We start from the raw sequence: 461373 nt of genomic DNA on the forward strand, positions 1-461373 counted from the left end.
TGCTGTCGATCAAGTTCGCATTTAGCGAACTTGATTTTGCATCGCTGCTCTTGCGATCACCGCCGTGTGCGGCTTTTTCGGCTTCGTACTGTTTGCCCATCAGGTAGTACTTCTGCTCCGGCGTGAGATTGCGCCGCCCCAGCTGATTCTTACAGATCCAAGCGAGAACTTCTTCTCTGCTTTCAAACGGGAGCGGCATGGTGGAAAAATAAATCTCAGGATGCTTCTGGAGAATGGCATAACGATTGTGGCCGTCAACAAGGATGTTATTCCAAACGATCAAAGGAGAAAGCAGCTTGCCTTCCTTGAGGATATTTTCTTCAAGCTGCTTAAATTCATCATCGGTCAGAGGGGGAATCTGAGACTGGAACTCCGGGTCAATTTTCAGATTGATCATACGCACACTCCTTTATCTCTCCTGCTGCGCTGGTTCTTCCTCCCGGAAAAAGGACGCAACATTCTGCTTTGCGGTTTTCAGTTTGAGCAGTTCCTCTTTAGCTTCCTTGTACTGCTCGTAGAACTTTGCCTTTTCGGATGCCAGTTGCTCATACTCGGCTTCCAGTTTTTTCGGGCTGGGCAGCTGGGTGAGGTTGTTTGCCTTGAAATAGGCTGCTGCCGCCCGGTACGCTGTCAGCTCTGCACGGTGCTGCGCCTCAAAGGCTGCGGGTCGTTTGGCAGTCTTTAACTGCTGTGCGACATTCTTGGTGCTGGTGTAGGCTGCGATGTGATAGCGCAGCTCTTTGTTGGTTTTCATGCGGCCTTCGAGGTCTTTCACCACCGCCAGTGAGTCGTGATACTTGGTTTCCAGTTCAGCGATGCGCTGGTTCAGGGCGTCCTCGTTGAGCAAATCTTTCTCCTGCAAGAGGATCAGAGTTTGTGCCATGGCTTTGAGGTTGTACTTCTTTGCCCAACGCTCATAGCCTGTGCCCTTACCCTCGGCCAGCTTTGCCTGAATGTCAATCAGTTTCCCGATGGCATCCTGCTTGAACTGCACCTTAGGTTTGCGTTCGGCGTTTGCCTGCAACGTGGCAAGCACTGCTGCCTTATCGAACTTGTCACCGAGATGTTTCGCTCGGATAAACTTGGTTCTGCCAGCAGGCAGATAGCTGAGCTGCCCACGGCTTTCCTTGACCGTGATGCCGTACTGCTGCATGAGCTTCGCCGAAAAATCTTCAAAGCTGGTAGCACGGTACAATACAGACGAAATCTGTCTCCGTAAAGTATCCTTCACAGTTTCAAACTTCTTCTGCTGGGGCTGCTGTCCGGCTACGGTAAGGGCTGCGTTCTCGCGGTCAAGTTTCAACTGACCACGCCTACGCGCCCAATACTCAGCTTCGCTGACACGCTCCTTCGAGCCGTTGAGCAGGTCGATCTGGTACAGTCCAGCACCTTCGCACAACTCCATGACCTCAACACGCAAGTGCCGCATGGTCTGGGCTGTGCTGGAGTGCTTCATACCCTCGCGCCAGTCGCGGGGCTTCTGCATATAGGGCTTGCGTTCCACCTCTCGTGTTCGGATGCTGCCAATCACGATGTGGACATGGATGTTCCCCGAATGGTTGTGCCCATCCGGGTGGGTGCAGACGATGGCAGGATGACCGGGGAAGTTTTCTTCGCAGAATTTCAGGCCAAGAGTCTGTGCCGTTTCCATGGTCAAGCCGTTGTCGGCTGCATCTCTGGGGTCAAAGCTGATGATATACTGGTGGCTCTTAATATCACCATGCCGGGTGTTCTTGCCATACTTGCGGTTTGCCAGCAGACAGGCAGTTGCAAACGAGAAATCGCCACACTCAAGGGTGTCGAGCAGGTAGGATTCCCGCAGCATGGGTCGGCCTTGTTCGTCCAGAATTACCTTGCCGGAAAATTCATCGTGCTGGTAAACGAGGTACGCTTCGATGGCGGTGTAGTCCGAGTTTTTAGAGGCGATATGCTTGAGCGTTGCCATACAGTTCACCCAGAACTTTCTCGGCGTGCAGCCGAAATGCGGTCAGGTCTGCAAGTTCGTCAAGGATTTTCGCCCGGATCTGCGCGGTGTCTGCACCGCCGGAATTGAAGTGCCTTGCAAGCTGGTTGAGGTTGGTGCCCACCTTGCTGCACTGGGCAAGCAGGGTGGAAACAGCGGTCAGGGTTTCTTCTCCGCCACCTGCAACGATGACCGCTTTCTCGATCTTGACGTTGTGGATGGCACGGCGGATAAAAGTGGAGAGGGAGAGATTCAGGAGTTTGCAAGTGAGTTCCAGTGACGCTTTTTCCTCCGCTGTCACACGGAACTTGATGACGTGCGTTTTGCTGTTCGGCGTGTCGTGGTGCTGGGAATTGCTAGGGGTCGATTGAACATTCGTTTTGGTCATTGTACCTCCTGTCTGTTCGATAACTCCTCGGTGAAGTTATGTAAAGCACGACACGCCGTTGCTGTTCGCACCGTCAGGTGCGAACCATGAGCAGGGTTTGGGGCAGGCACGCCCCAACAAGATCACTTGGAAAACTCGCAAGAGTTTGAGAAGTGAAGTCCCGGATGGACAGAACATTTTCAAGAATTGAAAATTTGTGGCCACGGGACGGTTCTTGCCCTCTACCGCTGCGCTCAAAACGCATTTTCAACAAATGTTTCCGAATTGTTAAGACGCAAAAATAAGTAGAGGTGGTGCTGCTCATGTAATGGGGTCACCGTTTGCTCCGAACGAAGTTCCTGCCCCTGTTTGTGCAGCGGCGTTGACGGAAAGTCGGTATCACGTCCGGTCGGCTCATGAAATTTTCAAGGTACTGCCCCGAAAAAGAAAAATGCCGCTCCGCAGCAGGCGAAGAATTTTGTCGGGGTGAAACGGCGGCAAAATGATCGGGTGTGTTGCAGGGCGGTAAATTCTTTCGTGGACTTTCCCTCACTGAAGTGGTGGGTCTCACGGTGATAACCAACCACTTTTGCAGAAGATTTGCAATCGATCTACAAGTTCAGTGGGATTTGTGATAGAGAATATCATGGTTCGTAGGGTACGTCAAGATGATTCCGAAGAAATTATTTATGAATGGAGACAATAGTAAGACTTCTATTATGAATATGATACACTTTACATCATGAAAGAATTTAAGCTGCACAAAGATGATTCAAGCGGATGTGCAATATGCACAATAAGTTTTCTACAGCAAAATACAGATGTGGTCATTTAGCTCTTTTACCAGACAACTTTTTTTGTAAAATAAAAAAATTTGTTGACTTGAAATTGCTTGAAATGTTATCTTGTTGGTAACAAAAGCACGGTGAAGTGCTTGCTACCACACGAAAAGGCAAAACAAAAAAGGAGAGTAAAATGATGAAAAAGCGTATTGCGGCGTTGGTCACCGCCGGTGTCCTTGCTTTGTCGATGCTTACCGGCTGCGGAAGCAAACAGGAGAGCTGGAAAGTTACCTGCCCGTGGGCACCGTCTGGTGTAGCAGCGATGGTCAGCCAAAAGGCTGCTGCCAAGTCCCCTGATTATTCTGATAATAAAATCACACTGGTTGCTGAAGCCGTCAAGGGCGATGCTGCTACTGTCAACACTTGGGTGTCCAGTACTAAGGCAAATGATAAGGAACTGGTCTTCGCCGGTGAGGGTCTGTTCGCCATTACCGAGACTCTGGATCCGGCCAAGCTGCAGTTCAGCTACGACGATTTCGAGTTCGTGGAGAACTTGTACTCCTCCGTCTTCGTCCTGTCCGCTGATTCTTCACTGAACCTCAAGAATCTGGACGATCTGGAGGCCTATGTCAAGGCAGGCAACCCCGTATCCGTGGCCGTTAACGGCGCTACCGGCTCCGAGGCTTTCCTGGCAGCGGCTCTGTTCGGCTCTATGGGTGCCGGCGACCAGCTGAAACTGACTCCGTACCAGTCCGCTGCGGAGGCTGCACAGGCTGTAGCTAAGGGTGAAACGAACTTCGCGGTCTCTCACCAGTCTCAGATTCTTGAGACCTACCAGCAGGGCGGCGTTGATGTGGTTTGCGCATTCGATGACAAGGCTATCGAAAACGGCCCCTTCGCAGGCGTTGAGGGCGTTGGCTCCAAGGGCTACCCCTACTTCCGCAACCGCTGCTTCGTCATGGCTCGCAAAGGTACTGACGCCGCAAAGGTTGCCGAGCTGAAAGAGCTGTATGATAAGATCCTCGCCGATGATGAGATGGTCGAGTGGCTGAACGACACCATGCTGCTGGAAGTCGATACCATGACCGAGGACGATGTGAAGGCTCACATTGAGAACGTCAAGAGCATCGTCGAGCAGTATAAGGACATCGTGGCAGGCTGATAAAAAGTCCTCATAGCGACAAAAAGCTGAAGCAGGGGGAAGGGGATGACCCCGTCCCCCTGCTTTTATATTTAAAAAGGAGTGGAAACAGGTGAAAAATCTGATAGAACGCATCGAAGCAAGACTGGATGACTGGGGCGCGAAGCTCGAGAAGAAGAACATCGAGTACCCTGTTGATTTGATCTGCGGCATTCTGTTTCTGGTCATTGGCATCGTGCTGCTGCTCATCATGCCGCAGCAGGTGCAGATCTCGGAAAAAGACGTTGTGAATGGCCGCGCTTTCCCGACGATGCTGATTTGGCTCATGCTGGCCATGAGCGCCCTTCTGGTGGGCCGCGAGGCATACAACATGGTGATGCACCGCCCGACCAAAACTAAAACGCTGAATCTTTTGGTGGAAACAAAAGCACTCGTCATCGTCCTCATTCTGGTGGTCACTTATCTGCTGGCAGAGGTCACGGATCTGTTTGTTGTGGGCGCTGTATTCTGCGCACTGGCATTTCTGGTCTTTTTCCGCTGCAAGAAACCCCTTTACTATGCCATCACAGTTTCAATGGCTGTGTTGATTTGGGTCGTATTCCACTTTGTGCTGAATGTTAGTTTCTGAGGAGGCAGAATATGGGTTTGTTTGACTTTATCGGCCCGGCCTCCGGGCTGCTTTTCACCCTCGAAAATATCATCTGGATAAACCTCGGCGTCTTTATTGGCTGCGTGTTCGCGGCCATCCCGGGATTAAGTGTTATCCTCTGCATCATCCTATTCCTGCCTGTCACTTATACCATGCGTGCGATTCCCGGCATGATGTTCCTGTTGGGCATTTACTGCGCAGGTGGCTATGGTGGCTCGGTATCGGCTATCCTTATCAACACGCCGGGTACGCCCCACGCGGCGGCTACTATGCTGGACGGCTATCCGCTGTCCAAAATGGGCCGCACTAAGGCGGCGTTGAAAATTGCACTTTATGCATCTACCTTTGGCGGTATCTTCTCTGCGTTGGTGCTGCTCTTCCTCGGCCCTCAGGTCGCAAAAATTTCGGCACAGCTCGGCACGGCGGAGTACTTTATGGTCTGCCTGTTCGGCATGACGATTATTGCAGGCGTTTCTGGTAAGAGCCTTGTCAAGGGCATCATCGCCGCCTGCCTTGGTTTGCTTATTTCCTGTGTGGGCGCAGACCCCATGACCAGCTATGACCGCTTTACATTTGGTATTCCCCGTCTGTATCTGGGTCTTGACCTTGCCGTTACCCTCATCGGTTTGTTCGCACTGGTGGAAATCATTGGCAAGGCAGAGCTGAAGCGGAATGAGTTGAACCTTCACGCCGGAAAAATCGGCAATGATGACGGCAAAATCACAAAAGATGAATACAAGCGGATGTTCCGACCAGTGCTGATGGGTTCTATCATCGGTTCCTGTGTTGGTATCGTACCTGGCACGGGTGCGTCGGAGGCCTCGTGGTTCTCCTACAACACTGCGAAGAACCTGTCCAAGCATCCCGAGGAATTCGGCCACGGTTCTGTGGAGGGCGTTGCGGCTGCTGAGTCTGCCAACAATGCCGTCTGTGGCGCGACCCTGATTCCCTTGCTGACGCTGGGCATCCCCGGCGACGGCTGCGTGGCCATCATGTTGTCGGCCCTGATGATAAATGGCCTGAACCCCGGTCTCTCGCTGTTCACCACCGACGGCGCTATCATGTATGCCATCATGCTGGGCCTTATCCTCGTGAACATCTTCATGTTCCTGCAGGGCAAATACCTGACTAGTCTGTTTGCAAAGGTCGTCTCCATCCCTCAGCAGATCTTGACCCCCATCATCGTGATTTTCTGTTTCGCCGGTGCTTACTCGGTGAACAGCAGCTATTTTGATTTGAGCGTTGCGCTGGTGTTCGGCGTGATGGCGTGGTTCATGCGCAAGCTGGAGCTGCCCGCTGTCCCTGTGCTGCTGGGCATGGTGCTGGGCAATATGACCGAGACGAACTTCCGCCGCGCCCTGCTCATCTCGGATGGAAGTCCCAAAATCTTCTTCAGCAGTGTGTATTGCTGGATTTTTATCGCGCTAATCGTGGTGGTTATCATCGGCATCCTGCGCGGCAAGATGAAGGAAACGAAGAACGCGAAAGTGGAACAGTAAAAGGAGGTAAAGACCGTGGCATATAACATTATTTTCTACTTCAGTGACCAGCAGCGCTGGGATACCTGCGGCTGCTTCGGCCAGCCGCTCAACGTCACACCCAATCTGGACAAGCTGGCAGAGGAGGGCGTAAAATTTGACAATGCTTTCTCTCCCCAGCCGGTGTGCGGCCCTTGCCGCGCCCTGTTCCAGACCGGAAAATACCCCACTGAGACAGGCTGTTTCCGCAATAACCTGATGCTGCCCTCGAATATCAAGACTCTGGGCGAGTATATGGAAAAAGATGCCGGCTACGAAACTGCCTATGTCGGCAAGTGGCATCTGGCCTCGGATGGCGAGCTGGAAAAGAAGCCGACCATTGACCATACCATTACAGCCGTTCCGTTGGAGTTGCGCGGCGGCTACACCGGCTACTGGCGTGCAGCCGATGTGCTGGAATTTACCTCCCACGGCTACGACGGCTATGTGTTCGACGAGAACAACAACCGCATCGATTTTAAGGGCTACCGTGCTGACTGCATCAACCAGTTCGCGCTGGACTACCTCGACCAGTACACCGGCGAAAAGCCCTTCTTCATGACCGTATCCCAAATTGAGCCGCACCATCAGAATGACCACAACCACTACGAAGGCCCCAACGGCTCGAAGCAGCGATTTGCGGATTTTGTCCTCCCCGAAGACTTGAAGGCTCTGGGCGGCAATGCAGCAGAAGAGTATCCGGATTATCTGGGACAGTGCGCAAGCCTCGACGAGAACCTCGGCAAGCTGGTGGAAAAACTGAAAGAAAAGGGTCTGTATGAGAATACTGTTATCCTTTACGCTTCCGACCATGGCTCTCATTTCAAGACCCGCAACCGCGACGCCCATCTGAACGGATACGATGACTATAAGCGCTCGTGCCACGACGGCTGCCTGCATGTGCCGCTGGTCATCTGCGGCGGCCCGTTCAAGGGCGGCAAGGAAGTCACCGAGCTGGTCAGCACCGAGAGCATCCCCAAGACTCTGTTGGCTTTGGCAGGCGTGGATGTCGGCGACAAGATGATCGGCGAAAATCTGCTTGACGTTGTGGAAAAGAAAAATCATAATAGAGCTAATGAGGTCTACGCCCAAATCTCGGAGAGCCGCTGCGGCCGCTGCATCCGCACGGCAGATTATATGTACTCTGTCTATGCCCCCGGTGTCAATGGCGGCGAGGCTGCGGCATCTGATGTGTATGCGGACGACTTCCTCTATGATATGCAGAAAGACCCGTGGCAGCTGAACAATGTTGTCGCAGATCCTGCATACGCCGACGTCAAAGCGGAGCTTCGTGAACGTCTGCTGAACTGGATTCAGCACGCAGAAGGCACCCGCCCCACCATCACCGACTGAAAAGGAGCGTTTGCCCATGCTCTCGGCTGCTGAGAAAAAATCTGCTCAGGTATATCGTTGGCTTCTGGCTTATATCGACGAAAACAAATTTTCCGGGAACCAGCGTTTGCCTTCGGAAAATGCGCTCTGCCGGAAGCTGGGTGTCAGCCGAGAAACGATACGAGTGGCCATCGACCAGTTGGTAGCAGAAGGACTCGTGTACAAGCTCAAGGGAAGTGGGACTTATTTCCACCGGGAAAAAGTAATGACGCGGGATTTGAACACAGATGATGCCCTTTATAAAATCGGCCTTGTCCTGCAGGGACAGGATACAAGTGCCAATTCGGGATTAATCGAAGGGGTTCGCAGTGTTCTGACGCAGGAGCAGGTTGACCTCCATGTATTTCTGACCGATAACAAATTCTGCAACGAACGCCGCTGTCTGGAGACTGTGGTACATCAGAATTTTCACGGTTTCATCGTGGATGGTGTCAAATCGAGCATCCTCAGCCCAAATCTTGACTGCTACAAGGAGCTTTACCGACGTAAGATCCCGGTGATATTCTACAACAACTTCTATCGGAACTTGCGCTGCCCCCGCGTAACGATCAATGACATCGAATGTGCCCATCAGCTGATAGGACGCCTGATGGATGCCGGACACAGCCACATTGCAGGCATCTTCGTGTACGACAACTACCAGAGCGTAGAAAAGTTTCAAGGCATGGCGGAAGCGATGCGAAATCGTGGTTTGGAACTGAACGATGATTACATCAAGTGGTGTATTTCGGACGAAGCCCACAACGAAAGCTATGTCCGTTCCATTGAAAGATTTCTGAAGAGCATCCCTAAATGCACCGCTATCGTCTGCTGCAACTACATCATCTATCGACTGGTCATGAAAACTCTGCAGAAAATGGGGAAGACTGTACCCGAAGATTATTCGCTGGTCTGTTTTGATTATTCCGAAGAAACTTATCGGCAGGAGGATGTTACCTGCTCCGTGGAGCAAGGCTTCGAGATGGGACGTCAGCTTGCGCTGCGGCTTATGGAGATGATTTCCACCGGCGAATGCGATGACCGGAACTACACTTATGTCATGAAGCCCATCCTCTACGATGGCCATTCCATCCGGAAGATCAAAAAGGTAAAATAAAGATTCTCCCGGAGGCAGTACTGCTCTCCGGGAGAATCTCTTTATCGGTTTTGTTGTGCCAGAAAATGTGCAGCAGTATGCAGGCGCGGAAGCACATAGGCAAAGAACTGCTTATACGCTGCGCAAAAGCGGTTGCTTCCAGAGGCATCCCAATCTCGCTTGCATCCGCCCCGGCAGAGCAGCTGATAAGCACATGCTGCGCATTCCGCCGGGCGTTTGCGGCCCTGTGCCAGAAATGTCTGGCTTGTGGGAGAATCAAGCGCATCTTCAACGGTACAGTGGCTCAGATTTCCCAGCTTCCACTCATCCAGAACATAAAAGTCACAGGGATAAAGGCTTCCGTCACCTTCTACGGTAAGATAATGTCCACAGGAACCGGAGGAAGCGCAGGAGGTAGGCGGCATTCCCAGCAGGATACGCAGATAGTCCTCAAAATTGCGAACGCTGATATAATTGCCTCGTTGCAGCTGCTGATACCAAGTATCAAAGACGCCGCACAGAAAACGACCATAAAGTTCCGGCGTTAGAGAATATGCCTGCCCTCCAATCGTATCAAGTGGGTCAAGACATGGGATGAATTGCAGATTGTGCTGTCCCAACTCGCAGAGGCTTTTGAAGGCTCGCTGCGGCTTTCTGGCCAGCTGTCCGGTCACAACACAGAGCAGATTCGTTTCGACCCTGTAGGCATCCAGCAGCGCAAGCGCATGAGTTACTTTATCCCATGTGCCCTGCCCAGCTGCGTCCAGCCGATAGAGATCATGGTTCTCCTGTGTGCCGTCCAGAGAGAGGCCTACGAGGAAAGAGTTGGCTTTGAAAAAGGAAGCCCACTCTTCATCCAGACAAATGCCATTGGTCTGGATGCTGTGGAACACAGAGATATTGCGCTGCATGGAACGCTCCGTTTCCAGAAAGAACCGGAAGAAATCCAACCCGGCAAGAGTCGGTTCGCCGCCCTGAAACAGAAAATGGACGCTGCCGCCTTCCTCTGTGGCTGCAAAAGCCTTTTCAACCAGTTCTCCTGCCATTTCATGGGAAAGCAGTCCCATATTTTTGCAGGCTCGGCTGTTGGAAACATCGTCATAAAAGCAGTACCGGCAACGCAGATTGCACAGGCTGGACGCTGGCTTGACGAGAAATGTATTATGTTTCATAGAGATTCCCTCCGTGCTTCGCAGTTCTTAAAACAAGGATACCGGAAAATACGGGCTTTCGCAAGCAGTAACAGTTAAAAGCTGTTTGAAATAGTAAGAAAACGAATATAGTTGTCCGAAAATCAAAAAAAGGAGAAGAAAACTTGTATGGATGAAAATAAAACATACGGTACACGGTTAGCACGGCTTTGGAAGCTGTTTTTGAGTACGCTGTACATTAGCAGCTTTACCTTCGGCGGCGGCTTTGTCATCGTGACCTTTATGAAGAAAAAATTTGTAGATGAGCTGCACTGGATCGATGAACAGGAAATGCTGGATATGACAGCGTTGGCGCAGTCCTCTCCGGGCGCAATCGCGGTCAATGCTGCAATTCTGGTAGGCTGGCAGGTAGAAGGCTTGATTGGAATGATCGTGGCAGTGTTGGGCACCATCATCCCACCTATGGTCATTCTTTCAGTCATTTCTGTGTTCTACAATGCTTTTGCCACCAATCGCTATATCGCGTTGTTACTCAAGGGAATGCAGGCTGGTGTGGCGGCGGTCATTCTGGATGTTGTATTCGACCTCGGCGGCAAGGTGCTGAAGACCCGCTCATGGGTGTATATTGCCCTGATGGTCGCAGCGTTTGTCGCAAATACGGTGTTTGATGTCAATGTGGTGGTGGTCATCCTTGCCGCTGCAGTATTCGGCGTGGTGCTGGCTCTGGTCCAGTGGAAAAAAGGTGGTGCAAAATGATCTACTTACAGCTTTTTCTCAGCTTTTTGCAGGTGGGTATGTTCAGCGTAGGCGGCGGCTATGCGGCCATGCCGCTGATCCAGAGCCAAGTGGTGGAACAACATGGCTGGCTGACGATGCAGGAGTTTACTGACCTCATCACGATTGCAGAAATGACCCCTGGTCCCATTGCGGTCAACTCGGCAACTTTTGTTGGTTTGCGTATCGCGCAGGTACCCGGAGCCATCATTGCAACACTAGGTTGCATTACACCGGCGCTGTTCTTTGTTTCACTTCTATCCTACATCTATCGTAAATACAAGGATATTTCTCTGCTGCAAAGTGTTCTGGCCTGCCTGCGTCCGGTCATTGTAGCGCTTATCTTTGGTGCAGGTCTTTCTATACTGTCTATGGTGGTGTTCGGAGAGAGTGCAAAGACGCTCGCCAACGTAGACTGGATCGGCATCGGCAGTTTTGCATCGGCATTTTTTGTCCTACGGAAGCTCAAGTGGAATCCCATCCTGACCATGTGCCTGTGCGGCGTGGCCGGGCTTGGACTTCACATTTTGCTCGGAATATAATCTTAAGACAATTTGTCTGTTGGAATCATGAAAATAAATCATTGGGCTTGCAATCAGGGCAGAACTGTGGTATATACATTATACGAAACATTGCTTAAGATGAACGTTCCACCGTTCAATGATGTGTAAAGTGAGGTGCCTGCCATGACCGCCGTGATCTATGCCCGCTATTCCTCGGACAACCAGCGCGAAGAATCCATCGAAGGCCAGATTCGTGAATGCACGGCCTATGCCGAAAAGAATGACATCACTATCGTCAAGCACTACATTGACCGCGCCATCTCTGCCAAGACGGATAATCGCCCTCAATTCCAACAGATGATAAAGGACAGCGACAAGAAGCTGTTTGATATTGTTCTGGTCTGGAAACTTGACCGCTTTGCCCGGAATCGCTACGACAGTGCCCGGTATAAGACCCAGCTGAAGAAGAACGGTGTCAATCTCATGTCGGCTACGGAGATCATCTCCGAGGGGCCAGAGGGTATCATTCTGGAATCGGTTCTGGAGGGCTATGCAGAATACTACTCTGCCGACCTTGCCGAAAAGGTTGTCCGTGGACAGACAGAGAACATCCTGAAAGGCCGCTGCAACGGTGGTCGTGGAACGTTTGGATATACGCTGGATTCCGAGCGGAAATTTCACATCGACCCGCTTGCCTCCCCTTTCGTGCTGGAATCGTTCACGAAGTATCGGGATGGCCTCACGATGAAAGAGATTCGGGACTGGCTGAATGAAAACGGCATCAAGAACCCGGTCGGAGGCGAATTTACTTACAACAGCGTGGAGCACATGCTCAAAAACCGGCGTTATATCGGAGAACTGAAATTCCGGGATGTGGTCGTGCCGGATGCGATTCCGCCCATCGTGCCGCTGGAACTGTTCGATGATGTGCAGGAAAAGATTGCCAAAAACAAGAAAGCCCCTGCCCGAAGAAAGGCAGAGGACGATTACCTGCTGACAACCAAGCTGCACTGTGGTTGCTGCGGTGCGCTGATGTTTGGCGAAAGCGGCACAAGCCGGACGGGAGAAGTCCACCGCTACTATAAATGTGCCACGGCCAAAAAGAAGAAGGGCTGCAAGAAGAAAACTGTCCGCAAACAGTGGCTGGAAGATCTGGTGGTGAACCAGACCATGCAGCTTGTCCGGGACGATGCCGCCATGGAATCCATTATCGCCAAGGTCATGGAGCTGCAAGACCGAGAGAACACCAACCTTCCTCTCTATGAGAAACAGCTCCGGGATGCAGAATCGGGTATCCAGAATATGCTCAACGCAATTCAAGCCGGAATCCTCACCAGTTCCACCAAGGAACGGTTGGAACAGCTCGAAGAAACCAAGCGTGAGCTTGAAGCCCGCATTGCGGAAGAAAAGCTGGCAAAGCCAAAAATCAAAGAGGAATTTATCCGTTTCTGGCTGATGCGCTTCCGTAAACTGGACATGAGCCTGAAAGACCAGAGGCAAGCGTTGGTGGATACGTTCATCAATTCGATTTATCTGTACGATGATAAGGTTTTGATAACCTTTAACTATAAAGAAGGTACACAGACCATCACGTTTGAGGAAGCGGCCCAAGCCGCATCAAAGGAAAATGGTTCGGATTTGGATTGCTTTACTGCACCAGAAAATGCCGTGAAATCGAAAGATTTCATGGCTTTTTTGTTTTGTAAGCCATGGCTGCACGGTTTCTGCACGGTTTTTGCACGGTCGGTGTTATCCATGTCCGATTATGTAGGGCGCTGTATTGCATTGCAATCAGTGCCCTTTTTTGCATCAGGTGAGCAGTGCCAAGCGGAGTTTTGCCTTCATTTCTGGGTCGGCATCCTTGAGCAATTCCAAAAGAGCCGTCATGGAGATGGTGGGTTCGCCTGCGGCGGGTACAGCCTGCGGGCTGGGAGTGTCGGGCTTGGCATAGAAGCCACTTTCGAACTTCTTGCCCAGCTCTACACGGGAGGACTGCTGGATATGAGCGTAGGTGTTCACCAGCATATCCGCACTGGCGTGTCCTGTGGTCCCCTGCACCGCCTTGATGTCACCGCCGGAGATCATCAACTGGTAGGTGGCACTGGAATGCCGCAGACCGTGAAAGACGATGCGCGGGAACTCCGGGTGGGCGTCCTGCCATTTCAGGAACTTTTTGCGGATGAGCACCGGCTCCACCGCCAGACCGTTGGGGAGCCGCAGCAGCATCCCGCTGTTGCGGTATCGCTCCGGTTCGAGGGCTTCTTCTCGCTTCAGCCGTTCCAGCCACTGCTTCAGCTCCTCCCGCAGGGCAGCGGTCATAAAGATGGTGCGGCAGGAGGCCTCGGTCTTGGTGTCTTTCAGGATGAGGGAGGTCTTGCTGCCTTCCAGCTTGTCCGGGAAGATGCGGAGGATGCAGCCCTTGTCCACCTGTGCCAGCGTGTCCTTCTGCACCCGCTGCATGGAACGGTTGACGGTGAAGGTGCCCATGCCGTTGGCGGCATCAAAGTCGATGTCCTCCGGGGTCAGACCTGCCACCTCCCCTTCCCGCAGCGCACCCACCAGCGTCAGGTGCACCGCCAGATGCAGGATGGGGTCCTCCATGCTGTCCAGTGCTGCCCGCATCTCCTCCACCTCCCAGATGCTACGCTCTTGGGTGGTCTTTTTGGGCGCTTCCACCGGGACAGGGCTTTTGATGAGGATGCCCCACTCAACCGCCAGCAGAAAGGAATTGTGCAGCAGTTGGTGGACTTCATGGAGGGTAGTGCCGGAGAGGGTGCGCTTTTGCTGCTTGGGCGAGAGGTCTCGCCGCTTGCCGCCCACATACTGTCCGCAGGGGGTCTTGCTCAGGGTGTCGTACAGGGCTTCGATGTGGTAGGGCCGCAGTTTCTGCATCTGCATCTCCCCGATATAAGGGATGATGAGGTTCTGGATGAGCGCCAGATTGGACTGGTAGGTTTTGGGTGCCCACTTGTGCTTGCTGCACTGCTTGGGCAGCCAGTCCATCAGGAACTCTGCCACCGTCACCGTGGACGGGATCAGGAAATTGCCGGTCGCCAGCTCATGTTCGATCTGTTTCTGGCGTTTCACCGCCTCCTCTTTTGTGGGAAAGCTTTCCCATTTGTCGCAGCTCTTGCCGTGCTCGTCCTGATAGGTGTAGCGGACGCTGTAAGAGCTGCCACGTTTCGTGATATATGCCATAGATTTGCCTCCTTATCAAGCTGCCCGGTAAAGCCACGCATCGAAGCTGTCTTTCGGGATGCGGATGCTTCCGCCTGCCCGCAGGACACGGAACTCGGTGGTGCTGTTGCACAGGTTATAGGCGGCACGCTGGCTGATGGCCAGCATCTGTGCGACCTCCTTTACCGTGTACACCAGCGTCGGGGCTTTAGGGCTGTTGGTCGGAGACTTGACGGCATTGGTTCGAGTGACCATCTCCATTGTAGCCGGATCAGAGTCCGACTGCAAGAACTTTTTCGTATAATCCAAAGATTTCACATTCTCGTACATTTTATTACACATAGGCGTTGCTCCTTACTTATCGTGACGCACCACAGGTTCCTGCGTGCGGTCCTCATAAAATCGAATGACCTCCGGCGGGATGCTGTCCAGCGTTTTCAAGGCGGCTTCATAGTCCTGCCGCAGTTTGGCATCCTCCAGACTCTTCAAGACGCTCCCTTCTTTCGCTTTGTCCAGCGAGGCAGAGAGCGTCTTATTTTTCTTTTTCAGTTGTCTGTTCTCGGCGGCGGTCTCCGTAAAGGCGACCTGATAGCGGTTCAGTTCGGTGCGCATTTTGGACACTGCCGGGATATAGCTGTCCAGCACCTTGCTGATCTCCGCCGCACGGCTCTTACCGTTGAAGGGGTTGATGCCCACCAGCAGGGCATCCAGCTGCTCCTTCTGCTTGGTCAGCTGGGTCATCTCCTTGAAGATGCGGGGCGGGATGTGCTCCCGCCCGGTCTGGCTGGCACTTTCACCCCGTTCCAGCTCCGGGTACTGCTTGACCATGTGCTGCCAGAACTCGTCCTGCCACTTCACAAGGTTTTTGCGGTTGCCAATGATCTCCTTGGCGCTCAGCCGTCCGTCAGCAGTCAGGGGCACAAAACAGAGGTGTAGGTGGGGCGTTTTCTCGTCCATGTGGACAACAGCAGAGAGGAAGGTATCCGGGCGCTGTCTGCCCTCCAAAAATTTCAGGGCGTACGCAAAGTACGCCCTGATCTCCCGGTTGGTCTTATCCTTGAAAAACTCCGGGCTGGCGGTGACAAGAGCCTCTACCACCCGCACGCTGTCCTTGCGGACACGGCAGTGAGCGGCGGCTATCATGCGGTCAGCTTCTTCCCGGTACCTGCCCTGCGGCTGCACCAGATGGAGGTTGTAGCGGCTCCGGTTCGTGTCGATATCCGGGTTGCTGGCGTACTGCTCCTTGGTGCGCTCATTGTGGGCTTCAATGGGGCTGATGGCGGGCCCCTTGTATTTTTTGAACCTTAAAATGCCGTATTGGGCTTTCATAGATCACGCTCCTTCTTGGGGTGTACAAAAAATCTGTACGGACTTCAAATAACCTGTACGGTCTGTACGGCGTACAGAAATCTAAAATACAAACGATACCACGTTTTAATCTTCGTGAATTCGCCGTACAGGTGCGTACAAGTACAGACCGTACAGGTTGTACGAACTTCTTCCGTGAAAAAATGCACTTTTTACGGACAGGGGTGGACAAGCGGCTCGATGCCAACAAAGCCCCGCACCCTGCGGCCACCGGGCAGATAGATGTTGTTGGTGGCTTCAAGGTTGTAACGACGGTCGTTCTGGCGCAGCTCTGCGCTGAAACGAATCGCCGATACGCTGTGGCAGGCGTTGTCCTCACACCACTGCTTATAAATGTCGTAGAACTCCTTGGAGCTGATGGAGTAGTCCGCCTTGAAACGGAAGTAGCCCTCGGACTCCATGAAGTCGATGACATTGTTGCTGCTGCGCTTGATGGTGTCCACGTTGGCGGCGGCTCGTTCGCTGACCGTGAAGCGGAAATCGTTCTGCACCAGCCGGTGCAGCCCTTCCAAACACCAGAGCAGGATGCCTTCCAACTCGGCGCACATCTTCTCCACAAGGAAAGGGTCATCCGTGCGGTCAGCAGGCTTGTCCTTGGTGGTCAGGATGAGCTGGCGGCGAAAGAAACCGTCCGAATGGTCGTACAGTGAGGTCAGCGCACCGTTGCCGAAACAGAGGAACCGGGCGTAGATGTCACGCTGGTAGCTCTGGACGCCCTTGCGCTCCAAGTCCAGCTTGGCTTCGGCGGTGACGATGGTCTTGATATAGTTGGTCTTGGGCAGGGCGTTCATGTCCATATCATCGTCGATCATCAGCAGGCGGCGTTCCAGATCGGCGCGGGCAAAACGGTTGTTCTCCACTTTCTGGACGCTGCCGTTGCTGGCGGCATCTCCCATGAGTCGCTTGAGCACCAGCCCGATGCGGGACTTGCCCTCGCCGCCCTTGCCGACAATGAGCATCATCTTCTGCCCCTTGGTGCTGGGGATTAGGCAGTAGCCCAGATATTCCTGTAAGGTGGGGATGTCGGCATCGTCCAGCAGCTCGTGCAGGAAGGTCAGCCAGCGGTCAGGGCTGGCGGCTTTGGGGTCATACCTCACCGGCAGGCGGTTCTGGCAGAACAGGCGGCTCTCCTGAAAAGAGCCGTCCGGCAGATGGTACACGCCGTTCTGGAGGTGGATGCAGTCCTGCTCGATGGGGAACGGGTCGGAAAAAGCCAGCAGCTTGATGGTCTCCAGAATGTTGGTGACCTTTTTGGACAGGCCGGAGGTGACATATTCCTCGATGTTCTCCAAGATGCGCTGCTTGATCTCGCTTTCGTCCTCCACCGGTCCGTCCAGCGTGTACAGTGTTCCGTTGACGCATTTCAGCGGCCACTGTTCCAGAAAGGCGCGTCCAAACTGGACTTCATCGATCTTCTTGCCGTTGTACCAGTCCGGCCATAAGGGATTGCGGGAAATGTTTTTCTTCATAGGGCAATTCTCCTTTGGGAAAGTGAAGTGGCGGGTCTCACGGTGAGACCCACCACTTTGGGTGAATAAATTATTAGGCGCACTTTGCCAGAGCAAGGCGGTCGGTGCGCTCCTCCAGCATCAGCAGGTACGACCCGGACAGCAGCCGTGCAGCGGCATCGGCCTTCTGCTGGGGCGTCCCAAATGCAACGCAGTCCGTCAGGTGTTCGATGGTCTCGGTCATGTGGAGGGCTTCTTCAAACCGTGGGTCATGCGGCTCCTCCGGGGTGGCAGGCTTATAACGCTCTCGCCAGTCATGCAGCAGGTCAAGATAATCGGTCAGTACCCGCAGGCAGTAGGCGATGTCTGCCCACTGCTCATCTGTCAGGCCACGCTTGGGCGGCAGCAGGGCGATGGCATTGGCGGGCGGCTTGTCCGGGTCAAGCCCGAAGTCGTGTATCAGCTTCTCGGCGGCTTGCCGGGGGTTCAGGTCGAACAGTTTGGCGGTGAGGTCGATGGCATCTCCGTTGGCCCCACAGCCAAAACAGTAATAATAGGTGTCGTTCAGCTTCATGCTGGGGTCGCTGTCAGAATGGAACGGACAGCACACCATGCCATGGCGGTCGGGCTCCATGCCGTACATCTCTCCCACCTGCCGAACGGTGATGGCGGACTTGATCTTTTGATATAAACTCAAAATTTCTCCTTTGGTCAAAGGTTTTGGCACGGATCGTTTTGATCCCTGCCACGTTCAAAGTCACCGGCGTTCCCCAAAATGGGAACTTCGGTGAAGCCGGTCTCCCTTGCTGCCTCCCGACAGGAAATCTTTTTGGACTCTGTGTCGGCCCTATGCAGGGCGCTCGCTCCCCCGATGGGAGGTCTTGGCGGTCTGGGCAGTTCGGACGGTCATTCTGTTGTCAAGGTTCGGTTATATGATTCGGGAGGGCTTTTACGGGAAGCCCTTAATATGTTCGCTGCTGGGGAGTGATATGTTTTCCTTCTGTCTATAGGATAGCACCTCCATGGCTGCTGTGCCGTATATCCATAATGTCGGAAAACAGGTGCAGAAACTGCAAAATTCCACGCTTATGGACAGGAACCGCCGGAAGTGGTATACTGTGCAAAAAACATCGGAGGTGCGACCATGAACATCAAGCTGACACTGGGAGAACGGCTCAAAGACCTGCGTGTGGAGCGGAGTCTGAAGCTGGAAACGCTGGCAGAGCAGACGGGTCTGTCCAAATCGGCATTGTCGAAATACGAGAGTGACGATGTGACCGACCTCAGCATTTATGCGGTGACAACGCTGGCTGAGTTCTATGGCGTGACCACGGACTACCTGCTGGGTGTGACGGAAAACAAAAAACGCCCAGATGCAGTCCTTTCGGACTTGCATCTGAGCGATGGCGCAGTGGACGTATTAAGGAATGGAAAATTCAATCATCGGCTGCTGTGTGAACTGATCGTGCATGAGAATTTCCGGCGGTTCATGACCGATCTGGAAATCTATGTGGATGGATATGTCAGCGCAAACATTCAAAACCTCAATGCTGGTCTGGAAGCGACCCGGCAAATGCTGAAAAAGAAGTATGCAGCAGATGAAAACGATCTATACATGAGCACCTTGAAGCTGGGGCAGATCGATGAAGATGAGTACTTTGGTCGGGTCTTGTATGACGAGTTGGTAGCTATCCTGAAGAACATCAAGACGGAACACCGCAAGGACAAGACCACTTCGGATGGTGCGATGGTCGATAACTTGATGAAGGAACTGGAGGATGCACAGAAACTTGAAGGGTCTGCGGATGAAAAGAAGATCCGAACGGCATTGAAGGCAATCGGCATCAACTACGATAAGCTGACAGAGGATGAAAGAAAGCTGATAAAGAAGATCCTTTATAAAACGGCAATGCTGAAACCGGGGACACTAGCGGGAAACCGGGGCAAGCACAGACGTTGATTATTTACCTTGCGGCTTATAGGGGAAAAACGCTGCTGCGGCAGGACGGGAGAACGTACACCATTGGTTCCTCTGAAAGCCTGCGCTGGGTGGGCAGAGACCGTCAACTGCCACGCCCATCCGCGCATCCTTCTGCCGCAGAACAGGTGCTTGCCGGAGCCTTTCGCAGCCCCTTTTCCGCATCAGCCGGAACCAAGGTGTAACACACTAGACTTTGTAACCAAAGTCGTGTGCCACGAAACCCCGGCGCGGTTTCTTTGGATTCTTCCGGCTATCGCGTTGCCTCCCGGCTTCAGGCAATAGCAGATGCGGGCGTCAACTCGTACACATGATCGAACTGAGCTTTGCGCTTATCACCAAAACATTCTGGTTGCCACAGCAATCAGGTTTCAGGGCAGAAGACATCTAAAGATGCTGAACTTCTGGATCGATCATACCGTCTTTTTTGAACGGCTTCATTCTAACTGGGGTTGAGGACGGTTAAGAGCCGCAGTACATTTTCCAATTTTCCCGTCGGGCCAGAATACAAGACGATTTGGACGGGAGACACAGTACATTTGATTATAACGCAGCATCCCGATTTTATCCAGATATGCAATATGCTTCGCAACCAACACCTCTTGAGTATCCTGGTGAAGGGGTGACAGATCGTGGGAGCCTTTGCCGCCCCAGTCACCAACTGCACAAACAAGTACATCGAAGCGTTTATCCTGTCCAAACAAACGGTAAAGGTAATCGTACCAACTGTAGTCCTCATCGCCGGCCAGAAGATTACGGCGTAGCGTGATATGGAAGGAGTACTCTTCCGGGGGCAACTTGGAAAGAGCGACCAGATTGTCAATGATGGTCCGCAGGGTTCCTTTGCCAGATACATGGGGCCGAGTCTTGTCATGGTTCCAACCATCAAGTGTAATTTGGTAGCTGGTAATTCCTGCCTGACAAAACTGACGGAACAGCTTTTCGTCCAGCAGATAACCATTGGTGGTCATCTTGGCAGTATACTGAAAGCCATGCTGTTTCTGCAAGTTCTGAATCATTTCAGAGACTTCCAATACAGTGTCTTTGCAAAGGATCGGTTCGCCTCCAAGCCATGCAAGCACAACCTGCTTATGCCGTGGGGCCTGCGCAGTGATATACTCTTCGATCTGATCCAGTGTGTCACGGGTCATACTGGCTACCGGGTGGTTTTTGTGGCAGTATGAACACTGAAAATTACACCCTTCAGTAGGAATCAGTGTGGCCATGAAGACATCCCAATTGAATTTTTGAGGTAATATTGGCTTGGGTTGAATACAACTGAAATTTTCTCCTAGGCAATCGGAGATGTATCCAGACATCATATATAAGCCCTCTTGATATTGTAGACTAAAATTAGTTGCCGTTCTTTTTTTCTTGAAGTGAAAGCAACCATGCGCTCTTCACAGAAAGACAGATGCCAATTCCAACTACGGTCATAAAAGCACCGAGGATGACAAAACAAGCCGTTGACCCGGCGCTCACCAGTAGTGATGAGCCAAACAGATAAAAAATTTCAGTAACATTGACGCCCATGTTGAAGACGGAAAGCAGCTCGGCGCGATTGTCTTCCCTGCCGGCAGCATCTACAATGCTGTTTTGGACTTCTCCCAGCAGATAGGATGGAATATCCAAAAAAAGCGGAAGGATCAGCATAAATAGGATAGTCCAAACCGGCACATTGACCAAGCCCAACACACCAAGGGCTATTCCACTCAGAATGAAAAACAGTGCCATCATTTGATTATAGTGTTCAGGCTTGGTACGGGCGAGAATCCGTTCGGACAGCAACTGAATTGCAGAATAACCCATAATAATTGCGGCGAGCCAGGTTTCATTGATCCCGCACAACTGCAGCTTCTCCGCATAGAAGAAATTGATCAGAATGCGGCCAATGTTCAAAGCTGCCAAAATCATTAGAAGCATCCATATCTTTTTCTGCTGAAACAACTGCGGATAGGGAATGTTTTTCTTTTGGCGCGTTTCACTTCTGGGCTGCACTGTTTCCTTGGGGATTTTTAAAGAGGTAAAGACAGCAACAAGGTTTGCGGCAATCGTTGCCAGAAGCAGACCCTTGATGCCAATCAGCGTGTACAGGACCGCATAAGCTAGGGTACTGGCAAAAAATCCGACAGTTCCATAATTGGCGACATGTGCAGATTTTTCAGCGTAATGTTCCTTTGAAAACATAATATAAATATAGCCGCTCTGCGTCCCAGAAGAAAAGGAAGCCGCTGTGCCTTCGAGGATAGCCTGTAAAATAAACAGACTATAATTGCAGCTTACATGAGCCAGCAAGAGGCAGGTTCTCGAAATGAGCAGCGCGATCTGGTATAGTACCAACGTGGATTTATAGCCAATGCGATCGGTCAGCTTTCCGAGAGGAATCTCTGTGAGGAGGACCATAGTAGCCATAATTGCTTGCAAAATGAAGAATTGGCTGAGAGAGATTCCTGCAGTGGTTCGTACCAGTAGAGAGACTGGGGAGAAAAACACCAGCCCATTGAGCAGAGAGGTAAGGTCAAGTGCATCTGTTTTCAGCTTTGCGTTCATTTTGATTCACCTCGTTATATTTGGATTTAATATAAGGAATAAACAGTGTTTTCATGAAGTGAGAAAAAACTTCTTCTTCATATGTACAGCACTTTTTGAAATCGATGTAGACTTGCTTCCATACGACCTAAAGATAGCTAAGGCCAAGCATTTCAGAATTCATGTTGAACCTCCTGTGTAGCGGTTACAAAGTGAGTAAGAAATCGATGTGTCTTGATTATACACCCGAAATCACAGAAAGATCAACTGGATAATAAAAATTCTTGAGAATCAGAAAATGAATCGAAAGAAAACGCAAGATGCTTGCCTACGAGGTTTTCTGGATAGATAGACGGGCATTGTCGGTAGGATTTGCGCTGAGTCTTACACTAAAGGAGCGTTTTACGCTGACATTTCAGGATTTACGCTGAAAATACGCTGACTTGGTATGGTTTACGCTGAATTTGCGCTGAAAACGCGCAATCGCGCGAACAAAGCGCGAATAAATCCGGCTGACCGCGAATAAACCGCGATCAAAAATCGCACGGCGTGCATTCTTCATGTGTGGGAAGATGCGGCGTGAAGGTGAGAACTTGTAAAAATAAACTGTAATACGATTGAATTTTGGAAAGGCGGAATCGCACGCTGGAATGCACGCGTGCAATGTTGCCTGAATAAAAGCCGGCAATAAAAACGCGCGCCGCGCGATTAGCGGTTTTACCGCGCGTTTTCTGTGGCTCAATCCTCCAGCCTGCCGTGGTCACACCCCAGCGACAGGTAGTGCTCCATCTCCCCTTTCAGCACCATCTGGGCATACTCTAGTGGCTTATTATAGAGCAGCCAGTCCAGTTCTGCCCGCTGTGCCGGGGTATTGCCGTACTCGTCCTCCACGGCGATGCAGTCGATGGCAAGAGTGGTGCCATCCTCGAACCGGGCTTCCACCCGGTTGGTGTCCATGTTGTAGCGGCAGGAAAGCAATTTCGTCATAGTCGTATCCTCCAAGACTTGATTTTTGGGGTGCAGTCACGCGAACCAATGCCGTCAAGTCGTTGTCGGATGAAGTGGTTTTTAGTTTGTCCGGGAGTAAGTGCACGGTTTCTGCACGGTTTTTGCACGGTTTCAAAACGTGCAAAGGGTGCAAATCGTTGCAAAATCAGACAAAGGGTGCAGAAACTCGAAGCTCAAAACCTGCGATGCTTCGCAAAGAATTGACGTTAAAACGTAACTTCCAAAAATTGAGGGAATCGCCCGGCGTGCGCTACGAATCAGTAGGCCGGGGGTTCGAGTCCCTTCCATCGCACCAAACCATGAAAATCCGAACCTTTTCTCGATAGGAGAAGGGTTCGGATTTTTTGTTTTCTTTGGAAAGCAGAACGAAGGTGCTTTTCCAACCGCTGTGTGTCCAAAACCTTATCAAAAAAGACGTATCACAAAAGTCACAACTGTAAAGGTGCCGTAAGGCAGAAAGGACACGATTATGAAGTACGCTGAAAGCGTTTGCAAGTTCAACATGGACACCGGCTGCGTGGAACTGCTGCTCCGGGATGGCAGAAAAATTTCCATCGACTGTACCGGGGTCGAAGATGCGCTGGATGTCACCATGGCACAGCAGTCAGAACTGGACTATCTCATCTACAATGACCCGCTGGCGTATGCTGAGTTGATTTTGAACGGTGAGCCGGAAGAATATCTGAGGAATGTAGCAGGAAGTCACGGGTTAGAAGATTGAGATAAGAGAAAGACGTGCCGCACAAAACGCAGCACGTCCTTCTCTTAATAGACAAAAATGCAAGAATCAGTAGCAAAAATGCACATGATTTGTTTTCATTTTTCTGTACATAATAAGATTTTTACTGAGATTTAGCTTTCTGATGAGATTTTCCTCGGAAAGTATGCCCTCAGTGTAAAGTTCATATATAAGAATCCACGAGCGAGCGTTTTCGGAAAGTATATGCTTTTGAGAATCTGATAGAATACCTTTTCTTAGTAACATTATTTGTGCAAGCTCATTCGAACTTGCAACGATCTTATCGATCAGAGAATTTCCGGTGGAGAGAGTTTGGGTCTCTAATAAAATATAGAGAATCCATATAACCTCCAGATCATATTCTTTAGAGAGACAGGCTAAAAGCATTGTTGATAATTGTTCTTTTTCGTGAGCGTCTAACGGTTCCGATTCAACGCTTTTAAGAATTAAAGAACAAGCTTTTGTAAGAGATCGGTCATTATTGGTAAGAATTGTAAACAAGTACGCTCGATACAATTTTTTATCCTGTTCCACCTGAAAGTGAATAGGAGCAGCTTCTATGCTTTTAAGAAGATAACGAATCGCACCTTTCGTTCCGGAGATTTCAAAATTAAAAAAGCTATTAAATAAACTCATTAAATCCGGAACACTAGATGTATCTGGTCTAACACTCAAAACTTCTCTATATGAAGATATGACCTTTTCTAGATTTTCACTTACATAGTATGGGAAATCGAGAATCTCGGTTTTTTCATAGTTCAGTGTGAAACCATATTTTTTTAATACACTTGCAAATTTACTAATGACCTGCTCTTCATCATCGGAGTGAAGATACACCTCATAATCATCGACATATCGAGAATAATTTAGCCCCAGTTCATGAAGGTCTTGATCTATCCTTGTCATCATGCCTTCTGCTATGATTTTCGAGGAAAGTGGTCCAACAAGAAGTCCGTTGGTTTGATTCAAATTTTGTCTACGATAAATTGAATCCAAGTCACTGTATGTTTTGTAAAGTTCGCTTGATTCTTCATTATTTTGGTGATGATGATATTGAATATTTGTCTCATCTAATCCCAAAATAATCACAGGAATCATATGAAGATAAAAACTTGAGAAAAAATTTGAAATATCAAGTTTTAAAACTTTTTTTGCGCCACTTGCTCTAATTATTTTCGTAGCAAGATTTGAAATATAGTTTGATGGAATTTGACCATTTTCTTCTCTCATCGCTCCAGCTAAACCATAGGACTGTTCATGACGCATAATCGAATTGTCTTCCCCTAAAATAGGAGAAAAAGAACAATCATTGCCTGCGGTAAATTCTACCAAATCTTTGATGATGTGGTGGTCTTTCATATAAGCGTGAGTCACTGCATATGCACCAATCTCTGGAATACTAATCGTTCGCCGAGCATCATTTTGATTAAAGCGGCTCATATTGAAATTGTATGGAGGAATCAAGTCGCATTTAGCCCCCGGCAAGTGATGAAAGACATCTGAATTTAGTTGAAAGCACGGCGGCAGATATTCCGAGAAAAAACCTGTGTCACGAATTTTCTTATCAAGATTGGCGTATTCTTCGGTAGATAAAGGCATTGATTGAATCACTCTCCTACTTTGTTTTGAAACGATAAGACTAATTTTATTAAATACTATCCAATCTCAAAGGTCAAGAAAAATGATAAACTTCTGACAAAGCAAAAAACAGGGTGCGCCCCTGAATAGGACGCACCCTGCCAAAAGCCACAGACAATAGCGATATGTACAGCAGGGAGTCCCCCAACGGGAACTTCCTGTTTTTCGTTGGTTGTATGATGAGCCTGTTCCGCCTGCCATGCGGCAAACTCCCGCTGACCTTCCTCGCTGTTCCAGCAGGCAAGGATGGCCGGATAGAATGCCCGCGCCAGACGGTCAATGACTTCATCGGGGTAAGGGGAAGTGTTTGTGGACTTTTTCTTTTTGTTCAAACGCACGCTCCTTTGATCGTCCCACCGTGGCAAAGTCGGGCGAGAAAATCAAAGTTCCAATTTCATATCAGGCGCAAGGGCGCGGAAGTTTTCCACCCTGCACTTGCGGCTGGTGGCTCATTGATGGCTTACAAGTGCCTGTCGTTATGCGATTTCTTTATCGTTCAGCATTTCTTCAAACTGTGCCATATACGCTTTGTGCTGCTTGAGGATTTTTAGCGTTTCAGTTTTGGCGTAGGAATCGTCTGGCAGCTTAGGCAAGTATCTCATCAAAAAATCAAAGTCCTGCTGAATCCGCCGAACAGCGACTTCCAGCGCGGAGTAGTTGATTCCAGAGTAGTGTGAGTAGCTCGACTGCGGAGCGGGACGGTCTTCCGGGTGCAGAATCTCGTGCACGATCTGCTTGCGGTTCGGAAAATCAGCTCTGGCGAGGCGGTGCATATCGGCATCACGGACTTTGAATTGCCCGGACAGGATTTTCTCCTGCATACCGGGCACCATCTGTTCCATGATCTCTACGCCACACATGAATTTTTCAGAACGGGCAACGTAGGATTCGCTGACATTGTTCCGCTCCGCAATCTGCTTGCGGATGCTCGCTTCCGCAGAGGCGGGAGGAATTGTGTCAATTTGACACAATTCCTCCGGGGCGGTTTTCTTGGCAGCAGCCGTGTGCTGGTTATTGCCGTTTCCACCGGGCTTCCGATGCTCCACACTGTACTGCTTTCCAATGAGGAACTTCTTCTGCTCCGGGGTCAGATTGCGCCGCCCCAACTGGTTCTTACAAATCCAAGCGAGGACTTCTTCTCTGCTTTCAAACGGGAGCGGCATGGTGGAGAAAGAGATTTCGGGATGCTCCTGAACGATCTCATAACGATTGTGGCCGTCAACAAGTGTATTGTTCCAAACGATCAAAGGAGAGAGCAGCTTGCCCTCTTTGAGGATATTTTCTTCAAGCTGCTTAAATTCATCATCGGTCAGAGGGGGAATCTGGGACTGGAACTCCGGGTCGATTTTCAAGTTGATCATACGCACACTCCTTTATCTCTCCTGCTGCGCCTGTTCTTCCTCCCGGAAAAAGGACGCAACATTCTGCTTTGCAGTTTTCAGCTTGAGCAGTTCTTCCTTGGTTTCCTTGTACTGCTCATAGAACTTTGCCTTTTCGGATGCAAGCTGCGCATACTCGGCTTCCAGCTTTTTCGGGCTGGGCAGCTTGGTGATGTCGTTTGCCTTAAAATAGGCTGCTGCCGCCCGGTGCGCTGTCAGCTCTGCACGGTGCTGTTCTTCAAAGGCTGCTGGTCGTTTTGCAGTTTTTAACTGCTGTGCGATGTTCTTGGTGTTGGTGTGGGCTGCGATGTGATAGCGCAGCTCTTTGTTGACCTTCATGCGACCTTCGAGGTCTTTCACCACTGCCAGCGAGTCGTGATACTTGGTTTCCAGTTCGGCGATGCGCTGGTTCAAGGCGTCCTCGTCGGTCAAGTTCTTTTCCTGCAGAAGATTCACGGTCTGTGCCATAACTTTGAGATTGTGTTTCGTGAGCCAACGCTTATAGCCGATGCCCTTGCCCTCGGTCATCCTCGACTGGATGTCGATCAGTTTCCCGATAGTATCCTGTTTGAACTGAACCTTGGGTTTGCGTTCGGCGTTTGCCTGCAACGTGGCAAGCACTGCCACCTTGTCGAACTTGTCCCCGAGATGTTTCGCTCGGATGAACTTCGTTCTGCCAGCGGGCAGAAAGCTAAGCTGTCCACGGCTTTCCTTGACGGCAATGCCGTACTGCTGCATGAGCTTGTCAGAAAAATCTTCAAAACTCGTTGTGCGGTACAACACCGAAGAAATCTGTTTCCGCAGGGTATCTTTTACAGTTTCAAACTTCTTCTGCCGGGGCTGCTGTCCAGCTGCGGTGAGGGCTGCGTTTTCACGGTCAAGTTTCAACTGGCCGCGCCTGCGCGCCCAATACTCAGCTTCGCTCACACGCTCTTTCGAGCCGTTGAGCAGGTCAATCTGGTACAGTCCGGCACCCTCGCACAGCTCCATGACCTCGACACGGAGGTGCCGCATGGTCTGGGCGGTGCTGGAGTGCTTCATGCCCTCACGCCAATCGCGGGGCTTCTGCATATAGGGCTTACGTTCCACCTCGCGCATTCGGATGCTGCCGATCACGATGTGGACATGGATGTTTCCCGAATGGTTGTGCCCATCGGGGTGAGTGCAGACGATGGCAGGATGACCGGGAAAATTTTCAGAACAAAACTTCAGGCCAAGTGCCTGTGCCTTTTCCATGGTCAAGCCGTTGTCGGCTGCATCTCTGGGGTCAAAGCTGATGATATATTGATGACTCTTAATATCACCATGCTGGGTGTTCTTGCCATACTTGCGGTTCGCCAGCAGACAGGCCGTTGCAAACGAGAAATCGCCGCACTCAAGGGTGTCGAGCAGGTAGGATTCCCGCAGCTTCGGTCTGCCTTGTTCATCCAGAAGTTGCTTCCCGGTGAACGCGTCGTGCTGGTAAACGAGGTACGCTTCGATGGCGGTATAGTCCGAGTTTTTAGAGCTTATATGCTTGAGCGTTGCCATACAGTTCACCCAGAGCTTTCTCGGCGTTGAGCCGGAATGCGGTCAGGTCTGCAAGTTCGTCAAGGAGTTTCGCCCGGATCTGCTCGGTGTCCGCACCGCCGGAATTGAAGTGCCTTGCAAGCTGGTTGAGATTGCTGCCCACCTTGCTGCACTGGGCGAGCAGGGTGGAAACGGCGGTCAGGGTTTCTTCGCCGCCGCCTGCAACGATGATCGTTTTCTCGATCTTGACGTTGTGGATGGCGCGGCGGATAAAAGTGGAGAGGGAGAGATTCAGGAGTTTGCAAGTGAGTTCCAGTGACGCTTTTTCCTCCGCTGTCACACGGAACTTGATGATGTGCGTTTTGTTGTTCGGCGTGTCGTGGTGCTGAGAATTGCTAGGAATCGGTTGAACATTCGTTTTGGTCATTGTACCTCCTGTCTGTTCGATAACTCCTCGGTGAAGTTATGTAAGCACGACACGCCGTTGCGGTTCGCACCATCAGGTTCGCACCATCAGGTGCGAACCATGAGCAGGGTTTGGGGCAGGCACGCCCCAACAAGATCACTTCGGAAATGCAGACGCATTGCAGAAGTGAAGTCCCGGTGGAACACAACATTTTCAAGAATTGAAAATTTGTGGCCACGGGACGGTTCTTGCCCTCTACCGCTGCGCTCAAAACGCATTTTCAACAAATGTTTCCGAATTGTTAAGACGCAAAAAATAAGTAAAAGGTCTCTGCTCATGTATGGGAGTCACCGTTTGCTCCGAACGAAGTTCCTGCCCCTGTTTGTGCAGCGGCGTTGGCTAAAAAGCCGGTATCCCGTTCGGACGGCTCATGAAATTTTCAAGGTGCGTTTCCAGAAAAGAAAAATACCGCCCACGCAGTACAGGCGAAGGATTTTGTCGGGGTGAAACGGCGGCAAAATGATCGGGTGTGTTGCGGGGCGGTACGTTCTTTCTGGGCAATCATCCGCTGAAAGTGGTGGTTATCACGGCGAGAACCACCACTTTTGTCAGCAGGATTTGGAATAAAGGGTATCATGGAAGCGTGGGTGCGTCAATATGGTTTTGTAAATTTTATTGCGGTAAAGCGGTAGAAGTAGGACTTATAAAAGAAACCCCGACCATAGTACAGCAAGGAAAGAAAACTGTACTGGATCGGGGTTTGGTATGGGGAGGTCTTTACGGACGCTGCCCCATGCCGCCTTCAAGTGTCAAGGTTTCACCGGACATGAACTTGAAGTCCGGGCTGGCAAGCTGGACGCAAACCCGTCCGATTTCAGTTTCTGCATTTCCGTAGTGACCCATTGGAGGCATCTTCACATTCGCCTTGAACGCATCCGGGTAGGCTTGCTGAAATTGTTCCAGCTTAGCGGTCCATGCCAACGGACAGACGATGTTGACATTGATACCGTCCTTGCCCCATTCGGTGGCAGCGACACGGGACAAGCCGCGGATGCCTTCTTTGGCAGCAGCGTAGGCGCTCTGTCCGAAATTGCCGAACAGACCTGCGCCGGAAGCAAAATTGATCACGCTGCCATGCGATTCTTTCAGGTAGGGATAGCATGCTTTCATATAATAGAACGCTGCATAAAGGCCAGAGTAAAGGGCCAGATCAAACTGTTGCGTGGTGTGCTGTGCCAACGGTACTCCGGAAGCCGATGCCTGTGCGTTGTTGATAAGCACCTGAATCCCACCAAAAGCATCCACAGCCTGTCGGACAACATTTGCAACGACAGCTTCATTGTCCCCGCCTGCACAGACATCCGCCTGCACGGGCAGGACTTTGATTCCGTAGTTGCCTTCCAGCTCCTGCTTGGCATCTTCCAGCTTTTTCAGATTTCTACCAGTGATAACAAGGTTTGCACCCTCTTTGGCATAAGCTGTGGCGATTCCATAGCCGATGGAGCCGCAGCTTCCATCTTGCAGAACAGCACGTCCTGCACCTGTAATGATTGCAGTTTTTCCAGTTAAAAAGCCCATCGTATAAACCTCTCGTCAAATCAATTCAGAGCGTTTGAATTTTTTATGCCGAAGTTCAACACCATAGATTCAGTCGATATCCAGTATATTATTGGATATTTCCTGTTTCACGATAGCTTCGCCATACATTTTCAAAGAAATCATCATCCTCCGGGATAGGGCGCGGCTCTCTCCAGTCGGTTTTGCAAATACCATTTTCGTACCGCAATTCCTGAATCAGCGGTTGTTCGTTTTTATCCAGCGCGAACGTAAACGTATCTGGAAGATGTGCAAATGGCTTTGTTCCATTTTTCCTGTCGGTGTAAAGCGCACTGCCCCGACTTTTTCCACCATGTGCTCTGTAATCCACCATCGCTGTCAGGTAGGCTTGTTGACTCAGAAGCATATCGCGCAGCCGATACGCCATTGCGAGTTCTCCGCGATTGGAAACCCTCACGATCGTGTGAAAATTTTTCAGTTGCGTCTGTACGACCTTGCAGTATTCACGAATCTGTTCTTCATCACGGATTGCCGCTCCGCAGCGGCTCATAGCGGCAGAAGCCTGTTTCCATAATGTCCGCACATTGCCGGTTTCTGCCGTGCAGGAATTTGCCAGTTCACTCATTTCTTTCAGTGCCGACGCAGCTGCCGTATCAAAGCAGTCCGGAGCCTCTCCCTGACAACGCGCCGCAATATATTGCGCTGCACGGGTGCTGCCAACCTGTCCGGCATTCAATGCAGTGCCGCCCGGACGGTAAACGCCATGGCTGGCTGCCACTTCGCCTACGGCAAACAGACTTTTTACATTGGTCTGCCACCAGCAGTCGATTCCCAATCCGCCGTTGTTGTGCTGCGCACAGAGAGCGATTTCAAGCGGCTGAGTGTACAGATCCACGCCTTTATCCCGATAGAAGTCGATTGCAGGTTGGTTCATGTGTGCCAGACGTTCGATTGGTGTACCGAAACAGGCTCCCGCTTTTTCAAGATAAACCCTTGCTTCTGGCAGCAGGGACTTATAATCGAATGCTCCACTCACAGGATTTGTACGGTAATCCAGAAAAACCCTGCGGCCCTTGCAGCTTTCAAGGTAAACCAGAATATCAATGATAGAACTTCCATCTGCCACTTTGCGAACATCAAACGGCCACTGATAGCCTTTCAAAAACAGTTTGCTGAGCATATCGTGGACATCGTTGAAGAAATCCATCAGAAATTCTTTTTCGTCACTGCCGTCTGATTCTGTGGAATAGACGCGCGGCAACACCTGCATATAAGTACCTGAAACATTCCAGCGCGGCGCAACAGAAGCAAGGCCATACTGCCATTCTGTCAGATTTTTTCCTTTTGCCCCCGCCTCTAATGCCAATCCTGTTGCACCGTATTGGCTGAACGGATATACACTGTCTGCATACATTCCTGCTGGGCCACCGGTCGCGTAGATCACATTTTTACAGCGGATCAGCACAAAGCGTTCAGCATCATCCTGCGCCGCAGCATTCAGGCAAAGCAGTCCGCAAACAGTATCATTCTCACTCAGCACACGAATGACCTGCATTTTGTCCAGTACAGGTACACCATCATTTTGTACGGCACGTTCCAGACATTCGGTCATCTGTTTGCTGGTGTACGGTCCAACACTGGTAGCACGGCGGCGTGGATCATGGTCCGTTTTATAGCCGATATATTCGCCATACCGATTCCGAGGAAACGGCACACCAAGTTCAACAAGTTTCAGGAAGCACTGTGTAGAAAGCGCAGCTTCGCACAATGCGATGTCACCATCTACACAGCGGCCCTCATAAAGCGTCTGTGCCATTTCACGCACACTGTCCGGGTCGCCGCCGGAAAGTGTCAGCTTGTAATAGGTCTGCTTGTCGCTTCCTGTGTTGCGGCTGGTACCACCGATCCGGTTTTCTGTAATCAGCAGAATATCGTGCTGTCCCAGTTTCCAAAGGCGGTCAGCTGCATTGAATCCTGCCGCACCGCTGCCGACAACAGCTGTATTGCAACGGTAAACCCTTGCAGTATCGTTACCAACGCGGAAAATTTCGTTTTCCATAGGATTCTCCTTTTTACAGGCGTTGAATATGGAAACCGCCGTCTACGTCGATATAGTTGCCCGTAGTATACCGCAGACGGTCGCTGCACAGCAGACTGACCGCACCGGCTACATCCTCCGGTGTTCCCCAGCGCGCAATGGGGAAGGTTCCTTTTTCAATCAGATTGTCGTACTTGCCCTGTACTTTGCTGGTCATGTCTGTGGCGATCACACCGGGGCGTACCTCGTTGACCAGAATTCCTTCGGCTGCCAGACGGTCTGCATACAGAGTCGTCAGCATCGAGATTCCAGCCTTGGACACGCAGTATTCACCACGATTGGTAGAAGATACGACCGAACTGCAACTGGATACGTTGACGATCACACCCTTGCGGCCATCCAAAGGTTCCTGTTGAATCATTTGTTTTGCAATCAACTGTGTCAGGAACATATTGCCCTTGGTATTGATTCCCACAACATAGTCAAAACTTTCTTCGCTCATGTCAAGCAGATCTGCCCGGACCTTCGGAGCTACGCCCGCATTGTTGACCAGTACATCCACGCGGCCAAATGCAGCCAGAGCACCATCCAGAATCTTCTGACGATCTTCCTGATTCCCGATATTTGCCTGCACATAGGCACAGGCAATGCCGAGGGCTTGCAACTCATCCAGAGCCGCCTGATTCTTTTCCTGCAACCCGGTAGCGACCATCACAATATTATATCCATCCATGCCCAGCTGTTTTGCAATCGCAAAACCAATGCCGCGGCTGGAACCTGTAACGACTGCGGTCTTTTTCATAAGAAGCATCCTTTCTCAGCCACGGAAATTTGCAGGCTGTGTCTTTTTGATTTCGAGAAATTCCTTGTAAAAGGGCATAAACGTCTTATTGTCGCGGATCACACAGCCGGTAGGCTTGTGGGCGCGGATTAAGTCTCCACACTTTCCGCAGGTCAGGCAAACACGGTTGGGGTCGATGCGGCCTTTTTTGACGATTTCATTTGCAAAATCCGGATCGGCAAATGCCATGCGACCAAACAGCATACCATCACACAATCCCTGTTCAACTGCACCGGCAGTGAACAAGTCTGCATAGGCGCGCAGATAACTGGGAGCGGATGCCCAGACGGTCATTGCAGGAACAGCTTTTTTTACCTCACCGATGCCATGGATCATCCGGGAAAGACCCACAAAGGGGTGTTCATCCGGCTCATATTTGCCGAAATCAAAAGGGCGGGTAACATGCGTGGTGGCATAGGGATTTCCCATCGTCAAGTTGACCATGTCCAGGCCCAGTTCATCGTGCAACTCCCGCACGAGGCGGACAGGCTCCGTCAGGTCAGGTGTTTCACCGCTTTCCGGACTGACACCAAAGCCCCACGGGTAGGCATAACCGTCATAGATGCCAACGCGGGCAGTGACCATGAAGCTCTCGTCTTCGTGAACCTTTGCCGCGCGAATGCCATTTTTTAGCAGACGAAAACGATTTTCAAAGCATCCACCATATTCGCCGGGGCGATTATAAGCAGAGGAAAGCTCTGCCAGCAGGTAGCCATGGCAGCTCTTGATGTCGATTGCATCGAATCCTGCTTCTTTTGCAAGGGCAGATGCTTCACCAAACTTTTCTTCCAAGCTCTTCAGATAATCATCCGTTACGATGCAGGAATCATCCGCTGCGCGATATTGCTCAAGAATCGGGTGACGGTAAGCGATCATCGGGGCAGGCTTGTTATCGGGGTTAGAGTAACGACCGCTGTGATTTGCCTGCATGATTAGATAGGGTGCATAACCGTTGGCTTTTAATCCTGCTTCCTTCACAGCGGAGGTCATTTTTTTGAACTCATCCAGCGTATCGCGGGTCAGGAGCAGCTGCGTTTTGGATGAGCGGCCTTCTTCCACAATGGAGATAGCCTCAAACCAGATCACCGAACTTCCGCCAATTGCTTCATTGACATAACGGCGAATCGTATAATCAGACGGCGCACCTGCCGGTGTGGAATCGGCGCCTTCCATGGGTGCGATGCCCAGACGATTCGGGAATGTGATATCACGCACCTTCAGCGGCTGTGCCAGAATTGTGGTGTCTTCGGCAAATGGAAGCGAAACACCCAGTTCCGAAGCCTTTTCTTTCACTTCAGCAAGCGATTTGTAGTGAAATCTTTCATGTGACATTTGTATGTTACCTCATAAATCTGGGCAGGCGGAAAGAGTTCCTGTACGTTGTTATTCTTCAGCTTCACCATGATCTGCGTACTCTTTGCGGTAATCTCTGGGTGTCATGTTGGTGGATTTCTTGAACTGCCGGGAAAAATAGGTAAAATCATCGTATCCACATTCTGCGGCAATCTGCGTGATACTTTTGTCTGTTTTCGTCAGAAGTATCTTTGCACGGTTGATGCGCAGAAGGATCGCATATCCGATCAGCGTGTGACCGGTTTCATCCTTGAACACATGAGCAATGTAGTTTTTGTTCAGAAATAGCTCTGCGGCAATTTTATCAACCGTGATTTCCTCAGTAAAATGATGGTTGATGTAATTCATAATGTTATATGCCACTGTAACGCTGTGTCCGACTTTCATTGCCATGATATCTGCACATTCACGGTAGATTATTATGAATATCCGGCGCAAATCGGCTCCTACATAAAGTTCCCAGTATTTTTTCTTGTTGTTGTACTCTCGTTCCATTTCCAGAACGATATCGTACAGATAATTCCAGATCGGCTCCGACACCGTGAGAAGATGAGAGAAATTAGGAGGCCTCTTGATAAACGCTGCAATCACTTCCGGATATTTTACTTCATTCTGGAAAAAGTCCGGCTGAACACGGATCAGGTAGCGCTCATAGGGATACTCCAACACCTCCAGCTCATGCTCTTCCAGTGTGTTCAATACAATCACACCGCCGCGACCAGTCTCGTAGGTTTTGTTCCCTACCCGATAGCGGATGCGACCATTTGTAATAAGCAGCATCTGGTAGACATTCTCATAATGGTTATCGAGTTTGAAATGAGACGCGTTATATCTGTGTTCAATCCGGACATCTTCCATAAGTATTTCTCCTTAACGTTGCAGTTTCTCTTTCTGTCTGCGGTTAAGTCTATTATACAATATTAAAGAACAATGTGGCGAGCAAAACATTTGCCAGAATCGCAAAAGGCTGTGCTGCGCCGTAACCTGCGGTGGGTTCCTCGGAGCCAGTGGCACTGATTGCAGCACCCAGTCCCGGTGCAGAAGTACAGCCGCCAGCAATCGCACCGCTAAGAATGATCCAGTTGATCTTAAAGACCTTGTGACCAATGATGAAAGCAATGAGCACCGCGATTGCTTCCACAAAGATTGCAACGATTGCCAACTGCAGACCCGAACCCATCAGGGAATTGACCACATCGTAACCGTAGCGCAGACCAACAACTGACATAAAGAATGTCAGGCCAGTCTGATACAGCGTACCGAGTGCTTTCTGATCCATACGGAAGTTGACAGGACCGATTTTGCCAATATAGCTGAACACAAGCGCAGAGACCAGAATACCGCCCGCAGCACCAAGAGAAAACTCTCCAAAACTGCCAAGAGGGATTTTGATGTTGCCGATGAGAATACCGATCGCTGCGACAAAGGCAAGAACCATGAAATCCAGAGGACCGTCTTTCAGCTTTTTCTCGTTCGAGACATCTGACTGCAGCTCCAGCTCGTATGCGGCTTTCTCAGCGGCCACATCAATGCCGAAGAGCTTTGGCAGAAAAGAGATCATAATAACGATTACCAGAACGCCGATTGGGAATGCAACGGTATACCCAAGACTGATTGCAGACGAGGCTGCTTCCAGTGCTTCTCCGGAAACAACATGGCCAGCTGCATCCAGTGCTGTGCCGTAAGCGGGTGTGGAAGTCATAGCACCGGCAAACATACCGATGGTTTCAAATTCAGTAACAGAAGGACTTCCCTTCAGAACGAAATGATACGCAACCAGCGAGACGATCATCGAAATAACAGGGATCATCGCACCGATGATAACAAATTTGATGCCATATTTTTTGAAGATTGCACCAATTCCGCTGCCCACCTTCATGCCGATGGAGACAAGGAACAGCATCAGAAAGAATGTAAAGAACAGATTGCTGACAACACCAGTCTTAAGCACACTCGTTGCACTGGAGTAGCCAAGTTCGCCCTCCTGTACACCCTTTGCCCAAGTCTGAGCGATGAAGCCAATCACGATACCAGAAAAGATGCCGCCGGAAACGCCAAGAGAAAAATTTCCGATTTTGATTTTGCCCAGTGCCAAACCGAGCGCAATCGCCAAAAAGATCAGAAAGAATTGATTTGTAAGAACCGAAATCAACGTTGCCATATTTATTCCTCCTCACACATGGAATAACCGTTGTGCATTACCATGCAGAATTGCCGCTTTGTCTGCATCGTTCAGATTCAGTTCGTCAATGCACTTCAAGGTACGGTCAATGTAACCGGGACCCTGTTCCGGGTCAAAAGGCATGTCGGTAGCGAACACGATATGATCCACACCAAAGAAATCAATACCAGCTCGAATGGCAGATGTGGAGCCAAAGGAAGCAGTGTCCGCATAAAACTTACGAATCGTATCAATGGGCGCACCCTTCATTTTTGTGCGGGTCAGCTCATCCCTCAGCTCAGGCGCAGTGCGTCCGCCATACATCTTCAGACCATTTTCAATACGACCTTCGAGCATAGGAATCATTGCACCAACATGATGGGTCACGATTTTAATGTTGGGAAAGTCCTCAAAAATTCCAGAGAATGCCAGACGCATCATGGCAACCGTGGTCTGATAGGGCCAGCCAATTGTGAACCACAGCTCATATTTAGAACGTTCTTCCGTCGGAAACTCCGGAACCATCTGACCACCCACCGGGTGAATAAGGATCGGCAAATCGTACTTTTCACAGGCTTCATAAATCGGCCAATATTTTTCTGTGTCAATGGCTTCCCCATTCATATGAGTGTAAATCTGAATGCCCTTTGCACCCATATCTTTGACACGCTTGATTTCTTCAACCGATGCCTGCACGTTATTGAACGGGATTCCAGCGATGAAGCCTTCGTAGAATTCCGGGTTAGCCTCGACGATTTTTTTGATTTCATCATTGCCGATTGCTGCCAGCCTGGGGGACTTGTCCGGTCCAGCAAAAGTTTCAACCGGAGGCGACACGATGTTGGGAATCTGCTTGTAACCGGGGAATTCTTTCAGCACCTCATTCCGACTTTCCATGTTGGACATGGAAGGGACTTTCAGTGCACGGACAAACATATGCGATTTGTTGGGAGCTTCTGCCATACAGATCTTCGCATATTCAGGCGGCATCAGATGGCAAAATACGTCAATCGACTTCATAGTGCTTTCCTTTCATAAATTGGAATATCCTGTTTTCAAAGGCTCTGCTCTCCGGATAGCAGAATCTTTGTTCTGACACACCAATCTTATCATGAACGACTTCTCTTTTTCTCTGATTATTATGACATGGATTTGCACAAAACTGTATCCTCTGTGTTGCTCTATTTTTATTGTTCACAATGCTCAATGAAGGAACGTTCTTTTTGCACACAATATCCAATGGCATGTATGAAAAAGCCGACCGTTATCCTGAGTTTTAGAATAGTTGACCAAATCCACCGTTAAAATTTTGTCCATCTTTACTTTTTACTTTGGAAAGGGATTTAATACTGGGACAAAACTGTTTTACATTTTCTGCGCGATTTTTGGACTTTCCTGTTTTATGGAAGGCTTTTGTATCCCAGAAAGTGTGCTGAGCTGAATCCGCTCTCGAATGTAAGTCTTTACAAATCTATAAATCTGTGGTATATACATTATACGAAACAATGCTTTGAATGATGTATAAAGTGAGGTGCTTGCCATGACCGCCGTGATCTATGCCCGCTATTCCAGTGACAACCAGCGCGAAGAATCCATCGAGGGCCAGATCCGGGAATGCACCGCCTATGCGGAGAAGAACGACCTTACGGTGGTCAAACACTATATTGACCGGGCAATCTCTGCAAAAACGGACAACCGCCCGGAGTTCCAGCAGATGATAAAGGACAGCGACAAGAAGCTGTTTGACATTGTACTGGTCTGGAAGCTTGACCGCTTTGCCCGGAACCGCTACGATAGTGCCCGGTATAAAACTCAGCTGAAGAAGAATAGTGTCAAGCTTGTCTCGGCCACTGAGATCATCTCAGAAGGGCCAGAGGGTATCATTCTGGAATCAGTGCTGGAGGGCTATGCAGAATACTACTCCGCTGACCTTTCGGAAAAGGTCATTCGCGGCATGACGGAAAATGCCCTCAAGGGCAAGTTTACCGGCGGTGCTATCCCCTTTGGATATACCATCAATGCAGACCGCCATTTTGAGATTGATCCGATGACTGCGCCGTTTGTAGCTGAGACGTTTCAGCGGTATAACGATGGTCAGACCATGCGGGAAATTCGGGACTGGCTCAATGAAAAGGGCATCAAAAACAAGCGTGGCGGGCCGATGACTTTCAATACCATCCAACATATGCTGAGCAACCGCCGCTACATCGGAGAACTGAAATACCGTGACATCCTGATTCCCGATGCGATTCCGCCTATCGTGTCGGTGGAACTTTTCGACGATGTGCAGAAGAAGATGTTGAAAAACAAGAAAGCCCCTGCCCGGAGAAAGGCAGAGGATGATTACCTGCTGACCACCAAGCTGCACTGCGGTTACTGCGGTGCGCTGATGTTTGGCGAAAGCGGTACGAGCCGGACGGGCGAAGTTCATCGTTATTATAAATGTGCTACCGCAAAAAAGCACAAGGGCTGTAAGAAAAAGACCGTCCGCAAACAGTGGCTGGAAGATCTGGTAGTGAACCAGACGATGCAGCTTGTCCGGGATGATGCCGCCATGGAATCCATTATCGCTAAGGTCATGGAGCTGCAAGACCGGGAGAACACCAACCTTCCCCTCTATGAAAAGCAGCTCCGGGATGCGGAATCGGGTATCCAGAATATGCTCAATGCGATTCAGGCGGGCATCCTGACCAGTTCCACCAAGGAGCGATTGGAGCAACTCGAAGAAACCAAGCGGGAGCTTGAAGCCCGCATTGCAGAGGAAAAGCTGGCAAAGCCGAAAGTAACCGAAGAGTTCATCCGGTTCTGGCTGCTGCGTTTCCGCAAGCTGGATATGCGCCTGAAAGACCAGCGGCAAGCGTTGGTGGATACGTTCATCAATGCGATTTACCTGTATGATGATAAGGTTTTGATAACCTTCAACTATAAAGAAGGTACACAGACCATCACGTTTGAAAATGTTGCAGAAGCAACATCAAAGAGAAATGGTTCGGATTTGGATTGCATTCCTGCACCAAAAAATGCCGTGAAATCGAAAGATTTCATGGCTTTTTTGTTTTGTAAGCCACGGCTGCACGGTTTCTGCACGGTTTTTGCACGGTCGGTGTTTTCCGTGTCCGATTATGTAGGGCGCTGTATTGCATTGCAATCAGTGCCCTTTTTTGCATCAGGTGAGCAGAGCCAGGCGCAGCTTTGCCTTCATTTCCGGGTCGGCATGTTCGATCTGCCTCTGACGTTTTACCGCCTCCTCGTTGGTGGGAAAGCTCTCCCATTTGTCGCAGCTCTTGCCGTGCTCGTCCTGATAGGTGTATTATTTTTCAATTTCCTCTTGCAATTTTCGATTGCAGTTGTTATGATACGGGCAGGAATAGAATGTGCAAAAAGTATTCTGCACAAGGCAGCAATGCGATTTTTACATGGAGGAGGCAGGCATATCATGTATGTGGATTGGGAGTATTACAAGATCTTCTATTATGTGGCGAAGTATCAGAACTTTACCAAGGCCGCGCGGGTTCTGGGCAACAACCAGCCCAACATCACCCACTCGATGAACCGACTGGAAAGCCAGCTGAACTGCGTGCTGTTCATCCGCTCCAACCGGGGTGTGACCCTGACACCGGAAGGCGAGATGCTCTACTCCCGCATTGCTTCGGCGGCGGTGCAGATCCAGGATGCCGAGGAGGAGCTGAGCGCCAGTGCCACGCTGGAGCACGGAACCATCAGCATCAGCGCCACCGAGACGGCGCTCAACATTTATCTTTCCAAAAAGCTGCGGGATTTCCACACCGAATATCCCGGCATCCGGCTGCGCATCTCGAACCACTCCACCCCGCAGGCGGTGCTGGCCGTGAAGAACGGTGAGGTGGATTTTGCCATTGTGAGCACCCCGGCGGAGATCGAGTCGGGGTTGAAAATGGTGGAGCTGAAGCCGTTTTACGAGGTGCTGGTGGGTGGCAGGACCTTCACCGCGCTGGCAAGTCAGAGCCTGACCCTGAAAGAGCTGCGCAGCTATCCCCTCATCTCCCTCAGCGACGAGAGCGTGACCCGCAGCCTGTATCGGCAGTTCTTCCTGGATCATGGCGCGGTCCTCAAGCCGGATACGGAAGCCGCCACCACCGACCAGATGCTCACGCTGGTCAAAAGCGAGCTGGGGCTTGCCTTTGTTCCGGAACCCATGGCGAAGGAAGCTCTGGAGCGGGGCGAGCTGGTGCAGCTCCACCTGCAGGAGATCATCCCGACCCGTTCCATCTGCCTTGTTTACGACCGCCACCGCCCGTTGAACACGGCGGCGCGGAAATTCCAGCAGATGCTGACCAAGGCAGACCCGCCCCGCCCGGCCGCATCGAAGCAGACCGAGAGCATCTCTTTTGTGTCTCAATAAAAGATGAGGCCGGGCACTCACGGTACTGCCCCGGCTTCTGCCGGTTCTTCTAAGGCATAAAATAACCCCGGAGCGTTTGCTGTGATGCATCGCTCCGGGGTTTTGTGATGTTATGGGTTACTGGCCGCAGGAGTGCCCGCCGCAATGATGTTCACCGCAATGGTGGCCCTCGCCGTGGTCGTGGTGGTCACAATGGGCATTGGGGTCAAAGCGGAGCTTCCCGGCCAGATAATCTGCTACTGCCGCGTCTGCCGGGCCGCTGATCCCGCCGAACAGCTGGATGCCTGCCTGTGCAAGGGCGTTCTGTGCCCCGGGGCCGATGCCGCCGCAGAACACCACATTGGCATTGTGCTGGGCCAGAAAGCCCACCAGTGCACCGTGGCCCTGCCCGTTGGTGGAAACGACCTCGCTGGCCGTCACCTGTCCGTTTTCGACCTCGTAGAACTTGAACTCTGCCGTGTGGCCGAAGTGCTGGAATACCATACCGTTTTCATAAGGAACTGCGATTTTCATGGAGGATGTCTCCTTTTTTCTTTTCTTTTATTATAACATAACACAGGAGACAATAAAACCCCGGAACAGGGAACTCTTTTTCGGAGCTTTCCCTCAATTACAGTTCTCCCGTTTTCAGTTTGTCCAGCACCTCGTTCAGGCTGGTGCATTCCATGGTATACAGGCCGCGCATCTCATCGTCGGCGGGGAGCAGATCGGGCACCATGACGGTGACAAAGCCCCCGGCGGCACCGGCGCGGACACCGTTGTAGCTGTCCTCCAGCACCAGCGTGCGGGCGGGGTCGGTGCCCAGCTTTTCCGCCGCCAGCAGGAAGATCTCCGGGTCGGGCTTGGAGTGCTTGACCTGCTGGCCGGATACCAGCGCCTTGAAGTAGTGGGTCAGCCCCCAGTTGTTCAGGTTGCCCTCGATGACATGGACCCGGCTGGAGGAGGCCACCGCCATGGGGATGTGGTTGGCATCCAGCCAGGCCAGCAGCTCGTCCAGCCCCGGCTTTTTGGGCACCGGTTTCTGGAACTCCTCATCGGCCACCCGGTGCAGGCTGTCGATGATGGCGTTGGCATCGCAGTCCTCTCCGTAGAACTGCCGCACGATGTTACGGGAGGTTTCGCCCGCCGTGCCGCGCTCGGCCTCGGCAAGGCCCTCCTTGTACTCCAGACCCAGCGCCGCCAGCGCAGGTTCCCAGAACGTGGCCCACATCCGCTCGGTGTCGAACATCAGGCCGTCCATATCAAAAATTACGCCGTTGATCATGGTAGAACTCCTTTTATTATAACCCTCTCCGTCATTGCTTCGCAATGCCACCTCTCCCGAAGGGAGAGGCTGTTCTGCCTCTTGGGAAAGGTTTTCGCAAAACCAAAATCTAAAAGCCGCAATGGGCTCCCCCTTTGGGGGAGCTGGCAACGCCATCGGCGTTGACTGAGAGGGCTTATGGTTTCATTCTATCACAATTTGCGACAACTTACAGCCCCCAAACATGAAAGATTTTGCGTTTCCTTGCAAATCCGGCTCATACTACTATAATAGAAAACAACATTCGGCATTTCAGGTGCGGGCGCGTGCCGCGCAAAATCTGCTGTGTGAGATCAGAAAAGAGGGAAATATATCATGTTGGATATCAAGATCACTCGTACCACTTCTCCCAAGGAGAAGCCTCAGGACGAGACCAAGCTGGGCTTCGGCAAGAAATTTACCGACCACATGTTTGTGATGGATTATACCGAGGGCGAGGGCTGGCACGATGCCCGCATCGTCCCCTATGCACCCTTCCCGCTGGACCCGGCCACGGTGGTGTTCCACTATGCGCAGGAGATCTTTGAGGGTATGAAGGCTTACCGCACCGCGGATGACACCATTCAGCTGTTCCGCCCTGATTGCAACGCAAAGCGTTTCCAGGATTCCGCCGACCGTCTGTGCATCCCCAAGATCCCGGAAGAGGATTTTGTGCAGGCTGTTGAGGCTCTGGTGGATGTGGAGCGCGACTGGGTGCCCCATACCGATGGCGCTTCCCTGTACATCCGTCCCTTCATTTTTGCAAACGATGTGGGTCTGGGCGTGCACGCTTCCAAGCACTATATCTTCTGCATCATCTGTGCTCCCTCCGGCGCTTACTACGCCGAGGGCATCAACCCCGTCCGCATCTACGTTGAGGATGAATACATCCGTGCCGCTCCCGGCCTGACCGGCTTCACCAAGTGCGGCGGCAACTATGCTGCTTCCATCAAGGCCGGTGAGCTGGCCGAGGAGCAGGGCTACGCACAGGTGCTGTGGCTGGACGGCGTGGAGAAGAAGTACGTTGAGGAAGTCGGCAGCATGAACATCATGTTCAAGATCGACGGCAAGGTCTACACCGCTGCAACCGTCGGCACCGTTCTGCCCGGCGTTACCCGCCGCAGCTGCATCGAGCTGCTGAAGGATTGGGGCTATGATGTCATCGAGGGCAAGCTGGCCATTGCGGACATCATGCAGGCCGCCCGCGAGGGCAAGCTGGAGGAGGTCTTCGGCACTGGTACCGCCGCAGTCGTCTCCCCTGTCAAGGAGCTGGTCTGGAAGGGCGAGCACGCCTACATTGGCGATGGCAAGATCGGCCCTGTGACCCAGAAGCTGTACGATACCATGACCGGGATGCAGTGGGGCAAGATCCCCGATACCAAGGGCTGGATCGTTCCGGTTGAGAAAAAGTACTGATCCTTCCCGCATTTCTCTCTGTTCAGAATTTTTGCAAACGCCGCCGGGTGGAAATGCCGCCGGGCGGCGTTTGCCGTATCATGGTTTTGTCTCCCGATTGCTTTTCCGCCTGCACAGTGCTAGACTATGTGCAGAAAAAACAGAAACGAGAGGGAACTGGAATATGGTCAAAAAATGGAGCGTCAGCTATCCTGCGGTGAACGGTGTGGAGCAGCGCCGGGCGTATGTCTACCTGCCCACCATGTACGAAGCCGACCCGGAGCGCCGGTATCCGGTGCTGTATATGTTCGATGGCCAGAATGTGTTCTTTGATGCGGATGCCACCTACGGCAAGAGCTGGGGCGTGGCGGATTATCTGGACTACACCGACACCCCCCTCATCGTGGCGGCAGTGGAGTGCAATGCAGGCCCCAACAACGAGCGCCTTGTGGAGTATTCGCCCTACCGCTTTGATGACCCGACCTATGGCCACTTTGACGGCAAAGGGCAGGAGACCATGAGCTGGTTCATCCACCGGTTCAAGCCTTTCATTGACCGCAATTTCCGCACCCTGCCGGACCGGGAGCACACGTTCATTGGCGGCAGCTCCATGGGCGGCCTGATGAGCCTGTACGCCCTGCTGCAGTATAACGATACCTTCAGCCGCGCGGCAGCCCTGTCGCCGTCGATCTGGGTGTCTCCTGAAAAGCTCAGCGGTCTGGTGGGCCGCGCAAAGCTGGAGCCCGGCACGGTGCTCTACATGGACTACGGTTCCCAGGAGATGGGCAGCCACGAGGGAATGCGCAGGGAATTTGCCGAGATGTGCAGCAAGATCATGGTCCGGGGCATCCACCTGACCAGCCGCCTGGTGCCCGGCGGCACCCACAGCGAAGCCAGCTGGGAAAAGCAGCTGCCGTTCGTGTTCCATACACTGATGTATGAACTGGACTGAACCTCTCCGTCATCCCTTCGGGATGCCACCTCTCCTGGTAAGAGAGGCGCGGAGCGCCTGAGAGGTTTTTTATAGAGGAGGGAAACCAGATGGAAACACAATACTTCAAGGATTACAGCCCCGCACTGGGCCGGGAGATGGAGTGCAAGGTCTACGGCCACGCAGGCCGCCCCATGCTCTTTATTCCCTGTCAGGATGGCCGTTTCTTCGACTTTGAGGACTTCCACATGGCCGGTACGCTGGCTCCGTGGATCGAATCCGGGCAGATCATGGTCATCTCCATCGACACCATCGATCAGGAGACCTGGTCCGACACCAACGGCGACCCCTACTGGCGGATCCGCCGCTATGAGCAGTGGATCCGCTACATCGTGGAGGAAGTTGTGCCCAAGATCCAGTATATCGCCAAGGAGCGCAACGGCTGGGACGGCCTCCCCGGCGTGATCGCCTTTGGCTGCAGTCTGGGCGCGACCCATGCCGTCAACCTCTACCTGCGGTTCCCCTATCTTTTCGATGGTTGTCTGGCCCTCAGCGGCATCTACACCGCAAAATACGGCTTTGGCGATTACATGGACGAGGTGGTCTACCAGAACTCCCCTGTGGATTACATGGCCAACTTCCCCACCGATCACCCCTATATGGATCTCTACCGCAGCAGGAAGGCGGTTATCTGCTGCGGTCAGGGCGCTTGGGAGCAGCCCGATACCACCCGGCAGCTCAAGCAGATCTTTGAGCAGAAGGGCATCCCTGTCTGGGTGGACCTGTGGGGCTATGATGTCAAGCACGACTGGGATTGGTGGTATCAGCAGGCCGTATATTATATGCCTTATATTCTTGGATAAAAGAGGAATCATCAAGCTATGCAGAACTTTATCTTTATCTCCCCCAATTTCCCCACCAACTACTGGCAGTTCTGCCGGGAGCTGAAAAACGACGGCATGAACGTGCTGGGCATCGGTGACCAGCCCTATGATGAGCTGAAGCCGGAGCTGAAAGACAGCCTGAACGAATACTACAAGGTCGGCAGTCTGGAGAATTATGACGAGGTCTACCGTGCGGTGGCGTTCTTTGCCTTCAAGTATGGCCGCATCGACTGGCTGGAGTCCAACAACGAGTACTGGCTGGAGCGGGATGCGGCCCTGCGCACGGACTTCAACATCAAGTCCGGCTTCCAGACCGAGGATATGCCCCGCATCAAGTACAAGAGCAAGATGAAGGAGTATTACCAGAAGGCCGGCATCGCCACCGCCCGTTACCACATGGTGGACGACCTGGAAAGCTGCAGGAAGTTCATCGACGAGGTGGGCTATCCGGTGGTGGTCAAGCCGGACAACGGTGTGGGTGCCTCCGATACCCATAAGCTGTCCAGCGATGAGGAGCTGAAGCGCTTCCTGCTCTACAAGAGCACCTATCACCCCGACCTCGCCTACATCATGGAGGAGTTCGTCCGCGCCGAGGTCAACAGCTACGATGCCATCATCGACGGCAGCGGCAACCCCATCTTTGAGGCGGGCAACGTCAGCCCGGTGTCCATCATGGACATCGTCAACGACAACGATAACTCCATCTACTATATCATCAAGGATCTGCCCGAGGATACCCGCGCCGCCGGACGTGCCGCCGTCAAGAGCTTTGGCGTGAAGAGCCGATTCGTCCACTTTGAGTTCTTCCGCATGACCGAGGATCAGGCCAGCATGGGCAAAAAGGGCCAGCTCGTGGCGCTGGAGGTCAATATGCGCCCCTGCGGCGGCTTTACCCCGGATATGATCAACTTTGCCCGCTCCACCAATGTGTACAAGATCTGGGCGGATATGATCGCCTTCGGCGGCACGGATATGCCGGTGGGCGAGCACTACTACTGCCCCTTTGCGGGCCGCCGCGATGGCAAGAACTTTGTGTACAGCCATGAGCAGATCATGCAGAAGTACCAGAAGAATATGCGGATGGTGGACCGCATCCCCGAGGCTCTGTCCGGTGCCATGGGCAACCAGATGTACGTTGCAACCTTCTCCACCCGCGAAGAGATGGAGCAGTTCTACTCCGATGTTCTGGCCGTGAATGACCCCATCAACGCCAAGGTGCAGAAGGAGCTGGCCGAGGTGCTGGCACTGGGCGAGCCCACCACCACCGCCCTCACCGAAAAGCCCAACCTCTCCCCCGCCGTGAAGCCCACCACGGCTGTGACCAAGACGCGCAGCCGGAAAAAGTAAGTGCATAGAATTTAGCTTGAACCAGGAGCTGCCGGACATTTCTCTGCCCGGCGGCTTTTTGCTGCACTTTTTTCACGGTGCACAAAAAACAATACGCTTTTTTGGGTATCGTGCGAATAGACACAGCAAAGAACCTTTGGTATTATAAATTCGTAAAAACAAGACGTTACTCCTCGGAGGCGCTACTTGCATCGAATTCCCTTTCCAAAACAAGGGGAGTAGTGTAAGTTGCTGCGTTCGGGGTTTTTCTTTTTGTCCGAAAATTCGATGCAGGGAGTAGAACGGTATGAAAATCATCCGACAGATCAACAACAATGCCGCCCTGGCACTGGACGGAAACGGCAAGGAGCTGGTGGTGCTGGGCCGGGGGGTCGGGTTCCCCCAAATGCCTTACGAGCTGACGGACCTTTCCCGCATCGAGCGAACGTTTTACGACGTGAACCCCAAATATTTTGGCATGGCGGCCGATCTGCCCCGCCCGCTGGTGCTGGCCTGCGCCGAGATCACGGAGCGGGCTGAGATCGAGCTGGACTGTGCGCTGAACCCAAACCTGCCCTTTACCCTGGCCGACCACCTGAACTTTGCGGCGGAGCGGCTGCGCAAGGGCATCGAGATCTCGACCCCGCTGGCTTACGATGTGCGCCACCTGTACCCCAAGGAGACAGAGCTGGCCAAACAGGCACGGGAGCTGCTGGCGCGGGAAGCCGGGCTGAAGCTGCCAGACAGCGAGGTGGTGAACATTGCCCTCCACCTCATCAACGCCGAGGCGGAAGCGGGCGATATGCACTCCATGATGATGACGCTCAAGGCCCTTTCGGACGTGGACGGCATCGTGGAGAAACAGCTTGCTATTACGCTCAACAAAGAGAGCTTTTCGTATTCCCGGTTTTCCATGCATCTGCGCTACCTCATCCAGCGGCTTGCCTCCGGCAGGCAGGTGGAGGAGCGGATCAGCGGGATGCTGGCTCAGATGCGGCGGGAGTACCCGCAGGTGTATCAGTGTGCCCGCGCCATCGCGGACTATTTCCAAGCCACTTGGAATTGGCAGTGCAACGATGAGGAGATCGTATACCTTATGTTGCACATCAGCCGTTTGCAGGAGAAGCATGAGGCCTGAACCAGCCCCGCTACCTTGCCCACCTTTTTGCATGAATCCGCTCAATGGCGCGCGTTGGGCGGTTCAGAAGATATTGACCGAGAGGGAGGTCCTCTGCCATGGATCGTGAACAGTTCCTGGAGCAGCTGGCTGCTCCGGCCGGCGGAAAAGAAAATATAGGCCTGTGTGATTTCCGCAGCGGCTGTCTGTCCGTTACCGTAAAGGACCGCAGTGTGATCGACCTCAACGCGATCCGCGGGCTGCCCGGTGTGGCTGACGCAGAGCTTCTGCGCAGCAGGCTCCGGATCACCCCGGATCAAACCATCATGGAGGAATTGCAAATGGCAAAAAAAGAAGATTACGGCGCATTGGCAAAACAGATCCTCAGCCTGGTGGGCGGTGCCGAGAATGTGAGCAACGCCACCCATTGTGCCACCCGTCTGCGCTTTAACCTGAAAGATGAATCAAAAGCCGATACCGATGCCATCAAGGGCCTGGCCGGTGTTGTGGGCGTTGCCCAGGCAAACGGCCAGTACCAGGTGATTATTGGTGCCGAGGTCACGCTGGTGTACGAGAAGCTCAGCGGGATGCTGGGCACCGCCCCTGCCGCCGCAGCCCCCGCCCCCAAGGGCAAGTGGTACGACCGCGTCATCGACACCCTGACCGGCATCTTTACCCCCATCCTGCCCCCGCTGACCGCAGCAGGTATGATCAAGGCTGTGCTGGCCATCCTGGTGGCGTTCAAGCTGGTCAGCAATACGTCCAGCACCTACCAGGTCATCAACTTCATGGGCGATGCCACGTTCTATTTCCTGCCCATCCTGCTGGCTAACTCGGCGGCGAAAAAGCTGGGCTGCAACCCCTACCTGGCCATGATGCTGGGTGGCATCTTGATCCACCCCAGCTTTGTGAACCTGGTGGCTGCCTCCAAGGAAAGCGGCGAGGCCATCACCATCTTCATGCTGCCCATCTATAACGCCTCCTATTCTTCGTCCGTGATCCCCATCATCCTGGGCGTGCTGCTGATGTCCAAGGTGGAGCCCTGGGCTACCCGCATCTCCCCCAAAGCCATCCGCTTCTTTACCGCTCCGCTGCTGACCATGTTCATCTGCGGCATTGCCACCCTGTGTGTGCTGGGCCCGGTGGGCTATGTGGTCTCCAACGCCCTGGCAGCTGTGATCAATGGCCTGAGCACCCTGGCACCCTGGCTGGTGCCCACCATCGTCGGCGTGTTCCTGCCGTTCCTGGTCATGACAGGTACCCACCACGCCCTGACCCCCATTGGTATCAACAACCGTATGACCATCGGCTTTGATACCATCATCTATCCGGGCCAGCTGGCCTCCAACGTGGCACAGGGCGCTGCTGCTCTGGCCGTTTCCATCAAGACCAAGGACCCCGAACTCAAGCAGCTGACCTCCGCCACCGGTATCACTGCCGTCTGCGGCATCACCGAGCCGGTCCTGTTCGGCGTTACCATGAAGATCCGCACCAACATGATTGCAGCCATGGCTGGCGGCGGCGTGGGCGGCTTCTTTATGGGCCTGATGAACACCAAGAACTACTCCGGCGGCTCTCCCGGTCTGCTGACCCTGCCCAGCTACATTGGACTGGATACCTCCATGTCCAACTTCTACTATGCCTGCGCCGGTGCAGCCATTGCCTTTGTGGTGGCCTTTATCGTCTCGTTCGTCCTGTTCCGTGACGAGAAAAAGAACTGATCCCCGGACGCTGCAACATTAGGGAGGAACCTGTATGTATTTCCCGAGAAATTTCCTCTGGGGCGGCGCAACGGCCGCAAATCAGTGCGAGGGTGCCTATCTGGAAGATGGCAAGGGCCTGTCCATCCAGGATGTGCTGCCCAAGGGCTTCAAGGTCATCACCGAGGAGCCGACCCCCGACAACCTCAAGCTGAAAGGCATTGATTACTACCACCGCTACAAAGAGGACATCAAGCTCTTTGCGGGCATGGGGTTCAAGGTCTACCGCTTTTCCATTGCGTGGAGCCGCATTTTCCCCACCGGCGAGGAAGCACAGCCCAACGAGGCGGGCCTGAAGTTCTACGATGATGTCATTGACGAGTGCCACAAGTACGGCATCGAGCCGCTCATCACCATTTCCCACTACGAAACGCCCCTGGCCCTGGCCCGCAAGTACAACGGCTGGAGCAACCGCATCATGATCGACCTGTACCTGAAATACTGCCAGGTCTTGTTTGAGCGGTACAAGGGCAAGGTGAAGTACTGGATCACGTTCAACGAGATCAACTCCATTTTGCACCAGCCCTTTGTCAGCGGTGCCATCCTGACCCCCAAGGCCCAGCTGAGCAATCAGCAGCTGTATCAGGCCATCCACTACGAGCTGGTGGCCAGCGCCAAGGCTGTGCAGCTGGCCCACAGCATCGACCCGGAGTACAAGGTGGGCAGCATGATCCTGGCCGTTACCATCTACCCGCTCACCCCGAACCCCGATGACATCATCGAGGTGATGGAGCTGGACAACGAGGTGTACCTGTTCTCGGACGTGCAGGCCCTGGGTGCCTATCCCTACTACGCCAAGCGGGTGTTTGAGGAAAAGGGCGTGCAACTGGAGATCAGCGATGAGGACCGCGAAGCCCTGACCCACACTGTGGACTTTGTTTCGTTCAGCTACTATTCCAGCAACTGCGCCGCCGCTGACCACTCGCTGGGCGAGCCCACCGGCAGTAACATGGTCCCCACCCTCAAGCGCAATCCGTATTCCAAGGTCAGCGAGTGGGGCTGGCAGATCGACCCCAAGGGCCTGCGCTACACCCTGAACCGGCTGTACAGCCGCTACCACAAGCCCCTGTTCATTGCCGAAAACGGCCTGGGTGCCAACGACACCCTGGTGCCGGACGGCCACGGCAGCTTTACGGTGGAGGATGATTACCGCATCCGCTACATGAACGACCACCTGGTGCAGGTCAGCGAAGCGTTGCACGACGGCGTGGACGTGATGGGCTATACCAGCTGGGGCTGCATTGACCTGATCTCCTGCTCCACGGCGGAGATCAAAAAGCGCTACGGTATGATCTATGTGGACCTGAACAGCGACGGCTCCGGTACGCTGGAACGTTACAAGAAAAAGAGCTACGAGTGGTACCGCCGCGTGATCGAATCCAACGGTGAAAGCCTGGAGCTCGACCCGGAGAAACCCATCGTCCTGTAACACACGCTTCTCATAAGGTGCCCTGAAACGGCACTTCCTCCTTTCAGACCCGCTGTGTGGCGTATGCTGCCCGGCGGGTCTTTGTTGTGCACAAAAATTTGTCCCCTGCTTCAGAATGTGATATACTGTTCCCAAAGAAAGAGAACGAGGTATTGCTGTTATGAAAATTCCTGCAAATGGCTTCACCCACGCCGGCAAGTTCCATGCGGACGACGTGTTTGCAACGGCGCTGCTGCAGATCATCCGGCCGGACATCAGGATCACCCGCGGCTTTGTGGTACCGGACGATTTCGACGGCATCGTGTATGATATCGGTTTTGGCATGTTCGATCACCATCAGGAGCCCCGAGAGTACCGCGCCAACGGCATCCCCTATGCGGCCTTCGGCCTGCTGTGGCGGGTGCTGGGCCCGGGGCTGGTGGGGGAGCGTCAGGCCCGGCTCATCGATGAAAACTTTATCCAGCCTCTTGATCTGAACGATAACACCGGCGAGCAGAACAGCCTGTGCGATGCCATCGGCTTCTTCAACCCGGTGTGGGATTCCAAGGAGGATCAGGACACCTGCTTCTTCAAGGCGGTGGCTGTGGCAAAGCAGATCCTGGAAAACCAGATCGAGAGCGCGAACGCCGTGAATCGCGCCGACGAGAAAGTGCAGCAGGCCTATAAGAATTCCCGGGACGGCATCGTGATCCTGCCCTGCTACCTGCCCTGGAAGAATGGCCTGTACAAGACCGATGCCCTCTTCGTCATCTACCCCAGCCAGCGCGGCGGGTGGAGCGCCCAGTGCGTGACCGACCACAAGACCAAAAAGCCGAAGCTGCCCTTCCCCCAGAGCTGGGCGGGCCAGCCGCAGGAGATCATTGAGCAGAAGAGCGGTATCGAGGGCATCAGCTTCTGCCACGCCAGCCGCTTCCTCATCACCGCAAAGGACAAGGAGACGGCGCTGGCCGCCTGCCGTCAGGTGCTGAAAAACAACGGGAGACTGTGATATGAGCGGGGAAGCGGAGAAGACGGAGCGGGCCTATGTCTATATGGTGCGCTGCGCAGGCGGCCAACTCTACACGGGCTGGACAAATGACCCGGCCAGCCGCCTGCACGCCCACAAGAGCGGTAAGGGGGCCAAATGCACCCGTGCGCTGGGGGCACAGCGGTTCGCGTATCTGGAACGGTGCACAGACAGATCTGCCGCCCTGCGCCGGGAAGCAGCCCTGAAAAAGCTGACCAAGGCGCAGAAGGAAACCCTGTGCGCCGAATGGGCTGAGAAGAATCTGCCCCGGCTCTCGCTGGCCACCCGGGCCGATGCGGCGGAGATCCTGGACATCTACAACTGGTATGTCCTGCACCACACGGCAACCTTTCAGGTAACGCCCTCTTCCCTGCCGGAGTATGAGGACTGGGTGGACAGCACCCGTGCGCTGATCCCTCTGCTGCTGGCCCGGGATGGGGACGGTAAGCTGCTGGGCTATGCCTGCGCCCACCGCTACCACCCCCGGGAGGCCTACGACTGGGCTGTGGAGAGCACCATCTACTGTGCCCCCGATGCCCGGGGCTTTGGTGTGGGGGATACCCTCTACCGCGCCCTGCTGGATATTCTGGACGGGATGGGTTACTGGAATGTTTACGCCCTTGTGGCAGACCCCAACCCCGCCAGTGAGCGTATCCATGCCCGCTTGGGCTTCACCTGCGTGGGCCGTGAGCCCCACACTGCCTATAAGTTCGGCTGGCTGGGCCTGTCCACCTGGTGGCTGCCCCTGCGCAGGGGCAATGAAAAGCCGGAGCCCACCCACCCGCTGACACAGGAACAGGTGGAGGAGATCTTGGAAAGATATCAAGCATAAAGAAAGCGTCCTTCGGGGCGCTTTTTTGCATTTCATATATACATTTTAACTGTATAAAATTTGAATATAAACGGAAAACACTGCATAAACATACAAAGTGTAATAAATCCTGCCGCAAATGCGCGGCATGTTTGGCAGTTTTCAGCATTGACGGAAAAGCCGCGCTGTGTATAATAAAAGCATCAACCGCGAATCAAAGACAGAGGATGCGAAGGGAAAGTGCGCATCAGGGTACAAAAGTGTATTTTTATTAAAAGGAGCGCGTTTATTATGAAAAAGGAAAACATCAAAAAAGTCGTGCTGGCCTACTCCGGTGGTCTGGATACCTCCATCATCATTCCCTGGCTGAAGGAAAACTACAACAACTGCGAAGTCGTCGCCGTTTCCGGTGACGTGGGCCAGGGTACCGAGCTGGACGGCCTGGAGGAAAAGGCCAAGGCTACCGGCGCTTCCAAGCTGTACGTCCTGGATCTGAAGAAGGACTTTGTGGAGAACTACATCTTCCCCACCCTGAAGTTCGGTGCAAAGTACGAGGACTACCTGCTGGGCACCAGCTTTGCACGCCCCTGCATCGCAAAGGCTCTGGCCGATATCGCCATTAAGGAAGGCGCAGATGCCATCTGCCACGGCTGCACCGGCAAGGGCAACGATCAGGTGCGTTTTGAGCTGACCCTCAAGGCCCTGTGCCCCGATATGGCCATCATTGCTCCCTGGCGTGAGTGGGACATCAAGAGCCGTGACGAAGAGATCGACTACGCCGAGGCTCACCACATCCCCCTGAAGATCAACCGCGAGACCAACTACTCCAAGGACAAGAACCTGTGGCATCTGAGCCACGAGGGCCTGGATCTGGAGTGCCCCGCCAACGAGCCCCAGTACAACCACCCCGGTTTCCTGGAGCTGGGTGTCAGCCCCGAGCAGGCTCCCGACACCCCGACCTATGTGACCATCCACTTTGAAAAGGGCGTTCCCACTGCCGTGGACGGCAAGGAGATGGGCGCTGTGGAGCTGGTGGAGTACCTGAACAAGCTGGGCGGCAAGAACGGCATCGGCCTGCTGGATATCGTGGAGAACCGTCTGGTGGGCATGAAGAGCCGCGGCGTGTACGAGACCCCCGGCGGTGCCATCCTGTACAAGGCCATTAATGTTCTGGAGACCATCACCCTGGACAAGGAGAGCGCACACCTCAAGGAGCAGCTGGCACAGAAGTACGCCGACATCGTCTACAACGGCCAGTGGTTCACCCCGCTGCGTGAGGCTCTGGATGCTTTTGCCAACAGCCTGGCAAAGACCGTGACCGGTGACGTGAAGCTGAAGCTGTACAAGGGAAACATGATCAACGCCGGTGTCACCTCTCCGTTCACCCTGTACGATGAGCAGACCGCTTCCTTTGGTGAGGACGAGGATTACAACCAAGCAGATGCAGCAGGTTTCATCAACCTGTTCGGCCTGTCCATCAAGGAGCGCGCAAAGCTGTCCAAGAGCTGGCCGAAGATCGAGGACTAAGCGGCTGATCCACCGGGATCACACAAAGCCAACTTTCTCTCCGGTGTGTTTTCTACACTTTCACAACGGAGTTCCAAAACCGGCATAGTTGCCGGCGGCACCGCCGCAGGAGCGTTTTCCCCTGCGGCGGCTTTGCCGTTTTTAGCTGTTTTTATTTACAAGATAAACATCCTCGCCCTCTCAGTCACCTACGGTGACAGCTCTCCCAAAGGGAGAGCCCTTGGCATAGCGGCAAAGTTTCCGGTCAAGCCGTGAAGTTCTCGGTTGCGCCAGAGCCTCTCCCTTTGGGAGAGGTGGCATTGCGCAAGCAATGACGGAGAGGGCGAGCCGCCTATCAGAAAAGGAAGAATATTATGGCAGAACAACTCTGGAAGGGCCGCTTCTCCAAGGCGGTCGATTCGCGCGTCAATGATTTCAACTCCTCCATCCGCTTTGACCAGCGGATGATCGCGCAGGATATGCGCGGCAGCGGGGTCCACGCCGCCATGCTGGCCAAGCAGGGCATCATCTCCGAAAAAGACTGCGAGGATATCCTCAACGGGCTGGCCTCCATTGCCGACGATCTGGCAAGCGGTGCGCTGGAGATCGACCCCAACGCCGAGGATGTGCATACCTTCGTGGAGCAGACCCTGACCGCCCGCATCGGCGATGCAGGCAAGCGCCTGCACACCGGCCGCAGCCGCAACGATCAGGTGGCGCTGGATATCCGCCTGACCCTGCGGGACTACAGCCACACCCTGCAGGCTTACATCGTGGAACTCATCAAGGTCATCTGCAGGAAGGCGGCGGAGAATACCACCGCTGTCATGCCCGGCTACACCCACCTGCAGCGCGCCCAGCCCATCACCTTTGGCCATGCGCTGATGGCCTACGCCTCCATGCTCCTGCGCGACCTGCAGCGCTTTGAGGATGCCACTGCCCGCATGGATGCCCAGTGCCCGCTGGGCTCCGGCGCTCTGGCCGGTACCACCTACCCGCTGGATCGTCAGTTCACCGCCGAAAAGCTGGGCTTTGCCGCACCCTGTGCCAACAGCCTGGACGGCGTTTCTGACCGTGACTTCTGCATTGAGCTGGCCAACGCCATCTCCATCTGCATGATGCATCTGTCCCGCCTTTCCGAGGAGATCATCCTCTGGTGCAGCTGGGAGTTCAAGTTCATCGAGCTGGACGATGCCTTTACCACCGGCTCCTCCATCATGCCCCAGAAGAAGAACCCCGATGTCACCGAGCTGATCCGCGGCAAGACCGGCCGCGTCTACGGTGACCTGAACACCCTGCTGGTGATGATGAAGGGCATTCCTTTGGCTTACAACAAGGATATGCAGGAGGACAAGGAAGCCATCTTCGATGCAGTGGATACGCTGGAGCTGTGCCTCAAGACTGTCACCCCCATGCTGGACACCATGAAGACCCTGCCTGCCAACATGCGCCGCGCTGCCGCCAAGGGCTTTATCAACGCCACCGACTGCGCCGACTACCTGACCAAGAAGGGGATGCCCTTCCGGGATGCCTACAAGCTGACCGGCTGCATGGTCTCCGACTGCATCGCAAAGGATAAGACCCTGGAGGAACTGACTCTTGACGAGTTCAAGGGCTACAGCGCCCTGTTCGAGAACGATATCTATGATGCCATCGACCTCATCAGGTGCTGTGAGGGCCGCACCAGCTACGGCGGCCCCAGCGAGGCCAGCGTCAACAACCAGATCCGGCTGGCCATGGACCAGCTGGCCGCATGGGAGGCGAACAACGCATGAGCGTAAAGGTCTTTATCGACGGCTCCGCAGGCACCACGGGTCTGCGCATTGCCGACCGTCTGGCTGCCCGGCCCGAAATTGAACTGCTCTCCATCTCCGAGGAGGGCCGCAAGGACGTGAACGAGCGGGCAAAGGTTATCAATTCGGCTGACCTCGCCTTCCTCTGCCTGCCGGATGCCGCCTCCAGAGAGGTCATGCCCCTGCTCCGCCCGGATGTCAAGGTGCTGGATACTTCTACGGCTTTCCGCACGGATCCCAACTGGGTCTACGGCTTCCCGGAACTCAGGGGCCAGAAGGAAAAGATCAAAAATGCCTGCCGCGTGGCGGTGCCCGGCTGCTATGCCAGCGGGTTTATTAGCATCATGCGGCCTCTGGTGGAGCTGGGCCTTGCCGGAGCGGGTGATTTTTACAGCTGCACCGGTATTTCCGGCTATTCCGGCGGCGGCAAAAAGATGATCGCTGACTACGAAAGCCCCGATCGTCCGGCCCACAGCAAGCTGGATGCACCCAAGAGCTACGGTCTGAGCCTTGCCCATAAGCATCTGCCCGAGATGCAGAAGATCAGTGGGCTGGCAAACCCGCCCGCCTTTGTGCCTGTGGTCTGCGATTATTACAGCGGGATGCAGGTGCTGGTGCCCTTCCAGCCGGTCTGGGGCGGTGCCGAAAAGGTGGCCGCAGGGCTGGCGGAGTATTACAGGGATGCCGCCACCATCAAGGTACACGCCCTGAACGAGCCGCTGCCCGAGAACGGCCTGTACTCCAACGCCATGGCCGGTACCGACCGCATGGAGCTGTACCTGACCGTGAACGCCGCCGGGGATCAGATGATGCTGGTCTCCCTGTTTGATAATCTGGGCAAGGGCTCGTCCGGCGCGGCAGTCCAGTGTATGAATCTGATGCTCGGTTTTGAAGAGACGGCTGGATTGGAATGAAATGGCTCACCCTCTCAGGCCGCTTCGCGCCCAGCTCTCCCGAAGGGAGAGCTTTTGACAAAACCGCAAACTCTGCGGGGAATGCCAAGGCCTCCCACTTTGGGGGAGGTGGCAGCGCGTTAGCGCTGACGGAGAGGGTGAGGATGCTGAAGGGAGAAAGTAGTATGTATCAAGAAGTTGCGGGCGGCATTTGTGCCCCCAAGGGCTTTGCAGCGGCTGGCGTGCATTGCGGCATCCGCGCAAACCATAATGAAAAATACGATCTGGCACTCATCAAGGCAGAGGTGCGCTGTGCCGCCGCCGGTGTCTACACCACCAATAAGGTCTGCGGTGCGCCCATCAAGGTGGACCGTGCCCACCTGAAGGACGGCTATGCACAGGCGATCCTTGTGAACAGCGGCAACGCCAACACCTGCGCCGCCAACGGCGTGGCTCTGGCCGAGGAGTGCTGTGCGCTGGTGGGCGAGGCGCTGAACATCCCCGCAGAGGATGTGCTGCCTGCCTCCACCGGTGTCATTGGCCAGCCCATGGTCATTGACCCCTTTGCCCGGGGAATCCCCGCCGCCGCCGCGAAGCTGACAGCCACTGCGCAGGGCAGCACCGATGCGGCCACTGCCATTATGACCACCGATACCCACAAAAAGGAGTACGCCATCCAGTTTGAGCTGGGCGGCAAGACCTGCACCGTGGGTGCCATTGGCAAGGGCAGCGGCATGATCGCCCCCAACATGGCCACCATGCTGGCGTTCTATACCACCGATGCCGCCGTTTCCCCCGCTCTGCTGGAAAAGGCCCTCAAGACCGTGGTGCCTGGCACCTACAACCAGATGAGCGTGGATCTGGACACCTCCACCAACGATACCCTGATCATCATGGCTTCCGGTCTGGCCGGAAACCCCGAGATCTGCGAAGAAAACGCCGACTACGATGCCTTTGTGGCGGCCCTGACCGCCATTGCTGAGCACATGTGCGCCGAGCACGCCGGTGACGGCGAGGGTGCCACCCACCTCATCACCTGCGAGGTGACCCACGCCCCCGATCTGAAAACGGCCCGTGCCGTCAGCCGCAGCGTGGTCTGCTCCAACCTGTTCAAGGCTGCTGTCTTTGGCCGTGATGCTAACTGGGGCCGCATCCTCTGCGCCATCGGCTACACCCCCGGCGATTTCTCCATCGACAAGATCTGTGTCTGGCTGAGCAGTGCCGCCGGTGAGGTCTATGTCTGTGAGAATGCCGCCTACCACCCCTACAGCGAGGACGAGGCCGCCAAAGTTCTGGCGGAGCATGATATCCTTGTCAAGGTGGATATGGGGACCGGCGATGCCAGCGCCAAGGCATGGGGCTGTGATCTGACTTATGATTATGTGAAGATCAACGGGGATTATCGGACCTGATAACCCTCTCAGGCGCTGCGCGCCAGCTCCCCCGAGGGGGGAGCTTTAGGAACGAACGACAAGCAGCAGATTTTAATTTTATGGAGCAAGTGACCCATTCGACAAAAGCTCCCCCTTTCGGGGGAGCTGGCAATGCCGCAAGGCATTGACTGAGAGGGTTCAGAGGAAAGATATGAAAAACGAAGAAATGGCCCTCCTGTTTTCGGAGGCGACCCCTTACATCCAGAAATACCATGGCAAGACCATGGTCATCAAATACGGCGGCAACGCCATGATCAACGAGACGCTGAAAAACGCCGTGATGAACGACCTTGTCACCCTGACCCTGCTGGGGGTGCGGGTGGTGCTGGTGCACGGCGGCGGCCCGGCCATCAACGAGATGCTGAAAAAAGTCGGCGTGGAGAGCCATTTCAACAACGGTCTGCGGGTGACCGATGACGCTACCATGGAGATCGTCCAGCAGGTGCTGGCCGGTAAGGTGAACAAGGACCTTGTGGCAAAGCTGCGCGGCCGCGGCGTGGGCCTGTGCGGCATGGACGGCCAGATGCTCCGCTGCACCGAGCTGGACCCTGCTCTGGGCCATGTGGGCGAGATCATCCATGTGGACCCCACCCTGATCTCCACCCTGCTGGACGGCGGCTATATCCCCGTGATCGCAACGGTGGGCATGGACGATCTGGGCCAGGCCTATAACGTCAACGCCGATACTGCCGCCGCACAGATCGCCATTGCCCTCAAGGCCGAGAAGCTGGTCTCCATGACCGACATCGCCGGCCTGCTGCGGGATAAGGACGATGAGACCACCCTTATCCCCGAGGTGGAGGTCAGCGAGATCGAGGGCTACAAGGCTGCCGGCATCATTGCGGGCGGCATGATCCCCAAGATCGGCGGCATGGCCGATGCCATCTATCAGGGAGTCCACGAGGCGGTCATCATCGATGGCCGTGTGCCCCACTCCATCCTGCTGGAGCTGTTCTCCAACCGGGGCTCCGGCACCCGGTTCTACCGCCGCAGCCATCAGGAATAAGGCTTGCTGAAAATTATATCGGGCGATATAATAAAGATGAATAGGCTCCCCCTTTGGGGGCAACGACGACGACCGCCGCCAGTGGCGGATTGAGGGAGGAGTTGTTGGGGCAGTGGCCAGCAAGGTGCGAGTGCAATTGCACGAAGCAGCTGCTGGGAGCCACAACCTGGGCTGGCGAGCGAATGCGAGACTGAGAGGGCGAGGACGCTAACCAAGGAGGGTATATCTATGGATTCCGAAAAAGTCATCAAGCGGGACAACGAATATGTCCTGCACACCTATAACCGCAACCCCATTGCACTGGAAAAGGGCCACGGCCTGTATGCCGAGGGCCCCGAGGGCCAGAAGTATCTGGATTTCACCAGCGGCATCGGCGTGAACAGCCTGGGCTACTGCGACCTGACTTGGGCCGAGGCCGTCTCCGAACAGGCCCATAAGCTGCAGCACACCTCCAACCTCTATTACACTGCTCCCTGCGGCAAGCTGGCCAAAAAGCTGTGCAAGCGCACCGGCATGAACAAGGTGTTCTTCGGAAATTCCGGTGCCGAGGCCAACGAGGGTGCCATCAAGGCCGCCCGCAAGTACAGCTTCGATCACTACGGCAAGGGCCGCGATGTTGTGATCACGCTGGTCAACAGCTTCCATGGCCGCACCATTGCCACCCTGACCGCCACCGGTCAGGAGGTGTTCCACAACTACTTCGGCCCCTTCAACGAGGGCTTTGTCTATACCACTGCCGGTGACATCGAAGGCCTCCGGGAACTGGTGGACCGCCATACCTGCGCCATTATGCTGGAGCTGATCCAGGGCGAGGGCGGCGTGATGGCGCTGGACCCCGAGTATGTGCAGGCCGTGCGTGCCCTCTGTGATGAAAAGGACCTTGTCCTCATCGTGGACGAGGTGCAGACCGGCGTGGGCCGCACCGGCACCTTCCTGTGCTGTGAGCACTACAACCTCAAGCCCGATATCGTCACGCTGGCCAAGGGCCTGGGCGGCGGCCTGCCCATTGGTGCCGTTCTGCTGAACGAAAAGACCGCCGAGGGCATGGGCCCCGGCAGCCACGGTTCCACCTTTGGCGGCAACCCGGTGGTCTGCGCCGGTGCCAATGTGGTGGTGGATCGGATGGATCAGAGCTTCCTGGCCAATGTCAGTGAGCGGGCCGTCCAGCTGCGTGCCGGTCTGGCCAAGCTGCCCATGGTCAAGAACCTTTCCGGCATTGGCCTGATGGTGGGCATCGAGTTCTTTGGCGGCATCCAGGCCGCGGACGTGCTGGCCGCCTGCCGCGAAAAGGGTTTGCTGGTGCTCACGGCCAAGAGCCGCCTGCGCCTGCTGCCCCCGCTGACCCTGACCGCCCACGATGTGGAAAAGGCTCTGGGCATCCTGAACGAGGTGCTGACCGAGATGGAGCAGAAGGCTCCAAAGGAGCAGGCATGAAACATCTGCTGAAAATGAGCGACCTCTCCCCCGCTGAGCTCCACCACATCCTTGATGTGGCGGAGGAGCTCAAGGCAGAGCAGAAGGCCGGGACGACCCCGGCGCTGCTCAAGGGTAGGAGCGTGGCGCTGATGTTCTCCAAAAATTCCACCCGCACCCGCACCAGCTTTGAGGTGGGTGTCTACCAGCTGGGCGGTCTGGGCAATTACATGAACGCCGCCACCGAGCTGCAGTCCGGCCGGGGCGAGCCCCTCAAGGATACCGCCCGGGTGCTGGGCCGCTACTACGACTGCGTGGTCTGGCGCACTTACCGCCAGTGCGATCTGGAAGAGTTTGCCGAGCTGGCCGGTGTGCCCGTGATCAACGGCCTGACCGACTACGCCCATCCCTGCCAGGTGCTGGCCGACCTGATGACCATCCGGGAACGCCGGGGCACGCTGGAGGGCCAGAAGCTCTGCTTCATCGGGGATGGCTGCAGCATGGCAAACAGCCTTATCGTGGGCGGCCTGCTGGCAGGGATGCGTGTGACCTGCGTCTGCCCCGAGGGCTACCGCCCTGCCGCTGACGTGCTGATGTTCGCCCACAAGTATGGCGAAAAGTTTCACCTGCTCACCGACCCCGCCGAGGGTGTGAAGGATGCCGATGTGGTGGTGACCGCCGCATGGAACACGGCCCCCGGTACCCCCGAAAGTGAGCGCCGCCTGCGGGATTTCGCGGGCTTTCAGGTGACCAGCAGGCTGATGGAGGGGGCAAAGCCCGATGCCATGCTCCTCCACTGCCTGCCTGCGCACCGGGGCGAGGAGATTTCCACCGCTGTCTTTGAAGAGCACGCCGACGAGATCTTTGACGAGGCCGAGAACCGTCTCCATGTGCAGAAAGCCGTGCTGGCCATCCTGCTGGCCGGTCTGTAAAAACGAGAAAGAGCCCTGGGGCTGCAGAAAATTGCAGCCCCAGGGCTCTTATTGTTTCTCTCAGGGTCTGCGGCTCAGGCCGGGGCCCTCATCAGACACCAGAGTAGGCGGAGAAGCCGCCGTCAATGGGCAGGCAGATACCGGTGATAAAGCCGGCAGCCTCGTTGTTCAGCAGGAACAGCAGGGCACCCACCAGATCCTTTTCGCTGTCGCCGAAGCGGCCCATAGGGGTGGCAGCCAGAATTTTTTCGGTGCGGGCGGTGGGGGTGCCGTCCTCGTTGTAGAGGAGCCGTGCGTTCTGCTCGCTGGCAAAGAAGCCCGGGGCAATGGCGTTGACCCGGATGCCCACCTTGCTGAAGTGCACTGCCAGCCACTGGGTGAAGTTGGTGACGGCAGCCTTGGAGCCGGAGTAGGCCGGGATCTTGGTCAGGGGCAGGTAGGCGTTCATGCTGGAGATGTTCATAATGTTGCAGCCGGGGCGGCCCACCATCTGCCGGGCAAAGGCCTGCGTGGGCAGCAGGGTGCCGATGAAGTTCAGGTTGAACACCATCTCCACGCCGCTCTCGTCCAGATCGAAGAAGGTCACGGTGTCATCGTCCAGATCCGCCATCTCGAAGAATTCCTTGTCGGTGTTGGCCCGGGGGTTGTTGCCGCCGGCACCGTTCACCAGAATGTCGCAGGGACCCAGATCCGCCATCACCTCCTCTGCCACCTGCAGGCAGTTGGCCTTGTTCATAACATTGCAGGTGTAGCCCTTGGCCACGCCGCCTTCTGCCTCGATCGCATTGGCCAGCTCCTTCAGCTTCTCCATGTTGCGGCCCAGCAGAGCCACTTTGGCTCCTGCCCGGGCCAGAGCCTTGGCGAAAATGGAACAAAGGGTGCCGCTGGCACCGGTGACCACGGCAACCTTGCCGGACAGGTCGGTGTTCAGAACATTCTTTTCCACGAGGATACTCCTTTTTTTGATCAGATGGTTGTGGTGATACGGATGATTATTTTCAGGCGGACAAGGCATCAGACCCTGCCAGCGCCCTTGTCCAGGATCTTATTGAACTGGAGGAAGAAGGTAGTGGCGGTCACGGCAGCGGCGATGATGTCACTGACGGGCTCGGCAAGGAACACGCCGAACACGGGGTTCGCGACCACATGGGGCAGGATGAAGATGAGAGGGATGAGCAGGATGAGCTTGCGCAGGCAGGCCAGCAGCAGGCTGACCTTGGCCTGACCCAGCGCCATAAAGCTCTGCTGGCAGGCGATCTGGACACCGGTGGAGAAGATGCCCGCCATATAGATGCGCATGGCCCATGTGGTGTAATCGATCAGGGAGGCATCCGAGGTGAAGATGCCGGCCACTGCACCGGGAACCAGCATCATCAGCAGCCAGAAGATGGTGGTGTAGCCCAGGCAGAGGGTCAGCTGGAAGCGGAACGCCTGCTTGACGCGGTCCTTCTTGCCTGCACCGAAGTTGAAGCTCATCACAGGCTGGCCGCCCTGGCAGATGCCCGAGATGGGCATGGTGCACAGCTGGGAGGCGCTGGTGATCACGGTCATGGCACCCACGGCCACGTCACCGCCGTAGCGGGCCAGGCTGGAGCTGAAGCTGATGGACAGCAGGCTCTCGGTGGAGAGCATGACGAAGGTGGAAATGCCCAGTGCCAGCACGGGCATGATGATCTTTCCTTCCAGCTTCATGTCCTCTTTGCGGATCTTGAGGATGGTCTTGGGGCCGGTGAGGAAGCGGATGACCCAGATGGCACCCACTGCCTGGCTCAGCACGGTGGCAATGGCAGCACCCTTTACGCCCATGCCCAGCCCAAAGATGAGGATGGGGTCCAGCACGATGTTGATGATCGCGCCGATGACGGTGGTCAGCATACTGATCTTGGCAAAGCCCTGCGCGGTGATGAAGGTGTTCATGCCAAGCACGATCAGCACGCAGATGGTGCCCAGAATGTAGATGCGGCTGTAAGTCAAGGCGTAGGGCAGGGTGGTGTCACTGGCACCAAACAGCCGCAGCAGGGTGGGTGCGGCGGCGTAAAAGACGATGGTCAGGACGATCGAGAAGAGCAGCAGCATGGTAAAGCTGTTGCTGACGATCTTTTCTGCCTGCTTCTTATCGCCCTGGCCCATGGCGATGGCGGTGCGGGGCGCGCCGCCGGAGCCGATGAGCATGGCAAAGGCGTTCAGGAGCATCAGGATGGGGGTAAACAGGCCCACGCCGGTCAGAGCCGCCGCGCCGATCCCCGGGATGTGTCCGATGTAAATGCGGTCCACGATGTTGTACAGCAGGTTGACCACCTGCGCCACAACGGCAGGGATCATCAGCTGAAGCAGGAGCTTTTTCACGTCACCCGTGCCCATATCCTGCTGTTTTTTCTGCGTTTGTGCCATTAAAAGTGTCTCCTTTGGTTTGAGCGAGACGGAGAGGGCTGCCCTCAGAACGTCAGGCCGAAGTTCATCTCGTAGTAGTTGCCTGCGGCATCACGGTAGGCGTAAGCCTTGCCGTTCTCGTCCTTCATGCTGTCGGGCATGTAGGCATCCTTTGCAAAGCCGGGCACGTCGTTGGGGCTGATGCAGACACCGTCCGCGTTCACAGCCAGCACCTCGTCGCCCTTGGGCAGGGTCAGAGGCAGCTTGCCAACGGGAGCAAAGCGGCCGAACATCACATCCAGCGTTGCGGAGGGGTAGGTGTCAAAGCCGACGGTCAGAGCATCGGAGACCTTCTCCACATTGCCGACCTCCCAGGCCAGCGGGCAGTTGATGTTGGAAACGACCTTGCCGCCGTGGGCGTGGACCGCAGCAGCGATACCGGCCAGACGGTTTGCGCCCACCAGAGTGGTCTCCTTGTGGGTCTCGGTGGTGGGCTTGCCGCTCTCATCCACGTTGCAGACAGTCTTGTCCTCGCAGATGTCCAGCTCCAGGTAGCCCGGGGTGGCGTTGAAGTATGCACCGGACTGGGGGCTGACCATCAGCAGGGCCACCTGGGCCTCATCGGGGGTGTCCACCAGAGCAACATTGCCCAGCATCTCGCGCAGGGCCTTGGTGGCGGCCTCACCGGCCTCGGCGCTCTTGCCAAAGGCCTCAGCGTAGACCTTGGTGCCGTCCTTCAGGGGCAGGGTGCCGTCGTTCTTCAGCAGGACAACGGACTCGCGGTGCACGCGGGAAGCTTCCTCCCAGTCGGCCTTGGTGGCAACGACCTCGGCGCCCTTCTTGGGATCGGCGTAGGTGTCCTCGAACATGCCCTGACGGAACAGCTCGGTCAGGGTGCGGCTGACAGCGCGGTTCAGGCTGGCATCGGTCAGCACCAGATCTTCCTTCTTGAAGCCGGCGGGCACCGCGTGGGTGTCGTAGTAGTCGTTGGTGCCGCGGGCGTAGCTCTCCTCGCCCAGCTCGTTGTCCAGCAGGCCGGAGATCAGGTCCACGCCGCTCTGGGTCACGGCATAGCCGATGCGCTCGGGCTCGTCCAGCATGTCAACGCCCCAGCACATGTTGTGGACGATGCCGGTGTCGGAGTTGATGTAGCCCTTGAAGCCCATCTGGCCGCGCAGCAGGCCGTCGATGAACACCTTGTTGTAGGCAAAGCCGTAGGGCTGGAGCTCGATGGGGTTGCCGTTGAAGTCCTCCTGCGGAGCACTCTTCTCGGCGCTGGGCTTGGAGTAGTAGGGCATGATGGACTCGGCATTGTGGCGGATGGCGGCACGGAATGCCGGGATGTGGTACTTCTGCAGGGAGCCGGGGGTGGCGTAGATGTTCCACTGGCCTGCTGCATAGTGGGGGTCAAAGCCGTTCTCACGGGCACCGCCGCCGGGGAAGTGCTTCACGGTCATGGAAACACCCTCGGGGGTAACACCGTTGCTGCCGCCCTGGATGCCGGGGATCAGGTGGTCGAAGATCTCCTCAATGAGCTCGGGGTCCTCGCCAAAGGTGCCGAAGGTGCGCTGCCAACGGGGGTCGGTGACGCAGTCGGCCATGTACATGTAGCCCTTCTTCAGGCCGCAGGCGTTCCACTCGCGGCGGATGGTGTCGGCAAACTTGTCGATGATGTCGATGCGTGCGGTGCCCTTGACGGCAGCAGCAATGCCCAGGGTGCCGGGATAGGTGGCAAACACGCCGGTGGCATCGTTCATGCCGAACACGACCTCACCGTTCTCGTTGCGGCTGTTGGACATGACCTGCATGGGAACAAAGTGATCGCAGGTCTCGGTCAGGTACTGCAGCTGGTTCAGGTAATCTGCCAGATCCTCGGGCGTGGGGCTCTCGCGCAGGATGACATGGCGGTTGAAGCTCTTCTTGACCATGTCAGAGGTGCTGGGCAGGGACTGGGAGCCGAAGATGCTGTCGGAGACGTTCACGGGTGCCTCGTCCAGCAGGCCGCTCTCGTCCGCCACGGGCTTGTGGCCGTTGGCTGCCAGACGGGGGGAAGGATACTTGGGGCCCATGCGCCAGTCGGAGGTGAAGATCTGGCCGATCTTCTCGCTGGTGGTCAGAACCTTGACATAGGCCTCGGCGCGCTCAGCCGGGGTCAGGCGCCAGTCGTTGACTGCGCTGACGGTGCCGGTGCCGTCGATGTCCTTGAAATACAGGCCGTTCTGCTCGATGACCTTGCGCTCCACAGTGCTGATGGTGGGGCCGTTGGGGTTCTGGTAGCGCTTTACACGCTCGGATGCTTTCACTGCCATAGTGTTTTCTCCTTTTCTTTTGAACGCAGCGGCCCATGCCACAGAGCCGCAGATGCTATACCTATTATAATAGGCCGCCGCGCGGAACAACTAGAAAATTTTTTGGATATTTCCGCACTTTCCTTGTATTCTTTTTTTGCGCGCGGTTGGAATACAAGCCTGTTTTGTGAAATGTGCTGTACTAGTATCTTACAATCATGTGCAAAATGACGAACGCTGTTTTTTAAAACTGTTGATTTCGCCCAAGGAGAGTAAAATTGTCCTGTTTTACCTCAAAATTTTACTAACAGAAATTTGAGGGATAGTTCATAATGTATACATAAAAATCCCCCGGTTCGCGATGTGGCAGCCGCAGCCCACGGGGGACCGAATGAAAGGCCGGAGTGAGTGGCAGCACACCGGCCGCAGAATTGAAAGGAGAGCTTCTCTATGGCAAAGGTCAAACAGCCGCTTGAAGAAAACGGCATCCACAGAGCGAAAATGTGGGAGATCATGATGTACGCTCTGAACAACACCTCCACCAACACCTACATGGTCGTGGTCGGTTACATCAGCTACTTCCTGATCGGTATCGTCGGTCTGGCATCCGTGCTGGCCGGTTCTATTGTTACCATCATGCGTGTCTGGGACGGTGTCACCGACCCGTTCGTTGGTATGATGGTCGATAAGACCAACGGCAAGTTCGGCAAAAACCGTCCGTTCATTGTCATCGGTCAGATCATCATGTTCGCCACCACCTTCGTGATGTTCAACTTCATCCCCAAGATGGGCACTGGTGTCCGCTTTATTGCGTTCATCATCATCTACATGATCTACATCATTGGCTACACCTGCCAGTGCGTTGTCACCAAGTCTGCTCAGACCTGCCTGACCAACGATCCCAAGCAGCGCCCCATCTTCGCAATGTGCGATACTGTGTATAACATTGTTCTGATGAACATCATGTTCCCCATCATTGTCACCGATGTCCTGGTGCCCAAGTTCACCCTGACTGCCGAGGCCAACGCTGCCGAGATCGCTTCTCTGGTGGCACAGAACCCTGCTCTGGCAGGCATCGTGGAGAAGTCCGGCGGCAGCCTGTCCGCTTTCTACAACCCCGGCCTGTTCACCACCATGCAGCTGATGTTCGGCGGCCTGTCCGCTGTCTTTGCAGTCTGCGCCATCATCGCCCTGTGGCGTAAGGACAATCCGAAGTACTTCGGTCTGGGCACCACCCAGAAGGTCGGCATCAAGGATTACGTTGACACCCTGGCTCACAACCGTGCCATCCAGATGCTGGTGGTCTCCGCATCTACCGATAAGCTGTTCATGTCCACCAAGAGCAACGCTACCGTTATGATCTGCCTGTTCGGCATCATCTTCGGCAACTATGCCGCATTCTCTAGCTACTCTCAGATCACCTCTATCCCCATCTGCCTGATTTCTCTGCTGCTGATGAACAAGATCGCTCGTCAGATGGGCCAGAAGGCATCCATGCTGGTGGGTACCTGGGGCGGCATCATCGGCTCCATCGCCATCACCCTGTTCCTGTTCTTCTTCAACCCCAAGGGCGATGCTTCCAAGTTCTCTCTGCCCGCATTCCGCCTGATCCGTCCTGACACCTGGGGCACCCTGTTCACCGGCTGGACCACCACCGCTTTGATCTTCGTGCTGCTGGTCATCGCATGGTCCGGCGTGCAGGCACTGTCCTCCTCCATCGTTATCACCATGACAGCTGACTGCGCTGACTACGAGGTCTATCGTACCGGTAAGTACGTTCCCGGCCTGATGGGCACCCTGTTCAGCTTCGTGGATAAGCTGGTCTCCTCTTTGGCTGCTACCGTTGTGGCTCTGTTCTACTCCATGGTCGGCTTCAAGGACGCTCTGCCCGACACCATGACTCCGTACTCTGACGGCATCTTCTGGGCAACCATCGGCTGCTTCGTCCTGCTGCCCATCGTTGGCTGGCTGTGCAACGTTGTGGCTATGCACTTCTATCCCCTGACCAAGGAGAAGATGGCAGAGATCCAGGCTGAGATCGGCCGCATCAAGGCTGAGGCTGCTGCAAAGCAGGCTTAAGGCCAACCATCTCCCTGCGGAAATTTTGAATCCGGGACAGCGCCGCTGTCCTGCATCGTAACCGGAAATGTCCTGCGGCGGGCCATCCTCTGCCGCAGGACTTTCTGATACCCTGAGACCCGGAAGGAATACCACTATGGCAGAAGAAAACAAGCTGAACCAGACCCCTGAGATCACCCCGGCCCCCTCCGCTGAGGCCCCGGAAAAGGCTCCCACCACCGGCGAGCTGCTGGGCGATGTGGAGCACTACGACGAGGAAAAGGACGATTGGAGCACCGGCTATTACGGCACCGGCAGCCGCCAGCAGGTAACGGACGATGTGTTCCACAAGCTGGAGACCGGCGAAGAGTTCACACGGGATGACTTTATCAAGGCGGAGCTGGCGCTGCAGGATGCCAAGCTGGAAGCCGGCATCGATCTTGAAAAGGAGAAGAGCCCGGGCCTCATTGGTAAGTATCACGATTGGAAAAAGAACCGCGTAAGGCACAAGGTGAACAAAAAGAAGTACCTTTTGCTCTGCCTGTTTCTGGGCTGGTGCGGCGGCCACCGCTACTATGAAAAGCGGTATGCGCTGGCGGCCTTCTACACCCTGTTCTTCTGGAGCATGGTGCCCTTCTTCCTCTGCGTGACCGACCTTCTCATTGCACTGCCCATGCAGGCCGATGAGAACGGCGACATCCTGATCTGACATCTTCCTCTATTCATTCATTTACCTCCTAGCGCCAGAAAGGGCCTGCGGCATTTGCCGTGGGCCCTTTCTGGCGTTTGCAGGCCCGTTCTCCGGCGCAGAACATAGTGGCAGCTAACTGGCGTTGTGCTATACTAGTATATCAATTGATTGTGCAATAAGCACAATAGAATTTTTCACATTAGTGAAACTTTTCCCATAATCGTAAAATTGACCTGTTTTACCTTAAAATATTACTAACAGATATATCAAAAAGCGTTCATAATATAGACATAAAGTTCCGGACGGGCTGGTACGCAGTGGCAGCTGTAAGCCCCATGGAGAAAACGGAGAATGTTCCTGTGTGAACAAAGGAGAGAATGAAATGGCAAAAACCAGAAGTCTGCCGGATAAGTTCTATGATAAGGACTATGAGCACAACGGCATCCACCGCGTTCCCCTGTGGCGTATCGCAGGCTACGCGCTGAACAACACCGCAACCAACGTTTATCTGATGATGATGAACTACGCCACCTACTACCTGATGGGCTGGGTCGGCGTTGGCATGATGGTCGCTTCTTCCCTGACCATGATGATGCGTATCTGGGACGGTGTCACTGACCCGTTCGTCGGCTTCATGGTCGATAAGACCAACGGCAAGTTCGGCAAGAACCGCCCGTTCATCGTGATCGGTCAGATCATCCTGTGCGTCACCAGCTGGGTCGCATTCCATGTGACCCACAAGCTGCCTCAGGGCGTGCGCTTCCCCTTCTATGTGGTCGTTCTGATGGTCTACTACCTGGGCTACACCTGCCAGTGTGTTGTTACCAAGTCTGCACAGAGCTGCATGACCAATGACCCCAAGCAGCGCCCCATGTTCGCTTCCTTCGACGGCGTGTTCAACACCCTGCTGTTCGCCATTCTGGGCATCATCATCCCTCGTATTGCTGATGGCTACACCGATGTGGGCGGCTACGCTTCCACCCAGTTCATGCACACCCTGTGGCTGATGACCGCTATCATGTCCGCCTGCTTCACCACCATCGCTGTGATCTCCATTACCCCCAAGGATCGTCCTGAATTCTTCGGCACCGGCAAGCCCATCAAGGTCGGTATCAAGGATTACTGGGATACCCTGAAGAACAACCGTGCCATCCAGATGCTGGTCCTGTCCGCATCTACCGATAAGCTGGGCTCCTCTGCAAAGTCCAGCGCCGTCATGGTCGCCATGTTCGCCTGCATTGCCGGTTCCAACCTGCTGCAGAGTAACGTTACTGGTCTGGTCACCATCCCCAGCACCATCGTGTGCTTCCTGTTCATCAGCTTCTTTGCTACCAGACTGGGTCAGCGCAAGGCCATGCTGATCGGCTCTGTGGGTGGTCTGGTCATCAACGGCGCTCTGGCAGCGCTGTGGCTGCTGGGCGATCCCACCACCATGACCTCTAACCCCGCTACCGGTGCTCTGAACTGGGGCTACTTCCTGATCCTGTACCTCGTTCTGACCATCATCGCCGCTGGTTTCCAGGGCATTTCCGGCAACATCGTCATCCCCATGACCGCTGACTGCGCCGACTACGAAGTCTACCGTACCGGCAAGTACGTCCCCGGCCTGATGGGCACCCTGTTCAGCTTCGTGGATAAGCTGGTCTCCTCCTTCGCACCCATGGTTGCCGGTGTCATGTTCAGCATGTGCGGCTACACCGACCACAACCCCGTTATGGGTGACCCCGTTACCCCGGGCCTGCGCGGCGGCGTTGTCTTCTGCGCATACGGCATGATCATGATCGGCCTGGTCTGCAACCTGATCGCTATGAAGTTCTATCCCCTGACCAAGGAGAAGATGGAAGAGATCCAGGATGAGGTCGCTCAGATCAAGATGAAGGCCATGGCTGAGAACGCCTAATTGGTACTTGCAATTTTCTGCGGAAACCTGTAAAATCAAATAGGAAAACCGCTCGCCCTTGCGGCGGGCGGTTTTCTGCTTTTGGAACAAAATTCAGACAAGAGGTACATCGTACATGGAAGAAAAGACACAGTGGGGAAAGGACCCGGACCATGGGTTCATCTGGAACACCATCGACCACCTGTTATACTGGAGAGAACACCGTGAAAAGCACTGTGTCAGCCGCAAGAAGTATATGCGCCTGTGCATTCTGGGCGCGTTTGGTGCGCACCAGTTCTATGCCAAGCGCCCGGTGCTGGGCCTGCTGTATCTGGCAACCTTCTGGAGTGGTTTCTCTGCCGCTATGACCATCGTGGACTTCATCATTGCCGTGCCTATGAAACCGGACGAGAACGGCAACATCTGGCTGTAAAAAGCCCTCTGGCGGCCTGCTGGGCCGGAAAGGAAAACACCCTATGGATAATGTCATGCAGTTTCTGTTCAACACCAACCACGAGCAGCCTAGCATCCTGGTCTGGGTCCTGCTGATCGTGATCGCGGTCGTGATTCCCAATTACGTCAGATATCGGATGGAGCAGAAGCGCTCCAATGGTTCTGTTCCCACCCAGAACCCTGCCCGCTCTGCCCCGCGCAAGAAGAAGCGCAGCAAGAAGCGCTGAGCCACAGGCTGAGATCGTATGGCAGAGATGCTTTGCCATTTGCCGCATACAAAAACCGCCCCGGCGGCTGCTTTGTGCAGTGCCGGGGCGGTTCGTTTGTTTTTTGTCAGATGCAGGAAGTACTTACTTCTTGATCTTGATCAGCTGTGCGTTCAGGCTCTCGATAAAGCCATCGGGCATGTTGATCATCTTAGCCATAGCCTCAGGGGTCATGCGCTTCATCATATCCCACATGCCAACGCCGGGCTTGACATCAAAGTTGGTGGCCAGCTTGACAGCTCTGGTAGCGAGAGCCAGAGCCTCTTCGTTCTTGGAGAGATCCTCCATGCTGTCCTTGATGCTGTAATAGCCCTCGGGGAACTCCATCGGAGCCTTCAGATCCAGGCTGCCGACCTGCTTGAACCAGTTGGCAACGCCCTCCTGACGCTCGTTGAACTCAGGCAGGGTGTAGTAATCGGGCTCTTTCTCGACCTTTTCCAGCGTGATGGAATCCTTCACGTCACCGGCAACGGCCAGGATGGTGTTGAAGCCCTCTTCCAGAGCAACGTTGAACTTGAACACGCGGTGTGCAGTCTGCTGGCCGACTTCCTTGCCGTTGACGTACAGCACAACGGTGTCCTGGTTGGAGTAGACCTTGATCTCGGTGGTCTCGCCTGCGCGCTGTGCATGGCGGCGGCCAGCGATGTGGACCATGGGCTGCTTGGACCAGTATGCCTGGTAGACAAAGTAGCTGTCCTTCTTGGTCTTGCGGTCAATGGTCATCAGGCCCTTGTTGTTGCGGCCTGCAACGCCGCCCTCGTTGCGGGCAGCACAGCCAAAGTCGAACATGTTCCAGCAGTGGGTAGCCCACACCCAGGGACGATCCTCGAACACCTGAGCCAGATGCTCGTGGTACAGTGCCTGATACTCCTCGGTGTAGTCCTTGCACTGGGGATCGTTGCTGTGCCAGTTGATGATGCCCTCGGTGCCGTACTCGGAGATGCCGATGCAGATGTCGGGGTGCTCGGCGTGGAACTTGTCCAGCCAGGGGCCGTTCTGCTCCATCTTGCCGCCGTACCAGCCGAAGTAGTGGTTGTAGCTCTCTACATCGGTAATGTGATGCATGGGGCCGTCAACAGGGGTGTTGGAGACGTGGGCAATGGTGGTGAGACGGGTGGGATCCAGCTCACGCACCAGCTTCTGCAGGTCGTGGTGGTTGTCCACCAGCTCCTGGCAGATGCCGCCGATCAGGATCTCGTTGGACAGGCCCCAGAACATGATGGAGGGGTGGTTGTAGTTCTGGATGATCAGTTCGGTCATCTGGTGACGGCAGTTCTGGTGAGCGGAGGGGTCCTTCTTAAAGACGCTGATGAAGGGGATCTCAGCCCAGACGGCGAAGCCCAGCTCGTCACATGCGTCGTAGAAGTCCTGGCTGTGCTGATAGTGGGCCAGACGGATGGTGTTGGCACCCAGCTCCTTGATGAGCATGGCATCCTCGTAGTGATCCTCAGCGGTCAGGGCGTTGCCCTTGTACAGACGATCCTGATGGCGAGCCACGCCGCGCAGCGGGGTGGGCACGCCGTTGATGGAGAAGCCGTCGTTCGGGGTCACAGTATAGCTGCGGACACCCACGTTGGCGTAGATCTCATCAAAGGTCTCGTTGTTCTTCTGCAGGCGGGCGGTCACGGTGTACAGGTTGGGCTCGTCCATGCTCCACAGCTGGGCATCGGGAACGTACAGGGTGACCTTGGTGCTGTCGCAGGGGCGCACGCCGGAAGCAACTTCGTTGCCGTAGCAGTCCTCGATGCTGTACATCACGGTATAGGCCTCTTCGCCGTTGGTGACCCAGCTCTCGATCTCAAAGGTGGCACCGCCGTCCTCGGTGGGCTTGGGGGTGACCTTGATGCCGGGGCCGCCGAAGTAGTCCAGGTCAAAGTGGGTGCCGGGCACGCTGATCAGGTTCACGCCGCGGTACAGGCCGCCGTAGAAGGTGAAGTCGGCGGAAGCGGGGTACATGGAGGGGGTGTCCTCGTTGGAGACCTCGATGGTCAGCTCGTTGTCGCCCTCGTGGCACAGGTCGGTGACATCGGCACGGAAGATGGAGAAGCCGCCCTCGTGGGTGGTTGCCACCTGGCCGTTGACCTTCACGGTTGCGGCCAGAGCAGCTGCCAGCACCTCAACGTAGGTGCGGCCGCCAGCCAGAGGCTGCTTGGGCTGGGTAAAGGTGCGGGTGTAGACACCGGTGGTGCGCAGATAGCTGCCGTTGCCGTCCATGCCGTCCACAGCGTTCCAGGTGTGGGGCAGGGTGACCTGCTCGGTAGGACGCTCGCCCTTGGGGAAGGACAGGGTCCAGTTTTCGTTCAAGGAAATGATCTCTCTCATCGATACTGCTCCTTCTGGTTTTCTTCTTTGTTTCGGCGGCCTGTATGGCAGAAGAAATGCCGGAAACAGGCCGGTTGTTGATTTTAGTATAGCACATCAGAGGGGGGTAGGGTTTGTACAATCTTTGGGCAAAATAGTAATATTTTGTGAAAATCCAGACGATGATTCCACGATTTTACAATCTTGCCCTTGGAAATGACAGCACAGCATGAAATAGATACCCCGAAGCAGAGACGAAAAAGAGGGTGTCCGTCCCCGCAGAGGGCGGCAGCGGCTTCCGCTCATCCCTGACCAGAGGGCCTCTTTGGCGCTGTGGGTCCCTCCGGCAGAAAGTGTTGACGGAACGGCGGCTTTTTGCTATAATTATATAGCTATGAATATGGAGATGTATCGAAGTGGTCGTAACGAGAACGACTCGAAATCCAAGTGGATGCTTCGCCGGATGTCTCCATATCACACGATAGAACGTCAATTTTGATGTCCTGACAGGCTTCAGAACCTGTCTGAACGATGCGTTTTCTAACAATATTCTAACAGCAACTGTTCCAAGTTTCAAGGCCGATTTGCGATATACAAATTGTAAATTTGCCATGAAAATATACTTGGAGATGTATCGAAGCGGTCGTAACGAGAACGACTCGAAATCGTTTTGTCCTTAATCGGGCACGTGGGTTCGAATCCCACCATCTCCGCCAGAAGTCGCAGATTCAAACGAACCTGCGACTTTTTCTTTTGCATCAAGCAAAGAAAGACCGCTTTTCCCTCATCACAGTATGCTTTATACATGAACGATAAATCCATAATTATTTGGGGAGTCTGGATTCTCCCAGAAGGTTCGCAATGACCCCAGCAGACCCCTGTTTGCTTTTGTAATCGAGATGTGCGTAGATGTCAGCGGTGGTAGAAAAGGTGCTGTGCCCCAGCCATTCCTGAACCTGCTTCATGGATACGCCGTTCATCACCATCAGGCTGGCACAGCTGTGGCGCAGATCGTGGAAGCGGATGCGGGGCAAGCTATACTTCCGAAGCAGCCAGTCGAAGTGCTCCGTCACGAAGTTCGGGCGGATCAGCTTGCCTTCCTGATCGGTGCAGACGAAATCCAGATACTCAGTGCTGTAGCTCTTCTTGAACAGCTTGCGGTAAAGCTGCTGCTTTTCCTTCTGCTTCAGAAGTTCTTCTTCCACAGCCGGGATCAGCGGCAGAGTACGGCAGCTGGTCTTGTTCTTCATCACATCGCTGACCACAGGAACGTACTTGCCGTTCACCAACTGTTCCGTCACCTTGTGGTTAATGGTGATGGACTTGCGCTCAAAGTCGATAGACGACCACTTCAGCCCAAGCACCTCGCTGCGGCGCAGACCGTAGTAGGCTGTAATGAGGATGCACAGGTGCAGGGGGTCATCCTGCGATACTTCCAGCAGCTGCTGGACTTCATCCTTGGAGTAGAAGTTGGGCCGGAAGCTGTTCTTCTTCGGACGGTCAACTTTCAGCATCGGGTTGGTTTCCAGATAATCCTTGCGGACGGCATCCTTGAATGCCTTGCCGAAGATGGCGTGGTAGTGAATGACTGTGTTGGTGGTGTAGCCCTCCAGCAAGATCTTCTCCTGAAACTCATCCAGCACCTGCGGCGTGACCTCACACAGCTTCAAGCCCAGCGGCTCAAAATACTGCGTGATGCGCCCGGTGATCATCCGATTGTAGCTGATAAAGGTTGCAGGCTGGATGGATGCCTTGTGGACTTGCACCCACTCGTTGAGATAGTCCAGAAACAATATCTCCGACTTGTTGACGGGCTGGAGGGGCAGTGGCAGGGGCTTGGCGGTTTTAGCATCTACTTTTTCGTAGGCTCCGCCCCGCCCTGTGGGCAGCTCCCCGGTCTCATCATAGTGGAGCAATACTTCCCGGAGCATGGATTCCGCCTTGCGCTTGTTGCCCCGGACGGTCAGACCTGTGGAGATCCACTTGATCTTTCGCTTGCCGTTGGCATCATAAAGATTGATCACGAAATAGAAACGTCCATTTTTCTCTTGGACAGACCCTGTAGTTTTCATCATAAACCTCCTTTGGGTCAACAGGCGTGCTGTCCGTTGCTGCACCCACAGCATACCACATCCAGCGGCGGATTTCCAGCCGGGAAGGTGCTCTGCCCGGTGAGCAGGAACTCGATCACGCTCAGCTTCGGGATACGGTAGGTGCGGCCGATTTTAAGCGCAAACAGGCGGTGGGAACGGATCAGTTCCCCGACCGTGTGGCGGTTCAGACCAAGCATCTCCGCAGCCTGCTGAAGGCTGACGGCATCGGGGTAACCGGGAAACATCTGGGAATAGGCATCGTTAAACTTCATAGGCACTCCTTCTGTATAAGTAGTTTAAGGTCGAAAGTGTGTGCCACCTGCGGTTATATCCTTTGCAGCAAGGCTGCGGTCAGGCGGCAATGTAAAGAGAGCTGACAGTAGTTTCAACTCTCGCATCGCAGATAGACTTGCAGCCCATCTGCGTCAATATGATATAGGTCTCCCATATTTGCCCTCGGCACCCTAGGAGTGGGGAATCGTCCAGCAGCGGGCTTGCACCGCACCATTGGCATTTCAGCCACCCCGTCTTCGTCATGACCGGGCTGCGAATTACAGAAGTACCTTTTGTGAAGTACCGGATGATTGAACTATTCTGTTTTCAAAGAACGGAGTTACATAGAAAATCTTCGGAATTTAAGGCTTCCGAAAAAATTGTCCCTCTAATTGGTAGCCGACGAAAAAGGCCAAAATATAACCCGAAAAAGAAATTTGTTGAAAAGTTCTTGAAAAATATAGTTGATGTGGCCACTCGGTTAAAATAACGTCGGTCCATGGGGCGACCGATGGAGGGTGGAACTTTGCAACAACTGCAGTGCCTGAAGTTGAAAGTGGTCTTGAAAAAAGATGCCTCTATATACGAACCTTTGAAATAGGTCATTCCATAGCATCCAAGGCGATTCTGTAACCGAATTGTAATAAGCGGACAAAAGTGAACTCCTAAAAGAAGCCTTCATAATGTCAAAAAGTGTGTCACCTGCGGTCAGGTGGCAATGTAAAGAGAGCTGACAGTAGTTTCAACTCTCGCGTCGCAGATAGGCTTACAGTCCATCTGCGTCAATATGATATAGGTCTCCCATATTCGCCCTCGGCACCCTAGGAGTGGGGAATCGTCCGGCAGCGGATTCACACCGCACCATTGGCATTTCAGCCACCCCGTCTTCGTTATGACCGGGCTGCGAGTTACAGAAGTACCTTTTGTGAAGTGCCGGACGATTGAACTATTCTGTTTTCAAAGAACAGAGTTTTATAGAAAATCTTCGAAATTTAAGGCTTCCGAAAAATTGTCCCTCTAATTGGTAGGCATCGAGAAAGGCCAAAACGTAGCAATGCTTTTGAAAATTAACAAAAAAGTCACAATTTGCATTTGCAAATCGTGCGTCTGCTATTAAACGGAATTGTCATAATAATCATACGAGTACAAGCAAACATTCGTGAAAGAAGATACTCCGAAGAAATACCCCTCTATATACGAGCCTATGAAAAGGGCTATTCTGCACCCACAACTTACAATCTGTAGCCAAGATGTAATCATTCAAATCGATATTCGCCAAAAAAGAAGGCTGGATTTCTCCAGCCTTCCAAAAGAATGTATCAATAATTTTTGCTCAGAGTCTTCTCAAGCGTGTCCGCAAACCTGACATCCTGCTCCTTCGTCCGCTTTGGGCTCCCCTTGGGGTGCTTTCCGGCACGGAGGAGCTTTTTGTTTTCATAACGCCGCAGCATGAGAGCGTCTATGTTGTCGGCGGTGTATTCCAAGCCATTTTGATTCAGCACCCGGGCGCACTTGGCAAGGCACATACTCGCCAGCCCGTAGTCCTGTGTTACGACCACATCCCCCGGTTTTACCCGGTTCACCAGCGCAAAGTCCACGCTGTCAGAACCTTTATCGAATACCAACGTCTGCGCACCTTCTCGCTCGATTTGGTGAGAGGTGTCGCACAGAATGATGACCGGAACACCGAACTGTCTTGCAATCTGCAATGTCAGGTCCACCACCGGGCAGCCGTCTGCATCAATCAAAATGGTCATGTGTGTTCCTCCATCACCCACCGAAAGGCTTTCGCGGTACGCAAATCAGCGTCCTTAAAGTGCCCGCCGCTGTTCCATTCAAGCGTGCAGTCTGTGCCACGCTCTGCAAGTCGGCTGTGCAGGGTGCGGATATTATCCCCCACCGCAGCCATGACAGCGTTTTTCGTGCGCTCTTCCTTGTCGCCAAGGCTCAGATAAATGTGCTGTGCCTGTATCGGATGCTGCTGTTCAAACTCCATCCAGCCCGGAAACCAAACAGAGGGGGATGCGGCGGCGACACCATAGAACAGATCAGTCTGGGTGGATGCCCACAACGCAAACAGCCCGGCCAGTGAATAGCCGCCCAGAATGATTTTGACGTTTTCCGGGAGATGAAACTGCCGCTTCAGCGTGGGGATGACCTGTTCCATCAGAAAGCGCAGGGTGTCCATAGCATTGCCGCCAAACCCTTGCGTTCCCCACACAGCAGGGGCTTCCCATGGAGAAAGTTCATCGTTCCAACTTTCCACGGGAATTGCCGCAAACAGAAAATTCCGGCTGCTTTGCGCGATCATTGCCACTTCATGGTCCATGCTCTGCAGTTCGTGTTCGCCGGTCATTTGGAGCAGTAGGTATTCTGCATAGGCTTCGCCGCAAATGCGGCAAGGTCTGTTCCCGATTTGCATTGTCTGTGCGGTCATTGCGGCGTCCTCCCGAAAAAACTTTGATAAGCCCAGTATAGCAACTGAAAAATTATTTTGCAATTCAAAAGGCTTTCATAGCCGTAGCAAGCAGTGTCTTCGTATATACAAAGACCATTTTGCGTTGCAAAATGCTTGTTGGGAAATCCCAAACCCTTGAACTACATCCGATGGATGCAGGCTACGCGTTTTTTGCAAAACGCTCTTTCAGCACACCACAGGAATGCGCAGCCATCACGGAATTGTGATGATTACAGGGATTGGGATTGCATCCCAACAAGCGAATGAACACAGCAGAATTTTAATTCTGCGTGCGAATTTAGCCTTTGTGCGCACAAAGGCTCTGCTTGCCACGGTTATGGTTCTGCGAATGCGATTGAGAAACTTTTCATTCGCATTGCAAACCGGGTGGCACTTTTGTATAATTGGTTCAATGAACACACGCATAAAATCGGAGAGGCTGTCCGATTAAAAATTCTAAAAATGCGCTATTGCAGGCCACTGGGAGGAATAGCATGAACAAGCAGCAACTCGCATCGAAAATCTGGGAATCTGCCAACAAGATGCGCTCTAAAATCGAAGCCAACGAGTACAAGGATTACATTCTGGGCTTCATGTTTTATAAATTTCTGTCGGACAAAGAAGTCAAATGGCTGAAAGAGAATGACTGGACAGACGAATATCTGCCGGATTTGACCGAAGACGATGCCGAAACGCTGGATATCGTTCGGAAGAATGTCGGCTATTTTATCGCCTATGAAAATCTGTTTTCCACATGGATCAGCAAAGGCAGCGACTTCAAGGCTGACGACGTAACGGTAGCATTGCAGGCATTCAGCCGTTTGATTGACCCGCACCACAAAAAGGTGTTTGACGGTGTCTTTGCTACGCTGCAAACCGGCCTGTCCAAACTGGGTGAAAGCTCCGGTGCGCGGACAAAGGCCATTCGCGACCTGATCTATCTCATCAAAGATATTCCCATGGACGGCAAGCAGGATTATGATGTTCTCGGCTTTATCTACGAATATCTGATCAGCAACTTTGCAGCAAACGCAGGCAAGAAGGCCGGCGAGTTCTACACGCCGCACGAAGTTTCGCTGCTCATGTCTGAAATCGTGGCGTACCACCTGAAAGACCGGGAAGAGATCAAAATTTACGACCCCACCAGCGGTTCCGGCTCACTGCTGATCAACATTGGTCAGTGTGCCGCACGGTATATGGGCAATGGCAACAACATCAAATACTACGCACAGGAGTTGAAGGAAAACACCTACAACCTGACCCGCATGAACCTTGTCATGCGCGGCATTCTGCCCGACAACATTGTAACGCGCAACGGCGATACGCTGGAGGAAGATTGGCCGTACTTTGAAGAAAACGACCCGGTCAACACCTACGACCCGCTGTTTGTGGATGCGGTGGTATCAAATCCCCCATATTCGCAGGCGTGGAATCCGAACGACAAAGAGAACAACCCGCGCTTTTCGGATTACGGCCTTGCCCCCAAAGGCAAGGCAGACTACGCCTTTTTGCTGCACGACCTGTATCACATCCGCAATGACGGCATTGTGACCATCGTTCTGCCCCACGGTGTTCTATTCCGTGGCGGTGAAGAAGGTACAATTCGCAAAAATCTGATTGACCACAACAACATTGATGCAATCATCGGTCTGCCCGCCAATATTTTCTTCGGCACAGGCATTCCCACCATCATCATGGTGCTGCGGAAGAATAAAAAGGATTCGGACGTTCTGATTATTGATGCGTCTAAGGGCTTTGAGAAGGACGGCAAAAACAACAAGCTGCGTGCCTGTGACATCAAACGCATTGTGGATGCTTACAAGGAACGCCCGGAGAAAATCGAAAAGTTCGCACGCAGAGTATCCCGCGCAGAGATTATCCAGAATGATTACAACCTGAACATCCCCCGGTATGTGGATTCCTCGGAAAAGGCTGAGAGCTGGGATATTTACGCTTCCATGTTTGGCGGCATTCCCGAGGCCGAACTGCAAGACCTATCTGCATACTGGACTGCATTCCCGCACTTGAAAGCGGCTCTGTTCAGCCCGGACAACGAAGCGTATTGCCATCTGAATGTGCAAAACCTGAAAAACGCAGTTCTGAACCACCCGGATGTGGTGGCGTTCAAGACCGCTTTCCAGAATGCTTTCGGTGACTTTGATGCCTACTTGAAGTCCGCACTCATCGACGGCATGACGCAGCTGAATGCTGCCGGCGAGGAAGAACGCCTGAGCCGGGAGATCTTTGCACGGCTGGCAGGAATTCCGCTGGTTGACCGCTATGCAGCATACCAGCTTTTGGACGATGACTGGAAGAAAATCGCCATTGACCTTGAAATCATCCAGACCGAGGGTTTTGCCGCAACCAAGCAGGTAGACCCCAACATGGTGCTGAAAAAGGATGCCGAAGTACAGGACGGCTGGGTGGGTCATGTGCTGCCCTTTGAGTTGGTGCAGAACGTTAAAATGCACGAGGAAGTAGCAGCGCTGCGGGCAAAGGAAACCAGACTCTCCGAAATCGCCGGAGAATATGAAAGCCATCTGGACGAACTGAGCGAGGAGGACAAGGAGCAGAACTTTGTGAATGACGCAAAGGACGCCTTTGTTGCCGCTGAGGTCAAAAAGGCCATCAAGGCGCGGGAAGTAGAGCCTGCCACTTTGAGCATCCTGAAAGATGTGGACGCGCTGTTTGCCGAGGAAAAGACCCTGAAAAAGAAAGTCAAGGACGACAGTGCGGCACTCCATCAGCGCACCAAGAGCGTGATCGAGCACCTGACCGATGAAGAAGTGTGTGACCTGCTGCACCGCAAGTGGATCTTGCCCCTGATGGAAAATCTGAACAGCCTGCCGGATGCCGTTCTGGACGATTTTGTGAAGCAGTTGGATGCCGTCTGCAAGAAATACGAAACCACCTTTGAGGACGTAGAGAGCCAGATTGCCGATACCGAGCACGAATTGCTGGGGCTGCTGGACGATTTGCAGGGAAATGAATTTGACATGAAGGGCATTGCAGAACTCAAAAAGTTGCTGGGAGGTGAATGATTATGCAGGATAACGGGAAGAAACCTGCCCTCCGGTTCAAGGGCTTCACTGACCCTTGGGAACAGCGTAAGCTGGGAGAAATAGCTGTAGAAAAACTTTCTAACGGCGTTATGAACCATCCCGCTAGCAATGCTACGGGTGTACGACACATTAATGTGATTAATATGTACACCCCTGACAAAATACATTTAGAAGATTTAACGTTTAGTTCTTATGACGGCGATGTGATTCAAAAATGTAATGTCGAAATCGGTGATATTTTTCTGACGCGTAGCTCACTAAAGCCAGAGGGTATTGCCGAAGCGAATGTTTTGCTCGATGATGGAAGATTTATTTATGACGACCATCTTATCAGATTGAAAATCAACAAAAACGAATACGTTCCATTGTTTGTAAAAATAAACCTTGGCGTACCGTTCATTAAAGAGCAATTTATTTCAAAATCTAAGACGACAGCATTTACGACTATTGGACAAGATGATATTAGCGAATGCGTTGGACTTTTTCCTGAGAAAGAAGAACAACAAAAAATAGCAATCTTTTTCCACAATCTTGACACCCTTATCACCCTTCATCAGCGTAAGTATGAGAAGCTAGTGAATATCAAAAAGTCCATGCTGGACAAGATGTTCCCCCAAAATGGGGCATCTGTACCGGAAATTCGCTTCAAGGGTTTTACTGACCCTTGGGAACAGCGTAAGCTGGAAGAATATCTCGAAGTTTCAGGTCAAAAGAACTTTGAAGGAATATATACCAAAGAAGATGTCTTGTCCGTTTCGGGCGATTTTGGAATTGTGAATCAGATTGAATTTCAGGGACGTTCATTTGCAGGAGCATCCGTTGCCAATTATGGTGTGGTTGAAACCGGCGATATTGTTTACACTAAATCACCCCTGAAATCTAATCCTTATGGCATCATTAAAGCTAATAAAGGAAAAAATGGCATCGTGTCAACGTTATATGCCGTTTACAAGCCAAAACAAAGTGCCAATCCAGAATTTGTCCAGAATTATTTTGAGCAGGATGCCAGAATGAATAATTATATGCACCCACTCGTCAACAAAGACCTGCTAATAAAAGTCAAGCCCTAAAATAAGAAAATTCGCCAACCAACCGCTGCCCATGACAAACAGCATTCAAATGCTAGTCAAAACACAGCGAGGGCGACGGAGGGGATAGCAAAGCAAGCCCAGCCAGCCCCCGCAAAATCAGGATAGCATTTGAATGCTTCGGTTTGTCAAGGGTTCGCTGCGCCAGCTAAGTGGTTCTTTGGATTTAGCTCAGGCTCAAGAGGAAATTACGTCCAAAAACAAATATCCATGCTTACTGTGAGCGTTCGGAGTCCATTACAGCTTTCACTTTAGCGTAGTAGATTCGTAAGAACTTGTTGGCCGAAGCCATCATGTAAACTTTGTAGGGCTTTCCCTCTGAGCGCTTTTTGTTCATGAACTGAAAAACAGGTTCATCCTGTGGCTGTGTTTGCAAAATAACAGTCATAATCAGAAAAAGTGTTCTTCGCAAAACTGCTGAACCAACTTTGCTGATTCCTTTGTCATTCCCAACGACCTTGCCAGAGTCGTTTGGCTGCGGCTCAATTCCCGCAAAAGCAATGAGAGATTTCTTGGAGGAAAAGCGGCGGACATCTCCGATTTCGGCCATCAGCTGAGGGCCGAGAGAAGGGCCGACGCCGTACATTTCCATCACGGTGTCAAATTCAGGAAGCTGCTGAGAGAGGCGAAGCATTTCCTGCCGGAATGCAGCAACTGACTGAGATACGGCTTTCAATTGAGCGACCTGTTGCTGGATAAGGAGTTTTGAGGTGGGCGATTTCGGAAGAGAAGCGGAATTAACGGCACAGGCATAGATCTCGTCCGATTTTGAACGAGTGAAAACGTATCCGTGTTTCTGGCACCACTTCAGATATTTTTTGGCAAAAGCATTCGCAGAAAGACTTGAAACGCACTCGCTGTGCCAGAAGTCTCCAATAAAATCGACCCATTTCTCGCACCCATTGTTCTTCACGGGGCTTGAAAACAATTTATTTGCATCTGGAAAGGTCAGGTCAAGAGATGAAATCAGATTATTCTTCAGCATAGTACGAATCGCTACGGCCTGCTGGTATTGGCGATAACAATTTTTCAAAGCCAGCCGGGTATCATCTTCTGGAAGGTACTGCCGCAGCCGTGTCCACTTGTCGAGCGTATAGTTGGCGATTTTAACAGCGTCTTTTTTGTCCGTCTTGACACGTCTTAAACTGTTGTTGTCGTAGTCGTGAATTAGAACAGGGTTGACTACGGAAACAAATAAGCCCGCATCGTGTAAAACGAAAGCAACCGGTTTGTGGTAATTCCCGGTGGCTTCCAGAACAACGCGGGTCTCTCCGTCCAGAGCTTTGAGCTTCTCCGCCAGATCGTGCAGGTTCTGGGCGGTATGTAAAACTTCAAAAGGTTCGAGTACCACTTCTCCGAAGGGGCGCATAACACAAACCATGCTCTTCCCTTTGGAAACGTCAATGCCTACTGCGTTCATGATCTTTCCTCCATTTTTTGTATTTGCAACCGGAATCCATCTTTACTCGTTGCCGATTCAATCTATTGGGTGACACGAACGCTCCGCTTGGCGGTGGCTCAACCTGCTTAAAACGAATGCTACAACAAGAGAGATGGCGAACTGTCTTTGTTGCGGGCGTAACTGCCCAGGGCGCAATGCGTCAGCCGATTACTCTCTTATTGTAACTTAGGTACGAGTTGGAATGGAATATGGCTGGCTACCATATCCGGTCCCAACCCTATTGTAATAGGTGCAAAAAACGACATGAAGGTATCCGCAGAAAATGCGCTCAAGGGACAAATCGTTTTTCCTGACATCAAGGAGCAAAGAACAATCTCTGAGTTTTTCCGCAATCTTGACACCCTTATCACCCTTCATCAACGTAAGTTGGAAAAGCTGCAAAACATCAAGAAATCTTGTCTTGAAAAGATGTTTGTATAAAAACAAGTGGTGCAATTTGCCCGCAACCAGAAGATGGACGTACCGGCGTTTGTTGTTTGGCTAAGGAGCAACGCAATTTCTCTTGTCCGTTCAGAATATGCAAAACAGGCTGACGAATGAAAATCAAGGCAATGTCAAACGCTTGGAACTGCTGTGTTTTAAGACTATCGGGAGTCAAAAATCAAAATTTGAGCCGAATACGCAAAACCGAGAGTGAAATTTTCAGCGAACATTCGGTAGGCGGTGGAAAATAGCTGCTGAAAGTGTGCATTTGCTCCTACTTGGGAACAGCGTAAGCTGGATGAAGCGTTTGATTTTACAGTTCCAAATAATACGCTTTCCCGTGCTGAACTAAACCAAGAAAGTGGTTCTGTTCGGAATGTCCACTATGGCGATGTCCTGATAAAATATGGCTCTGTGTTAGACGCTCAGAACGATGAACTTCCGTTTATAACCGGGAGAAGCAAAGACGATTTCAAAGGTGCACTTCTGCAAAACGGAGATATCATCATTGCTGATACTGCTGAAGATGAAACGACCGGAAAAGTCTGTGAAATCGTCAATATTCAGGATAAAGATGTTGTGGCAGGACTTCATACGATGGTGTGTCGTCCCAAAAATAAAACAGCAGAAGGCTATTTCGGCTACTACATGAATTCAAGCTCCTATCATCACCAGCTTTTACCGTTGATGCAGGGCATTAAAGTTCTATCCCTTAGTAAAACCAATGTTCAAAAAACAACAGTGAAATACCCGAAAGATAAAGCAGAGCAACAAAAAATTGCAGATTGCCTTAGACGTATTGACACCCTTATCACCCTTCATCAGCGTAAGCTGGAAAAGCTTGTACAAATTAGAAAAGCCTTCGCAGAGAGGTGCTTTTTGCAAAGTCGAAAGGAGTTCGTTATGGCGTTTACAAAAGAAGCCGATTTTGAAGAGGCGGTGGTAAAGCTCCTGATAGAACGCGGCTGGAAAGATGGTGTGCTGAAGAACTACACCGAACAGCAGCTGATCCAGAATTGGGCGAACATCCTTTTTGAAAACAACCGTGGCATTGACCGACTGAACGATTATCCGCTGACGGATGGCGAGATGCAGCAGATCATGGAACAGGTCATGAACGCGAAAACGCCGATGAAGCTGAATAAATTTATCAACGGCAAAAGTGTGCTTATCAAGCGTGACAATCCTGACGATAAGCTGAATTTCGGCAAAGAAGTGTCCCTGAAAATCTATGACCGTCTGGAAATTGCAGCCGGACTCAGCCGCTACCAGATCGCAGAGCAGCCAAAGTTCCCCACCAAGTCCAAAATTTTGAATGACCGCCGCGGCGATTTGATGCTGCTCATCAATGGTATGCCGGTCATTCACATGGAACTGAAAAAGAGCGGTGTTTCCATCAAACGGGCTTGCAACCAGATTGAAAAATACGCGGCAGAGGGCATTTTTACGGGATTGTTCTCGCTGGTGCAGATTTTTGTGGCCATGAACCCGGAAGAAACGGTCTACTTTGCCAATCCCGGCCCGGAAGGACAATTCAACCCCAGCTACTATTTCCATTGGGCGGACTTCTACAACGAGCCGATGAACGACTGGAAAGACGTTACAACGGCACTTTTGTCTATCCCGATGGCGCATATGTTGGTGGGCTTTTATACCGTTGCCGATGGTTCCGATGGCATTTTGAAGGTGATGCGCAGTTATCAGTACTACGCTGCCAGCAAAATTTCGGATGCCGTTTCCAAGGCGAAATGGGAGAATGACCAGCAGCGCGGCGGCTACATTTGGCACACTACAGGTTCCGGCAAGACCATGACTTCTTTCAAGTCCGCTCAACTGATTGCATCTTCCAAGGATGCGGACAAAGTGATTTTTCTGATGGACCGAATCGAGTTGGGCACTCAGAGCCTGAAAGAATACCGCAACTTTGCAGAGGAAAACGAGGAGGTGCAGGCTACCGAGAACACGGATGTTCTTGTGGACAAGCTGAAAAGTACTTCGCCGTCCGATACGCTCATCGTGACTTCCATCCAGAAGATGAGCAACATCAAGGATGATGCACAAAACAAGCTGAACCCCAACGACATTGCGCTGATCAACGCAAAGCGGTTGGTTTTTATCGTGGACGAGTGCCACCGTTCCACCTTTGGCGATATGATGCAGACCATCAAGCATACATTCCCGAAAGCACTGTTCTTTGGTTTTACCGGTACGCCGATCCAAGGCGAAAACCAGAAGAAAATGAGCACCACCGCCACCGTTTTCGGCAACGAACTGCATCGGTACAGCATTGCAGACGGCATCCGGGATCACAACGTGCTGGGCTTTGACCCTTACAAGGTGCTGACCTTCAAGGACAGCGACTTGCGGAAAGCGGTCGCACTGGAAAAAGCAAAGGCATATTCTGTGGACGAAGCTCTGGCCGACCCACAGAAGAGCAAGGTGTTTTATAAGTATCTGAATCTGCCGATGGCAGGCGGAAAAGATGCGCTCGGTGAGGAGATAAAGGGCATCGAGGATTATATTCCCAACACCCAGTATGAGGGCGAAGAACACCAGAAAGCCGTGGTGGAGGACATTTGCGAGAACTGGCAGACCCAGAGCCGCAACAGCAAATTTCATGCCATTTTTGCAACCTCCAGCATCCCGGAAGCCATCCAATATTACAAGCGGTTCAGAGAAGCCGCACCATGGCTGAAAGTCACCGCACTATTTGACCCCAACATTGACAACAACGGCAAAGGCATCACCAAAGAAGAAGGGCTAAAAGAGATCGTAGAAGACTATAACGCCCGCTATGGACAGGACTTCAGCATTCCGACCTTTGCCAAGATGAAAAAGGACATTGCGGCACGGCTGGCGCACAAATTGCCCTACCAGCGCATCGAGCGCACCCCGGAAAAACAGCTTGATCTGCTAATCGTGGTGGATCAGATGCTGACAGGCTTTGACTCCAAGTGGATCAACACCCTGTATCTGGATAAAATGCTGCAATACGAAAATCTGATTCAGGCGTTCTCCCGCACCAACCGACTGTTTGGCGATGACAAACAGTTTGGCACCATCAAGTATTACCGCCGTCCGCACACGATGGAGAAAAACATCGCAGATGCGGTAAAAGAGTATTCCGGCGATAAACCGTTTGGCCTGTTTGTAGATAAACTGGACAAGAACGTGGAAAAACTGAATGCCATCTATGCGGAGATCAAAGATCTGTTTGTGTCGGCGGGCATTGAAGAGTTTTCGCAGATCCCTGCGGATATGGCAGAGAGCAAAAAGTTTGCCGACCTGTTCCAGTCCTTCAACGAAAATCTGGAAGCAGCCAAGGTGCAGGGCTTCGAGTGGGATAAGCCCATTGTGATCATCAACGAGGATGCAGATGAGAAAACGGAACTTCATGCGGACTTTGACGAGAGAACGTTCAAAGTGCTGGCACTCCGCTATAAAGAGCTGTTCACGCCGAATCCGGATGGCAGTGAAAATGACCCGGACGATGACGTTCCCTATGCGGTGAACAGCTATCTGACCACCATTGATACTGCTGACATCGACACGGATTACATGAACTCCCGCTTTGAAAAGTACCTGAAAATTTTCTATCAGGAGGGTGCAGAAGCAGAAGCCATCCATCAGGCCGAAACGGAGCTGCACAAGACCTTTGCCACCCTCTCGCAGGAAGAACAGAAATATGCGAATATTTTCCTGCACGACATTCAAAGCGGCGCAGTGGTTCCGCAGCCGGGAAAGACCTTGCGGGAGTACATTGCCGAGTACATCGCCCAAAAGCAGAACGACCAGATCCACAAAGTAGCTGAAGTTTTCGGCTTGGACGAAAAGAAGCTGCGGGCATTCATGCGTGCAAACATCACCGAAGCCAACATCAACGAGTTCGGACGTTTTGATGACTTGAAAGCCACTGTGGACAAGGCAAAAGCAAAGGCATATTTTGAGGCAATTGAGGGGACAAAACTCATTCCTCCCAAAGTGCCTGTCAAGTATGATAAACTCTTGCGCGAGTTCATCGTAAGTGGCGGATTTGACCTAAAAATGCCGAAAGAATCATAAAATGGGTGCAAAATCACCCTGCTGACCAAGAGCCGAGGTGCGTCCTCGGCTCTTTTTTCGCGCCAAAATCCCAAAACACACCTACTTGGGAACAGCGTAAGCTGGGTGAAATTGCAGTTTTTTCTAAAGGTGTAGGCTACTCCAAAAATGATTTATGCGAAGAAGGCACTCCGATAATCCTGTATGGTCGCCTTTACACAAAATATGAAACCTGTATTTTTGATGTAGATACCTTTGTTAAAGAAAAAGCTGGAGGCGTATATAGCAAGGGCGGAGAAGTCATTGTGCCTGCTTCTGGTGAAACGGCGGAAGATATTTCGATCGCATCTGTTGTGGTTAAGCCCGGCATTCTACTGGGCGGCGACCTAAATATAGTATCGCCGACAGCTGAATATGATTCTGCCTTTCTCGCACTAACTATTTCGAGTGGAGCAACACACAAGTATTTATCGTCTCTTGCACAGGGAAAATCTGTTGTTCATCTTCACAACGCCGATATTCAAAGTGTGTCAGCTAAATTCCCGACAAAAAGGGAACAAGAAAAGATTCATTTGCTTTTTGGAAAAATTGATACCCTTATCACCCTTCATCAGCGTGAGCATATAAAACCGATTTTGGAGGTAAAACGTGTTAAATGAAATGAATGAAAACAACCTGTTCTGCGATTATTATGAGCAGTGGGTTGCCGTATACAAAGAGGGTGCAGTTCGCCCAGTTACATTGGATAAGTACAAAATGACCCTTTCTTGGGTGAAAAGGCTGGCACCTGATTTGAAGTTGTGCGAGGTTTCCAGAGTGACGTATCAGCAGCTTTTGAACGATTATGCCGTAGGCCATGAGCGTCAGACCACGATGGACTTCCACCATCAGCTGAAAGGAGCCATCATGGATGCCGTAGATGATGGACTGATTGTGAAAGATCCGACCCGAAAAGCGATCATCAAAGGCAAGCCCCCGGTGCCTAAAAAGGTGAAATACCTGAACCAGTTTGAACTGCATCTTTTGTTGAGCGACTTGGATCTACAGGGAAAACTCAACTGGGACTGGATGATTTTGCTGATTGCCAAAACCGGCATCCGCTTTTCCGAAGCTTTGGCGATCACTCCTGCGGATTTTGACTTTTCGCACCAGATGCTTTCCATCAATAAAACATGGGATTATAAGGGGAACGGCGGATTTCTGCCGACAAAAAATAAATCGTCTGTCCGTAAAATTCAAATTGACTGGCAGACGGTGATTCAGTTCGCAGCACTGGTAAAAGACGTTCCTGAAGATAAGCCGATTTTCGTGTTCAAGGAACACGCCTACAATTCCACTGTTAACGATGTTCTGGAACGGCACTGCAACCGGGCCAAGATCCCGGTTATCTCAGTACATGGTCTGCGGCATACCCACGCTTCGGTGCTTCTGTTTGCAGGGGTATCCATTGCAAGCGTAGCAAGGAGGCTGGGGCATTCCAGCATGACAACCACGCAGAAAACCTACCTGCACATCATTCAGGAACTGGAAAATCAGGACATCGACCTTGTAATGCGGTCACTCTCTGGATTAAGCTGATAAAATAATCAACCATCGCTCGCGCTGGTGAAGGATGATAAGAGAAAAGCCAAACCTCAAGCTGTACAGGATGTACGGTGAGGTTTGGCTTTTTGGTATCAGCTGCTCTTTTGATTTTCGTTCATGATTTTTCTGGCTCGTCCGCGTGTGGTGTCCTCAAAGGTTTCATCCTCGCTGAATCGCAGCCAATAGGGGTCTTCCATCAGGCAGGCATTGGTACGCTTAACAATTTCCCACGCATTGTAGTCCGGCAGTCCCATCAATTTCAAAATCTCTTTGCAATCCATCCGATTTTTCGGGAAGATTCGCTTCTTTGCCCAAACGACCACATCGACCAATGGAACTTCACGTTTGTCACCGATGAAAAGGTTCAGTGGGAGGCTGTACTGCGGCACGCCCTCATTTGCGCAAAGAGACTGCCCATCTTCGCTTAGGTGTGCAATTTCTTTTTCATCCATCATCAATTTCAGATAGGCCATTTTATCACCCCATGGCGGCTTTCAGGTAGTGCAGACGGTATTTCAGGTATTGACGGATCGCAGATGCTCTTTTTTCGCTCAACAATGCAAGAATAGGCGAGATGGACTGAATGATTTCACTATACAACTCGTCCAAGTCACGCGTTGGCAGCACAGGCTCATCGATCATCTTGATTTGCTGGGCATGGTGACTGCGGAACGGTTTGGCTTTGTCGAACTGATAACGGAGCTTCGTGTCAGTCAATTCTTCATCCGTTGCCCACGCAAGCAGACTACCGCCATTGTCGTAAATAGGCGGAGCATAATTTTTTCCATCCCGGACGATCACATCAAAATTGTTTTCGTGGCGGTCTTCGTTGCCGATAAAGGCGTCAAATGCCAGCATTTGATAAAGCCACTTCTTACCATATAGTTCTATCGCATACTGGAACAATGCTTCCGGTGAAGCGGCTCGACCGCTGGCAAGGAAATGGGCATCAGCCAAGTCTGCAAAATGATACAGCTGTTCATCGTCCGTTGTGAACTTGGGGCAGACGCTGACCACATCGCAGGAATAGGTCTGAATGTCGGGAAAGAGTTTGGCAGGCATCAACGTATATTCTACATGGGGCAAATTCAGCACCTGTGCAATCAGCGATGCCATCACCTCAGAATACGGCTCATACCCAGCGGTTCCGGCCTCTGTGATGGAGTTGCCCTTGACCATAACAAGCTGATCATCTACATGATACCAGCCCTTTGAGAGCATTCCACGGCTCGTCCGTGTTTCACGCTTTTCAACCAACTGGATTTTTGCAGGGACTTCAATTGGGCTCATGGTATCACGCTCCTTTGCCCCATTATACCATGTTTGGATGGATAGACAAGGTAAACTATGGTCAATAGCAAAAATCAAAAAATCAAATTGTTTTTTGAAATTTGAAGTAGAAAAGTCAAATCAAATATGAAATTTCGATAGAAACATTAAATTTTTCGCTCAATAAGTGAAATGAACGCTCAAAAAAATGAAATCCAAACCACAAAAGTGAAATTTGATGGTTGAATACTGAAAAAGTGTTAAAAAGATTTTAATATTCTAAATTCGACTTGAACTGTTTTTTGCATATCGTCCTTGCAGATAGCCCTTGGAGATGTTCTCACCTTTCCGGGGAGAAAACTCGGTCAGGGCGTAAATATCGGTCTGCATGGTCTTTTCGTCCTTTTCGGCAAACCAGATCTGATCACGCCGCAGCAACGTCAGGTCGAGAAGTCCGGTATCGTGCGTGGTGAAGATGAGTTGTGCATGATTTGTATTGATAGCGGCATCCTGCACCATCTCGATCAGATGCCTTGTCAGCAGCGGGTGCATACTGGATTCTATCTCGTCTACTACCAAAACAGAGCCGGATTCCAAAGCCGCAAGCCACATACCGATGCGAGAGAAGAAACGCTGTGTCCCAACGGATTCTTGCCCCAACGGGAGCCAGAAACCCTTAGAAGTGCTATCTTCGGCATCGAGAGTGTGCAGTGCGGAAATGATAGGCTCTTCCTTGGAGCCTGTAATGCGGATGCCCTTGATACCGAGGTCTGCATACAGCATTTCATGCAGGATACGTCTCTTTTCAGAGCCGCCCTGCCGGATGGCAGACAAGGTGGCATCCAGCTGCATTTCGGTTCCCATAAAGCCTGTCAGCTTTTCAAAGAACCACAGATACGCTTTTTCGGTCTGGGGGCAGTTCCACTCGTTCGAGCTGGACAGATAAAGGCGGTTTTCAGCAGTTCGTCCAGCAAGCGTGAACTGCTCTTGAATATTCTCGCGGAACTGATAGCCATTGTTTTCTCTTGAAAAAATCAAGGCTTCCCGGCCATTCGGCCAGTGATAGAGATATTCGGTCAGGACTTTGGATTTGTCAAACGAGAACCCATAGGCATACTTGATGCCGCCATAAAAATAGATGGCTTCAAAGCTGGTCGGCTGTGTAGGCTGGTCGGTGAAAGCAAACGGCTCTTGCGGAAGGGACTCACCTTTCAGCAGCTTGGCATATCGGCCACAGACCATTTCCCGCATGAGCAGGAGAGCATGGAGAACATTGCTCTTCCCGGCTGCATTTGCGCCGTACAGTGCCAGCACAGGCACAAGCTGTTTCTTCTCGTCCGGCGAAATCAGGCAATCAGACAGACTTTTATCCGTAGATGCTTTCAAGCTGATAATAGCCGTGTCCTTGATGGAGCGGTGGTTGGTGACTGAAAATTGAAGCAGCATCGCGATTCCTCCCAGATGATTTTCTGAATCCAGTGTACTCTGTTCTGGACAGAAAGTCAAATTTTGATTCTGAAATTTGCAAATATTCCGCAAAAATCAATAATAAAATCTAAAATATCGGCTTTTGATACCGTTCAGATGCTATCAGGAATCATTCTGCATACACGACTTCCCTCACCACTACCTCCTCCGCCTGCGCTTTCAGCCCGTTCATGTGCGCCACCCAGAGAAGCTGTGCGCGCTCTTTGTCCGGCGCGGGGTACTTGTCTAACAGAGTGGTCATCGTGCGTTCCAGACACGCGCAGGCCGTTTTCTGGACATCCTGCAAATGCGGCCAGAGCGTACCGTTCAGCAACACCCGGTTGTACAGCACAGGACGCTGATTCTTGAGATAGACCAGCCGCATCCGGCCATATTTGCCCAGCGGTTCGGAATCATTGGTCTGCGGCAGGGTGAGCAGGGGCAGCTGATACTCCCCAACCTGTGCGTAATGGATCTCGGTGCGGACGGCGTTCGTGTTCTTCATGGGAATTCTCCTTTGCATTTTCAACGTGTGTTATGGCCTTTGTGGAAAACAGCGCTTACTTCTTCCGATTCTGTGCGGTCAGCCAGTTGCCCTGCGCCTGATAGTAGTGCTCCATCGTGGTGGGGGCGTTCAGGATGGTGGTGCGCAGATAGGCCATGATGTTCTTGATGGGCTGGGTGGTGTTGGACATCACATCGAAGATGTACTCAACGTGCTGGCTGGTCAGCTTGTCCAGCCGCAGCCGGATGGCTTTGGTGGTCTGCGGCTGCTTGCCGACGTACTGGGTCTGCCGAGGACAGCAGTACATCTCCACAATGTTGTCCAGCAACTCCTCCAGCTTGTCGGGGTCGTACCGCTGGGCAAGGGTGTCGATCTCCAAACGTTCCCGAAACTCCTCCCGTACCTGTGCTTCCATCTGGTCAAAATCTGCGGATTCGCCTGCCTGCCCTGATAGATTAGTACTTTGTCTTTTAGTATTTTGTTTATTAGTATTTTGTTGCGTTGCCTTTTCCAAATTGGGCTCAGCCAAATTTGGAAAATCCAAAAATGGTGAAGAACAAGGTTTCATGCGGCTTTTCGGGCTTTTGGTTGCGGACGGGTTCGATGGCCCGCCTTCCTTGCCGGGAACGGCAGGATCGTCCTCAACAGGCGATTCATAAACCTGATAATCGTAGTCGATGATCTGCCCTTTGGCATTGCGGACTTTCTGACGGCGGATGTAGCCGTGTTCTTCCAGTTCCAGAACAGCGGTGCGTACACTGTCCAGACCATCCTTGCAACCAACGGTCAGCCCTTTCAGGCTGTAATCCCAATCGTCCGGCAGGGAGAGCATATAGGACAGCAGTCCCTTGGCTTTCAGGGACAGCCTCTTATCCTGCAGGTGGTGGTTGCTCATGACGGTGTAGTTGACATTTTTATTGACGCGGAATGTTGACATGGCGGCTTCCCTTTCAGCCCAAGGCGGGCAAGAGAAAACGCAACATTTCCCGGCTTTCGGGAAACGCTGCGTTCAGACAGGGAAGCCTGCTGTGAGCTGGCACAGCAACGGCAGCACTGCATATTTCTAACGGACATCTAACACAACTACACCTGAAATGCAGCCGCTGACGGCCTGTGTGAAAAAGGCTTTTTCTAACGTCATTTCGCAAAAAGCGGCTGATTTTTGCCTGCAAATTGCGGTGTGACGTGCCTTTTTGGAGGTTACAAGAATGCCCTCAGCTGCCAATGACAGCCGCGAGGAACCAGCTTCATCCAACAATTTCAAAGACTCGAAATCGTTTTGTCCTTAATCGGGCACGTGGGTTCGAATCCCACCATCTCCGCCAGAAGTCGCAGATTCAAACGAATCTGCGACTTTTTTATTTTGCGCTTTTACTGCTTGGAACGCAAAAGCATCGGCAAAAACCGGGCCGCAGATGTCCGTTCTCTCCTAAATTCTCTCCAACAGGAACTTTAACCGGTCGCCTGTTGAATCTGTTAAAAATACTACTGTTTGTTGAGACTGCTGTATCTTTGCATCCACTTGAATATGTAACTTCTGCCGCTGACACCATCAGTGTACCCAACGGCGGGAGAGAATGCAAGGATGTCACGCCCGAACCATGCTGCCGGGTGCGAATCCGATAAGATAAGTTAAAAGGTGTGCCTTGGGGATGCGGAAATAGGAGAACAACTCGCCCGACTGCCCATAGAAGTAGTCTAGCGTCATTTGGTGTGTCCTCGGATTTTCAACTGTGAGTGCTTGTTTATGTGGAAAACTATCACTCCTTTCCTGTCAGGTGTAAATATTGGCTCCAATGAAAAGGGTACTAAGCAAACAGGACTGCCTCACAAGATGTTGTGGAGCAGTCCTATTTACAAATTATTACATGAGAAAAATCACATCAAAAGAAGATGAGAATCTTCCTGTGCAAGCTGCTGCAAGTCCTCAGAATAACCACTGATACAGAATAGAGCAAAGTATTCGTCTCGATTCGCATTCCCCCACGGAACGACAGCAGCTTTTTCTTTCAGTTGGTGCAGTTCCGACAGCTGCATCGGAACATTTTGATGAAATTTGCACTCTCCAAAGATGATTTTGCTTCGGTCTGTGGTATCAATGGCGACAATATCGATTTCTGTATCTTTTCCACCCCACCAACGGCCAACACGGTCAAAGAGAAAGGGCAGTTTTCCTTGCGCGTTCAGCTCCCACATCTTTTGTCTGCAAATATCCTCGTAGACGTAGCCAACATGATTGGGGATAAACCCGGTTTTCAGCTTTGTCATTGCGATTTCCGGGTGGTCGCTTTCAATGAAAGAGCGCATGGGGTAAACAAATCGGAACCAGAACGCAAGAAAATTATCTTTAATGCGGTATTGCCCCTTTTTGCTGGTTTCAATATTTTTTTCGGTGGGAGGCACTTCTCGCTCCAGAATATCCAGATCGCACAATGTTTTTAAGGGCTTTGACAAACTGGTGGCTGGAAGCGACAGCACAGAAGCAATATCAGATATCCTCATGTTTCCAGATGCAATCGCACGGATGATGGAAAAGTAACTTCCGACATCCTGAACCTCCTGCCGCAGTAAAAATTCAGGTTCTTCATACAAAAAGCTCTGAGGAGTCATTACATTTTGCAGAATGGCGGTATCAATATCGGCACATGGATGAAATAATTCGATATACTTCGGAACACCGCCTGTGACAGCATAATATAAAATGCGGGTCTGTTCATCAAGATCAGGGAAGAATCGGTCGTAATAAGCGTATGGAATCTGCTTCAGCCGAATCTGTCCCGTTCTGCGTCCATACAAAGGGCTGGAGTAAGAAAGAGTCTGCTCCATCATCATGTGAACCAGAGAGCCGCAAAGAATCACTTCTACATTTTTGTTTTTCAGAATAGTATCCCAGATTTTTTGAAAAACAGAAGGAAATGCTTTGTCTGCCTTGCCCAGATACTGAAACTCATCCAACACAATGACCAGTTTTTTATTTTCCTGAGCAGAGAGAAGAACGGAAAAAATCATCTCCCAGCTTGCATCGGTTGCACTTTTCAATAAATCGTTCTGGAGAAAATCAGCAGCCATCAACCGGAAGGCGTTTCGGTTTGCCTGAATGCTTTCCTCCGTTGCCAGATAATAAAGAGACGGCTTCTCTTTGCAGAATTCTGACAAAAGCGTGGTTTTTCCTACACGGCGACGACCATAGAGAACGAACAAAGAAGATTCCGGCTTTTCATAAGCGGTCTGTAATACGGACATTTCCTGTACACGGTCAACAAAAAACATAGCGGCTCACCTCACGACTGATTTGATGACGGGTTCAGCTTCATTGTACGCCTCAAAGATTATTATGTCAAGAATAATTACTTAAAGAATAATCTTTGCATCTAAGCAAACAGGACTGTCTCACAAAATGTTGTGGAGCAGTCCTGTCTGTTTAGTATGTAATGGTCATTGCACCCTCGTGGCATTCCTGCGCATAGGTGCGGATGAGAACAGGGCGGCGATTTTCGATGTGCAGCACAAATCCATCAGCCTCCCAAAAGTGCCCATCCAACAGAACTTCGCCCTGAAATGTAATCCGGCGGAGCTTCTGTGCGGCGTCGGTCACCTCAACGGTGCAAAAGCGCTGCAAGTAGCTGCAAATAGCGGCGGCGTGGGAGACGACAAGGGCGTTCTGCCCCTCCGGGAGCGAATCCAGCAGTTCGTGGATGCAGTCTGCCATCCGGGCGCTGACCTCACGGAAGGACTCGCCGTCCGGATTTTTGAAGTCCGGGTCTTCGTATTGGCGTTTCCAGAACGAAGCGTCCTGCCCGGTCGTGTCGCCGGTGCGGCGCTCGGCAAGGCGGGTGTCCTGCCGGACGGGAAGCCCCAGCAGCTGTGCGGTCTGGAGCGCACGCAGCGAAGGGGACGACCAGACGAGCGAGACCGTGCGGAAAGCGTCATTTTGAAAGACTGCGGCGGCCCGCTGAAGACCTTCGGCAGAAAGGCCGGGGTCGGGGCTGGAACCGCCGCGCTCCGGGATGGAATGGCGCAGGAGAAGAAGGGTTGTCATGAAAGCCTCCGATTAAAAAAGTGACTTCAGTATAGCAGATTCGGGAAAGCAGATGCAAGAAAACGAGCCGAAAGAACGACGGGGCCGATTCACTCCCCCTCAAAACGCAACCAAATTGCAAAAAATGTTACAATTTTCTCATGAAAAAAGAAGACTGGATTTCTCCAGACTTCCCATAGTATGTATCAATGGTTGCAGTTCAAGATCTTCTCAAGCGTATCCGCAAACCTGACATCCTGCTCCTTCGTCCGCTTTGGGCTCCCCTTGGGGTGCTTTCCGGCACGGAGGAGCTTTTTGTTTTCGTATCGCCGCAGCATGAGCGCGTCAATGTTGTCGACTGTGTATTCCAGACCATTCTGATTCAGCACCCGTGCGCGCTTGGCAAGGCACATACTCGCCAGCCCGTAGTCCTGTGTTACGACCACATCCCCCGGCTTTACCCGGTTGACCAGCGCAAAGTCTACACTGTCAGCCCCTTTATCGAACACCAGCGTCTGCGCACCTTCCCGCTCGATTTGGTGAGAGGTGTCGCACAGGATGATGGCAGGAATACTGAACCGCTTTGCAATCTGCAAGGTCAGATCCACCACAGGGCAGCCATCTGCATCAATCAAAATTGTCATGTGTGTCCCTCCATCACCCACCGAAATGCTTTCGCCGTACGCAAATCAGCGTCCTTAAAGTGTCCACCGCTGTTCCATTCAAGGGTGCAGTCTGCGCCACGCTCTGTAAGCCGACTGTGCAGCGTACGGAGATTATCCCCTACCGCAGCCATGATGGTGTTTTTCGTGCGCTCTTCCTTGTCGCCAAGGCTCAGATAAACGCGCTGTGCCTGTATCGGGTGCTGCTGTTCAAACTCCATCCAGCCCGGAAACCACACCGAGGGAGAAGCGGCGGCGATACCGTAGAACAAATCGGTCTGGGTGGATGCCCACAGCGCAAACAATCCCGCCAGCGAGTAGCCGCCCAGAATGATTTTGACGTTTTCCGGGAGAGGAAACTGCTGCTCCAGTGTGGGAATGACCTGCTCCGTCAGAAAGCGCAGGGTGTCCCCAGCTTTGCCGCCGAAGCCTTGCTTTCCCCACACGGCAGGGGCTTTCCACGGAGAAAGCGCATCGTTCCAGCTTTCCACTGGGATAGCCGCAAACAGAAAATTTCGGCTGCTTTGTGCGATCGCCGCCACTTCATGATCCATACTTTGCAGCTCATGCTCACCTGTCATTTGGAGCAGCAGGTATTCTGCATTGGCTTCGCCGTAAATGCGGCAAGGTGTGTTCCCGATTTGCATTGTCTGTGCTGTCACTGCGGCATCCTCCTGAAAAAAAATTGATAAGCCCAGTATAGCAACTAAAAAATCATTTTGCAATTCAAACGGTTTTCAGAGCAGGCGCAAGCGGCACAGAGGTACATTCCCCTCTGCTCTCTGGCAAATTACAGCGCGGATGTGATATAATGGAGAAAAACCACCGGGGAACGGCACAAAAGAAGGAGACTGGCATGATGGGGCAGAGGCAGCGAGAACAGGTTCAAAGAGGCTGTGCGGTGGGCACCGTGGTGCTGCTGGCATGGCTGTGCCGGGTGCTCCCGCTGGAGGGGATGCCCTCCGGCCTGCAGGAAGCCTGCGGCATCCTCCGGCTGTGCAACCGGCAGATGTTCCGGGTCTACCGTGCCCTCTCCGGCCGGGATCTGCAATCGCTGAAGGAGCTGCACCAGCAGGTGTGGGCCCCCGCCCCCGAGGCTCCGGTGCTGCCCGTGGTGCAGGATGCAAGACCTGACCCCGCTCCCGCCCCGGCCCCGGCCCCCGCTCCCGCTCCTGAGACCCCGGTGCTCCCGGCGGTGCAGGATGCCAAGCTGATCCAGACCGGCACCAGCGGCTGGCTGGCAGACCTGATGCTGGGCGCAGGCGCGGTGCTGTCCGCAGCGGGATATTGGATGGAGCGCAAGCGCAAGGCCATGTTCTACAAGTCCCAGCACTGAACCCCAACCCCCAAAGGCCCCGGGCAAACGCCCCGCTGACCCTTTGGGCCATGCATCACATTCTTTGACGATTCCCCCCAAAAAGTTGCTCCCCAGAATCTCCTGTTGATCGCTATCCCCTGAGGCAGCGGGCCCGCACGCCGCTGCCTCGCCCCGGAGGGTCCCGCAAGCCCTCCGGGGCTTTTTTTGTTGGCGGCATGGCCCGTTCCGGCAGAAAAAAACAGGGCTGCTCCACATCTCTGTGGGGCAGTCCTGTCTGGCTGCGCGGGTCGGCGCACGGGCTTCCGTGGTTTCCGGAAGGGTGCGGCTCAGCGCGCGGTTTTCTTTTCCTCCGGAGCCTCCGGGTTGTTTTCCAGGTTCAGCTCGGGCATCAGCTCGTTGCTGATGATGGTCAGCATCTGTTCCAGCTTCTTCACGTCCTCTTTGGGGAAGCGCTTGTTCACCCGCTGGACCACCGTGCTCAGGTAGGAGTAGCTGATGTTGTAGTAGTCGATATACTTCTGGGTGGGCCGCAGGTGATACTCCCGGCGGTCGGTGGTGGACTGGATCTTTTCCACATAGCCTTTGCGCACCAGCGAGCCGATCTTATACGCCGCGTTGGGGGTGGAGATCTGCATCATCCGGGAAAACTCCGCAATGGTGGGCTCCCCCATGGCCATAATGCCCTCCATGCAAAAGGATTCCACCGTGGTCAGGGTCGCCTCACGGGTGGCAAAGCGCTGGAACACGTTCTGGTAGAAATGGAGCTTGAACTTGGTATAGACATCGTTGAATGCTTTTTCCAGCATGGTACGGTCTCCCTTCGAACACTCAATTTCCTTTAGTATATCACGCTTTGGTCTTTTTGCCCAGCTTTACGCGCAGAATGTTCAGCACCACCAGCTCCAGCACAATGGCAACGCCCAGCAGGATCAGCGAGGTCCACAGGCTGGCGCTGCTGCCCAGGAACATCTGGGTCAGGCCGGTGATCACATAGCACGCGGCAGAACAGGATGCGGCGGTAATGGCATAGGGCAGCTGGGTGGAAACATGGTTCACATGGCTGCAATGCGCACCGGCAGAGGCCATGATGGTGGTGTCGGAAATGGGAGAGCAGTGGTCGCCGCACACAGCGCCGGACAGGCAGGCCGCAATGGAGACCACCAGCATCTCGCCCTGCGGGAAAGCGTGGCAGACAATGGGGATCAGGATGGAGAAGGTGCCCCAGGAGGTGCCGGTGGCAAAGGCCAGGAACACCGCCACCAGGAAGATGATGACCGGCAGCAGGTACTGCAGGGCGGCAGCGGAGCCGCCCAGCAGGTTGGCAACGTAATATTTTGCACCCAGCAGGTTGGTCATGCCGGAAAGCGTCCAGGCCAGGGTCAGGATCAGCATGGGGCTGACCATGGCCTTGAAGCCCTCGGGGATGCAGGCGGCAAAATCCTGGAACGTCATCACGCTGCGGACACGGTAGAACACAAAGGTGAACATCAGGGCAATGCTGCTGCCCAGCACCAGACCGGCGGAGGCGTTGCAGTCGGAGAAGGCGGTGATGAAGTCCACGCCCTCAAAGAAGCCGCCGGTGTAGATCAGGCCAAGGATGCAGGCCGCGATCAGCACCAGCACCGGGGCCACCAGATCAATGACATGGCCGTGGGCATCGTCCTCGGCATCCACATCGTCACCGTAGGGGCGGTCAGCCGTGGTGAAAAGGTCACCGGCCCGGGCGTTGTCCTCGTGCTGCTTCATGGAGCAGTAGTCCGTGCCCGTGAAGATGAGGAACAGGCTCATCACAATGGTCAGCAGGGCGTAATAGTTGTAGGGAATGGTGCGCAGGAACATGGTAAAGCCGTTGATGCCGGAGCCTTCGGGCACGCTGGAGGTAACGGCGGCGGCCCAGCTGGACACCGGCGCAATGATGCACACCGGGGCGGCGGTGGAATCAATGAGGTAGGCCAGCTTTGCGCGGGAGACCTTCTGCCGGTCGGTCACGGGGCGCATCACGGAGCCCACGGTCAGGCAGTTGAAGTAGTCGTCCACAAAAATGAGCACGCCCAGAATAAGGGTGGCAAACTGTGCCCCGGCCCGGGTGTGGATGTGGGTGGAGGCCCAGCGGCCAAAGGCGGCGCTGCCGCCGGCCTTGTTCATCAGGGCCACCAGAATGCCCAGCATTACCAGAAAGACCAGAATGCCCACGTTGCTGCTGTCAGAGAGCTTGGCGACCATGCCGCCGTCCTCGTTGAAGAACAGGGTGGTGACCGCCAGCTCCAGGTTGCCGTTGGCAAAGAGCAGCGCGCCGGTGGCAATGCCCACCAGCAGGGAGGTGTAGACTTCCTTGGTGTTCAGGGCCAGCACAATGGCCACCACCGGCGGCAGCAGGGAAAGCATGGAGCTGTACACCGCGGGGGCGTAGCTGGCCGGGTCGGCAATGGTGCCGGGGGTGGCTGCGGTGCACCACAGCAGCAGGGCAAACACCAGCAGTGCCCCCACCCAGGAGAGATTTGTCTTTTTCATAAATGATTCCTCACTTGATTTTTTGTCCCGGCCCGGGGCAGACTATCCCTATTGCAAACGGAAAGGGGGCCGCCGCCACGCCGGATTATAAAGCGCTGTATTTTGAGCTGTTCCGCGCCAACGAACAGGCCATCCGCCTGCTGACTGCCGCCCAGCAAAAGGCAGAAGCGCAGGTGATGGAAGAGGACAGAGAGCCGCTGTATATGCACGGCCAGCCTGCCCACAATGCCAAAGGCTCCCCCTTTGGGGGAGCTGGCAGCGCCAACGGCGCTGACTGAGAGGGCGAGGCCGTTACCCCTTCTTCGCCTCTGCCTTTGCGGCAAACTTGGCGTTGTTGATGATGAACCGCTCGTGCACGCCGCCGCCCACGGGGCCTTTCTCGTCGTGCAGGGAGACCTTGAACACCAGCTTGCGGCCCTCCACGGCGGTCAGCTCGCTCTCGCAGGTCACGGTCATGCCCACAGGGGTGGGGGCGCTGTGCTCCAGCTCCAGCCGGGTGCCCACGGTGCCGCAGCCCTCGTCCAGCGCGGCGGCAACGCTCATCCAGCAGGTTTTTTCGGCCAGTGCCACCAGCGCGGGGGTGGCAAACACGTCCAGCGTGCCGCTGCCCATGGTCTTTGCAGTGTTCTCGGAAGTAACGGCGACACTTTGCTCGCCGCGGATTCCAGCTTCCAACATAAAAATACGTCCTTTCCAGATGCCCGAAGGCGAAAATTTAGAAATACATTGTTAGAATACCACACTTTTGGCACAGATGCACCTGTTTGGGCGTTTTTTTCTGCAAATCTCTTTCTGTTTGGCGCAATTTGCGGTATCATTGGCCCGAAAGGGATGGAAAAAAACATGAACGACTTCTGGAAATCCTACGATATCACCCATGCGGAGCTTGGCCCGAACTTCCGGTGTTACCCGCTGTACGGTAAAATCCATTTGATCGAGCTTGCCCTCTCGTTGGTGTTCATTGTGGGGATGGCCCTGTGGTACCGCCGCAGCTCGGCCTCTGCCCGGCGGCGCATCCTCGTGGGCGTTACCATTGCCCTGCTGGCCGATGAAGCTGCCCTGCTGCTGGGCATGGCTCTGACCGGTCAGTGGAACTGGAGCTATCTGCCTCTCCATCTGTGCAGCATCAATGTGTTCGTCTGTCTGTACAATACCCTCACCGATCAGAACTGGTGCAAGGAGGAACTCTATGCCCTCTGCATCCCCGGTGCGGCGCTGGCTCTGCTCTGCCCCAGCTGGCTGGACGTGCCCTCCTGGTGGACGCTCATCAATCTGCACTCGATCAGCATCCATGCCCTGCTGGTGCTCTACCCGGTTCTGCTTGTGGTGAGAGGCTACCGCCCCAGCGCCCGCCGTGCCCCGCAAGTGCTGGCTTTTTTGTTTGGCTCTGCCCTGCCTATTTACTTCTTGAATAAACCACTGAATACCAATTTCTACTTTCTGAACAATCCCTACGGCAATGTCATCACCAGTGCGTTTACCCGCCTGCTGGGTGAAAAATACTATATTCTGGGCTTTCTGCCCGCCATTGCGGTGGCGCTGTGTCTGATGTATCTGCCGTGGGTGGTAGCGGATGCCCGGCACAAAAAGAGAAAATAAGTGCTTTCTGCAAGCTGCCTTGTCCCCACCGGGCAGGGCGGCTTTTTGTTTGCCCCAAAACGCCTGCTGTCTGCAAATTAAAACTGCAAATTTCTTGCGTTTTGCGGTTTGTTTTAACTTTTTTGAAAAGCAGGCAGAAATCTTTGCAAAACCCCTTGACAGAAGCTTTTCTGCATGATAATATGAACACATGAACAGACGTTCATGTAAAACACGGCAAAAGGAGAACGGACATGATCGGATTGGAGCAGATGACCCCGGCGGGGCAGGAAAACACGGAACCGGTGGTGATGCCGGATGACGAGGTGCTGTATGAGCTGGCCGACCTGTTCCGGGTGTTCGGCGACTCCACCCGCATCAAGATCTTATATGCGCTGCATGACAATGAGCTCTGCGTGCAGGACATTGCCAACGCGGTGCAGCTGAGCCAGTCGGCAGTGAGCCACCAGCTCCGGGTGCTCAAGGACACCAAGCTCGTGCGCTTCCGCCGGGATGGCAAAACCGTTTACTATGCACTGGATGATGACCATGTGAGAAGCATCCTCTCGATGGGCATGGACCACATTGAGGAGTAAACGGAAAACGCAGTACAAAGCCTCCGGGCGCACAAGGCGTGCCTGAGAGGTCCACATAAAATAAAGAGAGGTACCTATGATGAAGAAGACCTACAAGATCGAAGTTGACTGCGCAAACTGCGCCCAGAAGATGGAGGATGCCGCCAACACCGTTGCAGGTGTGGCACAGGCTACCGTCAGCTTTATGACCCAGAAGATGAAGGTCGAGTTTGCTGAGGGTGCAGACCCCCACGATACCATGGTGAATGTTCTGGCTGCCTGCAAAAAGGTCGAGGACGACTGCGAAATTTTCGATATCTGAGGAAACAGGGGTTTGTAACTCCGGTGCGGCTCCCCTGCGGGGGAGCTTTTTGTGACGCATTTTTCGGACAGAACGGCCCAAAAGCCGGTGTGGGAAACTGTGGAAAAGAAAACGGGTTTTCAACAGTTTCCACCGGGTTTTCAACAACCTCTGAGAAAAAGTGCAAAAAGAAACGCGAAAAAGCAGGTTTTCTCCGGGAAAAGTCCGTGGAAAACTCAGGGGAAAACGTGGAAAAGTCTATCCCGTGGGGAAAATCTGTTGAATCCACCCCGCCCGCCGCGGCGCATTGCGGCCCAGAACCCAGAAAAAAGGAGAGTACAGATATGAATAAAAAGCAGAAGAAGAACCTGTACCGGATCATTGCTGCTCTGGTGCTGGTGCTCATCCTCAAATTGCTGCCCCAGTTCCCCACGCCGGTGGAGCTGCTGCTCTACTGCATCCCCTATCTGGTGGTCGGCTGGGATGTGCTCCGCAAGGCACTGCTGGGCATCAAGAACCGCCAGCCCTTTGACGAGTGCTTCCTGATGGCCGTTGCCACCGTGGGCGCGTTTGCGCTGGGCGATTATGTGGAGGGCTGTGCCGTTATCATCTTCTACCAGATTGGCGAGCTGTTCCAGAGCGTGGCCGTGGGCAAGAGCCGCCAGAGCATTTCCAGCCTGATGGATATCCGCCCCGATTACGCCAACGTTGAGGACGAGGACGGCAAACTGGAGCAGGTGGACCCCGATGATGTGGAGGTGGGCACCGTGATCGTGGTCCAGCCCGGCGAGCGGGTGCCCATTGATGGCATCATCGTGGAGGGAACTTCTGCCCTGAACACCGCCGCCCTGACCGGCGAGAGCCTGCCCCGGGATGTCCGCTCCGGCGATGAGGTCATCAGCGGCTGTGTGAACATGACTGGCCTGCTGAAGGTCCGGACCACCAAGGAATTCGGCGAATCCACCGTTTCCAAGATCCTCGACCTTGTGGAAAATTCCAGCATGAAGAAGGCCCGCACCGAGAACTTCATCACCCGCTTTGCCCGGGTCTACACCCCCGCCGTCTGCTACGGCGCACTGGCGCTGGCCTTTGTTCCCCCCATCGTTCTGCTGCTGATGGGCCAGCCCGCCCGCTTCGGTGACTGGGTCTACCGCGCTCTGACCTTCCTGGTCATCAGCTGCCCCTGCGCTCTGGTCATCTCCATCCCGCTGAGCTTCTTCGGCGGCATCGGCGGTGCGTCCGCCTGCGGCATCCTGGTCAAGGGCTCCACCTATCTGGAGGAGCTGGCCCGCACCGGCATCGTGGTGTTTGATAAGACCGGCACCCTGACCCAGGGCACCTTCAAGGTGGTGGGCATCCACCCCGAAAACGGCGTGACCGGGGATGCCCTTGTGGAAGCTGCCGCTCTGGCCGAGAGCTGGTCCAAGCACCCCATCTCCCTGAGCATCAAGAACGCTTACGGTAAGGACATCGACCCCAGCCGTGTGACCGATGTGCAGGAGCTGGGCGGCCACGGCGTGACCGCAAAGGTGGACGGCAAAACCGTCGCCGCCGGCAACGCCCGCCTGATGGCAAAGCTGGGCCTGACGGTTCCCGAGAGCACTGAGCCGGGCACCATCGTCCATGTTGCCATGGAGGGCAGATACGCAGGCTATCTGCTCATCGCCGATGTGGTCAAACCTCACAGTGCCGCTGCCATCAAGGGCCTGAAACAGGCCGGTGTCCGCAAGACGGTCATGCTGACCGGCGATGCGGAGCCTGTGGCAAAGGCCGTTTCCGCCGAGCTGGGGCTGGATGAATACCATGCAGGCCTGCTGCCCGGCGACAAGGTGGACCAGATCGAAACGCTCCTCGCCGCAAAGCAGCCCAAAGAAAACCTCGCTTTTGTGGGCGACGGCATCAACGATGCCCCGGTTTTGTCCCGTGCGGATGTGGGCATCGCCATGGGTGCTCTGGGCTCCGATGCTGCCATTGAGGCCGCTGACGTTGTCCTGATGGACGATGACCCGGCCAAGATCGCGCTGGCCATGCGCATTGCCCGCCGCACCCTGCGCATCGTGTATCAGAACATTGTGTTTGCTCTGGCGATCAAGTTCGCCTGCCTGGTGCTGGGTGCGCTGGGTCTGGCCAGCATGTGGACCGCCATCTTCGCCGATGTGGGCGTGATGGTGCTGGCCGTGCTGAACGCCACCCGTGCCCTGTACACCAAAGATCTTGCAAAAAAGAACGCGCAGTGACCGTGCTTTCTGCCCCCGCCTGAGTGCTGATGCCCCGGCGGGGGCTTTTCACTGCCGGTGAATTGCATTCTGCCCGGAGTGATGGTACAATAGGACACAGTGACTCCCGCCGCCGGACGTTTTTCCGGCAGATAGATGGAAGAAAGAAGGCTTTTTATTATGAGCATGAACACGGTTCCTGAGCGTCTGGCTGCCCTGCGGGCTGCCATGAAGGCCAACGGCGTGGACGTTTATCTGATCCCGGTGGGTGACCCGCATTCCAGCGAGTACCTGCCCGACCATTACACCTCCCTGACCTATTTCTCCGGCTTCCACGGCGAAAACTCCAACTTCGTCGTCACCCCCACCGAGAGCGCTGTCTGGGCAGACGGCCGCTACTTTGTGCAGGCGGAAAAGGAGATCGCCGGTACCGAGATCCAGCTGATGCGGATGGGTGAGCCGGGCGTGCCCACCGTGGAGGAATACTGCGGCAAGGTGCTGCCGGAGAACGGCGTGCTGGGCCTGTGCGGCCTGACCGCTTCCTGCGGGCTGGTGCGCGGCGTGCAGAAGGAGCTGGATGCCAAGAAGGGCACCATCAAGACCCTGAACCTTGAGGATGAGCTGTGGACCGAGGGCCGCCCCGCCCGGCCTGCCACCCCGGCATGGATCCTGCCCAAGGAGTATGCAGGCTTCTCCCCTGCCGAAAAGCTGGAGCGCCTGCGCGGCAAGCTCAAGGAGCTGGGCTGCACCGCACAGCTGGTGGGCAAGCTGGATAATCTGGCCTGGCTGCTGAACCTGCGCGCCATGGATATCCAGTGCACCCCCTATGCCATGTCCTACTGCTATGTGACTCCGGAGCGCGCGGTGCTCTTCATCAACACCGCACGTCTGGGCGAGGAAGCTGCCGCAGAGCTCAAGGTCAACGGCGTGGAGATCCAGGAGTACGATGATGTGCTCAAGTTCCTGGCCGCTGAGACCGAGCCCCAGACCGTGCTGGCCGACCCTGCATCCGTGAACTTTGCCGTTTACGAGACTCTGCAGAACAACGCCGCCCTGACCGTGAAGGATGAGGCCGACCCCCTGCTGCCCATGAAGGGTGTGAAGAATGAGGTCGAGCTGGCTCACGACCGCGAAGCCCATCTGCGGGATGCGGTTGCCATGGTGCGGTTCCAGAAGGAGCTGGAAGAGCGTCTGGCTGCCGGGGAAGAGCTGACCGAGCTGACTGTGGACGAGATCCTCCACAAGTACCGCTCCGCACAGGACAAATTCATCGTGGAGAGCTTTGGCACCATTGCCGCCTACGGTGGAAACGCTGCCATGATGCACTACCACGCCACCGAGGAGGACCATGCCAAGCTGGAGCGCAAGGGCTTCCTGCTGGTGGACAGCGGTGCCACCTATCTGGACGGCACCACCGATATCACCCGCACCTACCCGCTGGGTGAGCTGACCGAGGACGAAAAGCTGTTCTACACCTGGACCCTGCAGTGCCACATCGACATCGCAAAGGCTGTCTGGCTGAACTACTGCGACGGCCACATGCTGGATACCATCGCCCGTGAGCCGCTGTGGCAGCACCTCATCAACTACCGCTGCGGCACCGGCCACAGCGTCAGCTTTGTGGGCAACGTCCACGAGGGTCCCCACGCCCTGAACGGCCGCAACACCACGGTGTTCCAGCCGGGCATGATCATCACCGATGAGCCGGGCGTGTACGAGGCCGGTCAGGTGGGCATCCGCATTGAGAACGAGCTGGAGTGCTACCACAAGGCCGACAACCAGTACGGCACCTTCCTGGCCTTCCGTCCGCTGACCTTTGTGCCCATTGCCACCTCTCCTGTGGTGCCCGGTGTCCTGACCCGGGACGAGCTGGACTGGCTGAACGCCTACCACCGCGAAGTGTTTGAGAAGCTGGCTCCCCGCCTGAATGAAGAAGAGCGGGATTGGCTGGCAAAGAAGTGCGCTGCCATCGGAGCATAACCACAAAAAAGGGAGACCCCGCAGGGGGTCTCCCGATTTTGGTTTATTCTTTCCGGTTTTTCCAATATTCCTTGGCTTCCTCAATGATCTTTTTGAAGGGGCCGGAGGGGTAGGTGCTCTCGGCGATATCCACCAGGAACTTGTACAGCTGGGGCCGCACCTCCTCGTACATTCCAAGGCGGGTGTAGAGGTCTTTATAATACCGGAACGTCTGGATCTTGTTCTGCACGATGGAGGCCGGGTTGATCTGGGTGTGGCAGATGCTCTGGGGATTCTGGACGTAGTAGTAACCGGCTTTGTCAATGGAGACAAAGGTCTCGGCATACTGGATATACTGCATGTTGAACACCAGATCCTCGGCCCATTTCAGCTCGCTGGTGAACTGGATGTCATTGCCGGTGAGCAGGATGCGGCGGTAGAGCTTGTTCCAGAGCACACTGTAAAAGTAAGAGGCAGGCTTGTCCATCAGCCGCAGGGCAAAGGTGTCCTTGTCGTAGACCCCGGCGGGCAGGAAACCGTATTCCCGCACCTCAGGGGGCCGGGCAACACTCATCACGCCCAGATTGTCCTCCAGCTTTTCCAGCACCTGCTCGGGCTTTGTGGCCCCGGCGGGGATCACCATCTTGTAGGGCGCAATCACAAGATCTGCGTGGTGCGCCTCGGCGGCTTCCACCAGATGCTGGGTGAAGTCCGGGTCAATGTAGTCATCGCTGTCCACGAACTGGACATACTCGCCCCCGGCCAGCTTCAGGCCCAGGTTGCGGGTGTCGGACACGCCGGAGTTCTCCTTGTCCACCAGCACGATGCGGCTGTCCTTGGCGCGGAACTCCTCACACACGGGCAGGCTGTGATCCTTGGAGCCATCGTTCAGGATGATGAGTTCGATGTTTTTATAGGTCTGGTTCAGGATGCTGCCGATGCAGCGGGCCAGATGATTCTGAGCGTTGTATACGGGCAGGATGATGCTGACGAGCGGCTGATCCATGGCGGTGTCCCCCATTTCTTTTTTCGTCCATAATACTCCCTCATGGCGCAAAAATCAAGCGCTGTGCAGAGAGAAAGGAGGAGCGGATATGATCTTTCACATTGCGGTGTGCAGCCCGGACCCTGTGCTGCGGGGCCGGGTGCAGCGCCACTGCATGGAATATTATGCCCGCCGGGCCGATGCCTGCATTGTGGAGCAGCTGGAAAGCACAGCGGCCCTGCTGCAGCAGGAGGAAGCGGGCTCCCGGTACGAGCTCTACCTCATTGAGCTGCCTGCCGCCAACCCGTGCAGCGGCCTGCAGGCGGCAGCAGAGCTGCGCCGCCGGGGTGTGCGGGCCCCGCTGGCCTTTCTGGCCCACACCACGGCCTATGCCTACGAAGCGTTCCGGGTGGACGCGATGCAGTACCTGCATATCCCGTTCCGTCCGGAGCAGCTGACGGCCCTGCTGGACCGGGCCACCGAGCCGGAATACGGCCCGGTCATCCCGGTCACCACGGCCATGGGCCTGCGGGCCCTGCCCTTTGCGGACATCGAATATCTGGAGTGCACCCACCATGTGGTGCACTACCACCTTGCCAGCGGCGAGGACGTGGCCTCCCTTTCCCTGCGGGTGCCTTTTTCCGAGGTGGCAAAGCCCCTGCTGGCCGATGCCCGTTTTCTGCAGCCCCACCGCTCCTATGTGGTCAACCTTGCCGCCGCCGCCCAGCTCTTCTCCGGGGAGCTCTGGATGCGCAGCGGGGCACGGGTGCCCATTCCCCGGGGGCGTGAGCCCGCCGTAAGGGCGGCGTTCCGGGCGTTTCTGGAAGGATAGGGTGTCTTACAGGAGCAGCTCGTTTTCTTTGCGGTCGGAACAGCGGGCTCTCAGGAAATCGGTCACCTGTGCAACAATGGCGGCATCCACAGACCGGGCGTGAACCGGACAGCGGGAAACACAGCGCATACAGGTAATGCACCTGGACGGATCGGTAACGGTGAAGTTATCGTAGGAGATGGCTCCCACGGGGCATTCCCGTGCACAGAGTCCGCAGGAAGTGCAATTGGCATTGACAGTGGGAATCAGCCCGGCCCGCTTCGCTTTGCAGTTATGCTCTCCGGGAATTGGCGGGCAGGTATCGGAGCCGGAAGTGAATTTTTCGAGGATCTGCTTGCCGAAAGCGGTCAGCTGCTGGCAATCGGCATCGTCCGGACGGCCGGCGGCAAATTCAGGCAGCAGACTGTGTGCCGCAATGGCAGAAACTGTGGCAATGGGCTGGAACCCGGCGTTCCGGGCATAGTCTTCCATCTGGGCAAGGGTGTTATCAACGGCACGGTTGCCGTAGACCGCTGCCAGGGTGCAGCGGGCACCATTGCCCTGTAAGAGCGCCAGACGGTCCAGAGCGGGCTGAGGTGCCATGGCTTCAAAAGCAGGCATTGCGATCAGCACCAGATCGTCTTTGCCAAATGGCACAGCAGGTGCGGTAAAGTTCTGTGCGGACAAATCGATGGTCTGCACCTCCGGCCAGGTCTCGGTGAGCGCCTTTGCAACACGTTCCGTGCCGCCGGTGGGGCTGAAAATGAGTTGGAAGCAGGTCATAAGAAATCCTCCTTGATGTAAAAAATAAAACTACATCTTAAAATGGAGTATACCACTGAAAAGATGTAGTGTCAATATTTACACCAAAAGGAAGATGCGATAAAATAAGAGAGGGAGGGTTACGCCTATGCACATCAGCAATAAATGTTCCATTGCGGTTCACTGTCTGGTTTTTCTTTCAGAGTACGGTGAAAGGGAAAAAGTGACCAGTGAACTGCTTTCATGTTCGACAGGGTGCAACCCAGTCACCATCCGCAATATCCTCAGTGCCCTGAAAAAAGACGAGATCATCACGGTAAAGCCCGGCACGGGCGGTGCGGCGCTTGCTCTGCCGCCGGAGAAGATCGATCTGTATCGGATCTGTTCTGTCGTAGACCCGGAGGCGATTGATAAAATGATCGGGATCCATGGTTCTCCTTCGCCCTTTTGTCCGGTGGGCCGGAACATCGGCAATGTGCTGGGCAAAACCTACGATACGTTGAAAAATAATTTGATCGCCAGTATGAAAACCATCACGCTGGAACAGATCCTTGCCGATTATCACGCGGTTCTGGCAGAAGAAAAAAATAAGAAGAGCTGAAAATGTAAAACCCCGCCTTTTTGGCGGGGTTTTATTGCTGTATCCTTATACCTTATTCCAGTCCAGCTCCGTCCAGTCGGTCAGGAACTGGTCGCTGACCTCCCGCAGGGCGGGTTCATCGGACTTGCTGGCGGCATCGGCGATGCCGATGACGTGGAAGCCTGCGTCGTGGGCGGTGCGGGCGGCGTAGAGGGAATCCTCACAGACAACGCACCGGTCAGGGTCAGTGCCGCCCAGGCGTGCAAGGGTCTGGAAAAATACATCCGGCCTGCTCTTGTGGAGCGCCCCCTGTGCCTCCACATAAAAGTCGAAATATTCATCGATGCCCAAACGGGTGAGCACGGTGCGGCACTGGGCGCTCCAGGTGTTGGAGCAGATGCACATGCGGGCACCCTCGGCCTTCAGGCGGGCCAGCAGCTCCCGCACGCCGGGCTTGAGCTCCACGGTCTCGTAGAGCTTTGTGATAACATCCCACATCACATCGTTGTAGTCCTCCATTTTCAGGGGCAGGTCATACTCCCGGATGAGGTAGGCCGCGCCATCGGCCATGCCCATGGTCAGGAGCGTTTTGTGGAGGTCAGATTTTGGGGTGCGGCCATAGCGGGCCAGCAGGGCATCGGGCGCACCCTCCCATACCACGGTCATGCTGTCGGTCAGGGTGCCGTCCATATCAAAGATCCAGTTGTTGCAGTGCATTGTTTTACCTCCACCATCGTTTCACACAAGTTAACAAAATTATACCATGGATTTTGTTCCAAAAACAGGGAGAATTTTTCCGGAAAATATGGTATACTTCTGACAGATTTCCAAAGAATGACTAGGAGGCGTTCCAGATGGCACAGAATGATACCCCGGTCAAGGCACTGGTGCTGGCAGGCGGCGGTGCGCGCGGCAGCTATCAGGTGGGTGTGTGGCGTGCCCTGACCGAGCTGGGCTGGCGGCCCCAGATCATCACCGGCACCAGTGTGGGCAGCCTGAACGGTGCCATGTTTGCACTGGACCTGTACGAAACGGCCCGGGATATGTGGATGAGCATCCGCAGCCAGGACGTGATGGAGCTGCCGGAGGAAAACGCCGACCTCTCTGAACTGCACGCCTTCCTGCGGGAAGTGGTGCGGGACGGCGGCATGGACGTGACCCCGCTGGAAGAGATCGTGGAGCGGGTGCTGGATGAGGATGCCCTGCGGGCTTCGCCCACCCGGTTCGGCCTTGTCACTGTGGAAAAGCGGGGGCTGAAGCCCCGGGAGCTGACGCTGGAGGATATCCCGGCGGGCAAGGTGAAGGATTACCTGCTGGCCTCTGCCGCCTGTTTCCCCGCCCTGCGGGCAAAGCAGATCGACGGGGTGCAGTTCCTGGATGGCGGCTACCGGGACAATATGCCCACCGCGCTGGCCCAGAAGATGGGCGCGGAGGAGCTGGTCTGTGTTGATCTGGAAGGGGTGGGCATCACCCTGCCCAACCGCACCGGCCTGCCCACCACCATGATCCGCAGCTACTGGGAGCTGGGGGACATCCTCCACTTTGACCCCGATACCGCCAGACGGAACATGGAACTGGGCTACTACGATACCCGCCGCGCCATGGGATACCTGCGGGGCTGCGCCTATGCCGTTTCCACCAGCGCCGAGAGCTGTGAGGATGCCGCCGCCTTTGCGTGGAAATTCCAGCAGGTGCAGAAGGCGGTGCGGGAAAAATACCCCGTGACCCTGACAGCGGATGCGGCCCTGCTGCTGGCCAACATGAAGGATGCCCAGCTGGCCCCGCTGGAAGCTGCCGCCGAGGATGCGGGCGTGGACCCCACCGTGTTCTATACCACCCGGACACTGGCGGAAGCCTTTTTGGAAAAATGCGACCGGGAGCGCATCGAGAGCTTTGCGCCCCTGTTTGAGGGCAGCGGCAATGCGGCACAGGCCGCACGGGCCGCTCTGCTGCCCAATACGTTCTTACAGGCATTGGTCTGCCGTGCCCTTACCGGGCCGGTACTGCCGGAGGTGATCGAGGAATGAAGGTCTATCAGGGACACAGCGCCTCGCCGGGCCTTGTGATGGGAAAGGTGAGCCGGTTGGAGCGCTGGCACGAAAATTTTTCTGCCGGGCCGTTCAACGCGGAACGGGAACAGCGTCTGCTGGAAAACGCTGTCCGGACAGCCCAGCGTGAGCTGGACGGCATGGCAGACCGCAGCGGCCCCACGGAGCAGGCCATCTTCCTGTTCCAGAGCATGATGCTGGAAGATGAAGGCTTTATGAACGAGGTCAAATTCCAGATCAAGGCGGGCATCAGCGCTGCCGAAGCCATGTACCGTGCGGGCAACCGCTATGCGGAGCAGCTTGCGGCCATGGAGGACAACGCCTACATGCAGCTGCGCAGTGCGGATATTCTGGATGCCGCCCGCCGCGTGGTGAACGTGCTGACCAACCGTCCCCGGGTCTGGCTGGCGCTGGATCACCCGGTGATCCTGGCGGCAGAGATGCTGATGCCCAGCGATCTGTTCAGCGTTCCGGCGGGAATGATCCTGGGCATCATCACTTCGGAGGGCAATAAGCAGAGCCACGCGGCGATCATTGCGCGGGCCATGCACATTCCCTGCGTGGTGCAGGTGGGACGGGAGTTTCTGGACGACTGCGACGGCCGCACCGTGGTGCTGGATGCCAACAACGGCGAGTGCATCCTGGACCCGGATGCCAACACCCGTCAGCAGGCGGTCAGCCGCATCTGCGAGCTGCAGTGGGAGAGCGCGGAAGCCGCCCGCATCAGCGTCCTGCCCAACCGGACAAAGGATGATGTGCCGTTTGAGCTTCTGGCCAACTGCTACGGGCAGGAGGATATTGAATCGGCGCTGCAGGCAGGCGCTTCCGGCGTGGGCCTGCTGCGCAGCGGCTACATGATGCTGCCGGGCCGCCCGGTGGACGAGCAGGAGCAGTTCGTGTTCTATCAATCCTGCCTTGCCGCCGCAAAGGGCGGTGTGGTGACAGTGCGCACCTTTGATTTTGGTGTGGACCGCGCCATGGCCGATATCCATAGGGGGCTGGAATCCTCCAAGCTGGGCCTGCGGGGCATCCGCAGCAGCCTGCGCCAGACTCACCAGTTTGAGACGCAGATCTGCGCCCTGCTCCGGGCGGCAGCCCACGGCCCCCTGCGGGTCATGTTCCCCATGGTGACCAACCTCGAAGATTGGGATGAGGCCATGCGGCTGGTAGCGCACTGCCGCCAGCTGCTGCGGGAGCGCGGAGAGGAGTTTGACCCGGACACGCCCTTTGGCGTGATGTTCGGGGTGCCCTCGGCCTGCCTGACGGCAGAGGAATTCGTGGAGCATGGGTGCAATTTCTTTGTCATCGAGACGAACGACCTGACCCAGTACACCCACGCGGTGGATCGGGATATCTCCATTGCCGAGCGCTACTACCGCCCGGCCAGCCACGCGATGAAAAAGCTCATCCGCATGGTGGTGGAGGCTGCCCGGGAGGGCGGGATCCCCGTGACCATCTGCGGCAGCGCGGTGAGCAATCCGGTCAACACCCTGCAATATCTGCAGCTGGGCCTGCGGAGCTTCTCGGTCAGCCCGCAAAACCTCATTGAGGTGAAAAAAGCGCTGATGAACGCGAAAATAAAGTAAACAAAAAGGACGGCCTGCGCCGTCCTTTTTGTATATGTGGAAATAAAAATTACTCCAAGTTGCCCGTCAGGGTCATTACGGCGGAGAGCACCGCCAGCGGGGCGGTCTCGCACCGGAGGATGCGGGGGCCGAGGCCGACCGTTTTCACACCGGCATTGGCGGCCATTTCAGCCTCTTCCACGGCAAAGCCGCCCTCGGCACCGGTGATGAGGGCGATCTTCAGCCGCTGGCCGTCGGCAGGCTGTGCGTCTGCCAGCAGCTGGCGCAGGGGCGCGCCGCCCAGCTCGTAGCAGAAGAGCACGAGATCGTACCCTTCCAGACTGCGGCAGAGGGCCCCGAAATTGGGCAGGGGCAGGGCGACATCCGGCAGCACGCCCCGGCCGCACTGCTTGGCGGCTTCAAAGGCGATGCGGTTGTAGCGCTCGTTTTTCTGCTCCTCCTTTTTGGGGGCGGCCACGCAGTACCGGCTGAAGAAGGGTACAAAGTGGGTGCAGCCCAGCTCCACGCCGTGGCGGATGACCTGTTCCAGTTTGTCCTGCTTGGGGTAACCCACGAACAGGGTCACTTCCACGCTGGGCTCGGCGGCGCTGGGATAGCCCGGCTCCACGCTGAACTCCACCGTCTCCGGCCCGAAGCCGGTGATGGTGGCGGTGTATTCCACGGCGTTGCCGTCACATAAGATGACAGTGTCCCAAAGCTTGCCCCGCATCACGCGGGAAAGATGATGGGCATCGGCCCCCCGCAGGGTGGCGGTGCCATTGGAGATTTCGGTTGTAAAGTAGCGATGCGGCATAAAAATAAACTCCTGTTTCCCTCATTACCGGCAAAACTGGCCGGTATGCCAAGGGCTCCCCTATTAGGGGAGCTGGCGCGAAGCGCCTGAGAGGTTTAATTCGACTTTTTACAAATAATACACTCCCAGCCGCGCTTCTCCTTCACTTCCTGCACGGTCAGGCCGGCGGCTTCCAAAGCGGCGATCACCTCGTCCTTGCGGCTGTCGATGATGCCGCTGGCAATAAAGGTGGCGTTTTCGGCCATCAGGCCGGGCACGGCGGGGGCAAGGCTGATGATGGCGTTTGCCACGATGTTGGCGGTGATGATGTCGTATCTGCCGCTGGCCTTGTCGGACAGGTCGCCCACCAGAACGGTCAGCTTGTCGGCCACGCCGTTCAGGGCCGCATTCTCGCCTGCGGTGCGCACGGCCACGGGGTCGATGTCCACGCCCTCGGCACTGCCTGCGCCCAGCTTGAGGGCGGCAATGGCAAGGATGCCGCTGCCGGTGCCGATGTCCAGCACCCGCTCACCGCCCCTGACCCCCTCGTCCAGCGCTTCCAGGCAGAGGCTGGTGGTCTCGTGGCCGCCGGTGCCAAAGGCAAGGCCGGGGTCAAGGATCAGCTTGACGCGGTCGGTGTCGTACTCCTGCCAGGAGGGCACGATGGCCAGCCGTTTTCCAATGTCCATGGGGTGGTAGTATTTGCGCCAGCCGTTCTGCCAGTCTTCCTGCTCCACGCCCTCGGTCTCCACGGTGTAGGCGATGCCTGCCGCTTCCATCCGGGCCTGAATGAGGGCCAGCGTCTCCACGGGGGAAGCGCCCGGCTCCAGATACATGTGGATGATCACAGTGTCGCGGGGCTTGTCCAGCAGCTCCTGTTCGATCAGATCCACATGGGCGATCTCGGCCACCTGCTGCTCGATGTCGCTGTAATCCTCGATATAGATGCCGCCCTCGGCGATCATGGTGGCAACGGCCTCGGCGTTATCGGCATCGGCCTTGGCCACGGTCAGGCGGATATCAGTCCATTCCATAAAAAGAACCTCCCTGGGTCTTGTGTTTTCTATTTATAAGTATAGTACCCGATTCCGGCGCGGGATGCAAGCGGTTTGGGGAGAAAGGGCAAAAGAAAAGTTTTTTCAAAATCCTGCTCTGAAATGCGCAATAATTCCAAAAAGTTTTTCACGAAAGATGCAAATTCAAGGATTTTTGGTGCAAAATTGCGAAAACGGGCGTGAACCCTATTCCTTTTTTTCGGAGGATGTGTTAAAATATTGTTACGCAATTATGGACAGCCTGCAACCAGAGGCCTCCATAACAACAACATTCTTTAAGGAGGAATGTGTCTTATGATGAAGTATCTCCAGAAACTGGGCAAAGCTCTGATGCTTCCCGTCGCTGTGCTGCCGATCTGCGGCATCCTGATGGGTCTCGGCTATGCTCTGGCCCCGGGTGTCATGGGTGTCCCCGGTGCTGCAACTTCCGGTGCAGCTTACACCGTTGGCTTCCTGCTGGTCAAGGCAGGCGGCGCTCTGATCGATAACATGGCATGGCTGTTCGCCATCGGCGCAGCCGTGGGCCTGGCTGATGACCACGACGGTACCGCTGGTCTGGCTGGCCTGGTCAGCTACCTGATGATGCAGCAGCTGCTGAGCCCCGGCGTGGTCAGCATGGTGCGCACCCTGGAAGAGGGCACCGCTACCTACATCGCTTTCCAGAAGGTGGCCGGCAACTCTTTCATTGGCATCCTGGCCGCTGTGGTGGGTGCAGCCTGCTACAACAAGTTCAAGAGCACCCAGATGCCTGACTGGCTGGCATTCTTCTCCGGCAAGCGCTTCGTTGCGATTGCCACCGGCCTGATCTCCATCGTTGTTTCTGTCGCTCTGCTGTTCGTCTGGCCCGTCATCTTCGATGCACTGGTCGCCATTGGCAGAGGCATCGCAGGCATGGACGGCATCGGTGCTGGCATCTACGCTTTCCTGAACCGTCTGCTGATCCCCACCGGCCTGCACCACGCTCTGAACAATGTGTTCTGGTTCGACACCATCGGCCTGGGCGACCTGTCCCACTTCTGGGCAGGCGAGACCTCTGCTGATGTGGGCTGGAGCCTGGGTATGTACATGTCCGGCTTCTTCCCCTGCATGATGTTCGGTATCGCCGGTGCTGCACTGGCCATGGTCCGTACCGCCAAGAACAAGAAGGCTGCCATCGGTCTGGTTCTGTCCGCTGCTATCTGCGCCTTCGTCTGCGGCGTTACCGAGCCCTTCGAGTTCGGCTTCATGTTCCTGTGCTTCCCGCTGTACGTTGTGTACTCCGCTCTGTACGGCATCTTCACCATCATCACCTACTACTCCGGTTTCCGTGCTGGCTTCTGCTTCTCCGCAGGTGCTACCGACCTGGTGTTCTCCGCTTCTCTGCCTGCAGCTGCTAAGACCTGGATGATCATTCCTCTGGGCATCGCTGCATTCGTGGTGTTCTACTTCGTGTTCTACTTCGCCATCACCAAGTTCGACCTGAAGACCCCCGGCCGTGAGGACGAGGATGCCGAAGAGGCTGAGAAGAAGGTCGTTCTGGCCAACAACAACTACACTGAGGTTGCTGCTGGCGTGCTGAAGGCCATCGGCGGCAAGGAGAACGTCTCCAGCGTGGACTACTGCGCTACCCGCCTGCGCTTCACCATTAAGGACTACACCGCTGTGGATGAAAAGGCTGTGAAGGCTGCCGGTGCTGCCGGTGTCATCCGCCCCGACAAGACCACTTGCCAGGTCATCATCGGCACCAAGGTGCAGTTCGTGTATGATGAGCTGAAGAAGATGCTGTAAGCATCCTTCTGAGCACGTTTCCGTGCGGAAGGCTGGTTGCTTCCGCATCCATCCCCAAACTGTAAAAATGCCGCTGAGGGCGGGCGTTTACGCCCCGCTTTCGGCGGCATTTTGTTTTGTTCACAAACCGGCTACCCTTTTGGCCGGAAAATATGCTATACTGAAAACAACAAAGCAAAATAACAGGAGGTTCCCCATTATGAAGATCATTCGTGCAAAAGATTACAAGGACATGTCCCGCAAGGCTGCCAACATCATCTCCGCACAGGTCATTATGAAGCCCAACTGCGTGCTGGGTCTGGCGACCGGCGGCACCCCTGTTGGCGCATACGCTCAGCTGGTGGACTGGTACAACAAGGGCGACCTGGATTTCTCTGAGGTCACCACCGTCAATCTGGACGAGTACCGCGGCCTGCCCAAGGAGCACCCCGAAAGCTATTGGAGCTTTATGCACAAGAACCTGTTTGACAAGGTCAACATCCGCCCCGAGGCCATCCACCTGCCCGACGGCACCAACCCCGATGCTGCGGATGCCTGCAAAAAGTACAACGAGATCATCCACAGCGTGGGCGGCATCGACCTGCAGCTGCTGGGCCTTGGCCCCAACGGCCACATCGGCTTCAACGAGCCGGGCGAGGCCTTTGAGCTGGAGACCCACTGCGTGGATCTGACCCCTGCCACCATCGAGGCCAACAAGCGCTTCTTTGACGGCAACGAGGATCTGGTGCCCAAGCAGGCCTACACCATGGGCATCAAGACCATCATGCAGGCCCGCAAGGTGCTGGTGGTGGCCAACGGTCTGGCAAAGGCCAAGGCAGTCAAGGCGGTCGTCTCCGGCCCTGTGACCCCCGAGTGCCCGGGCTCCATCCTGCAGATGCACCCCGACTGCATTCTTGTGGCCGATGAGGAAGCACTGAGCCTGCTGTAATGAAACCTCTCCGTCATTGCTGCGCAATGCCACCTCCCCTAATGAGGGGAGGCCTTGGCAGCCGATTTCAGTGAATCTTTTTGCCAAAGGCTCCCCTACAAGGGGAGCTGGCGGGCGCAAGCCCGACTGAGAGGTTGCACGAAGGAAAGCGTGAGAATAAGAATATGATCATCAAAAATGCTCTGATTTATACCCCCCGCCACACCTTTGAGGAGGGGAGCCTGACCATCCGGGAAGGGCGCATCGTGCCCTTTGCACAGCCGGAGGAAGGCGAGGAAATCGTGGATGCCAAGGGCGCTTACGCTCTGCCGGGCCTGGTGGATATCCACTTCCACGGTGCCATGGGCAAGGATTTCTGTGACGGCAATGAAGAAGCCATCCAGACCCTGGCCGATTTTGAGGCCGGTAAGGGCGTGCTGGCCATCTGCCCTGCCACCATGACTTTCTCAGAAGAGATTCTGAACGGTGTGATGGATGCTGCCGCCGCCCATCAAAACGGCAGAGGCGCAGACCTTGTGGGCATCAACATGGAGGGACCCTTCATCAGCCCCAACAAGGTGGGTGCCCAGAACCCGGAGTATCTCCACAAGGCGGATGTTGCAATGTTCCGCCGCCTGCAGAAGCGGGCAAACGGCCTGATCAAGCTGGTGGATATCGCCCCGGAGGAGCCGGGTGCGCTGGAGTTCATTGCTGCCTGCCATGACGAGGTGCGCATCTCCATTGCCCACACCTGCACCAGCTACGACACCGCCAACGCCGCCTTTGACGCAGGCGCGACCCACATGACCCACCTGTACAACGCCATGCCCGGCATCACCCACCGGGAGCCCGGCCCCATCATTGCAGCGCTGGAACGGGGCGCGGAGGTGGAGCTCATCACCGACAACGTTCACATCCACCCGGCCATGGTGCGGTTCACCTTCAACACCTTCGGGGATGACCATGTCATCCTGATCGCCGACAGCATGATGGCCTGCGGCCTGCCCGATGGCCAGTACAGCCTGGGCGGTCAGGCGGTCACGGTCAGCGGCCCCCGTGCCACCCTGACTGAGCACCCCGGCACCATTGCGGGCAGTGCCACCTGCCTGTACGACTGCATGAAGCGTGCCGTGCTGGAGATGAATGTCCCGCTGGAAAGCGCTGTCCGCGCCGCCAGCGAAAACCCCGCCAAGAGCATTGGCATCGACAATGATTACGGCAGTCTGGCTGCAGGCCGCTATGGCAATGTGATCCTGGCAGACAAGGAACTGAATATTCAGGCTGTCTACCAGAAAGGAACCCGTATCGTATGAACCCCGAGAACCTGACCTGGCGGCTGCTGACCGCCGAAGAGCTGACGGACGTTTACCTGAACGAGATGCGCCGGGATTTTCCTGCCGGAGAGCTGAAGCCCCTGAGCATGATCCTGAACAGCGAGGCCGCCGGTACCGCCCACACCTGGGGCGTGTATGAGGACGACGCGCTGGTGGCGTATCTGTTGATGGTGCGGCCCGTGGGCTGTGAGGTGAGCCAGCTGGACTACTTTGCCGTTCTGCCCCAGTATCGGGCCGGCGGCATCGGAGCCGTTCTGCTGGCCGCCCTGCCTGACCACGAGAAGGGCGCGCAGGCCATCCTCATTGAAGCGGAGTGCCCCGAAAAAGCCGAGGACGAGGCCATGGCCGTGCGCCGCCTGGGCTTTTACGCCCGGTGCGGGGCCAAGGACACCGGCTGGACAGAGCATCTCTTTGATGCCTGGTTCCGGGTGCTGGTGCTCCCCTGCTGCGGCGGAAAGGTGCGCAGCCCCGAGGAAGCCGTGCGGCAGCTGACAGACTGCTACCGCCGCACCATGGGCGAGCCCCAGTGGCGCAGGAACGTCACCTTCTACCGCCCCGATGGCGTGGAGGTCGAGCTTTAACGACGGTGCTTTGTCCATCCGTGCGGACTTTCCCGATATGCCAAGGGCCCCACTATTAGGGGCAACAGCAACAACCGCCGCCAGTGGCGGATAAAGGGCGTTGCTGTTGGGGCCGCGGCCAGCAAGACATAAGTGTTGTTTACAACACGAGATGGATGCTGGGAGCCGCAACCCGTACTTGTCGAGCGTAGCGAGACTGAGGGGTTGAATTCTGTCCCTTGACAGTCTGGGTAAATATGGTACTATGGTGATAGGAACAAACCAGATCTGAGATGGGAGGAATTTCTGATGCGTAATGTTTTTTCCCGCCGTGATTTTCTGAAAGCTTCTGCCGCCGCTGTGCTGGCCGCTTCTGCCGCTGGTGTCCTCACCGGCTGTGATGGGGGCGGTGAACAGCTGGCAGAAAACGAAGCCATTCTGGGAGATTTCAAAATCAAGGTGACGAGTGCGACAACAAGCCAGATTACATCCGGTGTTGGCGAAAATGCAAAAAACGAGCAATGGATCATCCCCACTGTCAAAGTCTCGTACAACGGAAAAGGCCTGAACGCACTAAAATACACGGATGTTTTTTCGGCAAAAATCGATGGTAATGATTTGAAGCTGACAGAGCCGACAGGCTTCATGTCTAGTGTGGATGCTCCCTTCCTGAATAGCAACACCATTGCGTTGAAATTCAAAACACCGGATGAAAAAGTGTATAACAATTTCTATTCAAAGGGAAAACCTATGCAGATGACTGTTAAACTGTTTGGTGTGAGCGTAACGTTTTTCTTGCGTCGAGACGGCAATAATATTACCATCAAAAAATCCTAATATCCCCCAAAAGCCCGAGGTGCACCTGCACCCCGGGCTTTTTTGCGCCCAAATTTTACATTGGGGTCAAAACCTGTCCAAACAATTTACCTCGATTTTTCCCGCTTGTGGTCGAAGCGGTTCTCCGACTGGGATACAATAGTGCCGTACCCAGGAAAAACACGAAAACAAGAGCCGGGAACGGAAAGCCCGGATGTTTGGAGGAAAATATTATGAAAAAGATCACGCGTCGTTCGTTTCTCACTGTCTGCGGTGCAGTTGCTGCCGCTGCTGCCCTGACCGCCTGCGGCGGCTCTGCTTCCTCTGCTGCAGCTTCTTCTACCGCTGCAGGCTCTGCTGCATCTTCCACCGCTGCTGCCCTGTCCGGCAACGTTGCTGCCGGTGGTTCCACCTCCATGAAGAACGTTATCGCTGCCCTGACCGAAGGCTTTGCCGAGGTTGAGCCGGGTGTCACTGTCAGCTACGACCCCACCGGTTCCGGCGCAGGCATCACCGGTGCTGCCGATAAGACCCTGGACATCGGCCTGTCCTCTCGTGCCCTGAAGGACGACGAGAAGGCTGACGTGGATGGCACCACCATCGCTCTGGACGGCATCGCCATCATCGTCAACAACGCAAGCAAGGTCGAGGATCTGACCGTTGACCAGCTCAAACAGATGTTCACCGGAGAGATCACCAACTGGTCTGAGGTGGGCGGCGACGACGGCGAGATCGTTCTGATCGGCCGTGAGGCTGGCTCCGGCACCCGTGATGGCTTTGAGAGCATCGTGGATGTCAAGGACAGCTGCAAGTACGCGCAGGAGCTGACCGCTACCGGTGCTGTCATCAGCGCTGTGGAGGCCAACCCTCTGGCCATCGGCTACGCTTCCCTGTCCGCTGTGGGCGACACCGTGAAGATGGTCACCGTTGGCGGTGTGGAGTGCAGCGAGGATACCGTGAAGGACGGCAGCTACGAGGTGCAGCGTCCCTTCGTGTTCGTCACCAACAAGTCTGTCGCTCTGTCTGAGCAGGCACAGGCCTTCTTCGACTTTGCCACCAGTGCCGATGCTGCGGACCTGATCCGCACTGCCGGTGCAGTTCCTGTGAATGAGTAATTGCGGAAAGCAATGATGCTATGAACAACAAAAAGATTTCTCTCCCCAGAACCCCTGCTGAGTGGCTGGAAGCGGTGATGAACTTCATCTTCTTCCTCTGCGGCATTCTGGCGGTGGGCTGTGTGCTCCTGATCTCAGTGTACATGGTCCTCTCCGGTGTGCCTGCCATCCAGAAGATCGGGCTGTTCCGGTTCCTGTTCGGCACCCGGTGGGCTTCCACCGCTGCCGACCCGGCCTACGGCATCCTGCCCTTCATCCTGTCCAGCGTTTACGGCACGCTGGGTGCCACCGTGATCGGTGTGCCCATTGGCCTGCTGACGGCGGTGTTCCTCTCCAAGGCCGCAGGCCCGAAGGTGCGCACCGTGGTCGTGACCGCCATTGAGCTGCTGAGCGGCATCCCCAGCGTGGTGTTCGGCCTGCTGGGCATGCAGGTGCTGGTGCCTGCCGTGGCCAGGACCTTTGGCAAGGCCTCCGGTGCCTGCCTGCTGAGCGCCATCGTGGTGCTGGCGGTGATGATCCTGCCCAGCATCGTGTCGGTGTCGGTCACAGCGCTCAACGCTGTGCCGCCGGAGTATGAGCAGGGCAGTCTGGCTCTGGGCGCAACGGATGTCGAGACTTGGTTCAAGGTCAGCGTTCCCGCTGCCAGGAGCGGCATTGCCGCCGGTATCGTGCTGGGCATCGGCCGCGCCATCGGCGAGGCCATGGCCGTGATGATGGTGGCTGGCAACAGCCCCAACATGCCGGACAGCCTGTTCCGCAGCGTCACCTTCCTGACCACCGCCATTGCCAAGGAGATGAGCTACGCCAGCGGCCTGCAGAAACAGGCGCTGTTCAGCATTGCGCTGGTGCTGTTCGTCTTTATCATGGGCATCAATATCCTGCTCAATGTGGTGCTGAAGGGAGGAAAGCGCGATGAATAACAGTGCTTCTGCCTCCCGCCGCACCTGGAACCGCGTGATGAACGCGCTGGTCCGGGCCTCGGCTGTGCTGGTCATCGTACTGGTGGCAGGCATTCTGGGCATGGTGCTGGTGCGCGGCATCCCGCACATCAGCTGGAAATTCCTGACCACCACCGCCAGTGTGCTGAAGGGCACGGACGGCATCCTGCCTGCGATCCTCAACACGCTGTATGTCATCCTGCTGACGCTTCTGATCGTACTGCCGCTGGGTGTGGGCGCGGCCGTTTACCTGACCGAGTACGCCCGGAACCGCAAGGTCATTTCGGTGATCGAGTTCACCAACGAGACGCTGGCGGGCATTCCCAGTATCATTTACGGTCTGGTGGGGATGCTGGTGTTCGCCCAGACACTGGGCTTCCAGACCTGCCTGCTCTCCGGCAGCCTGACGCTGGTGATCATGAACCTGCCCACCATCATCCGCACCACCCAGGAATCCCTGAAAACGGTGCCCCAGGGCTACCGTGAGGGCGCGCTGGGTCTGGGTGCGGGCAAGTGGCACATCATCCGCACCATCGTGCTGCCCTGCAGCATCGACGGCATCGTGACCGGCTGCATCCTGGCTGTGGGCCGCATCGTGGGCGAAAGCGCCGCGCTGCTCTTCACCGCCGGTGCCGCCGAGGTCATTGCCAACGGCGTGATCAAGGCCTACACCTCCAACGGTGCCACCCTGTCGGTGCTGCTCTACCTCCGTGCCTTTGAGGACGGCGATTTCGACTCCGCCTGGGCCATTGGTGCAGTGCTGCTGGTGCTGGTGCTTGCCATCAATCTGGCAGCCCGGCTTGCCAAAACCAAACTGAAACAGAAGCAGTAAATAACTCCCTCCGTCATCGCTGCGCGATGCCACCTCCCTCACGGAGGGAGGCTTATCCTGCCCGCAACGCAAAAGGCTCCCTCTCAGAGGGAGCTGGCGCGGCATAGCCGCGACTGAGGGAGTCAATATAAGAGGAAAACTATGGAAAACGTATCACCCATTATCACAGCCAGAAACCTGAACCTCTGGTACGGGGATTTCAAGGCGCTGAAAGATATTTCGCTGGACATGGGCGAGCGGGAGATCACGGCCCTTATCGGCCCCTCCGGCTGCGGCAAGTCCACCTTCCTGAAGACCCTGAACCGGATGAACGACCTTGTGCCCGGGATCCGCATCGAGGGCGATGTCCGCCTGAAAGGGCAGGATATCTTTGCCCGCGAGATGCAGCCCACTGAGCTGCGCCGCCGGGTGGGCATGGTGTTCCAGAAGGCCAACCCCTTCCCCATGAGCATCTACGATAACATCACCTACGGCCCCAGGCTGCACGGTGTGCACAACAAGGCGGAGCTGGACGAGCTGGTGGAAAGCTCCCTGAAGGGTGCCGCCCTCTGGAACGAGGTCAAGGACCGCCTGAAAAAGAGTGCCCTGGGCCTTTCCGGCGGCCAGCAGCAGCGCCTGTGCATTGCCCGCGCCCTGGCTGTCAAGCCCGAAGTCCTGCTGATGGATGAGCCCACCAGCGCCCTGGACCCCGGCTCCACCATGAAGGTGGAGGAGCTGATGAGCGAGCTGAAAAAGAACTACACCGTGGTCATCGTGACCCATAACATGCAGCAGGCAGCCCGTATCAGCGACCGCACCGCCTTCTTCCTGCTGGGCGAGCTGGTGGAAGCCGGCCCCACGGCGCAGATCTTCAGCACCCCGCAGGATAAACGCACCGAGGATTACATTTCGGGCCGGTTCGGCTAAGGAGAAAAACGCAATGAGCAACCGTACACAATACGAAAACGACCTTGCCGCCCTGAAAACGGCCCTGACCGAGATGGGTCAGAACGCTGCCGATGCCGTGGAAGCTGCAATGGAAGCCCTCTGCACCGCCGATGCCGAGGCTGCCGCCGCCGTGGTGCAGGGCGATGGCCGCATCAACAACATGGAGCGGGACATTGAGCACCGCTGCATGACCCTGCTGCTCCGCCAGCAGCCGGTGGCAGGCGACCTGCGCCGCATCTCCACCACCATGAAGGTGGTCACGGATGTGGAGCGCATCGGCGACCATGCCTCCGATATCGCGGAGATCATCCCTCATCTGGTCATTGTCCGCAAGGAGGGCGACCCTGCTGTGAGCCAGGCCATCAGGATGGGCCAGAAGGCGCACAAGATGATCCTGGATGCCCTGAATGCCCTGACCTCTGAGGACGAGCAGGCCGCCCTCAGGGTCATTGCCGCCGACGATGAGGTGGACTACGATTTCAACGCCATCAAGCATACGCTGGCGCAGGAGATCGCCGCCGATCCCGGCAAGGTGGATGCCGCCCTGGATCTGCTCATGGTCATCAAGTACCTGGAGCGCATCGGCGACCACGCCGTGAATCTGGCCGAGTGGGTGGAGTTCGTCCGCAGCGGGCGTTATCATAACGAAAATATGTTCTGATCTTTTGTTTCTGTAAAAATTTGAGCTATTTGCAATTATTTCTGTGCCCCGCCCGTATTATAGGCAGAAAGGCTTCCCCAGAAAGCCTGATGAACTGGCTGCGGCGGGTGTCCGGCATCCCCCTGTCCCCGCCCGCCGCTGCCGCAACGGAGGGTTTTAACGCTATGGTACAGACCAAGAATTTCCCGCTGGAAACGCGCGGCGAGGCGGTCAGCCGCGAAGCGCTGGTCCAGGCGGCATTACAGGAGATCACCCAGAATTACCGCGAAGCAAGCCTTTCCAATGTGGCCCGCAGCTACGGCGTTTCGCTGGCGTATGTCAGCGAGTGCGTCCGGGCCCAGACCGGAAAGACCTATAAGGAGCTGCTGCAGAAGCACCGGATGGAGACCGCCGCCCGTCTGCTGCGCCGCAGCGACCTGAACATCCAGCAGATCATCACCCAGGTGGGCTACGAGAACACCAGCTACTTCTACCGCCTGTTCCATGAGCGGTATGGCCAGAGCCCCCGGGAGTACCGCCGGGCACGCAGCCAGCGCACATAAGCGCATCAGTAAACGACCCTCTCCGCCTTTGCAGCAGGCTTTGACGGAGAGGGCCGTTTTGTGTTATATTAAAGCAGAACGATCAGGGCGGGCAGCGGCCTGCCGGAAGAGAGGTTGGATGACGATGTTTCGTGGAGCAAGACGTGCAGATCTGGATGCGATCCTGAAAATTTATGCCCGCGCCCGGCAGGCGATGGCGGATTCCGGCAACCCCACCCAGTGGGGAGATCATTTCCCGCCGCAGGAGCTGCTGGAAGAGGACATTGATTCCAACCGGCTCTTCCTCTACCTTGTCAACGGCGAGCTGGAGGGCGTGTTTGCCTTCATCCTTGGCCCGGACCCCACCTATGCCCGGATCGAGGATGGCAAGTGGCTGAACGATACCCTGCCCTACGGCACCATCCACCGGCTGGCTTCGGCGGGCAGGCACCCCGGCGTTGCTGCCGCTGTGATCACCTGGTGTCTGGAGCACTGCGAGAGCCTGCGGGCCGACACCCACGCCGACAACAAGATCATGCAGCACCTGCTGGAAGAAAACGGCTTTACCAGGTGCGGCATCATCCATGTGGAGGATGGCACGCCCCGCATTGCCTACCAGAAAATGTCCCTTACCCTGCCTTTGCGCCGGGATTGAACCGCAAAAATGCGCCGCCCCACCGGAAACGATGGAGCGGCGCTGTTTTTATATCGGTTTGTCAAGAGCTCTCCCTTTGGGAGAGCTGTCGAGCAAAGCGAGACTGAGAGGGTGAGCCCGCTTTCAGGAAATCGGATCTGTCATCTGACTTTCAAGCGTGGGTTCGACCACCGCATCCTCTTCCGGCGTGGGCTGGAAATACTTCTCGTACAGCTCCATGCCGATGCGGTAGCCCTGCCACACGATGACCGCCGTGCCTGCACCGGCCACGCCGATGATGGCGGCAGTGCCCAGAATGCTGGGCTCGCTCTCGATGGTGGCATCCCGGTACTGGGCTTCCACGGTCACGGTGCTGCCCTTGGCCACGCTGCCCGCCGGGATGGTAAAGCTCTCCTCGTTGTAGGCGACCGCCGGGTTGCCCAGCAGGCTGGCTTCATCCATGGCCCACAGGTCGAACACCATGCCCTCGGGCACGGCGCTCTGGTTCAGCGTCACCTTGACCTCGGCATCCACCGGCACGCTGGCGCTGGTCATGGCTTCGCCGCCGTTGTAGGTGAACGTGCCGCCCTTCACCGTCAGGGTGTAGGTTTCGGGAGTGGGGTCAGGTGTGGGTTCGGGCTTCGGGTCGGGAACAATGATTTGGGGTGCATTCAGTACCACATCACTGTCGGGCATCTCAAAGCGTACCACTGTTTTGTCGGTTTCACCGTTCGGGTAAATGCTGCTGAATGCCTTGCCGATTTCCTGACCGTTGATATTTGTAATATCTGCATCCGCTTTTACGGTGAGGACGGTGCCTGCGTAGGAATACAGATTCCATGCGGAGCCCTGCACCAAATCAAGGCCGGTTTCACCGGGGACGAGAGGAAACGTGTCGTTTACCTTCACGATGGCTCCACCATTCACGGTAACAGAGCGATAATTTCCACTCAGCACGGTTTCATGGGTGAGAATGCTGTCTTTTCCGTTGAATGCACCGCCGGTTATCTCGCCGTTGTTATAATACAGACCGGCTGCAAATGTGCCGCCTTTGATTGTAGGGGTCGTGCTCGAAGTGCTGTAGGGCAAACCATTTGCTGCCAGAGCGTTGAAAACACCGTCCTCGATGGTGCTGCCCTCATTGATGATGCTGCATTTCACTGCATCCAACTGGCCGGTTTTTTTGACGGGGTCGGTAAATCGGAAGTTGTAGGAGTTGTCGGTTTTTCTGCCGGTCAGATACAGTCTGCCGATGCCCTCAAATGATTTCTGGATGTGCCAACCGTCACCATAGTAGGTATAAAATCCTCCAGCGGCCTCAAAAGGAGCATTGCCTATAACCGGTGTGCCATCACTGTCCATGATAAGGGGCAAACCATGGGAAGCCTGGTTCAATATGATATCCGCTTTCGAATCAAGAGCATTCACAGAATTAAGAGATTCTATATTGATGCACACGGTTTTTTTGTTGGGAAGATCCGGATATAGAGAATCATCGTTTTCAAATAAAATGCGGTTGATATCCCGGATGGATTCACTGGCGGTAATGGTATTACTTCCGGTCTTGACTACATAAAGTGTGTTGCCCCAGTCGCCGGACGCAAGACCATTGACTGCTGTGATAGAACCGGTTCCGTTCAGGGTGACTGTTTTGAATGTGCCTGCACCTTTGGGCTCTTTCGCAAATGCGCCGCCGGCCAGCTTGGCACCGGGTTCAACCACTAACTGGACACTCGGGTTCAGGGGGGCCAGTGCGTTTTCCTCACCGGAAAAATCATAATCTCCGCTTTCCAGCGTCAGCTTTTTATTGCTCTTCTCAAACTTCCAGCCGTTGCCGCTGTAATCCTGGGTGCCGCCCTTGGTGCCAACGGGGTAGCCGTTTTCGTCGATCACCAGCCGGGTCAGTATGCTCAGGGTAACGGTGTCCGCAGTGGCAGGTGGTGCGGTGAAAGTGACAGAAAAATAACCCATACCATCATCGTAATGACTTGCATTTGGTGCCCAATCTTCTAACAAACAATGTGTGTCGTTTGTGTCTCCGAATGTAACATCAATAGGAAATAATATTGCTTGACGGTTACGGAAAAAAATATAGATGGTGATGCTGGTATCATGGTCGGAATTGGGAATGACATAACCGCTGTTGCCGAAATAACTGATTCCTGTATCGAAACTCTCATAGCTGCCATTCTTCGGGAAATTCACATTCAAGGTATAGCCGCTAGCGACAGTGCCACCCTCTGGTTTTTTTTGAAAAATGCCGCCCTTTATGGTGCCATTGTTGGTAACGGTAGATTCAAACGTGCCATTTTCAATCTTGCCTTCAGATTCATTGGAAACGGAAGAAGAAAAAAGGCCGCCGGTAATAGTACCATGATTTATAACGGGCATGTCGTAAACGCCACTCGTTATAGTGCCATAATTGGTAATACTGGGATTTCGAATGTCCCAAAAATCACCATTTTCAATCGTTGCGTGTTTCCCTATGATGGCAGAACATAAAATACTGATTGAATCCAGACGGATGCTTCCGCGACCTGTCAAATCATAGGTAGTAGGAGTTGAGGGATCGAGAGTAAGCGTTTGTGTAGAAGCGTCATAGCTCCAGCCCTTACCAGAACAATTTCGATCATGGTTGTCACCGGAACCGACAGGATAGCCATCTGCAATTTTTAATTGGTCGCCTCCCTCCGCCCACGCTGTAAGTGCCGACACAGGCAGGAGCGTTACCGCCATGCACAGCGCCACCAGAAGGCTGAGTAGTCGTTTCTTCATAGGGGGTCCCTCACTTTCTTTGGGCCGGAAGTGGAGCTCCGGCAAAAATGGATGCTCTTACTTCCTTAAATACACGCCGCGCGAAATCCTTTCACCCTTTTTCAAAAAAATTGAAAAAAAAAAAAACGAACTGCAAAACAGTCCGTTTTCGGGTCATCTTTCGTAATGTGTCCATAGGCTTAAAATCTTGATGGTTTGCTCTTCTTCAAAAACATCATACACAAGGCGGTGCTGTACGTTGATGCGCCTGCTGTACGAGCCGTTCAAATCGCCCACCAGCTTTTCATAGGGCGGTGGGTTCTGGAACGGATTTTCTTTTATAATGGAGATCAGCGCCTTCGCCTTTTCGTCAAGATGGGCGGATTTCAGCTTTGGAATGTCCTTGAGCGCGGTTTTCGCATAAACAATTTTGTACATTTACCACTCCACAGCCGATTCGTCAACACAATCTTCCAGCGGTTCGGCCTTGGCCGCCATGAGCTTTTCCCGCATTCCCGGCACGGAGACGAGATAAAGCGTTTCCATAATGCCGCTGTAATCTTCTTCCGAAAGCAGAACAGCGTTGCCGTCTTTGGTGCAGATGTTCAGCGGTTCATTGTACTTTACGGTCTGCTCTACATACTGGAAAGCATTCTTGCGAAAGTTCGTGATATTAGTGGTCGTCATCGTGCATCACCTCTTATGTACATAATAGCGTACACACTGCGCGGTGTCAAGACTTTTTTTGCCGAACTGGGGGCTTGTGGAGCGGGGGCAATCGTTCTATAATACAAGCTGTGAAATGAATCACAAAAGGGGTGGAACGTATGGACAAAAAACTGAACGAGGCCGTGGCGGCGCTGCGGCCCCAGATGGTGGCGGCGCTCCAGCGGCTGGTGCGCAGGCGCAGTGTGGAGGCCGACCCGCTGCCGGGCAAGCCCTTTGGCGAGGAGGTGGATGCCTGCTTTGCTGAGGCGCTGACCCTCTGCCATGAGCTGGGCTTTGAGACCACCGACATGGATCGGTATATCGGCTGGTGCGAGATCGGCACCGGGGACGAGATGGTGGCGGTGCTGGGGCATCTGGACGTGGTGCCCGAGGGCGAGGGCTGGCATCACCCGCCCTACGCCGCCGAGATCGAGGGCGGCAGGCTGTATGGCCGGGGTTCCATTGACGACAAAGGCCCGGTGGTGGCCAGCCTGTTCGCGCTGAAGGCCATCCGGGATCTGGGCATTCCGCTCAACCGCCGTGTCCGGCTGCTGTTCGGCCTGAACGAGGAGACCAACGACCGGGACGTGCTGTACTACAAGGCCCACGGCGGGGAGATCCCGGTGCTGGGCTTCACCCCGGACGGCGAGTATCCGCTCATCAACGGCGAAAAGGGCATCCTGAACGAAAGCTATGCTGTGCAGCTGCACCAGACCGGTGCCTGGCAGCTGAACAGGGTGCAGGGCGGCGTGGCCGGCAATGTGGTGCCGGACTACGCCTGCGCTGCGCTGACCGCCCCGGCGGGGGCCTCCCTGCCGGATGCGGAGCACATCACCGTGACAGCCATCCCCGGCGGCTATCAGGTGGAAGCGGTGGGCGTTTCGGCCCATGGCAGCCACCCGGAGCAGGGCGAAAACGCCATTGGGCGGCTGGTGTGCTACCTTGACCGGCTGCCGCTGGAGGGGGATGCCAAACAGGCTGTGCACTTTCTGGCTGAGAGGCTGGGCACCGACCCCTACGGCGAGCGCCTGCTGGGCCACCGGCTGGAGGATGCGCTCTCCGGCCCCATGAGCTGCAACTGGGGGCTGATCGAGGGCGACGCGCAGCATCTGTGGGTCAAGCTGAACTACCGCTATCCTGTGACCATGGAACGGGCAGACTGCCAGCCCGCTGTGCAGGCCGCCTTTGAGGCCGCAGGCTGGGCGCTGGATGGGCAGGTGCACAAGGAAAAGCTCTATTACCCTGCCGAGACCCCGCTGGTCAGCGCCCTGCTGGAGGTTTACCGGGATGCCACCGGCGACAATGCCCCGCCCAAGTGCATCGGCGGCGGCACCTACGCCAAGATGCTGCCCAATGTGGTGGCCTTTGGCCCCCTGTTCGCGGGGGACCCGGTCACAGAGCATCAGCCCGATGAATGCATCGATCTGGAACGTCTGGTGCAGAACGCCCAGATCATTGCAAACGCCATTGTCAAGCTGGCAAACCTGCCGCTGGAATAAGAAGGAGGACGGGACTATGAAGATCACACAGGTGCGGCTGGGCCGCATTTCCACCCCGCTGCGGGTGCCGTTCAAAACGGCACTGCGCACTGTGAACAGCGTTGAGGATGTTATCGTGGAGCTCCACACCGATACCGGTGCGGTGGGCTACGGCGAAGCACCTCCGACCGGTGTCATCACCGGCGACACCACCGGGGCCATCCTCGGTGCCATTCAGGATCATATCGCCCCTGCCCTGCTGGGCCGCGACCTCGATGAATTTGAGGATCTGACCGCCGCTGTGCAGAAGGCGCTTGTCCACAACACCAGCGCCAAGGCCGCTGTGGACATGGCCCTGTGGGATCTGCTGGGCCAGAAGTACAGTGCCCCTGTTTACCGGATGCTGGGCGGTGCCCGCAGGAACATCGTGACCGATATCACCATCAGCGTCAACCCGCCCGAGGAGATGGCCCGGGATGCCCGCACCGCCGTCCAGCGCGGCTACGACTGCCTGAAGGTCAAGGTAGGCATTGACCCTGAACTGGATGTGGCCCGCCTTGCCGCGGTGCGGCAGGCTGTGGGCCGGGACATCAAGCTCCGCATCGATGCCAATCAGGCCTGGAACGCCAAGCAGGCGGTCCGCATCCTGAACCAGATGCAGGAGAAGGGGCTGGACATTGAGTTCGTGGAGCAGCCCGTGCCCGCCGCAGACCTTGAGGGGATGCAGTATGTCACCCGCCATGCCGATGTGCCCGTGCTGGCCGACGAGAGCGTGTTCAGCCCGGCAGATGCCCTGCGGATCATGCAGACCGGCGCGGCCGACCTTGTGAACATCAAGCTGATGAAGTGCGGCGGCATCACCAATGCCCTGCGCATTGCCGCCGCCGCTGAGGTGTACGGTGTGGAGTGCATGATCGGCTGTATGCTGGAAGCGAAGATCTCGGTCAACGCCGCTGTGGAGCTGGCCTGCGCCAAGAAGATCATCACCAAGATCGATCTCGACGGCCCGGTGCTCTGCAGCGAGGACCATATCCTCGGCGGTGCCGTGTTCGACGAAAAGAACATCACCGTCTCCGACGCGCCCGGCATGGGCATTCAGGGCTTTGTGCCCGGCAAGGTGTCCTATCTCGACTAAAACAGGAACAGACCGCATCCCGAAACACACGGGGTGCGGTCTCTTTTTGTGAAATTGTATTCTGTGTGCGGACAGTGAAAAAAGCTCGTGTCTGTATATGTTGAAATGAAAAACAAAAAAAGTGGGCAAAATCTTTGACTTTTCGGCCTGCAAGGCGTATAATCGTACTTGTTCCGTGTAGAGGAATGGGAAAACTGTGCGCGATAGGCGCACAATCTGGATAGGGGAGTAGAAAAGTTATGAAAACGTTGAAAGCGGTTGCGGCAAGGTACAATGCCACCAGCCTGATCCTGCGCATCGTCATCGGCCTTGCGGTCGGTGCGGTGCTGGCACTGGCGGTGCCCGGTGCGGGCTGGGTGGAAGAGTTCGGCAGCCTGTTCGTGGGTGCCCTGAAGGGCATTGCCCCGGTGCTGGTGTTCGTTATCGTGGCCAGTGCGCTGGCGCAGGGTACGTCCAGGCTGGACCGGCGCTTTGGCACGGTCATCTGGCTGTACATGCTCACCACCTTCCTGGCCGCCGCCATTGCGGTGGTGACCAGCTTCCTGTTCCCTCAGACCGTCGTTCTGGCTGAGGCGGCAGAATCCGAGGTGGTGCCCCAGGGTCTGGGCGAGGTGATGAACACCCTGCTCACCAACTTTGTGGCAAACCCCGTCAGTGCCCTGCTGAACGGCAATTACATCGGCATCCTGTTCTGGGCCTGCCTGTTCGGTCTGGCCATGAAGAAGTACGGCGCGGACAGCACCAAGCTGTTCCTGGCGAACACAGCGGATGCAGTCTCCCAGATCGTCCGCTGGATCATCAATCTGGCACCCTTCGGCATCATGGGCCTTGTGTACACCAACGTGTCCAGCAACGGCCTGTCCATCTTTACCCAGTACGGCAGGCTGCTGCTCCTGCTGGTGGGCACCATGCTCTTTATGGCACTGGTCGTCTCGCCCTTTATCATCTTTGTGTATCTGCACTGCAACCCGTATCCGCTGGTGTTCCGCTGCCTGCGTGAATCCGGCCTGACCGCCTTCTTCACCCGCAGCTCTGCCGCCAACATCCCGGTCAATATGGATCTGTGCGAAAAGCTGGGGCTGGATAAGGATATGTATTCCGTCTCCATCCCCCTGGGCGCTACCATCAATATGGATGGTGCCGCCATCACCATTACCATTATGACGCTGGCTGCGGCCAATACGCTGGGCATTCAGGTGTCCCTGCCCGCTGCCATCCTTCTTTCGGTGATGAGTGCTCTGGGTGCCTGCGGCGCTTCCGGCGTGGCTGGCGGCTCCCTGCTGCTGATCCCCATGGCCTGCTCCCTGTTCGGCATCTCCAATGATATCGCCATGCAGGTGGTCGGTGTCGGCTTTATCATCGGCGTGGTGCAGGATTCCGTGGAAACTGCCCTGAACTCCGCCGGTGACGTGGAATTTGCCGCCACTGCGGAATATCACCAGTGGCGCAAGGAGGGCAAGCCCCTGCCGGCGTTCCTGTGCAAGTGATGCAAAACTGAAATGGCTTTTCAAAGGCTGCTGTGCTGCTGGCACGGCGGCCTTTTTGTTTGGAACTTTTTTCTGGGCATTTTGCACAGGAAAGACCTCGTCCTGTTTGAAATTGACGGATTCTGACGGATTTTGCATGAGAGTGTCCCCTTTTGCAGAAGAAATTCTGGGCAAAACGGAGAGAAAATCTGAAAAAACTTTCCAAACAAGGTTTCAATCGTCCATGTATACAAGAACTTTATTTTTCATAAAAAACGTTTTGTGCTAGTTGCGCAAAGAACGAAAGAACGTTAAAAATGTATCACTAAATTCATAGTTTGTTCATAGAATTTATAAAACGATTTCATAATTGAGTGGCATAATATGGCCATCCTCAGAGAGGGGAACAAAAGAACGAAGGGTTCTGAACGGTTCCGCTCTGAGGATGCAGGGAGATAGAGGCCCTGCCAAAAAACACAATGACATTTACCGATATACGGAGGATATTTATTATGATGAACAAGAACACTGCTATTCTGGACAACACTATGATGGACGCTTACCTGACTGTCACCGAGGGCGTGTCCGATAACTGCGGCATTGGCCTGGCTTTTGCAAGCCTGCTCGAGAGCGCAAAGAAGAACTTTGTCAACCAGAGCAACCGCCGCGCTGTCAATGCAAGCTTTGCCGGCTGATCTTCTCCAATTTGCCGGTTGAAGATTCTCCTTCTTTTTTTGTTACAGCTGCTGCCACACTGTAATATGAACTGAAAAGCCCGGAACCACCTGCCGCCATAGCAGGTACGGTTCCGGGCTTTTTTGCTGTGTGGGTTCGGTCAGCGCAGGGGTTTTAAGCCGTCAGCCTTGCTTTCTGCAGCGCGGCCACGATCAGCGGAATGAGGATGAGCTGCGCCACGATGCCGGGCACGGCAGTGAGCACCGCACCGGACAGGAACGCGCTGAACGGGAAGCTGGAGCCGGACAGACCGGCCAGCACAAAGCGCACCGCACCCCAGACAAGGCGGCCTGCCACCATCGAGGTAACAAGGGCGGCGTAGATCATGGGCAGGGTGTGCTGCACCTTGCGGTACATGAAACCGGCCACAGCGCCGTATGTGGCCAGCTCAAAGGCCATGGCGATGGCAATGGGGTACATCGGGGGCATCCCGAACAGCACCGAGCGGAGCAGCGGGGCGGCAAAGCCCAGTGCCAGGCCCCAGGGGCCGCCCAGCACAAAGCCTGCCAGCAGCACCGGGAAGTGCATGGGGCAGAGCATATTGCCGATCTGAGGCACATGGCCGGTGATCATGGGCAGCACAAAGGCCAGTGCCAGAAACAGTGCGGCCAGCACCAGATCACGGGTCGCGGAACGGGTCTTGGTATTCATCAATGATTCCTCCTGAAAATGCGCAGACAAAAAGGGCCTGCCGCCAGCACGCGCCAGCGGCAGACCCCTTCATGGTGTCTGTTTCAAAATAATGTTTGCGGGGAGAAACACGGGCTTCGGCCCGCAAAGCCCCGGCTTCAGCCGGGAATTGTGCAAAAAGTATAGCAGATGCAAAGCCGCCTTGTCAAGCTCAGCGGATGAGGATGGTTACGGGGCGGTGTTTGCGGATTTTTGAAATTTGTAGATGTAATAAAAGGAATCTTCACCGGGGCCTTCTGCAAATGTACTGTTACAGACATTGGTGTGAGAATAACCATTGTTGGAGGCTGCATTCAATTCGGCATCAGAAAGCGCATGTTCCATAAAGAGCCAGATCTCAGGATCGGAAGAAGTGAAGCACTGAGAAGTATTGGAGGATTCGATTTGAGCATGGACACGTCCCGGAAAGTAATAATCAAAGAGTGTCCAGTCTAGGAAGTAGTTCGTTGTATAAAGAACTGCATCCTGAGAGGGGGTAATAACTTCCAGACACTGGGTGGTCGCAAGGTCGATGCGCTTTTCCCGCTGATAGGTTTGGTAGAAATCCGGTAGACTGCACACCAGCGTTCCCAAAATCAAAATACCGGATAGAATGGTTCTCCAACGGACTTTAGACAGAAGAAAGCCAAAAACCAGGTAAACGACTGCGGTGAGCGGATAAAGGTATCGAACGAGAAAAAGCGGGCGAACGGCATGTGAAACGATCAGCCCGACTGCGGAGGTGCCGGCGGCAGAAAGCAAGCCGGCCAAAAGCCAGATCGTATCAGGGGCGAAGAGCCATTTAGAGGACGACTTGGCCTGTGCTGTGAAATAAAGAAGGAATGCAAGACCGAAAATGAGAACTGTCCAAGAAGGATTGAAGAAGAATCCGATACAATTGATCGGAGAAGGAATGAAGGTGGACCACCAGTCTGCCGCAGCACGTTTGAAAGTGGGAAGCAATACCAGAAGCCAGGGAAGGTAGACGACCACTGCGGCACAATAAGTGATAAGGATTTTTTTAAAGCTGCTCTTATCCTGCGGAAGCAGAGAAAGCAGAGCCAGATAGAAAAATGCAACGGAAATCAGGGCATAGTAGTGCGTATAAGCGGCACAAAGAGAGGCGACGCTGAAAATGACCCAATCGGAGGTTTTACCGGAATGAAGAATGTTATGGAGTGCCAGATAGGCCGCTAACACAAAGAAAGCGCCGAGTGAATACATTCGGGCCTCGACGTTGAACATGATAGCGGTATCAGTCAAAGAGGCAAAAGTGGAAACAACAACTGCGGGAATCAATCCGAACTGTCTGAAAATCATTGTACAGGCAAGAATCAGAATGAGTCCATAGGGAATCAGAGCCGACAGATGATAGACATATCCGTGATTGCCCAGAAGATGATATAGGAGCTGTGTGAAAAGATAGTACAGCGGCGGATGGTTATCTGCCGCTGTGACTTGGAGCATTTCAAAAACATTCATTTGGGCAAGGCCGATGCTGAACCCCTCATCTCCCCAGAAGGAGTTATCAAAAATGCGGACAAAGTGCATGGCGAACAGCACAAGGGCATACAGGTACAGCAGCCAGGGCAAAATCCTGCGGCGGCGCTGTGCCCGGGATGTAGGTGCGGAAAAAGACATAGGAACCTCCCAAAATGATAAAAAAAGCAAACAAATTCATCTTATTATATCATACAGCGGCAAAAGATGATATTGCAAAGCAGCCAAAAGCTGCAAAAATGTTTTGCGGGGGCAAAATGAACCTGCATTTTCAACAAAAACGGGAACGTTTACAAGCGATTTTGCCAAGGGATGTACATTTTGACGAAAGAACCTTGACGTTTTTGCATAGAATAGATAATATAGACTTGAGAAATAGCGCATCGGGGCGTACGGCCCGGGTGCGTATCATATCCGATGCAAACGCTGAGGTTCATACGGGAGGACCAAAGATGACAAATGCAGAAAAACTTACCCTGGCAAAACACGCCTGCCACATCCGCATGGGCGTGATCGAGGGCACTCACAGCGCCAAGTGCGGCCATCCGGGCGGCAGCCTGGATATCGCCGAGGTGCTGGCGTACCTCTATTTCGTAGAGATGAAGGTGGATCCGAAGGATCCCAAGAACCCTGACCGCGACCGTCTGGTGCTCTCCAAGGGCCATGCGGCCCCGGCGCTGTACGCCGCGCTGGCTGAGCGTGGGTTCTTCCCGGTGGAGGACCTCAAGACCCTGCGCAAGATCGGCAGCTACCTGCAGGGCCACCCCAACATGAACAGTGTGCCGGGCGTGGATATGTCCACCGGCAGTCTGGGTCAGGGCGTGAGCGCCGCCTGCGGCATGGCACTGGGTGCCAAGCACGCCGGTAAGCCCATCAATGTTTACACCATCCTGGGTGACGGCGAGGTGGAAGAGGGCGAGTGCTGGGAAGCCTTTATGTTTGCTTCTCACTACGGCCTGTCCAACCTCTGCGTCATGCTGGACCGCAACCATCTGCAGATCGACGGCACCACCGAGACCGTGATGAACAGCGCCCCGCTGGAGGAGAAGCTGAAGGCCTTCAACTTCAATGTGCTGACCATCAACGGCCACGATTTGGATGCCATTGAGAGCGCCATCGCCGCTTTCCGCGCTGAGAACGAAAAGCCCACCTGCATCATTCTGGATACCCTCAAGGGCAAGGGCGTTTCCTTTATGGAGAACTCCGTTGACTGGCACGGCAAGGGCCCCAACGATGAGGAATACGCACAGGCCATGCAGGAGCTGAATGCAGCTTACGCCGCGCTGGAAGAGGAGGACAAGTAAGATGGCAGAAGTGAAGAAGATCGCTACCCGTGACAGCTACGGCAACACCCTGAAGGAGCTGGCCGCCGAGGGCCACGACGACCTGGTGGTGCTGGACGCTGACCTGGCTGCCGCCACCAAGACCGGCATGTTCCGTAAGGCGTACCCGGACCGTCACTTCGACTGCGGCATTGCCGAGGGCAACATGATGGGCGTGGCCGCAGGTCTGGCCACCATGGGTTATGTTCCCTTTGTTTCCAGCTTTGCCATGTTTGCCGCAGGCCGTGCCTTTGAGCAGATCCGCAACTCGATCGCTTACCCCCGCCTGAACGTCAAGATCGGTGCCACCCACGGCGGCATCTCTGTGGGCGAGGACGGTGCTTCCCACCAGTGCTGCGAGGACTTTGCCCTGATGCGCAGCCTGCCCGGCATGACCGTGATCTGCCCCGCAGACGATGTGGAAGCCCGCGCCGCTGTGCGTGCCGCTTACGCCATGCAGGGCCCTGTTTACCTGCGCTTTGGCCGTCTGGCTGTGCCTGTGTTCCACGATGAGGCTACCTATCACTTTGAGCTGGGCAAGGGCGAGCAGATCACCGAGGGCAGCGACATTGCCATCATCGCCACCGGTCTGATGGTCAACGAGGCCCGCCTGGCTGCCGAGCAGCTGGCTGCCGAGGGCATCCACGCCCGGGTCATCAACATCCACACCATCAAGCCTCTGGATGAGGAGATCGTCCTCAAGGCCGCCAAGGAGTGCGGCAAGGTCATCACCGCCGAGGAGCACAGCGTCATCGGCGGTCTGGGCGAGGCCGTCTGCGCCGTCCTGAGCGAGAAGCTGCCCACCCCTGTCCGCCGCGTGGGCGTGCAGGACAAGTTCGGCTGCTCCGGCCCTGCATGGGACCTGCTCAAGCTGTACGGTCTGGATGCAGCGACCATCTGCAAGACCGCTCACGAGATGCTGGGCTGATCCAGAAAGTCAATAAAAGCCGGTCGGCGTATGCCGACCGGCTTTTTGCGTGCAATTACCGTAAAAATTCGTGATTTTTCCGCACGATATCCGGGGAAACGTGCTGGCTGCTTGCACCCGGCGGCAAAGTGTGTTAAAGTGGGGCCAGATAAAAATTTTGAGAGAAGGAGCACCGCTATGAAATACGATTTCACTTCCATCATGGACCGCCACGGCAAGGATGCCATTGCAGTGGATGGCCTTGGCACCGGCTTTGCCCCCGCCGCCCCCAAGGAGGGCTTTGATGCCATCCCCATGTGGGTGGCCGATATGAATTTCCCCACCGTGCCCACCATCCAGGAAGCCATCATCGAGCGCACCAACCACCCTGCGTTTGGCTACTTCAACCCCACCGATGAATACTTCGATTCCATCATCCGGTGGCAGGCAAAGCGCAACGGCGTGCAGGGCCTGACCAAGGAGTGCATCGGCTACGAGAACGGCGTGCTGGGCGGCGTGATCAGCGCCCTGAACTGCGTCTGCTCCAAGGGCGACAAGATCCTGATCCACAGCCCTACCTACATCGGCTTCACCATGAGCCTGAAGAACAACGGCTACGAGGCTGTCCACAGCCCGCTGGTCAAGGATGAAAACGGCGTGTGGCGGATGGACTTTGAGGACATGGAAAAGCACCTGAAAGAGGAAAAGATCCATGCCGCCATCATGTGCAACCCCCACAACCCCTGCGGCCGTGTGTGGGAGCGCTGGGAGCTGGAAAAGGCCATGGAGCTGTACAAGAAGTACGATGTGTATGTGGTCTCCGATGAGATCTGGTCGGACATCATCCTGAGCGGAAACAAGCACATCCCCACCCAGTCTGTGAGCGAGGATGCCCGCCAGCGCACCGCCGCCTTCTACGCCCCCTCCAAGACCTTCAATCTGGCCGGTCTGGTGGGCAGCTACCATATCGTTTACAACAGCTGGTGGCGTGACCGCATGGAGAAGGAGTCCAGCCTGAGCCACTACAACATGATGAACGTTCTCTCCATGCACGCCCTGATCGGTGCTTACAAGCCCGAGGGCTACGAGTGGACCGACGAGCTCTGCGAGGTGCTGACCGGCAACATCGACTTTGCCTGTGATTACATCGAGAAGCATTTCGAGGGCGTGACCGTCTCCAAGCCGCAGGGCACCTACATGCTGTTCGTGGACTGCACCGACTGGTGCAAGGCCCACGGCAAGACCATTGAGGATGTGGAGCACGCCTGCTGGGATGTGGGCGCTGCCATCCAGGACGGCACCATGTTCTTTGGCCCCTGCCACCTGCGCATGAATCTGGCTTCTCCCCGTTCCCGCATCGAGGAGGCGTTCCACCGCATGGATAAGTACGTTTTTAACGCATGATCGCTTAAACACAGCAAAAAGTCCCGGCCAGAACGGCCGGGACTTTTTTGCGCTTAATTCAGATCGAAATTGCCCAACAGCAGGTAGTAGAGCACCTCCACCACCAGCGCTGCCGAAAGCTGGGAAGGCAGCATATCGCTGGCAATGCGCTGGATACGGTTGGAGGCCAGCAGGGTATAGCTGGCGTGGCCTGCCAGCGCCGAGCGCTTGTCGCAGGTGATGAGGATGACCGGTGTGCCGTTCTTCTTGGCGGCACGGGCGGCCGTCTCCAGCGCCTCGCAGCGGCCTGCGCTGGAAATGAGCAGCAGGGCATCTTTTGGGGTCAGTGCCGAAGCGAAAGACCGTGCCTTTTCTGGCACCGGGCTGATCATGCAGCGCTTGCCCAGACTGCCCAGCTTGAGCGAAGCATCCATGGCAACGGGCAGGCTGCTGCCGTTGGCTTCGATCTCAATGATCTCTGCCGCCCGCAGAATGGACAGCACTTTTCTCAGCTGGACAAGGTTCAAAGCCTGAATGGTGGCCTGAACCTCCTCCTGACGATTGTTCTGAAGATCGAGCAGGGCCTGATGCAGCGGGTCATTGGGGGGCCTTTTGCGGGCCTCCGTTTCCTGCTGCTCCAGCACATCCCGCGCAAGCTCCAGTTGGAATTTGCGGTAATTTGCGTAGCCGAGCTTGTGGCACAGCCGGGTGACCGTGGCTTCGGACGAGTGGCTGGCCTTTGCAAGCTCCGCAGAGGTGGCGACCGAGGCCCACTTTACATCTGCAAGAATGCAGTCCGCAATGCGCCGTTCGGCGCTGTAAAGCTGGAGCCCGGAGCACAGCTGGGTGACGACGCTTCCCGGGGAATCGTGCATAGCAATACCTCCCTGTGCGCGCTGTGCATTGGGCACAACGCACAGTACTCTGGGAATAGTATACCGATTTTTTGGTGAAAAATCAATTGAATCTGGCAAGAAAATGCAGATCGTTCCAAAATAAACCGGGATTTTTTGACGCGGGGTGCATCAGAACCGGCCTGTGTGTTGGGGGCGGCGTAATGAATCCAGCGATTTTCTTATGCATGGTGCCGAAAGTGAAAAAAGGACTGCTCCGACGGAGCAGTCCTTTTTGTGTTTGAGGGGGGAGGGAAGGCGTGATCAGCACCCTTCCTTTTCGGCCAGCTTCCGGCCCATGAGCACGCCCATGACGGAGGCCATCATCAGGCCGCGGGTCCAGCCGGAGGAGTCACCCAGGCAGTGCAGGCCCCGGATGTTGGTGTCGAGGTTCTCGTCCATCTTGACCTTGTTGGAGTAGAACTTCAGCTCAGGGCTGTAGAGCAGAGTCTCGTTGGCGGCAAAGCCGGGCACGACCATATCCAGCATCTTGATGAACTCGATGATGTTGGTCATGGCGCGGTAAGGCATGGCGGCGGTGATATCACCGGCCACGGCATCCTTCAGGGTGGGCTTGACGTTGGATTGCGCCAGCTCCTTGGGCCAGGTGCGCTTGCCGTCCAGAATGTCGCCGTAGCGCTGGACCAGGATGTGGCCCGCGCCCAGCATGTTGGTCAGCTCACCCACCTTCTGGGCGTAGGCGATGGGCTGGTTGAAGGGTTCGGTGAAGTTGTGGGAGACGAGGATGGCCAGGTTGGTGTTCTCGCTCTTCTTCTCCTTGAAGCTGTGGCCATTGACCACGGCCAGATCGTTGTCGTAGTTCTCCTGAGCCACAAAGCCGCCGGGGTTCTGGCAGAAGGTGCGCACCTTGTTCTTCCAGGGCTTGGGGTAGCCGATGAGTTTGGACTCGTACAGCACCTTGTTCACCTTTTCCATGACCTCGTTGCGGCACTCCACGCGCACGCCGATGTCAACGGTGCCGGGCTTGTGGGCGATGTGGTGCTCGGCGCAGATCTTCTCCAGCCAGTCGGCACCGCGGCGGCCCGTGCCGATGACCACGGTATCGGCATAAACAGCATGGGCTTCCTCGTCCTTGGGTCCCTTGATGAACACGCCCTTGCACTCCTCGTTCTCCAGGATGATATTCTCACACTCGGTGCTGAACAGCATCTCCACACCGTTGTCGGCCAGATAGTTCTGGATGGCCAGATACAGCTGCTGGGCCTTCTCGGTGCCCAGATGACGGATGGGGCAGTCCACCAGCTTCAGGCCGGCGTGGATGGCGTTCTTGCGGATCTCCTTGATGTCCTCGCCGGTGTAGATGCCCTCCACATGGGGGTCGGCACCGAACTCGAGGTAGATCTTATCGGTGTAATGGATGAGCTCCTGTGCGAACTCCTCGCCGATCAGGGTGGGCAGGTCGCCGCCCACCTCATAGGAAAGGCTCAGCTTGCCGTCCGAGAACGCGCCAGCACCGGAGAAGCCGGTGGTGATGGCGCAGGTGGGGCGGCAGTTGACGCAGTGGCCCAGCTCGGCCTTGGGGCAGTGGCGCTTTTCCACCGGCTTGCCCTTTTCCACCAGCAGGATCTTTTTCTTGCTGCCGTGGCGCAGCAGCTCTACAGCGGTGAAGATGCCGGCCGGACCGGCACCCACAATGATCAGATCGTATTTTTCCATAGTTTTTGAATTCCCTTACTATCAGATTTAGAATATTCTCTTTTGGCAGCGTCCTCGCCCTCTCAGGCCGCTTCGCGTCCAGCTCCCCCAAAGGGGGAGCCTCTGGCAGAACGACTCACCTTGCGGGGAATCGCGAAAGCCTCTCCCTTTGGGAGAGGTGGCAGCGCGTCAGCGCTGACGGAGAGGGCGAGTTCGTTAATCGTTGCTGTCTTCCTGCTCCACTTCCGCGCTCTCATCCACATGATCCAGCTCCACGGCGGAGGCTTCCACGTCGGCAGGGGCGATGTCCGGGGCGATCACGCCGTCACCGTTCAGATCCTGACCGGTCAGGGATTCCAGCATGGACTGGGTCTCGGGGTGGAGCTTGGCAAAGCGGCGGATGGCCAGCACGGTGTACAGGGCACTGAGCAGGTTGATGGCACCCTCGATGATGAGGATGATGCCAATGGCCATGACCAGCGTCTCCATGGTGCCGAAGGGGTTCAGGATCATCACCACGCCCAGCACCACGCTGAGCACCGGCAGCAGAAGGAAGCCCTTCCAGCTGGGGTACTCACAGCGGCGCAGGTCCAGAGCGTTCTGGATGCGGCCCAGGCTGTCGAAGATGACGAACAGGCCGAACACGATGGGCAGGATGCGCACCACGATGTCGCTGCGGAGGATCAGGAACGCGCCCAGGCCCAGGCAGATGATGCCCGAGATGAGGGTGAGCTGGCTCTGGAAGATGCCGCGCTCCACGGCAAAGTAGCGCACCAGCTGAACGGCGGCGCACACCAGCACCACGCCGCCCAGGGCGTAGCAGACCACGTTGAGGGCGGTGGAGGGCCGCATGAGCAGGAAGATGCCCAGCCCCAGGTAGAGCACGCTCATCAGGATCAGATTCCATTTCAACTTCTTTGCCATAAAAGGTCACGTTCCTTTCTTGTGTCGGACAGGTTCTGAAACGGTTTACTGTACAGCGGCAGCGTTGTCGTACATGGGCTCGATGATCTTTTTGTCCAGGCGGGCAAAGAACACAAAGCTCAGGGTCACGCTGGCCAGCTCTGCAATGACGAAGGACCACCACACCATATTCACATTGCCGGTCTTACTCAGCAGCCAGGCGGCGGGCAGCAGGACCACCAGCTGGCGGCAGACCGAGATGATCAGGCTGAACATGCCGTTGCCCAGCGCCTGGAAGGTGGAGGACAGGATGATGCTCATGCCGGCCAGCAGGAAGTGGAAGCAGATGATGCGCAGGGCAGGCTTGCCGATGGCCAGCATGGCCTCGCTGGCGGAGAACAGGCCCAGCAGCTTGTCGGGCAGGAACTGGAACAGCAGGAAGCCGACCAGCATGATGGCCTCGGCATAGAACATGGCGCACTTGATGGTCTTTTTGACGCGGTCGGGCTTGCGGGCACCGTAGTTGTAGCCGATGATGGGCACCATGCCGTTGTTCATGCCAAAGATGGGCATGAACACGAAGCTCTGCAGCTTGAAGTAAACGCCGAACACGGCCACGGCGGTGGCGGTAAAGGCCATGAGGATCTGGTTCATCAGGAAGGTCATCACGCTGCCCACGCACTGCATGGCGATGCTGGGCAGGCCGACAACGTAGATCCGTTTGATGGCTTCGGCGCTGGGGCGGAAGCCCTTGAAATCCAGCTGGATATCGGGGTTCTTGCGGAGGTTGAGGTAAAAGGAGACCCCTGCGCCGCAGAACTGGCCGATGACGGTGGCCAAGGCTGCACCGGTGGTGCCGGACAGGGCCTCGCCGCAGTAGCCGAAGATGAAGATGGGGTCAAGGATGATGTTGACGACGGCACCCACCAGCTGGCTGATCATGCTCAGGGTGGTGCGGCTGGTGGCGGCCAGCAGTTTCTCGTTCATCACCTGCATGAACATGCCCAGGCTGAGCACGCAGCAGATGGTCAGGTAGCGGATGCCCTGCTCGGCGATGTCGGCATCGGCGGTCTGGGCGTAGAAGTAGGGGCGCACAACGGTCAGGCCCAGCACCAGAAAGACCAGGTAGCTGCACAGTGCCAGGAACAGGCCGTTCTCGGCGGTCTTATTGGCGCGGTACTGGTTCTTTTCGCCCAGGCTCTTGGAGAGCAGGGCGTTGACACCCACGCCGGTGCCGATGCCCACGGCGAACATCAGGTTCTGCAGCGAAAAGGCCAGAGAGACGGCGGTCAGGGCGTTCTCACTGACACGGGCGACAAAGATCGAGTCCACCACGTTGTACAGTGCCTGCACCAGCATGGAGATCATCATCGGGATGCTGAGCTTGATCAGCAGCGGGTTGACATCCATGGTGCCCATGATATTTTCGGGTTCGGAAAGATTGAGCTGTTTGTTTTCCACGATTTCTCCTTTTGACGTTGAATGATAGACGAGGGTTTATGCTTGAACAGGCGGGCGTTGCCGTTGCCCAAAACGTGGGCAGAGCACAAAAGCACCCTACCCACGAAGCAGCATTGTTTTTTGGGCCGTCCGGCCCGGCGGGGATCACTCAGCCATGGTCTTTTCCTTGGCGGCGACAGCGTCCAGGATCATCTTGACGCAGGTCTCGCGGCCCAGGGCGGCGTTGATGGCCAGATCATAGTTGTGGGCATCGCCCCAGCGGTTCTGGGTGTAGTAGTTGTAGTAGGCAGCACGGTTGCGGTCGGTCTTTTCGATCTCTTCCTTGATGCCCTTCTCGTCGTGTGCTTTGACCAACGGGTCGGTCTTGGCCAGCTCACGCCGCCATTCCACCGGTGCGTAGATGAACACGCGCAGCACATCCTTGCGCTCCCGCAGCACATAGTCACCGCAGCGGCCCAGAATGACGCAGGGGCCTTCCTCGGCCAGCTGTTTGATGATGCGGCTCTGCAGGATGAACACCTGATCACCCAGCGGGAGCTCGTTGCCCATGGTATACAGGCTGTACAGCAGGCTGTGGGTGCGGCGTTTTTCGCTGGCGGCTACGGCTTCCTCCGAGAGGCCCGAATGCTTTGCGGCCATGGTGATCAGCTCCTTGTCGTAGAGCTTGATGCCCAGTGCGTTTGCAACATCCTCTGCGATGTAGTTGCCGCCGGTGCAGTACTCACGTCCAATGGTGATGATCGTTTTTGCCATAATGTGTTCCTCCCTATGTTGTGGTTTCTATCCCGAAAAGCGCTTTGCGCTGCCGGCTCAGAGGCCGGGCTGCACGGTGCTTGGGTCCTGTTGGGGTGCGGCAGGCTCTGCCGCGGGCTTGGGGGGCGCGGGGAGACGGACTTCCGCCACCCGCATCCGCCCGGTCTGGTCCACCGCGTACACGCTGCAGCGGCCGCCTGCGGCCAGCTGTTCGGGCGGGAAGAGCAGCCCGCCCTCGGGCGTGCGCTCCATCCGGCGGAAGGTGCGGTGGGCAGTGGTGGCGTGGGCCACGCCATCGTGGACGGCATAAGCCGCCCAGCCGGAAAAATCCTCCGGCAGCGGATCCTGCTGGCCCCGCTGCTCAAAGAAATAGCTGCCATCCTCGGCGCGGGTCAGGTCGCACCGCACCCGGTTGGGCAGGTCGGCGGCCACTTCCCGCTGCTTGGGCCGCAGGGCAATGGCCCGGCCCGTGAAGTATCGCATAAAATCCGCCAGCGCCATGGTGCAGTTCACGGCACCGTCGCTGTCGGCAGTGGGGTCGTTCAGCAGCACGAAATCCGCCAGAACGGCATCATCGTGCCCGAAGCCCCGCAGGCCCATCCAGACCCCCACGGGGTCCCGCTGGCCCCGGATGCGGCGCTCCACCCGGACTGCGATGGAGCAGTCATCGTGGATCTGGGCGCGCAGGTCGGCCAGATCCATCCAGGCCTGCCAGCAGGGGTAGCCGCAGCAGCCCGCCGCAGCAGCCGCAAAGGCGGCATTGCCGGTGGAGCTGGTGGCTTTGTCCTCCATGGCGTAGGCAACTTCTTCGGGCAGGATATCCTCGCCGTAGCGGTTCATCAGGGCCGCCATCACAAGGGGAAGGTCCATCTCCCGGCCAAAGCTGGGGTCGTGGGCGCTCAGGCAGTATTCCGGCAGGTAGAGCCGCCGGTTCAGCGGGTGGCCGTTGTGCTTCTCCCAGGCAAGGGGGCGCACGGCAGCGGCCAGCAGCCGGACAGCCGGGGTGGCCTTGTCATCGTTGGTGGAAAGGTTCACCTGCAGCTGGATGCCGGTGCCGCCGCCCGGTGTGGCAACGGTGACGGTGTCCCCCATCAGGAACACCAGCCCGTCCTCGCTCTGGGCTTTGATGCTGCAGCGGGGGTAATCCGGTGCCCACTTGCCAAAGCTGAGCCAGCCGGTCCAGGTGTTCCCGGCATAGACCCGGCAGCGCACCTCGACCATGGTGTTGTGGGGGGCGCTGGCGTTCCAGCTGACATTCAGGTTGCAGAAGGCCGGCATGGCGAACTCCGGGGTGGTATAGCTGCCGTAGGGCAGATAGCGGCCGGCGGAGGAATCCAGCACCACCGCGCCGCTTTCCAGCGCCACATTGTCCAGTGCGCCCCGGGAGAAGGTCTCGGTGCCGTGCAGCACCAGATTGTTCCGTTGTTCCATCCGCACTTCTCTCCTTTGCGCGCTGTGGACGGCGCAGTGTTATTCTTCGGGGGTGTCCTGGCCGCGCTCGGCGCGCAGCTCCTTTTCCAGCTGGGCATCGTGGAGCTTCTGGATGCTCTCCTCAATGTGGAACACCCGGTTCAGGTCGCCGTAGACGATCTGGCAGCAGATCTCGCACTGGAACCAGAAGCCGAACACCAGCATCAGCAGCAGGCCCAGCGGCATACACAGGATCACCAGACCCCAGAACAGGATGGTGACCAGCGCTGCAGCCAGCGCGTGGGGCAGGAACGCGATCATGCAGTTCAGGCTGTTTTTCAGCGTCAGGCGCAGGGGCTGATCCAGCAGCACGATCTGGGGCCACATGTAGGAAAACAGCATGTGGAACAGCACAAGGTTCAGCACCGTGGCCACCCACATGGGAACGCCCACATTGGTGCCGTGGTACAGCATGTTGAAGCAGAAATAGACCAGGAAGATCTGCACCGTGACGACCACGCAGTACAGAATGCCGGGCAGGATGCTGGCCTTGAAGTTCTGCCGGAAGGCCCGGCGGTAGGTTGTCCACCAGTAACCGGCCTCGTCACGCAGGGCGCGCAGCACCGTGTCGTACACGCCGGCCAGCGCGGGGCCTGCAAGGATGCCGCCCGCAATGGCGCTGACGATCATCACGGTCAGGTTGTTCATCAGGAAGCCGATGTACACCAGGCAGATCACCGGCAGAAAGCCGATGCAGGTGAGCAGGTTTGCAAGGAACATGCCGCTCATATCGCGGCCCACCAGCTCAAAAAAGCGGCCTACGCCCGTTTTGCGGGGCGTGTCCTTTTCAACGCCCGGCCCGTCCTTGAAATCTTTAGAAGAAGGAAATAAACCCATTTGTTCCGGAATACCTCTCTTTTGTAATGGGCAGCAATGCCATTGTGCTACCTTTCTGCTTATAAATATACCCGGATTTTGTGGATTTTGCAAGCTAAAAAGCACGTATTTGTAAAAAAAGTGTGTTCTCTCCCATTTTGTCCCAAAGTATGTTACAATGATACTGGCCTTTTGGGCCGGAAGGAGGAAAGGAATTTGAGCATTTTACGCACCATTGCGTTATTCGTTTATCTGTTTGGCTATATGATCGTGCACTATGCCACCCTGCGCCGGGCCGAGCGTGCCCTGGCTGCCGGGGATCTGGACACGGTGGAGCAGATCGTCAAGGCCAATATCCCCCGCTGGAGCCGGGGCATCCTGCATGTCACGGGGGCCCGGATGACGGTGGAAGGGCAGGAGAATATCCCGGCGGGGCCCTGCGTGTTCGTGGGCAACCACCGCAGCTACTATGATATCCCCATCCTGCTGACCGCGCTGGACGCGCCCCACGGCATTCTGGCAAAGGAGGAGCTGGAAAAGATCCCCCTGCTCAACCGCTGGATGAAGCTGCTGGGCTGTGTGTTCGTCAAGCGGGATGACATCCGCGCTTCCGTCAAGGCCCTGAACGATGCCACTGCCATCGTGGAGAGCGGCCGGAGCTTCGTCATCTTCCCCGAGGGCACCCGCTACAAGGGCGAAGAGGGCGGCGCGGGCGAGTTCAAGGCCGGTGCCTTCCGCATTGCCATCAAGACGGGGGTGCCCGTGGTACCGGTGGCCATCTCCGGCGCGCGGGACCTGTTTGAGGGCCACGGCCTGCGGGCCACGCCCGGCGATATCCGGGTGCGCATCCTGCCCGCCATCCAGACCGCAGGCATGAGCAAGGCTGAACAGAAGCAGCTGCCCGATGCCGTGCGCCAGACCATTCTGGCCCAACTGTAAGGAGAACTATGGCAAGCTATCGTTACGAGCGGGATATCGACCCCGCAGACCTTACCCCGCGGGCGGAAAAACAGTATACCCGCAAAGAGCGCTGGGCCAACTGGTGGGATTATAACCTCAAGTGGGTCCTCCTGATCGGCATTGCAGCGGCTTTTGTGGCGTACAGCTTCATCGGGCAGTATTTCTTTACCACCAAGCCCGATTATAATGTGGCAGTGGTGGCCCCCTACTACCTGCCGGATGACACCGTGACCGCCCTGCAGGAGCAGCTGGCCCGGTACGGCGAGGACCTGAACGGCGACGGCAAAACGGTCGTGACTCTGAATGTCTACACGCTGGATTATTCTGCCGGGGATACCCAGACCGAGAGCGATGCCTACCTGACCATGGCGGGCACCACCAAACTGGCCACAGATGTGGCGGGCGGCCTGAGTTCGGTGTTCCTGCTGTATGACCCGGCGGGCTTTCAGGAGAGCACCGGTGCTCTGCGGTATCTGGACGGCACCCTGCCCGAAGCCGGAAGCGACAGCGACTGGTGGAACATGGTCTACCGCTGGACGGACTGCCCGGTGCTGACCGGGCTTGACCTGGGCGAGTACCGGGTCGACACGACCCACGCCCGGGGCGGCGACAGCCAGGCCTGTCTCGCGGATTTCTATGTCGGGATGCGCGGGGCCTGGAACACCGGCACCGAGGAGAACCTTGCGGGCGGCGAGGAGCTCTGGCAGGCACTGACCGCCGGGGCAGTCTCCACCGTGGAAGCGGAGGGGTGAGCCGATGCGGTTCCGTATCCTGCGCCGGGAAAAAGGCGCGCCCCGCCGCCCGGCTCCCGTGCCGGAACCACCTGCTGTGCCGGTTCCGCCCCGTGCCGCTGAGCTGGAAAACCCCTATGGGAGATACTATGGAACGGCGCGAAGCCGGGAAGATCTGAAACGCTGAAGAGGTGCTGCCACGGGCGGCACCTCTTCAATTCTATTCGCTTCTTGCAGGTGCTAGTTGAAAAGTTATCCACCCTGAAACCCTGCGCCCTTTGTTGTTTCTGTGTCCGAGTTATGGTATACTAATCCAGTATCACGAAATGCAAAGGATGTGGAATGATGGACGCACTGGAACAGGCCCGCCGGGAGATCGACACGGTGGATGCCCAGCTGGCTGCCCTGTTTGAGCGGCGGATGAAGGCGGTGCTCAGCGTGGCGGAATACAAAAAGGCCCACGGCCTGCCCATCTTTGATGCCGCCCGCGAAAAGGTGGTGCTGGACAAGGCCGAAGCGCGGATCGGGGACCCGGCCCTGCGCCCCTATTACCGGGATCATGTGCAGAACATGATGGACGTGGCCAAGCAGTACGAGGCTGAGGTGCTGGGCCGCAACCGCGCTGCCTATCAGGGCGTGGAGGGTGCCTTTGCCCACATTGCGCTCCGGGCGCTCTTTCCCCATGCCGAGGCTGTGAGCTGCCCCACCTGGGATGAGGTGTTCGATGCCGTGGAAAAGGGCGATGCCGCCCACGGCGTGGTGCCCTTTGAGAACAGCCACGCGGGGGATGTGTCGGCGGTGCTGGACCTGTGCTATAACCACCCCGGGTTGTGGGTGGTGGATGTCTACGACCTGCCCATCTCCCAGAACCTGCTGGTGCTGCCCGGCACCCAGCTTTCCGACCTGACCCGTGTGTACAGCCACCAGCAGGCCATTGCCCAGAGCGAGACCTTCCTGAAGCAGTTCGGCCTGCCCGCCACGGCCATGCCCAACACGGCCATGGCGGCAAAGTTTGTGGCGGAGAGCGGCGACCGGACCAGGGCGGCCATTGCCAGCGTGGAAACGGCCGCCCTGTACGGGCTGGAGGTGCTGGTGCCCAGCATCAACACCGATGGCGACAACACCACCCGCTTCATCGTTCTCAGCCGCGAAAAGCCTACGGCGGGCAACCGGTTCTCCCTGCTGTTCACGCTGGACAACAAGCCCGGCAAGCTGGCCGAGGTCATTCAGGTCATCGGTGCCAGCGGCTACGATATGGAGTCCATCAAGAGCCGCCCGCTGCCCCACGTCCCCTTTGATTATTATTTTTACGTCGAGCTGGTGGGAGACCCCGCCGCCGAAAAGACCGCCGCGCTGCTGCGCGAGCTGAATCATGTCTGCCGCACGGTACGGCTGTTAGGAGTGTATACGAAATGAGCGATTTCATCGGGACAAAGCTCACCATGAATCTGGGCGAGCGCAGTTATGATATCATCCTGAAAAACGGTGCACTGGAAAATCTGTACCAGTTTGCCCGGCTGGACCGCAAGGTGGCCGTTGTCACCGACAGCGGTGTGCCTGCCGAATATGCCCAGCGCGTGGCCGACCAGTGCCGGGAATCCACCATCATCACGGTGCCGCAGGGCGAGGCCAGCAAGAGCTTCAAGATCCTGGAAACGGTGCTCCGGCAGATGCTGGAGTTTAACATGGGCCGCGGCGACCTGGTGGTGGCCGTGGGCGGCGGCGTGGTCGGGGATCTGGCCGGATTTGCCGCTGCCATCTACATGCGGGGCATCGATTTTATCAACTGCCCCACCACCACCCTTTCCATGATCGATTCCTCCATCGGCGGCAAGACCGCTGTGGATCTGGGCGATACCAAGAACATCGTGGGCGCGTTCTGGCAGCCCAAGCTGGTCATCGTGGACCCGGCCACCCTTTCCACCCTGCCCCGCCGCCACTACATCAACGGTCTGGCGGAGGCGGTCAAGGCGGGCCTGCTGGCGGACCCCGAGCTGTTTGCCATCTTTGAAAAGGGAGATATCGATACCCAGATCAGCGAGATCATCTACCGCAGCCTGCGGTTCAAGAAGAACGTTGTGGAGCAGGATGAGACCGAGCGCGGGATGCGCAAGGCCCTGAACTTCGGCCACACCATCGGCCACGGCATCGAGGCCGTCAAGGGCATCAAGGGCCGCCGCACCGTGGGCCTGTTCCACGGCGAGTGCGTGGCGCTGGGGATGCTGCCCATGATCGAATCCAAGGCGCTGCAGAAGCGGGTGCGGGCGGTCTACCGCCGCATTGGCCTGCCCACCCGCACCACCTATAACAAGGAAAAGGTGCTGGCCGAGATGCTGCACGATAAAAAGGCCCAGGGCGGCCAGATCACGGTCATCAAGGTGCCGGGTCTGGGCTGCTGGCGGGCCGAGACCATCCCCGTGGAGGGCCTGCGCCCCCTGCTGGGTGTGGAGGAGTAAGCCATGAAAAACACCTTTGGCAGCGACCTTTCGCTGACCATTTTTGGCGAGAGCCACGGCAGGGCCATCGGCGCGGTGCTGGACGGCATGGCGGCGGGCGTGCCTGTGGACGAAGCCTTTCTTGCGGCCTGCATGGATAAGCGCCGTGCCCGGGGCGACGGCCTTTCCACCCCCCGTGTGGAGGGGGATGCGGTGCAGTTCTTGTCCGGCGTGGTCAACGGCCGCACCACCGGCACTGCCATTGCCCTGATGATTGAAAACCAGAACACCCGCAGCGGCGACTATGCCAAAACGGCTGACCTGCTGCGGCCCGGCCACGCGGATTACACCGCCTACGCCAAGTACCACGGCTATCAGGATGCCCGGGGCGGCGGCCACTTTTCGGGCCGCGTCACCGCCGCGCTGGTGGCAGGCGGTGCTCTGGTGCTGGGAGCCCTGAACCGGGCCGGGATCGAGATCGTGACGCACATCGGGCGGTGTGCCGGGATCGGCGATATCCCCTTTGCGCTGGATGATCCTGCCGCACTGGCGGCGCAGGCCGAGGCACTGCTGAACAAGTCCGAGGGCTTTGCCCTGCTGGACGGCAGTGTGGAGGAACCCATGAAAGCTGCCATCCGTGCCGCCGGTGCCGAGGGCGACAGCGTGGGCGGCGTGCTGGAGACCGCCATTCTGGGCCTGCCCGCAGGCGTGGGCGAACCCTATTTCGACAGTGTGGAGAGCAAGCTCGCTCACCTGGCCTTCTCCATCCCGGCGGTCAAGGGTATCGAGTTCGGTTCCGGCTTCGGCTTTGCGGACCAGAAGGGCTCGGAGGCCAACGATGCCTTCCGGATGCAGGGAGAGCGGATCGTCACCGCCACCAACCACAATGCGGGCCTGAACGGCGGCATCTCCAACGGGATGCCCGTGGTGTTCCGCACGGCGGTCAAGCCCACCCCCAGCATCTACAAAACGCAGGACACGGTGGACTATATGGCAAAGAAGGACGCGGAGCTGTCCATTCAGGGCCGCCACGACCCCTGCATCGTGCCCCGGGCCGCCATTGTGCAGACCTGCGCCGCCGCGCTGGCCGTGGGCGACCTGCTCACCGCAAAATACGGCATGGCCTGGATGGAGGATCCCACCGGCTACCGCAAGGAGGTGCTGTAAATGGAATACGGACTCATCGGCGGGCGGCTGGGCCACTCCTACTCCAAGGTCATCCACGAGATGCTCTGCGGCTACCGGTACGACCTGTGCCCCCTGCCCACGGAAGAGGAAGTCCGGGCCTTTATGACCCGGCGGCAGTTCAGGGCCATCAATGTCACCATCCCCTATAAGCTGGTGGTCATGGAGTACTGCTCCTACATCGACCCCCACGCCAAGGCCATCAACGCCGTGAACACCATCGTCAACAGGAACGGCCTGCTCTACGGCTACAACACCGATTACCCCGGATTCTCCTACCTGTGCGATGCACATGGGGTGGAGTTCAAGGACAGGACTGTGCTCATTCTGGGCACCGGCGGCACCCACAACACCACCTGGGCCGTGGCCCATGACCGGGGCGCGAAACAGATCTATACCGTCAGCCGCCATCCCGACCCCGAAAAGGGAGAGCTGACTTATGCTCAGGCCCTGACTACCGGGGCGCAGATCATCATCAACACCACGCCGGTGGGCATGTACCCCAATGTGGGCGTGAGCGCCCTGGATATCACCTCCATGCCCGGGCTGGAAGCCGTGATCGATGTCATCTATAATCCCGATAAGACCGAGCTCATCCTCCGGGCCGAGGAGCTGGGGGTGCCCATTGCCGTCGGCGGCCTGGAAATGCTGGTGGCGCAGGCAGTGTACGCGGCAGAATTTTTCCTCGACCGTAAGTTTGAGGATGCAGGTGCCGAGATCGCCCGTGTGACCAGCGAGCTGCGGCGGGAACAGCTGAACATTGCCCTCATCGGGATGCCCTCCTCGGGCAAATCCACCCTGGGCCGCGCTCTGGCGGAACGGCTGGGCAAGCGGTTCGTGGATCTGGATGAGGAGATCGTCAAGGCCGACGGCCGGAGCATCCCGGACATCTTTGCCGCTGAGGGGGAGGCAGGCTTCCGGAAGCTGGAGGCCGCGCAGACCGCCCGCTTTGCCCGGGAGAACCGGCAGGTCATCTCCTGCGGCGGCGGCGTGGTCAAAGACCCGGCAAACCTCCGGGCGCTCCACGCCAACGGCATCGTGCTCTTTATCGACCGGCCGCTGGAAGATCTGCTGGTGGGCGGCGGAAGGCCTCTTTCCACCAGCCCCGAGGCCCTGAAAACCATGGAAGCCCAGCGCCGCCCGCTCTATCTGGCGGCAGCGGATGCTGTGATCCCCAACAAGACCACCCCTGCGGATGCCGTGACGGCGGCAATGGAGGCGCTGGATGAAATTTTTAGTCATTAACGGTCCCAACCTCAACCTGACCCAGTTCACGGAGCCGGGCATGGAGGGGCAGATCGATTTCAATACACTGCTGGATTATATCGAGGCGGGCTGTGCCCAGATGGATGTTCAGGTGGACTTTTTTCAGTCCAACCACGAGGGTGACCTCATCGATGAGATCCAGTCGGCGGCAGGCCGGGCCGATGGCATCATCCTCAACCCGGGCGGCTACGCCTATTACAGCGTGGCCATTCTGGAAGCGCTGCAGGTGTGCGGCGTGCCCGCCGTGGAAGTGATGCTGGCCGACCCCAGCGGCAAGGAGCCCTTCCGCAGCGTGGACGTGGTCTCCTTTGGCTGTCAGGGCCGCTTTGCAGGCGAGGGGGTCAGCGGATATCTCCATGCCTGCGCCTACCTTGTGCAGCTGCTCCGGCTGGATGGCGGCGCGCAGACGCACCTGGTGCAGTAACAACCCTCTCAGTCTCGCATCCGCTCGCCAGCTCCCCCGAAGGGGGAGCCCTTGGCAAGTAGGGCAGGCTGTGCAGCAAAACGGAAAGCATAGAGACAAAACAGAAGGGAAAAGAAACAAGATGATCATTTCGACCAAAAAAGGCACCCCCAAGGAAGAGCTGGAAAAGATCGTAGACAAATTCGAGAAGCAGGGCCTGGATGTGACCCTGATCACCGGCAAGGATTACAATGTGTTCGGTCTGGTGGGCGATACCACCAAGATCGATGAGCGCGACGTGCTGGCCAACCCCTGGATCGACAACGTCACCCGCGTGTCCGCCCCCTATAAGCGGGCCAACCGCCTGTTCCACCCCGCCGATTCCATCATCGACTGCGGCGGCGTGAAGATCGGCAGGGGCGAGAAGATCGCCGTGATGGCAGGCCCCTGCAGCATCGAGGGCGAGGAGCAGGCACTGCGCATTGCCAACGGCGTAAAGGCGGGCGGTGCAAGCCTGTTCCGCGGCGGCGCTTATAAGCCCCGCACCTCTCCCTACTCTTTCCAGGGTCTGGAGACTGAGGGTATCCTCGATATGGTCAAGGCACGGGAGGTCACCGGAATGCCCATCGTGTCCGAGCTGATGAGCGAGGACCGGATCCCGGAGTTTGAGGAATATGTGGACGTGGTGCAGATCGGTGCCCGCAACATGCAGAACTTCCAGCTGCTCAAGGCCGTGGGCAAGATGCACAAGCCTGTGCTGCTCAAGCGCGGCCTGTGCAACACCATCGAGGAGTGGATCATGTCCGCAGAGTATATCATGGCCGGCGGCAACGAGCAGGTCATTCTCTGCGAGCGGGGCATCCGCACCTTTGAAAAATACACCCGCAACACCCTCGACCTCTCCGCTGTGCCCATCATCCACGAAAAGACCCATCTGCCCATCATCGTGGACCCCAGCCACGCCACCGGCAAGGCCAATCTGGTGGAGCCGATGATGATCGCTGCTGTGGCCGCCGGGGCCGACGGTCTGGAGGTGGAGGTCCACTATGATCCCCGCCACGCATGGAGCGATGGCGCACAGTGCCTGACCCCGGATGCCTTTGCACAGGCCATGGCAAAGTGCCGTCAGGTTGCATGGGCCATTGGCCGGGATATGTAAGATGGATGTGGTGGTAAAACGCGCCCGCGCAGTGGCGGGCAGGATCGCCGCGCCGCCCAGCAAAAGCATGGCTCACCGGGCGGTGCTCTGCGCGGCGCTGGCAAAGGGGACCTCCCATCTCCATCATCTTGCTTTCAGCAAGGATATCTCCGCCACGCTGGGCGCGGCGGCCCGGCTGTGCGCCCGTGTCACCACCGGTGAAAACGACGCGGTGGTGGAGGGGCTGGGCCGCTTTCTGCCGGTTGATGCCCCCGTGGACTGCTGTGAGAGCGGCAGCACCCTGCGCTTCCTCATCCCGCTGGCCAGCCTGACCGGGCAGGAAGTGACTTTTACAGGCCGTGGGCGGCTGATGGAGCGGCCCCAGTCGGTCTACAAAACGCTGTATCAGCAGCAGGGCCTGCGCTTTGAGCAGGGCGCGGACCGCCTGACTGTGGAAGGTGCCCTGACCCCGGGCGAATACGAGCTGGCGGGCAACGTGTCCAGCCAGTTCATCAGCGGGCTGCTGTTTGCCCTGCCCCTGCTGGGCGGCACCAGCACCCTGCACCTCATCCCGCCTGTGGAGAGCCGGAGCTACATCGATATGACCCGCGCGGTGCAGCACGCCTTTGGCGTGGAGAGCCGCTGGCTGGATGAAAACACGCTGGAAATTCCCGGCGGGCAGCACTATCTTCCCGGTGATTACACCGTGGAGGGCGATTACAGCCAGGCGGCTTTTCCTGCCGTGCTGGGCGCTGTGACCGGCGGTGTGGCCATCACCGGCCTGTCTGAGGAGACCTTGCAGGGCGATGCCGCCATTCTGGAGATCCTCCGGCGGTGCGGTGCAAGATTCACCCGCACCGGGCAGGGCGTGGTGTTTGAAAAGGCCCCGCTCCACGGAACGGACATCGACCTTGCCGACTGCCCCGACCTGGGCCCTGTGCTGATGGTGCTGGGCCTGCTGTGTGAGGGCACCACGGTCATCCGCAACGCCGAGCGTCTCCGCATCAAGGAGAGTGACCGCATCGAGGCCATGGAGACCGAGCTGCGGGCCTGCGGCGGGCAGCTGGAGAGCGAGGGCGGCACCATTACCATCCACGGCTGTGCCGGAGCGCTCCATGCCCCGGAGCAGCCGCTTTCCGGCCACAACGACCACCGCGTGGTGATGAGCCTTGCGGTGCTGGCGCTGGCCGCCGGGCTGGCCCTGCCCATCAGCGGGGCCGAGGCCATTGCCAAGAGCTGGCCGGATTTTCTGGAAGCCATCAAGCCTTTGGGCGCGGAGGTGGAACATGTTGGATAAATCAAAGCGTTATCTCATTGTGGGCCTGGGCCTGCTGGGCGGCAAGTACGCCTTGGAGCTGAGCAGGGCCGGGTTCCATGTGGACGGCATCAACCGCAGCGAGGGCCATCTGCAGTATGCCCTCGACCACGGCTATATCGCCAGCGGCAAGACCCACGATTTTGAGGATCTGGTGCGTCAGGCCGATCATATCATCTTTGGCTTGTACCCCACGGCCCTGATCGAGTGGTTCCGGACCTACGGCCACCTGCTGAAGGAGGGCTGCATCTTTACCGATGTGTCGGGCGTAAAGACCGGTCTGGTGGAGCCCATTCAGGCCATGTGCAGGCCGGGCGTGGAGTTCATTGCCAGCCACCCCATGGCGGGCCGTGAGACCTCCAGCGTGGAGCACGCCGCCGAGGTGAATTTTGCCCCGGCCAACTTCATTGTGACCCCCACGGAAAAGAACACCCCGGAGGCCGTTCAGTGGGCCAGGGAGCTGGCCGAGGTGCTGGGCTTCAAGCATATCTGCACCCTGACCGTGCAGGAGCATGACAGGATGATCGGCTATGTCAGCCAGCTCTGCCATGCCATCGCCGTCAGCCTGATGTGCGCCAACGACAATACCTCGCTGTGCGAGTACACCGGAGATTCCTTCCGGGACCTGACCCGCATTGCACGCATCAACGATAAGATGTGGGCGGAGCTGTTCCTCTGGAACAAAGAAAACCTTATCTCCGAGATCGACCAGTTCAGCGGGGCGCTGAACGAGATGCGCAACGCCCTTGTGGCCGATGACCGGGAAAAGCTGGAGGAGATGTTCCGCCTGTCCACCCAGCGCCGCGCGGCGTTTGATAAGAAAGCGCCGTAACCTTTTCAGCACACAGCGCTGCTGTTTTTTCCAGCTCCCCTGCTGGGGGGAGCTGGAAGCGAGACTGAGAGGTTTGGCACAACACGAAAAAATGAGGTGTACCGAATGCCCAAACAGGAAGGCCAGAAATCCAAGCTGCTGGCGCTATTGCGCATTTTTGAGCAGCAGACCGATGAAAACCACCTGCTGAACGTGCCGCAGCTGGTGGAGCTGCTGGAGGCGCAGGGCATCCGCTGTGAGCGCAAGAGCGTGTACAGCGATATTGAGGCACTGGGTGCGCTGGGCTATGACATCAAGCTGCGCCGGGGCCGGGGCGGCGGGTATTTCCTTGCCAGCCGCACCTTTGATCTGGCGGAGCTCAAGCTGCTGGTGGATGCCGTGCAGGCAAGCCGGGTGGTATCCGGTACCACGAGCAGGCGGCTGATCCACAAGCTGGAAAAGCTCTGCTCCAACTACGAGGGCAGCCAGCTGCAGCGTCAGGTCTATGTGGAGGGCCGCCCCAAGACCGACAGCAAGAGTCTGCTGTACAGCATCGATGCCCTGCACGAGGCCATCAACAACGGTAAAATGGTGGAGTTCCTCTACAGAAAAGCCGACAGCCGCGAGAAAGAGAAAAGGACCGTCAGCCCGTGGCAGCTGGCCTGGGAGAACGGGTGCTACTACCTCATTGCCTTTGCCGACGAAAAGGGCATCCGCCATTATCGGGTGGACAAGATGAGCGGGGTCCGGGTGCTGGATGCGCCCCGGCGGGGTCAGGAGCAGTTTGCGGATCTTGACCTGCCTGCCTATCTGCGCAAGCACTTTGGAATGTACGGCGGGCCGGAGCATCGCGTTACCCTGCGGTGCACCGCTGATCTGGAAGGTGCCATGCGGGAGCGCTTTGGCGCAACGCCCATGTTCCTGCCCGAGGAGAATGGCTGCTTCCATTTTGATGTCCCCATCTGCGTCAGTGACCAGTTCTATGGCTGGGTCTGCGGCTTTGGCGGCAAGATAGAAGTGGTTGCCCCGCCCGAAGTGCGGCAGGGAATGCGGGAGATGACCGCCCGGCTGGCAGAACAGCATCAATAACAAAAAAGGACTGCAAAAGCAGTCCTTTTTTGCGTGTTTACGGTTCCTTCAATTCCAGATCACTGGGCAGGATCAGATCCAGCGCGGCGGCGGGCTCGGCGACAAGGCGGCGGCTCTGGTGGAAGATGGCCTTTTCCAGTGTGTTGCGGGCAAGGCGGCCATTGCCGGCGGTACGGGCATCGGCTGCCTGCCAGCGGGCATAATAGCCCAGCAGGGGTTCGGTGCAGGCTTCGGCCAGGGTGTAGCCCTTGTTTTTGGCAAGGACCTGGGTGATCTGCAGCAGCTCCACGGCGGTGTAGTCCGGGAACTCGATCCGGTTGGGAAAACGGCTGGCAAGGCCGCTGTTGGCGGTGAGGAAGGTCTCCATCTCCCTGGTGTAACCCGCCAGAATGACCACCAGCTCATCCCGGTGATCCTCCATCCCCTTCACCAGCGTGTCGATGGCTTCCAGCCCGAAGCTGTCCTGCTCACCGCGGTAAAGGCTGTATGCCTCGTCAATGAAGAGCACACCACCCAGCGCGCTCTCGATGACGCTGTTGGTCAGGGGGGCGGTGTGGCCGGTGTAACGGCCCACCAGGTCGGCGCGGGTCACCTCCACCAGCTGGCCGCCCTTGAGGGCACCGATGGCTTTCAGATACCGTGCCACCAGCCGGGCAATGGTGGTCTTGCCGGTGCCGGGGTTTCCGGTGAAGATCATGTGCATCGAAAGGCTGGCAGTTTTCAGCCCGGCGGCGGCGCGGCGCTGCTGCACCTGCAGGTTGTCGGCCAGACCGAACACATATTCCTTGACCGGGGCAAGGCCCACCAGCTCGTTGATCTCGGCGCGGATGGCATCCAGCGCGCCGGTGTAGGCGGCAGGCAGCAGGTCGAACAGGGGCTGGTCTGCGCCGTCGTTCAGGCGGAACAGCACCCCTTCCGGCCCGGCGGTCAGGGTCACGGTGCCGGTCAGGGTTTCATCGGTTCGCAGGCAATATTCACTCAGGGCGCGGAAGATGCGGTCGGTGCACGCGGAAAGGCCTGCCGCACCCTTCTGTGTGGTGCACTGGGCCGCGACATAGTCCCGCACGTCGGCCCCGGCGGAAAGGGTCAGCCCCAGCCGGGTGCGGATCTTCTGGGCCAGCGCGTTGAGCTGCTGTGCGGCAAGGGCGGCCAGATCCTCCCGGGTGTAGGAGGCCGTCTCGCAGACATCCCCCAGTGCCGACACCAGCGCCGCACCGAATTTGTCAGCCAGTGCCTCCCGGCCCTTGTGGGAGTAGAAGATGAGGTATTTGCCGCAGGGGTCGATGCGGCCGACGGCTCCCGGGGCCAGCGCCGTGCCTGCATCCACAAGGATACCCTCTTTGTTCACGAGATACCGGCTGGACAGGGGGGCACTGCCCTTGACGGCCAGATCAGACAGGGTCTTCAGAAAGCCGGGATAACAGCTCTCGTAGTGCTCAAAGGCAAGGATCTCCCCGGGCGCGTGCAGGGCAGCGTAGAGGTCCTGCAGGAAGAGCTTTTCGGCTCCGGAATTGGGGTAAAGGGCCAGATCCAGCGTGGCGATCCTGTCGCTCTGCAAAAGGCCCCGGGCCGCCATGCAGCGGGCAGTTTCTTCCAGTGCAAAATGCCTGCCTGTGCCTGCCCCGCCTGTGAGCAGGATGACGTTGCGGGCGGCGGGGGGTTCGGTGCCCAGCACAAAGGGGCGGCGCATGGCCCGCACCACGCTGTCCACAAAAGCATCCTGCCCCAGCACCGTCTGCTTGACCTCGGCGGCAAGGCCTTCAAAGCTGCCCAGATGTTCCGGCTTCACGTCGGTGGTGCCCCTGGCCAGCAGGCCTTCGTCCTCCATGTCCCGCAGCATCTGGCGGCTGCTTTCCAGCGCGGCGGCGGTGGCATCGCTCTGGGTTTTGAGCTGGGCGTTCTGCTGCTTCAACAGCTCGTCCAGCCGTTTCTGTTGTTCCAGAAGCGCCGCGTTCAGGTCGGGCAGGGCGGCGCTGCCGCCTGTTTTGGGTGCAGAAGTGCCGGGGGCAGCCTTGAATCTGCCCCCCGGGCCGAACACGCCGTTCATCAGACTTTCCCAATCATCGGTGTATGCCATAAAACTTCCCTCCGTGCAGTGCTTTTTCTTTCAGTATAGTGGAGTCTGGTACGTTTTGCAAGGAAAGGGTTGAAATAAAGGACAAAGTTCGTTACACTATTGTCAAACGAAAGGATGAATTGCCATGGAGCCAAGAACACCTGCTGAATGGAAGACGCTGTTTGAGAGCGAAGCCTTTGCCCGCCAGACGGAATACTACGGCCCGCTGGGGGTGGAGTATACCCCCGCCGGGACACACCTGCGCCTGTGGGCTCCCACGGCAAAACAGGCAGCAGTGAACCTGTACCGCCGGGGCACCGGCGGGGCCTGTGTGGGCACCCTGCCCCTGCAGCAGCAGGACAAGGGCGTGTGGAGCATCTATCTGCCCGGCGACCAGCACGGAAAATACTACGATTTCACCCTTACCACCCCGTTTGGCACCTGCAATGCAGCGGACCCTTACGCCCGCTCGGCTGGGGTGAACGGGGTGCGCAGCATGATCTTTGACCCGGCCCGGGTAGACCCGCAGGGCTGGGAGCGGGATGTGCGGCCGGTGATTCCACCGGCCCGGCGCAGTGTGTGGGAGGTCAGCGTCCGGGATTTCTCGCAGGACCCGGCCAGCGGTGTGCACACAGCCTGGCGGGGCAAATTTCTGGCCTTTACCCAGCAGGGCACGACCCTGAGCAGCGACGGCATCCACCCCACCTGCCTGAATTACCTCAAGCGGCTGGGGGTGAGCTATGTCCAGCTCATGCCAATCTTCGATTTTGGCAGCGTGGATGAGAGCCGCCCCCTGACCCGGCAGTATAACTGGGGCTACGACCCCACCAACTTCAATGTGCCCGAGGGCAGCTACTCCACCGACCCCACCCGGGGTGAGGTGCGGGTGCGGGAGTGCAAGCAGATGATCGCGGCCCTCCATGCGGCGGGCATCGGCGTTGTAATGGACGTGGTGTATAACCACATGTACCGCTCCGACAATGTGCTGAACCGGGTGGTGCCCCTCTACTACTTCCGCCAGAACGACGACGGTTCCCTCTCCAACGGCAGCGGCTGCGGCAACGAGTTTGCCTCCGAGCGGCCCATGGCCCGGCGCTATCTCATTGATTCGGTGCTCTATTGGGCGCGGGAATATCACATCGACGGCTTCCGGTTTGACCTGATGGGCCTGTATGACGTGGAGACCATGAACCTCCTCCGGGCTGAACTGGACAAGCTGCCCGGCGGGCGGGATATCCTGATGTACGGTGAGCCGTGGCAGGGTGGCTGCAGCGCCCTGCACCGGTACGAGGCCAACAAGAACAACCTGAATATGCTGAACGAGCGCATCGGTATCTTTTGCGACAACACCCGGGATGCCATCAAGGGCGGCTGCTTCGATGCCCGGGAGCCGGGCTATGTGGAGGGTAAGCCCGGGAGTTTCTGGGATATCGGTGCTTCGGTGGCGGCGTGGTGCCGCAGTGAAAAGCTGCCGCCTCACGCCCCGGGGCAGATCATCAGCTACGTTTCAGCCCACGACAACTTCACCCTGTGGGATAAGCTCCTGATGGTGCGCTACGCCCGCCCGGAGTTTGCCGCTGTGGACAAGACCGCGCTGGCCCAGAACCGGCTGGCAGCGGGTATCTACCTGACCAGCATGGGCCTGCCTTTCTGGCAGGCGGGCGAGGAGTTTGCCCGCACCAAGAAGGGGCAGGGCAACAGCTACCACTCCAGCCCGGCCCTCAACCGGCTGGACTGGCACCGGGCCGAACAGTTCCACAGCCTTGTGGATTACTACCGCGGGCTCATTGGTCTGCGGGCGGCGTTCCCCCGGCTGGGCGCGCTGGACAAGGCCAGCCCTGCCGCCATCGAGTTCTTCCCGCTGGAACAGCCTCTTGTGGGCTGGCGGCTCCCTGCCCAGTGGGGCGACGGCGCGGCATGGAGCGCCCTGTGCGTCTACTATAACCCCACCGAGACGGCGCAGGTCGTCACCCTGCCCGGCGGCAGCTGGAAGCTGCTGAGCGACGGCATCTCCTCCAGCCTGTGGCGGGGCAGCAGCCGCATCTGCACCGGCCAGACCGTCCTCCTGCCCCTGAGCGCCACCGTGTTTGGGCAGGTATAAAAATACGGTCTGCCGTTGCTTGACAACCTGCAATTGAAAATCCCCTGACCAGTTCAACGCCGGTCAGGGGATTTTTGATTTATTGATCAGGAAAAAATTGGGGAGAATCAGGAGTTTTTCTGTGCCTGCTGGGTCTGGGCGTTCTTTTCGCCCAAGGTCAGGCTGACGGTCTGCATCTGGCCTTCCCGGGCCACGGTGATGGAAAGAGTATCGCCGGCGGCGTGCTGCTGGATCAGGGTGCCAAGGTCGTCCTTCTGGGCGATCTCAGTGCCGTCGATGCTCACGATGCGGTCACCGGTCTTCAGACCGGCCTTGTCGGCGGGGCCGCCCTGCACAACATCCACAACGTAAACGCCGTAGGCAGTGACGTTGAGCTGCGCTGCGGTCTGGGCATCGGTCACAGCCAGATAAGTGATGCCCATGTAGGGGCGGCCGGAGACATAGCCGTTCTCCAGCAGATCCTGTGCCACCTTGATGGCATCGTTGATGGGGATGGCGAAGCCCAGACCCTCTGCATCGCTGGAGGAGGACTTTGCGTTGACCAGACCGATGAGCTCACCGTTCATGTTGAACAGGCCGCCGCCGGAGTTGCCGGGGCTGACAGAGGCATCCATCTGGATCAGGGACATGGTGTTGGTGGAGCTGGTGCCCTGGATGGTCACGCTGCGGTTCAGGGCGCTGACGATGCCGCTGGTCACGGTGCCGCCCAGCTCACCCAGCGGGTTGCCCACGGCCAGCACGCTCTCGCCCACGGCAAGGCTGTCGCTGTTGCCAACGGTGGCGGGGGTCAGGTCGGTGGCATCGATCTTGAGGACAGCCACGTCGCTGGTGTCGTCCTCGCCCACCACGGTGGCGGGGTAATCGGTATCGCCGATGGTCACGGTGATGTTGGATGCGCCGGACACAACGTGCGCACAGGTCAGGATATAGCCGTCGGAGCTGATCACGACACCGCTGCCTGCGCCGCTCTCCACCTGGCTCTGGCCGTACCAGGACCACTGGGAGTAGACCACCTGCTCGGTGGTGATGACCACAACGCTGGGGCTGACCATCTCAGAGACCTGAGCGGTGGTCATGCCGGAAGCGGTGTTCACCGCGGAGGCAGAGCCGGAATCACTGCTGGACGTGGAGGAAGGTGCCACCTGCTGGATGACCACCTTGCCGCCTGTGTTGCCCACCTGGGCTCCCACAAAGCCGCCGACAAAGCCCATGGCTGCTGCCAGCACCAGCGCAACTGCACTGCGGGCGATATTGCCGTTTTTCCGGCGGCGCTTTTTGGGAGGCTGTTTGGGGCTTCCCTGTGCGGCCTGATACCGGGGGTCTTCCGGAGGCGGCACCGCGCCGCCATCGCTGCCGCTGTTCGGCTCGGCCTGGGGGGCAGCCTGTGCGGCCTCGCCGTAGGTACCTGCCGTGTTGGCGGTGTTCATGCCGGAGGAGCCAACGTTGGGGTAACCGGTCTCGCCGGTCTGGCTATGTTCAGAGGAATAATCGTATTCCCACTTGTTCTCGTTATCCATACTGGTTACTTCCTTTCTCAAAGGGAATGGTTCGGAGGGGGCGCTTCTGCCGCACCTCCTTGGAACTGTTTCTATTGTATCCGGTAATTGTGAAAAGGAATCGCTGACCGGGTGAAGAATATGTGAAATAAGGTCGCAGCGGGAAGCCTTGACAGCGGCGCGGGGGCTTGGTATTTTAAGAACGACCCTCTCAGTCATCGCTGCGCGATGCCAGCTCCCCCGAAGGGGGAGCCAACACATCTGACAGGCGAGCAATCGCTGATTTGCAGGGGCCTTATTCGGAGCCACAATAGGCTCTCCCTTTGGGAAAGCTGTCTGCGAAAGCAGACTGAGAGGGCAAGCCCGCGAAAAGGAGCAAATTATGAAACTGGAAAAGATTCCGGGCGGTTATGCCCTGTATAAAGAGAAAACCATCATTGGCACCTGCCAGGCCCGGCCCACGGAGCAGGGCGCGGACATCACTGCCCTGACCATTGTGCCGGAATGGCGGCGCAAGGGCTACGGTTCCTACCTGTTAAAAGAGGTATTGCGCAGCCTGGGCGGCTATGACAAAGAGAGCGCCACGGTGTTCACGGCTCCTCTGCCTGCCGATGCGGGGGAGCTGGCCTTCTGGGCAAAGTTCGGTTTTGCGGCAGAGGGCAGCGGCCTGTGCCGCCGCCGCACCCCCGACCTGACGGCCGTGAAGCTTGTGCAGGACTTCCTCGCCGCGCGGCTGGCTGACCCCAGGCTCTGCATCGATGCCACCTGCGGCAACGGGGGTGACACGGCTTTTCTCTGCCGCCTTGTGGGCAAAGAGGGCCGGGTGCTGGGCTTTGACATCCAGCCCGAAGCCATTGCCTCCACCCGGCAGAATCTTGCACGGAAGGGCTTTGCGGCAGAGCTTCACTGCGACAGCCACGCCAACCTCTTACAATATGTACAGCCCGGCACCGTTGATGCCGTGATGTTCAATTTCGGCTGGCTGCCCGGTGCCGACCACGGGGTGTTCTCCCACGCCCAAAGCAGCATCCCGGCGCTGGAAGCTGCCCTCGGGGCCCTGCGGCCCGGCGGGGTGCTCAGCGCCATCTTGTACAGCGGCAAGGTCATCGGCTCCGACGAAAAGACCGAGATCCTCCAGTGGATGCGCTCCCGGCCCCTGAAACAGTGCACCGCCCTTGTCTGCGGTTTCGCCAATTGGGCCGATACCGCCCCCTTGCCCTGCTTCCTCCTGAAAAAATAACAAAAACTCTTGCATCTAGGTGGAATTGCTGGTAAAATATAAGTTGTGTGTAATTTTGGCATCCTTGCCCTCTCAGCCAAAGCCTGTCGGCTTTGCCAGCTCCCCCGAAGGGGGAGCCAACAGGAGAAGTGCTGCAGATCTGCAGGGCCTGTACCTGGAGCAGCAACCGGCTCTCCCTTTGGGAGAGCTGGCTGCGAAGCAGACTGAGAGGGCAAGCCAGTTTACGGAGAATCACCAATGTAACGTGAGATTGACCGAATAAAGAGCCATTCTGATTCAGGAGAAATCAATATATGACAAATCGTGAAGAGATCGAGCGCCGCCGGACGTTTGCGATCATCAGCCACCCCGATGCCGGCAAAACGACCCTGACCGAAAAGCTGCTGCTGTACGGTGGAGCCATCAATCAGGCCGGTTCCGTCAAGGGCAAGCAGAGCGCCAAGCACGCTGTGTCCGACTGGATGGACATCGAGAAGCAGCGCGGTATTTCTGTCACTTCCTCTGTCCTGCAGTTCAACTATGCAGGCAAGTGCGTGAACATTCTGGATACCCCGGGCCATCAGGACTTCTCGGAGGATACCTACCGCACCCTGATGGCAGCGGACTCCGCTGTCATGGTCATCGATGCGGCAAAGGGCGTTGAGGCCCAGACCATCAAGCTGTTCAAGGTCTGCACCCTGCGCCACATCCCCATCTTCACCTTCATCAACAAGATGGACCGCGAAGCTCGCGACCCCTTTGAGCTGATGGAAAACATCGAAGAGATCCTGGGCATCAAGACCTACCCCATGAACTGGCCCATCGGCTGCGGCAAGGAGTTCAAGGGCGTGTTCGACCGCAATACCCGCAAGGTGCTGGCTTTCTCCAGCGACGGCCGCGCCAACGGCGTGAAGAAGGTCAACGAGACCGAGGCCGAACTGGGCGATGCCGCACTGGACGAGCTGCTGACCCCCTACCTGCACCAGCAGCTGGTGGACGAGATCGAGCTGCTGGACGGCGCTGCCGAGGAATTTGACCTCGACAAGGTGCTGCGCGGTGAGCTGAGCCCTGTGTTTTTTGGCTCTGCTCTGACCAACTTCGGCGTGGAGCCCTTCCTGGAAAACTTCCTGCGGCTCACCCCCACCCCGCTGGCCCGTGTGGACAGCCTGACCGGCGAGCCGGTGGACCCCTGCCGTGACGAGTTCTCGGCCTTCATCTTCAAGATCCAGGCCAACATGAACAAGGCCCACCGTGACCGCATCGCCTTTATGCGCATCTGCTCCGGCAAGTTCGAGCGCGGCATGGAGGCTTACCACGTGCAGGAGGGCAAGAACATCAAGCTTGCCACCGGCACCCAGCTGATGGCGCAGGACCGCGCCATCGTGGATGAGGCCTACGCGGGCGATATCATCGGCCTGTTTGACCCGGGCATCTTCTCCATCGGCGACACCCTGTGCACCGGCAAAAAGAAGGTCGAGTTTGCGGGCATCCCCACCTTCTCACCGGAGCATTTTGCCCGCATCGAGCAGAAGGACACCATGAAGCGCAAGCAGTTCGTGAAGGGTATGGAGCAGATCGCCCAGGAGGGTGCCATCCAGATCTTCCGCGAAGTCGGCGGCGGCATGGAGGAGGTCGTGGTTGGCGTGGTCGGTGTGCTGCAGCTGGAAGTGCTGGAGTACCGCCTGAACACCGAGTACAACGTGGAGATCCGGATGCAGCAGCTGCCGTTCGAGCAGCTGCGCTGGGTGAAGAACGACCCCGACACCTACAACCTGCGCGACCTGGATCTGACCAGCGATACCAAGGCTGTGGAGGATATGAAGGGCAACCGCCTGCTGCTGTTCACCTCTGATTGGGCCGTCCGCTGGGCCGAGACCCACAACGACACGCTGGAATTGAGCGAGTTCGGCAATATCTGATTGGGAAAAAGAGAGCTGCTGTGCGGAGCTGACTCGCACCGCAGTTCTCTTTTTTATAAAAAGCAAAAATACAACAAAAGATGCCAGCCTCTGTATGAATGGTTCCCATTGCGGGGAACACTGCTGGCATGGAGGGAAACGTATATGGAAAACCTGAACATTGGCCGCAGCGGCATCGAAGTGCCTTTTCTGGGCATGGGCACCTGGGCCATCGGCGGTGGCAGCTGGTGGGGCGACAACGATGATGCCCTTTCGGTCAAAGCCATCCAGACTGCTGTGGAGCAGGGCATCCGGTGGATCGATACCGCGCCCATCTACGGCCTGTACCACAGCGAGACCGTGGTGGGCGAGGCCCTGAAGCACATCGACCGGGACAAGGTGGTGCTCTCCACCAAATGCGGCCTGGAGTGGCGGCACGAAACGCCGGTGCTCCACAAGGTCGTGGACGGCACCGCTGTCTACCGGGACCTCTCGGCGCAGAGCATCATCGAGGACGTGGAGGACAGCCTGCGCCGCCTGGGCACAGATCACCTGGATGTGCTGTACACCCACTGGCAGAGCCCGGACCTCGGCCTCTATCCGCTGGAGGAGACCGTGGAGGCCATGATGAAGCTGAAGGAGCAGGGCAAGATCCGCGCCATTGGTGCGTCCAACGTGACGGCCGATCTCATCCGGGGCTACTGCCGGTACGGCCAGCTGGATGTCATTCAGGAAAAGTACAGCCTGCTGACCCGCCGCATCGAAAAGCAGCTCCTGCCCACCTGCAGGGAGCTGGGCGTTTCGGTGCAGGCATACTCCCCGCTGGAGCAGGGTCTGCTCACCGGCAAGGTCACCATGGAGACCACCTTCCCCGAGGGCAGCACCCGGAACAGCAACCCCAGCTTCCAGCCCGCCCGCCGGAAGCAGGCGCTGGACCTGCTGGCCAAGTGGGACGACCTGACCGGGAAATACGACTGCACCATGGCCCAGCTGGTCATTGCCCTGACGGCCCGGATGATCCCCGGCCTGCATGTGCTGTGCGGTGCCCGCACCCCGGAGCAGGTGCTGGACAATGCCGGTGCACTGAATATCAAACTGGATGGCGCGGATGCCGTCCGCATGAAGTGGGACGTGGATGCCATTTCCTGAGCCGGTGCTTCAGAACAAAAGCAGATAATCAAAAAGGGACGATGCCGCAAAAGCATCGTCCCTTTTTGGTTATCTGTGCTCCTTCAGCTGGCAGAGGAAGTCATCGGCTTCGATGGCCTCCGGGGTGAAGGAATTGTTCTTCCACCAGCTGACCAGCGCGGTGGCAATGGTCAGGCCGGTGGAGACCAGCTGCTCCAGCTCTGCCGATTCAATGGGCAGGACACGGTGGCCGGTGGCGCTGAGCACCTGATTGGTCAGCGCCAGTGCCAGCGCCGCCGTGCGGGCCAGCGTGGCGGGAGAGATCTTGCATTTCTTCATGGGAACTCCTTTCTTTTATAGGATGGTACGGTCGAGCCCCGCCCGATGGAGCAGGGCGGGATAATCCTTTTCGGTGCGGCTCAGGTCTACGGGGCCAGAGATGCCGGGCACCCTGCCTCTGCTGGTGTACTGCCACATTCCGTGCCTGCGGGCCGGGCGTTTGCCCCGGTAGTCCGCCAGCCAGAGGTCGAAGGGGGCCAGTGTGTCCATGTGCAGGGCGGTATCTGCAAAATGGGTGTAGGTGTATACCATGGCGTACAAGCCCCAGTGCTCCAGCTGCCGTGCCGCCCCGGCAACAAGGGCGGAGAGCGCGTCCGGTGTCAGGGCACGCAGGCGGGCATCCTCCACGTCGATGGCTGCGGGCAGCTGAAGCCGCTTTCCCCTGAGGGCATCGTGCAGGAGGGCCAGCTCGGCATCCCGCTGTGGGGCGGTAACGGCACAGCTGTAATAGTAGACCCCCACCGGGATGCCCAGCCGGATGCAGGCAGAGTAGTTTGTTTCAAACATGGGGTCGATGTAGGGCGTGCCGTTCCTGCTGCCCAGTGCGCGCAGCATCACGCCGCGGACCCTGCCGCTGGCTTTTACGGTATCCCAGTCTATGCCGCCCTGCCAGCGGGAGACATCCAGCACCGTGAACATCAGGTGGCCTCCAGCAGGGTCTTGAGGGCGGCGGGAGTGACGGTGTCCACCACCAGACTGCCATCGCTGCGGATGGACAGCACCCGCAGGAGGGCACCTGCCTGCGGGGCCACCGGGGCAGGCAGCGCGCCTACGTCCTGCGCGTCCAGCACCACCGCGCCGCCTTTGCCGTTGACACTGAGCAGGGTGCCGTCCTCGGGTGCAAAGGATTCGGCACGCAGGGCGGCGCTCTCGGCGCGGGAAGCTGAGGTCGCGGCACGGCTGCCATTCAGTGATGCCCGCTCGGCAGCGTCGGCAGCGGCCTGCGCCTGCCGGGCGGCATTGGCCTCACTGGCGGCACTGTTCTGGGCCGCCTGCACTGCAGCATCGGCCTGCCCCGATACCTGGGCGATGAACTGTTCGTACACCGAGGGACTGGGCTCCTCCTCGGTGCCGTCGGTGGGCAGAATGTCGTAGACATCGTACCGGCCCGGGCGGGTGTAAGCGGTATAGCCGCTGCCGTCGGTGGCGGCCAGCATCCATTGCCCGGCGGGCCAGCCGGTGAAGCTGCGGCCCACGGGCGCGCTGTGCGCTGCATCCAGCACAAGGGGTGCGGCGAGGGTGCCGTCGCTGTGGCGGATGTGCAGGGTGACGCTGCACCCGGCCCATTCCGCAGGCAGCTGGAACACCAGCCGGTCCACGCCCTCGGCGTTCTGTGCGCCCAGGTGCAGCCGGGCGGGCTGGGCTGTGAATTCGGTGCCGCCCAGCGTGCGGGGAGTGATCTTGATCTGCATAAAAACCTTCCTTTCTTCTTTTTGACCCCATTGTACCGGTTTGCGGCAGGGCGCGGAAGTGTGGTCTTTTTTTATGGCGTTTTTTACCTTTCGGCATTTTGCTGGAAGCCGGTTTTTGACAGAAACTGCGGAGAAACTCCCCGTTATTTCCGGCAGGAAAACAGCGGGGAATTTGTGCCGCAAAATGTCGGATTACGCATGATTGATGCGCCGGAATGTGCAAAAGAACCCGGCGATTTCTCCCCGGGAAACAGACTTGAAATGTTAAAAAATTATGAACGAATACGACCAATTTTTTTGGAAAATTTCAGAAGGAAACGCCCGAAATCATTCTGAATCAGGGAAAACAATGTACGGATTGCACAAAAAACTATGTGAAACAATTGTCAAGCAGAAGCGCGCGGATTTGACAAATGGGCCGTCGTCTGCTAAAATAGTGCCCGCTCAACGGATCATACACACGTTGGAGCGTCTAAATTTTATTTCTCAGGAAGTAAAACGCCGTATAAAAAGACGGCCCTTTGCAGGGAAAAATGCCCTGCGCTTTGCGGGCAAAGGAAGAGCCCGCCGCATTCCAAAATGATGAAAAGAGAGGAGTTGTCTCGTATCGCTTCCGTCAAATTTCAAAAAGCATTGTCTGACCGCGCTCGTGCGGTCACACCCCGTGTGCTGGCGTTCTGCGTCATGGCGGTGAGTCTTGTGTTCACTTTGGCCGTGACCGCCGCGAATCTGCGGCTGACCTACGTCACCGACTCCGATGGTGCGCGTCAGCTGGTGGTCAGCAGTGAGACTGACCCTGCCCGCGTCATGAGCCTTTCCGGCATTGAGGCCGAAGAGGGCGACCACGTTTACTACACCGCGTTCAGCGGCAATCTTGCCACCCTGAACATTGAGCGGGCCTTCACCGTGAACATCCAGGCCGATGGCCAGGAGTACCCGGTGAAGATGGCCTTTGGCACTGTTGCCGAAGCGCTGGAGCGCGCCGGCATCACCCTGGAGGCAGATGACTACACCGAGCCTGCGCTGGATCAGCTGGTCACTGTGGGCAGTGAGATCACGGTGCACCGGGTGGACTACCAGGACAAGGTGGAGACCCAGACCATCCCCTATGACACCCAGTATGTCTACACCAGCCTGTACTTCCGCAACACCGGCCGGGCCACCACCCTGCAGCATGGGGCGGAGGGCCAGCAGACCGTGACCACCCGCGAAAAGTATGTGGACGGTGAGCTGGAAAACAGCATGGTGGTGGATGTGACCACCACGGTGGAGCCCACCGACCATGTCATCAAGACCTATGGTGCCGGTGCGCCCGTTTCTCCCCTGACCGGGCCGGACGGCACCACCAACGCCCCCGCCTCGTACAGCCAGGTCCTCACCGGCAAGGCCACGGGCTATTATTCCCGCACGGGCAAGGGCTCGTCGGGCCTGGGCCTGGGCTACGGCACCGTTGCCGTTGACCCCAGCGTCATCCCCTATGGCACGCTGCTGTACATCACTTCCACGGACGGCAGCTTTGTTTACGGTTATGCCGTTGCCACCGACACCGGTATCGCGGTGCAGAAGGGCCAGATCCTGGTGGATCTGTTCTATGAGACCTACGCAGAGTCGGTCATCAACGGAGCCATTCAGGTCAACGTTTACGTTGTAGGCTGAACCGCATAGCACACGGAAAAATTTGAAAAAGCACCCGCTTCAGTTTCCTGGATTTGCAGGAAAAATGAGGCGGGTCTTTCTTTTTGCCCTATATTCTGTAAAGTTTGCCGAGAATTCTTGTGTAAAATTGGATAAGTTGACCACAATGAAAAAATATTGACGAAAAGATTATAGTAGATTTTGACGGAAAGCTCTTGAAAAATTGGACAAAATTCTTTAATATAAGAGAGTACAAAGGTATAGGTTCACTGCGGCCTGTACGGGGAGGAGCTGTTTATGAGACCGACGGAAGAAAAGATCCAGAAAGATCCCTCGGATCTGCCGATTTATTTGTTCAAGCAGGGCAACAACTGCGAAGCATACCGTTACTTTGGTGCACACCTTGAGACCCGCGCCGGAGAGTCCGGTGTGGTGTTCCGTGTTTGGGCACCCCATGCAACCGCCATCAGTGTGGTGGGCGATTTCAACAGCTGGAAGCCGGGCAGCCACCCGATGCGCAAAGTGGATGGGGATTCTGTCTGGGAGCTGTTCATCCCCGGCGTAAAGGAATACGATGTCTACAAGTACTGTGTGACCACCCGGGGCGGCGACCTGATCTACAAGGCCGACCCCTATGCGTTCCACGCGGAGACCCGGCCCTCCAACGGCAGCAAGGTCTACGATATCACCGGCTTTGCCTGGCACGATGATGCCTGGCAGACTGCTCAGAAAAAGGCGGACGTGATCAACGGCCCGATGAACATCTACGAGATGCACGCGGGCAGCTGGAAGCTGAAGGACGAAAAGGTTCCCTATAATTATTCCGAGCTGGCCGACGAGCTGATCCCCTACATCCGGGAGATGGGCTACACCCATGTGGAGCTGCTGCCCGTGATGGAGTATCCCTTCGACGGCAGCTGGGGCTACCAGGTCACGGGCTATTTTGCCCCCACCAGCCGCTACGGCACCCCCAAGGACTTCATGGCCTTTGTGGACAAGATGCATGAGGCCGGCATCGGTGTCATCATGGACTGGGTGCCCGCCCACTTCCCGAAGGATGGCTTCGGCCTGTACAACTTTGACGGAGAAGCCTGCTACGAGGACCCCAACCCCAAGCGCGGCGAGCATAAAGAATGGGGCACCATGGTGTTCGACTTCGGCCGCAGCGAGGTACAGAGCTTCCTGATCTCCAGCGCCCTGTACTGGCTGGAGCAGTATCACATCGATGGTCTGCGTGTGGATGCCGTGGCCTCCATGCTGTATCTGGATTACAACCGCAAGCAGGGCGAATGGGAGCCCAATAAGAATGGCGGCAAGGAGAACCTGGAAGCAGTGGCTTTCCTGCGCAAGCTGAACGATACGGTTCTGGGCCGCCACCCCCACAAGTGCATGATCGCGGAGGAGTCCACCGCATGGCCCATGGTCACCAAACCGGCCAGCGACGGCGGCCTGGGCTTCAACTTCAAGTGGAACATGGGCTGGATGAACGACATGCTCAGCTACATGAAGACCGACCCGCTCTTCCGCGCGGGTAACCACAACAAGGTCACCTTCAGCTTCTTCTATGCCTTCAGCGAAAACTTTGTGCTGCCCATCAGCCACGATGAAGTGGTGCACGGCAAGGGCAGCCTGATCAACAAGATGCCGGGCGAGTACGATGCTAAGTTTGCCAACCTGCGCACCTTCTTCGGCTACATGATGGCCCACCCCGGCAAGAAGCTGCTGTTCATGGGGCAGGAGTTTGGCCAGTTCACGGAGTGGAACGAGGAAAAGCAGCTGGATTGGATGCTGCTGGACTACGACAAGCACACCGAGCTGCAGAACTACGTCAAGACCCTGAACGCCTTTTATAAAGAGCACCCCGCCTTCTGGCAGATCGATTACAGCTGGGAGGGCTTCCAGTGGATCGTGCCCGATGACTCCAAGCAGAGCGTGGTCGCCTTCCTGCGCAAGGACGCAAACGGCAAGCAGATTCTGGTGGTCTGCAACTTCAACCCCGTCCTGCGCGAGGGCTATACCCTGGGCGCACCGGTGGCAGGTACATACAAGGAAGTGCTGAACAGCGATGACGAGGCCTTCGGCGGTTCCGGCGCGGTCCATAACAAGTCCGTGCGCACCCACAAGAAGCCCCTGCATGGCTTTGAGCAGAGCATTACCATCACCCTGCCGCCCATGAGCACCCTGTATTTTGAGGTGCCCACCAAGCGCACCCGCAAGGCAGCAGATCCGGCCAAGACGGCCCAGACCGTGAAAAAGACCGCTGCCAAAAAGACAGCCGCCAAGACCACGAAGACCGCCAAGGCTGAGCCTGCCGTGAAGGAGGAAAAGCCCAAAAAGACCTCCACCCGCAAGGCAAAGGCAGAAGCGAAATCTGCACCGGAAAAGGTTCCGGCCAAGCGCGGCCGGAAGCCCAAGGCAGAAGCCGCTGCCGCACCCGAAGCAGCACCCGCCAAGCGGGGCCGCAAACCCAAAGCCGAGCCCGCTGAAGCTGCCCCCGCGGCAGCCGAAAAGCCTGCCCGCAAGCCCCGCGCCAAAAAGGCCGCCAAGACCGAGGAGTGACCGGGGCGCATCCGCACAACACAGTCAAACCATTTCCAAATCCAATAAATCCGGAAATGTGTAAAAGGGGAGAATAAAGCTATGGCAAAAGAAATTGTGGCAATGATCCTTGCCGGCGGACGTGGCTCGCGCTTGTACGCGCTGACACAGAAAACGGCAAAACCTGCAGTGGGGTTCGGCGGCAAATACCGCATCGTGGACTTCCCGCTGTCCAACTGCGTCAACTCCAACATTGATACTGTGGGCATCGCAACCCAGTATCAGCCCCAGAAGCTGAACGAGTACATCGGCAACGGCCAGCCTTGGGATCTGGACCGCCTGTACGGCGGCGTGCACACCCTGCCCCCCTACGAGCAGGCAAAGGGCACCGACTGGTACAAGGGCACTGCAAACGCCATCTACCAGAACATCAGCTTCATCGACAGCTATGATCCCGAGTACGTCATCATCCTGTCCGGTGACCAGATCTGCAAGCAGGACTACGCCGACTTCCTGCGCTTCCACAAGGAAAAGGGCGCGGAGTTCTCCGTGGCTGTCATGGAGGTCGATTGGAAGGAAGCTTCCCGCTTTGGCCTGATGGTGGCAGACGAGAACGATAAGATCACCGAGTTCCAGGAGAAGCCCCCGGTTCCCAAGTCCAACCTGGCTTCCATGGGCATCTACATCTTCAACTGGGATGTGCTGAAGAAGTACCTGGAAGAGGACGAGGCTGATCCCAACTCCAAGAACGACTTTGGCATGAACATCATCCCCGCTCTGCTGCGGGATGGCCGCAAGATGTATGCTTACCACTTCAACGGCTACTGGCGTGACGTGGGCACCATCGACAGCCTGTGGGAAGCCAACATGGAAGTGCTGGACCCCGAGAACTCCGGCATTGATATCTTCGACAAGAAGTGGAAGATCTACAGCCGCAACCCCGTGCTGCCCGCCCAGAAGATCGGCCCTCGCGCCGTGGTGCAGGATTCCCTCATCACCGAGGGCTGCCAGATCTATGGCCGCGTCCAGCACTCTGTCCTGAGCGCAGGCGTTACCGTGGAAGAGGGCGCTACCGTTGAGGATGCTGTCCTGATGGATGGCGTTGTGGTCAAGGCAGGTGCCGTGGTCAAGCGCTGCATCCTGGCTGAGGACGTTGTGGTGGGTGCCGGTGCCAAGATCGGCGGCGAGGGCCCCATTGCACATGTGGGTACCGGCCTTACCGTTGGCGCAGGCGCTACCGTAAAAGAGGGTGCCAAAGTATTTGATTCCGTCAAGGAGGGCGAGGAAGTATGCTGAGCCAGAACAACAATGCGTTGGGCATCATTTTCCCCAACAGCTATGATAACACCGTACCGGAGCTTGTGACTGAGCGCACCATGGCTTCGATCCCCTTTGCAGGCCGCTACCGCATGGTGGACTTTATGCTGTCCAGCATGGCAAACTGCGGCATCTCCAATGTCTCCATCGTGGTGCGCAAGAACTACCACTCCCTGATGGATCATCTGGGCACCGGCCGCGAATGGGATATGGCCCGCCGTCACGGCGGCCTGAACATCGTGCCTCCCTTTGCAGAAAAGGGCGTGCGCATCTATTCCGGCCGTGTGGAGGCTCTGGGTTCCATCCTGAGCTACCTGGAGAACCAGAAGGAGAAGTACGTTGTGATGAGCGATGCCAACATCGCCATCAACTACGATTTCAACGCCCTGCTGGCTGCCCATCAGGCAAGCGGCGCGGATGTGACCGTCGCCTACCAGAAGACCGAGATCCCCGAGGGCCGCAAGAACGACAACTATACCCTGACTGTGGATGCCGATGGCCGTGTGACCGAGCTGCTGTTCAACGATTACCGCTCCGGTGTCCAGAACCTGGACCTGAACATCTACGTTCTGGAGCGCGAGACCCTGATCAAGCTGGTCAAGGATGCGACCTCCCGTGGCCTGATCTACTTTGAGCGTGATATTCTGGCCCACAACGTCAACATCCTGAACATCCGTGCTCTGGAGTACACTGGCTATGTGGCCCATGTCTGCGACATGAAGAGCTACTTTGATGAGAACCTCAAGCTCATCGATGAGAAGAACCTGAACGCTCTGTTCCCCAAGGAGAGCCCTGTCTACACCAAGATCCGTGACGACAACCCCGTGCGCTACGTCAACGGCTCTTCCGTCAGCAATTCCCTGCTGGCCGATGGCTGTGTCATTGAGGGCACCGTGGAGAACTGCGTGCTGTTCCGCGGCGTTCGCGTCAAGAAGGGTGCTGTGGTCAGAAACTGTGTCCTGATGCAGGATACCGTTGTGGAACCAGGCGCTCAGCTGGACTGCGTTGTCACCGATAAGAACGTGCGTGTGACCGCCGACAAGAAGCTCTCCGGTACCGAGAGCTTCCCGGTCTATGTTCAGAAGAACCACACCGTCTGAGCCTGACACACTGAAACTTTCACAGGGGCGGCTCCCCTCCCCGGTAGCCCCTCTCAAAGAGGGGCGGGGGCCTTTGCGCCCCCGCCCGCTCTTTGCGTATCCGCCCTTTTTTCTGGAAAGGAGAAATACTATGAAGATCCTGTATGCCGCTTCGGAAGCGACCCCCTTTGCCAAGTCCGGCGGTCTGGCCGACGTGGCAGGCTCCCTGCCCAAGGCTCTGGTCAAGGACGGCGTGGATGCCCGCGTCATCATGCCCCTGTACGGCGACCTGAAAATGCGCGACAAGCTGGAGTATGTCACCAACTACTCGGTGCCCGTGGGCTGGCGCAGCCAGTACTGCGGCCTGTTCAAGGCTGAGGTCAACGGCGTGACCTACTACTTCCTGGACAACGAGTATTACTTCAAGCGCCGCGGCCTGTACGGCTTCTACGATGACGGCGAGCGCTTCGCCTTCTTCTCCCGCGCTGTGCTGGAGACCCTGTTCTACATCGACTTCACCCCCGATATCATCAACTGCAACGACTGGCAGACCGCACTGGTTCCCGTTTACCTGAACCTGTACTACCGCCATCTGGATAAGTTCAACCGGATCAAGACCATCTTCACCATCCACAACATCGCATATCAGGGCAAGTACGGCACCGATATCCTGGAGGATACCTGCGGCATCGGCCACCGTGACCAGCACATTGTGGAGTACGATGGCTGCGCCAACTTTATGAAGGGTGCCTTTGAGACGGCGGATAAGATCACCACCGTCAGCCCCACCTACGCACAGGAGATCCTGGACCCCTGGTTCAGCTACGGTCTGGATGCCCTGCTGCGGGAAAAGCAGTATAAGCTCTGCGGTATTCTGAACGGCATCGATATGGAGGCCAATAACCCCGCCACCGACCCCAAGATCCCCTTCAACTACGATGTCACCAACTTTGAAGAGGGCAAGGCGAAGTGCAAGGAGGCCCTGCAGAACAAGTTTGGCCTGCACAAGGACGGCAGCCCCGTTTTTGCCATGGTCAGCCGCATGGTCGGCATGAAGGGCTTTGACCTGGTGCAGAGCGTTGCCGACGGTCTGGTGGACCGCGGCATCGAGCTGGTCATTCTGGGCAGCGGCGAGAACCAGTACGAGACCTTCTTCTCTGACCTGTGCGCCCGTCACCCGGGCCGCGTGGGCACCTACATCGGCTTTGAGCCCGCCCTGTCTCAGGAGATCTACGCCGGTGCAGACGTGTTCATCATGCCTTCCAAGAGCGAGCCCTGCGGCCTGGCACAGATGGTGGCCTGCCGCTACGGCACGCCTCCCATCGTCCGCGAGACCGGCGGCCTGCGGGATTCCATCCATGACTGCACGCTGGGCGAGGGCAACGGCTTTACCTTTGCCGGTTACAGCGCCCATGAGCTGTACGATGCCTGCTGCCGTGCACAGGATCGCTACTACAACAAAGAGGATTGGCACAACCTCGTCAAGCACGACATGGAATGCGATTTCAGCTGGGATCTCTCCGCCAAGAGCTACGAGGGCCTGTATAACGAGACCGCAAACCTCTGGTAAATCATTCTCAAAAGTCTGCCTTTTGCCGCCCGGTTCGCAGGAGCCGGGCGGCTTTTTTGCGGACTTCTACACAAATTTTACAAAGATCATCCGCAAAAAGCAGCAAGGCACCTTTGCACTTCCGGCAGGACTGTGCTACAATGAAAAATATTGACAGCTCTTTCCTGTTTTTGAAGAAATGGCAGAGTAGATAAGGAGAACGATATGAACTGGAAACGTGTCATCAGCGGCGTGCTGGCAGCAGTGATGCTGTCCGCTCTGCCGGTGCAGCTTCCGGTGTCGGCAGAAGGCACGGAGGCGGTCGGGCAGGCCGATGGCTGGGAGGAACTGACCACTCCGGAACCTCTCGACGAATGCAACGCTTTCTTTTACAGCAAGGACGACCAGACGTTTGAGAAGATCACCCACCCGGAAAAGGATGTCAAAACCGCAGACGGCATCGTGGATTATCTGGGAGACGGTGCAGTGGCGGTTGTGACTGACCCGGAGGATGCCGCCTACAACGCCGGTGACCGGGGGCAGAACTACGCATGGTCAGCGGTCGGCTACGGGGACTGGCTGTATGTGGGCACCTGCTACGCCGCCATCGGCAACACCCTCTCCCTGATGAAGAGCAGTCTGGGCGACGAATACGACGACAAGGTGCTTGCCGCCACCTTTGATGCCCTTTACAACGGCACTTTCTTTCTGACCGAGGAGGATGGCGGCCGGCCCAAGGGCGTGCTGGTGAAGATCAACACCAAGACCGGCGAGACCAAGGTGTTGATGTCCGGCTCCTACAACGGTTACACACCCCTGTTCCGCAACGCATTGGAGTATCACGGCAAGCTGTACTTCTGCGGCAGTGTGGGTGGCGGCGGCATCGGCTTTCTGCCCAGCATCTGGCAGGTGGACCCGGCCACTGACGAGTGCAAGCCGGTGTATATCGGTCTGAACAGTGTGCAGGATTATGCCGCAGCCTACCAGCAGGGCATCTCCGTGGGCATCCGCGGTATGTGTGTCTACAAGGATCAGCTGGTCATCAGCAACGTGACCATGGATGCCGCCACCGGCAAGAGCAGCGCCGCCCTGCTGATCTCCTCCGACCCGGAAAAGGGCTTTACCCAGATCGCGGATTCCGACAGCCTGTTCAACTACCCCGCCTATCACTACGCCGACAGCATCTACGGCGGCAGTATCTGGGATATGGCTGAGTACAACGATCGGCTGTATGTGTCCATCTGCACCGGCACCGAGGACAATATGCCGGACGACAACACCATGCAGTCCTTTGCACTGGTGCGGGGGGACCAGAATGCGGACGGCACCTTCACATGGACACCCGTGGCAGGCGATCAGGAAAAGGACGGTGCCCGCTACACCTTCGGCATCGACCCGGAACGCACCCGCTCCGGTGCGGCGAACCTGATCGTGTACAACGACCACCTCTATATTGGTGAGTACAACGATGAAGAGATCGCGCTGGAGCGCATCCTTTTCGCCAAGACCGGCAAGAACGCCAACGGTCAGTTTGGCGGCGGACTGGACTGCCGGTTCATCAACGCCAATCTGGAACAGTCGGTGAACCTGTACCGCATGGACAGGGACGAGAACATGGAGCTTGTGGTGGGCAATGCCACCAGGATGTTCCCCAACGGCAGTCTGTCCGGGCTGGGGTCCGGCTTTGGGCGCAGCGAGAACCAGTACATCTGGCGGATGCAGGTGTACGACGGCAAGCTGTATGTGGGCACCTTTGACACCAGCAGCATGCTGGAGTGCATTGGTCAGTTCGTCAACGGCAACCTGCTGACGCGCACCCCCGCGCAGTGGAAGACCCAGTGGGACTACCTCAAGGCCCTGATGAAGGCACTGCAGGCGACGGACCCCGATGGCAACGGGAACCCCGACACCCTGGCCCAGACCATCAAATTTTCCTACAAATTCGTGTTTAAAAACATCACGATCGACAACATCGCCAGTGCCATCCGGCTGCTCAACTACATGCGCAAGGCAAAGCAGGGCTTTGACCTGTATGTTTCGGAGGACGGCGTGAACTTCCAGACCATCACAGTAGACGGCTTTGGAGACCCCTACAACCATGGTCTGCGGGCCTTCGCCGTCACCGACCAGGGCCTGTGCCTTGGCACTGCCAATCCCTTCTACGGCACGCAGGTGTGGATCAAGCGCAAGGACAGCTGACCCCCGCACTTCCAGGATAACCGCCGCCCGGCTCTCAAATGAGCTGGGCGGTTTTTTGTGTTTTGCACAAGAAACATATCATATTTTTGGTATTGATGCTGCCGGAGACGGACATACTCCACCGTGGACGTACAATTATGGCGTTAGTGTGAACGAACTATGAAGTTTTACCAAAAATCGGTGGAAAATTGATTGAAAAGTTCAGTGGATTGAATTATACTATCCATATAAGCTTCTTTACCGGAGCGAAACCATTGCGAAAGGGTGCGGCGGGCTGCTGTTTCGGGCCTGCGCACAGAGGGAGGGCGACACCGCATGAAGGGCTGGTACAAGGCGCTGGAAGATCTTGTCTGGCTGACCCAGCTGGGCCTGAATATGCTGCTGCCGCTGGTCATGTGCCTTGGCGGTGCCTGGTGGGCGGTGAACAGCTGGAGCTGGCCGGAATGGGTGTTCCTGCCGGCCATCCTGCTGGGCCTTGCCTCCGGGGCGCAGAACTTCTGGTATTTTGCCAAGGAACACCTGGACCGCACCAAAAAGGAAAAACCGAAGCGGGTGGGGTTCAACTCACATCAGTAAACATCACAGGAGGTTCCCCTTTATGAAACTACAGCCGGAATCCAAAAAGGAGCTGACGCGCATCGCCTGCGGCACGGCCATCTGTACCGCTGCCCTGTGGGTGGCCTTTGCGGCGCTGCACCTGGTTGGCTGGGTGAAATTTGATTACACTGTCGTTCTGGGCAGTCTCATCGGCGCGGCCGTGGCCATCGGCAACTTTGCGGGCATCTGCATCGTGTGTCAGAAGGTCATCGACGAGCAGGATGAGAAGCGGCGCAAAGCCACATTACAAGCTTCCTACAACGTCAGAATGCTTTTGCAGGCGGTGTGGATCATCGTGTCCATCGGGGCACCCTGCTTCCAGCCCTTTGCCAGCGTTCTGCCCTTGCTGTTCCCGCGTGTTACGATCTACTACCTGCAAATAACCGGCAAGTACAAGCCCCTTGCACCGGCCGGGCCCTCGGTGGATGTCTCTGTGGAGGACGACCCCGAACCCGCCCCGGAGCCGGAGGCTGCACCCCGTGACGAAGGGGGTGAAACGTAACAAATGGAACTGAACGGCGCAAAGATCCTGTATACCATCCATACCGATATCCCCCTGCTGGGCGATCTCAAGATCACCCAGACCCTAGTCACTACCTGGATCGTCATGGCGCTGCTTTCGGGCCTGGCCATCTGGCTGGGCAGCAACCTCAAGCTGGAAAATGTCTCAAAGCGGCAGGCCGCAGCCGAGTTCATCGTGGAGCGGCTGGATCAGTTCGTGCACGACAACATGGGGTATCACTTTGACAAGTATATCCCCCTGATCGGCTCGATCTTCGCTCTGAGCATCGGCTGCAACCTCATCAGTGTCATTGGCCTGTGGAGCCCCACGGCCGACCTGAACACCGAGGCCGCGTGGGCCATTGTGGTGTTTGTGCTGATCATGTACTACAAGATCAAGACCAACGGCATCCTTTCCTATCTGAAGGGCCTGCTGGACCCGATCTTCATTATGGCACCCATCAATGTGCTGTCGGAGATCTCGACCCCCGTCAGCATGGCGTTCCGTCACTTTGGCAACATCCTGTCCGGTACTGTCATTTCCACACTGCTGTACTGGGCGCTGGCAAGCCTGAGCCATGTCATCTTCGGCTGGTTGCCCGGCTTCCTGAGCCAGATCCAGCTGTTCCAGATCGGCATCCCGGCCTTTACGGGCCTGTATTTCGACTGGTTCGGCGGCTGCATTCAGGCGTTCATCTTCTGTACCCTGACCGCAATTTTCATCAAACGTGCTGCCGGTGAGGACTAAGCCCTCACAACGGCATCTCCCAAAACAAAAACTTTTTTGGAGGACAAAACTTATGACTGACTTTCAGTACCTTGCTCGTGGTATCGCCCTGGCAGGCTGCGGCATCGGCGCAGGCTGCGCACTGATCGCAGGTATCGGCCCCGGTATCGGCGAAGGCAACGCTGCCGCCGCTGCCTGTGAGGCCGTGGGCCGCCAGCCTGAGTGCAAGAGCGACGTGACCAGCACCCTGATCCTGGGCGTTGCACTTTCCGAGACCACCGGTATTTACGGCTTTGTTACCGGCCTGCTGCTGATCTTCCTGGCACCCGGCATGTTTATGAAGTTCCTGGCATAAGCGGAACCTTTTACAAAAGAACGAAAGGAGACGCTTATGGAACTGTACCAGGCGTTGATCACGCTGGACGGCTGGACCTTTCTGGCCCAGATCTGCAACCTGATGATCCAGCTGCTCATCTTCAAAAAGTTCCTGCTGAATCCGGTCAAAAAGGTGATCGCCGAGCGCAAGGCCAAGGCGGACAGCCAGATCGCCGATGCTGCAAAGCTGCGCACGGAGGCTGAGGCCATGAAGGCGGAGTACGAGCAGAACCTGCAGAATGCCCGCGCCGAGGCCAACCAGATCGTTGCCCGTGCCCAGAAAACAGCCACCGCCCGCGGTGAAGAGATCGTGGGCGAGGCCCGTGCACAGGCCGCTGCCCTGAAGCAGAAGGCGGAGGCTGACATTGCGCAGGAGCGCAAGAAGGCTGTGAACGAGGCAAAGGACGAGATCGGCGGCATGGCCATGGAGATCGCTTCCAAGGTGGTCGAGCGTGAGATCAAGGAAGCCGACCACAAGGACCTGATCGACGAATTTATCAAAAACGTGGGTGAAGCATCATGACCGAGACAGCAAGGATGTACGGCGGAAGCCTGTATGACCTGGCAGCGGAGGAAGGGCTGGAGACCCGCATTCTGGGCGAGCTGGACGAGGCCGTGGCGCTTTTTAAGGCAAGCCCGGAGTATCTGCACCTGCTCAGCACCCCCAGCATCCCCAAAAAGGAGCGCTGCGGCCTGCTGGACGAAGCACTGCGGGATCGGGTCCACCTCTATGTGCTGAACTTTTTGAAGATCCTGTGCGAGAAGGGCACCCTGCGGGAGCTGCCCGGCTGCGCCCGGGCCTACCGGGTGCGCTACAATCAGGCACACGGTATTCTGGAAGCAGCGGCAACCACTGCAGTGGCAATGACGGAGCAGCAGGTGAAGAGCCTGCACGAAAAGCTGGAAAAGCTCACCGGCAAGACCATCGATCTGAAAACAAAGGTCGATCCGGCTGTGCTGGGCGGCATCCGGCTGGATATCGAGGGCACCGAGCTGGACGGCACGGTTCAGAACCGTCTGGCGGCGCTGCGCAGGGATATCGCGTCCGTGACACTGTGATCCATCGAATTTCCACCCGAAAGATTTTAAGAATTGAGTGGTGAATACAAGACAATGCAACTGAAACCTGAAGAGATCTCCAAGATCATCCGTGCCCAGATCAAGCACTACGAGAATGTCATCGAGCAGAGCGAAGTCGGCACGGTCATCATGGTAGGCGACGGCATCGCCCGGGCCAGCGGCCTGGAAAAGTGCATGGCAGGTGAGCTGCTTCAGTTTGACAACGGCGAATACGGTATGGCCCAGAACCTGGAGGAAAACACGGTCTCCATCGTTCTGCTGGGCTCCGATGTCGGCATCAAGGAAGGCAGCACCGTCAAGCGCACCGGCAAGGTCGTTTCCGTGCCCGTGGGCGAGGCGATGATCGGCCGCGTGGTCAATGCACTGGGCCAGCCCATCGACGGCGCAGGCCCCATTGAGACCACCGAGTTCCGGGCCATCGAGAGCCCGGCCCCCGGCATCATCGACCGCCAGCCGGTCAAGGAACCCCTGCAGACCGGCATCAAGGCCATCGACTCCATGATCCCCATCGGCCGCGGCCAGCGTGAGCTGATCATCGGCGACCGCCAGACCGGCAAGACCACCATTGCATCGGATACCATCATCAACCAGAAGGGCAAGGATGTCATCTGCATCTATGTCGCCATCGGCCAGAAGCGCTCCACCGTGGCAAACCTGGTGCAGAGCCTGACCGAGGCCGGTGCCATGAGCTACACCATTGTGGTGTCCGCTACGGCCTCCGAGCTGTCCCCCCTGCAGTATATCGCCCCCTACTCCGGCTGTGCCATGGGCGAATATTTCATGCACCAGGGCAAGCATGTCCTCATCATCTATGATGACCTTTCCAAGCACGCGGTGGCCTACCGTGCCCTCTCGCTGCTGATCCGCCGTCCCCCGGGACGTGAGGCTTACCCCGGCGATGTTTTCTACCTGCACTCCCGTCTGCTGGAGCGCGCGGCCAAGCTCTCCAATGAGCTGGGCGGCGGCAGCCTGACGGCTCTGCCCATCATCGAGACCCAGGCGGGTGACGTTTCGGCCTACATCCCCACCAACGTCATCTCCATCACCGATGGTCAGATCTTCCTGGAAACGGAGCTGTTCCACTCGGGCGTTATGCCCGCTGTCAACCCCGGCATCTCGGTGTCCCGTGTTGGCGGCAACGCCCAGATCAAGGCCATGAAGAAGGTGGCCGGCACCCTGAAGCTGATCTACTCCCAGTACCGCGAGCTGCAGTCCTTTGCCCAGTTCGGTTCCGATCTGGACGCGGACACCAAGGCCCGTCTGGCACAGGGCGAGCGCATTGTGGAAGTGCTCAAGCAGAACCGTTCGGCCCCCGTGCCCGTGGAAAAGCAGGTGGCGATCCTGTATGCCACCATCCATGATCTTCTGGTCAAGGTCAAGGTGGCTGATGTGGCCGAATACGAAAAGGGCCTGTACGAATATCTCGAGAATGATGCCGCCGGTGCCGCTGTGATGGAGACCATCCGCACCACCGGCAATCTGGACAAGGACACCGAGGAAGCACTCAAGGGCGTTCTGTCCGCTTACACCGAGAGCTTCGTCAAGGCGCACTGAGGGAAGGAGGCGTAACGCATGGCAGGTTCCATGAAGGACATCAAGCTGCGCATCAAAAGCGTAGAGAGTACCATGCAGATCACCAAGGCCATGGAGCTGGTGGCTTCCTCCAAAATGCGCCGTGCCAAGGAGCGGGTGGAACACAGCCGCCCCTACTTTGAAACGCTGCACGACACGCTGACCGGCATTGCGGCTGCAGACCCCCGGGCCCGCAGCCCCTACCTGCGCCGGGCAGAGATCAAACGCACCCTGCTGGTTGTGATTGCAGGCGACCGCGGCCTGGCCGGTGGATATAACTCCAACGTGCTCAAGCAGGCGGAGGCCCAGCAGGGCCCGGTCACGGTGCTGCCCATTGGCAAAAGAAGTCAGGAGTACTTTGCCCACCACGGGGCCGACCTGTTCACCGAAGAGGTGCTGCTGGCGGCGGATGTCTCGGTGGGTGAGTGCTTTGCCCTCTCCCGGAAGATCACCGAGGGCTACCTGAAGGGCGATTACGACGCAGTGAAGCTCTGCTACACCCGGTTTGACTCGATGATGACCCAGACCGCTGTCACCATGGAGGTGCTGCCCCTGACCATTGAGCCCACCGAGGAACAGAAGGCCGCTGCCCGCCGCAGTCAGATCCTGTACAAGCCCAGCAGCGAGGAAGTGTTCCGCGCCATCATCCCCGAGTATGTGGCCGGTATCGTTTATGGTGCCGTGTGCGAGAGCGTGGCCAGTGAGCTGGCCGCCCGCCGCACCGCCATGGATGCCGCCACCAAGAACGCGGGCGAAATGATCGACCATCTGAATCTGTATTACAACCGCGCCCGTCAGGCTGCCATCACGCAGGAGATCACCGAGATCGTGGCAGGCGCAGAAATCTAAAAAAGGAGTTGTAGCCTATGTCCGAAAAACACATCGGCAAGGTGATCCAGGTCATCGGCCCGGTGCTGGACATCCAGTTCAAGGATGGCGAGCTGCCGGATCTGCTCAACGCCATTGAGATCGACAACCACGGCCAGAAGCTGGTGGTGGAGGTCGCTCAGCTGACCGGCGACAATGTGGCCCGCTGCATTGCCATGAGCAGCACCGATGGCCTGGTGCGCGGCACGGATGCCGTGGACACCGGCGAGTCCATCCGGGTGCCTGTGGGTGACCAGTGCCTGGGACGCGTGTTCAACCTGCTGGGTGAGCCGGTGGACAACAAGCCTGCCCCCACCCCGGAGGCCTACTGGCCCATCCACCGCCCTGCCCCCAGCTATGAGGAGCAGCAGTCCACCACAGAGATCCTGGAGACCGGCATCAAGGTCGTTGACCTGATCTGCCCCTACGCAAAGGGCGGCAAGATCGGTCTGTTCGGCGGTGCCGGTGTCGGCAAGACCGTCCTGATCCAGGAGCTGATCTATAACATTGCCACCGAGCACAACGGCTACTCGGTGTTCACCGGCGTTGGCGAGCGCACCCGCGAAGGCAACGACCTGTACGGTGAAATGACCGAGAGCGGCGTTATCAACAAGACCGCTCTGGTCTACGGCCAGATGAACGAGCCTCCCGGAGCCCGTATGCGCGTGGCCCTGTCCGGCCTGACCATGGCGGAGTACTTCCGCGATGTCAAGAATCAGGACGTGCTGCTCTTCATCGACAACATCTTCCGTTTCACGCAGGCAGGCTCTGAGGTCTCGGCTCTGCTGGGCCGTATGCCCTCTGCCGTGGGTTACCAGCCCACCCTGGCCACTGAGATGGGCGCTCTGCAGGAGCGCATCACCTCCACCCGCAAGGGTTCCATCACCTCGGTGCAGGCTGTCTACGTTCCCGCCGACGACCTGACCGACCCGGCCCCTGCCACCACCTTCACCCATCTGGATGCCACCACGGTCCTGAGCCGTGACATTGCATCTCAGGGCATCTACCCCGCTGTGGACCCGCTGGATTCCACCAGCCGCATCCTCAGCCCCGAGGTCGTGGGTCAGGAGCACTACGAGATCGCCCGCGATGTTCAGAAGGTGCTGCAGCGCTACAAGGAGCTGCAGGATATCATTGCCATCATGGGTATGGATGAACTGAGCGAAGAGGACAAGCTGACCGTCAGCCGCGCCCGCAAGGTGCAGCGCTTCCTGAGCCAGAGCTTCCATGTTGCGGAGCAGTTCACCGGTATGCCCGGTCAGTATGTGCCGCTGAAGGAGACCCTGCGCGGCTTCAGGATGATCCTGAACGGCGAGTGCGATGACCTGCCCGAGAGCGCCTTCCTGTTCGCGGGCACCATCGACGATGTGTTCGCCAAGGCGAAGAAAGGGTAAACCATGACGACCTTTCATCTGACGGTGGTCACGCCGGACGGCTGTGCCTTTGACGGTCAGGCGGAACGGGTGGTCTGCCGTGCCATCGACGGCGACCTTGCCATTCTGGCAAAGCATGGTGATTACTGCACCGCGCTGGGTATGGGCGAAGCCCATATCGTGGACGCGGACGGCCAGCGCCGCCGCGCCGCCTGCATGGGCGGGATGCTCACCGTGCTGAACGGGGATGTCCATCTGGTTGCTACCACCTGGGAGTGGGCCGAGGAGATCGACCAGGCCCGCGCCGAGGCCTCCAAGAAGCGCGCCGAAGAGATCCTGGCCCGGAAGGACCTGGATGAGCGCGAATATGAGCTGGCCCAGGCCCGCCTCAAGCGCGCCCTCGTCCGCACCTCTGTCCACTGACCCCGGAGCGCTGGACAAATCAGCGCCGCTGTGGTACACTGGTATCAGAAAATTCAAATCAACAAAGGCTCCTTTGGAGTGCTGCAAACAGGGACCCCCCTGAAACCGGGGTTGCGTGCTTGCGGGCATTCTGAAGGAGCTTTTTGATGCAAAGGAGGATGTGCGTGAAGAAAAATCTGGATATGACAGAGGGAAAGCCGATCTCCCTGCTGTGGGCGTTTACCTTTCCTACATTGATGGGCAACCTGCTGAACCAGGTCTACTCCATCACCGACAGCATCGTGGTGGGGCGGTATCTTGGTCAGACCGCCCTTGCGGCGGTGGGCAGCACCATGCCGGTGATCCTGCTGCTGGCAGCTCTGATGATCGGCATCAATGTGGGCGTGGGGATCATCATCAGCCGGTACTTTGGCCAAAAGAACGAGGAGCTGATGCGGAGGGCTTTTGTGAACAGCCTGTATCTGGGGTTGTTCCTGTCGGCAGGGATGATGGTTCTGGGCCTGACCTTCTCTGGTACCATCCTGCGGTGGATGGGGACCCCGGAGGGCCCCCTGCAGGAAGCCACCGCCTATCTGGAGATCAGTTTCATCACCATGATCTGCCCCTTGATGTATTATTTATTTTCCAGTGCATTCCGGGGGCTGGGAGACAGCCAGACAGCGCTGTACTGTCTGATCGTCTCTGTTCTGAGCAATATTGGCCTGGACGTGTTGTTTGTGGCTGTGTTCCGCTGGGGAGTGGCCGGGTCTGCCTGGGCCACAGCACTGGCGCAGGCCCTGTCGGCGGTGGTGGCGGCGGTGCTGCTGTTCCGCAAATATCCCATGATGCGGATGCGGCGGCAGGACCTCCGGCTCCATGGAAAGCTGCTGCGGCAGATCACGGTGCTGGCCATTCCCATTGCGGTGCAGTCTGCCTTCAACAATCTGGGCAATCTGGTGGCACAGAGTGCCGTCAATCTGTTTGGCGAGGCCACCATGGCGGCCTACACTGCCGCCAGCCGCATCGGAACGCTGGCCCTGATGCCGGTGGAGACCATCGGTTCTTCCCTCAGCGTCTATGCCTCCCAGAACCACGGAGCCGGCAAGCCGCAGCGCATCCGGCAAGGGGTACGGGCCTCCCTGCAGCTGTCTTTGGTGGTCAGCGCCGTGCTGGGAGTGTTTCTGCTGCTCTGCGGCCGCCAGATGGCGGGGCTGTTCCTCGCAGAACCGTCTGCGGAGATCCTGACTGTGGTGCAGCGGTTTCTGCTGATCACGGCGGTGCCGGGGATCCTGGCCGGTGTGATGCAGGTGTATCAGCAGGTGCTCCGCGGCATTGACAGGGCAAATCAGGCACTGATGGGCGGCGTGATGCAGCTCATTACAAAAATTGCAGTGGTGGCTGTGGGTGCATGGGGAATGCGGAATCTGGATGTGGTCTGGCTTGGCTGGCCTGCCTCCTTTGTGGCCGGAACCGTGATCCCGTACTTCTGCTTTCAGAAGATCGTGCGAGAAATAGAAACAGAATAAAACAGAAAGCACCCCCGGAAGGCAGATCGCTCTCCGGGGGCGCTGTGTATTGATATTGATAGATCAGCTGAGCCGCAGGCTGTCCAGCACAGCGTTGACCACATCCAGCCCCACCTGACCGGGGGCGCTGGCCGTGCCGGGATTGGCAAAGGTCATGGCAGAGCCAAAAGCTTCGCCGCACAGGCGGCTCACGGCTCCCAGTGCGCCCATGCTCATGGTGATGACGGGCGTTTCGGGGTGGTGGTCGGTCATCTCGGCGGTGGCGGCCAGCAGCTCCAGCACATCGGCACGGCTCTGGGGCATCACGGCCAGCTTGGGCAGGTCGGCCCCCGCCTGCTGCATGGCCACCATCCGGGAGACCATCTCGGCCTTGGGCGGGGTCTTGTGGAAGTCGTGGCTGGAGCACACGACCTTGACCCCGGCGGTGTGCGCGTCCTGAACCAGTGCGGGAAGGTCTGTGCCTGCGGTGAAGAACTCAATATCAATGAGGTCAGCGCAATCGGTATCCAGAACCGTGCGGAGGAAGCGGAGATATCCCTCATGGCTGACCGGTATGCTGCCGCCCTCTTCCTTCGTGCGCAGGGTCACAAGCAGCAGCTTTTCCTTTAAGAGGACCCGCAGCTTCGCCAGGCAGTGCACCACTGCACCGGGGTCGGTGGCTGCATCAAACAGATCGACACGCCATTCCACACAATCGGCGCACAGTGTGGAAAACGCAGCGGCCTTTTCCAGGATCGCAGCCTCGGTGCGTTCTACAATGGGCAGAATGACTTTGGGGCGGCCTTCGCCGATACGGCAGTCACGGACAGGAACACAGGACATGGCGCTTCTCCTTTATATTAAAGTATAGCTATATCATACAGGATACGGGATGACTCCATGATACGTTCTGTCCGCCGCCTTGTCAAGAAAAGGCGGCTATTATAATAAGAGAAAAACAGGGGGATTTTTGCCCTGCGCAAAGAATTTGGAAAAAAGATGTCAGAAAGTGTTGACAAGAGCACCGGGGTGTGGTATTATACTTGAGCGCCAAGCGCTGAGACAAAAGAATGACTTCTGAAAGCTCGGCAGGAAGCCCTTGAAAAGAACCAATAGACGCTGAAAAGTTCCGGCTGATACCGAGAAACTTAAAGCACTCCAAGTTCGCAAAACTTCAGAAGCTTCTCAAAAATAAAGCTTGACAAAAAATCACTTCTGTGGTAAAATAATCAAGTCGTCAGCCGCTAAGGCTGAGGCGCACAGGACCTTGAAAATTGAACAATATCGAAAAACTTGTAACGGAACCTATTTTTGTGTTGGAAAAACACGTTAAACAATTCCAAACAAAGTAATTCACACAGGACGCAAGCGATTGCGTGCTGAGCGAAACAAGATTTAACACTTTTAAGTGATAAATATCATTTATAAAGAGTTTGATCCTGGCTCAGGACGAACGCTGGCGGCGCGCCTAACACATGCAAGTCGAACGAGCGAGAGAGAGCTTGCTTTCTCGAGCGAGTGGCGAACGGGTGAGTAACGCGTGAGGAACCTGCCTCAAAGAGGGGGACAACAGTTGGAAACGACTGCTAATACCGCATAAGCCCACAGGTCGGCATCGACCAGAGGGAAAAGGAGCAATCCGCTTTGAGATGGCCTCGCGTCCGATTAGCTAGTTGGTGAGGTAATGGCCCACCAAGGCGACGATCGGTAGCCGGACTGAGAGGTTGAACGGCCACATTGGGACTGAGACACGGCCCAGACTCCTACGGGAGGCAGCAGTGGGGAATATTGCACAATGGGGGAAACCCTGATGCAGCGACGCCGCGTGGAGGAAGAAGGTCTTCGGATTGTAAACTCCTGTTGTTGAGGAAGATAATGACGGTACTCAACAAGGAAGTGACGGCTAACTACGTGCCAGCAGCCGCGGTAAAACGTAGGTCACAAGCGTTGTCCGGAATTACTGGGTGTAAAGGGAGCGCAGGCGGGAAGACAAGTTGGAAGTGAAATCTATGGGCTCAACCCATAAACTGCTTTCAAAACTGTTTTTCTTGAGTAGTGCAGAGGTAGGCGGAATTCCCGGTGTAGCGGTGGAATGCGTAGATATCGGGAGGAACACCAGTGGCGAAGGCGGCCTACTGGGCACCAACTGACGCTGAGGCTCGAAAGTGTGGGTAGCAAACAGGATTAGATACCCTGGTAGTCCACACCGTAAACGATGATTACTAGGTGTTGGAGGATTGACCCCTTCAGTGCCGCAGTTAACACAATAAGTAATCCACCTGGGGAGTACGACCGCAAGGTTGAAACTCAAAGGAATTGACGGGGGCCCGCACAAGCAGTGGAGTATGTGGTTTAATTCGACGCAACGCGAAGAACCTTACCAAGTCTTGACATCCTGCGACGATGCTGGAAACAGTATTTTCCTTCGGGACGCAGAGACAGGTGGTGCATGGTTGTCGTCAGCTCGTGTCGTGAGATGTTGGGTTAAGTCCCGCAACGAGCGCAACCCTTACTGTCAGTTACTACGCAAGAGGACTCTGGCAGGACTGCCGTTGACAAAACGGAGGAAGGTGGGGATGACGTCAAATCATCATGCCCTTTATGACTTGGGCTACACACGTACTACAATGGCGTTAAACAAAGAGAAGCAAGACCGCGAGGTGGAGCAAAACTCAGAAACAACGTCCCAGTTCGGACTGCAGGCTGCAACTCGCCTGCACGAAGTCGGAATTGCTAGTAATCGTGGATCAGCATGCCACGGTGAATACGTTCCCGGGCCTTGTACACACCGCCCGTCACACCATGAGAGCCGGGGGGACCCGAAGTCGGTAGTCTAACCGCAAGGAGGACGCCGCCGAAGGTAAAACTGGTGATTGGGGTGAAGTCGTAACAAGGTAGCCGTAGGAGAACCTGCGGCTGGATCACCTCCTTTCTAAGGAGTCAGGCAGATGGAAGAACATCGAAGATGGTCGGCCATCTGGAACAGGTGACAGATACAAGCAGAGTAGATATTGTTCGATTTTGAGGGCCCTGAAAAGGGGTTACTCAAAACCTTATGTGGGGGTTTAGCTCAGCTGGGAGAGCACCTGCTTTGCAAGCAGGGGGTCAAGGGTTCGATTCCCTTAATCTCCACCACATGGGCCAATAGCTCAGCTGGCTAGAGCACACGACTGATAATCGTGAGGTCGATGGTTCGAGTCCATTTTGGCCCACCATGTGATGAAAATCAAAGTTTCGGGAGACCGGGCTTTGAAGGACATCACCAAGACGTACCTTGAAAACTGAATAATAACTGCGAAACAAAGATTATAGTAAGTTCTTTTAAGAAATATTGCAATTTCAAAAGGAAGGGTAACAATAATCTTCGTTGGCAATAAGAGAGAATCAAGAGGATACCAAATGTTCTGAAAGAACGTTTGAAAGGTCAAGCGAACAAGGGCGCAGGGCGAATGCCTTGGCACTGGGAGCCGATGAAAGACGTGATAAGCTGCGATAAGCTTCGGGGAGCTGCAAATAAGCATTGATCCGGAGATCTCTGAATGAGGAAACTCACCTGGGTTCATACTCAGGTACAATACACTGAAATTTAAAATAGGTGTATTGAGGGAACCGCCTGAACTGAAACATCTAAGTAGGGCGAGGAAGAGACATCAAACGAGATTCCGTAAGTAGTGGCGAGCGAACGCGGAAGAGGGCAAACCGAGAGTAGAAATACTTTCGGGGTACGGACTGCTTTTAAGACTCAATCTGTTAACCGAACGGCATGGGAAGGCCGGTCAGAGAGTGTGAGAACCACGTAGGTGAAAACGGAGAGAGCTGCGCAGGATCCAGAGTACGGCCAGACACGTGAAACCTGGTCGGAATACGGGGGGACCACCCTCCAACCCTAAATACTACCCAGTGACCGATAGCGTATAGTACTGTGAAGGAAAGGTGAAAAGCACCCCGGGAGGGGAGTGAAAAAGAACCTGAAACCCTGTGCCTACAAGCACCTAGAGCGCGTCAAAGCGTGATAGGGTACTTTTTGTAGAACGGTCCGGCGAGCGATTGTATGCAGCAAGGTTAAGGACTTAAGGTCTGGAGCCGAAGCGAAAGCGAGTTTGAAAAGGGCGTTAAGTTGCATATAATGGGCCCGAAACCGGGTGACCTACCCATGGTCAGGTTGAAGTGGAAGTAAAATTCCATGGAGGACCGAACCGACCTCCGTTGAAAAGGCGGCGGATGAACTGTGGGTAGCGGAGAAATTCCAATCGAACCCGGAGATAGCTGGTTCTCCCCGAAATAGTTTTAGGACTAGCCTCAAGTTAGATACCTGGAGGTAAAGCACTGAATAGCCTAGCGGCCGAGAGGTTAGCGAAGCTTATCAAACTCAGAATGCCAGAGTATTGATGCTTGGGAGTCAGACAGTGTCAGATAAATGTCATTGTCAAAAGGGAAACAGCCCAGATCTACAGCTAAGGTCCCAAAGTCAGGTTAAGTGGAAAACGATGTGAAGATACGCAGACAACCAGGATGTTGGCTCAGAAGCAGCCACTCATTCAAAGAGTGCGTAATAGCTCACTGGTCGAGCGTCTTTGCGCGGAGAATTTAACGGGGCTAAACCTGACACCGAAGCTTAGGCAATACAGCAATGTATTGGGTAGGGGAGCGTTGTATACGCGGAGAAACAGTAGCGCAAGCGGCTGTGGAGTGTATAGAAGTGAGAATGCCGGAATGAGTAGCGCGAATGCAGTGAGAATCTGCATGGCCGAAAGCCTCAGGTTTCTGGAGGAAGGTTCGTCCGCTCCAGGTTAGTCGGGAGCTAAGGTGAGGCCGGAAGGCGTAGCCGATGCACAGACGGTAGAGATTCCGTCACCACCAAAAGAGTTAAGCACAGGGACACATTTGAAGTCTCAGAGCCGGGTGTTGGTTCCGGTAGAGATCGAGGGAAATTAGTACCGAAGTCTGAGATGGAAGATGGCGAGAAAAGCTGTGTGTATTTCTGAGGTGCCCGTACCGCAAACCGACACAGGTAGGTAGGAAGAAGATTCTAAGGCCAACGGGAGAAGGGTTGTTAAGGAACTCGGCAAATTGACCCCGTAACTTCGGGAGAAGGGGTGCTCCAGAGATGGAGCCGCAGAGAATCGGCCCAAGCAACTGTTTACCAAAAACACAGGTTTGTGCTAAATCGAAAGATGACGTATACGAGCTGACGCCTGCCCGGTGCTGGAAGGTTAAGAGGAGATGTGCAAGCATTGAATCGAAGCCCCAGTGAACGGCGGCCGTAACTATAACGGTCCTAAGGTAGCGAAATTCCTTGTCAGGTAAGTTCTGACCCGCATGAAAGGCGTAATGATTTGGGCACTGTCTCAACAGCCCGCCCGGCGAAATTGTAGTACCGGTGAAGATGCCGGTTACCCGCGACAAGACGGAAAGACCCCATGGAGCTTTACTGTAGCCTAATATTGGGTTTCGATGTTGCATGCACAGGATAGATGGGACTCTGGGAAACCAAGGCTTTGGCTTTGGCGGAGAGGCCGTTGGGATACCATCCTTGCGATATTGGAATTCTAACCTGCGGCTCTGAATCGAGTCGGGGGACATTGTTAGGTGGGCAGTTTGACTGGGGCGGTCGCCTCCTAAAGAGTAACGGAGGCGTTCAAAGGTTCGCTCAGCTTGAACGGAAATCAAGCAAAAGAGTGCAAACGCAGAAGCGAGCCTAACTGCGAGACTGACGGGTCGAGCAGTAACGAAAGTTGGAGTTAGTGATCCGGTGGTATGTGAGTGGAAATGCCATCGCTCAACGGATAAAAGTTACCCTGGGGATAACAGGCTGATCTCCCCCAAGAGTCCACATCGACGGGGAGGTTTGGCACCTCGATGTCGGCTCATCGCATCCTGGGGCTGTATTCGGTCCCAAGGGTTTGGCTGTTCGCCAATTAAAGCGGTACGCGAGCTGGGTTCAGAACGTCGTGAGACAGTTCGGTCCCTATCTGTCGTGGGCGCAGGATATTTGATGGGAGCTGTCCCTAGTACGAGAGGACCGGGACGGACGTACCTCTGGCGCACCAGTTGTTCCGCCAGGAGCATAGCTGGGCAACTACGTACGGATCGGATAAACGCTGAAAGCATCTAAGCGTGAAGCCGACCCAAAGATAAGATATCCCACTGATTCAATCAGGTAAGATCCCTTGTAGACTACGAGGTTGATAGGCACGATGTGTAAGTGGAGTGATCCATTCAGCAAGTGTGTACTAATAGATCGAGGGCTTGACCACAATTCGCTTGAATTCTCAAGTCAATGACAAAATGTGAGCAGTGATTATTCAGTTTTGAAGGTACGTCCTTCTAAAAACACTGGACAAAGTAAAACAGAAATGTTATACTGAACCAGTCATATTGGTCGGTGACGATGACGGTGAGGTTCCACCTGTTCCCATTCCGAACACAGAAGTTAAGCTCACTCGTGCCCAAGATAGTTCGCTGGAAACGGCGCGTGAAAATAGGTAGTCGCCGACTTGAACAGAACGCTTCAGGATTTTTCCTGAGGCGTTTTTTGTTTCGTAAATTTGACGAAGTGCACTGAAATAACATTCGGATTCGTGTTCTATACAAAGGGAGGAATGTGCCGTGAGATGTGGAGCAGTGGCAGGGCGGTGACATCGTGATCTTTGAAAAGCATATCGGCATCGTTTCTGATCGGCGGAACTGGGACGGTGTGCCCTATGTGATCCATCATAACGATCCGTGGCAGACTGCTTACGAACAGGACATTCTGGAAAAGCGAACGGACATTGTGGGACATTACCGTATCTCCCAATAACGGCATAAAAAGCGGCTCCACCGCGCTGGGAAAACCAGCGTAAGCGGGGCCGCTGTGTTTATGTCGGAATATCAGTGCGCGTTTGTTGCACTTTTGCACGGCTTCCGGTATAATGAAAGAAACTACCGCGAGGGAGATGAAACGATGGACTGGGTCATGTGTCTGCTGCCAATGGCAGTGTGCTTTGTGGGCGTTCTTTTTTCGGTGAAAGTGAGCAAAAAGCACAAGCGCATTCTGGCGGCTGCCGGGGTGATGCTGTTTCTGTGCGTGGCATTCGGCTCCCTTGCAGTGTACCGGGAGCAGAAGATTACCAAGCCCATCCGGGAAAGCGATACGCTTGCCGTGGCGGAAATGAACCTGAATTCGTTCCGGGGCGATGTGGAGATGAACGATCTCCAGACCGATGCTTCGACGGAGCTGTATCAGGCGCTCGAAGAATATCTAGGAAAGAAACTCTACCTGCCCTGCATCAATCAGGATACCTTCGATGCGGGTGGGCAGGATGTGGTCCTTCAATTCGGCAGCGACGACGAGGTGAAGGTCTGGCTTGCGTTTTATGCGGACAGCCGAATCTGTTTGGTCAACGGGAAAAAGGCATACGTTTTTCCGGGAGGAAAGGCAGTTTATCAGGAAATCGAGGAAATTCTAGCGTCAGTCAGCACCTATACGGCAGTTACCGTCACTGCAATTGACAAGAAAAATGATTTTCTGATGGCGGAAGAAAAAAACGGGAAGCTATATGCGTTCCACAAGGTTTCAGAAAAGCTGCGGACAAAAAGTGGAAAGCAAGCAAAGCTGGAAGACCTTGCGGTAGGGGATGAACTTACGGTGTTGTCGGATGGCAGGGTGTTGCTGAGTGACCCGTATCAAATTGAAAATATCTATCAGATTTATACATAAGGCTTCCTTCCGCTGCCCCTGCAAAAGAGGCGGCGGATTTTTTCTGCAAAAGCCTTGCATCCCGCCCGCCGGTGCGGTATGCTTAACCAATAGAGCATTGCAGAGGGAGGGAGACCCCGGATGGACATGGAAGAGATCCGCTACCTGTTGGGCGGCACGGTATTCGCACGGGCCAAGGCCTACACGGACCGGATACAGGATCTGAACTGCGAAGTGGCCGGGAACGGCGTGCGCCACCTGAGCGCCGACGTGCGCGGCGGCGGGCGGAGCCTGTACCAGACCCAGGTCTGGCTGCGGGAAAATGGCAGCTTTGTCAGCGCCAGCTGCTCCTGCCCTTACAACGAAAACGGCGAGGGGCCCTGCTGTAAGCACATCGGCGCGCTGCTGATGTGGGACAGCGAGAGTCAGGGCCTTTCCGGCAGAGCGCCGCAGAAGCCCTCGGAGAGCCCGGAGAGCATCCCGGGCGTGGTGCGGGGCACGGCCAACCTGCAAACGCCCCAGCCTGAGGAGCAACCCCGCAGGGACAGCTATGCCTCCAGCCTGGAAATGCTGTTCGGCAAGAAGTGGCGGGGCGAGGAACCGGAATCTGACTACGAGGCACGGCGGCTGCTCCGGGCCTATCAGGAGGGTGCACTGGCCGAGGTGGACGGCGTGACCGGCCACGCGGAGCTGCGCCCCCACGCCGCAGAGCTGGAGCCGGAGCTGACCCTGCTGCCCGGGGAGCTGCCCTGGCTGCGGCTGCGCATCTCGGCAGACGGCGGGCGGCAGTATGTGGTAAAGAGCATCCCGGACCTGCTGCGGGCCGTGGAGAAGCACGGCTTCATCAGCTACGGCAAGGCGCTGGAATTCCGGCACAGCTGGGAGGCCTTTGCTCCGGAGGCACAGCAGCTCCTCCGCCTGCTGCGGCGGCAGCTCAGCGCAAAGGAAGGGGTCGAGGCGGCTCTGCGCAGCTATGGCAATGCACCCCGCAGCGGGCCTGCCGGGGGCATCCCGCTGAACGGCGAGATCTTTGATGGACTGGTGGCCCTCTATGCCCCCACCGGCAATCTGGGCGGCTACACCCTCAAGACCGGCATCCCGGCCCTGACCATGCGGGTGGAAAAGCGCCGGGGCGGCGTGGAGGTGTCCGTGACCCCTGCGTTGGGGTGGAAAACGGGTTTAGACAACGACTATTTATACAGTGAGGATACGATCTGGCAGCTGGACCGGGCCGAAAGCGCCCGGATGCGGCCCGCCCTTGAGGCGCTGTGCGGCAAGAGCCTGTTCTTTACCACCGGGGATGCCACCGCCTTTTGCAGCTATGTCCTGCCAGAGCTGGGCAGCAGGGTGACCATTGAGGACCCCGAACGCCTGCTGCTGAATCAGATCCCGTTGGAGCCGGTGGTGCAGTTTTATCTCGACGCGCCCACGCGGGAAACGGTGCGGGCACACCTTGAATTTTTGTACGGCGAGGACCGTGTCACGCCGGAGGAACCGGGGCCTGCCGGTCTGCTGCGGGATGCCCGCGCCGAACAGCGGGCCGGGCGGCTGCTGGGGCGGTATCTGGAGCCGGGGCCGGACACCATGGGCAACGGCCTTGCCGCCCACTACGATGCCTATGAGGAGGATGCGGTCTACCGCTTCCTCGATGAGGGGATCCCGGCCCTGCTGGCTGAGGGCGAGGTCTACCTGACCGATGCCTTCCGCAGTATGCAGGCCGCACCGCCGAAGATCTCGGTGGGGGTGTCGGTGCACGGCAGCGTGCTCGACCTTGAGGTGGACACGGGGGAGTTCCCGGTGGGGGAGCTGAAAGCCCTGCTGAGATCGCTCCACCAGAAAAAGCGCTACCACCGCCTGCGCGATGGCCGTCTGCTCCGGCTGGACGATTCCATGGAGGTGCTGGACGAGCTGAACGAGACACTGGAGCTTTCCGGGGCCAAACTGGGCCAGACCCACGCCCGGCTGCCCCTGTACCGGGCCCCCAGTCTGGACTGGGCGCTTTCGGGGCAGAACGGCATCCGCTTCAACCGGGACGATGCCTTCCGCCAGCTCAGCCGGAGCTTCCATGCGGTGAAGGACAGCGAGTATACACCGCCTGTATCTCTACAAAAAGTTTTGCGAAAATACCAGCGGGACGGCTACCGCTGGCTCCGCACGCTGGATGGCTACGGCATGGGCGGCATCCTTGCGGATGATATGGGTCTGGGCAAGACGGTGCAGGTGCTCAGCTATCTGCTGGCACTCCGGGAGCAGGGCGGGAACCCCCTGCCCAGCCTCATCGTCTGCCCGGCCTCGCTGGTGCTGAACTGGGCCGAGGAATGCCGGAAGTTCACGCCGGAGCTGAGCTGTGTTGTGGTGGACGGGGATGCCGCCCACCGGGCCCAGCTGGCCGAGCAGTGGGACGGGGCCGACGTGGTGGTGACCAGCTACGACCTGCTCCGCCGCGACGAGACCCTGTACGAGAGCCAGAAATTCTACGCCTGTATCCTGGACGAGGCTCAGGCCATCAAGAACCACACCACCCAGAAATACAAGGCGGTGTGCGGGGTGAACAGCCGTGTCCGCTTTGCGCTGACCGGCACCCCCGTGGAGAACCGCCTGGGCGAGCTGTGGAGCATCTTCTCCTTCCTGATGCCGGGCTACCTGCCGCCCTACAAGAGCTTCTGCAGCCGGTTTGAAAAGCCCATCACGCAGGAAAACGACCCGGCGGCGGTGCGGCGGCTGAACCAGCTCACCGGGCCGTTCATCCTGCGCCGGATGAAGTCCGAGGTGCTGAAGGAGCTGCCCCCCAAGACAGAGAACGTCTACCGCATCGAGCTGGAAGAAGAACAGCGCAAGCTCTACCTTGCCGCCGTGGTGGATGCCCGGGAGAAGCTGCGGGCTGCCAAGCCCGAGGACAAGATGGCGGTGTTCGCCGTCCTCATGCGGCTGCGGGAGATCTGCTGCGACCCCCGGCTCATTGCCGACAACTGGACAGGCGGCAGCGCCAAGCTGGATGCCTGCATCGAGCTGGTCACCAGTGCCGTGGAGAGCGGGCACCGCATCCTGCTGTTCAGCCAGTTTACCTCCATGCTGGAACTGCTGGCCAAGCGGCTGGACGCGGAGGGCGTGAGCCACTTCACCCTGCAGGGCTCCACCCCCAAGCCGGTGCGTGCCGAGCTGGTGCGCCGCTTCAACGGCGGCGAGGCCAGCGTCTTCCTGATCTCCCTGCGGGCAGGCGGCACCGGCCTGAACCTGACCGCCGCCGATATCGTCATCCACTACGACCCGTGGTGGAACGTGGCGGCTCAGAATCAGGCCACCGACCGTGCCTACCGCATCGGCCAGCAGAACCCGGTGCAGGTGTACAAGCTCATCGCCCAGGACACCATTGAGGAAAAGATCGTGGAGCTGCAGCAGGCCAAGCAGAATCTGGCCGAGACCGTCACCGGCAGCGCGGATGGTGCTATCCTGCGCATGAAGCCGGAGGAGCTGCTGAATTTGTTGGAGGGAACCGAATGATGCAATACGCCCTATTTGCCCGGCCTGTCGTGACCATTTACGACCTGCCCCAGACCACAAAACAGAGCGAGGCGGGCCTTGTTTCCACCATCGGGGACGAGGGCCTGTACGGTCAGGCCTGTCAGGTGCGCACCGCCCCCGGCGGCGTGACTGCCGAGGGAGTGCCCCTCTCCCCGGAGGTGGCCGAGGTGGTCACCTTTTACGGCTACCACGGCTTTGTCCGGCGGGATGCGCTGAAATTTGTCAGCGAGGATGCGCTGCGGGACTATCTGCCCCAGCCGCTGGTGCTGGTGGGCCGTGCCACCGATGTGCTCAGCCTGCCCAAGGTGCAGGGGGTGCGGATGCTGGAGCTGGAACGGGGCTGCCTGCTCTGCCGCCTGCCCGAACCGCCCGAGGAAGCCGAGGCCCACACCGGCTGGGCCAGGGTGGCCCTGCTGGATGGCCGCACCGGCTATGTCCGGGACGTGGCGCTGGAGCCGGTGCGGTTTGAGATGACCGCTGTGTTCTCCCAGCGGGAGGGGCTGGCCTTTGATGACGCGCTGGCCGAGGCCCGGAAGATTACCGCCGGGGAGCTGGTGCCGCAGGCACTGCAGGCGTGGTACGACGGCAGCGAGGAAGCGTTCCGTGATGCCGTCTGCGCGCAGGCGAAAAAGTATCTGGGCACCGAGTACCGCTGGGGCGGCAAGTCGGGCCGGGGCATTGATTGTTCCGGCCTTGTCAGCAGCGCCTATATGCAGTGCGGCGTGCTCATCTACCGGGATGCCAGGATCGTGGAGGGCTGGCCCATGCACCAGATCCCCTTTGCAGACAAAAAGCGGGGCGATGCCCTCTATTTCCCCGGCCATATCGCCCTTTACCTTGGCGAGGGCCGCTACATCCACTCCACCGGCGCGTCTGCCAGCGGCGGCGTGGTCATCAACAGCCTTGACCCCGCCGACCCGCTGTACCGGGAAGATCTGGTCAAGAGTCTGTATGCGGTGGGGAGTGTGTTCTGAAGGTGGAAACCCCACCGTCATTGCTTCGCAATGCCACCGCCCCTAGTAGGGGCGGCCTTGGCAAAAAGGAAAGGCTTTCCGCCATGCCAAGGGCCCCACTATTAGGGGGGCTGGCACGCGAAGCGTGACTGGGGGGTTAACCCCGCCAGCTGCTGCGAAGGGGCAGCATCCCGGAGAGGTTTGACATAGAAGCTGTTAAGAAAGGACATGAACGATGAAAGTCTTTGATCTACATTGTGACACCCTGAGCGAGCTGCGGCGCGCGGAGATGCGGGGCGACGGGCAGACCTTTGCCCGCAACAACGGCCACATCGATCTGGAAAAGCTGGAGAAGGGCGACTACATGCTCCAGTGCTTTGCCGCCTTTGTGAATCTGGCCGACCCCACCCCGGGCGCGGACCCGCTGGTGACGGCGCTGGAAGAAATCGACGTGTTCAAGCGGATGATGGAGCGGTATTCCGACAGGATCGCCCCTGTCTACCGCCCCGAGGATATCCGCAAAAACGCCGAGGCGGGCAAGATCAGCGGAATGCTGACCATTGAGGAAGCAGGCTGCTGCAAGGGCAGTCTGGGCGTGCTGCGCCGGATGTACGAGCTGGGCGTGCGGATGATGACCCTGACCTGGAACCACGAAAACGAGCTGGCCAGCCCCAACGTGGTGCCCGGCAACGGCCCCATCTGGCCCTGTATGCCCAACACCGAGACCGGCCTGAAGGAGAAGGGCTTCGAGTTCCTGGCCGAGATGGAGCGCCTGCACATCATTGCCGATGTGAGCCACCTGTCCGATAAAGGCTTCTGGGACATTGCGGAGCACAGCACCCGCCCCTTTGCGGCCAGCCACTCCAACTGCCGCGCCCTGGCCCCCCACTGCCGCAACCTGACCGATGAGATGATCCGGGTCATGGCGGAAAAAGGCGGTCTGGTGGGCCTGAACTACTGCGCGGGCTTTCTGGATGACCAGCCCAGCCCCGACCTGTGCCGCAGCACCACGGCCCTGATGGCCAAACACGCCGCCCATTTCAAGCAGGTGGGCGGCATTGAGATCATCGGTCTGGGCAGTGACTTTGACGGCATCGGCGGCAAACTGGAATTGAGCGACTGCTCCAAAATGCCCCTGCTGGCCGATGCCCTGCGGAAAGAGGGCTTCACCGAGGATGAGGTGGAAGCCATCTTCTTCCGCAACGCACAGCGTTTCTTTGAAAACAACCTGTAATCACCGTTAGTATCAAAAGATTCATTGAAATCATTGCTCATCATTGCACTAGAATCAATGAGAACCAATGAAATCAATGTTTTCAATGATAATTATGTCTTAACGGTAAGAATGAAGTATAACGGAAAGTATAGAAAAGTTGAGGGATTCCAGATGGATCAGAATATGACATTGGAAAAGCGCATTGCCGCCGAGCTCTATTCCTATCAGGGCAGGATGAGCGTTTTTGTGGACGACCTGCGCGGCAGCACGGTGCAGATCGGTGCCGACGAGGAATTTGAGACGGCCTCCACCATCAAGGCGTTCATTCTGGCGGTGCTGTATCTGCAGGCCAGCCGGGGCAGGGCTGACCTGGAAGAGGAAATCACCTACGAGGCCAGCCAGTTCGTGGACGGCTCCGGGATGCTCCGGGCCCTGGGCGTGGGGGCAAAGCTCAAGGTGAAGGACACCGCCACCATGATGATCATCTGCTCGGACAACATTGCCACCAATATGATCATCGATTACCTGGGGCTGGACACCATCAATGCCTGCATCCGGGAATTGGGCTTTGGGCACACCGTCCTGCACAACCCCCTCCACTTTGACCGCTACGACAAGCTGGGCACCACCACGCCCCGGGACTACGCCGCCCTGTTTGCGCAGGTGGCAAAGGGCACACTGGTCAGCAAAGAAGCCAGCGCCGCCATGCTGGGCATCTTCCGCCAGCAGCACTACAACACCATGCTGACCCACGATTTCCCCCAGTTCTATCTGGACTGCGAGGAGACCGGCGAGCCGGAGCTTATCTGGGTGGCCAGCAAGAGCGGCAGCATGAACGCCTGCCGAAACGACGGCGGCATCATCCACACCCCCTACGGCGAGTATGTGATCGTTCTGATGAACAAGGAGTTCCATGACATCATCGAGTACAACGACCACCCCGCCATGGTCTATGGTGCCCGGGTGTCCCGGATGATCCTGGATCAGATCCTGGCCTGCGAGGGAAAGCTGTATCTGAAGTAAACCTCTTGGGCGCTTCGCGCCAGGTTCACGCTGCGGTGACGGAGAGGTTTCGCAAAGAAGTACATAAGGAGTAGGAAAGTAGAACGAATGGAAATTACATTATCATTGCCAATGCTGCTGTTTCTGATGCTGATGACCGGGTTTGCGGGCTTTGTGGACTCGGCGGCGGGCGGCGGCGGTCTGATCAGCCTGCCCGCCTACCTGTTTGCGGGCCTGCCGGTGCATTACACCTACGGCACCAATAAATTCAGCGCGGCCTGCGGCACCACCTTTGCCACGGCGCAGTTCTTCCAGAAGGGAGCCATGAACATCCGGGTCGGCCTGCTGGCGGCTGTGGGCAGCTTTGTGGGCAGCGCACTGGGCTCCCACATCGTGCTCCTGCTCAGCGATCAGGTGCTGCGCACCATGATGCTCATCATCCTGCCGGTGGCGGCGGTGCTCATCCTCTGGCGGCGGGACCTGCCCGACGAGAACCGGGACGACGGCACCCTGAACGCCAAAAAGGCGGTGCTGGCCCTTGCCATCGGGCTGGGCATCGGCCTGTACGACGGCATCTTTGGCCCGGGCACCGGCACCTTTGCCATCATCGCCTTTACCACCCTGATGGGCTTTGACCTGCGCACGGCGGGCGGCAACGCCAAGGTGCTCAACCTTGCCAGCAACTACGCCAGCCTGGTAACGTATCTTTCCAGCGGGCTGGTGGTGTTCTCCATCGGCATCCCCTGTGCCATCAGCGGCATTGTGGGTAACCTGCTGGGCTCCCACTTCGCCCTCAAGAAGGGCGCAAAGTTCATCCGCCCCATGATGCTTGTGGTGCTGGTGCTCCTGCTGGGCAAGATCGTCTCGGACGCGGTGCTGTAATGAACGGATCTTCGGCAAAAAACAATTGACGTTTGCAGGAGAATGGACTATAATAGGGCCGGAGGCCCGCAGAAAAAACGAGCGCTGAGGATGATGTTATGAAGATCCGCTACTCGAAGAACGCCATGAAGTTCCTGAACAAGCTGGACAAAAAGTCCGTGCTTCGCATCGTTGCAGGCATTGAGGGGCTGACCTTGAAACCGCCGGCAGGTGATATCAAGGTGATGCAGGGACTGAAGGATGGAACAATGCGGCTCCGGGTCGGAAGCTGGCGCGTGCTTTACCGGTACGGTGAGGAAAACGCGCTGGAAATTCTGTTGGTGCTGGATATCGGGAATCGTGGCGATATCTATAAATAAGGAGGTGGCAGGATGTCTGAAATTGCAATGAATGCAGCACACATGATCGATATGCTGCCGGACCCGGACAAGAACCTTGCCTACGAGCTGATCAAAAAGCTGGTACTGGCATGGGACCCGGATTTCACCAAGCTGACCACAGAGGAAGCAAAGCAGCTGGAGGAAGCGAAGGACAGCGGCTTTGTGGATGCCGAAGAAATTGACTGGTCGAAGATCGGACACGAATGACCAACAAAAAAGAGGAACTGCCGGGAAAGCAGTTCCTCTTTTTGATTGGGTAAGATCAGAAGGTGAAGCCCTCATCGAGGAAGGCCAGGCCGAACGCGCCGGGGCCGGCGTGGGTGCCGATGACGCAGCCGATCTGGCGCACAAGGGCCTCGTTCCGGCCCAGATTCTCCTGCAGGTAGGTCTGGATGGGCTGCACCTCGCGGGGGGCGAGGGTGTAACCGGCCAGCGCGTCGGCGCAGGTGCTGATGCTGCCCAGCTCCTCGATCTTCTTGAACAGGGCAACGTAAGCGCCGGGCAGGCCCCGGGCCTTGCCCGCCATAACGACCTTGCCCTCCTTGATGGTGATGAGGGGCTTGATGCCCAGCATCCCACCGGCCACGGCCACGGCGGCGGGCAGGCGGCCGCCCTTGCGCAGATACTTCAGGTCGTCGATGACAGCCACCAGATGCAGATGCTCCTTGGCGTGCTCAAGGGTGGCGGCGATCTGCCCGGCAGTCTTTCCGGCATCCCGCAGCTGAACAGCCAGCCGCACCAGCAGGCTCTCGCCCAGGCAGACGTTCTCGGAATCCACAAAGAGGACATTGTCCACATTGGCCATGTCTGCGGCCAGCCGGGCGCACTGGCAGGTGCCGGACAGCTCATGGGAGAGGAAGATGCCCACCACCTCGTCCCCGGCGGCAGCCGCCTCAAGGAAGAAGCGCTGGAACAGCTCGGGGCTGGGCTGGCTGGTGGTGGGCAGCTTGTGGCAGCGGGCCATCACGCCGTAATACACGGTGGGGGTCATGTCCACGCCGTCCCGGAGCACGGTGCCGTCCTCCAGGGTGATGTTCAGGGGGATGACGGTCACGCCCAGCTGCTCGGCTTCAGCGGGCAGGATGTCGGATGCGGAATCGGTAAGAATGCGGATCATAGTAATACCTCCAACGGGGCCAAGAACGGATAACCCGACCAAATCAATCAAAAAGTCGTATAGGAATATACCAGAGACGACGGAAAATGTCAATTGTTTGAATCAATATTTCTTCGTATTTTCGCAATTCCGCTCCGTTTTCTTGCACAAACGGGCCGGAACATGATACAATGGGCATCAGGCATTGCGGGGCGGTGCGCTGTGCGCCCGAAGCAGCGGAACAGCGCACCCCAAACGGAGAGGGGACGGAGAAGATGTCAGAGCGGAACCGCCGCCTGCGGGCGGCAGGCATCGCGGCACTGGCCTGGGCCGGGCTGGCGGCGGTCTGGTGTGTGCTGGTTCCCGGCGGGGCGGCAGAGCTGCCGCAGGGCGTGCCCGGTACGCTGCGCAGCCTGCTGGTGCTGCCGCTGGCCGAGGAGCTGGTGTTCCGGGGGGCGCTGCTGCGCCTGCTGCGGCCGCTGGGGGAGCACCCGGCAAACCTCTGCCAGGCTGTGCTCTTTGCGGCTCTGCACGGAACGCTGACCGAAAAGTGCTACGCGCTGGGCATGGGGCTCATTTTCGGGTGGGCCGCAGAGCAGACCGACAGTCCTGCACCCGGGGTGGTGCTGCATATCCTGAACAATGGGCTGGTGCTGGCCCGGGCGCTGGCAGAAAGGGGAATGGGATGACCGACTATGAGCTGATGGGCGCTGCGCTGGAGGAGGCCGCACGGGCCGCCGCGCTGGGCGAGGTGCCCGTGGGCGCGGTGGTGGCCCGGAACGGCGAGATCATCGCCGCCGCCCACAACACCCGCGAGACCGAGAAAAACGCCCTCCACCACGCCGAGCTGCTGGCCATTGACGCGGCCTGCAAAAAGCTGGGCGGCTGGCGGCTGTGGCAGTGTGAGCTGTTCGTTACGCTGGAGCCCTGCCCCATGTGCAGCGGCGGCATCATCAACAGCCGGATCAGGCGGGTGGTGTACGGCGCGGCGGATACCAAGGCCGGGTGCTGCGGCAGCGTGACCGACCTGTTCGCCCTGCCCTTCAACCACCATCCGGTGGTGGAACGCGGTCTGCGGGCGGAGGAGGCGCAGGCGCTGCTGCAGGCGTTTTTCCTCCGGCTGCGGGAGCAGCGGGCCGCAAAGCCCCGCTGGAAACCGCCCGTGACCCCCTGAGAACGTGAAAAAAAGTGGGAACTGCGTGAAAAGACGGCGGTTCCCACTTTCTTTTTTCGTCGAATTGTGTTATATTATTTAATGGTAACTTGTCGAAAACACTCGCACAGACCAGCGGGCTCGCCGCAGGACCGGCCTTGACCGGAAAGAGGAGCAGAGCGCAGCCCATGGGTGCGGTGGAGGGCGGGACCTTCCTGCCTGCGGGATTTTTTGCAGGCAGAGAACAAACGGCAGGAGGGCTGACTCTTGTACGATGATGAATTTGAATTGACCTTTGACCTGAGCGATGAGGACGAGGCATCCCGGGCCCCTGAGCCGGAACAGGAGCCGGTGCAGGAAGCTGCGCCGGAACCGGCCGCGGAAACAGAACCGGCCGCGGAAACGGAACCGCCGGTGGAGGCTGTACCGGAACCGGCAGTCCCTGCGGCCAATGGGCGCTGCGTGCTGATCTCGGGCGGCGACCGGGGCATCGGAGCCGCGGCGGCCCGCGCCTTCTGGCAGGCGGGCTACCGGGTGGCGGTGCTCTACCACACCCACGCCGAGGCGGCGGCGGCGCTGGAAAAGGCGCTGCCGGGCCTGCTGGCGGTCCAGTGCGACGTGGCCTCCCGCGCCAGCTGTGAGGTGGCGTTCCACACCGTGGAGCAGGCCGTGGGCCATGTGGATGTGCTGGTGAGCAACGCGGGCATTGCCCAGCAGAAGCTGTTCACCGATATCACCCCGGAGGAGTGGCAGCACATGCTGGACGTGAACCTGAGCGGCGCGTTCCACCTGTGCCAGCTGGCTCTGCCGGGCATGATCCGCCGCAAGGCGGGCCGCATCCTGACCGTGAGCAGCATGTGGGGCCAGACCGGCGGCAGCTGCGAGGTGCATTACTCCGCTGCCAAGGCGGGCCTGATCGGCCTGACCAAGGCCCTTGCCAAAGAGGAGGGGCCCAGCGGCATCACCGTGAACTGCGTGGCTCCGGGTGTCATCGACACCGATATGATGGCTGCCTTTACGGCAGAGGATAAGGCTGCGCTGGCCGAGGAGACCCCCGTGGGTCGCCTGGGCAGCGCGGACGAGGTGGCGCAGCTGCTGGTGTTCCTGGCAGGCGAAAGCGCCGGTTACATCACCGGGCAGGTGTTCGGTGTGAACGGCGGCCTGGTGATTTGAACCATCCCGCAGCGGCAAAACTTATGATACGATATCACTTACGGCGCAGCCAGCGCCGCGGTGAAAAGGAGAGAGCGAAATGGGCATGACTTTGAAGGAACTGTTGACGAAGGGCGAAGGCACCCTGACGGCGGGCGAGGCCAAGACACTGGCTTCCCAGTGCCGGATGGATGTGGAAACGCTTTACACGCTTCTGGAGGAGCGCGGCATCAAAATTCTGGATGACGAGGCCGACGGTGACACCAGCCTGGATGTGGAAGGCATCATGGCAGAGGTGGAAAGTGCCGAGGCAAACAGCGATGAGCTGGGCCTGGGCGATGAAAATGAGGACGACCCGGCAGAGGAGAACCCCGCAGACCTGAAGGCTGCCATGGATGAGCTGCTGGATGACCCTGTGAAGAACTACCTCAAGCAGATCGGCCAGATCCCGCTGCTGAGCGCGGAGCAGGAAGTGGACCTGAGCAAGCGCATCCACGCCGGTGCCGAGGCTGCCCACATCCTTCAGGCCGACCGCCAGAAGTACGGCGCGCCTGAGTACATCAAAAAGAACAGCGCCCGCTTCTCGTTCGAGGAGGATGAGAACAGCCGGAGCTATACCGAGGATCTGGACGAGGAAGGCAACACCAAGTCCAGCGAGGATGACGAGGAAAAGGCTGCCGAAGAGGAGGCCATGGAGGCCGTGGAGAACGGCCCCCTGACGGAGGAGCGCCGCCAGGAGCTGCTCAAGATCCGCCGCGACGGCCTGAACGCCCGCCGCAGCCTAAGCGAGGCCAACCTGCGTCTGGTGGTCTCCATCGCCAAGAAGCATGTCGGCCACAACCTGGCGTTCCTGGATCTGATCCAGGAGGGCAACATCGGCCTGATCAAGGCCGCCGAGAAGTTTGACTGTGACCGTGGCTTCCGCTTCTCCACCTATGCCACCTGGTGGATCCGTCAGGCCATTACCCGCGCCATTGCGGATCAGGCCCGCACCATCCGCATTCCGGTGCACATGGTCGAGACCATCAACCGGATGCGTCAGGCCACCAACCAGCTGGTCTACCAGAACGGCCACGAGCCCACCCCCGAGGAGCTGGCAAAGGCCATGGATATGAGCGTGGAGCGCGTGCGGGAGATCCAGCGCATGGCGCAGGAGCCCGCCAGCCTGGAAAGCCCCGTGGGCGAGGAAGAGGATTCCTCCCTGGGCGATTTCGTGGCCGACGAGAACGCCGAGGCCCCCGGCAAGGCAGCAGACCGCGCCATGGTGGCCCAGCAGATCAATCAGGCCCTCAAGAGCCTGACACCCCGTGAGGAAAAGGTCATCCGCCTGCGCTTTGGTCTGGACGATGGCCGCCCCCGCACGCTGGAGGAGGTGGGCCGCGACTTCGGTGTCACCCGTGAGCGTGTCCGCCAGATCGAGGCCAAGGCCATCCGCAAGCTGCACAGCCGCAAGTGCCTGGCCCTGCTGAACGGCCTGATCGAGTGATCCTGAACTTACCGCTATGAGAAAAAGCCCCCGCCGGTCTATGAACTGCACCCCATTTGTTAGACAGTATGGTATACTGTTTAGGAAATGGGGTGTTTTTGTATGCCAAAGGGACAACGAAAGTACAACGGAGCTCAAAAGGTAGAAATCATCAAACAGCTTCACAATGAAAAATTAAGCTTTTATGAAGCGTCCAGCAAGTATGGAATTCCAAGACGTACGCTTCAAGATTGGGAGCGCATCTATCTGGAAGAAGGCGAAGAGGCACTTCTGGTAGAACGTCGAGGTCGAGCCTGTGCCGCCAGTGGGACACAGAAAGGTCGGAAGTCAAAGCTGGATAAGCAAGTAGAAGAAGATCTGATTGCAGAAAATCAACGGCTTCGGATGGAGATCGATTACTTAAAAAAATTGAACGCCTTGGTACTGGAAGAGGAACGCCAAAACAGAAAGCACAAGTAGTTCAGGAGCTAAGGCAGAAATATCCATTGAAAGCATTGCTGCAACTTGCCGGACTTCCTCGTAGCACATTCTACTACTACCTGCATCGGTCTCAAAATCCTGCGAAGTACCAGATGGTAAAAAAACAGATCATTACAATCTTCAATGAGAACAAGAAGCGATACGGATATCGCAGAATTACACAAGAACTACACAACAACGATATTTGTGTGAATCACAAGACGGTTCAGAAACTCATGAAGCAGCTGGGCTTAGTCTGTCAGGTTCGCGCAAAAAGAAAGTACAACTCCTACAAGGATGAAGTCGGAGAAGTTGCGCCAAACTTGCTGGAACGGCACTTCAAGACAAACCAGCCAAATCGAAAATGGGTCACAGATGTTACTGAATTCAAAGTGAACGACCAAAAACTCTATCTGTCTCCAATTCTCGATCTGTTCAATGGCGAAGTTGTCAGCTATAACCTGAGCCGCCATCCAAATTTCAAACAGATCACGGAGATGCTGGAGGGCGCTTTTCAGAAGCTGCCAAATAAGGTTGACAATCTGATTCTGCATTCGGATCAGGGCTGGCAGTATCAGATGAAATCCTACCAAAATCTGCTGAAAGCAAAAGGAATTACGCAAAGTATGTCTCGGAAAGCCACTTGTCTGGACAATGCTGTTGCCGAGAACTTCTTCGGACTGCTCAAGACGGAACTGTTCTATCTGGAAAAATTTGATTCCATTGACCAGCTTGAAAAGGCTATTGTCGATTACATCGACTATTACAACAACCGCCGAATTAAATTAAAACTAAACGGCCTGAGTCCTGTGCAATACAGAATTCAGACCGTTGGGGCCGCTTAATTCGTTTTTTTGTCTAACTTTTGGGGTTCATATCAATTCCGGCGGGGGCTCTTTTGGTGGTGTACAGGTCAGCAGCTGCGCAGCAGAAAGGCCATATAGAGGGGAAGGGTCAGGAGCGGCCCGTTTTTCCCGATATTATAGTCCCCGAGCTTGATCGCATGGGATACATGATATTTTTCAGGGTGGTTGAGGATCGTCTTTGTGCTTTTGACATTTCCAGAGCGGGCCTTTACCTCTACAAGGGTGCATTCCCCCTGATAACGGATCACAAAATCCACCTCGAGGCCGGAATCCTTGTGGAAATAGTAGAGCTTGCGCCCCATCTTGGTGAAGATATCGGCAATCAGGTTTTCAAAGATAGCGCCTTTGTAGCCATAGAGGTCGCCTTGCAGGATGTCAAACTGCGTTCCGTCCTCCAGCATGCTGACGAACAGGCCGGTGTCGCACATATAGACCTTAAAGGTATCCTCTTCCGCGTTCCCATCCAGAGGCAGCTCGGTAATGGACAGATTGTGGCACCGTGTGATGATGCCAGCATCCTCGATCCATTGCAGGCTTCCGGCATATTTTGCGGAGGTGGAGCCTTTTTTTACAACGGAATACTGGAATTTCTTGTTTTCCTTGGCAAGCTGGCGGGGAATGGACTGGAAACACTCCTTGATGCGGGACTTATCCTTTTTCTCCGCGTACTTTACCATGTCGTCCTCATAGGAACGAACGATGTCCCGCTGGATACGCAGGACCTCATCCATCTGCCTGCTGGTCACAAAGGTCTGGACAGCATCCGGCATTCCTCCCACAACGGTATATTGGAGCAAAAGCTGCCGCATCCGGTTGTGCAGCGCTTCCGGCACAGGGGAACCGGAGTCCAGAGAACTTTGCAGCAGCGCTATGACAGGTTCGGTGATGTCATTGGCCCATAAGAATTCTTCAAAATCCAGTGGGTACATTTCAAGAATCGTCTCCGATCCGACAGGAACGGATCTTGGTTCTTTGCCGTAGCCCTTTACGCCCAACAGGGAGCCGGTGCCGATCACGTCATAGCGGCCGTCGATGCGGAAAAATTTCAGGGCCGTCCGGGCTTCCGGGCAATCCTGGATCTCGTCCAGGATCAGGATCGTCTGGCCCGGCTCAAAAACGGCATCCTTGCCAAGAAGGGCAGAGAGCATCATCACGATGTTGTCGATCTCCAGAGAACCGGAAAAGACAGAAGCATAATCCGGATTCTCGAAGAAATTGAGGTACACTGTGTGTTTGTAATTCTTTCTGGCAAATTCCAATACAGAAAAGGTCTTGCCGCACTGACGGCAGCCCTTGATGATAAGCGGCTTCCGACCGGGCGTGTTTTTCCATGCAAGCAGCTGGTCTGTGATCTTTCGCATTAACATACCGTTTCACTCTCCCGAAAATAAATGATGCTGCATCTATTATAAAAGATAAAGATAACTTTTTCAAGGGACTTCTTTGTGAGGATTGCAACTTTTTCAAGCGACTTTTTAGCAGAAGAAACAACTTTTTCAAATGACTCCTGCGCAGGAAAGTGGATCTGCCGCAGCGCGGTTATAATTCCTCTGCCCGCCCCATATATTCTTTTCAGAACAAAACGGGTGGGAGGGAACGGCATGTTTGTGGTAACGCTGAACAAGACGAGCTTGAAAAAGGTGGGGGCCGGTGCGCTCTGCTGTGCGCTGGTGATCTTCAGCGCCTTTCTGGGGCGGTACATCAGCACCCGCACGGTGGCGGCAGCGGCCGGGGTGAACCGGATCGAGAGCGCACAGGACATCCAGACCTGGTTCACGGGCTACGGGCTGGATGTGGACGGCACGTCCATCACGGCGGATAAGGTCAAGATCCCCCGCAAATGGGACGACAGCTTTTCGGCCTTCAATGGGGTGGTGCAGCAAAGCGGAATGGATCTTACCCGCTACAAAGGGAAAACCGTGGAAAAGTGGACCGCTCTGATCCCGGCGGCCAGCAGCGGAGAGACCAGCCGCTACGGCGTGCTGCTGGTCTACCGCAAAAAGGCTGTGGGGGCCTACCTGCTGGAAAAGCTGTCGGGCACGGTGATCGGCCTGAAGGATGCCCAGACCGCAATGGCGCAGGCCGAGCAGCAGGATGCCCAGCAGGTGTCCGGTGAGGATTACAGCGGCGACTGGGGAGAGCGCCATGATGAGGAGCTGGGCGCGGCCGGGCAGAGCCAGCAGACCAGCGGGGAGCCGGACTCCGTGGTGCCCGAGGAGGCGCAGTACACCGACCTGCCCCTGGATGCCGAGGGGTACCCTGTCGAATGAATCCGGTGGAAAAATGATAGTAAAACTTCTGTTCAATAGCACCAAAATTTTTGGCCAAAAATCAGCAATATGAAATGATGAAAAAATAACGAAGCGGGTTTATAATAATAGTAGCATCCCGCAGCAAAATCGGCTGCGTCCGGAGTGGCAGGACCGTCCGGATCTGAAACGGGATGAAGTAAGGAGAAAATGATCATGAAGGAATTCCAGTATACTGTTAAGGATGCATGCGGCATCCACGCTCGTCCGGCCGGTCTGCTCGTGAAGGTGGCCAAGGGCTTTGCCAGCACCGCTACCCTGGAAAAGGACGGCAAGAGCTGCGACCTGCGCAAACTGATGGCTCTGATGGGCATGGGTGTCAAGCAGGGCGACACCGTGACCGTGAAGGTGGAGGGCGACGATGAGGCCGCCGCTGCCGAGGCCATTCAGAAGTTCCTGACCGAGAACGTCTGATCTTTGAATCTGCGGACAAAAGCCCTTGCGGGAGACCCTGCGGGGGCTTTTTCGCACTAAATTCTCAACAAAGGAGAGAGAACGATGCAGGTAGGAACCGGTAAAAGCATCCTGAACGGCATTGCCATCGGCAAACTGAAAATCTACAAGAAAAAAGATACCGTGATCTCCACCGCCCAGGTCGCGGACACGGCGGCAGAGGAAGCCCGCTTTGAAGAGGCCCGGGCCAAGGCCATTGACCAGCAGACTGCCCTGTATGAAAAGGCACTGGCCGAGGCAGGCGAGGACATTGCCGAGGTGTTCAACATCCATGCCATGATGCTGGATGACGACGACTTTGTGGATGCCATCAAGGAGATCATCAACGGCCAGCACATGTGTGCGGAGTATGCCGTCAAGAAAGCGGGCGACAACCAGGCCGCCGTGTTTGCCGCCATGGACGACCCCTATTTACAGGCCCGCAGCGCCGATGTCATCGACATTGCCCAGGCCATGCTGGACATCCTGCAGGGCGTGGACAATGCCACCCTGCAGGGCACTGAGCCCAGCATTCTGGTGGCAGAGGATCTGGCACCCTCGGAGACGGTGCGGATGGACAAGAGCCTGCTGCTGGGCTTCATCACCCGGGAGGGCAGCTCCAACAGCCACACCGCCATCCTGGCCCGCAGCATGAACATCCCCGCCCTGATCCAGTGCAAGGAGATCCAGGAAGATTGGGACGGCAAGATGGCTGTGGTGGACGGCTACAACGCCTGCGTGTATGTGGACCCCACCCCCGATCTGCTGGAGAGCCTGAAAAAGCGCCAGCAGGAGGACCAGAAGAAGCTGGCCCTGCTGGCCGAGCTCAAGGGCAAGCCCAACACCACGCTGGACGGCAAGACCGTGCAGGTCTTTGCCAACATCGGCGGCATGAGCGATGTGGGCGCGGTCCAGCAGAACGACGCGGGCGGCGTGGGCCTGTTCCGCACCGAGTTCGTCTACCTGAACTGCACGGATTACCCCACCGAGGAATACCAGTTCGAGGCCTACAAGCAGGTGCTGGAAAGCCTGGCCCCCAAAAAGGTGGTCGTGCGCACCTGTGATATCGGCGCGGACAAGACCGTGGACTACATGAAGCTGGACCACGAGGATAACCCCGCGCTGGGCTACCGTGCCATCCGCATCTGCCTGACCCGCAGGGATTTCTTCAAGACCCAGCTGCGGGCCCTGCTGCGCGCTTCTGCCTACGGCAACATGAGCATTATGTTCCCCATGATCACCAGTCTGCGAGAGCTGCAGGATGCCAAGGCCGTGCTGGAGGAGTGCAAGGCAGAGCTGACCGCCGAGGGCAAGAAGTTCAGCGACAAGATCGAGGTGGGCACCATGATCGAGACCCCCGCCGCAGTTCTGGTGGCGGACGATCTGGCCCAGGAGTGCGATTTCTTCTCCATCGGCACCAACGACCTGACCCAGTACACCTGCGCGCTGGACCGCCAGAACGCCAAGCTGGAGCCCTTCTTTGATCCCCACCACCCCGCTGTGCTGAAGGCCATCCGGATGACCATTGAGGCGGGCCACCGCCACGGCATCTGGGTGGGCATCTGCGGTGAGCTGGGCGCGGATACCGCCCTCACCGAGACCTTCCTGCGGATGGGCGTGGACGAGCTGTCCATGAACGCCAAGAGCATCCTGCCCGTGCGCAAGATCATCCGCGGCGTGGATCTGAGCAAACCCTCTGCCAAGAATGTCTGAGTTCCCCTGACGGAACCGTAAAAGGGGCTGCTGCGGCGCTCTCTGCCAACCAGAGTGTTGGCAAAGGGGCGCGCGGCAGCTCTTTTTTGATTGCAACAAGAAGCAAATTCACAAAACTGCCGCCTGACAAGCCGCAGTTTCATGGGTGAACGCTTCACAACGGTAAAGCTGGGTGCTATACTATACCTAAGTCGTATTTTTTGAACACACCTCTGGAGATGAAAGATAGATATGACGCAATTTCTGATCCGCCGGTTCATCCGGCATCCCAATGATCCCCAGGACCCTGCCACCCGCACGGCCTACGGCAACCTTGCCAGCGGTGTGGGCATGGCCTGCAACCTGCTGCTCTGCCTGGGCAAGCTGCTGGCAGGCACCCTGTTCGGTTCCATTGCCATTATGGCGGATGCTTTGAACAACCTCTCGGACGCTTCGTCCAACGTGGTCAGCCTCATCGGTTTCCGGCTGGCCGCCAGGGCCCCGGATGCCGAGCATCCCTACGGCCACGCCCGCTATGAATATCTGGCCGGTCTGGTGGTCAGCGTGACCATCCTGGGCATCGGCTTTTCCCTGCTCAAGGAGTCGGTGGTCAAGGCGTTCCACCCCACCCCCGTGGTGTTCAGCTGGCTGAGCGTGGGCGTGCTGGCCGCATCCATCCTCGTCAAGCTCTGGATGAGCGGCTTCAACCGCACCATCGGCCGCACCATCGGCTCCGAGACCCTGATGGCCACCGCCGCCGACAGCCGCAACGACGTGCTGACCACCGGCGCGGTGCTGATCTCCACCGTGGTCTGCAGCCTGACGGGCTGGGCGCGGCTGGACGGCATCATGGGCGTGGCCGTGGCAGCCTTCATCCTCTGGTCGGGCTGGGGGCTGGTCATGGACACCCTGAGCCCCCTGCTGGGCGAGAGCCCCAGCCCGGAGCTGGTGGAGCACATTGAGCAGACGGTCATGGGCTACCCCGGCGTGCTGGGGATGCACGACCTCATGGTGCACGATTACGGCCCGGGGCATCAGTTCGCCTCCCTCCACATCGAGTTCCCGGCAGAGACCGACCCGCTCAAGGCCCACGATGTCATCGACAACATCGAGAACGATTTTATAAAGCGGGACGGCCTGCAGGTGACCATCCACTATGACCCCATCGTCACCACCGATGCGGCGGTGGGCGTGCTGCGCACCCGCCTGATGGAAAAGGCCCGCCAGCTCGACCCCTGCCTTTCGATCCACGACCTGCGCATCGTGCCGGGTGATACCCATACGAATGTCCTGTTCGATCTGGAGTTCCCGGCGGGCTATACCGGGAACAAGGACGAGATGCTGGCCGCCATGTGCCAGTTCGTCCATGAGCAGGACCCGAAATACAGCTGTGTGGTGAAAGTAGAGCAGAGCTATGCGTCTGCTGCCCACGAAAAATAAATTTGTGTTTCAGAGGGGAAGGAACTTATGCTGAACGAAACTTACCGCGGGATGCTGGCCCACAAGAGCGTCATCCGCGAGACCTTTATGTACGGCAAGCAGCGCGCGGCCCAGATCGGTTACGAGAACGTGTTTGATTACTCGCTGGGCAACCCCAGCGTGCCCTGCCCGGAGCGGTTCACCGCCGCCATGCAGGAGCTGCTGGCACAGGAGGACCCGGTGGCCCTGCACGGCTACTGCCCCAGTCAGGGCGACCCGGAGTTCCGCACCGCCGTGGCGGCCCACCTGAACAGGACCTTCGGCCTGCCCTATGCGCAGAAGGATATCTTTCCCACCACGGGCGCGGCGGGTGCCATTGCCCACGCCCTGCGCGCCGTGACCCGGCCCGGGGACGAGGTGCTGACCTTTGCCCCCTACTTCCCGGAGTACGGCCCCTATGTGGAGGGCACCGGTGCCCATCTCAGGGTGGTGCCGCCCCAGGCCCCGGCCTTCCAGCCCAATCTGGAGGCCTTTGAGCAGATGCTGACCGAGAGGGTCACCTGCGTCCTCATCAACACCCCCAATAACCCCACCGGTGTGGTCTACTCTGCCGACACCCTGACCCGGCTGGCGGAGATCCTGACCGAGAAGAGCAGGGCCTACGGCCACAACATCTTCCTTGTCAGCGACGAGCCCTACCGGGATATCGCCTTTGATGGCAGGGCTGTGCCCTACCCGGCGGCGTTCTACCCCCACACCCTGACCTGCTTCTCCTTCTCCAAGAGCCTGAGCCTGCCCGGCGAGCGCCTGGGCTACGTGGCCGTGCGCCCCGGCTGTGAGGGCGAGGAGGTGCTGGTGGATATGATGGCCCAGATCTCCCGCTTTACCGGCCACAACTGCCCGCCCAGCATCATCCAGCGCGCTGTGAGCCGCTGCCTGGATGTGACCAGCGACCTGAGCGTTTACGAGACCAATATGGATCTGCTTTACAACAAGCTGAAAGCGCTGGGCTTTGAGGTCGAGCGGCCCGGCGGCACCTTCTATCTCTTCCCCAAGGCACTGGAGGAGGATGCCAACGCCTTCTGCCGCAGGGCCCGGGAATTTGACCTGCTGCTGGTGCCCAGCGATACCTTTGGCGTAACGGGCTATGTCCGCCTTGCCTACTGCATCGACACCGAAAAGGTAAAGCGCAGCCTGCCCGCGCTGGAAAAGCTGGCGGCCGCGTATCAATAAAGCCGAACCTCCCGGCAGAGCATCTGGCAGTGCCGCCGGGGGTCACAGTATTTTTTGAAACAGAGGAAAGGGAAACTGTTATGGAAAAGATCAAGATGACCACGCCGCTGGTGGAGATGGATGGCGACGAGATGACCCGTGTGCTCTGGAAGATCATCAAGGAGGAGCTCATCCTGCCCTTTGTGGATCTGAAGACCGAGTACTACGATCTGGGCCTGCCCAACCGGGATGCCACCCAGGATCAGGTGACCATGGATGCCGCCCTTGCCAACAAGAAGTATGGCGTGGCGGTCAAGTGCGCCACCATCACCCCCAACGCCCAGCGCGTGGAGGAATACCACCTGCACCAGATGTGGAAAAGCCCCAACGGCACCATCCGCGCCGTGCTGGACGGCACCGTGTTCCGCGCGCCGATCATGATCGACAGCATCAAACCGGTGGTCAGGAACTGGACAAAGCCCATCACCATTGCCCGCCACGCCTACGGCGACGTGTACAAGTGCACCGAGTTCCGCATCCCCGGCCCCGGCAGGGCGGAGCTGATCTACACCGGCGACGACGGCTCCCGGCAGGCCGCCACGGTCTACAACTTTGAGTGTGCCGGTGTCCTGCAGGGTCAGTACAACAAGGACACCTCCATCTACAGCTTTGCCCGCAGCTGCTTCAACTACGCGCTGGAAAGCAAACAGGATCTCTGGTTCGGTGCCAAAGACACCATTTCCAAGAAGTATGACCACACCTTCAAGGACATCTTCCAGGAGGTGTACGATGCCGAGTACCGGGAAAAGTTCGAGGCCGCAGGCATTACCTATTTCTACAGCCTGATCGATGACATCGTGGCCCGTGTCATCCGCAGTGAGGGCGGCTTTGTCTGGGCCTGCAAGAACTACGACGGCGACGTGATGAGTGATATGGTCTCCACCGCCTTTGGCTCGCTGGCCATGATGACCAGCGTTCTGGTCAGCCCGGACGGCAACTATGAGTACGAGGCTGCCCACGGCACCGTGACCCGCCACTACTACAAGTACCTCAAGGGCGAGGCCACCTCCACCAACCCCATGGCCACCATCTTTGCCTGGAGCGGTGCCCTGAAAAAGCGCGGCGAGCTGGACAGCCTGCCCGCGCTGGTCCGGTTTGGCGAGGCGCTGGAGGCCGCCAGCCTGCAGACCCTCAATGACGGCATTATGACCAAAGATCTCTGCGGCCTGGCGGAGGGCATCACCCCCACCCAGGTGAACAGCGAGGAATTCATCCAGGCCATCCGCACCCGGCTGGAAGCAAAACTGGCATAAGCGCTGCATCACGGCCCCTGCCCCGGAACCCCGGCGGCGGGGGCTTTTTGCGCCTATACAAGGCGGTTGGCCTGTGCTACAATGGGAGCAGAAAAGGCGGTGACAGTATGCAGCATCATCCTCTGCCCGAATACCCCCGCCCGGCCCTGCGGCGGGACAGCTACGAGAACCTGAACGGCCTGTGGCAGTACGCCATCACCAGCTCTGCGGGGCTGCCCGCAAAGTGGGACGGCGACATTCTGGTGCCCTACTCCCCGGAGACGAAAGCCTCCGGCGTGAGGCGCACCCTGCAGCCCGGGGCGTGGCTCCACTACCACCGGAGCTTTGTGCCCCCGGCGGGCACCGGCGGGCGGGTGCTGCTCCACTTCGGGGCCGTGGACTATGCCTGCGCCGTGCAGGTCAACGGCCATCTGGTGGGGGGCCACCGGGGCGGCTACTGGCCCTTTGCACTGGATATCACCGATGCGCTGAACCCTGCCGGCCATGACCGGCTCTGGGTAGCGGTGCAGGACCCCACCGGCACCGGTGTGCAGGCCCGGGGCAAGCAGACCCTCCGGCCCGGCGGGATGTTCTACCCGGCCCAGAGCGGCATCTGGCAGACCGTCTGGCTGGAGCGGGTGCCGGAAAATTACATCACGGAGCTGACCGTCACCCCGGACTATGATGCCCGCACCGTGACCGTGAAAGCCCATACTTCCCTGCCCGGCGGGGCGGCGAACCTGTGGGCCGTGGTGCGGGCCGGGGGCGTGACCATTGCCGAGGACTGGGGCAGCGACGAGGCCGACCGGGACGGCGCGGTGACCCTGCACATCCAGGAGGAGCATTTCTTCCCGTGGAGCCCGGATACGCCGTTTTTGTATGACCTGACCGTGGGCACCACGCAGGGAGAGGAGCAGCGCGACACCGTGCACAGCTACTTTGCCCTGCGCAAGTGGAGCTGTGCGCCGGATGCCCACGGGATCATGCGCTTCTGCCTGAACGGCAAGCCCATCCTGCTCAACGGCCTGCTGGATCAGGGCTACTGGCCCGAGGGCCTGTACACCCCGCCCAGCGATGGGGCAGTGGTGCGGGAACTGCAGACCATAAAAGAGCTGGGGTTCAACCTTCTGCGCAAGCACGCCAAGATCGAGCCGCAGCGCTGGTATTACCACTGCGATAAGCTGGGCCTCATCGTCTGGCAGGACATGGTGAACGGCGGCGGGCCCTACAAGCTCTGGTTCGTGACCTACCTGACCAACGTGTTCCAGCCGCTGCTCCGCCGCTTGCCCGACGCAAGGCCCCTCTGGGGCCTGCTGGGCCGCGAAACGGAAGCGGGCAGGGAAGAATATGCCCGGGAGCTGGAAGCCACGGTAAAGGCCCTGCAGTGCCACCCCTGCGTGGGCTGCTGGGTGCCCTTCAATGAGGGGTGGGGGCAGTTCGATGCCGCCGGGGCCGTGGAGGCCGTCCGCAGGCTGGACGATACCCGCCTTGTGGACGAGGCCAGCGGCTGGTACGATCAGGGCGGGGGAGATGTGGATTCCCTGCACAACTATTTCTATCCGCTCCGGGTCAGGCCCCGGAGCCGGGTGGTGGCCCTGAGCGAATACGGCGGCATTGCCTGGCCCATGCCCGGCCATGAGCCGCCCCGCAGGGCGTATGGCTACGGCACGGCAAAGAGCCGGGCCGAGCTGACCGCCCGCTGGAAAAAGCTGCAATTGGAAACGGTGCTCCCCCAACTGAAAAAGGGGCTTTCGGCCCTGGTGTACACCCAGGTGAGCGATGTGGAGGACGAGGTGAACGGTCTGTTTACCTACGACCGCGCCGCCATCAAGCCCGACCCCGCCGCTGTGCGTGCCGTGAACCAGGCGCTGGAAGCGGCGTTTGAGAAAGCGACAGAATAAAAAAAGAAGGCTGTTACCCTGTAACTCCCTCAGTCACGGCTTCGCCGTGCCAGCTCCCTCTCGGAGGGAGCTTTGGCGTAACGGTGAACTGTGAAAGCCTCCCTCTCAGAGGGAGGTGGCATCGCGTCAGCGATGACGGAAGGAGTTTAGGCAACAGCCTTTTTGCATATCAATAAAAACTTAGTTGGTGCTGCTGTTCACGATCTTGGAAGCGGGCATCCTGTTCATGGCGGAGCTGCTCAGGTTGTGCTCCAGAGAAGCGCCGTAGGCGGTCAGCGCCTCGGAGAGCTCCTCCCCCTTCATATCGTTGAGCACCTGTCCGCGCAGGTCGTCCAGCGCCTTCAGGCTCAGCGGGTCGAGCCGCAGGGCGGCCATCAGGGCGTAGCTGTTGTACTTCACAGCCGCTGCCTGCCCGATGGACAGGCCCCGGATGGTGTCGGCGGCACCCTCTGCGGTAAAGGCAGAGGTCACGGTGCTGTCCCCGATCAGTTCCAGAGAAGGTGCAGTGGAATCGGAGGAATAGGTGGAGCCCAGCACGGCGTAGACTTCCGGCAGAGCGGAGGTCACCACGCCGGAGAAGTAGCCCAGCAGAGTGCTGCTGTCGGCGGCAGCGGCGGCGTTGGTCTGGTCCACAGCAGCCTGGGTCAGGGCCAGCATCTGGGTGATCTGGTCGTCATCGGCAGAGGCATAGGTGCTGGTGTTGTAGAGCGGGATGGTGTAATAGGCCAGCTCGTACATGTTGTTCTCCAGATAGCTGGTCAGGTCGGCATCCGACACCGGGGTCTCGCCGTCCACGCCGTAGACCAGCTCCAGCAGGTCGGTGCTCTTGATGAGGATGCGCTCAAACCGCTGGACGGTGTTCAGGCCGATGCCGTTGGCCTTGTAGGTGTCGCCGTATTGCTCCATCAGCTGGGAGGCGTAGCTGTCGGCCTGTGCTTCCTCTTCTGCGGTCAGCTGGCCGCCCAGCTCCTCAAAGCGGGTCTCGATGGCGGCGTAGGTCTCAAGGTTCTCCATGGTTTTCTGGCTCACATAGTCGCTGACAGTGGCGGTCTCGCCGCTGTCGGCATCCACGGTGATGGTCTGCTTCAGGAAGGCCTTCACATCGGTGGCATCCTGCTCCGAGGTAGCCAGATCGGCGGCCTTCTGGTAAGCGTCGTACTGGGCCAGCAGATACAGGCCCGAGGTGATGTCCACCGTGCCGATGGTGCCCACCGAATCCGGGGTGGAACCGCAGGCGGCAAGGGAAAATACCATTGCCACGGCGGCAAGAAGTGCGATCAGTTTCTTTTTCATTGTTATGCTCCTGTCGTTCGGATCGCCCGCCCTCTCCGTCAGCGCAAGCGCGCTGCTACCTCTCCCAAGGGGAGAGGCTTTGGCAATTCCCCGCAAGGTCTTGGGGAGCCGCCAGAGGCTCCCCCTTTGGGGGAGCTGGCAAAGCCTATTGGCTTTGACTGAGAGGGTGAGGCCGTTAATCTTTCAAAATATCCTGCATCGCCCGGAGGATGCTCTGCAGCAGCTCCAGCGGCTTTTCCTCTTTTTGCAGGGTGACGGAGAGGTAGGGCTTTGCGCCAGCCCCGGTGACAACGCGGCCGTTGAAGGCCACCAGCAGGCCCTGGATCATCCGGAGATCCAGCTGCTCCACCTGCAGCACCAGGGTGTCCTTCTTCTGGGTCACCTCGTACACGCCCACGGCGGTGGCCTGCACCCGCGCCAGCGAGACATTGACCAGATCGCTGACCGAGGGCGGCGGGTCGCCGTAGCGGTCGATGAGCTCGTCCAGCACATCGGCGGCATCCTCGGGGGTCTGGATGGCGGCGATCCGCTTGTAGGCTTCAATGCGGCCCGGCCCGTCGGCAATGTACGTTTCGGGGATGTAGGCATCCACCCGCAGGTCGATCAGGCACTCGCTCTTGTCGCGCTGCACCGGCTCGCCCTTGGCCCGGGCGATGGCCTGTCCCAGCATCTTCACATAGAGGTCGTAGCCCACGGCCTCCATGTGGCCGTGCTGGCTGTGGCCCAGCAGACTGCCTGCGCCGCGGATCTGGAGATCGCGCATGGCGATGCGGAAGCCGGAGCCGAAGGCCGTGAACTCCCGGATGGCGGAAAGCCGTTTCTGGGCGATGTCGGTCAGGGTCTTGTCCCGCCGGAAGGTGAAGTAGGCATAGGCCTTGCGGCCGGAGCGGCCCACCCGGCCCCGGATCTGGTACAGCTGGGCAAGGCCCATCCGGTCGGCATCCTCAATGATGAGGGTGTTGCAGTTGCGCACATCGATGCCCGTTTCGATCAGGGTGGTGCAGACCAGAATGTCGATCTCGCCGTTGAGCAGATGCTGCCAGACCGGGTTCAGCTCCTCCTCGGTCATCTTGCCGTGGGCAATGCCCACCCGGGCACCGGGCACCAGCTGGCTGACATGGGCGGCGGTGGACTCGATGTTGTCCACCCGGTTGTGCAGGTAGTACACCTGACCGCCCCGGGCCAGCTCCTTTTTCATGGCTTCGGCAAGGATGACATCGTTGTACTCCAGCACAAAGGTCTCCACGGGCTGGCGCTCAATGGGCGGCTGCTCGATGGTGGACAGGTCGCGGATGCCGCTCATGGCCATGTTCAGGGTGCGGGGGATGGGCGTGGCCGAGAGGGTCAGCATATCCACGCCGATGAAGTTTTCCTTCAGCTTCTCCTTGTGCTTCACGCCGAACCGCTGCTCCTCATCAATGATGACAAGGCCCAGGTCGTGGAAGCGCACATCCTTGGAGAGCAGGCGGTGGGTGCCCACCACGATGTCCACGCTGCCGGACTGCAGGCCCCGCAGGGTCTCCTTTTGCTGTTTCGCGGTGCGGAAGCGGGAGAGCATCCCCACCTTGACCGGGAAGGCCTCCATCCGGGAGAGCAGGGTGTTGTAGTGCTGCCAGGCCAGCAGGGTGGTGGGGGCCAGAAGGGCGCACTGCTTGCCGCCCATCACGCACTTGAAGGCCGCGCGCAGGGCAACTTCGGTCTTGCCCACGCCCACATCGCCGCAGAGCAGGCGGTCCATCGGGTAGGGCTTTTCCATGTCCTGCTTGATCTCGGCGGTGGCGTGGAGCTGGTCGTCGGTCTCGTCGTACTCAAAGCGGGTCTCGAAATCGTTCTGCCAGTCGCCGTCGGGCGGGAAGGCGTATCCCTGGGCCTGCCTGCGCCGGGCGTACAGCTCAATGAGCTCCTGTGCCATCTCCTCGGTGGCCTTTTTCACCTTGGCGCGGGTGCGCTGCCATTCGGTGCCGCCCAGCTTGGCCAGCTTCACCTTTTCCTCGTCGCCGGGGGCGGTGTAGCGGCTGAGCAGGTCCAGCTGGGTCACCGGCACATAGAGCACATCGGAGCCGGAATACTGGATCTTCAGGTAATCCTTGATGGCACCCTGCACTTCCAGCCGCTGGATGCCCGCGTACATGCCAATGCCGTGGCTCTGGTGCACCACATAGTCCCCGGGCTTGATGTCCGAAAGGCTGGACAGGGCGTTTTTGTTCTTTTTGCGCTTTTTGTTCTCGGCGGCGGCTTCCTCGTCCAGCCCGTGCCGCCGGGAGGAGATGACCGCCGCGTGGGCAAAGGGGAAGGTGCAGCCTGCAGTCAGGTGGCCGGGCAGCACCTGCACGATGCCCTTGGCCGGGCGCACGTCCCGGCTCATGCTCACGGAGTAGCCCTTGTCCGTCAGGTCCCGGGTCAGGGCGGCGGCACCCTTGGGGGTGCCGGAGAAGAGGGTGACGGCATAGCCCTGGGCGATCAGCGGGTCAAGATCCTCCCGCAGAGAGGCCAGATCGCCGCCCCAGTTGGGGGCCGCAAAGGCCTCCACGTTGATGAGGTCCTTCAGCTTGAATTCGTTCATCCCCCGCAGGAAGTTCTCACACAGCAGGGTGCTCTGTTTCTGGGCCGCAATGGCAAGGTCGTCCATGGTCTGGTAGAGCACGTCCAGCCCGGGGCAGAGCACGCCCTCCTCCAGCAGGCCGGTCAGCTCCTCGCCCCGGCGGTACTCGGTGGCCTTCTGGGCATCCCGGATGCCGCCCACCTCGTCCAGCACAAAGATGGGGCTGTCCAGATGGTCCAGCAGGGTGGCGGGCTGCGGGTAGCGGATGCCGTAATACTTGTCCATGGCTTCAGGCATCAGGCCGGAATCCAGCTGGGCAAGGTCGGCCTCTGTGGCCTTTTCCATGGCGGTACGCTTTTTGCCCCGCGCCTTTTTGATGGCTCCGCGCAGGGCCTCGGCCGTCTCGGCGGTGCTGCCGAACAGCACCTCGCGGGCGGGGGAAAGGTAGATCTTTTCCAGACTGCCGTCCCGGCGCTGGGTCAGCAGGTCGAAGGAGGCCAGCGAATCGATCTCATCGTCCCAGTATTCCACACGGGCGGGCTGGTGCATGTCCGGCGCGTAGATGTCCACGATATCGCCGCGTACACTGAACTGGCCCGGGCCGTCCACCTGACTGCGCCGGACGTACCCGGCGGCAAAGAGCCGTGCCACCAGCGCTTCCCGGTTGTAGACCATGCCGGGCTTGAGGGTGAGAGTGTTCCGCAGGAACTCATCCCGGGGCACAGTGTATTGCAGCAGCGCCTCGGCGGGCACGCAGACGGCATTCAGCCGCCCGCCCGCCAGCGCGCCCAGCACCGACAGGCGGCGGTACTCGTACTCGCGGCCCGCGCCCTCCACTGGCCGCAGCATGAAGTCCCGGGGCGGGAACACCGCCGCGGTCAGGCCCAGCGCCTTGAGGTCGTCCGCAAAGTGGGTGGCCTCGGCCTCGCCGGGGGTCACGATGCAGACCAGCCGTCCCAGATCCTTCTGCAAGGCGGCGTACAGCAGGGCACGGCCCGCAGGCGGCAGGCCGAACAGCGCCGCCGGGCCCGGGGTGCGCAGGCTCTCCGCGATCTTCTGATATTCCGGTGTGCTTTTCAGCAGCGCTTCGTACATCGTAGACCTCCTCTCGAAGCAAACACTTTTGGAAAGCTAAACCCCACCGTCATTGCTTCGCAATGCCACCGCCCCTACTAGGGGCGGCCTTGGCAAAACCGTAAAACTTTACGCAATGCCAAGGGCCCCCCTATTAGCGGGGGCTGTCGCCGCAGGCGACTGGGGGGTTCTCCCTCACCCATTATACTTGCTCTGCGCCAGCCCCAGCTTACCGTCCATGATGAGCTTGGCCGCTGCCTCCAGGTCGGGGTAGCGGTCAGCCATGGCCTTGGCATCCTCGGGCGGGAACTTGCCCAGCACCCAGTCGGCAAGGTCATAGTCCGGGCGGGGCTTGGCACCCACGCCGATGCGGATGCGGGGGAAGTTCTCCCCGCCCAGCCGGGCAATGATGCTCTTCAGGCCGTTGTGCCCGCCTGCCGAGCCGGAGGGACGGATGCGCAGCTTGCCGGGGGCCTGGGTGATATCGTCGCACAGGACGATGACGTGGTCAGCAGGGATCTTGAAAAAGCCCGCCAGCGGGGCGATGGAATCGCCGGAGAGGTTCATGTAGGTCAGGGGTTTCAGCAGCACCACCTTGTGGCCGTCCACCTCGCCCTGGCCCCACAGGCCTTGGAACTTGGTTTTGCCCACAGAGATGTTCCACTTGTCGGACAGCGCGTCCAGCGCGGCAAAGCCGGCGTTGTGGCGGGTGCCATCGTATTTTGCTTCGGGGTTGCCAAGCCCTGCAATGAGCCAGATATCGTTTTCATTCATGATAGGATCATACCTTTTCCTGATAATAGTGTGATACAACATCTAAGTATAACATACGCGCGCGCAAAAAGATATACATTATAAGCAAAAAATGCCCCCGTGCCGCAGGGCACAGGGGCAAAAGGGTTTATTACAGGTTCAGCGTGATGGCAGAGGCCTTCCAGCGGCCCTCCTCCTTCACCATGGTGATGGTGCCGGATACCTGCGCGGCGGCGGTGCTGTCCGTAGCGGTCAGCAGGGCGGCGGAAAAATCGTAGCAGTTTTCTGCCCCGGCGCGCTTTTTCAGGGTGAGGTCGCTGGGCACCAGCTTGTCGCCGGACTGCCCTGCCAGCGCGGTGATGCGGGTGGGCAGACGGTTCGCCATGATTTTGTTCAGGCAATCGGCAGTCATGGCATCGCCCAGCTGCGCCTGAAGGAAGGCGTACAGCCCATCGGTGTCCACAGCAGCAAGCCCCGGTTCACTGCCGGAGGGCGCAGCGGCGTCCACGGCCTGCTCCACGGCAGAGGAACAGGAGAGCAGCTGCTGCACCACGAACTCCGCCTGCTTTTTGGCGGGGTCGCTGCGCAGGCGGGTCAGGGCGAACACGGCGGCAACAGCCGCGAAGAAAAGGACAAGGCACAGTGCCTGCTTGCGAAAACTTTCAGACTTCATACGTAGCTCCCTTCCGGCAGAGCGTTACTTGTTCTGCTCCTTCTCCAGCTTCTGCTTTTTGGCGATGTAGGCCTCCATCTTGGGGGCGGCCCAGCCCTCAAGGTTGGTCTGGCGGTCGCGGGCGATGCCTAGTGCCTGGGCGGGCACATCCTTGGTGATGGTGCTGCCCGCGGCGGTGTAAGCGCCGTCGCCCACCTTGACCGGAGCCACAAGGTTGGTGTTGCAGCCGATGAAGCAGTAATCGCCGATCTGGGTGCGGAACTTGTCTTTGCCGTCGTAGTTGCAGGTGACGGTGCCGCAGCCGAAGTTGCAGTACTTGCCCACATCGCTGTCGCCGATGTAGGTCAGGTGGCTCACGGTGTTGCCCCGGGCAAAGTTGGAGTTCTTGGTCTCCACATAGGCACCCAGATGCACGCCGTAGTCGGTGACAGTGTTCACCCGCACATGGGTGAAGGGGCCGATGTTATTGTGGGGGCCCAGATGGCTGCCGTAGACCTGGCTGGCGTTGACGGTGGTGCCCTCGTCCACGGTGCTGTCCTCGATCAGGGTATTGGGGCCGATGACGCATCCTGCGCCGATGACCGTCTTGCCGCGCAGGATGGTGCCCGCCAGAATGGTGGCTCCCGGGGCGATGACAACGCCTTCGTCGATCTGGACGGTGCGGCTCTCAATGTTCACGCCGTTGGCGATGTGAAAAAGCAGGATGTTCTCGCGCCGGCTTTCGGCAGCGTCCAGTTTGGCGCGTGCTGCGGCCAGAGCTTCGTTGGAAATGGTTTCCATAAATAGTGTCCCTCCTTGGGAAGGTGTGGTATTTTGTTGTATCCATGAGGGAGAAATTCCAGCCCGTTCCGCAGGTGGAATTCCGCCGGAATTTTTAATGGATAACAGCATGTATCCCAGATGTGGAAAAATGGCTCTGTAAAACAAAAAACCTCTCGAACTTTCTCCCATTTTATAATAGCGGAAAACTGAGTAAATTTCAAGGGAATTGCACAAAATTTATCAAACAAATTCGGTGTTTTGCCCGGTGGCAATGTGGGAATTTTCTGGTATAATAGTTTAGCATTCACAAGACAATGTTCATCAGCTTTGAGAAAAAAGTGCGATGAGACCGCCGGGCGTGGCACCGGGGGTCACCAAATGGGAGGTAAACACGCATGAGCAAAAAGTATCTGTACTACTTCAGCGAGGGCAACGATGCCTTCGGCGGCGACAAGGTCACCATGAAGAATACTCTGGGCGGCAAGGGTGCCGGTCTGGCAGAGATGACTGCTGCCGGTATGCCGGTTCCCCAGGGCTTCACCATCACTACGGATGCCTGCACCCAGTACTATGCAGACGGCCGTCAGATCAATGACGATATTACTGCTGACATCTTCGAGCATCTCAAGGGTCTGGAAGAGATCACCGGCAAGAAGTTTGGCGACAACACCAACCCCCTGCTGGTCTCTGTCCGTTCCGGTGCCCGTCAGTCCATGCCCGGCATGATGGATACCATCCTGAACCTGGGCCTGAACGATGAGGCTGTTGAGGGCCTGGCCAAGAAGACCGGCAACGCCCGCTTTGCATACGACTGCTACCGCCGCTTCGTGCAGATGTTTGCAGACGTTGTTATGATGGTCCCGAAGAGCCTGTTCGAGGTCGAGATCGACAAGATGAAGGAAGCCAAGGGCGTTAAGAACGACGTGGACCTGACTGCCGAGGACCTGAAGGAACTGGTTGGTGTCTTCAAGAAGATCTACGAGGAGAACGAGGGCAAGCCGTTCCCCCAGGATCCCCGCGATCAGCTGATCGAGGCTGTCAAGGCTGTGTTCCGCAGCTGGGACAACCCCCGTGCAAACGTTTACCGCAAGATGAACGAGATCCCCTACGAGTGGGGCACCGCTGTCAACGTGCAGCAGATGGCATTCGGCAACTCCGGCGACCGTTCCGGCACCGGCGTTGCATTCACCCGTGACCCCGCCACCGGCGCAAAGAAGCTGATGGGCGAGTACCTGATCAATGCACAGGGCGAGGACGTTGTCGCAGGCGTGCGCACTCCTTCTCCCATCAGCCACCTGAAGGATCAGATGCCTGAGGTGTACGATCAGTTCGTTGAGATCGCAACCCGTCTGGAGAACTACTTCCGCGATATGCAGGATATGGAGTTCACCATTGAGGACGGCCACCTGTACATGCTGCAGACCCGTAACGGCAAGCGTACCGCACAGGCTGCTCTGCAGATCGCATGTGACCTGGTGGACGAGGGCATGATCACCGAGCAGGAGGCTGTTCTGCGCGTGGAGCCCAAGCAGCTGGATACCCTGCTGCATCCCCAGTTCGATGCCGCTGCCCTGAAGGCCGCCGAAGTCGTCGGCAAGGGCCTGGCAGCTTCTCCCGGTTCCGCCTGCGGCCAGATCGTCTTTACTGCTGAGGAAGCAGAGGAGATGGTCAAGTCCGGCAAGATGAAGAAGGTGGTTCTGGTCCGTCTGGAGACTTCTCCCGAGGACATCGTGGGCATGCAGGTGTCTCAGGGCATCCTGACCGTCCGCGGCGGCATGACCAGCCACGCAGCCGTTGTTGCCCGTGGTATGGGCACCTGCTGTGTCTCCGGCTGCGGCAACGACAACGAGGTCAAGATCGATGAGGAGGCCAAGACCTTCGAGATCAACGGCCACAAGTTCGTTGAGGGTGACTGGATCTCCATCGATGGTTCTACCGGCAACATCTACGGCGAGCAGGTCGCAACCGTGGCCGCTACCGGCAACAAGAACTTCAACCGCTTCATGGGTTGGGCCGATGCTGCCCGTCAGCTGCTGGTTATGACCAACGCCGATAACCCCCGCGATGCACAGCAGGCCGTTGACCTGGGTGCTGAGGGCATCGGCCTGTGCCGTACCGAGCACATGTTCTTCGCTGAGGACCGCATCAAGGCTGTCCGTGAGATGATCTGCGCCCGTACCGTGGAAGAGCGCGAAGCTGCTCTGGCCAAGGTCGAGCCGTTCCAGCAGGGTGACTTCGAGGCCATGTACCGCATCATGGGTGAGCGCCCGATGACCATCCGCTACCTGGATCCCCCTCTGCACGAGTTCCTGCCCACCAAGGACGAGGACATCAAGGAGCTGGCTGCCGATATGGGCATGACCTTCGATGACCTGAAGAACGTGGTTGCTTCTCTGCACGAGTTCAACCCCATGATGGGTCACCGTGGCTGCCGTCTGGCTGTCACCTATCCCGAGATCGCTGCCATGCAGACCCGCGCTGTGATCAAGGCTGCCCTGAACGTCTCCGCTGAGACTGGTTGCATGATCACTCCGCACATCATGATCCCGCTGGTCGGTGAGGTCAAGGAGCTGAAGTTCGTCAAGGACGTTGTGGTCAAGGTCGCTGATGAGCTGATCGCTGCTGCTGGCGTTGACATGAAGTATCAGGTCGGTACCATGATCGAGATCCCCCGTGCAGCCCTGACTGCCGGCGAGATCGCCAAGGAGGCTGAGTTCTTCAGCTTCGGCACCAACGACCTGACCCAGATGACCTTCGGCTTCAGCCGTGATGACGCTGCCAAGTTCCTGGGCGCATACTACGAGAACAAGATCTACGAGAGCGATCCGTTCCAGCACCTGGATCAGATCGGCGTGGGCAAGCTGGTCAAGATGGCCGCACACGATGGCCGCGAGACCCGCCCCGATCTGGGCCTGGGCATCTGCGGTGAGCACGGCGGCGACCCCACGAGCGTGGAGTTCTGCCACAACGTCGGTCTGGACTACGTCAGCTGCTCTCCCTTCCGTGTGCCTATTGCCCGCCTCGCCGCTGCGCAGGCTGCGATCAAGAACCCCCGCAAGTAATTGCGTGAGGGCTTGAGAAAGCACCAATAAAGTATATGACCGCCCCGGTTTCCGTAACAGGAAGCTGGGGCGGTTTTTTCTTATGTAAGGTGTGAAGCGGGTTGAAAACAATGCAGACTGTAAGATACTGGAAGATGGAAAATGATAAGTGATAGAAAGGATAGGGCAAGCAACAGATTTTCTTCATGGATTTTCATGATAGCCGGATTGAGATTTCCTCCGATTTATGATATTCTTATATTTGGGTTTTTGCACCCAAAATACACATAGAAAGTCAGGGGCGCGAAACTATGGCAAAAAAAGAAGCGAATTTCGATTTATACATACATGATTTGTTGGTTGAAGCAGGCATTCAGGCAGACACACAAGGCAGTAACATTGTTCCTATCAATGACGCACTGAAAACAGCGTCAAAGCACCAGACAGGCAAGGCAGGATTTCCAGAATACACGGCGGTTGTAGATGATTTTGTGCTTGTCATGGAAGATAAGGCGGACCGTGCGAACCTCTGCTTAAAAGACGCAGACGGCACTATTTCTATGACTGTACAGGCAACAACAGATTATGCCGTCAACGGCGCGTTGCACTATGCACAGCACATCTTGCAGAAAACCACTTACAAAAAGGTTTTTGCGTTCGGCAATGCTGGTGATAGCAAGCACCATACTTTACAGCCGCTATTTGTAGATAAGAACGGTTATAAGTGGCTGCCGGAAGTTCAGACATTTGAAAACTTTTCAGCAGCTCATATTGTGGAATATTACAAGCAGCTTGTACTTGAAGAAACGCCGCCGGAAGATATTGAACTTGCTGATATTCTGAAAAAGGCAAAGGAACTGCACGAATATCTGCGGAATTACGGCGGGCTTGGAGAAGATGAAAAGCCGCTTGTTGTATCTGCAATTCTTCTTGCTTTGCGTGAAAAAGAATACGGCTTTAATCTGAATCAGTTGACGGGTGACACACTGGAAAGCAACACAGACGGTTCTATTCTGTACCAGTATCTTGAAAAGAATCTGCAACGTGCAAAAGTTGCCCCGGAAGTTAAAAAGCAGCGTGTGCTAAATCAATTCACGCTGATAAAGGACAGACCGCAGTTAAATACAAAGCGTCAGGATCTGGGCGATAAAACACCTCTGAAATATTTTGCAGAATATATCAACAACAATATTTTTCAGGCGATTGTATCAAACGGGCGTGAAGATTATCTGGGGCGCTTTTACGGTGAATTTGTTTCCTATTCAGGCGGTGACGGGCAGGCTTTGGGCGTTGTACTTACGCCCCGTCATATTACGGAATTGTTCTGTGAATTGGTGGATTTGAAACCTACCGATGTTATATTTGACCCGTGCTGCGGCACAGGGGGATTTCTGATTTCCGGAATGCACAAAATGCTGCGAGCTGCAAAGAATGATACAGAACGCAAGCACATCAAGCAACAGCAAATTCACGGAATAGAAATTCGTGACGATATGTTTTCAATCGCTACGACGAATATGATTCTGCGCGGTGACGGGCAAAGCAACTTGATTTGTGAAGATTTTCTGGCACAAGACCCCGGTGAATTACAGTTAAAGGGCGGCGGCATTACAGTAGGCTTTATGAATCCGCCATATTCACAGGCAAAAGGCAAGGATACTGCGAACCTTTCAGAACTGTGCTTTATCCGTCATTTGCTCAATTCAATCACAACAGGTGGGCGCGCTGCTGTGATTGTACCTGTGTCCGCTATGATTGGAAAGACAAAAGAGGATAAAGCGGTCAAGCAGGATATTTTGAAAAAACATACCTTAGAGGGTGTTATCAGTCTAAACAAGGACACTTTCTATCGGGTTGGCACCGTTCCCTGCATTGCTGTTTTTACAGCAGGCGAATCGCACCCGGCAGATAAGATTGCAAAGTTCATCAATTTTGAAGATGATGGGTTTGAAGTCAAAAAGCATTTGGGACTTGTGGAAACGGAACGTGCAAAGGATAAACGGCAGTATCTTCTTGATTGCTGGCGTGGCAAGATTGCAGATTTTCCGTCAAGTTTCATGGTGAAAACAACCGTTGAAGATACAGACGAATGGCTGCACTCCTTTTATTACTACAACGATGAGATACCAACAGAAGCAGACTTTATAAACAGCATTGCTGATTATCTGACATTTGAATTTAATATGGTTACGCATGGAAAAGGGTATCTGTTCGGGCAGAAAGGTGGTGACAGCAATGCTTGATTTGCATGATAGAGAATGGTTAGCAATTCCATTAAGTAGTGTTTTTTCGATTAAATCCACATCAAGTGGAATAGATAAGAATAAACTGATATATCAGTCTGGTAAATATCCATATGTGACACGCACGGACACAAACAATGGAATCAACGATTTCATATGTGAACAACCTTTTTATGGTATGGATACAGGTAATTGTATTACTGTTGGATTAGATACGCAAACTGCATTTTATCAAGAAAATTCCTTCTACACAGGACAAAATATACAGGTGCTTAGGAACGATAAACTGAATGCGGTAAATGCAAAATTCCTTGTTCCACTAATAAAAAACACATTATCTATTTTTAGTTGGGGCGGAAACGGTGCAACATTGACGCGTTTAAGGCGCAGTAAAATTATGCTCCCTGTTGATGAATCCGGCAATCCTGATTATGCCTTCATGGAACAGTACATCAAGGAACGGGAGCAGCAAATTGTACAAAATTACATTGATTATATTGGCAAGAATATCCAAACTGGGGGGGTGCTTCCGGCACTGAATGAAAAGGAATGGAAGTCTTTTCTTATTTCCGACATTTTTGATATTTTTCCGGGAAAAAGGTTGGTTGCGGCAGATACTACTGCCGGAGATAGACCTTTTATTGGGGCATTAGATAACAACAATGGCGTTGCGCGTTTTGTAAGTGATACGAACGAATCGTTGGATAAAAATGTGCTCGGAGTTAATTATAATGGAAATGGTATGGTTATTGGTTTTTATCACCCTTATGAGTGCATTTTCTCCGATGATGTCAAACGCTTTCACTTGAAGCACCATGAAGATAATGAATTTGTCTTGTTGTTTATGAAAGTTGCTATTTTACAGCAAAAAAGCAAATTTGGTTACTTGTATAAGTTCAATTCCGAACGAATGGCAAATACTGGGGTGATGCTCCCTGTTGATGAATCCGGAAATCCTGATTATACTTTTATGGAACAGTATGTGAAACGGGTGAAAGAAACAATAGAATTACAATATCTGCAAGGGAAAATGGCGGTCATTGTTTGATCGCCATTTTTTTTTTTTTGCCCCAAAATCAGAAAAACAACGGAAATATGTATAAGAGCTGCGGTATATGCTCGTGTCTCAACAGAGCATGAGGCGAAAATCAACGCACTAGAAAATCAGTTGGAGTGGTATAAAATCGAATGTTCCCGGCATTCGGACTGGGAAATCGTGGAGGTCTACGTAGACCAAGGCATCAGCGGAACACAAGCACAGAAGCGGCCAGAGTTTTTGCGCATGATGGAAGATGCTCAGAAGGGCAAATTTGACCTAATCATTACTCGCGAAGTGAGTCGCTTTGCACGAAATACAGTTGATACGCTGTCCTACACACGGGAGTTGAAAGCACGTGGGGTGGACGTATTTTTCATCAACGATGGTATCAACACGGCGACCAACGATGGCGAACTTCGGCTGACGATCATGTCTTCTATGGCACAAGATGAGAGTCGCAAAATTTCAGAGCGCGTGAAGGCTGGGCAGAAAATCAGCAGAGAAAAGCACGTTCTGTATGGCAGCAGAAACATCTTAGGATACCGTAGAGAGAATGGAACCTATGTTCTTGACCCTGACCAAGCTGAAACAGTAAGGCTGATTTTCCAAATGTATTCTACCGGAGAAAATGGGCTGGTTAAAATCGTAAACGAATTATACCGCCTTGGCCGATTAGATGCAGGCGGCCATGTTTCGTGGGACGCTTCCAAGGTGAGCAGAGTCCTACATAATGCAACCTATAAGGGGTGTATTTGCTACAATAAATCCCACAGCGACGGATATTTGACACAGAAACGTGTTAAAAATCTGGACGAGAGCAGCTACATCTATGTGAAAGGTGACTTTGAGCCTTTGGTATCAGAAGAAATGTGGGATAGATGCCAGCAGATTTTGGCATCGAAATCAGCACGGGTAATAGATGAAAATGGGAAAAAGCACAAGTACATGAGAAATACGCCAAAGTCGGTCTGGACGGCAAAATTGCGTTGCAGTTGCGGTGCAGGATTTATTCAGTTCAAGTGGCGTGTGAACCGGGATGGTGCTGTAATTCATGGATTTCAGTGCTACCGCCGTACATGCAGGTCGAGCATCAGCTACTTGCAGGAACATGGCCTTGATTTGAGCATCAGCTGCCAAATCAAGGCCATCAGTGAGTGGAAGCTGGATTTGATGGCGGCAAAGGTGTTTGAACATCTCACATTTGACAAGGGAAAGACAGTTAAAGAGGTCTATAAAATCCTGAGCCGCTGTATGACAGAGGAAAAGACGGTTCGTATTTCCAGAAAGGCAATGCTGGAAAACAGCATCGCCAAACAAAAAGAACGGCTGGACAGGTATATTGACCTGTGTGCTGACGGAGTTATCACGAAGCAGGAGCTGATGGAACGCCGCAAGGGACTGGACGAGCAGATCGCCGAGTTACAATCCCAGTATGAGAGCATCGAACAGGAGGATGAACGCAGTGGGAGTATTGATATGAAGCTGATTTCCCAGAAGCTGGACGAGTGGCAGAAAGCGGCCAAAACGGATGTCAGCAGGGAACTTATTAACAGCTGTGTAGCACAGATCACGCCTGTAAGCAATGAGGAATTTCGGTGGGTACTGGATTTCCAACTGTCCGAGGTAAAAGGCATCAATATGACATCTTGTACGATGGACGGCTTTATGGAGCTGGCTCGCTTTTCGATTTCCTTCGAGGAGGCAAAGGCTTTTAAGGCATCCCGAAATCAGGGAATCCGCAAAAATGAATGGCAGGATCTCACGGTGGTTGTGGGAATCTGGTCGAAAACGCAGAAGTAGGAGACTGTGTCAGCTGTGCCGGTTGTGTCAGAGATTTTCAAAACAAGTTTTTTATATCCTTATATCTCCACCCATAAAACACCTGAAAGACACGAAAACATAAGACTGATTCGCAAAAACACGGACACATCGGACACACTTGGTACAAGTTAGGCGTATCTGAAGCAGATATAATGATATATTATACCCTTGGATAGAAAGACCAGTAAGCAATCACATCAGCTTACTGGTCTTTGATTTTTACAGAAAGACGGAGGAAAAATCAATGGCAGAAATCTTTGAAAAAGTATTGGTGGAGGTGATGAAAGCAGTCGGAAAAGGTGCTGCGAAAATCATTGTCTGGATGGCTCATCAAATCGAAAAGAAATAAGACAATCCAAAATTTTGGAGGTAAAGATTATGTCCGCAAATGTTGAAACCATGTTCTCTGTTCGTGAAACCCCTTGGCATGGCCTTGGCCGTATTGTCATGGATGCCCCTGCAAGCCGTGAAGCCTTGGAACTGGCTGGTCTGGATTGGCAGGTGGAAAGCCGCAACATCTATTCCGGTACTGGTGCTATGATCCCCGGTTATCGGGCTAACGTCCGCAGCACCGATGATGCTGTTCTGGGTGTGGTATCCGACCGCTACCGCATTGTGCAGAACGAAGAAGCGTTCCAGTTCACCGATGACCTGCTGGGTGAGGGCGTTACTTATGAAACTGCTGGCTCTTTGCAGGGCGGCAAGAAGGTCTGGATGCTGGCAAAGCTGCCGGAGAAGTACATTATCGCCGGAGACGAAGTGACCCCATATCTTGTGTTCTTTAACAGCCACGATGGCAGTTCTGGTGTAAAAGTCGCGATGACCCCGGTTCGTGTGGTCTGCCAGAACACCCTGAATCTGGCTCTGGGTACTGCAAAGCGCATCTGGACTGCTCGCCATACCGAAAATGTTCTGCTCCGGGTGCAGGACGCTCGTGAAACCTTGCAGCTTGCCAACAGCTATATGGGGGAACTGGGCAAAGGCATCCATGAGCTGACCACCATCAAGCTGTCTGACCGCAAGGTGCAAGAGTCCATCAACGAGTTTTTCCCTATCACTGAAGATCTGACCGATGGCCAGCGGAAGAACAACCTGCGCTTGCAGGAAGATTTGAAAGCCCGCTACTATAATGCACCCGATCTGGAGTGGGTCGGCAAGAATGGATGGCGGTTCGTGAACGCTGTTTCCGACTTTGCCACCCATGCAGATCCCATCCGTAAAACTCGCAACTACAACGAAAATCTGTTTCTGCGCACCGCAGAGGGCAATCCCAAGATCGACAAAGCCTACAAGATGGTGCTGGCAGCAGCATAAAGGAGGACGTATGAACGATGTAAGCAATCGGGCTGTCCGGGAATTTTCTGAGTTCCTGAACAGCATCGAAGCCGATTTTCCAAAGCCTACTTGCACCACGGCATACGAGATCACGATGAAAAGCACCATTGTCAGTGCCTTGATTACGCTGGACACCGAAAAGCAGATGGACGAGCGTTTCTGGAACCATCTCCGAGTGCAGCGAAATATTCTGGATTTCCTGTATGCCCTGTGGCTGGACGATGACCGTACCTTGGTGGATGAATTTTCCACCATTATCAAAGACTTGGTGGAATATGATTTCTCTATTGCGGAAGAACAGATGAAAGAGAGGCTGAACATTGCATGAAACGACTTGTATCTACACGGAACCTGTCCAAAGAAGATTGGCTCCGCTACCGCAAATGCGGCATTACCGGCACGGATGCCGGGGCTATTCTGGGCCTGAATCCCTATCGCTCCGCATTTCAGGTGTACTACGATAAAATCAGCGATACCATTGAAAATATCGACAACGAGGCCATGCGGCAGGGCCGTGACTTGGAGGATTATGTGGCGCAGCGGTTCTCCGAAGAAACGGGTTTTAAGGTGCGCCGTGCAAACGCTATCTACCAGAGCGAGGAACATCCGCTGCTTCTGGCAGACTTTGACCGTCTGATCGTTGGTCAGAAAGCAGGATTGGAGTGCAAAACGGTCTCGCCGTTTTCTGCGGATAAGTGGGCGGATGGGAAAATCCCGTTTCCCTTAATTAAAGATATCACTTACTAAGTGTAACCCACGCTTACAATATTTGACATGATATTTCACAAAAAGCTTTTCTATAACCTGTTCAATGTCACAAAATTCAAAGACACGCTTTATAAACTCTTGATTACTATTACGGTTAACGATATAATTAGCTTGGACGAATCAATGTGTACGATTCTCCATGCCGAACGGTTTCGTGAAGCATCAACCTCATCGTAAATGAGCTTTCATAGTGACTAAGCCACATAGCATAGCTGCTTCCTATGAATAGTTTCACGCACAAAAAAAGGAGATTTCTCATGGAAACTGAACACCTTGGTAATGCGTATTTAGCCGATGTGACAATCAATTTGGATAAAGGGCACATATTCGAAGCGGAGGTTCTATGAAAGACTATGTGCAAGGGGGAACCCTTACAGAAGTTACAGATTTAATACTTTTGTCCCTTTATGAACCAAGGCATGGATATGCAATCATTCAATTTGTTGAGGAAGTAACAAACGGAAGGGTATTATTAGGAGCAGGGACATTATATGGTGCTCTATCCTCGTTAGAACAAAAAGGATGGATTAAATTACAAAGCACTGAAAGTACAAGCAGAAAAAAAGTATATTTAATAACACCTTCTGGAAAGGAGGCTGTCCAAACCGAAATAGATCGACTTCATCAATTAATCGACTTAGCGGAAAGGATTTCAAAGGAGATTTAATATGCGCTACAAAAAGGTACGTTTTTTTGGTTGTCTATTATCCTTACAAGAGAAATGGCTTAATAGAATGTCCCAACAAGGGTATCACTTAATAAATACATCACGGGCTATCTATGAGTTTGAAACATGCACTCCGGGGGAATATCAATATAAGATTGATTATATTGGTCACAGGAGTCGTGAAAGCTCAGACAAGTATGTTGAATTTCTTCAAAGCTTAGGATACGTTGTTTTTTTCAAGAACATTAATCTAAACTACTCTCTTGCCAAAGTACAATTTCGTCCGTGGGCTGAATCAGGTGGAAAGCTATCAACGCCTAAGACGACACTTAACAAAGAATTATTGATTGTCGAAAAAAAGAATGATGGAAAGCCATTTGAATTATATACTACCCTTGAAGATAAACTAGCTTTGTATAAATCAGCACAGTCGGCGTGGATATTCTTTTTTTTCATCTTTATGATTATGGCTGTGCTTATGAAATCTTTCATCTATAGTGCGTTAGCAATCACATGCCTTATCATCGTTATTGTCTATTGGTTTCCAATTTATAAGATTATTAAAGAGCGTCGAACAAGGGAAGATTAGCTTTTGTTCTCTATCGTAATTCACTCAATTTAATACAATCTCTCTGCCTATTCATATAAACCACCACGGCAATTCCAGCCACAGGTTATCCATAGCCTGTTCCTCGGTCTTTTGGGCGCGGCCTTTCGTCAGGTGAAAGTATATCGCCGTGCCGATCAGCGGATGTTCCTCGCCATCGGTGAAGCCATAGCGGTACAGCAGATAGGTCTGCTCCCGTTGGGTCAGCCGTTTCAGGCCATCGTACAGCTCCCGGCGCGATTCCTGTTCCTCTATAATGCTCTGCGGCTGCATGGCATAAGGGTCGGCTATGGCTTCAATGCGCCGCAGTTGTTCCTCTCCCGGCAGAACATCGTCCAGCGAAACGCGCTGGTAGCAGACGCCGTCCTTGTCCTCCGTCACCATCCGCTGCTCAAAAGCGGCAAAGGCATCCCGCACCATGTCCATCATGGCGTTGCGGATGGCAGGAGCCGCATAGGTCAGGAACTTCATGCCGCGCGCTGCATCGAACTTCGGCACAGCTTTCCATAAGCCCAGATTGCCCGCCTGTTTCAAATCGTCCGTGTCAAGGTTCAGGCCGGACTGTGCCAGATTCATGCTGCGGAAAAGGTCATTTGCCACCTTGCCAATAAAGGACTTGTTGTTTTCGATCAGGCTGTCCAGTGCGGTGGCATCCCCTTTCTGTGCCAGCGCACAAAGCCGTTCATTCGTCTGCTTCATGGGCGTTTTCCTGCTCTGCGGCAGACTGCAAGATTCCCAACAGACCGCTTCGCAGCTGTTCCAGTGCTTCCGGCGTGGCTCCTTTCATGCCCGAAACGCTGTCCAACATTGCATCCGTCAACTGCTCTGCCGTGATCGTTGGGTGCTGCACATCCTGCCCTTTGGTCAATTCGGTGAACATCTTCTCTGCCACTTTCTTGCTCATGGCTTCCTGTTCGGCGTAATGGCTCCCGATGCCCTTTTTAATTTCTTTGACCGTTGCCATGAAGTACATCTCAATATCATCAAGGTCGCCTTGGTACACGGGCTTTCTCCGAAGGCTGATGTCCTTTGCGGCTTTGGCTGCCTCCGGGGTCTTGACCCTTGTACGCAGCAGGGTGCTCAATGTCGTGAGCATGGCGTTCTGTGCCGCAATACCGGACGCAAAGGTATCATCAAAATACTGCGCTATGCGGTAAGTAAGCTCTGCGAAACGGGCATTTTCCAGCAGCAGATTGACTACCTCTGTATTGATACGCCCCGTGTAGAGGTTCTTTGCGGCTTCTACGGACAAACCCAGTTCGGCAATGTCATAATTCTTGCGATCGGGGATGTTGGTTTCTCCCAGCAGGAAATCTGTGGACACGTTGAACAACCTTGCGATCTTCAACACCTGCTCATGGGTCAGGGTTCCTTTCGCACCACTGATAAAACGGCTGATAGTGCTTTTGGAGCAGCCGATTTCCTTGGCAAGCTCCGGTTGGCTGATATTGTGCTCTTTCATCAAGTCCGCAAGACGGACGTTGGACGGTGCGGGCAGATATTCCTGTGCCATGTGGTCGGCCCTCCTTTTTGAGCTTTTTCCTCATTATAATACGCTCTGCCGTTTTGTTCAATATACGGTTTCCTCTCTGCCCTTGCTGTTGCAACTCTGCAACCAGTAAGGGCTTTTTTCTTTTTCCGTTGCAGTTCTGCCGCTTTTTCGCCTTTTCTGCAAAATTTTCCGTATATTCAGGCAGGAAGCAAAAAACACCAGAGTTCCCACGCTAGGGACTCTGGTGCAACGCACGAAACAAAGGAGGAATGCCCTTGAGCCTGTATCAAACTGTCAAGTCCGCCATCACCGTTCGGCAGGTGGGAGAGATGTACGGCATGGAGCCAGACCGCCATGGCATGGTGTGCTGTCCATTCCATTCCGACAGCGACCCCAGCATGAAGCTGAACGACACCTATTATTATTGCTTTGGCTGTGGAGCCAACGGAGATGCCATCGACCTCACCGCCAAGCTGTTCGACCTGAACCCCCGGCAAGCCGCCGAGAAGCTGATAAATGACTTCGCGTTTGCGAAGCAATGCAGTCCCCAGTGGGGACTGCAAGTGACAGAGCGGTCTTGCGTCAGCAAGATGGAGGGGCCCCGCCCCGACAAGCTCTGGCTTGACCCGGACAAGCCGCCCGCCAATGCCATCGCTCTGCCGCCGCCCAAGCGTGGCCTGACAGACGAGCAGTGGGCAGACATCGCCTACTGCCTGCGGGTGCTGACCGATTATCTCGACCTGCTGCACGACTGGCGAGAGCGCTACAAGCCCACCACCCCGGAGGAGCCGCTGGACGAGCGGTTCGTGGAAGCTCTCCACATGACCGAGACCGTCGAGCACCTGACGGACTGCGTTGCATTTGGGACACCCCAGCAGAAAGCCGCTGCCGCCGCACAGCTGCTGTCCGGGTCGTACCTGCTGATGCTGGAGGAGCGCACCGACCGCCTTGCTCTGGCAAAGTGCGCCTGATAATTTATTCACCCGAAGTGGTGGGTCTCACCGTGAGACCTACCACTTCACTTTCCTAAAGTAGAACCACCACATGAAGAAAAACATTTCCCGCAATCCCTTATGGCCGGACTGGTACAACGGTAAGAAGATCGATGAAGTCCAGTTTGGCCGTGCCTTTCTGGAACAGTGGCCGCTGAAATGCGTCAACGGTACGCTGTACACGCTGGACGGCCCGGTGGAAGACGAAAGCGAGATCAAGCAGCGCATCTTGGAGAACATCGAGGAATATGTCACCTCTGGCCTGTCCAAAAAGGTCACCAACATTCTGGAGACCATCAAGCTGCTGGCTTTTTCCGACCCGTTCCCCATCGAACAGGACTGCATCCACCTCCAGAACGGCGTGTACCATCTGCCGGACGGCTCTTTTCAGGAGAGCCGCCTGTTCTGCCAGAACCGCCTACCTGTGAGGTATGACCCCAAAGCCGCCAGCCCTGACCGCTGGCTAACTTTCCTGCACGAGCTGCTGGACGATGCTGACATTCCAACCTTGCAGGAGTATCTGGGCTACTGCCTGATCCCCAGCACCAAGGGGCAGAAGATGATGCTCATTGTCGGCAAGGGCGGCGAGGGCAAATCTCGCATCGGGCTGGTACTGAAACGGCTCATGGGAGATGCCGCCAGCAACGGCAGCGTCCAGAAAGTGGAGAACAACCGTTTTGCCCGCGCCGATCTGGAACGCCGCCTGCTGATGATCGATGATGATATGGATATGAACGCCCTGCCCAAGACGAATTATATCAAGACCATCGTGACCGCCGAGGCCAAGCTGGACTTGGAGCGCAAGGGTGTCCAGAGCTACCAGCGGGACATCTACGCCCGGTTCCTCTGCTTCGGCAACGGTGCGTTGACCTCGCTGTACGACCATTCGGATGGCTTCTTCCGCCGCCAACTCATCCTGACCACCAAGGACAAGCCTGCTGACCGCACGGACGACCCTTTCCTTGTGGAGAAGATGTGCGCCGAATTGGAGGGCATCCTGCTCTGGTGTCTGGAAGGGCTGCACCGGCTGGTGCAGAACAACTTCCGCTTCACGGTCAGCGAACGAGCCGCCGCCAACGTGGACACCATCAAACGCAGCAGCAACAATGTCATCGACTTCATGGAATCCGAGGGCTACTTCCGCTTCAAGGCGGACTACTCCATCAGTTCCAAGGAGTTCTACGACATTTATAAGCAGTGGTGCGAGGACAACGCATGCCACAGCGTATCGGCGATCCGTTTCAGCGCCGAACTGCGCCAGAATGACCGCCGCTATAACCTTGAAGCCACCAACAACATCTATCTGCCCGGTGGCCGCAGGGTGCGGGGTTTTGTAGGCATCGAACCGCTTGTCCACCCCTGCCCGTAAAAAGTGCATTTTTCACAGAAGAAGTTCGTACAACCTGTACGGTCTGTACTTGTACGCATCTGTACGGCGAATTAAAGCGTTTTAAAACGTGTTATCGTTTATATTTCGCATTTCCGTACGTCGTACGAACCGTACAGGTTATTTGAAGTCCGTACGCAATTTTTTCAGATGCGTACGGAGCAATCAAGTTCGCATTGTGCGAACTTGATTGTAGCTCTCCCGCAGGAGGCGTTCCCCCTCGGAGAGTCCTCGAAGAGCCCACTACACTTTGCAGCCCATAGGGATGAAAGTGTTATAGTGGGTTATTACACTTCCGAAGAAGTGCATCTTCGTTCCCCGTCACCTTTCGATGAACCTTGAAAGGAGGGATGCCCTTTGGCAAGAAACGATGGCGTTGACCGCACCAGTGTCCGGAATCTCGCCGTTTCGGACAAGGCCGTTGGCAACACCCAGCAGCACAATGAGCGTGAAAAGGACAGCTATCGGAACCCCGACATTATCCCCCAGCGCACTGCATGGAACGTCCACTTCAAAAAGCCAACTGCCAGCTACACCGACCTATTCGCCCAACTGGAAGCCGCCGGAACCATCTCCACGCGCGGCTTGAAGCCGGATGCCACCCATTACTGCGAGCTTGTCTTTGATGTCAACTCGGCCTACTTTGACAACCACGGCGGCTACGAGTTCGCCAAGCAGTTCTATGAGGATGCCTACCAAGCTGCCGTTCAAATCGTGGGCGGTGAGCAGTATATCCTCTCGGCAGTCATGCACGCCGATGAGATCAACCGTGCCATGACCGAAGCATTAGGCCGCGAAGTTTACCACTACCACCTCCATGTGGTCTATGTACCTGTGGTGGAAAAGCAGATCCTGTGGTCGAAACGCTGCAAGGACAAGGCACTGGTCGGCACCGTCAAGGAGACTGTCATGCAGGTCAGCCGGAGCAAGAAGTGGGCATCCAAACCTCTGCTGGACGAATCGGGAAAGCCTGTTTTGCAAAAGAACGGCAAGCCTATCCTGAAGAAGTCGTACAGCGTCTTGCAGGACAACTTCTTCAATTTTATGCGCGCTGCCGGGTACACCGATATAGAGCGCGGCGAACGTGGCAGCACCGAAGAACACCTGACCGTCACCCAGTTCAAAGTTCAACGGGAGCAGGAACGGCTGGACAGCCTGACCGCCCAGATTGACCAGAAAGAGCAGCACCTCATCCAAACCAACAAAACCCTCTCCAAGACCGAAAAGGAACTTGCCGCTGTGCAGAAAAAGGCCACGCTCACAAAAGAAGCCCTCATTCATGCGCGTGATCTGGATTATATCGGCAAGCGCACCTTTCTCGGCAACTACTCGCTGACCGAAGAAGAATTTTCCAAACTGAAAAAACAGGCTGACCACGGCTATATGATGGACGTGGAGAACCGTCGCCTGAAAGAAGAACTTTCCACGGCCAAGAAGGAGGCCGTTCGTTGGAGCAACAAGTACCACGACCTGTGGTACGACGTGAAACCCTATCTGGATGCTATGCGCCGTGCGCCAGAACTGGTGCGCGGTTTTCTGGAAAAGATTCTTGCCCCCAAGCAGGAGTGCACCATGAATGTGCCACAGCGAAACCGCAGGCATGGGCAGGATATGGAACTTTGATTTTCGGAGGATACTGAATGGATAATAGAAGCACTGATATGATGAACGATGCGATTGACCTTTGCTCCTGTTATGAGCCTATTTGTGAACCACCTGTCAATTTACTCGAAGAATGGCAGGATTCGGAGTACGCGGGTCCCGAACCTACTCTTGAGAACACGTCTTACTATGTTAAAGAGCCAGACGGTACGCTCTATTTTTACTGTGGCAACACCAAAATCAAAATGACCGAACATTTCGCAGAAAATGGAAAATCAGTCGGCACACTGCTGGAAGATGTGATTCAGTATTCAGCTAACCGATGCGCCTGATGATAAAAACGAATTGAATCCAGCCCACACTTACGGTATAATGGAAGCAGAAGTATTGTAAGCGTGGGCTGTTTCTTTTAAGAAGGAGGCTCTACTATGAAACAGCCTAACAATACGATGATCTATAACACTGCACTGTACCTTAGACTAAGCCGTGACGATGAATTGCAGGGTGAAAGCGGCAGCATCCAGACCCAGCGCATGATGCTTCGTCAGTATGCAGAGGAACACGGGTTGACCGTTGTTGGCGAATATATCGATGATGGTTGGTCTGGCACCAACTTTGACAGACCGGGCTTTCAACGGATGATCAACGATATTGAGGAAGGCAAAATCAACTGCGTTGTAACAAAGGATTTATCCCGTTTAGGTCGAAACTATATTCTGACAGGTCAGTACACGGAGATCTACTTTCCGAGTAAAGGTGTCCGCTATATTGCTGTCAACGATAATGTGGACACTCTCAACGGCGAAAGCGAACTCGCTCCGTTCCTGAACATCCTGAATGAGATGCACGCTCGCCAGACCAGCAAAAAAGTCAAGGCCGCTATGCGGACAAGATTTGCGAACGGTGCGCACTATGGTGCATACGCTCCTCTGGGATATATCAAAGACCCCGACAAGTCAGGGCATCTTCTGGTAGACCCGGAAACGAAGTGGATCATTGAGAAAATCTTTGATCTTGCGGTGCATGGACACGGTGCGGCCAGCATCACCCATATTTTAGTAGATGAAAAGGTTCCCACTCCCGGCTGGTTGAATTTTCAGCGGTATGGCACATTTGCTAACATCTATGCAGGAGCGTCGGAAGAGAAGTCCTACGCATGGACGGTAGCGCAGGTCAAAAGTATCCTGAAAGAAGAAACCTATATCGGTCACAGCGTTCACAATAAGCAGAGCAACATCTCTTTCAAGAACAAGAAAAAGGTGCGGAAGCCGCAGGAGGAATGGTATCGTGTGGAGAACACCCACGAAGCTATTATCTCTGCGGATGTGTTCCGACAGGTGCAGGAGCAGATTGCTCATCGCCGTAGAAAACAGAAAGACGGAACAACGCAAATCTTTTCCGGGCTTGTAAAATGTGCGGATTGCGGCTGGTCGATGGCCTATGGTATGAATAAGCAGAACAAAAAGCCCTACGGCTATTACCATTGCAGCAAAAACGGACAGGGCTTTCACCAATGTTCCATGCACTATATTCGATATGATGTGCTGTACACCTATATTCTGGCAAGAGTGCAGTATTGGTCGCAGCAAGCACAGCAGGATGGAGATAAACTCTTGCAGCGTTTACTGAATGCCAGCGACAAAGAACGCAACACCGCCAAGAAAAAACAGACTGCCGAACTCAAAAAGGCCACAAAGCGTAAGGCAGAGGTGGACAACCTGTTCGCCAAAATGTATGAGGACTGGTCTGTTGGACGTATTACGGAGTACAATTTCAATATGCTGTCCGAAAAGTATCAGGCAGAACAGCATGAACTGGACGAAAAGATTCAAGAACTTCAAGCCGAACTTGATGCAGCCGTTCAGACCGCTGTTGACGCTGAAAAGTGGATTGAGTTGATGAAAAAGTACGTCAACCCCACACAATTGACCGCCGAACTTCTAAATGCTCTGATTGAAAAGATTCTCATTCACGAAGCTGTCAAGCATGAAGATGGCACCAGAGAACAGGAAGTTGAAATTTTTTACCGTTTTATCGGCAAAGTCGAGTGACGCATTATAAAAGGGTGTGCAATCGAACGGTTGCACACCTAGTACATAACCAATATCTTTAAGTGAGGGATTCTCCCGGCTCACTATCTGGCGCAGGTTGACCACTATCTGGCTGTCAGCGGTTTCGACTGCTGGTATATGGCGGCTCTGATTTTCGGCAGAGAGCTGGTGATCCACAAAATTGTAACGGATAAACAGGTGCTTTCTGATCTTATTGATAAGGAAGAGCTTTTCTGGACGAACCATGTTGTGCCCCAGATTCCCCCTGCACCCAACGGTTGCGATTGTGACACCCAGCAGATCAACCAGCTTTATGAGGTAGACAACCGGGACAAGACTGCTGACCTGAGTGCCTTGCATGGACTTCTGGATAAGCGGCAGGAGATTTCCGACCAAATCGAGCAGATGGAACAGGAAAAGACGGCCATCGAGCAACAGGTCAAGCTGCAAATGCAGGATGCTGCCTATGGCACAGCACCGGGCTATAAGGTGTCGTGGGTATCCTCCGAAAGCAAGCGTGTGGATTCTCAGCGACTGCGGAAAGAGCAGCCGGACATCTTCAACCAGTACAGCAAAAATGTGAGCAGCCGCAGGTTCACCATCGTTCATGCGGCATAATTGTATGGCGGCAGGGAGTAAATTCTCTGCCGCCTTTTTTCTTGGAGGGTTATTATGGCTACGGAAAATCCATTCGTAAAATTATTTGCTATCGACTTCAAAGATCATCTGGAAGTCAAAAAGTCCGGCAACACGGAACTGAAATATGTAAGCTGGGCGTACGCCTGGGCAGAGGTGAAGAAGCTGTATCCCGCTGCCAGCTACGAGGTCAAGAAATTCAACGGCCTGCCCTATGTTTATGACCCCATAACCGGCTTCATGGTGTATACCTCGGTCACGATTGAGGGCGTTTCGCATGAAATGTGGCTACCTGTACTGGATGGCGCAAACAAAGCCATGAAAGCTGTGCCTTACACCTACTCCACCCCGAAATGGGACTACAATCCGCAGACCCGCCGCCGTGAAAAGGTCGGCATGGAAGAGCGCACCGTAGAAGCAGCCTCTATGTTCGATGTGAATAAGGCTATCATGCGGTGTTTGGTGAAGAACCTCGCTATGTTTGGGCTGGGCCTGTACGTTTATGCCGGAGAAGATTTGCCGGAAGATGCTGCACCGCAGCCGGAGGCAGAACCGCAACAGCAGCCGAAGCCGAAATCCACCAGCCAAAAGCAGGAACAGCCGCCTGTGCCCTGCATCTGTGCCCGGTGCAACCAGCCCATCAAGAGGGTCAAGCTGAAGGACGGCTCCATCATGCAGGCGGCAGAGTTTGCCGCCACCCATGAGGGAATGTGCGCAGACTGCTATAAGGCTACAAGGCTAAACGTAGCATAAGGAGAAGGAGATTTTACGATGAAAGAAGAAAAAATCAAAGTCCTTGCGCTCCTGCCGATGGAACTGCCAAAGGAAATCGAACTGAACAACACCCTTGAAGCCATGCAGAACTTTGTAGGCGGGCTGATCGAATGCATTACCTTACGTGACACCGGTTCAGAGGTCACACTGGTCTGCAATGATGAAGGCAAGCTGCTCGGCCTGCCGCTCAATCGTCCGCTGTGGGATGGAGCCGATGTTCTTGCCGGGCCGGGATTTCTGGCCGGATGTGACAACGAAGGAAATATGACTTCTCTGCCGCAGAGCGCAATGGACTTCTACAAAGAGAAATTCAGAGCTTTTATCATTGAAATTTAAGGAGGAACGTCCTATGACCTTTAATGCAATGACCGAACACTACGAGAAGATTACAGTTTGCGGAAAGCCTGCACTGTTCACCAGCATCCGCATCAAGAGAGATACCATCCCGGACGGCCTGTACGCCTACGATGTCCGGCATGATGACGAGTGCCGGGGCATCCCTTGTGAGATTGCGCCCTATTACAATAGGGTTGGGACCGGATATGGTAGCCAGCCATATTCCATTCCAACTCGTACCTAAGTTACAATAAGAGAGTAATCGGCTGACGCATTGCGCCCTGGGCAGTTACGCCCGCAACAAAGACAGTTCGCCATCTCTCTTGTTGTAGCATTCGTTTTAAGCAGGTTGAGCCACCGCCAAGCGGAGCGTTCGTGTCACCCAATAGATTGAATCGGCAACGAGTAAAGATGGATTCCGGTTGCAAATACAAAAAATGGAGGAAAGATCATGAACGCAGTAGGCATTGACGTTTCCAAAGGGAAGAGCATGGTTTGTGTTATGCGCCCCTTCGGAGAAGTGGTACTCGAACCTTTTGAAGTTTTACATACCGCCCAGAACCTGCACGATCTGGCGGAGAAGCTCAAAGCTCTGGACGGAGAGACCCGCGTTGTTCTGGAAGCCACCGGGAATTACCACAAACCGGTTGCTTTCGTTTTACACGATGCGGGCTTATTTGTTTCCGTAGTCAACCCTGTTCTAATTCACGACTACGACAACAACAGTTTAAGACGTGTCAAGACGGACAAAAAAGACGCTGTTAAAATCGCCAACTATACGCTCGACAAGTGGACACGGCTGCGGCAGTACCTTCCAGAAGATGATACCCGGCTGGCTTTGAAAAATTGTTATCGCCAATACCAGCAGGCCGTAGCGATTCGTACTATGCTGAAGAATAATCTGATTTCATCTCTTGACCTGACCTTTCCAGATGCAAATAAATTGTTTTCAAGCCCCGTGAAGAACAATGGGTGCGAGAAATGGGTCGATTTTATTGGAGACTTCTGGCACAGCGAGTGCGTTTCAAGTCTTTCTGCGAATGCTTTTGCCAAAAAATATCTGAAGTGGTGCCAGAAACACGGATACGTTTTCACTCGTTCAAAATCGGACGAGATCTATGCCTGTGCCGTTAATTCCGCTTCTCTTCCGAAATCGCCCACCTCAAAACTCCTTATCCAGCAACAGGTCGCTCAATTGAAAGCCGTATCTCAGTCAGTTGCTGCATTCCGGCAGGAAATGCTTCGCCTCTCTCAGCAGCTTCCTGAATTTGACACCGTGATGGAAATGTACGGCGTCGGCCCTTCTCTCGGCCCTCAGCTGATGGCCGAAATCGGAGATGTCCGCCGCTTTTCCTCCAAGAAATCTCTCATTGCTTTTGCGGGAATTGAGCCGCAGCCAAACGACTCTGGCAAGGTCGTTGGGAATGACAAAGGAATCAGCAAAGTTGGTTCAGCAGTTTTGCGAAGAACACTTTTTCTGATTATGACTGTTATTTTGCAAACACAGCCACAGGATGAACCTGTTTTTCAGTTCATGAACAAAAAGCGCTCAGAGGGAAAGCCCTACAAAGTTTACATGATGGCTTCGGCCAACAAGTTCTTACGAATCTACTACGCTAAAGTGAAAGCTGTAATGGACTCCGAACGCTCACAGTAAGCATGGATATTTGTTTTTGGACGTAATTTCCTCTTGAGCCTGAGCTAAATCCAAAGAACCACTTAGCTGGCGCAGCGAACCCTTGACAAACCGAAGCATTCAAATGCTATCCTGATTTTGCGGGGGCTGGCTGGGCTTGCTTTGCTATCCCCTCCGTCGCCCTCGCTGTGTTTTGACTAGCATTTGAATGCTGTTTGTCATGGGCAGCGGTTGGTTGGCGAATTTTCTTATTTTAGGGCTTGACTTTTATTAGCAGGTCTTTGTGATGGTCAACCACTGGGGCACCATCATCCTTGCGGAACCGCTGGAACTGCCGGACGGTGGGCGGCGATATATTGACGAGGACACCGACTGGAACTACGTTCCGTTTGGAGGAACAGAGAAAAATCAAAAGCCATGTGTCACAGCGGAAGAATTTATAAAGACCTATGTGAAGTAGGAATAACAGAAAACTTGTGCCGGAAAAGTATTAAAAATGCTGTAGAGGTAAAAGAGTATCAAATGCTCTATCATTTGAGAGGGTTGCGGCAGCAAATCGGCAACGCTAAAATAACGAACGGCATTTTTGATACAGAAAGAAAAGAGTTATGAGTATTTATGGCTATTGCAGAATTTCCACTGCAAAACAGAGTATCGACCGCCAGATCCGCAACATCAAGGCAGAATACCCGACTGCCCATATCGTGCAGGAAGCTTACACCGGCACATCCATCACCCGCCCGGAATGGCTGAAGCTCTACCGGATTCTGAGAGCCGGAGATGTGGTAGTGTTCGATTCGGTGTCCCGGATGTCCAGAAATGCAGAAGAAGGTTTTGCTTTGTATGAGAACCTCTATCATAATGACATCCGACTGGTGTTCTTGAAAGAGCACCACATCGATACCGAGACCTACAAAAAAGCCCTGTCCGGCAGCATTGCCATGACAGGGACGAATGTAGACTTCATCTTGAAGGGCATCAACGAGTATCTGATGGCCTTGGCAAAGGAGCAAATCAAGCTGGCCTTTGAGCAATCCGAAAAAGAAGTTGCCGATCTGCACCAGCGCACCCGTGAGGGACTTCTGACGGCCCGACTGAATGGTAAGCAGGTTGGCCGCAAAAAGGGTGTTAGCTTTGAAACGAAGAAAGCCAGAGAAGCCAAAAAGATCATCCGCACCCATTGCAAGACCTTTGGCGGCACACTTGACGATGCCGAGGGCATGAAACTCACAGGTCTTGCCCGGAATACCTATTATAAATATAAGCGTCAGATTCGGGAGGACGCTGAAATGAAGGATTGACTTCTATGTAGAAGAAGTGCTGCAAAAACGGACAGAAGGAACACGGTACATTCAAAATGAGAACGCCGTGTTCCTTTTTTGTGGCTTGTGTAGGATGGACAACCATACCGTCCAGCCAAATCCGTATAATGAGGGCAGAAAAGTGACGGAATCATAAGACAGAAGGAGAAGTGCGTATGAGAAAATTTTTGATGGTGCTGTTGAGCATTGCATTTGTGCTGAATCTTGCGATTGTGATTGGGCTGATTGGCGGATATGGTTCGCCACGCCGGGCGCTTTACACCATCACAGACGAGCTGATGAACAGTGCCTATCGCTTCAAAAGAGGTTGGCAGTTTAAGAATAGTCTGCCTTGACTTTTTGGGAGATGGACAGGCGGTCTGTCCATCTTTTTTTGTATACTGGGGTTGTGCAAAAGAGACAAAAATTTTTTTGTAATTCCGTGAAACGACAAAACTTCACACAAAGAATTGCAGTGATAGTTGTGTTGTGTTACAATGAACAGAGAAGGAGAATAAACTGTGCGTAATAGTAGATTGGACCGTATACTCTATATCCAGCAGGTGCTGGTACAGGGTGGTGTGCTGAACAAACAGCAGATGGCTGATCGCTTCGGTGTCAGTGAGAAAACCATCCAGCGCGACCTTGACACCCTGCGCAACCATTTTGCCGATAGTGAGCCGCGCCGGGAAATCTTATACAACTCCGCAAAGGGCGGCTATCTGCTGGATGATACGCTTTCACGCTTCCTCACCAGCAGCGAGATTCTGGCAGTGTGCAAGATCCTGCTGGAGAGCCGCTCAATGGTCAAGGAGGAGATGTTCCCGATTCTGGACAAGCTGATCTGGGCTTGCACACCGCTGGATCGGTTGAATCAGGTCAAAGACCTCATCAGCAACGAACGCTTCCATTACGTTGAGCCGCAGCATGGCCGGAAGTTTATCGAGAGTCTGTGGGAGATTGGTACGGCAGTAGAAAATCACAATGTTATGGAGATTACCTACTGCCGCACCCACGATGGCGAGACTCGTGTGCGCACTATTGAGCCGGTGGGCATCCTGTTCAGCGAGTATTATTTCTATCTGGCTGCGTTTATTGAGGGCATCGACAAGGATAAGCATTTCAAGAACCCGCAGGATAATTCCCCGACGATTTACCGCATTGACCGTATCCAGAGCTATAAGACCCTTGACCGGCACTTTACCCAGCGGTACGCTGATCGCTTTCAGGAAGGCGAGATGCGCAAACGCATCCAGTTCATGTACGGCGGCGAGCTGCAGACCATCCGGTTTGAGTATACCGGACCGAGCCTGGAGTCAGTATTGGATAGATTGCCGACTGCAAAGGTTTTGCAGGTGACGGAAAAAGGTTGGATCGTGGAAGCCGAGGTGTTCGGGACGGGTATCAACATGTGGATACGGAGTCAGGGCGGTTACGTGAGGGTCATCCCGGAAGAATAAACACAAAAGAACAGGAGGAAGCGAGATGCCAGTCCCATTCATATTGCTGGGCGGTTCCATCCTCGCCGGTGCGGCCGGTGCAGGAAAAGGTGTGGCCGCACATGCGAAAAATAAAGACGCAAAGCAGATCATGGCCGAGGCGCAGAGCGCCTACGAGGAAGCGCAGGAGGCAGAGAATGCAGAGCGGAAGCACCTGAAAGGGTGCTTTGACCGGCTGGGTGCGTTGAGAATCGATGTCGGGGCGAAGGAGATGAAAGACTTCGTCTCTGTCTTCAGCTCCTTTAATAATGTCCGGAATGACAGGGGCATTGCGCTGGACGACCTGCCGAAGACGAAAGCTCAGGGCTGGCAGAGCCTGAAAGAGATGCAGACTGCGTCCATGAAGGCGGTGGAAATCGCACAGGCCGGTGCGGCTTCTCTGGGATCCGGTGCGCTGGCCGGCGTTGCTGCCTACGGCGGTGCCATGATGTTTGCATCGGCCTCCACGGGCACGGCCATCGCAAGCCTGTCCGGTGCGGCGGCGACCAATGCAACGCTGGCATGGTTCGGCGGTGGCTCTTTGGCGGCCGGCGGCCTTGGTATGGCCGGCGGCACGGCGGTTCTGGGCGGCATCGTCGTCGGGCCGGCGCTGGCCGTCTCAGGCTTTGTTCGGGACGCCAAGGCCAAGGAGAATTTGGCCTACGCAAGAGCGAAAGCGGCAGAAGTCGATGAAGCTGTGGAAAAGACGGCTGTGCTGGTCGATTTTATGAAAAAGACCGCTGACATCGCCGAGGATTATTCCCGCTTTCTGGTGCGGTTCCGCAGTCCATTCGGTCAGATTGTGAATGAACTGCAGCTTATCAAGTATCGTGCAGAGCAGCGGCGGCGCCGGATGGGCGTTGGTCTTCATGGCGAAAAGGTCGATTTCGACAGCCTGACTGTGGCGGAACAGAAGAAGCTTCAACAGTCGTGGCTGATGGCGCAGGTGATGCAGTCCATCCTGTCTGTATCGCTGTTGACAAAAGACGGTGAACTGGACCCCGAGGCACAAACTGTCCTGAAAGACGCCAAGGCCGCATACTCGGCGGCTTCGCAGGGTTCGTGGGGTGTCTGGTAAGAGAAAGGGAGAGCTGTGAGGGACAAAGAAGAAAAAGAACTCTGGAGCCGGGCTGGTGTCTTTGCGGGGAACGAGGCTTCCCGCAATGTGCAGATGGGCACGGATACTGCAATCGATTCGATGGGAGAGCTTCTGTACAAGGCTGGGCGAGTCTCGAAGGTGGGGTTCGACCAGTCCAAGGGAAACCTCTTTGAGTACATCGAGGCCGCAAAGCTGCAGACGAACATGGCGAATCAGGGCCACCGTTTCGACCGAAATCCGGTGACAGACCTCGGCGCAGACCGAGGCGGCTACGGCGGGCATACGGCACCGGATGACTTTCGGATGCAGAAAGATGGCCGCATTGTGGGCCGGGGACAAGCAAAGTACAACAACAGCCCATGGCGGGCCGCACGGAACTTTGTAAACCCCAAGTATATGGGGATGCAACGCATTGCGCCCACAGACCAGATAGCAGACATTGAGAACTGCCTGCAGGAGATGCTTGAAAACGGTGAAATTTCAAAAGTCGCTTACGAGAATGCTGTGTCTAACCTGATGAAGAACGGCCTGACAGACCCTTCCACTGGCATCGCCTCGGGGGGCACCACGACGGCAGAACTGCAGAAGCTCTGCGGCTCGGACGGCAGAGTCTCGCAGACAGCAGTGCGGCAGTACGCCGCCCGCTTCGAGGGGCAGCAGCTGGCCCGGGAGGTCGGCACTGTGGCGGCGAATATGGCGGTGGCTTCCGGTGTCACCACGGCCATCATCTCTGGCACCCAGAACCTTTTTGAGGTGCTGAAAGACAGGAAAAAACTGAACGAGGCACTGGCTGAAGTAAAAGCCGATACCGTTCAGAGCACCCTGCGAGGCGGAGGTACCGGCGTGCTCAGTTCCGCAATCCGCTATGGGGGTCAGAAAGCAGCGGTGCCGGTGCTGCCGGACTCGACCGCAGCGACCATCATGGCGGCGGGCCTCATCGACGGCGGTGCAGCGCTCTACTCTTACGCGAAGGGAGAACTCTCCGGGAAGCAGCTGCAGAACGCTCTGGTGGACACAACGGTCAAGTCGGTCTCCACGGTCTACTTCACCAAGGCCGTGGGTGCGGTGCTGGGGGTAGCGAACCCCTTCGTGCCTATGGCGGTCTACACAGCGGCGGCATATGTAGTGTCCTGTACCCGGGCCATTATCCAGCAGGCGGAGCTGAACGCAGCAGAGTACGACCGCATGACGGCTCTGCTGAAAGAGTCCCTGCGGCTTGAACAGGAATATCACCGTCAGCTAAATCAGTTCATGGAGCAGTACGAGCGCCAGCAGAAGGCAAAGCTAGACGGCCTGCTGGACGCTTTCAATCACTTTGCCGACGAGGACACCAGCTATGAGCGTGCATTGTACGCCATTCTGGCCTACGCCGACCAGACCGGCCTGGCCTTGCAGCACAGCGATTTCAGCGAGTTCTGCGCCGCGATGCGGTCAGGAGAGACATTCGTCTTGAAGTGACAGAAAAATATGGTAGAACTTTCTTAAAAGGAGAAAACTGCGATGGGATTTATGGATAGGATGAAAAGTTTCTTTTCAGAGAACGGAGACGAGATCATCTCTCAAGGCGTGGATGCTTATGAGGAGAAAACTGGCCGGACGGTGGACAGAGATAAACTTAAATCTATTCTTTTAAACCACGATAGAGATATTGTGGAACGAGTTGTAAATACGATGGAGGTCTATCGAAATGGCGAGCTCATTGAAGGAGAATCGGTGTCAGATATAATGACCAGACTGTACAGCCATTCTCTTTCAATGAGTGATGATGAGAGTAGCCAAGCAGTGTGGGAACTCATTCAGGCAAAGAACCTGACGAACCCGGAAAATCTGGGCCGGTTTCTGGTGGAGCTTTACACCGAGCAGTTCAAGCACTTTGATGAGCGATTCCATGTGGTCGAAGCGCTGCTGGAAGCAAAAGATCGGTCTCTTATCGAAAGCGCACAGGTGAGATTCAAGGACTATAAAGCAGCTGTTGCTAATGGTGACGAGGCGAAGCAGCAGCAGTATCTGGAAGATGTCCAGACTTATTATCGTGATGCCATCATGAAGTTTGAAGAATCTCTCAAGGTGCGCATCAAAACCGTGGAGAACATCGTCAAGGGTCCGAAATTCCTGCGCAGCATTCACCTCTCGCAGATGGACAACGCCATCGAGGCGGTCCGGAGGGGCATTGAGCTGCTGAATGAGGTCGTGCCGACGGAAGCACAGATCATGCAGATGAACAATGGCAATGGTTCCGACATCATGGAACAGTACCAAAGGTTCTATGAGGAATGGATTATGGACAACATTGGAATGCTGAAGGACTACTGTAAGACAGAGGATGACGCATTCTGGGAACAGGTCGAAAAAGATGGCTTTACGCCGCTTTTGATGGAATAAAAATAATATAAAAGCAAAGGAGTAAAATATTATGGGCAACGGAAGAAAAAGTATGGGCAATGAGGCTCGCGGCGTTCTGGGTCTGCTGGGCGCTGCGGCAGTGACGGCTATCTACGGGGGATCAAAGTTCGTCAATCGGGTGACGATCGATTCCAAAATCAGCGATAACGAAGCTAAGAAGAAGGAACTCTCCAAGGGCCTTGGCTGGCTGACCAACAGCGATGAGATCAGTGAACTCAATGAGCAGAACGCCAAGCTGCGCGCAAAGAAAAAGTAAACGCCACTGGCGGGACAGAGCAAAGAAAAGTGATCTCGGCAGAAACTTTTCTTAAAAAGTCTACTGCACTTTCAGGTTATTACAATCTCGGTCGATTGCACATACAATACAAGTATCACTTCACAAAACGGAGGGTACTTGTACTATGGTGGACTACGCCGACATCGGAAAACGCATCCGTGCCTGCCGCCTTGCAAAGGGCATGACGCAGGAGCAGCTGGCCAATGAGGTCGGCGTGGTGGTCACGCACATCAGCCATATCGAAACGGGCAACTCTGTGCCAAGCCTGAAAACGCTGATCGACATCATCAACGCGCTGGACTGCTCGGCGGATGAGCTGCTTTGCATCGAAATCAAAAAAGCGAAGCCAGTGTTCGATAGCTGGATGACCGAACAGCTTGCGGACTGCTCTGCCGATGAGGCGAAAATCATTAAAGAAACGGTAGTCAACCTGAAAAAATCTCTCCGAAAGGTGTACGGGAAGCCATTCAAGAACAGGTATGACTAAAATCTCAAAAGGCTAGGATTGAGAGCCTGAAGAAGCACCAATAAACAAGAGCAAACCGCCCTGGTTTCCGTAATAGGAAGCCGGGGCGGTTTTTCTATGTAAGGCTATATAGAAAAATCCCAATGGAAGTTTGCCGGATGGACAATATTAGTGTCCAATCAACGCTTTATAATAAAAGCATCAAAATGATTCATTGGAATCATTCCGAACGGAAAAGGTTACGCATCCATTGAGATGGGAGGAAACATCATGAAAGAACGATTTGAAATCTATGATGGCAGTGCAGAGGCTAAAAAAGCCAAAGGAAAATCCAAAAATCTGAGCGGCTTTCATCCGCTGTTTACCGCAGCTGCCCGCAGAAGCATTGCGCTGGATTCCTTAAAGATCTGGCTGCTGCTGGGGTTCGTTGTAGGCGTGGTGACAGGTGTTGCAACCGGTGCTGGAGCAGTGTCGGTCCTTTTAGGGGTTCTGATCGCCGCAGTAATCTATTTTGGCTTCCGGGATGATGTCTACAAGAAGGTATACGGCCCGGAGCATGACAGAGGCCAGCTGCCGTTGCCGGAAGGAATGAGCTGGGAGGAAGCCGTAGACCGCATCCGCCGTGGATTTGCCAACCCGGACGTTGAACAGGTCACAGATACTGCGGATGCCATGACCTTTTACAGCAAAAAGCGTGGTACTTATCAACTGAAAAACACAGCCGATGGTCTGAAAATGACCATCCTGACCAAACCGTCCAAAAGCAGTAAGAAAGAATATCTGTATGCAGTTTTCAGCAGCGTTCTGCTGTCGCAGGTGATCGCCATCCTGTACCCTGAAAAAATTTCTGCGGAGCAGGTGGAAGAAGAAAAGGAGGCAGTCCGGAAGCTGTTCGGCGCACACAAGATGCCTCTGGTCATTGAACTGGCGATTACAGCAGCATTTGTTGCATTCGCGGCGTATGTGCTCTATACCACGCTCTATTCGGATAGTGCCCGCTCCAAAGGTATCTCGGACAGCTATCTGAATGTGTTCCCGTCGGAAGCTACCGTGGGAGAAGTGCTGGATGACTTCTTTGCGGACGGCAAATGGGACAACTACGAGCAGAACGGCGTGACCTATGTCAGCTATACTGGCATCGGGCAGAATACGCAGACCGGTGAGAAGATCGTGATTGGCATTTATTTCAAGCTGAACAGCGATAAAACCTTTGGCATCGACCGGATGACATGGAACGGCGATACCATGAATACCTTGGAACAGCTTGGCGTGATCTCAGCTCTGAACGACAGCTACCGGGAATCTCACGGCCTTGCCAGCAGCAATGCGCTGGACAGTGCATTCGATGAACTGGAAAATGCACTGGATGATGCCTCTTGCGGATTCATCTTCCAGCGTCAGCATGGCAGAACCTGAGAGCGAAACCTACACAGAGGATACGGATTCCGACAATTCTGCCCAGACGGCTACCAGATCAGACCGTAAAGTTGTTAGCACGAATGGAATGGATACCTATTCGGAACTTTCTGGCGAGATCTCTGTGGACGTGAGCCACTATGAAATCGGAGAAATGCCGGAAAACGTAAAAGAATACTATCTCAGCTATGGGAGTGATTTTGATACTGCATGGCTGAACGCATTGTATACGGACGTATATGAGTACAGCGGAAAGTATAGCAATCAGGTTGCGTGGGAGCGTTTTACGGAGTATATGGTATTTTATGACGAGGTGGTGGATTATAACAATGAGCTAGCTCCGGCACCGGCGCTCTATGACGTATATTACGCATACGACCCCGCTACAGAGGAAGAAGCAGCCCTGTGCGTGGATGATGTGATCCAAATTGCAGAAGAGAGCGGCGCTGAAATACAGATTTGGTAAAAGTATAAGAGCGTAAAATCCTTCTTGAAATTTGAGACGAGCACATTAAAAGATCGATAGAATCGAATCCCGCTGGATTCCTGCTGCGGAGTCCAACGGGATTCTTTTTGCCCCAAACGAAGGATACGGCTCACTGACATTGGTTCATATACTGGATCAGGTCTTGTTTGTAAACCTTCCAGAGTTTTCCCATCTTGAAGGCGGGAATTTCGCCGCTGTTCAGAAGACGAAGCAGCAGATTTCTGCCAACATGCGTAATTTCCATGACCTGCCGGAAGCTCAGGACATCAGGATAGTTGTCTAGCATTGAAAATCAACTCCATTCTTGTGATTCTGGTAAATTTTCGTTCCGTTTTGCACGGATCGTTTTTGTTCGCTTAAAGCCCTTGTACCCTTGTGCATAAGGGCGCACATGGAAATCTGCCGCATTGACGATCGTTCAGGATGCGACAAGGGATGATCACGTCGTTGATCTCTATTTTTTCCAAAGCCTTTGCGATTTTCTTTTTATGATGTATCTTATCGGTCAGTTCCGGCTCATCCTGCGCTTCGATATACGCACGGACAAGTTCTTTGGTATCGTCATCAAGATTGCTCATTTGTACGGCTTTCAGGGCAGTTGGAACGTTATACCACGAATGCTTACCAAAATAATCGACGGCATACCGATATAGAAAGAACGGAATATCATCGCTGATTTTATCAAAATAATGAAACAGCGCATGATTTCCAAACTGGAACTTTGAAGATTTCGATTCCAACTTATCGTGCTCAAATTCTTTCAGACTGGGGCGCTTTAATTGAATTTCATATCGAACCAGATTTTTTGAGCGTTCCAAATCGTCTGGAGAAATCGGATAGCTCTCCTTTTCACAATTCAAGAGCTGCTGATGCTTGTCATAGAGTGCAAAATCGTACCACGTTTTTTCAAATTTACAGCTTCGGATCTCATTGTGCTGGTTATAGTGCAGTGCGCGACCTTTCCTGTACGGGTCAACGCTTCCTGCATAACGAATGATTTTTACCATCAGCGAGGGATCACATTTCACATAGAAGTCTTGTGTAATATCCAACCGGTGCATTTTCCATTTAATGGAATTCTCGATTTCAAGGAGTCCAAGCTGCTCCAATTCATTCAGAAATGCTTGCTCTTGCATGGCCAAACCTTCTGGCGATAAATCTGTTAAACTTAAACGAGATGGATCACCTGCGATCCGAGCAAGGTTCACGCCAGATAACGTTATGTATCGCTTCTTAAAGTCTGGATAATCTGCCAATGTGATGGTCAAACCACCATCTTTTCTTTTATAAGAGTAGCCTTTTTTCGAGGAGCCATGATACGGAATCCGATAGTATTTTCCAGCGGATACCATTTTTTGAATTGCCATAAATATAGTGCGCTTCGCTTCGCAATCCGTGTACGTTCCATTCACTTCAAACGTATGAATGGAAGGTGCTAAAAGTGGGAGCTTCTTTGCCATTGTCATAAAAGACACCTCATTTTGTGATTTATCAGGATGTTATGAATCAAATAGAAATTGATCGGGAGGAACAACTACTATAAAAACGCATAGCATTCTATCTGGTGATTTATGACACTGTTATCCATAGATCGAAATCTAATAGGATGATAATAAACTGCTTTTTGGGATTTCTTATAGGGCGATTTGATCATAGGTAGTGTATTTTTGATTTCTGCCCTTCAATTTCATTGTGACAAATGGAAAAATCATTACAGATTGCAATAAATCCAGTTTCGACATTTGGGATGGTTTTCGTCTGATCAGACAGGTCTGGTTTTCTTTATCAAGAGCCAGCGGGCATTTTGTATCTTGTTTTGTGAGTGGAAAGAAGGTACAATAATAACAAGTGACTCACATCTGCGAGGTGATACCATGCTGAACATCTACTTTGGAGATATGCCGGAGGCAGTCTATAATACGTCGGTCTATTTTAACTATACCTACGACCCCGATACAGAGGAAGAGGCGGGTCAATGCGTGGATGAGGTGATTCGAATTGCAGAGGAAAGCGGTGCCGAAATTCAGTTCTACTAAAAGATAATCACCATGAGGCGGAGCTTTTGCGCAGATAAAATGCTGCGGGAAGCTTCGCTTTTTGTATAAATGAAAACTTTTTACTCTTTGATTTTGCTTTATAAAATTGATGTGAGAATAAAATTTTCTGAAATGCTAGAATAAAAAGCAGAAATGAGCTATAATAATAGCAGAAAGGAGTTGAAAGAATGCTTTGCCAGTTTTCTTTTCAGAATTTTAAGTCTTATAAGGATGAAACGACATTTGATTTCCGTGCAATGGCAATTCCGGAGTTTCAGGATGCCTTGATTCGGCAGGAGAAAGCGGAAGATTTGCTTCCGGTCAGCGCGGTCTATGGCCCTAATGGTGGCGGTAAGACAAATCTGCTTCAGGCATTCTTTTGCCTGATTAACCTTGTTGTAAAGCCAATCCATGCGCTGGAGAAGAATCGACAGCCTATGATCTTCCAGCAGGGCAGCAGTGTGGCTCCTTTTATGCTGGATGAAAGCTCTGTAAATGAGCCTACGATTTTTCAGGTGTTTTTCCGTGTAGGCGAGAAGGAGTACCAGTATTATATTTCGCTCAAGGAAGAAATTGTTTTTGAGTCTCTGCTGTGGCGCACTCTTGGCGGCAAGAAGACGGGTCTGATTTTTGAGAGAGATGGCCAGAAGATTGAATTGGGTGCAAGTATCAGTAAGGCGAGCATCAACTTGGACGTCAACCCGAAGATGCCGTATCTTTCTTTTTTGGCAATCAATTATAATATTCCTGTGATTGCAGAAGTGCAGAATTGGTTTGAATCCTGTATTACGCAGAGCTACGCGAACCCCAGAGCGGAAAACATTGTGTTGGTGTCCAAGAATGAAGCGACCAAGGAAAGCCTGATTCATGCGCTGAATGATGTGGGCATTGATTTGTCCGGCTACCGCTATGATGAAGATAGTAAGCACCTGTTCACACAGAGAACGATCAATGGCAAAGTTTATGAGCTTCCCTTTGAAGCAGAGTCGGATGGCACCAAGAAGATGATTGCGGCTCTGCCGGTTCTGATGGTAGCATTGCAGGAAGGCCGCACGGTAGTTGTGGACGAACTGGATGCCAAGCTGCATCCGAAGCTACTTCGGTATGTGATTCAGATGTTCAAGAACCCGGAACTGAACAAGAAGGGCGCACAGCTGCTGTTCAGTTCTCACGACCTGACCACGATGAAGAATACGGTCTTCCGCCGCGATGAGATTTGGTTTGCCGCAATGAATGATAATCATGAAAGCGAAATTTACTCACTTTATGAGTTCCGGCAGGAGGATAATACTCGCGTCAAGAGCACAGCGGCCTTTGATAAGCAATATCTGGAAGGCCGATATGGTGCAGACCAGTATGTTGCTTATGAATGGATGAAAACTGCTGAAAATTTTTAGGATTATTGCCACAGCTCCTTTTATTTCACTAGAAAATCGGCTATAATAAGAGCCAAGACAGAATGGAATTCTGAAAATCGCATGTTGGAGAGGAACGTTACCTATGAAAATCAAGACACTTACATTAGAAAATTTTATGATTTTCGATTCGATTGACGTGGAGTGGTCTCCGAACATCAATGTGATTTTAGGTGAAAATAGTACCGGAAAAACTACTTTGCTAAAAGCTATGTATTCGCTTGTAAAGCCATACGGACGTAGCGATTTCTTGAAATGCACACAGATGCAGCAAGAGGATATGATTGTTGGTAAAATGGTGGGTGTTTTTCGTCCGGACGAAAAAAAGATTGGACGAATGTCCAGTCGCAGACGTGGTGCACCAAAGAATACCAAAATGAAGGTTTGTACCGCAGAAGGGGATATCATAGAGGTTTCTTTTGGGAGCCGCAGAGAAAACCATGCGGATGTTTCAGTGCGGCATTCAGAAAAAAGTAAACTATGTGATCCTGTATATCTTCCGCCCAAGGAGATGATTTCGGCAACAGAACATTTCCAGAGTTTGTATGAAGAGTATCATATTGACTTTGAAGAAATGTATTCCGACCTCACGAAGCTACTGGATAAGCCGCTGAAAAAGGGTGCGTATACCAGCGAGCAGAATGAAGTCCTTTCAAAATTTGAAGATAGTATAAAGGGAAAAATTGTCCAAAAAGATAAAAAATTCTATCTGAATGTAGAGGGCGAGGGCTCATTTGAAATGGGGCTTGTATCCGAAGGCTATAAAAAGTTGGCAACGGTTGTCTATCTAATTCAGTCGGGAAGCCTTGGAAAAGGATCTGTACTGTTCTGGGATGAGCCAGAAACGAATATGAATCCGAAAATGGTAGAACCAATTGTGCAAGCATTAGGTGCGCTTGCACGAGCAGGTGTACAAGTTTTTGTTACGACACATGATTATTTTACTATGCAAAGTTTTAATCTGATGGCAAAATATCCACAAGGCAAGCCTATAGATGTACAGTTTATTTCGCTGTATCATGCAGAGAACGGAAAAATTGCAATGGAAACTGGGAAAGAACTGAGAGATCTTGACCGTAATTCCATTATGGAAGAGTTTGACGAGTTGTATAATCGGGAGCAGGACTTGATTTATGGTGCTAACTGAAGGAAATCTGCAATTTACATTTCCGGGTGAAAAAGCGATTAAGTTTGATGAAACGGAGTTTTACAAGGTTCATTTTAATAAGTTATCTGGAGCCAAGGGAGTGGATTTTATCTGCGATACAGATAAGTTCCTGCTGTTGCTAGAGGTAAAGGACTGTACCGGAAATGAGGCGGATAATCGTTGGAGGATAGCAGTCAATGATGAAAAAGTGACTACTACCCTAACAACAGTAAACACAACTGGTAGAGAGAGTTTGGATAATGAAGTTGCATATAAAGTGGCATTGACGATTTCGTGCCTTCTGGGAGCGCAGACCTATGGCGATGTGTATCGTCCGAGATATAAGGCAAAGGATTTGATTCCGTATGCGAAAGCTTTGGAGGAAGATAAAATAGTGCAGCGTAACAAAGATGTTTTTGTTGTTCTATTTCTTGAAGGAACGTTTGGTTCCGATACAAGACCAAAGTCTGCGATTATGAAGCGAATTAGAGATACACTTGAAACGAAATTGGACTGGTTAAACTGTAAAGTGTCGGTTGAGGATATTAATACTTATCGAAAAGACGAACATGCACTTTATCATGTGGAGAGAATGCCGTGATAGAACTAAAAAGACGAAAATTATAAATGACGTTCTATCGCTACTCCGAACGCTCTGTAATTTTGGCACCCGCTCAGGCTGCGATCAAGAACCCCCGCAAGTAATTGCGTGAGGGCTTGAAAAAGCACAAATAAAGTATATGACCGCCCCGGTTTCCGTAACAGGAGATCGGGGCGGTTTTTTGCGCTCACGGAGGGGCAGATGGAAAACGCGGTATGAATATATACCATATAAAAATGAATATATGCTAAAATTTCGGGGAAATACTTGCATTTTCATTAAAATGGGTGTATTATGACACCTGCCGACGAAATGCCGACAATCAACAAGAGAGGGATCGATACTATTATGTCTTTGAAGAAGAAAATTGCTGCGGCTTTCATCGCCTGTGCGATGACGCTTGCCGTGGTTCCTTCCGCCTTCGCCTGCACGGCACTCTATGTCGGCAGCGACCTCACCGAGGACGGCACCACCATGTTTGGCCGGATCGAGGATCTGGGCACCAACGATTACAACAAGCTGTTCAACGTCAGCCCTGCCGGGAAGCACACCGCGGGCGAGGTGTACGAGGGCTGCTACGGCTTTACCTACACCTTCACCCACGACAGCTACCGCTATACCGCCCGCCGGGACGACAACGGTCTGGGTGTCTGCCCGGACTGCGACAGCACCCACGAGCACACCCCCTATGAGGAGGCCGGCACCAACGAGAAGGGGGTCATGGTCTCTGCCACCGAGTCTCTCTACGGCACCAACGCCGTGCTGAGCGTAGACCCCTATGTGGACAACGGCATTGAGGAAGCCGAGATCACCACGGTGCTGCTGAGCGAAGCTTCCACGGCCCGCGAGGGTGTTGCCCTGCTGACCTCCATCTACGACAACGCCGGTGCAGCCGGTGGCTCCGGCGTGTTCATTGCCGACCAGAACGAGACCTGGTTCGTGGAGAACCTGACGGGCCACACCTACCTTGCCCTGAAGCTCTCCTCCAGCGTGGTCTTCATGCAGCCCAACATCGCCGCTATGGGCAAGATCGATCTGGATGACACCGACCATGTGGTGGCCTCTGCCAACCTGATCTCCGTGGCCCAGAAGGCCGGTACCTTTGTGGGCGATGCCGCTGCCAACATCATCGACCTGGATGCCTCCTACAACGGCGACATCGCATCGGACCGCATGGCAGCTGGCCTGAACTACCTGTACGGCACCGACACCTTTACAAAGGACAACTACAGTGAGACCGACTTTGCCATCAGCAACGTCGGCGAGAACGGTGCCATCGTCCCGGTCTACTCCAATATCCAGCTGACCAAGAAGTTCTCGGTGGAGGATTCCATCCACTTCTTTCAGACCGAGCCCATCGGCAAGACGGGCAATGTGGAGACTCATCTGTTCCAGGTGAGCGCCACCGGCGATCTGAACACCGCCATTACCGAGTGGACCGCTTTTGACGACGACGTGTACAACGCCTTCGTCCCTTACTATCCGATGCTGACCACCGACACCGCAGATGTCTACAAGGTCTCGGTCCATAAGGTCACCCGTTCCGACGAGCAGCCCACCGAGGGCGTCTGGTATCAGGATGCCAAGGGCCGCTACTACACCTACCCGGACGACTGGACCGACTCCTTCTACGGCGTGCGTGACGCCCTCTCCAACCTGCTGACCTACGGCAGCAATGGCAATCAGGTCACCGCAAAGGATCAGGCTGCAGCCAAGGCCAGCTATGCCGCGCTCCAGCAGGAGATCATGGCCGACTACGCCGATATGAAGGACGCCGTTGCCGCCGCCGACACGCTGGAGGCCAAGCAGGCTGCCGCCACCAACGCCAGCAATGCCATGAGCCAGAAGGTGTACAACACCACCCTGAAGATGTACAACAAGCTCCAGGCCAAGACGGCCGCCCGGGCATGGGTCAGCTCCCTGCTGCACTGAGGCTTTGCAGCGCCTGAGGCGTTTCCCATAAAACCGCAGCGCCCCCGGTTTCCATGACAGGAAGCCGGGGGCGTTTTGTGTATGACTGCTCCTTGCAAACGCCGCCCATTCGTTCTATATGACAAGGCAGAACTGCCGAAATTCTCTTTGCGGGAAGAAAATTTGGAGAAGATCATTGCGGAGATGGGGTAAAACACACTGGAAATTCACAAATAACGTATCATCGTTACTCCGAACGCTCTGTAATTTTGGCACCCGCTCAGGCTGCTATCAAGAACCCCCGCAAGGTTTTGCGTGAGCGCTTGAAAAAGCACAAGTAACGCAATCGAACCGCTCCGGTTTCCGTAACAGAAAATCGGGGCGGTTTTTGTGTCATTTGCTGAATCGGAAGGATCCGCTTGTAAAGTTGGGAAAAAAGGTGTAATATTGGTGTACAGAGATTTAGAATAATGCTTGATATGTGATGTCTCTGTGATCTGCATCAGCGGATGTGCTCCGAATGCTTGATAGGGAGCAACACTTTCCCCGCCTTGCGGGGGTAATAGCCGAAAAACGGCAAACATCGAAAAAACTGAAAAAAACCTGAAAAAAGCAGCAAACATCCGCTTTATAGGACTTTTCGCATGCTATTCTATCCTCAGAGAAAACCCGATGATGCGGAAAAAGCGATTTTCCTGACTGCAGTGGAGGTGGAACAGGATGAAACAACGAGGTATTCCCTACGAAGTGCGGCTGTTTGCAGGCAAAACAGACCCGGTGAACAGCGGTTTCTGGCTGCCGCTCTGGATGCACCTGCGGGATACGGCGGGTATTATGGTATATCTGGTGCAGAGGTGGCTGCCGGAAAGCGTCCGTCAGCACATCGGATTGGACGAGGATCTGCTGACACAGACCGCCTGCTTTCTGGGGTTGGTCCATGATCTTGGAAAGGCTTCCACAAATTTCCAGCGTCCTATCATGGCACAACTACCGGAGCCCAGACAGCGCTTGGAAAAATACACAACGCTCAGTTACCGGGAACAGAACCGCAAGTATTCACGTCACGCGCTGGCGAGTGAGGCCATTTTGCGGTGGCTGAAATGCCCCAATGGGCTTGCATCGGTAGCAGGAGCGCACCATGGCAAGCCACAAACCGGGAAGGACGTACTTGACCAGCTGGGCGATGAGGAAGAAGGTTGCTGGGAATCTAACTACTGGCCCGAGGGCGAGCAGAAATTCTGGGAGAGCTGCTGGCGGGAATTGTTTGACTACGCCTTGCAGGAAAGCGGCTTTTCCAGCGTGGACGAGCTGCCGCAGCTGACCATCCCGGCTGAGATCCTGCTGACCGGCCTGCTCATCATGGCGGACTGGGTCGCCAGCAATACCCGGTACTTTCCGCTCATCCCTGTGGAAGAGGTGGGCAGCGATACCCTGTATCCCGCCCGTGTCGATCGAGCGTGGGAAGTGCTGGACCTGACCTCTCCGTGGGAGGTGCAGTCGGATGTGACGGAACCGGGGGCGTTTGCGGAACGGTTCGGCTTCCCGCCCAACGAAGTCCAGCGGGCCATGCTGGAAGCTGTCAGCCAGGCCCAGGAACCGGGGATGTTCATTCTGGAAGCACAGATGGGCGTGGGCAAGACGGAGGCCGCGCTGGGTGCGGCAGAGATTTTAGCCAAGCACGGCGGCGAGGGCGGAATCTTCTTTGGTCTGCCCACCCAGGCCACCGCCAACGGCATCTTTGGGCGGCTGCTGGCATGGGCCGAAAAGCAGCCGGATGGGTTGGAGCACTCCATCAAGCTGGCCCACGGCATGGCCGAACTGAACGAGGCCTACCTCCGATTGCAGCAGGACACGGTGTGGGTGGAGGAGGATCTGGAAGCAGACCCCGATGCTGACCCGGAGAGCCGGGTGATGGTGCATCAATGGTTCCGGGGCAATAAGCAGGGACTGCTGGCTGATTTTGTCATCGGCACGGTGGATCAGCTGCTGATGGCGGCATTACAGCAAAAACATGTGATGCTGCGCCACCTTGGCCTTGCGGGCAAGGTGGTGGTCATTGACGAGTGCCACGCCTATGACGCTTACATGAACTGCTATCTTGACCGGGCGCTGACCTGGCTGGGCCGGTACAAAGTACCGGTGATCCTGCTTTCCGCTACCCTGCCCGCCAAGCGCCGGGTCGAGCTGGTCAGGGCCTACCTGAATGGAAGAACTGCTCCGGACGGCCCGTGGCAGACCTGCCGGGGCTACCCGTTGCTGACCTGGACGGACGGCAAACGGGTGGAGCAGACGACCATCCCGCTGGAAACCGAACCACGCAGAGTGGAGACATTCCCGCTGACCGAGGAACAGCTGACTGACACTCTGCGCAGTGCCTTGCGGGAGGGCGGCTGTGCGGGCGTGATCGTCAATACCGTGAAAAAAGCGCAGGCCATTGCGGCCCGTCTGCGGGCAGAACTGCCGGAGTTTGAGGTGGTGGTATTCCACGCTCAGTTCCTTATGCCCGACCGTGCCGCCAAAGAAGAGGCGCTGATGAAGCGCATCGGCAAGCACTCCACCCCGGAACAGCGGGATAAGCTCATTGTGGTGGGCACGCAGGTGCTCGAGCAATCCCTTGATATCGATCTGGATCTTCTGGTCACAGAGCTCTGCCCCATGGATCTGCTTTTACAGCGTGTCGGACGACTGCACCGCCACGAGGGGCGGGCTCGTCCCCGGCCGGTGGCGCAGGCCCGCTGTGCCGTGCTGGACACTGGGACGGAGGAGTTCGACGAGGGCAGCAAGGCGGTTTACGGGGAATGGCTGCTCTGGCGCACCCGCAAGTTCCTGCCCACCGCCATCACCCTGCCCCATGACATTGCCCTGCTGGTGCAGGATGTCTATGGCTGGGAGCCCGACCCTCTGCCCGCCAGCCCGCAGAGCATGGCGGCCCGGGCGGAGTACGAAAAGGCCCAGCAAATTAAAATGGGCAAGGCAGAGACCTTTACCATCCTGCCGCCAGAAGAGCACAGAAAGCGCCCTTCCCGGAATACGCTGGACAATTGGATGGATGATGTGGGTGCGGTCAGTGACAACGGTGCCCGCGCGGCGGTGCGTGACGGCGACCCTTCCATTGACGTGCTGGTGCTGATGCGGGATGCGGCGGGGAATGTCCGCTTCCTGCCCGATGAAACGGGGCATCCCGGTGCCTGCGTGCCCACGGACGAGCCGCCTCAGCCGGAGATGGCGCTTCAAATTGCACGGCAGAAGCTGCGCCTGCCCGGATATTTCAGCAAGCGGTGGTCGGTGGAACAGACCATCGATGCACTGGAAGCCCGGAACAGGGAAGTGTTCGGGCTGTGGCAGCAGTCGCCGCTGCTGCGGGGAGAACTGATCTTACTGCTGGATGACCACCTGACCGCACAGCTTGCCGGGCAGGTGCTGCAATACGACCGTGAAAACGGTCTGACCTACCGGAAGGAGGAAGAGAATGAAGCAAATTGAGTATAATTTGCTGGAGGAACGCTGGGTGCGGGTGCGCGGGCAGGACTATACCGTGCAGGAAGTTTCTCTGCCGGATGCCCTGCTGCACGCCCACGAATACCGCGACCTGGCCGGAGAACTGCCCACGCAGGATGCCGCCATGCTGCGGCTGCTGCTGGCGGTTCTGCACACGGTGTTTTCCCGGGTGGATGAAAACGGTACTCCGGCCCCCTTTGAGGAAACGGACGATGCCCTGATCCGCTGGGAGGAGCTGTACCGGCTGGGGCATTTTCCGGAAGTGCCCATCCGGGCCTATCTGGAGCAGTGGCGGGACCGCTTCTGGCTTTTCCACCCGGAACGCCCCTTCTGGCAGGTGCCGGAAGCGAAGATCGGCACAGAATACACCGCTTCCAAGCTGAACGGGGAGCTTTCTGAGAGCAGCAACAAGCTGCGGTTATTCTCGTCCTATGCGGGCGAAGGAAAAGAGGGCCTGACTTATGCACAGGCAGCGCGGTGGCTGCTGAGTGTGAATGGCTACGATGACACCTCTGCAAAGCCCAAGGGCAAGGGTCTGCCCTCGGTGGGCGCTGGCTGGCTGGGAAAGCTGGGGTACATTCAGGCGCAGGGCAGCAACCTGTTCGAGACTTTGATGCTGAACCTGACCCTGCTGCAGGATGGCGTGAAGCTGTGGGGGGAGAATCATCCCTGCTGGGAACTGGAACAGCCCCACAGTGCAGAGCGCACAGAAATCGCCCTGCCGGACAATCCTGCACAGCTGCTGACCCTGCAATCCCGGCGGCTCCTGCTCGACCGAGAGGGGGAAATCGTGACCGGATTTTCTCTGCTGGGCGGCGATTTCTTTGCAAGAGAGAATGCATTTGCGGAACAGATGACCGTCTGGCGTGACCCGGATGCCAAAAAGAGCAAAAAGACCGGGCAGGTCACCTTTGTGCCCAGCCGTCACGACCCGGCAAAGCAGTTCTGGCGGGAGTTTCCGGCAGTGTTCTGTGAGGAAGGGGAAAGCGTCCGCAGGCCCGGCGTTGTCCGCTGGGTGGAAATGCTTCAAAATGACCCGGACTGTCCGCTGGAACGCAAGCGGCTGATCCGCTTTGCCATCAGCGGCATGAAGTATGGCGATAAGGATTTCTTTGTGAACGATTCCTTCAGTGACAGCCTGACCTTTCAGGCCGCGCTGCTGGGAGAACTGGGACGGCGCTGGACAGTGCCCATCCGGGATGAGATCGGGCGCTGCGAGCGGGCCGCGCAATGCGTCGGCCGCCTTGCCTGGGAGCTTTCCCTTGCGACGGGAGATAAGAACGATACGACCGCGGAATCCGCCCGCACCCAGTTCTACTTTACCATCGACCAGCCGTTCCGGCTTTGGCTGCAGAGCATTGACCCCGAAACGGACAAGCTGGACGAAAAAGCCGATGAATGGCAGGAGAAAGCCCGCAAACTGGTCGCAGAGCTGGGCCGCCAGATGGTGGAGCGGGCCGGGAATGCCGCCTTTGTGGGCCATAGGGTCGAGGTGAAAACAGGCGGTAAAAAGGACGAAAAGAAAACCGTTCTGTATACGGCCCCCAAGGCCTACAATAGCTTCCTGTACAATCTGCGGAAGCTCTACCCGAAGAAAGAAGGAGGAACAGCATGATAACGGATGCGATCCATGATTATGTGGCCGGACAGCTGAGCGGGCTGTGGAGCCTGCCCAAACCCCAGCGGCGTGCCCGGCTGGCAGAGCTGCGCCGGGGCGTTGGGCATCAGCCCGGCGACCTGCCGGCGCTGTGGGGCAGCTTTCTGCAGGAACTGCCCAAAGAGCTCTGGGGCAGGGAAACGGCGGCAGGAGAGTGCCGGGAACCATCGGAAGCCGAGTGGGCGGTCTACCTTGCCCTGACTCTTTACGCCCTGCACCAGCAGGGAGAAGAGAACGTTTCCATGAATGAAAAGGGCTGCACACTGGGCAGGGCGGTGCGCCTGCTGGCCCAGAATTCCGCAGCTGCCGCGCAGGACTGGACCGAGAGCAGCGTCCTGCGCCGGTTCAACGCACTGGCCACAGCGGATTCCATGCCCGAGGTGTCCCACTACCTCCGGGGGATGGTGCAGCTGTTCCGGGGAAATGAACCGAAGCTGAAACTGGATTACCCCCGGCTGGCTGTGGAGCTGTACCGGTTCCAGCTCCCGGATCAGGCAGCCAATGTCCGCCTGCAGTGGGGCAGGGACCTCTACCAGATGAACGCCGACACACCTGAAACCGAAGAAAAGGAGAATTGAAATGGATACCAAGCGTCTGTATGTTGATTTTCATGTGCTGCAAACTGTGCCGCCCAGCTGTGTGAACCGCGACGATACCGGCAGCCCCAAGACGGCTGTCTATGGCGGTGCCACCCGCGCCCGGGTATCCTCTCAGGCGTGGAAGCACGCGATCCGCAAAATGTTTGCCGAAGAAATGGCCGACATGGTCGAGACCGGAAAACGTACCCTGAAAGCAACTGACCTTGTGGTCGGGGAACTGGCCGCACTGGCTCCTGAACTGGACGATGCCAGACTGAAAAAGGATGCAAAAAAGGCACTGGAAAATGCAGGCATCAAGCTGAAAGATGACAACAACGCCGCCCTGCTCTTTTTGAGCACGGCCCAGGCCCGGGCGCTGGCCCGGCTGGCCGCCGAGGACTGCGAGGAGAAGGATGACTACAAAAAGGCCCTGAAGGAGAACCCTTCGGTGGATATGGCTCTGTTCGGTCGGATGGTTGCCAGCGATCCTTCCCTGAATTACGATGCCGCCGCTCAGGTGGCCCACAGCATCTCTACCCATGCCGTACAGAACGAGTTTGATTACTTCACCGCCGTGGATGACTGTGCCCCGGAGGATTCGGCAGGCGCGGGCCATCTGGGCACGGTGGAGTACAACTCTTCCACCCTGTATCGCTATGCTACCGTCAACATGGTGGAACTGGTGCACCTGCTGGGGGCTGAAAAGGCAGCCCAGGCTGTCCGGGTGTTCGGCGAAGCCTTCATCCGCTCCATGCCCACCGGAAAGCAGAACAGCTTTGCCAACCGCACCCTGCCGGATGCTGTCTATGTCACCTTGCGGGAGGATCAGCCTGTGAACCTCTGCGGTGCCTTTGAAAAGCCGGTGCGCAAGAGCCCCGAGGGCTATGCGGAACCCTCCAAGACGGCGCTGAAGCAATACGCGCAGCAGGTGTATGCCTGCTATGCGGATGCTCCGGCCCAGAGCTTTGCTGTGGGCATCGGGCTGGACGAGCTGGCCCCGGCCATGCCCCTGAACCAGATGCTCACCGCGCTGGAACGTGCCGTAAAGGAGAAGCTGCCCGGAAATGAGGTGTGACCATGGCAACGCTGTTGCTTCGGCTGGCCGCGCCCCTGCAATCGTGGGGTGCGGATTCCAAATTTGAGACCCGCAAAACGAACCGGGAACCCACAAAAAGCGGTGTCATTGGCCTGTTGGCGGCGGCTCTGGGCCTGCGCCGGGACGATGCCGCAGGCCTTGCCCGGCTGAACGGCCTGCACTTTGCCGTCCGTGCTGACCGGGAGGGCAGCCTGCTGGTGGATTTCCACACCGCCAACCGGCTGAGTGAGCGCCAGCAGAAAGAAAACCGAGAAAAAGGGAAAAAGCCGGAAGCTCCCTATGTGACCTACCGCCATTACCTGCAGGATGCAGTTTTTCTGGTGGGGCTGGAAAGCGAGGACACCGCCCTGTTACAGGAGCTGGAAACGGCCCTGAAACATCCGGTCTACCCGCTGTATCTGGGGCGGCGTTCCTGCCCGCCTACCCTGCCGCTCTGCCTTGGCCTCCGGGCCGGGAAACTGCTGGATACCCTGCGGGCCGAACCGCTGCTGGTGAAACAGAGGAATGGGGCCCCCTTGCGCATCGTGGCAGACACGGACCCGGCGGATGCTGCTGCCGTGCCCCGGCGTGATCTGGCGATGTCGTTCAGCCCCATCCACCGGCAGTACGGCTTCCGCCCAGTGCGGGAGTGGAACACAAACCCGCCGGAAATGCCCGGCGCGACCGAACATGACGCAATGGCAGAATTGAGGTGAGGAATCATGTATCTATCCCGCGCAGAACTTGACCCGACTCGCCGTGAGACCATGGTGGCGCTGATCTCGCCCCAGAAATTCCATGGTGCGGTGGAAAACGCTTTTGCCGGTGCGCGCCGCCGCAGGCTGTGGCGGCTGGATCAGCTGGGAGAAAAACTGTACCTGCTCCTGCTCAGTGAGGAACGGCCGGACCTGACCGCCCTGTGTGCGCAGTTTGGCACCGGTGCGCCCCCGGAGACCCGGCCCTATGACCCGCTGCTGGAACGGGTGACAGCGGGCAGCTGCTGGCAGTTCCGCCTGACTGCCAACCCCACCCGCAGCAAAAAAGACACTGCCGACCATACGGCCCGGGGAACCCTGAAACCCTGCTATCTCGAGGTGGAGCAGGAGGAATGGCTGTGGGCGCAGGCCGCAAAGCACGGCTTTGCCGTCTCGGAGGGGTCGTTCGCAGTGACCCGGAAGCAGACCTATCACTTCAAGAAAAACGGCACCCGGCCCGTTACCCTGCTGGTTGTGACCTACGAGGGTGTTCTGCAGGTGACGGACCCGGAGGCCTTCAAGGCCCTGCTGTGCGAGGGTGTTGGCCGGGGCAAGGCCTATGGCCTTGGCCTGATGACCATCATCCACAGGGGAGGAGACCATGGCTGAGATGCCGGGCATTGCGCGGCCCGAACGGCAGGCGCTGCCGCAGCTCCGGGACCGGATGACCTTTCTGTATCTGGAACACTGCACCCTTGGCCGGGACAATGGAGCCATTACCGTAACGGATGAAAAGGGAATCGTTCAGGTTCCGGCAGCGGGCATCTCTGTCCTGCTGCTGGGGCCCGGCACCCGTGTGACCCACCGTGCCATGGAGCTGATGGGGGATACCGGTGTGGCAGCGGTCTGGGTGGGGGCGCATGGCGTGCGGTTCTACGCCCATGGCCGTGCCCTGAGTGAGCACTCCCGCCTGCTGGAACGGCAGGCTGAGCGCTTTTCCAACCAGCGGGAGCATCTGGAAGTGGTGCGCAAAATGTACCAGCTCCGTTTCCCGGATGAGGATGTTTCCCGTCTGACCACCCAGCAGCTCCGGGGCCGGGAGGGCAGCCGGGTGCGCACGGCATACCGCAAGGCCGCAAAGGCCACCGGTGTCAAATGGAATGGCCGGGTGTATGACCCCAATGATTTTTCTGCAGGAGACCTCGTCAATCAGGCACTTTCGGCGGGCACGGCCTGCCTGTATGGCCTGGCCTTTGCGGTCATCACTGCGCTGGGCTGCGCGCCGGGACTGGGATTTGTCCACGTCAAGCACGAGGGCTCTTTTGTGTACGATATCGCCGACCTGTACAAAGCCGAGGTGGTCATCCCGCTGGCCTTCGAGGTGGCGGCGCAGGCTCCGCAGGATCTGCCCTCCGTTATGCGCCGCCGTGTGCGGGATGCCATGGTGGAACATCATATTCTGGAGCGGATGGTGCACGATGTCCGCTGGCTGCTCCTGAACGAAGAGGAGCAGGCGGCGGAACCGGAAGCGGTCTATCTCTGGGACAGCAAGATCGGCACCGTTGCCAACGGCGTAAACTACTTCGATGCGGAAGAAGGTGAGGAGCCATCGTTGTCCTGACTATGACAAACTGTCCGCCCAGCCTGCGGGGTGACCTGTCCAAGTGGCTGTGCGAGATCAACACTGGCGTGTATGTGGGCAATGTGAGCAGCCGTGTGCGGGATGCCATCTGGGATCGCGTCTGCGAAAACCTGAAAAATGGGCAGGCAACGCTGGTGTTCAACACCAACAACGAACAGCGGATGGATTTCCGCACCCACAACACCAGCTGGGAGGCCGTTGATTTCGAGGGCATCAAGCTGATGCGCCGCCCGCTGCCCCGGACGCAGGCCCCGGCGGCTGATCTCAAACCGGGGTTCAGCAACGCGGCCAAACGCCAGATGGCTCAGAAGATGGCCCGGAAGAAAGCCGCCGCCCCTGCCAAGGAAGAAAGCTACACCGTGATCGACCTTGAAACCACCGGTCTGAACGCCGCCTCAGATGCCATTGTGGAATACGGCGCTCTCCGTGTGCGGGATGGTCAGCCTGCCGAAGAATTTTCGGCCCTTGTCCGGGGCACAGAACCTCTGCCGGATGTGGTGGCAAAGCTCACCGGCATCACACCGGAGGAGCGGAGCGGCGGTATGGAACCGCTGGCCGCGCTGGAGGCGTTCCTCGCATTCGTGGGCAAAGATACGCTGGTGGGCTATCACCTGAAATTTGACCTCGATTTCTTGCGTGCGGCCTGCATTCGGAATGACAGACCCCTGCTTACCAACCGCAGCATCGATGTTTTGCCCCTTGCCCGCCGTAAGGTGTCGGGGGTGATGAACTATAAGCTGCTCACGCTGGCCCGGCATTTTGAGGTTGCCCAGCAGGAGACCCATCGCGCCCTGCCCGACTGCCGCCTGATCCAGCAGGTCTATGCAAAACTGAATGAAACGGGATCGGCCCACTGATAAAAATGCCGCTTCTATGGGATCTTTTTAGTCTTTTCCCCGCCAACGCGGGGGTGATCCTAATGGTCTTTGCCTCCTCAACGGTGGCGGACTCTTTTCCCCGCCAACGCGGGGGTGATCCCCAGAAGGCCTATACCGCCTGCAAGGAGTATGCCTTTTCCCCGCCAACGCGGGGGTGATCCCAGTTTTCATGCCGTTGCTCCTTTCTCACTTACCTTTTCCCCGCCAACGCGGGGGTGATCCCTACATCGCCGCGGATGCCGTGGCCTGAACGAACTTTTCCCCGCCAACGCGGGGGTGATCCCAATGCCATCACTGCCGTGTGGGCTGCCAACGACTTTTCCCCGCCAACGCGGGGGTGATCCCCACGAGAACGGCCAATAAGAGCACAAACCGAACTTTTCCCCGCCAACGCGGGGGTGATCCCGAGAAGCGAGCAGCATCTAAATTTTGTGTCAACTTTTCCCCGCCAACGCGGGGGTGATCCCCCCGGCTGCGATCTTGCGGACAAAGGCTTCCGCTTTTCCCCGCCAACGCGGGGGTGATCCTAGGGGTGCGAACCAACCTAATACCAACTACCACTTTTCCCCGCCAACGCGGGGGTGATCCTGGGAATTTCAAACAGCAAGCCGGGACGGCTGGCTTTTCCCCGCCAACGCGGGGGTGATCCCAGACGGAACCTGAACAACAATATCAATTTCGTCTTTTCCCCGCCAACGCGGGGGTGATCCCATGGTTTTGCGCATACCCAGACCAGCGCAGACCTTTTCCCCGCCCACGCGGGGGTGATCCCCCTTTTGGGCGCGCGGTGCTGCCCGCCCGCAGGCTTTTCCCCGCCCACGCGGGGGTGATCCCTTGGGGCCGCACACGGCCCGGAAGGTTGCCGCCTTTTCCCCGCCCACGCGGGGGTGATCCTTGCGTGTGATTTCTGTGGCCCGCATCCAGCCTCTTTTCCCCGCCCACGCGGGGGTGATCCTTTTTGCATGATTTTACGGATTCAGTTGATTTTCTTTTCCCCGCCCACGCGGGGGTGATCCCCAGTCAGCAAGATCGGCCATTTCTTTGGTCAGCTTTTCCCCGCCCACGCGGGGGTGATCCTATCAAAGGTCTGCTGTAGCATATTCGATGGCCCTTTTCCCCGCCCACGCGGGGGTGATCCCAAGAACATCCAGATCACCCTGCGTGCTGCTATCTTTTCCCCGCCCACGCGGGGGTGATCCTACAAGCAAAATCACAAAACGGTAAAAAAGTGACTTTTCCCCGCCCACGCGGGGGTGATCCCTGGTGCGGGTATTTATTTTGCCACGACGGAATCTTTTCCCCGCCCACGCGGGGGTGATCCCTACTACGACTACGTGGACACCCTGCGGGAAAGCTTTTCCCCGCCCACGCGGGGGTGATCTCCGGTGCGTTCTCCCTGCTCCAATTTCGGATGTCTTTTCCCCGCCCACGCGGGGGTGATCCCACTCTGCAACTGCTCATACGCCTGCTGTTCGGCTTTTCCCCGCATGCGCGGGGGTGATTCGCTGAATGCCGAGAAGGACGGTGCCTATTCCAGCTTTTCCCCGCCTGCGCGGGGGTGAACCCATGGCGGAGATCACCGCTACGGTCAGTTCCGCCTTTTCCCCGCCTATGCGGGGGTGATCCCATGATGGAGCGGTTTCGTGTGGAATTGCTCAGCTTTTCCCCGCCCATGCGGGGGTGATCCTTTCATCACCAGCACTCACCAGCCTTATCTGTGCTTTTCCCCGCCCATGCGGGGGTGATCCTAAATACACCGCTGTCCATTGCGGCATTGATGTCTTTTCCCCGCCCATGCGGGGGTGATCCTGTAGTATAATCCAAAAGGTGAACGAAAATCAACTTTTCCCCGCCCATGCGGGGGTGATCCTCAACTGAATCCGCAAAATAGTGTAAAAATTGCTTTTCCCCGCCCATGCGGGGGTGATCCTTGAACGCCGGGCCTTTCTTCAGGCCCGACAGACTTTTCCCCGCCCATGCGGGGGTGATCCTCTAACTTTGGTTAGATTCTGCTCTGTATTTTGCTTTTCCCCGCCCATGCGGGGGTGATCCTTTTCTGGCCGTGTGCGGCCCAAGGTTCTGCCGCTTTTCCCCGCCCATGCGGGGGTGATCCTGTCTAATTTTTCCTATTTTATGAAAGCGAACACTTTTCCCCGCCCATGCGGGGGTGATCCTGACCCCTGTTCACCTTTCCTGTTAAATTGGTTCTTTTCCCCGCCCATGCGGGGGTGATCCTTTTCTGGCCGTGTGCGGCCCAAGGTTCTGCCGCTTTTCCCCGCCCACGCGGGGGTGATCCCTACTACTACTGCTGTCTGATGGCATCCATGGCCTTTTCCCCGCCCACGCGGGGGTTCCACATTGACAACCCTGCGCAAAAAGCAGATAATAGGTTTATCTTGAATGCAGAGCGAGGGAAAGTATATGCTGTATTTTGAAAACGATTACTGCGAGGGTGCGCATCCGGCAATCTTACAGAAGCTGGTGGAGACCAACTTTGAAAAGGTCTCCGGCTACGGCACCGATCCCTATTGCGCCAGTGCGCGGGAGAAGATCCGCGCGGCGTGCGGCGCACCGGATGCCGATGTCTGGTTCATTTCGGGCGGCACCCAGAGCAACGCCATCGTCATTGCATCGATGCTGCGCCGCTGGGAGGGTGTGCTGGCCGCATCCACCGGCCATGTGGCTGCCCACGAGGCCGGTGCCATCGAGTTCACGGGCCACAAGGTCATCGGCCTGCCGCACACCAACGGCAAGCTGGATGCCGGGACGGTTGAGGACTGGTGCAGGACCTTCTATGCCGATGGCAATGTGGACCACCTCGTGTTCCCGGGCATGGTGTACATCTCCCACCCGTCGGAGTACGGCACCCTGTACACCAAGGCAGAGCTGGAAGCGCTGTCCGCTGTCTGCCATAAGTACCACATGCCGCTGTTTATGGACGGTGCCCGTCTGGGCTATGGTCTTGCCGCCGAGGGCACCGATGTGACGCTGGCCGATGTGGCCCGCCTGACCGATGTGTTCTACATCGGCGGCACCAAAGTGGGTGCGCTCTGCGGCGAGGCAGTTGTGTTCCCCCACGGCGCACCGGCTCACTTTATGACCATGGTCAAGCAGCAGGGCGCTCTGCTGGCAAAGGGCCGTCTGCTGGGCATCCAGTTCGATGTGCTGTTCACCGATGACCTGTACCAGACCATCAGCAAAAATGCCATTGAGACCGCCGCCGTGCTCAAGAAGGGACTGGCCGAAAAGGGCTATTCGTTCTTCATGGATTCGCCCACGAATCAGGTGTTCATCGTGTTGTCCAACGAGCAGCTGGCCGCGCTGGAAGGCAAGGCCAAGTTCGGCTTCTGGGAGAAGTACGATGATACCCACACCGTTGTCCGCATTGCCACCAGCTGGGCCACCCGGATGGAAGAGGTGGAGCAGCTGCTGGAGCTGATGTAAGGGCACACCTGCCAAATGGCGGTGCGTCTCTTTGTGCAGGATGCAGATTGTATTTCCCGCGCGGATATGCTATTCTTAACTGGATAAAGACTGCACTTTGTGTACCGTGGAAGGATGGTTTGTATTATGGGCTTTTTTGACAAGCTTTTTGGCGGCAAGGCCGCATCCGAGACGAAATTTTCCGGCCAGAAGATGACGGTCATGCTTCCCATTGACGGCAAGGTGATCCCGCTGGAGCAGCTGCCTGACGAGACTTTTGCCTCTGCGATCCTGGGCCCCGGCTGCGGCGTGGAGCCCACCGGCGACACCGTTTATGCTCCCTTTGACGGCACCGTTACGCAGGTGCCCGAAAGCCTGCACGCCGTTGGTATGATGAGCGATGACGGCATTGAGCTGCTGATCCATGTCGGCATGGACACGGTGGAGATGAAGGGACAGGGCTTTACCTCCCTGACCAAAGAAGGGGCCAAGGTCAAGGCCGGCACCCCGCTGCTGAAGGTGGATCTGGAAGCCATCCGCGCCGCAGGCCACCCCACTGCAACGGCTCTCATCGTGACCAACAGTGATGACCTGCCGGAGATCAGTGTTGTTGCAAACGGCGATGCTGCCGCTGGCACGCCGGTGTTCAAGTTCAAGAAATAAGTAAGCAGATCCCCCGGAGGCAGAGTGCTTTCGGGGGATTTTTGCGGAGAAAAGTCGTACTTATTTACGAAAAAAGCTGTATTTTGCGCGATTTTCTCTTGCATTGCAGGGGGAGTTGTGCTAGAGTAGGCAAAGTGTGAGCCAAAAACCGGTACTGTGAGAGGAAAAGGATATGGAAACAAAAAAGAAGCACGAATTATCCCTTGCAAAACGCATGGCGATCTCTCTGGTCTGCGGCCTGGTGGCAGGTCTGGCCTTTATGTTCCTGCGGGAGCATCTGAACGCCAGCGGTCAGGCACAGACCTGGACCACCATCAACAACCTGCTGTTCCAGGATATCACCGCCGAGGGCGCTGAGCGTTCCTTTGGCATCTTCTACATCATCGGCCAGCTCTTCATCAAGGCGCTGCAGCTGGTGATCATCCCCATGGTCTTTACCTCCATTTCGCTGGCCATCGGCAGCATTGCAGACACCCGCACCATGGGCCGCATTTCCGCAAAGACCCTGTTCTGGTTCCTGCTGTGCTCCTTCCTGGCGCTGCTGCTGGCAGGCTGTGTGGGCTACGGCACCTACTCCATGGGCCTGTTCAACACCCGCATCGAGGGTCTGGCAGAAGCCAGCGGTTCCACCGGTTCCAACCCCCTGAACGTGGTGCTGAACATCATCCCCTCCAACATCATCACTGCCTTTGGCAGCAATGGCGCTGTGCTTTCCAGCGTGTTCCTGGCAGTGGCCATCGGCCTGAGTATGAACACCCTGGGCGAGAGCCGCACCGCGACCCTGCGCCGCCTGCTGGGCGAGGTCAACGATGTGGTGGTCGTGTTCCTGAACTTCATCGTCAGCAACTTTGCCCCCTTTGCAGTCTTTGTGCTGCTGACCCGTACCTTCGCCATCTACGGCATCGATTACCTCAAGCCCGCGCTGGTCTATGTGGTGGTCACGGTGGTCCTGCTGCTGGCCTTCCTGATCATTGCCTACCCGCTGGTCATTGCACTGGGTGCCAAGCTGGACCCTTTCACCTTCATCCGCAAGATCGCCAACGTGGCAGTGTTTGGCTTCTCCACCTCCTCCAGCGCCGCCACCCTGCCCCTGAACATCAAGGTGTGCGAGGAAGAGTTCGGCGTGGATGAGAGCATCGCTTCCTTCGTCCTGCCGCTGGGCATGACCATCAACATGGACGGCACCGCCATCATGCAGGTCATTGCCACCGTGTTCATTGCAGGCTGTGCCGGTTACACCGTCACCCCCGGCCAGCTGGTCGTGGTCGCCCTGCTGGCCCTGCTGGCATCTGTGGGCACCCCCGCCGCTCCCGGCGCTGGGGCTGTCATCCTGTTTACCATCCTGTCTGGTATGGGCTTCGTCAACGACGGCGCTCTGTTGGCCTACTCCCTGATCCTGGCCATCAACCGCCCCATCGAGATGCTGGTCACTTCCCTGAACGTGGTGGGTGATGCAGTTGCCAGCATCTGCGTTGCCAAGAGCGAGGGCCTGCTGAACGAGAAGACCTTCAATAAGTAACAATACGCCGTAACAGGCGCAGCAAAAACTCCCATGCACAGCATCTTCCGATGTGAGCATGGGAGTTTTTTGTGTGGTAGTATTTGTGGGGAGAGTGTGGTATACTCGGCTCAGTTCAATAACTCGGGATTTGTGCGACCGATTACAGGAAGGAGAAGGATAATGGCTATCACATTAAAGAAAGCAACGAGAGAAGATATAGAAACCATCTGGAAAATGCAAGTAGAGGCATTTACAGAGCTTTTAGATAAATATCAAGATTTCGATATGAGTCCGGCAACTGAAAGCTTAGAAAAAATAATCGCTAAATTTGAACAGCCTTGGACAACTTATTATTATATCGTTGAGAATGATATAGTTGTTGGTGCAGTACGAATAGTTAATAAAAACGATGGAAGTAGAAAAAGAATTTCGCCAATTTGGATTATGGGTGAATTTCGCAATAAAGGATATGCTCAACAAGCAATGATTGAACTTGAAAATATATATGGTTCTGACCATTGGTGTTTGGATACAATTTTACAAGAAAAGGGAAATCTACATCTATATGAGAAAATGGGATATGTTCAAACTGGAAAGGTTGAGCATATAAACGAAAAAATGGATATAGTATTCTATGAAAAAAATTGACGAAGAAATCAGACAGACAACTTCGCGTTTGTGGAGCAAAGCGGAACAATAAAAGAGCAGTGCTTCCGGTGGGGGGACCCATTGGAGAGCACTGCTCTTTCTTTGTGGGAAAATTCAGCTGGCAGGAGCGTTACAGTGTGCCGTAGGGTGCAATGCCGATCATGTACTCAACACCAATGGCGACCAGAACGACCAATGTGGAGATGATGAAGCCGTGCAGCATGGGTTTTGCGCCGGAACGGCAGAGCGATTTAAAGTTCGTGTTCAGACCAATGGCCGCCAGAGCCGCGACCATCAGAAACTTGCTGATGGTCTTCAGGCCGGAAACCAGCCCGGCGGGCAGAAGGCCCAGACTGGTCAGCAGGGACATGGCAAGGAACGCAAGGATGAACCAGGGGAAAATGGAACGGATGCGCACCTTGACACCGTTGGCCTGAGCACTCTCTTTCTTTTTCAGGTGCAGGTTGATGGCGGCAAAGACCAGAACAGCCGGAATGATCGCCAGCGTGCGGGTCAGCTTGACCATCGTTGCAAAGTCGCCGGCAGCTTCACTGAAAGCGTAGCCGGTGGCTACAACGCTGGAGGTATCATTGACCGCCGTACCGGCCCAGAGACCGAATGCGGCATCGGAAAGCCCAAGCCACCGGCCGAGGAGCGGGAACACAACGATCATCACCGTATCGAACAGGAAGGTGGCGGACATACCGTAGGCGATGTCCATGTCATCGGCCTCGATCACCGGTGCAATGGCGGCAATGGCAGAGCCGCCGCAGATGCCGGTCCCGGCGTTGATCAGGCTGCTGGTTTTCCAGTTGAGCCCGAGCGCTCTGCCGATCAGCGCGCCCAGTCCAAAGCAGGTGGCCAGGGTGAAGAGCATGACCGTCAGCGAAAAACGGCCCACTGTCAGCACGGTGCGGATGTTCAGGCTGGCACCCAGAAGGACGATGGCGAATTTCAGGACCTTCTTAGAGGTGAATTTGATGCCCGGCGCGGTTGTTTTGTTGGGCTGGAAAAACGCATTGATGGCCATGCCGATAAACAGGGCGATGACCGATGCACCAATGAGGTGGAGCCCGGCGCTGCTTTCCAGCGTTTCCAGCCACTTGGCGATGCAGGCGATGCCCAGTGCCAGCGCGGCTCCGGGGATCAGGGCGGTGATCTTCTTTGACATTCGTTGGGTTTCCTTTCTTTTGCATGTTACACGGAAATAGAAACAAGCGAAAACCACCGGCAGAACCGGTGGTTTATTGCTGGAGAAAAGGGCGCTCAGAACGAGCCGCCGGAGGAGCCGCCAAAGCCGTCGCTGTCCACGGAGGAGCCGCCGGAGCTGCTGCTCTCCTCGTGGGGCGGGTCGTAGACCTGCACACGGTCGGTGTGGGTGTAGTTGTCCACCTGCACCCGCAGCTTTAAGCCTGCGCCGATGTAATCGTTGGCCTCGGTCTTGAGCCGGGCTGTTTTCATCTGGCTGTACAGCACGCCGCAGACGATACCGGCAATGATCATGGGTACGCCGATGACGATGAGGAGCAGGATGGGCCAGCCGCTGGTGTCGTTGTCAACATCCAGCGGTTCGCCGTGCTCAGCGTAGAAATCCAGCGTGTCGGCGCACATGGAGAGGTACTCGGAGGCGGCCTCGGCCCAGTCGTCGTCCGAGAGATAGGGAACAACGGCATCTTCGATCTGCTCAATGCGGTAATCGGTAAAGGCTGTCACGCCGCCGCCGTAGGTGATGGTGACATACTTGCGGGAGCCGACTGCCAGCAGGAAGAGGATGCCGCTCTGTTCAGAGCCGCTGCCCAGACCGTTGGCAAGGTAGTAATCTTTGGCGTACTGGCGCTGGTCGGTGTCACCGATGCTGTCCACCACCAGAAAATACACGTCGCAGTCGTGGCCGTTGCTGGCGGCTTCGGCAGAGGCTTCCAGCTGGCTGTAAGTATCCGCATCGAACAGGCCCATCTCGTCCCGCACCAGCGGTGCGGCGGCAAAGGCGGGGATGCTCAGGCAGAGCGCCAGCACCAGTGCGGCCAGCAGGGCGGCAAAGCGTTTTGCAGTGTGTTTCATTCTGCCACCCCCCTTATAGCAACAGCAGGAACGCCAGCACTGCCATCAGGGGCAGGCTGATGCCCGCAAACCACGCGGCCACCCGGCTCTTGTCCACCGGCAGGTCACCGATGAGCCGCCCGGTCTGCCCGTTCATGGCGAACAGGAAGTCCTTGTCCTTCCACCGGGTGTGGAGCATCCAGACCGGCAGCAGGGCGTAGTGGGCGTGGGTCATATCCACGTTGATGTTCTCGGAAATGGGGTGGATCTCGCTGTAGCCGCCGGTGGTGGCGTGGAGCGCATCGGCCGTGGAGTTGTACATCCGGCGGTAGGCGCGCTCGGCGCAGGCATCGGCATCCTCGTCATACCGGTCGGCCAGATAGCCGGGCAGGTAGGCCGTGGAGAAGGGCTTCAGGTCACCGTAATCAAAGGGCTCAATGGCATCCATGTGGGTGTTGGGCATCTTGCTGGAGCCATCCACCGGCACCTTGGCAAAGGCGGCCGAGCCCTCGCGGCGCACATCGTAGTGCTGGGTGGTGGTCACCATGTAATCACCCTCGCGGTGGCTCTCGGAGTTCTGGCCCTCGTACCGGCCGCGCGCGTCAGCCTTGGCATCGTAGAGCCAGAAGGGAACATATACGCCCTGGATCTCTGCGAGGTGGTTCTGGCTCTTGAACGCCTTGGGCAGGAAGGCCTTGCCCTTGTAATATCTGGTCAGCTGGGCAATGGCGGTCTTTTTGTCCAGCTTGAAGGGCAGAATGTACTCCGGCTTCAGCTTGCCGGAGAGCTTGCCGCCCAGCACTGTGGGGTTGCCGCAGTAGGGGCAGGTGGTGGCGGCGGTGGTCTCGTCACAGACCAGCTCGGCCCCGCAGGTGGGGCAGGAGTAGCTGTTCAGGCCCTCCGCCTCGGCCTCGCTCCACACCGGGCTGTCCTGCCGGGGCAGGCGGGCGGCTTTTTTGGCATCGCCCTCGGCGGCAGTGTCGGCAGCGGCCTGCTTTTTGGCGTAGCGGGCCTCGATGTCCTTTACGTCGTAGGCCGAGCCGCAGTAATCGCAGACCAGCTTGCCGCTGGCACCATCGTAGTGCAGGGGGCCGGTACAGGCCGGGCACTGATAATTCGTTGTCTTTTCAGCCATGCGTCAGACCCCTCTCAGGCCCCAAAGGGCTTGCCGCACTCGGGGCAGAACTTGGGCGGGTTGGCCGGGTCGGCAGGCACAAAGCCGCAGTTGGCGCACTTGGCGGCGGGCCGGGGTCTGCCGCACTCCGAGCAGAATTTGCCGCTGTTCTTTGCACCGCAGCTGCACACCCAGACAGCCGGGGCTTCGGGCCGGGGCTTGCCGCATTCGGCACAGAACTTGCCCGTGTTGCCGGTGTGGCCGCAGCTGCAGGTCCAGCCAGCGGCCGGTGCGGCCTGAGGCTGCGCGGCGGTCTGCTGGCCGCCCATCTGGTAGAGATCCCGGGCGTTGACACCGCCCGCTGCAGCGGCCTGGTTCATCCCCATAAAGGCCATGGCGGGACCGGCGGCGGTGTTGGAGGCGGCAGCCTGCATGGCGGAGGCCTGTGCGCCCACCAGATGCGCGGCGGCGCGGGTGGGGTCCATAAAGGCCGCGCTGCGCTGCAGCTCCTTGATCATCTGCTCGTCCTCTTCGCTGGCCTTGACACCGGAAACGCCCAGAGAGACGATCTCGATGCCGCGCAGCCTGCTCCACTTGGCGCTCAGCTCCTGATTCAGGGCCTCGGCCAGCTCGGCGGTATGGCCGGGCAGGGCGGAGTAGCGGATGCCCTGCTCGCTGATCCGGGCAAAGGCGGGCTGCAGGGCGGTCATCAGCTCGGTCTTGAGCTGGCTGTCCAGCGCGTCGCGGGTGTAGGCGTTTTCCACATTGCCGCAGACATTGGTGTAAAACAGGATGGGGTTGACCACCCGGTAGCTGTATTCGCCGAAGCACCGGATGCCGATGTCGATATCGATACCGGCGCGCTGGTCCACCACCCGGAAGGGCACCGGGTTGGGGGTGCCGTACTTGTTGCCGGTGAGCTCCCGGGTATTGATATAGTAGATGCGCTGGTCGGAACCGGCCTGCCCGCCAAAGCTGAATCGCTTGCCCAGCTCGGCAAACACGCTGTCGATGTTCTTCAGTCCGCCGCTGAGCAGGGAGGGCTGGGTGCCGGTGCTGTAGGTGTACTCGCCGGGTTCGGCACAGAGGTCCACCACCTTGCCTTGCTCCACGATCAGCACGCACTGGCCATCGGCCACGGCGATCACAGAGCCGTCCGAGATGACGTTTTCGCTGCCGTGCCGGTTGGCAGAGCGGCCATTGGTCCGCTTCTGGCCCTTGACGGCCAGCACCTCCGCAGGCAGAGCGTCACAATAAAAATATTCCTTCCACTGGTCGCCCATCACGCCGGATGCCGCGCCCATGGCTGCTTTGATGAGACCCATAACTTCAATCTCCTTTTGTGCCGGGCAGTGCCCCAAAGCGGGGAATGGCTCCCCCGGGCGCTGCGGAATTTGGGACAAGTATAACATAATCCGGGAAATTGTAAAAGCGATTTGGCAAAAAGGCGAAAGAAAAACTTATTCTTGCTTTTTTGCCCCGGCGGGTGTACAATACCCTACGAAAAACAAAACACAGGGGAGCTCGTAAGGCGGGCTGAGAGGAAGTAACCAAACTTCGACCCTTGACCTGATGCGGATAATGCCGCCGTAGGAAGTCATAGGAAAATGATTTTTTGCAGGAGGCACCGCTGTGGTGTCTCCTGTTTTTTGTTGCCGCAAGCCGCCGCAACGGGCGGCTCCGGGCTGAGGGGGAGCGCCCTGAGCCTTGAAATAACTGCGATGGGAAGCCGTGTTCCGGCGTGAGAGGAGGCCAGCAAGCCTCGACCGCTTTTTGAGAAAGAGGAGTTACCAATGAAAAAATTCTCTGTGAAAAAGCTGGCTCTCGCTGGAATGTTCTGCGCCCTGTGCGTGGTGGGCAGTGTGTTCAGCTTCCCGATGTTCGGCAGCAAGTGCGCCCCCGTGCAGCACATGGTCAATGTGCTCTGCGCCGTGCTGCTGGGCCCCTGGTGGGGCGTGGGCGTGGCCTTTGTGGCCTCGCTGCTCCGCAATATCCTGGGGCTGGGCAGCCTGATGGCCTTCCCGGGCAGCATGTTCGGTGCCCTGCTCTGCGGCCTGGTCTACGCAAAGACCAAAAACCTGATCGCCACCCTGGTGGGCGAGGTGTTCGGCACCAGCATTTTGGGCGGCCTGTGCGCTTACCCGGTGGCCATCTGCCTGATGGGCAAGAGCGCCGGTGACATCGCGTTCTACGCCTACATCGTGCCCTTCCTCATCTCCACCGCTGTGGGTGCGGTCATTGCGGGCGTGCTGGTGTACAGCCTGCAGCACTCCGGTGCCCTGCGCTCCATGCAGAGCAGCCTTTCCTGACGGGGGTGCGTCATGTTTGCAGAGCAGTTTGCCAATGTCCGCACCAAAAGCCCCCTCGTTCATAATATCACCAACTACGTCACCGTGAACGACTGCGCCAACATGGTGCTGGCCTGCGGTGCTTCGCCCATTATGGCCGACGATGCCGCCGAGGTGGAGGATATCACCACCATCTGCGGCGGGCTGAACATCAACATCGGCACCCTGAACAGCCGCACCATTGAATCCATGCTCAAGGCGGGCAAAAAGGCCAATGCACTGGGCCACCCCGTGGTGCTGGACCCTGTGGGCGCAGGCGCTTCTGCCCTGCGCACCGAGACGGCCTACCGCCTGCTGGACGAGGTGCGGTTCACGGTCATCCGGGGCAACATCTCCGAAGTAAAGACGCTGGCTTCCGGCGCGGGCACCACCAAGGGCGTGGATGCCGATGTGGCCGACAGGGTCACCGAGGAGAATCTGGACGGCGCGGTGGCCTTTGCCAAGGCTTTTGCCGCAAAGACCGGTGCCGTTGTGGCTATCACCGGTGCCATTGACATCGTGGCCGATGGGGCAAAGGCCTACTGCATCCGCAACGGCCACCCAATGATGAGTGCCATCACCGGCACGGGCTGCCAGCTCTCTGCCCTGACGGCGGCCTTTATCACCGCCAACCCCGGCCAGCCGCTGGAGGCTGCGGCTGCCGCCGTCTGCGCCATGGGCCTTGCGGGCGAGATCGCCCATGCACGGCTGACCCCGCTGGACGGCAACGCCACCTACCGCAATTACATCATTGATGCCATTTACAATATGACTCCGGCTCAGCTGGAAGAGGGTGCCAAGTATGAAGTGCGCTGAAGAATATATGCGGCTCTACGCCGTCACCGACCGTGCCTGGGTGGGCCGTCAGACCCTCTATCAGCAGGTGGAGAGCGCCCTGAAGGGCGGGGTGACCTGCGTTCAGCTGCGGGAAAAGGAGCTGGACGAGGAAGCCTTCCTGAAGGAGGCATTTGAGCTCCACGACCTGTGCAAAAAGTACAACGTGCCCTTTTTTATCAACGATAACGTGGACATTGCCATCCGCTGCCACGCCGAGGGCATCCATGTGGGGCAGGAGGATATGGCCGCTGCTCAGGTGCGCCAGCGCGTGGGCGATGAGATGATGATCGGTGTATCCGTCCACAGCGTGGAGGAGGCTCTGGAGGCCGTCCGGCATGGTGCCGACTGTCTGGGCGTGGGGGCAGCTTTCTCTACCCACACCAAGTCAGACGTGGATGTTCTGCCCGAGGGCATGATGAAAGCCATCTGCGATGCCGTGGACATCCCCGTTGTGGCCATCGGCGGCATCCACAAGGAGAACCTGCTCCGGCTCAAGGGCACCGGCGTGAACGGTGTGGCCCTTGTCAGCGCGATCTTCGGCGCGGAGGACATCGAGGCCGAGTGCAGGGAGCTGAAGGCACTGGCGGAGCAGCTGTAAGGCGGCTCGCCCTCTCAGTCATCGCTGGCGCGATGCCAGCTCCCCCAAAGGGGGAGCCAATTGCGCACAGAGGAAAGGCTGCGCAAAAACCTATTTCCGGTACGTTCAGCGCGCAAAGCGCTGTTCAGGATAAAAGAAACATTTGGAGGAAAGTACCATGCAGAACTACACCACACAGATGGACGCTGCCCGCAAGGGCATCGTCACGCCGGAAATGGAGATCGTGGCCAAAAAGGAATACCGCACCACGGAGGAGATCCGTCAGCTGGTGGCTGAGGGCAAGGTGGCCATTCCCGCCAACAAGCACCACACCTGCCTGAACCCCGAGGGCATCGGTTCCATGCTGCGCACCAAGATCAACGTGAATCTGGGCGTTTCCCGCGACTGCAAGGATTACAACGTGGAGATGGAAAAGGTGATGAGCGCCGTCAATATGGGCGCGGAAGCCATCATGGATCTGTCCAGCCACGGCAACACCCAGCCCTTCCGCCAGAAGCTGACCCACGAGTGCCCCGTGATGATCGGCACTGTGCCCGTGTACGATTCCGTCATCCACTATCAGCGCGACCTTGCCACCCTGACCGCGCAGGATTTCATCGACGTGGTGCGCCTGCACGCTGAGGACGGCGTGGACTTTGTCACCCTGCACTGCGGCATCACCCGCAAGACCATCGACCAGATCCGCACCCACAAGCGGAAGATGAACATCGTCAGCCGCGGCGGCTCTCTGGTGTTCGCCTGGATGAGCATGACCGGCAACGAGAACCCCTTCTACGAGCACTTTGACGAGATCTGCGAGATCTGCGCCGAACACGACGTGACCATCTCGCTGGGCGATGCCTGCCGCCCCGGCTGCCTGGCCGATGCCACCGATGTCTGCCAGATCGAAGAGCTGGTGCGTCTGGGCGAGCTGACCAAGCGCGCCTGGGCACACAACGTGCAGGTCATGGTGGAGGGCCCGGGCCATGTGCCCCTGAATCAGGTGGCCGCCAACATGGAGGTGCAGAAGAGCATCTGCATGGGCGCTCCCTTCTATGTGCTGGGACCCCTCGTCACCGACATTGCCCCCGGCTATGACCACATCACGGCTGCCATCGGCGGTGCCGTTGCCGCCATGAGCGGTGCAGCCTTCCTGTGCTATGTTACCCCCGCCGAGCATCTGGCTCTGCCCAACGTGGACGATGTGAAACAAGGCATCGTGGCCTCCAAGATCGCCGCCCATGCGGCCGATATCGCCAAGGGCATCCCCCATGCCCGGGATATCGACGATAAGATGGGCGATGCCCGCCGCGTGCTGGACTGGGATGCCCAGTTCGCCTGCGCCCTGGACCCCGAGACCGCCAAGGCCATCCGGGATGCCCGCCTGCCTGAGGATGACCACAGCGACACCTGCTCCATGTGCGGCAAGTTCTGCGCCGTCCGCAGCATGAACAAGGCACTGGCCGGGGAATACATCGACATCCTGTAACACAGCGTTTTCTTCCTTCTCAGCCGTCCGGTTTTGCTCGCCGGGCGGCTTTTTTGCTTGTCTCTGGGCGGGGAACAGGTTTCCTGCTTTACAGAAAAGGGAAAGCATTGTAAAATAGATGGGTAAGTAATAAAATATCCGGCGGGAAGCCCCTGCCGGAGAACGAGGAATAAAAATCATGGCAAGATCGAATATCCGGGTGCTGGCTCTGGACTTGGACGGCACCCTGACCAATGACGAAAAGATCGTTACCCCCCGCACCCGCGCGGCGCTGGATGCCGCCGCCGCACAGGGTGTGACCATCGTGCTGGCCTCCGGCCGCCCCACGGCGGGCATTCTGCCGCTGGCAAAGGAGCTGGGGCTGGACAAAAAGGGTGGCTGTGTGCTGGCCTACAACGGCGGCAAGATCATGGACTGCATGACCGGCGAGGCCCTGTATCAGGTGCAGCTGGGAGCGGAGTTCGTCCCGGAGCTCTGCGAATTTGCAGCCCGGCAGGACGTGGCCATCCTGACCTATAACAGCGAGGGCATCGTGTGTGAGCGGGATCAGGACGTGTGGGCAAACAAGGAGTGCTTTACCACAAAGCTGCCGATGATCCATGTGGATGATCTGGCCTCCTATGTGGACTATCCGATCTGCAAAATGCTCATCACCCTTGACCCTGCCCGGCGGGATGCTGTCTGTGCCGCCGGAAAGGAGCAGTTTGCGGGCCGGATCGACCTGTACCCCTCCAGCCCCTTCTTCATCGAGGCCGTGCCGCTGGGCGTGGCAAAGGACAGGAGCCTTGCCGCCCTGCTGGAGCGGATGGGCCTGACCCGGGAGAACCTGATGGCCTGCGGCGACGGCCTGAACGACCGCTCCATGATCTCCTATGCCGGGGTGGGCGTTGCCATGCAGAATGCCGAGGATGCCGTCAAGGCTGTGGCCGATTACGTTACCGCCGCCGACAACAACCACGACGGCGTGGCCGAGGCCATCGAAAAATTTATCCTGAACTGAGAGGAACACAAACAACAATGCCACGCAATCTGGTTTTATTTGATCTGGAATGGAACATCGGCTATAAGCCGTATCTCTTTAATTATCATGGCGTGCAGCAGACCTTCCGGGGCGAGATCATCGAGATCGGCGCAGTGAAGATCGACGAGGATGCCAATGTGCTGGATACCTTCTCCATCCACCTGCGGCCCCGCATTTTCCGCACCCTGCAGCACCACATCGCCAAGGTGACGGGCCTGACCCAGGCCGACCTGGACCGGGGCGAGCCCATCGTGCAGGGGCTGCGCCGCTTTATGCAGTGGTGCGGCCCGGATGCCGAGTTTGCCGAGTGGGGCATGGATGACGTACCGGTGCTCAAGCAGAACCTTTTCCTCTGTAATCTGGACGAGAGCCGCCCCACCCAGTGGTATGATCTGCAGCAGATCTTCCTGCGGGAGCACCCCCGCAAGGAGGGCGAGGGCATGACGCTGGAAAGCGTTGTGACCCGGATGGGCATCCCGATGGAGCGCCCGTTCCACGATGCCCTGTCCGATACCCTTTACACCGCCGATGTCTGCCGCAAGCTTGACCTGCGGGCGGGTCTGGCGGCCTACCCCACCGAGGAGGAATCCCTGCGGGCAAGCCTCTGCCCCGCCCCCGGTGATTACCGGGACTTCCGGGTGTTCCGCGGCTATGTGGAGCAGTCCACCTGGCGCAGCGACCCAAAGATCATCACTGCCAGCTGCCCGGTGTGCGGCGGGGATCTGCAGCCGGACGATATCTGGCTGAAAAAGGGCAACAGCGGCTGGTATACTCTGTCTGTCTGCCCTGCCTGCGCCGGTACCGGCAATGAGGTTGGAAAGGGCGTATTCCAGCGCTATAAGCTGGCCCGGCGGGACGGCCTGCACTGGAGCTTTGCCCGCTGCGTCCAGATCCCGGACGAAGCCGGGCTTGCCCGCTGGGAACGGATGCGCGCCCAGCAGATCGAGCGGATGCAGGCCCGGGCCGAAAAGGCCGCCGCTGAAGCCGCCGGAAAAGCATAAAGATTCCCGCCCTGTGCAGGAAATGCCCCCGCAGTCTCGTAGTATAGGTGATGTGACAAAAAGCTCGTATTTTGTTCACGGGTGTGTCATAGAAACCGGATATACTAAAGAAAAATGAGAGGGAAGGAACACGCGGGATGGAAATGACGATGATAGGCTGGCTTCACCAGCTGGGAACGCTGGAATTCTGGAAGGCCCTGCTGGAAGGCTTTGGCGGCCTTGGCCCCATTGCGCCCGTGATCCTTGCAATGGTGGAATCCTTTTTTCCGCCGCTGCCGCTCATTGCCATTGTGGCGCTGAATGTTGCGGCCCACGGCGGGCTTCTGGGCTTTGTGTACAGCTGGGCCGGGGTGATGCTGGGCGGCACTGTGATGTTCCTGCTCTGGCGGCGTGTCGTCAAGCGTTTTTTCTGGAAATTTGCCCGCCGCTCGGCAAAGCTGCAAAAGGCGGAGCAATGGGTCAGCCGGTTCGACACCGCGTCCCTGTTCATGCTGTCGGTCCTGCCCTTTACGCCTTCGTCCTTTATGCACTTTGCCTTTGGCATCTCTGATTTTGACGAGAAGCGCTACCTTGTCACCATGCTGCTGGGCAAGGGCGTGATGGTGGCCATGATGGCCCTTTTCGGGCAGTCGCTGGTGTCTGCCATGAAGAACCCGTTCTACCTCGTGCTTGCCATCGCCATCTGGGCGGGAATGTACTTTGCCAGCAAGCACTTCTGTAAAAAGCACGAGATCGATTGAATCGGCGCAGAGCTGCCGCTGAAATGCCGGCGCCTGCGTTTTGCTTGACTTCTCCCCCCGGCCCGGCTATAATACAGATGTATCAGGAAAAATGCGTTTACCCGGGCAGAGTAGCGCAAAGGTGAGCTGGACAGAGAGAACGGGCCGTTGGCTGGGAGCCTGTTTGCAGCAGCGTGTGTGAAGTGCGCCCGGGCAGCACGCCGCGGGAAACCTGCTGGGGAGTATCGCGGCGCGGCAGCCGCCGTTATCGGCTTTGAGCGACAAACAGAAGTGGAACCGCGATTTTGAAAACCGCCTTCGATGTGATATGGGAGACTGTATCACATCGGGGGCTTTTTTACTTCTCTGTTTTCGTAAGTCAGCGAAGCGAGACTGAGAGGTTCTGCTGCGGCTTTTGTTTGCCCTACAAGAAGGAGAGTTCTTATGCAGATTTTCAACACCCTGACCCGACAGAAGGAAGAGTTTGTGCCGCAGGTGCCCGGCGAATACCGCATCTACGTCTGCGGCCCCACCGTTTACAACTATATCCACATCGGCAACGCCCGCCCGCTGATCGTGTTCGATACCCTGCGCCGCTATCTGGAATACCGCGGCAACAAGGTCATCTATGTCTCCAACATCACCGATATTGATGACAAGCTCATCAAGAAGGGCCAGGAGGAGGGCACCTCCATGAAGGAAGTGGCCCAGCGCTTTGAGGCCGAGTACCTCAAGGATGCCGCCGGTCTGAACTGCAAAAAGCCCACCGTCCAGCCCCGTGCAACGGAGCACATCCAGCAGATCCTGGACATCGTCAAGGACCTGATCGATTCCGGCCACGCCTACGTTGCCAAGAACGGGGATGTCTACTTCCGCGTCAAGAGCGATCCGGAGTACGGCAAGCTGAGCCACCTCAAGCTGGACGATCTGGAGAGCGGCAACCGCGAGCTGCGCAGCCAGATGGAGGATGACCTGAAGGAAGACCCCGCCGACTTTGCCGTCTGGAAGGCTGCCAAGCCCGGCGAGCCCGCCTGGGAAAGCCCCTACGGCATGGGCCGCCCCGGCTGGCATATCGAGTGCAGCGCCATGAGCCGCACCCATCTGGGCAAGACCATCGACCTGCACTGCGGCGGTCAGGATCTGATCTTCCCCCACCACGAGAACGAGATCGCCCAGAGCGAGTGCGCCAATGGCTGCGAGTTTGCCCACTACTGGATGCACAACGGCTTCATCAACGTGGATAACCAGAAGATGTCCAAGAGCCTGCACAACTTCTTCACCGTCCGCGATGTGGCAGACCTCTACGGTTACGAGCCCATCCGCTATTTCATGCTGACCGCAGGCTACCGGATGCCCCTGAACTACACCGTGGACCTCATCGAGAGCTGCAAGAACAGCCTGGAGCGCCTCTACACCTGCCGTGAGAACCTCGATTTTGCCCTGAGCAAGACCGCGTTTGGCACCGATGAGACCCTGACCGCCAAGGCAGACGAGGCCCGCGCCAAGTTCTGCAAGGCCATGGACGATGACCTGAACACCCCCGATGCGCTGGCTGCCGTGTTCGATCTGGTCAAGGAGATCAACACCCTGTCCGCTGCTTCCTCCAAGGCTGCGCTGGAGGCTGCCGCCAAGGCGTTCGATGAGATCACCGGCGTGCTGGGCCTGATGTACAACCGCAAGAAGGACGAGGTGCCCGCTGAGGTGACGGAGCTGGTGGAAAAGCGCGCCGCCGCCAAGAAGGCCAAGGACTGGGCCGCTGCGGATGCCATCCGTGCGCAGCTCACCGAGATGGGCTGGGCTGTCAAAGATACCGCCCAGGGCCCGCAGCTGAGCAAAATTTAACTTGAATCCCGTTATTGACCTGTACGGTACAATGCGGTAAAATGAGGGTGCGGGAACACTGTGCTGTGTGTTCCACGCACCCTTATTTTTGCATGATACAAGAACCTATATAAAAGGAGGTCTTTGGCTGATGAAAACCAAACGGCTGATCTCATTGCTGCTGGCGGCAGTGTTCGCCCTGAGTGCGGCGGCCACACCGGCGCTGGCGGCTTCGGCGGGCAGCGAACTGCCTGCCCTGACCACCGCAGGCGTGGATGAGACCAACAGCGTTGTCTCGATCCGCCTGACCGCAGACGGGGATCTGACCTATGGCTCCCCCTTTACCCTGAGCGTCCAGACCACCCCGGCAGATACCCAGTATATCGGCGTGGTGATGGGCACCAGCGGCGAAGCGCAGGGCTATGTGACCCTGATCCTTTCGGGCAAGATCCGCACTCTGCTCAAGATGATCCCCCTGCCGAAAAAGATGTCGGCGAACCCTGAGCAGGAAGAGGAGTTCAACATCTACGCCTACATCAAGCAGCTGATCGACGGCAACGACGTGAGCGTGCTGCTGCGGGTGGCTGATGAAGTGGTCTCTGTGATGGATGTCCTGAAATTCTACATCCCCACGCTGAAGGATGTCTCCACCGGCATGAAGCTGTCGCTGGAGCTCATCCGCAAATATCTGCCTGAGGGCGTGTTCAGCCGCATTTATCTGGACGAGCAGCCTACGGAAGCCGGCAGCTATGTGGGCGGTGCTGTGGCGCTGGAATCCGGTGATGTGAACACCGCCGGTATGGCGTTCTTCCGCATCAAGCCCAAGAGTGCAGGGGTGCGTGTCTACTGGGCACAGGAGCTCCCCGCCAGCATGACTGCGGCGGAGGCCCAGAACTACAACATCACCGCCGTGGTCGAAAGCGACGGCCAGGTGGTCGAGGGCGGCAAGGTGACCTACACCTATAAAAAGAAGAGCGGTCTCTTCGATTTCCTGGGCACGACCCAGAGCGGGTTCCCTACCGAGCCCGGCGAGTATATCCAGACGGCCAAAGCCGCCGGAAACTACTCCAGCAGCGAGATCAGCCGGACGATCGTGATCCAATAACTGAATAAGCAAAAAACCTCCCTGCCACGCCGGCAGGGAGGTTTTTGTTTGTTCTTACATCCTTATTGGCGCTTACATCCGGAACCGCCAGCCCCAGCCGCCGCCACAGCAGCAGTTGCACAGCAGGTTGAGCAGGATCATGCTCCAGCACCAGCGCATCAGGCCGCCGGGCTGGGCGTAGGTGGTCTGGGTGCGGTAGGTGCGGCCCGGGTCCTGCAGATTGCGCAGGTTCATCTGGTACTCGGTGTTGCCAGGCTCCATCTGGGCGGCGCGGCGGGCATCCTGCAGGGCATCGATGCTGTTGCCCAGGCCCTGATTGGTCAGCGAGGAGAGATAGTACCACCGGGCGGTGCGCACGGTGATGCCGTCCAGCACGCGGCGGGCCTCGGGGTAGCGCTGGTTGATGATAAAGTTGCGGGCGGCCTGCATCTCAGGCGTGTCCGCACCGTTGTAGCCGGGGCCGCGCTGCTGCTGATAATTGCCGCCAAAGCCAAATCCGAACCCGAAGGGGTCATAACCGAAGCCAAAGTCTCCGAAATCCCCGTTGGAGTAACCGTTCTGCTGGTACCCCTGCTGATAGCCGCCGTAGGAGGGGCCGCTCTGCTGGCCGTAGGCACCGCCGTAGCCGCCGCCCATCTGGGGGCCGGTCTCGCCCTTGGTGATGGCATCGTATGCCGCCTGCACCTCCTTGAAGTGCTCTTCGGCGGTGGGGTCGTTGGGATTCAGGTCAGGGTGCCAGCGCTTGCACTTGGCACGGTAAGCCTTTTTGATCTCGTCTTCACTGGCACCGCGCTGGATGCCCAGAACCTCATAGGGGTCTCTCATCGGTCTACTTCCTCACGTCTCTATTACCATCTGTGCGGCCACTGTGCCGCACAAGCAATCTTTAGTGTACAGGACTGGAACGGAAAAATCAAGGAAAACCGCCGGGATCAGGCGGTTTTGTCCTTCTTTTTTGCGTTTTTGCAGTGATATTTGAGCCACACGCCCGAATACAGGATGTTGCGCAGAAGGTCAACGTCCTCCACACAGGGCAGGCGCTCAAAGCTGCGGGCGCAATTGGCCAGCAGCAGCTCAAAGATCTCCCGCATCTCTTCCTCGTACCCGGGTTCTCTGCTCAGGGTGCGCAGGGAATTGTATGCGCCCTTGCGCTCGTCCCGGGCCAGGTCGTCGTAGGCATCCAGCAGGTAGATGTACTTGCCCAGATTGAAGCCGATGCTGCGCAGTTCCGGGGACCAGTGGTCCTGCCTGTAATCGAACAGCTCGGCCATCAGCTCCCCAAAGCAGCCGGAAACGGCATCCAGATCCTCGCTGCCCTCGGCCTCGTACCGGGCCAGCCGATCCAGACAGGTGCGGATGGCGCTGCACTGGCGGGGCCAGCGGGCGGCGGCCTGCTGCGTGGGGGCAGCAAGCATCTTTTCAAAGCCCAGGCCCAGCAGGCTGTGGTCGTCGTTCCACTTGTCCTGCGCGTTGTAGTAGTGCAAAGCCACGCTCAGGTCTGCGCAGTAATCGGTGGGGCCGCTGGAACGCCACTCCACCTTCCGGATGGGGTGGATGGGGCAGTGGTCACAACCTGCCGCACAGGCGCTTTCGCCCTCGTACAGGCTGCACAGCAGCAGATCCAGAAAGGTCAGGTCATAGCTCAGGGTCAGCCGCCCCCGGGTGCCGTGCAGCGCGCCGATGCGGCGGCAGAGCCCGCAGTAGGCCGAGCGGTACCGCGCCTGTGCCTCCGGGCTGAGTGCGGCCTGATTCGGGATAACATATCCGAACATGGCTCAGCTCTTCTTGATGAACTGGGTGCCGCAGCGGGGGCAGGAGATCTGGATGCGGCCGCGGCCGCGGGGCACGCGCAGCTTCTGGCGGCACTGGGGGCAGCGGTAGTAGTGATAGACCTTGCGGTTGGCCCACTGCTCCTTCCAGCCCTTGAACTTGTTGTCCACCCGGTCCTTCAGGGTGTAGAACTTGTAGTTCTCCTCGGTGCGTTTGGAGATGTTCCGGCTGAAGGTGCGGTAGTAGCAGAAGATCAGCAGGGCCGCGCCCAGATAGGTGAACAGGTTGACCCGGCTGATGATGGCGATGAGGAGCAGCGCCAGCGAGGCAATGCTCAGGAATTGGTTCAGGCCATCGGTGCCATAGCGGCCGATCATAAACTGACGAAGTTTCTCTCTCATAGATTTCCGGTCCTTTGTCCTCAAGAATAACCCTCTCAGCCACGCGGACGCATGGACAGAGAGGGCGTTTGATTGTTCACAACAATAGAATATCAGCCAACCATGATAAAACTTTGAACAGATTGCAAATCTACCATGAAAGGACGAAATTTAATTGGCATTCTCTGCACCGGAGCGCTTGCGCACGGTCAGGGCGGCCTCCACATCCAGCGCGCCCTCCATTCGGCAGTGCAGCACGGCACGGCCTGCCTCACCGGTGGTGGCAAGGTAGGTGCCCGCCATGCCGCCCCGCAGGGGGACGATGGCCGGGCCCAGGATCTTTACCGGGCCTTCCACGCTGAGCTGAACGGCCTCGCCGCAGTAGGGCAGCAGGTTGCCGTTCTGGTCGATGGCCCGCAGGCTGACCGCCGCGCAGTCCCAGGTGGGGCCGTCGGTCAGGATGGGATTGTGCACTACGCATTCCAGCCGAACCGACTGCACCGGCTCCTTGACCACGGTGCGGACGGTGCGCCCGTGCCAGACTGCCTCAAACCGGTAAACGCTGGACGGCCCGCCCAGCACGCCGATGTATTTGTAGTACATCCGGAGCAGGTCGTTTGCGCTCAGCCGCAGGGAGAGCATCCGCGCCCGGGAGAGAGGCGAAAGGTTCAGCGCGTCCCGGCGCATCTCGTTGAGGATGGCCGCCACCTGCGGGGCCGTGCTCTGGTCAAGGCCCTCATACTTTTCCAGCAGGGAGCCGACGAAATCCTGGATCTCGATGGGCGGGTGGGGCAGGGCGGCAAAGCGGCCCCGGCGGTCGGGGGTGAACTCGGCAATGAAATCGTTGCCCCGGTAGAGGCGGACGCTCTCGGCGTTGGTGAACACCCAGCAGGCCCCGGCAAAGCCGCCGGGGTGGTCGCCCAGTGCCATGCTGGAAGAGACCTCGAACACCACGTCCGAAGGGGAGCGGGGCGTTTTCTGGCTTGCGTAGACGGCGGCAGAGAGCTTCGGGTTGCGGAACAGGTCTGTCACGCCGTGGTAGCAGATGCGGTCGCCGCTGCCGAACTCGCGGTGGGTGTTGTAATCGGCCATGCACCAGCCAAGGGCACCGGCCACGCCCTGCTGGGCAATGGCATCGTTGAGGACGGCAGCATGGCGCAGGGCCTGTGCCAGCCGGTGCGGCTCATCGTCAAAGGCTTTGGCCGGGAACTGCTGGCCCCCGAACTCGCTGATGAGGTAACCCTTGCGCAGGTCAGGCGTAATGGCAGACCGGGGCTCGCAACCCGGGCCGCGGCCGGAATAGGAGTAATCGTTGTAGGCGTAAACATCCTCGAGCAGCTGGCTCTTGCGGGCGATCCGCACGCCGCCGGTGGGGCGGGTGGGGTCCAGCCGATGGACAGCCTCGTTGGTGCGCTTGTAAAAGGCCTCGTTGTCGGAACTGCCGTTCACCCGCACGCCCCACAGGAACACGCTGGGGTGGTTGCGGCACTGGCAGACCATCTCGCGGCAGTTCTGCAATGCCTGGGCCTGCCAGGCTTCATCCCCGATGTGCTGCCAGCCGGGCATCTCCACGAACACCAGCAGGCCCAGCTCATCGCAGGCATCCAGAAAAGCCGGGCTCTGGGGGTAGTGGCTGGTGCGCACTGCATTGCAGCCCAGCTGCTTTTTCAACAATTGGGCATCCAGCTGTTGAATGCTGTCCGGCATGGCATAGCCCTGATAGGAGTAGCTCTGATGCCGGTTCAGGCCCCGCAGCTCCACCCGCTGGCCGTTCAGATAAAAGCCCCCGGCCACGAACTGGATGGTGCGGAAGCCGAACCGGGTGCTCTTTTCGTCCAGCACCCGGTCGGGCAGGCCGCTGGTGCCGGGCCGGATGAGCCGGACGGTCAGGGTATAGAGGAAGGGGTGCTCCACGCTCCAGGGGTGCACGCCGTTCAGGGTGCCCACAATGGGCAGGCTGAGCTCACCGCTGTACAGGGCTCTGCTCCCGGCGGGGCTGCGGATCTCGGCCTGCAGGGTGCAGCCGATGGTCTCGCCCACTGTGGAGGAATAGATGCGGAAATCGCCCTCGGCCTGCGCCTCGATAAAGATGTCGCGCAGGTAGGCTGGCTCCTTCACGTCCAGACTGACGGCCCGGTAGATGCCGCCGTAGGTCAGAAAATCGATCTGCCCGCCGAAGGGAGGAATGTTCAGGTCCTCCCGGCTGTCGCACCGGACAGCTACCACATTTTTTTGGCCCAGCAGCAGCGATTCGGTCAGGTCCACAGTAAAGGCGGTGTAGCCGCACCCGTGGTGGAACACCCGCCGCCCGTTGCAGAACACGGTGGCATCGTGGGCCACGGCTCCAAAGGTCAGCAGTACTGTGCGGCCCTGCCACTCTTTGGGCGCAAAAAACTCCCGCCGGTAGCCGGACACCCGCTGGTATTCGTTCTCGTTGCAATAGTTGTAGGGCAGCGTTTTGACCGTGTGGGGCAAGCGCACCGGCTCCAGCTCCACCCCGGTGCATTCGGGGCGGACGATGGCGGGATCAAAGGTGGGGGCAAACAGCCAGCCGTCGTTCCAATCGTAGTGTTCCATAGCCTGTCTCCATCGCTCTGCACAAAAAAATTCTTACCCTTATGCTACCACAAAGTTGTGAACGAAAAAAGCACTCCGTCCCTTATTTTTTCCGTTTTTGCAGAAAAAGCTGTTAAAATCAAAAAAGCCCCCGCCGGGCAGGCGGGGGTGACATGAAACTCAGCGGATGAAATTGGTCATGGGGCGGCGGGGATTTTCGGGGTGGGTGATGCCGTTTGCTTTGCCCAGTTCGATGCACTTGAGCAGCCAGGCCATGTTCCGGCCCAGCTCCCGCATCACGGCACAGCCCTCTTCATCCTCCAGCACCTGCTCGGGTTTGGAGCCGTGGACCATGGGCCAGTAGGAACCGCTGACCAGCGGCATGTGGAAGAACTCGGGGTACTTCACCAGCTGGTCCAGCGTGGTGGTGGTGCCGGCGCGGCGGGCCGAAGCGCAGATGGCGGCGGGCTTGTAGGCCAGATACTTGCCGCCCGCGTAGGCCAGACGGTCCATGAAGCTGGTCATGTTGCCGGAGGCGGACGCATAGTGGACAGGTGTGCCGAACACAAAGGCATCGGCAGTCTTGGCCTTTTCGATGGCCTCGTTGACCACGCCGCCGAACACGCAGCCCTTACCGGCGGCACAGCCGCCGCAGCCGATGCAGCCGCCCACCGGCTTTGTGCCGACGTTCAGGATCTCGGTCTCGATGCCGCTGGCGTTCAGCTCCCCGGCGATCAGGGACAGGGCGGTATAGGTGCAGCCCTTCTCGTGGGGGCTGCCGTTGATGAGCAGGACTTTCATAAGCAGATACTCTCCTTTTTTGGCAAAACGCGCCGCACATGGGGCGCTTTGCCCTGATTTTAGCACAATTGCATCCTGAGTGCAACGCGTGCCCTTGACAAAGAGTTGCGTTTTGACGATAATATGGAGATACGAAAACACGAAACAGCTGCTGGCCGGGCAGGGGGCCCGGACAGCGGGAGAAGGAGGCAGATACATGCGCGTTATTGCAGGAGAAGCACGGGGCCGCAGGCTGGAAGCCCTGCCCGGCACCGAGATCACCCGCCCGACGATGGATCAGGTCAAGGAGGCCATGTTCAGCATCGTTCAGTTCGACCTGCCCGGTGCCCGGGTGCTCGACCTCTACGCAGGCAGCGGCCAGCTGGGCATCGAGGCCCTGAGCCGGGGTGCGGCCCGGTGCGTGTTCCTGGACGAGAACCGGGAGGCCGTGAACATCGTGATGAAGAACTGCAAGAACTGCGGCGTGTTTGACCGCAGCCGGGTCAACATCGGCGAGGCGGCACGGTATCTCTCCGCCTGCCATGAGCAGTTCGACATCGTGCTGCTGGACCCGCCCTTCCACACCGGCACGCTGGAAAAGATCCTGCCCGGCGTGGACAAATGCCTGGCCCCGGGCGGCATTGTGATCTGCGAGAGTGAGACCGGCCTGGTGCTGCCTGCCGAGGTGGGCGGCATGACCCTGAAAAAACAGTATAAATACGGCAAAGTCCTGCTGTGGAAGTATGGTAAGCCCCGGCAGAGCGCCGGAGAGGGAGATGCGGAATGAACGTAAACGAGCTTTTGGATACCATTGAGGATACGCTGGAGGAGAGCGCCGGAATGCCCCTTTCGGGCGGCAAGCGCATCGTGGATGTGGAGCAGATCCGGGACTATCTGGACGAGATCCGCCAGAACCTGCCTGTGGAGCTGCGGCAGGCCCAGTCCATTGTCAGCGACCGTGCCCAGCTCATCGAATCGGCCAACGCACAGGCGCAGGCCATTGTAAAAAAGGCCGAGGAGCGCGCCCGTGTGCTGGTGAGCGAGGCCGAGATCGTCAAGGCGGCCCAGCAGCGCGCCGGAGAGATCGTCTCCGCCGCCCAGACCGAGGCCCGCACTGTCCGCCAGACCGTGACCGACTACTGTGATAATATGCTCAAGACCACGGAAGAGACGATGGCGGAAAACGCCGCACAGGTCAAAAATGTCCGTGCAAACCTGCGCCAGAGCCCCCGGAAACAGCTCTGATGCGGGAATATGAAATTTCCCGGTGAGAGCTTCCGGCCCCTGCAAGCAAAAACGACGGCTTGCAGGGGCTTTTTTTGGTACATTTTGAGAGAAAAAACAAAAGGGAAACTCTTGCAATCAGGGGCCTGTTTTGTTACAATAAAATTGTATCCTCAAGGCTGACCGGGCCACAAACTCCCGGCAGGCCGCAGGCCGCTTTCCCGGGCAGCAGCTCCGGGCAGAAAAGGGCGGCAGATGCAGGATCTTATCTGAGTTTTGAAAGGAGGCTGGGAACATGGACACAGAAAAAACAGCACAGCCCTTTGACCCGGCCTCGTTTGAGCATGTCCCGGTGCTGCTGAACGAGTGCCTGGACGGCCTGAAGATCGACCCGGCGGGCACCTATCTGGACGGCACGGCAGGCGGCGCGGGGCACTCCCGCCAGATCGCCCTGCGGCTGAACGGCGAGCAGGGCGGCAGGCTCATCTCGCTGGATCAGGACCCCGATGCCGTGCAGACGGCCCGGGCCCGGCTGGCGGGCCTGCCTGCCACCGTGGTGCAGATCAACTTCCGCTATGCCGGACAAGCTCTGGAGCAGCTGGGCATTGAAACGATCAACGGTGCGCTGCTGGATCTGGGGGTGTCCAGCCATCAGCTGGATGACGCGGCCCGGGGCTTTTCCTACCGGGCGGATGCCCCGCTGGACATGCGGATGAGCCAGGAGGGTGAGACGGCCGCCGATCTCGTGAACAGCGAGAGCCGGGAGGAGCTGGCCCGCATCCTGCGGGATTACGGCGAGGAGCCCTTCGCCTGGCAGATCGCGGGCAGGATCGTGGAAGCCCGGGAAACTGCCCCCATTGAAACGACATTGCAGCTGGCGGATATCGTGGCCAGCGCCATGCCCCCGGCGGAGCGCCGGAAGAACAAAAACCCCTCCCGCCGCACCTTCCAGGCACTGCGCATTGCGGTAAACCATGAGCTGGACGCACTGGAAGAGGGGCTGGATACCATTTTTGCGCATCTCGCACCGGGTGGAAGACTTTGCGTGATCACCTTCCACTCGCTGGAGGACCGGCTGGTCAAGAACAAGTTCCGCCGCTGGTCCACCGCCTGCACCTGCCCGCCGGAGTTCCCGGTGTGCGTCTGCGGCGGCAAAGCCAAGGCAAAGCTGATCACACGCAAACCCATTGAAGCCAACACGCAGGAGCTGGAAGAGAACCGGCGCAGCCGCTCGGCCCACCTGCGGGTTTTGGAAAAGATCTGAGGGCGGCAAAGCCCCGGAGATGTGAGGAGGAGATCACCATGGGTCAGGCAGCATACGATATGACAGAGGTTCGGCGCAGAAGAGCGCCGCAGGCACAGCCCAAAGTCCCGCTGCGGGTAGAAAAGGGCGGCAAAAAGCGGCTGAACCCCGTGCGGGCCGCCATGCAGCACGCGCTGCAGCTGGTGGGCGCGGCTTTGCTGGTGGGCTTTGCGGTGAGCCTGCTGTGGAGCGAGGCACAGCTGGTGGAGCTGAATTCTCAGATCCAGAGCGCCAAGGCAGAGCTTGTGAGCGAGCAGAGCCAGTATACATACTACAACAGTGCCCTGAACAGCCGCACCAACATCACAAGTGTTGAGGAGACCGCCACACGCCTGGGGCTGATGAAGATCGACCAGAGCCAGATCACCTACATCCGGCTGGATGAGGGCAGCGTTCTGGTGCGCAAGGCATCCGCTGTGCGGCAGTGGTCGGATCTGCTCCACGATGGGGCAATGACCATTCTTGCCTCTGTCAGAACGGCAAAATAAACCAAACAACGAAAAGCGTGCGGCAGCGCACGCTTTTTCGGTTTTCTTCGGGAGTACGCAATGCAAACACCATCCTCCAATCCCAAAAAGAACAGTGCCCGCCGCCGCAGTGCGGACCCGCACGCACGGCTCAGTGCCCGGCTGCGTCATATCAGCTTTGGTGCCGCCGTGCTTCTTGTGGTGGCCGCCGCGCTGACCGTGATCTACAGCCTGTACAAGATCCAGATCCGCGACGGTGCCACCTACCGCCAGTACGCCGCCGAGCAGCAGCTGCTGGACAGCACCATTCAGGCCACCCGCGGTGAGATCTACGACACCAGCGGCATCACGCTGGCCTCCACCAGCGTGGTCTGGACCATCTGGGCCGACCCCTCTTACAGCACGGCCCTGTATACCACCACCACCGATCAGGATACCAAGGCGGAGACCCGCACCATCAATGAGGCCGCCATGAAGGAGGTCTGCACCCAGATCACCCTGCGCCTGCTTTCGGGCGATGGCGAGAGTCTGGACAGCGTGGACACCACTTCAGCAGAGTACCAGACCCAGTATCAGGCGGTCTGCGATGCCCTCTCCCAAAACGAAAGCTCCTATCAGGTGCTGGCCACCAAGGTCAACAACGCCATCAAGCTCTCCATTGAGGAATACGTCAAGACCTACAACAAGGCCCACAGCAAGAGCGGAAAATCCGCCGGTGCGCTGGAAAAGATCCTGGCCAAGCTGGGCCTGGGCCAGCAGGAGAGCGACGACGGCACCCCCACTGTCCGCAAGGGACGGGTGTCGGTGTCGGCCTCCAAGGGCTTCCAGCGGGATTACCCCTATGGCCGCTTTGCCGCCGCCGTGCTGGGCTTCTGCAATGCGGATGGTCAGGGCGTGTACGGTCTGGAAAACTCCTATGAGTCCACGCTGGCCGGTGTGAACGGCCGCACCATCACCCTGCGCAACGCCTACGGCAACGCCATTGCCGATGAAAACGCCACCACCTACGCCGCCAAGGACGGCTCCAATCTGGTGCTCTCGCTGGACGTGAACATTCAGGAAGTGGTGGAGCGCTACCTGAACGAGGCCGTGGCGGCCAACACCGTTGAGAACCGCGGCTGCGCCATTGTGATGAATGTCAAGACCGGTGCCATCCTTGCCATGGCCTCCAAGCCGGACTTTGACCCCAATGACCCGCAGGATTTCAGCGCCAATCTGGCCTACCTGACAGAGCAGGTGCAGGCTGAGCCGGAGCTGTACACCATCTACAAAAAAGACGAGAACGGCAACTACCTGCGGGACGAGAATGGCCAGAAGATCGCGGATGCGGAGGCCGACTACACCGGCACCTACCGGGATATCCAGTGGAAGAACAAGACCATCACCGAGCTGTACTACCCCGGAAGCGTGTTCAAGGTCATCACCGCCGCCATGGGTGTGGACAGCGGCAAGGCGACCTATTACACCACCCTGAACTGCTCCGGCGCGTACAGCGTGGCAAAGCAGACCTACCACTGTGCCGGCAGAAAGTCGCACGGGGCCCAGAATCTGGCTGAGGCCCTGCGCAACAGCTGCAACATCTACTTCATCCAGCTGGGCCAGCGTGTGGGCTCCAGCCTGTTCTATGATTATTTTGATGCCTTTGGCTTTACCGAGCGCACCGGTGTGGACCTGCCCAATGAGACCAGCTTCATGCAGTATTACAGCAAGAGCCGTCTGGGCGAGGTGGAGCTGGCCTCCTCCGCCTTTGGTCAGGCCATGGCCGTGACCCCGCTGCAGGTGTGCACCGCCATCTCGGCGGCAGTCAACGGCGGCTATCTGGTCACCCCCCATGTGGTGGATAAGATCACGGACCAGAACGGCAATGTGGTGCAGGAAATCGGCACCAACATCCGCCGCCAGGTCATCAGCGAGAGCGCCAGCGAGACCATCCGCCAGATCATGGAGTTTGAGGTGGGCGACGGCACCCAGGGCGGCGGCGGCAACGCCTACGTTGCAGGTTACCGCATCGGCGGCAAGTCCGGCACCTCCGAGCAGCTGAACATGGACCGCCGCGCCGATGGCGACTACAAGAAGGTGGCATCCTTTGCAGCTGTCCTGCCCGCCAACGACCCGGAGATCCTGGTCTACGTCATGCTGGACGACCCCAACAATGCCCGCACCGACTATTCCTCCATTCTGGCGGCTCCGGTGGTGGGCAACATCATCAGCGAGATCGCGCCCTATCTGGGCATCGCCACCGATGGCGTGGACCGCAGCGGCACCACCGTCAAGGTGCCCAACCTGACGGGCAAGGAGTGGAGCAACGCGCAGGTGCAGCTGAACATCAAGGGCTTGAAGCATCACCTGGCCGAGAGCGAATCCGACCAGACCGCCGCCCTTGTTACCTACCAGTACCCCCGCGCAGGGGCAGAGGTGCCCTACGGCACCACCGTTTATCTGTATACCGATACCTATGAGGGCAAGCACGCCGAGGTGCCGGACGTGACCGGCAAGAGCGCGGACTTTGCCCGGCAGATGCTGAACGCCGCAGGGCTCAACTGCACAGTCGAAGGTTCCGGCACGGTCCAGAGCCAGAGCGAGGCACCCGGCTCCAGCGTCCAGCGGGGAACCATCGTACATCTGATCTGTGGATAAAGGGGAATGAGAGTATGGAAGCAATTGCAGCAAACATCCTGTTGGAGGGTCTGGCCGTCAACGCGCTGGCCCAGTGCGAGACCCCGGTCACGCTGGTGACCACCGACAGCCGTGAGGTCTGCCCCGGGTGCATCTTTGTGGCGTTCCCGGGCGAAAAATTCGACGGCCATGATTTTGCCGCCAAGGCGCTGGAAAACGGCGCGCTCTGCGTGGTGCTGAACCACCCCGTGGAAGGCGTGCCGGAGGAGAAGAGTGTGATCTGCCCGGACAGCTACCACGCCATGATGGTGCTGGGTGCCAACTACCGCAGCCAGTTCCACCCCAAAGTGGTGGGCGTGACCGGCAGCGTGGGCAAGACCACCACAAAGCAGATGACCTACGCCGCCATTGCAGGCTTTGGCAGTACCATCAAGACCGAGGGCAACCAGAACAATGAGCTGGGCCTGCCCCGCACCATGTTCCGCATCGGCAAAGAGACCCAGTACGCCGTGGTGGAGATGGGAATGAGCCACGCCGGAGAGATCGAGCGCCTGAGCAAGTGCGCCCGCCCGGATGTGGGCATCATCACCTGCATCGGGGTGTCCCACATTGGCAACCTGGGCAGTCAGGAGAACATCTGCAAGGCAAAGCTGGAGATCTGCGCCGGTCTGCCGGAGGGTGCTCCGCTGGTGCTGAACGGGGATGATCCCTTCCTGCGCAAGGCCGTCCTGCCCGACCATGTCCGCCCGGTCTGGTTCAGCCTGGGCGATGAGAACGCTGATGTCTGTGCCCTGTCCATCCAGCAGGATGAAAAGGGCATGAGCTTTGTGCTGGAGGATCACGAGGAGGGCACTTTCCTCGTAAAGATCCCCGCCATGGGCCGGCACAACGTGGCCAACGCGCTGGCTGCCTACTGCGCCGCCACCCGTCTGGGGCTGAATGCCCGCCGGGTCATTGCAGGTCTGGCCGACTTTGAGCAGACCGGAATGCGCCAGAAGGTGGTGCACGTCAGAGGCGTGGATGTCATTGAGGATTGCTACAACGCCAACCCCGACAGCATGAAGGCCGCGCTGGCCATGTTCAGGGAATATCCCTGCAAGCGCCGCTTTGCCCTGCTGGGCGATATGCTGGAGCTGGGCGATATCAGCCGCGCCGCCCACGAGGAGGTGGGCCGTCAGGCCGTGGAGAACAAGGTGGACTACCTCGTTACCTATGGCGAGCAGGCCAGGCGCATTGCCGTGGTGGCGGCCGCCAAGGGGCTGCCCACCCTCCATGCCGACACCTACGCTCAGGCCGCCGATGCCCTGCTGCAGAAAATGCAGCCCGGCGATGCCCTGCTGGTCAAGGCCAGCCGCGGCATGGCACTGGAAAAAGTGCTGGAGATCTTTTACAAGGAGTAACATCGAGCTATGATTCGTTTCGCCTTGATCGCCGCCTCAACGCTGGGGTTCTTCCTCACGGCGGCGCTCGGGAATCTGATGGTGCCGCTGCTGCGGGCGTTCCAGGGACGCTGGGATGAGCCCAAGGCCCGGCAGACACCCGGGCAGGAAGCGCCGGATGCCGAGCCGGAGCGCCCGCCGCAGGCTCCCACCATGGGCGGGCTCTGCCTGATGGTGGGGGTGCTGGCTGCTGTGGGCGTGGGCTGGACAGCCGCCTGTGTGGCCCAGCCTGAGCTGCTGGGGGCCGAGAGCCTGTTCTCGGTCCGGCTGCTCACAGCGCTGCTGGGAGCTTTGCTCTTTGGCGGCGTGGGTCTGCTGGAGGATCTGGCCCGCATCCGCAGCCGTTCCGTGCTGGGCCTGCGGCGGCGCACCCGCCTTGGGCTGGAAGCCGCTGCCGGTGCCGTGGTGCTGGTGCTGCTGGGAGCCAAAGGCTGCCTTGCAGCCGGGATCACCCTGCCGGGTGTGGGCTATGTCGATCTGGGCATTGCCGCCCCGCTGCTGTGGGAAGGGCTGCTGGTCGCACTGGCCGAGTGCGCCCGCATTGCCGATGGCATGGACGGCATCGTCTGCGGCACGTCCTTTGCGGCCATGCTGGGCCTGATGGGGGTGATGACCCTGCTGGGCTGGTTCCCGCTGGGCGTTCTGCCCGCCGCACTGGCCGGTTCCCTGATGGCATTCCTGCTCTGGAACTTCCCGCCCGCAAAGCTGCGGCTGGGCAGCGTGGGCAGCCTGTTTCTGGCCGGGATGCTGGGGTGCGTTCCCCTGTGCATCGGCTGGCCCGGCCTCACCCTGCCGCTGGCCCTGCCCTTCTGGCTGGAGGGCGGCATGGTGGCCCTGCAGATCCTGGTCTGCAAGGTCAGCCGGGGCCGCAGGCAGCTGTTCCGCTCGGCACCGCTCCACCGCTGGCTGGAGCTGCGGGGCCAGAGCGCGGAACAGATCTTTTATACCTTTTGTGTCATTGCCATGCTGGGCGTGGCGCTGACCGTTCAGCTGGCAAAAATCAGTTAAGGAGGGGTGCAGTTTGGCAACACTCCGCAGAAAAAAAGCAGAGCCGTTTTCCGTCTTTCAGCGGGACCCCGGCCCCTGGCCGCCCATCCTGCTCAACTGGATGGCGACCCTGGCCATCATCATGGTGTTCGGGCTGGTCATGCTGTTCAGCGCAAGCTATACCACGGGCTATCTCCGCTTTGGGGATAGCTTCCATTACATCAAATCCCAGCTGCTCTGCACGGTGCTGGGCCTGGGCATGATGTTCCTGTTCTCCTATTTTGACCACCGCTTCCTGCGCAGAATGGTCAAGCTGGGCTATATCGTCTGCCTGATCCTGCTGGTGCTGGTGCTGTTCAGCAGCCCCATCAACGGCTGCCGCCGGTGGATCAGCTTCGGCGGCCTGACCCTGCAGGCCTCCGAGGTGGCAAAATTTGAGATGATCCTGCTCACGGCAGACATCGCTGCCAGGACCCCGCAGGTCAGATTCGGCGAGATGCCCCTGCGCAAGTGGGTCCACCACAGCATCGTGGTGGAGCTCATCCGGCCCATCCTGTGGCTGGTGCCTGTCCTGATCCTGCTGGTGCTGGAGCCCCACATGTCGGGCATCCTGCTGACCACAGCCATCGTGGGCACCATCCTGCTGCTGGGCGGCAGCGGCGGCATCATTACCTGGGGCTGTGCCGGTGCCGCGCTGTTCCTGCTGGAGACTTTGCTGAAGCACGTGGACTCCATCGACTACCTGCAGAGCCGTCTGGACGGCTGGACGCAGGATCTTGACCGGATGACCAGCCAGACCAAGCAGAGCCTGTACGCCATCGGCTCAGGCGGTGCCACGGGGCTGGGGTTGGGCAACAGCATCGAAAAGCAGCTCTGGCTGCCGGAGAGCACCAACGACTTTATCTTCAGTGTCGTGTGCGAGGAACTGGGCTTCGTCGGCGCGGTGATCGTCATCGTGCTGTTCGTCCTCTTTCTGGTGCAGGGCTTCTGGATCGCCTTCCATGCCGAAAACCGGTTCTGCACGCTGGTGGGCATCGGCATCATGGCGCAGATCGCCTGGCAGGTGTTCTGCAACATCGCCGTTGTCACCAACACCCTGCCCAACACCGGCATTTCGCTGCCCTTCTTCTCCTCCGGCGGCACCAGTCTGATCCTGCTGCTGGCCGAGATGGGCGTTATGGTCAATATCGGACGCAACGGCGAACGGGCCCGCCTGGAACGGGAGGAAGCCCACGCCGAGCGGGAGCGCCAGCGCAAGGCAAAGACCATTGTGCTGGATACCGCGCGCAGAGCGCAGACAGAACAGTAAGGAGGAACCAAGATGCGTGTACTCATTGCAGCCGGCGGCACTGCCGGCCATATCAACCCGGCTCTGGCCATTGCGGGAGCCATCAAAAAAGCCGACCCCACCGCCGAGATCCATTTTGCGGGCCGGAAGGAGGGCATGGAGTACCGTCTGGTCACACAGGCGGGCTATCCCTTCCATCACATCGAGATCACCGGCTTTCAGCGGAAGCTGAGCCTGAACAATATCAAGCGGAATCTCATTACCCTGTGGAATCTGGCACTCTCCGGCCCCAAGGCCAAAAAGATGATGAAGGACATCCAGCCCGACCTGGTCATTGGCTGCGGCGGCTATGTGTCCGGCCCGGTGGTGCGCTGCGCCGCCAGACAGGGCATCAAGACCGCCCTGCATGAGCAGAACGCCTTTCCCGGCGTGACCAACAAGCTGCTGGCCCCGGATGTGGACATCGTGTTTGCCGCTGTGCCCGCCGCCGTGGAAAAGCTGGGCGCACCCGAAAAGACCATCGTGGTGGGCAACCCCGTCCGGCCTGAGGTGTTCACCCAGGCGAAGAACCGGGAAGCCATCCGTGCCGAACTGGGTGCAGGCGACCGCACCGTGATCCTCTCCTTCGGCGGCAGTCTGGGTGCCCGCCGTGTGAACGAGGTGGTGGCCGACCTCTGCGCCTGGGAGCAGAAAAACCACAAGCCCGTCCTCCATCTCCATGCCACCGGCCAGTACGGCGTGCAGCTGTTTCAGGATCTGGAAAAGGAAAAGGGCTTTGCCCCCGGCGAGAGCCTTGTGGTGAAGGAATACATCAACAATATGCCCGAGCTGCTGGCCGCAGCGGACCTTGTCATCAGCCGCGCCGGTGCCCTGACACTGGCCGAGCTGGAGGCTGTGGGCCGTGCCGCTGTGCTCATCCCCAGCCCCAACGTGGCAGAGAACCACCAGTATTACAACGCCATGGAGCTGCAGAAGGCCGGTGCCGCCGTGGTCATTGAGGAAAAAGACCTGACCGGCGAAAAGCTGGTGCAGACCGTTTCCGGGATGCTGGCCCAGCCCGGCAAGCTGGCTGAGATGGGCCGCAATGCCCGGAGCCTGTCGGTGGACGACAGCCTGGACCGCATTGCGGATGCCCTGCTCAAGCTGGTCAAGACCCCGTAACGGAAGGAAAAAACAGAGGAAAGGAGGTGCAGCCGGATGCCGCAGAATGACCGGAACAGCCGGAACCGCAAGCGCCGCCGGGCCTACGATCAGGCCCGGGATGACCGGCGCGGCGGGCAGAGCACCCAGCGCCGCAGCAGCGCGGGTGCAGGCAGTGACCTGGGGTACAGCGGGTACGCAGGATATTCCTCCGGCGGCCACCCCATCACGAACCCCAATTATGACCCCGATGCGCCCCGCCCCAGCCGGTATACGGAACGCACGGTGAACTACGGCTCCTACCCGGATAACAGCATCACCTTTCCCACCGGCGGGCGGAGCAGCCAGAGCGGCGCACAGCGCCCCCGCGGTGGGCAGAATGGCCAGCGGCGCACCTCCGGGGGCAATCAGCGGAACCGCCGCCCGGCCAGCGGCCAGAACAGGAATGCCCAGCGCCGCAACGGCCAGCGGATGCGGCCGGTGCAGGGGCAGAACGCCCGGCGTGACCCCGTCCGGCGGGAGGGCAGGAAAAAGCGGAAGCTGACCCGGGCCGCCATCCGGCGGCGCAGGCTCATGCGGCGGCTCACGGCCCTTGTCATGCTGCTCTGCGTTATCGGCGCGGGGGTCTACCTCACCGTGACGATGCTGTTCAAGATCAGCTCCATTCAGGTGCAGACAGCGGACGGTGTGGTGCAGGAGGCCGGCGGCTATACCAGCGACCAGATCCTGCAGGCGCTGGATGTCCATCCGGAAGAGAATATCTTCAGCTTTGACCCCGGCAGCAAAGCCGCCGCGCTGGAAAAAGTGTTCCCCATGCTGGAGGATATCCGGGTGGAGCGGGATTACCCCGGAACCGTGGTGGTGCGGGTGACAGAGGCCCGGCCTGCCTGGGCCATGCAGACCTCCTCCGGCTGGCTGACCCTCTCGGGCGGCCTGAAGATCCTGGAGAAGGATTCTGCTCAGCCTGCCGGTCTGCCCACTCTGTACGGCGGCGAACCGGTCTCTGCCGAGCCCGGCGAACAGCTGACCTTTGCGGCGGAGCCCAAGGTCGACAGCACCCCGGACAGCACCCCGGACAGCGCCGCCGACAGCAGCGCCTCCGGCACTGTTGAGGAGGAGGCGGACCAGCGGCTGGAAAGCCTGAACACCCTGCTGGCCGCGCTGGATGCCGCAGGCATGAGCGCCGACGTGACCCGCATCGAGTTTGCGGATGTGGACGAGATGGCTTTCCTCTATCAGGACCGCATCAGCGTCTGGCTGGGCACTCTGAACGAGCTGGAATATAAGCTCAAGCTGGCAAAGCACGTCCTGCTGAATGAGGACGGCAAGGGCTGTGCCGCGACCGACACCGGAAAGCTGGACTTCACCCATATCAGCATGTCCAGCACCCGCAAGTTCACCTTTGCACAGGGTGAGCCGGAGCTGCCCTCCGGCTACATCGTGCCTGAACCGGTGGAGGAAACTCCTACGGAAGCGGGTGTGACCGGTGAAACGGCAGAAGGCACGGCCACAGACGGCACTGCCCCGGCAGAGGGCGAAGCCGCCGCAGATGCCGCTGCCGAAACACCAACGGATACCGCCGCGGCCCCGGCAGGCCCCGAGGCCGGACCGACGGCACAGCCGACCCCCGCCGAAGGAACGACCCCGGCGGCGGGCGATGCAAATCAAACCCAAAAGACCCAATGAGGAGCGTGTAATGTTATGAAGCTGGAACAATTACTGGAAGGCGTGCCCTTTACCCTGGTGCAGGGCAGCCTGGATACCGAAGTGCAGGACATCATCTACGACAGCCGGAAGGCAGCCCCGGGCCTTGCCTTTGTCTGCATCGTGGGCACCCAGCGTGACAGCCACGAGTTTGCCGCGGACTGCGCCGCCAAGGGCGTGAGCGTGCTGGTCATCCAGCACGACATTGACCTTTCTGCCATGCCCGGCGTGACCGTGGTCAAGGTGGAGAGCAGCCGCTATGCCATGGCGCTGATGAGCGGCAACCTCTTTGGCAACCCCTCCCGCCAGATGACCATGATCGGCGTGACCGGAACCAAGGGCAAGACCACCACCACCCACATGATCAAGAGCGTGCTGGAAGCTGCCGGGAAAAAAGTCGGCATGATCGGCACCAACGGCATCTACTTCATGGGCCGCCATCAGGAGACCGCCAACACCACCCCTGAGAGCTACGAGCTGCAAAAGACCTTCCGTCAGTTTCTGGATGCAGGCTGCGATGTGGCCTTGATGGAGGTGTCCAGCCAGGGCCTGATGATGGACCGTGTGGCGGGGGTGCACTATGATATCGGTGTGTTCACCAACCTTTCCCCCGACCACATCGGCCCCGGTGAGCACAAGACCTTTGAGGAGTACCGCAGTTGGAAGGGGCAGCTCTTCCGGCGGTGTGATGTGGGCGTGGTGAACATCGATGATGAAAACACCGAAGCCCTGCTGGAAGGCCACACCTGCAAGCTGGTGACCTATGGCCGCAGTGAAAAGGCCGACTACCGCGCCGAGGGTTGTGAGCTGCTGCGCACCCACGATTTTCTGGGCGTGGCGTTCCACGTCTCCGGCAGAGACAACATGGATGTCAGGGTGAACATGCCCGGCGAGTTCAGCGTCTACAACGCGCTGGCTGCCCTGGCCGTGGGCAAGGTGCTGGGCCTGCCCGATGCCGCCATCCACGAGGGTCTGGGCAAGTGCGTGGTCAAGGGCCGCGTGGAGCTGGTGCCCATCAGCAAAAAGTTCACCATCCTGCTGGACTACGCCCACAACGAGGTCTCCACCGAGAGCCTGCTCACCACCCTGCGGGCGTATCACCCCCACCGGCTGGTGGTGGTGTTCGGCTGCGGCGGCAACCGCTCCAAGCTGCGCCGCTACGGCATGGGCGAGACCTGTGCGAAAATGGCGGATTTCTCCATCCTGACCGAGGACAACAACCGCTTTGAGAAGATCGAGGACATCCTCGCCGATATCCGGGTGGGCATGAACAAGGGCAACCCCGATGCCAAGTTTGTGGAGATCCCCGACCGTCTGGACGCGCTCCACTACGCCGTGGATCACGCCCAGGAGGGCGACTTGATCGCCGTCATCGGCAAGGGCCACGAGACCTACCGCGACCGTGAGGGCGTGAAAACCCCCTTCCTGGAGCGGGAGCTGCTGGAAGAATACGCCCAGCAGATCGGGTTGGAATAAATGAGAAAAACGCGCTGTGTCGTTGGACACAGCGCGTTTTTTGCTTCTGCTTTGGCGCGCAGGCCTTCGGCTCAGCAGGATCGAATTTGCAGGCGGCCGACACTCGCACGGCTACGGCAGCACTTACGCGCCCCACACCAGCCAGAGATACACATAGCCTGTCAGGACGGCTGCCAGCGTGAACGGAATGCCGATGCGCAGGAAATCACGGGTGCGCACCTGCTCACCCTGCTTGCGCAGGATGCCGATGGCTGCAATGTTGGCCGAAGCGCCAATGGGGGTCAGGTTGCCGCCCAGAGTTGCACCCGTGAGCAGGCCGAAATAAAACAGCTCGGGCGGGAAGCCTGCACCGCCGTTCATCAGCCCGGCAATGCCCTGCACCACCGGCAGCATGGTGGCCACATAGGGGATGTTGTCGATGAAGGCAGAAAGGCCCACCGAGACGAATACCAGCAGGGTATAGAGCCGGAAGGGATCATCACCGGAGAGGGTGTAGAACAGCTGGGCGGCGGCATCGATGACCCCGGCCTTGCGGATGCCCTCGATCAGGATGAACAGCCCGAACAACAGCAGCAGGGTGTCACAGTCCAGCTCCCGGGCCGCCAGCCGGAACGGCGCGAACGAGCGGCGGCGCAGGCAGGCGCGCAGGATGCCGAACAGGCAGACCCCTGCACAGATCAGACCGCTGCGCAGGCCATAGAGCGCCAGCGGCAGACCGCCCGCAGGCTGGGGCAGGAAGGAGGCCGCGATGAGCAGGCCCACTGTCAGCAGCATCAGGGTGGAGGGAACGGTGTCAGTGACCTCGGTCTCCACCGTGGCCGAGATGGGCTGGGTCTCGTGCCGGAAAGTGAACAGCAGCACGCCCAGAGAGGCCAGCGCCCCCAGCTCCACCCCGAAGAAGATGCCGGGCCTGCCCTCCATCCAGAAGAAATGGAAGAAGTTCATCCCCGCAAAGCCGCCCAGCAGGATGCTGGTGGTGTCGCCCACAAGGGTGGCGGCTCCCTGCAGGTTGGAGGAGACCGCAATGGAGATGAGGACGGGCACGGGGGAGATCCTGAGCTTGCGGGCAATGGCAAGGCCCACCGGGGCCACCATGAGCACCGTGGCAACATTGTCCACAAAGGCGCTGATGACCCCGGCAAAAAGGGCCAGCATACACACGGCCCATTTCACATTGGGCACCCGCACGATGAGCAGCTCGGCCAGCCGGGCGGGCATCCTGCTCTCAATAAAGAGGGAGACCGTGCCCATGGTGCCCGCCATCATCAGCAGGACATTGAAGTCCACGGCCCGGGTGGCATCCATCAGGGTGAAGTCCCACAGGCCCGCCGCGCCCAGAGCCAGAAACAGAGCGGCCCCGCCCAGCGCGGCAAAAGGCCGGTACTGCGGCAGGGCCAGCATCAGAAGATAGGTCAGCAGAAAAATGATCAGTGCAGGAAGCATACGCAGTCCTCAGCTTTCGGGCCTGGCATCGGTGTCCTCGTCGATCATCCGGTATCCCACGCCCAGTTCGTTCAGAATATAGGTGTTGCGGCCGGGCACGCTGCCCAGCTTTTTGCGGATGTTTGCCATGTTGACCTGCAGCTTTTTGGTGCTGCCGCAGTCGGTATCGCCCCAGATGGCCCGCACGATGGCGGCATAGGTCATCACCCGGCCTGCATGTTCCGAGAGGAAGGCTACGATGTTGTATTCGGTCTGGGTCAGCTTGATCTCGGCACCGTCCACAAAGACCTTGCGGCGCTCGTAGTTGATCTCAAGCCCCTGTGCCCGGAACACGCCGCCGGGCATCCCGCCCAGCACGCCGAAGCGGTTGGTGCGCAGGGCGGCGCGCACCCGGGCCAGCAGCTCGCCGGTGCCAAAGGGTTTGGTGATGTAATCGTTGGCTCCCAGATCCAGCGCTTCGATCTTGTCCTGCTCGGTGGTGCGGGCCGAGAGCACGACGATGGGGGTCAGGAACTTCTGCCGCACAAAACGGATGAGCTCCAGCCCGTCCCGGTCAGGCAGGCCCAGATCCAGGATGATAAGGTCCGGATTGTGGGAGGTGAACAGGGTCTGGCCCATGGCGCAGGTGTTGGCAACAAGGGCCTGATAGCCGTTGGTCTCCAGCAGCGTCTCAATAAAGCTGCAGATGTTGGCCTCATCTTCCACGACCAGAACCTTGAATTTGTTATTGCTCATCTTCGTTTTCCTCCGTCTCGATCGATTCGGTCTCCAGCCAGAAGCGGATGCTGGTGCCCTCGCCCACCTTGCTCTCGGCCTGAATCTCGCCGCCGTGTGCCTTGACGATGGCGGCACAGACCGAAAGGCCGATGCCCATGCCGTGCTTGCCGCTGTCGGCCGCGGCATCGGCGGGCAGCACACCGGTGAACAGGGTGCGCAGGCGCTCCTTCGGAATGCCGCAGCCGTTGTCCGATACCTCAAACACCGCCCGGCTGCCCAGCGTGAACACCCGCAGGGTCAGCTGGGTCATCCCCTCGGCATGGACGGCGGCATTCTCCAAAAGGTTCGTCAGCACCTGCGAGATCAGCATCGAGTCCATGGGGATCACAATGAAGCTGTCGGGCAGGTAGGTGGTAACGGGCACCTTGGGGTAGCGCTTCTGGAACCGCACCAGCACGGTGTCGATCAGCTCGTCCAGCACGGTGGGGGTCTTTTGCACGGCTACCTGCCCGCCGTCAAAGCGGGTGACGGACAGCAGGTTCTCCACCATCCGGTTCAGCCACTGGGCATCGGAACAGGCTTCGCCAAGAAGTTTTAATTTTTGCTCTTTTTCCAGGCTGTCATAATTTTCAATGACCGTGGAACAGGCCCCGTAAATGGAAGTAAGGGGCGTGCGCAGATCGTGGGAGACGGCCCGCAGCAGGGTGGCCCGCATCTTTTCGGTCTCACTCTCCATCCGCAGCTGTTCCTGCTTTTTGATGCGGGTGGTCAGGGTGCTGGTCATAATGGACACCACCAGCATCGCCATGCCTGAGAACAGGTTTTCCGGCAGAGTGAAGTTGAAGGCAAAGTAAGGGGAGCGGAACGCAAAATTCACGGCCAGCACGCCGATCAGGGAAGCCACCACGCCCCACACATAACCATCCGTATAGATCGAGATCAAAAAAACTGCCAGAACAAACACCATCGATGCAACACCATCGATCCGGCCGGTGATCTGCTGTGTGCCGGTCACGATGAGAAAGGCGGCGCACAGCACAGCGGCCAGGACCAGCGCGTCGTGCCAGCGGGTCTTCTGCTTCATGGGGATCCCTCCATATCTATTCTACTCCAGATGAAAAGTATACCATACTTTTCCTAAAGATGCAGTAAAGGCTGAAAAAAGAGCTGTTGTTCCGAGGGTGGGCTGCACAGAATGCCCAAACCCATGGATTCTTTTCCGGTTTTATGCTATTATAAAGAATAAGAGCAAGGAGAGAGCGCTCTCAGGGATAAGAGAAAACGTAACGTTGCAATAGAAGGAGAAGAGAATCATGGGAAAATATTTTGGAACCGACGGCTTCCGTGGCGAGGCCGGAGTGAACCTGACCGCCGACCACGCCTACAAGGTAGGCCGTTTTCTGGGCTGGTATTATAATGCACTGCGGGAGCGCAGCGGCAACAACGAGCCTGCCCGCATCGTCATTGGCAAGGATACCCGCCGCTCCAGCTATATGTTTGAGTACAGCCTGGTGGCGGGCCTGACCGCTTCCGGCGCAGATGCCTACCTGCTCCACGTCACCACCACCCCCAGCGTGGCCTACATTGCCCGCGTGGATGATTTTGACTGCGGCATTATGATCTCCGCCAGCCATAACCCGTTCTACGACAACGGCATCAAGCTGATCGACTGCTACGGCGAAAAGATGCCGGAGGAGACCCTGCTGCTGGTGGAGGACTACATCGACGGCAAGCTCCATGTTTTTGATCAGGACTGGCCGGAGCTGCCCTTTGCCCACCGGGAGCATATCGGCTGCACCGTGGACTATGTGGCGGGCCGCAACCGCTACATGGGCTACCTGATCAGCCTGGGCATCTACTCCTTCAAGGGCATCAAGGTGGGTCTGGACTGCGCCAACGGTGCCAGCTGGAACATTGCCAAGAGCGTGTTTGATGCGCTGGGCGCAGACACCTATGTCATCAACAACCAGCCCAACGGCCTGAACATCAACCTGAACGCAGGTTCCACCCACATCGAGGGCCTGCAGAAGTTCGTGGTGGAAAAGGGTCTGGACGTGGGCTTTGCCTATGACGGCGATGCAGACCGCTGCCTCTGCGTGGACGAAAAGGGCAATGTGATCACCGGTGACCACATCTTGTACATCTACGGCTGCTACATGAAGGAGCGCGGCAAACTGCTGACCAATACCGTCGTTACCACGGTCATGTCCAACTTTGGTCTGTACAAGGCCTTTGACGAGCAGGGCATCGGCTACGCCAAGACTGCCGTGGGTGACAAGTATGTCTACGAGTATATGGCCAAGAACGGCTGCCGCATCGGCGGTGAGCAGAGCGGCCACATCATCTTCTCCAAGTACGCCAGCACCGGTGACGGCATCCTGACCAGCCTGAAGATGATGGAGGTCATGCTGGCCAAGAAGAAGCCTCTGAGTGCGCTGGCCGCCCCGCTGAAGATCTACCCGCAGGTGCTGGAAAATGTCCGTGTGACCGATAAGAAGGCCGCGCAGGACGATGCTGCTGTGCAGGCCGCTGTCAAGGCGGTGGCCGAGGCACTGGGCGATACCGGCCGCATCCTTGTCCGGGAGTCCGGCACCGAGCCGGTGGTCCGTGTGATGGTGGAGGCCCCCGACCACGACACCTGCCAGAAGTATGTTTCTCAGGTGGTGGATGTCATCAAGGCACAGGGCTACAGCGTCTGACGCTGAACCGGAAAGAGAGCGCAGGATGAAGAAATTCAAACGGATGCTGACGGGGCTGGCCTGTGTGCTGGCGGTCTGCCTGTGTACCCCCACCGCTTTTGCGGCAAAGGTCATCGTCTATTTTGATGCCAACGGCGGTATCTGTACCTCTGCCGCAGAGCGCACCAATGACGAGGGCAAACTGGGCAGCCTGCCCGGTGCCAGCATGGAGGGCTATACCTTTGATGGCTGGTATACCTCTGGCACCGATGATGTTACCGGTTTTCCCATTGATGTGCAGGTCAAAGCCAACGATACGGCGTTTGGTGCGGATACCACCGTCTATGCCCATTGGTCTGCCAACGGCGGCAGCGCGGAAGTGGTAGAAGAGAAAGAGGTAGATCCGGACACCCTTCTTACAACGATGGGGCTGGCGGCCGGAAGCGTCGTTCTGGTGCTGCTGGCAAGTCTGGCACTTTGAGAGGAGCGGACATGCAGCAGAACTTAAAATTTCCGGCGCAGTGCACCGTCATTCCCGCTGAGGAGCTGGAGCAGGTCTCCGGCGGCGCTCCTGCCTGGGTGGGGGAGCTGAAGGATCAGATCCGCCCCCTCTGGCATCAGGTCAAGCCGCTGCTGAGCTATGGCGTGGAGCTTGGAAAAGCCTTTGTGCAGATCGTCGGAGCGGCGTATACCATTTATGTCTATGGAAAGATCATCAAGAATTCCATGGAAGGCATCAAGGATACCATGAACTGGTTCATAAACCTGAACTGAGAAAGTAAGACAATAAATAGAGAGCTCTCTTGCATCGCAGCAAAATGATGCAGGGGGAGCTCTCTGTTTATGTTTTGGGAAATTCCGGATTTTCTATTCGACCAAGAAGATAATCGGTAGAGGTATGGTATAGATCAGCAAGTTGAATTAATGTAACGGTTGGAATGTCTCTTAGTCCTTGTTCATAGCGGTTATACTGAGATTGTGGCATTTTTAGAATGGCGGCAAGTTGACGTTGAGTTAAGTCGTGATCTTCGCGCATGTCACGGATTCGGCGGTAGTAGGCCATAAAAATCCTCCTGATATCTGAATGGATATCTTGACAATACCGCAAGGAGATGCTATGCTGGGTGTATGATATCCAATTGGATATCAAAAATACAGGAATTGCTTGAGGAGGATGCAAAATGAAAGAGATTACACGTCGAAACTTCTTGAGAATGGCCACAATTGCAGTGCTCATAAGTGGAATGGGAATGTTGTCGAGTTGCGGAAAAAGTAAAGAAGAGCTGATGAGTGGGGATTGGTATCTCCAAGGAGATGATCGACTGTCCCTTTCGCTTTATGATGATGGTACTTGTCAGATTCGAGGAGACTACGGACAGGGAAAATGGAGCATTGTAGATGAAGATACCTTGAAACTTACAGATTTCTATGGAGAAACAAGAACCTATCCTATTACAGCTGTCGATGATAATTCGCTTGAACTTGAGTTGCCCAATGGTGAAACTGTCACATATTATCATACGGCTGAAGAAGCGTTAAAACATTAAAGCTTCCGGGAGAGGACAATATGAAAAACTTAAAGAATATTGTGCTTTTTACAATAATATCCTTGTTACTGTTCTGCGGGTGCAGTCAGGAAAATAAAAGCGCTTCGGATACAGTGAATCCGCAAGATGGAAAAAGTGTGTCTGAACAACAAGAAACTATAGTGGATTCTGAAAAAGCAGCGGAAAACGTTACGGATAAGATGAGTTTGTTAGAAGCTGTGGGAGAGGGGCATGTTTACTTGACATTCCCCAATTTTGATGAACTTTCAGTAGGCGAAATCAGAGATGGTCAATCGAACAAAAGCGTTCTTTTTGATGCACAGGGAATGGTTCATCACCTGTTTGAAGACGGAAGCAGGGTTGTGTCTGGATACTATAATGGTATGTGCTTACTTAGTAATGGGATGATGGCAACAGAAGACGGAACGCAGCTGCTGGTATCATGGCTTCCAGAGAATGAAAAAATTATCCGGTTTGCAAAGGATGAAGAGGGCGTTCTTCTATGGTCGATAAAGAGAGAAGATGGAATCGATGGGACAAAAGTTACGTTTACCGCAAGAAAAATGGATGGCTCAATCTGTTTTCAATGCGATACGACACAGCCAGAGTTCTCTGAGCTTAATCCGAATGATCTTTATGAGACACTTGTGAATGCTGGATATGATATGAATGCAGAAGGAATCTCTACTCCGTTCATTTATTGCGGAGGAACGCTTTATCGTGTCCGAGGATGGAATGGATATGTCTTTATAAACATTGCAAATGGAAAACTCCATTATATTTCTGAATTTAATGCATGTCAGATTAGAATGGAAAATGGTGTGATGTTTCAGACAGCACCGAGCATTCGAGTTTTGGACGATGACTTTAATGAACTGCCGGAGTGGAAGAGTATTAAATCACAGCGAAGTGGAACGCCAGTATTGGCAGAGGGGCTGATTTACCTTGATGCAAGAAGAGATACAGGTGAGTTTGAGAAATATCCATCAGGATTTTATGATATTCACTTGAACTGTATCATCGATTTGAGCCAGTATAACATTCAGCCGGTTACAACTGATGAACCACGATTTATGAATGGGTATGCTGCATTGCAAATGCTGAATCCTGATGGGGTTCCTTTTTGGGGAATCATAAGAAAAGATGGGACGTGGAGTGTTGAACCGCAAAAGGGGACAATAAAGAGCATATATCCAACGAAAGATGGATTACTGGTAACAGTGAGTCAAGAAAATGACTATTATACGACAATCAATCAGGTGGGACAGAATCTTAGTGACGTAGAAACGTTTGTATTTGATGGAGCAAATGGATATTGGAATTCGGCCTATGAGATTTATAATGAATCGCTCTATGCAACAATAAATGGAGAAATTGTAAGAATAGATAAAAATGGTTCGGCTGAATTTTTATGCTGATAAGTAAAGAAGGGCAAGAATAATGCAACAGCCCCCACGGTATGCAGCTTTTTGCTGTATCTGGTGGGGGCTGTTGCTGTTATTCTATGATAGAAGGGATAAAGAATCAGTTGTCGTCGCTGTCCAGCTTCAGCACAGCGGTAAAGGCTTCGCTGGGCAGGGAGACGCTGCCGAGCTGGCGCATCTTCTTTTTGCCCTCCTTCTGCTTTTCCAGCAGCTTCTTCTTGCGGGAGATATCGCCGCCGTAGCACTTGGCCAGCACGTCCTTGCGCATGGCCTTGACGGTCTCGCGGGCGATGATCTTGCCGCCGATGGCGGCCTGCACCGGGATCTCAAACAGGGTGCGGGGAATGTTGTCCCGCAGTTTTTCGCAGATGCGGCGACCCTTGGCGTAGGCGTTGTCCCGGAACACGATCATGGAGAGTGCGTCCACAGGGTCGCCGTTCAGCAGGAAGTCCAGCTTGACCAGATCGCTCTCGCGGTACTCCTTGAACTCGTAGTCGTAGCTGGCGTAACCGCGGCTGCGGCTCTTGATGGCATCGAAGAAGTCGTAGACGATCTCGCCCAGAGGCAGGGCGTAGTGCAGATCCACGCGGACATCGTCCAGATACTTCATGTCGATGAGCACGCCGCGCTTCTGCTGGCACAGATCCATCAGGGCACCCACGTAATCGTTGGGGGTGTAGAGGTGGACATCCACAAAAGGCTCCTCCTGCTTGACGATGTTGGAGGGGTCCGGGTAGCTGGACGGGTTGTCGATCATCTCCACGGTGCCGTCCGTCATGGTCAGGCGGTAGCGGACGCTGGGGGTCGTGGTGATGATGTCCAGGTCGAACTCCCGCTCGAGACGCTCGGTGATGATCTCCATGTGGAGCAGGCCCAGGAAGCCGCAGCGGAAGCCAAAGCCCAGTGCGGCACTGGTCTCAAGTTCAAAGGTCAGGGAAGCGTCGTTCAGCTGCAGCTTTTCCAGCGCGTCCTTCAGGTCGGGGTACTTGGCACCGTCGGCGGGGTAGATGCCGCAGAACACCATGGGCTTGACCTGACGGTAGCCGGGCAGGGCCTCGGAGGTGGGGCGGTCTGCCAGTGTGACGGTATCGCCCACGCGGGTGTCCTGCACGGTCTTGATGCTGGCGGTCAGGTAGCCGACCTCGCCGGCCTGCAGCTGGCTGCAGGGGGTCAGGCTGGTGGCACCCATGTGGCCCACCTCTACCAGCGTGAACTCGGCCCCGGTGGCCATCATCTTGATGGTGTCGCCGGGCTTGACGGTGCCCTCGAACACGCGGATGTAGACGATAACGCCCTTGTAGCTGTCGTAGATGCTGTCAAAGATCAGGGCCTTGAGGGGAGCATCCGGGTCGCCGGTGGGGGCGGGGATATCGCTGACCACCCGCTCCAGCACCTGATCAACGTTCAGACCGGTCTTGGCAGAGACGCGGGGCGCATCCATGCAGGGCAGGCCGATCACATCCTCCACCTCCTGGGCCACCTCGTCCGGGTGGGCGCTGGGCAGGTCGATCTTGTTCAGGATGGGTACCAGCTCCAGATCATGCTCCAGCGCCATATAGGTGTTGGCCAGCGTCTGGGCCTCCACACCCTGGGTGGCATCCACCACCAGAATGGCACCCTCACAGGCGGCCAGACTGCGGCTGACCTCGTAGGCAAAGTCCACATGGCCCGGGGTGTCGATGAGGTTGAACTCGTAGGTCTTGCCGTCCTTGGCAGTGTAGTTCAGGGTAACGGCGCGGGCCTTGATGGTGATGCCGCGCTCCCGCTCGATGTCCATGTTATCGAGGATCTGATCCTCCATGGTGCGCTCGTCCACGCTCTTGGTCAGCTCCAGAATGCGGTCCGACAGGGTGGACTTGCCGTGGTCGATGTGTGCAATGATGCAGAAATTTCGGATGTTGTCTCTTGCCATGTAATTCCTCCGGGAGAGTGTGTTAGTCGTTCAGGATCCAGTCCTCCACGGCAGCGGTCGTGCCGTGTTCCAGATAAACACGGGGCACCCGGCGGGAAACGCCGCAGAGCACCTCGTAGGTGATGGTATCGGTCTTGCGGGCGATGTCCTCCGCACTGTCGCTGACAGTGCCGCCCCACAGGATGGCTTCGTCCCCCTCCTGCACCGTGCCGGGCACAGCGGAGAGATCCACCATCATCTGATCCATGCAGACCCGGCCCAGCACCGGGCAGGGCGTGCCGTGGATCTCCACGATACCCTTGCCGCAGCTGAGCTGGCGGGGGTAGCCATCGGCGTAGCCGGTGCAGAGGGTGGCCACCGGTGTGGGCCGCTCTGCTGTGAACCGGCGGCCATAGCTGGTGGACTGGCCCGGCTGCAGCACCTTGACCATGCTGACCACGGTCTTGAGCTTCATCACCGGGCGGAACAGCCCGAAGCGGACTTCATCGCTGGGGTCAAAGCCGTACAGGATGATGCCGGGGCGGGCCATGCAGTGTGCCCGGGGCAGGCCCTCGGGCCAGTCCGGGTGGAGCATCACACCGGCCGAGTTGTCGCAGTGGACGATGCCGGGCTCGTGCCCGGCTGCCGTCAGGGCGCTGCAGGCCTGCACAAAGAGCCGGTGCTGCTCGGCGGTGTAGGCAATGTTTTCCTCGGCGGTGTCATCGGCCACCGAGAAGTGCTGGAACAGGCCGGTCATTTCCAGGCCAGGCAGGGTGCAGGCGGCAATGGCCTCGGCAATGGCGGCATCAAAATCGGTGCGCAGAGCAAAGCCGATGCGGCCCATGCCGGTATCCACAGCCAGATGCACTTTGACCCGGCCCCCGGCGGCCTGTGCGGCCTCGCTCAGGGCTTTGGCCTGGGGCAGGGAATAGCAGGCCGCGGTGATATCGTCCCGGATGAGGGCGGCAGCGTATGTGGGCTGCACATGGCCCAGAATGAGGATGGGCAGGGTCTGGCCACTCCTGCGCAGCTGCAGGGCCTCAGCCAGGCAGCTGACAGCCAACCAGGAAGCGCCTTCCTGCGCAAAGACCCGGGCGCACTGGACGGCACCGTGGCCGTAGCTGTCGGCCTTGACCACGGCACACAGGGGCAGGCTGCCTGCCCGCTGCTTTACGGTGCGGAAGTTGGCCCGCAGGGCATCGAGGTCGATCTCAGCCCAGACATGTTTTTCAAAGTTCTGCATCTGCATGATGCATTCCCTCCTTTGGGGATGGATTGGAAGCGCGGCCTGTATGGACCGGCCGCCAGCCATCAATGCCGCTCTCCTGCAGGGCATGGAGCGTTTTTTGCCGGAAAGCGTGGTCGGTGCGGCAGCGCTCCCGGACAAAATCCTTGGTCTGCTCCCGCACGGTCACACCGTCGGCGGGGCAGCGGCTCTTGACGATGGGGAAGTCCTCCTCCTTTACCGCACAACGCACCTCGTGTTCGGTGGCCAGCAGCATGGGGCGGATCAGGGTCAGGCCCCGGCGGTCCAGCTGGGTGACCGGGGAGAAGCAGCCAATGCGGCCCTCCCGCCAGAGATTCATGTAAAAGGTCTCGACAGCATCATCGAGGTGGTGGCCCAGTGCCACTTTATTGCAGCCCAGCTCCTGCGCCGCCGTGTGCAGCGCGCCCCGGCGCAGCCTGGCGCAGAGGGAACAGGGGTTCTTTTCCTGCCGGTATTCAAACACGATGGGGCCGATCTCGGTGCGGCGCACCTCGTAGGGAACCTCATACCGGGCGAACAGCGCCGCCAGCGGGCTGTAATCCACAGCCTGGTGGTCAAACTGCGGGTCAAGGGTGACGGCCACGACCTCATAATCAAAGCCGAGGTAACGGCGCAGCTGGGCTAACCCGATGGTCAGGGCCACGCTGTCCTTGCCGCCCGAAACGCCCACCATGATCTTATCACCGGGGGAGATCATCTCGTAATCCTGCACGGCCTTGCGCATCAGGCCGCAGAGCCGCTGCATGGCGTGTGGATCGCTCATGTCAGGCTCACGCTTTCCACCAGATTGACGATATCGCTGATGGAGGCCAGTTTGGTCAGGCCGGAGACATAGACTACATCGCCGCTGTCGTATTCGATGGTGGCCAGCACGGCGTAGTAGGCCTGGATATCACAGCGCACGGCAGTGACCGTGGCACCCCCCACCTGCAGCTTGACCTTGCGGGGGCTGATGACACCGTAGGCTGCTTTCAGGTCGGCTTCCGACTGGCCGATGAAATCTTCGTAAGTGGCTTTGTCTCCCCGCTGGAACAGCACCACCTGATAGTTGGCGTTGGCGCTGTCCTCACCGGAAGCCAGCTGCAGCGCATGGCCCAGCGCAGCATCCTCGGTCATCTGGCAGACAGGCCAGACGGCACTTTCATAATCCACCGAGATGCCGTTTTCCGCATCAAAGTGGGTGTCGGGGTTGGCAGGAGTGCGGCGGTTGACGGCCAGCGTCAGCCCAAAGTAGGCCAGCGCACCCAAAAGCACGATCACGCCCATGGCAAGCAGCAGCCTGGAGGCCCGCTGCTGGGAGGGATCCTGTGTGTGAATGTCTTTCGGCATGGGAAAAATCTCCTTTTTACAATATCTTATATAGTATAACACACTCGACGGCAAAATTGTAGCGCCGCCGGGACAAATTTGCCCCCCGGAGGCTGAAAAACTTTTTGAAAATACGATTCTAGAAATCGCGAGATTTTAAGAGGATTCAAGAGATTTTGAGAGATATAAAAATTTCCACTGAAAAAATCGCAAAAAGATGTTGACAGGCGCTTTTTTGTGTTGTATACTGACACTCGCGCCCCAAAGGTGCCTGAATCGTACCAAACACTTATCAGGAGGAAATAGATATGAGCACTACTCTCGTAAAGCCCGCTGAAGTCGAGCGCAAGTGGTATCTGCTCGACGCAACCGGCAAGAGCCTGGGTCACGTCGCTGCTGAGGCCGCTGTTCTGCTGCGCGGCAAGCAGAAGGTCAACTACACCCCCAATGTCGATTGCGGCGATTACGTCGTTGTCGTCAACTGCGACAAGGCAGTTCTGACCGGCAAGAAGGCTGAGCAGAAGTTCCACATCACCCACAGCAAGTACATTGGCGGCCTGAAGAAGGTCCAGTACAGCAAGCTGATGGCTGAGAACAGCGACCTGGCTATGACCTACGCTATCAAGGGCATGATCCCTTCCAACACCATCGGTGCTAAGGCTCTGACCCGTCTGCACTGCTACCAGGGTGCCGAGCACGCTCACGCAGCTCAGAAGCCCGAGAAGATCGAGTTCTAAGAAGGAGGCAATCGAACATGTACGAAACCAAACCTTATTTCTACGGCACTGGTCGTCGTAAGGATTCCGTTGCCCGCGTTCGCGTTTACACCGGCACCGGCAAGATCACCATCAACGATCGTGATATCGACAACTACTTCGGTCTGGAGACCCTGAAGCTGATCGTCCGTTCTCCGCTGGTCCTGCTGGGCCTGGAGGGCAAGTACGATGTCGTCGTCCGCGTTTCTGGCGGCGGTGTTTCCGGCCAGGCTGGCGCTATCCGCCACGGCCTGTCCCGCGCCCTGCTGCAGCAGAGCGATGAGAATCGTTCTGTTCTGAAGAAGGCTGGCTTCCTGACCCGCGATCCTCGTATGAAGGAGCGTAAGAAGTACGGTCTGAAGGCTGCACGTCGTGCACCCCAGTTCTCCAAGCGCTGATTTATTTCAGATGTATCTTTACGGCTCTGCTTCGGCAGAGCCGTTTTTTGTTGCCTGCGTTCCCGGAGAACTGGGGAGCACGACTGCGCATCTCCGGCGGTTGCCCCGCAAGGGGCGAGCCGGTGGCGCTAAAAATCTTTGCTCAAGCATCGCGTGCAGGGCGCAGCCCTGCCAGCGATGCACCCCAGTTCTCCAAGCGCTAATCTACAGCTTAATAATGCTAAAAAAGCCCGGGAATACGCCATTTCCCGGGCTTTTTCTATGCCTGAAATTCTGTTTGGACTAGATGATGGAAGTGTTCGAGAACCAGGAGTTCGGTTCGATCCGCGTGTTGCAGGAGGCGGGCAAGACCTTCTTCTGTGCAAGCAACGTGGCGAAAGCGTTGGGGTATGTGAATCCCTACGCCGCAGTGAAACATCATTGCAGAGGCCCCCTAACGAAACGCGAGGGGGTCGTTCAGAAGGTGAATCAGTATGGAAGTGCTGGAGAGCAGGTCGTTGAAATTCCCTTTATCACAGAAGGCGATGTTTATAGGCTGATCGTTCACAGCAAGCTGCCATCGGCAGAACGATTTGAACACTGGGTGTTTGATGAAGTTCTCCCTTCCATCCGCAAACATGGTGTGTATCCCAAACGCTTTTCCCTGCACCCGCCGCAAATGTAAAAAGGCACCGCACCTGCCCCGAAAGGCTGGTGTGACGCTGTGGTGTACTTCTGGGGAAGTGCAGCTGGCTGCCCGGTCTGGGCCCTTTAGCTTTGCGTCGCAGCCTTCCAGCTGGTTTGCCGATTCTTCTGTTTTGCGGGGGTGCTCTTTTGCATTTTATTATACCCCCCTATATAAAAATCAAGGGGTTTTCCATGAGTTTGTCATTTGTAACAAATGCAGTCTATTTTTTAGTGCGATTTGACGGGGGGGGGGTGGCCCTCTCAGTCAAAGACTTTGGCTGAGAGGGTTAAGCCATTACTAGGAAAACGCCGCCGCACAGGTCGCAATTCTGTGCAGCGGCGTTCCTATGGAGGATGATAAAGTATCACTTGGAAATGGCGCAGTTATTCGTACAGGGCATCAAAGTTGGTCAGTTCCACCTCATGCTCATCCAGCCAGCGACGAACCTGCGGGTCACACAGGGTCGCCAGATCACGGCAGCGGGGCAGGGTCAAGGAAGTATTGTCCAGAAGGTACTGATCCAGATAACCCGGATGGAAATGCAGGATATTGTACTCGTAGGGAGAGCTCAGGATGCCGAAGCGGTCTTCCAGCCAGTCCTCCGGGCGGCTGCCCCGGTTCAGGATCTCCATTGCGTTGCTGTTGCCCAGACTGAATAGCTCGCAGGCCGGTTTCATCGGCAGTTCTTCGGCCAGCGTATCGCCCATGTTATGGATGCCCAGCTTCTTTCCGATATCCCGGAACGCCTGCTCCATTGGCCTTGTCATGGCGCTGTGGCCCTCAAAATGCCGGGGATAATGTCCCACAAGTTCTTTGTGCCGGTCCAGCTGGGCCATGGTCTCGGTATACAGGTCCTCATAGCTGGGGTAAACTTCGCCCTTGCATTTGGCATCATTGGGATTCTCGCTCTTCCACAGATAGCTGCGGTAGAACATTCCCTCTTCGTTTACCAGCGTGGGCACCTTTTCCGGGGCGCTGACGGGGCGGTACTGCACAAAATTGGTGTGCTGGACCAGCGGCACCTCCGGGCACTCGCTCTGCCAGAGTTTCACCGCATGGGGGGCGGCGGCCATGTTGCTCATCAGCGAGAGGGTGCAGACCACGCCCTCCTTATAGGCCTTGATGACACCATAGTTGTATGCCTCACTGAAGCCGAAATCATCGGCTACTACGATCAACTTCTTGCTCATAACTGTTTCCTTCGTCCTTATCGGTTCAGATAATCCGCGTTGAAGATCTTGCCCTCGGTGCTGCGGTCATAGACTTTCCGGCCCTCGGCGTAGGTGACCTGTGCCTGATAATCGTCGCTGATGACCACCAGATCTGCGTCCTTGCCCACTTCAATGGTACCCTTGCGGTCGGCAAAACCATACTTGATGCAGGGATTGAGGCAGGCCATCTTCAGGCAGATCTCCAGCGGGATGCCAACATTGTTCACCAGATTTCCGATGTCGAACAGCACCGGCTGGCTGGAACCGCACAGGCGGCCGGTATCGGTCAGAACAAAGCCCTCCGGGGTCACATTCAGGGCCATCCCCTCAAAGATGCCCTCATACTTGCCCACCGGTGCACCGGACAGAGCCGTACAGTCACTGACCATCATGAATTTGTCGGTGCTCTTGACCTTGAAGTAGATGCCCAGCATCTCATTGCAGATGTGCAGGCCGTCGCAGATCACCTCACAGGTAACGTTTTCATTGGTCAGGGCTGCTCCCAGACCGCCGATGTCCCGGTGATGCATATCGGTCATGACGTTGCCGGTATGGGTCGCCACACTGATGCCCTTGGCATAGGCGGCCATGGCCTGCTTATAGTTGTTGTCACTGTGGGCGGCTGCCACTGTGATGCCCTGCGAGAGGAAATACTCGATGATGGGGTCCATCCCGGGGATCTCCGGTGCCAGTGCCACAAGACGCAGCCACCCGCCGCCAGCTTCCACCATGGCATGTGCCGTCTCCATACTTACCTCCGGCCAGCCGGTACGGATGCCTTTTTCACCGGTGCGGTTCAGCCAGGGGCCTTCGCTGTGGATACCCAGAATGGTTGCACCGTCCTGATCACCCTCTTTTGCCACCTCTGCCACCGCACGGATGGAATCCGGGTCGCACACCGTCGGGAAGATGTTCACGGTGCCCTGACTTGCCAGCCCCTTCAGATAACCTTTCACGGATGCGATCTGCTTTTCATGGGGGGCATTCTTATTCATGATATCATAACCGCAGGTGCCGTGGTTATGAGTATCAAAAATGCCGGGGATGATCCGCTGGTCGCCGTATTCAATGGCTTCGGGGTCGGTCGTATTTTCTGCAAAGGCAGTGATCTTGCTGCCTTCCACAGTCAGCACACCTGCCTTAGGGCCTTCCGGCGTATAAATGCGGTTGGAATGCAGTTTCATAATTCAGTTCTCCTTCTTATTTGCTTTCTGTTTTGCAAAATCGGCCAACGCCCGTTCCATCCGCTCCATCCGGGGCAGATCCAGTACATGGTCCTGTGCACAGCAGGTATTCTCCATAACAAATTCGCCTTTTTCCACTCGTCCACAGCTGAGTATCATCCCTCTGGGAAAGAGCGCCAGCAGATTCCGCTGCCGCTGTTCCTCCGGGTAGTTCCGGTCATAGACCTTATCCTCCGGCAGCAAACTGCACAGCTGTTCCGCCGCCTCTTTCCGGTACTCGCCGTGCGCCAGCGCCACTGCCGGGCCGCTGGTCAAATTGTCCAGCAGCAGAACAGTTGCCGCAGTTGGCATCTCCTGCGCCAGAAGCCGGAAGCCGTCATAGTTATCCACTGCATGGTCACAGAAGGCAAAAGCGATGTTCTCCTCACCGCTCAGGTCCTCCGCCAGCTTTACGGCAGTGGCGACCGCACCGGAACAGCGGCTGAAGTTGCAGGGGCTTGCATGGGGCAGCAGCAGCCAGACACCTACCCCCGCCAGCAGCAGTGCCGCCAGCGTCCGGGGCAGCATGGCACCGGTTCCCCGTCCGGACCAGAACATCAGGCAGGCCGCTCCGAAACAGAGCAGTTCCAGCACGCATTGCAGTGCAAGGTCTCTCCCCCGCTGCTGAACATTTTTGTCCGGATGGAACGGATAGTATTTCTGGGGCCGCAGCGCCTTTGCCGGCGTATCAAAGGGGACCGCAATGACGACCTTTGCATTTGCCAGATCCCCGGCAATCAGGTTTTCGATCTTGGAAAACCGTCCTTCCCTCTGTTGAACCCGCACCGGCCAGCCCAGCGGCGGTAGGCTCTCGTTGAGCTGCTGGGCAAAAAGATATTTCTGCTTTGCAGTGCGCCGTTTGCCCAGGGTGACACCATACAACATCATCAGGTCTTGCAATGTCATATCCGTTCTCCTTCTACAAAAAAGTCCGGCAGGAAGCGTTTTACTCCTGCCGGACTGCGGACCCCTTGCAGGATCAGGCGATCTGATTTTTTTAGAAGATTCCAAGGAATGCGCCCAGCAGACCAAAGATCAGCAGACCGATGATCAGCTGTGTGGGGCGGTTGCCCTTCTTGATTCGCCACATCATGAACAGCACCAGAGCCAAGCTCAGAATGCCCGGATAGATGGCATTAAACAGCTCGGAGACCACGATGGAGGTCTCGCCGATGTTCAGCGTCCAGTTCAGGGGGAAGCCCACGGTGGTTGCCGTCATGGCACCGACCATCATCAGGCCGAGGATGGATGCACAGCGGGTCGCAACGCTCATCAGGCCGCTGTTAAAGACGGTGTCGATGAAGCTGGTGCCCAGTGTATAGCCCAGTTTCAGCAGGAACCATTTGAGCAGGGACTGCGAAATACCGTACAGCAGGATGAAGATGAAGGTGCCGAGGATGTTGCCCTGCGAGCACAGACCGATTGCGATACCGGCACCGATGACACGCAGGCAGTTGAAGAAGATGGAGTCGAACATACCGGCGGTGGGGCCCATCAGAGAAGCCTTGATGGCATCAATGGTCTCGCCGGGAACTTTACCGTCGTGGCAATCCTTCTCCAATGCGTAGCACAGACCTGCGATAAAGTTGAATGCGACTGCGTGGGTATTGAAGAAGGACTGATGGCGGGCATAAGCGGCCTTCTTGCCTTCGATATCGTCGCCATAAATACTCTCCACGGCGGGGGCCATGGTCATGGTGAAACCATTGGCTTCCATCTTGGTCATGTTGAAGTTCGCAAAGACCAGATGGCTGTTCCAGAACATCTTTTTGAGGATCTTATTTTCCTCTGCGCTGACAACTTTCTTTTCCATCAGAAGAAATCCTCCTCACTGTTGGCAGGGGTAGCAGCACCCGCAGCGGGGGCAGCGGCCACAGCGTTCTTTGCATCAATGATGCGCTTGTCAATGAAGAACAGGGTCAGGGCGATGGCAGCGCCGATCACAGCGATGCCAAGGCTGCTCAGGCCCAGGCTCTTGGCGCAGATAAAGCCGACAAAGAAGAACACGGCGATATCGGTGGACCAGATCATGGACAGCAGGATGCCGAAACCGACGGCGGTCATCATGGTACCGGCAGCGGCCAGACCTGTCATGACCCATGCGGGGCAGGCAGCCAGACCAGCCTGCAGACCCTCGATGCCAAAGGCAACGCCCAAGAAGATGATTGCCGCACCGGGCAGGCAGGCGATGAAGTTGACGACCATGGAAATGGCACGGAACTTGTTGGGCTTGCACTCAGAAGCCAGTCTCTCCCAGTAGGGAGCCAGGCCGGCCCACAGAGGCATCAGCATGGTATTGATGGTGGTCATCACGGTACCGATGGTCAGGGACAGAGCCAGACCGGTTTCCATGGCACCGTCGCCGCCCACCACAATGGCATACGCCACAGCGATGATGGAGCCGGACAGGCAGTCGGACGGGATCGAGCCGCCCACAGCGGAGATGCCCATGAAGATTGCTTCCAGCGAAGCACCCATGATGATGCCGGTCTGGAAGTCGCCCAGAAGCAGGCCGACCAGCGGTGCCACCACGATGGGGCGGTTCAGGCACTGCCAGGACAGGGTGTACGGGTCAAGCCAGTTGATGACCGCATACACGACTGCACAGATGATTGCAGCGGTAATTGACATAGCGATTTTTCCTCCTTGTACTTTTTTTTATTTTCAGGCAGAGCACCACGCTCAGCCCAGTACCTTGGAAAGTTCCTGCGGAACATCATCGGGGATGGTCTGCACATTGCAGGGGATCCCGGTTGCCATGACCTGCCGCAGAACCTCGACTTCGTCCTCGTAGGCATACAGATTCTTGGTATAGGTCTTGCGGGCTTCCGTTCCGTGCTTGGGAGCAACGCGGCCATAATTGCCCACATTGATCTGCGGGATATCCTTGACTTCCTTGGCCACACGCAGCAGATTTTCCGGCGTGCTGACGATCAGCAGAATCTTCAGACCGGCTGCACGGGGATCGTTGCAGAGCGAGACTGCCTTATCCACCGTCACGATCGCCGTCTTGCAGGTGGCCGGTGCAGCCATCATCAGGGATTTCTGCATGATATCGCTGGCAGCTGCCGTATCATCTGCCACCACGATGCGGTCAACGCCCAGCGTGCGGCTCCACTTGGTGGCGACCTGGCCATGGATCATGCGCTCATCCAAACGTACCCATTTGATCATAAGTTTTCCATCCTTTCTTTTTATCAGAAGAAGTCGTCGCTGCCTGTCGGTGCCGTGTCCGCAGGAACTTCCGGTTCCACACGGCGCAGATACTCGCGGCTTTCTTCAATGATCTCATCCAGCCGTTCGTCGCTGAGGGTATCCTCGCTCAGAACATTCATCATGAAGCTCATGTTCACACCGCTCACCAGCCGGGTGTTTGGGTGGTCCAGATAGGTGAACATGGCCTGATTCACGCTGCCGCCGTAAAGGTCGCTGCACAGCAGCACTTCGTCCTCCGGACCGACAGTCTCATAGAATGCATCCAGATGATCCTGCACGCAGCTCTCATCCAGATAGGCATCAAATACGGTCAAATTCTCGCACTCTCCCATCAGGATCTTCAGCGAGCTTTGCATTCCGCTGGCCATTGAGCCATGGGACGAGAGAAAGATTTTCAGCATAACAGGCATCCTCTTTTCGACTACAAGCTAATTATTTTCCTTCGATGTTCACATTTTATCTCTATTTTGCACAGAGTTCAACGCTTTTTGATTTATAGAATAAGTTCAAGTCGCTTTGATTTCATTTTATAAGTTCAAAATGGCGCACAGTTGAACACCCTGCTCAAAACTGTGCGCCATGATTTGGTGATTTTACATAGTCTGCAACGAGCGCCGAAGCCATTCCGCCGCCATCCGGGGCGGGTCTTCCGCAAAGGCTTCCAGTTCTTCCGGGTACCGCACAAAAGAGTACAGCAGTGTATTCAGCGCTTTCATCTTCTGCCAGTCGTGAAGTCCGCCGCCGACATACAGCAGTGCCCGGATCTTCCGTTCTCCCCAGAGTGCTCGTTTTTCCAGCGGGTAGAATTCCAGTCGGATCTCTTCCCCTTCTGCGCCCTGTTCCTCCTGAAAGACGACCACGACCTCGCCGCACTGGTACGTCCAGCATTTTTCCCGTGTGATCCACCGGTTCAGAAGTGTCTGCCGTTCGGCTTCGTCCCTGCCATGTACCCCCGCCAGATACTGGAAGAACTGCTCCGGCGTGTAATACTGGAAGTTTCGGATTACACGATAATTCTCCGGCGGCGGAAGCTGCTGCCGATACTGGTATGCTTCCACCAGCAGGGTGTTGTAAACACGGTCAAAGTCCCGTTCGTTCCGGATCAGCAGCAACAGTTCCACCGGGTAATCATACCGGTAGCCGGGCTTTATTCCCTCTTCCTGTTCTGCGCCGTTTCCCAGCAGCACTCCGTCGCATTCTGCCGGGTCGATGCGGCGCAGCTCGTACAGGTTCATCGGCGTAATCTCTTCGACCAGTTCGGGGTAACGCTCTTTCAGGCCCTCTGTCTGGATCCGGGCATACTCGGTTCCCAGAAAATGGGTGGAGCACAGACGGAGCGGCCGGATGGGATACCGGATCTCGTGCAGCAGGCTGAAGAAATAGCAGCTCAGCATTGCCAGCAGAAACCGGTTTGCCCGGAACGGATAAACCGTCTGGATAAATTCAATCACCCGGCGGCTCAGTTCCGCACAGAGCGGGCAATCCAGAAATTGCAGTTCATAAACATAGTCATACTGCATTGTGCCGTCCGTTCCATAGAAATGTTGTGCGATCAGATTGAATAGGATCTGCTGCAGCAGATCCCTTGCCATTGGCAAGGGCGCAAAATCCAGTCCAGTCTCCTGCTTCAGGTAGACCAGCACCCGGTCTCGCAAGCGTCCCGCCTGCCCTGCAAAGCCGGGATGCAGGCTGAACGGGTCCCGCTTCAGGTTCACATCCAGCATACTGAACAGCAGAATGCCCAGAAACGCCACCTCATCCCGGGGCATGGCATAGCCCCCGTATTGTTCCTCCAGTGTGTGGTAAATGGACTGTGCCAGCGGATAGAACATCGTTCCGGAGATGCTTTCCAGCCATGGGTCCGGCAGCCGGATCTCATGGCCGTTCTGCACCCGGTTCCGTGCAATGATCAGGTAGACCGCCACACGCTGGGTCGCACTGTCCCGCAGGGAGATCGGGCTTTCCCGCAGGATCTTCAGAAATGTATGCCGGATATCCTGCCGCTCTTCGTATCCGCAGCTGAGCCAGGATGCACTGTCCGGGTCACTGCAATCCAGCGTTTCCTTGTGGAAATGCACGCCGGAGACTTCGGTCAGTGCCAGCCTGCGCTTGTACTCTTCTCCTTCCACCCGCATTCCGGTGCCGGGGCGTGAGACGATCCGCAGGCCAAAGCTCTCACACAGGCGGGTCGCCATGCTCAGCGGCTCCCGCAATGCCGAAGCCGAGAGAAAAAGCTGATCGGCCAGCTGTTCCTTCTTAATGCCGGTTTCCGTGGAGATGATGCGCCGGGACAGATACCGCACCCGGCTTTCCCGGTCGGCGTTCAGCATACTGCCCGGCATCTGCCGGATGCTGGTCACAGCCGAAAAAGTATCGTACGCTTCCGGGTCCAGAACTTCCACATAGTAACCCTTATGCCGCCGGGAAACCAGCCGGGCACCATTCTCATTCAGGATCTGCGCCACCTGCGGCATCTCATTCTTGATGGTGTGCGCACTGACACCGATCCGCTCCGCCAGTTCCTGCGAAGTCATCGTCTGTTCGGGGGCATTGCTCAACTGGGTCACGATCTGCAAGGCTCTGCTGGACATAAAACCGCTCCTTTTCCCAATCATTCGTGCCTTTATTGTAGTAAAACACTGCCCGAAATGCAAGCCGGAAACCAGAAATGCCGCTCCGAGCTTTTCAGCCCAGAGCGGCATTTCCGGTTTTGGGATATAATTAGAAAATAGCTTGATTGTTAGCATCCTCACCCTCTCCGTCATTGCTTGCTACACAAAAATTATTTGTGCTGACTGCGGCTCTTTTGCATGACACGCTGTTCTTGGATTTTGTGTATGAAGATAGATAGGAGGAGAACACATAATAAACCTGAGGAATTGAGCAGCGTTGTGAATGCAGCATTCGGGCTGCGTTGAACTACACCAAAAATTTCGCGATTTCGTGGGTTTACCTATGGGTTTACTGAGAGAGGGAAGCCCGAAAACCTGCATGAATACTGGACTTTTCGGATCAAGGTCAGGTGAGTACGGTCTGAAGGCTGCACGTCGTGCACCTCAGTTCTCCAAGCGCTAATCTACAGCTTAATAATGCTAAAAAAGCCCGGGAATACGCCATTTCCCGGGCTTTTTCTATGCCTGAAATTCTGTTTGGACTAGATGATGGAACATTGTATTATGCGAACTCATTCCTCGAACAGATACAGAAGATATCCGTAACCCTCTGCTTTCATCTTTGCGTAAGGCACAAAGCGCAGGGCCGCACTGTTGATGCAGTAGCGCACGCCATTGGGGGACTCCGGATCGCCGGTGAACACATGACCAAGGTGAGAATCTCCGGCACGGCTTCTGACCTCTGTACGGCGCATGCCGTGGCTCAGGTCCTCCAGTTCCACCACGGCAGGCTCCTCGATGGGCTTTGTGAAAGCCGGCCAGCCGCAGCCGCTCTCGTACTTATCCGTGGAGGAAAAGAGCGGCTCGCCGGTGACGACATCCACATAGATGCCCTTTTCAAACTTATCCCAGAACTCGCCTGTGAAAGGGTGCTCTGTGCCGCTCTCCTGCGTAACACGGTACTGCTCCGCCGTCAGCTTGTCCCGGATGGATTCCGCCGCGGGCTTCTGATAGTCGCCCGGGTCGATGCGCAGCCGGGAAAACAGCTCCATCTCCGCGCGCGGGATGTGGCAGTAGCCGCCCGGATTCTTTTCGAGGTAGTTCTGATGGTATTCCTCGGCGGGATAGAAGTTTTTGAGCGGGCCGATCTCCACGAAGAATTTTTCGCTGCGGCCGCGCTCGATCTCCGCGATGCGCTTCACCGTCTCTCTCGCGCTTTCATTGGTGAAGTAAACGCCGGTCTGGTACTGGCTGCCCCGGTCGTTGCCCTGCCGGTTTTGTGCCGTGGGGTCGATGACATAGAAGTACGCCATCAGCAGCGCGTCGAGGCTCACCTGCTCGGGGTCGTATTCCACCCGCACGGTCTCCCGAAAGCCGGTCTCTCCCTTGCAGACGGTCTTGTAATCGGCGTCCGCCTCGCAGGTGCCGTTGGCGTAGCCGCTTTCGGCATCGATAACGCCGGGGATGGACTGCATCAGCTGTTCCATGCCCCAGAAGCAGCCGCCCGCCAGATAGATGACATTGTCTTTGGTATCCATATAGGTGATCTCCTCGTCGGACCGGTCAAAAGCCGCTCCGTCCATGTTTGTTTCCTGTCCGCTCTTTTCCTTCGGCACAGTCTGCTGCCCGACAGCGCAGCCGCTGAGCAGCAGCACCGAGGCGAAAAGCAGTGCCAATACGCTTCGATACATCACGTTTCCTCCTTTCAGGGGAATCAGGGCTCACTCCGCCCCTTGCCCGCCGAGGGCAATGCAATGGCGCAGCAGGCACTTTTTAAATCTCGGGTCAGCCCATATCGGCGGCAAGAGCCTGGTCGATGAGCTTTTGCAGCGTCTCCGCCTGCTTCTTTTCCGTGATGGCGCCTACGATGGGCTCACCCACGATATTGCCGCTGCGGTCGACCACATAGGTGGTGGGATAGGCAAAGATGTTAGTGGTAAACTTTCCCGCCTCACCGTCGGAGTCAAAATACACGTTCTGATAGGTGGCGCCCTTCTTGGCAAGCACATCCTTCGCCTCGGAAATTGCTGTTTCGTCGCCGTCCAGCGTGAAGGTGTTGACGCCGATGAGGGAGCCGCCCTTCTCCGCCAGTTCCTTGTTCAGCGCATCCAGCTCGGAAAGCTCACCCACGCAGGGATTGCAGGTGGTGAACCAGAAATTCACCACGGTGACGGCGTTGGCGGAGAACAGCTCGTTGCTCTTCACCGTGTTGCCATCCAGGTCCTTGCCCTCAAAGGCGGGGAACTTCTGCATACTGCCGTCGTCGGGAGGGTTGCTCGTGTCGCTGCCCGCAGGCATGCTCATATCGCCGTCCATGGACTTCTGGATGATCTCGGGATACTTCTCTTCCAACTCGGTCAGCCTGTTTTCAATATTGCTGATCTCCGTGGCTGACTCCTTCAGCCACTCATACTCCTTGTCGGTGAACTGCTCTTTAGCGGCCTCGACGGTATCCAGCAGGAAGTCGCCGTAGTTTTTGCCGTCCTCCTGCATGGTCATGCCCTTGTCGGCCGCCATGAAAATCTTTTCCCACAGCTCGGTATTTTCCGACAGGATCGCGTTCTCCCGCTCCAGCAGCTCCTTGTGCAGAGCGAGCGCCTCCTCGGCGGTTTTCGGCTCGCCGGTCATGGCGGAGCTGTCTCCGCTCATATCCGCCTGCTTGTCGTTGCCCTTTGCGCCGCAGGCTGCAAGGGAGAGCAGCATCATCGCGCACAGCATCAGAGCCAGTATCTTCTTTACGTTCATATTCGTTTCTCCTTAAGCTTTGTTGTTGTTTTCTCGCAGTGTCGCTGCGTTTTCTTTCTCTTTTCCATCGCCGAAGCCGTAGCGGAAGCACACGGCGTTCGTCGGACAGGCGCGGATGCACATTCCGCAGCGGATGCACTCGGTATGGTTGGGCGTTTTCGTCACATCCACATCCATCTTGCAGGCTCTGGCGCATTTCCCGCAGGAAACGCATTTATTCTTGTCCACCTTCATCTGGAAGAGGGACACCCGGTTGAACAGCGCGTAGAACGCGCCCAGCGGGCAGAGCCACTTGCAGAACGGTCGGTAGAACAGTACGCTCAGCGCAATCACCGACAGCAGGATGCTGAATTTCCATGTAAACAGCTTGCCCAGCGCCGCCCGGATGCCGGAATTGGCAAGGGACAGCGGGATGGCTCCCTCCAGCACGCCTTGGGGGCAGAGGTATTTGCAGAAGAACGGGTCGCCCATGCCCACATCGTTCACAAGGAACGCCGGCAGCAGGAAAACCATCACCAGCAGGACAGCGTATTTCAGGTATGTCAGCGGCTTCAGCCTCTTTGTGGAGAGCTTCTTTGTCGGGATTTTATGCAGCAGCTCCTGAAACCAGCCGAAGGGACAGAGGAAGCCGCAGATAAAGCGCCCCAGCAGGACTCCCAGCAAAATGAGAAAGCCTGTGATATAATAGGAGAAACTGAACTTTGACGAGCCTACCACCGCCTGAAACGCCCCGATGGGACAGGCACCGGAGGCTGCCGGGCAGGAATAGCAGTTCAGTCCCGGCACGCAGACGGTCTTCCCTGCCCCCTGATACAGTCCGCCCTTGAGGAAATTCGGCAGATGCAGGTTGGTCAGCAGCGCCGCACCCGCCTGAATCCAGCCCCGGAAGCGGGACATGGTCTGTGAAACGCCTGAAAACTTTTTACCCAATACCCACACACTCCAGACATAATTTGATTGCTTTGCTCAGCACTGTCGCCGCCTCGCCCCGCCAGACGCCGAAGCACAGCATGGCGACTCCGGCCATCAGCAGCGCGATCTGCGCCGCAGCCTTTTTCCCGCAGCTCATTTTTCATCATCCTTTCCAATTTTCTGCCCCCATCATAGCGCGGGAGAGTTAAAGTCTCTGTTAAGAACGAAAACTTAATGCAAACCTTATCTATTCTTGCTATAATGAGAGCAACATAAAAAACGGAGAAATAAAAAGGAGGACTCTCATGCACCTTTTAGTAATTGAAGACGAACGCGCTCTGTGTGAAACAATCGTCCGCAGCCTGCGGCGGCTGGCCTACAGCGTGGACTACTGCTACGACGGGGAGAAGGCTCTGGAGTTGCTGGGCGTGGAGTGCTACGATCTGGTACTTCTTGATCTGAATCTGCCGAAAAAAGACGGCATGACGGTGCTGCGCACCCTGCGGCAGACCGACCGAGAGACGCGGGTGCTGATCCTCTCCGCCCGCAGCGAGGTGGAGGACAAGGTGCAGGGGCTGGATGCCGGGGCAAACGACTATCTTGCAAAGCCCTTTCATCTTGCCGAGCTGGAGGCCCGCATCCGCAGCCTGACATTGAGGCAGTTCACCCAGCAAGATGTGCTGCTAAGCTGCGGAGGCCTGAGCTTCGACACCCGCTCCCGCACCGCCGCCGTCAATGGGCAGACGCTGACGTTGACCCGAAAGGAAACGGGGATACTCGAATACCTGATGGTGCATCAGGGGCGGCCCGTGAGTCAGGAGGAACTGATGGATCACGTTTGGGACAACAGCGTGGACAGCTTCAGCAATTCCATTCGCGTCCATATCTCCGCCCTGCGCAAAAAGCTCCGCGCCGTGCTGGGCTATGACCCCATCCGCAACCGCATCGGCGAGGGCTATCTGATGGGAGGCGAGGAGGAATGAAGCGGCTTTCCTTGCAGTGGCGCATCACGCTGATGTCCGTCCTGCTCATCGGCGTCACCTGCGTGGCCATGAATCTGCTGCTGTGCTCCTCCGGTGTGTACTATATGGACACCATTGCGGACAGCTTACAGGGCGGCGGCACGGTGATCCTGAATGATAGCGGAGCGGCGAGCTTTGACCCGCAGCTCATAGCGCCCAACGAGGAGTTGACCATCGTCGTCGATGGGGTGCAGGGGCGCTTCCGCACCACCAACTGGTACATCACGGCGGCGGTAACGCTGCTCAGCGGCATCCTCGCCTATTTCGTCAGCGGACGCGCTCTCAAGCCCCTGCGCAGCTTTACCTCGCAAGTGGAGCAGGTGCAGCTGAACAATCTTGCCGATATGAGGATCGATGAAGACTCCATTTCGGAGTTCCGGCAGCTGAGCCGCTCGTTCAACCAGATGCTGGATCGGCTGAACAACGCCTTTTCCGCCCAGCGGCAGTTCACCGGCAACGCCGCCCACGAGCTGCGCACGCCACTGGCACTCATGCAGGCGCAGTTGGAGCTGTTTTCCGCGGAGCATCCTGATGTGCGGCCGGAGACGGCGGAGTTCCTCACGCTTTTGCGTGAGCAGACGGAACGGCTGGCACAGATGACCAAGACGCTGCTGGAGATGAGCAATCTGCGGCAGGTGGCGCGGAACGAGCGGATCCAGCTCGCTCCCATGATCGAGGAGATCTTCACAGATCTTGCGCCGCTCTCAGATAAGCTCGGCGTTACGCTGACGGCGGAGGGCGACGGCATTATGACCGGCAGCGATGCACTGATCTACCGGCTGATCTTCAACCTGACGGAGAATGCTGTCAAGTACAACCGGCCGGGCGGCTCGGTGCGGGTTTCTGTCACTCAGGAGTTGGAAAAGCTCCTGCTCCGCGTCTCCGACACTGGCTGCGGCATTCCGGAGGAGTATCAGCGGAGCATTTTCCATCCCTTCTTCCGGGTAGACAAATCCCGCAGCCGCGAGTACGGCGGCGCGGGACTGGGACTTTCTCTGGTGTGGGAGATTGCCGACCTCCACGGCGGCTCCGTTTGGGTGGAGGAAAGCTCGGACAAGGGCACTACCATTGCGGTGGAGCTGCCAACGCAACAATCAACGAAGCCCTAACCCCCTTTTATTTTGATCAGCTTGAGCAGGCAAAACGGTCTGAGTCCTGCGCACAAAAAGAACACCCCCGCGCCTTTGGGCCGGGGGTGTTCTGCTGTGATAGGGAATGTCAGGTGGAAGAGGAAAGCATCTTCTGCAGCTGGGTCTTGGCCCGGTAGTAGGTCACCCGGGCCCATGCGGCATTGTGGCCGAAGATCAGCCCGATGCGCTCAAAGGGCAGCTCGCCGAATACCCGGAGGCTGAACACCTCTTTGTAAGGCTCGTCCAGCGTGTGCAGGCACTGATGTACAGTGAATGCCGCATCCTGATCGACCAGCAGTTGGGCAATGTCCGGAGTGTCGGCGGGGGCGGTTTCGGCATCTTCCAGCGGGGCAGTGTGCTTTGTCCGGCGGCAGTGGGAATAATAGGCGTTGCGGGCCACTGTGAACAGCCACGCCCGTACATCCTGCCGGTCGTCGTAGTCTTTCAGGCCGTCCAGTGCCTTGAAGAAAGTCTCCTGCGTCAGCTCTTCGGCCAGCGCCTCGTTGTGGGTCAGGCCCTGCAGGAACAGAAACACATCCCGGAAGTAGAGCCGGTAAATGCTGTCGATGTCCATAGGCTCAGCCCTTCTTATAGTCGGTGCCGTATTCCTGGTCGGTGCCGTAGGCGTAGTCGAAGGTACCGTCCGGGTTTTTCTGCACGATGTAGCGGTCTACCTGCTGTCCATCGCGGTAGTACAGGGTCTGGTCTGCGCAGTCCACGGTCAGCAGCTGGGTGCGAGACACCATGACCCATACAGAGAATCGATCAGAACCCACCAGGGCTGTCAGTACCCGATGCACGCCCGGAAAGCGGTAGCGCATGGCCCGCACAGTGATCTGCGGCTTGCCCCAGCTGAAGGTGCCCTCCATATCCAGCCAGACACCCTCGCCCTGCACTTCCAGAATGCAGATGTCAGCGCCATTCTCTTTGCGGTTGTAGGTCCAGAAATGAGCCTGCTCTGTGGTGGCCGGGACGCGGGCAGTGCCCATCCAGAATATCAGTGCCAGAGCGCACAGGGCAGCCAGCACAGAGCCGATTGCTGCACGGAAGCTCCTTCTTTGCAGGGCGGCCCTGATCCTGCGCAGGGGCGCATCCGGCTGCGCTTCCGGCCGTACCGGCACCGGCTGCTCCATCTGTTCCAGCTCGGCGCGGCAGGCTTCACATTCGGCCAGATGTTCTTCCACCAGTGCGTTGGTGGCCTCACTGGTGATGTGCTCCGCATACAGCGGCAGCAGGTCACGGATGATATCACAATTCGTTTTCATCGTATTTTGCCCTCCTTTTTCATGGCCTTTCACCCCAATAACGCAGAAAAGGAGAAAGCGTTACAGGTTTCTGCAAATTTTTTGCAGGATCAGCCCTTCTCCTGCCAGAATAACCCGCCGCTGGTCTGGAACAGGGGCCAGGGGTTCACGCTCTTGCTGCCGAGCTTGAAGTCCATGGTCAGCTCCTCGCCCAGCACGCCGACAGCCTGCCCCCGCTCCACAGTCTGCCCGCGGGTCACGGAGAGCTCCTGCAGGCCGTACAGATAACTGCGCACGCCGCAGCCGTGGTCGATGACCACGGTGCTGCCGGTGAGGGCCAGATCGCCTGCAAACACCACCACGCCGCCTGCCGGGGCGCGGCAGGGCTCACCGGGGATGGTGTAGAGCCGGGTGGAGTTGGAGCGGCTGCCCTGCTGGCCGCCGGTCACCTTGACCTGACCGAAATCCACCAGCGTCATGTAGTTTTCTGCCGGGCAGAGGAAGGCACCGGCCCAGAGCTTTTCCCGCACGGGCTGCTCGTACAGGGGCCAGATGTTGTTCCGGAACTCGGTGTTGGCAGCCTCGGTGGATGCAGGCTCCGGCTCCACCTCCACGGTGCCGAAATCCTTGGGCAGAACGGTCAGCGTCCGGGCAAAGGTCTCGCCGTTGACGGTAACGTTGACCGTGTGCCCGCCCGCCGAAGCGTTGTAGGCGGCGGGGATGTAGGCGCGCCAGCCGCTGCCCAGCCGGACACACTGAACGCTGCCCAGGTCGGTCTCCACAGCGGGAGCGGCCTCGCCGGTCAGGCCGGTGATGGAAAGCGCCGCTACACCGCCCTGCTCCAGCCGCTCGGTGGAAAGGGCGACCTCCGCGCTGGCCTGCAGGGTGAACCGGAAGGAGTAGCTGTACCAGCCCGTGGGCTTGGCCGGGTGCTCCACGCCCAGGTTCTTGCGGATGGCACCGGTGGTGCCGCCCTCAAACTGGGTGGCAAGATAGTCCTGTGGCAGCCGCCAGACCGTCAGCTTTGCCTTGTAATCCCCGTTGGCAGGGAAGAGAAAGTCCTCGTACTGAGAGGCCGACCCCGCAAATACGATGCTGCCGATGTCGGTCTCGATGGTCAGGGTGGTGTAGCTGGCCCAATCGGGCAGGGCGAGGGCCGGGTGTGCGTCATACAGCACGCCCAGTTTCTGCACAGTCAGGGTCTCCGGGCTGGTGAACACCTTATCGAACACGCCGCCCAGCAGCGGCACCTGCCAGCAGGAGCCGTTCACTTCCAGCGCCTGCCCGCCGAACTGCGTGTCTGCCGCCGGGCGGGACCCTTCGCCGGTAAAGGAATAGCTCACGGTCATCACCGCACCCAGCAGCACGGCAACGCCCAGAATGACACCAACAACCCACAACAAAAATCGTTTCATGGATATGTACTCCTGTTACAAAGCCGCATCCCTGCACTTGGCTCCCCTGGCAGGGGAGCTGGCCGCGCCGGAGCGGGGACTGAGAGGTTGATTAATCAATGCGGCGTATAAAAAAGCGCACCACAGCTTGCAGGGACAAGCCGGGTGCGTTTTTCAGTGTTTGGTTTATTCTGCGGCATCCTCGGCAGAAGGATCTTCTGCGGGCTGCTCTGCGGCAGGCTCAACGGTCTCGGCCTTATCCTCGCCAAACAGCAGACGCTCGTACTCGTCCAGCTCTTTTTCACGGCGGTGCAGATAGACAGCCACGGCGGCCAGCGCACCGGCCACAGCGGCCAGCGTGGCGATAACAGCGATCAGACAGGATTTCTTCATAGGACACACTCCTTTTCTGGTGGGGAACGGTGGTTCATGGAACCGGAGTTCATTTTGATAAGGCTATTATACCCGGAAAAGCAAAAAATTACAATCCGAATTGCAGAAATTTCATCAATCCGGGCAATCACAGCAATTTGGTCAGCAGCAGCTTTTTGTAGACCTTGAAGGCACCGGGCAGGGTATACGCGGCCTCCAGCTGCTCCTTTCCGGCCCAGACGCAGCCTGCGGGGGCGGGCTGCTCCGGCACAGTGAGGAAATAGCCGCTCTGGTGCCATTCGATGTGGGTGAAAATGTGCTTGGCCGCAGGCAGGGGCGTGAAATGTGCCCCTGTGCAGTCCAGCCCCAGGGCAGCAAGGCGGGCAGCGGTCTCTGCGGCGGTAAGGGTGGTATCCTCCCACAGCACCGGCTGCCACAGCCCGGCCAGCAGGCCCTTGGCCGGCCGCTGCTGGAGCAGCACCCGGCCCTCGTTCAGCACCAGCGCCACCGTGACCGGTGTGATGCGCCGGGCCTTGGGGGGCGTTTTCTGGGGCAGGGAGAGGGCGGAGCCTGCGGCCCGGGCCCGGCAGAGCGTGCCCAGCGGGCACTGCTCACACAGAGGTGCGCCGTTGGGCAGGCAGACCAGCGCGCCCAGCTCCATCAGGGCCTGATTGTAGTCTCCGGCTTTTGCGGGCGGCTGGTGCTCCATGACCCGTGCCGTGAACTCCCGCTTCACCTGCGGGTCGGTGACCAGCCGGGGGTCGTTGTAGAGCCGGGCAAACACCCGCAGAACGTTGCCGTCCACGGCGGGCACCGGGAGGCCGAAACTGATGGATGCAATGGCCCCCGCCGTGTACTCCCCGATGCCGGGCAGGGCCAGCAGGGCGTTGTAATCAGCGGGCAGCTGCCCGCCGTACTGAGCGCAGACGATCTTTGCTGCCTTCTGCAGATTGCGCACCCGGCTGTAATAACCCAGCCCCTCCCACAGCTTGTGCAGCTTTTCCTCCTCACATCCGGCCAGCGCGGGGATATCCGGCAGGGCGGCAAGGAAGCGCTCGTAGTAGGGCAGCGCCGCCGAGACCCGGGTCTGCTGCAGCATGATCTCGCTCAGCCAGACATGGTAGGGCGTGGGGTCCTCCCGGAAGGGGAGGATGCGGCGGTTGGTGTAGAACCAGTCCAACAGGGCAGGAGCGATATTTTCCACTTGTATTTATCTCCTTGTTGAAAACAACCCTCTCCGTCATTGCTCCGCAATGCCACCTCTCCCGAGGGGAGAGGCTATGCTGCCTTTATCCAAGAGCCGCAATAGGCTCCCCCTTCGGGGGAGCTGGCAAAGCCGACAGGCTTTGACTGAGAGGGTTGAATTTAATCCTTAGAAACCGTAAGCGGTGCGGGGGAAGGGCAGCACGTCACGGATGTTCTGGATGCCCGTGAGGTACATGATCATCCGCTCGAAGCCCAGGCCGTAACCGGCGTGCTCCACGCCGCCGAACTTGCGCAGGTTCAGGTACCACTCGTAGTTGGTCTTGTCCATGCCCAGCTCGTCCATGCGGGCCACCAGCTTGTCGTAGTTCTCCTCGCGCTGGCTGCCGCCGATCAGCTCGCCGATGCCGGGCACCAGCATATCAGCTGCGGCCACGGTCTTGCCGTCCGCGTTCATCTTCATGTAGAAGCTCTTGATCTCCTTGGGGTAATCGGTGACAAAGACGGGCTTCTTGAACACGACCTCGGTCAGGTAGCGCTCGTGCTCGGTCTGGATATCCACGCCCCACTCCACGGGGAACTGGAACTTCTTGTTGTTCTTCTTCAGGATCTCGATGGCCTCAGTGTAGGTGATGCGGCCGAACTCGCTGTTTGCCACCAGCTCCAGGCGCTCGATCAGGCCCTTGTCGATGAACTGGTTGAAGAAGGCCATCTCATCGGGGCAGTTGTCCAGCACGTAGCGGATGACGAACTTGGTCATGGCCTCGGCGGTGTCCATGTAGCCCTTCAGGTCGCAGAAGGCCATCTCAGGCTCGATCATCCAGAACTCGGCGGCGTGGCGGGTGGTAAAGCTCTTCTCCGCACGGAAGGTGGGGCCGAAGGTGTACACCTTGCCAAAGGCCATGGCCATGGCCTCGGCCTCCAGCTGGCCGGAAACGGTCAGGTTGACGGGCTTCTCAAAGAAGTCCTGGCTGTAATCCACGGTGCCGTCCTCGTTTTTGGGCACGTTCTGCAGGTCCAGCGTGGTGACCTGGAACATCTCACCGGCACCCTCGCAGTCGGAAGCGGTCAGCAGGGGAGAGTGGGAGTAGACGAAGCCGTTCTCCTGGAAGAACTTGTGGATGGCGTAGGCAGCCACGCTGCGCACGCGGAATGCGGCGTTGAAGGTGTTGGTGCGGGGGCGCAGGGTGGGCATGGTGCGCAGATACTCCATGCTCATCTTCTTTTTCTGCAGGGGATACTCGTCTGCGGGGCAGTCGCCCAGGATCTCCACGCTGTCGGCATTCAGCTCAAAGGGCTGCTTTGCCTGCGGGGTCAGGACGATGCGGCCCACGATGCGCAGGCTGCTGTACAGGCCGGTGTGGATGACCTCCTCGTAGTTTGCCAGCTTGCCTGCCTCCAGCACGACCTGCAGGGTCTTGAAGCAGCCGCCGTCCGACAGGGCGATGAAGCCGATGTTCTTGGAATCACGGATGTTCTTGGCCCAGCCGCACACGGTGACCACCGTGCCGTCGGCGGGAGTGTTCTTGTACAGCGAGACGATCTCAGTACGTTCCATCTTTCTTTCCTCCGATATAAAAATAAAAAGACAGCTTTGCCCTGAATTTTCAGGGCGAACAAGCTGTCTTGTAATGTCCGCGGTGCCACCTGAATTACCGGAAGTGTCCGGTCGCTCGCGCGCTCCAATAAGCGCTGCCCTGGTAACGCTGGGCTTTGCGGCGCACCTACTGGCGGCGGAATGCCGTGTTCAGCTTGCAGCTCCCGGGTGTTCGTTCGCGCACTGGCCCGCACGCGGCTCTCAGCTGCTGCCGCGCTCTCTGTAGCGTCCGGAATGCGTTACTTTTCCCGATCTTTGCTTTTCGGTAATTCTAAAAATAGCACAGCAGCACCGGTTTGTCAATCGGCTTTTTGTGGAAAAACGGTTGAATTCTGCCGGAAAGGATGATATTATTTATCCTGTTATAGTATGTGCATTGCACAAAACGGAACAAACATGAAGATTGGCTTTGTCCTGAGGAGTAGAGCATGAACGAAAATCAAACCACTTACCCCACCGGCGCACAGGATGAGGAAGAGATCGACCTCGTCGCGCTCATGGTGACCCTTCTGCACAAGCTCAAGCCCATCCTGCTGACCGCGGTTGTCTGTGCTGTGATCGCTGGCGGCCTTGCCGGGGTAAAGATCCTGCGCGGCGGCGCTGTTTCGGCAGAAGATCAGGTTGCTTATGAAGAGGCTCTGGCTGAGTATCAGCAGAAAGAGAAGGATTATGAGTTTGCTGTGCAGCAGTACGAGCTGACGGCGAAGAGCAACGAGGATGCGCAGTCTAGTGTGCAGGAAGCACTGAAACAGGCACAGGACTATGCAGAAAAGTCGCTGCTAAAAAATCTGGACGTTTATAATGTCTGGACGGCGCAGGCTGACCTTTATATTGACAGCGGCTACAAAATCCAGCCGGGTTCTGCGTATCAGAATGTTGACCCGACCGGTGCGTTGCTGGCTGCATATCAGAAACAGCTGGTCAGCGGTGACTCCATGAATGCTGCCGCTGATGCCGTAGGGGTAGATGTGCGCTACCTGAAGGGCGTGGTCACGGTAGAACTTTCCCAGAACGACAGTGGCGAGTATAACGGCGTGATGACCTTGCAGGCGTATGCTGCAGATCAGCAGACCGCAGAGAAAATTCTGAACGCGCTGCTGGGTCGTCTGGATCTGATCCATGATAAAGCGGCAGCTGCTGTGTGCAGCCACAGTGTACGCGTGATTGATCAGAGCGTGACACAGGGGGTCTCCACGGAACTGCGTGCGTTGCAGCAGACGAGCAATGAAGATGTTCAGAATCTGCAGAGCCAGCTGGTGGAACTGCAGAGTGCCCGTCAGGCGCTGGATGACAATCTGGCTTCTGCTAAGAGTACTTGGGAGAGTGCGGAGGAGCCCGCACTGGGCGGCGGCGCTGCCTCCTCGGTGGCAAAGTACCTGCTCATTGGCTTCCTGCTGGGTGCTGTTCTGGCCTGCGGCGTGGTTGTGGTCAGGTTCCTGCTGGACGGCATGGTCTACTCGGCCAGCGAGCTGAACCGCTCCACCGGCCTGCCCGTGCTGGGCGCGCTGGCCAGCGACCGCACCAAGAAAGCCGGAAAGCTGGATGCAAAGCTCTATCAGATGGAGGGCCGCCCCGATGGCAGCGCGGACGCTGAGATGCTCTGCCTGATGGCTCAGACCATCCGCAGCCGCGCCCCGGAGGCGAAGAATATTCTGGTTACCGGCGATCTGCCTGCGGACCAGCTGGAAGCACTGGCCGCTGCCCTGCAGGCCACGGAACCCCTGCGCGGCCAGAGCGTGACCGCCGCCGAGAGCATCCTCAAGGCCGCTGCCACCGTGCCCCATGTGGTGGCTGCCGATGCCATTGTGCTGGCTGCCGACTGCACGGTCACCCGCACCGATGCCGTGCGGGAGCAGAACGAGAAGATCGTTCGGCTGGGCAAGCAGATCCTGGGCTGCATCGTATACGAATAAGCAATCAAAAATGCCGCTGGTCAGCCAGCGGCATTTTTGATTGCCTGGATCAGCCCATTGGCCGCCAGCTGCCCGGCATAGAGGGCCTCGTTCAGGTTGTTGCCGTGCCCGCCGATTTCAATGAGCAGACTGCCGGGGGTCAGATCCTGATTGTAGAACCGATAGCTGAACAGGACCGGGCGGGTGAAACCGGGGAACGACCACTCCATGGCGTTTTCCCAGGCGGCGGCAAAGCGGAGGTTGAGCCGGTAGTTGGGCAGGCTGACCGTGGTGCCGTTGTCGCACCCGCAGATGATCATCACCTGCGCCGCCTGCCGCCCGTTGACGGTGCACACCGGGGCCATGCGGGAGCCGTTCTCAGTCTCGATGGCATCCCGGTGGACATCCAGCACGATCTTGATGCTGGGATACTGCGATAAGTATTGCTGTACCACCGCGCGGCTGTTGGCATAGCTGCCGGTGTAGCTGGGGTAATCGTTCAGGGTCTCGTCGTGCAGGGTATTGAGCCCGGCGGCGTTGAGGGTGTCTGTCATCACCCGGCCCACGGCGCACATGTTGAAGTCCCGGTCGGTGGTGCGGGAACCGTCCCCCGGGCGGTACCACAGCCCTGCCGAGAGCCGGTAGTCCTCAGTGGCATGGGTGTGCATGATGAGGATCTGCGGGTCGGGGCTGTTCCACTCCACCGCAAAGGGGAGCGGGTTGGTGATCTCGGCGGCAATGTCGGCGCTGGAGACGCTGGTGTTGTTCTTGATGCTGCCGCTGCCGCAGGGAATGTATTTCTCCCCGCTGCCCTGCGGATAGTTCTTTTCCAGGATGGCACCGGCTCCCTCCGGGCGGGCCTCATCGCCTTCCAGCGGGACAAGGTAGGCTTCAATGTCACCGGCAGGCAGGGCGGGAGCCTCCTGTGCAGGCTCTGCCTGTGTTTCCTGCGCGGGTTCGCTCACGGCCTGTGCGGCAGTCTCGGAGAGGTCTTTCCGGCTCAGGTAAAGGGCGGTCTGCACGGCGGGCAGCGGCCCGATGACCACCGCTGCCAGCGTGAGGAGCAGCTGGTGCGCAAACAGTGCCAGCCCCAGCGCAAGGCCTGCCGCCGCTGCAAAAGGCAGAGGATGCCCGCACCCTGCCATTTCCCGCCTGCGCATGGAACCTCACCCCCTTCTGCAAAATAGATATGAGAGAACCGCTCCGTCAATGCGAACGGATTGCTGCCTCTCCCAGTAGGAGCAGCAGGCCGGCAGCAGCATAAAACTGACCCCTATCAGGGGAGCAGACGAGCGAAGGCGAGACCGAGAGGGTTACCCCACCAGCCAGCACAACTGTGCCACACTCAGCTTTGGCTGAAGGGCCCGGTTGATGGCAGCCCCCAGCAGGGCCGCGCCGTGGGCGATGACCCCGTCCAGATCCCGGGGCGTGACGACCAGATCCCGGCCCTCCTCGGCCTGCATCAGGGTGGGGATGCCCGCCGCAAGGACAGGCACACCCAACCGGGCGGCATCCAGATGCCGGGAGTGGTCGGGCTGGGCCGGGTGGAGCCCGGTGTCTGAAAACTGGAGCGTCCGGCCCAGCCGCTCCGGCTCAGCAGAGCAAAGGCTGTCCACACAAAGCAGGGCGGCGGGGCGCAGCTCTCGTACCAGTGCCCCGGCCAGCTGCTGTAAGCTCAGGCCTGTGGCTGCCGATACCCCCGGAGCCACAGCCGCCACCGGCCGGATGCCCTGCACCGGTACGGTGCGCGGCCCCATGGTCACGAACACCTTCTGCACCGTGCGGGGACCCAGAGCATCCGCCGTGACCCGGCGGTTGCCCACCCCCAGCACCAGCACTGGGCCTTCGGGCGGCAGCAGGGGCCGCAGCTCTGCGGCGGCGGCTTCGATCACGGCGCTGTCCCGCTCGTCCAGCAGGCTCACGCTGGGGACCTCCAGCGTCACATACCTGCCCCGCGGCCGCGCCAGCCCCTCCCGCGCAATCTCTACCCGGGTGATCGTCACGCCGCCCTGACGGGCCGTTGCCACGCGTACCCCGGCGGGCAGGGCGGTTTTGCCCGGCTGGCCGAACAGTTCATCGGCAAGGTCAGTTTCCCGCATTTTGCATCCCCCATCCGGCTGAATTTCCGTATTTGGGCGCTTTTCCCGCCCAAACGGTACCAGAAGTATGGGAAAATGAAAAAATTCTAAACAAAAATTCAAAAAAGGCTTGCGCTGGTACGGCAAATATGGTATCATAAGGTGCGCTGTTATAGGTAGCCAAGGAGGTGGAACGAATGCCTAACATCAAATCTCAGAAGGACCGCGTCGTGCAGGCTGCTGCAGAGCAGGCTCACAACAAGGCCATTAAGACCAACCTGAAAACAGTCGTCAAGAAGGCAGACGCTGCCATCGATGCTAAAGCCGCTGACAAGGACGCAACTGTCCTGGCTGCTGTTTCCGCGATCGACAAGGCTCGCGCTAAGGGTGTCATCAAGAAGAACACCGCTTCTCGCAAGATCAGCCGTATGGCCAAGCGTGCAAACAAGAACGCCTGATTTACGACAGATCAAGTGATCGACTGACGAACAAAACCTCTGTATCGGGAACCCGATACGGGGGTTTTTGTTTTTCCAGCAGCTGTTCCGGGGGCAGGGGCGCGGGCTGCTCTGCCAGTGCCCAGAACACCCAGCCTGCAGGCACAGCAGCCGCCAGCACCAGCCCGGGCCAGAGCACGGCGGGATATGTAAGGGCCTCGCTGCCGGGCAGGAACACCGCCGCCGCGCAGAGCACAAGGGCGGTCCAGCCCTCCCATAAGATCGTTGCAAAAGTCTCACGCATGACTATCATCTCCTTTTCTGGAAAAGTATACCATGCAGAGGGCACGAATCGGCGCAGAAAAGGACGATGCACGAAAAACGTGTATCGTCCCAGGAAGGGTCCTGCTTCAGTTCTGGTCGTGGCTGCGGCCCACCAGCGAACAGACCACGCCGCAGACAAGGCTGGTGGTGATGCCTGCAGCAGCGGCGGTCAGCCCGCCGGTCAGGATGCCGATGGCTCCCTCTTCGGCAAGGGCGATGCGCACGCCTTTGGCAAGCAGGTGACCGAAGCCCAGCAGGGGAACGGTGGCACCGCAGCCTGCAAACTCGGCCAGCGGCGCGTACCACCCAAGGGCCGAGAGCACCACGCCCGCCACCACATAGCCTGTCAGGATGCGGGCGGGGGTCAGGGCGGTCAGGTCGAGAAAGAGCTGGCCCACCACGCAGATGGCCCCGCCTGTAACGAATGCCCAGAAATAGTTCATGTGTTCCCTCCGTTCTGTTCCTCCGGGGCAGCAAGCTCCACCAGGTGAGAAATGGCCGGGATGCTCTCCTTCTGCAAAAAGGTGGTCTGGCTCATCAGCGCGCCTGTGGCCAGAAAGAGCACCCGGCGCTGGCCCCGCCGCTCCAGCCGGGGCAGGAGATGCCCGCAGAGCACTGCTGCACAGCATCCCGGCCCCGAAGCGCCGCTGTGCACCGACTGGCCCTCGGCATCATAGAGGAGGGAGCCGCAGTCCACATGGTTCTTGAGGAGCAGGCCCTCGGCGGCCAGCAGCTCCCGGAACAGCTGACTGCCCACATGGCCCAGGTCGCCGGTGCAGATGGCATCGAACTCCTGCGGCTGGGTGTTGGTGTCGGTGAGGTAGCGCAGGAGCGTTGCCGCCGCAGCCGGAGCCATGGCGGCCCCCATGTTGTTGATGTCCCGGATGCCCAGATCCTGCACCTGGCCAAAGGTCACGGCCCGGATGCCAACCCCCTGCCCGGCAGGGCGGAGCAGGCAGGCCCCTGCCGCCGTGGCAGTCCACTGGGCGGTGGGGGTGCGCACGGCTCCGTAGGAAAGCGGGGTGCGGAACTGCCGCTCGGCGGTGCAGAAGTGGCTGGAGGTCATGGCCAGCAGGCCGTCTGCCATTCCGGCGCTGCACAGGCAGGCCCCAACACCCAGCGCCTCGGCCATGGTGCTGCAGGCCCCGAACAGCCCCGCAAAGGGCAGGCCCAGCGCCCGGGCCGCATAGCCCGAGGCTGTGCACTGGGCCTGCAGGTCTCCGGCCAGCAGGAGGCTCACATCCTTTTCGGTGGCGTGGGCTTTTTTCAGGCAGAGCCGTGCCGTCTGTAATTGCAGCTGCGTTTCAGCGGCCTCCCAGCTGGCCTGCCCGAGGCGGTTGTCACTGTGCAGTTCATCGAACTCTGCCGCCAGCGGGCTTTCACCCTCCTTTTTGCCGCCGATGCAGGCGTGTGCGGCGATGACAGGCGGTTTTGGAAAGATCAGGGTGTCACCCCGGCGGGTCGCCATGAAAAAATCCCCCTTTCAGGGCTGTTTTTCTTTGGGATTTGTGCTATAATAGCGCTCGTGCGATATTCTGCTCCATCCACTTTGCCGGAAAACTGCAATTTTTGCATCCCGGCAGGCGTATTGTAGACAGAGCGGTCAGCCGCCCAGCAGCCAGAGCACCCCACCGTAGACCACAGCGGCCAGCGTGCCGTACACGATGACCGGCCCCGCAATGGTGAACATCTTGGCTCCGGTGCCGCAGACCCTGCCCTCGGGCTTGAACTCGATGGCGGCGCTGACCACGGCGTTGGCAAAGCCCGTGATGGGCACCAGCGAGCCTGCCCCGGCTTTGGCGGCAAGCTTCTGGTAGAGCCCCAGCGTGGTCAGCAGGGCCGACAGCACGATGAGGGTGCAGCTGGTCAGGGTGCCGGCAAGCTGGGCTTCCAGCCCCATGCCAAGATACCACCCGCGCAGCACCTCGCCCAGCAGGCAGATGCCGCCGCCCACGCAGAAGGCCCACAGGCAGTCGGAGCCCAGAGGGGAGCGGGGGCCGACCTGTTTTACCCGCCGTGCGTATTCTTCTGCTGTCATCTTCATCGCTGTCACCTCGGGCTTAGGATGCCCCCGGAGAAACATAATATACAGAAAATGAACCGAGAAAGAAGGTCTCTTATGAATCAGCAGCAACCCATCCACCGCCGCCGCCTGACCCGGGCAGAGATCCGGCGGCGGCGACGCAACCGCGCCATCCGCCGCATCGCCGGGCTGACCCTTGTGGTCTGCGTGGCCGTGGGCGGTGTGTCCTTCCTGCTTTCCCGCCGCAAGGCCCCGGTACCCACGGCAGATGCCGCCGGGAGCGCCGCCAATAGTGCGGCCGGCAGTCTGCCGTCGGCTGCGCCGGGCAGCAAGGTAGAGAGCAGCGCCGTGAGCGGAGCCGCCTCTGAGAGCGTGGAGAGCCGGGACAACCTGCTGGGCCTGACCGCCGCCGAGGCGAAGGCCATGCTGGCCGACCCGCTGATGATCCTTGTGAACCACACCAATAAGATGCCGGAAAACTACACCTTTGAGACCGCTGAGTGCGGCTCCAAGACCGCAGTGAACAAGACCCTGCAGACCGTGGCCTGCAATGCCTTTCTGGAGCTGCAGAAGGCCGCTGCTGCGGAAAATGTGACCGTCTGGATGCAGAGCGGCTACCGCAGCGTGTCCTACCAGACCAGCCTCTACGAGAAAAAGACCAACTATTATAAGCAACAGGGCTATGACGATGCCAAGGCGAAGGAAATGGCCGCCGCTGTTGTCAACCCGCCGGGCTACTCCGAGCACAACTGCGGTCTGGCTGCAGACCTGAACAGCCCCGAGCACACCGGCCTGGACGAGGGCTTTGAGAACACGGCTGCTTTCCGCTGGCTCTGCCAGCACGCCGGGGAGTACGGGTTCATCCTGCGCTACCCCAAGGGGGCCGAGGAGAAGACCGAGATCACCTACGAGCCCTGGCACTGGCGCTATGTGGGCGTGGAAAACGCCGCGAAGATCAACGCCAGCGGCCTGTGCTTTGAGGACTATATCGCCGCCCTGCAGCAGATCGCGGGCTGAGCGGCAAAGCGCTGGTGAAGAAACCGTAAAATCTTCTGCCTGCCGTTTGCAATTCGGGCTTTGATATGGTAAGATAACAATGGTTCGTTGTCGGAAACTCTTCCGCGTGGGCGAACCGGTGTAAAACAGATAAAAGAGGGAATAATCCATGAAACTTCGTGCTAAAATCATTCTGACTGCTGCTTCTCTGGCCCTGAGCTGTGCTCTGCTGGCCGGCTGCGGTTCTTCTTCCAGTTCTACCGCTTCTTCTGCCGCGTCCTCTGAGCCTGCCTCCACTGTGCTGAGCCAGGCCTCCAGCATCCCGCTGGGCGAGGACAACAGCACCGATGCCCTGAACGCACCGTTCGAGACCCTGCTGGATGCCAACCCCATCTCCAACCAGTTTGAGATCGCTGCCATGAACATTGAGTACGATTTCAACCTGCCCGCTGAGGATGTGGTGAGCTACAAGGGCGTGAAGAGCAACGACAACGGCGATGCCGGCATGGTGCTGGTCGTGGAAGCTGCTGACGGCAAGGCGGAAGAGGTTGCAAACCAGCTGACCGCTTACCAGCAGGATCAGGTGGCGTTCTACGGCAACTACGCTGAGTTCGCACAGGCCCAGGAAAATGTGGAGAACGCCGTGATCGCCTTCAAGGACAACACCGTGGTCATGGTCATCGCTTCCAACGAGTGCACTGCCGATCTGGACAGCGCGGTGGACAGCGCACTGGGAGAGTAAAATAAAACTGAATGGGGCTGCTGCAGGCCCTCTCTGTCAATGCTCCGCACTGCCGCCTCTCCCAAAGGGAGAGCTGACGAGCGCAGCGAGTGTGAGAGGGCATTTGCAGCAGCTCTTTTTTTAAAAGGAGGTCGAAGCCTTGGTTTTCAGCACCATCATCTTTCTGTTCCGGTTTCTTCCCATTACGCTGGCGCTGTATTACCTTGCGCCCGCAAAGCTCAAGAATACGGTGCTCTTTGTGTGCAGCCTGGTGTTCTACTGCTGGGGTGAGGTCCGGTTCTTCCCGGTCATGCTGGCCCTGATCCTCATTAACTATCTCTGCGGCCTGGGGCTGGAAGCGTTTGACGCAAAGCCCGGCGTGCGCAAGGTGCTGCTGCTGGTCGCCCTTGCAGCCAGCCTGGGGATGCTGTTCTACTTCAAGTACGCAAACTTTGTCCTGCGCAGCATCAACAGCCTGCTGGGCACCGGATTTGCGGCCATTCAGGGCATCAGCGTCCTGCCGCTGGGCATCAGCTTTTATACCTTCCAGACCCTTTCCTACACCATTGATGTCTACCGCCGGGAGGTAAAGACTGAGCACAACATCATCAACTTCGGCGCTTATGTTGTCATGTTCCCCCAGCTCATCGCGGGCCCCATCGTCAAGTATCGGGATGTCTCGGCCCAGCTGCACGTTTACAAGCATCGTTACAGCTTGCAGCAGATTGAGGAAGGCATGACCCTGTTCACCTTCGGTCTGGCAAAAAAGGTCCTGCTGGCGGATGCCGTCGGCGCGCTCTGGACGGACATCATCGGCATTGCCGACAGCCCTTCCACTACCTTTGTGGGCCTTGCCAATGCGTCCACGCCGCTGGTCTGGCTGGGTGTCATCGCCTACTCGCTCCAGCTCTACTTTGATTTTTCCGGTTACTCCATGATGGCCATCGGCATGGGCAAGATGCTGGGCTTTGATTTCCCCCAGAACTTCAACTTCCCCTATATCTCCCGCTCCATCACCGAGTTCTGGCGGCGCTGGCACATGACCCTTTCCGGCTGGTTCCGCGAGTATGTCTATATCCCGCTGGGCGGCAACCGCAAGGGCCTGAAGCGGCAGATCTTCAATCTGTTCGTGGTGGAGCTGCTCACCGGCATCTGGCACGGTGCAGACTGGAACTTTATCTGCTGGGGCCTGTACTACTTTATTTTGCTGGCCCTTGAAAAGCTGTTCCTGCTCAAGTATCTGGAAAAAGGCAGGATCTGGCCCCACATCTACACCATGTTCCTTGTGGTGGTGGGCTGGGCCATGTTTGTGGGCAACGAGGCCGGGGTGGGCTTCGGGCTGCTGTTCCGCAAGCTCTTCCTCCCCTCGGGCGGTGCGTCTCCGGTCTACTTCCTGCGCAACTACGGCGTGCTGCTGGCGGTCAGCATCCTGTGCTGCACCCCGCTCATTGAGAAGATCTGGAACGCCCTGCGCAAACACACCGTGACCCGTGTGGCTGCGGTGCTGGTGCTGCTGGTGCTCTCCACGGCGTATGTGGTGGGCAGCACCAACAGCCCGTTCCTGTATTTCAACTTCTGAGGAGGGAACCTGAATGGACAAGCATACAAAGAAAACTCCCTCTCTGTTCCGGTATCCGGTGCTGGTGGCCTTCGGGCTGTTCTTTATCGGGCTGTTCGTGCTGGATATGGCCACGCCCGACCGCGCGTACAGTGAACTGGAAAACACCACCCTGACCCAGCGGCCTAGGCTGACCGCCGTTTCCGCCGACGGGCTGAACAACTACTTCACCAGCTACACCCGATACGTCAAGGATCAGGTGTTTGGCCGCGACCAGTGGATCAGCCTGCAGAGCGCGGCGGAGACCACCCTCTTCCAAAAGACCCAGAGCGGCGGCATCCTGCTGGGCCGGGAGCACATGATGTTCGCCCGGCATTACAGCATCCTGAAAAATGAGGAAAAGGGGATGGCCAAGAACCTTGCCGCCGTCCAGAGCCTTGCCCAGCGCTACCCGGGCAGGGTGAACCTCATGCTGGTGCCGTCGGCCTCGGTGGTCTACCCTGAGAATGTCCCGGCGGGGGCACCTCAGATCGATGAGAAGGGCATTCTGGAAGGCGTTGCCGCACAGGGGGAGGCCTACGGGCGGTTCATTGATGTCCTGCCCGCCCTGACGGAGCACAAAGAGGAATACCTCTACTACCGCACCGACCACCACTGGACAACGCTGGGGGCCTACTACGCCTACCAGCAGTTCTGTGAGATGCTGGGCCTGACCCCCTTTGACCGGAATGCCCATACGGCCGAGACCTGTGAGGATTTCTACGGCACCCACTACTCCAAGGCCCGCGCCTGGAATGCCGAACCCGACACCATTACCTGGTACGACCTGCAGAACAACCTGACGGTCTGGAACGTCACCGGCCCGGGCCAGCCCACCGAGGGCACCACCACCGGCCTGTACGATCTGGACAAGCTGGAGGTGTATGATAAGTACGCCATGTTCCTGCACGGCAACAACGGCCTGAGCCGGGTGGAGGGTGACGGCGAGGGAAAGCTCCTGGTCATCAAGGATAGCTATGCCAACAGCTTTGTGCCCTACCTGACAGCCAACTATGCGGCCATCGACGTGGTGGATTTCCGCAACTATAACTATGGGCTGGACCAGCTGATTGCGGCCAACGACTACGACCAGATCCTTGTGCTGTACAGCTATGCCAGCTTTACCACCGATCCGTATCTCTACCGCGCGGGCGTGGCAGGCTGAGTGGGAAATTATTGCAGTGCTTTTCACCAAACTTTCGTTTGTTTTTTCATGCGACTTTCCGATTTTTGATGGTTTTTCACAAAATCCATTGCATGAAACTGTGTGATGTAGTAATATAAGGCTGGAAACCAGATGGTAAATTGGGAAAGAACACCATCGGTTCAAGCTGCTCAAAAAAGGAGTATGAGACCTATGAACAAGAACATGAATCTGCCTGCTGAATACGCAGTGCTTTCCGAAGAAGAGATGACCTATACCCAGGGCGGTTCCGATATTGGCGGATTTGCATCCACTGCCGCTACGGTCGTGGGTGCTGTGGTGCTGGGTGCCAGCTATATCTGGGGCATTTCCGCTTCCAAGGACTGGCTGAACAAGAAGAGCAACCGTGAGGGCAACCTCTTCACCGTTCTGGGCCGTGCCGCAGATGCTATCGGCGAGGATATGTCCAAGTCCGCAGCCAACTTTGTCCGGGATGCCGTTTCCAGCACCATGGTGGTGGCTCTGGCTCCCCTGAGCGCTGTTCTGCTGATCCTGTAAGCCGGGAAAGTGGGATACCGGGTCTGTTTTCTGTAACCTGCGGTGTACGATGCACCGTGCAATAAATGCTTTTGTAAAGGAGTATTATTATGGAAAAGAAGCTCATGCTGCCCGCGAACTACAACGTGATGAACGAAGAAGAAATGACCTATACCAGCGGCGGCGACGGTTTTACCGCTCCGTTTGCTGTGGGTTGGACGATTGGCGCAGTCATTTCTGTTGCAAACCTGATCTGGGGTCTGGATCAGACCCGTACCTGGATCAAGAACAACAAGAAGAACGGCGAGAATATCACCGATCTGGCAGCAAAGGGCATCAATGCCGCTGCCGATTACATGGGTAAGTCCATCGGCAATGCGATCGTTGGCGTTTACACCGCTCTGAACCTGACCGGCTGGTGGCCTGTTACCGCGATCGCCTGGGTCACGGCCTGATCGCTCTGACCAGACAGCCCGGAGAACTCCAAAGAATAACACAGGGCGGCGGCTCTCCCCAAGTGGGCGGGCCGCCGCCTTTTTTGTTCACAGATTGTTTCTGGAAAAATCCTGTCGTTTGGGGTATACTAGAGCCATAAGTAAGAATCACTCCTTCTTTTGAGGGAACTGACCGCCCCCGCAGAGGGTGCGGATAAAAAATGGAGGGAACCAATATGGCTGTTGTTACCATTACCAAAGAAAATTTTGAAGCCGAGGTGCTGCACAGCACAAAGCCTGTTTTGCTGGACTTTTGGGCCACCTGGTGCGGCCCCTGCCGGATGCTGAGCCCCATCGTGGACGAGGTGGCCGAGGAGCGCACCGATGTCAAGGTGGGCAAGGTCAATGTGGATGAACAGCCCGAGCTGGCCTCCCAGTTCGGCGTGATGAGCATCCCCACCCTGCTGGTGTTCCGCGACGGTAAGCTTGTGAATCAGGCTGTGGGTGCCCGCCCCAAGGCCGGTGTGCTGGCTCTGCTGGGCTAAAAGAAAAAAATCAAGCTGTATGGCCGCTGCCTGTTTTCCAATGGGCGGCGGCCTTTTTGCACTTGACAATATGGTATATCTGCCATATACTGAAAGGGGAAGAGTGTAGGGAGGATTTTGAAATGGGATCGTTCGTGGTGGAATTTTATGAAACAAGAGATGGCCAGCGCCCTGCGGAAGATTTTTTGGATGAACTGGATATCAAAATGCGGAGCAAGCTGGTAATGACCCTGAAGGTTTTACAGGAACAGGGAAACCGTCTGAGGGAGCCATACAGCAAGCATCTGGATGATGGGATTTTTGAGATCCGCGGAAAAGTTGGAACGGATATTTCGCGGGTCATGTATTTCTTCTATTATGGGGGAAGGATCATTTTGACGAACGGCTTTATCAAAAAGACCCAGAAAACACCCAAGAGTGAAATTGAACGGGCAAAACAGTATCGGAAAGATTTTTTGGAAAGAGAGGGTGAATCAGATGAAAACACTGGATCTGTATTTGAATGAACAGCTGAAAAATGAGGAGTTCCGCAAGGAGTGGGAAGAGAACCAGCCGGAAATGGATATCATCCGGGCGATGGCAGATGCACGCATTTCTCAGAACCTGACCCAGAAGGAGCTGGCCGAACGCACCGGCATCAATCAGGCGGATATCAGCAAGCTGGAAAATGGAACACGCAACCCATCTTTGAAGCTGCTGAAGCGTCTGGCAGACGGAATGGGAATGGACCTGAAGCTTGTGTTCACACCCAAAGAGCCGCAGAATCTGAAGCTTGCAAAATAAGAAAGATGCCGGGCCAGTTTCCAATGCAGGAGACTGGCCCGGCCTTTTTGCATCCCCGGTTTTCGCTCTCCATCATCTGTTTTGGCGCTGGGGTGAAATGATTTCGCCTTTCTGTACAAACGCACAGAAAAACGGTAAGATAGGGCTGAAAAGCTGTCACTTTCATACTTTACAACTTTATCTTGATAAAGTAAAATAAACAAAAGAAGTGGGAAATACGCAGAGAGGGAACGAGGAGATCGAGATGGAATTCAGTCTGGACAGTTTGCAGCCCAAGGAGCGGGCCTCCTTTGCGCTGCGGGCGCTGTATGAGGCGGCGGGCTGCCGCAAATATCACATGGGCCGCTTTGAGGAGTACGGGCTTTATCAGGAGAACCGGAGCTTTTTGTCCTCAGAGCAGGTCATCACCTTCACCGACCTGGATGGCCGTCTGCTGGCGCTCAAGCCGGACGTGACCCTGTCTATCGCCAAGACGGCCCAGCCCGCCCCCGGCGAGACCCTGCGGTATTACTACCATGAGAACGTCTACCGCCCCTCGGCAGAGAGCCACACCTTCCAGGAGATCTCCCAGATGGGCCTTGAGATGCTGGGCGCGGTGGGGGAGGCACAGGTGCAGCAGGCGGTCCGGCTGGCAGCGCAGAGCTTGGCCCAGCTGGGGGCCGCGTGGGTGCTGGAAGTCAGCCACATGGGCTATCTGTTCGGCCTGTTCGACGCACTGGGCGTGCCGGAGAATGCCTGCCCCGGCCTGCTGGAAAAGCTGCGGGAAAAGAATGCGCACGAGCTGCGCCGCGCCGCGCAGGCCGCCGGGCTGGATGCCGCCGGGGCCGATGCCCTGACCGGCCTGCTGGAGCTTTCCGGCAGCTGCGAGGAAACGCTGACAAAGGCAGAGAGTGCCTGCCGCAACGACCGGATGCGCGCTGCCGCCGCTGAGCTGCGGACACTGGCCAAAACGCTGGAGGCCTCCGGCGGGGCGGTCCGCCTTGACCTGAGCCTTGCCGGTGAGATGGAATACTACAACGGGCTGGTCTTTCAGGGCTATCTGCAGGGCCTGCCGCGGCCCCTGCTCAAGGGCGGCCGCTACGACCTGCTGATGCAGAAGTTCACCCCCGGGGCCGGGGCCATCGGCTTTGCGGTCTATCTGGACGAGCTGGACCGCCTGAGCGCCCCCACCCCGCCGGTGCAGAGGAACAGCGCGGGCCGGGTCATGCTGAATGTGGCCCTGCCCAAGGGCCGTCTGGGCGACAGGATGTATGACCTGCTGGCCCGCATCGGCTACGGCTGCACCGAGGACTATAACGCCACCCGAAAGCTGGTGGTGGAGAACCCTGCAGCGGGCATCCGGTACTTCCTTGTTAAGCCCAGCGATGTGGCCATCTACGTTGAGCACGGCGCGGCAGATGTGGGCATCGTGGGCAAGGATATCCTCACCGAAGCCTCTGCCGATGTCTACGAGCTGCTGGATACCGGCCTTGGCAGGTGCCGGATGTGCGTGGCTGCCCCGGCGGATTACAAGGATGACCCCAGCCGCCCGGTGCGGGTGGCGACCAAATTCGTCAACATTGCAAAGAGCTACTATGCGTCCATCGGGCGGGATATCGATATCATCAAGCTGAATGGCTCCATTGAGCTGGCCCCCATTCTGGGCCTTTCCGATGTCATTGTGGATATCGTGGAGACCGGCACCACCCTGCGGGAGAACGGTCTGCGGGTGGTCACCGAGTTCATGCCCATCTCGGCCCGGTTCATTGCCAATAAGGCCAGCTACCAGTTCAAGCACAACGAGATGGATGCCATGCTGGAAGCGCTGCGCAAGACCTTGCAGGAGGAAACAAAATGATCAAGCTGTATAATTTTGATGAGCTCAGGCCCGAGGAGATCCTGAACCGGGACATCCGCGCGGAGAAAAACGTGGAGGATGTGGTGGACGGCATCATTGCCGAGGTCCGCGCCCGGGGCGATGAGGCGCTGAAGGAGTACGCACTGAAATTTGACGGGGCAAAGATCGACGACCTGCAGGTGACGCAGGCGGAGATCGATGAGGCCTTTGCCAATATGGACCCCTATTTCCTTGAGACCCTGCGAGAGGCTGCCGCCAACATTGAGAGCTTCCACCGCCAGCAGGCGCACAAGAACTTTGTGATCAACGAGAAGCCCGGCATCGTGCTGGGCCAGAAATATACCCCCATTGAAAAGGCGGGCGTGTATGTGCCCGGCGGCACGGCGGCCTATCCCTCCACCGTGCTGATGGATGTCATCCCGGCCAAGGTCGCGGGCGTGTCGGAGATCGTGATGACCACCCCCGCCGGAAAGGACGGCAGGGTGAATCCGGTCATCCTTGCCGCCGCTGCCACCGCCGGTGTGACCAAGATCTTCAAGACCGGCGGTGCACAGGCCGTGGCCGCGCTGGCCTACGGCACCCAGACCATCCCGGCGGTGGACAAGATCGTCGGTCCCGGCAACATCTACGTTGCCACCGCCAAGCGGAAGGTGTTCGGCAAGGTGGGCATTGATATGATCGCCGGCCCCAGCGAGATCCTGGTGCTGGCCGACGGCGGCTGCAACCCCGCCTGGGTGGCGGCAGACCTGCTGAGCCAGGCCGAGCACGACAAGCTGGCCAGCCCTGTTCTTGTCACCGACAGTCCGGCGCTGGCCAGGGCCGTGCAGGCAGAGCTGGAGGTGCAGATCCCCCAGCTGCCCCGTGCCGCCATTGCCCGCGCCAGCGTGGACGACAACGGGAAGATCATCGTCTGCACCGACCTGCACAAGGCCATTGAGGCCTGCAACATCATTGCGCCGGAGCATCTGGAGGTCTGCGTGGAGGATCCCTTCGGGGTGCTGAACGAGATCAAAAACGCGGGCAGCATCTTCCTGGGCCGCAATGTGCCCGAGGCCCTGGGCGATTACTTTGCAGGCCCCAACCACACCCTGCCCACCAGCGGCACGGCCCGCTTCTCCAGCCCGCTGGGTGTGGACGACTTTGTGAAGAAGTCCAGCTTCCTCTACTACACCCGCGAGGCGCTGGGGGAGGTGGCACCCCGCATTGCCGATTTTGCCGAGCGTGAGGGCCTGCACGCCCATGCGAAGAGTGTGACGATAAGATATGAAGAGGACTAAAGGCGGCTCGCCCTCTCCGTCATTGCTTTGCAATGCCACCTCTCCCAAAGGGAGAGGCTTTGGCAATTTCCCGCAAGGTTACGGAAAACCGCCAGAGGCTCCCCCTTTGGGGGAGCTGGCGCGAAGCGCCTGAGAGGGCGAGGACGCTGACAGTGAGGAAATTGCTATGAGTAAATATCTCTCTCCGAAACTTGAAACAGTCACCCCCTACACCCCAGGGGAGCAGCCGCAGGACCAGCAATACATCAAGCTGAACACCAACGAAAGCCCCTATCTGCCCAGCCCGGCGGTGGTGGCGGCGGTGAGCGAGCATGAGGTGGAGAAGCTCCGTCTCTACTCCGACCCCGCCTGCACCGACCTGCTGAAAACGGCGGCGGTGCACTTTGGCCTGCAGCCGGATCAGATCATGCCCGGCAACGGCAGTGACGAGAACCTCTTTTTCGCCCTGCGGGCCTTCTGTGACGAGACCCACCCGCTGGCCTATGCCGACATCACCTACGGCTGTTACAGCGTCTGGTGCGGGCTGATGCATATCCCCAGCCATATCATTCCGCTGAAGGAGGATTTCACCCTTGATCCCGCCGATTACTACAGCCTGAATGAGACCATCGTCATCGCAAACCCCAACGCCCCCACCGGCTTGGCCCTGCCCCGCAGTGCCATCGAGGGCATCCTGAAAGCGAACCCGGACAATGTGGTCATTGTGGATGAGGCCTATGTGGACTTTGGTGGCGAGAGCTGCGTGCCGCTCATTGACCGGTACGACAACCTGCTGGTGGTGCAGACCTTCTCGAAATCCCGCCAGCTGGCCGGTGCGCGGCTGGGCCTTGCCATGGGCAGCGCCAGCCTCATTGCGGACCTGAACCGGGTCAAGTTCAGCCTGAACCCCTATAACATCAACCGCCTGACCTTGAAAGCAGGGCAGGCCGCGCTGGAAGATACCGTTTATTTTGAAAAGACCCGTGCCGCCATCGTGGACACCCGGGCCTGGACAAAACAGCAGCTGGAAGCCCGGGGCTTTGCGGTGCTGGACAGCCGCTCCAACTTCCTGTTTGCCTCTACCCAAGAGAAAAACGGCGGCGAATTGTACCGGAAGTTGAAGAAAAAAGGCGTTCTGGTGCGCCACTTTGATGCCCCGCGCATTGAAAACTGGCTGCGCATCACGATCGGCACGCCGGAGCAGATGCAGATCTTCCGGAACACCCTTGACAAAATAATGGAGGAATGACCCATGCGGGAAGTGACACTGGAACGCAACACCAACGAGACCCAGATCGAGCTGACCCTGAATCTGGACGGTGCGGGACGCTATGAGGTGGACACCGGCTGTGGGTTCCTGAACCACATGCTGGAGCTGTTTGCCCGCCATGGCCGGTTTGACCTGGTGCTCACCTGCCACGGGGATGTGGAGGTGGATTACCACCACACGGCGGAGGATATCGGCATTGCACTGGGGCAGGCCTTTGCCCGGGCGCTGGGCGAGATGCGGGGCATCCAGCGGTATGGCAGCTTCTACCTGCCCATGGATGAGGCGCTGGTGCTCTGCGCGGTAGACCTTTCGGGCCGGTGCACCCTGAACTGGGATGTCCACTGCAAGACCGAAAAGGTGGGCGATTTCGATGTGGAATGCGCCTCGGAGTTCTGGCTGGGCTTTGCCCGCAATGTGCCCGCTACGCTCCACTTTGTACAATTTGCAGGGGAAAATACCCACCACATTCTCGAAGCCTGCTTCAAGGGTGCGGGCCGCGCGCTGGCTGCGGCAGTCGCCATTGATGCCGCCCACCGGGACGAGATCCCCTCCACGAAAGGACTGCTGGTATGATCGCGATCATTGATTATGGCGTGGGCAACCTGTTCAGCCTGCGCTCCAGCCTGACGCATCTGGGGCTGGAGGCCGTTGTGACCGCCGATGCACAGACCATCCGCAAGGCCGACCGGCTCATCCTGCCGGGGGTGGGGGCCTTTGGCGATGCCATGGACAAGCTCTCGGCCACCGGTCTGGTGCCGGTCATCCGGGAGCAGGCGGCGCAAAAGCCCCTGCTGGGCATCTGCCTGGGAATGCAGCTGCTCTTTGAAAAAAGCTATGAGTACGGCGAGCATGCAGGCCTGGGCTTTGTCAAAGGCGAGGTCTGCCCGCTGGAGCCTGACCTGAAAGACAAAACCCTCAAGGTACCGCAGATCGGCTGGAACGCCCTGCACATCGTACGGGATGACCCGCTTTTCCGATACATCCGTGAGGGTGAGTATGTCTATTACGTCCACAGCTACTACGGCAAAAATTGTACCGGGAGTACACTTGCTGTCAGCGATTACTCCATCCCCGTGACCGGCGTGGTCAGGGCGGGCAGGGTGTACGGCACCCAGTTCCACCCCGAAAAGAGCGGGGAGACGGGGCTGCGGATCTTGAAGGCGTTTGCAGAATTGTAAACTGGCTCGCCCTCTCCGTCATCACTTGCGTGATGCCACCTCACCCAAAGGGCGAGGCCTTGGCAGTACGGTAAACTTTCCGGTTTTGCCAAAGGCTCTCCCTTTGGGAGAGCTGCTGAGCGCAGCGAAGCTGAGAGGGTAAGGCCGCTAAAGGAGAAACTATGAATCTATTCCCAGCCATTGACCTGCGAGGCGGCAAAGTTGTCCGCCTGACGCAGGGAGATTACGACCGTATGACTGTTTACGGAGATGACCCCTGCGCACAAGCCCGGCAGTTTGTGGAGGCCGGGGCCAGGTATCTCCACGTTGTGGATCTGGACGGCGCAAAGGACGGCACCCTTTCCAACTACAAATCCATTGCCGCGCTGGCAAAGCAGGGCGGCTTGTACATTGAGGTGGGCGGCGGCATCCGCACGGAGGAGCGCATTGAAAAATACCTTTCTCTGGGCGTGAATCGCTGCATCCTGGGCAGTGTGGCCGTGACGGATTTTGATTTCACGGCCCGGATGCTGAAACGCTACGGCGAGCGGATCGCCGTGGGGGTGGATGCCAGAGAGGGTTATGTTGCCATCCATGGGTGGAAGGAGGTCAGCGCCGAAAAGGGCGTGGACTTCTGCAGGCGGCTGGCAGATGCCGGATGCACGGCCATCATCTACACCGACATTGCCTGTGATGGTGCCATGAAGGGCACGAATCTGGCGCTGTACCGCCAGCTGGCGGCAGAGGTGCCGGGCGTGGCCTTCACGGCCAGCGGCGGCATCTCGTCGGAGGCCGAGCTGCTGGAACTGAAAAAGATGGGCACCGCTGCCGCGATCCTGGGCAAGAGCCTGTATACCGGGGCGCTGGATCTGAAACGTTGTGTAGAACTGGTGCAGAATTAAACGGAGGGGAACGAAAATGATCACAAAACGCATCATTCCCTGTCTGGATGTCCGGAATGGCCGGGTGGTCAAGGGCACAAATTTTGAGGGCATCCGGGACGTGGCCGACCCGGTGGAGTTGGCCCGGATGTACAACGCCGCCGGTGCCGACGAGCTGGTGTTCTACGATATCACCGCCAGCTTTGAGGGCCGCGCTCTGTTCACCGATATTCTGACCCGGGTGGCAAGCGAGATCTTCATCCCGCTGACCGTAGGCGGCGGCATCAACACGCTGGAGGATTTTGACCGGGTGCTGAAATGCGGTGCCGATAAGGTCAGCGTCAACTCGGGCGCTCTGCGGGACCCCGGCCTCATCCCGGCGGCGGCCCAGAAATACGGCGATCAGTGCGTGGTGCTCTCGGCGGACGTGAAGCGGGTGAACGGCCAGTTCCGGGTGTTCGCCAAGGGCGGGCGCGAGGATACCGGCCGGGACGCGCTGGACTGGATCAGCTGGTGCGCGGCGCATGGTGCGGGGGAGATCTGCCTGAACAGCATTGACACCGATGGTGTCCGCACTGGCTTCGATCTCGAGATGCTGGACGCGGTCGCTGCCCGGGTGAACGTACCTATCATCGCCAGCGGCGGCGCGGGCAGAAAGGAAGATTTCCTTGAGCTGTTCCACCACAAGGGCATCGACGCGGGCCTTGCGGCGGGCATTTTCCACCAGAAACTGCTGACCATCCACGACCTGAAAACCTATCTGAATGAAAATGGTGTCGAAATGCGGCTGTAAGCTCTTGCGTTTCGGGCAACTTTAGGATAAACTGTAAGTATCCCCTTTGGGGAGGGAGTATTGACCATGGAACTGAAATTTGATGAAAAGGGCCTCATTCCTGCCATCGTGCAGGATCACTACACCAAAGAGGTGCTCACCCTTGCCTACATGAACGCCGAGACGCTGGCACTGACCATTGCCGAGGGGCGTACGGTGTTCTGGAGCCGGAGCCGTCAGGAGATCTGGCGCAAGGGCGATACCAGCGGCAATGTCCAGCATGTGGTGTCCATCACCGCCGACTGCGACAAGGACGCACTGGTGGTGGAGGTGGTCAAGGATGGCCCTGCCTGCCATACCGGTGCCGAGAGCTGCTTCTTCAACGAAGTGTATGTCTCGCCGGAGCTCAAGCAGTTCAGCTGGCAGGGGCTTTACGAACTCATCCAGGGCCGCAGGGATCATCCCCAGGAAGGCAGCTACACCACCTACCTGTTCGAGAAGGGCAAGGAGAAGATCCTGAAAAAGGTGGGCGAGGAGTGCACCGAGGTCATCATTGCGGGAGAAAAAGAGGACAAGGCCGAGACCATCTATGAGATCAGCGACCTGGCATACCATGTGCTGGTGCTGATGGTGCAGGCGGGCATCACGGTGGAAGAGATCACCCGTGAGCTGGAAAAACGACACGTCATTGACCACAAGGTCAAACAGGAAAGGATGCAGTGATTTAGTTATGGCAGATTATAGGAAGTCCAGTGTTCATTGCCACTCGACGATGTGCGATGGCAGAAATACCTTGCAGGAAATGGCCAGTGCCGCCTGTGCACAGGGCCTGACGACCCTGGGCTTCTCCGGCCATAGCTATACGCAGCGGGACCGCGAGTACTGCATGAGCCCCAGCCGCACCGCCCAGTACAAGGCCACCATTGCAAAGCTCAAGGCAGAATATAAGGGCAAGGTGGACATCCTCTGCGGCATCGAGTGGGACAGCCTGAGCGAGGACAAGCCCGAGAACTACGATTACTGGATCGGTGCGGCCCATCACCTGTACGGCAAGAACACCGGCAAGTACTACGAGATCGACTTCCGCCCGCAGGATCTGCACGACTGCATCTTTGATGATTTCGACGGTGACCCGCTGGCGGCTGTGGAGGCTTACTTTGCGGAGGTGGAGAAGGTTGCCGCCAAGGGACCGGACATTCTGGCCCACATCGACCTCATCAAGAAGCTGAACGGCGAGGGTGAGTTCTTTGATGAAGAGGCTCCCCGCTACCGGGCCGCTGCCCTCAAGGCCCTGAGCGCAGCCAAAGAGCACAACTGCCTGCTGGAAGTGAACACCGGCGGCGTTTATCGCGGCTACCGCAAGGACTTCTACCCCAGTGCATGGATGCTGGAGGAGTGGAACAAGATGGGCGGCAAGGTCATCATCACTTCCGACTCCCACGATGTTTCCAGCCTGACCTTCGGCTTTGAGGAAGCTGCCGCCGCCATCAAGGCAGCCGGTTTCACCAGCGTGGAGGTGCTGACCGGCCACGGCTTTGAGACCCAGGAGCTGTAAAAGAAAAATAAAGCACAACCCTCTCCGTTTTTGCTGTGCAATGCCGGGGAGGGTTGTTTTCCGTAAACTGTGAGGAACCTTATGACCCAAACTGCGAAAAAATCCCCTTTCAGCATGAATGTGGACCTGATGCACGGGCCCATTTTCAAAAACCTGCTGCTGTTCATGCTGCCCATCTTCATCTCCAGCCTGTTCCAGCAGCTCTATAACACCGTGGACACCATGATCGTGGGCAATGTGCTGGGCGATACCGCCCTTGCCGCCATTGGCTCCTGCGGCTCGATCTACGAGCTTCTGGTCGGTTTTGGCCTCGGTATCGGCAACGGCCTTGCAATCGTTGCAGCACGCTCCTACGGGGCGCAGGATCACGATCTGCTCAAAAAGACCGTGGCAGGCTCACTGGTCATCGGTCTGGTGGCTTCCCTCTGCATTACGCTGGCGGGTGTGCTGGGCCTGCACCCGCTGCTCCTCATGCTGGACACCCCGGCGGAGATTCTGGACGATGCGTACCGCTACATCCTGACCATCGATCTGGGCGTGCTGGTCATGTTCGCCTATAACCTCTGCGCGGGCCTGCTGCGCGCCATTGGCAACAGCGTGATGCCGCTGGTGTTCCTGCTCATCTCCTCGGGCCTGAATGTGGTGCTGGATCTCCTGTTCATTGCAAGAATGGGCATGGGGGTGCAGGGGGCGGCTGTGGCAACGGTCATCTCGCAGGGCGTTTCGGTGGTGCTCTGTATCCTGTACATCTTCCTCAGAGTGAAGATCCTGCTTCCGGAAAAACAGCATTTCAGGGTGGGCAGCCACCTTTACTGGGAGCTGTTCAGCCAGAGCATCTCCATGGGCCTGATGAGCAGCATCGTCTCGGCGGGCTCGGTGGTGCTGCAGTACGGCATCAATGGGCTGGGTACGCTGGTCATCGCCGGTCACACCGCCGCCCGGAAGCTGTTCTCCTTTACCACCATGCCGGTCATGGCCATGGCATCGGCATGCTCCACGTTTGTTTCCCAGAACCGCGGCGCAAACCAGCCGGAGCGTGTCCGCAAGGGCATGAAGGAGATCGCCCTGTACAGCGTGGCAGTGGCCGTGCTGGCGATTCTTCTGATGCAGCTGGGCGCGGAGTGGATGGTGCGGCTCATCTCCGGCTCCAGCGAGTCTGTGGTGCTGGAAAACGGCGCACGGTATCTGCTCTGGAACGCGCCCTTCTACTCGGTGCTGGGTGTTCTGCTGGCCACCCGCTACGCCCTGCAGAGCCTGGGGCAGAAGGTCCTGCCCCTCTTCTCCAGTGTCATCGAGCTGGTGGGCAAGGTGGTATTCGTGCTCTTCTTCATCCCGAAGTTTGCCTATAACGCCGTCATCCTCTGTGAGCCCATCATCTGGTGCTTCATGGCGGCGTACCTCGTGCTGGTCTACCTGCACGACCCGTTTGTGTTCCCGAAAAAAGCAGAATAAGAAAAAGACCCGGCTGCCGATGACAGCCGGGTCTTTGTGTCTGCAGGAAGTGGATGAAACGGATCGGGCAAGGGGGCTTACAGCGCCGAATAGCCGAAGCTGTTGACCAGTGCATCAATATGCTGGCCCGCCTTGCACATGGGGCACTCGCGGGAATCGAAGCTGGCGTAATCGGGCAGGTTGGAGGGGTCAAAAATAGAGGTGACCGGGATGCCCAGGCACTCGGTGGCGGTGGCGAAGATGGCGCTCAGGCCTGCCACAGTGCCGCCGTAGTAGTTGATCGCCTCGATCGCAGCCTGCACGGTGTAGCCGGTGGTGATGGAAGCAGCCAGGATCAGCACGTGCTTGCCCTTGACCATGGGGGCCAGATTGTCGCGCAGGATGATCTGGCTGCCGGTGGTGTACTCCGGGGTGATGACATAGATGGTCTGGTGGGCGTTCATGTTGGCAAAGCCGTCCTTGGTCAGCTCGTTGGCAAGGCAGGTGCCGATGACCTGTGTGCCGTCCAGGCAGAGGACAGTATCCACGATGGTGTTGTGCTGGTAGGCAGCCACCAGCTCTTTTGCCACGGCCTTTGCCTCGGAAAGGCGGGACTTCTGGGTGGTGACATCGATATAGTAATTGATGTGGCTGTGGCTGGTTGCGAAATGGCCCTTTGCCACACGCAGGAACAGATTGCTCTTGTTGGTGGGAAGCTTTACCATGTTGATCATAACTGCAACACTCCTGTTCTGTCAAACTACGGCCCATTGGCCTTTTTCAGGCGGAAACACAAACAGCGCGGCGGCCCCTGCCGCTGCGCTCCCCTTCTTTTCCATGAACCTATGGTATCAGAAAATGCAGGTGTGCACAAGATACAGAATTGCCGAAAATTTGAAGAAAAATTGAGATACTTTGCCAGTGCAACGGCGCAAAAAAGCCGCCCGGCTTTCCCGGACGGCTTGGAATGTACGTTGGGGAGATTACTTGGTGGTGGTAGAACCGGAGCTGGCGCTTGCGGCACGAGCCAGAACCCAGTTCATGGAATACTCGGCATACTGCAGGTCGGGGCAGTAGGTAAAGACCAGCTTTTCGCCCTCATCCAGAGAGGCATTGAGCGTGATGTTGCCCTTATTGATAGCGCTGTTTGCCAGGTTGGTGTCCAGCAGGGAAGCATCGATCAAAAGCTCGTTGCTGGTTCCACCAACATACTTTGCCTTCTGCTTGCCGTCCTTACCGTAGACGATCGCCTTGAAATTGCTGGGCTGGATGGGCAGGTTGTTGGTGCGGCCAACGGTGATCTGGAAGGGGAAGGTAATGGAATTGCCGGTCAGGTCAATATCCTTGTACTTCTTGGCATTGTCATCGTAGGTGCCCAGAACGGCATTGATCTGCAGAACAGTAATGGAACCGGCACCATCGCAGTACAGGTTCTTGGTATCGGTCTGATCGCAGCCGGAGAAGAGGCTGGCACCCGCAACGGCCACAGCTGCAACAGCGGAGTATTTCAGGAAAGAGCGGCGAGAAAATGCTAACGACATAATCGTTCCTCCTTATAATGTGCAAAGCGCACGAAAATGCCAAAAGGCTCTGCCTATACAATAGGCGAAACGGGGGCGAATGTCAATGGTTTTCACAAATATTTTGTGAAATTTTCCCACCGCCGCCGTGCAAATCATACGAAATTTCGTCCTGCTTGATCAAGCTTTGGTCAGGTCAGAGGCGTTGATGGTAAAGTTCAGAGTCTTGCCGGAAACAAAGGTCGGGGTGTAGGTCACACCGATCTGCTGCCAGGTGGTGGGCACCATGCAGACCAGCTCAATGTAGCCTGCACCCTGCGGGGGAATGGCAGAGGCCGTGGTAAAGCTCTCGGTGGTGCTGTCGTACAGCTGGACATAAGCGCCGCCCTCGGCTGCCTGACCGTCGCAGGTGAAGGAGAAGTCGGTGGTGGAAGCGGACAGAGCGTGGAAGTAACCGGCAGTGTTGGCTGCGATCTGCTCCGGGGTATCCAGAGGATAGGCCTCGCCGATCTCCTGAATGTTCTGTGCGCCGATGGCAAAGGTGTCGCGGCTGGAACGGTTTGCAGAGGTGATCAGCATGGCAATGTACTCATAGCCCTCGGCATCGGGGGCACTTGCCAGAGTAAAGACGCTGGTCAGCTGGACCGCCAGATTGTTCCAGTTGCTGATCTTATCGCCGACCTTGACCTCGATGGAAGAGTTATCGCCGGCCTGGCAGCCGCCCAGCACAGCAGCAGCGCCCAGAGCAGCGGCAGAAGCACCGGTGACCTTGAGGAAGGTGCGGCGGGAAATCTTGTTCGACATAAAGCTTGCCTCCTTAATCAATGGCAGAAATCTTTTTCTTCGCTGATTCGTTTATAGCATTTTTTACCGGAAATTGCAAGGCCCTGGGCACAGAATTAACAGGAGTTTCACACAGAAGCTCACTGGTTGGGGTCCAGGCCGCGCACATGGGTCTCGCTGGTCTTGACCAGATTCAGCAGGCTGGGGGTGTACAGCGGGTATTCCCGGGTCAGGCTCTCGGTGGTCATGGCAAGGCAGGAGGGGTCTTTCACGCCCTCGGCACCGTTCAGGTCCTCACCGGCCAGCAGGTCCTCCACGTTGCTCTCGCTCATCCGCATCACGGCATCGGAGTAGCCGGGCCAGCGGCGGGCCTCCACGCTGAACAGGCTCTGGGCGTTGTGGGGTTCGGCGGAATAGAGCAGGCGGAATATCTTGGCCACGGCCATCATCAGGTAGGTGCTGACCTCGGTGGTCAGGGCCTTGCTGTGGCACTCGGCGATCTTGGCATACAGCACGTTCAGGCTGTTGGAGATCAGCTTTTTGTTCATGGTGGGCAGAACGCTGCCATGGTAGACATTGTCCTTCATCTTATCGGGGTTGGGCAGGTCATCGGCGTTCAGCATCATGCCGTTGCGCTCAGCCGAGCGGCCCAGCAGGTAATCGCAGGACACATTATAGTAATCCGCTACCCGGACAACAAAGTCCAGACCGCACTCGCGGATGCCTTTTTCGTAGTGGGAGAGCAGTGCCTGGGACACCCCAAGGTCCTCCGCGGCCTGCTTCTGGGTGATGCCGCGCTCCTTGCGCAGCAGCTTGATGATACGGTTGAATTCCATGATTTTGGACTCCTCAGTAGTGGAAATTGAACTTCTTTGAGTTTTGGTTTACAACATGTTGATTATACACAGTGGAAAACCAAAAGTAAAGCAAGAAAAGTGACGGAAATTCTCGTCATTTTTCGTCATTTTTGTCAAAAGGCTTGCCCCGGATACCATATCTATGCTAAACTAAAGACAATCAACGCATATTTTGTGGCGCACGGCCCGGGCAGGATGCCCGCTGCCGGTGCGAAATTTTACAGCAAAGAGGAACTCTTTGCCAGATAGAGGTGTTTTTTCCATGAAAACGTTCAAACTTCATCTCATCCGCCACGGCATGACGGCCGGCAACCTGCAGGGCCTGTACATCGGCAGCGGTACGGACATCCCCCTGTGTGATGAGGGCCGAGCCCAGCTGAAGGAGCTGAAGGAGCGGTTCGAGTATCCGCAGGTGGACACGGTGTTCTCCTCCCCGTTGGTGCGCGCTGTGGAGACAGCGAACATTCTGTTCCCCAATGCAGGCCACCAGTTCACGGTACACGACCTGCGGGAAGCGGGCTTCGGCGTGTTTGAGAACCGCCCCGTGAAGGAGCTGGTCAAGGAGGAGGATTTCAAAAAGTGGATCACCCCCGGCTCCGGCTTTGTGCCCGAGGGAGCAGAGCCCACCGAGCAGTTCCACGCCCGCTGCGCCGAGACCCTGCTCAAGCTGTTTGAGTATATGATCCGGATGGATGTGACCGAGGCTGCCTGCGTGACCCACGGCGGTGTGATCATGAGTATGCTGAGCCAGCGCGCGCTGCCCTCCCGCCACCCGGAACAGTGGATGGCCGACCCCGGCTGCGGCTATACCGTCCAGACCGACGTGCAGCTCTGGATGCGCGACCGTCTGGTGGAGGCCATCGACATCGTCCCCTTTGGCTACGCCGATACCCTGCGCGGGCAGGCAGAAGCCGAGGAAAACGAGGCATTTGAGTAAGAATCTTTGCCGCGCCGCCCTGAAAATATCCAAAACACGTAAAAACGCGGAAGAACAGGTAAAATTCCGGGCAAATCTCTTGACAGAAAGCCAGGAATTTACTATTGTATAAAGAGAACTTATTTTCCCGTTAGGAGGAATCCCCGATGTCACAATCCCTGTCCCGCCGCTCGTTCCTGAAATATGCCGGTTCCGGCGCAGTCAGTCTGGCTGCTGCCCTGCTCACCGGTGTTTCGGGCGCGGCTCTGGCCCCCTGCTATGAGGGCGAACCTGCTCTGTTGGACGGCAAGGCGGCAGTGGAGCTGCTGGGCTATGCGCCTGCCCCGGAGCTGGACAGCACGCTGGTCTATCTGTCGGTGGAGAACCTCTCGGCCCGGCCGCTGGCTGTGGGGGCCAGCTACCTGCAGAGCCGCGGCCTGGACAGCAGGAATGCCCTGTACAGCCTGGGCACCGGCCTGACTGCCCTGTGTGATGGCAGACAGGTGCGGGTGGGCAGCTTTGCAGCTCCCCTCTACGGTGAGAATGCGGCAGATGCCTCTGCCTTTACCCTGAATCTTTCCGCAGGGCGGGGGGCGATGCTCCACTGCTTCTGCGAGACCCCGGCGGACTGGCAGACGCTGGAACTGATCTATCAGCCTGACTTTGCCGCAGGCCAGACCGTCCATTTTGTGGTACGCCGAGATGCCGATGAAGTTCATCTGGGTGCGGTGCCTGCCACCCTTGCCGAGGTGGGCAGCGTGGTCGATCTGTAAATAGCATAGCGTAAAAAGAGACGGTTCTGCATCGGATTGCAGGACCGTCTCTTTTGCTTATAACAGGCTTTCCCCGGTGGAGTTCTGCACGGTGAGCTCCTGCCCGGTCAGGCTGGACACCAGCGCCAGATAGCTGCGGCCTGCCGTCAGGGTCAGGGGGCGGCCGTTGGAATCATACAGGAAGAAGGTGGTCTCGCTACCCTGCGTCCAGGTGATGTTCCACAGGTGGCCCTCGTTGAGCCAGACACCGCCGCCCATGGTCAGGTCGTAATCCAGCGTCACACCATCGTCACGCAGGGTGGATGCACTGAACAGGATGAGCAGGTTGTCGAAATCTGCCTGCTGGCCGTTGTTGGCATCCAGCTGCGGTGTGCCGTCTGCGTGGAGCATCCGGTAGGTCTTGCTGTCGGCATCGTAGGTGAAGCCGGTGGCGTTCTGCGCATCAAACTGGACCCGGACACTCATTGCGTCCGAAGCATCTGCGTCGGGCAGCTTGCCGCTTTCCTGCATGGGCAGCAGATTGGGCACGGAGAGGAGGGTTCCGCTCTCGCTGTCGGAGCTGCTGGAAGAGGTGTCTGTGACGCGGGATTCTGTCAGGGCCGGGGAGATGTTCAGGCTGCCCAGCACACCCGAAAGTGCTGCACCGCTGGTATGCCACAGCGGGACATTCTGCCAATTGGTCTCACAGGAAAAGGCATTGGTACCCACCTCCAGTGCGTCTACCGCGCGCAGAGAGTAGTAATCAAGGTAGTTCTGGTCAAACTGTCCGCCGCCCCGCTGCACCGGCAGTACCTGCTGGCCCACCAGCAGCCGCCAGTAAAGGTCCTGCCCGGCAGAAACAGGCCCGACCTGCGGCACAGCCCCCACGGCAGGGTAGACCAGGCAGAGCCTGGTGGCCTGCTGCTGTGCGGTCAGGGCTTCCAGCACCAGCGAGGCTGTGGAAAGCCCCCACTGAGTGGTGCTGGCGGCTGCGTTGTCAATGGTGATGGCGACCGGCCGCTGGCCCGGCCAGACAAGCTCCTGCCCGGTGAGCGGGTCAGTGGGACTTTCGGCGGGCTGGGAGCTGGGGCTGAGCGCACAGCCTGTCAGCAGTGCGGCGCTGAGCGCAAAACAGAGCAAAGCGCGCATCCAAAAGCGTTTCATCGGTTTCCCTCTTCTGCCCCGGAGGGCGGGTGATTTAGTAGCTGAAATTGCTCCACTCATCATTGTCCACCAGTGCCAGATAGGTCTTGCCCCGGTTCAGGGTCATCTCCTCGCCGGTTTCGGTGTAGAGCTTGAGCGGATGGGTGGGATGCGGCTTCTCCCAGCGGCCCACCTGCACGCCGCCCCGTGTGAAGAGGTACGCCTGCCCACCGGCCACATAGTTGACCGACTGGACATCGTGAGAATCGCCCGCATAGGCGGCGATATCGGCAAAGCAGACCACCACGTTGTCAAAGGTCAGCTGCTTGCCGGTCAGCTCGTCCACCGTGTTCTCATAGGCTTTTTTGGAGCGGTTGTACATTTCCAGCTTGTAGCTGCGGCCCCAGCTGTTGTAGCTCAGGCGGGTCCTGTAGCTCTCGGAGTGGGTGATGCTGATGGTTTTGGCCGCAGGAGCACCGGGAAGGTCATTGGAGGCCGCGGTGCGGTAGTCAGCAAAGTGGAAGAAAGGCGTTTCGTTGGCGTAGGTCAGGCCGATGCCGGCATTACCGGCTGCCTGTCTGATCTCCTTGCCGGAGGTGAACTCGGTGTGTTCATAGGCTACGTTGCGGCCGCGGTTGTCACGGTGGGCAACGTGGGGGTGGACCGGCGTGTTGAAGTAACTCTTGCCGCCGATGTTCAGGCCGGAGTAATCGTATACATTGATGAACTGGGTGCAGAAAATGCTCTCGCCATCGTGGTAATAGAGGGCCTGATGGGGCATGAGCAGCTGCAGGAACTGGTCGCGGCCGGAGCGCAGCGGCCCGACCTCCGGGATGGTGTCTGCATCCCGGAACACGGCACACAGGCGGGTGATGCCGCCCTCCACCTTGCTCTCGATGAGCAGGTCTGCCGAGCCGATGCCGCGCTGGGGGCGTGCGTTCTGCTTTTCGGAATTGGCGATGTTGTTGACCATCACACCCACCATCCGGCCGGTGCTCTTGCGGGCTTCGCCGGTCAGAGGGTCAGCGTCGTAGGCAGGCAGAAGGCTGAACGCAGAGCTTGCGGCTTCGCTGGACGCTGCCGAGGAGGCGGCTGCTTCACCAGCTGCGGCCTCACCGGCTGCGACCACAGAGGATGCAGCGGCCTCAGAAGAAGTGGAAGAGGATGCCGCCGAGCCGCAGAACAGGCTCTTCATCCAGTCGGGCAGGTCACCGCCCAGAATGGCACTGCCGGGGCTTGCAGAGCAGCCGGTGAGCGCCAGCAGCGCCGCCGTCAGCCCGGAATAGCGAAGTACGGACCGTCGAGAAATTTTCATGGAAAAAGCCCTCCTATCGGATCGGCTTGCCCGGCGCGGAAGTGCGCCCGGCAGGTCGGTTGCAGTTTTGTAATGAACTGCTTTGATTGTACTGGTTCTTGCTCGGTTTGTAAAGGGGCAGTTCGTGGCAAAATCTGCCCGATGACGGCTTTGGGAAAGTTTTTTGTGCAGAAAGCTTGCTTTTTGCCCGGGAGTATGGTAATATTATTCGGCGGTATCGTGTTATACTGCGCTTTATAATGTATGCGCTCGTAGCTCAGCCGGTAGAGCATCTGACTTTTAATCAGAGGGCCAGGGATTCGAGTTCCCTCGAGCGCACCAAAATCCCACGAAGAATCGTAAGATTCCTCGTGGGATTTTCCTTTTTCTGGGGCTCTGCACACTTTTGCACACTTTTTGCACACCGGCGGGAAAGCCGTGTTTTTCCTTGCATTGTCTGCATTCTGTGCATCGTGAGCGTTTTTTCCATACTTTTTTCAGGCGAACAGCAGGCGGGTGAACTCACGCCGCTGCTCGGGGTTCATCTGTCGGACAACTTTCAGCAGCCCTTCCGGGGTGATCTGGATGCTGTCCGGCAGATTTTCTTTTACCGGCACAGAGCCGGATTTGGGGGAGCTGATGTCCTGTGAATAGAAGTCTGCTTCCAGCTTCTCAGCCAGCTCCAACCGGGGCTTGTCCTGCGTGTGGGCGTAGGTGTCCATCAGGATGCCCGTGGTGGCGTGGCCGGTGTTGCCCTGCACGGCCTTGATGTTGCCGCCGGATTCAATCAACTGGTAAGTGGCACTGGAGTGGCGCAGACCGTGGAACACGATCTTCTCAAACTCCGGGTGCTCTGCACGCCAAGTGCGGTACCATTTAGAAAGGGCTTCCGGGGCAACAGGCATACCGTTGGGCAGGCGGAAGAGCTGGCCACAGTTGCGATATCTGCCATCCATGGCAAGCTCGTCCTGACGGAGCTTTTCCAGCCAAGCCAGCAGTTCCTCTTTCAAGGGTCTCGTCAGATAAAGGGTGCGGCTGGATTTCTTGGTTTTCGGCTTCTTCAGCACCAGTGCGGAGCTGCTGCCCTCACGCTGGTCGGGGAAGATGTGGTAGATCTGATTCGGGTCGGTCTTTTCCAGTGCAGCCTTTTCGGTGCGCTGTAAGCTCCTGCCGACCGTGATGGTCCCACGTCCATCCGCTGCATCGAAGTCGATGTCTCCCGGCTGCAAGCCAAGGATCTCTCCGACACGCAGCGAGAGAATCATGCTCAGATGAACAGCAAGGTGGAGCGTAGGGTCGGTCATGGTCTGCAACGCAGCAAGCATGGTCTTTTCGTCCCAGATGGCACGTTCTTCCGAGGTCGATTTCGGGGCTTCTCTCGGAATCGGTGACTTGAGGAGCAGACCCCACTCAACGGCATAGGAAAAAGCAGTCTTGAGCATGGCGTGGACTTCCCGGATGGAAGCACCCGTCAGAAACTGCCGCTTCTGTTTGTCGGTGAGCGTTTGCTTAACACCCTGTTTATACAGTCCGCGCGGTGTCCGGCTCAGCGTGGCGTAAAACTGTTCGAGGTCATACGTCTGAACCTTCTGAATCTGCTTCTTGCCGAGATAGGGCACGACAAGATTCTGAATCATGGCTACCGTGTGGGTGTAGGTTTTGGGTGCCCACTTGTGCTTGCTGGACTGGATGGGGAGCCACTTGTACAGCATTTCCGCTACCGTCATTGCATCGGGTATGAGGAACGTACCGTCCAAGAGTTCTTTCTCTACCGAGATCTTGCGGTCTTGCGCTTCCTTCTTGGTTTTGAAACTCTCCCAGCCTTCACAGATCCGGCCAGCATGGTCTTTGTATTTGAAACGAACGGAGTAGGAATCTCCGCGCCTGAGAATAGATGCCATAGATGTTCCCTCCCTCAGACCGCTGCAAACCAATCGTCAAAGCTCTGCTTGCTTACCCGGATGCTGGTACCGAGGCGGATCACCTTGAAGTCTTTCGTGGTGTTGCACAGATTGTACGCAGCACGGTTGGAGATCGCCAACAGTTGGGCGATCTCCTCCACCCGGTAAACGAGCGGGGCGTGTCGGACGGTTTTGCTGGTCTGGTCAGAAGGTTCTACGGCAGGGGTTTCGGACAATTTCATTGTAGGGGATTCGGGCGCGATTTTCAAGTCCTCACGGGTCAGTTTAGCGGAATTTTTGCGGACATTCGTCATAGGCATGTCTCCTTTGCACTTCTCCAGACCCGGCGCAGCTCCGATTGAGCTGCAACCATTATGGGCTGGTAAATATGTAAGGGCCTGCCGCTCCTGACCCGAAGCAGCAGCCCCAAAAAAGTGCGAGAACTTGAATTTACGCGCCCCACGCGCCCCAAACCACACAAAAGTACCTTCCTGTGTTGATTTTATGGGGCGCATGGCTGGGATGGACGCGCCCTTTTGGGGCGCATCTTGGTTTCTCTCCCGCCCCGAAGGGCGTGTTGCTGCCCTGTATCCGCCCGGAAAGGGCAGATACGCGCCCTAAGAAAACAGCGATAACAAGTCGAAACCACTGATTTGGGGCGCGTAGGGCGCGAGAATTTCACTTTTCGTGTGTTTTATGCCGCAGCAAAGGCGGGGTGGACGCATACGCCCCGGAAGCCGCGGTACTTTCCCTCGATGTGCTTGGAGAAGGTAAGGCCATACTTCCCCGCATTTTTCAGCAGGAACTGGCTGAACTTCTTTTGCGGAACAGGTGATTCCAGATTATCCTCGCACCACTTGGTGTAGGCGCGGTAGAGATAGGTGGAGCGTTCCTCGGTGTCGGGCTTGAAGCGGACATACGCACTGGCCTGCATGAACTGGGTCAGGTTATCGCTGTCCGCCATGGCTGCTTCGAGGTTCTGGATGGAGCGCTCGCTGATGGTGAACTGATAGCGGTTCGCCAGCAGACGGTGCAGCCCCTCCAGCATCCACAGCAGGATGCCGGGACGCTCCTCGGACAACTCTTCGATGAGGAACGGGTTATCCACCCGGGCAGGGTCACGGTCTTTCACCGTGATGAGGATCTGTCTGCGCCAGAAGCCGTCGCTGTCATCGTGAGCAGCCACAAGGTTGCCATTGCCGAAGCAGATGAAACGAACGTACAGCAGACCTTGGACAGCCTGCTTGTTCTTCCGCTCGATGCACAGGCGATCCTCGGCGGTGACGATGGACTTGATGTTCCGTGTTTCGGGCAAAGCCACCATGTTCAGGTCGTCATCGACCATGACCAGCTTGTACTCCAGATTTGCACTGGCAAAGCGGTTCGTTTCGATGCGGAGGATGGATTCGGAGTGAGAGGCTTCCCCGAACAGCTTCTTCAGCAGCAAGCCGATGCGGGATTTTCCCTCGCCGCCCTTGCCGGTCATGACCAGCATCTTCTGCGCCTTGGTAGACGGGATCAGAAGATAGCCGAGATATTCCTGCAAGGTCAGAATGTCCTCCGGGATCAGCAGACCGTCCAGAAATTCCAGCCACTTGGTCGGTGCGGGGGCATCGGGCTGGTATTCCACGGGGAGCCGGTTCAGGCAGAGTTCCTTTTCCGGCACAAAGCCCCGCTCGTCCAGAAAGTAGGTTCCGTTCTGGAGATGGATGCGGTCAAGCTGGGGTTTCCATTCAGGGGTATAGGTTTCGATACGGAGTGCGTCCAGAACCTGCTTCTCCTTCTTGGCAAGGTTGTCGAGCACAAAGTCACGGAGGTCGCTGTGGACTTCGTAGAGCAGTGCGTCCTCGTCCACCTCGCCGTTCTGGTCGAACAGCTTCTGTTTCAGGCACATCATGGGGTGTTTCTCTAAAAGGTATTGGCAGTAAGCGGTTTCACGCACTTTGCCCTTGCTGTCTACCCAAGGGCATTCGCATTCTTCCTCTTCTTCCAGTTCGTCCTCATCACGCCAATCTTCGTTCCTCTTTTTCCAGTCGCTCATGCAATCCCTCCCAATACTTCCGTAGCTCATTTTCGGTCTGCGGGTCCGGGAGCACCGAACAGTCCAGATAATATTCAACGATGTCAAGGTTCTTTATCGCTTCAAGAAAGCAGGGGTGAAGTTCTTCTGTGGGTGACTGCGGTGCGTATCGGACCCGCCAACGCTGCAGACAGCGGTAATAGTCCAGCAGCTGCTGCCGGACGGTGGGCGGTCTGCGGGGAGCAAGCCGCACCTTGCCATCGGCAAGTGCCATGCCGAAATCGTTCTTCAACTTTTCCACAGCCTTGTAGGGAGAAAGTTGAAAAAGTCTGCCGACAAAATCGATCACATCGCCATCTGCCTGACAGGCGAAACAGTGGAAACGGCTGTCCACCTTCATGCTGGGGTGTTTATCCCCGTGGAAGGGGCAGCACATCATGCCGTTCCGGTTTACGGCGAAGCCGTATAGCTCCGCTGCCTGCCGGGTCGAGATGGCGTTCTTTACGTCCGAAAAGACAGAGGTGCTACCCTCCGTCCCAATGGGTGGGGTACAGGCGAAAGGACGAAGCCCGGTGAGGGGCGTGGGTGAGGTTGGGTTTATTCACACATCGATCCGTCAGAGTGTTGTTCATTTGACCTCCTGCTGCGGTACAGCGTGGCCGCGCTCTTCCTTGCGGAAGAAGGCTTCCACGTTCTGTTGTGCGGTGCGGAGTTCACGCAGTTCGATCTGCGCTTTCTTGTAGCGGGTGTAGAACCCGTTTTTCTCCGAGGAAAGGGTCTGATATTCGACATCCAGCTTTTTGAGATCTGGCAGCGTCCTGAGCCCGTTGGCCTTGAAATAGGCGCAAGCGGCCTCGTACACAGCAAACTCTGCACGGTGCTGCTCCTTGAACTTGGCGGGGTTCCGCACAGTCTGGAGCCTCTGTGCAAGAGGCTTGTACTGCCGATAGACCACAAGATGCCCGCGCAGCTCCTTGAGGGAGACCATGCGGGCATCCAAGTCTTTGACCACCGCCAGTGCATCGTCGTGCTGGGTTTTCAGTTCGGCAATGCGCTGGTGCAGGGCATCTTCGCTGAGCAGCTTTTTCTCCTGCAGGAGACACAAGGTCTGCGACCAGCGTTTGAGGTTGAACTTTTTCGCCCAACGCTCATAGCCGATGCCCTTGCCCGCAGCAACGTTCGCCTGAATGTCAACCAGTTTCCTGATCTTATCCGGCTTCTTCTCGCTGCTGGGCTGGATGATGGCGGCAAGCTGGATGTTCTGGGAGAGGGCGGTCAGCACCTGTTCCTTTTCCAGCTTCTTGCTCAGTTTCTTGGCGGTGATGAACTTTGTCCGGCCGGGCGGGCAGTAGCTCAACCGGCCTCGGCTCTCCTTCACGGCGATGCCGTGTTCCTGCATGAGCAATGCAGAAAATTCCTCGAAGGTGGTGGTCTTGTTCAGCACGGAGTAGATCTGCTTTCGCAGCTTGTCCAGTTCGGTCTGGTAGACGGTCTGGGTGGGCTGCTGCCCTTCGGCGGCAAGTTTGGCGTTGGCATGGTCGAGACGGCGTTGTCCGCGCCGCTGCGCCCAATACTCCCGCTCGGAAACATGGTCGCCTTGGGCTTCCAGTAAATTGATCTGGTTCAGGTCGGCTTGCTCGCACATCTCCATGACTGCGACACGAAGGTGCCGGAGCATGGCAGAAGTGCAGCGGTGCTTCTTGCCCGCTTCCCAGTCGCACGGCTTGTCCATGAAGGGCTGCCGTTCCACAGTGCGGACACGCAAGCTGCCGATGACGATGTGGACGTGGATGTTCCCGGCACTGTTGTGACCGTCCGGGTGGGTGCAGACGATGGCGGGATGACCGGGGAAGTTGTCCTTGCAGAACTGCAAGCCAAGGGCTTGCGCCCGTTCCATGGTCAGACCGTTCTCTACTGCGTCCTTCGGGTCGAAGCTGATGATATAATGGTGGGTCTTCACGTCCTCCCGCCCGCCGTTCTTGCCGTACTTGCGGTTGGCAATCAGGCAGGCCATAGCGAACGAGGATTCGCCGCATTCAAGGGTGTCGAGCAGGTACGAATCCCGCAGCTTGGGTCTGCCCTTCTCGTCCAGAATGGGCAGACCGGTGTATTCGTTGTGCTGAAAGGTGAGATAGCTTTCGGCGGCGGCATAGTTAGAGTTCTTCGAGCTTAAATGCTTGATGGTTGCCATACAGTTCACCAACCGTTTCTTCGGCTTTCAGCCGAAAGTTCGTGAGTGCGGACAGTTCCTCCAGAATTTGCGCCCGGAGCTGCTCGGTGTCTTTGCCGCCGGAGTTGAAGTGCCGTGCAAGCTGGTTGAGGTTGCTGCCCACCTTGCTGCACAGGGCAGACAAGGCGGCAAGCGCCGCCAGTGCATCCTCGCCGCCCTGCGCCACCACAACGGTGTGCTTGACGTTCACGCCGTACAGGACGCGGCGGACCAGTTCGGATTGGGTGAGGTGGAGTTCTTTGCAGGCGTATGCGATCCGCAGTTTTTCTTCTGCGGTCACCCTGACTTTGATGATGTGTGTCTTTCGTTTTCGCGGCGTGTCATTGCGGTTCTTCTTTGCGTGTACATTCGGACTTTTCATTTCAGCCATATTCGACCTCCTGTGAAAATGATAAATGCCCGCTCCGGGATGGAGAAGGCTATGTAATGCGACACGCCGCATTCGCACCAACGGTGCGAAGCTAGAGCAGGGTTTGGGGCAGGCACGCCCCAACAAGGATGAGACTGAGTGGACAGCAATTTTTCAAGCATTGAAAATTTGTGGCCACAGGTCGATACTTGCTTTCGCCCTTTCCGTGCAACACTGAAAATTTCAGAAGTCGAACCGCAATGCACGTTGAAAATTTTGCAGAGCAAAACGTGTGAAAAGGAAAAGCCCCTGCTCATGGTCACCGTTCACACCGAACGCAGTTCCTGCCCCTGTTTTGCAGCGGCGTTGTCCGGCTCGCCCACAGAAAGTGTGAGGTCATGGCGCAGTATCTCGTTCAGACGGCTTATGTAAGATTCAAGGTACAGTATGAAGAAAGCCGGACGCAGTGCGGACACTACAACCTGCTTCTTTCAAGCACAAGAATAACACTTTGCGGTTGTGTAGTCAACAACCAAAAATAAATTTTGGAAGATTGAACAACTACATAAGATTTTATTTGTGAAAAAGAAAAATACCGCCCATGCAGCGCAGCGATGGATTTTGTCGGGTGAATCGGCGGCAAAATGAATCGGGTGTGTTGCGGGGCGGTAAAAATCTTCATGGGGAATAAATCCTCGCCGCTCTGTACTTTTCTACAAAATTGGTGGGATTTGCGATAAAGGGTATCACGGATTGCGGCGAGCGTCAAGATGGTTTTGCAAATTTTATTGCAGTAAAGCAGTGATAGTAGGACTTATATTTAACACACGGCAAGAAACAATTTCCGTTTCGCACATTGTAATGTTCGCAGAAAAAACTTATAATGCTTTTGAACCTGTAGGACACACAAAACGCGGAAAAGAGAGGGAATCATGAGAAAACTGTTCCTTTTGGAAGATGATCTGAGCCTGATCAGTGGGCTGACTTTTGCATTCAAGAAACAGGGCTTTGCACTGGATACAGCCCGGACGCTGGCAGAAGCCGAGGTGCTGTGGTCAGACAGAAAATATGACCTGCTGGTGCTGGATGTTTCTCTGCCGGATGGCTCTGGCTTCGATTTCTGCCAGAAGGTGCGGCGCACATCCAACGTGCCGATTCTGTTCCTGACTGCTTCGGATGAGGAAATGAATATCATCATGGGACTGGAACTGGGCGGGGATGATTACCTGACCAAGCCGTTCAAGCTGGGTGTCCTGTTGTCGCGGGTCAATGCACTGCTTCGCCGTGCAAATGCGTCCAGCGCAGGAGAACCCGTACTGGAATCGGGCAGCATCACCGTTCGGCTGTTGCAGGGGCAGACATACAAAAACGGAGCATTGCTGGAACTGACCGGCGCAGAGTACAAGCTGCTCTGCTTCTTTATGCAGCATCCGAATGCCGTGCTATCCAAGGAACAAATTCTGGATGCACTGTGGGACTGCGATGGGGATTACATTGACAGCAGTGCCTTAACAGTGTACATCCGGCGGCTGCGGATGAAGATCGAGGACGACCCCGGCAAACCGCAGATGTTGCTGACTGTCCGCGGCATGGGCTATAAATGGAATGGGTAAAGGTGCCGTATGAAAGTATTCGCAAACCAGGAGATCCGAAATTTGTTCCAAGCCGTGCTGGCGGTCTGGGCGGTGGCATTGGCTCTCACGCAGGGCATCGTATGGCATACGACGCATGTGTTTTCTTTCGTGTTACTGTTAGTTTTTCTTCTGCTGGGCGGCTGTCTCTGGGGTGTGCTTTTTCGCTATTTCCAAAGGCAGAGCGCGCTTCTGGAACAGGCAGTCCAGCAAATCCAAAGCTGTCTGGATGGCAACCCGGATGCACGACTGGGCTGCGACCGGGAGGGAGAACTTTACCGTCTGTTTCACTCCGTTAATGCATTGGCGGCAGTTCTGAGCGCACACGCAGACAACGAGCAACGGGAGAAGCGTTTTTTGAAAAATACCATTGCAGATATTTCGCACCAGCTCAAAACACCGCTGGCGGCGTTGAATATCTACAACGGTCTGCTTCAGGACGAAGCTGTTTCGCCGTCGGAGGTCAAAGAGTTTGCAGACCTGTCCGAACAGGAGTTGGACCGCATCGAAACGCTGGTGCAGAATCTGCTCAAAATCACCCGGCTGGATGCCGGTTCGGTCGTCTTGGAGAAGAAAAACGAAAATGTTGCTGAAATGGTGCAGGATATCGCGCGGCAGTATAGCTATCGTGCAGAGCAGGAACAGAAAAAGCTTGTTCTGTCCGGCTCAGAGGCGGTTACACTTTGGTGCGACCGTGACTGGATGCAGGAAGCTGTGGACAATCTTGTAAAGAATGCCCTTGACCACACAAAGAGCGGAGATACGATTCAGGTAGAGTGGAATGCACTGCCGTCCATGGTTCAGATCAAAGTGCGCGACAACGGCAGCGGTATCCACCCGGAAGATTTGTACCATATCTTCAAACGGTTTTATCGCAGCCGCTTTTCACAGGATACACAGGGCATCGGGCTGGGTCTTCCGTTGGCAAAAGCCGTTGTGGAAGCCCATCACGGCACCATTGAAGTAGACAGCGAGCTGGGAAAGGGCACGACCTTTACTCTGAATTTTCCGATTCCTACAAAATTGTAGGCTGCGTGTAGGCTTGCAGTAAGGTTGACGTGTTATCCTTTTCTGCACAGACAGAGATAATCCGTCTGAATCGAAGGAACCTGCAAAGTGAGGGATACACTATGGAACTATTAGAAGTCAACCATCTCTGCAAGACCTACGGCAGCGGAGAAACTGCTGTCCATGCGCTGAAAGATGTTAGCTTTTCAGTGCCGAAAGGCGAATATGTGGCGGTCGTTGGCGAATCCGGCTCCGGCAAAAGCACCCTGCTCAATCTGATTGGCGGACTGGATACGCCGACTTCCGGCAAGGTGCTGATTGATGGCAAGGATGTTTTTGCCATGAAAGACCGGGAGCTGACGATCTTCCGCCGCCGCAATATCGGTTTTATCTTTCAGGCATTCAACCTCATCCCGGAACTGACCGTAGAACAGAACATCCTGTTCCCGGTGCTGCTGGACTACCAAAAGCCGGACAGGGCATATCTGGAAGAGCTGCTGACCGTGCTGAATCTGAAAGACCGTCGAAAGCATCTGCCAAGCCAGCTTTCCGGTGGGCAGCAGCAACGGGTAGCCATCGGCCGCGCCCTGATGACCCGCCCTTCCCTGATTTTGGCGGATGAGCCGACCGGCAATCTGGACACCCAGAACAGCAGCGAGGTCATTGCCCTGCTAAAAGAAACATCCCGGAAATACGAGCAGACCATCCTGATGATCACCCACAACCGCAGCATTGCGCAGACGGCAGACCGGGTGTTGCAGGTATCGGACGGCTGCCTGACCGATTTTGGGAGGTGCCGGGAATGAGAAGTACAGAAATGAAAAGCTATCTGAGCCTGATCCCGATTTCTGCCAAGGTACGCAGACGGCAGAACCGCATGACGATTTTGTGCATCGTCCTTGCGGTGTTTCTGGTCACGGCGGTGTTCAGTATGGCAGATATGGCGATTCGTATGGAAACCTCAAACCAGCTGAACAAAAACGGAAACTGGCATATCATGGTAAAGGACATCTCCCCTGAAACAGCCGCAGAGCTTGCCGCACAGGAGGATGTTGCTGCATTTTCGGCGTATAGCGACATCAACGCTTCCCTTACGGAAAACTACTTTGCCGGAGATAAACGTGCCGCACTGGTAGGAGCAGATGATGCGATCCTTCAAATCTTTCCGGGAATGCAGTGTAGCACTGCCCCGGCGGATGGCGAAGTGCTCGTGACAGCAAACATCCGGGATTGGCTGGATGTCACGGTCGGTACAGCGATTCCGCTGACGCTCCCGGATGGACAGACCATTTCGCTTACTGTCGCAGGTTTCAATGAGGATACCTCCGATGCGAACCAGTATGATGCTGTTGTGCTGGTGATGAACCGCAGTACATTTTCTCAGATTGCCGCACAGGGAGAAGAATCCTTTGAAACACAGTATTTCATCCAGTTCAAGCCACGTACCAATTTGCGGCAGTCCATTGTGAACATCGAAAACAAGTACGGAATTTCAGAAGAAAAAATCTCCGAAAATACTTACCTGATGGCGTTGAACGCAAGCAGCAACAACGATTATATTGTAGGCTTATATGCGGTAGCGGCTGTGTTGGCTGGCATGGTCGTCCTTGCCGGAATTTTTATGATCACAGGCAGCATCAACAGCAATGTAGCTCAGCGTACCAGCTATTATGGAATGCTGCGCTGTCTTGGGGCAGAAAAAAATCAGGTTCGGATGCTTGTCCGGCTGGAAGCTCTTTTCTGGTGTAAAACTGCTGTTCCAGCAGGATGTGCGCTGGGAATCGTTTCCACATGGGGATTGTGTTCCTTTCTGCGTGGATTTATCGGCGAGGAGTTCAGCTCTTTACCAGTGCTTGGCATCAGCCCGGTCGGTATTATCTGTGGTTCCGCGCTGGGACTTATCACGGTTTGGTTCGCGGCATCTTCTCCGGCACGGCGGGCGGCAAAAGCTTCTCCGATCACAGCAGCAACTGGGAATGCGGTGGAGAATGCAGCGGATTCTCCGTGTCATGCTCGGTTGTTTGGAAGTCGTGCAGAGCTTTCTTTGGGCGTGAGTCATGCAACCTCGTCCAAAAAGAACTTGCTTCTGATGACAGGTTCCTTTGCGTTAAGCATTCTCCTGTTTTTGAGCTTTTCGGTTTTGCTTCGATGGGTTGGATTTGCGCTGAATCCGTTGCAGTCCTATGCACCGGACTTATCGGTGGCTGAAACATCCGGGCAAAATGTCCTTGACCCGGTGCTGGTGGAGCAGCTGGAAGCTCTGCCGGAAGTCAAACACGCATTCGGGCGGATGTATTGCCCCCTCCCGGCGGAATATCAGGGAAAACAGGGGTCCATCGACCTGATTTCATACGATACGATACAGTTTGGCTGGGCGAAAAAAGACCTGATTGGCGGAACCCTTCCGCAGGAGCCGGAGGATGGCACATATCCTGTGCTGACGGTATTCGACAAAAGCAACTCCCTGACCGTGGGTGATACCATCCAGCTGGAGGATGCAAAGCTCACAGTCGTGGGTGTATTGAACGACAGCCCGTTCAGTAGTACCGATTCCCCGATTGTTATCTGCACCGAAGAAACCTTCCATCAGCTGACCGGGCAAAACCGCTATGCGGTGATCGATATTCAACTAAAAGATACCACAGCAGACGCAGCCATTGCACAAATACACACCCTGCTGAGCGACACGTTAAACAAGCAGGTTGTTTTTTCCAATCGAATCGAAGGAAATCGGATGATACAAAGCACCTACTGGGCGTTCCATCTGGTGGTCTATGCGTTTCTCATCGTGATTGCAGGAATCACCATTCTGAACATCATCAACAGCATTTCCATGAGCGTGTCGGCACGAATGAAGCAGTATGGCATCCTGCGTGCCATCGGGATGGATGATGCACAGCTGAAACGCATGATCTCTGCCGAAGCTGGCACCTATGCGGTGTCTGGTCTTGTGGTGGGCATTGCACTGGGTCTTGTGCTGAACCGGATGCTGTATACCCGGCTCATCACCCATTATTTCGGTGCAGCGTGGCAGGTGCCGTGGGGCTGTCTTGCCGTGATTGTCGCAGTCGTGCTGGCGGCTGTGGTGCTGGCAGTATATACCCCGGTCAGGCGAATCCTCATGCAGCCCATTACTGCAACCATCAGTGAATTATAAGCCAGAACAACAGATGCCCACCAGCTTATGGCGAAAACCATAGGTCGGTGGGCATCGTGTTCTTTATAAGGGCTTAATCTTCCGGTCTGCCGTGGTCACAGCCAAGGGAAAGATAATGCTCCGTCCCTCCACCCAGCACAAGCTGAGCGTACTCCAAGGGCTTGTTGTAGAGCAGCCAGTCCAGCTCTGCCCGCTGTGCCGGAGTGTTGCCGTACTCATCCTCGACGGCGATGCAGTCGATGGCAAGGGTGGTGTATGACGTTTGCAAACATTGCAATGGCCAAACCCCTTTAGCATATAATATGATTGAGTGCTTTTAAATTTAAGCACTTGAACTTACGTCCTTTTGTGGTATAATAAAGCTAGAGGATAGCGGCATTGACCAGCTATCGGTGGCGATGAAGCAGTGGACTGGTTCGGTATCAGCCGATTGTGGAGCCAGACCGTGGGTTGAGCGATAACCACAAGCCGAATAGATTCGATGAATCGAAAGAAAACGCTTAATAGGAGCCTTGCCTTTCGGCAGGGCTTCTATTTTTTTGAGGGAAGGTGAAAATGTGCAGGACGAACAGCAAGATATTTTGTATCGGGCAGCAGAAGTCTGGAAAGAACTGACTGAGTACCACTATGTTTTCACCTACGGCTATAAGGGTGAACTGCACGAGATCAAGCTGACATTTTCACCAGAGGACTTCCCTCACCTTGCTGGGTTCCACTACCTGAAAGATATTGCCCTTCCCCGGTATAGCCCGCGCAAAACAGTGGATATGATTCTATCCGGCAAGATCACCTACGACAAGGTAAAGAAGGGTACACTCTATCAGGAGTATGTGAAACCGCGTCTGCTGGCACTGGTGCGGTTGAAAGAAATACTGGAACAGGAGTTTGATTTGTTTTCCTATATGCCCCAGTTCTATCCGTTCGTGACCAAAATCAAAGCGGACTACCTGATTTCCAGCCAGATCGAACCAACTGCCTTTGTGTTCATTATCCGGGAATCTCCCTCCGGCAATGCGGTATGTGACTTTCTGTGTTGTTCTGCTTTTGAAGAAAGCGGCCGTGACTACCGTGCAAACCAACGTTCTCGAACGCTCCTGAAGAAAGAGCGTGTACATATCGAAACGCAAGACACGGTGGTTCTGTATGACCGCTTGCCGAAAAATCTCGATTAACAAAACGATGCCCACTCACTCATGGAAAAACCATGGGCGGGTGGGCATCACTTGTTACCCTTCTGTCAGAGCAGAAATGGTAGGTTGTCCATTTGGCATAAAATGATAGATGGGACAAGATTCAAAGAACTTCTGTGATTCTTCAGGTAGCTTATCAAAGTGAATTTTAGCCGCAACAGGATTATCTAATAGTAGATATGCACCAACGTAAATAGACTCATTGTCTTGGGCTACTTCAATAAGAGAAAGAATTTCGGCTTGTTCAGTCGAAGTCAATATGCGAGAGCGTTTGACGGACTGAAGATAGTTGAGAATAGCAATCGGATGCTCTGTATATGGATCAGAATCCTTAATCCAAAGCGCGAGGGTAGTCGCAGTGGATAGTAGCTCAATGCGACTATTTTTACTTTCATCGTATGCTTTAAGCATTTCAAGAAGAAGTGCATTGAGCGAATGAGAATAATCTTCGGAAAAAGGAACGTGCTGAACGGCATCAAGTAGCGCGTTATAGTCGATATTGCAGTACTTCAACATTGCATCTTTATTTAACATGACGAAGTGAGTGGATGGATATTCTTTATCATTTTTGTCAAACTCGCGATATATCAGTGGTACATAGTTAAAATCATAGATGTTATGGTATTCACTATTTTCTTCAGTCGGAACAACCCATAAAAGAAGTTCTAGATTAGCAATATGGCAGCTTCGAAGAAGCGATTGGCTTGAACACATCTTGATTGGTTCTTTGTCGATTAGTGCAGCTCTCAAGATGCTAAGATTAGTATTGTCTGTGACAGAAAGGGAAGAACAGTCGAGGTCGGCTGTTGCATGAACTGCCTCTAGCGTCTTTTTCACATCTAGAAGAAAGGAAAGCTTTTTTTGAAGTGTAGGAAGATTGGCACAATCAGCTTCACTGAAAGCGATTTTTCCACCATTGATTTCATAGTGATGGGCAGAAAGGGCAGCAACCATAAACTCTGCATCTTTGATACGCTCTGATAGTGTTCCGGATAAAGTAAAATTGAATTTTGTAGGCAAGGATTGCGCTGTACTGAAACTCATCTGTATTCCCTTACCAAAACGAATGACCGTAGATGATTTAGAACGTGTGACAGTATAACTCTCAAAATAAACTTTAGAATCAATGCTGATAGGAGCATCTCGTGTAAACGAAAATAACTCAATACGGTCAAGATGAGCAATGGGCAGTTCGACTTTTTGAGGGAGAACAGCATAAATGTAAGTTTCGTGGTCAAAAAAATAATCAAGGGGCAAATCGTAATGTTTTGCTGCACTAGTAGAATAGCCTAGAGAAATAGTGTTGGTGGGTAAGTCTGAATCGAAGGATAAGAGCGCGCTATTGATAGCGGCGCGTTGCCTATTCATGTGATGCGCGAAATTAAGGAAGATATCATCGATATCTTCTTTTTTGGTCGGAAAAACTTTTAATTCAATGCTTTTGCATTTAGAGAAATCTCCTTTATAGTCCTTGAGCATTTTTTTGAGGTCGAACGGAAGAAGTCCAACATAGTATATAGTATAATGCTCATCTTCCTTATCGAAATACACGACAAAAAAGATGGTTCCTCCAACATAAAGATAGTTTCTTAAATCAGAATATTGGATAGAATACTTTATGCTCTTTTTCTTTAGATTTGGTTTAATATGACCTTTGACCTGAACAGGTACTTTTAAAATCAAGTCAGCTTTTGCATGAACGTGGCCGGACTTTTTATAGACTTCTACATCTCCATCCCATGAGGGCTCTTTATCATTGGAATTGATGTGAGAAACCAAGTGACCCGTTTTGCTTATGGCAAGTTCAACATGATTTGTAGCAATCTTTTCAGAATCCATATTAGACCTCCAGATAAGGTGATTGCAGAAATATGCATGAGAGTGCAGTTTCTTGTTTGTACTGATTATACACCTAAAATCAGAAAAATTAACAAAACATCTGAAAAATCTTGAAATTGTGATAGTCTTGACAAAAACTGAATTTATGGAAGATAATGGAATAGGTCTGCTATCGGTAGCGAGTTGAGCAGAAATAAAAGGGGCATCTACAACACCGTGGTGCTGTCCGATGTCCCTTGTGACTGATTTTATCGTTGTCCGCCAACCTCAGGCTCCTATGTCCTGCATCGCTTTCGGGTTTTATCGCTGCCCGCCAGCCTCAAGCCCTTACGTCTTGCATCAGATCGGATTTTAGGTGTCAGCCACACCAGCGGAGTGACGTCCGCTCTCCTGTTTATAGTATATTCAATTGGTACTCAAATGGCAATGGCCTTTCGAAGTAATCAATCTTCCAGTCTGCCATGGTCGCAGCCAAGCGACAGATAACGCTCTATCTCTCCACCCAGCACAAGCTGGGCGTACTCCAAGGGCTTATTATACAGCAGCCAGTCCAGCTCTGCCCGCTGTGCCGGGGTGCTGCCGTACTCGTCCTCCACGGCGATGCAGTCGATGGCAAGAGTGGTGCCATCCTCGAACCGGGCTTCCACCCGGTTGCTGTCCATATTGAAGCGGCAGGAAAGCAGTTTGTTCATGGTGAACCTCATTTCTATATCAAACGGTGTCTGTTCGGATGTCCTAAACCCTGCCATAAAACCGGTGATTGATTTGTCCATTGGGCTTTGTTTTGCCCGTCTGCACATTTTTGCACACTTTTTGCACACCTGAATATCTGGATAACGGTTGCAAAGCATTACACTGTATGCAGACAATGCGGTGTGTGCAAAGGCGTGTTTTGCGATGATACGATAAAAATAACGCTTCTTCGAACTTTTGAAATTTGACGAATGATGCGCCTTGGATTCTTTTAATCAGAGGGCCAGGGATTCGAGTTCCCTCAGACAATCAGGCTCCGGGTGGTGGCTTTGAACGACAACACGGTTTGCGGAGCAAAGTGATAGACCATCTGACAGAGATTTTCAAGCATTGAAAATCATGGTGATAAAGTGGATTTTTGTTACAAATCAATAAAAATGTTGAGGAAAACATCCTTCTGTGGTAAAATAATTAGAAAGATGCTGCGAAATCGCGGAGGGAAGATCTGTGCTGTATGCACCGGCTCCATAAACGCCTTGCAGGCGCAGCCAACAGTTCCATAGAAATCATCATTGCTTGGAGTTTTGCAGATGCGTAAGAGACTGTTTGTTAGAAACTGGATCCGAAGGCTTCTAAGGTATCTTTGTATTCCGGTTGGGTTCTTCCTGGTCGTGGTTCCTCTGTATAGCCTGATGATCCGCCAGACGATCCAGGCGCAGTCCTCCAGTGCGATGGAAATGCTGGCAATCGGCACCACCCAGTTTGAACGCTGCCTGAGCAATATCCGCAGCACGACGAACAAATTGTTCAGCGAAACGGAGTATACTCTGCTTGCCAGCAGTTATGACAACAGTATTCTGGGAGATTATCAGACACTGACGAGAGCCAGCAAATCGTTACAGGATAAGACCTACGATTCCTCTGTGATCACATACAGCTATATTACATTTGAGCGGAATGGCATCATATTGGATGACCGGAGCGCGTATGAAAGCCATAGCAATTTTTACCCGGGAGCACTTGAATATGAGGATGTGTCTCAGGAGGAATGGGATGCACAGAATCAGATCGATGTAACGACGATAAAGCCCGCTCATGTTGTCAAACTGATGCATTCCAGCTATGGCAATTCGTATGTCACAGTATATCAGCCCTATGTGAACACGGCGGGCCGTCTCTGCGGCGCAATGACGGTACTGATCAAGGAAAAAGATGTCGTTTCGATGTTTCTTTCGCAGCAGCAATGGCGCAAGGAAGGGCTTTTTTGCCTGATTTCCGATGACGGAACGATCCTGGCGGGAAACAACTATGACGGAACGACACTTTCCCTGGCGAGTGATGATACGGGTTGGGAGACCTATCAGGGAAAGCGCTATCTGATGGCAACGCGATATGTGGCATCTCTGAATGCAACGGCGGTCATTGGAATGCCGCCGTCACTCTATGAAGCCGGTCTGTTGGCAGTACAGCGTGCAATTTGTCTGTATCTGATCGTGGGCGTTCTGGGCTGTGTATTGATCAGCGTCTGCATGACACTGGAGGATATGAACAGCCTGCGTCCGATGCTGGATACGCTGGACGAATCGGATCTGGCATCACGGAAAGTGCTGAATGAGATCTTTCTCCGAAATGTGAACAGTCAGCATAAACTGGCACAGGAACTGGAGCATTCACGCAGCGAGCTGGAACATGGCAAAATGGAAATTTTGCTGCGTACAGGGTCTGTAAGTCAGGAATCCCTTCAGCAGCTGACGGATGCGGTGCAGCTGAAAGCCTATAACTTCCTGCTGCTGATCCCATCTCTTCAGGAAAACGCCGAGTGCTCACTGAAAGAAGAGCTGCGTACTGTGGTGGTGTCAGAGCAGATACGTCAAATTTACGGGCAGAGATTTTATGTACAGGCAACGGCAGATGACCTGATCCTGGTGATCCTGACGCAGGAAACGGATGAAGCAGAGGAACTGCGGGAAATGTGTTTCCGCACAGAGCAGCTGTATGATGCGCTGCATCTGACAACTCCGCTGATATTGAGCGATCCTTTTGAGAAAATGGAGCAGCTGTCAGACATTTACTGGAAGGCCCGCAACGTAGCGGCCTATGCAGATCCGACACAGAAGATCTGCTATTTGGGGAACGGCAGTGCGCAGCGCGGTACCACGGTCAATGCAACCAATGCAGCGCGGCTTCGGGAATATCTGCTTTCCGGATGCACGGAAGAGGCGGTTTCGCTTCTGAGTGAACTGTTCCCGGTGGATAATCTGGACCCGGAAAACTTTAAGCAGGATTTTTACACGGCAGGCGGCATTCTGCTGAACACGGCGGAAAGGGTATGCTGTCCGGATATCGCCTATCTGTGCAGTTATGACTCTAAACTGACTGCCCGCCAGATGCTGAGCCGGTTGCAGGACTGCTGTGTGGAGATCTGCAGCCATGTGCAATTCTTGAAGCATAGCCACAATGATGCGCTTCAAAAGAATATTCTGGACTGGCTGGCACAGAATTTCCAGAATCCGGAGATCAATGCGGCGATGACGGCAGAGCAGTTCAAGATCTCGAAAAAGTATCTTTCGCAATTCCTGAAGGAGCAGACCGGAAAGAGCTATACAGAGTATGTGGAAGAATTGCGTCTGGATCATGCAATGCAGCTGCTGAGAACGACAGATCTGAATATTACGGATATTGCAGAACAGTGCGGCTTCTCCACGGCGAATACATTCTATAAGGCATTCCGGCGGAAGTATCAGCTCTCGCCTTCTGCAGTTCGCAAAGGAGACAACTGATTTCAGCGCAGAAAAAACGAACGATGTCAGCCCATTCGGACAGACATCGTTCGTTTCTTTTTACAGGTGGATTCAGGGATGGATGCTTATGGTCACGGTGCAGGGAGCATCCAATGTAAAGGTCAGCTCAAGCAGCCCATCGTGGCGTGTGGTCACGGTGCAGGGCACAGAGGCTGTAACAGCTTTGGGACCCGGCTGCAGAACGGCCAGAACAGTGCTGCGGCCCGCTGCGGTAAAATCCAATGTGGCATTTAAGGCGCTGTTGTCCGGTGCCCAATCCGTATGCCGGACAAAGGCATCAAAACCGGTCGTGAGGGTGCCGGGGCGGTAGTAAGCGGAAAACCACTGTACAATGGGAGAAGAAAGCCCGCTGAACTGATGCCAGCCGGCACCACGGCGGCTTTCGATCATAAAGTGTTCAAAACAACAGTAGCTTTCGGCACACTCGTTCTGCCACAGGGTAAGAGCGGTGTCGGCAATGCGGTAAGCAAAATCGGCAAGGCCCGCATCCAGTGCAGATTTGAAGAACATCCACTGATAAGGCATCCATACAGCGCCGTTCCAGTAGCCGTCACGCCGATAGTACGGCGCACTCTGATCTACGGTGGAAAGGCCGCAGGCACACCACAGGTGTTCCGGGCTCTGCAGCTTCTGCCACAGAAGTTCCTTCTGCGGTTCTGTACAGGCACCTGCAAACAGCGGCGAAGCGCCATCCAGGCCCATATCGTAGTTCAGGCCCTGCTCGGTGCGCAGAATATCCGCAGCATCACCGGAAGGATCGTGCAGGAGGTACCCGAAGTAACCGCTTTCCTCGTCCCATGCAGTCTGCAGGGAGCGCCCCAAGCAAAGCGCATCGGCATCAAATGCATCTGCGTCGGCTGTCTCACCCAGCAGGCGGGCGGTGTAAGCCAGGATCTTTGCACAGCGTATCGCATGGGCAGTTGTGACCACGGGCGCGCAGCTGGCCTGCAAACGGCGACGATGGACCTCCTGCTGTGGGGGATAATCGTCCCATCCACCGGAATTATAGAAATAATCCCAGGGACGCAGCAGGCCGCTGTGCAGGTTGGCGGTAGTGGAGCCGCCTTCCTGCCCGGTGAAGAAGCGATAGTACAGCTTTAGGCGTGGATAGCAGTAGGCGGCAAGTTCTCTGCTGCTGGTGCGATTCAACAGCTCAGCGTACAGATAAAACTGCGTTGGCACCATGGAGCCATGGTGTAAGAAAGCAGCATCCACAGAATCCGGGGGCATCAGGTAGGTGTTCAGGCAGTCAAAGGCATTGCGCAGGCTGGTCTGAGCCAGACCCATTCCAATGAATCCGGAATCCCATGTGTAGACACAGTCCCACCAGCGTCCGGGAGTGTAGTGACGGATATACTGTCCCCGCGTGTACACCGGATACACAACGTTGGTGCAGAGAACTGCATTCATCAACTGTTGGCCCAAGGCAAGCGATTCGGCAGCCGGTAAAGCGGGCGGTGCTGCAAGGGAGGCAGAAGCCTGCTGCCATACATGCTCCCAATCACTGCGCTGCGTCAGCAGCTCATGGCAGCGCAGCGCGGCGGCAGAAGCATCCGGAGCAGCACAGACCGCTCCATAGATCACTTTTGTCTGTCCTGCCTCCAAGGAGATCGGCCCCATAAAGAGATTGACGTAATGCCCTTTTCCGTTGCCGCGCAGCGTGGCGTTTACATGGTCGTGTACGGTGTCACGCAGAAAGATATCCAGTTCATCGTTTTCGATCGTGCGAATATGGGTGGTGATATCATCCCACAGGATCCCGTAGCACTCCTGAATGTGGGGATACTGCAGGGTCAGATAGTTCTCATCTGCGGCGGGTTCAGCCTGAGGCCGGGAGCCATCTCCACGCAGTGTAACGGTAAAGTTACCTGCGTCCGCCTGCTCGCACAGAGCGAGGCAGTCCAGCTTCGCCCCTCCAACACCGGCAGCAGTCAGGGTCAGAGTGAATTTCCCGGCGGGAATGGAAGCATTCAGCGGCAGGATGGCAATGGAAGGCTTCTGACAGGGCGGCAGCCGCAGCGTGACTTGACCATTGACATCGTACTCGGAACTCTCATCTGCCGGATTCCAATACCGTACACAGAGACAGGGGGTATGCAGGGGCGCGGTAAGGGAAAGCGTAAAGGTAACGGTATCCCCTTTTCCGCTGGGCATGACCTGCCCAAAAGGTCCTTTGCCTTCGGAACAGCCGAACCCCATGCCAATGCCGTATCCCTGACCAAAGCCGGGAACGGCTTCTTCGCCCCGGCGCAGACCATCCCAGGTCAGACATTCGTTGGGACGGTGGATGGAAAAATCCAGGGTGTCATAATCCTTTGCCCAGACAAAGGCCGCGTTTTCCGGCAGGGATACCTCACAGCCCGGCAGGGAGAAGCCGCGGTAGGAAGGAACGGGATCCCAGGCCGAAGCCATGTAATGGAGCACCAGATTCTGCGGAGCATCGGTATTGTTGTGGAGTTCAGCACGGATCAGCCGGGCATCCTCCCCCAAGGGGGCAAAAGAGATGTCTGCATACAGCTGATCCTTCCACAGGAGCTCGTGGCGGAGCGTGTAGCAGCTCAGATCCGGAGCCGCAGCCCAGGGGTGAAAGCCGCTTTCAAACCGTACATTGGGCACATCGACCCGGCGGCGATACATTCCCGGAAAAACGGACAGGTCAAACCGAACGCCGTCGTTGGCCGCAGGAACATGGGAAATGCCGCTGTATCGTTTGGTGTAGGGGCCCCACGCAGGCAAGGAAAGGTCATGTGATTGCATGGTGTGATATCCTCCCATCAGCCCTTGACTGCGCCAATGGTAACACCGGCAACAAAGTACTTCTGCAGGAACGGATACAGGCACATGATCGGCAGGGTGGAAACCACCATGGTGGCATATTTCAGACCATCGCCGATGACCTCGACATCACCGGTGGAACCGGCCATGTTGCCGATGTCGCTCTGGATCAGGACCTCACGCAGGATCATCTGCAAAGGGTACAGAGAACGATCCCGAATGTACAGCAATGCCGGGAACCAGCTGTTCCACTGCGCAACGCCGTAGAACAGCGCCATAACGGCGAACACTGCACCGGAGAGCGGAAGAACAATGCGGAAGAAGGTCGTGATATCGTTGCAGCCGTCCAGGGCTGCGGCCTCGATCAGCTCATTCGGGATGGTGTTTTCAAAGAACGTGCGCATGATGATCATGTTATAGGTACTGATGGCGGAAGGCAGCACCAGCGCCCAGATCTTATTCAGCATACCCAGCTTCTGAATGATCAGATAAGTGGGGATCATGCCACCGTTGAAGAACATGGTAAAGATGAAAAGGCTGATAAAGACATTGCGCCCGAACAGATCCTTGCGGGACAGGGGGTAGGCGGCGCAGGCGGTAAGGGTCACGCTGATCAGGGTGCCCAGCACGGTATACAGGAGCGTGTTCAGATAACCCGTCCAGATGCTGGCATCCTTCAGAACCTTCTCATACATGGAGGTCGTAAAGCCTTTGGGCCAGAAGGAAACATTGCCTGTCAGCAGCTGCATGGGATCACTGAACGAGCCGCTGATGATGTGCAGAAGCGGCAGAATAATAGTTGCGCTGATCAGGATCAGCAGCAGATACACAACAATGGTATAGATCCGTTCCCCGATGCTTTCCTTCACTTTCGTGGGGTGATTCATCGCATCAATATTCTTTTTCATCACCACAGGCTCACCTCACTGATCTTTTTGCTGAACTTGTTGAACAGCACGATAATGGTAAAATTGATCACGGAATTAAACAGGCCCACAGCCGCAGAGAAGCTGTAATCGCCGCTTTCAAAGGCACGGCGGTAAACGTAAGTGGAGATCACATCGGCAGTCTCATAGGTTGCAGGGTTGTACATCAGCATGATCTTTTCATAGCCGACCGAGAAAATAGAGCCCATGCGGAGGATCAGCATGATGATGATCGTGGGCAGCAGGCCGGGCAGCGTGATATGGATCAGCTTGTCCCATTTGGAAGCACCGTCAACGGTGGCGGCCTCGTAGAGAGAGGGGTCAATGCCGGTCAGTGCCGCCATGTACACAATGGAACCGTAGCCGGCGCTTTGCCAGATGTCAGAAAGAACATAGATCGTCTTGAAGTACTTGGGCTCGGCCATAAAGTGGATCGGCGTACCGCCAAAGGCGGTGATCAGCTGGTTGATCAGGCCGCTGGAAGGAGAAAGCAGGGCGCTCAGAATACTGACAACGACCACGGCGGAGATGAAGTGGGGCAGGTACACCACGGTCTGTACGCTGCGCTTGAAGAATTTACCGCGGACTTCGTTGATCAGCAGAGCCAGAATGATGGGAATGGGAAAGCCCACAATAATGGAATACAGGCTGATGCCAAGTGTGTTTTTGATCAGACGGCCAAAATACTCGGATTTAAAGAACTGGATGAAATATTTGAAGCCGACCCACTTGCTGCCCGTGATGCCCAGTACGGGAGAGAAATCACGGAAGGCGATCTGCGCGCCGTACATGGGCGCGTACATGAACACGATATACCAGATCAGGGCGGGCAGCAGCATCAAAAGCAGATAGCGGCTGCGCCAGAACTTTTTGCAGGCATGATCAAGGCGGTTCGCTGTTGGCAGTGTGATCGGTTTTGCTGCGGTGGCAGTTTTCATGGTGGTATTCTCCTGTTTTCGTTCTGAAGAACCCAGGAAAAAATAGGCCGGGAACAGGGTGTTCCTGCCCCGGCCGTTATTTTACTGGATCAAAAAATAGGTGCCTGCTGAGGCATCAGCCATTCAGAGTCTTCTGGTAGATATCGATGACCTCTGCAATGCCCATGCCATTGACCTTTTCAACGTAGGTGTCCCAGTTGGACAGCGGCTCACGGCCGGAAACAAACTTGATGATCATCTCATCAACGTAAGTATCCACGTCTGCCATCACTGCACGACGGACGGCATCATCCTCAGAGGAGAAGGAGGTGGAGCCGGGAATGACGTACTTCTTGGATTCTTCCAGGAAGGGAATGATGCAGTCCTGCTTTGCGCGGTTGACAGACTCATCATCCAGCTGTGTGACCTCATCCTGGCTCAGAATGAACGGGCCGGAGCTCTGTGCAAAGGTGAAGGTGCCGATCGCATTCTTGGGAGACAGGCCGTCAGGGTTCTTCATTACATAATCGGTGAAGATCGGCTTGCCGTCCTGCATGGTGTAGTGAGTGCCCTCAATACCCATGTTGATCAGCCGGGTGCCCTCGTCGCTGTACATGTAATCCAGCAGAGCGACCACGCGGTCAACGTTCTTGCAGCTTGCGGTGATGGTGGCGGCTGCAATGGCACGCGGCTCCTGATCAATATAGGAGTGGATCTGTGCATCGCCCTTGGGGGGTACGGTGGCCTCAACATGGAAGCCGGGGAAGGAGGCAGGCATGGTGGCGTTCTGTGCAGCCAGCATACCGCCCAGCGGGCCGTAGAAGGAAGCCACCGCGTTCTGGGCCAGCTTCGGCACGAAGGAAGCGTAGTCCATGGTGATGATCTCGGGATCAATATAGCCCTTCTCGTACATATCGTGCATCCAGGTCACGGCCTTTTTGTACTTGGGGTCGATGGGGCCGTAGTGGACCTTGCCGCCATCGTCCGGGTCGGTGTAGAAGTCATCCAGGCAGCCGAATGCGGTGCAGAAGTTCCGCAGGCCGGTCATATCGTAGGAGCTGAAGGGAATCTCATCGTTGGTGCCGTTGCCGTTCAGGTCGGTGGTCTTGACCAGATGCCAGTAGTTCTCCCAGTCCTCCAGGGTCACGGGGCTCTCAATGCCCAGCTTTTCCAGCCAGTCGGTGCGGACGATGTAGGGCATATTGCCGGAGACCTTCTCATCCAGCATGGGCATATAATAAATATTGCCGTCGCTGTAAGTCAGTGCTTTTTCGACACCGTCCCGCTTGTCGATCTCCTTCTTCAGGTTGGGCATGTTGTTCTCGATGTAATCGTTCAGGGACAGGATCACGCCGGACTCGCCGTATTTCAGCACCTCGGTGGTGGGCATATCCATAATGATATCCGGCAGCTGAGCATCCATCATCACAAGGTTCAGGCGCTCGTTGTAGTTGTCCTGCGGGGGATTATCAAATTCAAAATCCATATTGAATTTTTCGCCCAGGACCTTCCAGACATCCATCTGCTCGGCAGCAACCTCGTTTGCGGCCTTGGATTTCAGGATGCGCACGGTGATACGCTCGTTGGAAGCAGCTGCTCCGGAACCGGCAGCAGAAGAAGTAGTAGAGGAAGAGCTGCCACAGCCCTCCAGAACACCCAATGCCAGAGATGCGACCATAGCGCTGCATACGGCGCGTCTGCTGATTTTTCTTTCTTTCATAAAATCTTTTCCTCCTTGATTTATGGAATGGGACGGGGGAAATCCCCGTGCTTCCATAACCTCCGTTCAGCTCGTACGCTGCCGCCCAGTGGTTTTTCCTTACTCAGAAGCATATCATGTTCTTTTTGGAATTGCAACATTTTTTGATACAAAACGCACAAAAGATTTTCTCATTTTTGAGCGTGATTGTTGCACAATATACACAAAGATGCGTTTTTTCTTCCTTTTGTCATGGTGCGGGATAAAATGTCATGCTCCTTCACCTTGACGATTCCGGCACAAAAAGATATGCTGGAAACAAAATTGGAATCGGAGATCCATTCAAAAGAAAGGAAGAGAGAAACTATGAGTAAGCAGATCACAGCCATCATCGTGGGCGCGGGCCACCGGGCGATCCTGTACAGCCTGTATGCGCTGGAACACCCGGACGAGCTGAAGATCGTGGGCGTGGCAGATCCGGATCCGATCCGGCGGAAAAAGGTTGCGGAGATGCATGGCTTCGGGGAGGAAATGTGCTTCAGGAACGCTGAGGAGCTGGCAGCAAGACCCAAGCTGGCAGACGCGGTGATCAATGGAACCATGGACCGCCAGCATGTGCCCACTGCGGTTCCGCTTCTGCGCGCAGGATATGATATGCTGCTGGAAAAGCCCTTCGCGATCAGCGAGGAGGAAGTGAACTATTTATATAAGGTGGTAAAAGAGACCGGGCGGAAGGTGATGATCTGCCACGTTCTGCGGTATGCGCCCTTCTATGTCGCAATCAAGCAGAGACTGCTGAGCGGGGAGATCGGTGACATTATCAACATTCAGGCCACAGAACATGTCAGCTACCATCATCTGGCCGTCTCCTTTGTGCGCGGCAAATGGGGCAACGAGGAAAAATGCGGGGCTCCGATGCTGCTGGCAAAGTGCTGCCATGACATGGATCTCATTATGTGGCTGAAGAGCGGCGTTTCGCCCAAACAGATCGCAAGCTTTGGAAGTGACTTCCAGTTTGATCCTGCCAAAAAGCCCGCAGGGGCAGGCAGGCGCTGCCTGGTGGATTGTCAGTGTGAGGAGACTTGTCTGTACTCTGCCAAAAAGCATTATCTGGATCACCCGGATCGGTGGGCGTTCTATGTATGGGACTGCCTGGAGAATATTGAGGAGCCGACGCTGGAGGACAAGCGTAAGTCGCTGATGACAGACAATATCCATGGACGCTGTGTGTGGGATTGTGAACATACGGTGGTGGATCATCAATCGGTGCTGATGAATTTTGCGGATGGTGCAACTGCGACCCTGAACATGATCGGCGGCACAGCGAAGCCGGAGCGCAACATCCACATCATTGGTACGAAGGGTGAGATCAAGGGCGTGTTTGACGATTCGGTTTTCACTGTGCGCACCATAGATACCGCCAGCGAGAAGGGCTGGAACGAGGAAGTGGTAGACCTGAAGATCGGTGGAGATAAGAGCGGCATGACAGGCTCTCATGGCGGCGGCGACCTGCGGCTGGTGGAGGACTTTGTTCATGTGCTTCAGGGCGAGGAGCCTTCCATCTCCTGCACAACGATCAAAGATTCGATCAATGGGCATCTGGGGGTCTTCTGCGCAGAGCGTGCTCGCAAGGAGAGCACCGTCATAACGATGCCAGACATCAGATAATGCAGTGCTGACATAGAAAGCGTCCCCGTGCAGTTTTGATATCCTGCACGGGGACGTTTTGTGATCTTTTTATTTCCTCATTTCCGCATTCACCCATTCCCGCACGCGGTCAGGCCGGTTGGTGACGATGCAGTCAGGGCCAAGGGGCAGCAGGGAACGGACAGCGTCCTGAGTGTCCACGGTCCAGAACGCGGCCTGGATGCCCATGGCGTGGAGCTGGTTCACAAGCTCGGGATTGGAGTAGGCGGTGTGGTATTCGCAGCTGACGATGTCCACAGGGAAATCCAGCGTTTTGATGTAGGCAGCCACATCCGCCTGCTCCTCCAGATGGCCGATGACCTGCTCCACGGTCTCGCCGGGGAAGTTGGCACGGAGCATATCCACCTTGTCGGCCACAGTGCGGTAGATGAGATTGTTCCGCAGGTCGATGCAGTTTTCCTCGCTGAAGGGCTCATCCATGCTGTTCACAAGGCCCAGATCCTTCCATATCACCGGCGGGGGAAGCACCATGCTGAGGAAAGCGCCGTAGGTCAGTGCACCTACCTTCAGCTCGGGCATCAGCTGCTTTGCCTGCCGCAGCTGGGAGTGGTGGAAGGAGATGAGGGTGAGTCGATCGGTGAGCCCGGCGGCGCGGACCGCATCCAGCACCCGGGGCACAAAGTCGGGGTCGTCCTGCAGTGGGCTTTTCAGTTCCAGCTGCACCTGGGTGCCCTCCATGCCGGCGCAGAGCTCCAGCGCTTCCTGCAGCGTGGCGATCCTCTCGTTGGCGTAGATGGCATCTTTCCAGCTGCCAAAATCCAGGGTCTTCAGCTCGCCCATGGTCAGGTCGTAGATCTGGCCGGAGATGTCGGTGTGCATATCCACCATATAGTCGTGGTGGATGACCAGCTCGTTGTCGTAGGTCTTCTGTACATCCATTTCCACGCCGTCCGCGCCAATCTCCATCGCCTTGCGGAAGGCGACCAGCGTGTTCTCAGGGGCCAGATAGGATGCACCGCGGTGCGCAATGATTTGGGGTGTCGTCATCTTGTGCTATGATTCCTTTCCTCACAGTTGGCTCAGGCCAGATCTTCGCCGTCGGAGGCGATGACCTTTTTATACCAGTAGAAGCTATCCTTCCGGCTGCGGGCCAGCGTGCCCTTGCCTTCGTTGTCCTTGTCTACATAGATGAAGCCGTACCGCTTCTTCATCTCGCCGGTGGAAGCACTGACCAGGTCGATGGGCCCCCAGGTGGTGTAGCCCAGCAGGGGCAGGCCGTCCTCGTTGATGGCCTTTTCCATCTGCTCGATGTGGGCCCGCAGGTAGTCGATGCGGTAGGTGTCGTGGATGGAACCATCTGCTTCCACCTTGTCCACCGCACCCAGACCGTTCTCCACGATGAAGAGCGGTTTCTGGTAGCGGTCATACAGGCTGTTCATGGTGATGCGCAGGCCCACCGGGTCGATGGCCCAGCCCCAATCGCTGGCCTTGAGGTAGGGGTTCTTGACGGCATCCATGATGGCATTGCCGCTGGCCTTGTTCATCAGTTCGGGGTCCACAGTGGTGCAGCGGCTGGAATAGTAGCTGAAGGAGATGAAGTCCACAGTGCCCTCTTTCAGCAGCTGCTCGTCGCCCGGCTCCACCTGCAGGGCGATGCCTGCACGTTCCATCCGCTTTTTGGCCCAGACAGGGTATTCGCCGCGGGACTGGACATCAATGAAGAAGTAGTTGTCGCGGTCAGCCTCGGCAGCAGCCTGCACATCGGCAGGGGCGCAGGTGCGGGGGTAGAACTGACCGGCGGCCAGCATACAGCCAACCATGGCATCGGGCATGATGGCATGGGCCAGCTTGACGGCCTTCGCGCTGGCCACCAGCTCGTGGTGAGCGGCCTGATACTTGACCTGCTGCACGTTCTCGCCGGGCGCAAAGAGCAGACCGGCTCCCATAAAGGGCATGTGGAGCAGCATGTTGATCTCGTTGAAGGTCAGCCAGTACTTGACCTTACCCCGGAAGCGCTGGAACAGCACCTCACAGTAGTGAGCGTAGGCATCTACCATCCGGCGGTCTTTCCAGCCGCCGTACTTTTTGATCAGGGCAATGGGGGTATCAAAGTGGCACAGGGTCACCAGCGGCTCAATGCCGTACTTGTGGCACTCATCAAAGAGCTCCTCATAGAAGCGCAGGCCCTCTTCGTTGGGCTGTGCGTCATCGCCGTTGGGCAGGATGCGGGTCCAGGCAATGGACAGGCGGTAGCAGCGGAAGCCCATCTCGGCAAAGAGCTTGATGTCCTCCTTGAAGTGGTGGTACATGTCAATGGCTTCGTGGGAGGGGTAGAAGTGCTCGGCATCGCAGTCCAGCATCTTCAGCTGGCCCAGCGCCACGGGGAAGCGGTCGGGGCCAAAGGGCACCACGTCCACGCTGGACAGGCCGCGCCCGCCCTCGTTGTAAGCGCCCTCGCACTGGTTGGCGGCAGTGGCACCGCCCCACAAAAAGTCTTTCGGGAATTTGCCCATAGGTCTTACCTCCTGATGCAGTTGAATTCTGATGATTCAATGATACCATGTTCTGAGCGGCTGTCAACCGGGAAAGTACGACTTTAGCCGTCAATTCGACGAAAAATGTTGCTGATTTTTGACACTTTTCACGAAGAAATCGAAAATTACGAGCGATTTTCCTTGGAATCTGTTTCTTCCAAACGGACAGTAAGTGTGATAGACTGAATAGGTAAACGGAAAACGGCTCACCCTGCCCTTCATTGCTTTGCAATGCCGGAGCGGGCGAGGACGTTGATGAAAGAGCTATCAGGAAAAATGGAGTGTTTGCTATGACTGAATTCAAGCCCATCAAGGAAGGCAAAGTCCGCGAGATCTATGACAATGGCGACAGCCTCATTATGGTTGCCACCGATCGTATCTCTGCATTTGATGTGATCCTGAAAAATAAAGTGACCAATAAGGGCAAGGTGCTGACCCAGATGAGCAGATTCTGGTTCGACTACACCAAGGATGTTCTGCCCAACCACATGCTGAGCGTGGATACCGCCGATATGCCCGAGTTCTTCCGCACGCCTGCCTTTGAGGGCCGGAGCATGAAGTGCCGCAAGCTGACCATGCTGCCCATCGAGTGCATCGTGCGCGGCTACATCACCGGCAGCGGCTGGGCCAGCTACCAGCAGAACGGCACCGTCTGCGGCATCCGCCTGCCCGAGGGCCTGCAGGAATCCCAGCAGCTGCCCGAGCCCATCTACACTCCTTCCACCAAGGCTGAGATCGGCGACCACGATGAGAACATCAGCTACGAAAAGAGCATTGAGGTGCTGGAAAAGCAGTTCCCCGGCCATGGCGAGGACTACGCCACCAAGCTGCGGGACTACACCATTGCCCTGTACAAAAAGTGCGCCGCGTATGCCCTGAGCCGCGGCATCATCATTGCCGATACCAAGTTTGAGTTTGGTCTGGATGAGAACGGCAACGTGGTGCTGGGCGATGAGATGCTCACCCCCGATTCCAGCCGCTTCTGGCCGCTGGAGGGCTATGAGGCCGGCCACGGTCAGCCCTCTTTCGATAAGCAGTTCGTCCGCAACTGGCTCAAGGCCAATCCCGACAGCAACTACGATCTGCCTCAGGATGTCATCGACAAGACCATTGCCAAGTACGAGGAAGCTTATGAGCTCCTGACTGGCAAGAAGCTGTAAACACTCTGATCTTCTTTCTCCCCTCTGCTGTATAACGGCAGGGGGGATTTTTTGTGTCAGCAGCAGTTTCCCCCGGAGGGACGGCGGGGTGTTCCACAAAAAAATCCTCCCGCCCATGAACAGATGGGGCGAGGGGAAAGCTAAGGGTTGGCAGTGTTACAGGATGCGCACCCGGATGACAGCAGGGATAGCGGCCAGCTTCTCAGCCAGCCTGCCGTCCACGGCACCGGTCGCGTCCAGCATGGTGTAAGCCATGTTCTTTTTGCTCTTGTTCACCATGTTTTCAATGTTCAGGCCCGCTTCGGTGGTCAGGGCGGTGATCTGGCTGATCATGCCGGGCTCGTTCTTGTGGATGATGCAGATGCGCTTGCCGCCTGCACGGGGCTGGTGCACCTCGGGCATGTTCACCGAGTGGGTGATGTTGCCGTTCTTGAGGTAATCGCTGATTTCCTGCACGGCCATTGCGGCACAGTTGTCCTCGGCCTCCGGCGTGGAAGCACCCAGATGCGGGGTGCAGACGATGCCGGGCTTGCCCAGAATGGCCTCAGTGGGGAAGTCGGTCATGTAGCCGGAGACCTTGCCCGTCTCCATGGCCTCCAGCAGGGCTGCGGTGTTCACCAGCTCACCGCGGGCGTAGTTCAGGATCTTCACGCCGTCCTTGCACAGGGCCAGGGTCTGGGCGTTGATGGTATCCTTGGTGGTGGGCAGGTAGGGAACATGGATGGTGATGTAGTCGCACAGAGGGAGCATGTCGTTCAGGTTCACGCAGTGGTGGACCTGGCTGGAAAGGTTCCAGGCGGCATCAATGGAGATGTAGGGATCGTAGCCGTAGACCTCCATGCCCAGCTCAATGGCGCAGTTGGCCACCCGGGAACCGATGGCACCCAGACCGATGACACCCAGCGTCTTGCCTTTGATCTCGTTGCCCACAAACTTTTTCTTGCCCTTTTCCACGGTCTTGGCCATGGCGGGGTCACCGGTCAGGCCCTGGCACCACTGGGCAGCGGCGGCCACATTGCGGCTGCCTGCGATCAGCATTCCGATCACCAGCTCAGCCACGGCGTTGGCGTTGGCACCGGGGGTATTGAACACCACGATGCCCTGCTCCGAGCAGCGATCCAGCGGGATATTGTTCACACCGGCACCGGCACGGGCAATGGCCAGCAGGTTGTCGTTGAAGGTGGTGTTCAGCAGGTCGGCGCTGCGCACCAGAATGCCATCGGGGACATCGGTGTCCACCGAAACATCAAACAGGTTCTTGTTCAGCTTTGCCAGGCCCACCGGGCTGATGGCGTTCAGGGTTTTTATCGTGTACATAGGACAAATTCCTTTCATATCAGATAAACATTCCAAAGAAAGCGGAGCCCGGCTGTTTCTGTTTTACGCAGAATCAAAACCGACCTGCCAAGGGCTCCCCTATTAGGGGAGCTGGACACCGTCAGGTGGCCTGAGAGGTTATGCGTTCTCTTTGCGGAATTTCTCCATGAAGTCCACCAGCTTCTCTACGCCTTCGGTGGGCATTGCATTATAAATGGAAGCGCGCATACCGCCCACCAGACGGTGGCCCTTCAGGTTGACAAAACCGGCTTCGGCGGCTTCGGCGCAGAACTTCTTGTCCATGTCGGGGTCAGGGCTGGTAAAGGTGACGTTCATCGTGCTGCGGTAGCGGTGCTCCACAGGGTTGTGGAAGAACTCCTGACCGTCCAGATAATCATACAGGATCTTAGCCTTGGCTTCGTTGATCTTCTGCATGTTTTCCAGACCGCCGATGTCGTTTTCCAGATACTTGAGCACCAGACCGGTCATATAGATGCACCAGCAGGGGGGCGTGTTGTACATGCTGTCCTTGGCCAGCAGGGTGGTGTAGTTCATCATGGTGGGCACGGTGTCGGCGGCGTGGCCCAGCAGGTCGTCCCGGACGATGGCAATGGCCATGCCGGCGGGGGCTACGTTCTTCTGCACGCCAAAGTAGATGCAGCCATACTTGTTCACGTTCACAGGTTTGGAGAGGATCATCGAGCTCATGTCCGCCACCAGCGGCACACCCTCCACCTGAGGTACCTCAACGTACTGGGTGCCGAAGATGGTGTTGTTCTGGCAGATGTGGATGTAGCTTGCGTCCTTGTCGTAGTCGATGGCGTTGACATCGGGGATGTAGGTGAAGTTCTTGTCCTTGCTGGAAGCAACGATCTTCACCTCGCCGAACTTGGCGGCCTCCTTGGCAGCCAGATTCGAAAAATTGCCGGTGACCAGATAATCAGCCTTGCCAGTGGTCATAAAGTTCAGGGGCACCATGGCAAACTGCTGGGTGGCACCGCCCTGGAAGAAACCGACCTTGTAGTTGTCAGGGATGTTCATCACCCGGCGCAGGGTGGCTTCGGTTTCAGTGATGATGGCATCGAACCACTTGCTGCGGTGGCTCATCTCCATCACGCTCTGGCCCGAATCGCCGTATTCCAGCAGCTCTGCCTGTGCCTGACGGAGCACCTTTTCCGGTAACATGCTGGGGCCTGCGCTGAAGTTGTATACTCGTGCCATATGGAACTCTCCCTTTCCTATCCGTACCGCCGCTCTCATCTGCGGCAGGTGTGTGCTTGATTTGTCCGTAGTATACCGGTTCCGGGGGGGCAAAAACAAGAGCATCTTTGCACAAAGATGGGACTGCTCTGCCTGCCTTGAACGCACAAAACACACAACTGTCCTTGATCAAAGAACACTTTTTAAGACAAATGTAAAAATATGCTGGTTTTACCGCATGACTCCTTACTTTTACTGCTTGCCTGTTTGTGCCGGGTGTGGTATAATCATGTTGAAATAAGACAAATGTAAAAGCAAAAAATCGGAGGTGAAACCGGTGTACGGACTTTCAGACAGACTGAAACCACTCTCTGCCGCCGAGGAGCAGGTGCTGCTGGCGCTCTGGGACTGCCCCGCCCCGGCCACCCGGCGGGATATCAGCGAAAAGCTGACCGCCACCGGCTGGGCTCCGGCCACGGTGCTCAACTTTTTGTACCGTCTGGAGGAAAAGGGCTGGGTCAAGGGCGGCAAGGCGGGGAGCCAGAACACCTATCTGCCCACGGTCACCCGCCGGGCTTACTGCGTTGCGGCCATGCGCCAGCGGATGGACACCCTGTTCGGCGGCAGCCTGCCCGAAGCGGTCCGCACCCTTGCCAGCGAGAGCGGCGCTTCCCAGAGCCAACTGGAACAGGCCATCCGGGTGCTGGAGGAGCAGCATCAGGAGGCAGAAGAATACGACCTGTACGATCCCTATGGGTAACGGAAAAACGAAAAAGCTCCCATCACGGGAGCTTTTTCGTTGCATTCGGTCGAAAGATGTGTTAAAATTAAATGCGAAAAGGTACTGCACATAACGGCAGGCGGTTAGCCCACACTTCCGGAAGGAGGTGAGAGCGATGCCTATTACTTTGACGTTCCATATTTTTGGACTGGTATTTACCATCAAGGTGAAAAGCGAAAACCGCCACCCTGGCCGGTGACGGTTTTCTAGTTAAACCTCAAACCTAAAAGGGCTAACCGCTTGTCGCAGTGCCTTTTCTATTTGTAGTATAGTGATTTTTTCTTGTTTTGTCAAGAGGCGGAAGGATATACGATGGAGTGCAGATTGAAAGCAAAAAAATGCGGCGGCTGTCCGATGCTGGGGCTGGATTATGCCGAGCAGCTGAAACAGAAAGAAGCCGCTGTCCGTAAGCTGGTGGGGAAATACGGCCCGGTGGCTCCCATCCGGGGCGCGGAAAACCCCTGCCATTACCGCAATAAGGTGATCTCTACCTTTGCAGCGGGCCCCGGCGGGAAACTGGTGTCCGGCATCTATGCGGCAGGTACGCATAAAGTGCTGCCCGTGGAAAGCTGCCTGCTGCAGGACGAAGTGCTGGACACCGTGATGCAGGCGGTGCGGGCGGCGGCCAGCACCTGCCGCTACCAGCCTTACAATGAGGACAAGGGCACCGGCCTGCTCCGCCACTGCCTGCTGCGGCGCGGTGTGGTGTCCGGGCAGGTGATGGTGGTAGTGGTGACAGCCCAGCCGGTTCTGCCCGGGGCGAAAAACTTTGTCCGCGCCCTGCTGGCCGAAGCCGAAAAGCGCCATGTCCCCGTGACCACCGTGGTGCAGAACTACAACCCCCGCCGCACCAGCGTGGTGCTGGGCGAAGAGGAAAAGGTGCTCTACGGCAAGGGCTTCATTCTGGATACCCTCTGCGGCAAGACCTATGCCCTGAGCCCCCGGAGTTTCTACCAGATCAACCATGACCAGACCGAGGTGCTGTATGGTCTGGCCGTGGAAGCCGCCCGCCTGACCGGCAAAGAGGTGGTGCTGGATGCCTACTGCGGCATTGGCACCATCGGTCTGACCGCCAGCGGCAGGGCAAAGCAGGTGGTGGGCGTGGAGCTGAACCGGGACGCTGTCCGGGATGCCATCGGCAACGCAAGGCACAACGACGTGAAAAACGCCCGCTTCTTTGCCGCCGATGCCACCCAGTGGATCACAGAAGCGGCGGCCGCCGGGCAGAGAGCAGATGTCGTTTTCATGGACCCGCCCCGCGAAGGCTCCACCCCCCAGTTCATCGAGAGCGTGGCCCGCATGGCCCCCAAACGGGTGGTCTATGTCAGCTGCAACCCTGAGACCATGGCCCGTGATCTTGCCCTCCTGACCGCCAAAGGCTACCGCGCCGAGGGCTTTACCCCTGTTGATCTCTTCCCCCAGACCGCCCATTGTGAGGTGGTCGGCGCGCTGACCAGATCACAGAAGTCCAAAGGGTGAAACAAGCCACAATGAATGGATATTTTTATGTATTAACGGCCATTGACCTTTTTGTGCTGAGCTTCATGTGCATCCTCACAAAGCTCAGCGAGTCCCTGAACAAAAAGCAGAAGCAGGGATTTTTCTTTGCCTTTGCGCTGATCGCGGTGATCTCGGTGCTGGAGGTGGTGACACTGGCGGTGGATGGCACCCCGGCGGGCTACCGCTGGCTGAACATCCTGTCCAACTATCTGGGGTTCGGCCTGTCCCCGGGAGTGTGTCTCTGCCTTGTGTATGTCATGGACCGGAAAAAGAGGATGAACCGCTGGTTCAGGGCGGCGGTGTGCTGCGAGGCGTGCTACCTGCTGTTCCTTGCTCTGTCCATCCCCGCCGGGCTGGTGTTCTCCGTCAGCGCCGACAATGTTTATTCCCGCGGGCAGTACTTCTATATTTATATCATCATGTACTTTGCGGCCATCGTGTATCTTTCGGTGTCCACCTTCGTCACGGCGCGGGAATTCCAGAACCGCAGCCGGGCGCTGATCTACCCCCTGATGTTCTTTCTGCTCATTGAGACCATCATTCAGGTGACACTGCCGGAGCTTCACGTTACATGGCTGTGCGTTACCCTGTTGTCGGTGCTGTACTTTATCTACTGCAGCGAGATGTGGAACCAATTGGATGCCCTTACCGGGCTGCTGAATCAGAACAGCTATCTGAACCGCACTGCTGAGATGCGCCGCCGCGGCGGGGTGCTGGTGGTGTTCGATGTGGACGACTTCAAGCAGATCAACGACCGCTACGGCCACCTGCAGGGAGATATCTGTCTGGCCGAGATCGGCCGCTGCATCAAAAAAGCCTATGCCCGCAGCGGCTACTGCTACCGCACCGGCGGTGACGAGTTTTGTGTGCTGATGGAAAACGCAGACCGGGAGGCCCAGTGCGCGCAGGAGTTTGTACGCCAGCTGGAACAGCGGCGAAAAGTCGTGGACTTTCTGCCCACGGTGTCCTTTGGTTCAGCTCCTTTTTTGGGGGGAGGATGTGCTGGCTGTGAAGAACCGGGCCGACCGGGAGATGTACCGCTACAAAAAGGCCCGGAAGCCCGATGCCGCAGGCGAAATGGCCTAGCCCAGGCGCTTTTCAAAAGGGGAGGATACCATGAGCGAATTTTCACATCTGAGAAACAAACTGCTGGCCGAGCAGGTGGAGGATCAGATCTACCACTACATTCTGGATACCCCCATCGAGCCGGGGGCAAAGCTGCCCAATGAGTTTGCGCTGGCAGAAAAGTTCCGGGTGGGGCGCAGCACCATCCGGGAGGCGGTGAAGCTGCTGTCCAGCAAGGGCATCGTTGAGGTGCGGCAGGGCTCCGGCACCTATGTGGTGACCACGGTGAAGGGCCTTTCCGACCCGCTGAACCTGCGCAGCGTGCAGGACAAGAATGCCCTGGCGTTTGACCTGGTGAATGTCCGGCTGCTGCTGGAGCCGGGCATTGCGGAGATGGCTGCCCAGAACGCCACCCCGGAGGACATTGAGCGGCTGCGGCGGCTCTGTGACCGGGTAGAGACGAAGATCCACGAGGGCGACCGCTACATCGAGGACGATATCGCCTTTCACACCTGCATTGCCGAGAGCAGTAAGAATCTGGTGGTGGGGCAGCTGATCCCGATCATCGACACGGCGGTGATGATGTTCGTCAATGTCACCCACAAAAAGCTCATTGACGAGACGATTATGACCCACCGGATGATCGTGGAAGCAATCGCAAACCATGATCCCATCGGGGCGAAGTCGGCCATGGTGATGCACCTGAACTTCAACCGCACCTATATCAAAAAGGCCTACGACGGCGAGGATCCGGACGACGGGACCGTCGGCATGGCACAATTTGTAAAATGAGGAACACCCTGCACGGTGGATCTGTGCAGGGTGTTTTTATGGTCAAAATCATCTGACGACTTTTCTGGAGTGAATCGGGCAAAAAGAGGCGAAAATGGGCTTTTTGGATGATGTATCCCATGAAATTGGGCGAAGTGCTGGATGTATCCCAGAGTTTTTGCACAAAAAGTAGGACATACCTGGGACAACTTGCAAAGAATCGTCTGTGGATTTACAATAAAATCACAAAAGGTCTTACGGAAAAAAGGACGAGAGAGCAATATTTGGAGGTAATGATTATGGAACTGCGTTCACAGGAAGTCCGCACGCTGGCACCCGAAAATGACCCGCTGAAGATGGGTATGGGCTGGAAGGTCGAGGATCTTTCCAAGCCCCAGATCCTGGTGGAGAGCACCTTCGGCGACAGCCACCCCGGCAGCGCCCATCTGGATCAGTTCGTCAAGGAGGCAGTGCAGGCGGTCAACGAAAACGGCGGCAAGGCTGCCCGCTACTTTGCAACCGATATGTGCGACGGCATTGCACAGGGCCACGACGGCATCAACTACTCGCTGCCCCACCGGGATGCCATCGTGAATCTGGTGGAGGCACAGGCCAACGCCAGCGTCTACGACGGCGGCGTGTTCATCGCCAGCTGCGACAAGTCTGTGCCCGCCATGCTGATGAGCATCGGCCGCCTGAAGGATATGAGCGCCATCGTGGTCACCGGCGGCGTGATGGAAGCCCATACCCTGCCCAAGGAGTATGTGGTCAGCGACCCCGCCTGCGCCATCAACGAGCTGCTGACGCTGGAGCAGATCGGCAAGTTTGACGCATGGGAAAAGACCGGTGTCATCCCCAACAGCCAGCTGGATTACTACAAGCACAACGCCTGCCCCAGCTGCGGTGCCTGCTCCTTCATGGGCACCGCCTCCACCATGCAGATCATGGCCGAGGCCCTGGGCCTGATGCTGCCGGGCACCGCCCTGATGCCCGCCACCGCCCCGGAGCTGAAGCAGGCCGCCTACGATGCCGGCAAGCAGCTGATGGAACTGGTGAAGAAGGGCATCACCGCCAAGGACATCGTGACCAAGAAGAGCTTTGAAAACGCCATCATGGTCCACGCCGCCATTTCCGGCTCCACCAACGCCACCATGCACCTGCCCGCCATCGCCCACGAGTTCGGCATTGAGATCGATGCTGACACCTTCGACCGGATGCATCGCGGTGCACACTACCTGCTGAACATCCGTCCCTCCGGCGACTGGCCCGCACAGTACTTCTACTATGCAGGCGGTGTGCCCCGCGTGATGGAGGAGATCAAGTCCATGCTGCATCTGGACGTGATGACCGTCACCGGCAAGACTCTGGGCGAGAATCTGGAGGAGCTGAAAAAGAACGGCTTCTACCAGCACTGCGATGCCATTCTGGCAGAAAAGACTGCTGGTTTTGCCCGCCCGGTCAGCCGCGAGGACATCATCCACAGCTTTGACAACGCCAAGGGCACCGACGGCAGCATTGCCATCCTGAAGGGCAACTTGGCCCCGGAAGGCTGTGTCATCAAGCACACCGCCTGCCCCAAGAATATGTTTGAAGCCACCCTGCGCGCCAAGCCCTACGACAGCGAGGAGGAGTGCATCTCCGCTGTGCTGCACGGCGAGGTGAAGCCCGGCGATGCCATCTTCATCCGTTACGAAGGCCCCCGCGGCAGCGGTATGCCCGAGATGTTCTACACCGGCGAAGCCATCTGCGCCGACCCGAAGCTGGCTTCCAGCGTGGCCCTGATCACCGACGGCCGCTTCTCCGGCGCAAGCCGCGGTCCCGTTATCGGCCATGTCAGCCCGGAGGCTGCGGTGGGCGGCCCCATTGCACTGGTAGAGCCCGACGACCTGATCCAAATCGATGTCCACAACCGTAAGCTGGCCATCGTGGGTGTGAAGGGCGAGCCCAAGACCCCCGAAGAGATGGAGGCCATCCTCGCTCAGCGCCGTGCCAACTGGAAACCCAAGGCTCCCAAGTACACCAAGGGTCTGCTGAAGCTCTACTCTCAGCACGCCGTCAGCCCCATGAAGGGCGCTTACATGGAGTAAACCACTCTGTATAAATAACAAAAAGTAAAACTGCCCGGCGCGTTTTCCGGACGGTTTGGATAAGTGCAGCCAAAAATCGAAATGGAGGAAATTTCTATGACAGCAGTTGCAACTCCCGATGCGGCACGGCTGGTCTTTGCTGCCGTTGCAGGCCTGATCCTATTGCTCATCCTTATCATCAAGTTCAAGGTCCATGCCATGATCTCCATCCTGATCGGTGCAGTGGGCATCGGCCTGATGGCCGGGATGCCCCTGTCTGACATTATCGGCTCAGTGAACGAAGGCATTGGCAACACCTTAAAAGGCATCGCCCTTCTGGTGGGCCTTGGCTCCATGTTCGGTGCCATTCTGGAAGAATCCGGCGGCGCGCAGACGCTGGCCGTGACTATGGTGCGGAAGTTCGGTGACGAAAAAGCCGCATGGGCACTGGGCATCACCGGCCTGGTGGTGGCCATGCCGGTGTTCTTCGATGCCGGTCTGATCATCCTCATCCCGCTGGCCTTCTCGCTGGCAAAGCGCACCAAGCGCTCCGTACTGTACTACGTCATCCCCCTGCTGGCCGGTCTGGCTGTCGGCCACGCCTTCATCCCTCCCACGCCGGGTCCCGTGCTGGTGGCTGCCATGCTGGGCGTTGACCTGGGCTGGGTCATCCTCATCGGCATCTTCTGCGGTATCTTTGCCATGATCGCTGCAGGCCCCATCTGGGGTTCCATCTGCGGCAAAAAGTACATGATCGAAGTCCCCGAGCACGTTGCCCAGCAGGCAGATATTGACGAGAGCAAGCTGCCCAAGTTCGGTACCATCGTGGGCATCATTATGATCCCGCTGATCCTCATCATTGCAAACTCCGTGGCCAAGGTGGTGCCTGCAATGGCCGGCATCCAGCCCGTTCTGGCCTTCCTCGGTGAGCCCTTCATGGCGCTGCTGCTGGCTACCATCGCCGCCATGTATCTGCTGGGCACCCGTCACGGTTATAACAACGCCCAGCTGGAAAAGATCATGACCAAGTCCCTTGAGCCCACCGGCATGATCCTGCTGGTCACTGCCTGCGGCGGCGTGCTGCGCTACATGCTGCAGAACTCCGGTCTGGGCGATGTCATCGGCAACGCCGTGGCCAACGCCAGCCTGCCGCTGGTTCTGGTGGCCTTCATCGTGGCTGCTCTGGTGCGTATCTCGGTTGGTTCCTCCACCGTTGCCATGACCATGGCTGCAGGCATCATCTCCGCCATGCCCGGCATCAGTGAGCTGAGCCCGCTGTACCTGGCCTGTGTCACCGCTGCCATTGCAGGCGGCTCCACCGTCTGCTCCCACTTCAACGATTCCGGCTTCTGGCTGGTGAAGAGCCTTGTGGGCATGGACGAAAAGACCACCCTCAAGACCTGGACCATCATGGAAACGCTGGTGGGCGGCGTGGGCTTCCTGGTAGCCCTGATCATCTCCTTCTTTGCCTGATCGGCAGTTAGATCTCCTTCGGTCTGCCGCTCATTGTTCTCCGAATCATTACCTCCTATGAAAAGGGACTGCTGCACTGGGATATCCCCTGTGCGGCAGTCCCTTTCCTTGTTCTGGCAGGGCACGGTGCGCAATGGCGTGATTTGAACTGGCTTTTTTGCATTTCCTGTACTATAATAAAGAACTGTGAAGTTTACACCCGCTATCACTGGGAAAGGAGAATCACCCCTTGAATAAAATGCTTACCCACCTGAACGGCTACAAGCGCGAGGCTGTGCTTGCACCGCTGTTCAAGATGCTGGAAGCCACGTTCGACCTGTTTGTGCCGCTGGTCATGGCAGACATCGTCAACGTGGGCATTGCAGCACATGATTTCCACTATATCCTTGTGCGGTGCGGCATCCTGCTGCTGCTGGCCGTTGTGGGCCTTGCCTGCAGCCTGACGGCCCAGTATTTCTCGGCCAAGGCGGCGGTGGGCTACTCCACCTCCCTGCGCCATGCCCTGTTTGAGCACATCCAGAGGCTTGGCTTTACCGAGATGGATACCATGGGCACCAGCACCCTCATCACCCGCATGACCAGTGACATCAATCAGGTGCAGAGTGGTCTGAACCTCTTCCTGCGCCTGTTCCTGCGCAGCCCGTTCGTGGTGGTTGGTGCCATGATCATGGCGTTCACCGTGAATGTGCGGGCCGCCTGGATCTTTGTGGTCGCCATCCCGCTGCTGAGCGTGGTGGTGTTCGGGGTCATGGTCATCACCAACCCGCTGTACAAAACGGCCCAGGCCCGGCTGGACCGTGTGCTGGGCCTGACCCGCGAGAACCTGACCGGTGTGCGCGTGGTCCGCGCCTTTGATAAGGAGCAGAGCGAGATCGACCGCTTTGAGTCGGCCAACGACCTGCTGACCCGGATGCAGCTCCATGTGGGCCACATCTCCTCCCTGATGAGCCCGCTGACCTACGTCATCATCAATCTGGCCATCGTGGCTCTGCTCTATGTGGGCAGCATCGAGATCAATGTGGGCGGCATGGCCTCCGGCGATGTGATCGCGCTGGTGAACTACATGAACCAGATCCTGGTGGAGCTGGTCAAACTGGCAAACCTCATCGTGCAGGTGAGCAAGGCGCTGGCCTGTGCCGGCCGTGTGCAGGCTGTGCTGGACACCGAGCCCGGCATGGAGTTCCCCGCGGCCCTCAAGGGCGAGGCACCTGCAGACAAGGCCGGGGATGCTGTCCGGTTCGACCATGTCAGCCTGACCTACGCCGGTGCCGGTGCCCCCAGCCTGACCGATATCAGTTTTACCGCAAAGCGCGGCCAGACCATTGGTGTCATCGGCGGCACGGGCAGCGGCAAATCCAGCCTCATCAACCTGATCCCCCGCTTCTATGATGCCACGGAGGGCACCGTGGAGATCCTGGGCCGTCCGGCGCAGGAGTACCCCCGCGCGGCTCTGCGCGGCAGTGTGGCAGTCGTGATGCAGAAAGCCCAGCTGTTTGGCGGCACCATCCGCTCCAACCTGCTGTGGGGCAACAAAAACGCGGCGGACGCTGATCTGTGGGCCGCACTGGAAACTGCGCAGGCTGCGGATTTTGTCAGGGCAAAGCCCCTTGGGCTGGACGAGCCTGTGGAGCAGGGCGGCCGGAACCTGTCCGGCGGCCAAAAGCAGCGCCTGACCATTGCCCGTGCGCTGGTGGGCAAGCCGGAGATCCTGATCCTGGACGACAGCGCCAGCGCGCTGGACTACGCCACCGATGCGGCCCTGCGCAAGGCGCTGGCCGCTCTGCCCGGTGACCTGACCGTGTTCATCGTGAGCCAGCGTGCCGCCAGCCTGCAGCACGCCGACCAGATCATCGTGCTGGATGATGGCAGGATGGTGGGGCTGGGCAGGCACGCCGACCTGCTGAAGACCTGCCCGGTTTACGAGGAGATCTACGCCAGCCAGTTCAAGAAAGGGGATGCGCAGAAATGAGTGCAAAAGCAAAGAGTAAGCTGACCCCGGAACAGCGCAACGCAACGCTTCGGCGGGTGCTGGAAAAGATCCGCCCTTACGGCTTTTTTGTGGTGTGCAGTCTGATCGTGGCCGCTGTGAGCGTGGCTGCCCAGCTGTATATTCCCATCCTCTGCGGCAGCGCCATTGATATGATGCTGGGCAAGGGGTATGTGGACTTCAACGGTGTTCTGCGCATCGTGGTGGAGATCGTGATCGTGGCCGTGGTGGCTGCATTTGCCCAGTGGCTGCTGAGTGTCTGCAACAACCGCATCACCTTCTCGGTCAGCCGGGACCTGCGCAACGCCGCGCTCCGTAAGATCCAGACCCTGCCGCTCTCTTATCTGGACAGTCATCCCTCCGGCGATATCGTCAGCCGCATGGTCGCCGATGTGGACACCTTTGCGGACGGCCTGCTCATGGGCTTTACCCAGCTGTTCAGCGGCGTGCTGACCATCCTTGGTACCCTGCTGTTCATGCTCGGTGAAAATGTGCCCATCACGCTGGTGGTGGTCTGCATCACCCCGCTGAGCCTGGTGGTGGCAAGCTTCCTTGCCAAGCGCAGCTACAAGTATTTCCAGGGCCAGAGCACCGTGCGCGGTGAGCAGACTGCCCTGGTCAACGAGATGATCGAGGGCCAGAAGGTCGTGCAGGCCTTTGGCCATGAGGCCGAGAGCCTTGCCGCCTTTGATGAGGTGAATGGCCGCCTGCAGAGCGTGAGCCTGAAGGCCATCTTCTTCTCCAGCATGACCAACCCCGCCACCCGCTTTGTGAACAACATCGTTTATGCAGGTGTCGGTCTGGTGGGTGCCGTTTACGCTGTGGCGGGCGGCATCACCATCGGCCAGCTGAGCATCTTCCTGAACTATGCCAACCAGTACACCAAGCCCTTCAACGAGATCTCCGGCGTGGTCACCGAGCTGCAGAACGCACTGGCCTGCGCGGCCCGTGTGTTCGAGCTGCTGGATGCCGAGGACCAGGTGCCTGAGGCAGAGAACGCCAAGGTGCTGGAGACCGACGGCCATGTGGAGCTGAAGGACGTTTCCTTCCGCTACCTGCCGGACCGCCCCCTCATCGAGGGCCTGAATCTGGATGTGAAGCCCGGCCAGCGCATCGCCATCGTCGGCCCCACCGGCTGCGGCAAGACCACCCTCATCAACCTGCTCATGCGGTTCTACGATGTCAACGGCGGCTCCATTGAGGTGGCCGGAAACGATATCCGCAGCCTGACCCGCGCCTCCCTGCGCGGCAGCTACGGCATGGTGCTGCAGGAGACCTGGCTGCGTGCCGGTACCGTGCGGGAGAACATTGCCTACGGCAAGCCCGATGCCACGGAGGAAGAGATCGTTGCCGCCGCCAAAGCGGCCCACGCCGACAGCTTCATCCGCCGCCTGCCCAAGGGTTACGATACCGTCATTGCTGAGGACGGCGGCAACATCAGTCAGGGCCAGAAGCAGCTGCTCTGCATCGCCCGCGTGATGCTCTGCCTGCCCCCCATGCTGATCTTGGACGAGGCGACCTCCTCCATCGATACCCGCACCGAGGTGCGCATCCAGGCTGCCTTTGCCCGGATGATGCAGGGCCGCACCAGCTTTATCGTGGCCCACCGCCTGTCCACCATCCGTGAGGCCGATGTCATCCTTGTGATGAAGGATGGCCACATCGTGGAGCAGGGCGACCACGACACCCTGCTGGCGCAGGGCGGCTTCTATGCCAAGCTCTATAACAGCCAGTTCGAGGGCGTGGAGACCTGAAAAAACAAAAATGGGAGATGTCGGCACACGGCATCTCCCATTTTTTATACGATGGTTTCCAGCACCGGTTCCTCCGGCGGGGGAAGCAGGGTGGAGTGGGCTTCCACGAACTCTGCCGCCCGCTGGCTGGCGATGCCCTGCCGCACCTTGCGGAAATCGTTGGCAGGGAAGGTGCGCTCACCCTTCCAGTGTGCCAGTGCGGCCTCCACCTCGGCATCGGTGGGCCAGAGGTGTTCCCGCTCGGCCACCATCAGAAGGCCCAGACTGCCCCGCAGCTTCTGCTCTGCCTGTGCGTGGAGCTCAGTGCGGAACTGTTCCACGGTCTGGCCCCGCACCTTGAGATACTGGTCAAAGTTGACGTTGTTGGCCTGCAGCCGCAGGTTGAAGTTCCGCTGTTCGGCAAAATAGTTGCCGGAGACCAGGTCCTTGGGCAGGGTGCCCTTGACACAGCCGCCCAGCTGGAAGATAAGCTCCCGGCGGGCCAGTGCCTTGGCCTGCGCACAGCGCTGGGCATAGAGCTCCCGTGCAACCTGCTGGCGCAGGGCGGCTTTGCCTGCGGCATCGGCGGCGCGGTCTTCATCGCCGTGCCGGGTGTTCACTTCCAACTCAATGCTCACCTGACGGATGGGCCGGGGCTGGATGGGCTGGGTGAAGCCGGTGTAACGCTCCAACTTCAGCGGCGGCAGGCAGTAGAACTCTGCCCCTGCCCGGAAGCCCTCGGCCCGGTTGACGGCCAGCAGCTCAAAATCCGGATCGGTCACGGGCACCAGATGCTCTTTTTCCACAAGCTTCTGATATAATGTGGAAAAACCGGTCAGGATAGCCCGGTTCACGGCGGCGGTCAGCAGGTCCTCTTCCGTCTGCGGCGGGTTCTCTGCGGCCTGCTCGGCCTGAATGGCCGCTTCCAGCTCTTCGGCGCTGGCGGAGAATACCACCCGGCAGTCCCCGGGCTGGGGCATTCCTACATGTTCCAATACCATTGCGGTGACCTCCTTTCAGCGGCTAAAGCTGACCATCAGTGCCAGCAGCACAACGGCCAGACAGAAATAGAGGATCTCGGCCCCCAGAACGGAGCGGTCGCCCTCCACATACATCTTTTCGGGATCTTCGGGGTCGTAGTACAGCGTGACCGTTTCCCCGCTGGCAAAGCCCTTGCCCTTGGCGGCTTTGGGGTAGTGCAGGCGGTGGCTGCCACCCTCGGTCTCGAACTCAAGCAGATAAGCCGCGCCGTCCCGGCTCTGAACGGTGCCTGCCACCCGGGCCTCCACACGCTGGCCCTTCTGCTGTAAGCGGCGGCGCTGCAGCACACTGCGCAGGCCCATGTAGAACATGATGCCCGCGCCGATGATGAAGATCAGAACATTGAACATTCGGTTTCCCTCATTCCGTCATTACTCGCCCGGCGGCATACAGGCCGGACGGTCAGCTTTTATTGTACCATATTCCGGCCCAAATGCCCCTGTACGGAGTGCCCGAAATTTAGAGCATTTTTTTGTCGAACAATTTTGAAAATAGTGCTTGACTTTTCTTGTGGCTGTGGTATAATAACTAATGTTCCGAGCCGAACGGCCCGTGAACAAAACAGAATATGCGGATATGGCGGAATTGGCAGACGCGTTAGATTCAGGTTCTAATCGGGGCAACTCGGTGGAGGTTCAAGTCCTCTTATCCGCACCAAACAATGAAAATCCGAACCTTTTCTCGAAAGAGAAGGGTTCGGGTTTTTTATTTTCCTTGCGCTGGGATTTTCTGATTTACAAACCTGAAGTGCTGTATTATAATGAAGTGCTGTATTATAATAAAGTAATCACACAACAGGAGGCTCCCTAGAATGTCCCATTTGATCGAAACGGTATACAACCTGCTCTGGGGTGATCTGTTCACCCTGCCGGTGGGCGGCGGCATCGGCATTTCGCTGATGGCGGTGCTGCTGCTCACGGCGGGCGTGTTCTTCACCCTGCGCACCCGGCTGCTGCCCGTGCGGCTGTTCCGGGATATGATCGCCGCTGTCTGTGAAAAGAACCAGAGCATGGACAGCCTTTCCTCTTTTCAGACGCTCATCGTCTCCACGGCCACCCGGGTAGGCATGGGCAATCTGGTGGGCGTGGTGGCGGCAGTGTCTGCCGGTGGTGCCGGTGCGGTGTTCTGGATGTGGGTCACGGCCCTGCTGGGGGCCTCCACCTCCTTTGTGGAATCCACACTGGCCCAGAAGTACCGGCAGCCCGACCCGCTCTATGGCGGTCAGCGCGGCGGCCCGGCCTACTACATCCATGTGCTGGCCGAGCGCAAGCGGGGCAAAAAGCTGCATCATTCCATCATCGCGGTGTTGTTTGCCATTTCGGGCCTCATCTGCTGGTGCGGTATCAGCCAGGTCATCAGCAACTCGGTCAGCTCTGCCTTTGCCAATGCGTTCTCCATCCCACCCATTGTGACCACGGTGGTGCTGGTGGTGCTCTCGGCGGTCATTGTCCTGCGCAAGGATGCCACCGTGAAAAGCCTGGATGTTATCGTGCCGATCATGGCGGTCTGCTATTTCGTGATGACGGTCATCATCATTGCGGTAAATTTCCGCCAGCTGCCCACTGTGCTGGGCCGCATCTTCTCGGAGGCCTTCGGCCTGCGGCAGGTGGCCGCGGGCGGCTTTGGCGCGGTGCTGATGAACGGTGTCAAGCGCGGCCTGTTCTCCAATGAGGCAGGCAGCGGTTCGGCCCCCTGTGCGGCAGCGGCTGCCTCCTGCGATGATCCTGTGAAGATGGGCTTTGTGCAGGCACTGGGTGTCCTGATCGACACGGTGGTCATCTGCAGCTGCACTGCCTTTATGATGCTGCTGGCTCCCGCAAATGTCACCACTGGGCTGACCGGCATGGACCTGCTGCAGGCGGCAGCGCAGTACCATCTGGGCAGCTTTGGCGTGGTGTTCATTGCCGTCACGCTGGCGCTGTTCAGCTTTTCCACCTTCATCGGCATCCTGTTCTATGCCCGCTCCAATGTGGCGTACCTCTTTGGTGACCGCTGGGGCTGGCAGACAGCCTATAAAGTGCTGGCCCTTGTCATGCTGATGGTGGGCGGCCTGGAAGCCTATACCGTGGTGTGGGACCTGGGCGACGTGGGCATCGGCCTGATGACCATATTCAATCTCATTGCCCTCTACCCCATGTCCGGCGAAGCCATTGCCGCCTTGCGGGATTACGAGCGCCGGAAACATCTGACCCAAAACTGACCCTGCCGACAGCTTCCGCAGAAAAGCTGCAAAAATCCGAAAAAAGTAGTTGACAAATCGCCCGCAGTCTGATAAAATAAACAAGTCGTCCGGCAACGGACGTGAACAGAATCTGGGCGTGTTCCCGAGTGGCCAATGGGGACAGACTGTAAATCTGCTGCTTTTCAGCTTCGGTGGTTCGAATCCACCCGCGCCCATAAAAAGACCGCCAACGTAGAGATACGCTGGCGGTCTTCTGTTTGCAGAAGGTTTGGGTTTTCATGCGGGTGGATTCGAACAGCATCGACCCGCCGAATAGTCCGGCGGGGAAAAAAGCCCCTGCGGGGCTTTTTTAGATGCGCGGCTTGCGTAATCCACCCGCGCCCATAAAAAAACCGCCGACGTATCTCTACGTCGGCGGTTTTCTGTTTGCAGAGGATGGCGTGGCTGCTCTCGGGGCGGGCAGGATGCCCTCTCACTGGTCTGGCGGGGCTTTATCACGTCACTGTCCTGAAGTCAAGAGGGAAATTTTGATTTTCAAAAAAATTATGCCCCCGGCAGAAACAGCAGCGTGCCCCGGGCGGCCAGTACGGGCTGGAACAGGCAGCCCGCCAGCCCGGCGGTGAGCGCCACGACGAGAAACAGCAGTGCCAGAACCAGAACAAGCCGGGCCAGCCCGAAGCGGTGGTGCCCGGCGGGGACTTTTTTGCGCTGCATGGTCAAACCTCCCTTTGTATCAGAGCTCTGCGCCATCCTATGCCGGGCTGTGCCGATTGTGTGCGGGCGCAAAATGTGGTACACTGTTACCGACAAATCACGGAGGAACTGTTATGCTGACCATTACACTGCTGGGTACGGCGGCCACCATGCCCCTGCCGGACCGTGCCCTGACCGCCGCGCTGGCCGAATGCGGGGGCCATGCCCTGCTGTTTGACTGCGGCGAGGGCACGCAGGCGGCGGCCCGCCGCGCCGGGGTCAACCTGATGAAGCTGGATGCCATCTGCCTGACCCACTATCACGGTGACCATATCTTCGGCCTGCCGGGCCTGCTGCAGACACTGGGCTGTCAGGGCCGGGAGCGCCCGCTGACCCTTTACGGCCCGGAGGGGCTGGGGGAGGTCTGGCCCGCCTTGCGCACCCTGGCCGGGCCGCTGCCGTATCCGGTCAGGGCTGTGCAGCTGGACACAGATCCCATCGACCTGACCACCCTTTCCTCCGGCTGGCCTGCGGGGGCGCAGCTTACGCCTTTCCGCACCCGGCACCGGGTGCCCAGCCGGGGCTACCGGCTCGACCTGCCCCGGGCGGGCCGCTTTGACCCTGCAAAGGCCCGGGCACTGAACGTTCCGGTGCCTGCATGGAAACTGCTCCAGCGGGGCCAGAGCATCCCGCTGGAAAACGGGGCGGTGGTCGCCCCTGCGGATGTGCTGGGCCCGGCACGCCGGGGTCTGCGGTTCGTGTTCTCGGGTGATACCGCTCCCTGCCCGGCGCTGGAACAGGCCGCGCAGAACGCCGACCTTTTCCTCTGCGATGCCACCTACCCCGACAACGAGCAGGAGGCGCAGGCAAAGCAGTGGGGGCACAGCACTTTTGCGCAGGGTGCGGCCATTGCAAAAAAGGCTGGCGTGCGCCGGTTCTGGCTGATGCATTATTCGCCCATGATCCTTGAACCGGAAGCCGCCCTGCCCAATGCGCAGGCGGTATTCCCGGCGGCGGAGTGCGGCTTTGACGGCAAACAGATCATCCTGCAATATGACGAGGAAGCAACATGACAACGATCAAACTTGACCCGGGTGCAGCCCTGCTGCTGGATGCGCTCCATGGGGCGGGCCATGCGGCCTACGCTGTGGGCGGCTGTGTCCGGGACAGCCTGCTGGGGCTGGACCCCCACGATTGGGACCTCTGCACTAGCGCCCGCCCGGAGCAGGTGATGGCGCTGTTCGGGGAGGAAAAGTGCATCCCCACCGGCCTGCAGCACGGCACCGTGACGGTGAAGCAGGGCGGCAGGCTCTATGAGACAACGACCTTCCGCACCGAGGGGGCCTATTCCGATGGCCGCCACCCGGATGCCGTCTGCTTTGTGCCGGATGTGCGGGAGGATCTTGCCCGGCGGGATTTCACCATCAACGCCATGGCATACAGCGCCGAGGAAGGGCTCATCGACCCCTTTGGCGGGCGGGACGACCTTGCCGCCCATCTTGTGCGGGCGGTGGGGGAGCCGGAACGCCGCTTTGAGGAGGACGCACTGCGCATCCTGCGGCTCTACCGGTTCGCGGCCCGGTTCGGCTTTGCCATCGACCCAGCCACCGGTGCTGCTGCCCGGGCACTGGGGCCGCATCTGGACTGCGTTTCGGCGGAGCGCATCCAGGAAGAACTGCTCAAGCTGCTGGCGGCACCCCGGCCCGGAAGCTATCTGGAACCCGCCGTTCTGGCCGTTGTCCTGCCGGAGCTGGAACCGGAAGAACAGCCGGAACGGTTTGCAGAACTCTGCCGTACCATCGACCGGATCGAACCAACAGCGGAGAACGTGCCCGCCCGGCTGGCGGCCCTTCTCTGCCCGCTGGGTGAAGCCGGTGCCCGCAAAGCTCTGCGCAAGCTGAAATGCTCCAACGCGCTCACAGATGAGGTGACAGCGTTGGTGGGAGAGGGTGCCGGGAGCTTTCTCCTCGGACACGAATCGGGCCATTCCATCGCCCGCCCTATTGCCTGCGGCAACAGGGTCCCACCCCAGCGGACGGTCCTTGGAGAAACTCCCGGCACCCCCAACACCACGCTGACCGTACAGGCCAAACGTCTTTTGGGCCGCTATGAGCTGCAGACGATCCAGCGCCTGACCGCCCTTTGCAGTGCCCGGCATCCAGAACAGACCAGGGCCTTTGCTGCCCTGCGGGCCGAAGCAGAGCAGCTGACAGCAGAAAATGCCTGCTGCCGGGTGAGCCAGCTGGCCGTGAATGGCCGTGACCTGATGGCGGCGGGGGTCAGACCCGGCCCGGGTCTGCGGCAGGTGCTGAACGCCCTGCTGGAGGCTGTCATCACTGGGCAGACACCCAATGAAAAAGACGCGCTGCTGGCAGCGGCGGCTCAATTTTCTGCGTCTTGACAAGAGAAAGAAGCTGCGGTAGTATTATACTACTGTTTTAGTGTGTTATTGAATGAGGGACGATATGACAGAAGCACAGAACACGAAGCGCCCCGGGGCACTCATCGCCATGAGCGGCGGTGTGGACAGCTCGGTGGCGGCATGGCTGATGCAGCAGGCAGGGTACGACTGCACCGGCATCACCATGCGGCTCACCCGCAACGAGACGCTGGGGCAGTCCGGTTTCCACACCTGCTGCTCCGAAAAGGATATCGAGGATGCCGCCGAGGTGGCCTTTGCGATGGATATCCCCTATGAGGTGCTGGATTTCACCGCCGACTTCCGGGAGAAGATCATCGAAAAGTTCATCCGAGTGTACGAAATGGGCGGCACGCCCAACCCCTGCATCGACTGCAACCGGTATATGAAGTTCGACCACCTGCTCCGCTGGGCCGAGAGCCATGGCATGGAGTATGTGGTCACGGGCCATTACGCCCGGGTGGAGCAGGACGAGGCCACCGGCCGCTGGCTGCTGAAAAAGGGGCTGGACGAGGGTAAGGATCAGAGCTATGTGCTCTATAACCTGACCCAGGAGCAGCTGGCCCATGTGCGCCTGCCGCTGGGAGCCATGCACAAGACTGAAGTGCGTGAGATCGCGGAAAAGCAGCATTTCATCAACGCCCGCAAGCACGACAGCCAGGATATCTGCTTTGTGCCGGACGGCGACTACGCCCGTTTCATGGAGGACTTCACCGGCAAGCACTACCCGGCAGGTGATTTTCTGGACGAGAACGGCAAAAAGGTGGGCACCCACAACGGCGCGGTGCGGTATACCATCGGCCAGCGCAAGGGCCTGGGCCTTGCCATGGGTGCGCCGGTATATGTCTGCGCCAAGGATATGCAGGCCAACACCGTCACGGTGGGCCCGGAGGAGAACCTGTTTGACCGCATCGTCTATGCCGACGAGGTGAACTGGATCGCCATCCCGGAGCTGACCGCGCCCTTGCGGGTCACGGCCCGCACCCGCTATCACCAGACCGAGCAGGCGGCCACCGTCTACCCGGCAGGAGAGGGGCAGTTCCGGCTGGAATTTGACCAGTCCCAGCGTGCCCCCACGCCCGGTCAGGCCGTGGTGCTGTATCAGGGGGATGTTGTGCTGGGGGGCGGCACGATTGTGGCGGTGGAATAAACCGCTCAGGCGCTTTGCAGGAAAGTGATAAAGCAAAACAGAAGCAGCTGTGCCGAACCGGTAAAATAAACGGCACAGTGTAAAATGGAGGAGCAAGTATCTATGCAGGATCAATATTCCCGCACCCAGCTGCTGCTGGGCAAGGAAGCAATGGAAAAGCTGCACAATTCCCGTGTGGCGGTGTTTGGCATTGGCGGCGTGGGCGGCTACACGGTGGAAGCGCTGGCACGCAGCGGTGTGGGTGCGCTGGACCTCATTGATGATGACAAGGTCTGCCTGACCAACCTGAACCGTCAGATCGTGGCCACCCGCAAGACCGTGGGCCAGTACAAGGTGGATGTGGCCGAACAGCGTGTCCACGAGATCGACCCCAACATCAAGGTCACCACCTACAAGATCTTCTTCACCCCGGAAACGCAGGATCAGTTCGATTTCACCCAGTACGACTATGTGGTGGATGCCATCGACACCGTCACCGGCAAGATCGCGCTGGTGGTCAAGGCCAAGGAGGCCGGTACCCCCATCATCTGCGCCATGGGCGCAGGCAACAAGATGGACCCCACCCGCTTTGAGGTAACGGATATCTACAAGACCTCCGTCTGCCCGCTGGCCAAGGTGATGCGCACCGAGTGCCGCAAGCGGCGGATCAAGCACCTGAAGGTCGTCTACTCCAAAGAGCCTGCCATGACCCCCATTGAGGATGATTCCATCAGCTGCAAGGACCACTGCATCTGCCCCCCGGGCACCCAGCGCAAGTGCACCATCCGGCGCTCGGTCCCCGGCTCCAACGCCTTTGTGCCCTCGGTGGCCGGGCTCATCATCGGCGGCGAGGTCGTGAAGGATCTGGTCGGATTTGTGCCGATGAAAGGTTAAAAACGAGAACGCCCCTCTCCGGTCTCACAGATGCCGGAGAGGGGCGTTTTGGGTCAGGGGAAACCGCTCCCACGGCATGGGCACAGGTGGAGCGTGCAGCGGGCCGCAGGGCTGCCGCCTGCCCGGGCGTAGCCATTGGCGGTCACCCCAGCAAACACAATGTTGAAATACGTTCATTTGACAAAATACTTTTGCTAATTTATACTGGGATGCATATTCACATGCAAAAATCAAGGATAGAAGATAGGAAGTATCGTCATGCTGACTCTGGATAAGATCTACCACGCCGCCTTTGTGCTCAAGGACGTTGCCCGCAGGACCGACCTGATTGAAGCGCCCAAGCTCTCCAAGGACTGCCGCCTCTACCTCAAGACCGAGAACCTGCAGGTGACCGGCAGCTTCAAGGTGCGGGGAGCCTATTATAAGATCAGCCAGCTCTCCAGGGAGGAGAGCGAAAAGGGCGTGATCGCCTGCTCTGCCGGAAACCACGCACAGGGCGTGGCTCTGGCCGCCACCCGCCGGGGCATCAGGAGCATCGTCTGTATGCCGGACGGTGCCCCCATTATGAAGGTGGAAAACACCAAGAGCCTGGGCGCAGAGGTCTGTCTGGTGCCCGGCACCTATGATGATGCCCACGACAAGGCCGTGGAGCTGCAGGCCGAGACCGGCATGACCTTCATCCACCCCTACGATGACGAACAGGTCATCGCAGGTCAGGGCACCATTGGTCTGGAGATCCTTGACCAGCTGCCCGATCTGGATGCCGTCATCGTGCCCGTGGGCGGCGGCGGCCTGATCTCCGGCGTGGCCTTTGCCATCAAGAGCCTGCGCCCCGAGGTCAAGGTCTACGGTGTGCAGGCCGAGGGTGCCCCCAGCATGTACCGCAGCCTGCATGAGCACAAGTATCAGACCCTGAAAAATGTGGCCACCTTTGCGGACGGCATTCAGGTCAAGACCCCCGGCGAGCTGACCTATCAGCTCTGCGAGGAATATGTGGACGACATCGTGACCGTCAGCGAGGACGAGACCGCCGCCGCCATCCTCTCCCTGATGGAGAACCAGAAGCTGGTGGCCGAGGGGGCCGGTGCGGTGCCTGTGGCAGCGGCGCTGTTCCACAAGCTGCCCATCGAGGGCAAAAAGGTGGTCTGCCTGATCTCCGGCGGCAACATCGATGTGAACATCCTCAACCGCGTCATCACCCGTGGTCTGGTGATGAGCGGCCGCAAGGCCAACCTGACCATTGCGCTGGAGGATAAGCCCGGTCAGCTGGAGCGGGTGGCCGCCATCGTTTCCCGCTGCGGCAGCAATGTGGTCTCCGTCCTGCACGACGGTTCCGACCCCAACATGCCCATCTCCAGCTGCTTCCTCAAGCTGGTGCTGGAGACCCGCGACCATGCCCAGATCGAGCAGATCCGGCAGGAGCTCACCAAAGAGGGCTTCCTGTTGGTGGCCGAGCGCGTTTGATTTTCTGACTACCTCATCCGCCGCCTGCGGCGGCAGTTTTCTTTCAAAATAGCAAAAAGCGCTGTGCAGTCATTTCACTGCACAGCGCTTTTTCTTATCCATAAAAACAAAAAAGCAAACATTATTTCTGCACGCCGCTCTCGCACTGTTCGATGAACTGTTTGGCCACGCGGGGGCTGCGGCCGCCGGCGCGGATGGCGAAGGCCTCGGCCTTGACCAGCAGCTCTTCCATGGGCATCTGGATGTGGTGCTGTTTTGCCAGCTCTTCCAGAATGGCGGCAAAGCGGGCTTTCTCGGGCCGCTGGAAGGTGACCGTCAGGCCGAACCGGGCGGAAAGGCTCATCAGCTCCTGCCGGGTGTCGGCTTCGTGGATGTCGTCGCCGGTGCGGTCGGTCAGGGTCTCCTTGATGAGGTGGCGGCGGTTGGAGGTGGCGTACACCGCAATGTTCCGGGCCCGGCCGCCCACGCTGCCCTCGAGGATGGCTTTCAGGGCGGCAAAATTGTCGTCGTTGGAGGAGAAGCTCAGGTCATCGATGAAGAGGATAAACTTGAGGGGGTTGGCCGCCAGCTGATCCATCAGGTCGGGGATCTGGTAGAGCTGGTTCTTCTTGACCTCCACCAGACGCAGGCCGTCGGCGGCATACTCATTGGCAATGGCCTTGACCGTGCTGGATTTGCCGGTGCCGGCATCGCCGTAGAGCAGAACATTGTTGGCGGGGGAACCGGCCAGCAGGGCGCGGGTGTTGGCAATGACCTTTTCCCGCTCCTTCTCGTAACCCGGCAGCTCACTGAGCTTCTGGGGGTCGGGGTACTTCACGGGCACCAGCTGGCCGTTCTCCACCGTGAACACATGGTGCTTGGCAAACATGCCGTAGCCCTTCTTCCCGGCTTCCCGCATCCGCTGGTTGTAGGCGGCGGTCAGGTCGAGCTGCCTTGCCTCCCAGCGGGGCAGGAACGCCAGCTCCCGGTTCTGCCGGTCGGCAGCTTCCAGCAGCGCGTCCAGCGTCAGGCCGCAGAGCTTCTGCAAAAAGTTCAGCTCACTGTTCAGGGCGGCCTCCATCACATGGGAGAGCTGGCCCGCGGCGGCCTGCCGCACACAGAAGGTCTCGGTCTCCAGCACGGCGTTGGAAAGATAATCGCCCAGATTGGTGGTGTGGGCAAACAGGGCAGCTTCAAAGGCGGCTACAGCATCGCACAGGGGGGCGATGCTGTCGTCGGCAGCTTCCAGCCGGTCGGTCAGCGCCGCCAGCTTTGCCACAACGGGGTCGCCCAGCAGGGCACGGAAAACAACAAGCCCGTGGAGCCGGGCGTTCCATTCACGAAGTTGCATAGGAAAATCCTCTCTTTTTAACGGCCTTGCCCTCTCAGGCGCGCCGCGCCAGCTCCCCCAAAGGGGGAGCCATTGGCAGGCCGGTCAGAAGGCTGTTTATTTTTATAACAGTGTAGAATTGATTATACTCTTGGAAAAGGCGCTTAGCAAGGGTGTGTTCAATTATCTTCATCTTTCGGCTGATTCACTTTACAAATCGTCGATTGACAAAGGCCCGATTTATAGTATAATTGACCCAACGTTCAAATCGGAATGCAAGATGCGAAAAGTAACGTGTCTGAGGGAAATTTTGTTGAGAGTGTAAGAGGAAAAGGAACAGGAGCAACTTACCATGCAGTTAAATGGTTCGCAAATTTTTGTTGAAGTCCTCTGCGAACAGGGCGTGGACACCATCTTCGGCTATCCCGGCGGTGCTGTGCTGAACCTGTACGACGAGCTGTATAAGAATTCTGACCGCATCCACCATGTACTGACCGCCCACGAGCAGGGCGCTTCTCATGCGGCCGATGGCTATGCCCGCGCAACGGGCCGCACCGGCGTGGTGCTGGCCACCAGCGGCCCGGGTGCCACCAATCTGGTCACCGGCATTGCCACTGCCTACATGGACTCCGTGCCCATGGTCGCCTTTACCGGCAATGTGCCGACCCCCGGTCTGGGCAAGGACAGCTTTCAGGAGGCGTACATCGAGGGCATCACGATGCCCATCACCAAGCACAACTTCACGGTGCGCAAGGTAGAAGAGCTGGCCGATACCATGCGTGCGGCGTTCCGCATTGCGCAGAGCGGCCGCAAGGGCCCGGTGCTGGTGGATATCCCCAAGGATGTCACCGCTGCTGTCTGTGAGTTCACTCCCAAGCAGCCGGAGCAGATCCGCACCGTGACCACCTACGATGAACAGCAGGTCAAGTGGGCCGCCGATATCATCAACGCGGCCAAGCGCCCGCTGGTCTATTTTGGCGGCGGCGTGCGGAGCGCGGCTTCCTGCCAGCCCCTGCGTGACCTGATCCACAAGGCGGAGATCCCCGCCACCTATACTCTGATGGCTGCAGGCGTTGTGCCCTACGGTGACCCGATGAACATCGGCATGGTCGGAATGCACGGCTGCTACACCTCCAACCGGGCGGTCGCGGACTGTGACGTGCTGATCGCACTGGGCACCCGCTTTTCTGACCGCGTGGCCCTGAACCCCAAGACCTTTGCCAAGAACGCCACCATCATCCAGATCGATATCGACCCCAGTGAGCTGGGCAAGAACGTGGATGTGGATCTTGCCATTGCCGGTGATGTCTGCTACGTTCTGAGCGGGATGCTCCCCCTCATTGAGGAGAAAAAGCACCCCGACTGGATGAAGATGATCCACGAGTGGCAGGCGCAGGATTACCACCCCGTGTCCGACCCCACCCGCCTGATGCCCCATCAGGTCATCGGCGAGGTGTGCAGCCAGTGCGGCCCTGAGGCAGTGTATGTCACCGACGTGGGCCAGCACCAGATGTGGGCGGCCCAGTATATCCGCCACACCAAGAGCCGCGGCTTTATCACCAGCGGCGGCCTGGGCACCATGGGCTTTGGCTATGGCGCGGCCATCGGCGCGCAGATGGCACTGGGCCGGGAGCAGCGGGTGGTCATGTTCACGGGCGACGGTTCCTTCCACATGAACCTCAACGAGGCCTGCACCGCTGTCAGCTATGAGCTGCCCATCATCACGGTCATCTTCAACAACTCTGTGCTGGGCATGGTGCGCCAGTGGCAGACCACTTTCTACGAAAAGCGCTACTCCCAGACCGACCCTCACCGCCGCACCGACTTTGTCAAGCTGGCCGAGGGCTTTGGCCTGAAGGGCTACCGCTGCACCAACCTCCCCGAGTTCCAGGCCGCATTTGCCGATGCCCTCAAGCAGAAGGGCCCCACCTGGATCGAGTGCATCATCGACAAGGACGAAAAGGTCCTGCCCATGATCCCCGGCGGCGGTGACATCAATGATATCATCATGGAATAAGGAGGACTGACCCATGGAATCCAAACGCAGAGTCATCAGTCTGCTGGTGGACAACCAGAGCGGTGTTCTGGCCCGGGTGTCCAACCTGTTCTGCCGCCGCGGCTTCAACATCGACAGCCTGACGGTGTCCGCCACCAACGACCCGGCGGTCAGCCGCATCACCGTGACCATCACCAGCGACGAAAAGGCGCTGAGCCAGCTCATCCTCCAGACCGAGCGGCTGGAAGTGACCCGGCAGGTGTTCGTGCTGGACCACGAGAACTCGCTGGAACGGGAGCTGCTGCTGCTCAAGGTGGCTGCCGATGTCCACAACCGCAGTGAGCTGCGGGAGATCGCCAGCATCTACAAGGCAAAGATCATTGATCTTTCGCCCGACAGCATGGTGCTGGAGCTGACCGGCCGCCCCGAAAAGGTGGACGCGTTCCTCAAGATCCTGGCGGACTACAAGATCCTTGAGCAGTGCCGCACCGGCGTGACCGCCCTGGAGCGCGGCGGGATGCACCAGCACATGCAGAAGCCCCCGCAGGAGGTGCGGGCAGCCCAGCTGCCCCTGCCCGGGACCCATTGCCCGCAGTAAGGGGAGAAACCTCACCGTCAATGCTCCGCATTGCCACCGCCCCTAGTAGGGGCGGCTCTGGCGTTGCATAAAGCCCTGCAAGTTCCCCTTTCTGCCAAGGGCTCCCCTAGTAGGGGAGCTGGCGAGCAGATGCGAGCCTGAGGGGGTCCACTCAGTTTTCCATAAAAATCAAAATATAAAAATAAAACAGGAAAGAGTAAAAGGAGACTACTACCATGGCGATCAAGAAATACTACGATTCCGACTGCAACCTCGGCGTGCTGGACGGCAAGACCGTTGCTGTCATCGGCTTCGGCAGCCAGGGCCACGCCCATTCCGAGAACCTGGCCGAGAGCGGCGTGAACGTTGTTGTCGGTCTGCGCAAGGGCTCTGCCCACTGGGCAAAGGCCTCCGAGTTCGCCGCCACCCACGACAACTTCAAGGTCATGGAGGTCGAAGAGGCTGCCAAGGCTGGCGATGTTGTGATGATGCTGGTGCCCGATGAGCTGTGCGCCGACATCTACAACACGCAGGTCGCACCTTACATGACCGAGGGCAAGGCTCTGGCCTTTGCACACGGCTTCAACATCCACTTCAAGACCATCACCGCTCCCAAGAACGTGGACGTGATCATGATCGCTCCCAAGGGCCCCGGCCACATCGTCCGCCGCCTGTACACCGAGGGCGAGGGCTGCCCCTCTCTGATCTGTGTGGAGCAGGATTACACCGGCAAGGCAAAGGACATCGCTCTGGCTTACGCTTCCGGCATCGGCGCTGGCCGTGCCGGCATCCTGCAGACCACCTTCAAGGAGGAGACCGAGACCGACCTGTTCGGCGAGCAGGCAGTTCTGTGCGGCGGTGTCTGCGAGCTGATCCACGCAGGCTTCGATACGCTGGTTGAGGCTGGCTATGAGCCCGAGATGGCATACTTTGAGACCTGCCATGAGATGAAGCTGATCGTTGACCTGATCAACGAGGGCGGCTTCTCCAAGATGCGCTACTCCATCTCCAACACCGCTGAGTACGGCGATTACCGCACCGGCAAGCGCCTGATCACCGAGGAGACCCGCAAGGAGATGAAGAAGGTCCTGACCGAGATCCAGGACGGCACCTTTGCTTCCGAGTTCCTGACCGAGATGAGCCCCAAGGGCGGCCGCAAGGTCCACTTCCTGGCTGAGCGTCGGATGCAGGCCGAGCACCCCATCGAGAAGGTGGGCGCAGAGCTGCGCAGCATGATGAGCTGGCTGAAGAAGTAATTAACTCCCCCAGTCGCCTGCGGCGACAGCCCCCTCAAAGAGGGAGCCTTTTGTCTGACCGCAGCGTGAAGCCTCCCTCCGTGAGGGAGGTGGCATCGCGCAAGCGATGACGGAAGGAGTTCAGCCAAAAGCTGCTTTTAAAACTAAGAAAGGCTCCCTCCTTTGGGAGGGGGTCTTTTGTTATAAGGAAAAGAGGAACAAACCATGAGAAGTGACAACGTGACCAAGGGCTCGGAGCGGGCCCCCAACCGAAGCTTATTCTACGCACTGGGTTACACCCCCGAAGAGCTGGAGCGCCCGCTGATCGGCGTGGTCAGCGCTTACAGTGAGATCGTGCCCGGCCACATGAATCTGGATAAGATCGCCGATGCCGTCAAGGCCGGTGTGGAGATGGCGGGCGGCACCCCCATCCTGATCCCTGCCATCGGCGTGTGCGATGGCATCGCCATGGGCCATGTGGGCATGAAATACTCCCTGGCCTCCCGCGAGCTGATCTGTGACAGCGTGGAGACCATGCTGATGGCCCATCAGCTGGACGGCCTGGTGCTGGTGCCCAACTGCGATAAGATCGTGCCCGGCATGGTCATGGCCGCGGTCCGCATGGATGTGCCTGCGGTGGTCTGCTCCGGCGGCCCCATGCTGGCCGGCAGCTACGGCGGCGAGGAAGTCAGCCTTTCCAAGATGTTCGAGGCCGTGGGCGCTTACAAGGCCGGTATGATCACCGACGAGCAGCTGGAAGACTGCACCTGCAACTGCTGCCCCAGCTGCGGCAGCTGCTCCGGCATGTACACCGCCAACAGCATGAACTGCCTGTGCGAGGCCATCGGCATTGCCCTGCCCGGCAACGGCACCATCCCGGCGGTCTACTCCAAGCGCCTGCAGCTGGCCAAGCACGCCGGTATGGCCATTATGGACATGGTCAACAAGGGCATCACCGCCCGCCAGATCATCAACGAGCGCTCCATCCGCAATGCACTGACCTGCGATATGGCGCTGGGCTGCTCCACCAATACCGTCCTGCATCTGCTGGCCATTGCCTACGAGGCCGGTGTGCCCATCGACCTGAAGCTCTTCAATGAGATCAGCGCCAGGACCCCCAACCTCTGCCATCTGGCCCCCGCAGGCCCCACCCACATGCCCGACCTCTATGCCGCAGGCGGCATCCCTGCTGTGCAGGCAGAGCTGGCCAAGAAGGGCCTGCTGGATCTGGATGTGCCTACCGTCACCGGCAAGACCCTGGGGGAGAACATCAAGGGTGCCCACATCCTGAACGAAAAGGCCATCCGCCCCATCGAGAACCCCTACTCCCAGACCGGCGGCCTGCAGATCCTGTGGGGCAATATTGCTCCGGACGGCTGCGTGGTCAAGCGCAGCGCTGTGGCCCCCGAGATGCAGCAGCACTCCGGCCCGGCCCGCGTGTTCAACAGCGAGGAGACCGCCATTGCGGCCATCTACGCAGGCCAGATCGTCCCGGGCGATGTGGTGGTCATCCGCTACGAGGGCCCCAAGGGCGGCCCCGGTATGCGCGAGATGCTGAACCCCACCTCCGCTCTGGCCGGTATGAAGCTGGATAAGACCGTGGCCCTCATCACCGACGGCCGCTTCTCCGGCGCATCCCGCGGCGCGGCCATCGGCCACGTCAGCCCTGAGGCTGCTTCCGGCGGTCCCATCGGCCTGATCGAGGAGGGCGATACCATCAGTATTGATATCCCCAACGCAAAGATCACGCTGGAGGTCAGCGACGAGGTGCTGGCCGAGCGCAAGGCAAAGTACGTTGCGCCCGAGCCCAACATCAAGTCCGGCTGGCTCAGCCGCTATGCCCGCATGGTCACCAGTGCAAACCTGGGTGCGGTGCTGAAGTGACCCGGAAGACCGCATAACAGCAAAAGCTCCCGACGCGCAGAACGTCGGGAGCTTTTTTTGTGTCCGGGTACAGCGGGATGCAGGGAAGGGAAATGGGACAAAAAGAAAAGCATCTTGAATCACTTCAAGATGCTTGGTGGTTGCGGGGGCCGGATTTGAACCAACGACCTTCGGGTTATGAGCCCGACGAGCTACCAGACTGCTCCACCCCGCGATATTTACTTGTCTGCATCAGCTCTTCGCTGACTGCTCAAGTATAATACCACAGAGGCGGGTGGATGTCAAGGGTTTTGGAAAAGTTTTTTACTTTTTCTTTCTGGGGTGGCGGACACGGTAGTAGATCACGCCGCAGATCGCGCCAATGAGGATGGCGGGCCATGCGCCCACAAGGAACACCGCCACGGCCTGTGCACCGGACACGAAGCCGGTCCAGCCATTGCGCAGGGCGGCCAGCAGCTTTGCGCCGAAGCTGGTGCTGGTGGGGGTCAGGGTCTCCACCTCGTTCAGGGTGATATAGACGGTGCAGCAGGAGACCTGATTGCTGTACCAGTCCAGCTGGCTCTGCCAGCTCTCGATCTGGTACTGCACATCGCTCAGGCTGGACTCGATCTCCAACAGGTCGGCCAGGGTGTCGGCCTGGGCCTGCAGCTCCTGCAGGCGGGTGCGCTGGGCGGTCAGGCTGGCCAGCCGGGCCTCGGTGTCCATATACCGAGTGGTGATATCCTCCGCCTGCTGGTTCTGGTAGGTCACGCTGCCGGACTGGGCAGCGGCGGCCAGAAAGCTCTTGTAGCTGTCCTGGGGCACCCGCAAAGTCAGGCTGACGCTCCGGGTGCTGTCGGTGTTGGTGTACTCGCTGCTGGATTCCATATAGCCGTCCGCGTCAGAAAGAGCCGCATCCAGTGCCGCACGGGCGGTATCGTAATCCCGGGTCTCCAGCGTGAGGTTGGCAGTATAGATGATCTTGGCGCTGTCGGCGGTGCGGGTGGAAGCATCGCTCTCCGCTTCGCCGGAGGTCAGCAGGGAACCGCCGGTGGCAGTGTCTGCTGACCGGTAGCCGTCCTCTGCGCTGAAGGAGGAGATACCGTTGTCCGCAGAACCATAGGTGGCGTTTTCGGTGTCCTCCATGGAGGAAACAGCTGCCTGCGGGGCGGCTGCCCTGGTGGCGGCGGCAGAGTAGTTGGAGGAAGAGCCGCCGCCCAGCAGGGTGACCCCTTTCCATTCGTAGGCATACACGGCACCGTACAGGCAGACCCCGCAGACTGCCGCGCAGGCGGCCAGCTGGGCCCAGCGCCGGGCGGGGAAGCGGAGGGGCTTTTTCTGTTTTTTGGGGGTCGGGGAAGGCGCGGGCATGGCGATGCTCTTGGCACCGGGGGTCTCGGCGGCATTGGCCTGCAAGGCAAGCAGCTTTGCCTTCAGGTCATCGGAAGCGTGCAGATCGTCCACTTCCATTTTGTATTCATACCACCTCATCTTCGATCTCCTCCTTCAGCAGCGTATGTAACTGGGCGCGTGCCCGCCGCAGCCAGCTGAGCACCGTGTTGGTGGGCGCACCCAGCATCCGGCCTACCTCGGCGGCGGTGTAGCCCTCGTAATAATGGAGGTACACGGCGTTGCGGTAGTTTTCCGGCAGAGTGCGCACCGCATCGAGCACACTGCCGTCATTTCCGGATTCCGGGGCAGGAATGTTTTCGTCCAGTTCGGTGTCCTTCTGGCGCGCGGCCCGGGTGATATCCCGGCAGCGATTGATGGCGACCCGCAGCAGCCAGGCTTTGAGGTGCTCCTCACTCTCAAAGCGGCCTTCGTAGCGCAGGAGCTTTTCAAACACATCCTGCACCACGTCCTCCGCGTCGGCGGTGCAACTGCAATTGTGCATCGCGGCGCGGAACACGGTGTCGCTGTATCGCTGTACAGCCAGCGCAAAAACTTCGTCTTTGGTCAACTGTCCCATAAGTCTCTTTCTCTCCTTTACGGCCCCGGGCGGGGCTGGTGGAAACAACTGTTTCAAAGGGACGTTTCACCCCATATACGGGTGAAGCGCACGGATTATTGCATTAACGATAAAGCCTTTGGAAAAGGGCAATTTTCTCCGCAAGATACAGATCTGCTTTGGGGTGGGCCAGCCAGTGCTTCTGCCGGGTGGTCTGGCACAGGCGGCGGGCAAGGGCGGCAGGGTCGGTGTCGATGGCCTCCACATCCTGCAGGGTCAATTGCAGGGTCAGAGCGGCTGGGACATCCGGCAGGGGCGGCAGCGGGTCCTCCCAGACAAAGGGAGGCAGCAGCTGCACCGCGCAGACAGCGCGGGAACACTCCTCGGTGAGCAGCAGGGCGGCGGGGGAGCCATCCGGCTCCACATGCAGGCTGCTGTAAAGCAGCTGGAGGTTCCGGGGAGCAGAGAGCAGAACAGCACCCTCATCCGCCGTTTCGCTGAGGGTGAGGCACCCGGCGGCCTCGTCGGCATAGATGCGCCGGGCCGGTGCCCGGAAGCTGGCATAGAGCGCAGGCAGGTGGAAAACCCCCGCCTTGTCCAGCCCGTGCTGCAGCAGCAGATAGAATTCGGTCAGCGGGTGGTCCGGGTCCGGCTGCGGCATCCCGAAGTCCGGCCGGGAAAGATGTCCTCCGCCCATAGTCTCCCTCCTTTTCCAGAGCATTACCCTTTTAGTATATGGGTTTTGCAACGGATTTTCAACTGTAATTGCAACGCTTTCGGAGAATGGAAAATTTTCCCGCGCGGCCAGAACCCTTTGCGGGGGAGCCTCCGGCAGACCAAAACGGGAGACAGAAACAAAAAGCCCGATCGTTCGGGAACGACCGGGCCTGTGCATATTGTGCTGAGAGAGACGCAGTTACTTCTGATAGCCCAGCGTAGCCGCCATCACGGCTTTGATGGTGTGCATCCGGTTTTCGGCCTCGTCAAAGACGATGCTCTGGGGGCCCTCGAATACCTCATCGGTCACCTCCATGGCATCGCGGCCAAAGCGCTCGCCCATCTCTTTGCCCACAGCGGTCTTGTGGTCGTGGTAGGCGGGCAGGCAGTGCATAAACACGGCCTTGGAGCCTGCAATATTCATCAGCTCCTGATTGATCTGATAGGGGGCCAGGTCGTGGATGCGCTCGGCCCAGACCTCGATGGGCTCACCCATGGAGACCCACACATCGGTGTAGAGGACATCGGCACCCTGGGCAGCCTTGGCGGGGTCCTCCTCAAAGGTCAGGGTGGCACCGGTCTCGGCGGCAATGGCCTGGCACTGTGCGATCAGGGCGGCATCCGGCTGATACTTTTTGGGGGCGCAGGCGGTGAAGTGCAGGCCCATCTTGGCACAGCCCACCATCAGGCTGTTGCCCATGTTGTAGCGGGCATCGCCGAAGTAGACGAAATGGATGCCCTTCAGGCTGCCGAAGTGTTCCCGGATGGTCAGGAAGTCGGCAAGGATCTGGGTGGGGTGGAACTCGTTGGTCAGGCCGTTCCAGACCGGAACACCGGCGTAATGGGCCAGGTCTTCTACGATCTCCTGCCCATAGCCGCGGTACTCGATGCCGTCAAACATCCGGCCCAGCACCCGGGCGGTGTCGGCAATGGATTCCTTTTTGCCGATCTGGCTGCCCGACGGGTCAAGGTAGGTGACCTCCATGCCCAGATCGTGAGCGGCGACCTCAAAGCTGCAGCGGGTGCGGGTGGAGGTCTTTTCAAAGATCAGGGCGATGTTCTTGCCTGCCAGCTGCTCATTGTGGCGGATGCCGGCCTTTTTCTTGGCCTTCAGGTCAGCGGCCAGATCGAGCAGCTCTTCGATCTCGGCAGGGGTGTAGTCCAGAAGCTTCAGAAAACTGCGATTTTTCAGACTCATTGTATACTTTCCTCTCTATGCAACATAAAATGTATATTTATTCGATAAGGCGGTTCTATTATATAACGAATAAACTGTATTTTCAAGGGAAAGTTTTGGGAGAAGTTTCGCTCCCCTTACAGTTCCAGCAGTTCCTTCCGTCCGCTGGGGGTGTAGGCGGTCAGGCGAACACCTGCCTTTTTGAACATGAACCGCGCCGCCACGCTGGAATCGGAATCGTGGTACTTGTCGCCGTAGTACACCACCTCGGAGATGCCGGACTGGATGATGGCCTTGGCGCACTCGTTGCAGGGGAAGAGGGTCACGTAGACCCGGGCACCCTTCAGGTTGTTGTGGGCGCTGTTCAGGATGGCGTTGAGCTCCGCATGGCAGACGTACATATACTTCGTGTCCAGCGGGTCGCCCTCGCGCTCCCACGGCATGGCATCGTCATCGCATCCAATGGGCATTCCGTTGTAGCCCAGGGAGAGGATCTTGTTCTCCGGGCTGACAATGCAGGCTCCCACCTGGCTGCTGGGGTCCTTGGAGCGCATGGCGGTGAGCAGGGCGATGCCCATAAAGTATTCATCCCAGTTGATGTAATCGGTGCGTTTCATGGCAAAGTGCCTCCCTCTATCTTTCATTGGGTCTATTGTACCATGCCAACCCACGTCCTGCAATCGATTTTGCGCGCATCCGGTCAAAATGCACAAAAGAACCCCGGGAAGTTTGGCGGGCAGATGAAAGAAAATTTCGGACAATCTATTTGAAAATCATTTTGTGTGTGGTATTATCTTTGTAAAATATGCCACAAAAACGGAGAGACTGCTCCGTGCGGCGGAAATGAGGGAAAAACCGATATGAAATACGCAAGCAACAACATCCGTAATATCTTGATTGCAGGCCATGCCGGCAGCGGCAAAACGACGCTGACTGAGGCACTGGTCTATTTTTCGGGCGCAGCAGAGCGTATGGGCCGTGTTGAGGACGGCACCACGATTTCGGACTTTGACCCTGAGGAAGCAAAGCGGAAGGCAAGTCTGTCGGCATCCGTGGTGCCGGTGGAGTACGAAGGCATCAAGTACAACCTGATCGATGCGCCGGGCCTGTTCGACTTTGAGGCAGGTGAGTATGAGGGCATCCGCGCTGCCGAGAGCGTGCTGGTGTGTGTTTCCGGCCGCAGCGGCGTGACCGTGGGCGCGGAGAAAGCCTTCCAGCTGGCCCGCAAGAACGGCAAGGCCACCATGGTGTTCATCTCCAAGTGCGACCTGGAAAATGCCAACTACTTCAAGATCCTGGAGGAGATGAAGATCAAGTTCGGCTCCACCGTCTGCCCCTGTGTTGTGCCCGCCAAGCTGGACGACGGCACCCCTGTCTACATCAACCTGTTCAGCCAGAAAGCTTTCAAGTATGAGAGCGGCAAGCAGATCCAGGTGGAGCTGCCCGATATCGGCCACCGCTTCCAGGGCCTGATCGAGGCCATGAGCGAGGCCATTGCTGAGACCGACGATGAGCTGATGGAAAAGTTCTTCGGCGGTGAACCCTTTACGACCGAGGAGATCGTTGAGGGAATGCGCAAGGGCGTTAAGGACGGCCTGATCACCCCCGTGTTCTGCGGCAGCGCCGTCAACCAGCAGGCATTGGATATGCTGCTGTTCAATATGCACAAGCTCCTGCCCAGCCCGCAGCACGATGCCGCCATCCTGGCCGAGAATGCCAGCGGTGAGCCTGTGGAGCTGCATTGTGATGAGACCGAGCCCACCGCAGCCTATGTCTTTAAGACTGTGGCTGACCCGTTCGTGGGCAAGCTGAGCTACCTGCGCGTGATCAGCGGCAAGGTGACCGGCGGCGTTGCTCTGGTCAACGCCCGCACCGGCGAGACAGAGAAGATCGGCAAGCCGCTGACCGTCATCGGCAAGAAGCAGGTCGAGACCGACGGCATCGGTGCTGGTGATATCGGCGCTGTGGCAAAGCTGGTCAGCGCAAAGACCGGCGATACCCTGTGCGATGCTTCCCGCGTGGTCAAGCTGCCCGCCGCTGCCTTCCCGCTGCCCAGCCTGTTCATGGCAGTCACCGTGGCCAAAAAGGGCGATGAGGGCAAGATCTCCAGCGCACTGGCCCGCCTGATGGAAGAGGATCCGACCCTGAGTTACATCAATAACGCCGAGACCCACCAGCAGATCATTGGTGGCCTGGGTGAGCAGCATCTGGATGTGGTCAAGGCCAAGCTGAAGAATAAGTTCGGCGTGGAGATCGGTCTGGAAGCTCCCCGCATTGCCTACCGTGAGTCCATCCGCAAGGCCTGCCAGAAGCAGGGCCGCCATAAGAAGCAGACCGGCGGCCACGGCCAGTTCGGCGATGTCGTCATCAATTTCGAGCCCTGCGACAGCGAGCAGGTCGTGTTTGAGGAAAAGGTGTTCGGCGGCAGCGTGCCCAAGAACTTCTTCCCGGCTGTGGAAAAGGGTGTCCGCCTTGCCGCCGAAAAGGGCGTGCTGGCCGGTTATCCTGTGGTCGGCCTGAAGGCTACCCTGCTGGATGGCAGCTACCACCCCGTGGACAGCTCCGAGATGGCCTTTATCATGGCTGCAAAGCTGGCCTATAAGGCTGCAATGCCCGAGGCAGGCCCCGTCATTCTGGAGCCCATCCATACCCTGAAGGCCCATGTCCCCAACGACAACACCGGCGATATCATGGGCGATGTGACCAAGCGCCGCGGCCGCGTGCTGGGCATGGAACCCGATGAGGACGGCATGCAGACCGTTATTGCCGAGGTCCCGTTGGCTGAGCTGAGCAACTTCACCACCTTTATCCGGCAGATCACCCAGGGCCGCGGCTGGTTCACCACCGAGTTTGCCCGCTACGAGATCCTGCCCGAGATGCTGGTGCCTGCCGTGGTGGAGCAGGCCAAGAAGCTGGGCAACCTGGATGAGGGCGCGGAGGATTAAACCACTCCGTCTCGTATCCGCTCGACAGCTCTCCTGATAGGAGAACCAAGTTGAGTTCATATTGACATTTCCGGAGCCCTGCTGGCAATTCCCTCTGCCGGCGGGGCTTTTTGTTGTTGGGGGAAGGGAACAAAACAGAAAAAGGCGGGGCATCAGCTTACTGCACTGATGCCCCGCCTTTTGCAGGTCAGATCATTTTTTTCGTTTTCCGGGTTTCTTTTTCCGCACGCTGTACCCGAAGGTGCCCAGCTTTTTGCCCAGGCTCAGGTACTCGCCGTGGCTGTACACGATCAGCTTTGCCTTGTCCAGGCAGAGCTTGCCGTTTTCATCCAGCAGGCTCTCATCCACATCGCAGGCCACGACTTCGGCCAGGAACAGGTCGTGGCTGCCCAGCGGGATGACCTGCGTGACCCTGCATTCCAGATTGACCGGGCTCTCCTCCAGGATGGGGCAGTCGGTCAGAACGCTGCCCGGGGCGGCATGGAGCTTGCAGGCGGCAAACTTGTCGTTGTCGCGGCCGCTCTTCACGCCGCACCAGTCCACCGCACGCACCAGCTGTTCAGTGGGCAGGTTGATGGCAAACTGTCCGCTCTCCTTGATGAGGTGGTGGCTGTACCGCTCGGGGCGAACGCTGATGGATACCATGCTGGGCTGGGTGCAGATGGTGCCTGTCCAGCCGATGGTGATGAGGTTGGGCTGCTCCAGCCCGCCGCAGGAGACCAGCACCGGCGGTTCCGGGTTCAGCAGGGTGCTGCCCCGCCAGCTCTGTTTGCTCATCCGTGATACTTCCTTTCATAGGGGGCCCAGGTGCGCTCCGAGATGATGTAGCGCGGGCGGGCCTTTGTTTCCATATAGATCTTGCCGATGTATTCGCCGATGACACCCAGGCAGACCAGCTGCACGCCGCCCACAAAGCAGACGATGCAGATGGTGGAGGCCCAGCCGGCCACCACGCTGCCCATGGCCGCCTGCACGATGGCCCAGATCACGCCGATGAAGCTGATGAGGCTGACCACGATGCCTGCCCCAGTGATGAGCCGGATGGGCTTGTTGGAAAGGCTGGTGATGCCATCAAAGGCCAGCGCCAGCATTTTGCGCAGGGGATAGTGGCTCTCACCGGCCAGCCGCTCGTGCCGCTCATAGAACACCTGCTCACTCTTGTAGCCCACCAGCGGCACCATGCCGCGCAGGAAGATATTGACCTCCTTGTAGTCGGCAAAGCTGTCCAGCACCCGGGCGCTGATGAGCCGGTAGTCGGCGTGGTTGAACACGATATCCGCGCCAAGGGCATTCATCAGGTGGTAGAAGCCCTCGGCAGTGAACCGCTTGAAGAAGGTGTCGGTGTCCCGGCGGCTGCGCACGCCGTAGACCACCTCGGCACCGTCCAGATATTTCTGTACCATCTCGTCCATGGCGTTGATGTCATCCTGACCATCGCAGTCGATGGAGATGGTGATGTCGCAGTTATTGGCGCGGGCCTCCATCAGGCCCGCCAGCACGGCGTTCTGGTGGCCCCGGTTCCGGCTCTGGGAAATGCCGATGAAATGCGCATCCTGCTTTGCAAAGCCGCAGATGAGCTCCCAGGTCTTGTCGCGGGAACCATCGTTGACGAACAGCACCCGGCTCTTGTCGCTGATCATGCCTTTTTCGGTGAGGCTGGTGATCTTTTGCAGGAACATCGGCGCTGTAATGGGCAGCACCTGCTCTTCGTTGTAGCAGGGGATCACGATCCAGAGAATTGGTTTAGACATAGTTATAGATCACTTTCCTTTTATAGAATCATCTGCCGCAGAGCTTCCGGCTCCAGCAGCTTGAAGCTGGAACGGTAGGTATCCAGCAGGCCATCCCGCTGCATCAGGCTCAGCTCCCGGGAAAGGGCGCTGCGGTCACAGTTGAGGTAATCGGCCAACTGGATGCGGGAGAAGGGGATGGTAAAGGTCATGCTGCCCTGTTGCTCGGCCTCGCTGAGCAGGTAGGCGCAGACCTTGGCCCGCAGGGTCTTCATCACCAGCAGGTCCACCCGGCGGGAGAGCAGGAAATATTTATCGCTGATGGTCCGCACCAGATTCTGCAGCAGGCGCTGGCGGGCAGCGGAGCCGTCCGGCTGGAGCAGCTTCTCGTAGGGGAAAAGCAGGGCCTCGCAGGGGGCGGATGCCACCACCGTGACCGGGCTGTCCAGGCTGGAACCGCCCAGCACGTCGCCAAACACGCCCCCCGGCCCCATGTGGGTGATGGGGATCCGTGCCCCGCCCGGTGCCGGGCGGTAGGCCTCGATGCTTCCGGTCAGCACAACGCCGACCCGGCGGCTGGGGGCCCCGGCCTGCACCAGCGCCTCGCCCCGGCCATAACTGCGGATGCAGGCCCCAAGCTCACTGAGCAGGGGGCGCAGTTCCCCGGCAGAGATCCCGGCAAAAAGAGAGGTGGATTGTAACAGCGGCAGATAGTTTTCCATGTCAGTTCCGTGAGGTTTTCCCCGGGCCCTCACCGCCCTTCTGCAATTCCGTTGCATGGGCAACGGTATTTTTAGCTCCATTATAGTAAACTTGAGCGCGTAAAGCAAATGATTTTGCAAAATTTACAAATTTTGTTTCTGGTTGGAACAACAAAGAGAGGAAGGAATCTGAACCATGATGAAAAAACTGACCTCCCTGCTGCTGTCGGCTGCGCTGATGATCAGCCTGCTGGCCTGCGGGGCTTCTGCCGCCAAAACAAAAAGCGGCGTGCGCATTGCGGGTCTGAAGGGCCCCACCACCATGGGTCTGGTCAATCTGCTGGATATGGAGCGCAGCGGCAAGGCCAGCCAGCACTACGACCTGCAGCTCTACGGTGCAGCGGACGAGATCGTGCCCAAGCTCATCAAGGGTGAACTGGATATGGCCGCCATCCCTGCCAATCTGGCCGCGACCCTTTACCAGAAGACCAATGGCGGCATCCAGGTGATGGCCGTGAACACACTGGGCGTGCTGTATGTGGTGGAAAAGGGTGACAGCATCCACAGCTTTGCCGACCTGAAGGGCCGCACCATCCTGTCCACCGGCAAGGGCACCACGCCGGAGTATGTTCTGCGCTATCTGCTCACCAAGAATGGCCTGGACCCCGATAAGGATGTGAAGATCGAGTATTACAGCGAGGCATCTGAGGTGACCGCCCAGATGGCCGCCTCCAAAAAGGATGCCATTGCCGTTCTGCCCCAGCCCTATGTGACCGCCGCCCAGCTGAAGGACAGCAGCCTGCGGGTGGTGCTGGATCTGACCAAGGAGTGGAACAAGGTCTGCGACACCCAGCTCATCACGGGTGTCACTGTTGTCCGCACCGAGTACGCCAAAGAGAACCCGGACATCGTGGCAAATTTCCTGCGGGATTACGAGAAGAGCATCAAGGCCGCCCAGACAGATGTTGCCGGTACGGCGGCTCTCTGCGAGGAGACCGGCGTGGTGGCCAAAAAGGCCATTGCCCAGAAGGCGCTGCCCCAGTGCAACATCGTTTACCGTGTGGGGGACGAGATGAAGGCCGATGTCAACGCCTACCTCAAGGTGCTGTATGATGCTTCCCCCGCTGCAGTGGGCGGCAAGCTGCCGGATGCAAACTTCTACTACACCAAGGCCACGCCCGGCCAGGTGTTCTGGAAAAGCGTCCAGCGCAGTTTTCAGTAAACCGGTAAAAAGGAGAGCCGTGCAGCCGCACGGCTCTTTTTGAGTGAGAACGGAGCAGGTAAAATGAAACAGACAAAAAAACGCCGCACAGGGCTGCTGGCAGCGGCGGTGTTCTGGCTGGCCGTTTGGCAGGCGGCGGCCATGGCCATCGGGCAGGAGGTCTTTCTGGTGTCACCCATTCAGGCGGCGGGCACCCTGATGGAGCTGCTGCCGCAGGCCGATTTCTGGCAGCGGGTGGGGTTCAGCGCCGGGCATATCCTGCTGGGTTTTGCGCTGGGCGTGGTGGTCAGCGTTCTGCTGGCGGCTTCCGCCGAGCGCTGGGCCTGGGTGGACACGCTGCTGGCCCCGGTCATCCAGCTGGTCAAGGCCACGCCGGTGGCCAGCTTCATCATTCTGGCGCTGGTGTGGGTCAGCGGGCGGTCGCTCTCCATCCTCATCAGCTTTCTGATGGTCCTGCCCGTGCTGTACAGTGCCGTGCGCACCGGCATCGAGAGCGCGGACGTGCAGCTGCTGGAAATGGCACAGGTGTTCCGTCTGTCGCTGGCCCGGCGGGTCAAAGCCATCTGGCTGCCCGCCATTCTGCCAGCCTTCCGGCAGGGGTGCAGCGTGGCGCTGGGCATCTGCTGGAAGAGCGGTGTGGCCGCCGAGGTCATCGGCCTGCCCGATGGCAGCATCGGAGATGCCCTCTACCGGGCAAAGATCACACTCTCTACCGGGGAGCTGTTCGCCTGGACGTTCGTCATCATCCTGCTGAGCGCAGGCTTTGAGAAGCTGTTTCTGGCCCTGCTGGACAAGGCAGTGGCCCGTGTGTTGGGAGAGGATGTGACGAAAAATGATTAACAAACTGGAAATTTGCGGATTAACAAAACGCTTTGGAGAAAAAACGCTCTTTGAGGATCTGGATCTGACCCTTGCGGAGCCTGCCATCCTCTGGGCCCCCAGCGGCTGGGGCAAGACCACCCTGCTCCGCATCCTGATGGGGCTGGAAGTACCGGATTCCGGCACGGTGCAGGGCGTGGGCCGGGTCGGCGCTGTCTTTCAGGAGGATCGGCTCTGCCCGCAGCTGACCGCCGTGCAGAACGTGGAACTGGTGCTCCCGGAGGGGAAAACACAATACAAAACGCAAATCGTGTCGGATTTTCAACGATTTGGATATGATAAGCAGGCGCTTGCCCTGCCTGCCCGGAAGCTTTCCGGCGGGCAGAAGCGCCGTGCGGCCCTGCTCCGCGCCCTCTGGGCCGGGTGCGATACCCTGCTGCTGGACGAACCCTTCACCGGCATGGACCCCGAGACCATGAAAAAAGCCGCAGCGCTCCTGAAAGAGCGCCGCGGCGAACGGGCTGTTCTGTTGGCCACCCATGACCGGGAAGCCATCCGGGAGCTGGGGTGGAGGGTCATTGACCTGACGTAAGCGATTGTATTTTGTCAGAAAATATGATATCCTAAAAATACAGCTTTTAAGCTGTCATCAGGTGTTGCCTTAAACGTAGGCGGCTGAACGCTCCTTACCGAACCGCAAAGGTTTTACTTACTGGTAAACAGGCATCGGGAGGGCGGCTTTTTTGGGCGCACAATCCCGACGCTTCGGCGAAAGGAGGAATGCGCATGACTTTGTCAGAAGTGCTGCTGCTGTTGACATTTGTTTCCAGCGTAGCATATGGTGTTTTTGACATCACATGGAAAATCAGCCATGACGACAAAAGATATAAAAACAAAAAAGACTGACCGCCATCTATGCTTCCCCAAGCAAATCGGTCAATCTTTTTTGATACGAGTAACGTAAGGAGCTAGCCGTTTGGAGGGCAGCACCTTTTGTAATTTCAGTATATACGTTTTAACGTAAATTGTCAAGCAAAAGTCACAGCAGCTCTGCCAGAATGCTGTTCTGCACAATGAGCCCGGCGGGGGTGAGGGCAAGGGTGCTGCCATCGAAGGTGGCATAGCCGGATTTCACACAGTTCTTCACAAAGGCGAGCTGGGCGGTGGAAAACTCTTTCCCGTAGCGGGCCTTATAGGCGGCAAGATCCAGCCCCTTGCGCAGCCGCAGCTGTAAAATGAGATAGTCCTCTGCGCCGCAGCCTCCGTCCATGACGGGGGCTGCTTTGTCGTTCAGGAAGGCCTCGGTGTCGGCGGGGTAATAGAATCGTCTGCCGCCCATGCAGGAGTGCGCCGCCGGGCCAAGGCCGAGGTAATCCCCACAGTCCCAGTAGATGAGGTTGTGCCTGCCCTCATAGCCGGGCTTTGCAAAGTTCGAGATCTCATACTGCCGGTATCCGTGGTGCTCCAGGTGTTCCACGGCGTAGAGGTAAAAGTCTGCTGCTTCGTCGGGGGAGGGCAGGCCCTCGGGTGGGTGCCTGCCAAAGGCGGAATCCGGTTCGATTTTTAAGAGGTAAGCGGAGATGTGCGCTGCCCCGCCCTCCGCAATGAGCTCCAGTGTCTCGTCGAATTCGGCCTGCGTATAATGGGGGAGGGCCAGCATGATGTCGCCGCTGATGTTGGTAAAGCCTGCCCGCCGTGCCGCCGCAAAAGCTGCCCGGGCCTGCCGGGCGGTGTGGGGGCGGCCCAGCGTTTTCAGCTGGCTGTCCCGGGCCGACTGTACCCCGAAAGAGATGCGGTTCACCCCGGCTTCCCGGAAACCGCACAGGGCCTGCTCGGTCACGGTCTCAGGGTTGGCCTCCAGCGTGATCTCTGCCCCGGGTGCCGGAGCTGCCGCCGCAATGAGCCGGGCGGCATCGGCAGGGGAGAGCAGGCTGGGGGTGCCGCCGCCAAAATAGATCGTGTCCGGGTGAAGAGGTGCTTCCGGCGCAAAGCGGGCAAGCTCCCGCAGAAGGGCATCCACATACTGGGTGGGTACACCGCGCTGGCCGGGGGCAGAATAGAAATCGCAGTACCGGCATTTGGAAAAACAGTAGGGAATATGCAGATAAAGTCCAAGAGACATACAATATCACAGCCTTTTTCACGAAACGTTCATTTCTATGCAGTATACTATAAAACGTAGACCGGAGCAAGGCGGAATGCCCGCCCCGGCAAAAAGACTGGAGGAGTTCCACAATGGATTACAGAAATTATGACCGCGGCTATGCGGAGCCCACGATGAGCGCATCGGACTATATGACCCGCACCTACCGCTGGATGGCCTGCGGCCTGCTCATCACCTTCGCCATGGCCTATCTCACTGCGACGACCTCGCTCATCTATCTGGTCGATTCGCTCTATCTTGTGCTGACCATTGCGGAGCTGGCGCTGGTGATCGTGCTGAGCTCCCGGGTGCAGACCATGTCGGTGGGAGCTGCCCGCGCGGCCTTTTTCGGTTATGCACTACTCAACGGCATGGTGCTGAGCTACTATTTCCTCGTTTTCTCGGCAAGCACCCTGATCATGGCGCTGCTGGCAACGTCCCTTTACTTTGGGCTGATGGCTGTTTACGGCACCACCACCCATAAGGACCTGACCGGCTGGGGCCCCCGCCTGATGATGGCTCTGGTTGCCATGATCATCACCGGTTTTGTGGGGATGCTGTTCGGCTTCGGCTTTGGCGGCTCGGTGCTCTACTGCGGCATCGGTCTGGTGGTGTTCATGCTGCTGACCGCTTACGATACCCAGAAGCTGCAGCAGATGTACAGCTACTACTCCGCTGATGCTGAGATGGCCGAAAAGGCTTCCATCTATGGCGCGCTGACCCTGTATCTGGACTTCATCAACATCTTCCTGTATGTTGTCCGCCTGATGGGCAACAACCGCCGCCGCAGCTGATCTGTGTATTTCAGCCCTCTCCGTCAAGGCCTCAGGCTTTGACGGAGAGGGTTTTCTTTTTATAAAATGTGTATAAACCCGGTTCCGGAATCGCATACTGCAATCAGAAAATCAACCGAAACCATGACGGATTGGAGTAACGAACATGGAACAGATCAGGAAATTTCTGCGGGACAAAGGGTTTGCACTGGCACTGCTGGCCTGTCTGGTGGCGGCAGCGGCAGCGGGGGTCTGGGCGGTGCGCACCGTGCGCGACGAGCTGGACAAGAACCTTTCGGGCCTGAAGACACCGGACAGCACATCCACGGCCCCCGGCATCGATGAGGGGCTTTCCACCACCACGCCACAGGAGGACGAAACAACATGGGAATGGCCGACCGAACCCGCCGCAAACAGTGTAAGCAATGTGCCCAAGGCGGCCTCCTCGGCATCGCGGAGTGCATCTTCGGCCTCCTCTGTGCCGCAGGCTGGCTCTGGCTCGGTGCGCGAACCATCCGCGCTGCAAGGTGCATCCTCGCCTGCCAGCAGTTCGGCAGCGCCTGCTTCCACGCAGCCGATCTCTGGCAGGGTGCTCAATGGATACAGCGGCGATGAGCTGGTCTACAACAAGACCCTGGGCGACTGGCGTACCCACAACGGCATCGACTATGCCTGCGCAAAGGATGCTGCCGTCCAAAGCCCCACGGCGGGCACGGTGGTGCTGGCCGGTTCCGATGGCAGCTGGGGCCCCACTGTGGCGATCAAGGACAGTGCGGGCCGTGTCTGGCGACTCTGCGGCGTGGCCAGCCCGGCGGTGAAGGAGGGCGAGACGGTCAGTGCCGGGCAGACATTGGGCAAAGTGGGCAGCGTCAGCTGTGAATGCGCCGAGGAAAGCCATATCCATCTGGAAGTGAAGCAGGACGACAGTTATCTTGACCCCGCAAAACTGATGCAGTGACCCCAAGCGGCAGACACGACCGTCTGCCGCTTTTCTGTGCCTTTCCAAAGGAATGCAGATTGCAATTGCGGGCCGATTCTGGTATGATAAACTAGAACAAATTTCGACAGGCAGTGAATTGCGGGAGGAACCAGAATGGCAAAGGTGTTGATCGTGGGGGCCGGTGCGGCCGGGCTGATGGCGGCGGGGGCCGCTGTGCGGCAGGGGCATCAGGTAACGGTGCT

At 57.0% G+C, this 461373-nt stretch carries 414 protein-coding genes, 7 tRNA genes, 3 rRNA genes, 3 pseudogenes, 2 CRISPR repeat arrays, 2 riboswitches and 1 other annotated feature (2 of these 432 running past the window's edge); of the genes and pseudogenes, 267 read left to right on the forward strand and 160 right to left on the reverse strand.

Annotated elements, in window-relative coordinates:
• The 3 genes in view from ACKXGA_RS09985 to ACKXGA_RS09995 are tightly spaced (at most 12 nt apart) and all read right to left on the reverse strand, a layout consistent with a single transcriptional unit that may run on beyond the window.
• A protein-coding gene (locus ACKXGA_RS09985; RefSeq protein ID WP_423729410.1) for a hypothetical protein crosses the window boundary here: on the reverse strand, positions 1-397 show its 5' end (the start). 530 nt of this gene lie to the left of the window's left edge; only the first 397 of its 927 coding nucleotides appear in the window; its start codon is at positions 395-397; the stop codon falls past the left edge of the window.
• A gap of 12 nt (positions 398-409) precedes the next feature.
• On the reverse strand, positions 410-1945 hold the full coding sequence (locus tag ACKXGA_RS09990) for a relaxase/mobilization nuclease domain-containing protein (protein ID WP_423729411.1): 1536 nt from the start codon (positions 1943-1945) through the stop codon (positions 410-412).
• Positions 1917-2351, reverse strand: a complete 435-nt coding sequence (locus ACKXGA_RS09995; protein ID WP_112145031.1) for a plasmid mobilization protein — start codon at positions 2349-2351, stop codon at positions 1917-1919. Before ACKXGA_RS09995 ends, ACKXGA_RS09990 begins: the two co-directional genes overlap by 29 nt.
• A 957-nt stretch (positions 2352-3308) precedes the next feature.
• On the opposite strand from ACKXGA_RS09995, the gene ACKXGA_RS10000 reads away from it, so the two are divergent.
• From ACKXGA_RS10000 to ACKXGA_RS10020, 5 genes are all read left to right on the forward strand, one after another.
• On the forward strand, positions 3309-4274 hold the full coding sequence (locus ACKXGA_RS10000) for a tripartite tricarboxylate transporter substrate-binding protein (RefSeq protein WP_044953587.1): 966 nt from the start codon (positions 3309-3311) through the stop codon (positions 4272-4274).
• Positions 4275-4365: 91 nt separating this feature from the next.
• Positions 4366-4881 (forward strand): tripartite tricarboxylate transporter TctB family protein, encoded by a 516-nt coding sequence (locus ACKXGA_RS10005; protein ID WP_179859583.1) that lies wholly within the window; start codon positions 4366-4368, stop codon positions 4879-4881.
• Positions 4882-4892: 11 nt separating this feature from the next.
• Entirely contained in the window at positions 4893-6401 is a 1509-nt protein-coding gene (locus ACKXGA_RS10010) for a tripartite tricarboxylate transporter permease (protein WP_015536705.1), read from the forward strand.
• 15 nt (positions 6402-6416) lie between these two features.
• Positions 6417-7772 carry a sulfatase-like hydrolase/transferase gene (locus ACKXGA_RS10015; protein ID WP_097776425.1) on the forward strand — a complete coding sequence of 452 codons (1356 nt, stop codon included), beginning with the start codon at positions 6417-6419 and terminating at the stop codon, positions 7770-7772.
• Positions 7773-7788: 16 nt separating this feature from the next.
• Entirely contained in the window at positions 7789-8907 is a 1119-nt protein-coding gene (locus ACKXGA_RS10020; protein WP_118659023.1) for a GntR family transcriptional regulator, read from the forward strand.
• 41 nt (positions 8908-8948) lie between these two features.
• Here ACKXGA_RS10020 and ACKXGA_RS10025 read toward each other — a convergent pair whose 3' ends face one another.
• On the reverse strand, positions 8949-10058 hold the full coding sequence (locus tag ACKXGA_RS10025) for an anaerobic sulfatase maturase (RefSeq protein WP_015536708.1): 1110 nt from the start codon (positions 10056-10058) through the stop codon (positions 8949-8951).
• A 147-nt stretch (positions 10059-10205) separates the two neighbouring features.
• Here ACKXGA_RS10025 and ACKXGA_RS10030 point away from each other — a divergent pair, with 147 nt between their 5' ends.
• From ACKXGA_RS10030 to ACKXGA_RS10040, 3 genes and pseudogenes are all read left to right on the forward strand, one after another.
• Positions 10206-10793: a chromate transporter gene (locus ACKXGA_RS10030; RefSeq protein WP_005941143.1), complete on the forward strand. Its 588-nt coding sequence runs from the start codon at positions 10206-10208 to the stop codon at positions 10791-10793.
• On the forward strand, positions 10790-11353 hold the full coding sequence (locus ACKXGA_RS10035) for a chromate transporter (RefSeq protein WP_015536709.1): 564 nt from the start codon (positions 10790-10792) through the stop codon (positions 11351-11353). Before ACKXGA_RS10030 ends, ACKXGA_RS10035 begins: the two co-directional genes overlap by 4 nt.
• 144 nt (positions 11354-11497) lie before the next feature.
• Positions 11498-12988: pseudogene (locus ACKXGA_RS10040) on the forward strand (recombinase family protein); the annotation flags it as partial.
• Positions 12989-13123: 135 nt separating this feature from the next.
• On the opposite strand, the gene ACKXGA_RS10045 reads toward ACKXGA_RS10040, so the two are convergent.
• The 5 genes from ACKXGA_RS10045 to ACKXGA_RS10065 all read right to left on the reverse strand — a co-directional run bounded on the left by ACKXGA_RS10045 (position 13124) and on the right by ACKXGA_RS10065 (position 18004).
• On the reverse strand, positions 13124-14512 hold the full coding sequence (locus tag ACKXGA_RS10045; RefSeq protein WP_423729412.1) for a site-specific integrase: 1389 nt from the start codon (positions 14510-14512) through the stop codon (positions 13124-13126).
• Between the two features lie 15 nt (positions 14513-14527).
• Positions 14528-14821, reverse strand: coding sequence for a helix-turn-helix domain-containing protein (locus ACKXGA_RS10050; RefSeq protein ID WP_423730401.1), 294 nt, complete (start codon positions 14819-14821; stop codon positions 14528-14530).
• A gap of 24 nt (positions 14822-14845) precedes the next feature.
• Positions 14846-15820: a MobV family relaxase gene (gene mobV / locus ACKXGA_RS10055; protein WP_423729413.1), complete on the reverse strand. Its 975-nt coding sequence runs from the start codon at positions 15818-15820 to the stop codon at positions 14846-14848.
• 191 nt (positions 15821-16011) lie between these two features.
• Positions 16012-17328: a DNA primase family protein gene (locus tag ACKXGA_RS10060; protein WP_055187078.1), complete on the reverse strand. Its 1317-nt coding sequence runs from the start codon at positions 17326-17328 to the stop codon at positions 16012-16014.
• A 73-nt stretch (positions 17329-17401) separates the two neighbouring features.
• A complete protein-coding gene (locus tag ACKXGA_RS10065; protein WP_423729414.1) occupies positions 17402-18004 on the reverse strand; it encodes a CHC2 zinc finger domain-containing protein in 603 nt (200 codons plus the stop codon).
• A gap of 447 nt (positions 18005-18451) precedes the next feature.
• On the opposite strand from ACKXGA_RS10065, the gene ACKXGA_RS10070 reads away from it, so the two are divergent.
• Entirely contained in the window at positions 18452-19267 is an 816-nt protein-coding gene (locus tag ACKXGA_RS10070) for a helix-turn-helix domain-containing protein (RefSeq protein ID WP_423729415.1), read from the forward strand.
• Between the two features lie 455 nt (positions 19268-19722).
• Here the strand turns inward: ACKXGA_RS10070 and ACKXGA_RS10075 are convergent, their stop codons facing one another.
• The 4 genes from ACKXGA_RS10075 to ACKXGA_RS10090 form a co-directional block, all read right to left on the reverse strand.
• Positions 19723-20607 carry a radical SAM protein gene (locus ACKXGA_RS10075; protein ID WP_423729416.1) on the reverse strand — a complete coding sequence of 295 codons (885 nt, stop codon included), beginning with the start codon at positions 20605-20607 and terminating at the stop codon, positions 19723-19725.
• Between the two features lie 31 nt (positions 20608-20638).
• Positions 20639-21835, reverse strand: coding sequence for an MFS transporter (locus ACKXGA_RS10080; RefSeq protein ID WP_097778984.1), 1197 nt, complete (start codon positions 21833-21835; stop codon positions 20639-20641).
• 394 nt (positions 21836-22229) lie between these two features.
• Positions 22230-22556 carry a hypothetical protein gene (locus ACKXGA_RS10085; protein ID WP_178513311.1) on the reverse strand — a complete coding sequence of 109 codons (327 nt, stop codon included), beginning with the start codon at positions 22554-22556 and terminating at the stop codon, positions 22230-22232.
• Entirely contained in the window at positions 22553-22801 is a 249-nt protein-coding gene (locus ACKXGA_RS10090; RefSeq protein WP_178513315.1) for a DUF6061 family protein, read from the reverse strand. Before ACKXGA_RS10090 ends, ACKXGA_RS10085 begins: the two co-directional genes overlap by 4 nt.
• A 490-nt stretch (positions 22802-23291) precedes the next feature.
• Here ACKXGA_RS10090 and ACKXGA_RS10095 point away from each other — a divergent pair, with 490 nt between their 5' ends.
• Complete coding sequence (locus tag ACKXGA_RS10095; RefSeq protein ID WP_423729417.1) at positions 23292-23543, forward strand: DUF6061 family protein; 252 nt, start codon at positions 23292-23294, stop codon at positions 23541-23543.
• 66 nt (positions 23544-23609) lie between these two features.
• Here ACKXGA_RS10095 and ACKXGA_RS10100 read toward each other — a convergent pair whose 3' ends face one another.
• The 12 genes from ACKXGA_RS10100 to ACKXGA_RS10155 all read right to left on the reverse strand — a co-directional run bounded on the left by ACKXGA_RS10100 (position 23610) and on the right by ACKXGA_RS10155 (position 37463).
• Positions 23610-25160, reverse strand: coding sequence for an RNA-directed DNA polymerase (locus ACKXGA_RS10100; RefSeq protein ID WP_117930065.1), 1551 nt, complete (start codon positions 25158-25160; stop codon positions 23610-23612).
• A 56-nt stretch (positions 25161-25216) separates the two neighbouring features.
• Entirely contained in the window at positions 25217-25537 is a 321-nt protein-coding gene (locus tag ACKXGA_RS10105) for a transposase (protein WP_227613756.1), read from the reverse strand.
• A 138-nt stretch (positions 25538-25675) separates the two neighbouring features.
• Positions 25676-26560 (reverse strand): hypothetical protein, encoded by an 885-nt coding sequence (locus tag ACKXGA_RS10110; RefSeq protein WP_423729418.1) that lies wholly within the window; start codon positions 26558-26560, stop codon positions 25676-25678.
• A gap of 12 nt (positions 26561-26572) precedes the next feature.
• The gene (locus tag ACKXGA_RS10115) at positions 26573-28108 is read right to left on the reverse strand and encodes a relaxase/mobilization nuclease domain-containing protein (RefSeq protein ID WP_423729419.1); all 1536 of its coding nucleotides are present in this window, start codon (positions 28106-28108) and stop codon (positions 26573-26575) included.
• The gene (locus ACKXGA_RS10120; RefSeq protein ID WP_423729420.1) at positions 28080-28514 is read right to left on the reverse strand and encodes a plasmid mobilization protein; all 435 of its coding nucleotides are present in this window, start codon (positions 28512-28514) and stop codon (positions 28080-28082) included. The genes ACKXGA_RS10115 and ACKXGA_RS10120 overlap by 29 nt, the downstream gene beginning before the upstream one ends.
• A 756-nt stretch (positions 28515-29270) precedes the next feature.
• Positions 29271-30071 carry an SDR family NAD(P)-dependent oxidoreductase gene (locus ACKXGA_RS10125; RefSeq protein WP_128118037.1) on the reverse strand — a complete coding sequence of 267 codons (801 nt, stop codon included), beginning with the start codon at positions 30069-30071 and terminating at the stop codon, positions 29271-29273.
• Positions 30072-30159: 88 nt separating this feature from the next.
• Positions 30160-32109 carry an FAD-binding protein gene (locus ACKXGA_RS10130; protein WP_423729421.1) on the reverse strand — a complete coding sequence of 650 codons (1950 nt, stop codon included), beginning with the start codon at positions 32107-32109 and terminating at the stop codon, positions 30160-30162.
• A gap of 13 nt (positions 32110-32122) precedes the next feature.
• Positions 32123-32890: a 3-ketoacyl-ACP reductase gene (locus ACKXGA_RS10135; RefSeq protein WP_128118039.1), complete on the reverse strand. Its 768-nt coding sequence runs from the start codon at positions 32888-32890 to the stop codon at positions 32123-32125.
• A gap of 15 nt (positions 32891-32905) precedes the next feature.
• Entirely contained in the window at positions 32906-34261 is a 1356-nt protein-coding gene (locus tag ACKXGA_RS10140) for a flavin oxidoreductase/NADH oxidase (RefSeq protein WP_128118040.1), read from the reverse strand.
• Positions 34262-34312: 51 nt separating this feature from the next.
• Positions 34313-35140, reverse strand: a complete 828-nt coding sequence (locus tag ACKXGA_RS10145) for a helix-turn-helix transcriptional regulator (RefSeq protein ID WP_423729422.1) — start codon at positions 35138-35140, stop codon at positions 34313-34315.
• 52 nt (positions 35141-35192) lie between these two features.
• Positions 35193-36443 carry a hypothetical protein gene (locus tag ACKXGA_RS10150; protein ID WP_423729423.1) on the reverse strand — a complete coding sequence of 417 codons (1251 nt, stop codon included), beginning with the start codon at positions 36441-36443 and terminating at the stop codon, positions 35193-35195.
• A 12-nt stretch (positions 36444-36455) separates the two neighbouring features.
• Positions 36456-37463 (reverse strand): amidohydrolase family protein, encoded by a 1008-nt coding sequence (locus ACKXGA_RS10155; protein ID WP_423729424.1) that lies wholly within the window; start codon positions 37461-37463, stop codon positions 36456-36458.
• Positions 37464-37983: 520 nt separating this feature from the next.
• Here ACKXGA_RS10155 and ACKXGA_RS10160 point away from each other — a divergent pair.
• Positions 37984-40824, forward strand: coding sequence for a LysR substrate-binding domain-containing protein (locus ACKXGA_RS10160; protein ID WP_423729425.1), 2841 nt, complete (start codon positions 37984-37986; stop codon positions 40822-40824).
• 117 nt (positions 40825-40941) lie between these two features.
• Here ACKXGA_RS10160 and ACKXGA_RS10165 read toward each other — a convergent pair whose 3' ends face one another.
• Positions 40942-41337 carry a NifB/NifX family molybdenum-iron cluster-binding protein gene (locus tag ACKXGA_RS10165; protein WP_117476608.1) on the reverse strand — a complete coding sequence of 132 codons (396 nt, stop codon included), beginning with the start codon at positions 41335-41337 and terminating at the stop codon, positions 40942-40944.
• Between the two features lie 97 nt (positions 41338-41434).
• Positions 41435-42088 (reverse strand): HAD family hydrolase, encoded by a 654-nt coding sequence (locus ACKXGA_RS10170; protein ID WP_423729426.1) that lies wholly within the window; start codon positions 42086-42088, stop codon positions 41435-41437.
• Between the two features lie 354 nt (positions 42089-42442).
• Here ACKXGA_RS10170 and ACKXGA_RS10175 point away from each other — a divergent pair, with 354 nt between their 5' ends.
• The 16 genes from ACKXGA_RS10175 to argF (ACKXGA_RS10250) all read left to right on the forward strand — a co-directional run bounded on the left by ACKXGA_RS10175 (position 42443) and on the right by argF (ACKXGA_RS10250) (position 61741).
• Positions 42443-43522, forward strand: coding sequence for a branched-chain amino acid aminotransferase (locus ACKXGA_RS10175; protein ID WP_005928914.1), 1080 nt, complete (start codon positions 42443-42445; stop codon positions 43520-43522).
• Between the two features lie 163 nt (positions 43523-43685).
• Positions 43686-44453 carry an alpha/beta hydrolase gene (locus ACKXGA_RS10180; RefSeq protein WP_423729427.1) on the forward strand — a complete coding sequence of 256 codons (768 nt, stop codon included), beginning with the start codon at positions 43686-43688 and terminating at the stop codon, positions 44451-44453.
• A gap of 89 nt (positions 44454-44542) precedes the next feature.
• Positions 44543-45295 carry an esterase family protein gene (locus tag ACKXGA_RS10185; protein WP_156059159.1) on the forward strand — a complete coding sequence of 251 codons (753 nt, stop codon included), beginning with the start codon at positions 44543-44545 and terminating at the stop codon, positions 45293-45295.
• A gap of 18 nt (positions 45296-45313) precedes the next feature.
• Positions 45314-46663 carry an ATP-grasp domain-containing protein gene (locus tag ACKXGA_RS10190; RefSeq protein WP_423729428.1) on the forward strand — a complete coding sequence of 450 codons (1350 nt, stop codon included), beginning with the start codon at positions 45314-45316 and terminating at the stop codon, positions 46661-46663.
• 286 nt (positions 46664-46949) lie between these two features.
• Complete coding sequence (locus ACKXGA_RS10195) at positions 46950-47780, forward strand: PRD domain-containing protein (protein ID WP_223384596.1); 831 nt, start codon at positions 46950-46952, stop codon at positions 47778-47780.
• A 98-nt stretch (positions 47781-47878) separates the two neighbouring features.
• Positions 47879-49480, forward strand: a complete 1602-nt coding sequence (locus tag ACKXGA_RS10200) for a PTS transporter subunit EIIC (RefSeq protein ID WP_423729429.1) — start codon at positions 47879-47881, stop codon at positions 49478-49480.
• 34 nt (positions 49481-49514) lie between these two features.
• Complete coding sequence (locus ACKXGA_RS10205) at positions 49515-50948, forward strand: glycoside hydrolase family 1 protein (RefSeq protein WP_154277595.1); 1434 nt, start codon at positions 49515-49517, stop codon at positions 50946-50948.
• A 160-nt stretch (positions 50949-51108) separates the two neighbouring features.
• Positions 51109-51936: an MYG1 family protein gene (locus tag ACKXGA_RS10210; RefSeq protein WP_156066706.1), complete on the forward strand. Its 828-nt coding sequence runs from the start codon at positions 51109-51111 to the stop codon at positions 51934-51936.
• A 1-nt stretch (position 51937) separates the two neighbouring features.
• Positions 51938-52786, forward strand: coding sequence for a GNAT family N-acetyltransferase (locus ACKXGA_RS10215; RefSeq protein ID WP_423729430.1), 849 nt, complete (start codon positions 51938-51940; stop codon positions 52784-52786).
• Between the two features lie 270 nt (positions 52787-53056).
• Positions 53057-54292: an argininosuccinate synthase gene (locus ACKXGA_RS10220; RefSeq protein ID WP_423729431.1), complete on the forward strand. Its 1236-nt coding sequence runs from the start codon at positions 53057-53059 to the stop codon at positions 54290-54292.
• A 353-nt stretch (positions 54293-54645) separates the two neighbouring features.
• Positions 54646-56046 (forward strand): argininosuccinate lyase, encoded by a 1401-nt coding sequence (gene argH / locus ACKXGA_RS10225; RefSeq protein WP_423729432.1) that lies wholly within the window; start codon positions 54646-54648, stop codon positions 56044-56046.
• Positions 56043-56978 carry an N-acetyl-gamma-glutamyl-phosphate reductase gene (argC, locus tag ACKXGA_RS10230; RefSeq protein ID WP_423729433.1) on the forward strand — a complete coding sequence of 312 codons (936 nt, stop codon included), beginning with the start codon at positions 56043-56045 and terminating at the stop codon, positions 56976-56978. Before argH ends, argC begins: the two co-directional genes overlap by 4 nt.
• Positions 56979-57142: 164 nt before the next feature.
• Entirely contained in the window at positions 57143-58369 is a 1227-nt protein-coding gene (gene argJ, locus ACKXGA_RS10235; RefSeq protein ID WP_423729434.1) for a bifunctional glutamate N-acetyltransferase/amino-acid acetyltransferase ArgJ, read from the forward strand.
• A gap of 172 nt (positions 58370-58541) precedes the next feature.
• The gene (gene argB, locus ACKXGA_RS10240) at positions 58542-59396 is read left to right on the forward strand and encodes an acetylglutamate kinase (protein ID WP_097773048.1); all 855 of its coding nucleotides are present in this window, start codon (positions 58542-58544) and stop codon (positions 59394-59396) included.
• A gap of 228 nt (positions 59397-59624) precedes the next feature.
• Positions 59625-60830, forward strand: coding sequence for an acetylornithine/succinylornithine family transaminase (locus ACKXGA_RS10245; protein ID WP_035393208.1), 1206 nt, complete (start codon positions 59625-59627; stop codon positions 60828-60830).
• Positions 60827-61741, forward strand: coding sequence for an ornithine carbamoyltransferase (gene argF / locus ACKXGA_RS10250; RefSeq protein ID WP_005928855.1), 915 nt, complete (start codon positions 60827-60829; stop codon positions 61739-61741). Before ACKXGA_RS10245 ends, argF (ACKXGA_RS10250) begins: the two co-directional genes overlap by 4 nt.
• A 91-nt stretch (positions 61742-61832) precedes the next feature.
• On the opposite strand, the gene ACKXGA_RS10255 is transcribed toward argF (ACKXGA_RS10250), so the two are convergent.
• The 3 genes from ACKXGA_RS10255 to ACKXGA_RS10265 form a co-directional block, all read right to left on the reverse strand.
• Positions 61833-62687: an SDR family oxidoreductase gene (locus tag ACKXGA_RS10255; RefSeq protein ID WP_005928852.1), complete on the reverse strand. Its 855-nt coding sequence runs from the start codon at positions 62685-62687 to the stop codon at positions 61833-61835.
• 68 nt (positions 62688-62755) lie between these two features.
• Entirely contained in the window at positions 62756-64132 is a 1377-nt protein-coding gene (locus ACKXGA_RS10260) for an MATE family efflux transporter (RefSeq protein ID WP_423729435.1), read from the reverse strand.
• A 44-nt stretch (positions 64133-64176) separates the two neighbouring features.
• Complete coding sequence (locus ACKXGA_RS10265; protein ID WP_423729436.1) at positions 64177-66420, reverse strand: glycoside hydrolase family 3 N-terminal domain-containing protein; 2244 nt, start codon at positions 66418-66420, stop codon at positions 64177-64179.
• Positions 66421-66849: 429 nt separating this feature from the next.
• Here ACKXGA_RS10265 and ACKXGA_RS10270 point away from each other — a divergent pair, with 429 nt between their 5' ends.
• From ACKXGA_RS10270 to ACKXGA_RS10290, 5 genes are all read left to right on the forward strand, one after another.
• Positions 66850-68478, forward strand: coding sequence for an MFS transporter (locus ACKXGA_RS10270; RefSeq protein ID WP_097769810.1), 1629 nt, complete (start codon positions 66850-66852; stop codon positions 68476-68478).
• Between the two features lie 136 nt (positions 68479-68614).
• On the forward strand, positions 68615-69166 hold the full coding sequence (locus ACKXGA_RS10275) for a TM2 domain-containing protein (RefSeq protein WP_197036446.1): 552 nt from the start codon (positions 68615-68617) through the stop codon (positions 69164-69166).
• A 364-nt stretch (positions 69167-69530) separates the two neighbouring features.
• Positions 69531-71048, forward strand: a complete 1518-nt coding sequence (locus tag ACKXGA_RS10280) for an MFS transporter (protein WP_423729437.1) — start codon at positions 69531-69533, stop codon at positions 71046-71048.
• 115 nt (positions 71049-71163) lie between these two features.
• The gene (locus ACKXGA_RS10285) at positions 71164-71460 is read left to right on the forward strand and encodes a TM2 domain-containing protein (protein WP_097773042.1); all 297 of its coding nucleotides are present in this window, start codon (positions 71164-71166) and stop codon (positions 71458-71460) included.
• A gap of 43 nt (positions 71461-71503) precedes the next feature.
• A complete protein-coding gene (locus tag ACKXGA_RS10290; protein WP_423729438.1) occupies positions 71504-71707 on the forward strand; it encodes a hypothetical protein in 204 nt (67 codons plus the stop codon).
• Between the two features lie 123 nt (positions 71708-71830).
• Here ACKXGA_RS10290 and ACKXGA_RS10295 read toward each other — a convergent pair whose 3' ends face one another.
• Positions 71831-74068, reverse strand: a complete 2238-nt coding sequence (locus ACKXGA_RS10295) for a glycoside hydrolase family 2 protein (RefSeq protein ID WP_423729439.1) — start codon at positions 74066-74068, stop codon at positions 71831-71833.
• A 604-nt stretch (positions 74069-74672) separates the two neighbouring features.
• Here ACKXGA_RS10295 and ACKXGA_RS10300 point away from each other — a divergent pair.
• Positions 74673-74763 (forward strand) — tRNA-Ser (locus tag ACKXGA_RS10300).
• Positions 74764-74871: 108 nt separating this feature from the next.
• Here the strand turns inward: ACKXGA_RS10300 and ACKXGA_RS10305 are convergent.
• From ACKXGA_RS10305 to ACKXGA_RS10320, 4 genes are all read right to left on the reverse strand, one after another.
• Entirely contained in the window at positions 74872-76122 is a 1251-nt protein-coding gene (locus ACKXGA_RS10305) for a tyrosine-type recombinase/integrase (RefSeq protein WP_423729440.1), read from the reverse strand.
• 14 nt (positions 76123-76136) lie between these two features.
• Positions 76137-76412, reverse strand: a complete 276-nt coding sequence (locus ACKXGA_RS10310) for a helix-turn-helix domain-containing protein (RefSeq protein ID WP_154255772.1) — start codon at positions 76410-76412, stop codon at positions 76137-76139.
• A gap of 1320 nt (positions 76413-77732) precedes the next feature.
• Positions 77733-78170 (reverse strand): YaiI/YqxD family protein, encoded by a 438-nt coding sequence (locus ACKXGA_RS10315; protein WP_423729441.1) that lies wholly within the window; start codon positions 78168-78170, stop codon positions 77733-77735.
• The gene (locus ACKXGA_RS10320) at positions 78167-78835 is read right to left on the reverse strand and encodes an alpha/beta hydrolase (protein ID WP_154255796.1); all 669 of its coding nucleotides are present in this window, start codon (positions 78833-78835) and stop codon (positions 78167-78169) included. Before ACKXGA_RS10320 ends, ACKXGA_RS10315 begins: the two co-directional genes overlap by 4 nt.
• Positions 78836-79365: 530 nt before the next feature.
• On the opposite strand from ACKXGA_RS10320, the gene ACKXGA_RS10325 reads away from it, so the two are divergent.
• Together ACKXGA_RS10325 and ACKXGA_RS10330 are read left to right on the forward strand one after the other, a co-directional pair.
• A complete protein-coding gene (locus ACKXGA_RS10325) occupies positions 79366-81912 on the forward strand; it encodes a type I restriction-modification system subunit M (protein WP_423729442.1) in 2547 nt (848 codons plus the stop codon).
• Between the two features lie 2 nt (positions 81913-81914).
• Positions 81915-83003 (forward strand): restriction endonuclease subunit S, encoded by a 1089-nt coding sequence (locus tag ACKXGA_RS10330; RefSeq protein ID WP_423729443.1) that lies wholly within the window; start codon positions 81915-81917, stop codon positions 83001-83003.
• 232 nt (positions 83004-83235) lie between these two features.
• Here the strand turns inward: ACKXGA_RS10330 and ACKXGA_RS10335 are convergent, their stop codons facing one another.
• The gene (locus ACKXGA_RS10335; protein ID WP_117554713.1) at positions 83236-84441 is read right to left on the reverse strand and encodes an IS110 family transposase; all 1206 of its coding nucleotides are present in this window, start codon (positions 84439-84441) and stop codon (positions 83236-83238) included.
• A 285-nt stretch (positions 84442-84726) separates the two neighbouring features.
• Here ACKXGA_RS10335 and ACKXGA_RS10340 point away from each other — a divergent pair, with 285 nt between their 5' ends.
• The 5 genes and pseudogenes from ACKXGA_RS10340 (at position 84727) to ACKXGA_RS10360 (ending at position 90525) form a co-directional block, all read left to right on the forward strand.
• Positions 84727-84903 (forward strand): hypothetical protein, encoded by a 177-nt coding sequence (locus tag ACKXGA_RS10340; RefSeq protein ID WP_423729444.1) that lies wholly within the window; start codon positions 84727-84729, stop codon positions 84901-84903.
• 297 nt (positions 84904-85200) lie between these two features.
• Positions 85201-85689, forward strand: a pseudogene (locus ACKXGA_RS10345) (restriction endonuclease subunit S); the annotation flags it as partial.
• A 120-nt stretch (positions 85690-85809) separates the two neighbouring features.
• Complete coding sequence (locus tag ACKXGA_RS10350; protein ID WP_423729445.1) at positions 85810-88968, forward strand: type I restriction endonuclease subunit R, EcoR124 family; 3159 nt, start codon at positions 85810-85812, stop codon at positions 88966-88968.
• A gap of 5 nt (positions 88969-88973) precedes the next feature.
• Positions 88974-89606 carry a restriction endonuclease subunit S gene (locus ACKXGA_RS10355; protein WP_423729446.1) on the forward strand — a complete coding sequence of 211 codons (633 nt, stop codon included), beginning with the start codon at positions 88974-88976 and terminating at the stop codon, positions 89604-89606.
• Between the two features lies 1 nt (position 89607).
• Positions 89608-90525 (forward strand): site-specific integrase, encoded by a 918-nt coding sequence (locus tag ACKXGA_RS10360; RefSeq protein WP_412313448.1) that lies wholly within the window; start codon positions 89608-89610, stop codon positions 90523-90525.
• A 98-nt stretch (positions 90526-90623) separates the two neighbouring features.
• Here the strand turns inward: ACKXGA_RS10360 and ACKXGA_RS10365 are convergent, their stop codons facing one another.
• The 9 genes from ACKXGA_RS10365 to ACKXGA_RS10405 all read right to left on the reverse strand — a co-directional run bounded on the left by ACKXGA_RS10365 (position 90624) and on the right by ACKXGA_RS10405 (position 99099).
• Positions 90624-91004, reverse strand: coding sequence for a hypothetical protein (locus ACKXGA_RS10365; protein WP_423729447.1), 381 nt, complete (start codon positions 91002-91004; stop codon positions 90624-90626).
• 4 nt (positions 91005-91008) lie between these two features.
• Positions 91009-91821: a hypothetical protein gene (locus tag ACKXGA_RS10370; RefSeq protein ID WP_005939393.1), complete on the reverse strand. Its 813-nt coding sequence runs from the start codon at positions 91819-91821 to the stop codon at positions 91009-91011.
• A 258-nt stretch (positions 91822-92079) separates the two neighbouring features.
• Positions 92080-93339 carry an AAA family ATPase gene (locus ACKXGA_RS10375; RefSeq protein ID WP_423729448.1) on the reverse strand — a complete coding sequence of 420 codons (1260 nt, stop codon included), beginning with the start codon at positions 93337-93339 and terminating at the stop codon, positions 92080-92082.
• 58 nt (positions 93340-93397) lie between these two features.
• Complete coding sequence (locus tag ACKXGA_RS10380; protein WP_423729449.1) at positions 93398-93772, reverse strand: TnpV protein; 375 nt, start codon at positions 93770-93772, stop codon at positions 93398-93400.
• A gap of 55 nt (positions 93773-93827) precedes the next feature.
• Positions 93828-94709, reverse strand: coding sequence for a DUF6017 domain-containing protein (locus ACKXGA_RS10385; RefSeq protein WP_423729450.1), 882 nt, complete (start codon positions 94707-94709; stop codon positions 93828-93830).
• Positions 94710-95650: 941 nt separating this feature from the next.
• Positions 95651-97042: an ATP-binding protein gene (locus ACKXGA_RS10390; protein WP_423729451.1), complete on the reverse strand. Its 1392-nt coding sequence runs from the start codon at positions 97040-97042 to the stop codon at positions 95651-95653.
• Positions 97043-97193: 151 nt separating this feature from the next.
• Positions 97194-97811, reverse strand: a complete 618-nt coding sequence (locus ACKXGA_RS10395) for a histidine phosphatase family protein (protein WP_117476576.1) — start codon at positions 97809-97811, stop codon at positions 97194-97196.
• Positions 97812-97996: 185 nt separating this feature from the next.
• Positions 97997-98434 (reverse strand): YaiI/YqxD family protein, encoded by a 438-nt coding sequence (locus ACKXGA_RS10400; RefSeq protein ID WP_423729452.1) that lies wholly within the window; start codon positions 98432-98434, stop codon positions 97997-97999.
• A complete protein-coding gene (locus ACKXGA_RS10405; protein ID WP_423730402.1) occupies positions 98431-99099 on the reverse strand; it encodes an alpha/beta hydrolase in 669 nt (222 codons plus the stop codon). Before ACKXGA_RS10405 ends, ACKXGA_RS10400 begins: the two co-directional genes overlap by 4 nt.
• A 209-nt stretch (positions 99100-99308) precedes the next feature.
• Here ACKXGA_RS10405 and ACKXGA_RS10410 point away from each other — a divergent pair, with 209 nt between their 5' ends.
• Positions 99309-99788, forward strand: a complete 480-nt coding sequence (locus tag ACKXGA_RS10410) for a hypothetical protein (protein WP_423729453.1) — start codon at positions 99309-99311, stop codon at positions 99786-99788.
• Positions 99789-100096: 308 nt separating this feature from the next.
• Here the strand turns inward: ACKXGA_RS10410 and ACKXGA_RS10415 are convergent, their stop codons facing one another.
• Positions 100097-100576: a MarR family winged helix-turn-helix transcriptional regulator gene (locus ACKXGA_RS10415; RefSeq protein WP_005928757.1), complete on the reverse strand. Its 480-nt coding sequence runs from the start codon at positions 100574-100576 to the stop codon at positions 100097-100099.
• Between the two features lie 40 nt (positions 100577-100616).
• On the reverse strand, positions 100617-102281 hold the full coding sequence (locus ACKXGA_RS10420) for a Na+/H+ antiporter NhaC family protein (RefSeq protein ID WP_423729454.1): 1665 nt from the start codon (positions 102279-102281) through the stop codon (positions 100617-100619).
• A gap of 14 nt (positions 102282-102295) precedes the next feature.
• On the opposite strand from ACKXGA_RS10420, the gene ACKXGA_RS10425 reads away from it, so the two are divergent.
• Positions 102296-102559, forward strand: a complete 264-nt coding sequence (locus ACKXGA_RS10425; RefSeq protein WP_143406085.1) for a hypothetical protein — start codon at positions 102296-102298, stop codon at positions 102557-102559.
• A gap of 13 nt (positions 102560-102572) precedes the next feature.
• Here ACKXGA_RS10425 and ACKXGA_RS10430 read toward each other — a convergent pair whose 3' ends face one another.
• Positions 102573-102959, reverse strand: a complete 387-nt coding sequence (locus ACKXGA_RS10430; RefSeq protein WP_098923862.1) for a thioesterase family protein — start codon at positions 102957-102959, stop codon at positions 102573-102575.
• Between the two features lie 165 nt (positions 102960-103124).
• On the opposite strand from ACKXGA_RS10430, the gene ACKXGA_RS10435 reads away from it, so the two are divergent.
• The 5 genes from ACKXGA_RS10435 to ACKXGA_RS10455 all read left to right on the forward strand — a co-directional run bounded on the left by ACKXGA_RS10435 (position 103125) and on the right by ACKXGA_RS10455 (position 108931).
• Positions 103125-103880 (forward strand): TIGR02206 family membrane protein, encoded by a 756-nt coding sequence (locus ACKXGA_RS10435; protein WP_099357262.1) that lies wholly within the window; start codon positions 103125-103127, stop codon positions 103878-103880.
• Between the two features lie 233 nt (positions 103881-104113).
• Positions 104114-104455 (forward strand): ArsR/SmtB family transcription factor, encoded by a 342-nt coding sequence (locus tag ACKXGA_RS10440; RefSeq protein ID WP_005928738.1) that lies wholly within the window; start codon positions 104114-104116, stop codon positions 104453-104455.
• A 79-nt stretch (positions 104456-104534) separates the two neighbouring features.
• Positions 104535-104756, forward strand: coding sequence for a cation transporter (locus ACKXGA_RS10445; protein WP_117505659.1), 222 nt, complete (start codon positions 104535-104537; stop codon positions 104754-104756).
• A gap of 323 nt (positions 104757-105079) precedes the next feature.
• Entirely contained in the window at positions 105080-106972 is a 1893-nt protein-coding gene (locus ACKXGA_RS10450) for a heavy metal translocating P-type ATPase (RefSeq protein WP_423729455.1), read from the forward strand.
• Between the two features lie 159 nt (positions 106973-107131).
• The gene (locus tag ACKXGA_RS10455) at positions 107132-108931 is read left to right on the forward strand and encodes an aminopeptidase P family N-terminal domain-containing protein (protein WP_423729456.1); all 1800 of its coding nucleotides are present in this window, start codon (positions 107132-107134) and stop codon (positions 108929-108931) included.
• A 43-nt stretch (positions 108932-108974) separates the two neighbouring features.
• Here ACKXGA_RS10455 and ACKXGA_RS10460 read toward each other — a convergent pair whose 3' ends face one another.
• Entirely contained in the window at positions 108975-109916 is a 942-nt protein-coding gene (locus tag ACKXGA_RS10460) for a glycosyltransferase family 2 protein (RefSeq protein ID WP_242995001.1), read from the reverse strand.
• Between the two features lie 88 nt (positions 109917-110004).
• Here ACKXGA_RS10460 and ACKXGA_RS10465 point away from each other — a divergent pair, with 88 nt between their 5' ends.
• Positions 110005-110727, forward strand: coding sequence for a LytR/AlgR family response regulator transcription factor (locus ACKXGA_RS10465; RefSeq protein WP_423729457.1), 723 nt, complete (start codon positions 110005-110007; stop codon positions 110725-110727).
• 6 nt (positions 110728-110733) lie between these two features.
• On the opposite strand, the gene ACKXGA_RS10470 is transcribed toward ACKXGA_RS10465, so the two are convergent.
• A complete protein-coding gene (locus ACKXGA_RS10470) occupies positions 110734-111489 on the reverse strand; it encodes a 4Fe-4S binding protein (protein ID WP_423729458.1) in 756 nt (251 codons plus the stop codon).
• A 127-nt stretch (positions 111490-111616) separates the two neighbouring features.
• Between ACKXGA_RS10470 and ACKXGA_RS10475 the strand changes: the two genes are divergently transcribed.
• Entirely contained in the window at positions 111617-112069 is a 453-nt protein-coding gene (locus ACKXGA_RS10475) for an RrF2 family transcriptional regulator (RefSeq protein ID WP_423729459.1), read from the forward strand.
• A gap of 45 nt (positions 112070-112114) precedes the next feature.
• On the opposite strand, the gene ACKXGA_RS10480 is transcribed toward ACKXGA_RS10475, so the two are convergent.
• The gene (locus ACKXGA_RS10480; RefSeq protein WP_423729460.1) at positions 112115-112765 is read right to left on the reverse strand and encodes an HAD family hydrolase; all 651 of its coding nucleotides are present in this window, start codon (positions 112763-112765) and stop codon (positions 112115-112117) included.
• Positions 112766-112902: 137 nt separating this feature from the next.
• On the opposite strand from ACKXGA_RS10480, the gene ACKXGA_RS10485 reads away from it, so the two are divergent.
• Positions 112903-114075, forward strand: coding sequence for a patatin-like phospholipase family protein (locus tag ACKXGA_RS10485; RefSeq protein ID WP_423729461.1), 1173 nt, complete (start codon positions 112903-112905; stop codon positions 114073-114075).
• Positions 114072-115682 (forward strand): phosphoenolpyruvate--protein phosphotransferase, encoded by a 1611-nt coding sequence (locus ACKXGA_RS10490; RefSeq protein WP_423729462.1) that lies wholly within the window; start codon positions 114072-114074, stop codon positions 115680-115682. Before ACKXGA_RS10485 ends, ACKXGA_RS10490 begins: the two co-directional genes overlap by 4 nt.
• Positions 115683-115731: 49 nt before the next feature.
• Here the strand turns inward: ACKXGA_RS10490 and ACKXGA_RS10495 are convergent, their stop codons facing one another.
• Positions 115732-116475, reverse strand: coding sequence for an RsmE family RNA methyltransferase (locus ACKXGA_RS10495; protein ID WP_423729463.1), 744 nt, complete (start codon positions 116473-116475; stop codon positions 115732-115734).
• 95 nt (positions 116476-116570) lie between these two features.
• Positions 116571-117488, reverse strand: coding sequence for a 50S ribosomal protein L11 methyltransferase (gene prmA, locus ACKXGA_RS10500; protein WP_423729464.1), 918 nt, complete (start codon positions 117486-117488; stop codon positions 116571-116573).
• Between the two features lie 315 nt (positions 117489-117803).
• Between prmA and ACKXGA_RS10505 the strand changes: the two genes are divergently transcribed.
• From ACKXGA_RS10505 to ACKXGA_RS10560, 12 genes are all read left to right on the forward strand, one after another.
• Entirely contained in the window at positions 117804-119276 is a 1473-nt protein-coding gene (locus ACKXGA_RS10505; protein ID WP_005928700.1) for a PTS transporter subunit EIIC, read from the forward strand.
• Positions 119277-119475: 199 nt separating this feature from the next.
• The gene (gene nagB / locus ACKXGA_RS10510) at positions 119476-120204 is read left to right on the forward strand and encodes a glucosamine-6-phosphate deaminase (RefSeq protein WP_035393193.1); all 729 of its coding nucleotides are present in this window, start codon (positions 119476-119478) and stop codon (positions 120202-120204) included.
• A gap of 164 nt (positions 120205-120368) precedes the next feature.
• Complete coding sequence (gene nagA / locus ACKXGA_RS10515; protein WP_005928694.1) at positions 120369-121496, forward strand: N-acetylglucosamine-6-phosphate deacetylase; 1128 nt, start codon at positions 120369-120371, stop codon at positions 121494-121496.
• Positions 121493-122098, forward strand: a complete 606-nt coding sequence (locus ACKXGA_RS10520; RefSeq protein WP_423729465.1) for a GNAT family N-acetyltransferase — start codon at positions 121493-121495, stop codon at positions 122096-122098. The genes nagA and ACKXGA_RS10520 overlap by 4 nt, the downstream gene beginning before the upstream one ends.
• 288 nt (positions 122099-122386) lie before the next feature.
• Positions 122387-122914 (forward strand): twin-arginine translocation signal domain-containing protein, encoded by a 528-nt coding sequence (locus ACKXGA_RS10525; protein WP_423729466.1) that lies wholly within the window; start codon positions 122387-122389, stop codon positions 122912-122914.
• 212 nt (positions 122915-123126) lie between these two features.
• Complete coding sequence (locus ACKXGA_RS10530; RefSeq protein ID WP_423729467.1) at positions 123127-124008, forward strand: phosphate ABC transporter substrate-binding protein; 882 nt, start codon at positions 123127-123129, stop codon at positions 124006-124008.
• 20 nt (positions 124009-124028) lie between these two features.
• Entirely contained in the window at positions 124029-124928 is a 900-nt protein-coding gene (pstC, locus tag ACKXGA_RS10535) for a phosphate ABC transporter permease subunit PstC (RefSeq protein ID WP_275252633.1), read from the forward strand.
• Positions 124921-125778 (forward strand): phosphate ABC transporter permease PstA, encoded by an 858-nt coding sequence (pstA, locus tag ACKXGA_RS10540; RefSeq protein WP_242886548.1) that lies wholly within the window; start codon positions 124921-124923, stop codon positions 125776-125778. Before pstC ends, pstA begins: the two co-directional genes overlap by 8 nt.
• Before the next feature lie 141 nt (positions 125779-125919).
• Positions 125920-126684, forward strand: coding sequence for a phosphate ABC transporter ATP-binding protein PstB (gene pstB / locus ACKXGA_RS10545; RefSeq protein WP_097769780.1), 765 nt, complete (start codon positions 125920-125922; stop codon positions 126682-126684).
• Positions 126685-126697: 13 nt separating this feature from the next.
• The gene (phoU, locus tag ACKXGA_RS10550) at positions 126698-127366 is read left to right on the forward strand and encodes a phosphate signaling complex protein PhoU (protein WP_423729468.1); all 669 of its coding nucleotides are present in this window, start codon (positions 126698-126700) and stop codon (positions 127364-127366) included.
• An 89-nt stretch (positions 127367-127455) separates the two neighbouring features.
• A complete protein-coding gene (locus ACKXGA_RS10555; protein WP_005928664.1) occupies positions 127456-127908 on the forward strand; it encodes a helix-turn-helix transcriptional regulator in 453 nt (150 codons plus the stop codon).
• A gap of 124 nt (positions 127909-128032) precedes the next feature.
• A complete protein-coding gene (locus ACKXGA_RS10560; protein WP_035393427.1) occupies positions 128033-128542 on the forward strand; it encodes an acetyltransferase in 510 nt (169 codons plus the stop codon).
• 123 nt (positions 128543-128665) lie between these two features.
• Here ACKXGA_RS10560 and ACKXGA_RS10565 read toward each other — a convergent pair whose 3' ends face one another.
• The 3 genes from ACKXGA_RS10565 to ACKXGA_RS10575 form a co-directional block, all read right to left on the reverse strand.
• On the reverse strand, positions 128666-131296 hold the full coding sequence (locus ACKXGA_RS10565; protein WP_423729469.1) for a hypothetical protein: 2631 nt from the start codon (positions 131294-131296) through the stop codon (positions 128666-128668).
• Positions 131297-131449: 153 nt separating this feature from the next.
• On the reverse strand, positions 131450-131713 hold the full coding sequence (locus ACKXGA_RS10570; protein WP_423729470.1) for a Txe/YoeB family addiction module toxin: 264 nt from the start codon (positions 131711-131713) through the stop codon (positions 131450-131452).
• Positions 131714-131962: a type II toxin-antitoxin system Phd/YefM family antitoxin gene (locus tag ACKXGA_RS10575; RefSeq protein ID WP_098923834.1), complete on the reverse strand. Its 249-nt coding sequence runs from the start codon at positions 131960-131962 to the stop codon at positions 131714-131716.
• A 140-nt stretch (positions 131963-132102) separates the two neighbouring features.
• On the opposite strand from ACKXGA_RS10575, the gene ACKXGA_RS10580 reads away from it, so the two are divergent.
• The 4 genes from ACKXGA_RS10580 (at position 132103) to ACKXGA_RS10595 (ending at position 136757) form a co-directional block, all read left to right on the forward strand.
• A complete protein-coding gene (locus ACKXGA_RS10580; RefSeq protein ID WP_156062398.1) occupies positions 132103-133482 on the forward strand; it encodes a Sapep family Mn(2+)-dependent dipeptidase in 1380 nt (459 codons plus the stop codon).
• A gap of 16 nt (positions 133483-133498) precedes the next feature.
• Positions 133499-134596 (forward strand): dipeptide epimerase, encoded by a 1098-nt coding sequence (locus ACKXGA_RS10585; RefSeq protein WP_098923832.1) that lies wholly within the window; start codon positions 133499-133501, stop codon positions 134594-134596.
• A gap of 248 nt (positions 134597-134844) precedes the next feature.
• Positions 134845-136083 carry a serine/threonine transporter SstT gene (gene sstT / locus ACKXGA_RS10590; protein WP_423730403.1) on the forward strand — a complete coding sequence of 413 codons (1239 nt, stop codon included), beginning with the start codon at positions 134845-134847 and terminating at the stop codon, positions 136081-136083.
• A 491-nt stretch (positions 136084-136574) separates the two neighbouring features.
• Positions 136575-136757: a hypothetical protein gene (locus tag ACKXGA_RS10595; RefSeq protein WP_035393180.1), complete on the forward strand. Its 183-nt coding sequence runs from the start codon at positions 136575-136577 to the stop codon at positions 136755-136757.
• A 154-nt stretch (positions 136758-136911) separates the two neighbouring features.
• On the opposite strand, the gene ACKXGA_RS10600 is transcribed toward ACKXGA_RS10595, so the two are convergent.
• Positions 136912-137448 (reverse strand): ECF transporter S component, encoded by a 537-nt coding sequence (locus ACKXGA_RS10600; RefSeq protein ID WP_423729471.1) that lies wholly within the window; start codon positions 137446-137448, stop codon positions 136912-136914.
• A 207-nt stretch (positions 137449-137655) separates the two neighbouring features.
• Complete coding sequence (locus ACKXGA_RS10605) at positions 137656-139107, reverse strand: glycosyltransferase family 39 protein (RefSeq protein ID WP_423729472.1); 1452 nt, start codon at positions 139105-139107, stop codon at positions 137656-137658.
• A gap of 311 nt (positions 139108-139418) precedes the next feature.
• On the opposite strand from ACKXGA_RS10605, the gene ACKXGA_RS10610 reads away from it, so the two are divergent.
• The 3 genes from ACKXGA_RS10610 to ACKXGA_RS10620 all read left to right on the forward strand — a co-directional run bounded on the left by ACKXGA_RS10610 (position 139419) and on the right by ACKXGA_RS10620 (position 142599).
• Positions 139419-140270 (forward strand): transketolase, encoded by an 852-nt coding sequence (locus tag ACKXGA_RS10610; RefSeq protein WP_117534587.1) that lies wholly within the window; start codon positions 139419-139421, stop codon positions 140268-140270.
• Between the two features lies 1 nt (position 140271).
• Complete coding sequence (locus ACKXGA_RS10615; RefSeq protein WP_097772995.1) at positions 140272-141216, forward strand: transketolase family protein; 945 nt, start codon at positions 140272-140274, stop codon at positions 141214-141216.
• 177 nt (positions 141217-141393) lie between these two features.
• Positions 141394-142599, forward strand: a complete 1206-nt coding sequence (locus ACKXGA_RS10620; RefSeq protein ID WP_005928475.1) for a MalY/PatB family protein — start codon at positions 141394-141396, stop codon at positions 142597-142599.
• 53 nt (positions 142600-142652) lie between these two features.
• On the opposite strand, the gene ACKXGA_RS10625 is transcribed toward ACKXGA_RS10620, so the two are convergent.
• The 7 genes from ACKXGA_RS10625 to ACKXGA_RS10655 all read right to left on the reverse strand — a co-directional run bounded on the left by ACKXGA_RS10625 (position 142653) and on the right by ACKXGA_RS10655 (position 150551).
• Positions 142653-143453 (reverse strand): MurR/RpiR family transcriptional regulator, encoded by an 801-nt coding sequence (locus tag ACKXGA_RS10625; RefSeq protein WP_423729473.1) that lies wholly within the window; start codon positions 143451-143453, stop codon positions 142653-142655.
• A gap of 282 nt (positions 143454-143735) precedes the next feature.
• A complete protein-coding gene (locus tag ACKXGA_RS10630) occupies positions 143736-145148 on the reverse strand; it encodes an NAD(P)/FAD-dependent oxidoreductase (RefSeq protein ID WP_097769758.1) in 1413 nt (470 codons plus the stop codon).
• Between the two features lie 195 nt (positions 145149-145343).
• Positions 145344-146051 carry an HdeD family acid-resistance protein gene (locus ACKXGA_RS10635; protein WP_423729474.1) on the reverse strand — a complete coding sequence of 236 codons (708 nt, stop codon included), beginning with the start codon at positions 146049-146051 and terminating at the stop codon, positions 145344-145346.
• Between the two features lie 45 nt (positions 146052-146096).
• Entirely contained in the window at positions 146097-147449 is a 1353-nt protein-coding gene (locus ACKXGA_RS10640) for an MATE family efflux transporter (RefSeq protein WP_423730404.1), read from the reverse strand.
• 186 nt (positions 147450-147635) lie between these two features.
• Entirely contained in the window at positions 147636-148244 is a 609-nt protein-coding gene (locus ACKXGA_RS10645) for an AAA family ATPase (RefSeq protein WP_097769755.1), read from the reverse strand.
• A 57-nt stretch (positions 148245-148301) separates the two neighbouring features.
• A complete protein-coding gene (locus ACKXGA_RS10650) occupies positions 148302-149675 on the reverse strand; it encodes a hypothetical protein (protein ID WP_223384657.1) in 1374 nt (457 codons plus the stop codon).
• 39 nt (positions 149676-149714) lie between these two features.
• Positions 149715-150551 carry a DUF624 domain-containing protein gene (locus ACKXGA_RS10655; protein WP_423729475.1) on the reverse strand — a complete coding sequence of 279 codons (837 nt, stop codon included), beginning with the start codon at positions 150549-150551 and terminating at the stop codon, positions 149715-149717.
• A gap of 195 nt (positions 150552-150746) precedes the next feature.
• Here ACKXGA_RS10655 and ACKXGA_RS10660 point away from each other — a divergent pair, with 195 nt between their 5' ends.
• The 12 genes from ACKXGA_RS10660 (at position 150747) to ACKXGA_RS10715 (ending at position 161863) form a co-directional block, all read left to right on the forward strand.
• Positions 150747-151469 carry a lysophospholipid acyltransferase family protein gene (locus ACKXGA_RS10660; RefSeq protein ID WP_186851026.1) on the forward strand — a complete coding sequence of 241 codons (723 nt, stop codon included), beginning with the start codon at positions 150747-150749 and terminating at the stop codon, positions 151467-151469.
• A gap of 8 nt (positions 151470-151477) precedes the next feature.
• Positions 151478-152242, forward strand: coding sequence for a hypothetical protein (locus tag ACKXGA_RS10665; RefSeq protein ID WP_423729476.1), 765 nt, complete (start codon positions 151478-151480; stop codon positions 152240-152242).
• 4 nt (positions 152243-152246) lie between these two features.
• Positions 152247-152408 carry a hypothetical protein gene (locus ACKXGA_RS10670; RefSeq protein ID WP_181966885.1) on the forward strand — a complete coding sequence of 54 codons (162 nt, stop codon included), beginning with the start codon at positions 152247-152249 and terminating at the stop codon, positions 152406-152408.
• A gap of 158 nt (positions 152409-152566) precedes the next feature.
• A complete protein-coding gene (locus ACKXGA_RS10675; protein ID WP_117535434.1) occupies positions 152567-153637 on the forward strand; it encodes a chorismate mutase in 1071 nt (356 codons plus the stop codon).
• Positions 153634-154677 (forward strand): 3-dehydroquinate synthase, encoded by a 1044-nt coding sequence (gene aroB / locus ACKXGA_RS10680; protein WP_005928440.1) that lies wholly within the window; start codon positions 153634-153636, stop codon positions 154675-154677. Before ACKXGA_RS10675 ends, aroB begins: the two co-directional genes overlap by 4 nt.
• A gap of 3 nt (positions 154678-154680) precedes the next feature.
• Entirely contained in the window at positions 154681-155823 is a 1143-nt protein-coding gene (gene aroC / locus ACKXGA_RS10685; RefSeq protein ID WP_423729477.1) for a chorismate synthase, read from the forward strand.
• Positions 155824-157086 (forward strand): shikimate kinase, encoded by a 1263-nt coding sequence (locus tag ACKXGA_RS10690; RefSeq protein WP_097769749.1) that lies wholly within the window; start codon positions 155824-155826, stop codon positions 157084-157086. It abuts the gene before it with no gap.
• Positions 157067-157531 (forward strand): type II 3-dehydroquinate dehydratase, encoded by a 465-nt coding sequence (locus ACKXGA_RS10695; RefSeq protein WP_005928431.1) that lies wholly within the window; start codon positions 157067-157069, stop codon positions 157529-157531. The genes ACKXGA_RS10690 and ACKXGA_RS10695 overlap by 20 nt, the downstream gene beginning before the upstream one ends.
• Positions 157532-157652: 121 nt before the next feature.
• Positions 157653-158669, forward strand: a complete 1017-nt coding sequence (gene aroF, locus ACKXGA_RS10700; RefSeq protein WP_423729478.1) for a 3-deoxy-7-phosphoheptulonate synthase — start codon at positions 157653-157655, stop codon at positions 158667-158669.
• 1 nt (position 158670) lies between these two features.
• A complete protein-coding gene (gene aroA / locus ACKXGA_RS10705) occupies positions 158671-159945 on the forward strand; it encodes a 3-phosphoshikimate 1-carboxyvinyltransferase (RefSeq protein WP_423729479.1) in 1275 nt (424 codons plus the stop codon).
• Positions 159935-160795 carry a prephenate dehydrogenase gene (locus tag ACKXGA_RS10710; RefSeq protein ID WP_097769745.1) on the forward strand — a complete coding sequence of 287 codons (861 nt, stop codon included), beginning with the start codon at positions 159935-159937 and terminating at the stop codon, positions 160793-160795. Before aroA ends, ACKXGA_RS10710 begins: the two co-directional genes overlap by 11 nt.
• A gap of 105 nt (positions 160796-160900) precedes the next feature.
• On the forward strand, positions 160901-161863 hold the full coding sequence (locus ACKXGA_RS10715; protein ID WP_097769744.1) for a helix-turn-helix transcriptional regulator: 963 nt from the start codon (positions 160901-160903) through the stop codon (positions 161861-161863).
• Positions 161864-161900: 37 nt separating this feature from the next.
• On the opposite strand, the gene ACKXGA_RS10720 is transcribed toward ACKXGA_RS10715, so the two are convergent.
• Positions 161901-163940 carry an AAA family ATPase gene (locus ACKXGA_RS10720; protein ID WP_423729480.1) on the reverse strand — a complete coding sequence of 680 codons (2040 nt, stop codon included), beginning with the start codon at positions 163938-163940 and terminating at the stop codon, positions 161901-161903.
• 124 nt (positions 163941-164064) lie between these two features.
• On the opposite strand from ACKXGA_RS10720, the gene pulA reads away from it, so the two are divergent.
• Positions 164065-166020, forward strand: coding sequence for a type I pullulanase (gene pulA, locus ACKXGA_RS10725; protein ID WP_156062379.1), 1956 nt, complete (start codon positions 164065-164067; stop codon positions 166018-166020).
• A gap of 107 nt (positions 166021-166127) precedes the next feature.
• Here the strand turns inward: pulA and ACKXGA_RS10730 are convergent, their stop codons facing one another.
• Entirely contained in the window at positions 166128-167537 is a 1410-nt protein-coding gene (locus ACKXGA_RS10730; RefSeq protein ID WP_423729481.1) for a S1C family serine protease, read from the reverse strand.
• A gap of 361 nt (positions 167538-167898) precedes the next feature.
• Between ACKXGA_RS10730 and ACKXGA_RS10735 the strand changes: the two genes are divergently transcribed.
• The 3 genes from ACKXGA_RS10735 (at position 167899) to ACKXGA_RS10745 (ending at position 171782) form a co-directional block, all read left to right on the forward strand.
• Positions 167899-168756, forward strand: coding sequence for a GNAT family N-acetyltransferase (locus ACKXGA_RS10735; protein WP_423729482.1), 858 nt, complete (start codon positions 167899-167901; stop codon positions 168754-168756).
• A 293-nt stretch (positions 168757-169049) separates the two neighbouring features.
• Positions 169050-170654, forward strand: a complete 1605-nt coding sequence (locus ACKXGA_RS10740; protein WP_005928402.1) for a peptide chain release factor 3 — start codon at positions 169050-169052, stop codon at positions 170652-170654.
• A 144-nt stretch (positions 170655-170798) separates the two neighbouring features.
• The gene (locus tag ACKXGA_RS10745) at positions 170799-171782 is read left to right on the forward strand and encodes an aldo/keto reductase (protein ID WP_156062376.1); all 984 of its coding nucleotides are present in this window, start codon (positions 170799-170801) and stop codon (positions 171780-171782) included.
• 69 nt (positions 171783-171851) lie between these two features.
• Here ACKXGA_RS10745 and ACKXGA_RS10750 read toward each other — a convergent pair whose 3' ends face one another.
• From ACKXGA_RS10750 to ACKXGA_RS10760, 3 genes are read right to left on the reverse strand one after another with little or no spacing between them, the layout of a single operon-like run.
• Positions 171852-172100 carry a phage holin gene (locus ACKXGA_RS10750; RefSeq protein WP_097769738.1) on the reverse strand — a complete coding sequence of 83 codons (249 nt, stop codon included), beginning with the start codon at positions 172098-172100 and terminating at the stop codon, positions 171852-171854.
• Between the two features lie 15 nt (positions 172101-172115).
• Positions 172116-172739 carry a GH25 family lysozyme gene (locus ACKXGA_RS10755; protein ID WP_423729483.1) on the reverse strand — a complete coding sequence of 208 codons (624 nt, stop codon included), beginning with the start codon at positions 172737-172739 and terminating at the stop codon, positions 172116-172118.
• Entirely contained in the window at positions 172739-173512 is a 774-nt protein-coding gene (locus tag ACKXGA_RS10760) for a hypothetical protein (RefSeq protein WP_423729484.1), read from the reverse strand. The genes ACKXGA_RS10755 and ACKXGA_RS10760 overlap by 1 nt, the downstream gene beginning before the upstream one ends.
• A gap of 274 nt (positions 173513-173786) precedes the next feature.
• Between ACKXGA_RS10760 and ACKXGA_RS10765 the strand changes: the two genes are divergently transcribed.
• From ACKXGA_RS10765 to ACKXGA_RS10850, 18 genes are all read left to right on the forward strand, one after another.
• The gene (locus tag ACKXGA_RS10765; protein WP_423729485.1) at positions 173787-174095 is read left to right on the forward strand and encodes a hypothetical protein; all 309 of its coding nucleotides are present in this window, start codon (positions 173787-173789) and stop codon (positions 174093-174095) included.
• A gap of 14 nt (positions 174096-174109) precedes the next feature.
• Positions 174110-175168 (forward strand): 3D domain-containing protein, encoded by a 1059-nt coding sequence (locus ACKXGA_RS10770; protein WP_223384683.1) that lies wholly within the window; start codon positions 174110-174112, stop codon positions 175166-175168.
• A gap of 276 nt (positions 175169-175444) precedes the next feature.
• Entirely contained in the window at positions 175445-177706 is a 2262-nt protein-coding gene (gene glgB / locus ACKXGA_RS10775; protein ID WP_423729486.1) for a 1,4-alpha-glucan branching protein GlgB, read from the forward strand.
• Positions 177707-177787: 81 nt separating this feature from the next.
• A complete protein-coding gene (locus ACKXGA_RS10780) occupies positions 177788-178981 on the forward strand; it encodes a glucose-1-phosphate adenylyltransferase (RefSeq protein WP_097769733.1) in 1194 nt (397 codons plus the stop codon).
• On the forward strand, positions 178975-180102 hold the full coding sequence (glgD, locus tag ACKXGA_RS10785; protein ID WP_423729487.1) for a glucose-1-phosphate adenylyltransferase subunit GlgD: 1128 nt from the start codon (positions 178975-178977) through the stop codon (positions 180100-180102). Before ACKXGA_RS10780 ends, glgD begins: the two co-directional genes overlap by 7 nt.
• A gap of 130 nt (positions 180103-180232) precedes the next feature.
• Entirely contained in the window at positions 180233-181651 is a 1419-nt protein-coding gene (locus ACKXGA_RS10790; protein ID WP_186851011.1) for a glycogen synthase, read from the forward strand.
• Between the two features lie 204 nt (positions 181652-181855).
• The gene (locus ACKXGA_RS10795; RefSeq protein WP_423729488.1) at positions 181856-183829 is read left to right on the forward strand and encodes a hypothetical protein; all 1974 of its coding nucleotides are present in this window, start codon (positions 181856-181858) and stop codon (positions 183827-183829) included.
• 315 nt (positions 183830-184144) lie between these two features.
• Entirely contained in the window at positions 184145-184405 is a 261-nt protein-coding gene (locus ACKXGA_RS10800; protein ID WP_117534565.1) for an AtpZ/AtpI family protein, read from the forward strand.
• A gap of 22 nt (positions 184406-184427) precedes the next feature.
• Complete coding sequence (locus tag ACKXGA_RS10805) at positions 184428-184928, forward strand: ATP synthase subunit I (protein WP_097772972.1); 501 nt, start codon at positions 184428-184430, stop codon at positions 184926-184928.
• Between the two features lie 3 nt (positions 184929-184931).
• On the forward strand, positions 184932-185675 hold the full coding sequence (locus ACKXGA_RS10810; protein ID WP_097769728.1) for a F0F1 ATP synthase subunit A: 744 nt from the start codon (positions 184932-184934) through the stop codon (positions 185673-185675).
• A 52-nt stretch (positions 185676-185727) separates the two neighbouring features.
• Positions 185728-186009 (forward strand): ATP synthase F0 subunit C, encoded by a 282-nt coding sequence (atpE, locus tag ACKXGA_RS10815; protein ID WP_005930278.1) that lies wholly within the window; start codon positions 185728-185730, stop codon positions 186007-186009.
• A gap of 36 nt (positions 186010-186045) precedes the next feature.
• The gene (atpF, locus tag ACKXGA_RS10820) at positions 186046-186552 is read left to right on the forward strand and encodes a F0F1 ATP synthase subunit B (protein ID WP_005930275.1); all 507 of its coding nucleotides are present in this window, start codon (positions 186046-186048) and stop codon (positions 186550-186552) included.
• Positions 186549-187088, forward strand: a complete 540-nt coding sequence (atpH, locus tag ACKXGA_RS10825; protein WP_005930273.1) for an ATP synthase F1 subunit delta — start codon at positions 186549-186551, stop codon at positions 187086-187088. The genes atpF and atpH overlap by 4 nt, the downstream gene beginning before the upstream one ends.
• Positions 187089-187142: 54 nt before the next feature.
• The gene (atpA, locus tag ACKXGA_RS10830) at positions 187143-188663 is read left to right on the forward strand and encodes a F0F1 ATP synthase subunit alpha (RefSeq protein ID WP_005930269.1); all 1521 of its coding nucleotides are present in this window, start codon (positions 187143-187145) and stop codon (positions 188661-188663) included.
• A gap of 18 nt (positions 188664-188681) precedes the next feature.
• Positions 188682-189530, forward strand: a complete 849-nt coding sequence (atpG, locus tag ACKXGA_RS10835) for an ATP synthase F1 subunit gamma (RefSeq protein ID WP_098923798.1) — start codon at positions 188682-188684, stop codon at positions 189528-189530.
• 17 nt (positions 189531-189547) lie between these two features.
• On the forward strand, positions 189548-190942 hold the full coding sequence (gene atpD, locus ACKXGA_RS10840) for a F0F1 ATP synthase subunit beta (RefSeq protein WP_005930261.1): 1395 nt from the start codon (positions 189548-189550) through the stop codon (positions 190940-190942).
• Between the two features lie 3 nt (positions 190943-190945).
• The gene (gene atpC, locus ACKXGA_RS10845; RefSeq protein ID WP_005930258.1) at positions 190946-191344 is read left to right on the forward strand and encodes an ATP synthase F1 subunit epsilon; all 399 of its coding nucleotides are present in this window, start codon (positions 190946-190948) and stop codon (positions 191342-191344) included.
• A gap of 164 nt (positions 191345-191508) precedes the next feature.
• A complete protein-coding gene (locus ACKXGA_RS10850; RefSeq protein ID WP_423729489.1) occupies positions 191509-192849 on the forward strand; it encodes an MATE family efflux transporter in 1341 nt (446 codons plus the stop codon).
• Between the two features lie 63 nt (positions 192850-192912).
• On the opposite strand, the gene aroD is transcribed toward ACKXGA_RS10850, so the two are convergent.
• A complete protein-coding gene (gene aroD, locus ACKXGA_RS10855; protein ID WP_423729490.1) occupies positions 192913-193671 on the reverse strand; it encodes a type I 3-dehydroquinate dehydratase in 759 nt (252 codons plus the stop codon).
• A 578-nt stretch (positions 193672-194249) separates the two neighbouring features.
• Here aroD and ACKXGA_RS10860 point away from each other — a divergent pair.
• The 14 genes from ACKXGA_RS10860 to ACKXGA_RS10925 all read left to right on the forward strand — a co-directional run bounded on the left by ACKXGA_RS10860 (position 194250) and on the right by ACKXGA_RS10925 (position 208671).
• Positions 194250-195760, forward strand: a 16S ribosomal RNA gene (locus tag ACKXGA_RS10860).
• Between the two features lie 127 nt (positions 195761-195887).
• Positions 195888-195963, forward strand: a tRNA-Ala gene (locus ACKXGA_RS10865).
• 3 nt (positions 195964-195966) lie between these two features.
• Positions 195967-196043: transfer RNA gene (locus tag ACKXGA_RS10870), tRNA-Ile, on the forward strand.
• A gap of 207 nt (positions 196044-196250) precedes the next feature.
• Positions 196251-199085 (forward strand): 23S ribosomal RNA (locus ACKXGA_RS10875).
• 124 nt (positions 199086-199209) lie between these two features.
• Positions 199210-199326 (forward strand): 5S ribosomal RNA (gene rrf, locus ACKXGA_RS10880).
• The 16S, 23S and 5S rRNA genes sit together here with 2 tRNA genes alongside, the layout of an rRNA operon.
• A 118-nt stretch (positions 199327-199444) precedes the next feature.
• Positions 199445-199630: a DUF1287 domain-containing protein gene (locus tag ACKXGA_RS10885; RefSeq protein ID WP_342760526.1), complete on the forward strand. Its 186-nt coding sequence runs from the start codon at positions 199445-199447 to the stop codon at positions 199628-199630.
• Between the two features lie 186 nt (positions 199631-199816).
• Positions 199817-200530: a hypothetical protein gene (locus tag ACKXGA_RS10890; RefSeq protein ID WP_423729491.1), complete on the forward strand. Its 714-nt coding sequence runs from the start codon at positions 199817-199819 to the stop codon at positions 200528-200530.
• A 120-nt stretch (positions 200531-200650) separates the two neighbouring features.
• Entirely contained in the window at positions 200651-204010 is a 3360-nt protein-coding gene (locus ACKXGA_RS10895; RefSeq protein WP_423729492.1) for an SNF2-related protein, read from the forward strand.
• Positions 204007-205005 carry a C40 family peptidase gene (locus ACKXGA_RS10900; protein ID WP_423729493.1) on the forward strand — a complete coding sequence of 333 codons (999 nt, stop codon included), beginning with the start codon at positions 204007-204009 and terminating at the stop codon, positions 205003-205005. Before ACKXGA_RS10895 ends, ACKXGA_RS10900 begins: the two co-directional genes overlap by 4 nt.
• A gap of 214 nt (positions 205006-205219) precedes the next feature.
• On the forward strand, positions 205220-206218 hold the full coding sequence (locus ACKXGA_RS10905; RefSeq protein WP_097772963.1) for a dipeptidase: 999 nt from the start codon (positions 205220-205222) through the stop codon (positions 206216-206218).
• 153 nt (positions 206219-206371) lie between these two features.
• Entirely contained in the window at positions 206372-207223 is an 852-nt protein-coding gene (locus ACKXGA_RS10910; RefSeq protein ID WP_154277523.1) for a serine hydrolase, read from the forward strand.
• 87 nt (positions 207224-207310) lie between these two features.
• Positions 207311-208084: a TSUP family transporter gene (locus tag ACKXGA_RS10915; RefSeq protein ID WP_035393400.1), complete on the forward strand. Its 774-nt coding sequence runs from the start codon at positions 207311-207313 to the stop codon at positions 208082-208084.
• A 98-nt stretch (positions 208085-208182) separates the two neighbouring features.
• Positions 208183-208443: a type II toxin-antitoxin system RelE family toxin gene (locus tag ACKXGA_RS10920; RefSeq protein ID WP_156066392.1), complete on the forward strand. Its 261-nt coding sequence runs from the start codon at positions 208183-208185 to the stop codon at positions 208441-208443.
• Positions 208444-208455: 12 nt separating this feature from the next.
• Positions 208456-208671 carry a hypothetical protein gene (locus ACKXGA_RS10925; protein ID WP_005930220.1) on the forward strand — a complete coding sequence of 72 codons (216 nt, stop codon included), beginning with the start codon at positions 208456-208458 and terminating at the stop codon, positions 208669-208671.
• Positions 208672-208726: 55 nt separating this feature from the next.
• Here ACKXGA_RS10925 and ACKXGA_RS10930 read toward each other — a convergent pair whose 3' ends face one another.
• A complete protein-coding gene (locus tag ACKXGA_RS10930) occupies positions 208727-209581 on the reverse strand; it encodes a DegV family protein (protein ID WP_423729494.1) in 855 nt (284 codons plus the stop codon).
• Between the two features lie 254 nt (positions 209582-209835).
• On the opposite strand from ACKXGA_RS10930, the gene ACKXGA_RS10935 reads away from it, so the two are divergent.
• From ACKXGA_RS10935 to ACKXGA_RS10960, 6 genes are all read left to right on the forward strand, one after another.
• Positions 209836-210249, forward strand: a complete 414-nt coding sequence (locus ACKXGA_RS10935; RefSeq protein ID WP_117535576.1) for a CPBP family intramembrane glutamic endopeptidase — start codon at positions 209836-209838, stop codon at positions 210247-210249.
• On the forward strand, positions 210246-210734 hold the full coding sequence (locus ACKXGA_RS10940) for a nucleoside deaminase (RefSeq protein ID WP_005930211.1): 489 nt from the start codon (positions 210246-210248) through the stop codon (positions 210732-210734). The genes ACKXGA_RS10935 and ACKXGA_RS10940 overlap by 4 nt, the downstream gene beginning before the upstream one ends.
• A 246-nt stretch (positions 210735-210980) precedes the next feature.
• Positions 210981-211886 (forward strand): elongation factor P 5-aminopentanone reductase, encoded by a 906-nt coding sequence (gene ymfI, locus ACKXGA_RS10945; protein WP_423729495.1) that lies wholly within the window; start codon positions 210981-210983, stop codon positions 211884-211886.
• 79 nt (positions 211887-211965) lie between these two features.
• A complete protein-coding gene (locus ACKXGA_RS10950) occupies positions 211966-213351 on the forward strand; it encodes an RNA polymerase sigma factor (RefSeq protein WP_097770227.1) in 1386 nt (461 codons plus the stop codon).
• 102 nt (positions 213352-213453) lie between these two features.
• The gene (locus tag ACKXGA_RS10955) at positions 213454-213810 is read left to right on the forward strand and encodes a helix-turn-helix domain-containing protein (RefSeq protein WP_186851762.1); all 357 of its coding nucleotides are present in this window, start codon (positions 213454-213456) and stop codon (positions 213808-213810) included.
• A complete protein-coding gene (locus ACKXGA_RS10960) occupies positions 213759-214655 on the forward strand; it encodes an IS3 family transposase (RefSeq protein WP_423730405.1) in 897 nt (298 codons plus the stop codon). The genes ACKXGA_RS10955 and ACKXGA_RS10960 overlap by 52 nt, the downstream gene beginning before the upstream one ends.
• Before the next feature lie 68 nt (positions 214656-214723).
• On the opposite strand, the gene ACKXGA_RS10965 is transcribed toward ACKXGA_RS10960, so the two are convergent.
• On the reverse strand, positions 214724-216043 hold the full coding sequence (locus tag ACKXGA_RS10965; RefSeq protein WP_423729496.1) for an ATP-binding protein: 1320 nt from the start codon (positions 216041-216043) through the stop codon (positions 214724-214726).
• Positions 216044-216277: 234 nt separating this feature from the next.
• Here ACKXGA_RS10965 and ACKXGA_RS10970 point away from each other — a divergent pair, with 234 nt between their 5' ends.
• The 7 genes from ACKXGA_RS10970 to ACKXGA_RS11000 all read left to right on the forward strand — a co-directional run bounded on the left by ACKXGA_RS10970 (position 216278) and on the right by ACKXGA_RS11000 (position 224933).
• Positions 216278-216946, forward strand: coding sequence for a DUF4830 domain-containing protein (locus ACKXGA_RS10970; protein WP_423729497.1), 669 nt, complete (start codon positions 216278-216280; stop codon positions 216944-216946).
• A 189-nt stretch (positions 216947-217135) separates the two neighbouring features.
• Positions 217136-217399, forward strand: coding sequence for an HPr family phosphocarrier protein (locus ACKXGA_RS10975; RefSeq protein ID WP_005930193.1), 264 nt, complete (start codon positions 217136-217138; stop codon positions 217397-217399).
• A gap of 84 nt (positions 217400-217483) precedes the next feature.
• A complete protein-coding gene (gene ptsP / locus ACKXGA_RS10980; RefSeq protein WP_097772958.1) occupies positions 217484-219130 on the forward strand; it encodes a phosphoenolpyruvate--protein phosphotransferase in 1647 nt (548 codons plus the stop codon).
• Between the two features lie 231 nt (positions 219131-219361).
• On the forward strand, positions 219362-220549 hold the full coding sequence (locus ACKXGA_RS10985) for a cation diffusion facilitator family transporter (protein ID WP_423729498.1): 1188 nt from the start codon (positions 219362-219364) through the stop codon (positions 220547-220549).
• A gap of 27 nt (positions 220550-220576) precedes the next feature.
• The gene (locus tag ACKXGA_RS10990; protein ID WP_423729499.1) at positions 220577-221761 is read left to right on the forward strand and encodes a pyridoxal phosphate-dependent aminotransferase; all 1185 of its coding nucleotides are present in this window, start codon (positions 220577-220579) and stop codon (positions 221759-221761) included.
• Between the two features lie 80 nt (positions 221762-221841).
• On the forward strand, positions 221842-223053 hold the full coding sequence (locus ACKXGA_RS10995) for an NADP-dependent isocitrate dehydrogenase (protein ID WP_117534187.1): 1212 nt from the start codon (positions 221842-221844) through the stop codon (positions 223051-223053).
• A gap of 107 nt (positions 223054-223160) precedes the next feature.
• Positions 223161-224933 (forward strand): glycoside hydrolase family 2 protein, encoded by a 1773-nt coding sequence (locus ACKXGA_RS11000; RefSeq protein WP_423729500.1) that lies wholly within the window; start codon positions 223161-223163, stop codon positions 224931-224933.
• Between the two features lie 180 nt (positions 224934-225113).
• On the opposite strand, the gene ACKXGA_RS11005 is transcribed toward ACKXGA_RS11000, so the two are convergent.
• From ACKXGA_RS11005 to ACKXGA_RS11025, 5 genes are all read right to left on the reverse strand, one after another.
• Entirely contained in the window at positions 225114-226226 is a 1113-nt protein-coding gene (locus ACKXGA_RS11005; protein ID WP_423729501.1) for a foldase, read from the reverse strand.
• A 175-nt stretch (positions 226227-226401) separates the two neighbouring features.
• On the reverse strand, positions 226402-229863 hold the full coding sequence (gene mfd / locus ACKXGA_RS11010) for a transcription-repair coupling factor (protein ID WP_423729502.1): 3462 nt from the start codon (positions 229861-229863) through the stop codon (positions 226402-226404).
• A gap of 174 nt (positions 229864-230037) precedes the next feature.
• The gene (pth, locus tag ACKXGA_RS11015) at positions 230038-230616 is read right to left on the reverse strand and encodes an aminoacyl-tRNA hydrolase (protein ID WP_156070432.1); all 579 of its coding nucleotides are present in this window, start codon (positions 230614-230616) and stop codon (positions 230038-230040) included.
• A gap of 130 nt (positions 230617-230746) precedes the next feature.
• Complete coding sequence (locus ACKXGA_RS11020) at positions 230747-231268, reverse strand: hypothetical protein (RefSeq protein ID WP_097786471.1); 522 nt, start codon at positions 231266-231268, stop codon at positions 230747-230749.
• 24 nt (positions 231269-231292) lie between these two features.
• Positions 231293-232048 carry a UDP-N-acetylglucosamine diphosphorylase gene (locus ACKXGA_RS11025; RefSeq protein ID WP_423729503.1) on the reverse strand — a complete coding sequence of 252 codons (756 nt, stop codon included), beginning with the start codon at positions 232046-232048 and terminating at the stop codon, positions 231293-231295.
• A gap of 377 nt (positions 232049-232425) precedes the next feature.
• Between ACKXGA_RS11025 and ppdK the strand changes: the two genes are divergently transcribed.
• The 9 genes from ppdK (at position 232426) to ACKXGA_RS11070 (ending at position 243533) form a co-directional block, all read left to right on the forward strand.
• Positions 232426-235092: a pyruvate, phosphate dikinase gene (gene ppdK / locus ACKXGA_RS11030; RefSeq protein WP_097770216.1), complete on the forward strand. Its 2667-nt coding sequence runs from the start codon at positions 232426-232428 to the stop codon at positions 235090-235092.
• A gap of 290 nt (positions 235093-235382) precedes the next feature.
• Complete coding sequence (locus ACKXGA_RS11035) at positions 235383-237314, forward strand: HsdM family class I SAM-dependent methyltransferase (RefSeq protein WP_117476489.1); 1932 nt, start codon at positions 235383-235385, stop codon at positions 237312-237314.
• Positions 237307-238362, forward strand: coding sequence for a restriction endonuclease subunit S (locus tag ACKXGA_RS11040; protein ID WP_181967143.1), 1056 nt, complete (start codon positions 237307-237309; stop codon positions 238360-238362). The genes ACKXGA_RS11035 and ACKXGA_RS11040 overlap by 8 nt, the downstream gene beginning before the upstream one ends.
• 51 nt (positions 238363-238413) lie before the next feature.
• The gene (locus tag ACKXGA_RS11045; protein WP_423730406.1) at positions 238414-240153 is read left to right on the forward strand and encodes a recombinase family protein; all 1740 of its coding nucleotides are present in this window, start codon (positions 238414-238416) and stop codon (positions 240151-240153) included.
• A 399-nt stretch (positions 240154-240552) separates the two neighbouring features.
• Positions 240553-241488 (forward strand): DUF932 domain-containing protein, encoded by a 936-nt coding sequence (locus ACKXGA_RS11050; protein WP_117476487.1) that lies wholly within the window; start codon positions 240553-240555, stop codon positions 241486-241488.
• 10 nt (positions 241489-241498) lie between these two features.
• Positions 241499-241837: a DUF3848 domain-containing protein gene (locus ACKXGA_RS11055; RefSeq protein ID WP_112149172.1), complete on the forward strand. Its 339-nt coding sequence runs from the start codon at positions 241499-241501 to the stop codon at positions 241835-241837.
• A complete protein-coding gene (locus ACKXGA_RS11060) occupies positions 241834-242256 on the forward strand; it encodes a YqaJ viral recombinase family protein (protein ID WP_423729504.1) in 423 nt (140 codons plus the stop codon). The genes ACKXGA_RS11055 and ACKXGA_RS11060 overlap by 4 nt, the downstream gene beginning before the upstream one ends.
• A 364-nt stretch (positions 242257-242620) precedes the next feature.
• Positions 242621-242944: a PadR family transcriptional regulator gene (locus ACKXGA_RS11065; protein WP_097782885.1), complete on the forward strand. Its 324-nt coding sequence runs from the start codon at positions 242621-242623 to the stop codon at positions 242942-242944.
• A 1-nt stretch (position 242945) separates the two neighbouring features.
• Positions 242946-243533, forward strand: coding sequence for a DUF2812 domain-containing protein (locus tag ACKXGA_RS11070; RefSeq protein ID WP_097782884.1), 588 nt, complete (start codon positions 242946-242948; stop codon positions 243531-243533).
• 51 nt (positions 243534-243584) lie between these two features.
• Here ACKXGA_RS11070 and ACKXGA_RS11075 read toward each other — a convergent pair whose 3' ends face one another.
• Positions 243585-244250 carry a sigma-70 family RNA polymerase sigma factor gene (locus tag ACKXGA_RS11075; protein ID WP_423729340.1) on the reverse strand — a complete coding sequence of 222 codons (666 nt, stop codon included), beginning with the start codon at positions 244248-244250 and terminating at the stop codon, positions 243585-243587.
• Positions 244234-245064 carry a helix-turn-helix domain-containing protein gene (locus tag ACKXGA_RS11080; protein WP_423729339.1) on the reverse strand — a complete coding sequence of 277 codons (831 nt, stop codon included), beginning with the start codon at positions 245062-245064 and terminating at the stop codon, positions 244234-244236. Before ACKXGA_RS11080 ends, ACKXGA_RS11075 begins: the two co-directional genes overlap by 17 nt.
• A 248-nt stretch (positions 245065-245312) precedes the next feature.
• Between ACKXGA_RS11080 and ACKXGA_RS11085 the strand changes: the two genes are divergently transcribed.
• The 21 genes from ACKXGA_RS11085 (at position 245313) to ACKXGA_RS11185 (ending at position 263363) form a co-directional block, all read left to right on the forward strand.
• The gene (locus ACKXGA_RS11085) at positions 245313-246014 is read left to right on the forward strand and encodes a CHC2 zinc finger domain-containing protein (RefSeq protein ID WP_349152152.1); all 702 of its coding nucleotides are present in this window, start codon (positions 245313-245315) and stop codon (positions 246012-246014) included.
• Positions 246015-246087: 73 nt separating this feature from the next.
• On the forward strand, positions 246088-247404 hold the full coding sequence (locus tag ACKXGA_RS11090) for a DNA primase family protein (RefSeq protein WP_112149025.1): 1317 nt from the start codon (positions 246088-246090) through the stop codon (positions 247402-247404).
• Positions 247405-247779: 375 nt separating this feature from the next.
• Positions 247780-249045, forward strand: a complete 1266-nt coding sequence (locus tag ACKXGA_RS11095; protein WP_349152153.1) for a plasmid recombination protein — start codon at positions 247780-247782, stop codon at positions 249043-249045.
• Between the two features lie 17 nt (positions 249046-249062).
• On the forward strand, positions 249063-249356 hold the full coding sequence (locus ACKXGA_RS11100; RefSeq protein ID WP_097782879.1) for a hypothetical protein: 294 nt from the start codon (positions 249063-249065) through the stop codon (positions 249354-249356).
• 96 nt (positions 249357-249452) lie between these two features.
• A complete protein-coding gene (locus ACKXGA_RS11105; RefSeq protein ID WP_423729505.1) occupies positions 249453-251075 on the forward strand; it encodes a recombinase family protein in 1623 nt (540 codons plus the stop codon).
• A 138-nt stretch (positions 251076-251213) separates the two neighbouring features.
• A complete protein-coding gene (locus tag ACKXGA_RS11110) occupies positions 251214-251693 on the forward strand; it encodes a hypothetical protein (RefSeq protein WP_423729506.1) in 480 nt (159 codons plus the stop codon).
• Positions 251694-251747: 54 nt separating this feature from the next.
• Positions 251748-252464: a DUF1071 domain-containing protein gene (locus tag ACKXGA_RS11115; RefSeq protein WP_117476485.1), complete on the forward strand. Its 717-nt coding sequence runs from the start codon at positions 251748-251750 to the stop codon at positions 252462-252464.
• A gap of 18 nt (positions 252465-252482) precedes the next feature.
• Positions 252483-252821: a DUF3846 domain-containing protein gene (locus tag ACKXGA_RS11120; protein ID WP_117476484.1), complete on the forward strand. Its 339-nt coding sequence runs from the start codon at positions 252483-252485 to the stop codon at positions 252819-252821.
• 13 nt (positions 252822-252834) lie between these two features.
• Complete coding sequence (locus ACKXGA_RS11125) at positions 252835-253065, forward strand: LPD28 domain-containing protein (protein WP_423729507.1); 231 nt, start codon at positions 252835-252837, stop codon at positions 253063-253065.
• A gap of 207 nt (positions 253066-253272) precedes the next feature.
• Entirely contained in the window at positions 253273-254478 is a 1206-nt protein-coding gene (locus ACKXGA_RS11130; RefSeq protein WP_117554713.1) for an IS110 family transposase, read from the forward strand.
• A 265-nt stretch (positions 254479-254743) separates the two neighbouring features.
• Positions 254744-254917 (forward strand): LPD28 domain-containing protein, encoded by a 174-nt coding sequence (locus ACKXGA_RS11135; protein ID WP_423729508.1) that lies wholly within the window; start codon positions 254744-254746, stop codon positions 254915-254917.
• Positions 254918-255065: 148 nt separating this feature from the next.
• Positions 255066-255758 carry a recombinase family protein gene (locus ACKXGA_RS11140; RefSeq protein ID WP_117476482.1) on the forward strand — a complete coding sequence of 231 codons (693 nt, stop codon included), beginning with the start codon at positions 255066-255068 and terminating at the stop codon, positions 255756-255758.
• Between the two features lie 176 nt (positions 255759-255934).
• Positions 255935-256114: a hypothetical protein gene (locus tag ACKXGA_RS11145; RefSeq protein ID WP_117476481.1), complete on the forward strand. Its 180-nt coding sequence runs from the start codon at positions 255935-255937 to the stop codon at positions 256112-256114.
• 165 nt (positions 256115-256279) lie between these two features.
• On the forward strand, positions 256280-257218 hold the full coding sequence (locus ACKXGA_RS11150; RefSeq protein WP_117476480.1) for a helix-turn-helix transcriptional regulator: 939 nt from the start codon (positions 256280-256282) through the stop codon (positions 257216-257218).
• Between the two features lie 25 nt (positions 257219-257243).
• The gene (locus tag ACKXGA_RS11155) at positions 257244-258314 is read left to right on the forward strand and encodes a hypothetical protein (RefSeq protein ID WP_147322106.1); all 1071 of its coding nucleotides are present in this window, start codon (positions 257244-257246) and stop codon (positions 258312-258314) included.
• Between the two features lie 15 nt (positions 258315-258329).
• Complete coding sequence (locus ACKXGA_RS11160) at positions 258330-259793, forward strand: hypothetical protein (RefSeq protein ID WP_117476478.1); 1464 nt, start codon at positions 258330-258332, stop codon at positions 259791-259793.
• 324 nt (positions 259794-260117) lie between these two features.
• The gene (locus ACKXGA_RS11165) at positions 260118-260717 is read left to right on the forward strand and encodes a hypothetical protein (protein ID WP_147322105.1); all 600 of its coding nucleotides are present in this window, start codon (positions 260118-260120) and stop codon (positions 260715-260717) included.
• A 31-nt stretch (positions 260718-260748) separates the two neighbouring features.
• Complete coding sequence (locus ACKXGA_RS11170) at positions 260749-260994, forward strand: hypothetical protein (protein ID WP_117476476.1); 246 nt, start codon at positions 260749-260751, stop codon at positions 260992-260994.
• A 145-nt stretch (positions 260995-261139) separates the two neighbouring features.
• Positions 261140-261502 carry a helix-turn-helix domain-containing protein gene (locus ACKXGA_RS11175; protein ID WP_117476475.1) on the forward strand — a complete coding sequence of 121 codons (363 nt, stop codon included), beginning with the start codon at positions 261140-261142 and terminating at the stop codon, positions 261500-261502.
• 249 nt (positions 261503-261751) lie between these two features.
• Positions 261752-262897 (forward strand): hypothetical protein, encoded by a 1146-nt coding sequence (locus ACKXGA_RS11180; RefSeq protein ID WP_423729509.1) that lies wholly within the window; start codon positions 261752-261754, stop codon positions 262895-262897.
• An 88-nt stretch (positions 262898-262985) separates the two neighbouring features.
• Complete coding sequence (locus ACKXGA_RS11185; RefSeq protein ID WP_423729510.1) at positions 262986-263363, forward strand: hypothetical protein; 378 nt, start codon at positions 262986-262988, stop codon at positions 263361-263363.
• 130 nt (positions 263364-263493) lie between these two features.
• Here ACKXGA_RS11185 and ACKXGA_RS11190 read toward each other — a convergent pair whose 3' ends face one another.
• Positions 263494-263670, reverse strand: a complete 177-nt coding sequence (locus ACKXGA_RS11190; RefSeq protein ID WP_117476473.1) for a helix-turn-helix domain-containing protein — start codon at positions 263668-263670, stop codon at positions 263494-263496.
• A gap of 70 nt (positions 263671-263740) precedes the next feature.
• Positions 263741-264850, reverse strand: coding sequence for a hypothetical protein (locus ACKXGA_RS11195; RefSeq protein ID WP_242990348.1), 1110 nt, complete (start codon positions 264848-264850; stop codon positions 263741-263743).
• A 408-nt stretch (positions 264851-265258) separates the two neighbouring features.
• Between ACKXGA_RS11195 and ACKXGA_RS11200 the strand changes: the two genes are divergently transcribed.
• From ACKXGA_RS11200 to ACKXGA_RS11280, 17 genes are all read left to right on the forward strand, one after another.
• Positions 265259-265420: a hypothetical protein gene (locus ACKXGA_RS11200; protein ID WP_242990350.1), complete on the forward strand. Its 162-nt coding sequence runs from the start codon at positions 265259-265261 to the stop codon at positions 265418-265420.
• A gap of 188 nt (positions 265421-265608) precedes the next feature.
• Complete coding sequence (locus tag ACKXGA_RS11205) at positions 265609-266817, forward strand: AAA family ATPase (protein ID WP_117476472.1); 1209 nt, start codon at positions 265609-265611, stop codon at positions 266815-266817.
• Between the two features lie 103 nt (positions 266818-266920).
• Complete coding sequence (locus ACKXGA_RS11210; RefSeq protein WP_117476471.1) at positions 266921-267982, forward strand: AAA family ATPase; 1062 nt, start codon at positions 266921-266923, stop codon at positions 267980-267982.
• A complete protein-coding gene (locus tag ACKXGA_RS11215; RefSeq protein WP_117476470.1) occupies positions 267969-268583 on the forward strand; it encodes a DUF6661 family protein in 615 nt (204 codons plus the stop codon). The genes ACKXGA_RS11210 and ACKXGA_RS11215 overlap by 14 nt, the downstream gene beginning before the upstream one ends.
• 348 nt (positions 268584-268931) lie before the next feature.
• A complete protein-coding gene (locus ACKXGA_RS11220) occupies positions 268932-270515 on the forward strand; it encodes a C69 family dipeptidase (RefSeq protein ID WP_423729511.1) in 1584 nt (527 codons plus the stop codon).
• A 699-nt stretch (positions 270516-271214) separates the two neighbouring features.
• Positions 271215-273977, forward strand: coding sequence for a CRISPR-associated helicase Cas3' (gene cas3 / locus ACKXGA_RS11225; protein WP_423729512.1), 2763 nt, complete (start codon positions 271215-271217; stop codon positions 273975-273977).
• Positions 273964-275607, forward strand: a complete 1644-nt coding sequence (casA, locus tag ACKXGA_RS11230) for a type I-E CRISPR-associated protein Cse1/CasA (RefSeq protein WP_423729513.1) — start codon at positions 273964-273966, stop codon at positions 275605-275607. Before cas3 ends, casA begins: the two co-directional genes overlap by 14 nt.
• Positions 275604-276227, forward strand: coding sequence for a type I-E CRISPR-associated protein Cse2/CasB (gene casB, locus ACKXGA_RS11235; RefSeq protein ID WP_117535588.1), 624 nt, complete (start codon positions 275604-275606; stop codon positions 276225-276227). The genes casA and casB overlap by 4 nt, the downstream gene beginning before the upstream one ends.
• 1 nt (position 276228) lies before the next feature.
• A complete protein-coding gene (cas7e, locus tag ACKXGA_RS11240; RefSeq protein WP_117505578.1) occupies positions 276229-277302 on the forward strand; it encodes a type I-E CRISPR-associated protein Cas7/Cse4/CasC in 1074 nt (357 codons plus the stop codon).
• 2 nt (positions 277303-277304) lie between these two features.
• The gene (gene cas5e, locus ACKXGA_RS11245; RefSeq protein WP_423729514.1) at positions 277305-278018 is read left to right on the forward strand and encodes a type I-E CRISPR-associated protein Cas5/CasD; all 714 of its coding nucleotides are present in this window, start codon (positions 277305-277307) and stop codon (positions 278016-278018) included.
• 6 nt (positions 278019-278024) lie between these two features.
• Complete coding sequence (cas6e, locus tag ACKXGA_RS11250) at positions 278025-278666, forward strand: type I-E CRISPR-associated protein Cas6/Cse3/CasE (protein WP_423729515.1); 642 nt, start codon at positions 278025-278027, stop codon at positions 278664-278666.
• Entirely contained in the window at positions 278659-279618 is a 960-nt protein-coding gene (gene cas1e / locus ACKXGA_RS11255; protein WP_423729516.1) for a type I-E CRISPR-associated endonuclease Cas1e, read from the forward strand. Before cas6e ends, cas1e begins: the two co-directional genes overlap by 8 nt.
• Positions 279619-279620: 2 nt before the next feature.
• Entirely contained in the window at positions 279621-280496 is an 876-nt protein-coding gene (gene cas2e / locus ACKXGA_RS11260; protein ID WP_423729517.1) for a type I-E CRISPR-associated endoribonuclease Cas2e, read from the forward strand.
• A 32-nt stretch (positions 280497-280528) separates the two neighbouring features.
• Positions 280529-281962: a CRISPR direct-repeat array (repeat unit 29 nt).
• Between the two features lie 92 nt (positions 281963-282054).
• A CRISPR array of direct repeats spans positions 282055-282814; the repeat unit is 29 nt; unit sequence CTTTTCCCCGCCCATGCGGGGGTGATCCT.
• Between the two features lie 124 nt (positions 282815-282938).
• Positions 282939-283961, forward strand: a complete 1023-nt coding sequence (locus tag ACKXGA_RS11265; RefSeq protein WP_097772945.1) for a threonine aldolase family protein — start codon at positions 282939-282941, stop codon at positions 283959-283961.
• Positions 283962-284087: 126 nt separating this feature from the next.
• A complete protein-coding gene (locus tag ACKXGA_RS11270) occupies positions 284088-284603 on the forward strand; it encodes a PTS sugar transporter subunit IIA (protein ID WP_035393390.1) in 516 nt (171 codons plus the stop codon).
• Between the two features lie 172 nt (positions 284604-284775).
• Positions 284776-286122 (forward strand): dicarboxylate/amino acid:cation symporter, encoded by a 1347-nt coding sequence (locus tag ACKXGA_RS11275; protein WP_423729518.1) that lies wholly within the window; start codon positions 284776-284778, stop codon positions 286120-286122.
• 162 nt (positions 286123-286284) lie between these two features.
• On the forward strand, positions 286285-286752 hold the full coding sequence (locus ACKXGA_RS11280) for a GNAT family N-acetyltransferase (RefSeq protein WP_187115648.1): 468 nt from the start codon (positions 286285-286287) through the stop codon (positions 286750-286752).
• A gap of 130 nt (positions 286753-286882) precedes the next feature.
• Here ACKXGA_RS11280 and ACKXGA_RS11285 read toward each other — a convergent pair whose 3' ends face one another.
• The 4 genes from ACKXGA_RS11285 to ACKXGA_RS11300 form a co-directional block, all read right to left on the reverse strand.
• Positions 286883-287923: a YeiH family protein gene (locus tag ACKXGA_RS11285; RefSeq protein ID WP_215666122.1), complete on the reverse strand. Its 1041-nt coding sequence runs from the start codon at positions 287921-287923 to the stop codon at positions 286883-286885.
• A gap of 95 nt (positions 287924-288018) precedes the next feature.
• On the reverse strand, positions 288019-288813 hold the full coding sequence (locus tag ACKXGA_RS11290) for a TPM domain-containing protein (protein ID WP_238078250.1): 795 nt from the start codon (positions 288811-288813) through the stop codon (positions 288019-288021).
• A gap of 13 nt (positions 288814-288826) precedes the next feature.
• Entirely contained in the window at positions 288827-289927 is a 1101-nt protein-coding gene (locus tag ACKXGA_RS11295; protein WP_423729519.1) for a Trm112 family protein, read from the reverse strand.
• A gap of 14 nt (positions 289928-289941) precedes the next feature.
• Positions 289942-291231, reverse strand: coding sequence for an SPFH domain-containing protein (locus ACKXGA_RS11300; protein WP_227612667.1), 1290 nt, complete (start codon positions 291229-291231; stop codon positions 289942-289944).
• Between the two features lie 181 nt (positions 291232-291412).
• Positions 291413-291519: riboswitch (TPP riboswitch) on the forward strand.
• 180 nt (positions 291520-291699) lie between these two features.
• Here ACKXGA_RS11300 and thiW point away from each other — a divergent pair.
• The 9 genes from thiW to ACKXGA_RS11345 all read left to right on the forward strand — a co-directional run bounded on the left by thiW (position 291700) and on the right by ACKXGA_RS11345 (position 300803).
• Positions 291700-292215, forward strand: coding sequence for an energy coupling factor transporter S component ThiW (gene thiW / locus ACKXGA_RS11305; RefSeq protein ID WP_005930128.1), 516 nt, complete (start codon positions 291700-291702; stop codon positions 292213-292215).
• Between the two features lie 12 nt (positions 292216-292227).
• Positions 292228-293049, forward strand: a complete 822-nt coding sequence (gene thiM / locus ACKXGA_RS11310; RefSeq protein WP_423729520.1) for a hydroxyethylthiazole kinase — start codon at positions 292228-292230, stop codon at positions 293047-293049.
• The gene (thiE, locus tag ACKXGA_RS11315; RefSeq protein ID WP_423729521.1) at positions 293036-293668 is read left to right on the forward strand and encodes a thiamine phosphate synthase; all 633 of its coding nucleotides are present in this window, start codon (positions 293036-293038) and stop codon (positions 293666-293668) included. The genes thiM and thiE overlap by 14 nt, the downstream gene beginning before the upstream one ends.
• A gap of 157 nt (positions 293669-293825) precedes the next feature.
• Positions 293826-295136 carry a phosphomethylpyrimidine synthase ThiC gene (thiC, locus tag ACKXGA_RS11320; RefSeq protein ID WP_005930119.1) on the forward strand — a complete coding sequence of 437 codons (1311 nt, stop codon included), beginning with the start codon at positions 293826-293828 and terminating at the stop codon, positions 295134-295136.
• 178 nt (positions 295137-295314) lie between these two features.
• Positions 295315-296136, forward strand: coding sequence for a Cof-type HAD-IIB family hydrolase (locus tag ACKXGA_RS11325; protein ID WP_423729522.1), 822 nt, complete (start codon positions 295315-295317; stop codon positions 296134-296136).
• A 17-nt stretch (positions 296137-296153) separates the two neighbouring features.
• Positions 296154-297158: a 3'-5' exonuclease gene (locus tag ACKXGA_RS11330; protein ID WP_117535595.1), complete on the forward strand. Its 1005-nt coding sequence runs from the start codon at positions 296154-296156 to the stop codon at positions 297156-297158.
• 137 nt (positions 297159-297295) lie between these two features.
• A complete protein-coding gene (locus tag ACKXGA_RS11335; protein WP_156058902.1) occupies positions 297296-297898 on the forward strand; it encodes a TVP38/TMEM64 family protein in 603 nt (200 codons plus the stop codon).
• A gap of 423 nt (positions 297899-298321) precedes the next feature.
• Positions 298322-299719, forward strand: coding sequence for a cysteine--tRNA ligase (cysS, locus tag ACKXGA_RS11340; RefSeq protein WP_005930099.1), 1398 nt, complete (start codon positions 298322-298324; stop codon positions 299717-299719).
• Between the two features lie 130 nt (positions 299720-299849).
• Positions 299850-300803: a hypothetical protein gene (locus tag ACKXGA_RS11345; protein WP_423729523.1), complete on the forward strand. Its 954-nt coding sequence runs from the start codon at positions 299850-299852 to the stop codon at positions 300801-300803.
• 72 nt (positions 300804-300875) lie between these two features.
• Here the strand turns inward: ACKXGA_RS11345 and ACKXGA_RS11350 are convergent, their stop codons facing one another.
• From ACKXGA_RS11350 to ACKXGA_RS11370, 5 genes are all read right to left on the reverse strand, one after another.
• Entirely contained in the window at positions 300876-301628 is a 753-nt protein-coding gene (locus tag ACKXGA_RS11350) for a J domain-containing protein (RefSeq protein WP_423729524.1), read from the reverse strand.
• Positions 301629-301735: 107 nt separating this feature from the next.
• A complete protein-coding gene (locus ACKXGA_RS11355) occupies positions 301736-302575 on the reverse strand; it encodes a DUF5685 family protein (RefSeq protein ID WP_423729525.1) in 840 nt (279 codons plus the stop codon).
• Between the two features lie 3 nt (positions 302576-302578).
• The gene (locus ACKXGA_RS11360) at positions 302579-302974 is read right to left on the reverse strand and encodes a hypothetical protein (protein WP_317394324.1); all 396 of its coding nucleotides are present in this window, start codon (positions 302972-302974) and stop codon (positions 302579-302581) included.
• Positions 302975-303124: 150 nt separating this feature from the next.
• A complete protein-coding gene (locus ACKXGA_RS11365) occupies positions 303125-305530 on the reverse strand; it encodes a glycoside hydrolase family 2 TIM barrel-domain containing protein (protein WP_423729526.1) in 2406 nt (801 codons plus the stop codon).
• Positions 305531-305689: 159 nt separating this feature from the next.
• Positions 305690-306310, reverse strand: coding sequence for a flavodoxin family protein (locus tag ACKXGA_RS11370; protein WP_035393384.1), 621 nt, complete (start codon positions 306308-306310; stop codon positions 305690-305692).
• 196 nt (positions 306311-306506) lie between these two features.
• Here ACKXGA_RS11370 and rsmD point away from each other — a divergent pair, with 196 nt between their 5' ends.
• The 11 genes from rsmD to ACKXGA_RS11425 all read left to right on the forward strand — a co-directional run bounded on the left by rsmD (position 306507) and on the right by ACKXGA_RS11425 (position 319933).
• Positions 306507-307076: a 16S rRNA (guanine(966)-N(2))-methyltransferase RsmD gene (gene rsmD, locus ACKXGA_RS11375; protein WP_097770180.1), complete on the forward strand. Its 570-nt coding sequence runs from the start codon at positions 306507-306509 to the stop codon at positions 307074-307076.
• The gene (locus ACKXGA_RS11380; RefSeq protein ID WP_005930075.1) at positions 307073-307534 is read left to right on the forward strand and encodes a hypothetical protein; all 462 of its coding nucleotides are present in this window, start codon (positions 307073-307075) and stop codon (positions 307532-307534) included. The genes rsmD and ACKXGA_RS11380 overlap by 4 nt, the downstream gene beginning before the upstream one ends.
• Positions 307535-307808: 274 nt before the next feature.
• The gene (rsmH, locus tag ACKXGA_RS11385; RefSeq protein ID WP_005930069.1) at positions 307809-308777 is read left to right on the forward strand and encodes a 16S rRNA (cytosine(1402)-N(4))-methyltransferase RsmH; all 969 of its coding nucleotides are present in this window, start codon (positions 307809-307811) and stop codon (positions 308775-308777) included.
• Between the two features lie 38 nt (positions 308778-308815).
• Positions 308816-309304, forward strand: a complete 489-nt coding sequence (locus tag ACKXGA_RS11390; RefSeq protein ID WP_005930066.1) for a hypothetical protein — start codon at positions 308816-308818, stop codon at positions 309302-309304.
• Between the two features lie 60 nt (positions 309305-309364).
• Positions 309365-311920, forward strand: a complete 2556-nt coding sequence (locus ACKXGA_RS11395; RefSeq protein WP_117476444.1) for a peptidoglycan D,D-transpeptidase FtsI family protein — start codon at positions 309365-309367, stop codon at positions 311918-311920.
• Positions 311921-311934: 14 nt separating this feature from the next.
• On the forward strand, positions 311935-313299 hold the full coding sequence (locus tag ACKXGA_RS11400; protein ID WP_117476443.1) for a UDP-N-acetylmuramoyl-tripeptide--D-alanyl-D-alanine ligase: 1365 nt from the start codon (positions 311935-311937) through the stop codon (positions 313297-313299).
• A gap of 9 nt (positions 313300-313308) precedes the next feature.
• Positions 313309-314346 (forward strand): glycosyltransferase family 4 protein, encoded by a 1038-nt coding sequence (locus ACKXGA_RS11405; protein ID WP_423729527.1) that lies wholly within the window; start codon positions 313309-313311, stop codon positions 314344-314346.
• Positions 314347-314359: 13 nt separating this feature from the next.
• Positions 314360-315634 carry an FtsW/RodA/SpoVE family cell cycle protein gene (locus tag ACKXGA_RS11410; RefSeq protein WP_317393837.1) on the forward strand — a complete coding sequence of 425 codons (1275 nt, stop codon included), beginning with the start codon at positions 314360-314362 and terminating at the stop codon, positions 315632-315634.
• A gap of 12 nt (positions 315635-315646) precedes the next feature.
• Positions 315647-316774, forward strand: coding sequence for an undecaprenyldiphospho-muramoylpentapeptide beta-N-acetylglucosaminyltransferase (gene murG / locus ACKXGA_RS11415; protein ID WP_156068967.1), 1128 nt, complete (start codon positions 315647-315649; stop codon positions 316772-316774).
• Positions 316775-316810: 36 nt separating this feature from the next.
• On the forward strand, positions 316811-318439 hold the full coding sequence (locus tag ACKXGA_RS11420; protein WP_423729528.1) for an FtsQ-type POTRA domain-containing protein: 1629 nt from the start codon (positions 316811-316813) through the stop codon (positions 318437-318439).
• 15 nt (positions 318440-318454) lie between these two features.
• Positions 318455-319933 (forward strand): UDP-N-acetylmuramoyl-L-alanyl-D-glutamate--2,6-diaminopimelate ligase, encoded by a 1479-nt coding sequence (locus ACKXGA_RS11425; RefSeq protein ID WP_098923478.1) that lies wholly within the window; start codon positions 318455-318457, stop codon positions 319931-319933.
• A 123-nt stretch (positions 319934-320056) separates the two neighbouring features.
• Here ACKXGA_RS11425 and ACKXGA_RS11430 read toward each other — a convergent pair whose 3' ends face one another.
• From ACKXGA_RS11430 to ACKXGA_RS11440, 3 genes are read right to left on the reverse strand one after another with little or no spacing between them, the layout of a single operon-like run.
• The gene (locus ACKXGA_RS11430; RefSeq protein ID WP_423729529.1) at positions 320057-321376 is read right to left on the reverse strand and encodes an SLC13 family permease; all 1320 of its coding nucleotides are present in this window, start codon (positions 321374-321376) and stop codon (positions 320057-320059) included.
• Positions 321377-321385: 9 nt separating this feature from the next.
• The gene (locus tag ACKXGA_RS11435) at positions 321386-322111 is read right to left on the reverse strand and encodes a response regulator transcription factor (RefSeq protein ID WP_097770172.1); all 726 of its coding nucleotides are present in this window, start codon (positions 322109-322111) and stop codon (positions 321386-321388) included.
• Complete coding sequence (locus tag ACKXGA_RS11440) at positions 322101-323177, reverse strand: sensor histidine kinase (protein ID WP_207697862.1); 1077 nt, start codon at positions 323175-323177, stop codon at positions 322101-322103. The genes ACKXGA_RS11435 and ACKXGA_RS11440 overlap by 11 nt, the downstream gene beginning before the upstream one ends.
• Positions 323178-323406: 229 nt before the next feature.
• On the opposite strand from ACKXGA_RS11440, the gene glmM reads away from it, so the two are divergent.
• From glmM to ACKXGA_RS11455, 3 genes are read left to right on the forward strand one after another with little or no spacing between them, the layout of a single operon-like run.
• Positions 323407-324792 (forward strand): phosphoglucosamine mutase, encoded by a 1386-nt coding sequence (glmM, locus tag ACKXGA_RS11445; RefSeq protein ID WP_098923474.1) that lies wholly within the window; start codon positions 323407-323409, stop codon positions 324790-324792.
• Positions 324793-324817: 25 nt separating this feature from the next.
• Positions 324818-325252, forward strand: coding sequence for an InlB B-repeat-containing protein (locus ACKXGA_RS11450; RefSeq protein WP_423729530.1), 435 nt, complete (start codon positions 324818-324820; stop codon positions 325250-325252).
• A gap of 11 nt (positions 325253-325263) precedes the next feature.
• Positions 325264-325545, forward strand: coding sequence for a hypothetical protein (locus tag ACKXGA_RS11455; RefSeq protein ID WP_186851637.1), 282 nt, complete (start codon positions 325264-325266; stop codon positions 325543-325545).
• A 67-nt stretch (positions 325546-325612) separates the two neighbouring features.
• Here ACKXGA_RS11455 and ACKXGA_RS11460 read toward each other — a convergent pair whose 3' ends face one another.
• Complete coding sequence (locus tag ACKXGA_RS11460; RefSeq protein WP_117534224.1) at positions 325613-325834, reverse strand: helix-turn-helix domain-containing protein; 222 nt, start codon at positions 325832-325834, stop codon at positions 325613-325615.
• A gap of 118 nt (positions 325835-325952) precedes the next feature.
• On the opposite strand from ACKXGA_RS11460, the gene ACKXGA_RS11465 reads away from it, so the two are divergent.
• Both ACKXGA_RS11465 and ACKXGA_RS11470 read left to right on the forward strand, forming a co-directional pair.
• Complete coding sequence (locus tag ACKXGA_RS11465; protein ID WP_156058929.1) at positions 325953-326318, forward strand: hypothetical protein; 366 nt, start codon at positions 325953-325955, stop codon at positions 326316-326318.
• 20 nt (positions 326319-326338) lie between these two features.
• Positions 326339-327736 carry a hypothetical protein gene (locus ACKXGA_RS11470; protein ID WP_156058931.1) on the forward strand — a complete coding sequence of 466 codons (1398 nt, stop codon included), beginning with the start codon at positions 326339-326341 and terminating at the stop codon, positions 327734-327736.
• A 106-nt stretch (positions 327737-327842) separates the two neighbouring features.
• Here ACKXGA_RS11470 and lepA read toward each other — a convergent pair whose 3' ends face one another.
• The 4 genes from lepA to ACKXGA_RS11490 are packed head-to-tail and all read right to left on the reverse strand — an operon-like array spanning position 327843 to position 332229.
• Positions 327843-329654 carry a translation elongation factor 4 gene (gene lepA / locus ACKXGA_RS11475; RefSeq protein WP_156074506.1) on the reverse strand — a complete coding sequence of 604 codons (1812 nt, stop codon included), beginning with the start codon at positions 329652-329654 and terminating at the stop codon, positions 327843-327845.
• A 22-nt stretch (positions 329655-329676) separates the two neighbouring features.
• Positions 329677-330882 carry an alanine racemase gene (alr, locus tag ACKXGA_RS11480; RefSeq protein WP_223453434.1) on the reverse strand — a complete coding sequence of 402 codons (1206 nt, stop codon included), beginning with the start codon at positions 330880-330882 and terminating at the stop codon, positions 329677-329679.
• Positions 330863-331663 carry a tRNA 2-thiocytidine biosynthesis TtcA family protein gene (locus ACKXGA_RS11485; protein ID WP_423729531.1) on the reverse strand — a complete coding sequence of 267 codons (801 nt, stop codon included), beginning with the start codon at positions 331661-331663 and terminating at the stop codon, positions 330863-330865. Before ACKXGA_RS11485 ends, alr begins: the two co-directional genes overlap by 20 nt.
• Positions 331660-332229, reverse strand: a complete 570-nt coding sequence (locus ACKXGA_RS11490) for a hypothetical protein (protein WP_423729532.1) — start codon at positions 332227-332229, stop codon at positions 331660-331662. Before ACKXGA_RS11490 ends, ACKXGA_RS11485 begins: the two co-directional genes overlap by 4 nt.
• A gap of 287 nt (positions 332230-332516) precedes the next feature.
• Here ACKXGA_RS11490 and rplM point away from each other — a divergent pair, with 287 nt between their 5' ends.
• The 3 genes and pseudogenes from rplM to ACKXGA_RS11505 form a co-directional block, all read left to right on the forward strand.
• On the forward strand, positions 332517-332945 hold the full coding sequence (rplM, locus tag ACKXGA_RS11495) for a 50S ribosomal protein L13 (protein ID WP_005929998.1): 429 nt from the start codon (positions 332517-332519) through the stop codon (positions 332943-332945).
• A 17-nt stretch (positions 332946-332962) separates the two neighbouring features.
• Entirely contained in the window at positions 332963-333361 is a 399-nt protein-coding gene (rpsI, locus tag ACKXGA_RS11500; RefSeq protein WP_005929995.1) for a 30S ribosomal protein S9, read from the forward strand.
• Positions 333362-333647: 286 nt separating this feature from the next.
• A pseudogene (locus tag ACKXGA_RS11505) lies at positions 333648-333989 on the forward strand (BRO-N domain-containing protein); the annotation flags it as partial.
• A 92-nt stretch (positions 333990-334081) separates the two neighbouring features.
• Positions 334082-334156: riboswitch (cyclic di-GMP riboswitch) on the reverse strand.
• 255 nt (positions 334157-334411) lie between these two features.
• Here ACKXGA_RS11505 and ACKXGA_RS11510 read toward each other — a convergent pair.
• The 12 genes from ACKXGA_RS11510 to ACKXGA_RS11565 all read right to left on the reverse strand — a co-directional run bounded on the left by ACKXGA_RS11510 (position 334412) and on the right by ACKXGA_RS11565 (position 346104).
• A complete protein-coding gene (locus ACKXGA_RS11510) occupies positions 334412-335218 on the reverse strand; it encodes a ChbG/HpnK family deacetylase (RefSeq protein WP_156074512.1) in 807 nt (268 codons plus the stop codon).
• A 17-nt stretch (positions 335219-335235) separates the two neighbouring features.
• Positions 335236-336423 (reverse strand): N-acetylglucosamine-6-phosphate deacetylase, encoded by a 1188-nt coding sequence (locus ACKXGA_RS11515; RefSeq protein WP_423729533.1) that lies wholly within the window; start codon positions 336421-336423, stop codon positions 335236-335238.
• Positions 336424-336426: 3 nt separating this feature from the next.
• A complete protein-coding gene (locus ACKXGA_RS11520; RefSeq protein ID WP_423729534.1) occupies positions 336427-337368 on the reverse strand; it encodes a hypothetical protein in 942 nt (313 codons plus the stop codon).
• Positions 337369-337459: 91 nt separating this feature from the next.
• Positions 337460-338275, reverse strand: a complete 816-nt coding sequence (locus tag ACKXGA_RS11525) for a PTS system mannose/fructose/sorbose family transporter subunit IID (RefSeq protein ID WP_156065990.1) — start codon at positions 338273-338275, stop codon at positions 337460-337462.
• Positions 338275-339093 carry a PTS mannose/fructose/sorbose/N-acetylgalactosamine transporter subunit IIC gene (locus ACKXGA_RS11530; protein ID WP_097772552.1) on the reverse strand — a complete coding sequence of 273 codons (819 nt, stop codon included), beginning with the start codon at positions 339091-339093 and terminating at the stop codon, positions 338275-338277. Before ACKXGA_RS11530 ends, ACKXGA_RS11525 begins: the two co-directional genes overlap by 1 nt.
• 51 nt (positions 339094-339144) lie before the next feature.
• The gene (locus ACKXGA_RS11535; protein ID WP_097772551.1) at positions 339145-339636 is read right to left on the reverse strand and encodes a PTS system mannose/fructose/N-acetylgalactosamine-transporter subunit IIB; all 492 of its coding nucleotides are present in this window, start codon (positions 339634-339636) and stop codon (positions 339145-339147) included.
• A 23-nt stretch (positions 339637-339659) separates the two neighbouring features.
• Positions 339660-340079 carry a PTS sugar transporter subunit IIA gene (locus tag ACKXGA_RS11540; protein ID WP_242699894.1) on the reverse strand — a complete coding sequence of 140 codons (420 nt, stop codon included), beginning with the start codon at positions 340077-340079 and terminating at the stop codon, positions 339660-339662.
• Positions 340080-340271: 192 nt separating this feature from the next.
• Complete coding sequence (locus tag ACKXGA_RS11545; protein WP_179859126.1) at positions 340272-342269, reverse strand: BglG family transcription antiterminator; 1998 nt, start codon at positions 342267-342269, stop codon at positions 340272-340274.
• A gap of 593 nt (positions 342270-342862) precedes the next feature.
• Complete coding sequence (gene msrB, locus ACKXGA_RS11550; RefSeq protein ID WP_117476424.1) at positions 342863-343981, reverse strand: peptide-methionine (R)-S-oxide reductase MsrB; 1119 nt, start codon at positions 343979-343981, stop codon at positions 342863-342865.
• A gap of 94 nt (positions 343982-344075) precedes the next feature.
• Positions 344076-345035 carry a TlpA disulfide reductase family protein gene (locus ACKXGA_RS11555; protein WP_117476423.1) on the reverse strand — a complete coding sequence of 320 codons (960 nt, stop codon included), beginning with the start codon at positions 345033-345035 and terminating at the stop codon, positions 344076-344078.
• Between the two features lie 12 nt (positions 345036-345047).
• Positions 345048-345932, reverse strand: coding sequence for a 4Fe-4S binding protein (locus ACKXGA_RS11560; protein WP_181967145.1), 885 nt, complete (start codon positions 345930-345932; stop codon positions 345048-345050).
• 25 nt (positions 345933-345957) lie between these two features.
• Positions 345958-346104, reverse strand: a complete 147-nt coding sequence (locus ACKXGA_RS11565; protein ID WP_005933048.1) for a CD1871A family CXXC motif-containing protein — start codon at positions 346102-346104, stop codon at positions 345958-345960.
• Between the two features lie 148 nt (positions 346105-346252).
• On the opposite strand from ACKXGA_RS11565, the gene ACKXGA_RS11570 reads away from it, so the two are divergent.
• On the forward strand, positions 346253-346930 hold the full coding sequence (locus tag ACKXGA_RS11570) for a response regulator transcription factor (protein ID WP_253493397.1): 678 nt from the start codon (positions 346253-346255) through the stop codon (positions 346928-346930).
• Positions 346927-348078: a sensor histidine kinase gene (locus ACKXGA_RS11575; RefSeq protein ID WP_423729535.1), complete on the forward strand. Its 1152-nt coding sequence runs from the start codon at positions 346927-346929 to the stop codon at positions 348076-348078. The genes ACKXGA_RS11570 and ACKXGA_RS11575 overlap by 4 nt, the downstream gene beginning before the upstream one ends.
• Before the next feature lie 109 nt (positions 348079-348187).
• On the opposite strand, the gene ACKXGA_RS11580 is transcribed toward ACKXGA_RS11575, so the two are convergent.
• From ACKXGA_RS11580 to asnS, 6 genes are all read right to left on the reverse strand, one after another.
• Positions 348188-348673, reverse strand: coding sequence for an RNA polymerase sigma factor (locus ACKXGA_RS11580; protein WP_098923434.1), 486 nt, complete (start codon positions 348671-348673; stop codon positions 348188-348190).
• Positions 348674-348677: 4 nt separating this feature from the next.
• Positions 348678-349364 carry a zf-HC2 domain-containing protein gene (locus ACKXGA_RS11585; RefSeq protein ID WP_423729536.1) on the reverse strand — a complete coding sequence of 229 codons (687 nt, stop codon included), beginning with the start codon at positions 349362-349364 and terminating at the stop codon, positions 348678-348680.
• Between the two features lie 89 nt (positions 349365-349453).
• Positions 349454-350758, reverse strand: a complete 1305-nt coding sequence (locus ACKXGA_RS11590; protein ID WP_423729537.1) for a murein hydrolase activator EnvC family protein — start codon at positions 350756-350758, stop codon at positions 349454-349456.
• A 165-nt stretch (positions 350759-350923) separates the two neighbouring features.
• Positions 350924-351130: a hypothetical protein gene (locus ACKXGA_RS11595; RefSeq protein WP_005929737.1), complete on the reverse strand. Its 207-nt coding sequence runs from the start codon at positions 351128-351130 to the stop codon at positions 350924-350926.
• A gap of 127 nt (positions 351131-351257) precedes the next feature.
• A complete protein-coding gene (locus tag ACKXGA_RS11600) occupies positions 351258-352313 on the reverse strand; it encodes an A/G-specific adenine glycosylase (RefSeq protein ID WP_423729538.1) in 1056 nt (351 codons plus the stop codon).
• Between the two features lie 168 nt (positions 352314-352481).
• Positions 352482-353870, reverse strand: a complete 1389-nt coding sequence (gene asnS, locus ACKXGA_RS11605) for an asparagine--tRNA ligase (RefSeq protein WP_117535626.1) — start codon at positions 353868-353870, stop codon at positions 352482-352484.
• 47 nt (positions 353871-353917) lie between these two features.
• Positions 353918-354174, reverse strand: a binding site (T-box leader).
• A gap of 163 nt (positions 354175-354337) precedes the next feature.
• On the opposite strand from asnS, the gene ACKXGA_RS11610 reads away from it, so the two are divergent.
• Positions 354338-355822 (forward strand): hypothetical protein, encoded by a 1485-nt coding sequence (locus tag ACKXGA_RS11610; protein WP_423729539.1) that lies wholly within the window; start codon positions 354338-354340, stop codon positions 355820-355822.
• Positions 355823-355842: 20 nt separating this feature from the next.
• On the opposite strand, the gene spoIIP is transcribed toward ACKXGA_RS11610, so the two are convergent.
• Both spoIIP and gpr read right to left on the reverse strand, forming a co-directional pair.
• The gene (gene spoIIP / locus ACKXGA_RS11615; protein WP_423729540.1) at positions 355843-356961 is read right to left on the reverse strand and encodes a stage II sporulation protein P; all 1119 of its coding nucleotides are present in this window, start codon (positions 356959-356961) and stop codon (positions 355843-355845) included.
• Between the two features lie 153 nt (positions 356962-357114).
• Positions 357115-357900 (reverse strand): GPR endopeptidase, encoded by a 786-nt coding sequence (gpr, locus tag ACKXGA_RS11620; protein ID WP_035393352.1) that lies wholly within the window; start codon positions 357898-357900, stop codon positions 357115-357117.
• Between the two features lie 176 nt (positions 357901-358076).
• Here gpr and rpsT point away from each other — a divergent pair, with 176 nt between their 5' ends.
• Complete coding sequence (rpsT, locus tag ACKXGA_RS11625) at positions 358077-358337, forward strand: 30S ribosomal protein S20 (protein ID WP_005929709.1); 261 nt, start codon at positions 358077-358079, stop codon at positions 358335-358337.
• Between the two features lies 1 nt (position 358338).
• On the opposite strand, the gene ACKXGA_RS11630 is transcribed toward rpsT, so the two are convergent.
• The 4 genes from ACKXGA_RS11630 to ACKXGA_RS11645 all read right to left on the reverse strand — a co-directional run bounded on the left by ACKXGA_RS11630 (position 358339) and on the right by ACKXGA_RS11645 (position 360684).
• Positions 358339-358620: a peptidoglycan synthetase gene (locus ACKXGA_RS11630; RefSeq protein ID WP_423729541.1), complete on the reverse strand. Its 282-nt coding sequence runs from the start codon at positions 358618-358620 to the stop codon at positions 358339-358341.
• A gap of 106 nt (positions 358621-358726) precedes the next feature.
• Positions 358727-359083: a SpoVA/SpoVAEb family sporulation membrane protein gene (locus ACKXGA_RS11635; RefSeq protein WP_423729542.1), complete on the reverse strand. Its 357-nt coding sequence runs from the start codon at positions 359081-359083 to the stop codon at positions 358727-358729.
• The gene (locus tag ACKXGA_RS11640; RefSeq protein WP_423729543.1) at positions 359080-360108 is read right to left on the reverse strand and encodes a stage V sporulation protein AD; all 1029 of its coding nucleotides are present in this window, start codon (positions 360106-360108) and stop codon (positions 359080-359082) included. The genes ACKXGA_RS11635 and ACKXGA_RS11640 overlap by 4 nt, the downstream gene beginning before the upstream one ends.
• A 135-nt stretch (positions 360109-360243) precedes the next feature.
• Entirely contained in the window at positions 360244-360684 is a 441-nt protein-coding gene (locus ACKXGA_RS11645) for a SpoVA/SpoVAEb family sporulation membrane protein (RefSeq protein ID WP_050762766.1), read from the reverse strand.
• 75 nt (positions 360685-360759) lie between these two features.
• Here ACKXGA_RS11645 and ACKXGA_RS11650 point away from each other — a divergent pair, with 75 nt between their 5' ends.
• From ACKXGA_RS11650 to ACKXGA_RS11740, 19 genes are all read left to right on the forward strand, one after another.
• Positions 360760-361680, forward strand: coding sequence for a M15 family metallopeptidase (locus tag ACKXGA_RS11650; protein WP_423729544.1), 921 nt, complete (start codon positions 360760-360762; stop codon positions 361678-361680).
• Positions 361681-361828: 148 nt separating this feature from the next.
• On the forward strand, positions 361829-362401 hold the full coding sequence (locus ACKXGA_RS11655) for a DUF4358 domain-containing protein (protein ID WP_423729545.1): 573 nt from the start codon (positions 361829-361831) through the stop codon (positions 362399-362401).
• A 139-nt stretch (positions 362402-362540) separates the two neighbouring features.
• On the forward strand, positions 362541-363959 hold the full coding sequence (locus ACKXGA_RS11660; protein ID WP_423729546.1) for an MBOAT family O-acyltransferase: 1419 nt from the start codon (positions 362541-362543) through the stop codon (positions 363957-363959).
• 13 nt (positions 363960-363972) lie between these two features.
• A complete protein-coding gene (locus ACKXGA_RS11665; RefSeq protein ID WP_423729547.1) occupies positions 363973-365142 on the forward strand; it encodes a DHHW family protein in 1170 nt (389 codons plus the stop codon).
• A gap of 192 nt (positions 365143-365334) precedes the next feature.
• Positions 365335-365679 carry a hypothetical protein gene (locus ACKXGA_RS11670; RefSeq protein WP_423729548.1) on the forward strand — a complete coding sequence of 115 codons (345 nt, stop codon included), beginning with the start codon at positions 365335-365337 and terminating at the stop codon, positions 365677-365679.
• Positions 365680-365768: 89 nt separating this feature from the next.
• A complete protein-coding gene (locus ACKXGA_RS11675) occupies positions 365769-366113 on the forward strand; it encodes a hypothetical protein (RefSeq protein ID WP_005929673.1) in 345 nt (114 codons plus the stop codon).
• Between the two features lie 215 nt (positions 366114-366328).
• Positions 366329-366637, forward strand: coding sequence for a thioredoxin (trxA, locus tag ACKXGA_RS11680; RefSeq protein WP_035393488.1), 309 nt, complete (start codon positions 366329-366331; stop codon positions 366635-366637).
• Positions 366638-366759: 122 nt separating this feature from the next.
• A complete protein-coding gene (locus ACKXGA_RS11685; RefSeq protein WP_423729549.1) occupies positions 366760-367143 on the forward strand; it encodes a type II toxin-antitoxin system RelE/ParE family toxin in 384 nt (127 codons plus the stop codon).
• Complete coding sequence (locus ACKXGA_RS11690) at positions 367115-367420, forward strand: helix-turn-helix domain-containing protein (protein ID WP_035393348.1); 306 nt, start codon at positions 367115-367117, stop codon at positions 367418-367420. Before ACKXGA_RS11685 ends, ACKXGA_RS11690 begins: the two co-directional genes overlap by 29 nt.
• A 244-nt stretch (positions 367421-367664) precedes the next feature.
• Positions 367665-369257, forward strand: coding sequence for an ATP phosphoribosyltransferase (hisG, locus tag ACKXGA_RS11695; protein WP_423729550.1), 1593 nt, complete (start codon positions 367665-367667; stop codon positions 369255-369257).
• The gene (gene hisD, locus ACKXGA_RS11700) at positions 369254-370534 is read left to right on the forward strand and encodes a histidinol dehydrogenase (protein WP_423729551.1); all 1281 of its coding nucleotides are present in this window, start codon (positions 369254-369256) and stop codon (positions 370532-370534) included. Before hisG ends, hisD begins: the two co-directional genes overlap by 4 nt.
• 166 nt (positions 370535-370700) lie before the next feature.
• Positions 370701-371762: a histidinol-phosphate transaminase gene (gene hisC, locus ACKXGA_RS11705; protein WP_423729552.1), complete on the forward strand. Its 1062-nt coding sequence runs from the start codon at positions 370701-370703 to the stop codon at positions 371760-371762.
• A 3-nt stretch (positions 371763-371765) separates the two neighbouring features.
• The gene (gene hisB, locus ACKXGA_RS11710) at positions 371766-372356 is read left to right on the forward strand and encodes an imidazoleglycerol-phosphate dehydratase HisB (RefSeq protein WP_097770089.1); all 591 of its coding nucleotides are present in this window, start codon (positions 371766-371768) and stop codon (positions 372354-372356) included.
• Positions 372353-372961: an imidazole glycerol phosphate synthase subunit HisH gene (gene hisH, locus ACKXGA_RS11715; RefSeq protein ID WP_423729553.1), complete on the forward strand. Its 609-nt coding sequence runs from the start codon at positions 372353-372355 to the stop codon at positions 372959-372961. The genes hisB and hisH overlap by 4 nt, the downstream gene beginning before the upstream one ends.
• Before the next feature lie 161 nt (positions 372962-373122).
• A complete protein-coding gene (gene hisA, locus ACKXGA_RS11720; RefSeq protein ID WP_117535631.1) occupies positions 373123-373842 on the forward strand; it encodes a 1-(5-phosphoribosyl)-5-[(5-phosphoribosylamino)methylideneamino]imidazole-4-carboxamide isomerase in 720 nt (239 codons plus the stop codon).
• A 16-nt stretch (positions 373843-373858) separates the two neighbouring features.
• The gene (gene hisF / locus ACKXGA_RS11725) at positions 373859-374614 is read left to right on the forward strand and encodes an imidazole glycerol phosphate synthase subunit HisF (protein ID WP_423729554.1); all 756 of its coding nucleotides are present in this window, start codon (positions 373859-373861) and stop codon (positions 374612-374614) included.
• Positions 374615-374680: 66 nt separating this feature from the next.
• On the forward strand, positions 374681-375316 hold the full coding sequence (hisIE, locus tag ACKXGA_RS11730; RefSeq protein WP_005929638.1) for a bifunctional phosphoribosyl-AMP cyclohydrolase/phosphoribosyl-ATP diphosphatase HisIE: 636 nt from the start codon (positions 374681-374683) through the stop codon (positions 375314-375316).
• A gap of 7 nt (positions 375317-375323) precedes the next feature.
• Positions 375324-376148 carry a histidinol-phosphatase HisJ family protein gene (locus ACKXGA_RS11735; protein WP_117476402.1) on the forward strand — a complete coding sequence of 275 codons (825 nt, stop codon included), beginning with the start codon at positions 375324-375326 and terminating at the stop codon, positions 376146-376148.
• A gap of 81 nt (positions 376149-376229) precedes the next feature.
• Positions 376230-377600 carry an MATE family efflux transporter gene (locus ACKXGA_RS11740; RefSeq protein ID WP_423729555.1) on the forward strand — a complete coding sequence of 457 codons (1371 nt, stop codon included), beginning with the start codon at positions 376230-376232 and terminating at the stop codon, positions 377598-377600.
• A 77-nt stretch (positions 377601-377677) separates the two neighbouring features.
• Here the strand turns inward: ACKXGA_RS11740 and ACKXGA_RS11745 are convergent, their stop codons facing one another.
• The 4 genes from ACKXGA_RS11745 to ACKXGA_RS11760 all read right to left on the reverse strand — a co-directional run bounded on the left by ACKXGA_RS11745 (position 377678) and on the right by ACKXGA_RS11760 (position 380718).
• Positions 377678-378313, reverse strand: a complete 636-nt coding sequence (locus tag ACKXGA_RS11745) for a hypothetical protein (RefSeq protein WP_005929631.1) — start codon at positions 378311-378313, stop codon at positions 377678-377680.
• Between the two features lie 249 nt (positions 378314-378562).
• Positions 378563-379120 (reverse strand): twin-arginine translocation signal domain-containing protein, encoded by a 558-nt coding sequence (locus tag ACKXGA_RS11750; RefSeq protein ID WP_423729556.1) that lies wholly within the window; start codon positions 379118-379120, stop codon positions 378563-378565.
• 159 nt (positions 379121-379279) lie between these two features.
• A complete protein-coding gene (locus ACKXGA_RS11755) occupies positions 379280-379903 on the reverse strand; it encodes a twin-arginine translocation signal domain-containing protein (protein WP_035393344.1) in 624 nt (207 codons plus the stop codon).
• Positions 379904-380022: 119 nt separating this feature from the next.
• Entirely contained in the window at positions 380023-380718 is a 696-nt protein-coding gene (locus ACKXGA_RS11760; RefSeq protein WP_423729557.1) for a helix-turn-helix domain-containing protein, read from the reverse strand.
• Between the two features lie 283 nt (positions 380719-381001).
• On the opposite strand from ACKXGA_RS11760, the gene ACKXGA_RS11765 reads away from it, so the two are divergent.
• Both ACKXGA_RS11765 and ACKXGA_RS11770 read left to right on the forward strand, forming a co-directional pair.
• Positions 381002-381676 carry a histidine phosphatase family protein gene (locus ACKXGA_RS11765; protein WP_423729558.1) on the forward strand — a complete coding sequence of 225 codons (675 nt, stop codon included), beginning with the start codon at positions 381002-381004 and terminating at the stop codon, positions 381674-381676.
• Between the two features lie 146 nt (positions 381677-381822).
• Complete coding sequence (locus tag ACKXGA_RS11770) at positions 381823-382428, forward strand: twin-arginine translocation signal domain-containing protein (RefSeq protein ID WP_097770080.1); 606 nt, start codon at positions 381823-381825, stop codon at positions 382426-382428.
• 57 nt (positions 382429-382485) lie between these two features.
• Here ACKXGA_RS11770 and ACKXGA_RS11775 read toward each other — a convergent pair whose 3' ends face one another.
• Together ACKXGA_RS11775 and ACKXGA_RS11780 are read right to left on the reverse strand one after the other, a co-directional pair.
• Positions 382486-383571 (reverse strand): DUF3048 C-terminal domain-containing protein, encoded by a 1086-nt coding sequence (locus tag ACKXGA_RS11775; RefSeq protein WP_423729559.1) that lies wholly within the window; start codon positions 383569-383571, stop codon positions 382486-382488.
• 34 nt (positions 383572-383605) lie between these two features.
• Entirely contained in the window at positions 383606-384865 is a 1260-nt protein-coding gene (locus ACKXGA_RS11780; RefSeq protein WP_423729560.1) for a DUF3048 domain-containing protein, read from the reverse strand.
• A 245-nt stretch (positions 384866-385110) separates the two neighbouring features.
• Between ACKXGA_RS11780 and ACKXGA_RS11785 the strand changes: the two genes are divergently transcribed.
• A tRNA-Lys gene (locus ACKXGA_RS11785) sits at positions 385111-385186 on the forward strand.
• Positions 385187-385341: 155 nt separating this feature from the next.
• Here the strand turns inward: ACKXGA_RS11785 and ACKXGA_RS11790 are convergent.
• From ACKXGA_RS11790 to ACKXGA_RS11815, 6 genes are all read right to left on the reverse strand, one after another.
• Positions 385342-386745 (reverse strand): site-specific integrase, encoded by a 1404-nt coding sequence (locus ACKXGA_RS11790; RefSeq protein ID WP_112143829.1) that lies wholly within the window; start codon positions 386743-386745, stop codon positions 385342-385344.
• 14 nt (positions 386746-386759) lie between these two features.
• Entirely contained in the window at positions 386760-387065 is a 306-nt protein-coding gene (locus ACKXGA_RS11795; RefSeq protein WP_006735272.1) for a helix-turn-helix domain-containing protein, read from the reverse strand.
• 374 nt (positions 387066-387439) lie between these two features.
• Positions 387440-388786 carry a DNA primase family protein gene (locus ACKXGA_RS11800; protein ID WP_112092014.1) on the reverse strand — a complete coding sequence of 449 codons (1347 nt, stop codon included), beginning with the start codon at positions 388784-388786 and terminating at the stop codon, positions 387440-387442.
• Complete coding sequence (locus ACKXGA_RS11805) at positions 388749-389204, reverse strand: CHC2 zinc finger domain-containing protein (protein WP_005937055.1); 456 nt, start codon at positions 389202-389204, stop codon at positions 388749-388751. The genes ACKXGA_RS11800 and ACKXGA_RS11805 overlap by 38 nt, the downstream gene beginning before the upstream one ends.
• A 189-nt stretch (positions 389205-389393) precedes the next feature.
• Positions 389394-390956, reverse strand: coding sequence for a relaxase/mobilization nuclease domain-containing protein (locus ACKXGA_RS11810; protein ID WP_423729561.1), 1563 nt, complete (start codon positions 390954-390956; stop codon positions 389394-389396).
• Positions 390919-391365: a plasmid mobilization protein gene (locus ACKXGA_RS11815; RefSeq protein WP_423729562.1), complete on the reverse strand. Its 447-nt coding sequence runs from the start codon at positions 391363-391365 to the stop codon at positions 390919-390921. The genes ACKXGA_RS11810 and ACKXGA_RS11815 overlap by 38 nt, the downstream gene beginning before the upstream one ends.
• Before the next feature lie 911 nt (positions 391366-392276).
• Here ACKXGA_RS11815 and ACKXGA_RS11820 point away from each other — a divergent pair.
• The 4 genes from ACKXGA_RS11820 to ACKXGA_RS11835 all read left to right on the forward strand — a co-directional run bounded on the left by ACKXGA_RS11820 (position 392277) and on the right by ACKXGA_RS11835 (position 397140).
• On the forward strand, positions 392277-392957 hold the full coding sequence (locus tag ACKXGA_RS11820; protein WP_154256068.1) for a response regulator transcription factor: 681 nt from the start codon (positions 392277-392279) through the stop codon (positions 392955-392957).
• A 9-nt stretch (positions 392958-392966) separates the two neighbouring features.
• Positions 392967-394004 (forward strand): sensor histidine kinase, encoded by a 1038-nt coding sequence (locus ACKXGA_RS11825; RefSeq protein WP_154256069.1) that lies wholly within the window; start codon positions 392967-392969, stop codon positions 394002-394004.
• A gap of 101 nt (positions 394005-394105) precedes the next feature.
• Positions 394106-394789, forward strand: a complete 684-nt coding sequence (locus tag ACKXGA_RS11830) for an ABC transporter ATP-binding protein (RefSeq protein WP_097793055.1) — start codon at positions 394106-394108, stop codon at positions 394787-394789.
• Positions 394786-397140 carry an ABC transporter permease gene (locus tag ACKXGA_RS11835; RefSeq protein ID WP_154256070.1) on the forward strand — a complete coding sequence of 785 codons (2355 nt, stop codon included), beginning with the start codon at positions 394786-394788 and terminating at the stop codon, positions 397138-397140. The genes ACKXGA_RS11830 and ACKXGA_RS11835 overlap by 4 nt, the downstream gene beginning before the upstream one ends.
• A gap of 73 nt (positions 397141-397213) precedes the next feature.
• Here ACKXGA_RS11835 and ACKXGA_RS11840 read toward each other — a convergent pair whose 3' ends face one another.
• Complete coding sequence (locus tag ACKXGA_RS11840; protein WP_097780445.1) at positions 397214-397417, reverse strand: DUF6061 family protein; 204 nt, start codon at positions 397415-397417, stop codon at positions 397214-397216.
• Between the two features lie 280 nt (positions 397418-397697).
• On the opposite strand from ACKXGA_RS11840, the gene ACKXGA_RS11845 reads away from it, so the two are divergent.
• Positions 397698-398312, forward strand: a complete 615-nt coding sequence (locus tag ACKXGA_RS11845) for a PBECR4 domain-containing protein (RefSeq protein WP_242958688.1) — start codon at positions 397698-397700, stop codon at positions 398310-398312.
• 54 nt (positions 398313-398366) lie between these two features.
• On the opposite strand, the gene ACKXGA_RS11850 is transcribed toward ACKXGA_RS11845, so the two are convergent.
• Positions 398367-400169, reverse strand: coding sequence for a DUF4365 domain-containing protein (locus tag ACKXGA_RS11850; protein ID WP_113991776.1), 1803 nt, complete (start codon positions 400167-400169; stop codon positions 398367-398369).
• A gap of 443 nt (positions 400170-400612) precedes the next feature.
• A complete protein-coding gene (locus ACKXGA_RS11855; RefSeq protein WP_423729563.1) occupies positions 400613-400861 on the reverse strand; it encodes a DUF6061 family protein in 249 nt (82 codons plus the stop codon).
• 672 nt (positions 400862-401533) lie between these two features.
• On the opposite strand from ACKXGA_RS11855, the gene ACKXGA_RS11860 reads away from it, so the two are divergent.
• Positions 401534-403642 (forward strand): AraC family transcriptional regulator, encoded by a 2109-nt coding sequence (locus ACKXGA_RS11860; RefSeq protein WP_423729564.1) that lies wholly within the window; start codon positions 401534-401536, stop codon positions 403640-403642.
• 72 nt (positions 403643-403714) lie between these two features.
• Here the strand turns inward: ACKXGA_RS11860 and ACKXGA_RS11865 are convergent, their stop codons facing one another.
• The 4 genes from ACKXGA_RS11865 to ACKXGA_RS11880 all read right to left on the reverse strand — a co-directional run bounded on the left by ACKXGA_RS11865 (position 403715) and on the right by ACKXGA_RS11880 (position 410001).
• Positions 403715-406420 (reverse strand): MGH1-like glycoside hydrolase domain-containing protein, encoded by a 2706-nt coding sequence (locus tag ACKXGA_RS11865; protein WP_423729565.1) that lies wholly within the window; start codon positions 406418-406420, stop codon positions 403715-403717.
• A 17-nt stretch (positions 406421-406437) separates the two neighbouring features.
• The gene (locus tag ACKXGA_RS11870; RefSeq protein ID WP_423729566.1) at positions 406438-407346 is read right to left on the reverse strand and encodes a carbohydrate ABC transporter permease; all 909 of its coding nucleotides are present in this window, start codon (positions 407344-407346) and stop codon (positions 406438-406440) included.
• Positions 407346-408302 carry an ABC transporter permease gene (locus ACKXGA_RS11875; protein WP_097770046.1) on the reverse strand — a complete coding sequence of 319 codons (957 nt, stop codon included), beginning with the start codon at positions 408300-408302 and terminating at the stop codon, positions 407346-407348. Before ACKXGA_RS11875 ends, ACKXGA_RS11870 begins: the two co-directional genes overlap by 1 nt.
• A gap of 115 nt (positions 408303-408417) precedes the next feature.
• On the reverse strand, positions 408418-410001 hold the full coding sequence (locus ACKXGA_RS11880) for an extracellular solute-binding protein (RefSeq protein WP_181967282.1): 1584 nt from the start codon (positions 409999-410001) through the stop codon (positions 408418-408420).
• 345 nt (positions 410002-410346) lie between these two features.
• Here ACKXGA_RS11880 and ACKXGA_RS11885 point away from each other — a divergent pair, with 345 nt between their 5' ends.
• Complete coding sequence (locus ACKXGA_RS11885; RefSeq protein WP_423729567.1) at positions 410347-411648, forward strand: Gfo/Idh/MocA family protein; 1302 nt, start codon at positions 410347-410349, stop codon at positions 411646-411648.
• Between the two features lie 69 nt (positions 411649-411717).
• On the opposite strand, the gene ACKXGA_RS11890 is transcribed toward ACKXGA_RS11885, so the two are convergent.
• Positions 411718-412674, reverse strand: coding sequence for a glycerophosphodiester phosphodiesterase (locus ACKXGA_RS11890; RefSeq protein WP_423729568.1), 957 nt, complete (start codon positions 412672-412674; stop codon positions 411718-411720).
• A 32-nt stretch (positions 412675-412706) separates the two neighbouring features.
• Positions 412707-414140: a 6-phospho-beta-glucosidase gene (locus ACKXGA_RS11895; protein ID WP_097770042.1), complete on the reverse strand. Its 1434-nt coding sequence runs from the start codon at positions 414138-414140 to the stop codon at positions 412707-412709.
• Between the two features lie 311 nt (positions 414141-414451).
• On the opposite strand from ACKXGA_RS11895, the gene ACKXGA_RS11900 reads away from it, so the two are divergent.
• Entirely contained in the window at positions 414452-415321 is an 870-nt protein-coding gene (locus ACKXGA_RS11900; protein ID WP_097770041.1) for a phosphoribosylaminoimidazolesuccinocarboxamide synthase, read from the forward strand.
• Between the two features lie 156 nt (positions 415322-415477).
• Here the strand turns inward: ACKXGA_RS11900 and ACKXGA_RS11905 are convergent, their stop codons facing one another.
• Positions 415478-416638, reverse strand: a complete 1161-nt coding sequence (locus ACKXGA_RS11905; RefSeq protein ID WP_423729569.1) for a phosphoglycerate dehydrogenase — start codon at positions 416636-416638, stop codon at positions 415478-415480.
• A 138-nt stretch (positions 416639-416776) separates the two neighbouring features.
• Positions 416777-417859: a 3-phosphoserine/phosphohydroxythreonine transaminase gene (gene serC / locus ACKXGA_RS11910; RefSeq protein ID WP_423729570.1), complete on the reverse strand. Its 1083-nt coding sequence runs from the start codon at positions 417857-417859 to the stop codon at positions 416777-416779.
• Positions 417860-418175: 316 nt separating this feature from the next.
• Here serC and ACKXGA_RS11915 point away from each other — a divergent pair, with 316 nt between their 5' ends.
• The 8 genes from ACKXGA_RS11915 to ACKXGA_RS11950 all read left to right on the forward strand — a co-directional run bounded on the left by ACKXGA_RS11915 (position 418176) and on the right by ACKXGA_RS11950 (position 429235).
• Positions 418176-418598 (forward strand): BlaI/MecI/CopY family transcriptional regulator, encoded by a 423-nt coding sequence (locus ACKXGA_RS11915; RefSeq protein WP_423729571.1) that lies wholly within the window; start codon positions 418176-418178, stop codon positions 418596-418598.
• Positions 418599-418931: 333 nt separating this feature from the next.
• Complete coding sequence (gene rlmD / locus ACKXGA_RS11920) at positions 418932-420098, forward strand: 23S rRNA (uracil(1939)-C(5))-methyltransferase RlmD (protein ID WP_423729572.1); 1167 nt, start codon at positions 418932-418934, stop codon at positions 420096-420098.
• An 11-nt stretch (positions 420099-420109) separates the two neighbouring features.
• The gene (locus tag ACKXGA_RS11925; protein WP_423729573.1) at positions 420110-421348 is read left to right on the forward strand and encodes a GGDEF domain-containing protein; all 1239 of its coding nucleotides are present in this window, start codon (positions 420110-420112) and stop codon (positions 421346-421348) included.
• Positions 421236-421976 carry a FadR/GntR family transcriptional regulator gene (locus ACKXGA_RS11930; RefSeq protein ID WP_423729574.1) on the forward strand — a complete coding sequence of 247 codons (741 nt, stop codon included), beginning with the start codon at positions 421236-421238 and terminating at the stop codon, positions 421974-421976. The genes ACKXGA_RS11925 and ACKXGA_RS11930 overlap by 113 nt, the downstream gene beginning before the upstream one ends.
• Before the next feature lie 278 nt (positions 421977-422254).
• Entirely contained in the window at positions 422255-424042 is a 1788-nt protein-coding gene (ilvD, locus tag ACKXGA_RS11935) for a dihydroxy-acid dehydratase (protein WP_349175310.1), read from the forward strand.
• A gap of 96 nt (positions 424043-424138) precedes the next feature.
• The gene (locus tag ACKXGA_RS11940; RefSeq protein WP_423729575.1) at positions 424139-425494 is read left to right on the forward strand and encodes a GntP family permease; all 1356 of its coding nucleotides are present in this window, start codon (positions 424139-424141) and stop codon (positions 425492-425494) included.
• A gap of 229 nt (positions 425495-425723) precedes the next feature.
• Positions 425724-427463, forward strand: coding sequence for an ABC transporter ATP-binding protein (locus ACKXGA_RS11945; protein WP_423729576.1), 1740 nt, complete (start codon positions 425724-425726; stop codon positions 427461-427463).
• Positions 427460-429235 (forward strand): ABC transporter ATP-binding protein, encoded by a 1776-nt coding sequence (locus ACKXGA_RS11950; protein ID WP_423729577.1) that lies wholly within the window; start codon positions 427460-427462, stop codon positions 429233-429235. Before ACKXGA_RS11945 ends, ACKXGA_RS11950 begins: the two co-directional genes overlap by 4 nt.
• 44 nt (positions 429236-429279) lie before the next feature.
• Here ACKXGA_RS11950 and ACKXGA_RS11955 read toward each other — a convergent pair whose 3' ends face one another.
• Together ACKXGA_RS11955 and ACKXGA_RS11960 are read right to left on the reverse strand one after the other, a co-directional pair.
• Positions 429280-430215 (reverse strand): FKBP-type peptidylprolyl isomerase, encoded by a 936-nt coding sequence (locus ACKXGA_RS11955; RefSeq protein ID WP_423729578.1) that lies wholly within the window; start codon positions 430213-430215, stop codon positions 429280-429282.
• Positions 430216-430230: 15 nt separating this feature from the next.
• Positions 430231-430605, reverse strand: coding sequence for a DUF3592 domain-containing protein (locus tag ACKXGA_RS11960; RefSeq protein WP_097772785.1), 375 nt, complete (start codon positions 430603-430605; stop codon positions 430231-430233).
• Between the two features lie 220 nt (positions 430606-430825).
• On the opposite strand from ACKXGA_RS11960, the gene ACKXGA_RS11965 reads away from it, so the two are divergent.
• From ACKXGA_RS11965 to ACKXGA_RS11975, 3 genes are all read left to right on the forward strand, one after another.
• A tRNA-Leu gene (locus ACKXGA_RS11965) sits at positions 430826-430912 on the forward strand.
• 154 nt (positions 430913-431066) lie between these two features.
• Complete coding sequence (locus ACKXGA_RS11970; RefSeq protein ID WP_423729579.1) at positions 431067-432455, forward strand: alanine/glycine:cation symporter family protein; 1389 nt, start codon at positions 431067-431069, stop codon at positions 432453-432455.
• 114 nt (positions 432456-432569) lie between these two features.
• Positions 432570-432652: transfer RNA gene (locus tag ACKXGA_RS11975), tRNA-Tyr, on the forward strand.
• A 328-nt stretch (positions 432653-432980) separates the two neighbouring features.
• Here the strand turns inward: ACKXGA_RS11975 and ACKXGA_RS11980 are convergent.
• Positions 432981-433151, reverse strand: a complete 171-nt coding sequence (locus tag ACKXGA_RS11980; RefSeq protein WP_154277582.1) for a hypothetical protein — start codon at positions 433149-433151, stop codon at positions 432981-432983.
• A gap of 113 nt (positions 433152-433264) precedes the next feature.
• Between ACKXGA_RS11980 and ACKXGA_RS11985 the strand changes: the two genes are divergently transcribed.
• From ACKXGA_RS11985 to ilvA, 5 genes are all read left to right on the forward strand, one after another.
• Positions 433265-434203 (forward strand): ribonuclease Z, encoded by a 939-nt coding sequence (locus ACKXGA_RS11985; RefSeq protein ID WP_423729580.1) that lies wholly within the window; start codon positions 433265-433267, stop codon positions 434201-434203.
• A complete protein-coding gene (locus ACKXGA_RS11990) occupies positions 434200-435531 on the forward strand; it encodes a CCA tRNA nucleotidyltransferase (RefSeq protein WP_423729581.1) in 1332 nt (443 codons plus the stop codon). Before ACKXGA_RS11985 ends, ACKXGA_RS11990 begins: the two co-directional genes overlap by 4 nt.
• Before the next feature lie 64 nt (positions 435532-435595).
• Entirely contained in the window at positions 435596-436699 is a 1104-nt protein-coding gene (mnmA, locus tag ACKXGA_RS11995; RefSeq protein ID WP_423729582.1) for a tRNA 2-thiouridine(34) synthase MnmA, read from the forward strand.
• Between the two features lie 102 nt (positions 436700-436801).
• Complete coding sequence (locus tag ACKXGA_RS12000) at positions 436802-437572, forward strand: tRNA threonylcarbamoyladenosine dehydratase (protein WP_156076563.1); 771 nt, start codon at positions 436802-436804, stop codon at positions 437570-437572.
• Between the two features lie 258 nt (positions 437573-437830).
• Positions 437831-439036 (forward strand): threonine ammonia-lyase, encoded by a 1206-nt coding sequence (ilvA, locus tag ACKXGA_RS12005; RefSeq protein ID WP_423729583.1) that lies wholly within the window; start codon positions 437831-437833, stop codon positions 439034-439036.
• A gap of 121 nt (positions 439037-439157) precedes the next feature.
• On the opposite strand, the gene ACKXGA_RS12010 is transcribed toward ilvA, so the two are convergent.
• Positions 439158-440366: an ATP-binding protein gene (locus ACKXGA_RS12010; RefSeq protein WP_423729584.1), complete on the reverse strand. Its 1209-nt coding sequence runs from the start codon at positions 440364-440366 to the stop codon at positions 439158-439160.
• 331 nt (positions 440367-440697) lie between these two features.
• Here ACKXGA_RS12010 and ilvB point away from each other — a divergent pair, with 331 nt between their 5' ends.
• From ilvB to ilvD (ACKXGA_RS12030), 4 genes are all read left to right on the forward strand, one after another.
• Positions 440698-442362, forward strand: a complete 1665-nt coding sequence (gene ilvB / locus ACKXGA_RS12015; protein WP_098923285.1) for a biosynthetic-type acetolactate synthase large subunit — start codon at positions 440698-440700, stop codon at positions 442360-442362.
• Positions 442363-442375: 13 nt separating this feature from the next.
• On the forward strand, positions 442376-442939 hold the full coding sequence (gene ilvN / locus ACKXGA_RS12020; protein ID WP_097772776.1) for an acetolactate synthase small subunit: 564 nt from the start codon (positions 442376-442378) through the stop codon (positions 442937-442939).
• Between the two features lie 215 nt (positions 442940-443154).
• Positions 443155-444174, forward strand: coding sequence for a ketol-acid reductoisomerase (gene ilvC, locus ACKXGA_RS12025; protein ID WP_005929348.1), 1020 nt, complete (start codon positions 443155-443157; stop codon positions 444172-444174).
• 204 nt (positions 444175-444378) lie between these two features.
• Entirely contained in the window at positions 444379-446037 is a 1659-nt protein-coding gene (gene ilvD / locus ACKXGA_RS12030) for a dihydroxy-acid dehydratase (protein ID WP_423729585.1), read from the forward strand.
• A gap of 137 nt (positions 446038-446174) precedes the next feature.
• Here ilvD (ACKXGA_RS12030) and ACKXGA_RS12035 read toward each other — a convergent pair.
• From ACKXGA_RS12035 to ACKXGA_RS12060, 6 genes are all read right to left on the reverse strand, one after another.
• Positions 446175-446251, reverse strand: a tRNA-Met gene (locus ACKXGA_RS12035).
• Positions 446252-446340: 89 nt separating this feature from the next.
• Positions 446341-447507, reverse strand: a complete 1167-nt coding sequence (locus ACKXGA_RS12040) for a DUF4349 domain-containing protein (RefSeq protein ID WP_423729586.1) — start codon at positions 447505-447507, stop codon at positions 446341-446343.
• Entirely contained in the window at positions 447494-447985 is a 492-nt protein-coding gene (locus ACKXGA_RS12045) for an RNA polymerase sigma factor (protein WP_097769967.1), read from the reverse strand. Before ACKXGA_RS12045 ends, ACKXGA_RS12040 begins: the two co-directional genes overlap by 14 nt.
• A 103-nt stretch (positions 447986-448088) precedes the next feature.
• Positions 448089-448661, reverse strand: a complete 573-nt coding sequence (locus tag ACKXGA_RS12050; RefSeq protein WP_035393305.1) for a hypothetical protein — start codon at positions 448659-448661, stop codon at positions 448089-448091.
• Between the two features lie 219 nt (positions 448662-448880).
• On the reverse strand, positions 448881-449879 hold the full coding sequence (gene argF / locus ACKXGA_RS12055) for an ornithine carbamoyltransferase (RefSeq protein WP_097772773.1): 999 nt from the start codon (positions 449877-449879) through the stop codon (positions 448881-448883).
• Between the two features lie 116 nt (positions 449880-449995).
• Entirely contained in the window at positions 449996-450475 is a 480-nt protein-coding gene (locus ACKXGA_RS12060; protein ID WP_035393303.1) for a deoxycytidylate deaminase, read from the reverse strand.
• 243 nt (positions 450476-450718) lie between these two features.
• On the opposite strand from ACKXGA_RS12060, the gene ACKXGA_RS12065 reads away from it, so the two are divergent.
• On the forward strand, positions 450719-452803 hold the full coding sequence (locus tag ACKXGA_RS12065; protein ID WP_423729587.1) for an elongation factor G: 2085 nt from the start codon (positions 450719-450721) through the stop codon (positions 452801-452803).
• Between the two features lie 192 nt (positions 452804-452995).
• Here the strand turns inward: ACKXGA_RS12065 and ACKXGA_RS12070 are convergent, their stop codons facing one another.
• Genes ACKXGA_RS12070 through ACKXGA_RS12080 form a run of 3 tightly spaced genes read right to left on the reverse strand, consistent with a single transcriptional unit; the run spans position 452996 to position 455255 of the window.
• Entirely contained in the window at positions 452996-453580 is a 585-nt protein-coding gene (locus ACKXGA_RS12070; RefSeq protein WP_005929331.1) for a flavin reductase family protein, read from the reverse strand.
• The gene (locus tag ACKXGA_RS12075) at positions 453577-454554 is read right to left on the reverse strand and encodes a glycosyltransferase family 2 protein (protein WP_423729588.1); all 978 of its coding nucleotides are present in this window, start codon (positions 454552-454554) and stop codon (positions 453577-453579) included. Before ACKXGA_RS12075 ends, ACKXGA_RS12070 begins: the two co-directional genes overlap by 4 nt.
• Positions 454555-454574: 20 nt before the next feature.
• Positions 454575-455255: a Crp/Fnr family transcriptional regulator gene (locus ACKXGA_RS12080; protein WP_117534544.1), complete on the reverse strand. Its 681-nt coding sequence runs from the start codon at positions 455253-455255 to the stop codon at positions 454575-454577.
• Between the two features lie 178 nt (positions 455256-455433).
• On the opposite strand from ACKXGA_RS12080, the gene ACKXGA_RS12085 reads away from it, so the two are divergent.
• The 3 genes from ACKXGA_RS12085 (at position 455434) to ACKXGA_RS12095 (ending at position 457867) form a co-directional block, all read left to right on the forward strand.
• The gene (locus tag ACKXGA_RS12085) at positions 455434-456456 is read left to right on the forward strand and encodes an ABC transporter substrate-binding protein (protein WP_423730407.1); all 1023 of its coding nucleotides are present in this window, start codon (positions 455434-455436) and stop codon (positions 456454-456456) included.
• Positions 456457-456519: 63 nt separating this feature from the next.
• Positions 456520-457296 (forward strand): ABC transporter permease, encoded by a 777-nt coding sequence (locus tag ACKXGA_RS12090; protein WP_207697082.1) that lies wholly within the window; start codon positions 456520-456522, stop codon positions 457294-457296.
• The gene (locus ACKXGA_RS12095; protein ID WP_117506132.1) at positions 457289-457867 is read left to right on the forward strand and encodes an ATP-binding cassette domain-containing protein; all 579 of its coding nucleotides are present in this window, start codon (positions 457289-457291) and stop codon (positions 457865-457867) included. Before ACKXGA_RS12090 ends, ACKXGA_RS12095 begins: the two co-directional genes overlap by 8 nt.
• 447 nt (positions 457868-458314) lie before the next feature.
• Here the strand turns inward: ACKXGA_RS12095 and hemW are convergent, their stop codons facing one another.
• The gene (gene hemW, locus ACKXGA_RS12100; RefSeq protein WP_423729589.1) at positions 458315-459397 is read right to left on the reverse strand and encodes a radical SAM family heme chaperone HemW; all 1083 of its coding nucleotides are present in this window, start codon (positions 459395-459397) and stop codon (positions 458315-458317) included.
• Between the two features lie 113 nt (positions 459398-459510).
• Between hemW and ACKXGA_RS12105 the strand changes: the two genes are divergently transcribed.
• The 3 genes from ACKXGA_RS12105 to ACKXGA_RS12115 all read left to right on the forward strand — a co-directional run.
• Positions 459511-460212, forward strand: a complete 702-nt coding sequence (locus tag ACKXGA_RS12105) for a Bax inhibitor-1/YccA family protein (RefSeq protein ID WP_117535667.1) — start codon at positions 459511-459513, stop codon at positions 460210-460212.
• A gap of 145 nt (positions 460213-460357) precedes the next feature.
• Complete coding sequence (locus ACKXGA_RS12110; protein WP_117535668.1) at positions 460358-461149, forward strand: M23 family metallopeptidase; 792 nt, start codon at positions 460358-460360, stop codon at positions 461147-461149.
• Between the two features lie 135 nt (positions 461150-461284).
• Positions 461285-461373, forward strand: partial view of an NAD(P)/FAD-dependent oxidoreductase gene (locus ACKXGA_RS12115; protein ID WP_423729590.1) — the start only. It continues 1207 nt past the right edge of the window; the window shows 89 of its 1296 coding nt (coding positions 1-89); its start codon is at positions 461285-461287; its stop codon lies beyond the right edge, outside the window.

It is taken from the genome of Faecalibacterium hominis (ex Afrizal et al. 2022), from assembly GCF_049545105.1.
Classification (GTDB): Bacteria; Bacillota; Clostridia; order Oscillospirales; family Ruminococcaceae; genus Faecalibacterium; species Faecalibacterium duncaniae.

Excerpts from the sequence above, each read along its gene's own strand:
- ACKXGA_RS11465 (WP_156058929.1), top strand. The coding sequence starts at position 325,953 with ATGAAAGAGATTACACGTCGAAACTTCTTGAGAATGGCCACAATTGCA.
- argH (WP_423729432.1), top strand. The coding sequence starts at position 54,646 with ATGGCAGAACAACTCTGGAAGGGCCGCTTCTCCAAGGCGGTCGATTCG.
- ACKXGA_RS10955 (WP_186851762.1), top strand. The coding sequence starts at position 213,454 with ATGCCAAAGGGACAACGAAAGTACAACGGAGCTCAAAAGGTAGAAATC.
- cas6e (WP_423729515.1), top strand. The coding sequence starts at position 278,025 with ATGTATCTATCCCGCGCAGAACTTGACCCGACTCGCCGTGAGACCATG.
- ACKXGA_RS10715 (WP_097769744.1), top strand. The coding sequence starts at position 160,901 with ATGCCCAAACAGGAAGGCCAGAAATCCAAGCTGCTGGCGCTATTGCGC.
- ACKXGA_RS11610 (WP_423729539.1), top strand. The coding sequence starts at position 354,338 with ATGAACGAAAATCAAACCACTTACCCCACCGGCGCACAGGATGAGGAA.
- ACKXGA_RS11905 (WP_423729569.1), bottom strand. The coding sequence starts at position 416,638 with ATGTACACGATAAAAACCCTGAACGCCATCAGCCCGGTGGGCCTGGCA.
- ACKXGA_RS10335 (WP_117554713.1), bottom strand. The coding sequence starts at position 84,441 with ATGAACGCAGTAGGCATTGACGTTTCCAAAGGGAAGAGCATGGTTTGT.
- ACKXGA_RS12095 (WP_117506132.1), top strand. The coding sequence starts at position 457,289 with ATGATTAACAAACTGGAAATTTGCGGATTAACAAAACGCTTTGGAGAA.
- ACKXGA_RS11155 (WP_147322106.1), top strand. The coding sequence starts at position 257,244 with ATGCCAGTCCCATTCATATTGCTGGGCGGTTCCATCCTCGCCGGTGCG.
- ACKXGA_RS11035 (WP_117476489.1), top strand. The coding sequence starts at position 235,383 with ATGGCAAAAAAAGAAGCGAATTTCGATTTATACATACATGATTTGTTG.
- ACKXGA_RS10175 (WP_005928914.1), top strand. The coding sequence starts at position 42,443 with ATGTTGGATATCAAGATCACTCGTACCACTTCTCCCAAGGAGAAGCCT.
- aroD (WP_423729490.1), bottom strand. The coding sequence starts at position 193,671 with ATGTCCTGTGTTCCTGTCCGTGACTGCCGTATCGGCGAAGGCCGCCCC.
- ACKXGA_RS10145 (WP_423729422.1), bottom strand. The coding sequence starts at position 35,140 with ATGGAAGATGTCCGGATTGAACACAGATATAACGCGTCTCATTTCAAA.
- ACKXGA_RS10220 (WP_423729431.1), top strand. The coding sequence starts at position 53,057 with ATGAAAAAGGAAAACATCAAAAAAGTCGTGCTGGCCTACTCCGGTGGT.
- ACKXGA_RS11275 (WP_423729518.1), top strand. The coding sequence starts at position 284,776 with ATGGAAACAAAAAAGAAGCACGAATTATCCCTTGCAAAACGCATGGCG.
- ACKXGA_RS11400 (WP_117476443.1), top strand. The coding sequence starts at position 311,935 with ATGGAAGCAATTGCAGCAAACATCCTGTTGGAGGGTCTGGCCGTCAAC.
- ACKXGA_RS10805 (WP_097772972.1), top strand. The coding sequence starts at position 184,428 with ATGAAACTACAGCCGGAATCCAAAAAGGAGCTGACGCGCATCGCCTGC.
- ACKXGA_RS11595 (WP_005929737.1), bottom strand. The coding sequence starts at position 351,130 with ATGAAGAAATCCTGTCTGATCGCTGTTATCGCCACGCTGGCCGCTGTG.
- ACKXGA_RS10380 (WP_423729449.1), bottom strand. The coding sequence starts at position 93,772 with ATGAAGAACACGAACGCCGTCCGCACCGAGATCCATTACGCACAGGTT.
- ACKXGA_RS10350 (WP_423729445.1), top strand. The coding sequence starts at position 85,810 with ATGGCGTTTACAAAAGAAGCCGATTTTGAAGAGGCGGTGGTAAAGCTC.
- ACKXGA_RS11185 (WP_423729510.1), top strand. The coding sequence starts at position 262,986 with ATGGATACCTATTCGGAACTTTCTGGCGAGATCTCTGTGGACGTGAGC.
- ACKXGA_RS10295 (WP_423729439.1), bottom strand. The coding sequence starts at position 74,068 with ATGAGAGAGATCATTTCCTTGAACGAAAACTGGACCCTGTCCTTCCCC.
- ACKXGA_RS11450 (WP_423729530.1), top strand. The coding sequence starts at position 324,818 with ATGAAGAAATTCAAACGGATGCTGACGGGGCTGGCCTGTGTGCTGGCG.
- ACKXGA_RS10390 (WP_423729451.1), bottom strand. The coding sequence starts at position 97,042 with ATGTTTTTTGTTGACCGTGTACAGGAAATGTCCGTATTACAGACCGCT.
- ACKXGA_RS10555 (WP_005928664.1), top strand. The coding sequence starts at position 127,456 with ATGAACTGGCTGCGGCGGGTGTCCGGCATCCCCCTGTCCCCGCCCGCC.
- ACKXGA_RS11115 (WP_117476485.1), top strand. The coding sequence starts at position 251,748 with ATGGCTACGGAAAATCCATTCGTAAAATTATTTGCTATCGACTTCAAA.
- ACKXGA_RS11435 (WP_097770172.1), bottom strand. The coding sequence starts at position 322,111 with ATGAGCAATAACAAATTCAAGGTTCTGGTCGTGGAAGATGAGGCCAAC.
- ACKXGA_RS11745 (WP_005929631.1), bottom strand. The coding sequence starts at position 378,313 with ATGATCAACATGGTAAAGCTTCCCACCAACAAGAGCAATCTGTTCCTG.
- ACKXGA_RS11005 (WP_423729501.1), bottom strand. The coding sequence starts at position 226,226 with ATGAAAAAGAAACTGATCGCACTTCTTGCCGCCGTGGCAATGGTATTT.
- atpC (WP_005930258.1), top strand. The coding sequence starts at position 190,946 with ATGACGACCTTTCATCTGACGGTGGTCACGCCGGACGGCTGTGCCTTT.
- ACKXGA_RS11675 (WP_005929673.1), top strand. The coding sequence starts at position 365,769 with ATGGAAAAGAAGCTCATGCTGCCCGCGAACTACAACGTGATGAACGAA.
- ACKXGA_RS11100 (WP_097782879.1), top strand. The coding sequence starts at position 249,063 with ATGGATAATAGAAGCACTGATATGATGAACGATGCGATTGACCTTTGC.
- ACKXGA_RS11490 (WP_423729532.1), bottom strand. The coding sequence starts at position 332,229 with ATGCCGAAAGACATTCACACACAGGATCCCTCCCAGCAGCGGGCCTCC.
- atpF (WP_005930275.1), top strand. The coding sequence starts at position 186,046 with ATGGAACTGTACCAGGCGTTGATCACGCTGGACGGCTGGACCTTTCTG.
- ACKXGA_RS10940 (WP_005930211.1), top strand. The coding sequence starts at position 210,246 with ATGACCGACTATGAGCTGATGGGCGCTGCGCTGGAGGAGGCCGCACGG.
- ACKXGA_RS11180 (WP_423729509.1), top strand. The coding sequence starts at position 261,752 with ATGAAAGAACGATTTGAAATCTATGATGGCAGTGCAGAGGCTAAAAAA.
- hisF (WP_423729554.1), top strand. The coding sequence starts at position 373,859 with ATGATCACAAAACGCATCATTCCCTGTCTGGATGTCCGGAATGGCCGG.
- ACKXGA_RS12105 (WP_117535667.1), top strand. The coding sequence starts at position 459,511 with ATGGATTACAGAAATTATGACCGCGGCTATGCGGAGCCCACGATGAGC.
- msrB (WP_117476424.1), bottom strand. The coding sequence starts at position 343,981 with ATGTATCGAAGCGTATTGGCACTGCTTTTCGCCTCGGTGCTGCTGCTC.
- thiE (WP_423729521.1), top strand. The coding sequence starts at position 293,036 with ATGAAGTGCGCTGAAGAATATATGCGGCTCTACGCCGTCACCGACCGT.
- ACKXGA_RS10460 (WP_242995001.1), bottom strand. The coding sequence starts at position 109,916 with ATGGATCAGCCGCTCGTCAGCATCATCCTGCCCGTATACAACGCTCAG.
- argF (WP_005928855.1), top strand. The coding sequence starts at position 60,827 with ATGAAACATCTGCTGAAAATGAGCGACCTCTCCCCCGCTGAGCTCCAC.
- ACKXGA_RS10690 (WP_097769749.1), top strand. The coding sequence starts at position 155,824 with ATGGAATACGGACTCATCGGCGGGCGGCTGGGCCACTCCTACTCCAAG.
- ACKXGA_RS10485 (WP_423729461.1), top strand. The coding sequence starts at position 112,903 with ATGGCACAGAATGATACCCCGGTCAAGGCACTGGTGCTGGCAGGCGGC.
- ACKXGA_RS10095 (WP_423729417.1), top strand. The coding sequence starts at position 23,292 with ATGAAGTACGCTGAAAGCGTTTGCAAGTTCAACATGGACACCGGCTGC.
- ACKXGA_RS11345 (WP_423729523.1), top strand. The coding sequence starts at position 299,850 with ATGAAAACCAAACGGCTGATCTCATTGCTGCTGGCGGCAGTGTTCGCC.
- hisIE (WP_005929638.1), top strand. The coding sequence starts at position 374,681 with ATGGAACTGAAATTTGATGAAAAGGGCCTCATTCCTGCCATCGTGCAG.
- serC (WP_423729570.1), bottom strand. The coding sequence starts at position 417,859 with ATGGCACGAGTATACAACTTCAGCGCAGGCCCCAGCATGTTACCGGAA.
- ACKXGA_RS10405 (WP_423730402.1), bottom strand. The coding sequence starts at position 99,099 with ATGCAAATCGGGAACACACCTTGCCGCATTTACGGCGAAGCCAATGCA.
- ACKXGA_RS10090 (WP_178513315.1), bottom strand. The coding sequence starts at position 22,801 with ATGACGAAATTGCTTTCCTGCCGCTACAACATGGACACCAACCGGGTG.
- ACKXGA_RS11355 (WP_423729525.1), bottom strand. The coding sequence starts at position 302,575 with ATGTTCGGATATGTTATCCCGAATCAGGCCGCACTCAGCCCGGAGGCA.
- ACKXGA_RS11950 (WP_423729577.1), top strand. The coding sequence starts at position 427,460 with ATGAGTGCAAAAGCAAAGAGTAAGCTGACCCCGGAACAGCGCAACGCA.
- ACKXGA_RS11830 (WP_097793055.1), top strand. The coding sequence starts at position 394,106 with ATGGAACTATTAGAAGTCAACCATCTCTGCAAGACCTACGGCAGCGGA.
- ACKXGA_RS10645 (WP_097769755.1), bottom strand. The coding sequence starts at position 148,244 with ATGGCAAAAACGATCATCACCATTGGACGTGAGTACTGCACCGGCGGC.
- ACKXGA_RS10365 (WP_423729447.1), bottom strand. The coding sequence starts at position 91,004 with ATGGCCTATCTGAAATTGATGATGGATGAAAAAGAAATTGCACACCTA.
- ACKXGA_RS10745 (WP_156062376.1), top strand. The coding sequence starts at position 170,799 with ATGGAAAACCTGAACATTGGCCGCAGCGGCATCGAAGTGCCTTTTCTG.
- ACKXGA_RS10605 (WP_423729472.1), bottom strand. The coding sequence starts at position 139,107 with ATGTCTTTTTCCGCACCTACATCCCGGGCACAGCGCCGCCGCAGGATT.
- ilvD (WP_423729585.1), top strand. The coding sequence starts at position 444,379 with ATGAGAAGTGACAACGTGACCAAGGGCTCGGAGCGGGCCCCCAACCGA.
- ACKXGA_RS11650 (WP_423729544.1), top strand. The coding sequence starts at position 360,760 with ATGAATCAGCAGCAACCCATCCACCGCCGCCGCCTGACCCGGGCAGAG.
- ACKXGA_RS10740 (WP_005928402.1), top strand. The coding sequence starts at position 169,050 with ATGACAAATCGTGAAGAGATCGAGCGCCGCCGGACGTTTGCGATCATC.
- ACKXGA_RS10470 (WP_423729458.1), bottom strand. The coding sequence starts at position 111,489 with ATGACCTGCTTCCAACTCATTTTCAGCCCCACCGGCGGCACGGAACGT.
- ACKXGA_RS10035 (WP_015536709.1), top strand. The coding sequence starts at position 10,790 with ATGATCTACTTACAGCTTTTTCTCAGCTTTTTGCAGGTGGGTATGTTC.
- cas5e (WP_423729514.1), top strand. The coding sequence starts at position 277,305 with ATGGCAACGCTGTTGCTTCGGCTGGCCGCGCCCCTGCAATCGTGGGGT.
- ACKXGA_RS10675 (WP_117535434.1), top strand. The coding sequence starts at position 152,567 with ATGGACGCACTGGAACAGGCCCGCCGGGAGATCGACACGGTGGATGCC.
- ACKXGA_RS10730 (WP_423729481.1), bottom strand. The coding sequence starts at position 167,537 with ATGGATAACGAGAACAAGTGGGAATACGATTATTCCTCTGAACATAGC.
- ACKXGA_RS10910 (WP_154277523.1), top strand. The coding sequence starts at position 206,372 with ATGGATCAGAATATGACATTGGAAAAGCGCATTGCCGCCGAGCTCTAT.
- argF (WP_097772773.1), bottom strand. The coding sequence starts at position 449,879 with ATGAGTCTGAAAAATCGCAGTTTTCTGAAGCTTCTGGACTACACCCCT.
- glgB (WP_423729486.1), top strand. The coding sequence starts at position 175,445 with ATGAGACCGACGGAAGAAAAGATCCAGAAAGATCCCTCGGATCTGCCG.
- ACKXGA_RS11335 (WP_156058902.1), top strand. The coding sequence starts at position 297,296 with ATGGAAATGACGATGATAGGCTGGCTTCACCAGCTGGGAACGCTGGAA.
- ACKXGA_RS10925 (WP_005930220.1), top strand. The coding sequence starts at position 208,456 with ATGTCTGAAATTGCAATGAATGCAGCACACATGATCGATATGCTGCCG.
- ACKXGA_RS10280 (WP_423729437.1), top strand. The coding sequence starts at position 69,531 with ATGGCAAAAACCAGAAGTCTGCCGGATAAGTTCTATGATAAGGACTAT.
- ACKXGA_RS11440 (WP_207697862.1), bottom strand. The coding sequence starts at position 323,177 with ATGAAGCAGAAGACCCGCTGGCACGACGCGCTGGTCCTGGCCGCTGTG.
- ACKXGA_RS10080 (WP_097778984.1), bottom strand. The coding sequence starts at position 21,835 with ATGAACGCAAAGCTGAAAACAGATGCACTTGACCTTACCTCTCTGCTC.
- hisD (WP_423729551.1), top strand. The coding sequence starts at position 369,254 with ATGATCAAGCTGTATAATTTTGATGAGCTCAGGCCCGAGGAGATCCTG.
- glgD (WP_423729487.1), top strand. The coding sequence starts at position 178,975 with ATGCTGAGCCAGAACAACAATGCGTTGGGCATCATTTTCCCCAACAGC.
- ACKXGA_RS11890 (WP_423729568.1), bottom strand. The coding sequence starts at position 412,674 with ATGACGACACCCCAAATCATTGCGCACCGCGGTGCATCCTATCTGGCC.
- atpH (WP_005930273.1), top strand. The coding sequence starts at position 186,549 with ATGACCGAGACAGCAAGGATGTACGGCGGAAGCCTGTATGACCTGGCA.
- ACKXGA_RS10420 (WP_423729454.1), bottom strand. The coding sequence starts at position 102,281 with ATGAAAAAGACAAATCTCTCCTGGGTGGGGGCACTGCTGGTGTTTGCC.
- ACKXGA_RS10060 (WP_055187078.1), bottom strand. The coding sequence starts at position 17,328 with ATGAAGAAAAACATTTCCCGCAATCCCTTATGGCCGGACTGGTACAAC.
- ACKXGA_RS11485 (WP_423729531.1), bottom strand. The coding sequence starts at position 331,663 with ATGAGCGATCCACACGCCATGCAGCGGCTCTGCGGCCTGATGCGCAAG.
- aroC (WP_423729477.1), top strand. The coding sequence starts at position 154,681 with ATGAAAAACACCTTTGGCAGCGACCTTTCGCTGACCATTTTTGGCGAG.
- ACKXGA_RS11190 (WP_117476473.1), bottom strand. The coding sequence starts at position 263,670 with ATGCTAGACAACTATCCTGATGTCCTGAGCTTCCGGCAGGTCATGGAA.
- ACKXGA_RS10120 (WP_423729420.1), bottom strand. The coding sequence starts at position 28,514 with ATGACCAAAACGAATGTTCAACCGATTCCTAGCAATTCTCAGCACCAC.
- ACKXGA_RS11770 (WP_097770080.1), top strand. The coding sequence starts at position 381,823 with ATGTCACAATCCCTGTCCCGCCGCTCGTTCCTGAAATATGCCGGTTCC.
- ACKXGA_RS10200 (WP_423729429.1), top strand. The coding sequence starts at position 47,879 with ATGGATCGTGAACAGTTCCTGGAGCAGCTGGCTGCTCCGGCCGGCGGA.
- ACKXGA_RS12040 (WP_423729586.1), bottom strand. The coding sequence starts at position 447,507 with ATGAGGTGGTATGAATACAAAATGGAAGTGGACGATCTGCACGCTTCC.
- hemW (WP_423729589.1), bottom strand. The coding sequence starts at position 459,397 with ATGTCTCTTGGACTTTATCTGCATATTCCCTACTGTTTTTCCAAATGC.
- ACKXGA_RS10635 (WP_423729474.1), bottom strand. The coding sequence starts at position 146,051 with ATGGCAAAGAAGTTGAAATGGAATCTGATCCTGATGAGCGTGCTCTAC.
- ACKXGA_RS11815 (WP_423729562.1), bottom strand. The coding sequence starts at position 391,365 with ATGGCTGAAATGAAAAGTCCGAATGTACACGCAAAGAAGAACCGCAAT.
- ACKXGA_RS11930 (WP_423729574.1), top strand. The coding sequence starts at position 421,236 with ATGAGCGAATTTTCACATCTGAGAAACAAACTGCTGGCCGAGCAGGTG.
- ACKXGA_RS10490 (WP_423729462.1), top strand. The coding sequence starts at position 114,072 with ATGAAGGTCTATCAGGGACACAGCGCCTCGCCGGGCCTTGTGATGGGA.
- ACKXGA_RS10320 (WP_154255796.1), bottom strand. The coding sequence starts at position 78,835 with ATGCAAATCGGGAACAGACCTTGCCGCATTTGCGGCGAAGCCTATGCA.
- ACKXGA_RS11875 (WP_097770046.1), bottom strand. The coding sequence starts at position 408,302 with ATGAAAACTGCCACCGCAGCAAAACCGATCACACTGCCAACAGCGAAC.
- ACKXGA_RS10970 (WP_423729497.1), top strand. The coding sequence starts at position 216,278 with ATGTTTGTGGTAACGCTGAACAAGACGAGCTTGAAAAAGGTGGGGGCC.
- ACKXGA_RS10710 (WP_097769745.1), top strand. The coding sequence starts at position 159,935 with ATGTTGGATAAATCAAAGCGTTATCTCATTGTGGGCCTGGGCCTGCTG.
- ACKXGA_RS11365 (WP_423729526.1), bottom strand. The coding sequence starts at position 305,530 with ATGGAACACTACGATTGGAACGACGGCTGGCTGTTTGCCCCCACCTTT.
- ACKXGA_RS11020 (WP_097786471.1), bottom strand. The coding sequence starts at position 231,268 with ATGAAGTCTGAAAGTTTTCGCAAGCAGGCACTGTGCCTTGTCCTTTTC.
- pth (WP_156070432.1), bottom strand. The coding sequence starts at position 230,616 with ATGAATGAAAACGATATCTGGCTCATTGCAGGGCTTGGCAACCCCGAA.
- ACKXGA_RS12050 (WP_035393305.1), bottom strand. The coding sequence starts at position 448,661 with ATGGGCGGAGGACATCTTTCCCGGCCGGACTTCGGGATGCCGCAGCCG.
- cas7e (WP_117505578.1), top strand. The coding sequence starts at position 276,229 with ATGGATACCAAGCGTCTGTATGTTGATTTTCATGTGCTGCAAACTGTG.
- ACKXGA_RS11080 (WP_423729339.1), bottom strand. The coding sequence starts at position 245,064 with ATGGCACAGGAATATCTGCCCGCACCGTCCAACGTCCGTCTTGCGGAC.
- murG (WP_156068967.1), top strand. The coding sequence starts at position 315,647 with ATGCGTGTACTCATTGCAGCCGGCGGCACTGCCGGCCATATCAACCCG.
- ACKXGA_RS11635 (WP_423729542.1), bottom strand. The coding sequence starts at position 359,083 with ATGAACTATTTCTGGGCATTCGTTACAGGCGGGGCCATCTGCGTGGTG.
- ACKXGA_RS10565 (WP_423729469.1), bottom strand. The coding sequence starts at position 131,296 with ATGAAGAAACGACTACTCAGCCTTCTGGTGGCGCTGTGCATGGCGGTA.
- ACKXGA_RS10185 (WP_156059159.1), top strand. The coding sequence starts at position 44,543 with ATGGAAACACAATACTTCAAGGATTACAGCCCCGCACTGGGCCGGGAG.
- ACKXGA_RS10505 (WP_005928700.1), top strand. The coding sequence starts at position 117,804 with ATGATGAAGTATCTCCAGAAACTGGGCAAAGCTCTGATGCTTCCCGTC.
- ACKXGA_RS10010 (WP_015536705.1), top strand. The coding sequence starts at position 4,893 with ATGGGTTTGTTTGACTTTATCGGCCCGGCCTCCGGGCTGCTTTTCACC.
- rplM (WP_005929998.1), top strand. The coding sequence starts at position 332,517 with ATGAGCACTACTCTCGTAAAGCCCGCTGAAGTCGAGCGCAAGTGGTAT.
- mnmA (WP_423729582.1), top strand. The coding sequence starts at position 435,596 with ATGACAGAAGCACAGAACACGAAGCGCCCCGGGGCACTCATCGCCATG.
- ACKXGA_RS11325 (WP_423729522.1), top strand. The coding sequence starts at position 295,315 with ATGGCAAGATCGAATATCCGGGTGCTGGCTCTGGACTTGGACGGCACC.
- ACKXGA_RS11290 (WP_238078250.1), bottom strand. The coding sequence starts at position 288,813 with ATGAAACACACTGCAAAACGCTTTGCCGCCCTGCTGGCCGCACTGGTG.
- ACKXGA_RS10180 (WP_423729427.1), top strand. The coding sequence starts at position 43,686 with ATGGTCAAAAAATGGAGCGTCAGCTATCCTGCGGTGAACGGTGTGGAG.
- ACKXGA_RS11530 (WP_097772552.1), bottom strand. The coding sequence starts at position 339,093 with ATGTCAATTACCGCTGCAATCATCTGTGCAGTCGTGTATGCGGTCATC.
- ACKXGA_RS11075 (WP_423729340.1), bottom strand. The coding sequence starts at position 244,250 with ATGAAGCAGACGAATGAACGGCTTTGTGCGCTGGCACAGAAAGGGGAT.
- ACKXGA_RS10915 (WP_035393400.1), top strand. The coding sequence starts at position 207,311 with ATGGAAATTACATTATCATTGCCAATGCTGCTGTTTCTGATGCTGATG.
- ACKXGA_RS11750 (WP_423729556.1), bottom strand. The coding sequence starts at position 379,120 with ATGTCGTTAGCATTTTCTCGCCGCTCTTTCCTGAAATACTCCGCTGTT.
- ACKXGA_RS10275 (WP_197036446.1), top strand. The coding sequence starts at position 68,615 with ATGGCAGAAGAAAACAAGCTGAACCAGACCCCTGAGATCACCCCGGCC.
- aroB (WP_005928440.1), top strand. The coding sequence starts at position 153,634 with ATGAGCGATTTCATCGGGACAAAGCTCACCATGAATCTGGGCGAGCGC.
- ACKXGA_RS11395 (WP_117476444.1), top strand. The coding sequence starts at position 309,365 with ATGCAAACACCATCCTCCAATCCCAAAAAGAACAGTGCCCGCCGCCGC.
- hisA (WP_117535631.1), top strand. The coding sequence starts at position 373,123 with ATGAATCTATTCCCAGCCATTGACCTGCGAGGCGGCAAAGTTGTCCGC.
- ACKXGA_RS10560 (WP_035393427.1), top strand. The coding sequence starts at position 128,033 with ATGTTTCGTGGAGCAAGACGTGCAGATCTGGATGCGATCCTGAAAATT.
- ACKXGA_RS10900 (WP_423729493.1), top strand. The coding sequence starts at position 204,007 with ATGATGCAATACGCCCTATTTGCCCGGCCTGTCGTGACCATTTACGAC.
- ACKXGA_RS10585 (WP_098923832.1), top strand. The coding sequence starts at position 133,499 with ATGAAGATCACACAGGTGCGGCTGGGCCGCATTTCCACCCCGCTGCGG.
- ACKXGA_RS10520 (WP_423729465.1), top strand. The coding sequence starts at position 121,493 with ATGAACCCCGAGAACCTGACCTGGCGGCTGCTGACCGCCGAAGAGCTG.
- ACKXGA_RS10570 (WP_423729470.1), bottom strand. The coding sequence starts at position 131,713 with ATGTACAAAATTGTTTATGCGAAAACCGCGCTCAAGGACATTCCAAAG.
- thiC (WP_005930119.1), top strand. The coding sequence starts at position 293,826 with ATGCAGAACTACACCACACAGATGGACGCTGCCCGCAAGGGCATCGTC.
- ACKXGA_RS10125 (WP_128118037.1), bottom strand. The coding sequence starts at position 30,071 with ATGGGCTTTTTAACTGGAAAAACTGCAATCATTACAGGTGCAGGACGT.
- ACKXGA_RS10400 (WP_423729452.1), bottom strand. The coding sequence starts at position 98,434 with ATGACAATTTTGATTGATGCAGATGGCTGCCCTGTGGTGGATCTGACC.
- pstB (WP_097769780.1), top strand. The coding sequence starts at position 125,920 with ATGGAAAACGTATCACCCATTATCACAGCCAGAAACCTGAACCTCTGG.
- aroA (WP_423729479.1), top strand. The coding sequence starts at position 158,671 with ATGGATGTGGTGGTAAAACGCGCCCGCGCAGTGGCGGGCAGGATCGCC.
- ACKXGA_RS10415 (WP_005928757.1), bottom strand. The coding sequence starts at position 100,576 with ATGCTGGAAAAAGCATTCAACGATGTCTATACCAAGTTCAAGCTCCAT.
- ACKXGA_RS11085 (WP_349152152.1), top strand. The coding sequence starts at position 245,313 with ATGCCCTTGAGCCTGTATCAAACTGTCAAGTCCGCCATCACCGTTCGG.
- pstA (WP_242886548.1), top strand. The coding sequence starts at position 124,921 with ATGAATAACAGTGCTTCTGCCTCCCGCCGCACCTGGAACCGCGTGATG.
- nagA (WP_005928694.1), top strand. The coding sequence starts at position 120,369 with ATGATCATCAAAAATGCTCTGATTTATACCCCCCGCCACACCTTTGAG.
- ACKXGA_RS11430 (WP_423729529.1), bottom strand. The coding sequence starts at position 321,376 with ATGCTTCCTGCACTGATCATTTTTCTGCTGACCTATCTTCTGATGCTG.
- ACKXGA_RS10360 (WP_412313448.1), top strand. The coding sequence starts at position 89,608 with ATGAATGAAAACAACCTGTTCTGCGATTATTATGAGCAGTGGGTTGCC.
- ACKXGA_RS10650 (WP_223384657.1), bottom strand. The coding sequence starts at position 149,675 with ATGGAACAACGGAACAATCTGGTGCTGCACGGCACCGAGACCTTCTCC.
- ACKXGA_RS10995 (WP_117534187.1), top strand. The coding sequence starts at position 221,842 with ATGGAAAAGATCAAGATGACCACGCCGCTGGTGGAGATGGATGGCGAC.
- ACKXGA_RS10170 (WP_423729426.1), bottom strand. The coding sequence starts at position 42,088 with ATGATCAACGGCGTAATTTTTGATATGGACGGCCTGATGTTCGACACC.
- ACKXGA_RS11170 (WP_117476476.1), top strand. The coding sequence starts at position 260,749 with ATGGGCAACGGAAGAAAAAGTATGGGCAATGAGGCTCGCGGCGTTCTG.
- ACKXGA_RS10530 (WP_423729467.1), top strand. The coding sequence starts at position 123,127 with ATGAAAAAGATCACGCGTCGTTCGTTTCTCACTGTCTGCGGTGCAGTT.
- ACKXGA_RS11070 (WP_097782884.1), top strand. The coding sequence starts at position 242,946 with ATGCGCTACAAAAAGGTACGTTTTTTTGGTTGTCTATTATCCTTACAA.
- rsmH (WP_005930069.1), top strand. The coding sequence starts at position 307,809 with ATGGACACAGAAAAAACAGCACAGCCCTTTGACCCGGCCTCGTTTGAG.
- ACKXGA_RS10190 (WP_423729428.1), top strand. The coding sequence starts at position 45,314 with ATGCAGAACTTTATCTTTATCTCCCCCAATTTCCCCACCAACTACTGG.
- ACKXGA_RS11390 (WP_005930066.1), top strand. The coding sequence starts at position 308,816 with ATGGGTCAGGCAGCATACGATATGACAGAGGTTCGGCGCAGAAGAGCG.
- ACKXGA_RS11040 (WP_181967143.1), top strand. The coding sequence starts at position 237,307 with ATGCTTGATTTGCATGATAGAGAATGGTTAGCAATTCCATTAAGTAGT.
- ACKXGA_RS10395 (WP_117476576.1), bottom strand. The coding sequence starts at position 97,811 with ATGACAACCCTTCTTCTCCTGCGCCATTCCATCCCGGAGCGCGGCGGT.
- ACKXGA_RS12110 (WP_117535668.1), top strand. The coding sequence starts at position 460,358 with ATGGAACAGATCAGGAAATTTCTGCGGGACAAAGGGTTTGCACTGGCA.
- ACKXGA_RS10905 (WP_097772963.1), top strand. The coding sequence starts at position 205,220 with ATGAAAGTCTTTGATCTACATTGTGACACCCTGAGCGAGCTGCGGCGC.
- ACKXGA_RS11735 (WP_117476402.1), top strand. The coding sequence starts at position 375,324 with ATGGCAGATTATAGGAAGTCCAGTGTTCATTGCCACTCGACGATGTGC.
- cysS (WP_005930099.1), top strand. The coding sequence starts at position 298,322 with ATGCAGATTTTCAACACCCTGACCCGACAGAAGGAAGAGTTTGTGCCG.
- ACKXGA_RS10655 (WP_423729475.1), bottom strand. The coding sequence starts at position 150,551 with ATGGGTTTATTTCCTTCTTCTAAAGATTTCAAGGACGGGCCGGGCGTT.
- ACKXGA_RS12065 (WP_423729587.1), top strand. The coding sequence starts at position 450,719 with ATGAAATACGCAAGCAACAACATCCGTAATATCTTGATTGCAGGCCAT.
- ACKXGA_RS10895 (WP_423729492.1), top strand. The coding sequence starts at position 200,651 with ATGGACATGGAAGAGATCCGCTACCTGTTGGGCGGCACGGTATTCGCA.
- ACKXGA_RS11090 (WP_112149025.1), top strand. The coding sequence starts at position 246,088 with ATGAAGAAAAACATTTCCCGCAATCCCTTATGGCCGGACTGGTACAAC.
- ACKXGA_RS11575 (WP_423729535.1), top strand. The coding sequence starts at position 346,927 with ATGAAGCGGCTTTCCTTGCAGTGGCGCATCACGCTGATGTCCGTCCTG.
- ACKXGA_RS10340 (WP_423729444.1), top strand. The coding sequence starts at position 84,727 with ATGAAGGTATCCGCAGAAAATGCGCTCAAGGGACAAATCGTTTTTCCT.
- ACKXGA_RS11560 (WP_181967145.1), bottom strand. The coding sequence starts at position 345,932 with ATGTCCCGCTTCCGGGGCTGGATTCAGGCGGGTGCGGCGCTGCTGACC.
- ACKXGA_RS11370 (WP_035393384.1), bottom strand. The coding sequence starts at position 306,310 with ATGAAAGTCCTGCTCATCAACGGCAGCCCCCACGAGAAGGGCTGCACC.
- ACKXGA_RS11360 (WP_317394324.1), bottom strand. The coding sequence starts at position 302,974 with ATGAGAGAGAAACTTCGTCAGTTTATGATCGGCCGCTATGGCACCGAT.
- ACKXGA_RS11200 (WP_242990350.1), top strand. The coding sequence starts at position 265,259 with ATGCTGAACATCTACTTTGGAGATATGCCGGAGGCAGTCTATAATACG.
- ACKXGA_RS11900 (WP_097770041.1), top strand. The coding sequence starts at position 414,452 with ATGACTGAATTCAAGCCCATCAAGGAAGGCAAAGTCCGCGAGATCTAT.
- ACKXGA_RS11925 (WP_423729573.1), top strand. The coding sequence starts at position 420,110 with ATGAATGGATATTTTTATGTATTAACGGCCATTGACCTTTTTGTGCTG.
- ACKXGA_RS10670 (WP_181966885.1), top strand. The coding sequence starts at position 152,247 with ATGCGGTTCCGTATCCTGCGCCGGGAAAAAGGCGCGCCCCGCCGCCCG.
- ACKXGA_RS10810 (WP_097769728.1), top strand. The coding sequence starts at position 184,932 with ATGGAACTGAACGGCGCAAAGATCCTGTATACCATCCATACCGATATC.
- ACKXGA_RS10020 (WP_118659023.1), top strand. The coding sequence starts at position 7,789 with ATGCTCTCGGCTGCTGAGAAAAAATCTGCTCAGGTATATCGTTGGCTT.
- ACKXGA_RS10445 (WP_117505659.1), top strand. The coding sequence starts at position 104,535 with ATGAAGAAGACCTACAAGATCGAAGTTGACTGCGCAAACTGCGCCCAG.
- ACKXGA_RS11580 (WP_098923434.1), bottom strand. The coding sequence starts at position 348,673 with ATGGACATCGACAGCATTTACCGGCTCTACTTCCGGGATGTGTTTCTG.
- ACKXGA_RS10150 (WP_423729423.1), bottom strand. The coding sequence starts at position 36,443 with ATGGCAACGTTGATTTCGGTTCTTACAAATCAATTCTTTCTGATCTTT.
- ACKXGA_RS10625 (WP_423729473.1), bottom strand. The coding sequence starts at position 143,453 with ATGCACGATTCCCCGGGAAGCGTCGTCACCCAGCTGTGCTCCGGGCTC.
- ACKXGA_RS10370 (WP_005939393.1), bottom strand. The coding sequence starts at position 91,821 with ATGAGCCCAATTGAAGTCCCTGCAAAAATCCAGTTGGTTGAAAAGCGT.
- ACKXGA_RS10920 (WP_156066392.1), top strand. The coding sequence starts at position 208,183 with ATGAAGATCCGCTACTCGAAGAACGCCATGAAGTTCCTGAACAAGCTG.
- ACKXGA_RS10620 (WP_005928475.1), top strand. The coding sequence starts at position 141,394 with ATGAAATACGATTTCACTTCCATCATGGACCGCCACGGCAAGGATGCC.
- lepA (WP_156074506.1), bottom strand. The coding sequence starts at position 329,654 with ATGGCAAGAGACAACATCCGAAATTTCTGCATCATTGCACACATCGAC.
- ACKXGA_RS10195 (WP_223384596.1), top strand. The coding sequence starts at position 46,950 with ATGAAAATCATCCGACAGATCAACAACAATGCCGCCCTGGCACTGGAC.
- ACKXGA_RS11655 (WP_423729545.1), top strand. The coding sequence starts at position 361,829 with ATGAAACTTCGTGCTAAAATCATTCTGACTGCTGCTTCTCTGGCCCTG.
- ACKXGA_RS10265 (WP_423729436.1), bottom strand. The coding sequence starts at position 66,420 with ATGGCAGTGAAAGCATCCGAGCGTGTAAAGCGCTACCAGAACCCCAAC.
- ACKXGA_RS11140 (WP_117476482.1), top strand. The coding sequence starts at position 255,066 with ATGAGTATTTATGGCTATTGCAGAATTTCCACTGCAAAACAGAGTATC.
- ACKXGA_RS10025 (WP_015536708.1), bottom strand. The coding sequence starts at position 10,058 with ATGAAACATAATACATTTCTCGTCAAGCCAGCGTCCAGCCTGTGCAAT.
- ACKXGA_RS11865 (WP_423729565.1), bottom strand. The coding sequence starts at position 406,420 with ATGCAATCACATGACCTTTCCTTGCCTGCGTGGGGCCCCTACACCAAA.
- spoIIP (WP_423729540.1), bottom strand. The coding sequence starts at position 356,961 with ATGCGCAGGCGGGAAATGGCAGGGTGCGGGCATCCTCTGCCTTTTGCA.
- ACKXGA_RS10115 (WP_423729419.1), bottom strand. The coding sequence starts at position 28,108 with ATGGCAACGCTCAAGCATATAAGCTCTAAAAACTCGGACTATACCGCC.
- ACKXGA_RS10430 (WP_098923862.1), bottom strand. The coding sequence starts at position 102,959 with ATGTTGGAAGCTGGAATCCGCGGCGAGCAAAGTGTCGCCGTTACTTCC.
- ACKXGA_RS10615 (WP_097772995.1), top strand. The coding sequence starts at position 140,272 with ATGGCAGAAGTGAAGAAGATCGCTACCCGTGACAGCTACGGCAACACC.
- ACKXGA_RS11870 (WP_423729566.1), bottom strand. The coding sequence starts at position 407,346 with ATGAAAAAGAATATTGATGCGATGAATCACCCCACGAAAGTGAAGGAA.
- ACKXGA_RS11665 (WP_423729547.1), top strand. The coding sequence starts at position 363,973 with ATGGACAAGCATACAAAGAAAACTCCCTCTCTGTTCCGGTATCCGGTG.
- ACKXGA_RS11420 (WP_423729528.1), top strand. The coding sequence starts at position 316,811 with ATGCCGCAGAATGACCGGAACAGCCGGAACCGCAAGCGCCGCCGGGCC.
- ACKXGA_RS11640 (WP_423729543.1), bottom strand. The coding sequence starts at position 360,108 with ATGGCGACCCGCCGGGGTGACACCCTGATCTTTCCAAAACCGCCTGTC.
- ACKXGA_RS10495 (WP_423729463.1), bottom strand. The coding sequence starts at position 116,475 with ATGCCGCATCGCTACTTTACAACCGAAATCTCCAATGGCACCGCCACC.
- ACKXGA_RS11130 (WP_117554713.1), top strand. The coding sequence starts at position 253,273 with ATGAACGCAGTAGGCATTGACGTTTCCAAAGGGAAGAGCATGGTTTGT.
- ACKXGA_RS11645 (WP_050762766.1), bottom strand. The coding sequence starts at position 360,684 with ATGAAGATGACAGCAGAAGAATACGCACGGCGGGTAAAACAGGTCGGC.
- ACKXGA_RS10575 (WP_098923834.1), bottom strand. The coding sequence starts at position 131,962 with ATGACGACCACTAATATCACGAACTTTCGCAAGAATGCTTTCCAGTAT.
- phoU (WP_423729468.1), top strand. The coding sequence starts at position 126,698 with ATGAGCAACCGTACACAATACGAAAACGACCTTGCCGCCCTGAAAACG.
- argC (WP_423729433.1), top strand. The coding sequence starts at position 56,043 with ATGAGCGTAAAGGTCTTTATCGACGGCTCCGCAGGCACCACGGGTCTG.
- ACKXGA_RS11520 (WP_423729534.1), bottom strand. The coding sequence starts at position 337,368 with ATGACATTGCAAGACCTGATGATGTTGTATGGTGTCACCCTGGGCAAA.
- ACKXGA_RS11805 (WP_005937055.1), bottom strand. The coding sequence starts at position 389,204 with ATGATGTGCTGCCCCTTCCACGGGGATAAACACCCCAGCATGAAGGTG.
- ACKXGA_RS11145 (WP_117476481.1), top strand. The coding sequence starts at position 255,935 with ATGAGAAAATTTTTGATGGTGCTGTTGAGCATTGCATTTGTGCTGAAT.
- ACKXGA_RS09995 (WP_112145031.1), bottom strand. The coding sequence starts at position 2,351 with ATGACCAAAACGAATGTTCAATCGACCCCTAGCAATTCCCAGCACCAC.
- ACKXGA_RS10110 (WP_423729418.1), bottom strand. The coding sequence starts at position 26,560 with ATGATCAACTTGAAAATCGACCCGGAGTTCCAGTCCCAGATTCCCCCT.
- aroF (WP_423729478.1), top strand. The coding sequence starts at position 157,653 with ATGATCATTTCGACCAAAAAAGGCACCCCCAAGGAAGAGCTGGAAAAG.
- ACKXGA_RS12085 (WP_423730407.1), top strand. The coding sequence starts at position 455,434 with ATGAAAAAACTGACCTCCCTGCTGCTGTCGGCTGCGCTGATGATCAGC.
- ACKXGA_RS12070 (WP_005929331.1), bottom strand. The coding sequence starts at position 453,580 with ATGAGCAAACAGAGCTGGCGGGGCAGCACCCTGCTGAACCCGGAACCG.
- ACKXGA_RS12045 (WP_097769967.1), bottom strand. The coding sequence starts at position 447,985 with ATGGGACAGTTGACCAAAGACGAAGTTTTTGCGCTGGCTGTACAGCGA.
- ACKXGA_RS10665 (WP_423729476.1), top strand. The coding sequence starts at position 151,478 with ATGGCAAGCTATCGTTACGAGCGGGATATCGACCCCGCAGACCTTACC.
- ACKXGA_RS11990 (WP_423729581.1), top strand. The coding sequence starts at position 434,200 with ATGACAACGATCAAACTTGACCCGGGTGCAGCCCTGCTGCTGGATGCG.
- ACKXGA_RS11940 (WP_423729575.1), top strand. The coding sequence starts at position 424,139 with ATGACAGCAGTTGCAACTCCCGATGCGGCACGGCTGGTCTTTGCTGCC.
- mobV (WP_423729413.1), bottom strand. The coding sequence starts at position 15,820 with ATGAAAGCCCAATACGGCATTTTAAGGTTCAAAAAATACAAGGGGCCC.
- ACKXGA_RS10790 (WP_186851011.1), top strand. The coding sequence starts at position 180,233 with ATGAAGATCCTGTATGCCGCTTCGGAAGCGACCCCCTTTGCCAAGTCC.
- ACKXGA_RS11515 (WP_423729533.1), bottom strand. The coding sequence starts at position 336,423 with ATGAAACTGCATTCCAACCGCATTTATACGCCGGAAGGCCCTAAGGCA.
- atpD (WP_005930261.1), top strand. The coding sequence starts at position 189,548 with ATGTCCGAAAAACACATCGGCAAGGTGATCCAGGTCATCGGCCCGGTG.
- ACKXGA_RS11105 (WP_423729505.1), top strand. The coding sequence starts at position 249,453 with ATGAAACAGCCTAACAATACGATGATCTATAACACTGCACTGTACCTT.
- ACKXGA_RS10930 (WP_423729494.1), bottom strand. The coding sequence starts at position 209,581 with ATGATCCGCATTCTTACCGATTCCGCATCCGACATCCTGCCCGCTGAA.
- ACKXGA_RS10480 (WP_423729460.1), bottom strand. The coding sequence starts at position 112,765 with ATGCACTGCAACAACTGGATCTTTGATATGGACGGCACCCTGACCGAC.
- argB (WP_097773048.1), top strand. The coding sequence starts at position 58,542 with ATGAAAAACGAAGAAATGGCCCTCCTGTTTTCGGAGGCGACCCCTTAC.
- trxA (WP_035393488.1), top strand. The coding sequence starts at position 366,329 with ATGGCTGTTGTTACCATTACCAAAGAAAATTTTGAAGCCGAGGTGCTG.
- ACKXGA_RS11630 (WP_423729541.1), bottom strand. The coding sequence starts at position 358,620 with ATGCGTGAGACTTTTGCAACGATCTTATGGGAGGGCTGGACCGCCCTT.
- ACKXGA_RS11025 (WP_423729503.1), bottom strand. The coding sequence starts at position 232,048 with ATGGAAACCATTTCCAACGAAGCTCTGGCCGCAGCACGCGCCAAACTG.
- ACKXGA_RS10100 (WP_117930065.1), bottom strand. The coding sequence starts at position 25,160 with ATGCCTTTATCTACCGAAGAATACGCCAATCTTGATAAGAAAATTCGT.
- argJ (WP_423729434.1), top strand. The coding sequence starts at position 57,143 with ATGTATCAAGAAGTTGCGGGCGGCATTTGTGCCCCCAAGGGCTTTGCA.
- ACKXGA_RS10985 (WP_423729498.1), top strand. The coding sequence starts at position 219,362 with ATGACGCAATTTCTGATCCGCCGGTTCATCCGGCATCCCAATGATCCC.
- ACKXGA_RS11775 (WP_423729559.1), bottom strand. The coding sequence starts at position 383,571 with ATGAAACGCTTTTGGATGCGCGCTTTGCTCTGTTTTGCGCTCAGCGCC.
- gpr (WP_035393352.1), bottom strand. The coding sequence starts at position 357,900 with ATGCGGGAAACTGACCTTGCCGATGAACTGTTCGGCCAGCCGGGCAAA.
- ACKXGA_RS10245 (WP_035393208.1), top strand. The coding sequence starts at position 59,625 with ATGGATTCCGAAAAAGTCATCAAGCGGGACAACGAATATGTCCTGCAC.
- ACKXGA_RS11135 (WP_423729508.1), top strand. The coding sequence starts at position 254,744 with ATGGTCAACCACTGGGGCACCATCATCCTTGCGGAACCGCTGGAACTG.
- ACKXGA_RS10130 (WP_423729421.1), bottom strand. The coding sequence starts at position 32,109 with ATGGAAAACGAAATTTTCCGCGTTGGTAACGATACTGCAAGGGTTTAC.
- ACKXGA_RS10795 (WP_423729488.1), top strand. The coding sequence starts at position 181,856 with ATGAACTGGAAACGTGTCATCAGCGGCGTGCTGGCAGCAGTGATGCTG.
- ACKXGA_RS12010 (WP_423729584.1), bottom strand. The coding sequence starts at position 440,366 with ATGCAACTTCGTGAATGGAACGCCCGGCTCCACGGGCTTGTTGTTTTC.
- ptsP (WP_097772958.1), top strand. The coding sequence starts at position 217,484 with ATGCAGGTAGGAACCGGTAAAAGCATCCTGAACGGCATTGCCATCGGC.
- pulA (WP_156062379.1), top strand. The coding sequence starts at position 164,065 with ATGGAGCCAAGAACACCTGCTGAATGGAAGACGCTGTTTGAGAGCGAA.
- ACKXGA_RS10330 (WP_423729443.1), top strand. The coding sequence starts at position 81,915 with ATGCAGGATAACGGGAAGAAACCTGCCCTCCGGTTCAAGGGCTTCACT.
- ACKXGA_RS11295 (WP_423729519.1), bottom strand. The coding sequence starts at position 289,927 with ATGGCTGAAAAGACAACGAATTATCAGTGCCCGGCCTGTACCGGCCCC.
- ACKXGA_RS11855 (WP_423729563.1), bottom strand. The coding sequence starts at position 400,861 with ATGAACAAACTGCTTTCCTGCCGCTTCAATATGGACAGCAACCGGGTG.
- ACKXGA_RS11510 (WP_156074512.1), bottom strand. The coding sequence starts at position 335,218 with ATGAGCAAGAAGTTGATCGTAGTAGCCGATGATTTCGGCTTCAGTGAG.
- ilvA (WP_423729583.1), top strand. The coding sequence starts at position 437,831 with ATGCTGACTCTGGATAAGATCTACCACGCCGCCTTTGTGCTCAAGGAC.
- ACKXGA_RS11195 (WP_242990348.1), bottom strand. The coding sequence starts at position 264,850 with ATGACAATGGCAAAGAAGCTCCCACTTTTAGCACCTTCCATTCATACG.
- ACKXGA_RS11125 (WP_423729507.1), top strand. The coding sequence starts at position 252,835 with ATGACCTTTAATGCAATGACCGAACACTACGAGAAGATTACAGTTTGC.
- rsmD (WP_097770180.1), top strand. The coding sequence starts at position 306,507 with ATGCGCGTTATTGCAGGAGAAGCACGGGGCCGCAGGCTGGAAGCCCTG.
- ACKXGA_RS11800 (WP_112092014.1), bottom strand. The coding sequence starts at position 388,786 with ATGAGCGACTGGAAAAAGAGGAACGAAGATTGGCGTGATGAGGACGAA.
- ilvB (WP_098923285.1), top strand. The coding sequence starts at position 440,698 with ATGCAGTTAAATGGTTCGCAAATTTTTGTTGAAGTCCTCTGCGAACAG.
- ACKXGA_RS11760 (WP_423729557.1), bottom strand. The coding sequence starts at position 380,718 with ATGGAATTCAACCGTATCATCAAGCTGCTGCGCAAGGAGCGCGGCATC.
- ACKXGA_RS10735 (WP_423729482.1), top strand. The coding sequence starts at position 167,899 with ATGAAACTGGAAAAGATTCCGGGCGGTTATGCCCTGTATAAAGAGAAA.
- hisB (WP_097770089.1), top strand. The coding sequence starts at position 371,766 with ATGCGGGAAGTGACACTGGAACGCAACACCAACGAGACCCAGATCGAG.
- ACKXGA_RS10140 (WP_128118040.1), bottom strand. The coding sequence starts at position 34,261 with ATGTCACATGAAAGATTTCACTACAAATCGCTTGCTGAAGTGAAAGAA.
- ACKXGA_RS10600 (WP_423729471.1), bottom strand. The coding sequence starts at position 137,448 with ATGAATACCAAGACCCGTTCCGCGACCCGTGATCTGGTGCTGGCCGCA.
- ACKXGA_RS10720 (WP_423729480.1), bottom strand. The coding sequence starts at position 163,940 with ATGGCATACACCGATGATTGGGAAAGTCTGATGAACGGCGTGTTCGGC.
- ACKXGA_RS10695 (WP_005928431.1), top strand. The coding sequence starts at position 157,067 with ATGAAATTTTTAGTCATTAACGGTCCCAACCTCAACCTGACCCAGTTC.
- ACKXGA_RS11690 (WP_035393348.1), top strand. The coding sequence starts at position 367,115 with ATGAAAACACTGGATCTGTATTTGAATGAACAGCTGAAAAATGAGGAG.
- ACKXGA_RS11065 (WP_097782885.1), top strand. The coding sequence starts at position 242,621 with ATGAAAGACTATGTGCAAGGGGGAACCCTTACAGAAGTTACAGATTTA.
- ACKXGA_RS11540 (WP_242699894.1), bottom strand. The coding sequence starts at position 340,079 with ATGCTGAAAATCTTTCTCTCGTCCCATGGCTCAATGGCCAGCGGAATG.
- ACKXGA_RS10285 (WP_097773042.1), top strand. The coding sequence starts at position 71,164 with ATGGAAGAAAAGACACAGTGGGGAAAGGACCCGGACCATGGGTTCATC.
- prmA (WP_423729464.1), bottom strand. The coding sequence starts at position 117,488 with ATGGAATGGACTGATATCCGCCTGACCGTGGCCAAGGCCGATGCCGAT.
- ACKXGA_RS10410 (WP_423729453.1), top strand. The coding sequence starts at position 99,309 with ATGATGGGGCAGAGGCAGCGAGAACAGGTTCAAAGAGGCTGTGCGGTG.
- ACKXGA_RS11050 (WP_117476487.1), top strand. The coding sequence starts at position 240,553 with ATGTCCGCAAATGTTGAAACCATGTTCTCTGTTCGTGAAACCCCTTGG.
- ACKXGA_RS11350 (WP_423729524.1), bottom strand. The coding sequence starts at position 301,628 with ATGAGAGACCCCTATGAGGTTCTGGGCATCCAGCGCGGTGCCAGTGAA.
- ACKXGA_RS10160 (WP_423729425.1), top strand. The coding sequence starts at position 37,984 with ATGACCGCCGTGATCTATGCCCGCTATTCCAGTGACAACCAGCGCGAA.
- ACKXGA_RS10385 (WP_423729450.1), bottom strand. The coding sequence starts at position 94,709 with ATGTCAACATTCCGCGTCAATAAAAATGTCAACTACACCGTCATGAGC.
- ACKXGA_RS11470 (WP_156058931.1), top strand. The coding sequence starts at position 326,339 with ATGAAAAACTTAAAGAATATTGTGCTTTTTACAATAATATCCTTGTTA.
- glmM (WP_098923474.1), top strand. The coding sequence starts at position 323,407 with ATGGGAAAATATTTTGGAACCGACGGCTTCCGTGGCGAGGCCGGAGTG.
- ACKXGA_RS11455 (WP_186851637.1), top strand. The coding sequence starts at position 325,264 with ATGCAGCAGAACTTAAAATTTCCGGCGCAGTGCACCGTCATTCCCGCT.
- ACKXGA_RS11670 (WP_423729548.1), top strand. The coding sequence starts at position 365,335 with ATGAACAAGAACATGAATCTGCCTGCTGAATACGCAGTGCTTTCCGAA.
- ACKXGA_RS10580 (WP_156062398.1), top strand. The coding sequence starts at position 132,103 with ATGGACAAAAAACTGAACGAGGCCGTGGCGGCGCTGCGGCCCCAGATG.
- cas1e (WP_423729516.1), top strand. The coding sequence starts at position 278,659 with ATGGCTGAGATGCCGGGCATTGCGCGGCCCGAACGGCAGGCGCTGCCG.
- ACKXGA_RS11850 (WP_113991776.1), bottom strand. The coding sequence starts at position 400,169 with ATGGATTCTGAAAAGATTGCTACAAATCATGTTGAACTTGCCATAAGC.
- mfd (WP_423729502.1), bottom strand. The coding sequence starts at position 229,863 with ATGTACGAAGCGCTGCTGAAAAGCACACCGGAATATCAGAAGATCGCG.
- ACKXGA_RS10760 (WP_423729484.1), bottom strand. The coding sequence starts at position 173,512 with ATGCAGATCAAGATCACTCCCCGCACGCTGGGCGGCACCGAATTCACA.
- ppdK (WP_097770216.1), top strand. The coding sequence starts at position 232,426 with ATGAGCAAAAAGTATCTGTACTACTTCAGCGAGGGCAACGATGCCTTC.
- cas3 (WP_423729512.1), top strand. The coding sequence starts at position 271,215 with ATGAAACAACGAGGTATTCCCTACGAAGTGCGGCTGTTTGCAGGCAAA.
- ACKXGA_RS10610 (WP_117534587.1), top strand. The coding sequence starts at position 139,419 with ATGACAAATGCAGAAAAACTTACCCTGGCAAAACACGCCTGCCACATC.
- ACKXGA_RS10630 (WP_097769758.1), bottom strand. The coding sequence starts at position 145,148 with ATGGAAAAATACGATCTGATCATTGTGGGTGCCGGTCCGGCCGGCATC.
- ACKXGA_RS11960 (WP_097772785.1), bottom strand. The coding sequence starts at position 430,605 with ATGTTCAATGTTCTGATCTTCATCATCGGCGCGGGCATCATGTTCTAC.
- ACKXGA_RS10975 (WP_005930193.1), top strand. The coding sequence starts at position 217,136 with ATGATCATGAAGGAATTCCAGTATACTGTTAAGGATGCATGCGGCATC.
- ACKXGA_RS10165 (WP_117476608.1), bottom strand. The coding sequence starts at position 41,337 with ATGAAAATCGCAGTTCCTTATGAAAACGGTATGGTATTCCAGCACTTC.
- ACKXGA_RS10440 (WP_005928738.1), top strand. The coding sequence starts at position 104,114 with ATGATCGGATTGGAGCAGATGACCCCGGCGGGGCAGGAAAACACGGAA.
- ilvN (WP_097772776.1), top strand. The coding sequence starts at position 442,376 with ATGGAATCCAAACGCAGAGTCATCAGTCTGCTGGTGGACAACCAGAGC.
- atpE (WP_005930278.1), top strand. The coding sequence starts at position 185,728 with ATGACTGACTTTCAGTACCTTGCTCGTGGTATCGCCCTGGCAGGCTGC.
- ACKXGA_RS10045 (WP_423729412.1), bottom strand. The coding sequence starts at position 14,512 with ATGGCATATATCACGAAACGTGGCAGCTCTTACAGCGTCCGCTACACC.
- ACKXGA_RS11405 (WP_423729527.1), top strand. The coding sequence starts at position 313,309 with ATGATTCGTTTCGCCTTGATCGCCGCCTCAACGCTGGGGTTCTTCCTC.
- ACKXGA_RS11825 (WP_154256069.1), top strand. The coding sequence starts at position 392,967 with ATGAAAGTATTCGCAAACCAGGAGATCCGAAATTTGTTCCAAGCCGTG.
- ACKXGA_RS11220 (WP_423729511.1), top strand. The coding sequence starts at position 268,932 with ATGTCTTTGAAGAAGAAAATTGCTGCGGCTTTCATCGCCTGTGCGATG.
- ACKXGA_RS10000 (WP_044953587.1), top strand. The coding sequence starts at position 3,309 with ATGAAAAAGCGTATTGCGGCGTTGGTCACCGCCGGTGTCCTTGCTTTG.
- casA (WP_423729513.1), top strand. The coding sequence starts at position 273,964 with ATGAAGCAAATTGAGTATAATTTGCTGGAGGAACGCTGGGTGCGGGTG.
- ACKXGA_RS11565 (WP_005933048.1), bottom strand. The coding sequence starts at position 346,104 with ATGAGCTGCGGGAAAAAGGCTGCGGCGCAGATCGCGCTGCTGATGGCC.
- ACKXGA_RS11060 (WP_423729504.1), top strand. The coding sequence starts at position 241,834 with ATGAAACGACTTGTATCTACACGGAACCTGTCCAAAGAAGATTGGCTC.
- ACKXGA_RS11885 (WP_423729567.1), top strand. The coding sequence starts at position 410,347 with ATGAGTAAGCAGATCACAGCCATCATCGTGGGCGCGGGCCACCGGGCG.
- ACKXGA_RS11810 (WP_423729561.1), bottom strand. The coding sequence starts at position 390,956 with ATGGCAACCATCAAGCATTTAAGCTCGAAGAACTCTAACTATGCCGCC.
- ACKXGA_RS11380 (WP_005930075.1), top strand. The coding sequence starts at position 307,073 with ATGAACGTAAACGAGCTTTTGGATACCATTGAGGATACGCTGGAGGAG.
- ACKXGA_RS10260 (WP_423729435.1), bottom strand. The coding sequence starts at position 64,132 with ATGGCACAAACGCAGAAAAAACAGCAGGATATGGGCACGGGTGACGTG.
- ACKXGA_RS11270 (WP_035393390.1), top strand. The coding sequence starts at position 284,088 with ATGGGCTTTTTTGACAAGCTTTTTGGCGGCAAGGCCGCATCCGAGACG.
- ACKXGA_RS10465 (WP_423729457.1), top strand. The coding sequence starts at position 110,005 with ATGATCTTTCACATTGCGGTGTGCAGCCCGGACCCTGTGCTGCGGGGC.
- thiM (WP_423729520.1), top strand. The coding sequence starts at position 292,228 with ATGTTTGCAGAGCAGTTTGCCAATGTCCGCACCAAAAGCCCCCTCGTT.
- hisC (WP_423729552.1), top strand. The coding sequence starts at position 370,701 with ATGAGTAAATATCTCTCTCCGAAACTTGAAACAGTCACCCCCTACACC.
- rpsT (WP_005929709.1), top strand. The coding sequence starts at position 358,077 with ATGCCTAACATCAAATCTCAGAAGGACCGCGTCGTGCAGGCTGCTGCA.
- ACKXGA_RS10965 (WP_423729496.1), bottom strand. The coding sequence starts at position 216,043 with ATGTTAATGCGAAAGATCACAGACCAGCTGCTTGCATGGAAAAACACG.
- ilvC (WP_005929348.1), top strand. The coding sequence starts at position 443,155 with ATGGCGATCAAGAAATACTACGATTCCGACTGCAACCTCGGCGTGCTG.
- ACKXGA_RS10800 (WP_117534565.1), top strand. The coding sequence starts at position 184,145 with ATGAAGGGCTGGTACAAGGCGCTGGAAGATCTTGTCTGGCTGACCCAG.
- ACKXGA_RS10765 (WP_423729485.1), top strand. The coding sequence starts at position 173,787 with ATGAACGAATACGACCAATTTTTTTGGAAAATTTCAGAAGGAAACGCC.
- ACKXGA_RS11330 (WP_117535595.1), top strand. The coding sequence starts at position 296,154 with ATGCCACGCAATCTGGTTTTATTTGATCTGGAATGGAACATCGGCTAT.
- asnS (WP_117535626.1), bottom strand. The coding sequence starts at position 353,870 with ATGGAACGTACTGAGATCGTCTCGCTGTACAAGAACACTCCCGCCGAC.
- casB (WP_117535588.1), top strand. The coding sequence starts at position 275,604 with ATGATAACGGATGCGATCCATGATTATGTGGCCGGACAGCTGAGCGGG.
- ACKXGA_RS11120 (WP_117476484.1), top strand. The coding sequence starts at position 252,483 with ATGAAAGAAGAAAAAATCAAAGTCCTTGCGCTCCTGCCGATGGAACTG.
- ACKXGA_RS10135 (WP_128118039.1), bottom strand. The coding sequence starts at position 32,890 with ATGAAAAAGACCGCAGTCGTTACAGGTTCCAGCCGCGGCATTGGTTTT.
- ACKXGA_RS11585 (WP_423729536.1), bottom strand. The coding sequence starts at position 349,364 with ATGAAAACGAATTGTGATATCATCCGTGACCTGCTGCCGCTGTATGCG.
- ACKXGA_RS10155 (WP_423729424.1), bottom strand. The coding sequence starts at position 37,463 with ATGAAGTCGATTGACGTATTTTGCCATCTGATGCCGCCTGAATATGCG.
- ACKXGA_RS11795 (WP_006735272.1), bottom strand. The coding sequence starts at position 387,065 with ATGCCTATGACGAATGTCCGCAAAAATTCCGCTAAACTGACCCGTGAG.
- ACKXGA_RS10325 (WP_423729442.1), top strand. The coding sequence starts at position 79,366 with ATGAACAAGCAGCAACTCGCATCGAAAATCTGGGAATCTGCCAACAAG.
- nagB (WP_035393193.1), top strand. The coding sequence starts at position 119,476 with ATGAAGATCATTCGTGCAAAAGATTACAAGGACATGTCCCGCAAGGCT.
- ACKXGA_RS11985 (WP_423729580.1), top strand. The coding sequence starts at position 433,265 with ATGCTGACCATTACACTGCTGGGTACGGCGGCCACCATGCCCCTGCCG.
- ACKXGA_RS10305 (WP_423729440.1), bottom strand. The coding sequence starts at position 76,122 with ATGATGAAAACTACAGGGTCTGTCCAAGAGAAAAATGGACGTTTCTAT.
- rlmD (WP_423729572.1), top strand. The coding sequence starts at position 418,932 with ATGGAGTGCAGATTGAAAGCAAAAAAATGCGGCGGCTGTCCGATGCTG.
- ACKXGA_RS10595 (WP_035393180.1), top strand. The coding sequence starts at position 136,575 with ATGATGAACAAGAACACTGCTATTCTGGACAACACTATGATGGACGCT.
- ACKXGA_RS10780 (WP_097769733.1), top strand. The coding sequence starts at position 177,788 with ATGGCAAAAGAAATTGTGGCAATGATCCTTGCCGGCGGACGTGGCTCG.
- ilvD (WP_349175310.1), top strand. The coding sequence starts at position 422,255 with ATGGAACTGCGTTCACAGGAAGTCCGCACGCTGGCACCCGAAAATGAC.
- ACKXGA_RS11765 (WP_423729558.1), top strand. The coding sequence starts at position 381,002 with ATGAAAACGTTCAAACTTCATCTCATCCGCCACGGCATGACGGCCGGC.
- ACKXGA_RS11570 (WP_253493397.1), top strand. The coding sequence starts at position 346,253 with ATGCACCTTTTAGTAATTGAAGACGAACGCGCTCTGTGTGAAACAATC.
- ACKXGA_RS11820 (WP_154256068.1), top strand. The coding sequence starts at position 392,277 with ATGAGAAAACTGTTCCTTTTGGAAGATGATCTGAGCCTGATCAGTGGG.
- ACKXGA_RS11175 (WP_117476475.1), top strand. The coding sequence starts at position 261,140 with ATGGTGGACTACGCCGACATCGGAAAACGCATCCGTGCCTGCCGCCTT.
- hisH (WP_423729553.1), top strand. The coding sequence starts at position 372,353 with ATGATCGCGATCATTGATTATGGCGTGGGCAACCTGTTCAGCCTGCGC.
- pstC (WP_275252633.1), top strand. The coding sequence starts at position 124,029 with ATGAACAACAAAAAGATTTCTCTCCCCAGAACCCCTGCTGAGTGGCTG.
- rpsI (WP_005929995.1), top strand. The coding sequence starts at position 332,963 with ATGTACGAAACCAAACCTTATTTCTACGGCACTGGTCGTCGTAAGGAT.
- ACKXGA_RS11285 (WP_215666122.1), bottom strand. The coding sequence starts at position 287,923 with ATGTCAAAGAAGATCACCGCCCTGATCCCCGGAGCCGCGCTGGCACTG.
- ACKXGA_RS11545 (WP_179859126.1), bottom strand. The coding sequence starts at position 342,269 with ATGTCCAGCAGAGCCTTGCAGATCGTGACCCAGTTGAGCAATGCCCCC.
- ACKXGA_RS11740 (WP_423729555.1), top strand. The coding sequence starts at position 376,230 with ATGACCCAAACTGCGAAAAAATCCCCTTTCAGCATGAATGTGGACCTG.
- ACKXGA_RS11210 (WP_117476471.1), top strand. The coding sequence starts at position 266,921 with ATGAAAATCAAGACACTTACATTAGAAAATTTTATGATTTTCGATTCG.
- ACKXGA_RS10450 (WP_423729455.1), top strand. The coding sequence starts at position 105,080 with ATGAATAAAAAGCAGAAGAAGAACCTGTACCGGATCATTGCTGCTCTG.
- ACKXGA_RS11300 (WP_227612667.1), bottom strand. The coding sequence starts at position 291,231 with ATGGGTCTCATCAAAGCAGCCATGGGCGCGGCATCCGGCGTGATGGGC.
- ACKXGA_RS11755 (WP_035393344.1), bottom strand. The coding sequence starts at position 379,903 with ATGTCGAACAAGATTTCCCGCCGCACCTTCCTCAAGGTCACCGGTGCT.
- ACKXGA_RS12090 (WP_207697082.1), top strand. The coding sequence starts at position 456,520 with ATGAAACAGACAAAAAAACGCCGCACAGGGCTGCTGGCAGCGGCGGTG.
- ACKXGA_RS12075 (WP_423729588.1), bottom strand. The coding sequence starts at position 454,554 with ATGTCTAAACCAATTCTCTGGATCGTGATCCCCTGCTACAACGAAGAG.
- ACKXGA_RS10310 (WP_154255772.1), bottom strand. The coding sequence starts at position 76,412 with ATGAAGTTTAACGATGCCTATTCCCAGATGTTTCCCGGTTACCCCGAT.
- ACKXGA_RS11980 (WP_154277582.1), bottom strand. The coding sequence starts at position 433,151 with ATGCAGCGCAAAAAAGTCCCCGCCGGGCACCACCGCTTCGGGCTGGCC.
- ACKXGA_RS10455 (WP_423729456.1), top strand. The coding sequence starts at position 107,132 with ATGAGCATGAACACGGTTCCTGAGCGTCTGGCTGCCCTGCGGGCTGCC.
- atpG (WP_098923798.1), top strand. The coding sequence starts at position 188,682 with ATGGCAGGTTCCATGAAGGACATCAAGCTGCGCATCAAAAGCGTAGAG.
- ACKXGA_RS10950 (WP_097770227.1), top strand. The coding sequence starts at position 211,966 with ATGGGCATGACTTTGAAGGAACTGTTGACGAAGGGCGAAGGCACCCTG.
- ACKXGA_RS10755 (WP_423729483.1), bottom strand. The coding sequence starts at position 172,739 with ATGTTCACGGTGCTGGATGTCTCCCGCTGGCAGGGCGGCATAGACTGG.
- ACKXGA_RS11880 (WP_181967282.1), bottom strand. The coding sequence starts at position 410,001 with ATGAAAGAAAGAAAAATCAGCAGACGCGCCGTATGCAGCGCTATGGTC.
- ACKXGA_RS11205 (WP_117476472.1), top strand. The coding sequence starts at position 265,609 with ATGCTTTGCCAGTTTTCTTTTCAGAATTTTAAGTCTTATAAGGATGAA.
- ACKXGA_RS10990 (WP_423729499.1), top strand. The coding sequence starts at position 220,577 with ATGCTGAACGAAACTTACCGCGGGATGCTGGCCCACAAGAGCGTCATC.
- atpA (WP_005930269.1), top strand. The coding sequence starts at position 187,143 with ATGCAACTGAAACCTGAAGAGATCTCCAAGATCATCCGTGCCCAGATC.
- ACKXGA_RS10070 (WP_423729415.1), top strand. The coding sequence starts at position 18,452 with ATGAACATCAAGCTGACACTGGGAGAACGGCTCAAAGACCTGCGTGTG.
- thiW (WP_005930128.1), top strand. The coding sequence starts at position 291,700 with ATGAAAAAATTCTCTGTGAAAAAGCTGGCTCTCGCTGGAATGTTCTGC.
- ACKXGA_RS10315 (WP_423729441.1), bottom strand. The coding sequence starts at position 78,170 with ATGACCATTTTGATTGATGCAGACGGCTGCCCGGTGGTGGACCTGACA.
- ACKXGA_RS12080 (WP_117534544.1), bottom strand. The coding sequence starts at position 455,255 with ATGGAAAACTATCTGCCGCTGTTACAATCCACCTCTCTTTTTGCCGGG.
- ACKXGA_RS11000 (WP_423729500.1), top strand. The coding sequence starts at position 223,161 with ATGCAGCATCATCCTCTGCCCGAATACCCCCGCCCGGCCCTGCGGCGG.
- ACKXGA_RS10640 (WP_423730404.1), bottom strand. The coding sequence starts at position 147,449 with ATGGGCACCATGGATGTCAACCCGCTGCTGATCAAGCTCAGCATCCCG.
- ACKXGA_RS10215 (WP_423729430.1), top strand. The coding sequence starts at position 51,938 with ATGAGCGGGGAAGCGGAGAAGACGGAGCGGGCCTATGTCTATATGGTG.
- ACKXGA_RS11460 (WP_117534224.1), bottom strand. The coding sequence starts at position 325,834 with ATGGCCTACTACCGCCGAATCCGTGACATGCGCGAAGATCACGACTTA.
- ACKXGA_RS11685 (WP_423729549.1), top strand. The coding sequence starts at position 366,760 with ATGGGATCGTTCGTGGTGGAATTTTATGAAACAAGAGATGGCCAGCGC.
- ACKXGA_RS10205 (WP_154277595.1), top strand. The coding sequence starts at position 49,515 with ATGTATTTCCCGAGAAATTTCCTCTGGGGCGGCGCAACGGCCGCAAAT.
- ACKXGA_RS10475 (WP_423729459.1), top strand. The coding sequence starts at position 111,617 with ATGCACATCAGCAATAAATGTTCCATTGCGGTTCACTGTCTGGTTTTT.
- cas2e (WP_423729517.1), top strand. The coding sequence starts at position 279,621 with ATGACAAACTGTCCGCCCAGCCTGCGGGGTGACCTGTCCAAGTGGCTG.
- ACKXGA_RS11215 (WP_117476470.1), top strand. The coding sequence starts at position 267,969 with ATGGTGCTAACTGAAGGAAATCTGCAATTTACATTTCCGGGTGAAAAA.
- ACKXGA_RS10050 (WP_423730401.1), bottom strand. The coding sequence starts at position 14,821 with ATGTACGAGAATGTGAAATCTTTGGATTATACGAAAAAGTTCTTGCAG.
- ACKXGA_RS11590 (WP_423729537.1), bottom strand. The coding sequence starts at position 350,758 with ATGAAACGATTTTTGTTGTGGGTTGTTGGTGTCATTCTGGGCGTTGCC.
- ACKXGA_RS11955 (WP_423729578.1), bottom strand. The coding sequence starts at position 430,215 with ATGGTATTGGAACATGTAGGAATGCCCCAGCCCGGGGACTGCCGGGTG.
- ACKXGA_RS11895 (WP_097770042.1), bottom strand. The coding sequence starts at position 414,140 with ATGGGCAAATTCCCGAAAGACTTTTTGTGGGGCGGTGCCACTGCCGCC.
- ACKXGA_RS11780 (WP_423729560.1), bottom strand. The coding sequence starts at position 384,865 with ATGAAAATTTCTCGACGGTCCGTACTTCGCTATTCCGGGCTGACGGCG.
- ACKXGA_RS10935 (WP_117535576.1), top strand. The coding sequence starts at position 209,836 with ATGTCAGAGCGGAACCGCCGCCTGCGGGCGGCAGGCATCGCGGCACTG.
- ACKXGA_RS11535 (WP_097772551.1), bottom strand. The coding sequence starts at position 339,636 with ATGATCAAATGGGTACGTTTGGATGAGCGCATGATCCATGGCCAGGTC.
- ACKXGA_RS11055 (WP_112149172.1), top strand. The coding sequence starts at position 241,499 with ATGAACGATGTAAGCAATCGGGCTGTCCGGGAATTTTCTGAGTTCCTG.
- ACKXGA_RS11525 (WP_156065990.1), bottom strand. The coding sequence starts at position 338,275 with ATGGAAAAGAAAGTTGTCAGCGCAGAGGAAAATAAGATCCTCAAAAAG.
- ACKXGA_RS10075 (WP_423729416.1), bottom strand. The coding sequence starts at position 20,607 with ATGATGTCTGGATACATCTCCGATTGCCTAGGAGAAAATTTCAGTTGT.
- ACKXGA_RS11790 (WP_112143829.1), bottom strand. The coding sequence starts at position 386,745 with ATGGCATCTATTCTCAGGCGCGGAGATTCCTACTCCGTTCGTTTCAAA.
- hisG (WP_423729550.1), top strand. The coding sequence starts at position 367,665 with ATGGAATTCAGTCTGGACAGTTTGCAGCCCAAGGAGCGGGCCTCCTTT.
- ACKXGA_RS10210 (WP_156066706.1), top strand. The coding sequence starts at position 51,109 with ATGAAAATTCCTGCAAATGGCTTCACCCACGCCGGCAAGTTCCATGCG.
- ACKXGA_RS10270 (WP_097769810.1), top strand. The coding sequence starts at position 66,850 with ATGGCAAAGGTCAAACAGCCGCTTGAAGAAAACGGCATCCACAGAGCG.
- ACKXGA_RS11265 (WP_097772945.1), top strand. The coding sequence starts at position 282,939 with ATGCTGTATTTTGAAAACGATTACTGCGAGGGTGCGCATCCGGCAATC.
- ACKXGA_RS11280 (WP_187115648.1), top strand. The coding sequence starts at position 286,285 with ATGGCTATCACATTAAAGAAAGCAACGAGAGAAGATATAGAAACCATC.
- ACKXGA_RS10435 (WP_099357262.1), top strand. The coding sequence starts at position 103,125 with ATGAACGACTTCTGGAAATCCTACGATATCACCCATGCGGAGCTTGGC.
- ACKXGA_RS12000 (WP_156076563.1), top strand. The coding sequence starts at position 436,802 with ATGCAGGATCAATATTCCCGCACCCAGCTGCTGCTGGGCAAGGAAGCA.
- ACKXGA_RS11110 (WP_423729506.1), top strand. The coding sequence starts at position 251,214 with ATGGCGGCTCTGATTTTCGGCAGAGAGCTGGTGATCCACAAAATTGTA.
- ACKXGA_RS10750 (WP_097769738.1), bottom strand. The coding sequence starts at position 172,100 with ATGAAGAAATGCAAGATCTCTCCCGCCACGCTGGCCCGCACGGCGGCG.
- ACKXGA_RS11970 (WP_423729579.1), top strand. The coding sequence starts at position 431,067 with ATGTCCCATTTGATCGAAACGGTATACAACCTGCTCTGGGGTGATCTG.
- ACKXGA_RS12060 (WP_035393303.1), bottom strand. The coding sequence starts at position 450,475 with ATGAAACGCACCGATTACATCAACTGGGATGAATACTTTATGGGCATC.
- ACKXGA_RS09990 (WP_423729411.1), bottom strand. The coding sequence starts at position 1,945 with ATGGCAACGCTCAAGCATATCGCCTCTAAAAACTCGGACTACACCGCC.
- ACKXGA_RS10290 (WP_423729438.1), top strand. The coding sequence starts at position 71,504 with ATGGATAATGTCATGCAGTTTCTGTTCAACACCAACCACGAGCAGCCT.
- ACKXGA_RS11555 (WP_117476423.1), bottom strand. The coding sequence starts at position 345,035 with ATGAACGTAAAGAAGATACTGGCTCTGATGCTGTGCGCGATGATGCTG.
- ACKXGA_RS10525 (WP_423729466.1), top strand. The coding sequence starts at position 122,387 with ATGCGTAATGTTTTTTCCCGCCGTGATTTTCTGAAAGCTTCTGCCGCC.
- ACKXGA_RS10030 (WP_005941143.1), top strand. The coding sequence starts at position 10,206 with ATGGATGAAAATAAAACATACGGTACACGGTTAGCACGGCTTTGGAAG.
- ACKXGA_RS11425 (WP_098923478.1), top strand. The coding sequence starts at position 318,455 with ATGAAGCTGGAACAATTACTGGAAGGCGTGCCCTTTACCCTGGTGCAG.
- ACKXGA_RS11835 (WP_154256070.1), top strand. The coding sequence starts at position 394,786 with ATGAGAAGTACAGAAATGAAAAGCTATCTGAGCCTGATCCCGATTTCT.
- alr (WP_223453434.1), bottom strand. The coding sequence starts at position 330,882 with ATGCAGATGCAGAACTTTGAAAAACATGTCTGGGCTGAGATCGACCTC.